General features: G+C 37.3%; 386 protein-coding genes and 1 tRNA gene (1 of these 387 only partly in view). 245 read left to right on the top strand and 142 right to left on the bottom strand.

Going from position 1 to position 461,373, the window contains the following annotated elements; all coding sequences use genetic code 11:
• The 3 genes from B154_RS27430 to pfkA form a co-directional block, all read right to left on the bottom strand.
• Window positions 1-511, bottom strand: the 5' portion of a protein-coding gene (locus B154_RS27430) for a glycoside hydrolase family 20 protein (protein WP_018611451.1). It extends 1,784 nt beyond the left edge of the window; the window shows 511 of its 2,295 coding nt (coding positions 1-511); its start codon is at window positions 509-511; its stop codon lies beyond the left edge, outside the window.
• Between the two features lie 196 nt (window positions 512-707).
• Entirely contained in the window at window positions 708-2,195 is a 1,488-nt protein-coding gene (gene pyk / locus B154_RS0102050; protein ID WP_018611449.1) for a pyruvate kinase, read from the bottom strand.
• Between the two features lie 72 nt (window positions 2,196-2,267).
• Entirely contained in the window at window positions 2,268-3,251 is a 984-nt protein-coding gene (gene pfkA / locus B154_RS0102045) for a 6-phosphofructokinase (protein ID WP_018611448.1), read from the bottom strand.
• A 540-nt stretch (window positions 3,252-3,791) separates the two neighbouring features.
• Here pfkA and prfB point away from each other — a divergent pair.
• Window positions 3,792-4,887, top strand: a protein-coding gene (prfB, locus tag B154_RS0102040; protein ID WP_211217441.1) for a peptide chain release factor 2 whose coding sequence is annotated in 2 segments (ribosomal slippage) — window positions 3,792-3,839 and window positions 3,841-4,887 — 1,095 coding nt in all. Because the reading frame shifts where the segments join, the coding sequence is not laid out codon by codon here.
• Window positions 4,888-4,907: 20 nt separating this feature from the next.
• Here the strand turns inward: prfB and B154_RS0102035 are convergent.
• Window positions 4,908-5,135, bottom strand: a complete 228-nt coding sequence (locus B154_RS0102035; RefSeq protein ID WP_018611444.1) for a CDGSH iron-sulfur domain-containing protein — start codon at window positions 5,133-5,135, stop codon at window positions 4,908-4,910.
• Window positions 5,136-5,866: 731 nt separating this feature from the next.
• On the opposite strand from B154_RS0102035, the gene B154_RS0102030 reads away from it, so the two are divergent.
• Window positions 5,867-7,258, top strand: a complete 1,392-nt coding sequence (locus B154_RS0102030) for an undecaprenyl-phosphate glucose phosphotransferase (RefSeq protein WP_018611443.1) — start codon at window positions 5,867-5,869, stop codon at window positions 7,256-7,258.
• Window positions 7,259-7,375: 117 nt separating this feature from the next.
• Here B154_RS0102030 and B154_RS0102025 read toward each other — a convergent pair whose 3' ends face one another.
• Complete coding sequence (locus B154_RS0102025) at window positions 7,376-7,894, bottom strand: DinB family protein (RefSeq protein ID WP_018611442.1); 519 nt, start codon at window positions 7,892-7,894, stop codon at window positions 7,376-7,378.
• Between the two features lie 79 nt (window positions 7,895-7,973).
• Entirely contained in the window at window positions 7,974-10,259 is a 2,286-nt protein-coding gene (locus tag B154_RS33555) for a TonB-dependent receptor (RefSeq protein ID WP_018611441.1), read from the bottom strand.
• A 237-nt stretch (window positions 10,260-10,496) separates the two neighbouring features.
• Between B154_RS33555 and B154_RS0102015 the strand changes: the two genes are divergently transcribed.
• Window positions 10,497-11,339 (top strand): DUF2911 domain-containing protein, encoded by an 843-nt coding sequence (locus tag B154_RS0102015; protein ID WP_018611440.1) that lies wholly within the window; start codon window positions 10,497-10,499, stop codon window positions 11,337-11,339.
• Window positions 11,340-11,435: 96 nt separating this feature from the next.
• Here the strand turns inward: B154_RS0102015 and B154_RS32095 are convergent, their stop codons facing one another.
• From B154_RS32095 to atpG, 5 genes are all read right to left on the bottom strand, one after another.
• Entirely contained in the window at window positions 11,436-12,338 is a 903-nt protein-coding gene (locus B154_RS32095) for a TraR/DksA family transcriptional regulator (protein WP_018611438.1), read from the bottom strand.
• A 4-nt stretch (window positions 12,339-12,342) separates the two neighbouring features.
• Entirely contained in the window at window positions 12,343-15,708 is a 3,366-nt protein-coding gene (ileS, locus tag B154_RS0102005) for an isoleucine--tRNA ligase (protein WP_018611436.1), read from the bottom strand.
• 498 nt (window positions 15,709-16,206) lie between these two features.
• Entirely contained in the window at window positions 16,207-17,421 is a 1,215-nt protein-coding gene (gene lysA / locus B154_RS0102000; protein ID WP_018611434.1) for a diaminopimelate decarboxylase, read from the bottom strand.
• 52 nt (window positions 17,422-17,473) lie between these two features.
• On the bottom strand, window positions 17,474-18,346 hold the full coding sequence (gene scpB / locus B154_RS27420) for an SMC-Scp complex subunit ScpB (protein ID WP_018611432.1): 873 nt from the start codon (window positions 18,344-18,346) through the stop codon (window positions 17,474-17,476).
• A 67-nt stretch (window positions 18,347-18,413) separates the two neighbouring features.
• Window positions 18,414-19,295 (bottom strand): ATP synthase F1 subunit gamma, encoded by an 882-nt coding sequence (gene atpG / locus B154_RS0101990; protein WP_018611430.1) that lies wholly within the window; start codon window positions 19,293-19,295, stop codon window positions 18,414-18,416.
• A 254-nt stretch (window positions 19,296-19,549) separates the two neighbouring features.
• On the opposite strand from atpG, the gene B154_RS0101985 reads away from it, so the two are divergent.
• A complete protein-coding gene (locus B154_RS0101985) occupies window positions 19,550-21,118 on the top strand; it encodes a glycosyltransferase family protein (protein ID WP_018611429.1) in 1,569 nt (522 codons plus the stop codon).
• Between the two features lie 82 nt (window positions 21,119-21,200).
• Window positions 21,201-22,046: a KPN_02809 family neutral zinc metallopeptidase gene (gene ypfJ, locus B154_RS0101980; protein ID WP_018611428.1), complete on the top strand. Its 846-nt coding sequence runs from the start codon at window positions 21,201-21,203 to the stop codon at window positions 22,044-22,046.
• Between the two features lie 51 nt (window positions 22,047-22,097).
• Here the strand turns inward: ypfJ and B154_RS0101975 are convergent, their stop codons facing one another.
• The 5 genes from B154_RS0101975 to gldF all read right to left on the bottom strand — a co-directional run bounded on the left by B154_RS0101975 (window position 22,098) and on the right by gldF (window position 29,279).
• On the bottom strand, window positions 22,098-22,778 hold the full coding sequence (locus tag B154_RS0101975; protein ID WP_033410929.1) for a lipoprotein signal peptidase: 681 nt from the start codon (window positions 22,776-22,778) through the stop codon (window positions 22,098-22,100).
• A 225-nt stretch (window positions 22,779-23,003) separates the two neighbouring features.
• Window positions 23,004-25,469 (bottom strand): bifunctional UDP-N-acetylmuramoyl-tripeptide:D-alanyl-D-alanine ligase/alanine racemase, encoded by a 2,466-nt coding sequence (locus B154_RS0101970; RefSeq protein ID WP_018611425.1) that lies wholly within the window; start codon window positions 25,467-25,469, stop codon window positions 23,004-23,006.
• A gap of 33 nt (window positions 25,470-25,502) precedes the next feature.
• Window positions 25,503-26,471 (bottom strand): TerC/Alx family metal homeostasis membrane protein, encoded by a 969-nt coding sequence (locus tag B154_RS0101965; RefSeq protein WP_018611423.1) that lies wholly within the window; start codon window positions 26,469-26,471, stop codon window positions 25,503-25,505.
• Window positions 26,472-26,694: 223 nt separating this feature from the next.
• On the bottom strand, window positions 26,695-28,407 hold the full coding sequence (gldG, locus tag B154_RS0101960) for a gliding motility-associated ABC transporter substrate-binding protein GldG (RefSeq protein ID WP_018611421.1): 1,713 nt from the start codon (window positions 28,405-28,407) through the stop codon (window positions 26,695-26,697).
• A gap of 89 nt (window positions 28,408-28,496) precedes the next feature.
• Window positions 28,497-29,279 carry a gliding motility-associated ABC transporter permease subunit GldF gene (gene gldF, locus B154_RS0101955; RefSeq protein ID WP_245542532.1) on the bottom strand — a complete coding sequence of 261 codons (783 nt, stop codon included), beginning with the start codon at window positions 29,277-29,279 and terminating at the stop codon, window positions 28,497-28,499.
• 216 nt (window positions 29,280-29,495) lie between these two features.
• Between gldF and B154_RS32900 the strand changes: the two genes are divergently transcribed.
• Window positions 29,496-29,777 (top strand): hypothetical protein, encoded by a 282-nt coding sequence (locus tag B154_RS32900; protein ID WP_018611418.1) that lies wholly within the window; start codon window positions 29,496-29,498, stop codon window positions 29,775-29,777.
• Between the two features lie 224 nt (window positions 29,778-30,001).
• On the opposite strand, the gene B154_RS0101945 is transcribed toward B154_RS32900, so the two are convergent.
• Both B154_RS0101945 and rpsU read right to left on the bottom strand, forming a co-directional pair.
• On the bottom strand, window positions 30,002-30,904 hold the full coding sequence (locus tag B154_RS0101945) for a tyrosine-type recombinase/integrase (RefSeq protein WP_018611417.1): 903 nt from the start codon (window positions 30,902-30,904) through the stop codon (window positions 30,002-30,004).
• A gap of 69 nt (window positions 30,905-30,973) precedes the next feature.
• On the bottom strand, window positions 30,974-31,234 hold the full coding sequence (gene rpsU, locus B154_RS0101940) for a 30S ribosomal protein S21 (RefSeq protein ID WP_245542531.1): 261 nt from the start codon (window positions 31,232-31,234) through the stop codon (window positions 30,974-30,976).
• 40 nt (window positions 31,235-31,274) lie between these two features.
• On the opposite strand from rpsU, the gene B154_RS0101935 reads away from it, so the two are divergent.
• The 3 genes from B154_RS0101935 to B154_RS0101925 all read left to right on the top strand — a co-directional run bounded on the left by B154_RS0101935 (window position 31,275) and on the right by B154_RS0101925 (window position 35,193).
• Window positions 31,275-31,865 (top strand): riboflavin synthase, encoded by a 591-nt coding sequence (locus B154_RS0101935; RefSeq protein WP_018611415.1) that lies wholly within the window; start codon window positions 31,275-31,277, stop codon window positions 31,863-31,865.
• 1 nt (window position 31,866) lies between these two features.
• Window positions 31,867-32,892: a glycosyltransferase family 2 protein gene (locus tag B154_RS0101930; RefSeq protein WP_018611414.1), complete on the top strand. Its 1,026-nt coding sequence runs from the start codon at window positions 31,867-31,869 to the stop codon at window positions 32,890-32,892.
• Window positions 32,893-33,123: 231 nt separating this feature from the next.
• Window positions 33,124-35,193, top strand: coding sequence for a glycosyltransferase family protein (locus tag B154_RS0101925; RefSeq protein WP_018611412.1), 2,070 nt, complete (start codon window positions 33,124-33,126; stop codon window positions 35,191-35,193).
• Between the two features lie 141 nt (window positions 35,194-35,334).
• On the opposite strand, the gene hscA is transcribed toward B154_RS0101925, so the two are convergent.
• Window positions 35,335-37,191 (bottom strand): Fe-S protein assembly chaperone HscA, encoded by a 1,857-nt coding sequence (hscA, locus tag B154_RS0101920; protein ID WP_026259897.1) that lies wholly within the window; start codon window positions 37,189-37,191, stop codon window positions 35,335-35,337.
• A gap of 200 nt (window positions 37,192-37,391) precedes the next feature.
• Between hscA and nudK the strand changes: the two genes are divergently transcribed.
• The 4 genes from nudK to B154_RS0101900 all read left to right on the top strand — a co-directional run bounded on the left by nudK (window position 37,392) and on the right by B154_RS0101900 (window position 40,995).
• On the top strand, window positions 37,392-37,970 hold the full coding sequence (nudK, locus tag B154_RS0101915; RefSeq protein ID WP_018611409.1) for a GDP-mannose pyrophosphatase NudK: 579 nt from the start codon (window positions 37,392-37,394) through the stop codon (window positions 37,968-37,970).
• A 207-nt stretch (window positions 37,971-38,177) separates the two neighbouring features.
• Window positions 38,178-38,768, top strand: a complete 591-nt coding sequence (locus B154_RS0101910) for a hypothetical protein (protein WP_018611408.1) — start codon at window positions 38,178-38,180, stop codon at window positions 38,766-38,768.
• Window positions 38,769-38,984: 216 nt separating this feature from the next.
• A complete protein-coding gene (gene cax / locus B154_RS0101905) occupies window positions 38,985-40,046 on the top strand; it encodes a calcium/proton exchanger (RefSeq protein ID WP_018611406.1) in 1,062 nt (353 codons plus the stop codon).
• 193 nt (window positions 40,047-40,239) lie between these two features.
• Complete coding sequence (locus B154_RS0101900) at window positions 40,240-40,995, top strand: phosphoglycerol geranylgeranyltransferase (RefSeq protein WP_018611405.1); 756 nt, start codon at window positions 40,240-40,242, stop codon at window positions 40,993-40,995.
• Between the two features lie 28 nt (window positions 40,996-41,023).
• Here the strand turns inward: B154_RS0101900 and B154_RS27410 are convergent, their stop codons facing one another.
• The 12 genes from B154_RS27410 to gpmI all read right to left on the bottom strand — a co-directional run bounded on the left by B154_RS27410 (window position 41,024) and on the right by gpmI (window position 53,954).
• Window positions 41,024-43,273, bottom strand: a complete 2,250-nt coding sequence (locus B154_RS27410; protein WP_018611404.1) for an FUSC family membrane protein — start codon at window positions 43,271-43,273, stop codon at window positions 41,024-41,026.
• A gap of 137 nt (window positions 43,274-43,410) precedes the next feature.
• Window positions 43,411-44,310, bottom strand: a complete 900-nt coding sequence (locus B154_RS0101890) for an outer membrane beta-barrel protein (RefSeq protein ID WP_018611403.1) — start codon at window positions 44,308-44,310, stop codon at window positions 43,411-43,413.
• Between the two features lie 37 nt (window positions 44,311-44,347).
• Window positions 44,348-45,013 (bottom strand): endonuclease III, encoded by a 666-nt coding sequence (gene nth, locus B154_RS0101885; RefSeq protein ID WP_018611401.1) that lies wholly within the window; start codon window positions 45,011-45,013, stop codon window positions 44,348-44,350.
• Window positions 45,014-45,063: 50 nt separating this feature from the next.
• Window positions 45,064-45,297 carry a hypothetical protein gene (locus B154_RS0101880; protein ID WP_018611399.1) on the bottom strand — a complete coding sequence of 78 codons (234 nt, stop codon included), beginning with the start codon at window positions 45,295-45,297 and terminating at the stop codon, window positions 45,064-45,066.
• An 87-nt stretch (window positions 45,298-45,384) separates the two neighbouring features.
• Entirely contained in the window at window positions 45,385-45,696 is a 312-nt protein-coding gene (locus B154_RS0101875) for an FtsB family cell division protein (protein ID WP_018611398.1), read from the bottom strand.
• Window positions 45,697-45,767: 71 nt separating this feature from the next.
• Window positions 45,768-47,051 (bottom strand): phosphopyruvate hydratase, encoded by a 1,284-nt coding sequence (eno, locus tag B154_RS0101870; protein WP_018611397.1) that lies wholly within the window; start codon window positions 47,049-47,051, stop codon window positions 45,768-45,770.
• A gap of 56 nt (window positions 47,052-47,107) precedes the next feature.
• Window positions 47,108-48,019: a gliding motility-associated ABC transporter ATP-binding subunit GldA gene (gene gldA / locus B154_RS0101865; RefSeq protein WP_018611396.1), complete on the bottom strand. Its 912-nt coding sequence runs from the start codon at window positions 48,017-48,019 to the stop codon at window positions 47,108-47,110.
• Window positions 48,020-48,428: 409 nt separating this feature from the next.
• Window positions 48,429-48,653: a DUF6814 family protein gene (locus B154_RS0101860; RefSeq protein ID WP_018611395.1), complete on the bottom strand. Its 225-nt coding sequence runs from the start codon at window positions 48,651-48,653 to the stop codon at window positions 48,429-48,431.
• A gap of 26 nt (window positions 48,654-48,679) precedes the next feature.
• Window positions 48,680-50,242, bottom strand: coding sequence for an MFS transporter (locus tag B154_RS0101855; protein ID WP_018611394.1), 1,563 nt, complete (start codon window positions 50,240-50,242; stop codon window positions 48,680-48,682).
• 162 nt (window positions 50,243-50,404) lie between these two features.
• Window positions 50,405-51,550, bottom strand: coding sequence for a lycopene cyclase family protein (locus B154_RS0101850; protein ID WP_018611392.1), 1,146 nt, complete (start codon window positions 51,548-51,550; stop codon window positions 50,405-50,407).
• Window positions 51,551-51,923: 373 nt separating this feature from the next.
• Window positions 51,924-52,415, bottom strand: coding sequence for a heme-binding domain-containing protein (locus B154_RS0101845; RefSeq protein WP_018611391.1), 492 nt, complete (start codon window positions 52,413-52,415; stop codon window positions 51,924-51,926).
• A gap of 9 nt (window positions 52,416-52,424) precedes the next feature.
• The gene (gene gpmI, locus B154_RS0101840) at window positions 52,425-53,954 is read right to left on the bottom strand and encodes a 2,3-bisphosphoglycerate-independent phosphoglycerate mutase (protein WP_018611389.1); all 1,530 of its coding nucleotides are present in this window, start codon (window positions 53,952-53,954) and stop codon (window positions 52,425-52,427) included.
• Between the two features lie 119 nt (window positions 53,955-54,073).
• Between gpmI and B154_RS0101835 the strand changes: the two genes are divergently transcribed.
• The 3 genes from B154_RS0101835 to B154_RS0101825 all read left to right on the top strand — a co-directional run bounded on the left by B154_RS0101835 (window position 54,074) and on the right by B154_RS0101825 (window position 55,912).
• Window positions 54,074-54,451 (top strand): DUF4783 domain-containing protein, encoded by a 378-nt coding sequence (locus B154_RS0101835; RefSeq protein ID WP_018611387.1) that lies wholly within the window; start codon window positions 54,074-54,076, stop codon window positions 54,449-54,451.
• A 224-nt stretch (window positions 54,452-54,675) separates the two neighbouring features.
• Window positions 54,676-55,533 (top strand): carboxylating nicotinate-nucleotide diphosphorylase, encoded by an 858-nt coding sequence (nadC, locus tag B154_RS0101830; protein ID WP_026259894.1) that lies wholly within the window; start codon window positions 54,676-54,678, stop codon window positions 55,531-55,533.
• Window positions 55,534-55,567: 34 nt separating this feature from the next.
• Complete coding sequence (locus B154_RS0101825) at window positions 55,568-55,912, top strand: translation initiation factor (protein WP_018611383.1); 345 nt, start codon at window positions 55,568-55,570, stop codon at window positions 55,910-55,912.
• Between the two features lie 25 nt (window positions 55,913-55,937).
• Here B154_RS0101825 and B154_RS0101820 read toward each other — a convergent pair whose 3' ends face one another.
• Together B154_RS0101820 and B154_RS0101815 are read right to left on the bottom strand one after the other, a co-directional pair.
• Window positions 55,938-56,474, bottom strand: a complete 537-nt coding sequence (locus B154_RS0101820; RefSeq protein ID WP_018611381.1) for a hypothetical protein — start codon at window positions 56,472-56,474, stop codon at window positions 55,938-55,940.
• Between the two features lie 315 nt (window positions 56,475-56,789).
• Window positions 56,790-58,163, bottom strand: coding sequence for a dipeptidase (locus B154_RS0101815; RefSeq protein WP_018611379.1), 1,374 nt, complete (start codon window positions 58,161-58,163; stop codon window positions 56,790-56,792).
• 376 nt (window positions 58,164-58,539) lie between these two features.
• Here B154_RS0101815 and B154_RS0101805 point away from each other — a divergent pair, with 376 nt between their 5' ends.
• Window positions 58,540-59,187, top strand: a complete 648-nt coding sequence (locus B154_RS0101805; protein WP_157580354.1) for a hypothetical protein — start codon at window positions 58,540-58,542, stop codon at window positions 59,185-59,187.
• 302 nt (window positions 59,188-59,489) lie between these two features.
• On the opposite strand, the gene B154_RS0101795 is transcribed toward B154_RS0101805, so the two are convergent.
• Both B154_RS0101795 and B154_RS0101790 read right to left on the bottom strand, forming a co-directional pair.
• Window positions 59,490-60,248 (bottom strand): superoxide dismutase, encoded by a 759-nt coding sequence (locus B154_RS0101795; RefSeq protein ID WP_018611375.1) that lies wholly within the window; start codon window positions 60,246-60,248, stop codon window positions 59,490-59,492.
• 10 nt (window positions 60,249-60,258) lie between these two features.
• Window positions 60,259-61,704 carry an LptF/LptG family permease gene (locus tag B154_RS0101790; protein ID WP_018611374.1) on the bottom strand — a complete coding sequence of 482 codons (1,446 nt, stop codon included), beginning with the start codon at window positions 61,702-61,704 and terminating at the stop codon, window positions 60,259-60,261.
• Between the two features lie 120 nt (window positions 61,705-61,824).
• On the opposite strand from B154_RS0101790, the gene B154_RS0101785 reads away from it, so the two are divergent.
• A complete protein-coding gene (locus tag B154_RS0101785; protein ID WP_018611371.1) occupies window positions 61,825-62,424 on the top strand; it encodes a hypothetical protein in 600 nt (199 codons plus the stop codon).
• On the opposite strand, the gene B154_RS0101780 is transcribed toward B154_RS0101785, so the two are convergent.
• A complete protein-coding gene (locus B154_RS0101780) occupies window positions 62,406-62,789 on the bottom strand; it encodes an START-like domain-containing protein (RefSeq protein ID WP_018611370.1) in 384 nt (127 codons plus the stop codon). The two genes, B154_RS0101785 and B154_RS0101780, sit on opposite strands and share 19 nt — an antisense overlap.
• Window positions 62,790-63,092: 303 nt before the next feature.
• Here B154_RS0101780 and B154_RS0101775 point away from each other — a divergent pair, with 303 nt between their 5' ends.
• Both B154_RS0101775 and ffh read left to right on the top strand, forming a co-directional pair.
• A complete protein-coding gene (locus B154_RS0101775) occupies window positions 63,093-63,959 on the top strand; it encodes a sigma-70 family RNA polymerase sigma factor (RefSeq protein ID WP_026259893.1) in 867 nt (288 codons plus the stop codon).
• A 640-nt stretch (window positions 63,960-64,599) separates the two neighbouring features.
• Window positions 64,600-65,931, top strand: coding sequence for a signal recognition particle protein (gene ffh / locus B154_RS0101770; RefSeq protein ID WP_018611366.1), 1,332 nt, complete (start codon window positions 64,600-64,602; stop codon window positions 65,929-65,931).
• Between the two features lie 139 nt (window positions 65,932-66,070).
• On the opposite strand, the gene B154_RS0101765 is transcribed toward ffh, so the two are convergent.
• From B154_RS0101765 to B154_RS0101755, 3 genes are all read right to left on the bottom strand, one after another.
• Window positions 66,071-66,838: a succinate dehydrogenase/fumarate reductase iron-sulfur subunit gene (locus B154_RS0101765; RefSeq protein ID WP_018611364.1), complete on the bottom strand. Its 768-nt coding sequence runs from the start codon at window positions 66,836-66,838 to the stop codon at window positions 66,071-66,073.
• 189 nt (window positions 66,839-67,027) lie between these two features.
• Window positions 67,028-69,001: a fumarate reductase/succinate dehydrogenase flavoprotein subunit gene (locus B154_RS0101760; protein ID WP_018611362.1), complete on the bottom strand. Its 1,974-nt coding sequence runs from the start codon at window positions 68,999-69,001 to the stop codon at window positions 67,028-67,030.
• Window positions 69,002-69,297: 296 nt separating this feature from the next.
• Window positions 69,298-70,008: a succinate dehydrogenase cytochrome b subunit gene (locus B154_RS0101755; protein ID WP_018611360.1), complete on the bottom strand. Its 711-nt coding sequence runs from the start codon at window positions 70,006-70,008 to the stop codon at window positions 69,298-69,300.
• A gap of 197 nt (window positions 70,009-70,205) precedes the next feature.
• Here B154_RS0101755 and B154_RS0101750 point away from each other — a divergent pair, with 197 nt between their 5' ends.
• Window positions 70,206-70,853: a class I SAM-dependent methyltransferase gene (locus B154_RS0101750; protein WP_018611359.1), complete on the top strand. Its 648-nt coding sequence runs from the start codon at window positions 70,206-70,208 to the stop codon at window positions 70,851-70,853.
• Window positions 70,854-70,867: 14 nt separating this feature from the next.
• Here B154_RS0101750 and B154_RS0101745 read toward each other — a convergent pair whose 3' ends face one another.
• Window positions 70,868-71,503: a rhomboid family intramembrane serine protease gene (locus B154_RS0101745; RefSeq protein WP_018611358.1), complete on the bottom strand. Its 636-nt coding sequence runs from the start codon at window positions 71,501-71,503 to the stop codon at window positions 70,868-70,870.
• A gap of 20 nt (window positions 71,504-71,523) precedes the next feature.
• Entirely contained in the window at window positions 71,524-71,997 is a 474-nt protein-coding gene (locus tag B154_RS0101740) for a 23S rRNA (pseudouridine(1915)-N(3))-methyltransferase RlmH (protein ID WP_018611356.1), read from the bottom strand.
• 295 nt (window positions 71,998-72,292) lie between these two features.
• On the opposite strand from B154_RS0101740, the gene B154_RS0101730 reads away from it, so the two are divergent.
• A complete protein-coding gene (locus B154_RS0101730; protein WP_018611352.1) occupies window positions 72,293-73,108 on the top strand; it encodes an enoyl-ACP reductase FabI in 816 nt (271 codons plus the stop codon).
• Window positions 73,109-73,193: 85 nt separating this feature from the next.
• On the opposite strand, the gene B154_RS0101725 is transcribed toward B154_RS0101730, so the two are convergent.
• A complete protein-coding gene (locus B154_RS0101725; protein ID WP_018611350.1) occupies window positions 73,194-73,415 on the bottom strand; it encodes a DUF2795 domain-containing protein in 222 nt (73 codons plus the stop codon).
• Window positions 73,416-73,579: 164 nt separating this feature from the next.
• Between B154_RS0101725 and B154_RS0101720 the strand changes: the two genes are divergently transcribed.
• Entirely contained in the window at window positions 73,580-74,260 is a 681-nt protein-coding gene (locus B154_RS0101720) for an ABC transporter ATP-binding protein (RefSeq protein ID WP_018611349.1), read from the top strand.
• A gap of 53 nt (window positions 74,261-74,313) precedes the next feature.
• Here B154_RS0101720 and B154_RS0101715 read toward each other — a convergent pair whose 3' ends face one another.
• Entirely contained in the window at window positions 74,314-74,877 is a 564-nt protein-coding gene (locus B154_RS0101715; RefSeq protein ID WP_018611347.1) for a cob(I)yrinic acid a,c-diamide adenosyltransferase, read from the bottom strand.
• Window positions 74,878-75,164: 287 nt separating this feature from the next.
• On the opposite strand from B154_RS0101715, the gene B154_RS0101710 reads away from it, so the two are divergent.
• The 3 genes from B154_RS0101710 (at window position 75,165) to B154_RS0101700 (ending at window position 82,083) form a co-directional block, all read left to right on the top strand.
• Entirely contained in the window at window positions 75,165-77,402 is a 2,238-nt protein-coding gene (locus tag B154_RS0101710) for a Tex family protein (RefSeq protein WP_018611345.1), read from the top strand.
• 198 nt (window positions 77,403-77,600) lie between these two features.
• Complete coding sequence (locus tag B154_RS0101705) at window positions 77,601-80,708, top strand: SusC/RagA family TonB-linked outer membrane protein (protein ID WP_018611343.1); 3,108 nt, start codon at window positions 77,601-77,603, stop codon at window positions 80,706-80,708.
• 28 nt (window positions 80,709-80,736) lie between these two features.
• Window positions 80,737-82,083 carry a RagB/SusD family nutrient uptake outer membrane protein gene (locus tag B154_RS0101700; protein WP_018611341.1) on the top strand — a complete coding sequence of 449 codons (1,347 nt, stop codon included), beginning with the start codon at window positions 80,737-80,739 and terminating at the stop codon, window positions 82,081-82,083.
• A gap of 97 nt (window positions 82,084-82,180) precedes the next feature.
• Here B154_RS0101700 and B154_RS0101695 read toward each other — a convergent pair whose 3' ends face one another.
• On the bottom strand, window positions 82,181-83,446 hold the full coding sequence (locus B154_RS0101695; protein WP_018611339.1) for a competence/damage-inducible protein A: 1,266 nt from the start codon (window positions 83,444-83,446) through the stop codon (window positions 82,181-82,183).
• A 55-nt stretch (window positions 83,447-83,501) separates the two neighbouring features.
• Here B154_RS0101695 and dacB point away from each other — a divergent pair, with 55 nt between their 5' ends.
• Window positions 83,502-84,884, top strand: a complete 1,383-nt coding sequence (gene dacB / locus B154_RS0101690; RefSeq protein ID WP_018611337.1) for a D-alanyl-D-alanine carboxypeptidase/D-alanyl-D-alanine endopeptidase — start codon at window positions 83,502-83,504, stop codon at window positions 84,882-84,884.
• A gap of 10 nt (window positions 84,885-84,894) precedes the next feature.
• On the opposite strand, the gene B154_RS0101685 is transcribed toward dacB, so the two are convergent.
• On the bottom strand, window positions 84,895-86,211 hold the full coding sequence (locus B154_RS0101685; protein ID WP_018611335.1) for a MutS-related protein: 1,317 nt from the start codon (window positions 86,209-86,211) through the stop codon (window positions 84,895-84,897).
• Window positions 86,212-86,273: 62 nt separating this feature from the next.
• The gene (locus B154_RS0101680) at window positions 86,274-87,611 is read right to left on the bottom strand and encodes a dihydroorotase (RefSeq protein ID WP_018611333.1); all 1,338 of its coding nucleotides are present in this window, start codon (window positions 87,609-87,611) and stop codon (window positions 86,274-86,276) included.
• 29 nt (window positions 87,612-87,640) lie between these two features.
• On the opposite strand from B154_RS0101680, the gene B154_RS0101675 reads away from it, so the two are divergent.
• Together B154_RS0101675 and B154_RS0101670 are read left to right on the top strand one after the other, a co-directional pair.
• Complete coding sequence (locus B154_RS0101675; protein WP_018611331.1) at window positions 87,641-89,326, top strand: hypothetical protein; 1,686 nt, start codon at window positions 87,641-87,643, stop codon at window positions 89,324-89,326.
• 174 nt (window positions 89,327-89,500) lie between these two features.
• Entirely contained in the window at window positions 89,501-89,812 is a 312-nt protein-coding gene (locus tag B154_RS0101670; protein WP_018611330.1) for a DUF3467 domain-containing protein, read from the top strand.
• Window positions 89,813-89,962: 150 nt separating this feature from the next.
• Here the strand turns inward: B154_RS0101670 and B154_RS31735 are convergent, their stop codons facing one another.
• Window positions 89,963-90,640, bottom strand: coding sequence for a jacalin-like lectin (locus tag B154_RS31735; RefSeq protein ID WP_018611328.1), 678 nt, complete (start codon window positions 90,638-90,640; stop codon window positions 89,963-89,965).
• Between the two features lie 534 nt (window positions 90,641-91,174).
• On the opposite strand from B154_RS31735, the gene B154_RS0101660 reads away from it, so the two are divergent.
• Genes B154_RS0101660 through B154_RS0101650 form a run of 4 tightly spaced genes read left to right on the top strand, consistent with a single transcriptional unit; the run spans window position 91,175 to window position 95,582 of the window.
• Window positions 91,175-91,750, top strand: a complete 576-nt coding sequence (locus B154_RS0101660) for an RNA polymerase sigma factor (RefSeq protein ID WP_018611326.1) — start codon at window positions 91,175-91,177, stop codon at window positions 91,748-91,750.
• A 4-nt stretch (window positions 91,751-91,754) separates the two neighbouring features.
• Entirely contained in the window at window positions 91,755-92,534 is a 780-nt protein-coding gene (locus B154_RS0101655; protein WP_018611325.1) for a tetratricopeptide repeat protein, read from the top strand.
• 49 nt (window positions 92,535-92,583) lie between these two features.
• Window positions 92,584-92,742, top strand: a complete 159-nt coding sequence (locus tag B154_RS32085) for a hypothetical protein (RefSeq protein WP_157580351.1) — start codon at window positions 92,584-92,586, stop codon at window positions 92,740-92,742.
• Window positions 92,743-92,792: 50 nt separating this feature from the next.
• Entirely contained in the window at window positions 92,793-95,582 is a 2,790-nt protein-coding gene (locus B154_RS0101650; RefSeq protein ID WP_018611324.1) for a CHAT domain-containing protein, read from the top strand.
• 11 nt (window positions 95,583-95,593) lie between these two features.
• On the opposite strand, the gene bioB is transcribed toward B154_RS0101650, so the two are convergent.
• Complete coding sequence (bioB, locus tag B154_RS27405; RefSeq protein WP_018611323.1) at window positions 95,594-96,604, bottom strand: biotin synthase BioB; 1,011 nt, start codon at window positions 96,602-96,604, stop codon at window positions 95,594-95,596.
• Window positions 96,605-96,696: 92 nt separating this feature from the next.
• Window positions 96,697-97,386, bottom strand: coding sequence for a RadC family protein (gene radC / locus B154_RS0101640; RefSeq protein ID WP_018611322.1), 690 nt, complete (start codon window positions 97,384-97,386; stop codon window positions 96,697-96,699).
• 76 nt (window positions 97,387-97,462) lie between these two features.
• Between radC and B154_RS0101635 the strand changes: the two genes are divergently transcribed.
• From B154_RS0101635 to B154_RS0101615, 5 genes are all read left to right on the top strand, one after another.
• Window positions 97,463-98,428 (top strand): ribose-phosphate pyrophosphokinase, encoded by a 966-nt coding sequence (locus B154_RS0101635; RefSeq protein WP_018611321.1) that lies wholly within the window; start codon window positions 97,463-97,465, stop codon window positions 98,426-98,428.
• Between the two features lie 26 nt (window positions 98,429-98,454).
• Window positions 98,455-99,036, top strand: a complete 582-nt coding sequence (locus tag B154_RS0101630; RefSeq protein ID WP_018611320.1) for a 50S ribosomal protein L25 — start codon at window positions 98,455-98,457, stop codon at window positions 99,034-99,036.
• Window positions 99,037-99,155: 119 nt separating this feature from the next.
• Window positions 99,156-99,731, top strand: a complete 576-nt coding sequence (gene pth, locus B154_RS0101625; RefSeq protein ID WP_018611319.1) for an aminoacyl-tRNA hydrolase — start codon at window positions 99,156-99,158, stop codon at window positions 99,729-99,731.
• Between the two features lie 113 nt (window positions 99,732-99,844).
• A complete protein-coding gene (locus B154_RS0101620; RefSeq protein ID WP_018611318.1) occupies window positions 99,845-100,456 on the top strand; it encodes a fumarylacetoacetate hydrolase family protein in 612 nt (203 codons plus the stop codon).
• Between the two features lie 306 nt (window positions 100,457-100,762).
• Window positions 100,763-101,167: a response regulator gene (locus B154_RS0101615; protein WP_018611317.1), complete on the top strand. Its 405-nt coding sequence runs from the start codon at window positions 100,763-100,765 to the stop codon at window positions 101,165-101,167.
• Between the two features lie 184 nt (window positions 101,168-101,351).
• Here the strand turns inward: B154_RS0101615 and B154_RS0101610 are convergent, their stop codons facing one another.
• The 3 genes from B154_RS0101610 to B154_RS0101600 form a co-directional block, all read right to left on the bottom strand.
• Window positions 101,352-102,050, bottom strand: a complete 699-nt coding sequence (locus B154_RS0101610; RefSeq protein ID WP_018611316.1) for a hypothetical protein — start codon at window positions 102,048-102,050, stop codon at window positions 101,352-101,354.
• A 179-nt stretch (window positions 102,051-102,229) separates the two neighbouring features.
• Complete coding sequence (locus B154_RS0101605) at window positions 102,230-103,006, bottom strand: slipin family protein (RefSeq protein WP_018611315.1); 777 nt, start codon at window positions 103,004-103,006, stop codon at window positions 102,230-102,232.
• A gap of 53 nt (window positions 103,007-103,059) precedes the next feature.
• Window positions 103,060-104,346 carry an NfeD family protein gene (locus tag B154_RS0101600; protein ID WP_018611314.1) on the bottom strand — a complete coding sequence of 429 codons (1,287 nt, stop codon included), beginning with the start codon at window positions 104,344-104,346 and terminating at the stop codon, window positions 103,060-103,062.
• A 562-nt stretch (window positions 104,347-104,908) separates the two neighbouring features.
• Here B154_RS0101600 and B154_RS0101595 point away from each other — a divergent pair.
• From B154_RS0101595 to B154_RS0101570, 6 genes are all read left to right on the top strand, one after another.
• The gene (locus B154_RS0101595) at window positions 104,909-106,909 is read left to right on the top strand and encodes a hypothetical protein (protein ID WP_018611313.1); all 2,001 of its coding nucleotides are present in this window, start codon (window positions 104,909-104,911) and stop codon (window positions 106,907-106,909) included.
• A gap of 231 nt (window positions 106,910-107,140) precedes the next feature.
• Complete coding sequence (locus B154_RS0101590) at window positions 107,141-108,271, top strand: cysteine desulfurase family protein (RefSeq protein ID WP_018611312.1); 1,131 nt, start codon at window positions 107,141-107,143, stop codon at window positions 108,269-108,271.
• Between the two features lie 92 nt (window positions 108,272-108,363).
• A complete protein-coding gene (gene uxaC / locus B154_RS0101585; RefSeq protein ID WP_018611311.1) occupies window positions 108,364-109,806 on the top strand; it encodes a glucuronate isomerase in 1,443 nt (480 codons plus the stop codon).
• An 80-nt stretch (window positions 109,807-109,886) separates the two neighbouring features.
• On the top strand, window positions 109,887-111,512 hold the full coding sequence (locus B154_RS0101580; protein WP_018611310.1) for an NADP-dependent glyceraldehyde-3-phosphate dehydrogenase: 1,626 nt from the start codon (window positions 109,887-109,889) through the stop codon (window positions 111,510-111,512).
• A complete protein-coding gene (locus B154_RS0101575; protein WP_018611309.1) occupies window positions 111,512-112,528 on the top strand; it encodes a sugar kinase in 1,017 nt (338 codons plus the stop codon). The genes B154_RS0101580 and B154_RS0101575 overlap by 1 nt, the downstream gene beginning before the upstream one ends.
• Window positions 112,529-112,625: 97 nt before the next feature.
• Window positions 112,626-113,021, top strand: a complete 396-nt coding sequence (locus B154_RS0101570; RefSeq protein WP_018611307.1) for a hypothetical protein — start codon at window positions 112,626-112,628, stop codon at window positions 113,019-113,021.
• A 49-nt stretch (window positions 113,022-113,070) separates the two neighbouring features.
• Here the strand turns inward: B154_RS0101570 and B154_RS30450 are convergent, their stop codons facing one another.
• On the bottom strand, window positions 113,071-113,991 hold the full coding sequence (locus B154_RS30450; protein WP_157580348.1) for a hypothetical protein: 921 nt from the start codon (window positions 113,989-113,991) through the stop codon (window positions 113,071-113,073).
• Between the two features lie 384 nt (window positions 113,992-114,375).
• On the opposite strand from B154_RS30450, the gene B154_RS0101560 reads away from it, so the two are divergent.
• Window positions 114,376-114,864, top strand: a complete 489-nt coding sequence (locus B154_RS0101560; protein WP_018611304.1) for a GNAT family N-acetyltransferase — start codon at window positions 114,376-114,378, stop codon at window positions 114,862-114,864.
• A gap of 123 nt (window positions 114,865-114,987) precedes the next feature.
• On the opposite strand, the gene B154_RS0101555 is transcribed toward B154_RS0101560, so the two are convergent.
• Window positions 114,988-115,971, bottom strand: coding sequence for an aldo/keto reductase (locus tag B154_RS0101555; protein ID WP_018611302.1), 984 nt, complete (start codon window positions 115,969-115,971; stop codon window positions 114,988-114,990).
• Between the two features lie 66 nt (window positions 115,972-116,037).
• On the opposite strand from B154_RS0101555, the gene B154_RS0101550 reads away from it, so the two are divergent.
• Window positions 116,038-117,843, top strand: coding sequence for a glycoside hydrolase family 9 protein (locus tag B154_RS0101550; protein ID WP_018611300.1), 1,806 nt, complete (start codon window positions 116,038-116,040; stop codon window positions 117,841-117,843).
• A 292-nt stretch (window positions 117,844-118,135) separates the two neighbouring features.
• Here the strand turns inward: B154_RS0101550 and B154_RS0101545 are convergent, their stop codons facing one another.
• Window positions 118,136-118,465 carry a hypothetical protein gene (locus tag B154_RS0101545; protein ID WP_018611299.1) on the bottom strand — a complete coding sequence of 110 codons (330 nt, stop codon included), beginning with the start codon at window positions 118,463-118,465 and terminating at the stop codon, window positions 118,136-118,138.
• A gap of 430 nt (window positions 118,466-118,895) precedes the next feature.
• Between B154_RS0101545 and B154_RS0101540 the strand changes: the two genes are divergently transcribed.
• Window positions 118,896-119,213 carry a hypothetical protein gene (locus B154_RS0101540; RefSeq protein WP_018611297.1) on the top strand — a complete coding sequence of 106 codons (318 nt, stop codon included), beginning with the start codon at window positions 118,896-118,898 and terminating at the stop codon, window positions 119,211-119,213.
• A gap of 143 nt (window positions 119,214-119,356) precedes the next feature.
• Here the strand turns inward: B154_RS0101540 and panB are convergent, their stop codons facing one another.
• Entirely contained in the window at window positions 119,357-120,172 is an 816-nt protein-coding gene (gene panB, locus B154_RS0101535; protein ID WP_018611295.1) for a 3-methyl-2-oxobutanoate hydroxymethyltransferase, read from the bottom strand.
• Window positions 120,173-120,562: 390 nt separating this feature from the next.
• Window positions 120,563-122,014 carry an alpha-L-fucosidase gene (locus B154_RS0101525; RefSeq protein WP_018611292.1) on the bottom strand — a complete coding sequence of 484 codons (1,452 nt, stop codon included), beginning with the start codon at window positions 122,012-122,014 and terminating at the stop codon, window positions 120,563-120,565.
• Between the two features lie 728 nt (window positions 122,015-122,742).
• Between B154_RS0101525 and rpoB the strand changes: the two genes are divergently transcribed.
• The 5 genes from rpoB to B154_RS0101490 all read left to right on the top strand — a co-directional run bounded on the left by rpoB (window position 122,743) and on the right by B154_RS0101490 (window position 134,350).
• Window positions 122,743-126,546, top strand: a complete 3,804-nt coding sequence (gene rpoB / locus B154_RS0101510) for a DNA-directed RNA polymerase subunit beta (RefSeq protein WP_018611286.1) — start codon at window positions 122,743-122,745, stop codon at window positions 126,544-126,546.
• Window positions 126,547-126,724: 178 nt separating this feature from the next.
• The gene (rpoC, locus tag B154_RS0101505; protein ID WP_018611284.1) at window positions 126,725-131,020 is read left to right on the top strand and encodes a DNA-directed RNA polymerase subunit beta'; all 4,296 of its coding nucleotides are present in this window, start codon (window positions 126,725-126,727) and stop codon (window positions 131,018-131,020) included.
• A 208-nt stretch (window positions 131,021-131,228) separates the two neighbouring features.
• Complete coding sequence (locus tag B154_RS0101500) at window positions 131,229-132,551, top strand: DEAD/DEAH box helicase (RefSeq protein WP_018611282.1); 1,323 nt, start codon at window positions 131,229-131,231, stop codon at window positions 132,549-132,551.
• Window positions 132,552-132,736: 185 nt separating this feature from the next.
• Window positions 132,737-133,591, top strand: a complete 855-nt coding sequence (locus B154_RS0101495; protein WP_018611280.1) for a phytanoyl-CoA dioxygenase family protein — start codon at window positions 132,737-132,739, stop codon at window positions 133,589-133,591.
• A 72-nt stretch (window positions 133,592-133,663) separates the two neighbouring features.
• On the top strand, window positions 133,664-134,350 hold the full coding sequence (locus B154_RS0101490) for a 3-keto-disaccharide hydrolase (RefSeq protein WP_018611278.1): 687 nt from the start codon (window positions 133,664-133,666) through the stop codon (window positions 134,348-134,350).
• Window positions 134,351-134,460: 110 nt separating this feature from the next.
• Here the strand turns inward: B154_RS0101490 and B154_RS0101485 are convergent, their stop codons facing one another.
• Window positions 134,461-136,191 carry a GMC oxidoreductase gene (locus B154_RS0101485; protein WP_018611277.1) on the bottom strand — a complete coding sequence of 577 codons (1,731 nt, stop codon included), beginning with the start codon at window positions 136,189-136,191 and terminating at the stop codon, window positions 134,461-134,463.
• Between the two features lie 252 nt (window positions 136,192-136,443).
• On the opposite strand from B154_RS0101485, the gene B154_RS0101480 reads away from it, so the two are divergent.
• Window positions 136,444-137,310, top strand: a complete 867-nt coding sequence (locus tag B154_RS0101480) for a creatininase family protein (protein ID WP_018611274.1) — start codon at window positions 136,444-136,446, stop codon at window positions 137,308-137,310.
• A gap of 186 nt (window positions 137,311-137,496) precedes the next feature.
• Here B154_RS0101480 and B154_RS30445 read toward each other — a convergent pair whose 3' ends face one another.
• The 3 genes from B154_RS30445 to B154_RS0101465 all read right to left on the bottom strand — a co-directional run bounded on the left by B154_RS30445 (window position 137,497) and on the right by B154_RS0101465 (window position 142,982).
• A complete protein-coding gene (locus B154_RS30445; RefSeq protein ID WP_018611272.1) occupies window positions 137,497-140,187 on the bottom strand; it encodes a PAS domain-containing protein in 2,691 nt (896 codons plus the stop codon).
• Window positions 140,165-140,755, bottom strand: a complete 591-nt coding sequence (locus B154_RS27390) for a biliverdin-producing heme oxygenase (RefSeq protein ID WP_018611270.1) — start codon at window positions 140,753-140,755, stop codon at window positions 140,165-140,167. The genes B154_RS30445 and B154_RS27390 overlap by 23 nt, the downstream gene beginning before the upstream one ends.
• 97 nt (window positions 140,756-140,852) lie before the next feature.
• Window positions 140,853-142,982 (bottom strand): prolyl oligopeptidase family serine peptidase, encoded by a 2,130-nt coding sequence (locus B154_RS0101465; RefSeq protein ID WP_018611268.1) that lies wholly within the window; start codon window positions 142,980-142,982, stop codon window positions 140,853-140,855.
• A 321-nt stretch (window positions 142,983-143,303) separates the two neighbouring features.
• Between B154_RS0101465 and B154_RS0101460 the strand changes: the two genes are divergently transcribed.
• Together B154_RS0101460 and B154_RS0101455 are read left to right on the top strand one after the other, a co-directional pair.
• Window positions 143,304-144,401 carry an NHL repeat-containing protein gene (locus B154_RS0101460; protein ID WP_018611266.1) on the top strand — a complete coding sequence of 366 codons (1,098 nt, stop codon included), beginning with the start codon at window positions 143,304-143,306 and terminating at the stop codon, window positions 144,399-144,401.
• A gap of 123 nt (window positions 144,402-144,524) precedes the next feature.
• The gene (locus B154_RS0101455) at window positions 144,525-144,923 is read left to right on the top strand and encodes an acyl-CoA thioesterase (RefSeq protein ID WP_018611264.1); all 399 of its coding nucleotides are present in this window, start codon (window positions 144,525-144,527) and stop codon (window positions 144,921-144,923) included.
• A gap of 26 nt (window positions 144,924-144,949) precedes the next feature.
• Here the strand turns inward: B154_RS0101455 and B154_RS0101450 are convergent, their stop codons facing one another.
• A complete protein-coding gene (locus B154_RS0101450; protein WP_018611263.1) occupies window positions 144,950-145,426 on the bottom strand; it encodes a YciI family protein in 477 nt (158 codons plus the stop codon).
• 159 nt (window positions 145,427-145,585) lie between these two features.
• On the opposite strand from B154_RS0101450, the gene B154_RS0101445 reads away from it, so the two are divergent.
• On the top strand, window positions 145,586-147,742 hold the full coding sequence (locus B154_RS0101445) for a glycoside hydrolase family 3 N-terminal domain-containing protein (RefSeq protein WP_018611261.1): 2,157 nt from the start codon (window positions 145,586-145,588) through the stop codon (window positions 147,740-147,742).
• Between the two features lie 27 nt (window positions 147,743-147,769).
• Here the strand turns inward: B154_RS0101445 and B154_RS0101440 are convergent, their stop codons facing one another.
• A complete protein-coding gene (locus B154_RS0101440) occupies window positions 147,770-148,684 on the bottom strand; it encodes a COG2958 family protein (RefSeq protein ID WP_018611259.1) in 915 nt (304 codons plus the stop codon).
• A 146-nt stretch (window positions 148,685-148,830) separates the two neighbouring features.
• Here B154_RS0101440 and B154_RS0101435 point away from each other — a divergent pair, with 146 nt between their 5' ends.
• A complete protein-coding gene (locus B154_RS0101435) occupies window positions 148,831-150,171 on the top strand; it encodes an alpha-L-fucosidase (RefSeq protein ID WP_018611258.1) in 1,341 nt (446 codons plus the stop codon).
• A gap of 272 nt (window positions 150,172-150,443) precedes the next feature.
• On the opposite strand, the gene B154_RS0101425 is transcribed toward B154_RS0101435, so the two are convergent.
• From B154_RS0101425 to B154_RS0101330, 20 genes are all read right to left on the bottom strand, one after another.
• Complete coding sequence (locus B154_RS0101425) at window positions 150,444-151,538, bottom strand: glycoside hydrolase family 18 protein (protein ID WP_018611254.1); 1,095 nt, start codon at window positions 151,536-151,538, stop codon at window positions 150,444-150,446.
• A gap of 103 nt (window positions 151,539-151,641) precedes the next feature.
• Window positions 151,642-154,032 (bottom strand): LTA synthase family protein, encoded by a 2,391-nt coding sequence (locus B154_RS0101420; protein ID WP_026259888.1) that lies wholly within the window; start codon window positions 154,030-154,032, stop codon window positions 151,642-151,644.
• A 526-nt stretch (window positions 154,033-154,558) separates the two neighbouring features.
• Window positions 154,559-155,800, bottom strand: coding sequence for a PQQ-dependent sugar dehydrogenase (locus B154_RS0101415; RefSeq protein WP_018611250.1), 1,242 nt, complete (start codon window positions 155,798-155,800; stop codon window positions 154,559-154,561).
• A gap of 83 nt (window positions 155,801-155,883) precedes the next feature.
• The gene (locus tag B154_RS30440) at window positions 155,884-156,933 is read right to left on the bottom strand and encodes a glycosyltransferase family 2 protein (protein ID WP_018611248.1); all 1,050 of its coding nucleotides are present in this window, start codon (window positions 156,931-156,933) and stop codon (window positions 155,884-155,886) included.
• A 5-nt stretch (window positions 156,934-156,938) separates the two neighbouring features.
• Complete coding sequence (locus B154_RS0101405) at window positions 156,939-157,844, bottom strand: glycosyltransferase family 2 protein (RefSeq protein WP_018611246.1); 906 nt, start codon at window positions 157,842-157,844, stop codon at window positions 156,939-156,941.
• Between the two features lie 10 nt (window positions 157,845-157,854).
• Window positions 157,855-158,859, bottom strand: coding sequence for a polysaccharide deacetylase family protein (locus tag B154_RS0101400; protein ID WP_169337633.1), 1,005 nt, complete (start codon window positions 158,857-158,859; stop codon window positions 157,855-157,857).
• A 4-nt stretch (window positions 158,860-158,863) separates the two neighbouring features.
• The gene (locus tag B154_RS0101395; RefSeq protein WP_018611243.1) at window positions 158,864-160,474 is read right to left on the bottom strand and encodes a glycosyltransferase; all 1,611 of its coding nucleotides are present in this window, start codon (window positions 160,472-160,474) and stop codon (window positions 158,864-158,866) included.
• 27 nt (window positions 160,475-160,501) lie between these two features.
• Complete coding sequence (locus B154_RS0101390) at window positions 160,502-161,755, bottom strand: glycosyltransferase family 2 protein (protein WP_018611241.1); 1,254 nt, start codon at window positions 161,753-161,755, stop codon at window positions 160,502-160,504.
• Between the two features lie 17 nt (window positions 161,756-161,772).
• Window positions 161,773-163,065 (bottom strand): ABC transporter ATP-binding protein, encoded by a 1,293-nt coding sequence (locus B154_RS0101385; RefSeq protein ID WP_018611239.1) that lies wholly within the window; start codon window positions 163,063-163,065, stop codon window positions 161,773-161,775.
• Window positions 163,066-163,077: 12 nt separating this feature from the next.
• Window positions 163,078-163,926, bottom strand: a complete 849-nt coding sequence (locus B154_RS0101380) for an ABC transporter permease (protein WP_018611237.1) — start codon at window positions 163,924-163,926, stop codon at window positions 163,078-163,080.
• 83 nt (window positions 163,927-164,009) lie between these two features.
• The gene (locus B154_RS0101375; protein WP_018611236.1) at window positions 164,010-165,023 is read right to left on the bottom strand and encodes a glycosyltransferase family 2 protein; all 1,014 of its coding nucleotides are present in this window, start codon (window positions 165,021-165,023) and stop codon (window positions 164,010-164,012) included.
• 572 nt (window positions 165,024-165,595) lie between these two features.
• Window positions 165,596-166,576: an aldo/keto reductase gene (locus tag B154_RS0101370; protein WP_018611235.1), complete on the bottom strand. Its 981-nt coding sequence runs from the start codon at window positions 166,574-166,576 to the stop codon at window positions 165,596-165,598.
• A gap of 315 nt (window positions 166,577-166,891) precedes the next feature.
• On the bottom strand, window positions 166,892-167,563 hold the full coding sequence (gene phoU / locus B154_RS0101365; protein WP_018611234.1) for a phosphate signaling complex protein PhoU: 672 nt from the start codon (window positions 167,561-167,563) through the stop codon (window positions 166,892-166,894).
• Between the two features lie 28 nt (window positions 167,564-167,591).
• Window positions 167,592-168,350, bottom strand: a complete 759-nt coding sequence (gene pstB, locus B154_RS0101360) for a phosphate ABC transporter ATP-binding protein PstB (protein WP_018611233.1) — start codon at window positions 168,348-168,350, stop codon at window positions 167,592-167,594.
• A complete protein-coding gene (gene pstA / locus B154_RS0101355; protein WP_018611232.1) occupies window positions 168,332-169,177 on the bottom strand; it encodes a phosphate ABC transporter permease PstA in 846 nt (281 codons plus the stop codon). Before pstA ends, pstB begins: the two co-directional genes overlap by 19 nt.
• Window positions 169,170-170,072 (bottom strand): phosphate ABC transporter permease subunit PstC, encoded by a 903-nt coding sequence (gene pstC, locus B154_RS0101350; RefSeq protein WP_018611230.1) that lies wholly within the window; start codon window positions 170,070-170,072, stop codon window positions 169,170-169,172. Before pstC ends, pstA begins: the two co-directional genes overlap by 8 nt.
• Before the next feature lie 82 nt (window positions 170,073-170,154).
• Window positions 170,155-171,258, bottom strand: a complete 1,104-nt coding sequence (pstS, locus tag B154_RS0101345; RefSeq protein WP_018611228.1) for a phosphate ABC transporter substrate-binding protein PstS — start codon at window positions 171,256-171,258, stop codon at window positions 170,155-170,157.
• A gap of 41 nt (window positions 171,259-171,299) precedes the next feature.
• Complete coding sequence (locus B154_RS0101340; RefSeq protein WP_157580345.1) at window positions 171,300-172,493, bottom strand: hypothetical protein; 1,194 nt, start codon at window positions 172,491-172,493, stop codon at window positions 171,300-171,302.
• A 268-nt stretch (window positions 172,494-172,761) separates the two neighbouring features.
• Window positions 172,762-173,526, bottom strand: a complete 765-nt coding sequence (locus B154_RS0101335) for a sulfite exporter TauE/SafE family protein (protein ID WP_018611226.1) — start codon at window positions 173,524-173,526, stop codon at window positions 172,762-172,764.
• A 4-nt stretch (window positions 173,527-173,530) separates the two neighbouring features.
• Window positions 173,531-174,208: a haloacid dehalogenase type II gene (locus tag B154_RS0101330; protein ID WP_018611225.1), complete on the bottom strand. Its 678-nt coding sequence runs from the start codon at window positions 174,206-174,208 to the stop codon at window positions 173,531-173,533.
• Between the two features lie 332 nt (window positions 174,209-174,540).
• On the opposite strand from B154_RS0101330, the gene B154_RS0101325 reads away from it, so the two are divergent.
• The gene (locus tag B154_RS0101325) at window positions 174,541-175,452 is read left to right on the top strand and encodes a molybdate ABC transporter substrate-binding protein (protein WP_026259886.1); all 912 of its coding nucleotides are present in this window, start codon (window positions 174,541-174,543) and stop codon (window positions 175,450-175,452) included.
• 239 nt (window positions 175,453-175,691) lie between these two features.
• On the opposite strand, the gene B154_RS0101320 is transcribed toward B154_RS0101325, so the two are convergent.
• The gene (locus tag B154_RS0101320; RefSeq protein WP_018611221.1) at window positions 175,692-176,636 is read right to left on the bottom strand and encodes an NADP-dependent oxidoreductase; all 945 of its coding nucleotides are present in this window, start codon (window positions 176,634-176,636) and stop codon (window positions 175,692-175,694) included.
• Between the two features lie 471 nt (window positions 176,637-177,107).
• Between B154_RS0101320 and B154_RS0101315 the strand changes: the two genes are divergently transcribed.
• Window positions 177,108-177,347 carry a hypothetical protein gene (locus B154_RS0101315; RefSeq protein ID WP_018611220.1) on the top strand — a complete coding sequence of 80 codons (240 nt, stop codon included), beginning with the start codon at window positions 177,108-177,110 and terminating at the stop codon, window positions 177,345-177,347.
• 323 nt (window positions 177,348-177,670) lie between these two features.
• Here B154_RS0101315 and B154_RS0101310 read toward each other — a convergent pair whose 3' ends face one another.
• The 10 genes from B154_RS0101310 to B154_RS0101255 all read right to left on the bottom strand — a co-directional run bounded on the left by B154_RS0101310 (window position 177,671) and on the right by B154_RS0101255 (window position 199,184).
• Complete coding sequence (locus tag B154_RS0101310; RefSeq protein ID WP_018611218.1) at window positions 177,671-180,940, bottom strand: CBM96 family carbohydrate-binding protein; 3,270 nt, start codon at window positions 180,938-180,940, stop codon at window positions 177,671-177,673.
• Between the two features lie 201 nt (window positions 180,941-181,141).
• On the bottom strand, window positions 181,142-183,451 hold the full coding sequence (locus tag B154_RS0101305; protein WP_018611216.1) for a malectin domain-containing carbohydrate-binding protein: 2,310 nt from the start codon (window positions 183,449-183,451) through the stop codon (window positions 181,142-181,144).
• Between the two features lie 612 nt (window positions 183,452-184,063).
• On the bottom strand, window positions 184,064-185,824 hold the full coding sequence (locus tag B154_RS0101295) for a metallophosphoesterase (protein ID WP_018611212.1): 1,761 nt from the start codon (window positions 185,822-185,824) through the stop codon (window positions 184,064-184,066).
• A gap of 217 nt (window positions 185,825-186,041) precedes the next feature.
• A complete protein-coding gene (locus B154_RS0101290) occupies window positions 186,042-187,664 on the bottom strand; it encodes a tail fiber domain-containing protein (protein WP_026259885.1) in 1,623 nt (540 codons plus the stop codon).
• 475 nt (window positions 187,665-188,139) lie between these two features.
• A complete protein-coding gene (locus B154_RS30435; RefSeq protein WP_425423099.1) occupies window positions 188,140-190,662 on the bottom strand; it encodes a CBM96 family carbohydrate-binding protein in 2,523 nt (840 codons plus the stop codon).
• Between the two features lie 1,442 nt (window positions 190,663-192,104).
• Window positions 192,105-196,100, bottom strand: coding sequence for a CBM96 family carbohydrate-binding protein (locus B154_RS30430; RefSeq protein ID WP_018611208.1), 3,996 nt, complete (start codon window positions 196,098-196,100; stop codon window positions 192,105-192,107).
• A gap of 540 nt (window positions 196,101-196,640) precedes the next feature.
• Window positions 196,641-197,240 carry a TMEM175 family protein gene (locus B154_RS0101270; RefSeq protein WP_018611207.1) on the bottom strand — a complete coding sequence of 200 codons (600 nt, stop codon included), beginning with the start codon at window positions 197,238-197,240 and terminating at the stop codon, window positions 196,641-196,643.
• A 162-nt stretch (window positions 197,241-197,402) separates the two neighbouring features.
• The gene (locus B154_RS0101265; RefSeq protein ID WP_018611206.1) at window positions 197,403-197,768 is read right to left on the bottom strand and encodes a response regulator; all 366 of its coding nucleotides are present in this window, start codon (window positions 197,766-197,768) and stop codon (window positions 197,403-197,405) included.
• A gap of 3 nt (window positions 197,769-197,771) precedes the next feature.
• Window positions 197,772-198,581, bottom strand: a complete 810-nt coding sequence (locus B154_RS0101260; protein WP_018611205.1) for a hypothetical protein — start codon at window positions 198,579-198,581, stop codon at window positions 197,772-197,774.
• Window positions 198,582-198,605: 24 nt separating this feature from the next.
• Complete coding sequence (locus B154_RS0101255; protein WP_018611204.1) at window positions 198,606-199,184, bottom strand: carboxymuconolactone decarboxylase family protein; 579 nt, start codon at window positions 199,182-199,184, stop codon at window positions 198,606-198,608.
• Between the two features lie 196 nt (window positions 199,185-199,380).
• Here B154_RS0101255 and B154_RS0101250 point away from each other — a divergent pair, with 196 nt between their 5' ends.
• Window positions 199,381-199,803 carry a response regulator gene (locus tag B154_RS0101250; protein WP_018611203.1) on the top strand — a complete coding sequence of 141 codons (423 nt, stop codon included), beginning with the start codon at window positions 199,381-199,383 and terminating at the stop codon, window positions 199,801-199,803.
• Between the two features lie 46 nt (window positions 199,804-199,849).
• Window positions 199,850-200,149 carry an HNH endonuclease gene (locus B154_RS0101245; RefSeq protein WP_018611202.1) on the top strand — a complete coding sequence of 100 codons (300 nt, stop codon included), beginning with the start codon at window positions 199,850-199,852 and terminating at the stop codon, window positions 200,147-200,149.
• Between the two features lie 19 nt (window positions 200,150-200,168).
• Here B154_RS0101245 and B154_RS27370 read toward each other — a convergent pair whose 3' ends face one another.
• The 6 genes from B154_RS27370 to B154_RS0101215 form a co-directional block, all read right to left on the bottom strand.
• Complete coding sequence (locus B154_RS27370) at window positions 200,169-202,106, bottom strand: glycosyltransferase family 2 protein (protein WP_018611201.1); 1,938 nt, start codon at window positions 202,104-202,106, stop codon at window positions 200,169-200,171.
• Between the two features lie 201 nt (window positions 202,107-202,307).
• Window positions 202,308-203,117: a glycosyltransferase family 2 protein gene (locus B154_RS0101235; protein ID WP_018611200.1), complete on the bottom strand. Its 810-nt coding sequence runs from the start codon at window positions 203,115-203,117 to the stop codon at window positions 202,308-202,310.
• A 104-nt stretch (window positions 203,118-203,221) separates the two neighbouring features.
• On the bottom strand, window positions 203,222-204,733 hold the full coding sequence (gene rfaE2 / locus B154_RS27365; RefSeq protein ID WP_018611199.1) for a D-glycero-beta-D-manno-heptose 1-phosphate adenylyltransferase: 1,512 nt from the start codon (window positions 204,731-204,733) through the stop codon (window positions 203,222-203,224).
• A 138-nt stretch (window positions 204,734-204,871) separates the two neighbouring features.
• On the bottom strand, window positions 204,872-205,597 hold the full coding sequence (locus tag B154_RS0101225) for an SDR family oxidoreductase (protein ID WP_018611198.1): 726 nt from the start codon (window positions 205,595-205,597) through the stop codon (window positions 204,872-204,874).
• Between the two features lie 57 nt (window positions 205,598-205,654).
• Window positions 205,655-206,644, bottom strand: coding sequence for a glycosyltransferase (locus B154_RS0101220; protein ID WP_018611197.1), 990 nt, complete (start codon window positions 206,642-206,644; stop codon window positions 205,655-205,657).
• A gap of 187 nt (window positions 206,645-206,831) precedes the next feature.
• Window positions 206,832-207,947 carry a glycosyltransferase family 9 protein gene (locus tag B154_RS0101215; protein WP_018611196.1) on the bottom strand — a complete coding sequence of 372 codons (1,116 nt, stop codon included), beginning with the start codon at window positions 207,945-207,947 and terminating at the stop codon, window positions 206,832-206,834.
• Window positions 207,948-208,274: 327 nt separating this feature from the next.
• On the opposite strand from B154_RS0101215, the gene B154_RS0101205 reads away from it, so the two are divergent.
• The 3 genes from B154_RS0101205 to B154_RS27360 all read left to right on the top strand — a co-directional run bounded on the left by B154_RS0101205 (window position 208,275) and on the right by B154_RS27360 (window position 210,730).
• Window positions 208,275-208,982 (top strand): HAD family hydrolase, encoded by a 708-nt coding sequence (locus B154_RS0101205; protein ID WP_018611194.1) that lies wholly within the window; start codon window positions 208,275-208,277, stop codon window positions 208,980-208,982.
• A 64-nt stretch (window positions 208,983-209,046) separates the two neighbouring features.
• Complete coding sequence (locus B154_RS0101200) at window positions 209,047-209,502, top strand: YbhB/YbcL family Raf kinase inhibitor-like protein (RefSeq protein ID WP_018611193.1); 456 nt, start codon at window positions 209,047-209,049, stop codon at window positions 209,500-209,502.
• A gap of 136 nt (window positions 209,503-209,638) precedes the next feature.
• The gene (locus tag B154_RS27360) at window positions 209,639-210,730 is read left to right on the top strand and encodes a glycosyltransferase family 9 protein (RefSeq protein WP_018611192.1); all 1,092 of its coding nucleotides are present in this window, start codon (window positions 209,639-209,641) and stop codon (window positions 210,728-210,730) included.
• A gap of 14 nt (window positions 210,731-210,744) precedes the next feature.
• On the opposite strand, the gene B154_RS0101190 is transcribed toward B154_RS27360, so the two are convergent.
• On the bottom strand, window positions 210,745-212,055 hold the full coding sequence (locus B154_RS0101190; RefSeq protein WP_018611191.1) for an NAD(P)/FAD-dependent oxidoreductase: 1,311 nt from the start codon (window positions 212,053-212,055) through the stop codon (window positions 210,745-210,747).
• A 633-nt stretch (window positions 212,056-212,688) separates the two neighbouring features.
• Between B154_RS0101190 and B154_RS0101180 the strand changes: the two genes are divergently transcribed.
• The 3 genes from B154_RS0101180 (at window position 212,689) to B154_RS0101170 (ending at window position 218,739) form a co-directional block, all read left to right on the top strand.
• The gene (locus B154_RS0101180; RefSeq protein ID WP_018611188.1) at window positions 212,689-213,867 is read left to right on the top strand and encodes an efflux RND transporter periplasmic adaptor subunit; all 1,179 of its coding nucleotides are present in this window, start codon (window positions 212,689-212,691) and stop codon (window positions 213,865-213,867) included.
• A 228-nt stretch (window positions 213,868-214,095) separates the two neighbouring features.
• The gene (locus B154_RS0101175) at window positions 214,096-217,275 is read left to right on the top strand and encodes an efflux RND transporter permease subunit (RefSeq protein WP_026259884.1); all 3,180 of its coding nucleotides are present in this window, start codon (window positions 214,096-214,098) and stop codon (window positions 217,273-217,275) included.
• A gap of 72 nt (window positions 217,276-217,347) precedes the next feature.
• A complete protein-coding gene (locus tag B154_RS0101170) occupies window positions 217,348-218,739 on the top strand; it encodes an efflux transporter outer membrane subunit (protein WP_018611185.1) in 1,392 nt (463 codons plus the stop codon).
• A gap of 50 nt (window positions 218,740-218,789) precedes the next feature.
• On the opposite strand, the gene B154_RS0101165 is transcribed toward B154_RS0101170, so the two are convergent.
• On the bottom strand, window positions 218,790-219,614 hold the full coding sequence (locus B154_RS0101165) for a hypothetical protein (protein ID WP_018611184.1): 825 nt from the start codon (window positions 219,612-219,614) through the stop codon (window positions 218,790-218,792).
• A 115-nt stretch (window positions 219,615-219,729) separates the two neighbouring features.
• Here B154_RS0101165 and B154_RS0101160 point away from each other — a divergent pair, with 115 nt between their 5' ends.
• From B154_RS0101160 to B154_RS27355, 3 genes are read left to right on the top strand one after another with little or no spacing between them, the layout of a single operon-like run.
• Window positions 219,730-220,836, top strand: a complete 1,107-nt coding sequence (locus B154_RS0101160; RefSeq protein WP_018611182.1) for a DUF3667 domain-containing protein — start codon at window positions 219,730-219,732, stop codon at window positions 220,834-220,836.
• Window positions 220,837-220,844: 8 nt separating this feature from the next.
• On the top strand, window positions 220,845-221,609 hold the full coding sequence (gene mazG, locus B154_RS0101155; protein WP_018611180.1) for a nucleoside triphosphate pyrophosphohydrolase: 765 nt from the start codon (window positions 220,845-220,847) through the stop codon (window positions 221,607-221,609).
• Window positions 221,610-221,611: 2 nt separating this feature from the next.
• Window positions 221,612-225,373 carry a sensor histidine kinase gene (locus tag B154_RS27355; protein WP_018611179.1) on the top strand — a complete coding sequence of 1,254 codons (3,762 nt, stop codon included), beginning with the start codon at window positions 221,612-221,614 and terminating at the stop codon, window positions 225,371-225,373.
• Between the two features lie 56 nt (window positions 225,374-225,429).
• Here B154_RS27355 and B154_RS0101145 read toward each other — a convergent pair whose 3' ends face one another.
• From B154_RS0101145 to B154_RS0101120, 5 genes are all read right to left on the bottom strand, one after another.
• Window positions 225,430-225,882 carry an Hsp20/alpha crystallin family protein gene (locus B154_RS0101145; RefSeq protein WP_018611176.1) on the bottom strand — a complete coding sequence of 151 codons (453 nt, stop codon included), beginning with the start codon at window positions 225,880-225,882 and terminating at the stop codon, window positions 225,430-225,432.
• 187 nt (window positions 225,883-226,069) lie between these two features.
• The gene (locus tag B154_RS0101140) at window positions 226,070-227,395 is read right to left on the bottom strand and encodes an MATE family efflux transporter (protein ID WP_033410903.1); all 1,326 of its coding nucleotides are present in this window, start codon (window positions 227,393-227,395) and stop codon (window positions 226,070-226,072) included.
• Window positions 227,396-227,500: 105 nt separating this feature from the next.
• Window positions 227,501-228,622 carry a glycosyltransferase gene (locus B154_RS0101135; RefSeq protein WP_018611172.1) on the bottom strand — a complete coding sequence of 374 codons (1,122 nt, stop codon included), beginning with the start codon at window positions 228,620-228,622 and terminating at the stop codon, window positions 227,501-227,503.
• A gap of 59 nt (window positions 228,623-228,681) precedes the next feature.
• A complete protein-coding gene (locus B154_RS0101130; protein ID WP_245542530.1) occupies window positions 228,682-229,806 on the bottom strand; it encodes a glycosyltransferase in 1,125 nt (374 codons plus the stop codon).
• Window positions 229,807-230,002: 196 nt separating this feature from the next.
• Window positions 230,003-230,458: a DoxX family protein gene (locus B154_RS0101120; RefSeq protein WP_018611168.1), complete on the bottom strand. Its 456-nt coding sequence runs from the start codon at window positions 230,456-230,458 to the stop codon at window positions 230,003-230,005.
• Window positions 230,459-230,761: 303 nt separating this feature from the next.
• Here B154_RS0101120 and rpsO point away from each other — a divergent pair, with 303 nt between their 5' ends.
• The 3 genes from rpsO (at window position 230,762) to B154_RS32080 (ending at window position 233,737) form a co-directional block, all read left to right on the top strand.
• Window positions 230,762-231,031 carry a 30S ribosomal protein S15 gene (gene rpsO / locus B154_RS0101115; RefSeq protein ID WP_018611166.1) on the top strand — a complete coding sequence of 90 codons (270 nt, stop codon included), beginning with the start codon at window positions 230,762-230,764 and terminating at the stop codon, window positions 231,029-231,031.
• 169 nt (window positions 231,032-231,200) lie between these two features.
• On the top strand, window positions 231,201-233,366 hold the full coding sequence (gene pnp / locus B154_RS0101110; RefSeq protein ID WP_018611164.1) for a polyribonucleotide nucleotidyltransferase: 2,166 nt from the start codon (window positions 231,201-231,203) through the stop codon (window positions 233,364-233,366).
• A 194-nt stretch (window positions 233,367-233,560) separates the two neighbouring features.
• Window positions 233,561-233,737, top strand: coding sequence for a hypothetical protein (locus tag B154_RS32080; RefSeq protein ID WP_018611162.1), 177 nt, complete (start codon window positions 233,561-233,563; stop codon window positions 233,735-233,737).
• A 91-nt stretch (window positions 233,738-233,828) separates the two neighbouring features.
• Here B154_RS32080 and B154_RS33755 read toward each other — a convergent pair whose 3' ends face one another.
• Genes B154_RS33755 through B154_RS32890 form a run of 3 tightly spaced genes read right to left on the bottom strand, consistent with a single transcriptional unit; the run spans window position 233,829 to window position 234,722 of the window.
• Window positions 233,829-233,984 (bottom strand): chromate transporter, encoded by a 156-nt coding sequence (locus B154_RS33755; protein ID WP_018611159.1) that lies wholly within the window; start codon window positions 233,982-233,984, stop codon window positions 233,829-233,831.
• Between the two features lie 6 nt (window positions 233,985-233,990).
• Window positions 233,991-234,281, bottom strand: coding sequence for a hypothetical protein (locus B154_RS32895; protein WP_051084263.1), 291 nt, complete (start codon window positions 234,279-234,281; stop codon window positions 233,991-233,993).
• Between the two features lie 18 nt (window positions 234,282-234,299).
• Complete coding sequence (locus B154_RS32890) at window positions 234,300-234,722, bottom strand: hemerythrin domain-containing protein (protein ID WP_051084262.1); 423 nt, start codon at window positions 234,720-234,722, stop codon at window positions 234,300-234,302.
• A 493-nt stretch (window positions 234,723-235,215) separates the two neighbouring features.
• Between B154_RS32890 and B154_RS0101090 the strand changes: the two genes are divergently transcribed.
• The 7 genes from B154_RS0101090 (at window position 235,216) to map (B154_RS0101055) (ending at window position 247,500) form a co-directional block, all read left to right on the top strand.
• The gene (locus tag B154_RS0101090; RefSeq protein ID WP_018611157.1) at window positions 235,216-237,675 is read left to right on the top strand and encodes an ABC transporter permease; all 2,460 of its coding nucleotides are present in this window, start codon (window positions 235,216-235,218) and stop codon (window positions 237,673-237,675) included.
• Between the two features lie 216 nt (window positions 237,676-237,891).
• Entirely contained in the window at window positions 237,892-240,231 is a 2,340-nt protein-coding gene (locus tag B154_RS0101085; RefSeq protein WP_018611155.1) for an ABC transporter permease, read from the top strand.
• 184 nt (window positions 240,232-240,415) lie between these two features.
• Window positions 240,416-242,842 (top strand): ABC transporter permease, encoded by a 2,427-nt coding sequence (locus B154_RS0101075; RefSeq protein ID WP_018611151.1) that lies wholly within the window; start codon window positions 240,416-240,418, stop codon window positions 242,840-242,842.
• Window positions 242,843-243,048: 206 nt separating this feature from the next.
• Complete coding sequence (locus tag B154_RS31730) at window positions 243,049-244,230, top strand: ABC transporter permease (RefSeq protein WP_051084261.1); 1,182 nt, start codon at window positions 243,049-243,051, stop codon at window positions 244,228-244,230.
• Entirely contained in the window at window positions 244,218-245,489 is a 1,272-nt protein-coding gene (locus tag B154_RS31725; protein ID WP_051084260.1) for an ABC transporter permease, read from the top strand. Before B154_RS31730 ends, B154_RS31725 begins: the two co-directional genes overlap by 13 nt.
• Window positions 245,490-245,776: 287 nt before the next feature.
• Window positions 245,777-246,370 carry a dihydrofolate reductase family protein gene (locus tag B154_RS0101065; RefSeq protein ID WP_026259882.1) on the top strand — a complete coding sequence of 198 codons (594 nt, stop codon included), beginning with the start codon at window positions 245,777-245,779 and terminating at the stop codon, window positions 246,368-246,370.
• Between the two features lie 365 nt (window positions 246,371-246,735).
• Window positions 246,736-247,500 (top strand): type I methionyl aminopeptidase, encoded by a 765-nt coding sequence (gene map / locus B154_RS0101055; RefSeq protein WP_018611147.1) that lies wholly within the window; start codon window positions 246,736-246,738, stop codon window positions 247,498-247,500.
• Window positions 247,501-247,952: 452 nt separating this feature from the next.
• Here map (B154_RS0101055) and B154_RS0101050 read toward each other — a convergent pair whose 3' ends face one another.
• On the bottom strand, window positions 247,953-248,444 hold the full coding sequence (locus tag B154_RS0101050) for a DinB family protein (protein WP_018611146.1): 492 nt from the start codon (window positions 248,442-248,444) through the stop codon (window positions 247,953-247,955).
• Between the two features lie 335 nt (window positions 248,445-248,779).
• Window positions 248,780-250,816, bottom strand: coding sequence for a heavy metal translocating P-type ATPase (locus B154_RS0101045; protein ID WP_018611145.1), 2,037 nt, complete (start codon window positions 250,814-250,816; stop codon window positions 248,780-248,782).
• Between the two features lie 978 nt (window positions 250,817-251,794).
• Between B154_RS0101045 and B154_RS0101030 the strand changes: the two genes are divergently transcribed.
• From B154_RS0101030 to B154_RS0100990, 9 genes are all read left to right on the top strand, one after another.
• Entirely contained in the window at window positions 251,795-253,249 is a 1,455-nt protein-coding gene (locus B154_RS0101030) for a phytoene desaturase family protein (protein ID WP_018611142.1), read from the top strand.
• A 232-nt stretch (window positions 253,250-253,481) separates the two neighbouring features.
• Entirely contained in the window at window positions 253,482-253,712 is a 231-nt protein-coding gene (locus B154_RS0101025) for a hypothetical protein (RefSeq protein ID WP_026259880.1), read from the top strand.
• The gene (locus B154_RS0101020; protein WP_026259879.1) at window positions 253,699-254,169 is read left to right on the top strand and encodes a glycosylhydrolase-like jelly roll fold domain-containing protein; all 471 of its coding nucleotides are present in this window, start codon (window positions 253,699-253,701) and stop codon (window positions 254,167-254,169) included. The genes B154_RS0101025 and B154_RS0101020 overlap by 14 nt, the downstream gene beginning before the upstream one ends.
• Before the next feature lie 820 nt (window positions 254,170-254,989).
• On the top strand, window positions 254,990-255,844 hold the full coding sequence (locus B154_RS0101015; RefSeq protein WP_033410819.1) for a sialate O-acetylesterase: 855 nt from the start codon (window positions 254,990-254,992) through the stop codon (window positions 255,842-255,844).
• Window positions 255,845-255,880: 36 nt separating this feature from the next.
• Window positions 255,881-257,836: an alpha/beta hydrolase-fold protein gene (locus tag B154_RS0101010; protein ID WP_018611140.1), complete on the top strand. Its 1,956-nt coding sequence runs from the start codon at window positions 255,881-255,883 to the stop codon at window positions 257,834-257,836.
• Window positions 257,837-257,941: 105 nt separating this feature from the next.
• Window positions 257,942-258,217: a hypothetical protein gene (locus B154_RS0101005; RefSeq protein WP_018611139.1), complete on the top strand. Its 276-nt coding sequence runs from the start codon at window positions 257,942-257,944 to the stop codon at window positions 258,215-258,217.
• A 200-nt stretch (window positions 258,218-258,417) separates the two neighbouring features.
• On the top strand, window positions 258,418-259,314 hold the full coding sequence (locus tag B154_RS0101000; RefSeq protein ID WP_018611138.1) for an alpha/beta hydrolase: 897 nt from the start codon (window positions 258,418-258,420) through the stop codon (window positions 259,312-259,314).
• A 45-nt stretch (window positions 259,315-259,359) separates the two neighbouring features.
• On the top strand, window positions 259,360-261,504 hold the full coding sequence (locus B154_RS0100995; protein ID WP_018611137.1) for an alpha-L-arabinofuranosidase C-terminal domain-containing protein: 2,145 nt from the start codon (window positions 259,360-259,362) through the stop codon (window positions 261,502-261,504).
• Between the two features lie 54 nt (window positions 261,505-261,558).
• A complete protein-coding gene (locus tag B154_RS0100990; protein ID WP_018611136.1) occupies window positions 261,559-263,124 on the top strand; it encodes a glycoside hydrolase family 43 protein in 1,566 nt (521 codons plus the stop codon).
• A 191-nt stretch (window positions 263,125-263,315) separates the two neighbouring features.
• Here B154_RS0100990 and B154_RS0100985 read toward each other — a convergent pair whose 3' ends face one another.
• The 4 genes from B154_RS0100985 to B154_RS0100970 all read right to left on the bottom strand — a co-directional run bounded on the left by B154_RS0100985 (window position 263,316) and on the right by B154_RS0100970 (window position 271,292).
• Window positions 263,316-265,046, bottom strand: a complete 1,731-nt coding sequence (locus B154_RS0100985) for a GMC oxidoreductase (protein WP_018611135.1) — start codon at window positions 265,044-265,046, stop codon at window positions 263,316-263,318.
• 66 nt (window positions 265,047-265,112) lie between these two features.
• Complete coding sequence (locus B154_RS0100980) at window positions 265,113-266,030, bottom strand: sugar phosphate isomerase/epimerase family protein (RefSeq protein WP_018611134.1); 918 nt, start codon at window positions 266,028-266,030, stop codon at window positions 265,113-265,115.
• 264 nt (window positions 266,031-266,294) lie between these two features.
• Window positions 266,295-268,061: a RagB/SusD family nutrient uptake outer membrane protein gene (locus B154_RS0100975; RefSeq protein WP_018611133.1), complete on the bottom strand. Its 1,767-nt coding sequence runs from the start codon at window positions 268,059-268,061 to the stop codon at window positions 266,295-266,297.
• Window positions 268,062-268,082: 21 nt separating this feature from the next.
• Window positions 268,083-271,292: a SusC/RagA family TonB-linked outer membrane protein gene (locus tag B154_RS0100970; RefSeq protein ID WP_018611132.1), complete on the bottom strand. Its 3,210-nt coding sequence runs from the start codon at window positions 271,290-271,292 to the stop codon at window positions 268,083-268,085.
• Between the two features lie 1,273 nt (window positions 271,293-272,565).
• Between B154_RS0100970 and B154_RS32075 the strand changes: the two genes are divergently transcribed.
• Window positions 272,566-272,991 (top strand): hypothetical protein, encoded by a 426-nt coding sequence (locus B154_RS32075; RefSeq protein WP_157580342.1) that lies wholly within the window; start codon window positions 272,566-272,568, stop codon window positions 272,989-272,991.
• Between the two features lie 75 nt (window positions 272,992-273,066).
• On the opposite strand, the gene B154_RS0100945 is transcribed toward B154_RS32075, so the two are convergent.
• Together B154_RS0100945 and B154_RS0100940 are read right to left on the bottom strand one after the other, a co-directional pair.
• Complete coding sequence (locus B154_RS0100945; protein WP_018611129.1) at window positions 273,067-273,564, bottom strand: site-specific integrase; 498 nt, start codon at window positions 273,562-273,564, stop codon at window positions 273,067-273,069.
• Window positions 273,565-273,652: 88 nt separating this feature from the next.
• Window positions 273,653-273,724, bottom strand: a tRNA-Glu gene (locus tag B154_RS0100940).
• A 240-nt stretch (window positions 273,725-273,964) separates the two neighbouring features.
• On the opposite strand from B154_RS0100940, the gene gap reads away from it, so the two are divergent.
• The 11 genes from gap (at window position 273,965) to B154_RS0100880 (ending at window position 285,654) form a co-directional block, all read left to right on the top strand.
• Complete coding sequence (gap, locus tag B154_RS0100930; protein WP_018611127.1) at window positions 273,965-274,978, top strand: type I glyceraldehyde-3-phosphate dehydrogenase; 1,014 nt, start codon at window positions 273,965-273,967, stop codon at window positions 274,976-274,978.
• Between the two features lie 193 nt (window positions 274,979-275,171).
• A complete protein-coding gene (locus B154_RS0100925; protein WP_018611126.1) occupies window positions 275,172-276,368 on the top strand; it encodes a phosphoglycerate kinase in 1,197 nt (398 codons plus the stop codon).
• Between the two features lie 100 nt (window positions 276,369-276,468).
• Window positions 276,469-277,059, top strand: a complete 591-nt coding sequence (locus B154_RS0100920) for a LemA family protein (RefSeq protein WP_018611125.1) — start codon at window positions 276,469-276,471, stop codon at window positions 277,057-277,059.
• An 18-nt stretch (window positions 277,060-277,077) separates the two neighbouring features.
• Window positions 277,078-277,536: a TPM domain-containing protein gene (locus B154_RS0100915; RefSeq protein ID WP_018611124.1), complete on the top strand. Its 459-nt coding sequence runs from the start codon at window positions 277,078-277,080 to the stop codon at window positions 277,534-277,536.
• A 43-nt stretch (window positions 277,537-277,579) separates the two neighbouring features.
• Window positions 277,580-278,368 carry a TPM domain-containing protein gene (locus B154_RS33550; RefSeq protein ID WP_018611123.1) on the top strand — a complete coding sequence of 263 codons (789 nt, stop codon included), beginning with the start codon at window positions 277,580-277,582 and terminating at the stop codon, window positions 278,366-278,368.
• Between the two features lie 251 nt (window positions 278,369-278,619).
• Window positions 278,620-279,645, top strand: coding sequence for a rod shape-determining protein (locus B154_RS0100905; protein ID WP_018611122.1), 1,026 nt, complete (start codon window positions 278,620-278,622; stop codon window positions 279,643-279,645).
• Between the two features lie 159 nt (window positions 279,646-279,804).
• Complete coding sequence (mreC, locus tag B154_RS0100900) at window positions 279,805-280,656, top strand: rod shape-determining protein MreC (RefSeq protein WP_018611121.1); 852 nt, start codon at window positions 279,805-279,807, stop codon at window positions 280,654-280,656.
• A complete protein-coding gene (locus tag B154_RS0100895; protein WP_018611120.1) occupies window positions 280,653-281,186 on the top strand; it encodes a hypothetical protein in 534 nt (177 codons plus the stop codon). Before mreC ends, B154_RS0100895 begins: the two co-directional genes overlap by 4 nt.
• Before the next feature lie 244 nt (window positions 281,187-281,430).
• Window positions 281,431-283,512, top strand: coding sequence for a penicillin-binding protein 2 (mrdA, locus tag B154_RS0100890; protein WP_018611119.1), 2,082 nt, complete (start codon window positions 281,431-281,433; stop codon window positions 283,510-283,512).
• The gene (gene rodA, locus B154_RS0100885) at window positions 283,502-284,851 is read left to right on the top strand and encodes a rod shape-determining protein RodA (protein WP_018611118.1); all 1,350 of its coding nucleotides are present in this window, start codon (window positions 283,502-283,504) and stop codon (window positions 284,849-284,851) included. The genes mrdA and rodA overlap by 11 nt, the downstream gene beginning before the upstream one ends.
• A gap of 62 nt (window positions 284,852-284,913) precedes the next feature.
• The gene (locus B154_RS0100880; RefSeq protein ID WP_018611117.1) at window positions 284,914-285,654 is read left to right on the top strand and encodes an MBL fold metallo-hydrolase; all 741 of its coding nucleotides are present in this window, start codon (window positions 284,914-284,916) and stop codon (window positions 285,652-285,654) included.
• 139 nt (window positions 285,655-285,793) lie between these two features.
• On the opposite strand, the gene B154_RS0100875 is transcribed toward B154_RS0100880, so the two are convergent.
• The 3 genes from B154_RS0100875 to B154_RS0100865 all read right to left on the bottom strand — a co-directional run bounded on the left by B154_RS0100875 (window position 285,794) and on the right by B154_RS0100865 (window position 287,518).
• Window positions 285,794-286,171 carry a hypothetical protein gene (locus tag B154_RS0100875; protein WP_157580336.1) on the bottom strand — a complete coding sequence of 126 codons (378 nt, stop codon included), beginning with the start codon at window positions 286,169-286,171 and terminating at the stop codon, window positions 285,794-285,796.
• 13 nt (window positions 286,172-286,184) lie between these two features.
• Window positions 286,185-286,901 (bottom strand): hypothetical protein, encoded by a 717-nt coding sequence (locus B154_RS0100870; RefSeq protein ID WP_157580333.1) that lies wholly within the window; start codon window positions 286,899-286,901, stop codon window positions 286,185-286,187.
• A 71-nt stretch (window positions 286,902-286,972) separates the two neighbouring features.
• Window positions 286,973-287,518, bottom strand: a complete 546-nt coding sequence (locus tag B154_RS0100865) for an RNA polymerase sigma factor (RefSeq protein ID WP_018611114.1) — start codon at window positions 287,516-287,518, stop codon at window positions 286,973-286,975.
• A gap of 400 nt (window positions 287,519-287,918) precedes the next feature.
• Here B154_RS0100865 and B154_RS0100860 point away from each other — a divergent pair, with 400 nt between their 5' ends.
• The 8 genes from B154_RS0100860 (at window position 287,919) to B154_RS0100825 (ending at window position 298,710) form a co-directional block, all read left to right on the top strand.
• Window positions 287,919-288,536, top strand: coding sequence for a TetR/AcrR family transcriptional regulator (locus B154_RS0100860; RefSeq protein WP_018611112.1), 618 nt, complete (start codon window positions 287,919-287,921; stop codon window positions 288,534-288,536).
• A gap of 4 nt (window positions 288,537-288,540) precedes the next feature.
• Window positions 288,541-289,932, top strand: coding sequence for a TolC family protein (locus tag B154_RS0100855; RefSeq protein WP_018611111.1), 1,392 nt, complete (start codon window positions 288,541-288,543; stop codon window positions 289,930-289,932).
• A gap of 35 nt (window positions 289,933-289,967) precedes the next feature.
• Window positions 289,968-291,167, top strand: coding sequence for an efflux RND transporter periplasmic adaptor subunit (locus B154_RS0100850; RefSeq protein WP_018611110.1), 1,200 nt, complete (start codon window positions 289,968-289,970; stop codon window positions 291,165-291,167).
• A 147-nt stretch (window positions 291,168-291,314) separates the two neighbouring features.
• Complete coding sequence (locus tag B154_RS0100845) at window positions 291,315-294,884, top strand: efflux RND transporter permease subunit (RefSeq protein WP_018611109.1); 3,570 nt, start codon at window positions 291,315-291,317, stop codon at window positions 294,882-294,884.
• 275 nt (window positions 294,885-295,159) lie between these two features.
• Window positions 295,160-295,606 (top strand): 30S ribosomal protein S16, encoded by a 447-nt coding sequence (gene rpsP, locus B154_RS33545; RefSeq protein ID WP_281166838.1) that lies wholly within the window; start codon window positions 295,160-295,162, stop codon window positions 295,604-295,606.
• 230 nt (window positions 295,607-295,836) lie between these two features.
• Window positions 295,837-296,361, top strand: coding sequence for a ribosome maturation factor RimM (gene rimM / locus B154_RS0100835; protein WP_018611106.1), 525 nt, complete (start codon window positions 295,837-295,839; stop codon window positions 296,359-296,361).
• 423 nt (window positions 296,362-296,784) lie between these two features.
• Window positions 296,785-297,933, top strand: a complete 1,149-nt coding sequence (gene dinB / locus B154_RS0100830; protein ID WP_018611104.1) for a DNA polymerase IV — start codon at window positions 296,785-296,787, stop codon at window positions 297,931-297,933.
• A 141-nt stretch (window positions 297,934-298,074) separates the two neighbouring features.
• Window positions 298,075-298,710, top strand: coding sequence for a peroxiredoxin (locus tag B154_RS0100825; RefSeq protein WP_018611103.1), 636 nt, complete (start codon window positions 298,075-298,077; stop codon window positions 298,708-298,710).
• Between the two features lie 181 nt (window positions 298,711-298,891).
• On the opposite strand, the gene B154_RS0100820 is transcribed toward B154_RS0100825, so the two are convergent.
• The 3 genes from B154_RS0100820 to B154_RS0100810 all read right to left on the bottom strand — a co-directional run bounded on the left by B154_RS0100820 (window position 298,892) and on the right by B154_RS0100810 (window position 301,539).
• Window positions 298,892-299,614, bottom strand: coding sequence for an RluA family pseudouridine synthase (locus B154_RS0100820; RefSeq protein WP_018611101.1), 723 nt, complete (start codon window positions 299,612-299,614; stop codon window positions 298,892-298,894).
• Between the two features lie 107 nt (window positions 299,615-299,721).
• A complete protein-coding gene (locus tag B154_RS0100815; protein ID WP_018611100.1) occupies window positions 299,722-300,777 on the bottom strand; it encodes a pseudouridine synthase in 1,056 nt (351 codons plus the stop codon).
• 126 nt (window positions 300,778-300,903) lie between these two features.
• Complete coding sequence (locus tag B154_RS0100810) at window positions 300,904-301,539, bottom strand: hypothetical protein (RefSeq protein ID WP_157580330.1); 636 nt, start codon at window positions 301,537-301,539, stop codon at window positions 300,904-300,906.
• A gap of 239 nt (window positions 301,540-301,778) precedes the next feature.
• Here B154_RS0100810 and B154_RS0100805 point away from each other — a divergent pair, with 239 nt between their 5' ends.
• The 3 genes from B154_RS0100805 (at window position 301,779) to B154_RS0100795 (ending at window position 303,951) form a co-directional block, all read left to right on the top strand.
• A complete protein-coding gene (locus B154_RS0100805) occupies window positions 301,779-302,870 on the top strand; it encodes a spore photoproduct lyase family protein (protein WP_018611095.1) in 1,092 nt (363 codons plus the stop codon).
• 205 nt (window positions 302,871-303,075) lie between these two features.
• A complete protein-coding gene (locus B154_RS34065) occupies window positions 303,076-303,426 on the top strand; it encodes an HYC_CC_PP family protein (protein WP_483826378.1) in 351 nt (116 codons plus the stop codon).
• A 126-nt stretch (window positions 303,427-303,552) separates the two neighbouring features.
• The gene (locus B154_RS0100795) at window positions 303,553-303,951 is read left to right on the top strand and encodes a hypothetical protein (RefSeq protein ID WP_018611091.1); all 399 of its coding nucleotides are present in this window, start codon (window positions 303,553-303,555) and stop codon (window positions 303,949-303,951) included.
• Between the two features lie 110 nt (window positions 303,952-304,061).
• Here the strand turns inward: B154_RS0100795 and B154_RS0100790 are convergent, their stop codons facing one another.
• Window positions 304,062-305,318, bottom strand: a complete 1,257-nt coding sequence (locus B154_RS0100790; RefSeq protein ID WP_018611090.1) for a DEAD/DEAH box helicase — start codon at window positions 305,316-305,318, stop codon at window positions 304,062-304,064.
• Window positions 305,319-305,645: 327 nt separating this feature from the next.
• Between B154_RS0100790 and B154_RS0100785 the strand changes: the two genes are divergently transcribed.
• A complete protein-coding gene (locus tag B154_RS0100785) occupies window positions 305,646-307,097 on the top strand; it encodes a S41 family peptidase (protein WP_018611089.1) in 1,452 nt (483 codons plus the stop codon).
• A gap of 174 nt (window positions 307,098-307,271) precedes the next feature.
• Here the strand turns inward: B154_RS0100785 and B154_RS0100780 are convergent, their stop codons facing one another.
• The gene (locus B154_RS0100780; RefSeq protein WP_018611087.1) at window positions 307,272-307,544 is read right to left on the bottom strand and encodes a hypothetical protein; all 273 of its coding nucleotides are present in this window, start codon (window positions 307,542-307,544) and stop codon (window positions 307,272-307,274) included.
• Window positions 307,545-307,900: 356 nt separating this feature from the next.
• On the opposite strand from B154_RS0100780, the gene B154_RS0100775 reads away from it, so the two are divergent.
• The 20 genes from B154_RS0100775 to B154_RS0100680 all read left to right on the top strand — a co-directional run bounded on the left by B154_RS0100775 (window position 307,901) and on the right by B154_RS0100680 (window position 330,355).
• A complete protein-coding gene (locus B154_RS0100775; RefSeq protein WP_018611086.1) occupies window positions 307,901-309,481 on the top strand; it encodes a hybrid sensor histidine kinase/response regulator in 1,581 nt (526 codons plus the stop codon).
• Between the two features lie 35 nt (window positions 309,482-309,516).
• Complete coding sequence (locus tag B154_RS27330) at window positions 309,517-313,548, top strand: response regulator (protein WP_018611083.1); 4,032 nt, start codon at window positions 309,517-309,519, stop codon at window positions 313,546-313,548.
• A 94-nt stretch (window positions 313,549-313,642) separates the two neighbouring features.
• A complete protein-coding gene (locus tag B154_RS0100765) occupies window positions 313,643-314,014 on the top strand; it encodes a response regulator (RefSeq protein WP_018611081.1) in 372 nt (123 codons plus the stop codon).
• Between the two features lie 11 nt (window positions 314,015-314,025).
• Window positions 314,026-314,847, top strand: coding sequence for a CheR family methyltransferase (locus tag B154_RS0100760; protein ID WP_018611079.1), 822 nt, complete (start codon window positions 314,026-314,028; stop codon window positions 314,845-314,847).
• Window positions 314,829-315,407: a chemotaxis protein CheB gene (locus B154_RS0100755; RefSeq protein ID WP_018611077.1), complete on the top strand. Its 579-nt coding sequence runs from the start codon at window positions 314,829-314,831 to the stop codon at window positions 315,405-315,407. Before B154_RS0100760 ends, B154_RS0100755 begins: the two co-directional genes overlap by 19 nt.
• Before the next feature lie 308 nt (window positions 315,408-315,715).
• Window positions 315,716-316,279: an NADH-quinone oxidoreductase subunit B gene (locus tag B154_RS0100750; protein WP_018611074.1), complete on the top strand. Its 564-nt coding sequence runs from the start codon at window positions 315,716-315,718 to the stop codon at window positions 316,277-316,279.
• Between the two features lie 168 nt (window positions 316,280-316,447).
• Window positions 316,448-317,035 (top strand): NADH-quinone oxidoreductase subunit C, encoded by a 588-nt coding sequence (locus B154_RS0100745; protein ID WP_018611073.1) that lies wholly within the window; start codon window positions 316,448-316,450, stop codon window positions 317,033-317,035.
• 76 nt (window positions 317,036-317,111) lie between these two features.
• The gene (locus B154_RS0100740) at window positions 317,112-318,341 is read left to right on the top strand and encodes an NADH-quinone oxidoreductase subunit D (RefSeq protein WP_018611072.1); all 1,230 of its coding nucleotides are present in this window, start codon (window positions 317,112-317,114) and stop codon (window positions 318,339-318,341) included.
• 68 nt (window positions 318,342-318,409) lie between these two features.
• Entirely contained in the window at window positions 318,410-318,910 is a 501-nt protein-coding gene (locus tag B154_RS0100735) for an NADH-quinone oxidoreductase subunit NuoE family protein (protein ID WP_018611071.1), read from the top strand.
• Between the two features lie 3 nt (window positions 318,911-318,913).
• Window positions 318,914-319,351: a nuclear transport factor 2 family protein gene (locus B154_RS0100730; protein WP_018611070.1), complete on the top strand. Its 438-nt coding sequence runs from the start codon at window positions 318,914-318,916 to the stop codon at window positions 319,349-319,351.
• A 17-nt stretch (window positions 319,352-319,368) separates the two neighbouring features.
• Complete coding sequence (locus tag B154_RS0100725) at window positions 319,369-319,776, top strand: VOC family protein (protein ID WP_018611068.1); 408 nt, start codon at window positions 319,369-319,371, stop codon at window positions 319,774-319,776.
• A gap of 69 nt (window positions 319,777-319,845) precedes the next feature.
• Window positions 319,846-321,189 carry an NADH-quinone oxidoreductase subunit NuoF gene (nuoF, locus tag B154_RS0100720; protein WP_018611066.1) on the top strand — a complete coding sequence of 448 codons (1,344 nt, stop codon included), beginning with the start codon at window positions 319,846-319,848 and terminating at the stop codon, window positions 321,187-321,189.
• Window positions 321,190-321,264: 75 nt separating this feature from the next.
• Window positions 321,265-322,413: an NADH-quinone oxidoreductase subunit G gene (locus B154_RS0100715; protein WP_018611064.1), complete on the top strand. Its 1,149-nt coding sequence runs from the start codon at window positions 321,265-321,267 to the stop codon at window positions 322,411-322,413.
• 236 nt (window positions 322,414-322,649) lie between these two features.
• The gene (nuoH, locus tag B154_RS0100710) at window positions 322,650-323,705 is read left to right on the top strand and encodes an NADH-quinone oxidoreductase subunit NuoH (protein WP_018611062.1); all 1,056 of its coding nucleotides are present in this window, start codon (window positions 322,650-322,652) and stop codon (window positions 323,703-323,705) included.
• A 246-nt stretch (window positions 323,706-323,951) separates the two neighbouring features.
• On the top strand, window positions 323,952-324,500 hold the full coding sequence (locus B154_RS0100705) for a NuoI/complex I 23 kDa subunit family protein (protein ID WP_018611060.1): 549 nt from the start codon (window positions 323,952-323,954) through the stop codon (window positions 324,498-324,500).
• A 22-nt stretch (window positions 324,501-324,522) separates the two neighbouring features.
• Window positions 324,523-325,026: an NADH-quinone oxidoreductase subunit J family protein gene (locus B154_RS0100700; protein WP_018611059.1), complete on the top strand. Its 504-nt coding sequence runs from the start codon at window positions 324,523-324,525 to the stop codon at window positions 325,024-325,026.
• Between the two features lie 120 nt (window positions 325,027-325,146).
• On the top strand, window positions 325,147-325,482 hold the full coding sequence (nuoK, locus tag B154_RS0100695; protein ID WP_018611057.1) for an NADH-quinone oxidoreductase subunit NuoK: 336 nt from the start codon (window positions 325,147-325,149) through the stop codon (window positions 325,480-325,482).
• 104 nt (window positions 325,483-325,586) lie between these two features.
• On the top strand, window positions 325,587-327,509 hold the full coding sequence (gene nuoL / locus B154_RS0100690; protein ID WP_051084269.1) for an NADH-quinone oxidoreductase subunit L: 1,923 nt from the start codon (window positions 325,587-325,589) through the stop codon (window positions 327,507-327,509).
• A gap of 19 nt (window positions 327,510-327,528) precedes the next feature.
• Window positions 327,529-328,962 (top strand): complex I subunit 4 family protein, encoded by a 1,434-nt coding sequence (locus tag B154_RS0100685; protein ID WP_018611053.1) that lies wholly within the window; start codon window positions 327,529-327,531, stop codon window positions 328,960-328,962.
• A 22-nt stretch (window positions 328,963-328,984) separates the two neighbouring features.
• A complete protein-coding gene (locus B154_RS0100680; RefSeq protein ID WP_018611052.1) occupies window positions 328,985-330,355 on the top strand; it encodes an NADH-quinone oxidoreductase subunit N in 1,371 nt (456 codons plus the stop codon).
• A gap of 264 nt (window positions 330,356-330,619) precedes the next feature.
• Here the strand turns inward: B154_RS0100680 and B154_RS0100675 are convergent, their stop codons facing one another.
• The 3 genes from B154_RS0100675 to B154_RS0100665 all read right to left on the bottom strand — a co-directional run bounded on the left by B154_RS0100675 (window position 330,620) and on the right by B154_RS0100665 (window position 338,092).
• Entirely contained in the window at window positions 330,620-335,311 is a 4,692-nt protein-coding gene (locus B154_RS0100675) for a translocation/assembly module TamB domain-containing protein (RefSeq protein ID WP_169337632.1), read from the bottom strand.
• Between the two features lie 322 nt (window positions 335,312-335,633).
• Window positions 335,634-337,286 (bottom strand): PQQ-dependent sugar dehydrogenase, encoded by a 1,653-nt coding sequence (locus B154_RS27325; protein ID WP_018611049.1) that lies wholly within the window; start codon window positions 337,284-337,286, stop codon window positions 335,634-335,636.
• Between the two features lie 293 nt (window positions 337,287-337,579).
• The gene (locus B154_RS0100665; RefSeq protein WP_083934905.1) at window positions 337,580-338,092 is read right to left on the bottom strand and encodes a peroxiredoxin family protein; all 513 of its coding nucleotides are present in this window, start codon (window positions 338,090-338,092) and stop codon (window positions 337,580-337,582) included.
• 155 nt (window positions 338,093-338,247) lie between these two features.
• On the opposite strand from B154_RS0100665, the gene B154_RS0100660 reads away from it, so the two are divergent.
• The gene (locus B154_RS0100660; RefSeq protein WP_018611045.1) at window positions 338,248-339,021 is read left to right on the top strand and encodes a phosphosulfolactate synthase; all 774 of its coding nucleotides are present in this window, start codon (window positions 338,248-338,250) and stop codon (window positions 339,019-339,021) included.
• Window positions 339,018-339,767, top strand: coding sequence for a shikimate dehydrogenase family protein (locus B154_RS0100655; protein ID WP_018611044.1), 750 nt, complete (start codon window positions 339,018-339,020; stop codon window positions 339,765-339,767). The genes B154_RS0100660 and B154_RS0100655 overlap by 4 nt, the downstream gene beginning before the upstream one ends.
• A gap of 127 nt (window positions 339,768-339,894) precedes the next feature.
• Here the strand turns inward: B154_RS0100655 and B154_RS0100650 are convergent, their stop codons facing one another.
• The 4 genes from B154_RS0100650 to B154_RS0100635 form a co-directional block, all read right to left on the bottom strand.
• The gene (locus tag B154_RS0100650; RefSeq protein WP_018611042.1) at window positions 339,895-340,344 is read right to left on the bottom strand and encodes an acyl-CoA thioesterase; all 450 of its coding nucleotides are present in this window, start codon (window positions 340,342-340,344) and stop codon (window positions 339,895-339,897) included.
• A 15-nt stretch (window positions 340,345-340,359) separates the two neighbouring features.
• Complete coding sequence (locus B154_RS0100645; protein ID WP_018611040.1) at window positions 340,360-340,584, bottom strand: hypothetical protein; 225 nt, start codon at window positions 340,582-340,584, stop codon at window positions 340,360-340,362.
• Between the two features lie 131 nt (window positions 340,585-340,715).
• A complete protein-coding gene (gene rdgB / locus B154_RS0100640) occupies window positions 340,716-341,312 on the bottom strand; it encodes an RdgB/HAM1 family non-canonical purine NTP pyrophosphatase (RefSeq protein ID WP_033410887.1) in 597 nt (198 codons plus the stop codon).
• A gap of 202 nt (window positions 341,313-341,514) precedes the next feature.
• Window positions 341,515-342,066 (bottom strand): hypothetical protein, encoded by a 552-nt coding sequence (locus B154_RS0100635; RefSeq protein WP_157580324.1) that lies wholly within the window; start codon window positions 342,064-342,066, stop codon window positions 341,515-341,517.
• A 63-nt stretch (window positions 342,067-342,129) separates the two neighbouring features.
• On the opposite strand from B154_RS0100635, the gene B154_RS0100630 reads away from it, so the two are divergent.
• The 4 genes from B154_RS0100630 (at window position 342,130) to fusA (ending at window position 346,947) form a co-directional block, all read left to right on the top strand.
• A complete protein-coding gene (locus B154_RS0100630; RefSeq protein ID WP_018611035.1) occupies window positions 342,130-343,194 on the top strand; it encodes a branched-chain amino acid aminotransferase in 1,065 nt (354 codons plus the stop codon).
• Window positions 343,195-343,368: 174 nt separating this feature from the next.
• Window positions 343,369-343,749, top strand: coding sequence for a 30S ribosomal protein S12 (rpsL, locus tag B154_RS0100625; RefSeq protein WP_018611033.1), 381 nt, complete (start codon window positions 343,369-343,371; stop codon window positions 343,747-343,749).
• Between the two features lie 118 nt (window positions 343,750-343,867).
• Window positions 343,868-344,335: a 30S ribosomal protein S7 gene (gene rpsG / locus B154_RS0100620; protein WP_018611032.1), complete on the top strand. Its 468-nt coding sequence runs from the start codon at window positions 343,868-343,870 to the stop codon at window positions 344,333-344,335.
• 464 nt (window positions 344,336-344,799) lie between these two features.
• Window positions 344,800-346,947: an elongation factor G gene (gene fusA, locus B154_RS0100615; protein ID WP_018611030.1), complete on the top strand. Its 2,148-nt coding sequence runs from the start codon at window positions 344,800-344,802 to the stop codon at window positions 346,945-346,947.
• A 272-nt stretch (window positions 346,948-347,219) separates the two neighbouring features.
• Here fusA and B154_RS30405 read toward each other — a convergent pair whose 3' ends face one another.
• Window positions 347,220-347,915: a DUF4184 family protein gene (locus B154_RS30405; protein ID WP_018611028.1), complete on the bottom strand. Its 696-nt coding sequence runs from the start codon at window positions 347,913-347,915 to the stop codon at window positions 347,220-347,222.
• A gap of 368 nt (window positions 347,916-348,283) precedes the next feature.
• Here B154_RS30405 and B154_RS0100605 point away from each other — a divergent pair, with 368 nt between their 5' ends.
• The 69 genes from B154_RS0100605 (at window position 348,284) to B154_RS0100240 (ending at window position 411,606) form a co-directional block, all read left to right on the top strand.
• Entirely contained in the window at window positions 348,284-349,396 is a 1,113-nt protein-coding gene (locus B154_RS0100605) for an MraY family glycosyltransferase (RefSeq protein ID WP_018611026.1), read from the top strand.
• 371 nt (window positions 349,397-349,767) lie between these two features.
• Window positions 349,768-350,616 carry a polysaccharide biosynthesis/export family protein gene (locus B154_RS27315; protein ID WP_157580321.1) on the top strand — a complete coding sequence of 283 codons (849 nt, stop codon included), beginning with the start codon at window positions 349,768-349,770 and terminating at the stop codon, window positions 350,614-350,616.
• A 5-nt stretch (window positions 350,617-350,621) separates the two neighbouring features.
• A complete protein-coding gene (locus B154_RS0100585; protein ID WP_026259868.1) occupies window positions 350,622-353,003 on the top strand; it encodes a GumC family protein in 2,382 nt (793 codons plus the stop codon).
• Window positions 353,004-353,108: 105 nt separating this feature from the next.
• Window positions 353,109-354,245: a glycosyltransferase family 4 protein gene (locus B154_RS27310; RefSeq protein ID WP_018611022.1), complete on the top strand. Its 1,137-nt coding sequence runs from the start codon at window positions 353,109-353,111 to the stop codon at window positions 354,243-354,245.
• Window positions 354,235-355,110 (top strand): ABC transporter permease, encoded by an 876-nt coding sequence (locus B154_RS0100570; protein WP_018611020.1) that lies wholly within the window; start codon window positions 354,235-354,237, stop codon window positions 355,108-355,110. Before B154_RS27310 ends, B154_RS0100570 begins: the two co-directional genes overlap by 11 nt.
• A gap of 212 nt (window positions 355,111-355,322) precedes the next feature.
• Window positions 355,323-356,621: an ABC transporter ATP-binding protein gene (locus tag B154_RS0100565; RefSeq protein ID WP_018611019.1), complete on the top strand. Its 1,299-nt coding sequence runs from the start codon at window positions 355,323-355,325 to the stop codon at window positions 356,619-356,621.
• 132 nt (window positions 356,622-356,753) lie between these two features.
• The gene (locus B154_RS0100560) at window positions 356,754-357,593 is read left to right on the top strand and encodes an alpha-1,2-fucosyltransferase (RefSeq protein WP_018611017.1); all 840 of its coding nucleotides are present in this window, start codon (window positions 356,754-356,756) and stop codon (window positions 357,591-357,593) included.
• A complete protein-coding gene (locus tag B154_RS30400) occupies window positions 357,578-358,522 on the top strand; it encodes a glycosyltransferase family 2 protein (RefSeq protein ID WP_018611015.1) in 945 nt (314 codons plus the stop codon). The genes B154_RS0100560 and B154_RS30400 overlap by 16 nt, the downstream gene beginning before the upstream one ends.
• 20 nt (window positions 358,523-358,542) lie before the next feature.
• Window positions 358,543-359,292: a hypothetical protein gene (locus tag B154_RS30395; protein WP_018611013.1), complete on the top strand. Its 750-nt coding sequence runs from the start codon at window positions 358,543-358,545 to the stop codon at window positions 359,290-359,292.
• Between the two features lie 46 nt (window positions 359,293-359,338).
• Window positions 359,339-360,022, top strand: a complete 684-nt coding sequence (locus B154_RS0100545) for an FkbM family methyltransferase (RefSeq protein ID WP_018611011.1) — start codon at window positions 359,339-359,341, stop codon at window positions 360,020-360,022.
• Window positions 360,023-360,039: 17 nt separating this feature from the next.
• Entirely contained in the window at window positions 360,040-360,783 is a 744-nt protein-coding gene (locus B154_RS0100540) for a DUF268 domain-containing protein (protein WP_018611010.1), read from the top strand.
• 111 nt (window positions 360,784-360,894) lie between these two features.
• The gene (locus B154_RS0100535) at window positions 360,895-361,704 is read left to right on the top strand and encodes an FkbM family methyltransferase (RefSeq protein ID WP_018611008.1); all 810 of its coding nucleotides are present in this window, start codon (window positions 360,895-360,897) and stop codon (window positions 361,702-361,704) included.
• 118 nt (window positions 361,705-361,822) lie between these two features.
• A complete protein-coding gene (locus B154_RS27295) occupies window positions 361,823-362,608 on the top strand; it encodes a glycosyltransferase family 2 protein (protein ID WP_018611007.1) in 786 nt (261 codons plus the stop codon).
• A 146-nt stretch (window positions 362,609-362,754) separates the two neighbouring features.
• Entirely contained in the window at window positions 362,755-364,020 is a 1,266-nt protein-coding gene (locus B154_RS0100525; protein ID WP_018611005.1) for an ABC transporter ATP-binding protein, read from the top strand.
• Between the two features lie 14 nt (window positions 364,021-364,034).
• On the top strand, window positions 364,035-364,952 hold the full coding sequence (locus B154_RS0100520) for a hypothetical protein (RefSeq protein ID WP_157580318.1): 918 nt from the start codon (window positions 364,035-364,037) through the stop codon (window positions 364,950-364,952).
• A 5-nt stretch (window positions 364,953-364,957) separates the two neighbouring features.
• A complete protein-coding gene (locus B154_RS27290; protein WP_018611001.1) occupies window positions 364,958-365,746 on the top strand; it encodes a glycosyltransferase in 789 nt (262 codons plus the stop codon).
• Window position 365,747: 1 nt separating this feature from the next.
• A complete protein-coding gene (locus B154_RS0100510) occupies window positions 365,748-366,464 on the top strand; it encodes an FkbM family methyltransferase (protein WP_018610998.1) in 717 nt (238 codons plus the stop codon).
• Window positions 366,465-366,535: 71 nt separating this feature from the next.
• On the top strand, window positions 366,536-367,534 hold the full coding sequence (locus tag B154_RS0100505) for a glycosyltransferase (protein ID WP_018610996.1): 999 nt from the start codon (window positions 366,536-366,538) through the stop codon (window positions 367,532-367,534).
• Between the two features lie 26 nt (window positions 367,535-367,560).
• The gene (locus B154_RS0100500; protein ID WP_026259865.1) at window positions 367,561-368,556 is read left to right on the top strand and encodes a hypothetical protein; all 996 of its coding nucleotides are present in this window, start codon (window positions 367,561-367,563) and stop codon (window positions 368,554-368,556) included.
• A gap of 29 nt (window positions 368,557-368,585) precedes the next feature.
• Window positions 368,586-369,521, top strand: coding sequence for a hypothetical protein (locus tag B154_RS0100495; RefSeq protein ID WP_018610992.1), 936 nt, complete (start codon window positions 368,586-368,588; stop codon window positions 369,519-369,521).
• Window positions 369,518-370,186: an acyltransferase gene (locus B154_RS0100490; RefSeq protein ID WP_018610990.1), complete on the top strand. Its 669-nt coding sequence runs from the start codon at window positions 369,518-369,520 to the stop codon at window positions 370,184-370,186. Before B154_RS0100495 ends, B154_RS0100490 begins: the two co-directional genes overlap by 4 nt.
• A complete protein-coding gene (locus tag B154_RS27285) occupies window positions 370,174-371,097 on the top strand; it encodes a glycosyltransferase family 2 protein (RefSeq protein WP_018610988.1) in 924 nt (307 codons plus the stop codon). Before B154_RS0100490 ends, B154_RS27285 begins: the two co-directional genes overlap by 13 nt.
• Window positions 371,094-372,221: a glycosyltransferase family 4 protein gene (locus tag B154_RS0100480; protein ID WP_018610987.1), complete on the top strand. Its 1,128-nt coding sequence runs from the start codon at window positions 371,094-371,096 to the stop codon at window positions 372,219-372,221. The genes B154_RS27285 and B154_RS0100480 overlap by 4 nt, the downstream gene beginning before the upstream one ends.
• A gap of 4 nt (window positions 372,222-372,225) precedes the next feature.
• Window positions 372,226-373,200, top strand: a complete 975-nt coding sequence (locus B154_RS30390; RefSeq protein WP_018610986.1) for a glycosyltransferase family 2 protein — start codon at window positions 372,226-372,228, stop codon at window positions 373,198-373,200.
• A 173-nt stretch (window positions 373,201-373,373) separates the two neighbouring features.
• Window positions 373,374-374,318 (top strand): glycosyltransferase family 2 protein, encoded by a 945-nt coding sequence (locus B154_RS0100470; RefSeq protein WP_018610985.1) that lies wholly within the window; start codon window positions 373,374-373,376, stop codon window positions 374,316-374,318.
• A 138-nt stretch (window positions 374,319-374,456) separates the two neighbouring features.
• Window positions 374,457-375,743 carry a glycosyltransferase gene (locus tag B154_RS0100465; protein ID WP_169337631.1) on the top strand — a complete coding sequence of 429 codons (1,287 nt, stop codon included), beginning with the start codon at window positions 374,457-374,459 and terminating at the stop codon, window positions 375,741-375,743.
• Between the two features lie 16 nt (window positions 375,744-375,759).
• Window positions 375,760-376,977: a glycosyltransferase family protein gene (locus B154_RS0100460; RefSeq protein WP_018610982.1), complete on the top strand. Its 1,218-nt coding sequence runs from the start codon at window positions 375,760-375,762 to the stop codon at window positions 376,975-376,977.
• Window positions 376,953-378,263, top strand: a complete 1,311-nt coding sequence (locus B154_RS0100455) for a glycosyltransferase family protein (protein WP_018610980.1) — start codon at window positions 376,953-376,955, stop codon at window positions 378,261-378,263. The genes B154_RS0100460 and B154_RS0100455 overlap by 25 nt, the downstream gene beginning before the upstream one ends.
• Window positions 378,263-379,351 (top strand): acyltransferase family protein, encoded by a 1,089-nt coding sequence (locus B154_RS30385; RefSeq protein WP_018610978.1) that lies wholly within the window; start codon window positions 378,263-378,265, stop codon window positions 379,349-379,351. Before B154_RS0100455 ends, B154_RS30385 begins: the two co-directional genes overlap by 1 nt.
• Before the next feature lie 26 nt (window positions 379,352-379,377).
• Window positions 379,378-380,568 (top strand): glycosyltransferase family 4 protein, encoded by a 1,191-nt coding sequence (locus tag B154_RS0100445; protein ID WP_026259863.1) that lies wholly within the window; start codon window positions 379,378-379,380, stop codon window positions 380,566-380,568.
• Complete coding sequence (locus tag B154_RS0100440) at window positions 380,555-381,946, top strand: hypothetical protein (protein WP_018610975.1); 1,392 nt, start codon at window positions 380,555-380,557, stop codon at window positions 381,944-381,946. The genes B154_RS0100445 and B154_RS0100440 overlap by 14 nt, the downstream gene beginning before the upstream one ends.
• 18 nt (window positions 381,947-381,964) lie before the next feature.
• Window positions 381,965-383,119, top strand: coding sequence for a glycosyltransferase (locus tag B154_RS0100435; protein ID WP_018610974.1), 1,155 nt, complete (start codon window positions 381,965-381,967; stop codon window positions 383,117-383,119).
• 265 nt (window positions 383,120-383,384) lie between these two features.
• Window positions 383,385-383,936 (top strand): exosortase/archaeosortase family protein, encoded by a 552-nt coding sequence (locus tag B154_RS0100430; protein WP_018610972.1) that lies wholly within the window; start codon window positions 383,385-383,387, stop codon window positions 383,934-383,936.
• Window positions 383,881-384,456 (top strand): WcaF family extracellular polysaccharide biosynthesis acetyltransferase, encoded by a 576-nt coding sequence (locus B154_RS0100425; RefSeq protein ID WP_018610970.1) that lies wholly within the window; start codon window positions 383,881-383,883, stop codon window positions 384,454-384,456. The genes B154_RS0100430 and B154_RS0100425 overlap by 56 nt, the downstream gene beginning before the upstream one ends.
• 159 nt (window positions 384,457-384,615) lie before the next feature.
• Window positions 384,616-385,434, top strand: coding sequence for a glycosyltransferase family 2 protein (locus tag B154_RS0100420; RefSeq protein ID WP_018610969.1), 819 nt, complete (start codon window positions 384,616-384,618; stop codon window positions 385,432-385,434).
• Window positions 385,435-385,719: 285 nt separating this feature from the next.
• The gene (locus B154_RS0100410; protein ID WP_018610966.1) at window positions 385,720-387,015 is read left to right on the top strand and encodes a nucleotide sugar dehydrogenase; all 1,296 of its coding nucleotides are present in this window, start codon (window positions 385,720-385,722) and stop codon (window positions 387,013-387,015) included.
• Between the two features lie 12 nt (window positions 387,016-387,027).
• Window positions 387,028-387,933: a glycosyltransferase family 2 protein gene (locus B154_RS0100405; RefSeq protein WP_018610964.1), complete on the top strand. Its 906-nt coding sequence runs from the start codon at window positions 387,028-387,030 to the stop codon at window positions 387,931-387,933.
• Window positions 387,934-388,064: 131 nt separating this feature from the next.
• Window positions 388,065-389,246, top strand: a complete 1,182-nt coding sequence (locus B154_RS0100400; protein WP_018610962.1) for a glycosyltransferase — start codon at window positions 388,065-388,067, stop codon at window positions 389,244-389,246.
• Window positions 389,247-389,475: 229 nt separating this feature from the next.
• Window positions 389,476-390,528, top strand: coding sequence for a dTDP-glucose 4,6-dehydratase (gene rfbB / locus B154_RS0100390; protein ID WP_018610958.1), 1,053 nt, complete (start codon window positions 389,476-389,478; stop codon window positions 390,526-390,528).
• Window positions 390,529-390,531: 3 nt separating this feature from the next.
• Entirely contained in the window at window positions 390,532-391,083 is a 552-nt protein-coding gene (gene rfbC, locus B154_RS0100385; RefSeq protein ID WP_018610957.1) for a dTDP-4-dehydrorhamnose 3,5-epimerase, read from the top strand.
• A 132-nt stretch (window positions 391,084-391,215) separates the two neighbouring features.
• Window positions 391,216-392,073, top strand: a complete 858-nt coding sequence (gene rfbA / locus B154_RS0100380; protein WP_018610955.1) for a glucose-1-phosphate thymidylyltransferase RfbA — start codon at window positions 391,216-391,218, stop codon at window positions 392,071-392,073.
• A 150-nt stretch (window positions 392,074-392,223) separates the two neighbouring features.
• Window positions 392,224-393,579 carry a UDP-glucose dehydrogenase family protein gene (locus B154_RS0100375; protein ID WP_018610953.1) on the top strand — a complete coding sequence of 452 codons (1,356 nt, stop codon included), beginning with the start codon at window positions 392,224-392,226 and terminating at the stop codon, window positions 393,577-393,579.
• A gap of 6 nt (window positions 393,580-393,585) precedes the next feature.
• Complete coding sequence (locus B154_RS0100370; protein WP_018610951.1) at window positions 393,586-394,563, top strand: UDP-glucuronic acid decarboxylase family protein; 978 nt, start codon at window positions 393,586-393,588, stop codon at window positions 394,561-394,563.
• A 268-nt stretch (window positions 394,564-394,831) separates the two neighbouring features.
• Window positions 394,832-395,941, top strand: a complete 1,110-nt coding sequence (gmd, locus tag B154_RS0100365; protein WP_018610949.1) for a GDP-mannose 4,6-dehydratase — start codon at window positions 394,832-394,834, stop codon at window positions 395,939-395,941.
• A 67-nt stretch (window positions 395,942-396,008) separates the two neighbouring features.
• Entirely contained in the window at window positions 396,009-396,941 is a 933-nt protein-coding gene (gene fcl, locus B154_RS0100360) for a GDP-L-fucose synthase (RefSeq protein WP_018610947.1), read from the top strand.
• Window positions 396,942-397,298: 357 nt separating this feature from the next.
• Window positions 397,299-397,604 carry a 30S ribosomal protein S10 gene (gene rpsJ / locus B154_RS0100355; protein WP_018610945.1) on the top strand — a complete coding sequence of 102 codons (306 nt, stop codon included), beginning with the start codon at window positions 397,299-397,301 and terminating at the stop codon, window positions 397,602-397,604.
• A 288-nt stretch (window positions 397,605-397,892) separates the two neighbouring features.
• Window positions 397,893-398,510 carry a 50S ribosomal protein L3 gene (rplC, locus tag B154_RS0100350; protein WP_026259860.1) on the top strand — a complete coding sequence of 206 codons (618 nt, stop codon included), beginning with the start codon at window positions 397,893-397,895 and terminating at the stop codon, window positions 398,508-398,510.
• 1 nt (window position 398,511) lies between these two features.
• On the top strand, window positions 398,512-399,150 hold the full coding sequence (gene rplD / locus B154_RS0100345) for a 50S ribosomal protein L4 (RefSeq protein ID WP_018610941.1): 639 nt from the start codon (window positions 398,512-398,514) through the stop codon (window positions 399,148-399,150).
• Between the two features lie 109 nt (window positions 399,151-399,259).
• Entirely contained in the window at window positions 399,260-399,559 is a 300-nt protein-coding gene (gene rplW / locus B154_RS0100340) for a 50S ribosomal protein L23 (RefSeq protein ID WP_018610939.1), read from the top strand.
• Window positions 399,560-399,614: 55 nt separating this feature from the next.
• Complete coding sequence (rplB, locus tag B154_RS0100335) at window positions 399,615-400,454, top strand: 50S ribosomal protein L2 (protein WP_018610937.1); 840 nt, start codon at window positions 399,615-399,617, stop codon at window positions 400,452-400,454.
• A gap of 114 nt (window positions 400,455-400,568) precedes the next feature.
• Window positions 400,569-400,838 carry a 30S ribosomal protein S19 gene (gene rpsS / locus B154_RS0100330; protein WP_018610936.1) on the top strand — a complete coding sequence of 90 codons (270 nt, stop codon included), beginning with the start codon at window positions 400,569-400,571 and terminating at the stop codon, window positions 400,836-400,838.
• A gap of 84 nt (window positions 400,839-400,922) precedes the next feature.
• Complete coding sequence (gene rplV, locus B154_RS0100325) at window positions 400,923-401,264, top strand: 50S ribosomal protein L22 (protein WP_018610935.1); 342 nt, start codon at window positions 400,923-400,925, stop codon at window positions 401,262-401,264.
• A 131-nt stretch (window positions 401,265-401,395) separates the two neighbouring features.
• Complete coding sequence (gene rpsC / locus B154_RS0100320) at window positions 401,396-402,220, top strand: 30S ribosomal protein S3 (protein WP_018610933.1); 825 nt, start codon at window positions 401,396-401,398, stop codon at window positions 402,218-402,220.
• Between the two features lie 103 nt (window positions 402,221-402,323).
• Entirely contained in the window at window positions 402,324-402,743 is a 420-nt protein-coding gene (gene rplP, locus B154_RS0100315; protein WP_018610932.1) for a 50S ribosomal protein L16, read from the top strand.
• Between the two features lie 106 nt (window positions 402,744-402,849).
• On the top strand, window positions 402,850-403,062 hold the full coding sequence (rpmC, locus tag B154_RS0100310) for a 50S ribosomal protein L29 (RefSeq protein WP_018610930.1): 213 nt from the start codon (window positions 402,850-402,852) through the stop codon (window positions 403,060-403,062).
• A gap of 18 nt (window positions 403,063-403,080) precedes the next feature.
• Window positions 403,081-403,338, top strand: coding sequence for a 30S ribosomal protein S17 (gene rpsQ / locus B154_RS0100305; protein ID WP_026259859.1), 258 nt, complete (start codon window positions 403,081-403,083; stop codon window positions 403,336-403,338).
• Between the two features lie 115 nt (window positions 403,339-403,453).
• Entirely contained in the window at window positions 403,454-403,822 is a 369-nt protein-coding gene (gene rplN, locus B154_RS0100300; RefSeq protein ID WP_018610928.1) for a 50S ribosomal protein L14, read from the top strand.
• Between the two features lie 147 nt (window positions 403,823-403,969).
• Window positions 403,970-404,317 (top strand): 50S ribosomal protein L24, encoded by a 348-nt coding sequence (rplX, locus tag B154_RS0100295; RefSeq protein ID WP_018610927.1) that lies wholly within the window; start codon window positions 403,970-403,972, stop codon window positions 404,315-404,317.
• Complete coding sequence (gene rplE, locus B154_RS0100290) at window positions 404,317-404,895, top strand: 50S ribosomal protein L5 (protein WP_018610925.1); 579 nt, start codon at window positions 404,317-404,319, stop codon at window positions 404,893-404,895. The genes rplX and rplE overlap by 1 nt, the downstream gene beginning before the upstream one ends.
• Before the next feature lie 35 nt (window positions 404,896-404,930).
• Window positions 404,931-405,200 (top strand): 30S ribosomal protein S14, encoded by a 270-nt coding sequence (gene rpsN / locus B154_RS0100285; RefSeq protein WP_018610917.1) that lies wholly within the window; start codon window positions 404,931-404,933, stop codon window positions 405,198-405,200.
• 106 nt (window positions 405,201-405,306) lie between these two features.
• Complete coding sequence (gene rpsH / locus B154_RS0100280) at window positions 405,307-405,705, top strand: 30S ribosomal protein S8 (protein WP_018610916.1); 399 nt, start codon at window positions 405,307-405,309, stop codon at window positions 405,703-405,705.
• Between the two features lie 157 nt (window positions 405,706-405,862).
• Entirely contained in the window at window positions 405,863-406,417 is a 555-nt protein-coding gene (gene rplF / locus B154_RS0100275; RefSeq protein ID WP_018610915.1) for a 50S ribosomal protein L6, read from the top strand.
• A gap of 119 nt (window positions 406,418-406,536) precedes the next feature.
• Complete coding sequence (gene rplR / locus B154_RS0100270) at window positions 406,537-406,887, top strand: 50S ribosomal protein L18 (protein WP_018610914.1); 351 nt, start codon at window positions 406,537-406,539, stop codon at window positions 406,885-406,887.
• A 30-nt stretch (window positions 406,888-406,917) separates the two neighbouring features.
• Window positions 406,918-407,436, top strand: a complete 519-nt coding sequence (gene rpsE / locus B154_RS0100265) for a 30S ribosomal protein S5 (RefSeq protein ID WP_018610913.1) — start codon at window positions 406,918-406,920, stop codon at window positions 407,434-407,436.
• A gap of 87 nt (window positions 407,437-407,523) precedes the next feature.
• Window positions 407,524-407,739: a 50S ribosomal protein L30 gene (gene rpmD, locus B154_RS0100260; RefSeq protein WP_018610912.1), complete on the top strand. Its 216-nt coding sequence runs from the start codon at window positions 407,524-407,526 to the stop codon at window positions 407,737-407,739.
• A gap of 100 nt (window positions 407,740-407,839) precedes the next feature.
• A complete protein-coding gene (gene rplO, locus B154_RS0100255; RefSeq protein WP_018610911.1) occupies window positions 407,840-408,289 on the top strand; it encodes a 50S ribosomal protein L15 in 450 nt (149 codons plus the stop codon).
• Window positions 408,290-408,367: 78 nt separating this feature from the next.
• On the top strand, window positions 408,368-409,711 hold the full coding sequence (gene secY / locus B154_RS0100250) for a preprotein translocase subunit SecY (RefSeq protein ID WP_018610910.1): 1,344 nt from the start codon (window positions 408,368-408,370) through the stop codon (window positions 409,709-409,711).
• 80 nt (window positions 409,712-409,791) lie between these two features.
• Entirely contained in the window at window positions 409,792-410,595 is an 804-nt protein-coding gene (gene map / locus B154_RS0100245; RefSeq protein ID WP_018610909.1) for a type I methionyl aminopeptidase, read from the top strand.
• Window positions 410,596-410,697: 102 nt separating this feature from the next.
• A complete protein-coding gene (locus tag B154_RS0100240; protein WP_033410855.1) occupies window positions 410,698-411,606 on the top strand; it encodes a serine hydrolase in 909 nt (302 codons plus the stop codon).
• Between the two features lie 120 nt (window positions 411,607-411,726).
• On the opposite strand, the gene B154_RS0100235 is transcribed toward B154_RS0100240, so the two are convergent.
• Complete coding sequence (locus B154_RS0100235; protein WP_018610907.1) at window positions 411,727-412,119, bottom strand: Hsp20/alpha crystallin family protein; 393 nt, start codon at window positions 412,117-412,119, stop codon at window positions 411,727-411,729.
• A 270-nt stretch (window positions 412,120-412,389) separates the two neighbouring features.
• Between B154_RS0100235 and B154_RS0100230 the strand changes: the two genes are divergently transcribed.
• The 10 genes from B154_RS0100230 (at window position 412,390) to pgl (ending at window position 423,036) form a co-directional block, all read left to right on the top strand.
• Window positions 412,390-412,938, top strand: a complete 549-nt coding sequence (locus B154_RS0100230; RefSeq protein ID WP_245542528.1) for an RNA polymerase sigma factor — start codon at window positions 412,390-412,392, stop codon at window positions 412,936-412,938.
• Between the two features lie 16 nt (window positions 412,939-412,954).
• Entirely contained in the window at window positions 412,955-413,329 is a 375-nt protein-coding gene (locus tag B154_RS27270; protein ID WP_018610905.1) for a hypothetical protein, read from the top strand.
• A 108-nt stretch (window positions 413,330-413,437) separates the two neighbouring features.
• Complete coding sequence (locus B154_RS0100220) at window positions 413,438-414,373, top strand: NAD-dependent epimerase/dehydratase family protein (protein WP_018610904.1); 936 nt, start codon at window positions 413,438-413,440, stop codon at window positions 414,371-414,373.
• A 113-nt stretch (window positions 414,374-414,486) separates the two neighbouring features.
• On the top strand, window positions 414,487-415,266 hold the full coding sequence (locus tag B154_RS0100215) for an ROK family protein (protein WP_018610903.1): 780 nt from the start codon (window positions 414,487-414,489) through the stop codon (window positions 415,264-415,266).
• Window positions 415,267-415,270: 4 nt separating this feature from the next.
• The gene (tkt, locus tag B154_RS0100210) at window positions 415,271-417,283 is read left to right on the top strand and encodes a transketolase (protein ID WP_018610902.1); all 2,013 of its coding nucleotides are present in this window, start codon (window positions 415,271-415,273) and stop codon (window positions 417,281-417,283) included.
• Window positions 417,284-417,581: 298 nt separating this feature from the next.
• The gene (gene tal / locus B154_RS0100205; RefSeq protein WP_018610901.1) at window positions 417,582-418,676 is read left to right on the top strand and encodes a transaldolase; all 1,095 of its coding nucleotides are present in this window, start codon (window positions 417,582-417,584) and stop codon (window positions 418,674-418,676) included.
• 12 nt (window positions 418,677-418,688) lie between these two features.
• Complete coding sequence (locus B154_RS0100200; protein WP_018610899.1) at window positions 418,689-419,312, top strand: HAD family hydrolase; 624 nt, start codon at window positions 418,689-418,691, stop codon at window positions 419,310-419,312.
• Between the two features lie 2 nt (window positions 419,313-419,314).
• Window positions 419,315-420,766 carry an NADP-dependent phosphogluconate dehydrogenase gene (gene gndA, locus B154_RS0100195; protein WP_018610897.1) on the top strand — a complete coding sequence of 484 codons (1,452 nt, stop codon included), beginning with the start codon at window positions 419,315-419,317 and terminating at the stop codon, window positions 420,764-420,766.
• An 18-nt stretch (window positions 420,767-420,784) separates the two neighbouring features.
• Window positions 420,785-422,308: a glucose-6-phosphate dehydrogenase gene (gene zwf, locus B154_RS0100190; RefSeq protein ID WP_018610896.1), complete on the top strand. Its 1,524-nt coding sequence runs from the start codon at window positions 420,785-420,787 to the stop codon at window positions 422,306-422,308.
• Complete coding sequence (gene pgl, locus B154_RS0100185; RefSeq protein WP_018610894.1) at window positions 422,305-423,036, top strand: 6-phosphogluconolactonase; 732 nt, start codon at window positions 422,305-422,307, stop codon at window positions 423,034-423,036. Before zwf ends, pgl begins: the two co-directional genes overlap by 4 nt.
• 96 nt (window positions 423,037-423,132) lie before the next feature.
• Here the strand turns inward: pgl and B154_RS0100180 are convergent, their stop codons facing one another.
• Window positions 423,133-424,842: a RagB/SusD family nutrient uptake outer membrane protein gene (locus tag B154_RS0100180; protein WP_018610892.1), complete on the bottom strand. Its 1,710-nt coding sequence runs from the start codon at window positions 424,840-424,842 to the stop codon at window positions 423,133-423,135.
• A 32-nt stretch (window positions 424,843-424,874) separates the two neighbouring features.
• A complete protein-coding gene (locus B154_RS0100175) occupies window positions 424,875-428,141 on the bottom strand; it encodes a SusC/RagA family TonB-linked outer membrane protein (RefSeq protein ID WP_018610890.1) in 3,267 nt (1,088 codons plus the stop codon).
• Between the two features lie 287 nt (window positions 428,142-428,428).
• Here B154_RS0100175 and B154_RS0100170 point away from each other — a divergent pair, with 287 nt between their 5' ends.
• Window positions 428,429-429,778 carry an alpha/beta hydrolase family protein gene (locus tag B154_RS0100170; RefSeq protein WP_033410810.1) on the top strand — a complete coding sequence of 450 codons (1,350 nt, stop codon included), beginning with the start codon at window positions 428,429-428,431 and terminating at the stop codon, window positions 429,776-429,778.
• 41 nt (window positions 429,779-429,819) lie between these two features.
• Here B154_RS0100170 and B154_RS27265 read toward each other — a convergent pair whose 3' ends face one another.
• Window positions 429,820-431,055, bottom strand: coding sequence for a PQQ-dependent sugar dehydrogenase (locus tag B154_RS27265; RefSeq protein ID WP_018610886.1), 1,236 nt, complete (start codon window positions 431,053-431,055; stop codon window positions 429,820-429,822).
• A gap of 90 nt (window positions 431,056-431,145) precedes the next feature.
• Between B154_RS27265 and B154_RS0100160 the strand changes: the two genes are divergently transcribed.
• From B154_RS0100160 to B154_RS0100075, 18 genes are all read left to right on the top strand, one after another.
• On the top strand, window positions 431,146-432,057 hold the full coding sequence (locus B154_RS0100160; protein WP_018610884.1) for a PIG-L family deacetylase: 912 nt from the start codon (window positions 431,146-431,148) through the stop codon (window positions 432,055-432,057).
• Between the two features lie 192 nt (window positions 432,058-432,249).
• Window positions 432,250-432,669 carry a cytochrome c maturation protein CcmE domain-containing protein gene (locus B154_RS0100155; protein ID WP_018610881.1) on the top strand — a complete coding sequence of 140 codons (420 nt, stop codon included), beginning with the start codon at window positions 432,250-432,252 and terminating at the stop codon, window positions 432,667-432,669.
• A gap of 23 nt (window positions 432,670-432,692) precedes the next feature.
• Window positions 432,693-435,320: a cytochrome c biogenesis protein CcsA gene (ccsA, locus tag B154_RS30380; RefSeq protein ID WP_018610878.1), complete on the top strand. Its 2,628-nt coding sequence runs from the start codon at window positions 432,693-432,695 to the stop codon at window positions 435,318-435,320.
• Between the two features lie 205 nt (window positions 435,321-435,525).
• On the top strand, window positions 435,526-436,143 hold the full coding sequence (locus B154_RS0100145; protein WP_018610876.1) for a DUF4294 domain-containing protein: 618 nt from the start codon (window positions 435,526-435,528) through the stop codon (window positions 436,141-436,143).
• A 113-nt stretch (window positions 436,144-436,256) separates the two neighbouring features.
• Window positions 436,257-437,006 (top strand): bacillithiol biosynthesis deacetylase BshB1, encoded by a 750-nt coding sequence (bshB1, locus tag B154_RS0100140; protein WP_018610874.1) that lies wholly within the window; start codon window positions 436,257-436,259, stop codon window positions 437,004-437,006.
• 66 nt (window positions 437,007-437,072) lie between these two features.
• The gene (locus tag B154_RS0100135) at window positions 437,073-438,143 is read left to right on the top strand and encodes a fatty acid desaturase family protein (RefSeq protein ID WP_018610872.1); all 1,071 of its coding nucleotides are present in this window, start codon (window positions 437,073-437,075) and stop codon (window positions 438,141-438,143) included.
• A gap of 336 nt (window positions 438,144-438,479) precedes the next feature.
• On the top strand, window positions 438,480-439,586 hold the full coding sequence (locus B154_RS0100130; RefSeq protein ID WP_018610870.1) for an acyltransferase family protein: 1,107 nt from the start codon (window positions 438,480-438,482) through the stop codon (window positions 439,584-439,586).
• Window positions 439,587-439,758: 172 nt separating this feature from the next.
• Window positions 439,759-440,739 (top strand): GTP 3',8-cyclase MoaA, encoded by a 981-nt coding sequence (moaA, locus tag B154_RS0100125; RefSeq protein WP_026259856.1) that lies wholly within the window; start codon window positions 439,759-439,761, stop codon window positions 440,737-440,739.
• A gap of 2 nt (window positions 440,740-440,741) precedes the next feature.
• On the top strand, window positions 440,742-441,020 hold the full coding sequence (locus tag B154_RS0100120) for an Rdx family protein (RefSeq protein ID WP_018610868.1): 279 nt from the start codon (window positions 440,742-440,744) through the stop codon (window positions 441,018-441,020).
• 143 nt (window positions 441,021-441,163) lie between these two features.
• Window positions 441,164-442,348 (top strand): molybdopterin molybdotransferase MoeA, encoded by a 1,185-nt coding sequence (locus tag B154_RS0100115; protein WP_018610867.1) that lies wholly within the window; start codon window positions 441,164-441,166, stop codon window positions 442,346-442,348.
• Window positions 442,349-442,360: 12 nt separating this feature from the next.
• The gene (locus B154_RS0100110) at window positions 442,361-443,101 is read left to right on the top strand and encodes a sulfite exporter TauE/SafE family protein (RefSeq protein ID WP_033410808.1); all 741 of its coding nucleotides are present in this window, start codon (window positions 442,361-442,363) and stop codon (window positions 443,099-443,101) included.
• Between the two features lie 45 nt (window positions 443,102-443,146).
• The gene (locus B154_RS0100105; RefSeq protein WP_018610864.1) at window positions 443,147-443,380 is read left to right on the top strand and encodes a MoaD/ThiS family protein; all 234 of its coding nucleotides are present in this window, start codon (window positions 443,147-443,149) and stop codon (window positions 443,378-443,380) included.
• Between the two features lie 3 nt (window positions 443,381-443,383).
• Window positions 443,384-444,490, top strand: a complete 1,107-nt coding sequence (moeB, locus tag B154_RS0100100; RefSeq protein ID WP_018610862.1) for a HesA/MoeB/ThiF family protein — start codon at window positions 443,384-443,386, stop codon at window positions 444,488-444,490.
• Window positions 444,491-444,619: 129 nt separating this feature from the next.
• The gene (locus tag B154_RS0100095; RefSeq protein WP_018610860.1) at window positions 444,620-445,063 is read left to right on the top strand and encodes a molybdenum cofactor biosynthesis protein MoaE; all 444 of its coding nucleotides are present in this window, start codon (window positions 444,620-444,622) and stop codon (window positions 445,061-445,063) included.
• Window position 445,064: 1 nt separating this feature from the next.
• On the top strand, window positions 445,065-445,982 hold the full coding sequence (gene moaCB, locus B154_RS0100090) for a bifunctional molybdenum cofactor biosynthesis protein MoaC/MoaB (RefSeq protein WP_018610858.1): 918 nt from the start codon (window positions 445,065-445,067) through the stop codon (window positions 445,980-445,982).
• A gap of 135 nt (window positions 445,983-446,117) precedes the next feature.
• Complete coding sequence (locus B154_RS0100085) at window positions 446,118-446,330, top strand: AtpZ/AtpI family protein (RefSeq protein WP_018610856.1); 213 nt, start codon at window positions 446,118-446,120, stop codon at window positions 446,328-446,330.
• Between the two features lie 2 nt (window positions 446,331-446,332).
• Complete coding sequence (locus tag B154_RS0100080; protein ID WP_018610854.1) at window positions 446,333-446,731, top strand: hypothetical protein; 399 nt, start codon at window positions 446,333-446,335, stop codon at window positions 446,729-446,731.
• Window positions 446,718-447,353: a SprT-like domain-containing protein gene (locus B154_RS0100075; RefSeq protein WP_018610852.1), complete on the top strand. Its 636-nt coding sequence runs from the start codon at window positions 446,718-446,720 to the stop codon at window positions 447,351-447,353. Before B154_RS0100080 ends, B154_RS0100075 begins: the two co-directional genes overlap by 14 nt.
• A gap of 86 nt (window positions 447,354-447,439) precedes the next feature.
• Here the strand turns inward: B154_RS0100075 and B154_RS0100070 are convergent, their stop codons facing one another.
• The 4 genes from B154_RS0100070 to B154_RS0100045 all read right to left on the bottom strand — a co-directional run bounded on the left by B154_RS0100070 (window position 447,440) and on the right by B154_RS0100045 (window position 450,876).
• Window positions 447,440-447,928 (bottom strand): GNAT family N-acetyltransferase, encoded by a 489-nt coding sequence (locus B154_RS0100070; protein ID WP_018610850.1) that lies wholly within the window; start codon window positions 447,926-447,928, stop codon window positions 447,440-447,442.
• A 274-nt stretch (window positions 447,929-448,202) separates the two neighbouring features.
• Window positions 448,203-448,523: a hypothetical protein gene (locus B154_RS27255; protein ID WP_018610846.1), complete on the bottom strand. Its 321-nt coding sequence runs from the start codon at window positions 448,521-448,523 to the stop codon at window positions 448,203-448,205.
• A gap of 246 nt (window positions 448,524-448,769) precedes the next feature.
• Entirely contained in the window at window positions 448,770-449,549 is a 780-nt protein-coding gene (locus B154_RS27250) for a phosphatidylinositol-specific phospholipase C/glycerophosphodiester phosphodiesterase family protein (protein WP_018610842.1), read from the bottom strand.
• 88 nt (window positions 449,550-449,637) lie between these two features.
• On the bottom strand, window positions 449,638-450,876 hold the full coding sequence (locus B154_RS0100045; protein ID WP_026259854.1) for an ABC transporter permease: 1,239 nt from the start codon (window positions 450,874-450,876) through the stop codon (window positions 449,638-449,640).
• 98 nt (window positions 450,877-450,974) lie between these two features.
• Here B154_RS0100045 and B154_RS0100040 point away from each other — a divergent pair, with 98 nt between their 5' ends.
• From B154_RS0100040 to B154_RS27235, 8 genes are all read left to right on the top strand, one after another.
• Window positions 450,975-452,258 (top strand): type IX secretion system plug protein, encoded by a 1,284-nt coding sequence (locus tag B154_RS0100040; protein WP_018610838.1) that lies wholly within the window; start codon window positions 450,975-450,977, stop codon window positions 452,256-452,258.
• Between the two features lie 4 nt (window positions 452,259-452,262).
• Complete coding sequence (locus B154_RS27245) at window positions 452,263-452,661, top strand: hypothetical protein (protein WP_018610836.1); 399 nt, start codon at window positions 452,263-452,265, stop codon at window positions 452,659-452,661.
• A 613-nt stretch (window positions 452,662-453,274) separates the two neighbouring features.
• Complete coding sequence (locus B154_RS30375; RefSeq protein WP_157580310.1) at window positions 453,275-453,889, top strand: hypothetical protein; 615 nt, start codon at window positions 453,275-453,277, stop codon at window positions 453,887-453,889.
• Between the two features lie 20 nt (window positions 453,890-453,909).
• Window positions 453,910-455,259 (top strand): TolC family protein, encoded by a 1,350-nt coding sequence (locus B154_RS0100025; RefSeq protein ID WP_033410804.1) that lies wholly within the window; start codon window positions 453,910-453,912, stop codon window positions 455,257-455,259.
• Between the two features lie 12 nt (window positions 455,260-455,271).
• Window positions 455,272-456,537 (top strand): efflux RND transporter periplasmic adaptor subunit, encoded by a 1,266-nt coding sequence (locus B154_RS0100020; RefSeq protein WP_018610830.1) that lies wholly within the window; start codon window positions 455,272-455,274, stop codon window positions 456,535-456,537.
• Window positions 456,538-456,933: 396 nt separating this feature from the next.
• Window positions 456,934-457,677: an ATP-binding cassette domain-containing protein gene (locus B154_RS0100015; RefSeq protein ID WP_018610827.1), complete on the top strand. Its 744-nt coding sequence runs from the start codon at window positions 456,934-456,936 to the stop codon at window positions 457,675-457,677.
• Window positions 457,678-457,691: 14 nt separating this feature from the next.
• The gene (locus tag B154_RS0100010) at window positions 457,692-458,912 is read left to right on the top strand and encodes an ABC transporter permease (RefSeq protein WP_018610826.1); all 1,221 of its coding nucleotides are present in this window, start codon (window positions 457,692-457,694) and stop codon (window positions 458,910-458,912) included.
• Between the two features lie 756 nt (window positions 458,913-459,668).
• Window positions 459,669-461,373: FG-GAP-like repeat-containing protein (locus tag B154_RS27235; protein ID WP_211217440.1), on the top strand; the 1,705-nt coding region annotated here is incomplete at its 3' end.

Below are 461,373 nucleotides of genomic sequence, written 5' to 3'. Positions count from 1 at the left end.
CTACAGGAAAAAAATGACGGCCTACGTCCAGGTGCATTCCCCTGTATTGGAAACGCGGGTAATCTTCGATAGATGCACATGGAAGCGCATATTCATTCTGTGACGTGGGTGGCAGCATATGCAATAGTGTTTGTATACCATAAAAAGTTCCCTGGTAAGTATCACCTACAATGCTTATGTTTCTCGGGTTAATGGTAAGCGTATATCTTCCATCGTGTTCGGGCTTTTGTACCGTTCTTCGAGTACTTAATAAAATACAATTTGATGGTGCCTTAGCTTTTCTAATTATTCCTAAAGTAAAACCATAATAGCTTTTAAGATAATCGTTTAAAAAATTAGCAGAGTTTAGTTCCGCAGAATCACTAAAAGCAATTTTTGTTTTATTGTTAAAAAGAAATTTTCCTTCACTTACTTTGTAACTAACAGGTGCAGGGATGATATTAATATTACTATCCTGTGCAAATAGTGAAGTAGTAAAAAACAGAAAAAGTACTATTGTTATTTTTGTCATTGTTTTTTTTTTCTTTTTATTCTTAAAATTAATTGTCGGTTTATTTCTTAGTTATCATTATTATTAAACTTCGTTATGTTTTAGAACTTTAAAATAATAAAACTAAATCCTAGGACGAAGAGTGTTGCCACGCATTTCTTTAAACAAAAAACCCCAATCTTTTTATTATTGGGGTTTTTTACTAAAACTTTTTACTTTATTCTACTCTTGAAATCTTTAAAACGTTTGTTGGCAAGTGCAATTGAACGGGTGTACTTCCTGTATTGATTACGGTGTCTCCTGGTTTTAAAAACCCTCTCTGTTTTAAAATTTCTATCTGGTCAGAAATGATTGAGTCAAGACTTTCTTCTTCTGAATAGAAAAATGCTCTCACGCCCCAACTAAGGGTTAGCTGGTTAATTAAAGATCTTTCTTTTGAGAAAATAAACAAAGGTGCCTTTGGTCGGTAGCTGCTTAAAACAAAACCAGTGTAACCACTTTTTGTCATACCAATTATTGCATCAGCATTCACATCGCGAGCTATTTTACATGCATTGTAGCAAACAGCATCACTTAAAAACGACGGTGAGTGTGGTTGAGGTTTTAAATCTTCTTCGCGGTTATACCTATATTCTTTTTCAACTTCCGCTATTATTTTTACCATTGTCTGTACAACAAGTGCAGGGTGCTGACCCGTAGCTGTTTCACCACTTAGCATTACTGCATCAGTTCCTTCAAGCACAGCGTTAGCCACGTCGGTTATTTCGCTTCTGTTAGGTTTTACACGATCTATCATACTTTCCATCATCTGGGTAGCTACAATAACTGGCTTCGCTCTATGTAAACATTTTCTGATAATATTTTTTTGTATCATCGGAACTTTTTCTACAGGCAGTTCAACACCTAAATCTCCGCGTGCGATCATAATAGCGTCACTCTCAACTATAATATCGCGAATGTTTGCAACAGCTTCTGGCTTTTCAATTTTTGCTATGATCTTTGCCTTGCTTTTTCTTTCATCCAGCTTGCTGCGAAGTATTACAATATCTTTTACATTTCTTACAAATGATAATGCAACCCAATCGAGCTGCTGATCTATAATAAAACTAAGATCTTCAAGGTCTTTATCAGTTAAGGCCGGTAAAGAAATTTTTGTATCAGGAAGATTAATACCTTTTTTAGATGATAAAACACCTCCGAGTGTCACTTCTACTTTTACATCTCCGTTGCGAAGAATGTCAACAACCCTTACTTCCAGTTTTCCATCATCTATCAATATAATGTTTCCTAATTTCACATCACCGGCAAGGTTGGGGTATGACACGTATATTCTCTCCATCGTTCCCACACATTTTTCGTTGGTAAATGTGAGAATATCTCCCGTTTCAACTTTCAATGCATTGTTTTCAATTTCACCAACACGTAGCTTAGGACCCTGCAAATCTCCAAGAATAGAAATGTTGCAGTGTTCTTGTTCATTCAATGTACGAATATGCTGAATGATCTGCGCTTTATCTTCATGAGAACCATGTGAAAAATTCAGACGAAAAACATTTACACCTGCCTGTACAAGTTCAACTAACTTTTCGTATGTATCACATGCAGGACCAACAGTGGCGACAATTTTTGTGCGGTGTGTTAAAGTATCTAAATTGATCTTTCGGTCCGTTTGCTTGTTCAGATATTGCGAAATTTCTTTTGACATTGGTTATAATTATAATATTGTATTAATCTTTGAAATCTTATTAGAATAATTTTTAAAAATACTCCTTTTAATTTAGCTGGCTAAAATCTTAACGATTTTAAGCCACTGGTTACTCATCTTTTGTTTTGCTTTTATGGCATGATCAAGAGGTGTATAATACATTTTGTTATTTACTATTCCTACCATCACATTAAACCTGCCTTGTATTAAGCTTTCTACAGCATGATATCCCATACGGCTTGCGATTAAGCGATCAAGACAGCTTGGTGATCCTCCGCGTTGTATATGACCAAGTATGCAAACCCTGGTATCAATATTTGGCAATCTTCTTTTAACGATTCGTGCTATTTCATTTCCACCTCCAAACTCGTCGCCCTCGGCCACTACTACCAGGTTTACCAGCTTTCTTCTTTTTTCTTTTTCAGAAAGAGAGTTTACGAGTTCCTCAATATCTGTCTTCGTTTCAGGAATTAAAATATTTTCTGCACCTGTTGCAATGCCGCTGTGTAGCGCAATATATCCTGCATCACGTCCCATTACCTCTACCACAAAGAGGCGGTCGTGCGCGTCTGCAGTATCTCTTATTTTATCTATTGCTTCAACAGCTGTGTTAACCGCAGTATCAAAACCAATGGTAAAATCTGTACCCGCTATATCTTTATCTATAGTGCCAGGCAGTCCTATACACGGAATGTCAAATTCGTTGCTAAATATTTGTGCACCTTTAAAACTGCCATCTCCACCAATTACTACTAATCCATTTATGCCTCTTTTTTTCAGGTTTTGATAAGCGATCTCCCTTCCGGCATATTCCCTGAATTCTTTACTTCTCGCACATTTTAAAATAGTTCCGCCACGTTGAATAATGTTTGCAACACTACGACTTTCCATTTTAAAAATATCATCTTCTATCATTCCGTTATACCCCCTCATTACGCCGTACACCTCAAGTCCGTGATAAATGCCAGTTCTCACTACTGCTCGTATTGCCGCATTCATACCGGGACTATCTCCCCCCGAGGTTAAAACAGCCAGTTTTGTAACTTTTGTCGCCATGATAATTGCTATAGGTTCTTTAAATTTTCTTTAAGCAGTATTTATAATTATTGCAGTGTAATTTAAATGAAGGCGCAAAACTAAGAAATTACATGTAAAACGGTAAGCACTCTTTTAATATTACAGCCTTTTAAAAAATATCTAGGTGTAAAACTGTAAATAATTTTGAAAATGTTTAGGATTCAAGTCACCCGGAATCGTTTTTCCTATCGACAATATAAAATTTATGATTAATCTGATACTACAATCATATATCTTTTAACCTTTATAACAAGGTTGGCGGCACCGACGCAAACAATTGCATATTAGTCACCTAATTTGTAGAAAATGGCACCACAAATTTCAGTTTTTTGTTGCAAACTTTATCTATTCCTTACAACTTTTAAAGAATGTATAAACGTAAACAAGTTTTTTAATCGTTCATCTAAAAATTTCCGTTGCAATTGAAAAAAACAGGTTGATTTTTGAGATTGGGACTACAAAATTTATCCATTTTCTGCAAAACGCCCTTCAAATAATTTTCCCTTACTTTTGCAACCTATGACACAGGAACAAATTAAGGAAATGAGGGACCGCGTAGTTGTCCTAAGGAGGTTTCTTTGACGTCGATAATCGTCAGGCTAAAATAGATAATGATAAGCAACTTTCGCTTTCGCCGGGATTTTGGGATGATAATGAAAGAGCCACCGGCATTCTTAAAGAAATTAAACTAAATGAGTTTTGGACAAAGCTGTACCATGCAGTAGAAACAGCGGTTGAAGACTTTGCTGTGCTGTTTGATTTTTGGAAAGGGGGGGAGGCTACTGAAGAGGAGGCAAAGGAAGCATACGATCACGCTATTGCAGCTATAGAAGAAGCAGAGTTTAAAAGCACACTTAACCAGCCCGAAGATGAGCTTACTGCCGTTATGCAGATTAACCCAGGGGCAGGCGGAACAGAAAGCCAGGACTGGGCAGAAATGCTTATGCGTATGTACAGGATGTATGGGCAGAAACAAGGCTGGAACGTAACCGAGCTCGACCTGCAGGAAGGTGATGGAGCGGGTATTAAGAGTGCCACACTTCAGTTTGAGGGTCCGTTTGCTTACGGGTTTTTAAGAGCAGAAAGTGGTGTGCATAGACTTGTTCGCATTTCTCCATTTGATAGTAACGCGCGTCGGCACACTTCCTTTGCCAGTGTTTATGTTTATCCCTTGATTGATGATACAATCGAAATTGAAGTAAATCCCGCAGATGTGGAATGGGCTTTCTTTAGAAGTGGAGGAGCAGGCGGACAAAATGTAAACAAAGTTGAAACAGCTGTTCGCTTAACACACAAGCCCTCTGGAATTATAGTGGAGTGTCAACAGGCAAGAACACAGGGTGAGAACCGTGAGAAGGCTATGAAAATGCTTAAAAGCCGGCTGCATGAAGAAGAAATGCGCAAACGTGAAGAGATTAAAAATGCCAACAATGCCAGTAAGAAAAAAATAGAGTGGGGCAGCCAGATACGCTCGTATGTTTTCCACCCGTACAAAATGATCAAAGACCATAGAACCGATTATGAAGTGGGTAACGTGCAACCAGTGATGGATGGAGAACTGGATGGCTTCATTAAGGCTTACCTGATGATGCAAAAGGAGGAAGAAGCAGCTTAATCCTCCTTGCGATTCGATCTTTAGCTAACTTTTTTTGGGGGCAGAGCAAAGGCAATGGCCTCATGTTCAAAATGGCCCTTATGAGAAGCATCGCAAAAAGGCTTATTTTTAGAAAGGCCACAACGACAGATGGAAACTTTTTCCCTTCCGCCCAGGTCATAAATATTTCCGTTTTTATCTACAATTTCAAAATCACCTTCTACTAATAAAGAACCGTTGTTGTTTACTGTAATTTTAGTTGACGCCATATGTGTTTTATAAATTAATTGGCGCAAATATAGAATTAGAAATAAGTTATTTCTTCTAATTTCTAGAATCAGTCAATATTAGAAAGATATAGGAACGCTAAATAAAGCGATTTACGAAAATTATAAGACGGAGGAATTTGTTGCCAGCACGTATCTTCCTTCTTTATAGCAGCATTGGATAATTGCTTTAAAAAAAATAATTTTCATGCAGCTTTTTTTCCACCTTTTCTGTCTGTTTAAGTGTTATAAAGTTTAGTTTTTTCTTTTTTACAGTTATTTATAGTTTAAATAACCAACACTAACTGCCTATTCAAGATATAGACCCTGCCAAAAGTGGGGTCTATTGATTCTTGTCATAATTGAAATCAAGTGCCTCTATAAATAAACACCTGCAGTCGATCGTCTTATTAGTTGTACGCCGCCCGAATAAACAACGACAGTTTCAAATAGATAAGGTGTTGGAAAGGTTGAAGGAGCAGCAGTATAAAATTTTATCTGGGCATATTACGATCTTATAGAAATATATATTAAGATTGATTTTTATTACCCGAAGTTTGAGATTTTTTGTAGTTGTTTTTTAATTATTAATATTTGTTTGTATTGTATAAGAACATTGGGAAATTTGCTGCCATATTACTATTTATCTAAACAGTCCACCTCTGCATTGCAACCTTTGATAGAACCAGTTCATCTAAAATCATTAATATCGCAGCAGAATTCTTTTAAAAACCATGAACAAGCAATTTTTACGTTTCCTGCAGACAACACTTTTCGGTTTGGATATAGCAATGCTAAATCTTGTTTTTATTATATCTCACTTATTTTTCAGAGACCGAATACCTAATGAATACTTAAATTATTATTTTCAATATTGGATATGGATAAACGTTATTTGGATAATATGCGTTTGGTTAGGTGGTATATATGGAGAAAAGACAATACTATCTTTTGAGCTTTTTTTTGGCAGAACAATCAAAGTTTATCTTTTTTGGTTTTCCTTTTTAATTTTATATGAATTCTTTACCGGGCAATTTTTACTCTCCAGGTTATTTATATTTTCATTGATTTTTGCCTTTGGCTTCGGTCTTGTTCTTAATCGTTTTGCCTATATAGGTTTAAAATTGTATGTTAAAAAAGGAAATAAATATGTAAAACGCATTCTTATTATTGGTTATAATAACACCGCTAAAAAATTAGCTTCTTATTTAGAACAGGAAGGGATTAATACAGAAATTGTAGGTTTTACAGAAAATGAAGATAATGTAACCGAGCTTTCTCATTATCCGATACTAAGCGATATTAAATCAACAGTAGAGATATCCAAGCACCATAAGGTAGATGAAATATTTTCTTCTATAACTCCTGAACAAAATTCTCAGCTGTACACAATAATACAACAGGCAGAACATGAATGTATCAGGTTTAGAATTGTACCTGACTTCTCTGTTTTTATCAAAGGACCCTTTTTTGTCTCGTATCTCAACGATATGCCTATATTAACGGTAAGGAGTGTAGCATTAGACGATTTTAATAATAGGGTAAAAAAGAGAATTTTTGATATTGTTATGAGTTCTTTTGTTATTCTGTTTATTCTTTCCTGGCTAATTCCGCTACTCAGTTTACTTATTTTTATTGAGTCTCCAGGGCCGGTTTTCTTTTCGCAGTTTCGTACCGGAAAAAATAAAAAAAGCTTTTTATGCTATAAGTTTAGAAGCATGAAAATTAATAAAAATGCCGATTTGCAGCAAGCTACTAAAAATGACGACAGGGTTACTAAGATTGGCAGGTTTCTTAGGCGTACAAGTCTTGATGAATTTCCTCAGTTTATTAATGTCTTAATTGGTAACATGAGTATTGTCGGTCCGAGACCTCACATGATTAAACATACAGATGATTATTCTAAAATAGTGGATCAATACATGGTACGCCATTTTTCAAAACCTGGTATCACTGGCTGGGCGCAGGTAAATGGCTATAGGGGAGAAATTACTGAGACTTCAGAAATAAAAAACAGGGTCTACTACGATATCTGGTACCTCGAGAACTGGAGCCTGCTTTTAGATATAAAAATTGTATTTCTAACAGTTTTCAATGTATTGAAAGGAGAGAAGAATGCTTATTAAAAAATAAGCATTCTTTGTCTAAATATTTTTTCATCAAAAAATGTAATTGAAACTGCCGGTTGTATCGTATTTACGCCATCATCAGCTTGGAAAAATTGAGTTTGCTTAAATCTAAATCTAAAGACTGCTTTTAATAACCCTCACAGTCACAGATAATTGTCCGACATGCCTCATGGTGTGCTCGGCAGCATGTACCAATAGCCCTAATACTGTCGATGGAAGCTTTGCTCTTCCAACACCTCGTGGCTCATTTAATATCTGTTCGTTTGTAAAATGTAGTTGTTCCAGGGCTTTATCAACCTGTTGGTTAAATAATTGTACAAGCTCTTGAAGCATTATGTTGTTTTCTCCAGGCTTTCCTTCTAATGAAAGTGCATTCAGTTGTTGTTCATTAAGCGCCTGGCCCTGCGCATAGGTGAATAACCTCTCCAATACCCCCTTCAAGTGTTGTAAATGAAAACCTACTGATGCAACACCCGCAGGTTTACTCCAAAGATGGTTTTCGGGGAAATTTACAAGAATTTTATTTACTTCTTCCCTTGCCTGCAACAATGCGTGTGCAACAGGTTGTAGCAGCACAGGAATATTTGCAACCGGGCCTCGTAGCCATACTTCAGGCTTATTCATTTCTGTCATCCACTTTTAGTTTATTGATAATCTTAAAGATGGAATTTAAAGCTCTAAATTAGTCAGTTAACAATACTTTTTTTAAATCCTATTTTATTGTCCATCGAAGGCCTAAAAATCCTTTTGCCCCCTGTACCGATGCATAATTATAACTGGGGTCAAAAGTATAGCCATTGGGATTGGTATCAGCTCTTGCATTTCCATTGTTATCAAAGTATTTTCCTCCTGCTTTGTTGAATGGATCATCGGAATGAATAAAGACATCAACCGGAACAAAGTTTAGAAGATTTTTGATTCCTGCATATATTTCCCAGCTTTTTTTTAATGTCTTTGTTAGCTGCAAATTCATAATGCAATACAGAGGCGATTTCTGCCGCCGGAAATCTTTTGGTTGTACCGGCAAATACATTGATCCATTTATTCTTCCTGTCCAATCAACCGATAAGCCTGTTTTAGGTATCGAATAGCTTACAGCATATGTGCCCGAAAATTTTGGAGCGAATAATTGAGGTACTTTTGTTTTGTTTCCCGAAATGTTTATATCTATTTCATAAACATCCATATAAGTAATGCCTGCATTCGCTTTAATTCCGTTGATAAAAGACAGATCTGCGTTTATTGTAATTCCCTTTGAGATAGCATGACCTTTTAAATTTTCATAAATAATTTTAGTTGGGTCCGTAATGAAATCACCCACAATTTTATTTGTGAAATAAGTATAAAAAGCACTTGCATCAAATACGGCAAACCCTTTTGGCAAACTAATTTGAGCAGAGTAATTGAGATTTATGTTCCAGCTTTTTTCGGGCTTCAATGTTTCAGTTATTATAACCTTTCTTGCACCTGTTAATGCTGCATGATCCTCGGTAAAAAGATTTACGACACGATAACCGTTGCCCGAACTTAATCTTATGGTGCTTAATTTACCACGAGAATATTTAAAGCTTATACGCGGCGTAATTATGCTGCCATGATTGTTATTATAATCATAACGTACTCCCATTAATGTCGTCAGCTTTTCATCAAATTTCCATTCGTCTTGAATAAAAATACCGGGTAAATAAGTTACATAAGGAAGATTTTTGCCGTCTGCTTTTGCAGTTGCAGGAGAATTATCGTCATACCGGGTGAATCGAAAAGGCATGCCAAAAAGAACTTCGTGCTTGTTGAAATTTCTGTTATAGCGTAATTGTCCAAAAGCCACATGTTGTGAAGCGTTGTAAGACGTGATGCCATAATAACTATCCTGGTGATGGTAATTGTATGAAAAATCGACAAATAAGTTTTTTGCCAATTCGTAATTCCCAATAAGTTCATAACGGTTTGTATAAATACTTTCACCGTAGATACTGTCGGAGCCACGATAGGTTTTATTCCATTCTAATTCTCCGCCCCAGCGGTTTTCAAACACATATCTCCACGCCAGGGTAAACAACTTATTATTCTTCCTTTTGAAGTTCCATTTATTAAATAATGAAAAGCGGTTTTGTAGTGTTACATCCGTAAAGTTGTCATGGTTAATATCCCTTTTCCTCCAATAGTTAAAATAGTTCATCCCCAAAATGGAGACATTATCACCGCTTTTAAGCTTTGTATTTACATCTACATTATACTCTCCAATGCTGGTTACCGATATATCTGTTTTATATTTGTCTGCAGTTAACGGGTCTTTAGTAATAATATTTATTAACCCTCCTATAGCTTCACTTCCATATAATGTTGAGGCGGGGCCTTTTACCACTTCAATTCTTTTTACCATACTATTTGGTATACCTGCTAAACCATACACTGTTGATAAGCTACTTACTATTGGCATGCCATCGATCAGAATCATAGTGTACGGTCCTTCCATTCCATTTATATGTATATCTCCAGTGTTGCATACACTGCAATTAAGCTGTGGTTGAATACCATTGACCATTTGAAGGCTTTCAAATATATTGGGCGAAGGATTTTTTTTAAATAATACCGGGGAATATACTTCAACTGGAATCGGGCTTTCCATTTTTGAGATGGCCTTCATTGTTCCGCTAACCACAACTTCTTCCATTACAGTTTCGGCTGGCTTTACATCAATGCTGTCAAGGTTTTCACCTTCTTTAATCACAACTTCTTTTACCTGGTGCACGTAGCCGATTCTTGAAAGATGAAGTTTTATTTTACCAGGTGGTATATTTTTTAAAATAAACAACCCTTCCGCATTTGTAATCGCCCCTTTTCTATTGCTTTCTTCAATAACAGTGACGTTAGATAAGGGGCGGCCGTTCGATGTAACCTTTCCTTGTAAAGTGTTTTCTTTTATTGGTACTGTCTGCTGAGCCGGAGTAACGAAAGCTGTCAACAATACTAAAAAGCTTAAGAAGAGATATTTCATTGATTTCTATTTAGCCTTGTCTAAATTTTTATTTTAACAAACTTAAATAAAATATATTCATTCGATGAATTTATTTTTAATTGATGGTGAAACTTGTATTGCCAGAAGTAAGAATAGTCTTATTTAAAACTACTTTTCATATACCGCTTTTTTCTTGTTGAAAACAACCTTATAATTACTCGCATTATAATATCACGTTTTTATACTTCTTGCTGTACGTTTGCAGAAATTAGATTTATGAAAAAAGTATTTTCAATTGTTTTTACTTCTGTTGCGTTATTTGCCGCTACCGCAAATGCCCAGGTAACAATGCCAGCTCCCAGCACTACCCAGACAATTATACAGGATTTTGGTATGGGTAAAATAGAATTAACTTACAGCCGTCCCGGCATAAAAGGTCGCCAGGTTTTTGGTGCCGGCAGTGAGCTTGCTCCTTATGGTAGGCCTTGGAGAACAGGCGCAAATGCAGCGACAAAAATCCATTTTTCAGACAATGTTACTATTGGCGGAAAAAACCTTGACTCTGGAAGTTATGTCATTTATACTGTTCCAAACCAGGGGCAATGGGATGTTGTTTTCAGTAAAGGCACAGCGTATCCCGGTTCAGAGGGTTTTAAAGAAAGTGACGATGTTGTTCGTTTGAAAGCACCTGTTACTACTATTAAAGAAAAAATTGAAACTTTTACAATGCAGTTTGCAAATGTAAAAAATGAAAGCTGCGAACTGCATTTAAGGTGGGGTAATAGTGATGTAGCTGTTCCCATTACAACCAATATAAAAGACCGTATCCGCACTCAATTAGAAGCAGCTCTACAAGGCGACAAAAAACCTTACAGCCAAGCCGCAACTTTTTATTATGAGTATGACAAAAACTATCAAAAGGCTTTAGAGTATATTGATAAGGCAATAGCTGAAAACCCGAAAGCGTATTTTATGTATTTACAAAAAGCAAGAATTCAGAAAGACATGGGAGACAAGGCTGGTGCAAAAGCAAGTGCGATGAAAACAATTGAGCTTGCTAAAGAAGCAAAAAATGCAGATTACGAAAATTTTGGAAATAAATTATTGAAGCAGCTTTAACTCGTTCTTTTAAGGTTGAAAATGAAAAACTCCCTTTATTGAGGGAGTTTTTCATTGATAATGTAAACGTCTTCGATGCTGAAACAATTTTTTTGATTATTTTGTAGTTCCCATTTTAGCTTCCATGCTCAAGGTGGCATGTGGTACGGCACGGAGGCGCGCTTTATCTATGAGCTTACCAGTAACACGACAAATACCATACGTCTTGTTTTCAATACGCATAAGGGCTTTTTCAAGATGATCGATAAAAGTGATCTGGCGGCTTGCCATTTGGCTCAGTTGTTCCCTTTCCATACTCATTCCACCATCTTCCATGGTCATGTACCGATTGTCTGTCTCATCTCCTCCCATTTCATCACGGCGTGTTATCAGACCCTGAAGGTATGCCAGCTCTTTTTTTGCAGCATCTAATTTTTTTCCAATCAGATCTCTAAACTCCTGTAATTCCGCATCGCTATACCGCATAGTGGGATTAGCTGGAGCAGAGGCTGGAGTGTCTAAAACACTTTTCATAAAATCAGGTTCATAATCTACTTTTTTATCTGTAGATGTTTTTGGAATAACCACATGGTTATTTTCTGCTGATTTTGCAGCCTTTGAAGATGCTTTGGGAGTTTTTATTTCTTTTTCTACCTCAACAGTTGCTTTAGACTTTTTTTCAGATACTTCTTTTTTTGTTGAAGCGACTTCTTTGCTATCCTTCGAATTTTCTATTGGTGTTTTTTTCACTGGGGCTTTCGATTTTTTAGTAACCGGTTTGTCTAAATCTGTTTCTCTAGATTCTCCGGTCGTTGATTTAGTAAATTTATCTGCAACAAACTCAGATTTTGTACGTGTTGCTAACTTATTTTCCTGCTTGTCAAATGTTTGTTTTGTTGGTTTTAATGGCACTACAGGTTCCCTTTTTCCAGAGGTAACTTTTGTTGTTCCAGCTTTTTTTAAAAATTCACTGGCATCAGAAGCAGGCTTTGCTCCTTTTAAAGGTTTTTTTGCAGCCATTATATTATGATTTTTTAATTACACTAACATGTAACGGAATATCATTTATTTCTATTTCAGTTCCTCCATCCAGTATTTGCGGTACAAAATCAATAGAATCTGCCAAAATTTCGGCGCAAATATAGTTTTTATATTCATTTATTGAATTTACCAGCCGTTCATTTTCCTCTATATTAATGTTAATTCGGTCAGTAACTTCAAAACCACTGTCTTTTCTTAAATTTTGGATACGATTTACAAACTCGCGCGCTTCCCCTTCTTTTCTCAACTGGTCAGAAACTGTAATGTCGAGGGCCACTGTCAAACTCCCTTTAGATGCCACACTCCACCCTGGAATATCTTCTGCGGAAATTTCTACTTCTGTTAAATTTAAAGTTAAAGGTTCACCATTAATCTGCAAAATAAAATTTCCTTCTTTTTCAAATTTAGAAATGTCGTTTTGTGTAAAAGCTGTTAACGCTGCGGTGACAGCTTTCATTTTTGACCCCAGTTTTTTCCCTAATGCAATAAAATTGGGCTTTATTTTTTTATTAATAAATCCCTCCGTTTCGGTTATATATTCAATTTCTTTTACATTTACTTCGCTTTTAATTAAATCCTCAACCTTTAAAAGTTGCTCTTTCATCTGTGGATTTAGCACGGGTATAAGTACTTTTTGCAGAGGCTGGCGAACTTTAATATTTACTTTTTTGCGGATGCTTAATATTAAGGAAGAAGCATCTTGTGCCAGTTGCATTCTTTCTTCGAGTAATGTATCAACCGCTGCTTTGTTTTCTTTTGGAAAATCAGTATGGTGAACACTCTCAACATTAAAACGACCGGTTACTGCATTGAGATTATGAAAAACTGCATCACTGAAAAAAGGTGAAATTGGTGCCATTAATCTTACAACCGTTTCCAGGCATTCGTATAACGTTTGATACGCACAAATTTTATCCTGCCCGTATTCACCTTTCCAGAAACGGCGACGACAGAGACGTACATACCAGTTACTTAAATGCTCATCTACAAATTCTTCAATAGCTCTGCCCGCCTGTGTCGGTTCATAATCATTCATACTTTCGGTAACTCGTATCACCAGGCTGTTTAGAGAAGACAAGATCCAACGGTCAATTTCAGGCCGTTGATCTAACGGTATATATGCTTCTTTAAATGCAAACCCGTCAAGGTTGCTATAAAGCGCAAAAAACTGGTACGTGTTGTATAAGGTGCCGAAAAATTTACGTTGTACTTCCTGTATACCGCCGATATCAAATTTCAAATTATCCCAGGGGCTGGCGTTGGTGATGAGGTACCAGCGGGTGGCATCTGCTCCAAATTTTTCAATTGTCTGAAACGGATCTACCACATTGCCCAGGCGCTTACTCATCTTGTTGCCATTCTTATCGAGAACCAGCCCATTTGACACTACGGTTTTGTAAGCAACACTGTCAAATAATAATACACAAAGGGCATGTAAAGTATAAAACCATCCGCGTGTCTGGTCTACGCCTTCAGCTATAAAATCAGCAGGGAAAGCTTTGCCCGCATCAATCAGATCTTTATTTTCAAAAGGATAATGCAATTGAGCATAAGGCATTGCGCCGCTGTCAAACCAAACGTCAACTAAATCGGGCACTCGTTTCATAGGCTTTCCGCTTTCACTTACAAGCACGATCTCATCAACAAAAGGCTTATGCAGATCTAAGTCTGCGGTTGACAAATGCTGATTAACAGCTTCACCCAGTAATTTTTTTGCTTCTTCTGCTGCCGATATCAGTTCTTCAATGCTACCGATGCATTTTTCTTCGCTTCCATCAGCTGTTTTCCAGACAGGTAAAGGCGTTCCCCAATAACGGCTACGACTTAGATTCCAGTCTACCATATTTTCAAGCCAGTTGCCAAAACGCCCTTCACCGGTTGATTTTGGTTTCCAGTTGATCGTCTTATTTAATTCAACCATCCTGTCTTTTAAAGCGGTGGTTTTTATAAACCATGCATCTAAAGGATAATAGAGAATTGGCTTATCGGTACGCCAGCAATGGGGATAGCTATGTTCGTATTTTTCAACTTTAAAAGCCTTATTTTCTTTTTTTAGCTTTACTGATATATCTACATTAACATCTTCATACCCTTTTTCGTCCTTGTAATTTTTTACAAAACGGTTGCTGAATTCTCCAAGTCCGTCTACAAACTTGCCCTGGCGGTCAACCATAGTGAGAATGCCAATATTATACTTTTTGCCAACTTTATAGTCATCAGCACCAAATGCAGGAGCAGTGTGTACGATACCTGTACCATCTTCAGTTGTTACAAAATCTGCTAAAAGTACCCTGAATGGTTCAGGCACTTCATCTGCCAAAGGCAAAATATTTTTAAGGCTGTTTGCAGGGTAGGAGAGGAGCTGCTCATACTGAATTCCCTCTAATTCAGAACCTTTGAATTCAGCTAATATTTTCCATGGTAAGATTTTATTATTTTCTGTATAATTTTCAAATTCTCCGTTTTCTCCTTCAGGTTTAAAATACTTGCTAATTAACGCTTTTGCAAGAATAACATTTACCGGAAGATGGGTATAAGGATTATACGTCTTTACCAAAACATAATCAATATTCGGTCCGGCCGTCAGGCCGAGGTTTGATGGCAGAGTCCATGGTGTGGTTGTCCAGGCGAGGAAGTAAATATCGGGTGAAGGCTGGTTGATAACAGAATTAAAAAGAAACTGGCTTTTTTCATTTTCTACTGCCTTAAACATGGCCACCGCCGAAGTGTCTTTTACATTTTTATAAGTGCCCGGCTGGTTAAGTTCATGAGAACTTAAGCCTGTCCCTGCAGCCGGGCTATAAGGCTGTATGCTAACGCTTTCGTATAACAATCCTTTATCGTACAATCGCTTTAGCAACCACCATAAAGTTTCTATATATTTATTATCAAAGGTGATATAAGGGTCATTTAAGTCAACCCAATACCCCATTTTTGTAGTAATCTCATCCCACTTGTCTTTGTATTTTAATACTTCTTTTCTGCAGGTCTCATTGTACTCGGCAACAGAGATTTTTTTGCCGATGTCTTCCTTAGTGATTCCTAACATTTTTTCTACTCCCAGCTCAACAGGCAGGCCATGGGTATCCCAGCCGCCTTTTCGTTTTACCTGGAAGCCTTGCATTGTTTTATACCGGCAAACCAAGTCTTTAAGTGTACGTGAAATAACGTGATGAATACCGGGCATGCCATTGGCACTGGGAGGACCTTCGTAAAAGACGAACGGGGTTGCTCCTTCTCTTAACATCACACTTTTTTCGAAAGCATCATTTTCTTCCCACTTAGTTAAAATCTCTTTTTCTATTGCGGGAAGGTTTAAACCTGAAAACTCTTTGTATTTTACTTTCATAATTGTCAAAGCTCGGTATATTGTAAAAAGTGTGCAAAGTTAGGGAAACCGCGGGTGCTTTTATGTGAAAGAAAAGCTACAAGGACTATTATAAATATGATTTAAAGAAAAAGCGTGAGTAACAAAGGCGGCAGAAATAAAATGTCGTAGCAGCTGCTGCAGCAACAAATTATACTGATGCAGATTTTCATATTTGTAATTTTATCGGTAGCTTCTTAATAAAAAAATCTGACAATAACATAGAAGGAATATAATTACTATTCGCGACTTTTTGTAAGACTTTCAAAACGAAAAGCTCAAGTGATTTGATGATGACGAAAATCAAATATTTTATTTTAAAAGCATATAAATGTTTGGTTGACCTGGAGTTATAAAAAAAGTTGCAGTAGAAACTGCAACTTTTTAGAATCCCCCTAAAACTCTTCTATAATTGATACAAGATTAAGCCACATTTTTAAATTAAAAAACCACATAAACATGTGGTTTTGATATTAAGCGTTATAATACTTCGATCTGGTTTCTTAGCAGGTCTTCAAAAACATCTCTGCTTCGAATAAGCTTTGCTTCACCGCCTTTTACCAGCACTTCCGCCGGCTTTAACCGCGAGTTGAAATTGCTAGACATTTCAAATCCATAAGCCCCTGCATTGTAGAAAACAAGAAAATCTCCTTCACGAACTTCATTTAGCTTTCTATCCCACGCAAAAGTGTCTGTCTCACAAATGTTGCCGACCACAGTATATATTCTTTCAGCACCTTTTGGGTTGCTGATGTTTTCGATGCGATGAAACGAATCGTAAAACATAGGCCGGATGAGATGGTTGAAGCCACTATTTACACCCGCAAAAACTGTCGCAGTTGTTTGCTTAACTACGTTTGCTTTTACCACAAAATAACCGGCTTCACTTACAAGATACTTTCCCGGCTCGAACCATATCTGCAGATTTTTGCCTGTTTCTTTTTCAAATTCTTCAAAAGCTTCAGCAACTTTTTCGCCTAACTGATTTACATCTGTTTCAGTGTCACCTTCCTGATAAGGAACTTTGAAACCGCTTCCGAGATCAATAAATTCAAGATTATCAAAATGACGGGCTATTTCAAACATCACTTCCAGGCCTTGCAAAAACACATTTACATCTTTTATTTCGCTGCCTGTGTGCATGTGCAAACCTGTAACGTTTAGGTTGGTGGATTTAACGAGGCGCTCAATATGACGAAGCTGATGAATGGAAATACCAAATTTGCTATCGACATGTCCGGTCGAAATCTTATAATTGCCACCCGCCATAATATGCGGGTTCAATCGGATGCAAACAGGATAAGAATTGCCATAGCGATTGCCAAACTGTTCCAGAATAGATATATTGTCTATGTTTACAATAACACCAAGGTTTTTTCCTGCTTCTATTTCTTCAAAATCTACACAATTGGGTGTAAACAAAATTTCTTGGGGCTCAAAACCTGCTTTCAAACCCAGCATTACTTCGTTGATACTAACACAATCAAGGGAAGTACCAATTTGTTTCATCCATTTAAGGATATTAATGTTTGTTAGTGACTTGCATGCATAAAAGAATCTTGAGTCGCATTTTTTAAAAGCATGTTTTAGCTTATGATATTGCTCTGCAATTTTTTCTGCATGGTAAATATATACAGGTGTGCCAAAATCGGTGGCAATATTAATTAGTTGTTTACGAGATAGTTGTTCAGGCATAAGGTTGCAAAAATAGCGGGAAAAAAATCAGGGGAAAAGTAAATAGAAGTTATTATTCATCTTTTGCGTCTCCAGGCAAGGGGTCAGAACTTTCATTGCCCTTATTTTCATCTTCTGGTTTTATTTCTTGGTCGGCTGAAGTTGATTTATCAGAAACTTCATCTGCTGCAATTTCATTCTCCAATGATTCTTCATTTGTAATATTTTCTTGCTGCTCAATAAGTTCTCCGTTATCACCCACAATTAAACTCGAAGTTGCATCTTCAGTAGCTTCTTCTTTTCGAGAATCTTCTGTTACGTTACCTTCAGATAATTCTTCGTCCTCGCCATGACTATTTACAGCATCGTGTATTAAAGTTCCCTGCGTAACAGATTGTTCTGCAAGCACTTCTTTTATTTTAGGAAGGTCATCAGTAGAATTTATGCCAAAATAATCCATAAAGGATTTAGAGGTAGAATATACAAGCGGCTTACCCGGAAGTTCTTCATTGCGTCCGGAAATGATTATCAAGTCCTTTTCTAATAATTTTTGAATAGAGTAATCACTGTTTACGCCGCGTATAGCCTCTACTTCACCTTTTGTTATAGGTTGTTTATATGCAATGATAGCAAGGGTCTCTAAAGCTGCATTAGAAAGGCGTTTTAAAAATTTGTCTCCGTTTAACTGTGCAATTGTTTTATGAAAGACTTTTTTAGTTAAAAACTGCCATCCGCCACCACTTTCTCTTACCTCGAATGGATAAAAATCAGTACTATATTTTTCGCGTATACCGTCAACTGACGCCTCAACCTGATCAAGAGATATTCTTTCTTCCAAAAAAGCAAAAGCATTATTGATAAGCTCAACAATATCTAATGTTGTCAGCGGTTTGTCGCTGGCGAAAATCAATGCTTCGATATGAGGAATAATTTGTGAAAGTTCCATACCTCAAACCCTCAAGGGCTTGAATATTAATTGATGTAAGTAATTTTTAACTTTTTTAGTTTCTGTCTTACCCGTTTAAGGCTGCTGCTCCACTTACAATCTCTGTAAGCTCAGTAGTGATAGCTGCCTGGCGAGCACGGTTATAAGATATTTTTAATGCTTTTAGAAGCTCATTCGCATTTTCACTTGCTTTATCCATTGCGGTCATACGAGCGCCATGCTCACTTGCGTGAGCGTCTAATACTGCTTTATACAATTGTGTGTTAAGTATTTTAGGCATTAGCTCTGCAATCAACTGTTCCTTTGCAGGTTCAAATATAAAATCGGCTTTTTTCAGTCCTTCCTTTCTTTCAACTTTGGGAATTGGTAAAAATCTTTCAAGAACAAATTTTTGTGTTGCGGCATTTTTAAATTCACTGTATACTAACTCCACGACGTCGAATTCTTTATTTTCAAATGCTTTTACAGCCGCTTGTGACGCTGCCTGAACGGTCTCAAAATGCAGGTTTAGAAATACGTCTTTATAATCTGCATTTGTTTTATAATTTGATTTGCTTAAACTTTCGTAGCCTTTTTTGCCAATATTCCAGATAGTGACGTTACCCTTTTTATTTTGATCGGCGTATTTTGTAGCAATTGTTTCTTTTGCAAGTTTTATGATGTTGGCATTATAACCACCTGCTAAGCCGCGGTCACTCGTGATAACAATTAAAAGAATACGCTCTTTAGCTCTTTCTGTAGCCAGGCTTCCACCAACCTCACCCTCAACACTGCTTACAATGTTGCTTAACATTTCCTGCAGTTTTTTAGCATAAGGGCGCATTTGGGTGATAGCATCCTGGGCACGGCGCAACTTTGCAGCACTTACCATTTTCATAGCTTTGGTAATCTGCTGGGTGCTTTGAACACTCTTAATCCTGTTACGAACCTCTTTTAATTGTCCACTCATGTTGTCAGTTTAGATATTTTATCTGGTAAAATTCCAAATTGGAATACTACTTATAATATAAAAAAGTAATAACGTTGTTTAGTCGGCTGCAAAGGTAAGGGATGGGAAGGGAAAAGGCAAAAGGTGATTAAAAGTGAGCAATAATTCTTTCTATATTAATATTAATTATACAAATTAATTTTTTATTAATATCTTGTTCTGTGCTTCCTTTAAATTCAATGGATGACATGAAGTCGCCAACACTTACCTGGTAGATGCGTACAAGCAAATCTATTTATATTCCTTTATTCGCTGGTTTTATCATCCAGGTATTTACTGGGTGGAATTCGTTTTTTTACCATTCTGATGAATACTTTCAGATTGTTGAATTTGCTGCATACAAATATAATATCGCTCCTGTTGCAAATTTACCATGGGAATATGCGGCCAAAATTCGCCCGACTCTCCAAATACATTTTTTTGCCTTGCTTTATAAATGTTTAACAGCTATCGGCATTCAAGACAGATTTTTAATTGTATCAATACTGAGTACACTAACAGGGGTAGCTTTTTTTACCGTAAGCAATTATCTCATTGTTGATAACTTTAAAACCAAACAATTCCTGGTAAAATTATTATGGGTAAATAATTTTTTTTGGCTTGTGCCTTATCTGAGATGCCGGTTTTCGGCTGAGGTTGTCAGTGCTTTTTTCTGGATTTCAGGTGTTATAATCCTTGAGAAGTTATTAGCTAAACACAGTAACTATTTAAACGCATTCTTTTTATTCTTAACAGGAATTATTTTTTCTATTTCTTTTTATTGCCGGTTTCAAATAATTTTTGCACTTATAGGTTTGGCGATCTGGTTTTTTATAAACTATAAAAAAGAATGGAAAAAAGCAGGTATTGTATTTTCGGGTTTTGTAGCGGGTATTGCGTTTAATATTGTTCTGGACAAGTTGTATTATGGTCAGTGGGTATTTACACCGTACCGCTACTTTTATGTTAATATAATAGAAGGAAAAGCCAATTCATTTGGAATTTCACCCTGGTGGACATATATCGTTTTGCTTATGCTGGCAGCAATTCCCTTTGCCAGCTTTCTTTTGTTTTTATTATTTGTAAAGGGCCTTACTATTTATAAAAATCCTTATGCTTTAGGCAGTCTCTTTTTTATTGTTGCACACAGTTTAGTCGGGCACAAAGAAGAGAGATTTATTTTCCCGGTCATACTCGTTATGGTATACTTAGCGGCAGAAGCCTATGATAAATCTCCCTCGTTGGCTGCTAAATTAAAAGCTGCGGTGACTCATTCCTATTTTGGCTGGTTAGTTCGTGGTGCTTGTTATTTTTCTTTTGTTTTAAATATTATGCTAATAATTCTTCTAAGTTTCGAGACATATAAACAGCCCGTTATGTTTATAAAAAAGTTCAACAGTCAACCATTGAGCAACCAGGAGGTAATCAGTTTTAAACAACATCCCTATGAAACAGAAAGTGGACTGCGCTATACTTTTTTGTCAGAAAACAAATATGCTTCCCGTATTCATGTAATCGATAATAAAGAAAGGTTTATACAAGTTTTGCAACAACATCCATATTTTAAATATTGTATTTTGTTGGCTGATGCAAGGCAAAACAATTTAGAGTATTTATTAGAAAACAGAAATGCAGTTGTTGCCTCTTCTTTTATTTGGAAGCTTGCAAAGTGGTTAGCAGTCAAATATGATATAATTGTCCCCGACTTGTGGATTTGTCAGACCTATAATGATGTAAGGAAAACGTTGTATACTAATAGTTCGCAATATCAAAAAGGCAAAACGTCAGGCGTCATACATTTTTAAAAGGAATTTTCTAAAAAATGACGTGGCATAACAATTGAACGAAACTTTGCAGTTATTATTCATTAAATTAAAACGATTAATTATGCTTTGGCGTGGCAGGGAAGGAAGTTCAAATGTTGAAGATCGTCGTGGTATTTCAGGTGGTGGTCTTGCCGTGGGGGGCGGTATTGGCGGGCTTATAATAGGCCTTCTTTATATGCTGTTGGGTGGTAACCCTTCTGATGCCCCTGTTCTTTTACCAGGTCAGCATGCGGAGCAAGGCAAACAATATGATCCACAACAAAATCCGGCAGATGACACTTTAGCCCAGTTTGTCTCGGTTGTGTTGCATGACACGGAAGATGTATGGGGAGACCTGATGAAAAATTATCAGCAACCTAAACTCGTTTTATTTTCTGATGCTGTACAGTCAGCGTGTGGCTCTGCAAGTGCTGCAACTGGTCCATTTTACTGTCCCGGAGATGAAAAAGTATATATAGACCTATCATTTTTCAGAGAGCTTAAGGAAAGGTTTGGTGCTCCCGGAGATTTTGCCATGGCTTATGTCGTGGCGCATGAGGTAGGGCATCATATACAAAATTTGTTAGGTACTTCAGATAAAGTGCGGGCATTGCAACAACAAGCAGGCGAGAGGGAGGGCAATAAGCTATCAGTAAAATTAGAACTGCAGGCTGATTTCCTTGCAGGGGTATGGGCAAATCATGCCCAAAAAATGAAAAATATATTACAACCCGGCGATATTGAAGAAGCGCTAAGAGCTGCAAACGCAATTGGAGACGATCGCCTGCAAGAGGAAACTCAAGGCCGTGTAGTACCCGATGCTTTTACACATGGAACTTCTGCGCAAAGAATGTATTGGTTTAAAAAAGGTTATGAAACGGGAGATATAAAACAAGGCGACACCTTTGATGACCCAAGCCTTCGATAAAATTAAATAGCCGAAGAAGTTTAGTAATAGCTGAAGTAGCAAGCTTCCAATTTAAATCACCGTAACATTATCATCAACCTGTATACTACTTTCAGTAGACAGGTTTTTTTGTTCGTTATGCTTTTTAAAAAAGCGATTTTGAAATAAGAGAATTGCAATTACGCCGATAGATATTGAGGCGTCAGCAATATTAAATACCGGTCTGAAAAATTCGAATTCCTGGCCGTTCCAAAAAGGAAACCAGGAAGGAAACCTGGTATTGGTAATTATTGGAAAATAAAACATGTCTACAACTTTTCCATGCAGAAAACCTGCATATCCTCCACCCTTTGGAAATAATTTTGCTATATTCTGAACGTAGGGATCACTATCGTTGAAAATAAGACCATAAAACATACTGTCAATTAAATTACCCAAAGCACCTGCAAAAATTAAGGCACTGCAATAAATAAAACCAGGATGATATTTTTTCCGGATAAAATCACGAATGATAAAAACACCTGCAATAACAGCAATAAGGCGAAAAAGCGTCAGCGCTACTTTCCCCCAGTCTCCTCCCATTTTCCATCCCCATGCCATACCTTCATTTTCAACAAAATGAAGACGAAACCAATTCATTCCTAAAACTTTTACTTCATGACCTATATAAAAATTTGTTTTTATATAAAATTTAATAGATTGGTCTATTATTAAGATTAAAAGAATTAGCAAAACAATGTTCCGTGACTTCACAGTAAAAAATTTTCGGCCAAAGATAGTAAAACCCAATTCACATTATGGGGAATTATATTGGTTATAACAATTTTTGATAATAAAGCACGGTTTAATAACAATTAAACCATTTATACACTTTTTTCAACAAAATTCTGATTAATGCCTTAATGTGGTTAAAAGTTCTTGTACGATAAGCAAGAGATTCGAGGATGCGTACTATAATTCCAAAGCCTTTAAAAAGAATTATTCTTCATAATATTCCCGCTTTACGCGTTGGCTTACGCTCGTCATTATTTCATAAGGAATGGTTTCACACCATTTTGCGACTTGTTCTACAGGAAGATTAGCGCCAAATATTTCCACGACGTCTCCTTCAGCCACATTTTCTATAGCTGTAATGTCTAACATAGTCATGTCCATGCAAACGTTTCCAACAACGGGCGCAAGTTTTCCTTTTAAATATACCTGTCCAACTCCGTTTCCAAGCCGGCGGTTAAATCCATCGGCGTATCCAATCCTAATGGTTGCAATAAGGCTATCTCTCTGCATAATACCTTTACGACTGTAACCAACTGTATCTCCCTTTTTTACTTTCCTGATTTGCGCTATCGTTGACCGCAAGGTCGCCACCGGATGCAGTGATAATTGGCTTTCCGCAATGCTATCAACTCCGTATAGACCAATACCCAATCTTACCATATCAAAGTGAAATTGCGGATGGCGGAAAATAGCTGCTGAATTAGAAATGTGCCTGATAAAAGAATATCCCGTTGCATTTTTTATAACCTCGCACGCAACCGTAAACTGCTGCACCTGCATTTTCGTAAACTCATCATGAGTGGAACTTTCACTTGCCACTAAATGACTAAAAACACTCTTAACGACAAGTCTTGGATTCGCTTTCAGGAAGCTGCCGAGATCATTAAAATCACCTTCTTCAAAGCCGAGACGATGCATACCGGTATCAATTTTTATATGGACAGGAAATTGCTGCAATCCCTCATTTTCAAGATATTCATTGAATTCCTTCAATATAGCAAAAGAATACATCTCGGGCTCAAGGTTATAATCGACAAGAGACTGAAAAGTAATTGTTTCAGGATTCATAACCATTACGGGCATATTTATTCCTGATTTGCGAAGCTCTACACCTTCGTCTGCATATGCTACAGCCAGGTAATCGACTTTATGGAACTGGAGCACACTCGCCACCTCCGCACTACCGCTGCCATAACTAAATGCTTTTACCATTGCCATTACTTTAGTGCCAGGTTGTAAGTAATGCTGGTATTCTTTGAGATTATGCGCCATGGCAGTCAGGTTAACTTCCAATACTGTTTGATGTATCTTTTGTTCAAACAACAAATTAATCTGCTCGAACTCAAATGAGCGCGCACCTTTCAATAGGATAACTTCATCCCTGAATCTAATATTTGTAAAAACCTTTAAAAAATCTTCAACAGAAGGATAAAAGAAAGATTGCGGAAGAGCTTGTTTGAAATCAGCTTGTAAGGCACCCAAGCGCGGCCCGATGCCTATAAATTTATTAATCTTGTGTTGTATCAAAGATTGCAACACTTTCTTATACTGCTCATCCGAACTAAAAACCTCTCCTAAATCTGAAAGGATAACTGTTGTTGGTTGTATGCCAGATTGTTGGTGCAAAAAGTCGAGGGCAATTCTGAGGCTGCTCAAATCATTGCTGTAACTATCATTTATTAGCGAACAATTATTGATGGCTTTTTTAAGTTGCAACCGCATTTCCACGGGTTGCAGTACCTTCATCTGTTGTACTATCCACGTGTTCTCTATTCCTAAAAATAGCAATACTGACCAGCAGGTTATAGCATTTTCTACAGAAGCATTATCGGTAAATGGGATGGAAACAGAAACAACCTGGTTCTTGTAAGTAGCAGTAATATTAGTGCTACTTACGAATTTTTCTACTTTTTTTATCTGCAGGTCTGCATCATTGTCTCCCCAGATAAAAAGGCGGTCTTTTTTTTCTGTTTCAATGGCAGATGTTATAACCGGGTCTTGGTTGTTACTAATAATAATATGAGCGTTTTTGAATAATTTCCATTTTTCACGAACCTTTTGCTCTTTATTTATAAAACCCGCACTGTGTGCTGCACCAACGTTGGTAAGTACGCCAACCGTAGGTTGAATAATATTTTCAAGAAAATCCATTTCACCTGGTTGTGAAATGCCAGCTTCGAAGATGGCTAATGTATGTGTTTCATTCATCTGCCACACGCTCAATGGGACACCGATTTGCGAATTATAACTTTTAGGACTTCTAACTATACTATATTTTGTATGTAATAATTGGTAAAGCCACTCTTTAACAATTGTTTTTCCGTTGCTGCCAGTAATGCCAATAACAGGGATTTGAAATTGTTTGCGATGGTAAGCAGATAATTTTTGCAATGCTCTTAACGTGTCTTCAACTTTAAGAAAATTTGCCTGAGGATATTTAGAATGGTCAAAATTTTTTGTAACAACAAAACTTTGCAAACCTGCTTTGTATAACTCTTCTATAAAATCTTCACCGTTTCTTCTTTCGCTTTGCAGAGCAAAAAAAAGTGTTGTAGATGGAAATATTAATCGCCTGCTATCGATAAGCAGGTTGTCAATTATAAGTGAAGGCTCAACTATTATAGCGTCTTCGCTTATAATGCCGGAAATATCTTTTATTGAGTAATGCAAGCGGAATTTGGAAAAAATAGTTAGATAATAAAGTTATGGCTCCGTTAGTACTTTTTCTTTTCGTTTTTTGTACACCGAAAAAAGTATAGCGGCGACGAGGCATATCACTATTACAAGAAGTGAAAGGTAAATGGAGATATGTATTTCAAAAAATTCGAGAAGCATTTTGACTCCAATAAATACCAATACTACAGCAATGCCTTGCTGCAAATATTTAAATGCATCTACTGCACCTCTCAACAGAAAGAATAAACTTCTTAAACCTAAAACAGCAAAAATGTTAGATGAATAAATTACCAGTATATCATCAGAAGAAAAGGGAATTTTCGGACTTTCTCTTACAAGGGATACTACTGTTGGGATGCTGTCAAGTGCAAAAACAATATCAGTAGCGGCAAGCATAAGTACTACCATGCTAAGCGATGTGAAGAAAATTTTTCCTTTAACACTTATGATAAACCTTCCATTTGGTTCAATATCAGTAACCCTGAACAATTTGCTGACGAGTTGGTAAATCTTGCTCTTCCCGGGATTGTATTCTTCTTCTTCCTTTTGAAAAAATAACTTAAACCCCGTGTATATTAAGAAAAAGCCAAAAACGTACATTATCCAATGAAACCTGTTAATAAGTTCAATACCTAAGGCGATAAATACGATTCTAAATACAATAGCAAGCAGGATGCCTATTAATAATGCCCTGCCCGCACTTGCCTCTCTTACCCTGAAAAAAGAAAAAATAAGAATAAAAACAAAAATATTATCAATACTAAGGCTCCACTCCATTAAGTAAGCCGTGAGGTATTTTGTAGCAACTACACTTCCTTTTTCTAACCATAAAAAACTAAAAAAAGCAAGCGATAATGTGATCCAGAAAGTAGTTTGAAACAAGGCCTTTCTTATAGTTATCGCCGTGTTCTTTTTACTTAACAGACCAAGGTCAACAACTAAAGCGGCAATTAATACCAATCCGAAAGTTAAATATGTTATTTGGTCAACTGACATTCGTATTAAGTATAGTGGCGGCAAAAGTACACACAAAATGAGCAATGGTTGTTGAAACAAGACCAATATAATGATATCAAATCATATAGTGCGTTTAAAATATAAAGAGAGAGCTTGAATTATATAAATTAAATTCGAAGAAGAGTCATACGCTGTTGAGGTAATACAATTTAACTTTCTTACTTTTTAAAAAGAATCGAACATCTTCTCTTTGCTGGCTACATTACACTGCAAATTCCCTTTTCCTTTTTATTTGAAATAACCATCCAAAAAGCAGTACAAGCAAAATTGGTAGTGCAATATTTACCAATTGCCACATGCTTTTTTGCGTAAGTATTTTTTGTTTGTCAAGCAAGCGCAACGTAAAGTCTTTATTTCTTGCCTCTAGTACACCATTAGGATTAACCATAAAATCAACTGCGTTCATTAAAAATTCCCTGTTGGCAAACTGGTAATTTTCGTATTGCTGCATCCCCATTGGCAAAGCACCCTGGCTTTCAGAAACTATATTTGTTACAATATCTCCATCACTTACCACAATTTGTCTGCTTTCTTTTAAACCTGCAGATGCAAAAGGCCGGTTAGAATATTTTGCAAGCGAATCTTTTAAATCCGTAGTAAGCCTATTGGCAAATAATGAAGTAAATCTGCCTTCGAGCAAAACGGCGACAGGGACATAACTCTTAGTAAAATTTCTAAAGTCTTCTTCTGTTTTTACAGATTGTAAACTAACAATTGCAGGTGTGCTGAGGGTGCGGCTGCTCGTGTCACTCGCCAGTACGACCGTTTTAGTAATTCCCGGAGCTTTTACTGTATCTATCGAACTCGGAAATATGCTTAATACGTCATCAAGATTTCTTGATATCGGATGATTTGATGGAGAACTTAATAAAGGATAATAAGGAAAAGGAAGCCGCTCAATCTGGGGCTGGTTTCCCATCTGGCCAACTACTAAAGGCTGTTTTGCACACTTCAAATCCTGGAGCAGGTCCCCGTTGATGCGCGCGCCATATTTAAATAAAATATCATCAAGGTTTAAATTTTTGTCAAAAGCTACAAAATCAGTTTGCGCTCTTAACAGGCTATCCATTTCCGCATATAGTTTATCTATAAACCAAATGACTTTTCCACCCTGCATCACGTATTGGTCTATTTTTAGCTTTTCAGTTTCTGTAAAGGGCTGAGACGGCTTAACAATCAGCAAAGCATTAATTGTATCCGGGTCAAGAATACCGGTTTTAATGTCAATAACACCAAAACGGTAATTATTTCGCATTGCATCAAACAGGTCACGAACAGTTGGATTAAGCGGTTCACCATTTCCGGCAGCATAAGCTACAATGGGGAGGTGTTTCCGTGTAAGTTTATCTATTGCATCTGCAAATTTAAATTCAAGCAAAGCCTCGCTATAGTTGAGAGAACTTTCTTCATCCATTCCGCTTTTGCCACTTATTAAATCAACAGGCATTTTTCGCCCTTGATAAGTAACCATTGCCGCAGGAAAAATGAGCCTCTCTGTTTTTTCTTCTCCTTCTTTGGCTGTTACCTGGTTATTAAACGTCTTTACACCCATTTTCTTAAGGCTGTCATATACCTGGTATCTTAAACTATCTGGCAATCCCTCGCCCGGCCGTACAAAATGGTATTGAAGATTTCCTTTTCCATATTCTTTAAATTCATTTAATAATTCATCGCTTGCTACGCTTAACTTTTTAAACCCTGCGCTTAAATCACCTGTCAGGTACACATCAATTTGCACCTGTCCTTCTAAACCTTCGAGCACTTTTTTTGTTGACGGGCTTAGTGAGAAACGTTTTTCTTTTGTAAGGTCAATTCTAAAATGAGTTGCCGAAGCGATATATATAATCACTACAAAAAGTAGGGAGAGCCAGAGCCACCAAAACTTATTTCTCAATATCCTCTCAAATAAATTCATATTCTTTATTCCTTTCTTATATAAATCAGCTTTTTACTTTTAATTGTTCTTTACAAAAAGTAGAATGTTTAAGGTACTTACCCGGCAAATTATTTCGTTGTTAGATTCCTTTGTGTTATTGTTAAGAACAGAACAATCATTGCTAAAAAATACAAAACATCTCTTGTATCAATTACTCCACGACTAATACTGCGATAATGAAAATCTATGCCCAGCATTTGAATGTAATAATCGACTCCTGCAGCAAATACAGGCAGTTTGCTTACAGCAGTAAAGCCGCTATACAGTAAAAAGCAAACAAAAGCTGCCAGTATAAATGCAACAACTGTGTTGTTTGTAAAGCTGCTGGTGCAAATACCGACAGCTGTATATACAGCGGCAAGCATCAAGAGCCCAAGATAACTTCCTGCAGTTGCTCCTACATCTATACCGCCTTTTGAACTTAATTGTTGTATGCTAATAGCATAAATAAGGGTAGGTATTAAAGCTATTGTTACTATAAGAAGGCAACCAAGGTATTTACCCCATACAATTTTGGCAGAGCTTAAAGGCAGTGTTTTTAAAATTTCAAAAGTTCCGCTTCTGTATTCATCAGCTATGCTGCGCATGGTAATAGTAGGCACTAAAAAAAGCAGGATATAAGGTGCAAGACTGAAAAAATTGTCAAGAGAAGCATAACCAAAATCGAGTATGCTGGAGTCGGGAAATACAAATAGAAACAAACCCATTAATAAGAGAAAAATAATGACGGCGATATAACCGGTAAGGCTGCTAAAAAACTGCCGCCACTCTTTCAGGCAAATAATCCACATAAAATCAAAACTAAGAATAATATTAGCAATAGATTGAAAGAGAAAAGATAAAATAGGCAATCACGCTTCAAATATTTAAATCTTTAAAACATCATTAAACTTTTCTTAGTTCTTCTGCCAATCTAAATAGGTGCTTTTAAAAAAATGTGTAAGAATACCGGGAATGCAGATAACATTAATTAGCTCGGCACCAGGATGGCTAAAAAATTTCTTGACTGATGTGGGTTACCTATTATTTTTTCTGGTATTAAAGTTTAAATCATAAAAACGTTTAAAATGAAAAAATTATTTGTTGTATTAGCTTTTGGTTCTTTTGTAGCTTGTAATAGTGGCTCTTCAACTGAAAGCACAGTAGATTCAAGTGCTGATGCTACTAAAGATATGGTTGATTCTTCTGCAAATGCTTCTAAAGACGCAATTGACTCTTCTGCTTCTGCTACAAAAGAAAATGTTGATTCAGCTGCTGATGTTAAAAAGGCTATGGTTGATTCTTCAGCTGATATGAAGAAAGAGGCTGCAAAAACTTCAAAAGAGGTACAGAAAGCTAAAAAAGACTAAGAAATATTTCCTCAGCTAAAGAAATTGAGGTGTAGAATGTCTAGGCTTGCAGACAATGTAATAGCTGATTAAGATTTTCATATGGCAAGCAATCGTTAGAGGTCGCTCCGTTTCTACGGAGTGACCATTTTTTTTACCTGCATCAACGGTAAAATTTTCCGCTCTTAACTTCAATAATTTTATCTGTTGACGTTCATTAAGAAAAGCGCGAAAAAGGAGCTACATTATGCCTTGGGATGGGCCTTCTTATAGATATCCTTTAATTTTTCAATTGTATTGTGCGTATAAATTTGGGTAGCCGCCAGGCTGCTGTGGCCAAGCAACTCTTTTACTGCATTAAGGTCAGCTCCATTATTAGTCAGATGGGTTGCAAATGTGTGCCTCAGTACGTGAGGACTTTTCTTCTTCACCGTAGTTACCTGCGAAAGGTTTGCTTTCACGACATTATACACGTATTTTGGATATAAAGGCTTCCCTTTTTCATTTATAAAAAAGGTAGAACACGCCGTTTCGAAAACCAATTTCTTTTTACTGTCAATATATTGGGTTAATTGAGTAATAAGATCTTTTGATATTGGTATTATTCTTTCTTTATTTCCTTTACCCAAAACTTTAACCTGGCAGTTCGCAAAATCTATTTGGCTGTCTTTCAGGTTTATCAGTTCACTTAAACGCATGCCGGTAGCATAAAATAAATCCAACAATAATTTATCAGTCAGGCCTTTCCAGGTATCAGGAAACTCAACATACTGTTGTAAAGTATCCATGTCATTCTGCGCTACAAAAGAAGGAAGTCGCTTACCAACTTTTGGGGCAGCAATAGTAGTCATGGGACTTTGCTTTACCTCACCCATTTTCATCTGGTACTTAAAAAAAGACTTAAGCGAAGATATTTTGCGGTTTAGACTTTTGGGAGTCATAGCATCATTTCGCATTTCTGCAAGCCACGAGCGTATAAAACCGGGAGCGATAGCAGCAACCAGTGGACTATCATATTGACTTTCCAGAAAGGCAAAAAACTGCTCAAGATCAGTCTGGTAAGATATAATAGTGTGCTGTGAATATCGCTTTTCAAACTGCAAATATTCCAGAAACGACTGTACTTGAGGATACTTGGTGGAATTCATAAAAAAACTGATAGCATAAAGCTAACTTACTTTACGCTATCAGTTAAATATGTTAATAAAACACTGAAATTAATCTTCAAAATCACCGTTTGCCATCTTTTGACGGTAAACTGCTTTCAGCACTTGCGTTCTGCGTTCAACAGAAGGTTTCATGAAAGACTGGCGCGCTCTTAATTGCAACAAGATTTTTGATTTTTCAAACTTCTTTTTATACTTTTTGAGTGCTTTGTCTATATTTTCGCAATCTTTTGAATCAATAATCAACATAATAAATATCTCCTTTGATAGATTTTTGGAGAGCAAAGGTAAGGGAAGCTTTGAAATTTCCAAAAAACTCAATAAAATTTAAAAAGAACGGTAATTTGCAGATATGTTTACAGGAATTATTGAAGCATTTGGAATTATACAATCTATTGATAAGCAAGGAACTAATGCTACTTTTTGGATATCGTCACCTATTTCTCACGAATTAAAAATTGATCAGAGCGTTTCGCATAATGGCGTTTGCCTGACTGTCGAGGAAGTAAAAGAAGGTTTGCACCGCGTGACTGCAATAGAAGAAACGTTAAAAAAAACAAACCTTTCCGTATGGCAGCAAGGAACTTTAGTAAATCTTGAAAGGTGCATGATGATGAACGGACGCATTGATGGGCATATCGTGCAAGGTCATGTTGATACAACTGCTGTTTGCATTGAAAAAAAAGATGCGGATGGAAGTTGGGAATTCCGGTTTGAATTTCCCTCGGAGTTTGCAGCGCTTATAATTGAAAAAGGATCTGTCAGCTTAAACGGAATAAGTCTTACGGTTTTTAATGTAGATGGTAATTCTTTTTCTGTAGCCATTATTCCTTACACTTACACTCACACCAATATACAACAGGTAAAAGAAGGCAGCACTGTAAATATAGAATTTGATATGATCGGAAAATATGTAAACAGAATGTTAGCGTTACCCAAATAATATGAATAAAGTGGCTCCTTCGGTTGGTATAGGTATATTAAACTGGAACGGTAAAAAATTTTTAGAAGCCTTACTGCCACAGCTTAATAATCTAACTTATCCCAATTACAACATTTATGTCATAGACAATACCAGCAGCGATGATTCTATTGCTTATATCAGCAAATATCATCCTAATGTAAAAGTTATTGCCCTCGATAAAAATTACGGTTTTGCAGCGGGCTATAACAGGGGATTTGCACATATGCCTGAAGAGTACTACCTCATGCTTAATTCTGATGTGGAAGTGCCTGCCGGCTTCATCAAGCCATTGGTTGAAATGATGGAGGAAGACATCAATATTGCAATTTGTCAGCCCAAGCTCCTTTCGCTCACAAACCCTCAAATGCTCGAGCATGGAGGTGCGGCAGGAGGCATGATTGATTTTTTAGGTTACCCTTTTTGTCGTGGAAGAATATTCGACACAAGTGAGCCAGACAATCAGCAGTACAGCACTTCTGCTGACATTTTTTGGGCAAGCGGAGCCTGCTGCTTGGTACGAAAAGACGCCTATTGGAAGATAAATGGTATGTACGAATTTTTTTTTATGCATTCCGAAGAGATAGACATGTGCTGGCGGTTGATAACAACAGGATATAAAATACAGTATTGCCCGACTTCTTATATCTATCATTTGGGTGGTGGCTCGTTAGCTTATCAATCTCCTCGAAAAACGTATCTTAATTTCAGGAACAATATCATTATGTGTTTTCGAAATTCTCCCTGGTATGTTCTCACCTGGTTGTTGCCAGTTAGAATTGTTTTAGATACAATAGCATCGTTTAAGTTTCTTGCAGAGGGCGACAAGAGCAATTGCAAAGCAGTTTTCAGAGCTTACCTCGATTTTATGAAATGGCTCGTAAATGAAAAGAATAAATTTCCTGCAAATAAAAAATCTCTTTTATCTATCCCTACGGTATTGAAAAAATCGATTGTGTGGGAATATTATATTAAAAAGAACAAATACTATAGCAAGATAAAAAGGTGATGAAACATTTTCTTAAAATAGAAAATAAACTTTCTTGCACTTCTTTTAACTTTTTTACTTGTTTTATTTTGTAAAAGAAAATTTGGGTACAGGCATTTGTTTTTATTGCTTCATTTGTTGCGACGCATTTCGTTCATCTTTATATCTTTAAGCAACCATTTCATTTTATTATAATAAGTTGACATCTTTTGAATTAATGATAAAATGTAAGTAAAACATATTTCGCAACCTATGACCTTACAACCGGCAAAACTAAAGCCTTACTTCCTTCTGCTGGTTATTCTGTTATTAGCATTTCTTCCTGTAAGCACTTTTTATTTCGGAATGAAGAATGATGCTTTCAGTGATAATTTCCCCAATAAATATTTTTTTACGGAGGCAATTCATTCAGGCTTCTTACCATTATGGAACCCATACCTCAACTTTGGATTTCCAATTTACGCTGACCCTGGTTTTGCATTTTGGAATCCAATCACCTGGTTTTTTGGTGTTGTTGTCGGTTATAATGCCTATACCCTTACTATTGAGGTTTTATTATATATTTATATAGCAGGAATAAGTATGTACCGCCTAGGTAAGTATTTTAATTTTACTTGCCCGATAGCAATTACCCTTGCATGTACGTATATGTGTAGTGGGTTCTTTTCGGGAGAATTGCAACATATCAATTTCTTAACTGCTGCTGCTTTTCTTCCGTTCCTTTTACAGCAGTTTCTTGTTCTGTTTAATAAGCCAAACCTTCAAAATGCAATTCTTTTTTCTCTTGCCATCTATATGACTTTTGCAGGCGGGCATCCTGCCATGCCTATTGGAACAGTTTATTTTTTAGTCACCTTAACTATTGCTGTAGTCATCATTTTTAGTAAAATGAAAAGGGAAAGCGTGAAGGTATTCTTGCAATATTATCTTCTTTCTATCTTCATTTTTATCCTGCTTTATTCACCTGCCATTTATAGTATTGGAAGTATTATCAACGAGTATAGGAGGGGCGCTGCTTTAGCTCAGTTTGGTGAAACGGCTTATGGGTTTTCTCCTGCTTCATACTTATCTTTTCTTTTTCCTTTTTCCACCGTAAAAGATGCTTCTTTTTTAACTGATGACCTGTCTATGAGAAATGTATTTTTTTCTCTTGCAGGATTTGCTTTTGTCTTATGCCAGTTAAAAAACAAAAACTACCTGGTTCGTTCGTTATTGCTATCTGCCATTGTTATGTTGATCTTAAGCAGTGGTGGGTATATAAAAGGTGTATTGTATTCATGCTTACCGTTGCTACAGTATATCAGAACCAATGGTGAATTTCGAATATTTTCTATCCTCTGCTTTTGTTGCATAGCAGGCTTTGGGCTAAATGAGTTAGAGATAAATCCGGGAAAAATTTACGTAAGGTATAGAAGTATTATAATGATATTTCTCGTAATTAGTTTATCGGTGATTTTATTTACCTCAGCTAAAAGCTTCGAAACCCTACCGCATTTATTTTCGATAAATGATAGATCGCCTATAACAGCAATAAAAGCTTTTATTACTAAACTGACTTTTTATAATACACTTCTAATAAGTGCTGTAGTCCAATTTATTGTCGTTTTACTTTTACTTTCTGCAAAAACAAATACCAAAAAGATTGCTTTTATTATTATTGCTGACCTGGTTATCAATAGTATTGCTTATCTGCCATTTACCGGTGTTGGAACCGTTACTCTATCAAAAATTCAGGAAGCCTATAATACCAGTAAAAAAGGGGTAATTATTCCTCCCCTGGTTTCTGTAAAGAACATTGATACCTTTTCAGGACAAAAAACAGGTCTTGTCGGAAGTTCCTCATTTTACAACAAAAAAATTGGCATAACACGCCTTACAGATTATCCATCTTATTTCTCAAACACGGAGAATTATTTTAAAAGCGGTTTTGCTGATACTATAAACAATCTGCCTTATGTTTTTTTAAAAAAGAATATTGCTGACCATATAAATACCGAAAACCATTTTGATACACCTATAGCCGTTGATTTTTTTTCACCGCAGAAAATACATATTACAGTTAATGTATCTCAACCAGATTCTCTTGTATTTCTTCAAAATCATTATAAATTTTGGAAAGCTAAGGTAGATGGACGACCGGCTCCTGTAAACAAATCTTTCATCACCTTTATGTCTGTACCAGTAGATAAAGGAAGACATCTTGTAGAATTTTATTATGAAGATAGATGGCTCATTGTATTTGTTATTTTAAGTATCAGCACCTTTATAACTCTTATAATATACCTGCTTCGTAAACCACTCGTGAGCCAATTATATCGTTAGTTCGTTGTTAAGACTTCATTTTTCTAATATTTATAGAAAAAGATATATAGCATTACAACAGTGGAATGGAGCGTCGCAACCGAAGCTTCATGTGACTACAAATGCCTGCGTCCAAAATTTAATATTATTTCAAATACTATCTCAAATAGCTCTTCCCTTCATAGCTGAGCTTACTGCCTGGTCCATAGCTCGCTCTGCATAGGGACGACTGATGTCATTCAACTCTTCCACTTTTTTATGAATAAGATCTTTATCTTCCATAGTAAGCGCAAGTTGCAGCGCCTGCATGGCCTCTGCTGTTTGTATGAGTTCGTGCTGGGTCAGTAAAGACGCATTTTTGCCAATAAATTTTTCTGTGGTTTGAAGCAATTGCTCACCTTCTGTTCTTGCCTCGACAAGTGCACGTTTTGCAATATCGTCTTTTGCGTGAGTCAGACTGTCAAGCAACATTTTTTCTACCTCCATGTCACTTAGTCCATACTGAGGTTTCACTTCGACGCTTTGCTCAACACCGCTGCGCAGTTCCTTTGCTTTTACTACTAAAATTCCATCAGCATTGATTAAAAAGGAGACTTCCACTTTTGGTAACCCGGCAGGCATGCCGGGTATGCCTGATAAATTTAATTCAGCCAGTTTGCGGTTGTCCTGCACCAGATCCCTTTCTCCCTGGAAGACAGTGATGCGCATGCTACTTTGGCCATCTTTATGGGTGGTGTATTGTCTTCCCGCTTTGGTTGGTATTTTTGAATTACGTGGAATTAATACATCCATTAAACCTCCCATTGTCTCAATGCCAAGACTAAGGGGAGTAATATCAAGCAACAAAAATTCTTTGTTATTTCCGGCAAGTATGTCTGCCTGTACTGCAGCGCCTAAAGCGACTACTTCATCAGGGTTTACAGTATCATTTACCGGGCTTCCAAAAAAATCGCTCACTGCTTTTTTTACCGCGGGCACCCTGGTGCTGCCACCTACCATTACCACGCTGTCGATTTGCTGTACATCAACCTTTGCGTCGGCTATTGCGTTGCGGCAACTTTGTATTGTTCGTTCTATCAATGGCGCTGCAAGGCTTTCAAATTCTTGCTTTGATAGTTTTAGAGATATATTTTCGACTTTAGCTTCAAAGTTCTCATTGCTGCTCAAGTATTTTTTTGCTTCTTCAGCTTTTAATCTAAGGGCCTGCGAAAGTTCTTTATTAGCAGAAATCTCAGTTTCTGAAATGCCTGATTGTTTCATCCAATAATGAACAATCAGGCGGTCAAAATCGTCTCCACCGAGGTAGGTATCCCCATTTGTACTTAACACTTCAAATATTCCATTTGTTATTTGTAATATAGAAATATCAAAAGTGCCACCTCCTAAATCATATACAGCAATTGTTTTTATTTCCTCTTTGCCCAGACCCAGACCGTAAGCAAGGCTTGCAGCTGTTGGTTCATTAATAATTCGCAGCACATCAAGGCCCGCTAACTTTCCGGCATCGCGTGTAGCCTGGCGCTGTGCATCATTAAAGTAAGCAGGCACTGTAATTACCGCTTTTGTTACGGGAGTTTTCAGAATATGCTCTGCCCGCTGCTTCAGCTCTTTTAAAATAAAAGAAGACAAATCTATAGGAGAATAAAACTTGTCGCCCACCTGTACTTTTACAAGACTTTCGGTGTTGTCGTCAATTACTTTAAAGGTAAAAAAAGAGGCGTTGTCTTTAATATCGTTATAGCTTTTACCCATCAACCGTTTGGCGCTAAAAATTGTGTTATGCGGTTCTGTTACAAGGTATTGCTTTGCTTCTTCACCCACAGTTATATTACCAGTTTTATCAAAGTGCACAATACTGGGCACAAGGCTACTGCTGTTATGTTCTTTAAGTGCAACAGGCTGCCTGTTTTCAGGATGAATAATTGCTACAAGACTGTTTGTAGTTCCCAGGTCAATTCCCACGATCATCTCTTCTTTTTGTAAACTTCCGGTAGCTATATTGATTCCTATTTTGGCCATTACAATAATAATTTGCTGCAAATGTAGCATAAAGCAGGGCTATGGTTTTTTGAAACGGGAATAAGAGTAGGATGGAAGAAGATAGGATGTAGGAATAATAGTTTTTCCAATTACCTTTTATATCTTTAGCCGGCCCTGATGCATCGGGTATCTGGCGCCTGCTATAATAAAGTTCTCTCATCCATAATTTATCTCTTCTAATGAACACAACTGTAAAAATTTTAAAGATAGAAGTTCTTTCCGACAATTGGTATACGTTAAGAAAAGTTACTTATGAATATTTAAAGAAAGATGGTGTCTGGCAGACGCAAAGCCGTGAAGCTTATGACCGTGGTAATGGAGCCACAATACTTCTTTATAATAAAGAATATAAAACAGTAATTCTAACCCGGCAATTTAGAATGCCGACATTTATAAACGGAAACCCGGGCGGTATGCTGATTGAAGCATGCGCAGGACTTTTAGACAAAGACAATCCCGAAGATTGTATAAGGCGTGAGACAGAAGAAGAAACAGGATACAAAGTTACTGATGTAAGAAAAATTTTTGAGGCATATATGTCTCCGGGATCAGTAACTGAAATTTTGTATTTTTTTGTAGCGGAATACTCCGGGCAAATGAAAGTAAACGATGGAGGTGGCATAGAACATGAACAAGAGGATATTGAAGTTTTGGAGATTACCCTTGATGAAGCTTTGAAAATGATTGAGTGTGGAGAAATTAAAGACGGCAAAACAATTATGTTACTTCAATACGCTAAACTTCAAAATCTTGTATAACACATGCAAAGTGGCCAGCCTTAATATCCTAACGTACATGATGATGGCAAGGCCTCTCAACAACAGCCAGATTCTGTGCTTTAATTTTCAATTAAGCTTCCTATCTTTAACTTAAGTCGCTGCTAGCCAGTAAGCATTTTTGCAGCATCTTTTTTACATTTTAATAATTTATTCATTTATTCTTTACCACGCTTTAAAAGAAGTCATATGAACAAACTTTTCTCATTACTTATTCTCTCACAAATTTCCTTTTGTGCTTTTGCTCAAAACAATGTGCTTCCTGCAGAGGTACAAATAAAACTTGCGTTGCTAAGCGCCCCGGCAGAAAAGAAAGATAGTGCTGCAGTGTATGGTTATTCAGCTAATAAAGAACTTGTCTTATTACGAAAAGGCACTAATGAGTTGATTTGCCTGGCTGATGATCCTAATCAACCGGGTCTGTCTGTCGCCTGTTATCATAAAGATCTAGAGCCGTTTATGCAACGGGGCCGCGAACTAAGAAAACTTGGTAAAACTTTTAAAGAAATCTTTGATACAAGGGAAAACGAAGTAAAAGCCGGCAAATTGCAAATGCCTAAACAGCCCTCAACATTATATGTGTACTCTGCATCGAAAGAAGAATATAACGATACAACGGGCGAGGTAAAAAAAGGCTACCTCAGGTCTGTTATTTATATTCCTTATGCAACTACAAAGAGTACCGGATTGCCACTGAAACCAGAAGCGCCTGGCATGCCATGGATGATGAATCCCGGAACTCATGCCGCTCATATTATGATTAATCCGCCTGAACAATAGCCCGCCTGAAATCTGATAATGAAGTTTTTACAGGATTTATATTAATAAAAAGGATATAATTTTTTAAAAACGAAAGATAACTTCAGTAGTTATTTTCTACATGTATCCTATCTTGATTCTCCCATTCTTTATCCAGCAGGGTAATTGGTAGCAGAAATACGAAATAAGATTATATGAGATTAAAAATAATGAGTGCTGTTAAAACTATTATGGCGAATGGATAAAAAAGAAAAAACAATAATTATTGCCTGTATTATTACTACTGCTATAGCAGGCTTTTTACATTATTCTCATGCAAATGCCGTAGTAGGTTTTACAGTAACTGCAGGTGCGCTTGCGCTGTTAGCTATGATTGTAGGTGATGCTACAGAACAACTTGGTAGCCGCATGGGCCCTGGTGCTACAGGTATTTTGCAATCTGCACTTGGCAATCTTCCTGAATTGTTTGTGTGCATTTTTGCTCTAAGGGCAGGGCTTGATAAAGTTGTTCAGGCAGCCCTGATAGGTTCTATTTTAGGAAATTCATTATTGGTTTTTGGTTTAGCCATATTTATTGGTGGTCTTAAAAATGGCACACAGCATTTTAAAACGGAACCCCCACGAATGATCGCTACTTTAATGATACTCGCTTTTGCTGCTTTGGCAATTCCTACACTAACCCATTATTTGCATACTTCTGCAGATGCTCATATCAATGCATTAGATATTTTCGTGGCCATTATTTTACTTCTCATTTTTGTTGCAAGTCTTTATTTTTCTTTGAAAGGAGACAAATCAGTGGTTTCACAAAAAGAGGGAAAAGAAAAGCCTCATGCTGCATGGTCTCTTGGTCTTACGATTGCGGTGCTAGCAATGGCTGGCCTGGGAGCAGCATTTGTTTCCGACTGGTTTGTGGAGGCGCTTAAGCCTGCAATGAAGACGCTTGGTATTAATGATACTTTTGCAGGTCTCGTAATTGTCGCTCTCGCCGGTAATGCTATTGAAAATCTCGTAGGTATCCAGTTGTCTTACCGCAACCAGGCAGATTATGCTGTCAGTGTTATTTTAAATAGCTCTTTACAAATTGCACTGGGCTTGTTTCCGTTGCTGGTACTACTGTCATTTATTTTGGGAGGAGCAATTTTGTCTTTTGTGTTAACACCTCTCTTGCTGGCTTGTTTTGCTTTAGCTGTAATTGTAAGCGCCTTTATTGTCTTTGACGGCGAATCAATCTGGCTCGAAGGTTTAGCTTTGGTAGGACTCTATTGTTTAATAGCAGCGGCTTTTTGGTGGGGATAAGTTATTAGGAATGCTATTTGCAATGCAAGTTTTATAGCATTTGCCTCCATTCATTAATAGAATTGGTGGAAAGTTTTGTCTTAAATCATACTCTTTCAATTATATTTAGGAGTGATGAGATGATTATAATGGAAAAAAATACGTTATTAAACAAAAAAATCAGCATTTTTGCAAGCACACGACAATCAGTTGCATGAAGAATAAGCTTTACCAGCATTTTGTGAAAAATAAACAGCAAGGTCAAAAATCTCTTGCTGTATTAATTGACCCGGATAAGGTTGATAAGTATAAGATCGAGAAGTTAGTTACGCTTGCAGTTGATTCAAAAGTTGATTATTTGTTTGTAGGAGGAAGCCTAATTATCTCAAACGATCTCGATGAATGTATTCAACAGATTAAATCTTCATGTCACATACCTGTGATCCTCTTTCCGGGGAGTCCCGCACAGGTTAGTAAGTATGCAGATGCCCTGTTATATCTTTCACTTGTTTCGGGTCGTAATCCGGAGTTACTTATAGGCCAGCATGTCGTAAGCGCACCTTTTGTTCGCAAGAGTGGCCTTGAAATAATGCCAACCGGTTATATGGTAATAGACGGTGGTGCACCAACTACTGTTTCATACATATCAAATGCCACCCCAATACCCTCAGATAAAAATGAGATTGCTCTTTGTACCGCTATGGCCAGTGAAATGCTGGGGATGAAACTGATTTATATGGATGCCGGCAGTGGAGCGAAAAGGCCTATCACGGAAAGTATGATTGAGATGGTATCGAGTCATATAGAGGCGCCTCTTATTATTGGTGGAGGAATAACCTATCCTGAGAAAGCTTATTTAAACTGTAAAGCAGGCGCTGACGTAATTGTTATTGGAAATGCAATAGAAAAAGATCCATCATTGATTAAAGAGATGGCAGCTGCTATTCATAGCCTTGCTGTGCCTGTTTAAGCAATAATAATGCGTAAGCTGTAAGAACTTACTCTTCACTTTTTAGGCTTGGAGCTAGTTTTTGTGTAGTTTTATTCAGATCAGCGGCGACGTTATAAATAAGGTTAAACTGGTCTACAAACGATTTCAGGTCAAACAACTGCTTGCGCGTAGAGGTTTCCAGAAACCCTTGTTCCAATTCATTTCTTCTTTTCTGTAGTAATGCGTTGGCTCGTTCATTTAGTATCCTGAGTGAGTCATGCTCATTTATGTTTTTGATAGTTACATCTTTATTATTGAGACAGTTTATAGCATTCGTAAAATTATCTTCTATATCTTCTATCACTTTTTCAAAGTCATCAGAGTTATAAGGTATGATTTGCATTTGTATGTAATAAGACAATGTAGCAATGTAGGATGTGAGTGTGTGGGTAAGCACTACAAACTGGTGTAGCATTTCAACTCCTTTCTGCTGGGTTTTAGGCTCAGATAACATTCGGTTAAATGCATCGGACAAATTAGCCAATGCAACCAATGCATTCTTTCTTGCAACTTTTTGCGCTGACGGCGTTATTGTTTTACCGCTAAACTCGGCTGCAATAACAGAAAAATATTCTTTAGCTTCTAAAAGCATATCCGTCATTACAGGTTTAATTTTTTTTCTTTCCCATGAAGGAAATAGAAAGATGCTGGCAATAAAAGCAATCGAAGATCCAATCAGTGTATCTAGCAGGCGGTCTTTAAGTAAAATTTTAAAATCTAAAGGGTTTAGTAAATGATAAAATAGCAAGAGGTATGGTGTCATTAATAAAACGCTTACAAAATAATTAGTTCTCATAAAAGTATAGCTAGCTGTCATAAACAGTATAAGCAATACAAGTAAGACGACACTGTTATTAGTAGTAAGTAAAATGGCGACGCCAATAATAATTCCTGCTAGAGTTCCAGCAATTCTGTCTCTGTTCCTTTTCTTTGTAAGACTAAAAGCTGGCTTTAAAATAACAATTATGGTGAGAAGAATCCAATAGCTATGTCCTATTTTAAAAAGTTGTGTTACCAGAAATCCTGCCATTACTGCTATGCTCACCCGCATGGAATGGCGAAAAGTATCTGATTTAAACGTAAGGTTATCAAAAAAGATACGTGAAGTAATTTCCTGTGAAGAAATCATTTTTTCGTACCCTGAGTCCGTTACAATTCTTTTTTTTAACCTATTTTCTGAGTAAGTATATTTTTCAAGGGTAGTCAGGCGGTCAGACAAATCCTGAATATTTTCAAGAATGCGCCTGAGACTAATAAAACCGTCAATATTATCAGGTTTAAGATAGGTTAGGCGCAAATTATCAAGCTTTTCCCTTGTTGTAACTATCTGCTCTCGCAGGTCATTATCAGAATTATAACGATCGCCACTTTTCACAGCAATACCAACTTCATTAAGATTTTTGGCCAGTTCCTTTGCCAGTAGGTAATAATCGTTTAGAATGTCGGTCTCATCAAAATATTGGTGTAGTCGTGCGTATTCCTGGTGAGACATCATTATTCTTTCAAAAATATCAGCAGCATCTAGGTATATCATGACAAGTCGGCGGCCTATATTAGTCGATTCTTTAACAATACTTCTTGTTTTGAACAGTAATTCGGTTATTTCGGTCTGTTTATGTTGCACGATTGCCTGTTGAAGCAGCAACTGGCGGTATGTGCTTTTGTAGTTTATGTGCTTGTTATAAAGTTCTGATCGGATTTCCAGGTATTCAGCAATAGACTGTATGCAATCTCCGAGTGCCTGCTGTGCAAGCCGGTAAGGGCGAAAACTATACAAGAGCATACTAAAACACATGTACCACAATCCGCCTGAAGCTATGAGGAAAGAATGCTGTATTATCTGTGTAGCTGTTGTAAGGTTAAGGCGGTTGTCGGTTGAAAGTGTAAGAACTATAAGCGTGGCTGTGCCTATTGAGGACGCTCTTGTACCATAAATACCAATCATCGAGAAAAAGAAGCAGCAGGCGAAAAGAAAAAGTGCCAATACTACAGGATAATTTGTAAAAAAACCGGCACATAGGGAGACTAAAAAAATGGAAACAATACAAACGATCATTCCATTTTTACGGTGATGAATAGGGCCGGCACTATCAGTGATACTGACAAATAAGGCACCTAAAGAGATAGAAATGCCTGTAGAAAGCATGTGGAAATAACTCATAATAAATGCAGGAAGCAATACTCCTGTAGTTATTCTCACCCCTTCGCTCAGATGTTGGCTGTTTATAAAACTTTTATATGTTTTTAAATAATCCAAATCTTTTAAAATCGGTTGTTTTCTAAAGTTAGCACGTCTAACGTTAAGACATATTTTTCAGAAAAATAAAATGAACCTCTAAAAAAACAAAATGGCGATCTTTTAGGATCACCGTGTTAAACCTGGAAGTAATAATATTAATCTATACTTTCCCTTCCTAATATTACTCCTAATTTTAAAGTTAATGACATATAAGTATCATTATTATTCGGATTTCCCCGTCTTGGAGGAATTGTTCCGTTTATACTTCTGAGGTATAAAGCTTTGGCATCTGCAGCTGCCTCGGGAGACAGGTTTTTATCAAATGCAGAGGGATCTATATATTTTTGACTGCTTGCGTCATCAAGGTAATCAGTAAAAAGTATGCGATGCATATATTCCAACCGTATATTAAGCCTGGAAGATAATTTATACCGAAGGCCTATCCCTATAGGAACATTGTACTGGTGAAGTTTATAATTAGATACAGAAGGATATTCCGGAAACCCTTCACCTTCTGTATGTAACGGTTTTAGATCTAGCCAGTGCCCGTTATATTGCGTTTGCGGGTTAAAGGAAAACCAGCCAAAACCAGCATCTATATAAGGTTCGGGAGCCCACTTTCGAGGCTGTAGATCAAATAATACTAAGGGACGAAATTCAAATATCAATGCAACTTCAGTTATGTTGGTTCTAAAACTCTGGTTTCTGTTTCTTTTATAATTGGCAATAATAGTGTTTCCTTTAATATCAGCATCAGAAGAGCGTATTTGTCCCCGGCTCCCCTGCAACCGCATTCCTAAATAATTGTGATATACAACTCCGGCAAAAATGTCAACAGAAGGCCTGAAATTTTTTGCTTTAATTTCATTAATGTAGTATTTTTTATCGCCATTAGCGCCCCCTAAGTCAGTTATACAATTCATTGCGCCTATTCCTCCACCCACTTCATAATAAAAAGGACTGGTACTGTAATATTCAGTTTGAAAAAACTGGCTATAAATTTTTGAAAAGCAGCAGGATAGTGTAAGAAATAGAATAACCTTTACTTTTTGCATAAAAATAATTTCAGCTAAATATTCTTTAAAATATAATTTAAGGCTTTTCCAGAATTTTTAAATTATTATTTCTAATAGAATAGAATTTGCATGCTGGTTTTAAACCACATTCAAAACACTTTGGATTTCTGGCTACACATATGTATCTTCCATGCAATATTAGCCAATGATGAGCAATATAGATTAAATTAGTAGGCAAATGTTTAACCAATTGTTTTTCTGCTGCTAAAGGCGTTTTTGCATTGGTAGTGAGACCTATGCGGGCTGCCACCCGGAAAACATGGGTGTCTACAGCCATATTAGGTTGATTATCGACAACAGATGTAATTACATTAGCAGTTTTTCGTCCAACGCCGGGTAATTGTATTAATTCTTCTACCCGCAGTGGTATCTGGCCATTAAACTTTTCCTCCACCATCTGTGCCATCCCAATCAAATGCCTGGTTTTATTTCCGGGAAAGGAAATACTTTTTATTATGTCAAAAAGCGTTTCATACTCCGCATTTGCTAAATCTTTAATAGAAGGATATTTGGCAAAAAGTGCAGGTGTAGTCATGTTTACACGCTTATCAGTGCATTGGGCAGAAAGTATTACTGCAACCAACAATTGATAGGTATCATCAAAAATAAGTTCAGTTTCAGCATCAGGGGCATGTTCCTGAAACCAGGAAATAACAAACCCGTATCTTTCTTTTTTAGTCATAAACTATAAATCGAAGATACGGGTTGAAGATGACTTTATCCAGCGTTCACTTACCGCTGTGCAACCTCACTTGAGGATTTTGCATAATTAAGTATAGCCATTATAGATTGACGCCTGGGACTAGATAGTATTCTACCCAATCCTTGTTTCGTAGCTTTTAGAGCTTCGAATTCTTCTTTAAGATTCCAATCTGCTTGTAAAGCCTTCTCAATAGCTTTTGTCTCTGCTTCAGAAGTTTCATGATACAAGTACTGTATCAAATCTTCGCTTGTATAATTTGCCATAGCTAAAAGAAGTGTTTTTTATTAGGTTTTATAAATTAGCTCGTGCAATAAGAACGCTGTGCGATGTAAAATATTGTAAATGTGCGCTTAATTTTTTTGATCAGCACTATCATTGATTAGAAACAGGTCCTCGTTTGCTCTCTTCAGATAAAATTTTTCCCTTGCAAATTTTTCAAGAATAGCAGGTTTATTATTTAAATCCATCAGATCTTTTTTAGTATTTGCTATTTCTTTTTCATAAAAAGAAGTGCTGGTTTCCAGTTTCTGCAATTCTTGCTTTCTATCCCACTGGGTAAAAAGATCATTCCTGTCAAAAAATAAGATCCATACAATAAATACTATCAGGGATACTGCGTATTTGTTTTTTAAAATCTTAAAAAGAAAGGAAAACCTGTTCATTCACAATAAATAAAATCGTTAACAGTAAAATTAAAAGAAAAATATAATATTAGAAAAATAAATATAATATCTTATTTAATAAACTTAAATCTTCCTTTAGGATAAATCGCATTTTCACCAAGCATTTCTTCAATACGCAATAGCTGGTTATATTTTGCCATCCGGTCTGTACGACTTGCACTTCCGGTTTTAATTTGCCCGCAATTTAATGCAACCGCAAGATCGGCAATGGTGGTGTCTTCAGTCTCACCGCTTCTATGGCTCATGATGGTTGTGTATCCATTTACCTGTGCCAATTGTACAGCATTAATGGTTTCTGTTAATGTGCCAATCTGGTTTACTTTAATCAAAATACTGTTTGCAATACCTTCATCGATACCTCTTTGCAAAATTTTAGTATTTGTAACAAAAAGGTCATCGCCTACCAGTTGTACTTTATTTGCCAAAGCATCTGTAAGTTTTTTCCAGCCTTCCCAGTCTTCTTCCGCCATTCCGTCTTCAATACTTATTATTGGGTATTTATTCGCCCACTCAACCCAGTAATTGACCATTTCATCAATTCCGTACTTTTTACCATCGCTTTTATGAAAATGATAAACACCATCTTTAAACATTTCAGATGTTGCAGCATCAAGGGCAATTCCTATCTGTTCTCCTGGCTTATATCCTGCGGCCTCAATTGCCATTAAAACTGTTTCTATCGCTTCCTCATTACTTTGAATGTTAGGTGCGAAACCGCCTTCATCACCCACATTAGTACTGTAACCTTTCTTTTTCAGAACCGTTTTCAACTGGTGAAAAATTTCAACTCCCCAACGAAGACCTTCACTAAAAGTTTCAGCTCCCACAGGCACAATCATAAACTCCTGGTAGTCTATTTTGTTGTCAGCATGCGCACCTCCATTCAAAATATTCATGAGGGGAATTGGTAGCATGCTGCTGTTAACTCCGCCTATATACTTAAATAATGGTAAACTGCTTTCCTGCGCGGCTGCTTTTGCTACGGCCATACTTACGGCCAGCATTGCATTTGCTCCCAGGTTACCTTTATTCTCAGTTCCATCTATTTCAATCAGCTTTTTATCTATCCCTGCCTGGTCGGTTACAGCCCATCCTAAAAGGGGTTCTGCAATTACGTCGTTTACATTTTTTACGGCCTGCAATACACCTTTGCCACCATATACAGATTTATCGTTATCTCTTAGTTCTACTGCCTCATGTATACCTGTTGATGCTCCGCTTGGTACGGCTGCACGGCCAATAATACCGTCTTCGGTTATCACATCTACTTCTACTGTTGGATTTCCACGGCTGTCTAAAATTTGCCGGGCATGAATGTCTGAAATGTAGCTCATGAGTTGGTTTGATTATGTTTTATTATATTTTTTGAAAGTGGTAATTTATGCGGCAACTATTTTGCTGCTGAGGTTAACCTCCTAAAAATTTCTTCCAGGCTTCCGCCTTCAGTTTGCAAAGAAACGATATTAAGATTATGTTGCAAACTCATTTCCAGCAATTGCTTTTTTACTTCATTTGCATCAGATGATTTTATCTGCCAGCTATAGGTGTCAAGTTTATTTACTCCTATCACACCGTTTAACCTGTTAAGCCATTCTGTTTCCAGAGGTTCTTTAAAAGTAACCTTTACAAAATTTGTAGTTCCTTTTTGTTGCAGGTTTGCAAGCTTATCATCGGCTACCAGCATTCCTTTATTTATAATTATCACCCTGTCGCAAATAGCTTCTACTTCTTGTAATATATGCGATGAAAAAAGAACTGTTTTATCTTTTCCCTGGTTTTTTATTACGTTTCTTATTTCAATTATCTGATTAGGGTCAAGACCGCTGGTCGGCTCATCTAATATTAAAACTTCGGGGTCGTGAATAAGGGCAGCAGCTAACCCTGTTCTTTGCCTGTAACCTTTTGACAACTGGTTTATTTTTTTCTTTTGCTCTACAACTAGTCCTGTAAGCTCAATTACATCTTTTATCCGTTGCTTCTTATTTTTTATCTCATGCACGTCCGATACAAAATCCAGATATTCTTTCACGTACATATCAGTGTATAAAGGATTGGCCTCAGGCAGATAACCGATCTTTTTTTTGGCTTCAATAGGAGCGGCAGCTACATTTATGTTACTGACAGTTGCAACACCACTATCTGGAGCAAGATAGCCCGTTATCATTTTCATTGTGGTTGATTTTCCTGCACCGTTTGGCCCCAGGAAACCAACAATCTCACCCCTTTGAGCTGAAAATGAAATTTTATTAACAGCTATTTGTTCACCATATACCTTCATTAATTCATTTACAACAATTGACATTATACTGGCTGTTATTACTGATTTTATAACTGGAATGAATGTACATAACAAACTATAACCAGTCGCAAAATTACTGTTTAATAACTTATGAGGTATTTAATAAAATATTCTTAGATTATTTAAAGGGTTTACAATAAGTTTTCTCTCTGCGAACCATGGTGTGTCGATGAGTCACGCCTTTCCTTTACAGATACCTGATATACCTGTAGCATTATTTGCAACATGTTTTAAAATTGCAAATGGTCTTTTTGTTGAGCGATAATACAAGCCAGGACACCGTTATGCCAGGAGTGGATTTGGTAAAATATTTACAAGAAATATATTTTACACATTTTAAATGTATTTGTATAAAAGGTTTGACAAGAATGGTAGGAGTAATTTTATTTACGATATGGAAAGCATTAAAAACTTACGCCTTGTTATCGTATTCGCCCTGGAGAGCATACTTGCCGAAAATCAGCAGGCCACCAACCATTATGGGTGTTAAAATAAAAGCATAAATTATAGCAGGAATGATATCTTCCGCGTTATTGCTTTCGAATTTCGGGATCGCCTGGTTTATAATTAAGTAATAACCGCCAGCTAGTCCCAGCAGTATCCATACAATTCCAGCCATTCTTCGAATCTTGTTCATTTTTGATTTTTTTAAAAGTATACATTCTAATCGAACGCATTTTTATCTTTTGCATTTATATACAAGGCACCTATAATAAAACAAACCGCGGCAATAATGATAGGATACCAAAGTCCTTCAAGAAAAGGTTTATCGTAAGGTAGAGCAGTGCCTGCTTTGGTAGCTGCCTCATTTGCCTGCGTAGCTTTTGCTGCAAGAAAAGTTGCTATGGCGGGAAGTAAACCTCCAAAAATACCGTTACCAATGTGATAAGGAAGCGACATAGAAGTGTAGCGTATCTTAACAGGAAACATTTCAACTAAAAATGCGGCAATTGGGCCGTACACCATAGTTACGAAAATTACCTGTACAAATACAAGCCCGACAAGTTTCCAGAACGAACTGTTATCAAGTATGACAGCTTTGGTCATTTTTACATCCATTGGTGGATTTATCTTTACTCCACCCGCTTGTATGGTTTCTTTTTGAGATTCTTTAAACACAGTTCCATCTTCGTATTCTTTGGTAGTAACAGTAGTTCTCTGTATGCTTTCACCTGTCAGAGCTTCGCTTGTCTCTATCTTCATCTTAGCAGGTATTTCCTGTTTATTTTTAAGGCTACCTGCATCGTACATAGATGAGTAAATAGGGCGATAACTAAAAACGGCTACCAGCATCCCCGCAAGCATTATCCATTTTCGACCAATTCTGTCTGATAAGGCACCAAAAACCAAAAAGAACGGAGTACCAAAGCCGAGGCCCAGCATAATAATTTTACTGCCTTGGGTTATATCTATATTTAAAGTGTTTTGTATAAAACTAAGGGCATAAAATTGTCCTGTGTACCAAACCACTCCCTGGCCCATTGTTGCCCCAAATAAAGCCAACAATACAAATTTGAAATTAAGTTTGTGGCCGAAACTTTCCTTTAAAGGATTTTTTGAAGTTTTTCCTTCAGACTTTGCTTTTGCAAAAACCGGCGATTCCCGCATTTTCATTCTTATCATCACCGATATAATTACCATTAAAATCGAGATCCAGAATGGTACTCTCCATCCCCATCGATTAAAGGAGTTCTCATTCATTGAACCTTTTGTTATTATAATTACAAAAAGTGAAATGAACAGTCCCAGCGTTGCCGTGGTTTGTATCCATGACGTGTAAAAACCTCTTTGATGTACTGGCGAATGCTCAGCAACGTAAGTGGCCGCTCCACCGTATTCTCCACCTAATGCAAGCCCTTGTAATAGTCGCAGCAAAAGCACTAAAACAGGAGCTAAAAAACCGATACTATTATAAGACGGAACACAGCCAATCAAAAATGTGGAAAGGCCCATTATAACAAGAGTAACCAAAAAAGTATGTTTTCTCCCGATTAGGTCCCCAAGCCTTCCAAAAAACAGTGCTCCAAATGGGCGTACTACAAAACCTGCGGCAAAAGTGGCAAGCGTACTTAATAAAGCAGCAGTCGGGTTACCAGAAGGAAAAAATTTGGTGGATATAATGGTTGCAAGACTTCCAAATATATAGAAGTCATACCATTCAATTAAAGTACCGAGCGATGACGCAGCAATAATGGCAGAAAGGCTTTTTTTCTCGTTAGTATGCATAGTTGGTATGGCAAAGTATAAATATAAAAGAGTTTGTTTAAATTGATTGAATATGATTTTGAAATAAATGTATTTTTTATAGAAATGCTATTAACTCTCTGTTTTTTTAGGAGCGTAAACCGGTATTCGGGCTGTATTAAAAAGGAAAAAGTATAAGGAGAATTATTTAAATAACGCTTGTAAGGCCGCTTTCATAAACGTTACCTGGGGTAAAGTACCCATCACATTAATTTCATCTTCGAGGGTAGTTTCATTATCGAGAAAACGAAGAACCCTGTCAACAGGATTTTTTTTAAAAAGGGCTGCAAATATTTTATCACCCGGCAGCTTATTGTTGCTTAAAATATGTAGTAATGTGCTGTCGTAAATTTTAAACCTCTTTTCCCTGATCGATTCTTCGTTTTTAGGATAACCATATTTTAAAAGATCTGCTACCAGTTTTTCCGAATGTTTCTGCACAAATTGAAAAGTGTAACCTGTGCTTCCTTTGGTTTGCCCGCCGGCTGTACCAATGTTTATTACCCGGCCTACCTGCTTTACGAACGTAACATCCGTCATGGGGATCACTCCAAACTCTTGCTCTGTAATAACATAATCATGTATGTTTAAATAAGATGAAATATAATTGTGCAATGCAGAGGTATATTCATCATCAGGCAGCAGTTCTTTGGTAAACAGGGTGTACTCAACAAGGGCACGGTTTCGCGAAACCGGCAATACGTACACGAAAGTTGTCCCATGCTGCTGACTTACTCGAAAATCCATTAAGGTGGCCTCAGAGGGGTTAAAAGCTACATCTTTTGTTTCTATAGTAAAACCTTTAAAATGTTGAAGCAGGTAGTGCTTATTTGCCGGAACGACCGGCTTTGCAAAAAGTATACTATTAAATACATAGTCAGCAAGATAACGTACGCCATCTACAACCACCAATCCCTTGCTGCCTTCGTTACCTGCCGCTTCGACTCTTCCGTATTTAAAAGTGATGTTAGGATGCTTTTCGGCTTCCTGCAAAACATAATTATAAAAATCAATACTCCTTATCATTTTGTAACTATAAGGAGATAGGTTTAGGAGAGAGGAATAATGTTTTGAGTAAAAAATAACCTGTTCCCATTGGTGATACACTACCGGTTCAAATAAGCCCGGTTGCTGTTCCCAGTAACACCACGTGTGGTCATTTTCATTTTTTTGTGCTTTATCAACTACTAATATTTTCTTATTATCAAAAACTTCGTTTTGCATCAGCCGCATCAGCAGGCTTAAGCCTGCTGCACCCGCACCAGAAATTATATAGTCGTAATCATTCACGATGTATTATTTACAATGCTTTCTGACAAAAGTTTGAGAAACTGTTTTTGTACAAACATTTGTTCTTACCAAATCATCGTTGCGTCGCATTTCGTTCATCCGCACCTCATTGTGTATCTGTTGTTTTTAATAAAAATTCTACACACGAATTCAATTACGTTCCGCGACGCAACTTGCGATTCTATAAAAACTTAGAAGGACTTCATAAAATAAATCATTAAAAGTTATTTGTTATTAAAAAATCTCAAATAGCTTCAACCTGTGCAATTTTTGACTCCAACTCAGAGTCTACTATTCCACCTTCTTGCATCCTGATAACCTTGTATCGCGGCAAGTAACTCTAATCGAAACTTTCTTCATTCAAACAAAAAACTTACTTTTTCCGCACAAGACTATCCGCCGGATATTTGGCTTTCATCTCACTTCGTATTGACTTTGCCCAGTTGATCAATGTTTCCTTTTCCTGGTCAGTAAGCCTCGCATCGGTATGAACAATAGTGTATGAACCAAGTGGCATGTCGCCCTCTTTAACCTCGTCAATAATATCCTGCATACGGTGGTACTGTTTGCTGATACGATAGGTAGTAAATTCATTAAAGTTTAATCCATGTTTTCCTTCCTGCACATGATTGTCTAACCACCATGCCACAGGCTGTATATTGTTGTACCATGGATACCGGGTATTATTGCTATGGCAATCGTTACATGCTTTTTTTAAAATGGTACGAACATTCTCCGGCTCATTATATGCAACCGATATATCATTGGGAGTCGGAGCGTTCGAAATATTTTTTGCAGGATGAAAGAATTGAATAACAATTAAAATTACTAACAGCGATATAAGAACGATCTTGAATGTTTTCATTAAATGATTTTATGCAGTAATTAAAACATTTCCTTTCATCTCAGGCGGAATAGGAATATGCATCATAGTAAGTATGGTTGGAGCAAGATCACCCAACTTGCCTGGTTGAATGTGGCCTCTCCATTCGTTGTCAACAATAAACAAGGGTACAAGGTTAAGTGAGTGCTGAGTATTAGGTGTGCCATCTTCATTAACCATATAATCTGCATTTCCATGGTCTGCTATTATAAACACTGTATAATCACTTTTTAAAGCTGCCGTAACCACGCGTTGTACACACGCATCAACAGTTTCAACTGCTTTTACTACTGCGGGAAAAAAACCGGTGTGCCCCACCATATCAGCGTTGGCATAATTGAGACAAATGAAATCGGCAGTTTTATTTTCAATTTCCGGAACAATAGCATCTGTAACTCCTACTGCGCTCATTTCGGGCTGCAGATCGTATGTTGCCACTTTGGGCGATGGTATCATTATTCGCTTTTCACCTTCAAACGGTACCTCTCTTCCGCCGCTAAAGAAGAAAGTAACATGTGGGTATTTTTCCGTTTCTGCTATCCGTATCTGCGTTTTATGATTGGCAGCCAAAACTTCACCCAACGTATTACTCAAATTGTCAGTTTCAAAAATGACATGAACATTTTTATAACTTTTGTCATACTCTGTCATAGTAGTGTACCAGATGTCCAGCTTTTTCATATCATAAGCAGGAAAGTCTTGTTGGGTAAGCGCCTCTGAAATTTCCCGGCACCTGTCAGTGCGATAGTTAAAGCACAGCACTACATCTCCATCTTTTATGGTTGCCACCGGTTTTTGTGCAACGTCAACAATAACCGTTGGTTTTATAAATTCATCCGTTTCATGCTTTTCGTATGATTGCTGTACCGCGGCAACTCCTGATGCAGCCTTTTGCCCTTCGCCCTTTACCATTGCATCATAAGCTTCTTTCACCCGTTCCCAACGCTTATCTCTGTCCATAGCATAGTACCGGCCGGATACAGAAGCAATTTTGCCAACAGTTGCATCCAGATGCTGCTGCAGGTCATCTATAAAATGAATGCCGCTTTTAGGGTCGGTGTCCCTTCCATCAGTAAAAGCATGAATGTATACCTCTTTTACATTCTCAGTTTTACATAAAGAAACAATAGCTTTTAAATGATTGATATGGCTATGCACACCTCCATCGCTAACCAGACCTATAAGATGCAATGGTTTTTCAAGATCTCTTGCCCGCCTGATAGTTTCAAGCAAAACTTCATTTTTATAAAAATCCCCGTCTCGGATAGCAACGTTTATTCGTTGCAGTTCCTGGTAAACGACACGACCGGCGCCAATATTCATATGCCCCACCTCACTGTTTCCCATTTGCCCTTCTGGCAAACCCACAGCTTCGCCACAGGTAACCAATGTAGTGTTGGGGTATTTGGTATACAAGGACGTAACGAAAGGGACGTTCGCATTTTGTATTGCATCGGCAGACTTAATTTTTCCAAGTCCCCAACCATCCATAATGACTAAAATAACTTTTTTATTTTCCATACTATAAAACTAATTTTTGATAATTGAAAGAAGATGCAAAAATGAAACTATCTTTTGACAATTCCTTAGTTTGGCATATTTTTCGCCAATAGGATTGCGATTTATTTAAAATAAAAGAAATGAAAAAGTTTATATTTATATTAATTGTGGTTTTTGCGGCGTTTAGTGTAAAAGCTCAGGACTCAAATGGTATCTTAAATGCTTTAAAATCAGGCAATGCAGACCAGGTTTCAAATTATTTCGACAAAATTCTAGATATAAAGTTTCCAGAGAAAGACGAAATTAAAGGCATTGGTAAAAATCAGGCAAGTATTGCTTTGAAATCTTTTTACGATAATAATAAGATAAAAGGATTCGAGCTTTCTTCTCAAAGAGAGATGGGAGGAACAATGTATATTGCGGGCAAGCTTACAAATGGTGGCGATGGCTATAAATTATCTATGATGATGAGGACCAAAGAAGGACGCACGCAAATAATAACAGTGAGAATAAGTTAATTATCTTAATCAGGGTATTAAGACTTGTTTCATTAAAAAAGCTTCAAAAATAATTTTGAGGCTTTTTTATTAGAGGATTGCTTAGTAAAAAATCAAAATTTAATCTGTGAGGTCTGCTATTTTATTTCTTCTTTTTGTAGTAACTCCGTAATTGTTTTCATTTTTTAATCTGTATCTACTCCGTTAACCTCATGTTCTTATCTGTGATTTTGTAGCTTTGTTTTATGACTACTTATCATAAAAAATTGCATCATCTTATAAGAGAAGCATTGAATGAAGATCTGGGTGACGGAGATCATTCAACGCTAAGCTGTATTCCTGCCGACAAAAGAGGCAAAGCTGTTTTAAAAATAAAACAGGAGGGGATCATCGCCGGTATTGAGGTGGCTGAGACCATATTTAAAACAGTAGAGCCGGAAGCGAATTTTTCTGCCTATAAAAAAGATGGTGAAAACATGTTTTTTGGAGAAAAAGCTTTTGATGTAGTAGCTACAGTCCACACCATTTTAAAATGTGAAAGGCTTGTTTTAAATGTCATGCAGCGAATGAGCGGAATAGCTACCCTTACAAAACAATACACAGAAATCTTACAAGGATACCGTACAAAAATTTTAGATACACGAAAGACAACGCCAAATTTCAGGTTACTTGAAAAAGACGCCGTAAGAATTGGCGGAGGCATAAATCATAGGTTTGGACTATATGATATGATTATGCTTAAAGACAATCATATTGATTTCGCAGGTGGTATAGAAAATGCAATAAACAGAGCCTGGGAGTATGTGCAAAATACAAAGCCGGAATTACTGATAGAAGTTGAAACAAGAACGCTTGAAGATGTAAAAAAAGTTATGCAGGTGGGAAACGGCAGAGTTTTTAGAATAATGTTGGATAATTTTCCTCCCGCAGAAATAACTGAAGCTGTGAAATTGATCGAAGGAAAATTTGAAACTGAAGCAAGCGGCGGAATTAATATTGATAATTTAGAAGAATATGCAAAAACAGGTGTTGATTACGTAAGTATCGGCGCATTGATACACCAGGCAAAAAGTCTTGATTTAAGTTTAAAGGCGGAAATTTAATTTCTGATATCTTAACAATCAGCAACGTTAGACAATGAGTAAAAAGAATAAACCCGATAACCACGGCTTCGTTTTTAGCACAGATCCTAATTTTAAATTCGAAGAAGAGCCGGATGAAATACAGGAGACTTTACCTCCCAATCAACAAAAGCTTAGAGTAAGATTAGATACAAAGCAGAGAGCCGGTAAAGCGGTTACTCTAGTGGCAAACTTCATTGGGAAAGAAGAAGACGTTGAAGACTTAGGCAAAAAATTAAAGAATTTTTGCGGTACGGGTGGAAGCGTAAAAGACATGGAAATAATTATACAGGGAGACCAGAGAGAAAAGGTATTACAGTGGTTAATTAAAAACGGGTATAAAAACACAAAAAAAATATAAGTTTTTCAAAACTTAGAAACTTACCTTATCTCCTTATCGGTGTATTTTGATTTACTCTATTATTTACTGGAAAGTAAGGCATAGCAAAATCACTTCTTTCTACGCCAATACTTCCTGAGATTGAAAACGTTCTATCATCGTTTATATATTGCAAACCCAGTTCTGCTCTTGAATATATTCCCAAACGCCCCTGGTTAAAAGAATTGTTCTGACCAAATTTATTGAAATCAGAATTTAAAAATGAAGATCGGAAGTTTACATAAGATGGGGCTGCTGATATACCTGCAAAGGCAAACAAATTATTATTAAGTCTTCGGTTTAATTGCAATGCCATTGGTGCAGAAACAACGGTTGCATTTCCTCCCTTGAAAAAAGAAAAACTGGTAGAAAGGCCTGTGTATTTGCTGACAAACCATTTCTTTTTATAAGCGCTGTCATTAACATGCATATTATTCATAAGGCTGCCTCTGTAGCTATTATCTATAAAGCTGCCGGGTAGAAAAGCCTGGGAATCGGCAGTTGCAGTTATGATTAGAAAAGAAATAAAAATAAAGATGCGCATTCTTTTAAATTTATAAGATAAAAATACAGATTGTTGACTTATCAGTAACAGACTGAGGTAAAAGTTAACAAGTTTTCGTAGCCTGATTCATAATTTATGAGATTATTGGGGATTAATGTTGATAATCCCCAATAATTATTTGCTGAATAGTTTTGCCCGTATTCAAAAATAAAATCACAATATAAAAGCTTAATAGCATTACCACAGATGAACGGAGCGTCGCAACTATGTTTCATTCTGCTGTAAAGTCGGGCAAAAAAAAGTCTCTGTTTACATTATTAGTATTAATGAGAATATGTTGTAATGGCTTAATCCCTATTTGCCTTTTAATTCGGCAAAATATTTATAAAAGTAAGGGATGGTTTCTATGCCTCTGTAAAAGTTGGCAAGTTCAAATTTTTCGTTAGGACTGTGAAGGTTATCACTGTCTAAGCCAAAGCCAAGGAAGACTGTTTTCAAACCCAATACACTTTCAAATAAGGCTGTGATAGGAATGCTTCCGCCGCCTCGAACGGGTATGGGAGGTTTGCCAAAAGTTGCTTCAATCGCTTTAGATGCGGCCTGGTACTCAATACTCTTTACCGGCGTTAAATAAGGATCTCCACCATGATGTTCACTAGCCCTAACAGTAACGTAAGGCGGCGCTATTCTCTCAATATGATCTATAAGAAGTTTGGTCATTTTTTCGCTTGTCTGGTTAGGAACAAGGCGACAACTGATTTTAGCGAAAGCTTTAGAAGGCAATACGGTTTTAGCGCCTTCGCCCGTGTAACCGCCCCAGATGCCATTTACTTCAAGTGTTGGACGTAAGCCTGTTCTTTCGTTAGTCGTATACCCTTTCTCTCCCCATAATTCTTTCACACCAAGATCCTGCTTGTACTCCTCTTCATCGTAGGGCGCCTTTCCCATTTCTGCTCTTTCCGCTTCATTTGATTCTAAAACATCATCATAAAAACCAGGAATAGTAATGTGATTGTTTTCATCATGAAGGCTCGCAATCATTTTTGCAAGTATTGTAATAGGATTGGCAACTGCGCCTCCATATACCCCGCTATGTAAATCACGGTTTGGACCTGTAACTTCTACCTCTATATAAGTAAGCCCGCGAACACCAACATCAATGCTTGGATTTTGAAGACTTAGCATGGCAGTATCACTTATTAAAATAACATCTGCTTTTAGCATGTCTTTCTTTTCTTTAATAAAAGCACCCAGGTTAGGGCTGCCAACTTCTTCTTCACCTTCTATAATAAACTTGACATTAGCTGGAAGGCTGTTTGTTTTAACCATAGTTTCAAATGCTTTAATATGCATATAAAACTGCCCTTTATCGTCACATGCACCTCTTGCAAAAATTTTTTCATCTTTTATAACCGGATCAAAAGGTGGGCTGTTCCAAAGGTTTAAAGGATCGGGTGGTTGAACGTCGTAATGTCCGTATACCAAAACAGTTGGTTTTAATGGATCTGTAATCTTTTCTGCATAGACCACAGGGTAACCGGCTGTTGGAAAAATTTCTACTTTATCTGCACCTGCCTGTAATAATCTTTCTTTTACAGCATTTGCACATCGTGACATGTCCTCTCTGTGCTCGCTGCGCGCGCTGATGCTTGGTATGCGTAGCAGCTCAAGTAATTCATTTAAAAAACGGTCTTTATTGTCTTTTTGAAATTCTTTCCATGCTTGCATAGCTACAAAAATTTTGATTATCGAAAGTAGTTAAAATAGCTGGTCGAATATATATAGAAATGCAAAGTGATATTTATTTGGAAAAAATAGTGCAAGACATAAAGCGAATAAATGAGCAATTGGTTTTATGAATATCTTTAACGAGATTATTTTTGATAGTAGTGAAGTTTGAGCGATAATTATACGATTAGAAAGCCGGACTGATAGATTTTTAAGATTTGCAAAAGCTATCAGCGTGTTTTTATAAACCAATTACCAGTGTGGCGTCTTGTACTATAAAAAGTTGGATACGTATTTAAACTAACCATAATTAAAATAAATCTTTAACGGGTTTAAACGTTTCGTTCTATTATTTATCAATATTAAAAAAACATTAATGAAAATTTCTTTCCTGTCTTTTTGTTTAGTCGCATCATCTTTATTTTTATTTACCCAGTGTACAAAAGATAATTCTTCTCCATCCACGTCAACTAGTAATTATAGCCCTTTGACAGTTGGAAGTAACTGGACGTATAATTACACGCAGGACTCTTCGGCTGCATCTACGTACACTGTCACTGTTACCAGTAAAGATACTACAGCCAATGGACGAACATATAAAGTCTTAAGCAGTTCAGACGGTACAGGAAATCTTTACATGGCAAGAGAGGACAGCAATTATTATCGCTATGCTTCATTTCCACAACTTGGAATAGATGGTTTTGAAGAATTGTATTTAAAAGATAATCGTCCCGTTAATAGTACATGGACTAACACTGCATCATTTAAATATCAAGGAACATCTATTCCTGCTACTCTTACTTATACAATTAAAGAAAAAGGAATAACCCATACTGTCAATGGAAAAACATACAATGATGTTATACATGTCAATCTTGATATAAATGTTTTAATATCCTCTATTGGTGGCGGCGATTTTTATTATGCACAGGGAATCGGTTTGATTGATAATCAAATTTCTGTAGGATTATCAGGGGCAAGTTTTAACTCTAAGCAAGAATTGATTTCTTACGAAATTAAGTAAATATCTATTTTCTTAAAGTTTTAAAAATTACATAAAAATGTCTTTTCTGTTTCAGGTATTTTATTAGTTTTGCCTCACGATTGCGGTAATAAGCCATCTATCAGCCTTTGTAGTTTTTTCTCGGTTAGTTTGAGAAGATTCTACAGAGGCTGAGCCAATTATAGAATGTTCTTTTCTAATATTTATATTTCTGTTAGCCTTCTCAACAATAACCTTCTTGCTTTAAATGAATATATTTTTGTAAAATGAAAAGCACCGCAGATAATGCAGTGCTTTTCGTCTCATGGACTCCTTTTGCAAAACTATTTCATTGCTGTGTCGTACCGGTCGCTTATAAATTTCCAGTTTACAACATTCCACCAGTTAGTTATGTAATCAGGTCTTTTATTTTGATATTTTAGATAGTATGCATGTTCCCAAACATCTAAGCCTAAAACGGGAAAACCTTTAAGCTCACTAATATCCATCAAAGGATTATCCTGGTTAGGAGTGGAGCCGATCTTTAATTGTTTGTCAGGTGTTAATATTAACCATGCCCATCCGCTGCCAAACCGGTTTTTACCTGCATCACTAAATTGTGTTATAAAAGCTTCATAAGAACCAAAAGACTTTTGTATCGCATCCATTAAAGAGCCTTCTGGTTTGGAATCTGATTTTGGAGACATTGTTTTCCAAAACAATTCATGGTTGTAATGCCCGCCTGCGTTATTCCGCATCTTTACACTGTATTTAGAAATGTTGGCTAACAGATTTTCAAGGCTTGTGCTGTTTGTATTTACTCCTTCTGCGGCTGTTGCTTCAGCAAGATTTTTTGTATAAGAGGCTGCATGTTTGGAATAATGAATTTCCATTGTCAAAGCATCTATAGACGGCTCAAGAGCATTGTAACTATACGGCAGGGGCTGTTGCGTATAATGAGTGGGAGAAACATTTGAGGCCAATACTTTCGGAGCGTTACATGAAATTATAGAAGGTAGAACTGTTGCAGAGAGCCCGACTGCAAGGCCGGCTTTCCCGGTTTGCCCAATAAAATTTCTTCTCGAAAGTTGATCATTTTTCATGTAGTAGCGTTTAAGTTGTTGATTCTATTCGTTTTATAAAAGTACCTAAAAAAAACCGAAGCCTCTTAATTGCCCTATAATAATACTCCTGGTTAAATAATTGAGAGTCCTTCATGGCTTTATACGTAAGAAAAATGCCTACGGGTATTAAGACGCCGCTCGACATCCACATGCCGACGAATGGGGAAAGCACTCCTCCTTTCACAAATTTTTCCCCGAAAGTATTTAGCAGGTGAAAAATGACAAAGAAGATAACGGCAAAAACCAAAGGCGTTCCAAGACCACCTTTTCTTATGATCGATCCCAAAGGTGCGCCAATCAGAAACAACACAATACACGCTACCGCTAACGTAAACTTTCTGTGAAATTCTATAAGATGAGAGGTAATGTTTTTTTGTTTTTCTGCATATTCATTTGCCAATATTTCAATACTTGATTTTGGCGAATTTAGTTGTATCTGCAGTCGTTGCAGAATGCTGTTGTTAAGAGAGTCTGGAATAATTTGGTTAATATCTTTTATATTGGCCACGCTTTTTGGGTCTACAGCTATTAAACCAGTATCAGCGTATTTTGTAAAGGTGAGGTAAGGCGAAACTTCTGCCTGCGAACGTTTCTGAAAATAGGTTTCAAAGTTTTCAAGGGAATCAATCGTTTTAGCGAGTTGGCGTACACTAAGCATTTTATAATTATCGCTGAAGGCACTGTCAGATGTTTTATTCATTTTAAAACTGCTGAGATCAAGGATTTTTTTATACTCTTTAAAGCCTAACCTAATAAACTCGGTATTGGTGGTCATGTGGCTTCCTTTTTCCTGGTAGCGCCAGCCGTTTTTCAAATCAAACTCAAGTTTGTTGCCGGGCGCAACTTTCATAACGCCGCTTTCGGCAATTATGCTGTTGTCTTGCAAGCCATAATTCTTTTCGTAGATCACGACATTTTTTATAATATTTCCATCTTTTGATTTTTGGCCAATCTTTATTACATACCCGTCTATTTTGTTATAAAAAACACCTTCTTTAATATCAAATGCCGGCTTTGATACTATTATATTATACTTAAGTGTATTTAGTTTTAAGACGGCCACAGGCATAATGTTATTGGCAAACAAAAAGGAAATACCTGCAATAAGAACAGCTACAATAAAAAGCGGCCTCATAAAACGAAGCAGGGGAATGCCGGCGGATTTAATGGCGACCAACTCAAAGCTCTCGCCAAGGTTACCAAAAGTCATGATGGAAGAAAGCAGTAAAGCAAGGGGCAAAGCAAGGGGTACCCAGTTAACGGCAACCAGTCCGGTTAAGTGTGCCAGCGTTGGCAGGTCGAGTCCTTTTCCTACAAGATCATCAATATACAACCAGAAAAACTGCATCACCAATACAAACAAGGCGATAAAGAATGTGGCGAAAAATGGTCCTATAAAAGATTTTATTATTAAGGCATCAAGTTTTTTAATCACTTTGCAAATAGTTTACATCCCTGCTCAATGGGACAAATTTAACGCTTTACAGGCATCAGGCTACGGCGCTAACTTTATATCTTATTAATTAACAAACATGTATCATTTATATAAATAGATATGATTACTCCTTCTCTTACGGCTTATGAAAGGCAATTGGTTGCAGACCCACATATACTGATAGCAAAAAATACAATTATTAAAAAAGTATATCAACTTTTCGGAACACTTTCAGAAGAATATAAAAACGAGGTAGCTTCTACAATATTAAGTAAGCAAGATTTTATTACTCCAAAAATTTCGCGAGGAGAAAACTACCAGGGATTGCCGTATGTTGTCCTCGACTTTCCCCGACAATTTGGTAAAGAAGATGTTTTTGCTATCAGGTCATTTTTTTGGTGGGGAAATTTTTTTAGTATTACTCTTCATCTTGCAGGTTGCTACCAACAACAATATTCTTCCGTTATCTACAATGCAATTTCTAATAACTTATTTTCTGGCTGGTATATCGCAACCGGTGAAAATCAGTGGGAGCATCATTTTGAAACAAATAATTATTTGTCTCTTACAGAAGCCCGTAACGATGACATCGATAAATTGCCTTTTTTAAAAATGGCAAAAAAAATCCCACTATCTAAGTGGGATGAAGCAAATACTTTTTTTACAGAAAACTTTAGCTTGTTAATTAAAATGCTTGAAAGCTATGCTCCAATTCTATGAAATAAATCTTTTACCTGGTATTCCCACAACTGGCTTTGATCTTTAATTTCTTTTTTTTCTGCAAAATCTTTAATTATCAATATTGTCTGATTTGTCACTTCAGACTTGTCAATTTCAAATTCAAAGTATTCATCTTTTGGTGCTTTCAGCCATTGAAAGCGCACAAATTTGTTTTCCTGCATTTCAACAAGCTGGGCCTTCTCAGATGAATCATTCCAGGTAAAAGTAAATACATGTTCTTTGTTCTCATCTACCTTATCAGCAAACCATTCGCCTAAACCTGCCGGTGTTGATAAAAATTCAAATAAAATACTTGGAGAACTTCTCACAGGATACTCCAGGGTGTACAATTGTTTTTTGCTCATAAATAATCAGTTATCGTAGAAACGAAAGTTTGCAATAATATAAAAATAATAATAGAGCTAAAATATTTTTTTTCTATAACAGAAAATAAAGCTGGCTGTTTAAAAAAAAATATAAAGATTTTATACAAATTATGGAAAATATGAATTAAATAAATAACGTTTTAACGTTGACTTATTATTTTTTTTTTTGTTACATAAAACATTCTTATTTTGGTGTTAGAATTCTCCCCCGCAATACACTTCTAAAATTCTTTTATGTAAAACATTTATCTGTTACCCTTAAAATTAAACAGCATTATGAGTATGCGTCAACTCAAAATCACGAAGTCTATTACCAATCGTGAATCGCAAAGTCTTGAAAAATATTTACAGGAGATTGGAAAAGTGGAGCTCCTTACTCCGGAAGAAGAAGTGGCTTTGGCAGTGAGAATTAAGAAAGGAGATCAACAAGCCCTGGAAAGATTAACGAAAGCAAATTTAAGATTTGTTGTTTCTGTATCTAAGCAGTATCAAAACCAGGGATTGACTTTGCCTGATCTTATAAATGAGGGCAACCTTGGCCTCATTAAAGCTGCTCAACGTTTTGATGAAACAAAGGGTTTTAAATTTATTTCTTACGCAGTTTGGTGGATACGCCAAAGTATTTTACAAGCGCTTGCAGAGCAAAGTCGCATTGTAAGGTTACCTCTAAATAAGGTTGGTCTTACAAACCGGATCAGCAAGGCTTACCAAATGCTGGAGCAGGAGTTTGAAAGAGAACCTACCGCTGAGGAGTTAGCCGATCTTCTTGAAATTACCACAGAGGAAGTAGCTACTTCACTAATGATGTCTACCCGTCATGTAAGTGTTGATGGGCCAATAATGGACGGTGAAGAAAATACACTTATAGATGTATTAGTTAATGAAAATGCAGATACCACAGATGAAAGACTTGTACATACTGAGTCGCTGTCAATAGAAATTGCACGTTCACTTAAATCGTTGACTGAGAGGCAAAAAAATGTTCTGTGCTATTTTTACGGAATAGGAGTGGATCATCCAATGAGTCTTGAAGACATTGGTGAACGCTATTCTCTTACCCGCGAAAGAGTTCGGCAAATAAAAGACAAGGCTATAACAAAGTTGCGAACAACTTCCCGGTGTAAAGAGTTGAAAGTATACCTGGGATAATTGTTTTTCACCAGAAAAATAAGGTGAGGTACAATAATTATTTGTATAAGGTTCTTAACCATAATTATATAAAAGTATAGAACGTTTATATTTAAATTCTACATAATTCTTCAATGTCGGTTGCTCATATTTTTTATGAAGCAATGTAATTGCTGGATGTAGCATCCTTGCTTGGTGCTTTGGTTCATTTTTTTCGCCTTTGGCGTATTAATGTATCTTTAGTAAAGACAAAAGGCAAAATCTGGCACATCAATACGGCTTAATTAAAATATATTTGCCGGAGAGTGAATGCAATTTTCTTGTGTTCACTTTTTTTGTGTCTTTAATAACTCTATTCGTTAACATTTGTAGTTCTGTTAGAATTTAAGAGATACGTAAATTTGTGTTTCTGTAACAATTTGCAGATGTTGGAAATAATCGATGAGGCGAAAGATTTTAAATTGAAGAAGTGGCTATTGCCGTAAAATAAAAGGGGTCGAAAAAATAATTTTTAAAAGGTTATTTAAAACTGTACCTAAAATAATTGATCTGTAGTAATGAAAATTAAAATAGTCAGTAATAATTCATTGAATTTTGGATGAAGCAAATTGAAATGGATTTTTGATAAGTCAATAATTGATATAAATAAATCTGCGATAATATGTTTGAAAGTTTAAGTGAACGGCTCGAAGGTGCCTTTAAAAACCTGAAAGGTGAAGCCAAGATAACAGAATTAAACATTGCCGCCACAGTAAAGGAAATACGCCGTGCATTGGTAGATGCTGATGTTAATTATAAAATAGCAAAAGACTTTACTGATAGAGTAAAGGATATTGCACTTGGCACCAAGGTGATAAACGCAGTAAGCCCCGGTCAGTTGATGACTAAAATTGTAAAAGACGAGCTGGCGGAGTTAATGGGTGGCACAGAAAGTACATTTAACATAACAGGCAATCCCGCAGTTATTTTAATTGCAGGCTTGCAGGGTAGTGGTAAAACAACTTTTAGTGGTAAGCTCGCCAACTACCTGAAAACACAAAAAGGGAAAAGCCCGTTACTGGTTGCTGGAGATATATATCGTCCTGCGGCAATCGATCAGTTAATGGTGTTGGGTGGACAAATAGGAGTAGATGTTTATAGTGAGAGAGAAAATAAAAACCCTGTTGAGATTGCTCAAAACGCTATAAAAGAAGCAAAGGCCAAAAATAAAAATGTTGTCATTATAGACACCGCGGGCCGTCTTGCGATAGATGAGGCAATGATGACTGAGGTTGCAAATATTAAAAATGCAGTTAATCCGCAGGAAATTTTGTTTGTTGTTGATAGCATGACCGGCCAGGATGCTGTAAATACAGCCAAAGCATTTAATGACAGGCTTGACTTTAGTGGAGTAGTATTAACCAAGCTGGATGGTGATACTCGCGGGGGTGCAGCTTTATCTATTAAATACACTGTTGAAAAACCTATTAAGTTTGTCAGCAGCGGCGAAAAGCTGGATACTCTAGATGTGTTTTATCCTGAACGTATGGCTCAGCGTATACTTGGTATGGGCGACATCACTACGTTGGTAGAAAAGGCTCAACTGCAATACGATGAAGAACAGGCTAAAAGACTCGAAAAGAAAATTCGCAAAAATCAGTTTGATTTCCAGGACTTTTTAGACCAGTTGCAGCAGATAAAAAAGATGGGTAATCTAAAAGATTTGATGGCAATGATACCCGGTGTAGGCAAAGCGATAAAAGATGTAGACATTAGTGACGATGCTTTTAAAGGAGTTGAGGCTATTATAAAAAGTATGACTCCTTATGAGAGAAGCAACCCCGATGAAATAAACCAAAGCCGTAAACAACGTATTGCAAAAGGCTCAGGTAAAGATATGAACGAGGTCAACGCGTTTATGAAGCAATTTGACCAAATGCGCCAAATGATGAAAATGATGAATAAAATGCCAATGGGGATGGGCATGGGTAAAATGCCGGGAATGAGGAGATAGTCTCAATATTAGTTGTCGCGCTTAGCATATTTCATTAAAAAGGCCCGGTTTTATCCGGGCTTTTTTAATGAGACTACTTTTGCCTGGCCAGCTTCGCATCTTAATAGTTTGGCCTTGCGTAAATGTTATTATTTTGGTACTAATCTTTATCCGAAGAAAGGCTTGCAGAAAGATATTCTGCATTTAATCTTGCTATGTTAGTGATTTGTATTTCTTTAGGACAAGTTGCTTCACAGGCGCCAATGTTAGTGCATGAGCCAAACCCTTCCTTATCCATTTGAGCAACCATGTTTATTGCGCGGGATTTTCTTTCAGGGTGTCCCTGTGGTAAAAGGGCAAGGTGGGAAATTTTTGCTGAAACAAACAACATTGCCGAAGAATTTTTACAGGCAGCAACGCACGCTCCGCAAGCAATACATGCAGCGGCAGCAAAAGATTTATCTGCCTTGTCTTTATCTACCGGAATTGAATTGCCATCTACCGCATTTCCTGTATTTACGCTAATGTAACCTCCGGCCTGTATGATGCGGTCAAAAGCAGAGCGGTCAACCACCAGATCTTTTACAACAGGAAAAGAATTTGCACGCCACGGTTCAACCACAATAGTTTCTCCGTCTTTAAAAGCTCTCATATGTAGTTGGCATACTGTCGTAGCTTTCCATGGTCCATGAGGTTTCCCATTAATGTACATCGAACAAGATCCACATATACCCTCGCGGCAATCGTGATCAAATGCTATCGGGTCTTTGCCTTCATTTATCAGATCTTCATTCAGTACGTCTATCATTTCCAGGAAAGACATTTCAGAAGAAATATCTGTAACCTTATAAGTTTCAAACCCACCTTTTGCGTTCACATTTTTCTGACGCCAGATTTTTAAGGTAAGATTCATATTGTAATGTTCCATAAGCCCAGATGGATTAATTTGAAATTTTGAAATTTTGAAAATGCAAACAAGAACTGATGCAGCAAACCGGTTATCCGGGTTTAACGAAGAAATAATTTAGCCAAAATGCTTTTATTTCTTTGTCGCATAATTTTAAGCCAAAATGAGATAGATTATCCTTTAAAGTACCACATTTTTCATACTTTGAAATTACTTGTAACTCCGCTGCGTTGGCTTCACCACCTCGTACACAAGGTCTTCTTTATGCAATTCCCAGTTATGGTCACCTTTGTATTCCCAGGCTGCGACATACATATAATGTGCGTCGTCACGTAGTGCCTCACCTTCTTCAGTCTGAAATTCTTCTCTGAAGTGTCCGCCGCAGCTTTCGTTTCTTTGAAGTGCATCTAAACACATCAGTTCACCCAATTCTATAAAATCAGCTACACGGCCGGCTTTATCAAGCTCGTTGTTCATTTCATTTATTTCGCCGGGAATTCTTACATCACTCCAGAATTCTTCTTTTAATTGCCGTATCTCAGTTATTGCTTCCTGTAGCCCTTGAGCATTTCGTGCCATGCCACATTTGTCCCACATTATTTTTCCAAGGCGTTTATGCAGACTTTCTACAGAAGTTTTACCCTTAATATTCATCAGCCTGTTTAACCTTTCTGCTACCTCTTTTTCTGCCGCAATAAATTCGGGGTGATCAACAGACATCGGGGCAACACGTATTTGGTCAGCAAGATAATTGCCTATTGTATAGGGTATAACAAAATAACCATCTGCTAAGCCTTGCATTAGTGCAGATGCACCCAAACGGTTTGCACCGTGATCACTAAAATTTGCTTCACCTAAAGAATATAAACCCAGTACAGTTGTTTGCAATTCATAATCAACCCATATACCACCCATAGTATAGTGAACGGCAGGGTAAATACGCATGGGAACCTCATATGGATTTTCTCCTGTTATCTTTTCATACATGTCAAACAGGTTACCATATTTTTCTTTTACCACTTCCTTGCCCATCGCAATTATAGCAGCAGGATTAGCATCATGTATATCTCTTTTACCTGCTTCAATCTGCCCATATCGGTTAATAGCATCAGCATAGTCAAGATATACTGCCTGTTTTGAAGTGCCTACTCCATAACCGGCATCACACCTTTCTTTAGCTGCTCTTGATGCTACATCTCGTGGCACAAGATTGCCAAATGCAGGGTATCTTCTCTCTAAATAATAATCTCTTTCATCTTCAGGAATATCTGCAGCCCTGCGGGTATCATTCTGTTTTTTAGGAACCCAGATGCGTCCATCGTTTCTCAAGCTTTCGCTCATTAACGTCAGTTTACTCTGGTGTTCACCGCTGACAGGAATACAGGTAGGGTGAATTTGTGTGAAGCAGGGGTTAGCGAAAAAAGCCCCCTTTTTGTGAGCTTTCCATGCTGCTGTTACGTTGCTGCCCATCGCGTTAGTAGATAGGTAAAACACGTTTCCATAGCCCCCTGAACACAACAGAACTGCATATCCTGAATGTCTTTCCAATTCCCCGCTAACCAGGTTGCGGGCAATAATGCCGCGAGCCTTTCCATCAACAACAACAACATCAAGCATCTCATGACGGTTATACATCTTTACATTGCCTAATGCTATTTGTCTTTCCAGCGCCTGGTATGCACCGATCAAAAGTTGTTGCCCTGTTTGCCCTGCCGCATAAAATGTTCTTTGCACCTGCGTGCCACCGAAGCTTCTGTTGCTTAACAATCCGCCATATTCACGCGCAAAAGGAACACCCTGCGCAACGCACTGATCGATGATATTTACACTCACCTCTGCAAGCCGGTGCACATTTCCCTCTCTTGATCTGTAGTCGCCACCTTTTATCGTATCATAAAATAAACGGAAAACGCTGTCGCCGTCATTTTGATAATTCTTTGCCGCATTTATACCACCTTGTGCAGCAATACTATGTGCACGACGCGGACTGTCCTGATAGCAAAATGCTTTTACTTTATAACCAAGTTCTCCCAAAGAAGCTGCTGCCGATGCGCCCGCCAGTCCGGTACCAATAATAATGATTTCCATCTTCCGCTTATTGGTAGGATTAACCAGTTTGCAATGGCCTTTATAATCCAGCCACTTTTGCTCTAAAGGTCCCTCAGGTATTTTTGCATCTAACATATGTGCAATTTGAAAAATTTGATAATTTGAAAATGTGCCAGTTTAAAAATGTGTTAGCTGTTAGCTATCATTTTATCTTTTGTCAACATCGTTGTGTCACTCACTTGTACAGTTGCATCTTCATATAACCTTTTACAAAAGTCTGCCGTTGTTTGTTGATACTTTGTAAGAAAAATTATAGTTATTTTTCGAAAGTAAAAATCCCTTTTGTATTAAGTATTCTGATTATCTCAAAATCCCTATAGTCCCGTTTCAACCAACTATATCAATAATCAATAAGCCTCGAAAGCCTATTTCTATTTTACCCAACCTAAATAAATACTTATAGGCATCATGGCAAAAGCTGCACTTACAATAATTGCAAAGCCACGACCCAGGTGACGTAACATTTTTAAATACCGGTTGTTGTGAAGCCCAATCGTTCTGAAAGCACTTTCGAAACCATGCATCAGGTGATATGCAAGTGATATGCATCCTAACACATATAAAATAACGATCAAAGGATTTTGAAACACCTGTATCATTTCTAAATAAAGATTATGATACTGTTTCCCTAACCCGTTTGAATAATCAATTTCCTGTAGAGGCTTTATATTAGCTATCCCGCCAAGGCGTGAAGGAACCCAAAAATGATAAATATGCATTATTAAAAACAGCAAAAGCAAGGTACCAAGTAAGCCCATACTGCGGCTGTACCATTTGCTGCCGCGATTTCCATATTCCACTGCGTAGCCTACTTTTCTTTTAGAATTATTTGCAGCAGTAAGCACAAGTCCCTGAATAGTATGAATAATAATTCCGGCAAAAAGAACAACCTCCATTATTCTTATCACAAGCATAGAAGCCATAAAATTTGCTCCTGTATTAAACATTTCGCCATTATCATTTGCCCAGATACAGGCATTTAAACCAACATGAACAACTAAAAAAGTAATAAGAAAAATACCGGTAATAGCCATTACAAATTTTTGCCCAATTGAAGAAGTGAACATTTGCTTCCAGGTCATATAGCCATTTTGATTTTAAGAATTGCGTTGCAAAAATAGCACACGAATTTGAAGTAAAACTTTTTTATTCTCAAATATTTTAGAGAGTTACACTTCACGTTTACCAGCGAAGAAATTGCACATGGTCTAGACTCACCTTACGTCCAATTTGGGGATACTAAAAAAAACTGCGTAAAACAGGCTTAATTTTGATTGTTATGAAAGGTAACTACGATAATGTTGCCCTGTTTTACGATTGGCTCTCGCAGCTGGTGTTTGGAGGTGCTATTATGCAGTCTCAGGTATTTCTTGTCGGTGCTATTCCCCCTGACTGCTCTATCCTTATAATTGGGGGTGGGGCAGGTCAGATTCTTGAAGAAATTTCAAAAAAACATGTAAGCGGATTAAAAATAACTTACGTGGAGATTTCTGAGAAAATGATCACCCGTGCTAAAAAGAAGGATGTTGGAAATAACAGTCTGGTATTTATCAATCAATCCATACTGGATGTTATATTGCCAAAACAGTTTGACGTAGTGCTGACTGCTTTTCTTTTTGATAATTATTCAGCAAAAACAGGTAAAATAATTTTTAATAAAATTGACTCTTTTTTAAAGCCCGGTGGCCTTTGGCTATTTACCGATTTCCAAATAAGTGAGAAAAATAATTTATGGCAAAAGTTATTATTAAAATCCATGTACTTTTTCTTCAAAATCTTATGTGAAATCGAAGCTACCCACCTGCATGATTTTAGTTGGTTTTTTAGTGAGTCAAAATATAAACTTGTTTCTATTCAAACGTTTTTTAGAAAATTTATTTATTCAGCTATTTATTCAAAGCCGGGGAGAACTGAAAGCGAAACTTAGCAATTCTCCTTTACTTACGAATTAAAGCCTTTTATCTGGTAAATGAAATTTTGTAAAACATCATAAGGAGAAAAGAGATAACCAAAAATAATGAGCAAAATAACACCAGCCAATGCTCCAAATAAGTGAGCAGAGTGATTAATATGTCCTGCTCCTTTCTTGTCGAGATATGCGGTTATAGCAAGGTATATGAAGCCAAAAATGAAACCGGGAATTCCAATAGGAATAAACATTATACCTATTTTTTGGAGAGGTGATAAAAATATACCGGCAAATATAACCGCTGATATTGCTCCACTGGCTCCCAGGCTTTTGTAATAATAGTTGTCCTTGTTTTTAAAATACGTCGGAAGCAGGCAGACAAACTGCGATATCACATATAAGGCTACATACAGCAATGGACCCATTGGGCCAAATAAATATTTGAAGTTTGCTTCTACATATTCGCCAAAGGAATAAAATGAGAGCATATTAAATATGAGATGACCCATATCCCCATGTATTAAGGCTGCAGAAAAAAACCTGTACCACTGGTTTCGGTTGGTGACAGCCGGAGGATCAAAAATAAAATCATCGATGATCTTTTGATTTGAAAAGGCTATAAAAGAAACTATGGCGGTAATAATAACTATAATTAAAGTAATACTCATGATGCCGGCAAGATAATGATTTATTGATGATGGTATTTTTCGTTTCTAATGATTGTGCACGCCCGGTAGATCTGTTCTGACAGTATAAGTCTTACCAACTGGTGAGGGAAAACCAGTTGCGAAAAAGCCCAAATGAAATTAGCTCTCGATTTTATGTTTTCATCAACACCAAAGGCACCCCCAATTAAGAAGACAAGCTGGCGAACGCTACTGTTTGCCCTGCCCTCTATAAATGCAGCAAGTTGCGGAGAAGTCATTTGTTTTCCCTTCTCATCAAGCAATACCAGGTAGTCTTCTTTTTGAAGTACTTGCAATATAGTTTGCGCTTCATTTTTTTTTATGTCGTTTTCGCTTGTATTAACAGTTTGCCTTGCAGGCGTAAAAATCTTCCATTCAACCGGGTAATATTTTGATATTCGCTTTGTAAACTCATCAACCCCTTCCTTTACATAACTTTCATGGGTTTTGCCAACTGACCATAACTGTATTTTCATAGCTCAAAGTTAATTTGAACAAAATAGTATCTGGCGGAGCAACTTTGTTTACACAAAAATTTATGTTCATTCCGGTATTTTATTTTCTTTTTCTTGCAGAAAATAAGAAAAGCATTGTCAAAAAAAATGGTTGTTAGTAGTGGATAAAATTCAGGAAAGTAGAATTGCAAAAACAGTTTTTACAATATTTAATCTATTTTGAGGAAATTATAAAAAAGAGAATTTATATTCTTTTTCGGTTTATCAATTGAATTTCTATTTTTACCACTTCTAAATAAAAATAAAACAATATATAATGGCCTACAATTTACTGAAGGGAAAGAAAGGCATCATCTTCGGTGCACTTAATGATCAATCGATAGCATGGAAAATAGCAGAAAAATGTTTTGAAGAAGGTGCGCAAATTGTGCTGACTAATGCCCCGATTGCTATGCGGATGGGCGAGATAAACAAACTTTCAGAAAAATGTGGAAATGCTCCTGTAATTCCTGCTGATGTTACCAGCAATGACGATTTAAAAAATTTAATCGAAAAAAGTCTTGAGCATTTTGGTGGCCCCGTCGATTTTATCCTACATAGTGTTGGCATGAGTATGAATATGCGTAAAAACAATCCTTATACTTCTCTTAATTATGATTTTACCCATAAGACTTTCGATATCTCCGCTATCAGTTTTCACCGTGTTTTACAGTTAGCCTACCAGATGGATGCAATAAGCGAATGGGGAAGTGTTGTCGCCCTTACTTACATTGCTGCACAGAGAGTGTTTCCAGATTATAATGAAATGGCAGACGCAAAGGCTTTATTAGAAAGTATTACAAGAAGTTTCGGCTATCAATATGCTAAAAAGAAAAAAGTTCGTATCAATACAGTAAGTCAATCGCCAACACGTACCACTGCGGGCAGCGGGGTAAAGGGTTTTGAAGGATTTATTTCTTTTGCTGAAAAAATGAGTCCTCTTGGTAACGCTTCGGCAGAAGATTGCGCCAATTATTGCGTTACTTTATTTAGTGACCTCACCAAAATGGTGACCATGCAAAATTTGTTTCACGATGGTGGGTTTAGTTACACAGGGGTAACTGCCGAAGTAATTGAACAGATGGAAAAATAGTCCGCAATAAATTTAAAAGAAAAACCATTCTGCTTTTAACAGAATGGTTTTTTTATAATGCATAATAAAATCCCTTAAGAAGGGTCTAATACTCGTCTTCGTTAAACATAAAGTCATCCTGGCTCGGGTAATCGGGCCAGATGTCTTCAATACTTTCGTACACTTCCCCTTCGTCATCTAATTCCTGCAGGTTTTCAACCACCTCAATTGGTGCACCTGAGCGAATGGAATAATCAATAAGCTCATCTTTTGTTGCTGGCCATGGTGCTTCTTCAAGATAGCTGGCTAATTCAAGTGTCCAAAACATCTTTGGTGTATTTAAATTTTTGCAAATGTAGGCGTATATATGATATAACCAAATCAAGCTTTCCCAAAGGGCTGTTATATTAAAATTTTGCTTAAATGAGCTACACTTTGATAGTAACTTGTAGGTTTGTGTAATATTGAATAATTATCTGAACAGAAAGTTGCATGCTAACAGCAAAAAATATTTTTAAAAGTTACGGATCGTTGCAGGTGCTTAAAGGTGTAGACCTTACCATAACCAAAGGTGAGATTGTGAGTATTGTCGGTTCTTCAGGAGCAGGAAAAAGTACATTATTACATATTTTGGGTACTTTAGATACTGCTGACAGCGGAGAAATTTATCTTGATAACAATCGGATTGACCTATTAAAAGGAAAGCAACTGGCAAGATTTAGAAATACGCATATTGGTTTTGTTTTTCAATTTCATCATTTGCTTCCTGAGTTCAATGCACTCGAAAATGTTTGCATTCCCGGCTGGATTGCAGGTGCAAAAAAGAAAGCTGTTGCTGACCGTGCCATGAAATTGCTGGATACGTTACATCTTAGGGACCGTATGGAAAATAAACCCCAGCAACTGAGCGGGGGAGAACAGCAACGGGTCGCTATCGCAAGAGCGTTAATAAACAACCCTCAAATTATTTTTGCTGACGAGCCTACGGGAAACCTTGACAGTAAAAATGCTAAAGAGCTACATGAGTTGTTTATCCAGCTTCGGGACCAGTTCAACCAGACCTTCTTAATAGTTACGCACAATGAAGAACTTGCTGCCTTAAGCGACCGGACAATTCACATGAAGGATGGAAAAATAATAGAACCAATTTTAGAAAATGGACCTGTAATTTAATGTGCGCAAGCCCCCAAATAAAAACACGCATTTTATCATTTATCGATAAAACTTTATATAATCCTGGCTTTCCATACAATTTCCTGTATGTTATTAACATGACCTATATACCGGGCTAATACAAAAAGATAATCGCTAAGGCGGTTGAGATATTTTATAACAAGAGGCTCAATAAAACTTCCGTTTTCCTTCATACCTACACACAATCTTTCCGCACGGCGGCAAACACAACGTGTAATATGAGCGGTAGACACAGCGATGTGGCCACCCGGAAGTATAAAATTCTTCATCACCGGCAGCACTTCATTCATTTTATCCATCTCATTTTCGAGAAGTGTTATATCTTCTTCTTTTAAATCCGGAATTTTCATTAAAGGTTCTTTATCGGGGTCGCAGGCCAATGATGAACCGATCGTAAATAACCGGTCCTGTATTTCTTTTAGAATAGCTTTTGTTGCACTGTCATCCACATAATCACCAACAAGACCAATAAACGAATTTAGTTCGTCCACCGTTCCATAGCTTTCAATCCTGGTATTGCTTTTCGGCACTTTGGTTCCACCAATAAGTGATGTCCTTCCCTCGTCGCCTGTTTTTGTATAAATTTTTGTAGACATTATTGTTTTTTCCTTTTTAATACATTTAAAGTGATATTTGAACGAAACGTCAGAAGATAAAATTTTCCTCTGCCGCACCTAATACTTCTAAGACAAAAGTGTAGAAATTTTGTTTGCAATAAAAAATATCTGAAAAAATCTTAAAGAGGGGTTATAATCTCATCTCATTAATGCTATCACATAACGAAAATCATTAAAAGAAAAATCGAAAACCTAAATTGTATTCTTTGCATCTTTGCTGCTTCGCTTGTAGGCGGAAAGATTTCAATAACAAAAGATATAATAAGATGGAATTTGCTCAAAGTATCTCAGCTAAATTAAATATAAGAACTGTGCAGGCAGAGACAGTGTTGGCTCTGCTGGAGGAAGGCTCTACGATACCATTTATTGCTCGGTACCGCAAAGACAAGACTGGAAACTTAGATGAGATTCAAATTTTGCAAATACAGGAGGAAGCGAAGTTTTTGAAAGAGTTTCATGAAAGGAAAACTTTTATTGAAAAAACAATTGCTGAACAAGGTAAGATGACTGAAGAGTTGCAGGGTAAACTGGATATAGCGACTACAGTTGCAGAGCTGGAAGATATTTACCTGCCGTACAAACCAAAACGCAAAACAAAAGCACAAACGGCCCGGGAGAACGGTCTTGAACCTCTTGCCTTACTGTTGATGGAGCAACGAGATTTTGATATAGAGGCCAGGGCGGTTGAATTTATAAATGAAAATGTAAAGTCTGCCGAAGAAGCTTTGCAGGGCGCACGCGACATTATCGCCGAAACCGTAAACGAAGATGCAGATGTGCGTTCAAAAATACGTAAGCTGTTTGAAGATGAGGCAACACTGCAAAGTAAAGTGGTTGCGGAAAAAGAGACCGAAGGAATAAAGTATAAAGATTATTTTAATTTTTCTGAACCTATTTCTAAAGTTCCGTCTCACCGTATCCTCGCTATACTTCGTGGTTTTTTAGAAGGATATTTGCGAATTGGAATTTCGCCGGCTGAAGAAACAGCCATTGAACTTATTGAAAATAAGTTTATTAGAGGAATGAGCAATTGTAATGAGCAAATTAAAAAAGCAATTAAAGATGCTTATCGCCGTTTACTGCAGCCAAGTCTTGAAACAGAGTTCAGAACACTTTTAAAACAAAAAGCAGACGAGGAAGCGATAAATGTATTTGCAGAAAATCTAAGGCAATTATTATTAAGTTCTCCTTTAGGCAGCAAAAGGATTTTAGCAATTGATCCGGGGTATAGAACAGGCTGTAAAGTTGTTTGTTTAGATGAAAAGGGTGAGTTAAAAAAGACTGGATTGATATTTATTCATGAAGGAAATAAACAGTATGAAGCAGAACACATTATTAAAGATTTTGTTTCAAAATACGACATCGAGGTATTTGCCATAGGCGATGGAACCGCGGGAAGAGAGACAGAGCAATTTATAAAAAAACTAAATTTAGGTTTGCCCGTATTCCTTGTAAATGAAGACGGTGCATCGGTTTATAGTGCATCAGAGACAGCTCGAGAGGAATTTCCTGACCAGGATGTAACAGTAAGAGGCTCAGTTAGTATAGGCAGAAGGCTGATGGACCCATTAGCTGAATTAGTAAAAATAGACCCAAAAAGTATTGGGGTAGGCCAGTACCAGCACGATGTAAACCAGTTTAGGCTGAAAGAAAGACTGGACCAGACTGTAGTAAGTTGTGTAAATACTGTTGGAGTAAATTTGAATACAGCAAGCAAGCATTTATTAAGTTATGTAAGTGGCATTGGTGATACTCTTGCATCCAATATAGTAAAGTATAGAAATGAGGCGGGTAGATTTACGAGTCGAAAAGAATTATTAAAAGTCCCAAGATTAGGCGGCAAAGCTTTTGAGCAATGTGCAGGTTTCCTTAGAATTAAAGAAGGTGAAAATCCGTTAGATGCAAGTGCCGTGCATCCTGAAGCCTACCCGTTGGTAGAACAAATGGCAAGAGACTTAAATGTTGAAGTAAAAGAGTTAATTGGCAATGAGGCATTAATAAAGCAGATAAATGCTAAAAAATACGTAACAGAACAATTTGGCGAACTGACTATTAAAGATATTTTAAAGGAACTTCAAAAACCTGGTCTTGATCCGAGAAGTGAAGTACAACAGTTTGAATTTGCAAACATTTATAAAATTGAAGATGTAACAGTGGGAATGGTAGTGCCGGGAGTTGTTACGAACATTACCCGTTTTGGTGCCTTTGTAGATATTGGCGTAAAACAGGATGGATTGGTACACGTGTCGGAGATATCAAATAAATATGTTACAGATCCTAATGAAGCATTAAAACTAAACCAGCATGTACAGGTAAAGGTGTTGGAAGTAGATGTTGCCAGGAAAAGAATTGCACTGTCAATAAAGCAAGCCCAGGAAGCTCCGGCAAAGAAAGAAAAACCTCAACTCAAATCTTCTGAACAAAGTTTTAAAAAACGTGAAAAACAAGCTGAACCCACAATGAATGATGCTCTTGCTCTACTAAAGAAAAAATTTGGAAAATAACAGTACGATCGGCCGGTTGTAAAGTATTAACCCTAAAACTATTTAAAGTCATTTGCCTCTACATCCTAAAAAATTATATGTATGGTTATTCTTGGTTCTATATAGATAGCAAATAATAACATGTGACCTTTTTGTTGAATTAAAGTGAAAAAGAAATAATTTTGAGCAAATCTTTAACAAAAAAGTAATTTTTAGCACATGAGAGAATTAAAGTTACTCCTTTTATTCTTTGGAATCTTTTTGTCGCAACTTATTCATGCCCAAACAAGAATTTCAGGGAAAGTAGTAGATATTAAAACTAATGCGCCCATAGGCGGCGCGACGGTTTCGGTAAAAAACAATACAAATATTTCAACGGCAACCGCCGAAGATGGAACGTTTAGCTTAAATGCTCCTGCAAATTCAAAATTAATTATAAGTTTTGTAGGGTTTAAATCGTTGGAAATTCCAGCATCAGCGGCGGCACTACCTATACAGTTATCGCCAGGTGAAACTACCCTCAACGAGGTGGTTGTAGTCGGCTACGGTACAAGCCTAAGACGCGATATTACCGGATCTGTTGCAAAAGTTGCTGCCCGTGATATTAATAACACTCCTGTTACCAGCTTTGAAAGCGCTATACAGGGAAGAGCATCAGGCGTTTTGGTTCAACAACAAAATGGTAAGCTTGGCCAGGGAATTAATATTCGAATCAGGGGTGCCTCTTCTGTGTCTGCTGGTAATGAGCCATTATATGTAGTAGATGGGGTTCCTCTTATAACTGATAATTTATCTAGTAATGACGCACCTACCAATGCGTTAGCCGATTTAAATATTAATGATATAGAGTCTGTCGAAATTTTAAAAGATGCATCTTCCGCAGCAATTTATGGTTCGAGAGCTTCAAATGGCGTTGTAATCATTACAACTAAAAAAGGTAAAGCCGGAGCATCAAAAGTTGAATTTAGTTATTTTACAGGTACACAAAACCCAACCCGTAAGAGGGAGTTTTTAAATGCTCAGCAATATGTTGATTTTTTTGAACAGGCAGCAGTAGGTCGGGGTAAAATAGATTTTCTAAATGACCCTACGGCTTTTGCTAATGTTCAGGAAGCGATTGATGCCAGGAAAGCGGTAGTAGAAAGTCGTTTTACGAGGTATTCGGCAGGTACAGATGATTGGAAGACAGGTAAGGTTAATACAAACTGGCAAGACCAGGCTTTTCAAAAAGCTCCAATATCTCAGTACGATATAAATATTACAGGTGGAAATGAAAAAACAAAAGTTTATGCTTCAGGACAATATTTAGATCAAAAAGGTATTCTTATTAAAAACGCTTACAAACGTTACTCAGCCCGGCTAAATATGGATCATCAGTTAAAAGATTGGTTAACTGTTGGTATGAACATGAACTTTGCGAGGTCGGAAAATAATCGTTTGTCTGACGACGACCAGTTTTCAACACCTTTACAAGTAATAGCACTGGCGCCTATTACACCTTTAATAGATCCCCGTACGGGCTTACTTAGCGGATCATTAGACTTAGCCACAGGGTCCCCTAATGCAAACTATCCAACTTATTACAATCCGTTGTTAAGTGCGGATAATTCTTCTTATAAAACACTGGTAAACAGAACTATTGGTAACGTATATGGAAACGTGAACATTACCAAAGGGCTGACTTTTAGAAGTGAATTTGGTATAGATCAGCTCATCCAGACGGAAAAAGTTTATTACGGTAGATTAACAGCACGTAATACAGGTGTTCCCAATGGACTTGGTTCATATAGAACCACGCAGGTTTTTGATTTAAATACCAATAATTACTTCCATTACAACTCAACGTTCAACGATTTGCATAATTTGGATTTGGTGGGCGGTATGAGCTTTCAAAAACAAACGAATCAATTTTCACGTGCTGATGCGCAAGACTTTCCTAGTGACGCTTACCAGGACCTGTCTAGCGGAGCAACTAAAATTGAAGCAACTACTTCAACTACAGAGAATACTCTTTTATCTTATTTCCTGAGAGCGAACTACAAATTCAACGACAAATACTTAGTAGCATTAAGCGGACGGGCAGATGGATCTTCCAGGTTTGGAGTTAATAACCGCTACGGTTTTTTCCCGGCTGCATCTGTCGGATGGATATTGACAAAAGAACATTTTCTTGAGAATACCAAATGGCTAAGCTTTTTAAAAGTAAAAGCAAGTTATGGATTAACAGGAAATCAAAATATTCCTGACTTTGCGTCTTTGAGTTTATTTACCGGCAAAGGAGGATACGGTGGGGTAGCCGGGCAGAAGCCTGCCCAACTCGGTAATCCTGACCTGAAATGGGAAACTACAGAAGGTGTTGATCTAGGTTTAGAAGCAAGTGTATTTCAAAATCGTGTAAGTGTTGAGTTTGATGTTTATAAAAGGAATACAAGAGATCTGTTGTTAAATGTTGAAATTCCCGGTACATCAGGTTTTTCTACACAGTTTAGAAATAAAGGAAACCTGAATAATAAAGGAATCGAGCTTGCTGTGAATACAACCAATGTTGCTTCAAAAAATTTCAGGTGGACAAGCATGCTAAATTTTTCCGCCAACAGAAATAAGATCACCAACTTAGGTGGACAGGTGATTGGAACAAGTGTAAATAAAGCCATGGAAGGACAGCCATTGGGAATTTTTGTAGCAAAAGAATTTGCCGGAGCAGATCCTGCAAATGGAGATGCGCTTTATTACAAAAACACACTTAAAGATGGAGTGAGAGATCGCACCACTACTAATGATGTTAACCAGGCTGAAGATGTAATTATTGGAAATCCAAACCCAAAATTTATTTATGGTTTTGGTAACACTGTAACTTATAATGGTTTTGACCTTGATGTGTTGCTTCAGGGCGTGTATGGAAGTCAAATCTATTTTGGTGGTGGCCAGTATATGTCTGCCAGTGGTAGCAATGGATATGACAACCAAACAGTGGATCAACTAAAAGCCTGGAAAAATCCCGGGGATGTAACGAATGTCCCTGAAGCAAGACTTGGTTTAGCGAATGGTACTGATCCTTCCAGCAGGTATATTTCTACGGGCTCCTACATGCGTGTAAAGTCAATTACATTAGGCTATAATCTTCCTGCACGTTTTGCCGGAAGAATTAAAATGGATAGACTAAGGGTATATGTAAAGGCAATGAATTTATTTACTATAACAAAGTACGGAGGATGGGATCCTGAGGTTAATGCAGATTACCAGGCATCTAACATTAATCAGAATGTCGACTTTTATTCTGCGCCACAGGTGAAGAGTATAGTCTTTGGCTTAAACGTTCGTCTCTAATCCCATAATTGTAACAAATAGAATTATAATGAGAAATAACATAGTAAAATTATTAATATTATCCTCGCTTATTATAACAAGCTGTAGTAAGGAGTTAAATACAAAACCTACTACTGCTATATCTGAGGCAGAAGCATTAAAAACGAGTAGTGATGTAAATGCGGCTCTGGTAGGTGCTTATACAGATTTTGGTGCTTCTTATTTTTTTGGTGGAAGAATCTTTCTTGAAGCAGATCTGTTAGGTGATAATAATGAGATTGATTGGGAAGGAACTTACCAGCAATTGACTCAAATGCACAACAAGGCTATACCTGTAGAAAATACTTTCGTCGCCAATTCATGGCTCGCCGGATATACGGCTATTAATGATGCAAACAATGTCTTAAGTGCTGTAAGCATTGTAGATACTACTGCAAGAGACCGTGTACAAGGTGAAGCGAAATTTTTAAGAAGTGCCTCTTTCTTCGAATTGGTTAAAATGTATGCAAAAGACTGGAACGATGGAAATCCTGCTAATAATCCCGGTGTGCCACTTGTTTTAACGCCAACTAGAGAAATAACTTCAGAAAGCCAGGTAAAAAGAAATACAGTAGCTGAAGTTTATCAACAGGTTATCACTGATTTAACTGATGCCGAAGCCAAGCTTCCCGCAGCAAATGGTTTTTTTGCCACTAAGGGAGCAGCAGCGGCTATGCTCGCAAGAGTTTACTTGCAACAAGGTGATTACAATAATGCTTTACTTGCTGCTGACCGGTCAATAAAAGAGTCTGTAACTGTAGATGGTAACCCGGTGGAATTAGCAGGCACGTTTGCAGCAGCTTTTGGAGAAAAAAATACTCCGGAAGATATTTTTGCTGTCCAGGTTACAAATAGTTCAGGAATACAGGGCTTCAACGAGTTTTATTCATCTGCGCAAAGAGGAGATGTTTTGATATTAGATACACATTTAAATATGTATCAACCAAATGATGACCGTAAGAATCTTTTTTATACCTTATCGGGTTCAACATATAGTGGAAAATTTGAACAGCTTTATGGGAATGTTCATACTATTCGTCTTGCAGAAATGTTACTTGTACGTGCAGAATGTAATTTCAGGTTAGGCAGTTCAGTTGGGGATAGCCCGTTAAATGATATAAATAAAATAAGAACAAGGGCAAAACTAACACCCCTGTCAGAAGGTCAATTAACTCTGAATGAAATTCTTAAAGAACGCAGACTCGAACTGGCTTTTGAAGGATTCAGGCTTGATGATGTTAAAAGATTAAAAGAAAATGTAGGCAACTTGCCATGGAATTCTCCTAAGTTAATTTTCCCAATTCCCGCTAGAGAAATAAGAGCTAATCCAAATCTTACGCAGAACGAAGGTTATTAATCCTTTTGCGTGATAAATAGAAATAGCAGAGATCGTTCTTTTTTAAACAACAATCTCTGCTATTTTAATAATATCCAGTTTTACAATTCTACGAGCGTTAATTGTTATCCTTTAAAATACTTTCCCTTAACATATTTAAAGCATAAATAGCGGTAATCTCAATATTTCTCATTCTGTTATACCTTGTGTGAAACTTTCTGGCAACGGTTTCTGTTATTCCGGCAACTGCTATCCATACTGTACCTACAGGCTTTTCTTCACTTCCACCGCCCGGTCCCATTATTCCGCTGATGCTCACAGCATAATCCGTTTTCATTAGTTTTTTTATGCCATTCGCCATCTCGCGTACTGTTTCTTCACTTACTGCTCCATCAGTATCGAGAGTTGCAGCTTTTACACCCAATACATTTTCTTTAATGGCATTGTCATAACTAACAACTCCTCCCATAAAATAAGCCGAAGAACCAGGGATACTTGTGATCAAATGACCTACATATCCTCCCGTACAGCTTTCAGCAGTAGCTACCGTTTTTTTATGTTTAGAAAGTAATATTCCGACTGCTTCCTCCAGTGTTTTGTCTTCATTTATAACCATTACATCTTGCACAAGGTCTTGCAGTGTCGCAAATAACCGGTCAACTTCCTGGGTTATTTCTGCTACATTTTTACTTGTAGCTGTTAGTCTTAGCCTTACCATTCCAAAGTTCGGTAAGTAAGCAAGCTTAACATAGTGGGGCAGAGCAGTTTCAAAATCTTTTATTCGGTCAGCAAGATAAGATTCTCCAATGCCTGCCGTCAGTAAGGTGCGGTGAATGACAGCAGGAAGAGAGAATCTTGCAGGAAGTCTTGGTAATATGTAATCTTTCATCATACCTTTCATTTCATTTGGTACGCCGGGCATACTTACAAAAATTTTCCCGTTTTTTTCAAACCACATTCCCGGGGCTGTTCCGCGCTTATTTTGGATTACTTCGCATACATCCGGCACTTCGGCTTGTTTAAGATTTACGGCAAGCATCGGTCGCTTTATATACCTTTCAAAAATGGTTATTACATTTTCACGGGCTTCTTTATTTACCACCATTTTTCCTCCAAAGTATTTACTTAACAATGGTTTTGTTATATCATCAGCAGTAGGGCCAAGACCTCCTGTTATCAGTATAATTTCAGATTGCCTGCTTTCTTCATCTAAAGCATTCCATATTTCCTCCCATACATCTCCTACAGCTACGCGCCTTTTTACCCAAACGCCTAATTTATTCAGTTCCTGTCCCATCCAGGCACTGTTTGTATCAATAGTTTGTCCAATCAATAGTTCATCACCTATAGTAATTATTGAGGCGTTTACCCGATCGTTATTCATACAGTTGGTTAGATTGTTATGATAAGCTAATTTTAGCGCAATGTAAGTTACAAGTATGAAAACAGCAGTTGCATTTATTTGTTCATTACTGGTTTCCACTTTTGCTCATTCGCAGAAAATTGCAAGAAAACTGGAGGATGCGGTAATAAACCTTGAGGCAGACACGCAAATGAAAAGTGCAATTATTGCTTTTTACGTAATTGATGCAAAAAGTGGGGAAGTGATTTTTTCTAAAAATGCTGATATAGGTTTAACTGTGGCAAGTAGCCAAAAAGTATTAACAAGCGTCGCGTCTCTTGAATTACTTGGAACAAGTTACAGGTATAAAACGGAGCTCGCGCATGATGGTACCATTAATAACAACGTTCTTAATGGAAATATTTACCTTATTGGTTATGGAGATCCTACGCTCGGAAGCTGGCGGTATGACAATACCCAGGAGCAGGTGATTTTAGATAAATGGATTAAATCTCTGAAGCAGGCCGGTATAAATCAGTTGAAAGGAAATATTGTTTGTTCCAATAAAAATCGTGAAAGTCAAACCATACCGGGCGGATGGATTTGGGATGATATCGGAAATTATTATGGTGCAGGGGTATCAGCATTGAACTGGCGTGAGAATCAATATGACCTATTATTAAAAGCAGGCAATAGAGAAGGTGATACTGTTACTATTATTTCTACTGTGCCCAAATTGTACGATGTTAGTTTTACTAATGAATTAACTACCGGAAAGCAGCGAAGCGGAGATAATGCTTACATTTATTTACCTCCTTACGCTACTAAAGGATTTATAAGAGGAACTATTCCTCCAAACGAAAATCCTTTTACTGTATCGGGTTCATTTCCCAATCCTGCATTTGAGTTGGGCTCTTTACTAAAGGACCAGTTGCAAAAGCAACAAATTGAAGCAAGTTCTGCAAAAATTGTAATTAACGATAAATTGCCCCTTCCGAATGTTATTAATATTTCCACTCATTGGTCACCTTCGCTGGACAGTATTAATTATTGGTTTTTAAATAAGAGTATTAACCTTTATGGAGAGGCTTTGGTTAAAACTTTGGGATACGAAAAAGAAAATAAGGGATCAACCGAAACAGGCTTAAAGATTATTAAAAACTTTTGGAAAAGTAAGGGCATTGAAGAAACTTTTATAAACATAATAGACGGAAGCGGCCTTTCTCCTCAAAACAAAGTGACTGCACAGGCTTTGGTTAAAGTAATGCAATATGCTAAATCCCAACCCTTTTTTGGTCCTTTTTACAAAGCCTTACCAGAAATAAACGGTATCAAAATGAAAAGTGGTTCTATTGGTGGTGTTAGAAGTTTTACCGGTTATATTGGTAATTATACATTTGCGGTTGTTATTAATAATTACAACGGATCTTCAGCAGAAATTGTAAGAAAATTATATAAGCTGCTTGATGTATTGAGATAACCGGAATTCGTTATAAATTTTCGAGCATATTAACCACCCCTTCTCGTTTTAAGATGAGATAACCGAGCCTGTCGTTACTAATGCCTTCTTTTAACTGGTAGCTAAATATCAATTGGCCCTCTTCTATGCGTGTTTCAAAATAATTGAACTTTATATTGTTATATTGTTTTAACCCTTCTCCAATTTCATACAAGTGGGTAGAAAGAATAAACAAAGCATTTTTCATTTTCAGAAGTCCTTCAATTACCGCAGTGCTGCACTTCATAGCGTCCTGCACATTGGTTCCTTTAAAAAGCTCGTCGATTAAAATAAGCCAGTTGCGGCCATCATTTATCTTAGTAATTGTTTTTTTTATCCTTTGCACTTCATTAAAAAAATAGCTTTCGCCTCTTGAAATATTGTCTTCTACCTGTATGTTGCTCAACAACCCATCGAATAAGCTCAACTGAAAACTTTCTGCCGGTACGCCCATACCCACATGCGCCAGGTAAACTGATACGCCCACAGCTTTTATAAATGTGCTTTTGCCTGCCATATTTGCGCCAGTAAGAAATAAGAAGTTTTTATGCTGATTTAGTTCAACATCGTAGGCTACCGGTGTGGCAACCAGTAAATGATAAAGATTTTTTGCATTTATAAAAGGAGAAGTTGCTTTTCTGATTTCAGGAAAACAAAATTTATATCTTTTGCTTGTCATTGCCATACTGTAATACGCGTCTAATCTACTGTAAATCTCTACCAGTTCAAAGGCAAGGTCTTTAAAATGATACCTCAGGTAATGACCAAATGACAAATAATTTTTGTTTGATAATTTCTGTTTTTTATTCCAGTTCATCATAGCTTTTATCACCGGCTTATCGGTCAGGAATTTGATACGATCTACCATTACCTGTAAAAGCTTGGGTTTGTTTTCGCTATCAAAACAATCAATAATATTTTTTAAGCCAATTGTAAAATCAATGAAATGGGTAACAGAAAATTTGATTAAAGAAAAGTCTTGGGACTTAACGATTTTATAATACAGGCTGCTAAAAAGGTTAGGGTCATGAGGAATTGCATCGATAGAGGAGTCGTAAAATTTTTGGACAACCATTACTGTACCATTAGTAATGACAGCAGGCCATTGTTCTTCCTTCTTAATAATAAGTTTAAGCGTCTGTTGCGTCTCCTTTATCATTTCCAGCTCGCTATACGGGTTGGCAAGCAGGTACCGTAGCCATTCTTTTCCACCTATAGTAGTAGTGAAATCAAGATGATGAAAAACAGATTGTTCCTCTTCGGTATGAAAAATAGATAAGTCACTTAAGGTGGTTTTGTCTGCTTGCATGTATAAATTTCTTATTTTCTGCCCGAAAAGACGTATGCCTTTTAATTATTAAGGTAAATAAATTATCTCACAAATTTCATTCTCATTCCTTTTGTAGACTCATTCCATTGGCCGTTTCCATAAACTAATTGACCGTTTACAAAAGTATGTGTCACTTTTGCGCCAAATTCAACGCCTTCCAGAGGGCTCCAGCCACATTTATATAAAATGTTTTCTTTGCTTACTGTCGTTGACTTGTTAGTGTCTGCAATTACAAGGTCGGCGTAATATCCTTCTCTTATATATCCCCGCCTGTCTATTTTAAAGCAATCGGCCACTGCATGGCTCATTTTTTCTGCAACTTTCTCAATAGTAATTTTTCCCTGTTTTACATACTCTAACATCAAAAGCAGCGAATGTTGTACCAGTGGCAAGCCGGCGTGCGCTTTCTCATAAGGTTCATTTTTCTCTTGCCATGTATGCGGAGCATGGTCGGTTGCAATAACATCTAACCTGTCATCGAGCAAACCCTTCCACAACGCTTGTTTATTATAAGAAGCTTTAATGGCAGGATTGCATTTGATTTGATTACCCAACCGCGTGTAATCGTCACTGGTAAAATGTAAATGGTGTACGCAAACTTCTGCTGTAATTCTTTTTTCTTTTAATGGCAGCATGTTGCTGAACAACTGTAGTTCTTTTTCTGTGGTGATGTGTAAAATATGTAATCTCGAATCATATTTTTTTGCAAGTTGCACTGCCCGAAAAGAAGACTCAAAACATGCTTCTTCATCCCTTATTAGCGGATGATCGGCTGGTTCTAATGTTCCTTTTTCTTTTTTAATCCTTTCAAAGTTTCTTTTAATGGTTGCTTCGTCCTCACAATGTGTGGCAATCAGTAACTCGACTCCGCCAAATACTTTTTCAAGAATAAGCGGGTTATCTACCAGTAAGTTTCCGGTAGATGAACCCATGAAGACTTTAACTCCGCAAACATCATTTTTCTTGTTATTTGTTCTTAAAACTTCTTCTATATTGTCATTTCCCGTACCCATATAAAATGAATAATTTGCAAGAGATGTAGCCGCTGCAATGCCATATTTGTCTTCGAGAAGTTGTTGTGTAAAAACAGGAGGTACAGTATTTGGCATTTCCATAAACGATGTTACACCGCCTGCCACAGCAGCTTTTGACTCAGAGTATATGGTTGCTTTATGAGTCAGTCCCGGTTCTCTAAAATGTACCTGATCATCAATGACCCCGGGCAATAAAAATGCATTTTCGCCGTTAATTTCTGTAACCCGTTCCTTAACCGTAATGTTATTAGCTATTTTATGTATGATTGCATCTTTTATTAATACATCACATGCTAAAGTTTTACCTTCGTTTACGACCCGGATATCTTTTATTAAATACGTCATATAGATATTATTTCAAATCAAGTATTTTCATGCAAATTATTAAATCCGTTCGCACTCTCGTTTTTTTATTATTACCCATTGTTTCTTTTTCTCAAAGCTCTTATTTACCTCTTGGCTCTAAGGATTATAAATTGTTAGACAGGCTTGAGATCAAGACCGGAAATTCAAATCTCAATTATTCAACCATAAAACCTTACAACCGCAGGTTGGTAACAGCAGAAGTCGAAGCGATAGATAGTATGGATGCTGCGGGGGACAGTGCTTCATTTAACCTGACAAAAATTGATAAATACAATATACAGAGCTTTTTGATGAATAATAGCGAATGGTCTAAACCACGCGAATCTTACAACAGCAAAAAGCCGATTTTCAATACTTTTTATAAAACAAAGGGAAATTTGTATGAAGTGAACACAAAGGACTTTTTTCTGGCTGTAAATCCTGCTATTCAATACCAGCAGATGTTTGAAAAAGGCAATTCGCAAAAATTATTTTATAACAGTAGGGGTTTAAGTTTTCGTGGCATGATTAGCCGAAAAGTCGCCTTCGATTTTTATTTAACTGATAACCAGGAGCGCGATCCGTTATATGTGCAGGAATGGATCAGGACACACGCCGCCGTTCCCGGTGCGCGTTTTTATAAAGATTTTAAAGCTATTGGTGGTGTTGATTATTTTGACGGAAGAGGCTCTGTCAGTTTTAATGCAAGTAAGTATATTGATATACAATTCGGTTATGACAAAAATTTTATCGGCGACGGATATCGCAGTTTGTTTTTAAGTGATTTTTCCGGAAATGCTTTGTTTCTTAAGATCAATACAAGAATATGGAAATTTAATTATGAGAATTTGTTCATGGAATTAATTCCCGATGGCCGAAGGGTGATGGGTGATGAATTACTTGCCAGAAAATATTTTCGCATGAACTACCTTAGCATTAATGCAACAAAATGGCTTAATGTTGGAATATTTGATGCCGTGATGTTTGGACGAAAAGATCATTTTGATTTTCAATATTTGAATCCTGTATTATTTCTACGCTCAGCAGAAAGTGATATTGGAAGCAAAGACAATGCAGTTGTTGGATTAAATGTAAAAGCAAACATTAAAAAGAAAGTACAGGTATATGGCCAGTTACTGCTTGACGAATTTAAGTTGAATGAAATGGTAAAAAATAGGGGATTCTGGGCAAACAAGTTTGGCTACCAGGTAGGAGTTAAATATCCTGATGCATTTGGCATACCAAATCTTGACCTTCAGCTTGAAAGTAACCGCGTGAGGCCATTTACATATTCTCATTTTGATTCTTTATCTGACTATACACATTTTCACCAACCATTTGCTCATCCACTTGGCGCAAACTTCCAGGAGCGGATAGCTATTGTTAAATACCAGCCGGTGCATAACTTGTATTTGCAGGCAAAATTTATTTATTATTACCAGGGGCTTGATCTTTTTGGTATAAATTATGGCAGCAATATTTTTACTTCTTATACTACCCGCGATAAAAATTATGGTTATTATGTGGGCGACGGTGATAAAGTAAAATCATTAAACACTTCTTTTCTCGCATCTTATGAAGTAAAAGAAAACCTTTTTATTGATGCAAATCTTCAGCACAGAACATATAAGGTAGCAAGTGGAGCAGACAGTCCGACTACCGTATTTTCACTCGGCTTTAGATGGAATATGTCCAGAAGGGAGTTTGACTTTTAAAGTTTTCGTGTGATATTTATTTGACCAGGGCCGTTTTTAGCTTCCTGCCGCGAGTATAATTATTACAGTTTTAGTGCAATTATTTCTTTGGCAACTAAACCAGCCTCAGTAAAGTAATTTTTTTTGTATCGTGCTTTGCATTTGTTTTCTGTTATTTTTGTAAAAATTATTTGTATGCCTGAACAACAGCAACCGAGCCAGCTAAATATAGAAATTTCGGAAGAAGTAGCCGAAGGGACGTATGCTAATCTTGCTATTATTACACATAGCCATGCAGAATTTGTAATAGACTTTGTAAATGTAATGCCCGGCACTCCAAAGAGTAAAGTAAAAAGCCGCATCATTTTTACACCAATGCATGCAAAACGTTTTTTGAAAGCACTTGAAGATAATGTAGTACGTTATGAGGCAGCAAATGGCCAGATACAGGATCTTGAGCAGGTAGAGATTCCATTAAATTTTGGTGGCCCTACTGCCCAGGCATAATAAGTTGTTTGGTGACTCTTTGACCCGATTGATTTTTTAATATAAAAAAAGAAGCTGTTTCGTGTTTTTGAAACAGCTTCTTTTTATTTGGTAATGCTACCCTCTAAAAATTGTCTTTCCGATTTTTATTCACCGCTTTACTACAGCTAATTACCTGGTATATACGTAAAAGCCAATTCGATCTATATAAATTCCTGATCCTCCAAAAATTCCAAGTATTTGGTAACCGTATGGTACACTGGCTGCAAACGGACTTCCTCCATTTCCTCCGTAAGAGAACCATTTTCTATTGGTATACATGGTTAGGTGATCAAGATACAGGCCGCTTCGTCCCGCAACATAATAGATATATTCATCGGCGGCAAAGAATTGAAGATAATATCCACCTCCATTACCTCCCCTGTCTCCACCTACATATATAGTTCCGTTACTTGTCATATACCATATAGTTATTCTGTCTATAAGTGCACCGCTGCGTATTGCCATTGCGTATATCCTGCTTCCGCTGGGTGGATAAATGTAATAAGGTGAGCCGCCACCGCCACCCCAGGGGCCAACATAATAGCGGTATGAAGAATACAAGCCTCTTGCTGACCCTTTTGTCTGTTCTACTTTAGTTTCTATAGGCGTCGCATTTTTCAATTCAGCCGGTAATTCGTCCCACATGACTTTTTTAGAATTGGCTTCATTAAATTGAGGAACACCCGCTGGTTGTTGAGCTGCCGCTGCCTGGTTCTCATTTTGCGGTGCTACAACCTCATCCTTTTTACTGCAGGAAATGATAAGAAATGAAATAAACGTAAGTGCAAGGACACTAAACTTTTTCATGTCGTTTAAAATTTTAGATTAAAAAATAAAAGTGTTGATGATACCTTTTGTTATATATAACTCGGAAGTATTAATGTATAATCCGCACTTGCGTAAATTGTTACCCCTTTTAAAGCAACAATTATGAAAAATATTTTTTTAGACTTAAAGTGATGGATAGAAAGTTTGAAAGAATATTTTTTAGAGACAATAGAATTAATTACCTATTTGCTCATACTCTTTTTTCATGCTGAGAAATCCTTTTTAGCAATTTTTGTAATTTGTAGAAGCTCAAGTATTGAGAATTGATAAATATTAAAAACACTATCCGATTCCTTAGTATCTATAGTTATAAAAATATTGTAACTTTTCATGAGCAAAAAAAGGTCGCCGTTTTGCCTTGAGAATGATTACGAAATGCAGTAAGTGGGGGAGAAGTGTTAAAGATTTTATTACAATGAATGCAATTAAAAATCGCAATTAAAGGCAGCCAAAAGTTAAGATCAATTCGTTAAAGTTTTATCACCGCTTTTCTGAAAAAGATAGCTTACAATAATGGAACATCATGACCAGAAATATATTGATGCTTTAATAAATAATAATACTGTCGTCCTGAAAGAATTGTATGAAAAATTTTCAGGGAAAATAAAACAGATGGTATTAAAAAATAATGGAACCGAAACAGAGGCGGGTGATATTTTTCAGGAAGCGTTATTATCCATTTATAATAAAGCGAAAACAGGAAATTTTGTTTTAACCTGTCCCTTCGATGCGTTTCTCTACCTCATTTGTAAAAAAAAGTGGCTGAGCCATTTAACCAAAGTCAAAACAAGTAAGGTAACATTTATAGATAGTGCGGGATATAATAATTTAGGAGAGGAGACTTTTAAGGTTGCTGAAGATTTTTTGCTACAGGATGAAAGAAGAAATTTACTAAATGAAAAATTCGAAGAACTGGGAGATGGTTGCAAGGAACTTCTTCAACTGAGTTGGAGTGGAAAAACAATGGAAGAGGTCGCGGAAATATTGAAAGTAACCTATGGCTATGCTCGCAAAAAAAAGTCAGAGTGCATAGGAAAATTAACGATGCTGGTTAAAGCGTCTTCAAAATTTAATTATTTGAAATGGTGAGTTTATGAACGAGAATTCTTTCGAAAAAATTGACGATTATTTGCATGGCAGGTTAAACCATGAAGAAAGAATGCTTTTTGAAACAGAAATGGCTTCAAATGAAGAACTTGCCGGTTTGTTGAAAATATACGCAGCTATAGAAAGTGAAATGCCACTCAAACAAAAATATAAGGATGATGAAATCGCGTTAAAACAATCGTTAAACAATTTAAATCAAATCTTTTTTAATACAAGTAACACCCGGGTAAATACTAAAGAATTTTCAATTGCCTCAAATAAGCTATACAAGATCATTGCATCTATCGCAGCAATTTTAATCATTGTTGCAGCAGGTTATTTTCTAATTGTAGAGAAAAAAAACGACCCGAAACAACTGACTAATAATTATATTAATGAAAATCTTACCAGTTTAAGTCAAACATTATCTGCATCTAAAGATAGTATGCAACAAGGCATAGCGGCGTACAACGACAAAGATTTTACAAAGGCGATTTCAATATTTGAAGGATTATATAAAAAGGATACAACCAATGCCGAAGCAGTCAAAAATGCAGGACTTAGCCATCTCTTAAACAAGGATTATGACAAAGCCCTTGATGCATTTGATATATTATCCAAAAAGAAAAATCTGTTTAGCAATCCCGGCTTATTTTATAAGGCAATAACATTGTTGCAACGGAATAAACAGGGTGATAAAGAAAATGCCAGGCAATTACTTCAGCTGCTAGTTAAAGAAAAAGCTGAGGGCAGCGAAGAGGCGGAAAAGTTATTACAACAATTTTGAAAGGGTTATGGGTTCTAATTTTTTTAATGTATATTTAAAAAACATTTTTATGAAAACCGTATCAAAAAAATTCCCGCTTATTTTATTGATGGTTTTATTATTATCGATGATGATGGTAACTACCGGTTGTCCTTCCAGTACAAAAAAAACAACAACTACAACTCAATCAACCTCTAATGATACAACCCCAGGTCGTATCCAACACTAAAGTCAGAGTGGTAATTTAAGAAGTTTGTTTTCTGTTTTCAATGTAGAACTATGTGCTTTTGTTCCACATCCTTTTTTCAATGTCTTCGGTTTCTAAAGATATTATTTGTACTCTTTTATTGTAGTTCATCTACAGTTACCATTGCACAAACTCATGATAATACTAAGTATTATGCTGACTTAATTGTTGTTGATAAAAATAAGACATTACAGCCTTCTTCGAAATTAGCAGCGTTTTATAATTTAAAAAAGATATTAGAGTTAAACAATGTAACAGAAGACTCTATCTATTGTTGGACGATTTATAAAATTGGTTATTATGAATCTTTAGTTAATAACGATAATAGTGCGGCACTACGTTATACTTTACACAGTCTTCAACTAAACACTTCCAATAAAAAAGTTTTTTCTAAAAATTTATTGATAAAGAGTTTTTACGACATTGGTTATTACTACTATTGCTTAAGAAATTATTCAAAATCGCTTACTTATTACGACAGTACTATTCAGGCAGTTAAGCAATATGGAGACACAACCAATATTCTTAGCAATTCAATTCATAACAGAGTAAGCTTATTATTTCAATCAGGTGATTATAATAAATGCATTGATGAAAGTATTATTGGAATAGAATACGCACTTAAGAAAAAGGACTTTTCATCATACCTCTTTTTTCTAAATCAGAAAGCTCAATCTCTTTTCTTTGAAAAACAATTTGAGAATTCACTAAAGGATCTAGACACCATTATAAATCTTTGTAAAAACGGTGATCAGTGGTTTCATCTTGCAAGCGCATTAAAGATTAAAGGATACATTTTTGCAGAAAAAGATAAGCCTGCAGAAGCAGAAAAGTTCTTTGAGCAAGCGATCTTAAACCGAAAGCAAACCAAAGATTACGGGCAGATTGCGGGAGATTATAATGATTTTGGTAATTTTTATCTCAATAGCCGGAAGGATTATACACGAGCAAAAAACTGTTATTATAAAACCATCAGCTTTGCAAAAAAGGTTAATGATTCTCTAAGGCTTGCAAGAGCATATGTAAATATAGGAGAGGTAAATTATTCTTTACATGATTTAAAAGCAGCTGGAGCATATTATATAAAAGCGCTTTCTGTCTTAAATTTTAAAACCAATAACATTTTAACCAATCCTCCCGCCACTCAGCTCGGTATGTTTGGTAATAAAGAACTTATTCTTGTAATTATGCACAATAAGTTGAAGTTGATGATCAACTTATTCTTAGATTGTAAAGATAAAAAATACCTGCAGGCTGCTTTAAAAACTGCATATGTTAATGATAGCCTGGTAACAAATCTTCGGTACGAGCAATTTTGGGAACAAAGCAAACTTTACTGGCGCGAGTACACCACCTCTTTTTTTAGTCATGCGATGGAAGCTGCTTTTTTAGCCAATAACACCGCTGATGCGTTTTACTTTATGGAAAAAAGCAGGGCAGTTCTGTTAAGCGACAAGCTCAATGAGCTTAAAGCCTCAGGATATATTCCTGCAACAGCGTTATCGCAGGAGCAGGAATTACTCGGTATGGTAATTAATACCAAACAAACACTTTTTACCCTGGCCGGCAGCAACAGCAAGGAATATAATGAGCAAAAATTGAAATTGCTACGCGAACAGGAACAATATGAACGGTATATAAGGCTTCTCGAAAAAAACTATCCTCTGTATTCTCATTATAAGTACTCAGACGAAATTTTTTCTATCGCAACTGTGCAACAATACATTTCAAAAAACAAGCAAACCTTTGTCGATTATTTTCTCGGAGACTCCGTTGTGTACGTGTTAATTATTACTGCTGATACAACAAAAATGATCCGCCTTCCAGGAAAAAGTTCGGTTAAAACGGATATCGCAGGCTTTATAAAGCTTTGTTCTGATCAGCAAACTTTAAATAGTAATTATAATTTATTTGCCGCTACATCTTATAAGTTGTACGAGACCTTATTTCAACCGCTACACATTAATAAAGGAAGAATAATTATTTGTTTTGATAATTTTCTCTTGCCTTTTGAGGCTTTGTGCAAAGATGTACAGGGAAAGCAATTTCTTATTAATGATTTTATATTTAGTTATGTTTATTCTGCCCGTTACTTATTAAAGAGTATTCAATCAAAGCCTGCTAAGGGAAGTTTTATTGGCTTTGCTCCTGTGTCTTTTCAGCCTTCTTTTAATCTTAATAGGTTAAGTCAATCTGAAGAAGTATTAAGACAATCTGGTCAATTATTTGCGGATAGTAAAACGTTTACAAACAGTAAGGCAACAAAAGAAAATTTCATTAATAATTTTTCAAACTATGCTATCGTAAATGTATTTTCTCATGCCCGTGCTGATAGTGGGGATACAGAGCCGATATTGTTTATGCAAGACTCAGCAATTCATCTTTCTGAATTGGAATTAGTAAAAAATGTGTCTACAAAATTAGTTGTCTTAAGCGCCTGTGAGACTAATGTCGGTAAAAATGCCACAGGCGAGGGTATCTACAGTTTTGCAAGAGGCTTTGCTTATGCTGGTATTCCTTCGGTTGCCGCTACTTTATGGAAAGCAGATGAAACTACCATTTATGCAATTTCCAAAACATTTCATGAATATATTGCAAAAGGTTTATGTCCCGATGAAGCTTTACAAAAGGCTAAATTAGATTTTATGCAAAAGGGACATGAAAAGCTTTTACCGTATTATTGGGCAAACATGGTTTTGATGGGAAAAACCGAAGGTTTAAAATTACCCGCGGCTTTCAATCAGGGTATAATCATTTTACAAACAGCAATTATTCTAATAACGGTTTTAGCGATTATTGTATTGATAAAAAGAACAAGGTAGACATACTATAACTATGACACACTTTCCTGCTCTACTACTCTTTTTTCAGTTATATCTGATTCTCGAGAAGTTCCCTTGAATGCTTTTCGTGGTTTCAGTCCTAGAATCTCAAACATCTTCATGTCCTCATTTAAAGAGGGATTGGGAGTAGTAAGCAATTTATCACCGGCAAAAATAGAATTAGCTCCCGCCATGAAACATAATGCTTGTTCGGGCAAACTCATTTCCAGTCTTCCAGCCGATAAACGAACTACTGTTTTAGGCATAATGATTCGGGTTGTAGCAATCATTCGCACCATTTCCCAAACGGAAACCCGTTGTTGATCTTCCAAAGGAGTTCCTTCAACAGCTACAAGAGCATTGATAGGAACCGATTCTGGTTGTTGAGGCAGATTGGCGAGAACGTAGAGCATGCCAATACGATGTTCTTCTGTTTCTCCCAGACCAATAATACCTCCCGAACATACCGTCAACTTCGCTTTGCGAACATTGTCCAATGTTTGTAAGCGGTCAGCGTAAGTTCGTGTAGTGATTATATTTTTATAATTTTCTTCAGAAGTGTCAAGGTTGTGATTATAGGCGAAAAGCCCTGCATCTTTTAGTTTCTGCGCTTGTTCATAAGTTAACATTCCAAGTGTGCAGCACACTTCCATGTCCATGGCATTTACGACTTTCACCATTTCAAGCACTCGATCAAAATCCCGGTTGTTACGTACTTCACGCCAGGCGGCACCCATACATAATCGTGAAGCTCCTGCGTCTTTGGCTTTTCGTGCAGTATCTGCAACTTCCTGCACCTGCATTAGAGCATGCACATTTACATTTGTATGGTAACGCGAGGCTTGTGGACAATAAGCGCAATCCTCGGGACACCCCCCGGTTTTTATTGAAATGAGCGAACTAATTTGAACTTCGCTGTAATCATTATTTTCGCGGTGAATGGTTGCCGCTTTGTAAATTAAATCGAGCAGTGGTTGATTGTAGATTTCAGATATCTCCTCTTTTGTCCAGTTTTTTGTCATAAGGGCAATTAAAAGCGGCAAAAGTATATTTTATATTGCTTCAAACTATGTTAGTGGAAATTTTGTAGATGCCACATCTTTTGTGCAGGTTATTACAGAATTCCTTCATCAGCAAAACTAAAATATCCTTCTTCACTTACTATTATGTGGTCAAGTACTTTTATATCAAAATATGCTGAGGCTTCTTTTATTTTATTAGTTAGCTCCTGGTCTTGCCGGCTTGGTTTCAGGTTTCCACTGGGATGGTTGTGGCATAGTACTATGCTTACGGCGTCATGCTCAAGGGCCTTTTTTAAAATAATTCTTGGGTCTGCTACTGTGCCGGTTATGCCACCTTCACTTATAATCTCATAATGATTGATCTTGTTTGCCCTGTTTAAAAATACAACAGCGAAAACTTCATGTTTTTTATACTGTAGTTGTGCTTTTAAATAATTTGCAATGTCTTTGCTCGATAAGATTACTTCCTTTTTGTTGTCTGCCATACTTCGTCTTACACCTAACTCAAGTGCTGCTGCAATAGTGATGGCCTTTGCGGGCCCTAATCCTTTTATTTTTAGTTTAACCATGTCTTTAACAGATAATTTTGAAAGTCGGAGAAGGTTGTTCTCAACCGCAGTCAGTAATTCTTTGGCGAGGTCGACTGCACTTTTTTCTACTGATCCGTTATTTATAAGTATTGCAAGCAGTTCAGAGTTGCTTAAGCTTTCTGCTCCTTTCAGCGCAAGTTTTTCTCTTGGTCTGTCATCAATAGCCCAATTTTTTATGCTCTGTTTGTTCATGATGAAAATTAATAGTGGCTGAAATTAAAACTTCTATTGCTAATCTCTATCTTCGCGGCACATTTCTTTAGCGGCTATGAATCCTTCTATAAAAATTTTCTCAGGCACAGGCACTCACAGCGTTTCAAAAAAGATTGCAGAAAGGTTTGGAGCTCCTTTAGGTAAGATTAATATTCAGAAATTCAGCGATGGGGAAATTCAGACTGTATACATGGAAAGCATACGTGGCGATTATGTCTTTCTCATCCAGAGTACAAATTCTCCTTCTGATAACCTGATGGAGTTGTTGCTGATGATTGATGCAGCTCGTCGCGCAAGTGCTTATAAAATAGTGGTTGTAATGCCTTATTACGGCTATGCAAGGCAAGACCGTAAAGATAAACCTCGTGTAGCTATTGGCTCGAAATTAATAGCCAATCTACTGGTTGCTGCCGGTGCTGACCGTATCATTACTATGGATCTTCATGCTCCACAAATACAGGGATATTTCGATATACCCGTGGATCACCTCGACAGCTCTGCTATTTTTATTCCATATATAGAAAAACTTAAACTTCAAAACCTTACCTTTGCGTCCCCTGACGTGGGAAGTACCAATCGTGTGCGTGAAATCGCCAGCTATTTTAACAGTGAAATGGTTATTTGTGATAAGCATCGTAAAAGGGCAAACGAGATTGCGAGCATGGTGGTAATAGGCGATGTAACAGGAAGAGATATTATTCTTATAGATGATATTTGTGATACGGGAGGTACACTTGCCAAAGCTGCTAACTTGCTTATTCAAAAGGGAGCAACGAGTGTGAGAGCCTTATGTACACATCCTGTACTAAGTGGAAAAGCCTACGAAAATATTGAAAACAGTGAGCTGGAAGAATTAGTGGTTTGTGATACAATTCCCCTAAAGCAAGAGAGTCGCAAAATAAAATGTCTCTCAGTTTCTGATCTCTTTGCTATTGCAATACGCAATGCTTACGAAAACAGAAGTATTACCAGTTTATTTATTCATTCGCAATTAAAAGCCAAACGAGAAGAAAGGCAATAGCATTTATTTAAAACAATCATATAAAAATGAAAACAATTACAATCGAAGGACAACTGAGGACCGAAATGGGCAAAAAAGCCACCCGCCAGCTTCGCTCTCAGGAATTAGTGCCAGGTGTAATTTACGGGGGTGCGCAGGAAATCAATTTTGTTGCTCCTGCAAAGGCTTTCAAGCCTATCGTTTACACCGCAGAATTTTTACAGACCCAAATAGCAATTGACGGTCAAAACTACGTTTGCATCTTAAAAGATCTTCAATTTGATAAAGTATCAGATGAGCTTTTACATGTAGATTTCTTAGAACTTGTTGGCGACAAAAAGGTAGTTGCAACACTTCCCTTACATCTTACAGGTACTCCTGTAGGCGTTAAAGCAGGTGGTAAGCTGGTAGTAAAAATGAAATCTTTGAAAGTAAAAGCTTTACCAAAAGACCTGAGAGAAGCTATTTACTTCGATATTTCAAACCTTGACCTTAACGGAAACATAAGGGTAGAGGATGTTAAAGTAGAAAATATGGAGATTTTAAACAGTCCCCGTATTCCTATTGCTTCTGTTGTTATGACCCGCCAGTTGAAGCAGGAGGAGTCAAAAGATGAAAAGAAAAAATAATTAACTTTTTTTATTTTATTAACCCGGCCACAAGTAGGCCGGGTTTTTTTTGTGCTGAAATACAGGTTGTTAGAGAGCAATTATGTATATTATACATACTTTCAATCCTATTTTTGCTTATGAGTAAATTTTTGATTGTTGGTTTGGGAAATATTGGAAGTGAATATGCACATACCCGTCATAATATTGGTTTTGACGTACTTGAAGCTTTTGTTTTTAAACACAATGCATTTTTCAAGACTGAAAGGCTTGCGGAAGTTGCGGAAGTAAAATGGAAGGGAAAAATATTGGTTTGTATAAAACCAACCACTTATATGAATCTTAGCGGCAGGGCTTTTAAATTATATCTTGATAAGGAAAAAATAGATATAAATAATACCCTTACTATTGTAGATGATTTGGCTTTGCCACTCACAAGAATCCGTTTGCGGGGTGGCGGTAGCGATGCTGGTCACAACGGTCTTAAAGATATACAGGCAATTTTAGGAACAGACAAATATCCTAAACTTCGCTTTGGTATTGGAAACAATTATCCAAAGGGCAGGCAGGTAGATTTCGTATTAGGCCATTGGAATAAAGAAGAGCTTCCCATAGTGAAGTTGAAAATTGAAAAATGCCTTGAAACTATAGAGAACTTTGCGTTTATAGGATTGGAGAGAACAATGAACCTTGTAAATAACTGGGAGGTTGCATAATATTTTAAAAATCAGACGTTATATAATGGTGTAAAAAATAATATTAGTTAAAAGGCTCTATTCTTGCAGTCTTTTTTTGCGATTATTTCGTCATAATTGAAGAAAGATAACTTATGAAAATTTTTTGTGTTGGCCGAAATTACCTAGAACATGCCAGGGAGCTTGGAAATGAGGTTCCAGATGAACCTGTAATTTTCATGAAGCCTAAAAGTGCTTTATTGCAATCTCATACTCCTTTTTATTACCCCGAGTTTTCTAACGAGCTGAATTATGAAGCTGAGCTTGTACTTCGTGTTAGCAAAAATGGCAAGTACATCGGTGAAAGGCAGGCGTCGAAATATTATAACGGCATTACGGTAGGCATTGACTTTACAGCCCGAGATATACAAGCAGAACTTAAGAAAAAAGGCCTGCCTTGGGAAAAGGCCAAAGCGTGGGACAATTCCGCTGTCATTGGTACGTGGAAAGACGTAACACCTGAGGTATTAAAAAGACCGGTTAACTTTTCCTTGCTTAAAAATGGCGAAAAGGTGCAAGCAGGTGTAACAACGGAGATGATTTTCACCTTCGATGAAATAGTATCACATATTTCCAATTACTTTTCTTTAAACATTGGAGACCTCATTTATACAGGCACCCCTGCAGGAGTAGGTGAATGCGTAGTTGGAGATGTTTTGGAAGGATTTTTTGAGCAGGAAAGAGTGTTTGAGCTGGAAATAAAATAGCTGGTCGAAGCATCTTTAATGATTATAAAATTTGATGTATGTTTAAAACTAAACGCCCATAACATCTGTCTCGAAAGACTTTTGTTTCGATAGGCAGTTGAAAGAATTTTGAGTTCCTGTTAAGTCACTTACATGTACCGCACCTCTTAAACTTTCTATCGAACTACAATACGTATTATGAATTTTTTTTAAACTTCTATTTGCATATCTGAAGTAAATAATTTAACTTTCTTTATTGAAAGATAAAGTGTTGTGAAAAATAACTTTTATCTTTTTAAAGCTGAATATTAAATTCAATTTTACTTTATGAAAAAGCCACTTGATATTCTTTTAATAGAGGATGATATGGATGATATTGACTTGCTAAAAGATGCGTTCGAAGATAATAAAGTGCCATATCACATGGAGGTCATTATGGATGGTGATAAAGTATCTGGTTACCTTGAAAGTGTTGAAACTTTACCTGAAATTATAGTCATGGATCTTAACCTTCCAAAAATTGATGGTAAAGAGATTCTCCTTGAATTAAAATCTTCTTTTTATCTCACCGACATTCCTATTATTGTTTTAACTACTTCATCATCCAGAGAAGATATAGATTATTGCAACAACATGGGTATCCGAAAATTTATAACCAAACCTGCCAGTATAGATGGTTGGAATTCTACCATTCATTCGATAATAAATGTTGCAAAAAATTTCCCCAGTTAATATTTCAAGAAAAACAATAAATAAATTCAATTCTTATTTTCTGCATTCTTCTTAGGGCGGCCTATTATAACACCTTTCGTGTTAGGCTAGTTTCTGCTTCTAGTTAAATTGCTCACCCTGAAAGCAGAATAAAGACTATGATCTTTCTCTATAAATAACAAGTTCTCGTCTTACATCAAAAAAATTATTTGCTTTTTAAAAGCCATCTAAAACCTACTCCTATATTTCCTAAAGTAGTATTACTTAATGATGAAGAAATATTAAAGCCATTATTGTGTGTCTTAGTTTCTTTAGGTAAGGGGTAATTTGTTACAGCGGTGGTATGTTGGTAACTTGCTGATAAAATATTAGTTAGAAGTGCATCAAATAACAACCTCCGGTTTATTTTATAACTAAGGCCAGGCGCCATAGCTGCAGTTATGGAATACACTTTTGCTTTTGTCATAGCCTTAGTCATAAAATCAGATTGTTTGCCGTAACTATACAGGCCTGTTGCACTTGCTTGTATAGTAAAAAAGAAGTTGTTACCTAACGAAATAAAACGCTGCGAAAAAATATTTATTCCTTCAGAGTGCGCAATATTCTTAAAGCTATTTCCATTATTGGGTTCTTCTTCTTTAATTATATAATTGTTGTAATTGTAGACTAACCCTATTCCACGTAATGTTGTTGAATTAATAAATTTGGCTATTGAAGGGTTTATTCCGATGCCAGTGCCTGAGTTATGGTAAACGCTTCGGTTATCAAAAGCCTGCGTAGAGTTACCGGAATTGGTCGAAAATGAAAAATTACCTCCAATTAATTTCTGGCCTTTTATAAATTGTGCATCGCCTAAGCAGGGAATAAGATAACAGAAGAATAAAAGGATAAAAATTCTTTTCATATATGTGCGTGTTTTTCTTTAAAAGACCTGTTATTAGATTAGCGCTGTGGGTAGTTTTTATTATATAACTTTTACTTTCTTAAAAGCATTGAAATAAAGATGAAGGAAGTTAGTAATGATAATAAAACATAATCATTTTTTATTTGCGATGTGAAGAGAAAAATAAATGAATATATTAACTATTCTATCGATTTCTTTTCAGGATTCTGTAAAAAGGGTTTGAGTAAATCAATTGGAACAGGAAAAATAGTTGTTGAGTTTTTTTCTGTAGCAATTTCGCGGAGGGTCTGAAGATATCTTAATGTTAATGCACTTGGTTGCCCACCTAAAATTTCTGCCGCATCTGCTAATCGCTGTGACGCCTGGAATTCACCTTCGGCCGCAATAACCTTACTGCGACGTTCGCGTTCTGCTTCTGCCTGCTTCGCCATGGCTCGCTGCATTTCCTGGGGCAGGTCTATTTGCTTTACTTCTACGTTAGATACTTTTACTCCCCAGGGTTCTGTATTTGAATCTATAATTTGCTGCAACCTGTGATTTATTTTGTCTCGCTGCGAAAGCAGGTCATCCAATTCTGACTGTCCTAAAACACTTCGTAGAGTGGTTTGTGACAGCTGCGACGTAGCCATAAGATAATTTTCTACTTCCACAATAGCTTTCTCAGGTTGAATTACACGGAAATACACTACTGCATTTACTTTTATAGACACATTGTCCTGTGTTATAACGTCTTGAGGGGGTACATCCATTACTACGGTGCGCAAGCTTACTTTTACCATTTTATCTATCATCGGAATCAGTAAAATAAGGCCAGGACCACTTACGCCGCCGTGCACTAATCGTCCGAGTCTAAAAATAACACCGCGTTCGTACTCACGTAAAATGCGAACTGCATTTGCAAGTATAATGACAACCACAAAAATGATCACTAAAAGAAAAACCGGAACTTGCTGCATATTATTATTTTAAAATGTAATCTCTTAATTGTTCGTTGCTTTTATAGTGGCAATCAACCAACTTTTGGCTCTGCTTCCACGTATAGCTTTAGGTCTTTTATTCCTGTCACGCGAACTTTCTCACCTTCACTTATCACCCCTGAGACAGACTCTGCATTCCACACCTCACCATGTACACGTACTGTTCCGGTAACATTAAGAGTACCAAGCGTTTCCCCGACTGCCCCCATCATGCCTTCAATACCGGTAACAGGTTTTGACCGCTGAGCTCTCAATCCGATTCCTATTACAAATAAGAAAAAAAGTATTGTTACGATGGTAGATGAAATGATAACGCTGTGCGAAATACGGGCAAACTCAAGTGTTGAATTGGTACGAATGAGCATCATAGAACCGATCAGCAGTGAAACAGATCCGCCAATGGCCAGCATTCCGTGACTCATTACTTTAATCTCTAACAAAAACAGAATAATTGCAAAAATTATCAAAGCGAGTGCTGCATAATTCACAGGTAAAGTATGCATGGAATAAAAGGCAAGTATCAAACTTATAACACCAATAATACCAGGTAAAATAGCCCCGGGATTATACAGCTCAAAGAGGATTCCAAAAAAGCCCAGCATCATTAAAAGGTAAGCAATATTCGGATCGCTAACAATATTTAATATTTTTTCGACTGCTCCCATTTCTATTGGTATGACTTGGGCATTATTTGTATGCAGTATTTTTGTCCCCGAAGCAAGTTCTATCTGTTTGCCATCAATAAGCTTTAGCAAGTCACGTTCATCATTAGCAATCAGATCAATTACTTTTTTATCCAGTGCCTCCTTTTCTGTTATCGAAACGCTTCTACGTACCGCTTCCTCTGCCCATTGTAAATTTCGTTTTCTTTTTTCTGCAATCGTTCTGATAAAAGCTGCAGCATCGTTTGTTGCTTTTTGGCTCATAATCGTGTCTGGAGAACCTTGTAAGTCTACTGGATGTGCAGCCCCTATATTCGTTCCGGGAGCCATAGCAGCAACGTTAGCAGCCAGGGTGACAAAAACACCTGCAGAGCCTGCCTGCGCACCGCCGGGTGAGACATAAACAACTACAGGCACTGTCGATTCAAGAATATCACCGACAATAACACGTGTAGATTTCAACAGACCGCCCGGTGTATTGAGATGAATGATAATGCATTCCGCTTTTTTATTTTCTGCGCTTTCAATAGAGGTATGAATAAAATCAGCCGAAGCAGGATTGATGGTTCCATTAATTTTTATAGAAACAACAGTTTGGGCTGCAAGCAAGGCCGGCATCAGAAGGAGAAAGATGAAATATCCACAAGTTTCCTTCATATATTTTTCTTAATAGCTATAAGCTTTGGCAACAGTAGAAGTATGCTGATGTAATATACGAAATTCATTTGTAATTATATATACCGATAGTTCTTTTGATCTATAAAGGAATCTGTGAGGTATCTTCGCCTTTTTTAGTTTTTCTCAAATGTTAGGATGAGCAAAAAACGCACATTTTATTATGCTTAATAATTAACTTAAGGAAATCTTGGCACAGTTCTTCCATTGTGCGGTAAAGGGTTAGGTTCCGGCAAATTGCAAGGTCAATTGAAAAATTATAAATGCTTGAGAAAACATTATGAACTGTTACTGTCTAATACATATAATGAATTTTTATGCATTCTGTGATGCTGCTGGCGTACCTTTATCCTTCTAACGTCTCAGCAAAGCCTTTTTTTCGGTTTAAAAGCTCATAGTTGTATGAAGTACAGCAGGAGGCTTACGGTGTTGGCATATGAAAAATGAATAAAAGATAAGATTTGGTAGGTTTTAAGTAAATATTAGAAAAAATATTACTTCTATTGTATATATTGTTTTGTAAAATGTATAGTTTATTTTTTGTATGAGTACTAATAAGAAAATTTTTCTCTCTATTATATTTTTAGTGTTAATACCCTGTAAAGTAATTTTTGCCCAGGATGTGCAGAGTAGTGATACCGCAGTACAAACTCAGTTAGATATAGAATATGATTCAGTTTTAGCAAAAGCGGCATCATCGCTTACATCTTCAGCATTTGAGGAGTCTATCAATTATTACAAAAAGGCAGGTGAATTAAAGCCGGGCGAGACCTACCCATATAAGATGATCAAATATGTGGAGGCCTTAGCGGAAAAGCAAAAACATGCAGATGATTTAAAACGAAAAGCACAAATAAAAAGTGACTTGATTAAGGCAAACCAGGCAATAGTTAGTAAAAACTGGGATAGTGCTAAAATTTACTTTAATGAAGTTCTTGCTCTGCATCCGGAAAAACCTGACGAGGATTTTGCTAGGTCAAAAGTTGCAGCAATTGACTTGGAGTTACAAAGAATAGCTTCGCGCACTCCCGTAAAAGAGGTGCCAAAACCGGTTATCGTACCGAAAAACAAACGTGAGGCAAGAGCACTCAGAAAGTTAGCAGAAAGAAATGCCATTCTTGCATCGGCAGCCAATAAAGCGATATCACAGAAACAAATAGTAACAAAACCTGATTCTGCAATATTACCTTCTGATCAAAAGAACAAAAACGCCGTTACTTCAGTCGGGGCAAGTACTTCTGCTGCTCCAGCTAAGAATAAAATAAACTACCAGCTTCTTAATCACTTTAATGAAGATTTCAAAGATGCTAAAGACATTAATTGGACAATGACATCAGAATTCGCCAAAGTCAATTTTTTACAATATGATGAAAAAGTTGAAGCATTTTATGATCTTGACGGAGGTTTAATTGGAACCACTCGTTTTATAACAATTGACCAAATTCCAAGGGAGGCAAGAAGAATTTTTGCAACGAAATACGCTAATTATAATATTAAAGAAGTAATTCGTTATGAAGGAGCAGAGGACGTAGCATACTACATTCACGCAGAAGATGACAAAGAAAAACTTATTTTTAAGTTATCAGGATCGAGAGATATATCTTTATTTTCAAGGGAGTCCGTAGCAAAAGGTGCACAGCCGCCTGTAGCCACCAAAACAATGCCTGAAAAAAAAATAGATACTCCGCTACCAGAGACCAAAGTGGCCGGTACTATGGATTCTCCTAAAACCAATATAACACAGGCTACACCAATACAAACACCTGCCCAGGCAAAAATTGAAGCAATGGCTGCTACCTCGACTAATAATCCAGATCCAAAATCAACACAAGTACAGCCTTCAAGTCAAGCAAATACTTTGCCCCCAGGTAGCAAAACTCAACCGAAGCCGACCGAGCCTCCATTGGCAACTAAAACTGGAACACTTTCCGCTGCCGCAAAAGAAATACCACAAGCAGCATCAATAGCTAAAGGCGCTGTAATTCCTGCATTACCTTCTGGTAAAGAAAACCAGTTTAAACCTACAGGAGCAACATTTTCAAATAAAGTTATTGCACCACCTCAAAACAAAGCAATAGAGCAAAACCAGGTACAAAATCAAGAATCAATATTACCCAATCACAATATTCCTGCGCCTTCAGTTCAGGAAACACCGCCTGAAACCATAGAAGGCCACTCTCTCAAGTTATACGATAGCAGTGATTATGTAAAAATGATTTGCCAGGATATTAGCTTTATAGGATCAAATGCTTACATTAAGGTATTGATTCAAAACTACAGCCCGACCATAGAGTTTTTGACGGACACGCTTCATGTTTCTATTAAAAAAAATAACGGCACTATAAAAAAACTTGATCAACGTTTTGTCTCAAATTTCCCGGTTATAAAACCATTGGATGAATCAGTCCTGGTATCTCTTGCCGATGCAGCGGTGAATGTAGAACCGGATGATATTTTTATTATAGAAATGAAAGATAAGATGAGAAGAACAAAGCTTACTGTTCAGGTGCCCTGGAGGTTATATACTCAATCAAAAGCGTTTTAAACGGGTATAATTATTCAAAATTTATATAGCTTTCTTTAAAACCTAAATAAATTTCCGAATCGTTTTTCTTCTATTTATATCAATATGATTTTTTAAGCTAAAGAAGCTGGCCTACGGGGTTTGCAAACATCCTATTTTTAAAGAAACCGATTTAGGACTGAAGGCCAAAGAGTCGGAGACAAAATGTATTACTTTGCCTTTTCTAAGTAAAAAATAACAATTTAAGAAATAATGCACGAGCGTATTTATATGGATAATGCAGCTACTACTGCCCTCGATCCGCAGGTGCTTGAGGCAATGATGCCTTATCTCACTTCTTATTATGGTAATCCGTCTTCTATTTATAGTTATGGCCGCGAGAGTCGCCTTGCTATCGAAAATGCACGTAAATCAGTAGCTAAAATACTAAATGCTCATCCTGCTGAAATCTTTTTTACCAGCGGTGGCACCGAAAGCAGCAATATGGCTATAACGGCCTCTGTTAGAGATCTTGGATGTAAAAATATTATTTCGTCTGAGATTGAGCATCATGCTACTCTGCATACGATTGAATCTTTGAGTCAATCAGGACAAGCAACCGTGAGCTATGTAAAACTTCATTCAAATGGAGACATAGATATGCAACATCTTAAGCAGTTATTAGAAGAAAGTAAAGAGAAATCTCTGGTTACTTTGATGCATGCCAATAACGAAACAGGAAATATGATTGACCTGCAAAGCACAGGAGAACTGATTAAAAAGTATGGAGCGATATTTCACAGTGACACGGTGCAGACAGTCGGTCACTTTCCGTTTGACCTGAGAAAGACTCCTGTTGATTTCATTACAGGTGCGGGACATAAATTTCACGGTCCGAAAGGAGTGGGTATATTGTATATAAATGAAAACATAAAAATTAAACCTTTTCTGTATGGAGGAAGCCAGGAGAGAAATATGCGCGCCGGAACAGAAAACCTATATGGTATAGTTGGATTTGCCAAAGCGCTTGAGATTGCGACAACTAATTATGATGCAGACAGTAATTACATAAAGGGCATTAAACTGTATGCGATGGAAAAGTTGCAACACAATATAAAGGGTGTAAGCTTCAATGGAAATCCTTTAGGTAATTCTTTATATACTGTATTAAGTGTTAATTTTCCTAAGACTGACAAAAGTGAAATGATTCTTTTAAATATGGATATACATAACATTTGCGTTAGCGGAGGAAGTGCATGCAGCAGTGGAGCCGATGTTGGCAGTCATGTTATGCGTGCCATTAACAACAACCCTGACCTTGTCACAGTTCGTTTTTCATTCAGTAAGTATAACACAAAAGAAGAAGTTGATATCGTTGTTGAAAAATTAAAAGAAATGATATGAAATAGTAGGCTTTGAATGGTAGTTTTACAAAAAGTATAAGGAAGCATTAAATACTTTTTTTAAAACAATTAATAACGTTTAAAGCTTTTCATATGAAAAAATTCATTGACGAAAACTTTTTGTTGAATAATAAAACTGCTGAGCGCCTTTACCATGATTTTGCCAAAGAGATGCCCATTATAGATTATCATTGTCACCTTCCTCCGGCACAAATTGCGGCAGATTTAAAATTTGCAAATCTTACTCAAATATGGCTGTATGGGGACCATTATAAATGGAGGGCAATGCGGACAAATGGTGTTGATGAAAGTTACTGCACTGGCGATAAACCGGATTATGAAAAGTTTGCTAAGTGGGCGGAAACGGTGCCTTACACTTTACGAAATCCTTTGTACCAGTGGACACATTTGGAGTTGCAGCGCTATTTTAACGTGAGCGAAATATTAAATGAAAAGTCTGCAAAAAGAATTTATGAAGAATGTACCGCAAAATTACAAACTCAGGAATTTTCGGTTAGAAATCTTCTTCGTAAAATGAATGTGACACTTGTTTGTACCACCGATGATCCTGCGGATAATTTAGAGTTTCATCAGCAATTAAAATCCGATGGGTTTGAAATTCCTGTTCTTCCTGCTTTCAGGCCAGATAATGCAATGAACGTTGATAATCACACCATTTTCAATAATTATCTTCAACGATTGGAAAGCGCGGCAAACATCTCCATCGATTCTTTCACCAGTTATCTTGATGCTTTAAAAGCAAGACACGATTTTTTTGCCTCTAACGGGTGCAGCGTCTCTGATCATGGCCTGGAAGAGATGTATGCAGAAGAATACGATGATATAGAAATTGAAGCAATATTTAATACAATCCGGTCAGGTAAAGAATTAACAGAACTGGAAAAACGAAAGTTTAAATCTGCAATGCTTATTCAGTTTGCCGAGTGGGATAATGAGAAGGGATGGGTGCAGCAATATCATCTCGGAGCTTTAAGAAATAATAACATTCGTAAATTTAGTGAATTAGGGCCTGATACCGGTTGGGATTCTATAGGAGACTTTTCTCATGGTAAATCGCTTTCAAAGTTTTTTAGCACGCTTGACAGCAACAATCATCTTACAAAGACAATTCTTTATAACCTTAACCCCGCAAATAATGAATTGATGGCCACTATGGTTGGCAACTTTAATGATGGATCCGTCGCAGGAAAGATTCAGTGGGGTTCGGCATGGTGGTTTCTCGATCAGAAAGACGGAATGGTGAAGCAGATAAATGCATTATCAAACATGGGCCTTTTAAGTCGTTTTGTTGGTATGCTTACCGACAGCAGGAGTTTTCTTTCATTTCCAAGACACGAATATTTCCGCAGAATTTTATGTAATCTTTTTGGAGAAGAAATTGAAAACGGCGAATTGCCCGATGATATTGAGTGGGTAGGTAAGGTTATTCAGGACATCTGTTTTAACAACGCAAAAAATTATTTTAATTGGCAACAAATTGATAAAACAGCAAAAGTGGGGGAAAAAGTTTTTTAAACTTATCTTCACTTTTTATCCAAATCAGATTCTTAAAACGAATTTGTTTATTTTAATTAATAAAATACTAACTGCTGCAAATGACCTTTTCTGAACAACTTGAAAATATCTTCGTTACGGAAGAAGAAATACCTGCAGAATTTAAGCTGCCTTCTGAGGTACACCAAAAAACCTACTTATCAAATGGTGAAATGAAACAATGGGATGGGGCTGTACATGAAGTATACTCACCCATATGCGTTCCTACAAGTGAAGGATTGAAAAGAAAGCTTATAGGAACATATCCTGTATGTACACAGGCTGAAGCTATGGAGGCACTGGATGCTGCTGTAGCTGCTTATGACAACGGGCGAGGAAAGTGGCCCACCATGAGCGTTGCCGATCGAATTGCATGTGTAGAAAATTTTACGGGCAAAATGATCGAGCAAAAGGATATAGTAGTAAAACTCATCATGTGGGAAATAGGAAAATCATACGCTGATTCAGTAAAAGAATTTGATCGTACCGTTGAGTATATTTATGCTACTATTGATGCTCTCAAAGATATTGACAGAGATTCTTCACGTTTTAATATTGAGCAGGGAATTGTTGCGCAAATCCGGCGTTCGCCTTTAGGGGTTGTGCTGTGTATGGGACCCTTTAACTACCCTTTAAATGAAACCTTTACAACACTTATTCCCGCCATTATTATGGGTAATACTTTGTTGTTCAAACCTCCGAAACATGGCACTTTACTGCATTTTCCATTATTGCCTGCATTTAGAGATTGTTTTCCCAAGGGAGTTGTAAACACTATTTACGGCAGAGGTAATACTATCGTTCCAGATCTTATGAAGTCAGGAAAGATTAATGTACTTACACTTATTGGCTCCAGTAAAGTTGCTAATGAATTGAAGAAACTACATCCTAAAGTAAACAGGCTTAGAGCCATTTTAGGTCTGGATGCCAAAAATGCGGCTATCGTTACAGCAAATGCAGATATAAAACTGGCAGTACAGGAGACAGTGCTTGGTGCTTTATCCTTTAACGGGCAACGTTGTACAGCGCTAAAAATAATCTTTGTTCATAAAACAATCGCCGAAGAGTTTTTAAAGCAATTGACGGAAGAAGTTTCCGAGCTGAAATTTGGAATGCCATGGGTAAAAGGTGTTTCATTAACTCCTTTGCCCGAACCTAATAAACCGGGATACCTGCAGGAATGCCTGGAAGATGCGAGGCAAAACGGGGCATCTGTTATAAATGAAAATGGTGGCGCTACTGTAGAGTCATTCTTTTATCCGGCTATCGTTTATCCTGTAAACAGCAAAATGAAGTTGTACCGCGAAGAGCAGTTTGGCCCAATCATTCCTGTTGTTCCTTATGAGAGCATGGAAGAGCCTATTGAGTACCTCATTGATTCTACTCATGGTCAGCAAGTGAGTATTTTTAGCAACGACAGCGCAGAGGTAGCATCTTCTATCGATATCCTTGTTAACCAGGTGAGCAGGGTAAATATAAACGCGCAATGTCAGCGGGGACCAGATGTATTTCCATTTACGGGTCGCAAAGACAGTGCTGAAGGAACCTTGTCAGTTGTAGATGCCTTAAGGTCCTTCTCAATACGTTCTTTAGTAGCAACAAAGCTAAACGAGCACAATAAGAATCTGTTAAACGAAATTGTAAGCGGAGAAGATTCAAACTTTTTAAGTACAAAGTTTATATTCTAATGAGCAATGTTTTTTGTTTTGGCGAGATATTACTTCGTTTATCACCAGAATTGCAGGGAGGATGGCTTCGGCACCACCGGATGTCGGCCTTTATAGGTGGTGCTGAACTGAACGTTGCAACTGCATTGTCTAAGTGGAATATACCTGTTATGTATTGCAGTGCTATGCCCGATAATTATCTTTCACAAGAAATTATTGCTGATATACAGCAAAAGGGCATCGACACTTCAGCCTTTCATTTTAGTGGAAACAGGCTCGGTATTTATTACTTGCCTCAAGGCGCTGATTTAAAACATGCCGGGGTTATATATGACAGAGCGCATTCATCTTTTGCCGATTTAAAACCTGGAATGATAAATTGGGATGAAGCTTTTAAGAATGTATTGTGGTTTCATTTCAGTGCTATTAGCCCCGCAGTAAGTGAAGATGCAGCAGCCGTTTGTGAAGAGGCTTTAAAAGCTGCCTCGGGAAAAGGAATAACTATTTCAGTCGATCTTAATTATCGGTCCAAGCTCTGGCAATATGGAAAAAGACCTGTTGAAGTAATGCCATCACTTGTTCAGTATTGTGATGTTATAATGGGCAACGTATGGGCAGCGAATACTTTGTTAGGTATTGATGTAGAAGAAAATATTCACGACAATTCTTCAAAAGAAAGTTATCTACATCATTCCCTTACTTCGTCCCAACAAATACAGCAAAAATTCTCTAAGTGTAAAACGGTTGCAAATACTTTCAGATTTGACCATAAGGATGGGATAAGGTATTTTACTGCCCTCTATCAAGATGGAACACAATCGTCATCAAAAGAGTTTTTTGCCGATACCATTGTAGATAAAGTCGGAAGTGGAGATTGTTTTATGGCCGGGTTAATTTATGGCTTATACAAAAATCAATCTCAGCAAGAGATAATAGATTTTGCTGCTTCCGCAGCCTACGGCAAACTCTTTGAAAAAGGAGACGTGACCAGCCAGGATGTGCTAACAATCAGAGGAAGATTGATCGGTCAGGAATAAAATAAATTATCCCGTAGCAATGGGCCAGCAACGTTTTCATCTTTTCTAATTTTACTGAAGGAACAATTATGGTAATTCAAGTTATAAAATGCTAAAGATGAAAGCAGTTATCCAATTCTTATTTATTATTTTCTTTACCACAACAGCTTTTGCCCAAACAACAAAAGACCTTGGTGCTGACTCTATAATGATCACTGTTTTTCTCAAACATCAACAGGATAAGAGCCTTGCCGAAATACAAAAAAAGCAGGAAGAAAATAAGTTATGGGATATGTTTCCTCCTAAGCAGGCCAGAGTAGTATCGTGGTATGTAATGATGGGAATTGGCCAGGTCGTAACGCTTAAAATTACACCTAAAGATTTACGTACATTAAATCTTTCAATAGAAAAAGGCGCATGGGGAGCTTTCTCTACCGAATTCTATCCGACATACGATTATGTTCCGGTTTATAAGGAAATGATGGAAAAGAGAGCAAAAACAAACAATCAATAGTTTTTGCATTTATTCTGGCTTCTTTCCACTTATAAAGGTTCACGCGTTATCAGTATGATTCCTCGTCTTGTTTTCGCTGTTTGTTAGACGGAGATTGCGGTCTGGAAGGCCGCTGACTTTCACGGTTTTTTTCCGATTGCTGCATCAGTTTCGACTCGTTAGATTTACCAGTTGCATCTTTTAGCGGAGCAGGAACAGGCGCTTGTCCATCATTCAATTTGTAGTTGAATATTTTATCGATCTGAATCCACTTGCCATTGTCCCATTTAAAACCCTGGTAGTCTCCGTCAGGAATAAGTGTATAGGCCTTTGATGGCTCATTGCTTTCACTTACAAGATGGTCATAAACTATCATATCCATATCCTTGTCGTAGTTCATTCTTGCATTGCCCTGTTTTTTATATTCCATGCAATACCTGGCAGGTGTAGTTGAAGCATTTAAGCTATCTTTTAATACGGTGAAATAAGGCCCGCCAAATACAGGCTTTCCATTTTCATTAAAGGTTAAAACCTCAATCCACTTCTTAGTACTTCGCATATTGTTGTCGTCGAAACCTAAAAGCGTATAATATTTTTTATTATTGAATGTCTTCATAACTATACCGTAATAGATAGCGCCTATCCAGTTTTGCCCTGTTCTTATTGAATCCTGCGGCGCCTTGGTAAAATCGCTCATGTCGAGCAGGGGAAATAACTTTAGAGAACCATCAGCTGTTTTCATTTGAATAGCACCTCGTTGACGATAGTAATCATCGTCTCTTGTAAACTGCCATGAGAAAATGCGAAATGTACTGTCAGGGGCATAAATATTTGAAACAGTTTGAAGCGAATCGAATGGATAATTAAAAGAGTAAGGAGTTTTTAAAGACCTCACAAGCATGCGTATAAAAACGCTGTCAGCAATGAAACGTTGCGACGCAGTCTTTTCCATAATCATTTTACGACCATAGATTTTCATACTGTCTTCCATTTTTTTTAATTGATTAAAATTGGATTTAGACAGACTTTGAGCTGAAACAGACAGAGAGAAAATAAATAATAAACCCAACAAAAAACCGCGCATTTTCATAATTTAAATACGAATGTAAACCATGCCTCTTATAATGAATCGTGAATTTGAAGCCGATAAAAGTTTTTAAGGTTTTATTATCAACACCTGGCTGGAAAGTAGGATAAGACGAACGTGATAAATGTGCACTGTAGCCACCACTTTCTGCTTTATGTAACAATAATTGTCCTGTAAAATTTATTTCTTATTTTTTTGTTAGATTGACATGCTTGCAAGACGCTAGCTTTGATAAATGTTACGTGCATTTGGGCTGAAGTAAGAATTCGTTTCACAAACCCTTAAAAGATGAAAATAAGAGAAGCTGTAAAGGAAGATTTACCGGTGATTTTAGAAATAATGAACGATGCTATTCTCAATTCCACTGCTATCTATGATTATAATGCAAGAACATGTGAATATGTAAATAACTGGTTTGCAAAAAAACAAAGTGACAACTTTCCCGTGATCGTCGGGGAATTAGAAGGAAAAATAATAGGTTTTGGCAGTTACGGTATTTTTAGAGCTTGGGATGCATATAAGTTTAGCGCTGAACATTCTATTTATATTGCTAATGGATTTAGAGGCTGTGGAAGGGGAGGGGAGTTACTTGAAAGATTAATTGCACTGGCAAAACATCAGGGTTTTCATACATTAATAGCGGGCATAGATGCTGAAAATGAAGGCAGCTGCAAATTTCACAGCAAGTTCGGCTTTGTAGAAGTGGGAAGATTACGTGAAGTGGGTTATAAGTTTGACCGTTGGCTTGATTTAATATTTATGCAGTTATTGTTGTAGCTTTTAATGTTAGCTTTTACAGTAAACATTGGTTTGAACTTTTATTGAATATAGATAACAAAGGAAAGCAGAAACACATTCTGACTTCCTTTGTTATTTAGACTACAGTTTTACTATGTAAAATTAATAATGTCCCCTTATTATTGGTTTTATCTTTTCATTATACAAATCTCGCAACTTAAGATGTGTTTCTTCCGGCAATGGTTTTAGACCAGATGCTGCTACATTGCTTTCAACCTGCGATACTTTACTCGCGCCTGGTATAACTGTTGTTACTTCAGGATGGTCAAGTATCCATCTAATGGCCCATTGAGCCATACGTTCATCTGGTAGCATTGCTGCTATTTTGCGAGATAATTTTATACCTTTCGAAAATTCAATTCCCGAAAAAGTTTCGCCTGCGTTAAAAGCCTGTCCATCAGCATTAAAGTTTCGATGGTCTTTTTCTGCAAATCGGGTACTTTCATCAAATTTGCCGGTTAACAATCCACTTGCAAGCGGCACACGAACAATTATTGCCACGTCTCTCTCTTTTGCTTTGGCAAATATTTCATCCGCTATGTGTTGCCTGAAAAGATTGAAGATAATTTGCAGCGAAGCAAGGCCTTCCTGCTCAAGACATATTAATGCTTCTTCGCTTGTTTCTACACTTACACCCCAATGCCCAATATATTTTTCGTTTTGTAGTTTACGCAAGTGTTTAAATACATCCCCCTTGCGCAGTTCGTCTGTTGGTATGCAATGCAGTTGCTCCAGAAATAACTGGGGCACATCAAGGTTCTCCAACGAACTTTCTACCTGGCGCTTCATGCCATCGTATGTAAAGTTTGCAGGCCACCCAAATCCTTTATCACTTCGGCGTCCAAGTTTGGTGGCGACATATAACTGCTCGTTTACTGTTTTTTTAAATCTTCCAATTACCTGTTCGCTTATGCCCATTCCATACACATCGGCGGTATCAATAAAATTGCCACCATTTGAGGTAAATGCTTTTAAAATGGAGAAAGCTTCCTTATCATCCACTACGCCCCAGTCTGCGCTTCCTAATTGCCATGTGCCAAGACCTACTTCCGATACTTTTGTTCCTTTAAATGAACGGTATTGCATAAAAAATAATTAATGATGTTTAAACTATCACTTCACCAACCCTATCTTCACAACTAAAAAAGTTTCATGCAAACTTACAAAAAAGTCTTTGTGCGTATTTCCTCTTTCCCGCCTTCATGGTGCAAGCTTCTTGCCATTATATTGTTTATTACAAATATTGCGAAAGCACAAAATGTAACTGACAGAATAAAAGTTAACCAGTTAGGCTACTATAGCAATGCTCCAAAGATTGCGGTAGTAACAGGTAGTACTGATGCACAAACTTTTTACATAACTTCTACAAATTTGAGGGACACTTTGTTTACAGGTAGATTAAGTGAAGAAAAGCAATCCGCTAATTCATCTACCAAGACAAAGATTGCTGATTTTTCATCGTTGCAAAAAAAAGGAATATTTGTTGTTCTTATTCCCGGTGTCGGTCATTCCTATGTTTTTGACATCGCAAACAATGTAAACCAAATAGCGGCTGTCGCAGGCCTTAAAGGTTATTACTACCAGAGGGTTTCCATGCCGCTTGAAGAGAAGTATGCTGGCAAATGGCACCGTTCTGCGGGGCATCCTGATACTGCGGTATATATTCATCCTTCCGCGGCAAGTACTCAAAGGCCGGCGGGAACAAAAATTTCAACTCCGGGCGGTTGGTACGATGCCGGAGATTACAATAAGTACGTTGTAAATTCCGGAATAACTATGGGAACTATGTTCTCAGCTTATGAAGACTTTTCAAAATATTTTGATACATTAAAGACCAACATTCCTGAAAGCAACGATGCGGTTCCTGATATATTAAATGAACTTATTTATAATCTTCGTTGGATGCTAACCATGCAAGACCCTAATGATGGAGGTGTTTATAACAAATGTACGAATGCCGCCTTTGATGGTATGGTGATGCCGGGTATTACAACCGCGCCGAGATATGTTGTACAAAAAGGAGTGGCAGCGACGTTGGACCTAGCTGCTGTAGCTGCACAGGCAAGCCGCATTTTAGGTAAATATCAAAAGCAGTTGCCAGGTTTAGCAGACAGTTGTTTAACAGCATCGATAAAGGCATGGCAATGGGCTGAAAAAAATGCTGCAATGGAATACGACCAGGATGCCATTACTAAAAAGTATGAGCCAAAAATAACTACTGGCGCTTATGGCGATAAAACCTTTTCAGATGAGTGGGCATGGGCAGCAGCAGAATTGTTTGTTACAACAAAGAACAAGACCTACTATGATTTTTTTACAAAACAAAAGAAAGATAATCTTTCACTGCCATCGTGGGGAAATGTAGAAATGTTGGCGGATTATACATTATTACGATTTAAAGACAAGTTGCCGGCTTTTGCACAAAAAGATGTTCAATCAATTAAGCAGCAACTGACACAAATGGCAGATAAGTATATTTCAAATGTTCCTGCCAATGCTTTTCAAACTGTTATGGGACAGACTCCAAAAGATTTTCATTGGGGAAGTAACTCTGATGCAGCTAACCAAGGCATTGTATTAATAAATGCTTATTTTCTTACAAAACATAAAAAGTATATTGATAATGCTTTAACCAATCTCGATTACCTGTTGGGTAGAAATGCGACAGGTTACTCTTTTCTCTCTGGTGTTGGCAGCAAGTCTATCATGCATCCACATCATCGTCAATCTGTTGCTGATGGCGTTACTGACCCCGTTCCCGGTTTGTTGTCCGGTGGTCCAAACCCTGCAAAGCAGGACAAGTGCCAGTACGAGTTTTCAGAACCTGAAACTACTTTTGCAGACCTAGACTGTTCGTATGCTTCTAACGAAATAGCCATCAACTGGAATGCCCCTTTTGTTTATTTGGCCAATGCTATAGAAGCTTTGCAACAGGAAGTTAAATACAGTAGTAAGTAGTTTTTTTAAAAGCGACACAGGGGAGTGGACGGAGATTTTAAATGGTATGACTCGCAAAAGCGTTTTATAATGCACCCATGGGAGAAATTTAACCGGAAAGATTCTAAACAATATCCTGATTTTAATTATGTCACTAGTTGGAATAAGCAAATTAAACTATGAACCGTTGAAGGATGTATTGAGATTTGATTTCCGCTAAACCTATTTTAAGTTGTTATATAAAAAAATCCCGAAGCATTCCGGGATTTTTTCAAAAATATTATTATTGCCTTGTTACAGCCCTCTACAGTTTTTACAAAAGCAATATAAGTAACAACACAATGATGATAAGAGCACCAAGAGAAATATAAATTCCTCCACTGCTAATTGCTCTGGCCTCTTTGTTCATGTTTCTCAGTTCCTGGCGTAACGCCTTGCGATCCGCTTTCGACAGTTGAGATTTGTCCATTGCTTTAATTTGTTCAACTCTTTGTTTCATTTCTGCAATACGGGCTTCTTTTTGTTCTGCTGTCATAGCCATCACCTTTTCTTCGATCGCCTTTTTAGCCAAAGGTGCGGCATTAAGAGTGGTTGTAACAGCTAATAGTAAAGTAAGGGCAAGTGCAAGAGTTTTGCTTTTCATGGTCAAAAGTTTAAGATTAAAGAGTTTTAACTTTTTAAATGCAAAAACTCTTCCTAAGATGCAAACTAAACTTTGGTCTTTTTTCTTTTGTTAAAAGAGCTAATAGTAGCCAAACGCTTTCACTTAACTTTAATTTGAGGTATTTCTTCCACAATGAACATTAGTATTTAAAAAAACGAGAGCTTCGTCAGGAACATTAATTGTCAGGCATGAACTTTAGTACATAGTTTTGAAACCGACATAAAGCTAATAGTAGCAAAATAATTTGAATGTAAGACGACTTGCGGTTTTTTTAAGGATTATAAACTTTTAAAATACTTTTTTTAATTAAAATAGTTATTTTCTTTCTTATAGCATTTATTTTTCGAATTGTAAAACACATTATTACTAATATTTCAAATCGAATACAAATACATTTAAAGCAAGTTGTATGCAAAACAAGTCGGAGCAAACTCAAAACAATAAGCAAAATAATAGTAAAAGCGAAACTATACGTGAATTAGCTCATCGCCATTTGCTTAATCAGAATCATACTACGACAGATGAAGAGCTGAGAAATGCACGAATTGAATTGAGTGACAGATTTGATACATCTGTCGAAGATTTGAATAAATTGTCTGATGCAGATAATGATACTGTTTTGCCAGCTATTCCCTTTGAGAAAAATATTGAAAATGATAATGCCGGAGTTTTAGGTTTAAAAAACGAAAAAGAACCTATTCCAAACCCTTATGATGTTTTAAAATAGGCCTTTAAATTAAGTCTTTATTTACGCCTAGCAATTTTTGAGTCTGGTCGAAAAAATTATAGCTACAAAGCGTATTTGAAATAATATTTGTAATGGTAATTTTTTAAACTGAAATTGTAACCAAAGGAAGGTTACAAGGCGAATTAATACTGTTCACTTTCGCTTGGGAAATCTTTGTTTTTTACATCGTTGATATACCGTTTCACTGCGCTTGTCACCTCTTCTGCCAGGTTTAAATACGTTCTCAGAAATCGCGGTTTAAATTCTGTATTTATCCCCAGCATGTCATGCATTACAAGCACTTGTCCATCGCAATACATACCAGCACCTATACCAATTGTCGGAATATTCAGTTTTTCACTTACCTCCTTTGCGAGTTCTGCAGGTATCTTTTCAAGCACAACGGCAAAACAACCGGCATCCTGCAACAGCATCGAATCGTTTCGCAGCTTGTTTGCTTCAGCTTCTTCTTTTGCCCTAACCACATAAGTTCCAAATTTGTGAATCGATTGTGGTGTAAGGCCTAAATGTCCCATAACCGGTATGCCTGCACTAACGATGCGTTTTACGCTTTCAACCACTTCTTCTCCTCCCTCCAGCTTTAGAGCATGAGCGCCTGTCTCTTTCATTATACGTATAGCAGATGCCAAAGCGACTTCACTATTTGACTGGTAAGAGCCAAACGGAAGGTCTACAACTACCAATGCCCTCTCAGTACCACGAATGACAGATCCGGCGTGATAAATCATTTGATCTAAAGTGATAGGCAGAGTAGATTCGTGGCCCGCCATCACATTGCTGGCACTATCTCCTACGAGTATTACATCTATACCTGCCTGATCAAAAAGCCGGGCAAACGAAAAATCGTAAGCCGTGATCATAGATATTTTCTCGCCGTTTGTTTTAAGCTTTTGAAGTGTATTGGTAGTTACTTTGCGAATTTGTTTATTAACAGACATCTCTTGCCTTTAGAAATTGAAAAAAAAATTTCAAAATGGAGATGGGAGAGGAGTATGGCTCTGCATTAGAATAAAACATGCTCTAATAGAACCCATCGAAACGGCGGTAAAAGTAGACAATTATTTTAAACCGATATTACGTTTAATGAAAACTGAAGCCGAAAGGGTAGAACAACTACATGAAAATTTTAGTGAAGGCTTCATGGATTCGTTTTTTAATAGATGTGTTTTGTGCAATTGAAGTGATTTTGTGCAAAAGGTACCGGCTTATTTCACCTAAACAAAAACCTAGCAACCGGCTTTACATTTCAAATAAGCCCGATAGTTCGTTACTAATAAAGACTATCAAGCTTATTTTTTTAAATCAGCTAACTTTTTTGTTGTAAAAAATCACAATGCGTTTTCAAGCTTAACTACAAATAGCTCACCTGGTATTTCTCCGGGCTGTATTTGCGAAGCGTCTATAATACAATCATTGCCTGCATTCTTTATTGATAATGATTTTTTTATGCCTAAAATGCTTGCTCTCGTTCCTGCAGAAGGTTTAAAATTGCGAATGCGCAGTTGGCGGCTATAAGACGGAAATGTGCAAAACAGGTCTTTGCCTTTTGTTGTAAAGAAGGCTTCTATATGTGCCATATCTTTACTAGGTTTTACCTGTTGAGCAATATTGTAGCCAGCCATAAAACTTTCACCTTTCTTTTGAGGTCTTTTGCCTTCGCTCCACTGGTACGATTGTTTGTACGCTTCCGTTCCGTAAATAGCTTCACCATTTGTTTGCAACCAATTGCCGATGTCAGTAAGGCGTTGCTGCATAATAACAGGAATACGTCCATCAGCAGTAGGGCCAATATCAAGCAACAGGTTACCGCCCCTCGATACAATATCGACAAGCATTAAAATAAGATCATGGCTTGTTTTGTAATCTTCAAGTTTCTCATTGCGATTGTAACCGTAAGAGTGGCCAATTCCCTGGCTTTCTTCCCATATCACATTCGGATCCATTCCGCTGCCATACTCAGATGTTGTATAAGTACAGCCTGTATTTTTTCCGCGTGTATTGCTTCCCCAACGGTCGTTTATCACTACATCTTTGGCAACGGGAGACTCATTAAATAACCACGCAAGTAATTCCGGGCTTCTCCATGCAGTATCTGAAAGATCCCATTCACCGTCAGAAAAAATGACCGAGGGTTTATATTTCGTCACCAGATCTTTAAATTGCGGAAACATGTGTTCTGATACAAACCGTTTCTTGTCTTGCTTCCACAAGGGGTTAAACCATTCATATAAAGAGTAATAATAGCCCATCTTTAAACCCGCGTCTCTTACTGCCGTTGTCAGATCACCTAAGAGATCTCGTTTGGGTGTGCCAGTAACTGCATTCCACGGCCGTTGCCAGTCACGGTCAGCGTCTTCATTGTTCCAGAGGCAATAACCTTCATGATGCTTCGACGTTAATACGACATATCGTGCACCTGATTTTTTAAAAACATCTGCCCATTGCTGCGGGTTAAACATTTCAGCCTTAAACTGAGATTCAAACTGAGGATATTTAAAATCAGCACCATAATTTTTATCATGAAAAGCTGTAAAGTCTTTTTGTTTTTCATTCAGACGATACCAATACCATTCGGCATAACTGTTACCGCTGTTGGGTATCACCGGCGCATATGATGGAACAGAATAAACGCCCCAATGAATGAAAATACCAAACTTGTCCTGGTGAAACCACGCAGGAATTTGTCGTTTATTCAATGAAGCCCAGTTGGCTTCATACTGTTGCGCATTGGCCATGGAAACCAGGAAAATAGTGAGGGTAAATAAACAGTACTTTTTCATTTGACAACGCTACATTTTTGGGTTAGTAATATATGGTTTAGTTTAAAAAATATTTGGTAACCGAAAGGAGTATAACTTTTGGAAAGATATATTATTATTTAATAGGCACGACGCTGATTTTTAAGCCGGGAAAGGTAAGCGCAATAAATTCTGCGTTATCATTAAAAGTACAAGAACAGATGAGCCTTATTTATTTGTAACTGTTCTTTACTGTGTGTGAAAACCGGGAAAGTCATAATAAAAGTTTGCTTATGTTTTTATTACCTGCAATTACTTATATTTCGGCAAATGTCTTGGAGGCAAAGAAGATTCTATTGAAATTGAAAAATAATATATTAAATGTAATTCAACCACCATTTTGCTCAACTTATTATTCATCATTTTCTATACTTTTCTCTATTTCTGAAAAATTTTAAGGCTACTTTACTCTATGAAACTTATTTGCCCATATTTTTGCATTGTGTATTTTTCTTCCGAAAAGCTAATACCAGTAGAAAATATTAATGTAAAATGGAAAATATCTGTTTTTCCACATTAACATTTTTGGTATAAAAATTGTTTTTTCTTTTATTTGCATTCCTTACCTTTGCATTCCTTTTAATTTTGGGCGAATTAGCAAAACACATTTCCGGCAATGGCCATTGAACTCCGAAAATGTCTGGATTCAGTATTCTGTATTTCAGTGCTTAGCCTGATTTTTTTTGAATAAAAACCGGTTAATAATATATATGTCTTCAACTAAAGTTCCTAACAGGGTCAGTTTCGGTAAAATTAAAAATTTATCAGAAACACCTGACCTTCTCGACATTCAGTTACAATCTTTCCAGGACTTTTTTCAGTTAGAGACTACGCCCGATAAGCGTAACGTAGAAGGTTTGTTCCGCGTGTTTAAGGAAAACTTTCCAATTACAGACACACGTAACATCTTCGTGCTGGAATTCCTGGATTATTTTATTGACCCACCCCGTTACTCTATTGATGAGTGTATGGAGCGTGGATTAACTTATGCTGTTCCTCTTAAAGCAAAGCTTCGCCTTAGCTGTAATGATGAAGAGCATATTGATTTCCAGACCATCGTTCAGGATGTGTTTCTTGGAAATATACCTTACATGACACCGCGTGGCACGTTTGTTGTTAACGGTGCCGAAAGAGTTGTTGTCAGCCAGCTTCATCGTTCCCCTGGTGTATTCTTCGGTCAGTCTGTTCACCCCAACGGAACCAAGATTTATTCTGCAAGGGTAATTCCTTTCAAAGGTGCGTGGATGGAATTCGCTACAGACATTAATAATGTTATGTATGCTTATATCGATCGTAAGAAAAAGTTTCCTGTAACAACTTTGTTACGTTCTATCGGCTTCGAAACAGATAAAGACATTCTCGAACTTTTTGGAATGGCTGATGAAGTTCCGGCTGAAAAAAAATCACTTGATAAGTTTTTAGGCAAAAAATTAGCTGCACGTGTACTTCGTACATGGGTAGAAGACTTCGTGGATGAGGATACTGGTGAAGTGGTATCTATCGAAAGAAACGAAGTGGTGATGGAAAGAGACACGGTATTGGATGAAAGCGCGATTGAAACCATCAGCGAGATGGATGTAAAAAGTGTGTTCATTCAAAAAGAAGAAGTAAGTGGTGATTATTCTATCATTTACAATACTTTAAATAAAGATACTTCAAACAGTGAGTTAGAAGCGGTTCAGCATATCTATCGCCAATTGCGTGGCGCTGATGCTCCTGATAACGAGACTGCAAGAGGTATTATTGATAAATTGTTCTTTAGCGATAAAAGATATGATCTTGGTGAAGTTGGTCGTTATAAGATTAACCGTAAGCTTGGTTTAACTTTCCCGATCGAGAAGAAAGTATTGACTAAGGAAGATATCATCGAGATCATCAAATATCTTGTTCGTTTAACAAACAGCAAGGCTGAGATTGATGATATTGATCACCTGAGTAATCGTCGTGTACGCACTGTAGGTGAGCAGTTGTATGCTCAGTTCGGAGTTGGTCTTGCGCGTATGGCTCGTACCATTCGTGAAAGAATGAACGTTCGTGACAACGAGGTATTTACACCGGTTGATCTGATCAATGCGAGAACTTTATCTTCAGTTATCAACTCATTCTTCGGTACATCACAGTTATCCCAGTTTTTAGACCAAACCAATCCTCTTTCTGAAATTACGCACAAACGTCGTATTTCAGCTTTAGGACCCGGAGGTTTAAGTCGTGAGAGAGCTGGTTTTGAGGTTCGTGACGTACATTATAGCCACTATGGTCGTTTGTGTACTATTGAAACTCCTGAGGGACCAAACATTGGCTTGATATCTACACTTTGCGTTCACGCAAAAATTAATGAAATGGGTTTCATTGAAACGCCATATCATAAAGTGAATGATGGTAAGGTTGATATGAAAACCCTTACTTTCCTAAGCGCAGAAGAAGAGGACCTTAAAAAAATTGCACAGGCAAGTTCACCATTAAATGACAAAAGCGAATTTGCTGAAGACAGAGTCGTAAGCCGTCAGACAGGTGACTTCCCTATTTTAGATAAAGGAGAAGTGGAATATATGGATGTTGCTCCTAACCAGATTGTTGGTTTAAGTGCTTCCTTAATTCCGTTCCTTGAGCATGATGATGCCAACCGTGCATTGATGGGATCAAACATGCAACGCCAGGCCGTTCCTCTCATCCGTCCTGAGGTTCCTATTGTAGGTACAGGTCTCGAAGGAAAAGCTGCACGTGACGCAAGAATTCAAATTCATGCTGAAGGTGATGGTGTGGTAGAGTTTGTTGATGCGAAAGAGATACATGTTCGTTATACAAGAAACGCTGAAGAAAAACTAGTAAGCTTCGAAGAAGATCTGGTCATTTATAAGTTAACGAAGTTTATCAAAACTAACCAGGCTACCTGTATCAATCTTCGTCCTTCTGTTAAAAAAGGACAAGTGGTTAAAGAGGGAGACTTCTTAACTGAAGGTTATGCAACACGCGATGGAGAGCTGGCGTTAGGTAGAAACCTGAAAGTAGCATTTATGCCATGGAAAGGTTACAACTTTGAAGATGCTATTGTAATCAATGAAAAGGTAGTGCGTGAAGACTGGTTTACTTCAGTTCACATTGAAGAATTTGAACTGGAAGTGCGTGATACTAAATTAGGTGAAGAAGAACTTACTCCTGATATTCCTAACGTATCTGAGGATGCTACTAAAGACCTTGATGAACATGGTATTATCCGCATTGGAGCCCAAATTAAAGAAGGTGATATAATTATAGGTAAGATTACTCCAAAGGGTGAAAGTGATCCTACACCTGAAGAGAAGTTATTACGCGCAATCTTTGGTGATAAGGCAGGTGATGCGAAAGATGCTTCATTAAAAGCTCCGAGCGGAACTGAAGGTGTAGTAATTGACAAGAAATTATTCCAGAGAGCTAAGAAAGATAAAAACACCAAAGTTCGCGAAAAGGCAATTCTTGAGAAGATAGAAAAAGTGCATGAGAAGAATGTAGCCGATATCATGGAAGTGTTGCTTGAAAAATTGCAGACTTTATTGAGAGATAAGCCTTCTGCAGGAGTAAGTAACAATTTTGGTGAAATATTGATTGGCAAAGGTTCTAAGTTCAATCATAAAAACTTGTCGCAGATCGATTATCAGAATGTAAATCCTTTAGGATGGACAAGCGATGCTAAAACTGATGACCAGATCAATACATTGTTGCACAACTTCAATATAAAGTACAACGAAGAATTAGGCCGCTATAAAAGAGAAAAATTCAATATTTCAATAGGTGATGAACTGCCCGCCGGGGTGTTGAAGCTTGCTAAAGTTTACATGGCTGTTAAGCGTAAACTGAAAGTAGGTGATAAAATGGCGGGACGTCACGGAAACAAAGGTATCGTTGCTAAGATTGTGCGTGCTGAAGACATGCCTTTCCTTGAAGATGGTACTCCTGTCGACATCGTTCTTAACCCGCTTGGTGTACCTAGTCGTATGAACCTTGGGCAGATATACGAAACTGTACTTGGATGGGCTGGAGAGAAATTAGGTGTTCGTTTTGCAACTCCGATTTTTGATGGGGCCACTACTGAAGAAATAGCTGATAAAATAGACGAAGCTGGTCTTCCAAGTTTTGGTCATACTTTTTTGTATGACGGAGAAACGGGTGATCGCTTCGACCAGAAAGCCACAGTTGGTATTATTTATATCATTAAACTTCACCACATGGTTGATGACAAGATGCACGCCCGTTCTATCGGACCGTACAGCTTGATTACGCAACAACCTCTTGGTGGTAAGGCTCAGTTTGGTGGTCAGCGTTTTGGTGAGATGGAGGTTTGGGCACTTGAAGCATACGGTGCATCTAACATTCTTCAGGAGTTGCTGACGCTGAAATCTGATGATATCATTGGACGTGCTAAGACTTACGAGGCAATTGTGAAAGGTGAAAACATTCCAAGAGCTGGTATACCAGAATCATTTAATGTACTTGTACATGAATTGAGAGGGTTGGGTCTTGACCTGAAATTTGAATAGCTTCTAACCCCCAAGGGGGAATAAAGGAAAAATATAATCGGGAGAGTGAGATGTAGGTGTGAAAGCTTACATCTCATTTCTGCTGATAAAGAGGTAAAGGCTGAAGTGAGTGACACAACGGATGTTGGGTTAAGTTCTACAGCCTGTAAACAAAAAAATAAAATCGGAATTACGATATATGGCAATTAAAAAAGATAACCGTCCAAGGCCTACGTTTTCTAAGATTACGATTGGCCTGGCATCTCCCGACAGTATCCTGGAAAAGAGCTTCGGTGAGGTTTTAAAGCCTGAAACCATAAACTATCGTACTTACAAACCTGAAAGAGATGGTTTGTTTTGCGAAAGGATTTTTGGTCCGGTGAAGGATTATGAATGTGCCTGCGGTAAATACAAGCGTATCCGGTATAAGGGTATCGTTTGTGACCGTTGTGGTGTTGAGGTGACAGAAAAGAAAGTACGTCGTGAAAGAATGGGGCACATTAAGCTTGTGGTTCCTGTTGTTCACATCTGGTACTTTAAATCTCTTCCTAACAAAATTGGTTATTTATTGGGAATGAGTTCTAAGAAATTAGAAACGATTGTTTATTATGAGCGTTTTGTAGTAATTCAGTCAGGTGTCCGTGCTGATAAAGGCCAGAACTTCGGTGATCTTTTGACCGAAGAAGAGTACCTTGATATATTGGATGCCTTACCAAAAGACAACCAATATCTGCCTGATGAGGATCCAAACAAGTTCATTGCAAAAATGGGTGCTGAAGCAGTTCATGACCTGTTGCAAAGAATCGATTTGGACCAATTATCATTTGATTTAAGAAATGCTGCGGCACATGAAACATCACAACAACGTAAAGCGGATGCCTTAAAACGTTTAAGTGTGGTTGAATCTTTCCGTGACGCTAATACACGTATTACTAATCGCCCTGAGTGGATGGTAATGCAGTATATTCCTGTTATTCCTCCTGAACTTCGTCCGTTAGTACCCCTTGATGGTGGTCGTTTTGCGTCTTCTGATTTGAATGACCTTTACCGTCGTGTAATTATCCGTAACAACCGTTTAAAGCGTTTGTTAGAGATTAAAGCACCAGAGGTTATACTGCGCAACGAAAAAAGGATGTTGCAGGAAGCGATTGACAGTTTGTTCGATAACTCGAGAAAATCAAACGCTGTTAAAGCTGAAGGTGGACGTGCTTTGAAATCTCTTTCTGATGTATTGAAAGGTAAACAAGGTCGTTTCCGTCAGAACCTGTTGGGTAAACGTGTTGACTACTCTGGTCGTTCGGTTATTGTAGTAGGTCCTGAAATGAAAATGCATGAGTGTGGTCTTCCAAAAGATATGGCTGCCGAGCTTTTCAAACCATTTATCATTCGTAAGCTAATTGAAAGAGGTATCGTAAAAACTGTAAAATCTGCTAAGAAATTAGTTGATAAGAAAGAAGCAGTTATTTGGGATATTCTTGAAAATATATTGAAGGGTCATCCAATTCTTCTGAATCGTGCACCTACTTTGCACCGTTTGTCCATCCAGGCTTTCCAGCCTCGTTTGATAGAAGGAAAGGCGATTCAGTTGCATCCTTTGGTTACAACATCTTTCAACGCTGACTTTGATGGTGACCAGATGGCGGTACACGTACCACTTAGCCATGCTGCAATCCTTGAGGCTCAGTTACTGATGCTTTCTTCTCACAATATCTTAAACCCTCAAAACGGTACACCTATTACCCTTCCTTCACAAGACATGGTATTAGGGCTGTATTATATAACGAAGGGTAGAAAGAGCACAGACGATAATAAGGTAAAAGGTGAAGGCAAGGCTTTCTACTCCATGGAGGAAGTTATTATTGCCTATAACGAAAAACAAGTTGACCTGCACGCTCACATAAAAGTGAAAACTTTAGTGAGAACCAGTAAAGGTGAATTGTATCAAAAATTAATTGATACTACAGTTGGTAGAGTATTATTTAACCAGTTTGTTCCAAAAGAAGTTGGTTATGTAAATGCTTTATTGACGAAGAAAAGTCTTCGTGAAATAATCGGTGATATCATTAAAATTACTGACGTTCCTAAAACGGCTAAGTTTCTTGATGATATTAAGACACTCGGTTTCCGTATGGCATTTAAAGGTGGTTTGTCATTCAACATTAATGACCTGATTATACCTGATATCAAAAATCAGTTGCTTGAAAATGCGAAAGCTGAAGTAGAGGAAGTGTGGGATAACTATAATATGGGTCTTATTACCAATAACGAGCGTTATAACGGTATTATTGACATCTGGAGCCGTGTTGACACTCGTATCACAGAAACTTTGATTCGCGAAATGGCGAGTGATAAACAAGGTTTCAATTCTGTGTATATGATGCTTGACTCAGGTGCCCGTGGTAGTAAGCAACAGGTTAAACAGTTGGCAGGTATCAGGGGTCTGATGGCTAAGCCGCGTAAAAGTGGTAGCTCAGGAAATGAGATTATTGAAAATCCAATCCTTTCCAACTTTAAAGGTGGACTAAACGTATTGGATTACTTCATCTCTACCCACGGTGCCCGTAAAGGCTTGGCGGATACAGCGTTGAAAACAGCCGATGCCGGTTACTTAACCCGTCGTTTGGTTGACGTTGCTCAAGACGTTGTTATTACTGAAGAAGATTGTGGTACATTACGTGGTATTGCTACCAGTGCTTTAAAGGATAATGAAGATGTAGTAGAGCCATTGTTCGACAGAATTTTGGGTCGTACATCGTTGCATACTGTTCTTAATCCTGTTACAGATGAGTTGATAGTTGAAGCTGGTCAACAAATAGATGAGGACATCGCCAAGACAATTGAAGATGCAGGAATTGAAACCGTTGAAATTCGTTCGGTATTAACCTGTGAGGCAAAACGTGGTGTGTGTGTAAGATGTTATGGTAAAAACCTTGCTACAGGTTACACAGCGCAGCGTGGAGATGCTGTTGGTATCATTGCTGCACAATCAATCGGTGAGCCAGGTACTCAGTTAACGCTTCGTACCTTCCACGTGGGTGGTGTCGCTGGTTCCGCTTCTGTAGAAAGTACATTGAATGCTAAGTTTGACGGTACTATTCAGTTTGATGGTTTAAGAACTGTTGATACTTTAAACAATGAAGGTGATAAAGTAAAAGTTGTTATAGGTCGTACGGGTGAAGTACGAATTATGGATGTTAAGAACGACCGGTTACTGATCACTAACAACGTTCCTTACGGTGCAACTTTACAGGTTAAAGATGGCCAAAAGGTAAATAAAGGCGATGTTATTTGTTCATGGGATCCATTTAATAATGTAGTTGTTGCTGAAATAGCTGGTGCTATTAAGTTTGAAAATATTATTGATAGCGTTACTTACCGTGAAGAGGCTGATGAGCAAACAGGTCACCGTGAAAAAGTAGTTATTGAAACTAAGGATAAAACCAAAATCCCGGGACTGATCGTAGAAGGCGCTAAGGAAACGAAAATGTATAACCTGCCTGTCGGAAGCCACATTGTGTTAGATGAAGGTGAAGAAGTGAAACAAGGACAAGTGCTGGTTAAAATTCCAAGGGTGTTAGGTAAGTTGAGAGATATTACCGGAGGTCTTCCAAGAGTAACGGAATTATTTGAGGCAAGAAACCCCAGCAATCCTGCGGTAGTTTCTGAAATCGATGGTGTTGTTAGCTTTGGTAACATTAAGCGCGGTAATCGTGAGATAATAGTTGAGGCAAGAGATGGTGTTGTTAAGAAATATCTTGTTCCGTTAACCCGCCAAATACTTGCACAAGACGGTGACTTCGTAAAAGCAGGTACCGCTCTTTCTGATGGTTCAACTGCCCCAGCTGATATTTTGGCTATTAAAGGTCCGTTTGCCGTACAGGAATATGTAGTGAATGAAATTCAGGAAGTGTATCGTTTGCAAGGTGTGCGTATCAATGACAAGCACATTGAAGTAATCGTACGCCAAATGATGAAGAAAGTTGAAATTCAGGATCCGGGAGATACAAGATTCCTTGAAGGAGATACAGTTGACCGTATTGAATTCAATGAAGAGAATGATTATATTTTTGATAAGAAAGTAGTGGTTGACTCAGGTGAAAGCACTAAGTTGAAAGCCGGTCAGATCGTAAGCTTAAGAGAAGTGAGAGAAGAAAATTCAATCCTTCGCAGAAGCGACAGAAAACTGATTGAATTCAGAGATGCGGAATCTGCTACATCATCACCATTATTGTTAGGTATCACTAAAGCATCGCTTGGTGTACAAAGCTGGATTTCTGCGGCTTCCTTCCAGGAAACAACCAAAGTATTGAGCTCTGCAGCAATTATGGGTAAAACAGATGATATGCTGGGATTGAAAGAAAACGTTATTACAGGTCATGCGATACCAGCAGGTACAGGATTAAGAGAATTTGAAAATATGATTGTCGGAAGTAAAGAGGAATACGAACTGCTGGCAACAGCACGGGAAGCCATGAGCTTTGACGATGAAGAATAGTTTCTCTAAGTCTCAGGATTATTTTAAGTATTTAAAAAAGCAGGAAGTGAAAACTTCCTGCTTTTTTATTGTTAGCAATATCAAATCTTATCTTTTAAAAGAACAATAGTGTTGCGTTTAGTTAACAAAGCAGTAATCTTCATTCAATATCAATTAGCGGAAAAGGTAATCAAAAGGCTTGCTACTGTAACTTTCGTACTTTTGCCAAATGGCTCAAGTAAAATATTCTACAGAACAAATTCTTTCAAATCTAAAGATTGAAAATCTAAATGAAATGCAAGTAGCCTCAATAGAGGCAAATGAAAAGCATAATGATATCATTCTTCTTTCATCTACAGGCTCTGGCAAAACACTTGCATTTCTGCTGCCCGCGCTGCAATTATTACGTTCAGACATTTCTTTAACGCAGGTTTTGATTATAGTTCCATCGCGAGAACTGGCTTTGCAGATAGAAAAGGTTTTTAAAACAATGGGTACCGATTTTAAAGTTACCAGTTGTTATGGAGGTCATTTGCGGGAAACAGAAGAGAACAACTTATCGCAGGCTCCTGCTGTGATAATAGGAACACCCGGCCGCCTCGCGGATCATATACGCAGGGGAAATATTGAAACAGAAAACATTGAAACTCTTGTTTTAGATGAGTTTGATAAATCGATTGAACTAGGCTTTCAGGATGAAATGTCTTTTATCATTGGTTCATTAAAAAATCTAAAAAAGCGAATTCTTACATCGGCTACAGAGGCAGCTGAAATACCTGATTTTATCGGATTGATCGATCCGGTGCGATTAGACTATCTATCTGAAGAAAATAATGCGGCACTCGCCATACAGGCAGTAAAAAGTGATGATAAAGACAAATCAGAAACACTGTTTAAATTGATTTGTTTTTTAGGAAACAGGTCAACTATTATATTTTGCAATCACAGGGAGGCAGTTGAGCGAACCAGCAAATTTTTATCAGATAAAGGCATTGTAAATGTATTCTATCATGGGGCATTGGAGCAGCCGGAACGCGAGGTTGCATTATCCAAATTTAGAAACGGTACTTCCAATATTTTAGTTACCACAGACCTTGCTTCCAGAGGTTTAGATATTCCAAACATACGTTACATTATTCACTACCATTTGCCGCAAACTCAAGATGTATTTACCCACCGCAACGGCAGAACGGCAAGAATGGAAGCAAGCGGCACAGCAATTCTAATTCTCTCGCCTGATGAAACATTGCCTGCCTACATTTCTTCAACTGTTGATGAAATACGATTGCCTGAGACACCGACTATACCGGAAAAGCCTAAATGGTCGACTCTTTTTATAGGTGCAGGCAAAAAAGATAAAGTCAACAAAATCGATATTGTAGGTTTTTTAATCAATAAAGGACAACTGAAAAAAGAAGATATAGGATTAATTGAGGTAAAAGATTTTTTCTCATTCGCAGGCGTGCGCAAAGTAAAAGTTGGAAATACATTGGAAAAGATTAAAAATGAAAAAATAAAGAATAAAAAGGTAAAGATTGATATAGCTAAATAAGTCTTCTTTTTAGTCTTTTTCGGTTGCAAACATTCGTTCTCTATTATTCATCGTTGCGTCGCATTATGTTCATCTGCAAACTTTCAGTCAACTTTTCTCACATAAAAAACAATAAAAGCCTTACTTTACAATTTCAAAATTATACGACTACAATATAAAATTCAGAACCTTTAAAACGATTGTTTATGTCATTTCAATTAACTCCCGAGCAGATTGCAGCATATCACCGCAACGGATATTTGGTAGTGAAGAATTTCTGTTCAAAGCAGGAGACTGACAAGCTTTATTCAACAGCGTTGCAGGACAAGGCCATGCAAAACAATGCTTTGGACCTTAACGATCAAACAGGTAAAAAAACAAAACTTTCTCTTTGGTTCACCCCCGGCAACGATGTTTTCGGTTATCTTACACGAAGCGAGAAAATGGTAAATTCGGTAGCTCAACTTTTAGATAGTGATTCTCCCGTTTGTCATTTTCATTCTAAACTGATGCAAAAGGAACCAAAGGTTGGTGGCGCATGGGAATGGCACCAGGACTATGGATATTGGTATAAAAACCAGTTTATGTTTCCAGATCAAATGATGAGTGTGATGGTGGCTCTGACAGCCGCAAATAAAGAAAATGGATGTTTGCAGGTAATTAAAGGCTCCCATAAGTTAGGAAGAGTAAACCATGGGTTTGCCGGCGAACAAGTCGGTGCTGATATGGTAATGGTGAATAATGCATTAAAAACAATGGAACTTGTGTATAGTGAATTGGAGGCAGGAGACGCGCTCTTTTTTCACAGTAATATTCTTCATCGTTCTGAGGCTAACTTGTCGGATCGGCCGAGGTGGTCAGTCATTTCCTGTTATTGCTCGCAATCAAACATAGCATATAATGAAACCTCTACTTCCTGGAAAGAGCCTGTACATATTGTACCTGATGAAGCAATTTTGCAATGGAAAGCAGAATCGTTATCACAGGCAGATTTTTTGAAAAAAGAAAATGATCCGGCTTTAAAAGAAACTGGTTGGGAAAAAGAAGTGACAGTACAATAAATACTGCCCCTTTGTTTTCAAGCTTGTAAACTATTCTATCAACAATACTATTTATTAACTTTTTTAAACTTTATGATAAAAAGATTAATTGTTCTGCTAACTCTCATAAGTATTATCAGTGTTGCAACAGCACAAACGGGGTCAAAAGAAACCGCCACTAAAAAAAATGTATGGAGACCTCTTTTTGCAAATGATTTGTCAAATGCTTCTTATCCTGCAGGAGTATGGTCTGTTGAAAATGGAGTGCTTACAGCTACCGAAGACAAATCTATTTGGTCCGATAAACAATATGAGAATTTTGTATTGGACCTTGAGTTTAAAAACGCACCAGGAACCAATAGCGGCGTTATTGTTTATTGTACCGATACTGCCAACTGGATACCTCATTCTGTTGAAATTCAGATAGCAGACGATTATTCAAAGCAATGGTCAGAGTCTCCTAAAAACTGGCAATGCGCTGCTATTTTCGGCCATCTGGCTGCTAACAAGCAAAAGGTAGTGAAAAAGCCGGGCGAATGGAATCACTATGTTATTACTTGCAAGGGGCAGCATATTTCCATCGAATTAAATGATCAGAAAGTGACGGATATAGATATGAGCAAATGGACATCTAATAAGAAAAATCCTGACGGTTCTGATGTTCCTTCCTGGTTATCTAATCCCCTCTCACAATTACTCACAAATGGTTATATTGGCTTGCAGGGAAAACATGCAGGGGCTCCAATCTGGTTTAGAAATGTTAAGATAAAAGAACTATAAAAAGTTTGGTATTACTTTAAATAGGCTGAAAGGGTCAAAATAGGCTGAAAGGGTCAGTTGCACAAGTGTTCAACAAATCCTTTCAGCCTAATTTTTATTACAACATTCTTTTACAGATTTCCCTTTTTCAATTCATCTACTGCGTGGTTTGCAGCTCTTGCTGTTAACGCCATAAAGGTTATTGATGGGTTTTGTGTAGCAGTAGATGTCATGCAGGCGCCATCAGTTACAAACACGTTGTCGCAGGCATGTAATTGATTCCACTTGTTTAGCAAAGATGTTTTTGGATCTTTTCCCATTCTTACTCCGCCCACTTCGTGAATGTCTAAACCTGGTGCTTGTTTACTGTCACTGGCTTTTATGTCTTTGCATCCTGCAGTATGCAGCATTTCTTCTCCCTGGGTTAAAAAATCTTTTAATAATTTTTCGTCGTTGTCATCATAATCTACAGAAGTAATTAGCAACGGAATTCCCCAAGCGTCTTTTTTATCGCTGCTTAAACGCACATGATTACTTTCTTTCGGAATAGTCTCACCCTGTAGCATCATAGAAACAAACCATCCACCTGGTTCTGAAAAAGAATCTTTAAAAGTTCCACCAATGGTTTCTGCCGGAGGTTCGCTGCCACCACCACGCCCAGCGCCGAAATGAACTGTATAACCTCTTAAAAAATCCATTTCCTGTTTGTGTACATTTCTAAAATTAGGCATCATAGCCTGGGTGGGCCTTCGCCCGTAATAATACTTATCCTCGTAGCCATCAAAACTCGCAGACAAGGTTCCACGATAATTATGAAATGCTACATATTTTCCCATTAAGCCGTTATCATTACCTAATCCGTTAGGAAAACGGCGCGATGTAGAATTCAGTAAAATAAGGTTGGAATTTAAACAGGCAGCATTTACAAAAATCACTTTTGCAAAGTATTCTGTAGCCTTTTTTGTTTCCGCATCTATTACCCTTACGCCCGTTGCTTTTCCTTTATTTTCATCATAAATGATAGAATGTACTACAGCGTGTGTCTTTAAAGTAAGATTACCTGTTTTTTGTGCCCAGGGAATAGTGGATGAGTTAGAACTGAAATATCCGCCGAAGGGGCAGCCACGCTCGCAAAGACTTCTTGCCTGGCATTGGTTACGACCTTGTTGTATGTGTATTTCCTGTGGCTTGGTTAGGTGTGCACACCGCCCGATAATAACATGCCGGTCTTTGTAACCTGCCATTATTTTTTGCTGAATTTCTTTTTCAACGCAGTTTAATTCCCAAGGGGGTAAAAACTCGCCATCGGGCAGCGTATCTAATCCATCTTTATTGCCGGATATGCCTGCAAATTTCTCTACGTAACTATACCATGGGGCTATATCATCATATCTTATTGGCCAGTCAACTGCAAAGCCATCTCTTGCCGGCCCCTCAAAATCATACTTACTCCACCGCTGCGTTTGCCTTGCCCACAACAAAGATTTTCCTCCCACCTGGTACCCACGTATCCAGTCAAAAGGTTTTTCCTGTATGTACGGATGCTCTTTATCTTTTACAAAAAAATGTTGAGATGTTTCATTAAAAGCATAACATCTATCTACAATAGGATTGTCTTTTGACACCTGTGCTGTTAAACGCCCCCTGTGCGTAAATTCCCATGGATTTTTTGTCGCTGTAGGATAATCTTTTAAATGCACTACATCTCTGCCTCTTTCCAACACCAGTGTTTTTAATCCCTTTTCACAAAATTCTTTAGCGGCCCATCCTCCGCTGATACCTGACCCAATAACTATGGCGTCAAATGTGTTTTGATTAACTCCTCTTGAGTTAAGATTTACTTTGGAAGAATCGCCGGGCATAAGTTAATTTTTTTTACAGTCTTAGACTTTAAATAATAGGGAATAAGATAAAAGATGCTTTGTTGCTGACAGAATATTTTCATCGTGCGGTAATTGACACTTACTCTTACATTCGACGATTTATTCAAGTTTTCCTAAACAAATGTATCAAATACCTCTTTTACATCTTCATCATTTTTTAGTATAATTTATTAGAACTATGAAAACTGAAATTACATATTTTTACGATTATTGTTAAAACAAATCGAACACATGAAAGTAAAACTATTCTTATTATTTCTTATTTTCTCTGGTTACACAATTGCCCAGCAACTTCCCGCGCGTTGGGATGAACTTACAGCTACTGACTGGCAGGCCGCACTTGACAAGTCATCTAAAACCTGCATTCTTCCAATTGGCATTCTTGAAAAACATGGCCCTCACTCTCCCCTGGGAACTGATCTTATTCATGTGCGCGAATGGTCTTCACGTGCTATAAAGCAGGAATATGCTGTGGTTTTTCCCGATTATTTTTATGGCCAGATAAATGAAGCCCGGCATCAGCCCGGTACTTTTGCTTTGCCCAGTCGAGTAATTTTCGATTTGCTTGAAGCTACCTGTGATGAAATCGCACGCAATGGATTTAAAAAAATAGTTATCCTAAACGGTCATGGTGGAAACCCTGAATTCATTCAGTTCTTTATGCAGTCTTTTTTAAATAAGCGTCATAACTATGCTATTTATTTTTATAATCCCGGCCCCGATTCTGCTTATGCAACGCAAATGAAAAAATTGTGGAAATCTGATCAGAAAGGTGACATGCACGCAGGCGAAAGAGAAACATCAACATTGTTGTATTACCGTCCTGATCTTATGAAAATGGACAGGGCAACAACACAGTCAGGAGCTGACCAAAAAAGATCAAGCCTGCCTAATGTGTATACTCCTATCTGGTGGTATTCTTCGTTCCCAAATCATTATGCAGGAGAAGGAGCCAAAGCCACAAAAGAGCTTGGTGAAATTATAGCGAAGCATGAAATAGATTCCTTTGTAAAAGCCTTAAAGGTTATCAAGGACGATGATAAAACTTTGCAATTGCAAAATGAGTTTTATGATAAAGTTGATAATCTGCAAAAATAAATGACATAACTCTCTGAGAGTTTATTTAAAAACAGATGCCGTTTGCAATAATTTATCTTCAAGTTTGCAGAGTGTAAGACGCTAGTTGCAATTTAAATAAACAAAGGAGCTTGTAGGATTACTTTAAAAATTAATAGAAACTAACCCATTCTTTATTAAAATATATTTTGTAAAAAAGAATGGGTTTTATGTTTGATTTACGGGTAAAATAAAATTAAAATATGCACCTTCATTTACAATTCCGTTAGCTTTAATAATTCCACGATGATTATCAATGATTTTTTTAACTATAGAAAGACCGATTCCTGTGCCTCCGGTTTCGTTTCTTGGTAACAGTCTCTGGAATATCTGAAATATTTTTTCTGAATATTTTTTATCGAATCCTAACCCGTTATCCATAATTATTATTTCTACAAAAGGCCCATTGTCTACTTCCTGAGCGTCAAAATCGGCCGAGGACAAATAGCGGCTTGAGATCTGAATTACAGGCGGCCGATCAGGAGAAGTGTAATACAAAGCATTAGAGATAAGATTTTGAAAAACCTGTTCCATTTGTCCCTTCCTCGCTTTTATTGCAGGGAGGTTAGAAATGATTATTTCCGCTTTTTTTTCGTCTATTAATAGTTCGAGGTTTTGCAAAACATTCTCAACTACTACAGTGAGATCTGTTTGTTGCCATAGATTCTGCTCAGCGATAGATGAATAAGAAAGCAGGTCGATGATGAGACTTCTGATACGGTGAGAAGAAGCGATGATTTTATTGATATATACTTCTGCTTTATCATGATCTTCGCTTAAGTATTTTTCTTTTAAAATTTTGCTGAAGACCTGGATTTTTCTCACCGGTTCCTGCAGGTCGTGACTGGCAATAAAAGCATATTGCTGTAGTTCATTGTTGCTTTTTTCCAGTTCATTATTCAACGCGGTCAATTCCTCAGTTCTCTTTTTTACGTTCTGTTCCAGGGTTTGCTCCATCTTTTTCTGCTCGTCGATGTTGGTACATGTTCCAAACCATTTTATAACGTTTTTATTGTTATCCAACAAAGGCAACGCTCTTCCTAAAAACCAGGTATATGTTCCATCATTTCTTCTTAGCCTGTATTCTATTTCATAATTTTTTTTCTGCATTACAGATTCCTGCCACCGGGCAAGGGTCTTTTGATAGTCTTCCGGATGCAGGTTCTCTATCCATCCCTCAAGGCTTTGCTGCTTAGACTGGCCCGTAAAGGAATACCATTGTTCATTAAAAAAATCTACAGAGCCGTCAGCTTTGGCTGTCCAAAGCAATTGAGGCATAAGGTTAGCCATAAAAGTAAATTCTTCTATTGCCACCTCCAATTCTTTATTTTTCCGCTTTAAAGAATATTCAACTAAAAAATTCCTGAATTTTTGGGCTGTTGCCAATTCATCTGTCGTCCATGGTACACTATTTTTCTTTACGGTTTCCTTCCAGGTCTCAAAAGAATTGCGCGGATGGTAACGGGTAGAATTTTTTTCGAAAGTGATGGTTTCGTTAGGATTGCCTCCCCATTTTACCTGTTGTATTGCCTCAGGTCTAAAGGCGAGAAGATAATTGCCTGCTTCGGGATCTATTGGTAAAGCCACCAGGCCACTGGCGATTTGCACATACGTGTCAGCCTTGCCAAAAGCAAATGATAGGGCTGGCAGGTGTAACATTTGTGTAATTTTTTTACTCAGCAGCCATTGTTGCAGATCCAATATATCCGATTCTTCAGGCGTAAGACCAAACATTTCTATTGTGCCGTTCCAGCAGATAGCAAGGCCTTCAGCGCTTAATAGTCTCAACAATGTTTCTTTGTTATATGCAAACATGTTTACGATATCATCGAACAATGCCACTTGTTCAATAATGTTTATTAAGTAACTGTTGAGTTCATCTGTTCTGTCATTTGAGATTTTATTTAAAACAGATCCAATTTTTGATGACAAAACATTAGATATCAATTCAAAAAAAGAAGTTTCTTCGAAAGACAAATACTTAGCTTGCAAATGGTGGCAGGAAATAAGTCCCCACAAGTTTTCCTGGTGAATGATACGGGTGCTCATAGAAGCAACGATGCCCATATTTTTTAAATATTCAATGTGCACGGGTGCAACACTTCGCAATTTACAATCAGATAGATTGGTGGCCGTATTGGTAACAGGATTTACAAAAGGCGAAAGTGGCACAGGCTCATAATCACGGTTAGGAATTAAACGAAAAGGATTTTTAAAATAAAGATCTCTTGCTTGCTTCGGTATATCAGAGGCTGGGAATTTTAAGCCAAGATAAGAATCCATGGCCTTTTCTCTTGCTTCTGCTATAACTGTTCCATTCCACGCTTCGTCAAAGGAGTAGATCATTACCTTATCGAAACCGGAAATCCTTTTAATTTCGTTTGCTGCAATATGACAGGTTTCATTTACCGTTGTTGCATTGTCAAAAGCAGATATGACTTGCTTTAATTGTTCAAATACATTTATAAAGGAGCCCTTTTTTTCAATCTCATCTGCAAATTCAACTTCTATAAGCAAAAGATCATCTTTTTCATGAATAAGTGCCATGTAAGCTTTTGCTACTCCATCAATTGTAAAGGTGAGATTCTGGGGGATCTTTGTTTTAAATTTGGTAGCTGAATTTACAGATTGAATTGCATCAAAACTTTCTTCCGTTATTATGTCCTTTATTGATCGCCCAACAATTTCTTCCCTTGTAAGGCCAGTTAACTCAGCAACATTTTCACTTGTCTGCACTACAATTAATAAAGCTTTGTCTAAAACTATTAAAACACCATGTGGCTGTATAAGATTGGTGTTATGCAGGGGTTGCTTGCCACAAAAAATTGCATCGTAATTAGTATTTTTTGTTCCCGTCATTATTCTTATTTAAAGTCCATTTATCTAACAATACAAAAGTTTCAATAGCAGATTGAACAACTTCTTCAACATCTTTTTCGTGGATATTGGTATCAAGATGATCTTTGAAGATTTGCCACATTAACATGTTTTGCTCTTCATATCCTTTAAAAAAAGACATTGCATCTTTTCGCTCCTGCAATGCAGGTTTTTGAATCAACATTTGAACAATGTGTTGTCCGCCCATTGTAGATCCTTCCAGTACGTACATTGCGCCTGCAGCCTGTAAGTAGCTATTAATCAGAGGTATTTCTCCTGCTACCGGCAGCGGCCTTGTATAATTTAAGTTACGTAAATCTGAAATAATAAATGATGATCTTTTTCTTAATTCTATATCAGGTAGAATGGTATTAGTAATATGTTTTTCTATTTCATTCTCAACCGGGGCAAAATAACCATAGAAAGTAGTAAGAATGTTGGTATAATCATCTAAATTATTAATTGATTTAAATTTTTCTACGAGGGTTTTCTCAGTTTTTATATGCGCTTTTTTACACGATAATTTTAATATCTCCGTCACAGTTTTCATAAGATCGATATTTAAAAAAAATAATGCCAGTAAAGGTTTCTTTCTCTGTTGTTTTCATATGAATAAGTTGCAATCTTCGTGAACCTCTTCTTCAGGGTTACAATGCTTTTTGCGGGTAGGTAAGTCCAATATTGTATAAAAGAAAAGCCCATTTATCAGCCTGTTCTTCAATAATTTTAGATGTAGGCTTTCCTGCTCCATGACCTGCTTTTGTCTCAATTCTTATCAATGCAGGATTATTGCAACCATGCGCTGCCTGTAAAGAAGCTGCAAATTTAAATGAGTGGGCAGGCACTACACGGTCATCGTGGTCTGCAGTGGTAACCAGGGTAGCCGGGTAGCATGTTCCTTTTTTTAAGTTGTGAACAGGAGAATATTTATATAAATAATTAAACATTTCTTTATTGTCATCCGCTGTTCCATAATCGTAAGCCCAACCTGCGCCTGCGGTAAATTTGTGATAACGCAGCATATCCATAACACCTACTGCAGGAAAACAAACCTTGTATAGGTCGGGGCGTTGCGTCATACAAGCGCCAACTAACAATCCTCCATTCGATCCACCGGAAATAGCAAGATAATCTTTGGAAGTATATTTTTCTCTCACCAGGTATTCGGCTGCAGCGATAAAATCATCAAAAACATTTTGTTTGTGCAACTTTGTACCGGCGTTGTGCCATACATCGCCATACTCCCCACCACCACGAAGATTTGCGACTGCATAAATACCTCCATTTTCTAAAAAGACAATATCGCTGACACTAAATGCCGGAGTCAGACTAACATTGAAGCCTCCATACCCGTACAGCATTAAAGGGTTTTTACCGTTAAGCTGCATTCCTTTCTTATAGGTAATTATCATTGGTATTTTAGTACCGTCTTTAGATGCGTAAAACACCTGTTTACTTTCAAAATCATCAGGATTAAACTTTACACCAGATTTTTTATAAACAGAAGATTTACCAGAAATTATATCGTATTTAAGAATAGTTGACGGGTACACATAAGAAGTATAGGAATAATAAACCTCTTTTTCTTCCTTTTTTCCACTAAAACCGCTTGCAGTTCCTAAACCGGGTAAAGCAATCGTCTTTACCTTTTTACCATCTCTTGTATATTCTTCAATCTCTGATACTGCGTCTTTTGTGTACTGCGCAAAAAATCTTCCTCCGCAGGTAGACACAAATAATGGAAACTTAGTTTCAGGTATAACGTCTTTCCAATGTTGAGCAGTAGGAGTTGAGGCATCTGTGACAACCAATTTTCGGTTTGGCGCTTTAAGATTTGTACTAATGTAAAGCTTGCCTTCGTCGGCATCTACAACATCTTGTTCATTTTCAAAACCTGTAACTACCGGCACTATTCCGGCATCTGGTTTCGTAAGGTCTTGTAGGTATAATTCATTGCCATAAGTTGCATTTGCCGCCGATATAACAAGGTAATGCTGGTTTTCGGTCACTTGTCCACCTATGTAGCGCCTTGGTGTTGCTTCTCCGCCAAAAATTAGTTTGTCTGCCTTTTGCGGCGTTCCCAGTTTATGAAAATATAGTTTGTGTATCTGAGTTTTTCCTGAAAGTTGACTGCCCTCTTTCGGCTTATCATAACTGCTGTAATAAAAACCTTCATTATTGCGCCACGAAAGCTCGCTAAACTTTACATCCTTCAGTGTATCATCAAGTGGTTTTTTTGTTTGTGTATTCAGGATAATTACTTTGCGCCAGTCTGACCCGCCTTCAGAAAGTTGGTAGGCAGCAAGAGAGCCATCTTTCGTAAAATCGATGCCGGCAAGCGAAGTGGTGCCATCAGGTGAAAACGTATTTGGGTCAAGGAAAACTTCGGGTTGCTCACCATTCTTCTGCCGGTATAATACCGCCTGGTTTTGCAAGCCGTCATTTTTATAAAAATAGGTGTATTCGCCTTCTTTAAAAGGCGCCGAATATTTTTCGTAGTTCCATAACTCGGTCAGTCTGTTTTTAATTGCATCTCTATAAGGGATTTTTGAGAGGTACTCATTGGTTACCTCGTTTTGCCTTTGTACCCAATCTTTGGTGTCTTCCGCCATGTCATTTTCCAGCCACCTGTAAGGGTCCAAAACCTTTGTTCCAAAAAAATCATCTGCCTGGTCTGTTGTTTTTGTTGCAGGATACGAGCCTGCAAAAGAGCCCGGCCTTTGTGCCATTACTGTCATGGTTACAAAAATGACTAAACAAAATGAAAACAATTTCATAATAAGGGTTTGGGTTGGAAAAATAATAAAAAATTGAGTTAGAAAATAATGTACCTAAGGTTACGAACAAAAAGTTCGCGATTTTAATTTCAAGCTAAATGTTCCTATTCTTTATTATATATTTTTTACTCATTCTACCATTCGTCATGTTTTTTAGTCTTTTATCTACAAAGTGATTTTTATGAACCTGATCTATAAGTAATCTCGCATTTCATTTATCAATCATCTGATCTTAATGTAATCATTATGAATATTAAAAGATTATTATTATTTGCTTTTGTAGTTACAACTGCTTGCTCATCATGTTCAAAAAAAGATATAATGAGACCGGCATCCGGGGGACCACCTGACGGTGATTCCTCAAGTGCGGCGTTTAACGTGACTGTTTCTACTATTGCAGGAAAGTTAGATGATCGTGGTAATGCAGAAGATGGAAATGGAGCAAACGCACGTTTCTGGAATCCTACCAAAATGGTGTATGATAATCGTAATAATATTTTGTACGTTGCTGATGGTACGGTTATAAGAAGTATCGATATGCAGAATAATGTAAAGACATACATACCTCTTGGTGCAATTGGAAGCTCTTACAATGAAATTCTCGATATGGATGTAGCACCGGGAACTGGAGGTACATTATATATTGTAACTAAAGAAAACGATTTATGGAAAATTGAGCCAAACGGAAATGTTGGGAAAGCAACCAACATTGTAAACAGAGTGTATGGGGGAAATGCTGTAGGAGCTTTAAATTCAGGTGATCATTTTGATTTACCAAATGGACTGGCCACAGGCGCAAATGGACAAGTTTACTTTTTCAATGAACCATGGAGCACAATTCATCGCATTACATTTACTTCTCCTTCAACAGGCAAGGTAGAGCTTTTTGCAGGGAAAGCTCTAACCGAGAGAGGAGGAAATGGAAATCCTTATCCATTCCGGGACGGCCGGGGTGAAGAAGCTACTTTTGGAAGCCGGGTATCAGACATGGCTGCAGACGGCAATGGCAATATTTATGTTGCAGATTTAGATAATGAACTTGTTCGCAAGGTAGCGTCGGACGGAACTGTATCATCATTATTTCAATATAAAAATAAAATTGGAGTCGATATAGACGGGCCGGTAGCAACTGCACAATCAAACAATGTTACCCAGGTAACTTCTAACCAGGATGGTAGTTATATATTCTTTACTACTTTCGGTAATGCCGCAAATAATTTATCTGCGTTAAGACTAGTAAGGCCTGGCAAAGATGTAACCACACTGGTTGGCTATGGTTATAGTGGCAACTATGGAGATGGAACAGGAAAAACGGCAGGATTGGGACAAATAGGTGGCATCGCTTCAACACCCGACGGAAAGACAATTTATATTTCAGAACCGGGAAGGAAAGTAATTCGAAAAGTTGTTTTACACTAAGTAAAAGTAAAATTATTAGAGAGTAAGGGTCACTTTATGAGTGGCTCTTTTTTTAGGGCTAAAGCGCGTTGAAAGATTATTTATAAATAACTATCTTTCATTAACTTTATTCAAACCCGGCTTATGAACTTCCACACACGGAAATGGATAAAACCTGAAGATTTAAATCCAAACGGGTCATTATTTGGAGGCAGCCTTTTGAGATGGATAGATGAAGAAGCGGCTATCTATTCAATAGTGCAACTTGGTAATAAAAGAGCTGTCACAAAATACATATCAGAGATAAATTTTGTCAGCTCAGCAAAGGAAGGTGATATTATTGAGCTTGGAATTACTGCTACATCTTTTGGGCGAACTTCTATTACTTTACGTTGCGAGGTTCGTAATAAAATTACCCGCAAAAGCATTCTTACTATAGAAAAAATTGTTTTTGTAAACCTTGATGAAGAAGGAAATCTCACCGCTCACAGAAAGACACATATTACTTATATTAAAGACCAGTTTGAGGAAGAAAACGGGTAATGACAACAATTCTTCCTGGTATTAAATTATTCTGCAACGCTTTTCTTCTCAACTTTTTTATGAAGTTTCGCCGCTTCAATCAGTGCGGCAGACCCATACCAGGGGCGAAGTTCCATTTCCAGCACACCTGCTTTAATGGCAGGGTCGGTTTCTGTTAATCGTTTCGCCTCGTCAATATTTTCTACATTAAAAATAAAAATACCTCTTACGTTTTGATTATCGAGGAATGGACCTGCTACTATTAACTTACCTTCATCTGCTAATCTCATAATGTTTTTTAAATGCGCCATTTGAATTTTTACGGCTTCTGTTGAATCTGAAATCTTCGTTTTCCCTGATTTTAAAAAGGCCATTACATACTTTTTCATTCCATATTCATCCGCCCCCAGTTTTGTGGCTAAGACAGAATCATAAGCAGGTTTAGAACTTTCTCTTGCATTTGTTTGTGCAAAAGATTTTATAAAGAAGATAAAAAATGGAATAAGCAATATTGCGTTTTTCATGTTCTTATTTTTGGCTTTTTTACATGTATTTCACTGTAATTGTTGATTGTAAAAAGTATTAACCACTAAAATAAATACCACAATACTTTGTTATTATCTACTTTTATTAAAGATAATAATAGAATATTCAGATTTAAAAAAGATATCAACTTTTGCAAAATGCATTTAAAATTGTTGATTGTATTAGCGGCATTTGCTTTTGTTGGCAATATAACTATTGCACAAAATACTCCTTCATTTCGTAGCGCAAAAGCGCCAATGGAAGCAAGAGTAAATGACTTATTGCATGCGCTGACGCTGCAAGAAAAAATATCAATGCTTGGCAATAACAGTCCTTCAGTTAACCGGTTAAACATACCTGCTTACAATTGGTGGAATGAATCGCTGCATGGTATTGCAAGGGCAGGTGAAGCAACGGTGTTCCCACAGGCAATAGGAATGGCGGCAACATTTAATGATACATTATTGCAAATGGTAGCATCAGCAATATCAACAGAGGCACGGGCGAAGTATAACCTTGCCGCCAAAATGAACAGGCACCTGTGGTATATGGGACTTACCTTCTGGTCGCCAAACATAAATATATTCAGAGATCCAAGATGGGGCAGGGGACAGGAAACTTACGGAGAAGACCCCTTTCTTACGTCAAAAATGGGTACAGCCTATGTAAAAGGATTGCAGGGAAATAATCCGGATTATTTAAAGGTATCGGCATGCGCAAAACACTTTGCTGTACATAGTGGACCGGAAGCAACCCGCCACACTGCTAATGTTGTTGTAGATGAAAAAGATGTAAGGGAAACATATCTCTATTCATTTAAGAAACTAGTGGACGCAGGCGTAGAGTCGGTGATGTGCGCTTACAATCGTGTGAATGGTGAGCCTTGCTGTACCGGTAAAACTCTATTGCAGGAAATACTGAAAAACGAATGGCATTTTAAAGGACATATTGTAACAGATTGCGGAGCGCTTGATGATATACTGGTAAGGCATAAAGTCATTAACACAAAGGAAGAGTTGGCTGCCGCGGCTTTAAAGGCAGGAATAAACCTGGAGTGTGGCGGTGTTTTGCAAGAAGATGTGTTAGCAGCTATCAACAAAGGATTGCTGAAAGAAGCAAATGTAGATAGTGCTGTAAGCGGCATACTTCGGACTCAGATGAAATTAGGAATGTACGATAATGATTCTTCTTTAAATCCTTATAACAGTTACGGCGCAGATAGTGTTCACAATGCTTACCATACAGAACTGTCAAGAAGGGCAGCGCAGCAAAGCCTGGTGCTGCTAAAAAATAATGGAGTCTTGCCGCTGCAAAAAGACAAATATTCATCGATACTGGTTACGGGAGCCAACTCAGCATCGTTAGAAGCAATGGTAGGAAATTATCACGGAATGTCAGGAAACATTGTGACGTTTGCCGAAGGTATTACTAAGGCCGCAGGTCCGGCTACTGTTGTGCAATACGACCAGGGAAGCGATTATACTGATACAGTTCATTTCGGCGGTATCTGGGCATCTCAGAACAGTGACCTTACCATTGCGGTAGTTGGTTTGACTCCTTTGCTTGAAGGAGAAGAAGGTGATGCATTTTTATCAGCTTCCGGTGGTGATAAAGCTACTTTAAGTTTGCCGCAGGCACATATTGCCTTTTTGAAAAAGCTGCGGGCAGCACACAAAAAACCAATTGTTGCTGTAGTAACTGCCGGAAGTGCAGTTGACATAGCGGCTATTGAGCCTTATGCTGATGCTGTTATTCTTGCCTGGTATCCCGGTGAACAAGGCGGCAATGCCCTCGCCGATATTTTGTTTGGAAATGTATCTCCTTCCGGTCGCCTGCCTGTTACTTTTTATCAATCGCTCAGTGACCTCCCTGATTATACAAGTTATAACATGAAAGGCAGAACTTACCGGTACTTCAATGGAAAAGTGGAATATCCTTTTGGGTATGGACTCAGTTACACCACTTTTGCTTATAAATGGCAACAGGAACCTCGAAATAATTATTCATTAAAAGATACTATCCGTTTTACAACGACTATACAAAATACAGGTCAATATAATGGTGACGAAGTAGTGCAGGTTTACGTCGAGTATCCTAATTTGGAAAGAATGCCATTAAAGGAATTGAAAGCATTTAAAAGAGTAAGTGTAGCAAAAGGTAATACAAAAAATGTAGTTTTAAACATTCCGGTAACCGAATTGCAAAAATGGGATTTAGCAGAAAATAAATGGAAATTATACAAAGGAACTTATAGCATTTGTGTAGGCAGAAATTCGAGTGATTATATTTTGAAGAAGAGTTTTAGTGTGAAGTGAGGTGAAATATTTATATTTTTCTTTTTCCTATTTTGCTTTGAATGTCTTTTTCAAATCTTCGGTGTCAAGAATTGTATCATATTCCTTTTTATGAATTTTTTTACTCGATATGTCAATCTTAACCCGAGTCAAGAACTCCTTGAAATCTGTGTTCATTGTTAGTTTATTAATTGTTTCCCAATCTAATGTTTCGCGATATTTTGCTGGTAATAATATTTCAGAAGAGTGAGGGTCATCTACATTTAGAATTATTATTCCTATTCCAAACGATGTTGACAGTCTTGTTAGTTCATCAACAAAGTCTGTCTCCTTAGAAATTTTGGAGGCGACTAAATAGCTTTCGTTTGCCCAGGAAGAATTTGATACCGTTTGAAAAAAACTTTCTCTTAAATTCCCAAAATGAAGTTCTCGTTTTAATTCAAATGATAATAATTTTATTGAAACATTTCCGATTGCTGAACTAAGTTCATATACTTCCGACTTCCATTCATCAAGTGGATAATAACAACCAACAATGTCTGGATGTACCCATTCTTTAAATTCTTTTTTTGACGATTGAGAGTGATTAATTGTTTTAGTATAACAACGTAAATGATAATAAGCATAATAACTTAAGTAAGCATGTAAATCTCTTTCTAAATATTCGAACTTCTTCTTTTTAAGAACAGGTTCAACTGGATTTGGGCTAATATTAAAATCCACGCTTTTTTGGCCCTTTAAATAAAACTTTTTTGGCCTCGTGTCGGTCTGAGCAAAAGGAGTCTTAGGGTTGTCTTTTGCATTGACATAAATCTGTGCACCAAGTGTAGCCCAAGGTGTTTTGCCTTCACTATTTAGCTTATTGTCATAGCCTTTTAAAACAGCACTTTGCCATATTTCGGTTGCCGTTAAAGGTTTTTTTTCATCTTTTAGTACTTGTTCTGCTAATTCTAAAAATGTCATTTATTTTATGAGTTTAATGTAGATGTCATAAAAAGGCCTTAATATACTATATATCCATTTTAAGTACTCATACTTTAATAAAAAAGAAGATTTTTAATAACTAATAAAAAAACATTTTCTTTACTACTTTCACAAAAACGCTCCTCATGAGAAAATTATTGTTGCTTGCTTTATTAATGACTTCATTACAAAAGCTTTCCTTTTCGCAGGATACCTCGTACACCGCGTCATCGGAAAACCTTAAAGCACGCGAATGGTTTACAAATTCAAAATTTGGATTGTTTATTCACTGGGGACCATTCAGTATTCCCGGTGATGGCGAATGGGTGATGAATAACAAGAACATTACGGTAAAGAATTATACACGTTTAATGGACTTTTTTAATCCCATAGATTTTAATGCTGCAGAGGTAGTAAGCATGGCTAAAAATGCAGGAATGAAATACATTACGCTTATTACTCGTCATCATGATGGCTTTAGCATGTGGGATACAAAGTATTCTGATTTTAATATCATGAATACCCCTTATAAAAAAGATGTGGTAAAGATGATGGCTGATGAATGTCATAAGCAAGGCATAAAGCTATTCGTCTATTACTCACTGCTCGACTGGAGAAGAACTGACTATAGCTACTGGACTGGTCGCACAGGAAAGGGAACCGGCAGAACTGAGCGCGTCAACTGGAGCGATTATATTCAATTTATGAAAAACCAGTTAACCGAGCTGTTAACCAATTATGGAGAGATAGCAGGCGTATGGTTCGATGGACACTGGGACCAGACAGCACCTGAAGGAGCAGCAGACAGAACTGCAAAAGTTGATTGGCATTACAATGAAATTTATGGTTTAATTCATAAATTACAACCGCATGCACTGATTGGTAACAATCATCATATGGTACCTTTTGCGGGAGAAGATTTCCAGATGTTTGAAAAAGATTTGCCCGGTGAAAATAAATCAGGCTTAAGTTATCAGCCACCTTCTCAAAGACTTCCTCTTGAGACGTGTGAAACCATTAATAACTCATGGGGTTTTAATATTACCGATACTACTTATAAATCAACAAAGCAACTGATAGACTATCTTGTAAGAGATAATGGTTATGGCGCTAATTTTCTTTTAAATATCGGTCCAATGCCCAATGGTGCAGTACAGCCTGAATTTAAAGAACGCCTGGATTCTGTAGGCAAGTGGCTTGCAGTCTACGGCGAAAGTATTTACAATACAAAAGGTGGTTACATGAAGCCACAGGCATGGGGAGCTATTACCCAAAAAGACAACAAAATGTATGTGCACCTGTTAAAGAAAGATGTACCTTCTGTAACCCTTGAAAACTTTCCTTATAAAAAAATAACAAACGCATATTTATTAAAAGACAAAACAAAGGTGCAAACAACTTTTAAAAATGGTACTGTAACTATTACCTCACCTACTCTCAACGACAATGAACCAGATGTAGTGATTGTGCTGGAAACAAAGTCTTAAATTAAAGGCAGAAGGAAAAAAGAAATAAAAAATAAAGAAAAAGACCATAAAAAACGTTCATAAAAAAGTCGACTGGTGTCAATAGTACTGACACCAGTTCTTGCATAAAGCGACTCATAAGGTTCAGTGCCGAGCGCATTGCGAAGGCATTCAAAAACATGCGCAGCAGTTTTTGAACGAAGCTTATGGAGCGCTGTTGCAAGAACGAAGCCCTGCGGCTTGAGCTGCAAAGTTCTGAAAACCTTCAGCTCAAGCCGGTAGCAGTCATCCTATTAATGCAAAGCTTTATCAATAGCATCTAATAAACCATTTGACGTTTTATCTTCCCCTAATTGCCAAAACATGATTCCTCCCAAATGATTATCTACAACATATTTTGTCTTTAGCATAATAGACTTTTCATCATCAAAGGTCAGCAATTGCTTTTTAGCAGAAGAATACATGTAAGGAGCTTTTGCTGTGTCATCCCAATAAGAAACAAATCCTTCATTTTTTAATGAATCCACATTCAAATTCTTATAAGAAACCCCTTTGTTGAATTTGCCTTTTTGGTATAAACCATTCAATGAGTCTTGCTCAACATCAAAAATTCTTCCATAAAATGCAGCGCCAATTATCATCTTGTTTCTGGGCACTCCCGCGGAATCAAGATAGTGAATAGCATTGTCTGTAGACTCTATTTGTTGCGGTGTAGAGTACAAAGGTGTGTGGTGACCGGTGAGGTTACTGTTGCCATTTACAAGGTCATAAGTCATTAGATTTATTTTGTCTACCATTGGGGCTACCTTAGCCCAATCAATTGACTCAGCCAGGAACTTTGTAAATCCACCTGCTGCAAAACTGATTTCATTCTTTCTGCCTAATTTTTTTCTTAATACTTTAACCAATTCAGTAAAATTCTGCTTATCATCTTTTGTGTACTGGTGGCCTTCAAAACCAGGTATAGAAGGATATTCCCAATCAAGGTCTATTCCGTCTGTTTTAAAATATTTATTTAATTTTTTTACTGATTTTGCAAATTCTTTTCTGCCTGCCTTTGCTGCAAAAACTGGTGAACATGTTTCACAGCCGCCCCAACCACCTAAGGATAAAATAACTTTCAGTGAGGGATTTCTTTCTCTTAAAGAAACAAGTCTTTGAATGGTTAAAGTATCTTTCAAATTATCTACTGAAAGTTCGTTACCTTTTAAATGACAAAAACTGAATATAATATGGGTTAGTTTTTCAACCGGGTAAGCGCTTACACTTTCTGCATTTCCTGCATAATAGCCAATAACCGCTATTTTGTTGCTTTCGGTTTTTTGAGTCGTTCCAGTCAGTGCAATGAGTAAAAGAAGAAACATAAAAGTAAATGCCTTCAAATTCATACTTTGTTTTGTTTAAATAATTTATGTTGATTTAATTTTCCCGACATGAAAATCTAAATTACATACATTATGATCAAAGAGCCTAATAATAAAAATGTTGGTTTTACTTGGTTTTTTCATTCTTCCACTGGCTGTATTTTTTATTTTGATATTGAACCCAACCTGCTAAAATTTCGTGTTCTTTTTGAACTATTTCAGGGTATTTATAAGAAAGGTTGTCTAATTCTTTAGAATCGCTTACCAAATTATATAATTCATCTTCCCGGGTATCAGCATTATAAATATACTTCCAGTCTTTGTCCCTCGTTCCTAAAATTAAATCTGTATATGGACTGAAAAAGAACGTACGATCACCCGGTGTATCTTCAAGTAAACTTTTTCCCTGCCATTCTTGTGGCTTTTCTAATCCTAATAAGTGAGTAATAGTAACATCTATATCAACAAGGCTATGAATTTGCTTATTCTCGGTCTTTTTAAAAATAACAGGGTTGAAAAGAATACAAGGTATATGTACGTTTTCTTCATATACCCTTGATGCATGAATTGTTTGATCATGTGTACTAAAAGCTTCCCCGTGGTCGGCAATAAAGATCACTAATGTGTTTTTTAGTTTATTTCTTTTTTCCAGTTCGGTCATCAATTTACCGAAAACCATATCAGTGTGATGAAGGGCATTTAAATATCGGTTTAGATCATCATTTTCCCGGGTATAAAATGTTTCACTTTTAGTATAATAAGGGTAATGTGTTTGATTGGTCCATAACACGCTGTATTTCTTTTTCGATGGCGATTTGTCCATCCAATTTAAATAGCTTTCCAGTAGACATTCATCGTTAAGCCCGTCAAGATTTGAGTGAGTTGTAGAAAACTTTTTGTCGCACGGAATTGTTGTAAAATCCTGAATGGTTGAAAAAGATTGTTTTTTCGCATATTCATCCATATTGGAATATCGTAAGTCAGAAGAAAAAAACAGCGAAGTTTCCCAACCGTTACCATTTAAAACGCGAGGCAAAGAAGCAACCGGTAGTTGCAATCTTTCTCTTAATTCAGACTTGTAATCGATCTTAGGAAAGATGCCTGAGCATAACGTAAACATAGAATAGGGAGTGCTGGGTATAGGCGCATACATGTTTGTATAAGCTTTTGATATACTGCTCCATTTCTTAATGTTCGGGGTACATTTAAATGTAGAATCATAAATGTCTATTAGTTGCTTAGGTGTCGACTCTGAAACAAATAAAATAATATTATCAATTAGATGTCCGCTATCTGGTTTTGAAGAATAGAAGTTATTGTGATAATTAGATACATATTGAACTGTTTCATCAGAAATTTTTGTTTTCAACAACTCCTCTATGCCGGTTGGATAGAAAACGGACGAGATAAAAGCTGTTGTCGGCGCTTGTACTTTGCCAATAGTATAATAATTAGTTTTGTATTCATAGAAGCTCATGAAAGTGAAAAGAATTAATGCTGAGAATATCATTACTTTCCACTTCCTCGATAGTAATAGATTTTGTAATAGGAAAGATATAGATAAACTAATGATAATATAACTTGCTAACAATAGCAAAAGATTAAGCTGTAAATGTTTTGTAAGTGCTTTAGCAACTCCTGCTCTTGCATCATTGCCTTTTAAAAAATCTGAATAGTAAAGCCACTTATAATTAAAAGGAGTTCCTAATTGCTTTACTACTTCAATATTTAATAATGAAGCTAAAACCGTAGATAGAATCACTGCACAAAAGGTGACAAATACAATGTTTCTTACAAATATTTTTTTTCTGAAAAGATAAATTAACGGAAAGAATAAAACGCTGATAAGTAATAACCAAAGCAAGTCACTAAAGACTGCCCCTAAAACAATTGATACTTTTTTATGGAATAATTCAGCAATTTCGGCACGGGCAAGAAAAATGTAAATAAAAGCTGTGGTAAGCAATCCTGATAAGATTAGGCTCTTGATAGGGTACCCTCTTTTTTTAAATAAAAAAAATACAAGGGGAAATAAGAACAACGATAAGATTATAAACTGCTTGCCCAACAAAAGAATAGAAAACTTCGGTTCTTCAATATCCAGTTTTACATCTCGTAACTCAACTACTTTATTATCGACAAAATCGCTTGAATAAAGAATTCCCCGGTTCGTGTCCCATCCATTTATATTTTCTCCATGATGACCCTTGGTCATTAAGAAATAATAATCTAACCTGGTTGCATAAGGAAGTGTAAAGGAAGTATAAAATGAGTCTCCTTGATGAGACATTTGTGTGTAGGCCAACGTATCTTTCAAATATGTATTCTTTGGCCAAAACTTTTTTTCAGGCGTTTTCCAAAAGTTTATGGCCCATACTATATATACTTCGCTAACCTCAGAAGTTTTATAGACAAACTTTTGACTTATTAACCTTTTTTCTGCGACCTGTTGGGAAGATGACTGAAAGGAAAGCGTTATTGCAAAAAAAAGAAGTAAATAAAATTTAATTAGCCGCATTAGCATATGGCGCATACTTAAGCAAAAGTGTTGAAATATAATAGCAATTAATAATAATTTAAAAAGCCTGAAAATCCAAATCAGGCATAACTTAAATCATTTTATTTATAGAAACCAATTGTAAGAGCAGATAGTTTTAACAATAGTTGCAACTTCATTTTGACAAGAATGGGGGATTGAAGCAGATTTTTTGAAGCGATTCTGAAGAATGATAACAATAAGTTGTTATACAATTAAAAGTTGCGGCAGTATTTTTGCATCCTGTAAAAGGAAAAGTCGGTATTTACAATTATATTGAAATACTTACTTACAGTACATTTCGAGTAAAAACTAATTTTACACCTTTTTTTCATATGGCAAGCAATCGTTAGAAGGCCGCTGTTTCTACAGCGGCCATTTTTTTTTATTGCACGTAAGAATTTTTTTAACAGGTAATAACCAGTTAATTTTTGATCACGTATCGCAGCAAGATTTCATGTAAACTTGATGTTGATTATTGTAAATCAAAAATTAAAAACATCAGCATTTATTTTTTGTATTGAAGACGATAAATTGTTCCTTTCGCATCATCTGACACATACAACGAACCGTCTGGCCCCTGTGCTAAACCACACGGTTTATGTTGTTCTTTTTCAGTTGTAAAATTATCTGCAAAAATTTGCCACTTACCCGACGGTTTCCCATTTTTAAAAGGAACAAATGCCACCACATAACCTTTATGAAGTTCTGCTGAGTTGCCATGAAAAGCAATGAAGGCGCCGTTTTTATACTTTTCAGGAAACTTATTACCCGTATAAAATATCAAATCGTTTGGCGCAAGGTGAGCAGGAAATGCAACAAGTGGATCAAGTGCATTTTTTCCGCCAGTCTTTTTTCCATCTCCACCATATTCGGGAGAAAGCATTTTTTTATGTTGAAAGTGGTCGTAATAAACATAAGGCCAGCCACCGTTAGAACCCTTATGTACCTCGTACATTGTTTCTGCTGGTAACATGCTGCTTTGTTCTGCTGTAAGATACTTGGGGTAAAGGTCTCTGCCATGTTGCATTATAAACAACGAATTCGTTTTGGTATTCCAGTCAATACCAACTACGTTTTTAAAACCGGTCGCGTAATGTATAGCATCTTTATATTGCTGGTTTAGCTTATTGGTTTTAAACCGCCAGATGCCACCAACAGAATCCAGCAAAGGGCAGGGATAAGGCGCTTTTTCTGCATTAGGATCAACAAGACAGGCATTTATATAGGAACCAACATTTACATAAATGTTGCCGCTGTTATCTACCGCTATGGCTTTTGAGTTGTCCCTGTCCCTGTTTACCAGGCCCTCAATGATCTTTTCCGGTTTATTAGGATTGATAACCTCTCCATTGTTATCTAATTTATAGCGATATACATCATCGTTAGACGAGGCATATAAATAATCGTTTTTAATACAAATTCCGGTACCAGGATAATCGCCGAAAGCCATTTGTTCATCAAACTTTCCGTCTCCGTTTGTATCTTTTAGATAGATAATTCCTTTCCCGTCTTTTAATCTCGACAGTTTTACATAAAGATTACCTTGTTTGTTTACTGCCATGTGTCTCGCAGCATCAATATTTTCAGCAACAACGGTTGAAGTAAATCCGGCAGGAAGATGAAGTCTTGGAGCTGTTGAAGCGCCTGTGTTTTTTACAGCAGATAAATTTCCTGACTGAGAAAATGCAAATTGCGTTATAGCAAAAGAGGCAATAATAAGGCTCGATTTTAAAATTAATTTTTTCATATAACTTTTTAGTGAGTGGCAAAGGTAGCAATTGGAGTAATGCATTATCCGAAGGACAACATTATTACCAAATCAAATTGATTTTACGCAGATTCAATTTCATCGTCAGATAGATTGATTTTAAAAAGCCTGCGGAGGATGGCGTCTCGAATACGAATAAAGAATGTAAGAAAATAGCCTGTTTGAATGTAAAAAAGAAAACGTCTTATTCCTTTGAGGTTTTCTGCATAAAAAGATATAATAAATTCTTTTTTGTATTCAAAGGCTTCTTCAACACCTTTCTTGTCAAGGTTTATATTTTCTTTATAAAGAATGCGTTTTGATATGTATTTTAATTTCTTGATGCATTGTAAGACTGCCGTAGTAGTATTTTTTTGCAAAAGTGGTTCAAAATTGTGCCTGTAGCATTCTATTTCACTATATGTCAATTGGTAATCTTTTCCCGTGTAGTAATGTATGTTTCGCAATACCTGTTTATGTTGTGCTATTTCATATTCTTCCTTTTTAGTTACATGCGATAGGCTTTCTGCAGTAATGCGATAATCCAACAAGACTTCCTGCATATGATGTATCTTGTATTTTCTGGAAATCTTCCACCACAGATCAAAATCTTCCGAATAAAACTGGCTGTATTTTCCGACATCGATCACAGCGCTTCGTTTGTACATTACTGATGAGTGATATATCCAGCATATAAAATTGAGATTGTAATAATAGTACCTGTTTTTAAAGTGATCAACTCTTACGGGCGTCTTATCTGGTAATATTACCTGTACGCGCGAAGAAAGCAAAGCATAGTCAGGATTAGCTATAAAAAAATCATACTGTTTTTGTAACCGCTCAATGTGACTGATATCATCAGCATCCATGCGGGCAATAAGTTCTGCCGATGCCATTTCTATACCCTTATTTAGCGAAGCAGAAATACCAAGATTAGTTTGATTTTGAATAAAACGAATTCGCCTATCGGTATAAGAATTAATTATTTGAACGCTCAAATCTGTAGATGCATCATCAATAATAATGAATTCAAATTCATTTAAGCTTTGATTTAAAATGCTATCAATAGATTCGCTGAGATATTTTTCGGCATTAAAAACAGGCATTAAAACAGTAATCAATGGATTATTCACTGTAGTTATAATCTTTTTGAGACCTGGTGGATTTGGGAAAATATTTTTTGCAACTTGTATTTATAAGGATGGCGGTACGGCTTAAGGGCCTTGTTTAATAATTGTAATAGTTCAGTCGACTGCAGGTTATTTTTATTTAAATAATCCTCCAGCCATTCAAGAAAGTATTTTCTTACAACTTCATAATTTCCCTCGTGTTTTATTTTCTGCACTAGCGAACCTTCTCTTTGCCTGTACCGGTTATTGCAAAGAGACGAGAGATAAACCGGCTCGTTCAAATACATTTTATGAAGAAATGCCTGATCTTCATACAACTGATACTTCCCGCGGAAATGCTCTTCAAATCCCCCGTATTGCCTAAACTTATCTGTTCGAATCATAATTCCTGAAGGACAAGGTGCCGGATTTTCCGATAAAGGGTATAAAATCTTTAATAATGATGGCGGATAAAAAACTTTATCCTGTTCTTTTCCAACTTCTATGATTATATCTTCATCCGACTTGTCGGCCCAACTATACCAATATTGGGATGCTTCACAAAGCATAGCAATCTCAGGATAAGCATTCATTAAATCAACCTGTAATTGTAACTTATCAGGCAGCCATACATCATCCGCATCTAAAATTCCTATAAGGCTTCCCTTTGCTTTTGAGACACCGTAATTCCTGCTGGCACTGAGGCCTTTATTGCCATGATTTTCATGATCGAGGTAAAATATCCTTCGTGGGTAACTGGCCGCATAATTTTTTGCAAGAGTTGTACTGTTGTCACTTGATCCATCATCTACCAATATCAATTCCCACTTGGTATAGCGTTGGTTAAGGACACTATTCATGGCCTCTTCAAGAAATCGCTCTTCATTTAAAAACGACGTTATTACTGATACTGTCGGGTTTAGTCCGTCATTCATTTTAAAACATTTAAATGCCCTTTAACCACATGTAAATTTTTTTCTCGAATTCTTCCCGATTCCAATTTTGAACTGCAAATCTGCCTAATTGAAAAATATCCGAATCTCCAGTAACGGCCTTGCTTTCAGTTGTAAAAGCCGCTTTTATTTTTTGTTTCTTTAAAACAGAAATGGTAGAATTATTATAATTTCCATATGGGTAAGCAAGAATGTCAAGCGCTTTTTTGCAGTTTTTTTGCAGGTATTCCTTGCTTTTTACTATTTCATCTTGCTGAACCTCAGAAGAGTGATAGGCAAGGGCTGGATGTGTTTCAGTATGAATACCTATTTCAAATAACGTTTGAGCGTTAATTTCTTGCAGTTGCTGAAGGTTCATTGGAAATTTCAGTTCGTCATTACTTTCAGCATATCTAGACCAATTTTTAATTTCATCCATTATCCTAATTATCCTATCGAAGGGCAGGGGTTTTAAAAGTTGCCACAGTTCAATATATAACTTGCACCTTTCCGTTGGCGGGCTATCCTGACCCGTCCACTTCTTTTGCATTTCCTGCTTTTGGCAGTTTAAAATATTGTCGTCTGCTTCAAATTTGAAAGTATATGTATTTTCATTAACAGGCAGTGAAAGTGTTTCAGGTAATTCTATTGAATTTAATACTATATCTTCTAACTCATCCCACCAAAACTGTTTTTTCTGGTTGATGTAATAAGTAGGAATGAAAAAGGTCGCCGGACATGCAGACTTTTTAAGTAAAGGTTTTGCATAAACAAAGTTATCTGAGTAGGCATCGTCGAAGGTTAAACATACTGCATCACTCTTTATATCTTTAGTTGCGAGCTGGTTCATCAATTCGTGCACAGAAATAACAGTAAAGTTTTCTTTTAATACAATAAGCTGTTGTTCAAAATTTTCAGGGGTTACTGCTAATTGCCACGGATCAGTATTTACTTGCGCAATACGGTGGTACATAAGCACAATAACTTTAGCACCTTTCCGTTTTCTTAGTTTTTGCATTATATTAAACAACATATTCAGCGGGCTTTACAGCGACTACACTAATAATTACCTGGTAATGCGGATCCCTTTCATCCATTTTTTGTTTACTGATCTCAGGCAATCCCATGCCATATAAAAAAGCCGAGGCGACCAATACATTTCCAAAGGTTTCAACTTCAATGTTATCCAAAGGAAAAACTTCTGATAAAATTTGTCTTATTGATGCATCAGTAAAGGACCACATCCAGTATTTGCCCCATTCATCCTGCGCTATGTGACTAATGCCAGGCACAGTAAGCAATAAAGCGCCACCTGGTTTTAAAATACGATAACAAGTTTTAACTGCATCAGCATAGTTATAAATAAGATGCAAAGTTTGAGTAAGAACTATACAATCAAAAGAGTCGGCGGGTACCTGGGGGGCATTGCTTAAATCTCCCACAAAAGTTGCTTTTGCATTATTTTCATCTATGTGCAGTATATCACTTTTAGTTATCCGTGAACCTCCATATCGAAGTGTATACTCATTATCACCAATTTCCAAAACTCTTCCTTTAATCAGCAGTTTCTTTTTCTCAAGAAAGTTTTCGATATAGTACCGATCTACCGGCCCACCCCTGTCATAACCAAATTGAGTGCTGAATGGGGTTGTTCGATCAAAGTCACCAAGATTTACTTTTCCTGCAACAGGGGCAGATGTATTATAAGCACGTGATAAAATGCCTTTCAATTTTTTAATAATCATAGGTGATTTGGCTATAACCAATTTAAAGAAAAAGGTTTGTCGGTACTTAAAAAGCATGTTAAGTTCGAGGAAGTTTGTTGATCTATCAGAAGAAAACCCGTTTTTCAGCTTATCATATACTTTTTCACAATAGTATTGTTTCCAAACATTCAGTCCTTTTTTTAAGCTTTTCTTTTCAATCTCATTTCTCAACAATTTTTTTTGCCTGTATAAAACTGCTAAAACTGTTGTTAGCATTAAGGGGATATCGCCAGACATATTTGAATTATGGATCAAATAAGCTGCAACATTTTCCTGGTGATGAATAACAGGAAACTTTCTCGAAATCTTTAAATACAAATCATAATCCTCACAGGCTTTTAAGGTTTCGTCAAAACTAAAATTTTCAAATATCCATCGCTGGTACATCACGGTTGCATGCATTCCTATATAATTGCCCTGCAATAGTCTTTCATAATGATTCGAATCAACTGCAATTTTCTCCTCTTCTAAAACGATGCCGTTGTCTGCTACTTTTTGATGCGATCCTGAAACGAAAGCTATTGCAGGATTTCGTTGAAGCTGTTCAACATTCACTTCCAATCCCTTAATAAATAACCAATCATCTGCATCTAAAAAAACGAGGTACTTGCCGTTACTATGATGGATACCTGTATTTCTTGCCGCAGAAAGTCCTTTGTTTGCCTGCTGAACATAAATAACTCGTTCATATTTTTCAGCAACCTCACGGGTATTGTCGACAGATCCATCATCAACTATAATTATTTCATGAGATTTATAAGTTTGATCAAGAACACTTTTAATAGCGGTGTCCAAATAATTACCATGATTATAACAAGGTATTATAACTGACACAAGAGGCATATTTATATTGACAGCAGTGTTCATTTAAAATAGATGCAGTTTTTTTTAGGATTATGAGAGCGGATTTTTTCTGTTTCTATAAAAAAATCTAACTCCCGACACCAAGCCTTTTACCTCGCTGATTAAAGTTCTATAACGAAAAGAATAAGATGGAAACCCAATCCTAAATAGCAGCAAATAATACTTAGGAATTTCATAAAACAAGTAGCGCCGGTAGCCCGCTTTTTTATTTTGAGAATGCTGGATTAAAACCGAAGCAGCGTGACCACGCATATAATTAAATATCTGCTTGTGTAAAGCGCTTATCTCGCGACGATGTTCGTGATATACTACTGCCCTTGGATTGTACTTAATTTTAAAGCCTGCAAGTAGAATTCTGTACCATATTTCTGAATCTCCGCTACAGCCTGCTGCACCCACATCAAGCCTCTCATCAAAATAATTTATTTTGTTAAGCACTTCCTTACGAAATGCCATATTTGCTCCGGCTCCAATATCCCATACTTTTGGGGACTTTGATTTTAAAAAATCTTGATCAAATACTTTATCTACATATCCCTTATTAAAGCTCCAATGCTTTTCAAAAATCTGCTGGCTTTCAGTATCAAGGGAAGATGCTATTACTAAACCAGTTATCGCATCTGTATCTTCAGAAATAAAAGACTCCCAGACACGATAAGTCCACATTGGGTGCAGGAATACATCATCATCGGTGTATGCAACTATGGGATAAGAAGCTTTTTTTGCACCGGCATTTCGTGCGATATCCAATCCCGGTCTCGCTTCAAGCAAGTAGGTGGCATTGGGAAAATTTTCCACCACCAACCTTGTATTATTATCTGTAGGGGCATTATCAACCACTATGATTTCTTTTGGCGTACATATTTGCTTCTGTAAGCTTTCTAAGCACAACTGTAAACGTTTACTTCGGTTACGGGTACAAATAACAACAGATATTTCGACTTCTCCAGGTAGTTGCTCTGCGATAAACGCAGCGAATATTTTGTCCAATATTTTAGAGAAAAGGGGAAAATTATCAGAGAGGTATGCCTCTTTATAACTACTTGTGAAAGCCGCCTTTTCAGCATAATAATTAATCGATGGAGTGACGGCTTTAATAACCATGTTTTTAAACTCCTCATTGTCTATTTCTTCTTCGCGGCAAATGTATAAGTCCCCTAGTGGTATAGAATGCCACCAAAACACCAGATAATACCCAGTTTCATTGATAGATAAAGCTGAAATATTTGTGATCTTTTCATTAAGAAATACATTATTCAGAGTATATGGTGAGTGAGCCGCCATTAATCAACTTATCAATTTTAAGTCAAAAATTTTCTGTTCAAATGAGAATCTACTTGAGAAAGTGTAATTGGAAATTGGGGACGTACATAACCCATCCACTTCCCATACCAATTGATGTTCTCCCGATAATCCTCTACCTCAAAATATAAACTTTCTTCATAATAATACAATACTTCAGAAGAGTCTTTTACGAAAATGAGCGAAAAATAATACGAACCATCGTTTAAAAAATTTCCCGGTATATGACATTCTCCTTCAATTATTCCTTGTTTAAAAGTGCCGGGAGTATGGGAAACATCAAAAATGCACTCATCAGCCAGCGTAAAAAGATGCAAGCCAACGGCAAGAATGATATCATCGGTATTATTATAAAAACGAAATTTCACTACTAACGGTGTACGAATGTCAACCGGCGAAAGAGGAGAGGAAAGTTGAGGAACAAGTTCAAAAAGAAGAACTTTTATAAGATGATTTCCAGGAGCTTCTTTAATTGAAAATTCTTGTTTCCAGGATTTCTTCTGTGCTGCACCTAAATAATGATTAACAACTGTTTTTGCTTCTCCCTTTGAAATAACCTGGCCTTTATCGAGCCATATAGCGTTAGAGCAAAGGTTGCTGATAGCTTGCAAATTATGACTGACAAATATAATAGTACGACCTTTTTTAGATGAAGCATCCTTCATTTTACCCAGGCATTTTTTCTGAAATTCAGCATCCCCAACTGCCAGGACTTCATCTACTATTAATATATCAGGTTCAAGGTGGGCAGCCACCGCAAACGCAAGTCTTACATACATTCCTGAAGAGTATCGTTTGACAGGCGTATCTAAAAAATTTTCCACTCCCGAAAATTGAACAATTTCGTCAAATCTTGCCCTGATTTCACTTCTTGTCATCCCCAACATGTGTCCACTGATAAATATATTTTCCCTTCCTGTTAATTCCTGGTGAAATCCTGTGCCTACCTCCAAAAGGCTGCTGACTTTTCCTTTGCCTTTAACTGTACCGGTCGTAGGTTTTACTATTCTTGACAGAATTTTCAAAAACGTTGATTTGCCAGCCCCGTTGCGTCCTATAATTCCACATGCCTCTCCTTCTTTAATCTCAAAATCTACATTTTTTAAGGCCCATAAATATTCTTTATTTACAACTTTATCGCTTTCATTTATTGTTTTAAAATAAGGGTCTTCTTTTTTCAAGATGCTTTTTTGAACCCATTTCTGTAAATCTTTTCTTAAAGACCCTGAACCAATAGTGCCTAGCCTGTACAACTTTGAAATATTTCTTGCCTCTATTACAATATCTGACATATCTGATTTTGATTACATTACATCTACTAACCTGTCACTCGTTTTATTAAATAATAATATTCCCGATAATAATATCATAAACATGAAAACTATACTATAACTAAAATAAATCCATGAAATATTGCCTTTCCCTAAAAAGGCATAACGAAATAATTCAAACAGAGATGAGAGGGGATTAACATTGATAAGCCATTGAATACTTTTTGGAACAATTGCAAGGGAGTAAAAAATCGGGCAGACAAACATTAACAATCGTAAGCTTAGCTGCAACAACCCTAACAGGTCTTTATATTTAGTTGACAAGATAGAAAAAATAAGGCCGCCACCTAATGCTATTCCGGAAATTGTAATAATAACCGGTATAATAATTAGTAACCGTACTGGATTTAGTTGAACTTGTCCGACTTGCCAGAAGTAGATTAAAACTGCAAATAATAGAAGCAATTGAATTCCAAAACGAATAAGATTTAATAACAGCGTAGAAAAAGGCGATATAAGACGGGGAAAATATACTTTGCTATAGATAGATGAATTATTAAGAAATGTGTATGCTGTATCAAGAAAGAGCTCAGAAAATAAATTCCATAAAGTAATGCCTGTAAGATAATATAGAAAGGTTGGTAACCCTTCGGTAGAAAATCCCATTACTTTTTTAAATACCAATACATAAGTTATCACCGACAGTAAAGGTTGTAACAACACCCAAAAAGGACCTAACAAAGTTTGCTGGTACGAGGACAGAAATTCTTTTCGCACCAGGCTAAACAATAGGTCTTTGTATGAATAAAACTCTTTAAAACCTACACCTGCCCAGGTTGTGTTTGCTTTGATCTCCCAATCCCACTGAGAATGTTGTTTCATAATAGTAATGCATTATTTAATCATATTCTATTAAGACAGTTAAAACAAAAAATGAGGTATTGAAGGTTAATGAACGTGATTTCTCATTTTATCACTGATTTATAAAACCTTTCCAATTCCTTGTATCGCAGCAGATACATTAAATAAAAGCGGGAAAACCAATAAAACGTTTTTAAGTTAGAATACATTTTAAAAGCGCCTTTTGCTTGATTAACAGCAGCTTTTCTATTCCATGATAGCAACTCATTCGCCACCTTAATTGAATAAATTGAATTATTTAATAAAGCCTTTTTTTTAAGTTCGGCACGAACCCCTGCAGGAAGATAGTTTTGAATAATATTAATAACCTTAATGATGTCTTTAATATTTTGGCCAGTAAGAAAAGATTGGTGGCTAATTCCAATCTTTTGAGCAATCCTATAGCATGCAACACATTTTGATGAGTAAGCCAACGGAAATCGTGAAGCTATCCGTGTCCACATTTCCCAATCTTCACCATAATGTACTGCAAAAAAACTACCCAGTTCTTCATAAACACTTCTTTTAACTACTATGGCTGGAGGTTGTATTAATTGACGTTCAGCTATTTTAAATAAGAAGTTTTCAATTATGCCCGTTTCTGAATCTATCCGGTTTTTTACGGTTATTTCATTACTATCTTTATCTAGGAAAGAATAGTCTGTAAAAGCAGCTCCGATTTTAGGATATGTTGTAAACAACTTGGCTACCTCTTCGTAAAAGCCTTCTTTTACTCTATCATCCGAATGTAATATGTGAACCAGGTGGCCTTTAGCTCTGTTAATACACGTCTCAAAATTTCTAAGGCTTCCAACATTTTTCTCCTGCCTGAAATACGAAATACGGCCTTTTCCTATTTCCTGTACTAATGCTTCTACATTCCCATCTGTGCTACAGTCATCGATTACTTCTATTTGCATCATTTCTGTTCCTGGGTCTTGCATAACGACACTATACAAAGCTTCTTTGAGGTAACAGAAACTATTAAAAGTTGGCACCATTACCGACAATAGGGGGCGATGAATACCTGGAGGAAGGGGTACGATGACAGGAGGTACTTTTGGAGTGCGTTCATTCATTCATTTAAAAAATAAAAGTCATTAAAATGCGTTTCACGTCTTTTTATTTAAAAAAGTATAAATGGAGGTTATTGGCATTTTATTCTAACAGCCCTGTGGTTTTTCGGATACTAGGCTAACTGTAAAATATGCAAAAAAATTTAAAATATCAAATATACTTAGGTGAATTATAAAAGATATAAAAATAGCTGATTGGCAAGCCATTACTAATGCGTTAAACTATTATATATCTTTTAAGTAAAAACAAGAGTGATTGGTATTGAACAAAAAAGAAGCAGTTTTTTTGCTGCCACCGCGACATTCAATACCGGCCAAACTCTCCACAAGGGGTCCGATCTACAATCAGTTGCGGGATCATTTCATGTAGTTATTGGAGCATCTTAGCGGCGGCTTTGCCGGCCAATCACGCAAAATCGAATAAAAATAAAAGAAGACGTTAACAGGAGAGGGGTGACTAGGGGCGTATGACTTTTTCCTAGCCGCGCCCCGGCATCTTTTGATGATTTCTAATAAAAATCATTCTTTTTCTTTCAAATTGTTTTTTTTGTCGCAAAATAAAATGATCAGCGCTTCTATGAATGGCCGAGAACCGGATGAGGCCGATATGGCTCTTCGAGTCTTTTAATATCATCTTCAGATAGCTTTACTGAAAGTGCACCTACTGCATCTTCAAGATGGCCGGGTTTGCTTGCCCCAATTATAGGTGCTGTTACAACTGACTTTGAGAAAAGCCATGCTAATGCTATTTGCGCATTTGGTACACCTTTTTCTTGTGCAATTTCGTTTACCAGGTTTGAGATATTGAAGTCATCATCACGTGTGTAAATCGATTTTCCAAAGGCATCTGTTCGTGCACGTTCTGTTTCCCCGCCACCTTTTGTACGTTTGCCTGTTAGTAATCCCCTGGCTAATGGAGACCATGGAATAACTGCAATATTTTGATCTTTACAAAGTGGCAGCATTTCACGCTCTTCCTCCCTGTAGACAAGATTGTACTGTGGCTGCATACTTACAAAACGTGTCCATCCGTTTAAGTCAGAAGTATAAAGTGCCTGTGCAAATTGCCATGCATACATACTTGATGCACCAATATATCTTGCTTTACCCATTTTAACTATGTCATGCAATGCCTCCAGTGTTTCTTCAATTGGTGTTTCATAATCCCAGCGGTGTATCTGGTAAAGATCCACATAATCCGTCCCTAGACGCTTTAGGCTCGCATCAATAGAATCCATAATATGTTTCCGCGATAAACCCTTGTCGTTTGGACCGGGTCCCATTGGACCATGTACTTTCGTTGCAATAATAACCTGTTCGCGACTTGTGAAATCTCTTAGGCCCCGTCCCGTAACCTCTTCGCTTAAACCAGTGGAGTATACATCGGCAGTATCAAAAAAATTAATTCCTAGCTCCAATGCTTTTTTTATAAAAGGTCTGCTTTGTTCTTCGTTTAATGCCCAGGGCCAGCGTTCGGTTGGTGTTCCATACGTCATACAGCCCAGGCATATTCTCGACACCTTTAGCCCGGTATTTCCAAATCGAATATATTCCATATAAAGATTAATTAATAGGTGTAGCTTTTGGCAATTTATTTAAATAAACCTTACCAGGTTTTTATAATCAATTTTATTGCCAGCCCCTTATTCATTCCGCCGGCTATTGGATTAGGTGATAGCAGTCTAGTTAACAAATGCTTCAAAGGAGGAATATGAGCTAATTGAATTACCTATCCTATTATTCAAATGCTTGAAAAAGGAAGTATCCCTAAAAGAAACTGAAAAGTGCGCAATGAAGTAAATTTAAAGTCGATTAGCATGTTACAAAATGAGCGTCAGGGCGACCTTCTGGTCCAGTTGCTTTTTGTTAATTTACTCTTTCTCTTTTCTCTTGGCATGTTTTATAACTTTTGCTTCCAGGTAAAATATTATTTCTTCTGAAATATTCTCTGCCTGGTCTCCAACTCTTTCCAGTCTTCTGATGATCGATAAGATATTTAGCGCCTGGTGCAAATCTTCCGGATGTTCTCTTAAATAACTACTTAAAAGATCGTTTGCTTTACGGTTAATTGCATCTAAAAATTCATCTCGTTTAAATATACCGCGAGCGGTTGCTGTGTTTTCCTGCTCAAATGCGGTTTGAATTTCTTCTACTACCAGTACAGCCTCACCATACATTTCAATTACTTTCGTTTGATCTAATAAAGCTTGTTTAAATGGTGTTTCTGTGTCAATAATTAATTTAGCTATACCTTCCGCTATGTCACCGATTCTTTCCAGGTTTGTATTTATTTTTAACACTGCCAATATAAATCTTAAATCAACCGCAACGGGTGAATAGATAGCGAGAATATTTTCACAATCCTTTTCTATTTGTAGTTCGGCGCCGTTAACACGCTTTTCAATCATTACCACTTCTCTTGCCAAATCTTTATCAAAATTTAGTAAAGAGGATAATCCTTTTAAAAGTTGAGAATGTACAAGCTCATACATTTTTACAACTTCTTCTCTTAATTGCTTTATTTCTGTTTGAAATTGTGTCATAAATTATCAATTTGATTCTGCTATAGAACTAACTAAATCTGCCTGTTATATAATTTTGTGTTCTGCTGTCTTTAGGGTTAATAAACATTTCTCTTGTATCATCATATTCCACTAATTCCCCTAAAAAGAAAAATGCCGTTTTATCACTTACTCTTGCAGCTTGCTGCATGTTATGGGTTACGATAACAAGCGTAAAATTCTTTTTAAGCTCATGCATTAACTCTTCAATACTGGATGTTGATATGGGATCGAGGGCAGAAGTAGGCTCATCCATTAGCAAAACTTCAGGTTCCATAGCAATAGCGCGGGCTATGCACAAACGTTGCTGTTGGCCTCCTGAAAGAAAAGTGCCTTTTTTATGTAATGTATCTTTTACCTCATTCCAAAGAGCTGCCTTTATCAAGGAGTTTTCAACAATACTATCCCTTTCAGATTTTTTAATTTTAAACCCATTCAACTTATACCCGGCAATAACATTGTCATATATGCTTAAATTAGGAAACGGATTAGGACGTTGAAACACCATTCCTATTTTTAAACGTACCAAAATAGGATTTATGCTATAAATGTCTTTATCGTGTAAAAGCATTTTTCCTTCTACCTTGGCACCAGGTATTAATTCATGCATCCGGTTAATACATCGCAGGTAGGTTGTTTTGCCACAACCCGAAGGGCCCATCACCGCCACTATGTTGTTTTTTGGAATATCCATGCTGACGTTCTTAACCACATGGTTATTTCCAAAGTAAGCATTGAAATTTTTGCTACTTAAAATTGCACTTTCCATTTTCTTGTTATCAGCTTTGTTGTAATATTCAATAGTAATACCCAGATTAATAAAATTAAAGATGCCCCCCACGCAAGGTCATGCCATTCATCATATGGACTTGTCGCATAATTAAATATAAGCAAAGGCAGGCTTTGCATAGGCTTAAGCACGTTTGTAGTTAAATAAGGATTACCAAATGCCGTAAAAAGTAAAGGAGCAGTTTCGCCGGCAATACGTGCCACAGCTAACATTACTCCCGATAAAATTCCACTTATTCCACAAGGTATAATTACGCGCAAAATTACTTTATGATATGGTAAGCCTAAAGCAAGTCCTGCTTCTTTTAAAGACGATGGTAAAAGTTTCAAGGTTTCTTCCGTTGACCGGATAACGATTGGTAACATCATAATGGCTAGGGCAATACTGCCAGATATCGCAGAAAAACTACCCGATGGCTTTACAATCCAAAAGTAAATTACGATTCCTATAACTATAGAAGGAGTTCCCTGCATAACATCTACAGCTAACCTGCTCCAATATGCGAGTTTACTGTTTCTGTTTTCGCTTAAATACACTCCGCACAATATGCCGATAGGAACTGCAATAACTGCTGCAACTAAAACTATTAATAAACTTCCGGCCAATGCGTTGGCTATACCTCCTCCTATTTCCCCTACAGGCTTTGGAATATTGGTAATAAAATGCCAGCTAAGTTTAGAAAGCCCGGTTTTTAAAACATAGTATATAATTGCAAAAAGGGGTATGGTTATGAGAAAAGCAAGCAACATAATAAAATATTCAAAAACTTTACTTGTTGCTAATCTTAACTGAAGTCTTTTATTCATTTGAGAAACGTTTTATAATCAGTTTTCCTATAATATTGATGACAACCGTAACAATAAAAAGTACTAATCCCAGCTCGATCAGCGCAGATAGATAAAGTGTACGGTCGGCCTCGGTAAACTCATTGGCTATTACGCTTGCCATTGTGTTAGCAGGCGAAAAGATACTGTCAGGCAAAATGCTTGTATTACCAATTACCATCGTCACGGCCATTGTTTCGCCCAGTGCCCGCCCCAGAGATAATAGTAAACCGGCAAATAATCCTGATTTTGTTTGAGGCAATATTACATGTCTTAACACTTCAAAGCGTGTTGCTCCTAATGAGTAAGCTCCTTCTTTCAAGTCTGATGGAACAAGCCTGATTAACTCTCTTCCCAGGGAAGCTGCATACGGTATAATCATAATCGCCAAAACGAGCGATGCTGTTAATATACCTACACCATACGGGGCAGCCCCCACTTTCACTTCAAGGCTTCTTACCATTGGCACTAAAACTACTAACGCCCAGAAACCATAGATAACAGAAGGTACAGCAGCAACCAATTCAACTATGTTTTTTAATAGTTCAGATAACCATCCTTTTGTTTGATACTCACCCAGGTAAATGGCAATAGCATAAGAAAATGGTATTGAAATTAACAGTGCTAAAAAAGAGGTAATAAGTGTTCCTAACAGAAATGGTAATGCACCGTAAACATTACTAACAGGGTCCCAGGTTGTACCAAAAAAATAACGTGTACCTAGTGATTGAAAGGAAGGTATAGAGTGGATGACAAGGGTAAGAAAAATGGCGATAGCTATAACCATCATGGCTATGGCTGTAAAAACTAGAAATCGTTTAAAAGCTGTTTCGGTTCTGATCTTTCTATAAGAAAATACCTTTTTAACTACGTCCATAAACTAAAGTGTATTGTAAAGAATTACCCACAGTAGTAAAACTGCGGGTAATTTATATTTGATTTCGCTTTTTTTATGCCTATTACATCGCTGGTTTTCCTTTATAGGTAGCTGACTTCAATATGCTTTCGGCAACCGCTACGGCCGAGGGTGAAAGAGGAGCATAATTAAGTCCCTCGCAATATTTTTGGCCCTCATGAATATTCCACCACAATAGCTTTACCAATTTGTTACTCCGGTCTTGCGAACGGTTGTTATAACCCTGCTCTTTATAAATTAGAGCCCAGGTAAACCCACTAATAGGATAACCATCCGCAGCATCGGTATTGGTGAGCGATACTTTTGCATCCGCAGGTAATTGTATATTTCCTGCAGCACTTGTAGTGGTAACGCTCGGTGTAATAAAGTTACCAGCTTTGTTTTGTATTTTAGCAAAAGCCATTTTGTTTTGAGCTGCATAAGCAAGTTCAATATAACCAATTGCACCTGGTGTTTGTTTTATAAGACCTGCAACACCTTCGTTACCTTTGCCACCCAAGCCTACAGGCCAATTGATAGAGGAACCTGCCCCAGGCTTTGTGTTCCACTCAGCATTTACTTTTGATAAATAAGTAGTGAAAATGTTAGTTGTTCCACTGCCATCTGAACGGTGGGCCACGACTATCTTTGTGTTTGGAAGCGTAACGCCTTTATTGGCTGCTGCAATTTGCGGATCGTTCCACGATTTTATTTTGCCAAGAAAGATGTTGGCAATAATATCCGGAGTAAGTTTGAGGGTGTCTGTAACGGAGGAAAGGTTATAACTTAAAACTACAGCACCCGAGCACATGGGGATGTGAAGTACCGGCGCTCCAATTTTCTGAGTTTGTTCTTCATTAAGGGGTGCATCGCTATCTCCGAAATCTACCGTTTTGTTGGTTAGTTGAAGTATCCCACCTCCAGAACCGATAGACTGGTAATTTACTCTTAAACCCGTTACTTTATTGTATTCTGAAAATAACTTTGAAAACAAAGGATACACGAATGTGCTTCCCGCACCAAGAAGTGTATTGTCATCTGAACTGGCGTTATTGGCCATTTGCCCCGGAGTATTATTGTCACCTCCATTACAGGCAACAAGCGAAATAGCCATAAAAGAAAGACCTGCTAAAAGGAAATTTTTAATTTTTAGACCGATAAGGTTCATATATGTTTTTTTTAAATTTTTATTTATTTTTTTAGGATCTTTTATCTTCCGTATACATAATAGAAGGTAATTCTATAAACAAGATCATGATCATGTGCAGCAGGACCTGTTAAACTACTTTGTGCACCTTTATAACGGTTATACCAGATATTTGGCATAAAATGTACATTTTTAATAGGTGTAAAATCTAATCCTGCTGTAATAAATTTTTCCCTGTTATTGGGTTCGTAAGTAGAGGTGAGCCCACTGTATGTAACGTAATTGAAATCGTTATATTTAGTGTCTGGGTTGTAGCTGTCAAAGCGTGCAAAATAACCGAGTTTTTCTTTGATAATCGACCCCCGGGCAAAAAGGGAGATACCTGTAGCATTGGCACTTATCGTATCTTTTGAGCTTTCTTTATTACCAACTACATCTTGCTGACCATGATTGACAAAAGCTTCTACACCAAAGGTAAATGAAGGGGTAGTATAACCTGCAAATCCTTTAACCATGTTTCTTGAATGGTGAAATGTTGACGTCCAGTTTAATCGCTGGTAATCTGCGTATAGATCAAAAACCAATTTTTTATCTAAAAACTTTGCATATACGTCTCCATAAAACCATTTAAATTTATCATTTTCCGGTCTTGCACTTGTACCATTGCCTACCATAAGGTTATAACCATAGTTGCCCTTTTCAGGGTCAAATTTTCCCTGTAAGGAGGCTCCTAAATCAAAAGAAGGGGTACGACGTATATCTGCTATTGTCCGCTCTATAGAACGATAACCCCAAATTGGTTCTGAAATAAATGAAAAAGCAGGGGTAGCAAGTTGGCCTACTACTAAGTCTGTTCCCTTCCAGATATTTTTATAACGGATATTGGCGTATTTAATATAAAAAGTAAGCTTGCCATTACTTGTCAAATCCCCGTTTATGTTACCATTTTGGTTAGCAATATTATCTTCCGCAGCTAATAACAATTCAGCAGAAAATCTTGGATGAATATCATAGTTATATCCTAAGTAAGCCCGTCTCAACTGAAAAGCATTTCTTCCTTTTTCAACTCCTGTATATTGATTTGCCCCACCCCGATTCAGGTTGTCCGTGTGGGCTTTATAATAAAAATCACCAAAAGTATAACCCCATAATTTTCCACTTGGTTTAAAAGCAGTATCGGTTGTCAATTTTTCTTGTCCGGTAACCAGGTTTATCAATAGGATCTGTACAACAACTACAGTTAGTAGTTTCTTCATAAACTTATTTCTTTTACATTTTTCAAATGCAAAAGTGATCATCTTATGTTACCAAATTGTTAAGCCAAGATGAACTAATTGTTTCCTGTTAAGTAAGAAAGTTTCAGAACATCTACATAGGAAAATGGGAAAGTAGGCACTGAGCCGGTTAATTCATAAAAATAAAACCCCGGAAAGAAGCCGGCTGGCTGGAAAATAAAAAGTGGGAAAGTTTTTTAATAGTTAACGTAACGATAGTTTCCTCGTGTTTTTTTATTCTTTGGTATTTTTATTTCCAATGGGTAATAGTGAAAAAAACGTCGAAACCTCCAAATAGTACCAGCATAACAGCAAATATTTTTTCCAACATTATATTATTCATTCGTAGCGCAACTTTGGCTCCAATATAAGAAAAAGGAATCGAGCCGAGGGAAAGAAGCAAAACAATCATCCAGTCAATATGGCCAAAATACCAATGAGCAAGGGTACCGGGAACAGCTAATCCTGCAGAAACAATTAAGCTACAGGCAAGTGCTTTTTTAGTAGGCATTTTCAAAAACCTGATAAACAACGGGCCAAATAAAACACCGCCACTATTAGCCAGCAGTCCGGAAAGTAAGCCCACTGTGACAGCGACTATAATTATTTTCCATAAAGGGACAATGTCTTTTGAGACTTGTAACTCTGCAGAGGTTGTAATGAAAAAGGAAATTCCAAGTGATAAAACAAAGAGGGCGGTTAATATCATTAGCACACTTCCTTTTATTAGATTGCTGAAGTAAGAACCTATAATGGTAGCAGGAATGCCGAGTAAAATACTAATTAGAGTGACTTTTCCATTTATTAGATTTTTACCCCTGTATGCAAAAGAGGCAGAAAGTGTAGTAGGAAGTGTTGCCGGAAGGGGAGAAGCAAGTGCAGCAAATGGAGTGACACCGGCAAATATTTGAAGAGAAGGTGTAGTAATTGCACTTCCACCCTTTCCTAAAAGACCCGAAAGAAAGCCGACAGCAGCGCCAATAACAAATATTTTACCTTCATTTAACTCGGTCATGACGTTATCTTATGGCTTCAATTTGACATGCAAGGTCAGTAATGGTAGTGCAGGTAAAGTTGGGTCGCGGAGCCAAGGGATAAAGCATTTGATTGCTTTGTTTAATATAAGCAGTCTGCATTCCGGCATTGGAAGCCCCGGCAATATCCCATCCATGCGCTGATACCAACAATACCTCGTTAAGACTTATTTTTAGTTTTTTGGCAGCCCATTCATATACTTCAATGCAGGGTTTGTATTTTTTTACATGCTCTGCACTTAACACCATTTCAAAGTAAGAAATTAAGCCCGTCCGTTCCATTCGTTCTCTTACGGTTTGTTCTGGCGAGTTAGTAAGGGCTGCAATTCGGAAGCCCTGCTGATGTAAATGCGATAGTCCTTCCTGAACACCTTCGTGTAAAGGAAGATGTTTTAAAAGTTCCAGTATATTATTCATATCGTCTTCATCAATAGTTCTGCGAAGGGCCTGACCCGCCATTTGCATAGTAGCTTTAGCGATGGAAGTAAAATCATTAAACTGTACAGTACAATTATCTACAAAACAGTATTCCATAAAAAGCTCGAACCACAACATATAACCTCTTTTACTATCAAGCAAATTGTTCACTCTTTTTTGTATCTCGGTTAAATCCAATAGGGTTCCATACACATCGAGCAGGATGAGCTTAGGCTGTTTTGTCATTTGAACAATTTTAGTACGAAAGTATGAAAGCAATGATGTTATTGCAAGTGATGCAAGAAGAATAGAACTTGGTAAAGTGTTGTATTATTCAATTTTTTAAATCTGCAGCCTCTTTAATAAATATTGTCTTAATTTGACACGTAGCAATCCTTTACCTTAATTGTAAATGCTAATGCCATTATGCTGCTTTTAATAAGAAGCAACATAACTGCGATCTCGTAAACCCATATTAACGACCGAAAAATATTACTAGTAACTGAGTGCAAACGCAAGAAAGGCAGGCTTTAAAAAATAATAACGGGTTAAAAAGATATTACTTTAAAAAAAATAAAATGAAAAATGTATTCTTCACATTGTTACTCTCGTTAGCTCTTCAGACATTTACAAATGCACAAGATCACCGCTTTGACCCGCCATGGAATGCACCCCCTGAAAGTGGTGTGCATTTTACTGTTCCCGGTGTAGACAATGTGCCTGATTTGTTTGGGGACATTAATGATCCTCAATTGGTAGTATTTTTTGGTGGAAACCAGTTTATGGTAATAGACGAATTAATAGCAGCGTTCAAAAGAGCTTATCCTGCCTACCAGAGAGTCTTTGTTGAGACCCTCCCTCCCGGCATACTTGCAAAACAAATTGAAGGCGTCACTATGACAATTGGAAACCTCAGGATTAACCTGAAACCTGATGTATATACGGCAGGAAAAAGCAGGATTGACCAAACGCCGGATTGGTTTAGCAGAACTGAGGTTTATGGTAAAAACAGGCTGGCAATTATGGTTCAAAAAGGCAATAATAAAAATATAAAGGGACTGTCAGATTTAAGGAGAAGTGATGTGAGGGTAAGTATGCCTAACCCCGCATGGGAAGGCATTGGAAAACGAATTGAAGAAGCATATGTAAAAGCTGGTGGTGAAGATCTGAAGAAGGCAGTTATGGAAACAAAGGTAAAAGAAAGCAGTACTTTTTTAACGCAAATACATCACCGACAGTCTCCAATGCGAATTTTGTATAATCAATCTGATGCTGCACCTGTGTGGTACACCGAGGCTTTTTATCAAAAAATGATTGGACACCCTGTTGAGATAATTGAAATACCTGCAAAAGAAAACGTAGAAGCTATTTCAGTTGCAGGTATGATGAAGTCATCACCTCATCCCAAAGCAGCTAAGGACTTTATGGATTTTTTGGTAAGTGAAGCCAGTAAAGCAGTTTATAAGAAATATGGATTTATAACAGAATAAATACAGGTAATAAAACCAGATATTGTAAAACTTCGATAAAACCTACCTCCATTATACTAATAAAGCTGCTAAATAAGTAAAACGTAATTGAACTCATCGTAGTGCTTTGCATGACTAAAAATATAAGATCGCTATCTAATTTCTTTAATCCCTATCTGCTTTACATCTTTTTTGTCAGTCGGCTTCCAATCATTTCTTGATGTAGGGGTAGGGTAGGGGCATAAGCCTTTGTCATTACATTATTGCACAATAACTATAACTTTACCTCTTGTCTTACCTGTCTCAATTTGCCTGTGTGCTTCCGCTATTTCTTCAAACGGGTATTCTTTAAATATATATGCTTTAATGGTACCTGCTTCCATCAGTTCCGCTATTTGCTCCATGTCGTCTCCGTTAGAATGAACAAGATGCCTCCATGCTTTAATTTTTTTACTTTTTGCTATTTCGGTCACTTCGTCTGTTATACCCCCTGCAATGGCAACCAGTCTTCCGCCTTCTTTTAAAACAGCTAAAGAACGAAGCGGATTGTCTCCACCTACTGTGTCAAATACAACATCAGCGTCTTTTACTATGTCTTCAAATTTTTCCTTAGTATAATCTACAAAATCGTCGGCCCCCAGTTCTTTTACAAAATCGTAGTTGGCTTCTGATGCTGTTCCAATCACATATGCACCCAGGTATTTTGCAATTTGTACTGCAAAATGTCCAACTCCGCCTGCTGCCGCATGTATTAAAATTTTTTCTCCTGCCTGCAATTTTGCTTCATCCAGCAGTACCTGCCATGCAGTTAGCGCTGCTAATGTTCCTGCAGCAGCTTCCTGTGTTGATATTAAATCCGGCTTTTCTGCTAAATGGTTTGCAGGTGCAGTAACATATTCTGCATATGCTTTGCCGTGGCCGGGAAAATTTATCATTCCAAATACTTCATCGCCTTCTTCCAACGAAGTCACATCTTCACCAGTCTGCACAACTTCTCCCGCAATGTCCCAACCTAAAATAATAGGTTCATCATTTTTTAATTCATTATAAAGAGAAAGGCCTTTTCGAGTTTTTATATCTACAGGATTCACACTTATCGCTTTTACCTTAACCAGCACTTCGTCTTTTTTAGGAACAGGAACTGGGATATCTTTTATAACCAGGTTTTCAGGTCCGCCTGCTTCTTTTAATATAATTGCTTTCATATTAGTTATTTAACTGTAGACACAACAACCCATGGTTATGTCAGTAAAATTCAAATTTAGTTCAACTATCTGCTATTTTAAAAAAGAAACCATAAATATTAGGCACATTGCTTATGCAATTCATAAATTAAATTTATTTCTGCAATAAATTCAATTAGTTATATAAACTTTCATTGCCCTTTAAAAAGGTTTTATATAATGTCATTATTAAAAGCTTTTAGGCTTTTTTAGTAATAAAGCTTATCTTACATTTATCTATCAATGGTCCGCGTATTACAAACTACATTAAGTACTTGTTACTTTTATAAAACAAGACATGGTTGTACTTTTTAATATGAAATTTATCATTCCACTTTCTCTATAATAAATGATTTTGATAGGATTTTTATATGGATGTTAATTAAAAGTTTGATTACTGAAGCGGGGTAATGGACGTTGGTACAAACATCACTAAAATAAACACTGTCGAATATGATAAAAGAGTATTTTATTAAAAAGGTAGGGTTATACGATGTCGAGTTTTTCAGGGATTATATAAACATTAAAGACACATGGTACGATGTAGCCGTTAAAGTTGAAGGGAAGGATATAAAATGCAGGATGCATAAAAATAAAGACCAGGCCTGGAGAATTGTCGGCAATCGTCTTCCGTATGTATTATTAAAGCTAGAGGAAGAATTTAGTGAAGCCATTGGTAAAAATGAACATTAAGCGTAGAAATAGATATGGTTTTTTGAATTTCAGCTAAGACATCTTTCTATGTAAGATTCTTTTTCTTCGGAAAAGCAGCTATATAATTATAACCATCCCCGTTAATAATTGAAGTAACTATTAATCCAAAATGAAATTAAAATTTGAAATAATAATAGTTGACAAGTTCTAACTATTTTATTTGCCATTTTTAGAAAAGTAGTAAAAACGAAAAGCATTAGAAAATCCGACGTTGGATGCGGATTTTCTAATGCTTTTTTTTTATACTAAGTTCTACTTTTTCTGATGGAGCATTGCTTAGTACTTTAAAATACTATTGACGACTAAGGAACTATTAATTTAATTGTTTCGACTGGTCTTGTTTCAGATACTATTTTTAAGTAATAAAATCCAGGTTTTAAAGATAATCTTGAGATATCTACCTGCATATTTGAACCTCCAGGCAGTATTTTAAATTTACCCATTTCATACGTTTTGCCTGTTGCATCTACAATTTGAAGATCAGAATTTCCAGAGTATGTGATCGGAAATTGAAGCATTAGCATTTTTTGAACCGGGTTTGGATAAGCTTTCACTTTTTTTACATTGCTATCAGAAATGGCAGATAAAGCTGGCCTTGCAGCTGTACCAGAGCGGAAGCTATACACCTCTACTGCCATAACCATTGGCCTGTTTACAGTTGCAGAAAAGTCAATATTTAATTTACCATCTGTAACTGTTACAGGTAGATTTTTAACAAGCGCTGCTGCTCCGCCTACTTCCTGTGTTACATCAAAATTTACTAATCGTAATTGATTTTCAACAGAAACATTCATGACTCTTGAGCCAGTACCACCTGTAAGTCCCGTACCAGGCGCTCCCCAGTATATTTCAGCAAAATGTAATCTAACCACGTAATCACCATTTGTAACAGGAAACTCATACCTGAATGGTTTCTTGTCTCCGTTTGATGATTGTTCCTTTAGATATAAAGCGTCTTCATCAGTACCGGAAATTTTTGATAATTTACTATTAGTAAATGGTTCAAGATTATCGAAAGAATACTGATTATCTGCACTCCATGTTTTGCCGTTAATAGTTATTGGAGTTGCAGAACCACTGTTAACCCGATAATTTGCTACTACTGTTGAGGTTGAAGCTTTTGCTATACCATAAAGTGGTACACGTAGCGGCGATTGTGAATTATTGTAATATACTAGTAGATCTGCTATTTTCAACCCTTCAGAAGTTGGGTTAAAATTTATGGTCATGGCAGTATTTTCCTGTGGGTCTAAAGAAGTTTTTACCGGCATTGAAGCAGTAAATTCTGATTTGTTTTCTCCTGCTATCGCAATTGATGCTATCGTAATTGCAGGATCTTTTGAGCCATCAGGATAAGTGTTTCCAAGGCTTGAAAGATTTAACTGAAGAGAATTTTGACTTTGCAAAATTTGTTCTCCAAAATCCACGGCCGAAGGGGCTGCATCTAAAGCAGAGAAAAAGGCAGAACCATTTAAAGGTTTAATGTTTTTGACAAGGTACATATTGTCATTATAGTCGTAATTGGTATACTGACTGCCTAAATAATCATTAGAAATAATATAAGTATTAGGCATAATGTTTCCTTTTGCATCAAAAGCCTTCCATACGCGAATACCAATTTTTCCACTCGGATTCTTTTTAGCATCTGTATAATCCCTTCCACCTACTTTAAATCCAAAAGGCGTTGTGGGATTGATAGACCCTTCAGCAGGAGTATTAGGCGTACCCTTGCGAGGCAAAACCGATTGGGCATCTTTGCCGATGTGAGAAAAAACAGAAATTAAAGAATCTGAACCTTTGGAATACCACATTATTCTTTCAGGCTGAGTACAACAACCATGATATGATGCCATTTGCCTGATTGTAATAGGCAACGATGGATCTGCAGTTACAAAATAAGAGGGAAGTATTTCGTCTCCTTTAAGTTTTGTACTATCACCTTTATCAGGATCTGTATGACTAAATCCAGTTTTGGTTTTAAATCCAAAAGCAGTAATTATTTCCTGTGCATAAGGCTCATTATTCGATTCTCCTTGCTTCTGCCATATTCCGCTAAAAAACACATTTTTTGAAGGAAACTTATCATCATTTGATGTAATGGTAAGAGTGTCTTGCAAAATTTTCACTCTTGTGCCTGCATCTGCTGCTACAAACTTCACCGTTAAATCTGCATAGTTTCCTGAAGTAATAGTAATCGGTAAAGAAGTTCCCGCTACATAATCAACTCCTTTTAGCTTAACAAATTGCCATGCATTATTTGATAAAGAGAGATCTTTTATAACAAGATTATTAATTCCTTTATTATGAATTCTAACAGTTAATGAATCATGATTTGCATTATAAGTTATGCCATCTCTGCTCCACGGAATTTGAACCCGGGAAAATACGAATAGGTCGTTTGAGGGAAATCTGTCAAGGTTCTCTACAAATAACATCACGTTACCCTGCGGTGCTTCAGGTTCATCTGCTCCAATAACTAACTGTGGAGCATTTATACCATTTTCTTTACTGTTGAAAACAAGATTTTTATTTTGATTAGAAGGATCTTTTACTAAAAAACTGACCACTTTATCCCCGGCAAATTGTGCTTTAACGTAATCTGTTACATCAAACTCGTAATATTGAGATTGATCAGTAACACTTGCAGAGCTTAATGCAGTCGTTGAAGCAGTAGGCGCGTTGCTAAATGTTATCGTACTTTCTGTCCAGGAGTCATTGTCTACACTGTACGCGGAAATATTAACACTTGCAGTGTTATCTGCATTTCTGCCAAATATTCTCAATTTTGCCGCGCCTACTTTACTTGCATTACCAAGTGAAAATTTTAAGTATGATGCACGGGTGTAGCCAGAGGAAGTAGAGCCCTTTATAATCAAAGAAGTATCGCTGCCATAGTTGGTTCCACCATAACTTCCGTTACGCACAAATGCGTCGGCCAGCGGAAGTAGAGCCAGATCAGGAGCCGGACCGGTAACTACCAGTTGAGGAGTATTGTTTAGATTTTCTTTACTGTTAAAGACTATATTTTTATTTTGTGTAGACGCGTCTTTTATTAAAAAGCTAACAATTTTATCTCCTGCAAATTGAGCCTTTACGTAGTTTGTTACATCAAATTCATAATATTTTCCCTGGTCAGTCACCCCCGCAGAACTTAAAGCCGCAGAGGTGGTGGCGGGAGCATTGTTATATGATATTGTGCTTTCGCTCCACGAATCGTTATCTATACTATAGGCTGAAATAGTAATACTGGATGTATTATCTGTATTGCGACCATAAATACGGATCTTAGCTGAACTTATGTTAGTAAGGGTATTAAGTGAAAATTTAAGGTAAGATGAACGACTATAGCCGCTAGATGTGGCACTTTTTACAATTAAGCTTGTATCACTTCCATAATTGGTTGACGCATAGCTGCCATTTCTTACAAAGGCATCGGCAACGGGGGAAAGCGTGTCAGAGGATTGTGCTGAAATTGTTGCCCGGGCACAAAACAGAAAAAATCCCAGAAAGCAAAATTTAAGAGGGATTAATTTCAGTCGAATGCTTGAAAAATAACTGTAGTTTTTATTCACTGTATTTGTTGTTTAATTACTAAGTGACGTTTTTAGCTAAAAAGGTTGCAGGTGAAACATTAAGTTTTAAAGCTTGTGAATAAAACTTGATGGTTTACCTAATAACCAGATTAAAAGTGCAATTATAGAAAAAAGCCGTTTAAAATTTATTTTTAATAATTTTAAACGGCTTTTATTAAATCCAAAGAATTGTTTTGAAAATTAAGGAATAACAAGCTTAATTACATCAGTATTTCCTGTTTCTGGAAGTATTCTTAAATAATAGATTCCCGGCTTCAACGATAAGTTGTTTACATCAACATTTATGGTTGTTCCTCCGGCCGGTATTTTTACTTTGCCTATTGGGTAGATATGCCCTAATTCATCTGCTATTTGCAGCGTAGGGTTTCTCCTTGCATATTTGGCAGGAAATTTAATTTTAAATGTTTTATGTATTGGATTTGGAAATACGGTTGGTATTGAACCGGTGTTTTGTAAACGGGAAGTGTCAACATTAGGTACTACCGGTGCCGATGACAGTATAGTTGAAGCACGGAAGCTATAGACTTCTACAGCCATAACCATAGGTCTGTTAACAGTGGCAGAAAAATCAATATTTAAGTGTCCATCAGTAACTGTGACAGGTAAATTTTTAATAAGAGCAGTTGCTCCTCCACCCACTTCCTGGGTTACGTCAAAATTTACCAGTCTTAGTTGATTTTCGAGAGCGATATTCATTATTCTTGAGCCTGCTCCTCCATTTATGCCCAACCCGGGCGCTCCCCAATAGATATCTGCAAAGTGTAATCGAACTACATAATCTCCATTTTCAATTGGAAATTCGTACCTGAAAGGTCTCTTATCTTTATTTGATGACTGTTCTATTAAATATAAAGAGTCCTCATCAGTTCCTGCAATTTCATGAACACGCGGGTTTGTATAAGGCTCTATATTATCAAACGCGTATTGATTATCTGCAGCCCATGTTTTACCGTTAATAGTCAGAGGAGATGATGAGCCGCTGTTGATACGATAATTAACCACAACCATAGTATCTAACGCCCTTCCAATACCATAGAGTGGCACACGAAGGGGTGATGTGGAATTATTATAATGTATCAATAAATCGGCGATCTTTAGCCCCTGAGTAACAGGTTTGAAATTTACAGTTAGGGTTGTGCTATCCTGAGGATTTAAAGTAGTTTTTGATGGCATAACTGCAGCAAACTCAGATTTGTTTTCTCCCGTTATTTCAATAGAAGAGATTTTTATTGCAGGATCTGCAGAACTATCAGGATAAATTTGTCCAAGGCTTGAAAGTTTTAATTTAAAAGAACTGTTTGTTTGTAAAATCTTCTCGCCAAAATCTATGTCTGAAGGGGTCGGCTTTAAAGCTGAGGAAAAAGCTGGGCCACTTTCAGGTCTTAAATTCGTTATAAAATAAGTATTGTCATTGTAGTCATAATTAGTAACCTCAGTGCCTAAATAGTCATTGGAAACAATGTATGAATTAGGAATGATGTTTCTATTGGCATCATACGCCTTCCAAATACGAAAGCCTATTTTTCCTTTAGGATTTTTACTGGCGTCAGTATTGTCTTTTGAACCGACCTTAAAACCAAAAGGAGTAGTGGGACTTATATTGCCGCTTGCAGGTGTGTTTGGTGTAGCTTTTCTTGGAAGCAGCGATTGGGCATCTCTGCCAATATGAGTAAAAATTGTTTTCAAGCTATCAGATCCCTTGACATACCACATGATTTTTTCAGTAAAGGTGCAACATGAGTGATAAGCCGCTATTTGCCTTACCATAACTGGCCTGGTGGTATCAGCCCGTACAAAAAAGGACGGTTTTATTTCATCGCCTTTTAGTTTGGTGCTGTCGCCAAAATCAGGATCTGTGTGTGTGAAGCCGGTTTTGGATGTAAAGCCAAAAGCATTAATAATTTCCTGCGCATGAGGCTCATTATTCGATTCCCCCCATCTTTGCCATAGACCATTTAAATAAACAAGTTTAGAAGGAAATTTGTCATCATTTGAAATTACGGTGAGGGTATCGCGTAAAATTTTTACCCTCGTACCTGCATCTACTGCTATAAACTTTACTGTCAGGTCTGCAAAACTTCCTGAAGTTATAGTAAGCGGCAATGAAGAGTCAGCAACATAGTTAGCGCCTTTCAATTTAACCAATTGCCAGGCAGTATCATTTGATAAAACGAGATTAGTAATAACAAGCTTATTAATACCATTATTATGAATTCTCACCGTTAATGAATCGTGATTTGCATTGTAGTTGGTACCGTTTACACTATCTCTGCTAAAAGGGTTTTGAACTCTTGAAAACACAAAACGCTCGTTTGATGGAAACTTATCAAGGTTTTCAATAAACAGTGAGGCGTTGCTTTTACCTGAAGTGTCAGGTGATTGCGCTGAAACTGCAGCATGTTGAGACAATAAAATAAATACTAAAAGGCCAAGTTTTACAATAAGTCGTGATAATTTTTGCCTGTAAGGCGAGAAGTAAATTTTATTCACTGTATCTGTTGTTTAATTATTAATAATTATATTTCTATCAGTTGAAATATTGAACCGGTCTTTTATAATTTTGGACTTACAGTAAACACTAAGGGATTTACATAAACGAACATTAGGATTAATAGACGTAAAACTATAAGCACAGGCTTTTACAGAATATCAGTTTTACTGGCAGGAATAAGCAAATATAACCAAAGTTTGCATTTTACGAAATCTGGATTTGCACTTTACAATACTTATAATTACTCATTTTTGCTATTTTCCACTTTTTTAAACTGCCAATGTCGGAGGCTTAAAACTGCTCAACATTTTATTAATACAATTTTAAACAATAAACAACCACTTTACCATGTAAATTAATTTAAAAATACTTTGCTGATTAAAAATTTTTATTGCTTTATAATCTTCCAACTTGTAACTTATTTCAATTTACATCTAATAATTTATTGTAAGAAAAAAATACAAGTAATTGGAATAAAAAATTATTATCAGGTAGTAAAAAAGATATTTATAAGTATTACCTCAGGTACTGCTACTGCTGGTCAACTCCGTGCTGGTAATAACTGGCATTTTATATTGACACTTCTCACTAGAAGCTTTAATGAAAAATTTTCATTCTAAATTGTTTTTAACGACTTTAAGCGTCTGCACATTTTTGCCTTGGCTCACATGTACTATATATACGCCTGATAAAAAATTTCTTCCAAAAGTATAATTCTGAGAAACAGTACCTATTCCGTGGTGCACTTTTCTTCCATGTATATCAGTTACAAGTATATTTACGTTAGAAGTTTCAGGGCTTTCGATTTTTAAAACAAACTCTGTTGAAGCCGGATTGGGAGTGGCTTTTAATTTGAAATTTTGATAAGGAACAGTAATATTAAATTTATCAGCTAAACAGTTAAGATTGTCTTTTACAGTATAAACAGTATTTGCCGAGGGGCTAATGGTGATGGAACGTGTTGTCTCGCCGGTTGACCATTTATAACTTCCAATCCATGATGCAGTTAAAGTTATACCAGATGCTGTCAAAGCGGTTGTATCGGTGACTTTATTTACCTGCTTCATCATAGTAAAGTTATCATGTACAACACCATCGCTGCCTATCCATTTTGCATCAAGCCGGTTGTTTTCTATTTCTATAACAAGAGCACCACCAACAGTAATGTTTGAATAGCTCATTGCTTTATGAGGATAGCCAGGTGAAGATTCGTCCAGTTTTCCTGATGATCCTACAACTGCGTATACAATTCCATTACGCGCTTCAGTGAGATTTTTTATATAAAGACATGAATTATTAGTTCCATCATACTTGCCGCTTGCACTATTTAATGCATCAGTCGACTCGTTAAATGTAGCTGACGAGCCGTAAAAGCCATTTAATAAATAGCTTCTTTCATAGCTATGGCTGTGCCCATTTAAAACGAGGTCTACTTTAAAACGTTCTAAAATTCTCACCAGGTTTTGCCTCATCTTTATAAGTTCAGGCTCCGCATCAGAATCGTGTGAACCTTTGGTAAATGGGGGATGATGAAAATATACAACAGTCCAAGGTTGTGTATTTGCTGCTAGATCCTGCTTCAACCATTTTACCTGTGCACCGAGAGTATCATACAACCTGGTGCTGCCGCTTTCCCATCCGTACGAGTCTAATGAGACAAAATGTATATTAGCATAATTGTAAGAATAATATGCTTCTGTATTTGATGCAACGCCACCTGCTTCTGCATTAGCAGGCAAAGAAAATACATTATAATAAGCAATATTATGATCAGCTTGCCGCGAAGCATTATCAGCATAATCGTGATTGCCGGGGGCAGGCCATAAAACGTGATTTTTACTAATTTTTTGCTGATACACACCAAAAAAGTTGGTATTGTAATTACTTTCGGTGCCCTTTTCATAAGCGTTATCCCCTAGCAGCATCCAAATATCTGTGAGGCTGTTTTTATTATAACTGATATAAGCATCTCTTACACTTTTTTGATTAGTTGAATTATTGCCCATATCACCCATTGCTAATATTCTCACCTTTTGATTACTGCCAACAGCAGGTGCAGTTTTAAAATAATTATCTGTATCACCCTGCAGGGTTTGACTGGTAGAGCCAATGGAATAATAATATTTAGTGTTAGTTGCAAGTCCTGAAAGTTGTACAATGTGTTCGCTGGTAAGTGAGTCGACAATTATAGATCGGTCCAGTTTGCCTGCTGTTGTGCCAAAACTGACCTTGCTGTCAGTTGCTGTATTAGTTTTCCAGCGTATAATAATGCTGTTTTCTGTAGCAACGTTAAGGTAAGGTCCGCGAGTAACGGATTGCGAATAGGAATGATAGGAAGATAAAATAAATAATAAGTAAAAAATATATTTCATAGCAAAAAAAGTAATTTTTGATTTTGCGCAAATAGTAAGCCACAAACATAATCTACTGTGCAATAATCAATTTTATGTTTGTACTGAATAGCTTTAAAAGATAAAACTAGTTGTGTTATAGACGAAGTGTTACAGCTGCGGAAAATTTGGTTAAAATTAAAACAGGATTTGAAAGTTCAAATCCTGTTTTAATTTTATAAGTAAGAATATTTATCTATTACCTGTTTATGACCATTTTTTTTGTATCGTAAGATTTGCCATTAATGTATAAAGTATAAAAATAAGTACCTGCGCTTAGAGACGAAGTATCTATATCAACCAGGCCGCTGTTGTTTAGTTGAATTTGTTTTATCTTTTGCCCTGCGGCATTAGAAAATACAAGCTCTGCTGTAGTTATTCCTGTGGGTATGTTGTAATTAATCCTGGTACTGCTACCGTTTAGAGGATTAGGCACGTTTTGACCCAAAGAAATTCCTGATAGTTTTACAGTTGCTTCAGGATTAGCGTTTTGCAACTTATTTACCAGTTGAGTTAAAGCCTCAATTTTAGCTTCCTGTTCCTGCATTGCTTTAATCATAATAGGAATAAGCTCTGTATAGTTCAGGGCTTTAAATTCTATAGTCTCTGAAGCCTGCGCCGGAGCAGAGGTTTTTGTTACCCCTGGTTCTTGTTTTACACTTGGTAAAGCCATCCGCGTATCAAACTTTGTTTGTTTTACGAGGCTGGGAAGTATCTGTTCCAAATCTTCTGTGATCAGTCCATAATGTTTTCCCAATGGAAGGTTCATAAGTTTGTAATTTCCATCTTGCCGGAAATTGTATGACTTTGGATGGAGTTGACTAATGATGTCCATTGCGCTTGTCAAATCAGTAATATCCTGCTTAAGTGCGCGGTCGGAAGGCAGATAAGAGCCAGTAGTAAATACATTACCGGAGAAATAACCAGCATAATATTTTGAAGAATACCCAAAAACTCCGGAACCATTAGTACCATAACCTCCCACGCCATAACCATAAGATCCATTATAACCATAGACGCCAGCAGGATAATATGGATCAGAACCATTTCCCCCCGAGCTGTAACCATAAACCCCGTAGCTTTGGCCGCTACCATATACTCCTAAAGAGCTACTGCTATAGCCGAAAAGCCCATACGAATCGCCTTCGCCATAAACTCCTAAATACTTCGATTTACCATAAACGCCATAAGTATTGCCTGTGCCATAAACACCATAAGTACCTCCCGTACCATACACACCGTAACTTCCGGAAGATGCAGTTCCTGAACCAAACACTCCATAAGTAGGCCCATAAGAATACGTACCCCCATAACTTCCATAACTCCAGGTACCCCATGAGCCTGAATAGTTGTAAGTTGCAGTTCCATAATTCTGAACATAAAGGCCGTTGGTAATTGTAGCGTTGCCAACAACATGCAATTTATAAGATGGCGTGCTTGTCCCTATTCCTACGTTTCCTGAAACATATAAGCCATTAGAAGGCGGAGTGGAGCTACTGCCGATTGAAAGACCTCCGTTTCCACCAACGTACAATTTAGTTGAACCGTTAATTGACGCTCTGAATGGACTTGCCCCACTCGCACTATTTACATGCAATTTTGAACCAGGGCTACTAGTGCCGAAGCCCCAATTACCCCCGTTGGTAATTCGGCCACGCTCTGTATTGTTTGTAATAAAAATAAGGGAATAGTTGCTTTTAGTACCTAATTTGCCATTTGCGCTAAGGGTATTACCTCCATTTACCCAATTCTGAGCTTTCAAATTGGTATGTGAAAGAAGCAGAAGATTTACAACTAAACAAAAAAGTATCATCTTTTTCATAATTATACTATTTAAAGATTTAATATATTGATTACTTATCTTCTGAAACCGCATGGAATAGCGGCTAGGGAGGAATGTCTGTAAGACGATTAAATGATGGTGACATAATTGTATTTTTAAGTGAAATAAAATTGCCGTCAACATCTAAAGCACATCTTATAAATCTCGAGAAGGCTTCATTTCCTTAAAAAACTTCTGTGCCGTAAAAATATGTAGAGCCTTTGTCTGTCAATTAGAAAAATTGTGCAGATAATAGCCTTGCTATATCGGGGATTATAAGCAGGTTAGTAAGAAATTTTGTAAAGAATGAGCCTTTAAAATTAAAATATATAAATCACAAATGCAAGTAGTTTTATTTAATTTTTGCACTAATAAAATGATTAGAGAAACAGCCGTGAAGCCTTGATATAAAATCCCCACAATTCTGTCGAAACAGTACTATGCTGGAATAGAAAAAGTTGGGGCAAATACGTCATTACTGTATGATTAATTTTATTAGTTCGGTTTTAGTATCAGAAGAAATTTTAAGGAAATAAACTCCCGCTGGTAGCGCTAAACGTGATATATCAACCGGTATTTGAGTTTCTCCTGGTCTTAGCTGCCGATTTCCTAATTCAAATGTCTTTCCAAGTGCGTCAACGATTTGTAGAGTAATGTTTCCATCATACCTTCTTCCAAATTGAATATTAAATTTCTTGCTTGTGGGGTTAGGATACACTTTCGTTTTTTCTAAGTAATTAGCAAGGGCAAGGGGAAGGTAAGGTGTTATTACCGAGGTGTCATCACATGAAGGATTTATTGTAGATAATCTAACAGGCATAGTGATCCTTACATTGTTGCCATTGATCGCCTGGCTTATAGTATCGGTCGTAACGACCAATTGTGGAGGAAAATGATTATTTTCTTTACTATTAAACGATAAATTTCTATTGTCATCAGCTATGTTTTTTATAGCCAGGCTTACCACTTTATCTTTAGTTAGTTTCGTCCTCACAAAATTTGTTACATCTAATTCATAATACTTCAATTCGTTATCTACTAGTACTGAACTCGCAGGACTTTCTTCAGAAGCCGGCGCATTATGCCACGCAATGCCTTTTTCTGTCCATTTATCGTCGTCAACAGGAAAAGCAGAAATATTTATCGGTGCAAAATTTTGAATATTTTTTCCGTAAAGTCGTAACACTGCCCTATCAACCTTGCTAATACTATCGACTGAAAATTTAAGATAAGTAAAAAATGAATTACCTGAACTTGCGGAGCCTTTAATGGTTAAAGTGGTATCACTACCAAAATTTATGCGGGAGTATACTCCATTTCTTACTGTAGCATCGGCAATAGGGGATAGGCTTGCTGTTACCGGAACCTTTATTATAGTTTTCGGCCGCAGTAGAGTAATTCTTCCGTCTCCTCCATATTCTGATACGTAAATATTTCCCGTTTTTGTATCCTCTGTAAGATCTAATGGGTCATTAAATCCTGAAAAACCCGGTATCTGATAACCTTCTGTAGCACTTACTATATCATTTTTTGTACCTCCCGGGGTGAGTGTAATAATATCATCGTGCTGGCTGTACCTTACGATAAGTAACTTTCCTTTAAGGGCCCCGTTGAAAATATTGCTCTTATATTCTATTGAACCGTCTGGTGACGCATTTTCGAGAAAGTCATAAGCATATCCGCGGTAATTTGGATCGGGTGCAGTACCTGAAGGGTAACCATTTACCTGGGCGGGGTCTATAAGATCGGTAGGATTTCCTCCATTCATCACATATTCTCCTCGTGTTGGGTTAGGATGGCCATAATAACCTCCTTTCACAACTCTAAAAAGAAAGTCTTTCTGCGTTTGCTGTACATTCGTCAGGGCTGGAATAACAGGCCCGTTGTAGGTAGTGCCGTCTGGCCTTAGAGTGCCACTTACCGATGCTGGTGTGTTACCTCCTGCAGCAGAACCATTTGCTGCAGCATAGAGACTTCCGTTACTATGCCAGACAAGGTCATAAGCATTTCGGATGCCGGAGGCATAAATGGTTAAAGGAGCATTGGCATTGTAAGGATTATAAGTTCCTCCACCATCTGTAGTTTTCACATCTAAAGGAAGAGGTCCTAGTTTTGATACGTCCAGCCTTAAAACTGCTGCATTGAGTAGATGTTCATTTCTGTTACCCCATGTCTGATCTGCTCTTCCCATTGCCGAGGTGCTGGCTTGTGTAAAATACAAAGCACGGTCCGGTCCAAAAGCAATGCTGTTGGTAAGGTGGTCTTTTTTAGACCTTGGCAGGTTGATCAATACATCCTGCACTGTTTCCAGGTTTGGTCCGCTAAGCCTGCTTAGTTTNCCATCCCAGTCAGGAGCGCCCAAAAAGAGAAAAGTACTATGTGTAACCCATGCAACCAGGTTGGTAGCAGTTGCCGAGGGGTCAAAAGCAAGGCCTATTGCCAGTCTCTGTGTNCGGGTACCATATTCATCCTGCAAAGAATATATTAATTGAGGAGTTCCTAGTGTGCCATCGGGGTTAATTGTAAATCTCTTTATAATTCCGTCGATAGTTAAGGCATACAACTTGCCGTCAGGGCCAACAGTAAGGCTTGAATGCTGACCAACGGCATTAGGAAGATCAATCTGGTCGAACTGAACATTTGCCGTGTTAATAGCGGAAGTTGAACCAGTGGTAAATGTACTGGAATAAGGGATGAATGAAGAATCTGAGAGATCTTTCACTTTTGGGCTAACAGTCAATCTATAAACAGTATTTAGTTTTAGAGGAGAAGCAGGTACCAATGTTATGGCGTCTCCTCCACCTGTTCCATTAACGTGTGACGGTACCTGCGCTCCGGTTGTTTCTTCCGTTAGGAAAACGCTGTGCCTGGTTATGGTAGCATTGTTTATTCCACTGTTGGGTAGTTTTAAAAGACTGGTTGATATAGAAGTATTTTCACTGACATTAACAGAACTGTTGGCTGGATTTACTGAGACCACCGATGGTCTTTTACCCATGTATGGCTTAATGATAATCCAGTTTATTTTGGTATTGGTGCCTCCTGCTGCATCCACAGTTAAATAACCATCAGATACAGACACAATAACTTTTGCTGACTTAAACCTTGCAGTGGTTGTTGGAACAAAGCACGAGATAGCCTTAATGCCCTCAACATTAATAGAATGTTTACTGTCCGTTCTCATACCATCACCTACAGAAACGGTTACTTCATAATTACCATTTGCTACCTGGGCTTGCCATATTCCTTCAACACGTGCTCCACTAAAGGTAGACAAGTCACTTGCCTGCATATGCATAAAAGTCGCCAGTAGAACATTGGATGGAGAACTTCTTTTCCGGCCGTTCTTTGTAAGATCAAGTAGTGTTTTATCAGACCTCTTTATCCATCCAAAAACGTAACCACTGCCCTGGCAAGCAGAAGTTCGTTGCCCGAAGGATTGCCCAAAATCACGAAGCCAGCCAACAGGAGTTTTTGTTGTGGGATCCTGGAAATTCACTTTAAAGTTTGCCAAAGTACCTGACGACCCTGCTACAACACTCATTTTAATATCGAGTACCGCATTATCATATCCCACTGCAGAAGCAGTTACTGTAGCATAATAGGTGCCTATCGAAAGGTTAGTGGCATCAAAATCAAAGGTAATTTCAGAGCCTGTTGTATAATTGATTCCGGTAAGAGTATTCCCATTTACAGAAAGCCACCCTGGAATACTGCCTGCGTTATCCTGAGCCTTTAGATGAGCGTTGACAGGAATATTATCTGAGGTTGAAATGTATTCAAGCAAACTTTGCGTTTTTCCCTGTTCTACTTCTGCACTTTGCGAAAATTGAGCGAAAGAGATAGATTTTGTAACTGACTGTGATAAAACCGGGGAATAAGTATTGCCCAAAATAAATAGTGCTGTACAGAATTTAATAACATTGTTGAGAGCAAAATTTCTTAAATTAAAATGTATAAATTTTTTCACCATTAATATTGTTGGTCACCATTCAATTAAAAATACATGAGCACTGGTATCATGAGAATATTGGAACCTAAAATAGTATTAGTTTTTTGCGGATATTGGAGTTATTTGATTGTCACTAAGACGTTCAAATATGATAATTGTAAAAAGCCTGAACCGTTGCTTATATTAACTACAGGTCAAAAATTACTTGCCGCGAACTTTCTTTTTTCTTTTAAATATACTGTTGATTCAGCAAAAAGTTGCTGTAAATAAATCATAAAATGCAGGCAGTTGAGGATATTACTAATCCTTGTTGGGTTACAATCCCACCTGCCTTTTTAGTTGAATAAAATTAAAAATAACGTTATCACTCAGAATAGATATTGCATATGTTTAAATGCTATTTTAATGTTTATAGCTAAAATGTAAAACAATAAAACATCCATTTACTTATAAAATCGTAAATGGATGTTTTATTGTTTTCTAAAGCCCTATTGAACAATCAGCTTAATAAGTTCTGTTTTAGCATCTGAAATTACCTTTAGGAAATAAACTCCAGGCTTCAATGATAGGTTTGATATATTGACCTCTATGGTTGATCCTCCATGTTTCAATTGGTATTTACCTATTTCGAATGTTTTACCGACAGCATCTACAATCTGAAGAGCGTAATTTCCGGTATACTTAACAGGGAACTGAATATTGAATTTTTTATGTAGAGGATTTGGGTAAACTTTTGGTTTTTCTACATTATTTGCCAGGGCTAGTGGAAGCACTGTACTTTCTGCCGGAATTACCTCATCAGCCGGGTCATCACATGAAGGCCTTTTTGGTGTCGTCTGTGCAGCCGATGTTTTCCTGATACTTCGTGCCATATAAGATGTAGCTGATGAGTCAGGAGTAATAATTAACTGAGGAGGATACATAGAATTTTCCTTACTATTAAAAGTCAGTGTTTTATTTTGATTAGATGGATCCTTTATCAGAAAACTAACTGTTTTATCACCTGCAAATTCGCTTTTAACAAAACCGGACACATCAAAATCATAATATTTGGCTTGATCATTAACACCGGCAGAGCTTAAAGCAGCTGTTGATGCAGCAGGAGCGTTACTGTTTGTTATTCCACTTTCTGTCCATGAATCGTTGGCCACGCCGAAGGCAGAAATATTTATTATAGAACTATTTTCAGTATTTCTTCCATATAGACGAAGTTTAGCAAGACTAACCTTACTTATATTGGCAAGAGAAAATTTAAGATAAGTTGACCGGCTATAGCCGCTTACAGTCGAACTTTTTACGAGTAATGTTGTGTCGCTGCCATAATTGTTGCCGGCATAGCTTCCATTGCGAACAGAGGCGTCGGCAGTTGGAGACACTGTATTAGATGTTGCAAAAGATTGGGTTACCGTGTCAGTGGTAATTAACAATTGAGGAGGGAAACTCGAGTTTTCTTTACTATTAAAACTAAGATTCTTATTTTGGTTAGCTGTATCCTTTATTACTAAGCTGACAATTGAATCCCCTGAAAATTGACTTTTAACGAAATCAGTAACATCAAATTCGTAATACTTCAACTGATCAGTAACGCCTGTAGTACTTAATGAAGGGGCCTCTGGTGCAGGAGCATTACTCCATGTTATTCCTTTCTCAGTCCAGGAGTCATTATTTAAGCCAAAGGCGGAAATTTTAATAGCTGAAAAGTTCTCAGTATTTTTTCCATATACACGTAAAACTGCTTTGTTTACTTTGCTGATACTATCTAATCTGAATTTGAGGTATGTAGCTCTTGAATATCCGGAAGAGGCAGATGATTTTACAATCAAGCTGGTATCACTTCCATAATTTTTTCCTGCATAACTTCCGTTTCTTACAAATGCATCTGCTATAGGACTCAGTGTTTTTATATTTACTTGCTGAATTGTGGTGCGTGGTCTGAGCAAAACAATTTTACCATCACCTCCATAGTTTGATAAATATATATTGCCTTTGGTTGTATCTTCTGTAAGCTCTAATGGGTCATTAAATCCTGAAAAACCCGGTATTTGATAACCTTCTGTGGCACTTATTATATCATTATTTGGACCACCGGGAGTGAGGGCAATAATGTCATCGTGCTGGCTGTACCTTACAATAAGAAGCTTGCCTTTCAACGCTCCGTTAAAAGTGTTGCTTTTATACTCTATCGAACCGTTTGGAGACGCATTGGTTTTAAAGTCATAAGCATATCCGCGGTAATTAGGATCTGGTGCAGTTCCTGAAGGGTAACCATTTACCTGGGCCGGGTCTATAAGATCGGTAGGATTTCCTCCATTCATCACATATTCTCCTCGTGTTGGGTTAGGGTGGCCATAATAACCTCCTTTCACAACTCTGAAAAGAAAGTCTTTTTGTGTTTGCTGCACGTTTGTCAAAGCTGGGATAACAGGCCCGTTGTAGGTAGTGCCGTCTGGCCTTAGAGTGCCACTTACCGATGCTGGTGTGTTACCTCCTGCAGCAGAACCATTTGCTGCAGCATAGAGACTTCCGTTACTATGCCAGACAAGGTCATAAGCATTTCGGATGCCGGAGGCATAAATGGTTAAAGGAGCATTGGCATTGTAAGGATTATAAGTTCCTCCACCATCTGTAGTTTTCACATCTAAAGGAAGAGGTCCTAGTTTAGATACGTCCAGCCTTAAAACTGCAGCATTGAGTAAATGTTCGTTTCTGTTACCCCATGTCTGATCTGCTCTTCCCATTGCCGAGGTGCTGGCTTGTGTAAAATACAAAGCACGGTCCGGTCCAAAAGCAATGCTATTGGTAAGGTGGTCTTTTTTTGATCTTGGCAGGTTGATCAATACATCCTGCACTGTTTCCAGGTTTGGTCCGCTAAGCCTGCTTAGTTTACCATCCCAGTCAGGAGCGCCCAAAAAGAGAAAAGTACTATGTGTAACCCATGCAACCAGGTTGGTAGCAGAGGACCGACTGCGGGTACCATATTCATCCTGTAAAGAATATATTAATTGAGGAGTTCCTAATGTGCCATCAGGGTTAATTGTAAATCTCTTTATAATTCCGTCGATAGTTAAAGCATACAACTTGCCGTCAGGGCCAACAGTAAGGCTTGAATGTTGACCAACGGCATTAGGAAGATCAATCTGGTCGAACTCTGCCTTTGTTGACTCATTTACCGCAGTTGACCCGGTAGTGAATGTACTAGAATAAGGGATGAATGAAGAATCTGATAGATCTTTTACTCCTGAAGTAATAGTAAATCTATAGGTAGTGCCTAGTTGTAATGGAGAAGCCGGTACCAATGTTATGGCATCTCCTCCACCTGTTCCATTAACATTGGACGGAATTAGGTTGCCTGTTCCTTCGTCAGTGAGGTATACATTATTAGTGGTTATGGTAGCATTGTTTATTCCACTATTAGGTAGTTTTAAAACACTGGTTGATATAGAGGTATTTTCACTGACATTAACAGAACTGTTATCCGGGTTTACTGATACCACAGATGGTCTTTTGCCCATGTATGGCTTAATGATAATCCAGTTTATTTTGGTGTTAGTGCCTCCTGCCGCATCAACAGTTAAATATCCATCAGATACAGAAACAATAACTTTTGCTGATTTAAACCTGACAGTTGTTGTTGGAACGAAGCCTAAGATAGCATTAATGCCCTCAACATTTATAGAATGTCTGCTGTCAGTCTGTGTTCCGTCCCCCACAGACACCGTTACTTCATAATTACCGTTTGCTACCTGGGCCTGCCATATTCCTTCAATTCGTGTTCCACTAAAGGTAGACAGGTCACTTGCCTGCATATGCATTAAAGTTGCCAGTAAAGTATCAGATGGAGATGTTCTTTTCCGGCCATTCTTTGTAAGATCAAGAAGCGTTTTGTCAGACCTCTTTATCCATCCGTATAGGTTACCGCTTCCCTGGGAAGCAGAAGTGCGTTGGCCAAACGGTTGTCCAAAATCACGAAGCCAGCCAACAGGAGTTTTCGTTGCCGAATCCTGGAAGTTCACTTTAAAGTTTGCCAAAGTGCCTGAAGACCCTGCTACAACACTCATTTTAATATCGAGTACTGCATTATTATATCCTGAAGCAGAAGCAGTTACTGTAGCATAATAGGTGCCTACAGAAAGGTTGGTGGCATCGAAGTCAAAAGAGATTTCAGAACCTGTGGTATAACTAATTCCATTTAAAAATTTGCCGTTAACAGTAAGCCAGGTAGGTATACTTCCAACATTATCAACTGCACTTAATTTGGCGCTTACGGGAGTATTGTCTGAAGTAGAAATGTACTCAAGCAAGCTTTGTGAGCTCCCCTGTTCTATATCTGCTGACTCAGAGGTTTGCTCAAATAAGATAGATTTAGTAGAAGTCTGGGCTAAGGCAGGGAAACCGATAATTCCCAAAATAATTACAGAAAAACAAAACTTTAAGATATTTCCTCCCGATATTTTTTTTAAACAATCCAGCGTAGATTTTTTCACAAGTATTAAATATTTATTTTATGTATTTGTTTACATTTTTGCAATTATTTTAGAGAATATTGGGATTTAACAAAACATGTACCACGATTATCAAAGGACATGTCTCCGAAAGCCGGAATTACAGAAGGATATTAAATAAAACAGAAAACAAAAACTTTACATATAAGACTGATAAAACTATTTAAAGTTGCATCTTAAAAATTTAAAAGTTTTATTTTCTTTAATTTTTTTTATATAAATATGAGCAATAAAAGTCAAGTGACATTGCCATTACATTGATGAAGATATAGGATGATTGTTAAAAATGAAGTTAAAACATCAAAGGTTTATAGATAAAAAAAGCTATAAAAATTAGTTCTCATATCTTGGAAAACGTATAAAAGTTCTTTTAAACGTGGATTAAGAAAGCTTAGCGGTAAATGATTTTAAAATTTGTAAGCCAAAAATAATTATTCATTTACTGAAGTGAAACGTCCGATGTTTGAACAAGATCATGTGAAGGAAGTCTTCTGCCAAACAGGAAATAGCTTTATTTAGACATTACAATTTTTCCTCAGCATACGGCTCATGATCCAGCTTCTTTTCTATTCTTTTGTCAGGAATAAACCAGATAGTTGCAACTACAACATACAATAGAAAGCCCATCCACCAACTAACCAGAGATAATAAAATAGCAGTGATATAAATAGCGACAGAGATTTTACCTTTCGTTCCGCTGCCAACAGCAAGAGCTAAGGCTGAATTTTTTCCGTGACGTTTTATCAACAAATTAGATAAAATGGAGTAAGCGATTGCATTCATCAGCAAAACAAATCCATACAATGCAACAGGAACCTGAGCGAAATGGTTTTCACCCATCCATGCTGTAACAAAAGGAACTAAAGAAAGCCAGAAAAGCAAGTGAAGGTTTGCCCACAAAATAGTTCCGTTGATAGACTCAACACCTTGCATCATGTGATGGTGATTGTTCCAATAAATGCCAATATAGATGAAGCTGAGAACGTAGCTTATTATTATAGGCACCAGCGGTTTTAGCGACGCGATATCTTCTCCGTGTGGCACCTTTAATTCTAATACCATTATTGTAATAATAATGGCAATAACGCCATCGCTAAAAGCTTCCAGACGCCCTTTTCTCATTACAAAAGCAGTTGGTTAGAAAACACAAAATAATAATAATTAGGTCAAAAAGTTTTATATCGGATATTAATTTACCCAACAAAAAAATACCTGCAGATTTTTTTACTGCAGGTAGTTGTTGAGGAAGTTTATTGGGAAATTTGAATCGCCCCCATCTTCAACCTATTCCATTACTTTCAAAAGATCAGGCAGATTACTGATATTGACAGGTTTAACAAGAAAACCTACGACATTTTTGTATTGTTTAGATTGTTGCAAGTCTAATTCGCTCGTAGAGGAAGTGAGAATGTAGACTTTGTTTTCTAAATTATTCTCATTCATTAAGTATAAAAATTTCCATCCGTCGATAACAGGCATGTTCAGATCAAGAAAAATCAAATCAGGGTTGTTTTCCTCTATGCTTTTAATTGCTTGCTCGGGCAAAGTAAAATCAAGTATCTGGCAATCGGGAGCCACTTTATGAATCATTTTTTTCATAATGAAATTTGATATCGGCACATCATCCACAAGCATTACTTTTTTAGTCATTCCTTACGCTTTTAATTTTGACAGGTCTTTTGTAGCATGATTAATTACATCCTGCAATGCAAGATCCAAATCATTTGCAGAAGTTTTTAATAACGGAATAACTTCTTTTATTAGTTCATCAGTTTCTTCATCATCAAGCATGTTTACCAATCCTAATATGCGGGAAAGAGGCTCGCGTACATTATGAGCATTTAAAACCGAAATTTCAAGAAGTGTTTTGTTTTTAATTGCAATTTCCCTGGTTCTCTCTTCTATCACTTTCTGTTGATCTCTATTGATTGCAGTTATTATATTATTTTTTTCATCCAATTCTTTAATAAGACAAAGTTCCAGCAGTTTTGTTTCCAGGTTATCGGAAACAAGCTTTAAAAAAGTAATGTCTTTTTGATTAAACCTTTTTCTTGCCCCAGACAAAACGGAAATGAGTATTTTTCTGTCCTCATTAGCAAAGTTCCATCCCCAAAGTTCAGGCTGTTCATCTGTTATCGAATAAAAATAACCAGGCAGTTGAAATGAACTCAGATCTGACCATCGCTTTGGAACCATCTCGTTGAGCAGTTCTTTTTCATACTCCAGGTATCCCGGCTGTTTATCAATAGTAACAGTTGTTTTACCTGTAATTGAAACTAAATGCACATTTATGTCGTTGCGGCAATAAGTTGCTCTGAAGATATGATAGTTTAAAAGATATTTAAGATTAACAGTAAAACATTCTGCTATTTCTTCAAATGTGCGGCACCTGTTTAAATTGTTCGAGAATTTAGAGAATGCTTCGTAGGTTATCCTGAATATTTGGTCGCTTCCGTTAATCAAGACATTTTGTATTTATTAAAATTCTTAAAATTCTGTTTCAAGCAGTTCATTATCTACTTTTATCCCAGATATGGTAGCAATCGTATTTAACATATTTACCAAATCAGCCTGAGCCATCAGCTCCTGTATTTCTTCGTCAGTAAATCCATCTTTTGCAAGCTCTTCAAAATCTTCTTCTGTTAATTGATTTGTATTGATTGCAGCTTTAGTAACAATTTTAATGGCAGTTTTATAACTATCAGGTAAAACTGGAGAGTCTAAGTCATCAGTTACTTTAAAATTTTCATCTGGAGAAAGTAGGCCACTCATACTGTCAGCAAAAATACCGTGAGCTTTCGCACAATAATCGCATCCCCTTTCCTGCGATACATTATATATAATCAATTGCTTTAAAATATTTGGCACGTTCCCTTCCAATAAGGTTGATCTTAGTTTTGTCCAGTTTCCCTCGAGTAAAGTTGCGTTGTTTCCCTGGCACTTAAACCAATTTAATACAAATGGTAATTGTAGTGTTTGCATAGTCTGATCATATATTGATCTCACTTTTGGTGAGGCTTCCTCGTACGAAACTAATTTAAATCTTTCCGCAGTTCCTGTTAACATCGTTGAAGTTTAGTTGATAAAAAATTACACATTTAAACGTATTTCTTCTTCTGTTATTTTAATAAATAAATAATTTTTATAAAAAAAGGTCTATGACTAATTCATTTAGTATTTTAATCGAATTTTAATGTTAAAACTATTACCGGTTATAATTGTTCAACTAACAGCACATTACTTTTGAATTAAATTATATTAGATGCCCACATCTGGTCCTATTGTTTTTATTGATGATGATTTAGATGACCAGGAATTATATTCTGAAGCGATTGAGCAATTACAATTGACGAACCAGGTAAAATTTCTTTCTGACGGAAACGAGGCTTTATCTTATTTGAGAACAACTTCTGATAAGCCATTTATTATATTTTGTGATATAAACATGCCCGTACTAAACGGAATTGAGTTGAGGGATAAGATAAATAATGATGAAAATTTAAAGCGTAAGAGTATTCCTTTTATTTTTTTGACTACTACAGCGACTAAAGAAGTAGTTAAACAAGCATACTTTATGAGCGTGCAGGGCTTCTTTGAAAAGCCTAAAAGTTTCGAAGAAATTAAGTCTACTTTTAGAGGGATTATTGATTATTGGTTTAAATGTAAACATCCCAATGTATTTTGATTGAGATTTCAACCTATACAATTCTGCTGTTCCTCAATAAAATTGCATGGTGTCTGTTCCTGAGAATACTTGTCCCTTATGCGGCCGCGAAATAGCCCAGCCTTGCAACCGGCACCATCTACTTCCTTTAAGCAAAGGTGGAAAAAATACTCCCGTTATTCTGATGCATAAAATCTGTCATGATAAAATTCATGCTGTATTTACAGAGATGGATTTAAAAAGGCATTATAATACTATCAAGAAATTGCAACAACACGAAGAGATTGCAAAATTTATAAAATGGGTACGCAATAAAGAGCCGCAGTTTTATGACAAGTCCGTAAAATTAAAAAGCAGGAAAGTTTAATAATAATGATATCTATTAATTATTGTAAGGGTTTAGGATGAGAATAATAGGTTTTATCTGCCACTGCTCTTTGTGAAATTGGAGGAAATAGGGGTTTTGAATTGTCTGTTATTTCTGTTGCTTTGTCGCGGTGTTTTTGAATTACTTCCCCGAAAAATTCTACCAAAGTATGTACATGGTTGTCAAACATAAATAATCCTCTTTGGCTCCAGACATTTTCGCGTAGTGTAAGCATTAATTCCCTGTTACGCATTAATTGCCCCAGCTCTTTCATATCTTCAAACAAAAGGCCTAACCTGTGTTTTTTTACAAATGACTGCGTGGCAACAATATGTCCTTCATTATCTGCCTGCAGCATTGGAATGCCGGCTAAAGCAAGTGTTGCCATGCGGGCAGGAATATTCAGGTCATCCCAGTTTGACCTTCTTATTTCACCATTATTTTCACTTTTGAAAAAATGCAGCCACCCCGCGTCATATTGTGAAAATTCTTTTACCCAGTTTTCCTGGTCTACATTAGGATGAATATGCAAAAAACCAGGAGCCATCAAGTGCGTTTTTTCTATCCATTGCTTCCATTGGCCATGGGTAAAATCTCCATAAAAATGAAGATGGATTTTCTGCTCCGCCAGTTCCACTACGTTGTGAGGATGCAACCCTATAGGACGGCCGGGAACAACCGTATGAAATTCACCCGGAGTATTGTCAGATAATAACTTTGATTGATGCTGATTGAACCAATCTTTTTTCGGCAGGTCGCCATCCAGCACGAGGTCAAGCGAGTGCTTTTGTTTGCTGATAAATTCTTCGAGCCACCATTGCATTTCATCGCTTGTATATATTCGGCCATCAGCTTCGTTATACAAGTCAATCATTTCATTCCAGGTGCCTTTTTCCATGCATATAAATGGGCCTTCCTTAAAATGCCATACGAAAGGAATTCCGGTATTTGCTTTCAGAACTTTGTGCGCTAAAGGAACGGCTTGCCAGTTTAGCAAGGCATAGATTACATCGGGTTGTATTCTTTTTATTTCTTCCTGCCAGTTTTCTCCGGATAGGTCTTCAACATGTCCAAAAGGGAGAGGGCCCACATAGTTATACCAATAAGGCTGTTCCATCCACAATCCGTATAACTTGTGCCCCTGTTCTTCAAAAGCAAGTACCCTTTCAGCATTGTATGCAAGCTCACCGACAAGAAGAATTTTTAAGCCGTCTTTTTTAAGAGGCGTAGAAGGTCTTTCACGATAGGAGGCATATCTCTTTACCTCGTTCATGAAATTGCCTTTTGTAGTATGATAAATTAAAGGCTGCGAAATATTGTAATACGACCTGAAAGTGTTTATACCGCCAACTGGCTCCTGCATTATCTTATATCGCTGATTTGGATGGTCGACCCACTCACAAGTCAGTTGTGCTGTACAGATTTGCTCACCTTTTAGTTTATTCCAGAATAACCTGTTTAAATCATCACTTTCAAGTTCATTTCTTTCTGTCCAGCGGTCTGAAGTTTTTTTGTGCATTACCTGCACCAGTTGCAGCCATGTAGTGTTTATAATGCCTTCAGATTTTCTATTATAAAAATGTCGAATAGAGGAATACGCCAAAACAGCATTTTCATTTTGCTGAAAAGCATTGTATAGAGATTGTAAATGGTCTTTATAAATTACGTCGTCAGAAGGGAGATATGTTATCAATGAACCTTTCGCTTTTTCAATTCCAAAATTGATGCATGCACCTAAACCTTTATTTTCATCGTTTACATAATACTGTACTCTTTCATCGTCAAAGTAATCCTGAATTTTTTCTTCAGTGGCATCGGGAGAGCCATCGTTAATGATGATTAATTCCCAACTGCTGAAAGATTGTGCAAGTAAAGATGCAATTGCTCTGCGTATAAAATGCTCATGCTTGTAAGTAGGCATAATTACAGAAACAACAGGATTCGAATAGTTATTCATAACTTCTTTAATTCTGATTCAGCTTAATTTTTGTATTTTTCTGGTAACCAACTTCGTCTTTCAATTGAGCTTCTGTTGTGTCACTCACTTGTACTTATCGATTTCAATGCATCAGCAAAAAGAGTTTTATTTTCATTTAAATTAAATTGAAAATCTTCTTTGCGCTAACTTTCTATTGCCGTTTAACACAAAACCTGCACTTTAAATTTCTAAGAACTCAGGTGCATTTACTTTTCTGTCAGGTACGGTCGTTTCTAATTCCTGGTGGTAAACGCCACTTGGAATAATTCCGCAGCCGCCATATTTTTTCATGACCCTTAACTGTGCCAGCACGTCTTCTCCGCAATGTTTTTCAGGCAAATCTCTCCAGAACGAAAATCCGCCAATTTCTCTCAGCTTTTCTGTATCGTACATAACACAACCTCCCACCCACGCGACTTTATAAGGGATAGGCTTATCAGGTGTGGCTTTTGAATTTTCACTGACGTGATAAATGTTAGCAGCATTATGCACCCGGTATCTTTCCCATTCATTGCTATTGGGTACAATTGTTTCTGGTGTAATTTCTCCTTTCCAGAATTCTATATTTTGCTGGTGTGGACGAACATCATTTTTATAACTTAGCCCGATAACTGCACATCCCACAAAACCAATTTTTTCCTTCTCAAGTGTCTGCTTCATATTCTGAACCACATAATCATCCAGTATCAAATCATCATCGATAAAAAGGCTGTATTTAGAAGTAGATTGCTCCAGCAAAAACTGGCGTTGTTGTGCCATTCCTTTTGCAGGAAGATTTTTAAGAATCGAGACTTGATGACCTTTTATTTCCAGCAGCCTTTTTATGGTTTGTATGGTTTGGTCTTCTTCAAGTATGTTATCATCTGACTGGTCTGAAATAACTATATCGAAACTTTTTTCTGCCTGGTAATAAAGGCTTGTCAAAGTAACTGCTAAAGCCTTTACTCTTTTATAGGTTGGTATGAGAATATGTATATCTTTTGATTTCATTTCTTCTTTTAAATGAAGATTTAGTTGATGACAGAAGCTGTTTAAGTACAAGAGTGCGACGCAACGAAAGCCCTATTAAAGATTATAGGCCTGGTACAAAAAAACTAATTCAACCCTGCTTTTGAAAATTCGTTTGCTGATACTTCAATCTCTACTTCGTGATTAATGTCACGGATTTTATTAATAATGTGGGTGGTAGAATGTTCTTCTAAGTATGGAACTATTTTTACCTCACACCCCAGTTTTTTCAATAACGCAGCTTCCGGTATGGTTGTTTCTGTATAATTTCCTCCTTTTACAAATACATGGGGATGAACTTGCTTAATGAGATGAACAGGGCTTTCTTCTTCAAAAGCTATCAGGTAATCTACACTTTGCAAACCAGCTAAAACAGTTAACCGGTCATCTAAGTTATTTATCGGCCTTTCGGGTCCTTTTAGTTTTCTTATGCTGTTATCATTATTTATTCCCACAATTAAAACATCTCCCGCTTCGCGTGCTTTATTAAGTAAAGTAATGTGGCCTTTATGAATGATGTCAAAGCACCCATTAGTAAATACAATTTTTTTACCCTGTTTTTTCAAATCATTTACTATTTCACTTAATCTGTCAACTTGTGAAATGTATTTTGGAACAGCCGTAAAATAAGCTTTTAATTCGCTGTTTGTACAACAAATAGTCCCATCTTTTTGCACCACAACCGCAGCAGCAGCAGCAGCAATTTCTGCAGCTACTTCCCCCTTAACTTTAGACGCGAGAGACAAAGCAAGTGCACTTGTAAATGTATCGCCCGCACCTATCGCTTTTTTGTTATCCTGTGGTACTGCTATTATTTTATATGGTTCTTTACCTTTTTCCAAAAACAAAACCCCATCTGCATCAAGTGTTACCGCTACTTTATTTGCTCCTGTTATTTCATGTAGTTTTTTTGCATATCCAGCTATTTGTTCATCACGCTTTTGATGCGCTTTATCTATATGCAAAAGTTTAATGGTTTCTTCGTAATTAGGTTTTACTGCATCCGGGTGTAAAATTTTAAACCTGCTTACATCTCTTCCATCTGCTACCAATGCTTTACGTTCACGGCAAGTAATTTCTTTTATTCCCTCTATAAGTTGATTTGTAATAACGCCAAAACCATAATCTGATAAAATTATCGCATCCACTTTTTCATATACTTCGCCAATTTTTTGCAGCAATTCTTTCTCACACGAGTCGGTGATGGCAGTGGTAGTTCCCTCATCTATTCTCATCAACATATGGGAAGAAGCCATAATTCTCTTTTTGGCGATGGTAGTCCTTCCTTTATCCCTGATTATAAAATCTGTATTGACTTTGTTTTTTTTGAGAACGTCGATTAATTCTCGTGAACTTGAGTCTTTTCCCAGTACAGTAAGAAAGTAAGTTTCAGCACCAAGTGCAGCAACGTTGATTGCTGTATTTGCAGCACCACCACAGTAATGTTCCTGTTCATGTACATTAAACACCATTACCGGCGCCTCCCTGCTAACCCTGTCAGGTGAACCGTTTACATAAGTATCAAGAATAGCATCGCCAACAACGAGAACCTTTAGATTCTTGAAATTATCAATAACATCACTTAGCGTTTCTTTCATACAAGTTGAAGGTTTAAGGTATAGGGTAGAAGGTTTAAGGCCACGACATAAAAATAAATATTAAATTTAATATGATTTATTCAATTTAATTGAAACCTGAATAAACCTTAGCCCTAAACCTTACACCCTATGTCTAAATTAAGGCCATGAAGTTTCTGTCATTGGCACCACCATCACCTCAGGAATAACAGAAGATTCAGGCATGCATAAAACAAACTTTACTGTGTCTGCTACATTTTTTGGATCCTGCAGTACATTTAAAGGGGTGTCAGGAAAACGCTCAAGTATAAAAGGTGTTTGCATACCTCCGGCAACAACAGCTGTTACTTTTATTTTGTCTTTTCTTAGTTCTGAATGTAAGGCATGGCTCAAGCCTAAAAGACCCCATTTGCTGGCGTGATAAGCTGAGGCATTTGGCCATGTTCTTTTAGAAGCAGTTGATGCAATGTTTACAATATGTCCGCTGCCATTGGCTTTAAAATGTGAAAAAACAGCTTTAGATACATTAAATGGTCCAACAAGATTTACATCTATCACCTGTTTAAATTGGTCATTGCTTATTTCATCAATTGCCAGCGTATAATCAATTCCTGCATTGTTTATTACTGCATCTATTCTTCCAAATGTATCTATTATCTTGTCTATTACTTCTGTTACATTATCTACATCTGCGACGTTCATCTGGTAGCTCTCAATATGTCCACCAGTACCCTTAATTTCTTCTTCTATTTTTGTGAGATTTTCTGGTTTTATATCTGTTGCAATTACCGTTGCACCATCTGCTGCCAAAGAGCGACATATAGCTGCTCCCAATCCTTGTCCGCCACCTGTTACTACTATTACTTTTCCGTTTACCGTGTTCATAATGCTCAAAAGTGTTTGGTTTGTTTATTAAAATTTATTGTTTCAAAAAATGATGTTTTATATAGTTACTGACATTTTACTTTTCATTGCAGAACCCTCAATCATTGCTTCAAAAGTATTCAACCAATCAGTTTTAAACCTTTCTATATTAAATCTTTCATTTGCAGTTTCCTGTGCACCTTTTCCTAACTCAAAAGCTTTGTCTTTGTCGTCTAAAAGCATTTGCATTTTTTCTATCAAAAAATCTACATCAGTATGTACGTATCCTGAATAACCATTTTTAATTGTCACTGCCATTTCTGTGGTTGCAAGACCTACAATAGGCACTCCTGTCATCATCGCTTCACATACAGAAAGTCCAAGACTTGTGTACCTTATGGAATTGAAGAAGAAACGGTATTTAGCAATAAAAGAAGAAAGTTGCCTGTTATTAATCTCTCCAAGTCCTCCGGCATCTTCAGAAAACATTCCAACAATATCTAACGGAATGTGCTTTCGTACTTTTTCAAATACGTCATATCCCAATCTTCTGCCTCTTTTTACAATGCCGTTAATCACTACAATTCCCTTATTCAGTTCCCCGGTATACTGTACATTCTTATCAACCATCACACCATGATCAATCACTTTAGAAGGCGTACTATTATTGTTCCACATCAGGTTATTGAAATGTGTTACATGCACAAGCAACATATCGGCGTCGTCTACCACATGCTTTGTATCTGTGGGCACCTCTCTTGGTGGGTCATGCTCAAGGTATATCTTAGGCAATGCTCTTTGTTCTTCAGACAAAATTGCATACTGGTCTTCAAGATAGTTCTTTTTCGATTGAAAAAGTATACAATCAAACTCTATGTTTTTTACATCTTCTGCGGGTACATCTACTACATTATCTCCCCAAGGAAAGCTGGGTGTCCTGCCACCATACCCTTCTTCAGTGCTGTTCTTCTTTGGCAAATAAAATATACAGGGCGTTTGTGTAAGATAATAGAGGTAACTGCCGTGAATGTGCCAGGTTAATATTCGTAATGGTTTATTTATTTTCATTCCTTCCTGTTTATTTAATGCCTTAATTAAGTTTTTAAAATAAGTTCAAAAGCAATTTTTAGATGCTACTCAGAAACCAGAATGGCCTATCAGTTGCGTCGGTCGTACCAATTCTGATACTAGGCAATGCTACTATTAAGCTATCTATCTGCAAATAATATTTATCCTTTTATTGTGAATATATTTTTCATTCCACCTTGTTAGTGCTCTTATGATACTCATTAATTGTTAAGCTGTCTAATGCCTCTAGCACCTGCTCTACGGTAATATCACGAACAAAAGAAATTTTGTGATCACAAGTCTCGCTATGAGGTTCAAATGGATAAGGATCATTTGGAACAATGCCACAAAGAGGGCAAGCCATATTCCATGAAATTAGCGGACGATGAATAGCTCGTGTTAACGGTCCCCAGTTTATAAGATTAGGAGCCCAGTAAAAGCCAATTGTAGGAACATTAACTGCGCGGCCAAGGTGTAAAGGACCTGTGTCTGCAGAAATCATCACAGACGCTTTTGAAAGCAAAGCTGCAAGCCCACCTAAGCTAAAATTTCCACAAGCGTTAATTGCTGAGAAGTTCATGTTATTTATAACTCGTTCAACTGCATCCCGGTCTTCTACAGCCCCTGTAAAAACAATTTCAAAGTTTCTTTTCTTTAATTCATCTGCCAGCTCTGCATAATTTTCTATTGGCCACATTCGCCTTACATCAACCGCTACCGGGTGTAATACGATAAAAGGTTTATTTAATGCAAGCACAAATTCTTCGATTTCTTCTTTATCCTCTCTAAACACTTTTATCTCCGGTTCCAAATCAATTGTCTTGGCGCCAATAAGTTTTGCAACTTCAAGAAACCGGATAACTTCACTCTGAGAATAATAATAATCTAAAGAAAAATCCAGTTTTTCTGATTTTTCACAAGTAAGACCTACAGTTGTTTTTGCTTTAAATTTTTTAATAAAAGGATTTGCCGAAATGCCATTTCCCTGCAAATTGATAACGATATCAAATTGCTCCTTCTGCATTTGTATCAGAAAATCATTTACCTCATTTTCATCTTCACCTTTATGTGACTCGGTTCTGATGCCTTTTTTTATGGGTACAATAATAACACGATCAACAGGAGTGCGGCCAGGAACTAAAAACTGTTTATGCCAAGGTTTTCCCAAAAGAACAATTTCAGCATCGGGATACGCTGACCGGATAGCTTTTAGTGCCGGAAGAGTAACTATAAAATCACCGAGGGCATTTGCTCTAAGCACACCAATCTTACGTACATTTTCCAAATGCCGGGTTAATGACATATCTATTTCCTGTTATTTTTTAAAGGGTTAGTTTAAAACATTCCATTTAAGAAAATAATTGTGCCTTGTTTTTCATGCTCTTTGTTTTTCTCTTAAAAGTAAAGTGCCATTAAAAAAAGAGGAATGGGTAAATTGTTTCACACTTTTGTTTAGCAATTTGTTTATATTTTTTCTGTAACTCTGTTTTTTGCCGACCAATTCTAACCCGTTTTTTTGTTTGACTTCTTTATTCTGAAATTTTAATAAAAAAAGCATTATTTCGCGCCTTAAAAACATGGCTGAATTTTTTAACCATGCTCAATTTTTTTAAGGTACAATTTCAATAAAATGAAGGAACATAAACAATCCGCTACTGTAACTGATGCTGCCGAACTTCCTTATAAGGGAGTAATCTTTGATATGGATGGAACTTTAATTATAAGTACAGAAGCAGATTATTTAGCGTGGGAAAAAGTCTTTAATAATTATGGTAAAAAACTCACTTATGAAGATTACCAGCCAATACTAGGGGTCAGAAGCGCTGATGTAATTAAAAATCATTTAGGCATAAGTGGTGAAGAAGATGTAAAAAGAATATTAAAAGAGAAGTTTGATTATTTTGTTGACATTATCACTGCCAACCCCATAAAACCGGTGCACGCGGCCGAAACTTTTCTAAAAAGCCTGGCGAATTACCCGGTAAAAGTTGCCCTTGCCACCAGTTCCAGAAAAGAAAAAATGGAAATGGTTTTAAAGCAATTAAATTTTTTGCAATATTTTGATGTTTTAGTTACAGGGGACGAAGTGAAAAACAGCAAACCTGCCCCAGACATATTTTTAAAAGCAGCCGATAGACTTGGACTTGCTCCGAATGATTGTTTCGTTGTTGAAGACGGACCAATTGGAGTGGCAGCAGCAAAAAATGCGAAAATGAAATGTGTAGCTATTACAGAAACACATGAAGCTGATAAATTGCAACAGGCAGACATTGTTATCGATTCATATGCAGATGCAGACTTTATAGAAATTTCTCGCAGACTTGCCTCATTGCCTTAATTTATGATAACCTAATATTCCCGTTTTTAGTAAATAAATTTTAAAAAAATTCAAAAGAGTAAAAATGATAATCAGAAGCATATTTAGCAATGGAGAAGAAATTCCTAAACAATATACTTGTCTTGGACCAAATGTCAGTCCGCCGCTATTTTTTGACGAAATACCTGCAGAAGCAAAAAGTCTCGTATTGATTTTTGAAGATGTAGATGCAATTCCCATTTGGACACATTGGATGTTGTTTAATATACCACCTACAACAACTGAAATAAAAGAAGGATCTATACCTGAAGGTGCAATGGAGGGATTGGCAAATAACCACAGCTTTGGTTATGAGGGTCCTTGCCCTAAATATTTCGAAGGCATTCATCACTACTGGTATCGTGTGTATGCGCTTGACACTGTTTTAGACTTGCCTGCTGAGACGGAAAGAGAACAGGTTGAAGAAATGATGGAGGAACATGTAATTGCAAAAGCTTATCTTTTGGGCCTGTGTAATTCAAATTCTGAGGTTGTAAAATAGTAGTTGGATTCAATAAATTACCTATAATTTTAAAAATATCTTAAACGGTTTTTTTTATATATCTTACCAACTGGTTTTTAAGCACAGACCAGCATTAGATCAATTTTGACAAACAGTATTTTGATTTAGTTGTAGTATGATAAAAAAAATCGTGGTATTAAGAGCTAATGCTCTTGGAGACTTTATTTTCTGTTTACCTGCATTGCAAGCCCTTCGTGAGACTTTTGCGGAAGCTGAGATTGTTCTTTTGGGAAGGGCGTGGCACCAGGAGTATCTTCAAGACAGACCCGGTCCTGTTGACCGGGTCGTGGTCGTTCCTTCATATCCGGGAATAAGTGAGAGAGAAGGTTATGTGCGGGATGAAAGAGAGTTATCTGAATTTTTTACAAAAATGGAGGCAGAGCAATTTGATATTGCTTTTCAAATGCATGGTGGAGGAAGAAATTCAAATCCATTTTTACTAAGACTTGCAGCAAAGTTAACCGTTGGACTTAAGACGCCTGACGCGACCGCACTCGATATCAGTATCCCCTATATTTATTACTTCAACGAGACTTTGCGTTATTTAGAAGTTGTTGGCAGGGTAGGCGCAAAAACAAAAGATATAGAACCACAAATTGTTGTCACCGCTAAAGATATAGCGGAGGCAAAAAGCATTGTAAATAATTTTGATTGTAAACCCGTTGCCATCATTCATCCTGGTGCAAGTGATATAAAAAGACGCTGGCCTGGAAAAAAATTTGCAGCAATAGCTGATTTTCTTGTAGAACTTGGTTACCATGTTTGTATTACCGGCCTGACATGGGAGAGAGAGATTGTAGATGCTGTCATTACTAACGTAATCTCCAAAGATTCTGTTCAAGATTTATCTGGTAAATTATCTTTAGGTGGAACTTCAGGTCTTTTATCTTTTTCGGATATAATTATATCAAATGATACAGGACCTCTGCATTTAGCAAGGGCATTACGAATACCAACAGTCGGTATATTTTGGTTTGCCAATGTAATCACTGCTTCAGCTATGACAACTACCCTACACCGCAATCTGCTTTCATTTGCTATGAGTTGCCCTTTGTGTGGAACATCTTCATTAAAATTTCATGAACACCCAAGTTTATGCACTCATAATACTTCCTTAGTTTCAGAAATTACGGTAGATGATGTGAAAAACTCGATAAGCGAACTGATCGATGTAAAAAGAACACATTTGTTATCGGCCTTTATGTAAGCGGCAAATTTATTTTATTTGGCATCTGGAACTAATACAGTGGGAGTCTTTGCATCTTCAGTGTGTTTGCTTGCCGGCCTTATTATCATTCTTAGGGACTGATCTTTGGTCAAGAATGCAGCTACCCAGTTATACAATGTTCTAAGTTGGTTTCGGTAATTAATTAACGAAACCAGGTGAATGAAAAGCCACATAAACCATGCAATAAAGCCGGTAAAATGCAATTCAGGCTTTGGCAGATCAGCTACAGCTTTAGTGGTTCCGATAATTGCCATAGAACCTTTATCGGTATAAACAAAGGGAACAAGTGATTCATTTCTTTCTGTTCGTAGAAAGTTTTTAGCTAGGTTTTTACCTTGTTGAATTGCAACCTGCGCAACCTGTGGATGACCATTTGGAAAGTTTTTATCAGTTGTCTGAAAACAAGTATCACCAATCGCAAAAATATTTGTTGTTCCGGCTACTTTATTAAATTCATCAACCAGTAATCTTTTCCCTCTTCCATAACTTGTTGCGGGAATACCTTCAAATACAGTTGCTGTCACTCCCGCTGCCCATATAAGTATCTTAGTTTGTATAGTTTCACCGTCTGCGAAAATAACTGTGTCATTTACATAATCCTTTACCTGTTTATTCAATTTTACATTTACTCCCAATTTAACCAATGTATCGAAAGTGTATTTTTGTGCTTTTTCGCTCATTGGTGCAAGTACTTTTGGTCCGCCATCCACCAGGTAAATCGCTCCTTTATAACCTGCCAACTCAGGATAATCTTTCCTGAAAATGTTTTTTCTCATTTCTGACAGCATGCCTGCAATTTCAACCCCTGTAGGTCCACCGCCCGCAATTACAATTGTTGTTAGTTTTTTCTTTTCTATTTCATCTGTTTCTATAGTGGCTTCTTCCATTTTTAGTAAAAGAAAGTTTCGCATGTTTGTTGCATCATTCAGAGTTTTCATGGGAGTGCCATACTTCTTAATATTCTCTATTCCAAAATAATTCGACTCCGTTCCTGTTGCAATAACAAGGTAATCGTAGCTTAACTCTCCCGTAGTTAATATAACTTTATTTGCTTCAGGAACTATCTTTTGCAACTCACCAAGTCTGAAGTTAACATTGTCATATTTTTGAAACAGCTTCCTAAAAGGATAACTAATATTAGAAACTTCAAGAAAACCAGTGGCAACCTGGTAAAGAAGAGGAGGAAAAAAATTGTAATTATTTCTATCGACCAATATCACATGAAATCCATCTTTTTTAGCTAATTGCAGAGCCACATTAATTCCGGCAAACCCTCCGCCTATAATTACAATAGTTTTTTTCATAGTCTTAAAAATTAGAGGAAAAAATTAAACATTTTTTCCTGAATGAGATTTTGTCACCCATTGGAAAGCAAAAAGTAATAGCTTTTAAAATGAATTGTTTACTTTCTTTAATTCATATGCAAATAAATTGCCTTCCTCTTTTTGGGATATTAAATATTTAAAGTAAAATTTTAATGCCTGATATATCGCGACACCTAATTTTATTTTTTCTATAGATATTTAGTTTTTTAGCAACTGAATTAGAATAATCAGAACAGTTTTTATAAATCTTATACTGCGAGATGCTGAATGTTAACTGAAATTGTTTATAAAAGTTATTATTATTCAATAAGTATTATTATTCCTTTAACCTCTGTTTCGCCCCATAATTTAAATTTTCGTTTACCTTTGCCTGCTAATTTTTTCTAAATGCTGCAAGTATTATAGATTGAAAAAGTACAATAGCTTCTTTAAAGATTTTACCATTTGGTATTTGTTTTAAAAACTTATGAGAGATGTAAGACAAATGGCACCCACGTGCGCTGAAATTGATATTTACTTTTCTTACTCGTTTTTAAAAAATCTTTTTTACTGCCTGCCTCAAAAACGTGAATCAAAAATTTATAAAAACTTCGAATCAACTGTAGAGACATTATGAGTAAAAGATTACAACTTTTATCTGAATTATTATTATCGGTATTGTTGATTGTCTCGTGCAATAGCAATAAAGATCCAAAAGCAGGCGCAACCGGAGCTGTTCCTAATGAAATTAAGGATTACCCCGTTGTCACTATCACTCCACGCACCACCATATTAAATTCTGATTATCCAGCAACAATACAGGGACAGCAAAATATTGAAATACGTCCGAAAATAGATGGTTATGTAGAAAAGATGTACGTAGATGAAGGCGCAACAGTGCGAAAAGGCCAGCTTCTTTTTCGAATCAGCGCTCCTCAATATGAGCAGAATGTCCGGACAGCGGAGGCAAATATTAAAATAGCGCGGGCTGAGGTAGACGCTGCTCAAATGCAGGTAAACAAAGTACGTCCGTTAGTTGAAAAAGACATTATCAGTCATTTTGAACTTGAATCTGCCGAATATACACTGGAAGCTAAGCAGGCAGCACTGGCACAGGCACGAGCTACATTAGCTAATGCAAGAACAAACTTAGGCTATACCTCTATCACCAGCCCGGTAAACGGTGTTGTTGGAACCATTCCTTATAAAATAGGTAGTCTTGTAAGCAGTAATACTGCACAACCGCTTACTACAGTATCAAATATTGGAAATATTTATGCTTATTTTTCTATCAACGAAAAACAGGCCCTTAATTTTTCAAAAAATACAAAAGGTGCAACGGTACAGGAAAGGCTTAAAACCATTCCCCCGGTTTCGCTTATTCTTTCTAATGGAACAGAATTTCCTCAAAAAGGAAAAATTGAAACTGCCAGTGGTTTGATTAATACCGAAACAGGTTCTGTAAGTGTAAGGGCTACTTTTCCTAATCCCGGTAATATTGTTCGAAGCGGTAGTAGCGGAATAGTGAGAATTCCTCGTACGGTTGATTCTGCGCTTCTTGTACCTCAAAAAGCAACATACGAAGTACAAGGTAAAAAGTTTGTATACGTAGTGGAAAGCACCGGCACAGTAAGAAGTACAGAGATAAAAGTAATGGAAAGCAGTAATGGTCAATATTTTGTTGTGGAGGAAGGCTTACATCCAAATGAAAAAGTGATATTGGAAGGTGTAGCGGGTTTGAAAGATGGAGCGCCCGTAAAACCAAGAGATGTAAATGCTGACAGTGTATATCAGCAAATGGCCCGATTGTAGAGAGAAGAAGGAGTGAAAGTTGTAACTTACAAGATGTTGACACAGAAGCAAATACTGCATGAAAATAAGCTGATTTTTGGTACAAGCATTCTTGCAAAGTTTAGACATCGTTGTGTCACTCACTTCAACTTTATTATCCCTATTCATCCAACACAACCCTATTCTTTCGAAGTTTAATTTTTGCCTTTCGGTTCATTTCATTATTATCAGTTCAATAGTAAATATATTATGCTTAAGCGATTTATAGAACGGCCGGTACTATCAACAGTGATATCGGTCATCATCGTTATATTGGGTGTACTGGGACTAACTTCCCTTCCAATATCACAATATCCTGACATTGCTCCGCCAACGGTACAAGTTTCAGCTTCATACCAGGGAGCCAATGCCGACGTAGTTCTTAATAGCGTTATTGTTCCTTTGGAGGAACAGATTAATGGAGTGGAAAATATGACTTATATGACTTCCACTGCCGGAAATGATGGCACCGCTAACATCACTGTCAATTTCAAATTAGGTACTAACCCAGACCTTGCAGCCGTTAACGTACAAAACAGGGTAACCCGCGCAACAAGTCTTTTACCCGCTGAAGTTACCCGTGCAGGTGTGACTACCGTTAAACGTCAAAGCAGTAATCTTGTTATATTTTCTCTTTACAGCGATGTTCCGGCTTATGACCAGACTTTTCTTCAAAACTATGCGACTATTAACCTTATACCTCAGATAAAACGTATATCAGGTGTAGGAGATGCAACTGTTTTCGGACAAATGGAATATTCGATGCGCATCTGGCTAAAGCCTGATGTAATGGCAAGTTATGGCCTGGTACCTTCTGATATAAGTGCGGCCCTGGCAGAACAAAACGTCGAGGCGGCGCCGGGACAATTTGGTGAGCAGGGAGAGCAATCCTTCCAATATGTCATTAAATATCGCGGCCGGCTAAAAAATGCATCGGAGTTTGGTGATATTGTTATCCGTTCCGCAGGCAACGGACAGTTATTGAGGCTAAAAGATATTGCCAGAATAGAATTAGGCGCTTTAAGTTACTCAAGTACTACAAAAACAAATGGAAAACAATCGATAGGCGTGGCAATAGCCCAGACTGCCGGTTCAAATGCCCGGGAGGTTATTGAAGGAACTTTGAAAGTTCTGGATGATGCTTCAAAGTCTTTTCCTGCCGGAGTTCATTATGTTAACCTAATCAATATAAATGACTTCTTGAATGCATCTATTGAAAAGGTTATTCATACTTTGATTGAAGCTTTCATATTAGTGTTTATTGTTGTGTTCGTATTTCTTCAGGATTTCCGTTCTACCCTTATTCCTGCTATCGCAGTACCCGTTGCAATTATAGGTACATTCTTCTTTCTTGACGTATTTGGTTTTACCATCAATTTGCTTACTCTGTTTGCATTGGTGCTAGCCATAGGTATAGTGGTAGATGATGCAATTGTGGTAGTGGAAGCTGTTCATGCTAAGCTCGACCACGGGTATAAATCTGCCCGAAAGGCCACCATAGATGCGATGAGTGAAATTTCCGGTGCAATCGTTTCCATCACCCTCGTAATGGCAGCAGTGTTTATTCCGGTAAGTTTTATCACAGGTTCTGCAGGCGTTTTTTACAAGCAGTTTGGTCTCACCCTTGCTATAGCTATCATTCTGTCTGCCGTTAACGCACTTACGCTTAGTCCTGCGCTTTGTGCCATATTTTTAAAACCGCATGTAGAAGAGCATAAAAAGAAAAATTTCATAAAACGTTTTTATACTGCCTTCAATACTGCATTTGACGCTACTACTAATAAGTACAGAAAGTCTGTATCCTTTCTTGCAAACAGAAAGTGGATTGCTTTACTGGGAATAGCAATATTTGGAGGCGTTTTCTATTTTTTAATGAAAACGACGCCGACAGGTTTTGTACCTAACGAAGATATGGGAACGGTTATGTCTGATATCAGCTTACCACCGGGTGCCTCTATGGAACGTACTGATGAAGTAACAAAAGAAATAGGAGCAATAGCTGCAACAATTCCCGAGGTTGAAAATATCCTGCGAATTTCAGGAAGAGGTATGCTTAGTGGAACGGGAAGTAATTACGGTATGGTAATAATGCGTTTGAAAAACTGGAAGGAACGTGAGGGTAAAGGGGAAGATGTACAGTCGATAATAGGAAAAATGTTTGCCAAAACAGCCGGAATACGCGATGCGCGTGTAGTATTTTTTGCTCCACCTACCATCCAGGGTTTTGGAGCAACCGGAGGGTTTGAGTTTCAGTTACAGGACAAAAGTGGTGGTGATATAACAACCTTTTCTAAAGTCAGCACCGATTTTTTAGGAGCTTTAAATAAACGCCCTGAGGTACAATTTGCTTCTACTTCATTTAATCCAAATTTTCCGCAATACCAGATTAATGTAAATGTAGCAAGGGTAAAAGAAGCGGGCTTAACAGTAAATGATGTTTTAAGTACAATGCAAGGTTATTATGGAGGTGTTTATGCATCAAATTTCAACCAGTTTGGTAAGCAGTACAGAGTCATGTACCAGGCCGAGCCTGCTTTTAGGGCTAATCCTCAAGGCATAAATAACATTTATGTAAGAAATGCAAACGGAACAATGGCTCCCATTAGCGAATTTATATCCCTTGACAGGGTCTACGGTCCGCAGTCAATTTCACGATTTAATCTTTTTACCTCCATAAGCGTCAATGGTTCGCCAAAACCTGGCTATAGTTCGGGGGATGCAATCAAGGCGGTCAGGGAAGTTGCAGCACAGACTTTGCCAGCAGGTTATGGATACGAGTTTTCAGGTATTACAAGAGAAGAGCTTTCAGCCGGTGGACAAACCGTCTTTATCTTCACACTGGTTCTAATATTTGTTTACTTCCTGTTATGTGCTCAATATGAAAGCTATATACTGCCTTTTGCGGTATTGCTGTCGTTACCAATAGGACTTTGCGGTGCATTTATTTTTGCATCATTGTTTGGTATTAATAATAATATTTATCTCCAGATTACGCTGATAATGCTCGTAGGACTTCTTGCCAAAAATGCGATATTGATAGTGGAGTTTGCTGTTGAAAGAAGGCGACAAGGAATGCCTATTGTACAAGCAGCAACAGAAGGAGCCCAGGCAAGATTGCGTCCTATTTTAATGACTTCATTTGCCTTCATTCTTGGATTGGTGCCGTTAATGACAGCGTCAGGTGCGGGAGCAACAGGAAACCGGTCTATAGGTACCGGGGCTGTGGGTGGAATGCTGATAGGGACAATTTTTGGCGTGTTCGTTATACCGGTACTGTTTATTATTTTTCAAACCTTGCAGGAAAAGATCAGTGGTCCCCCTAAAGAGCCCCTGACTGAAGAAGATGAAAACGAACAGGTGACAAATCGCAGGTTGGTACCGTCTACGTAAAATTTATATAATCCTTCCGTTTCAGCTTGCTACAAAAAAAGACATAAAAATAAGACCTACAGCAAATAAAATATGAACAAACAAGTTATCACCTACCTGATGATATTTTTATTGTCAGCCTTGATTATATCATCTTGTAAAGTGACACAAACCTATCAACCACCTGCATTGTCGACTGCGGGGCTTTTTCGCGACTCTTCCTCATCAGATACGAGTAATATAGCGAACCTACATTGGAATGACGTGTTTACCGATACTGCATTACAAACCCTGATAGCAGAAGGAATTAGTAGAAATTTCAATCTGCAAATCGCCTATAACCGTATACAGCAGGCAGAAGCCTATTATGCACAAAGCCGGGCAGCATTTTATCCGACGCTTAATGCTAATGCACAGGTAACAGAATCAAAGCTTTCGGCAGTTCAGGGTTTTGGAATAAGAAACTCATCTACACAATATCAATTAGGATTAAGTTCAAGCTGGGAGGCAAATATTTGGGGCAGGCTCAGTAGTGCAAAGAGAGCGGGCTTAGCTTCTTTGCTGCAAAGCCAGTCTGCATCAAGGGCAGTGCAAACAGGATTGATTGCATCTATTGCCAATTACTATTATTCATTGCTTGCGCTGGATAAGCAACTTGGTATAACACAACAAACAGTACAAAACTGGGATACGACTGTAACTACAATGAGAGCGCTAAAAGAAGCTGCAGTTGTAACAGGTGCCGCTGTGGTACAAAGTGAGGCGAGCCGGTACGCGGCAGAAGTGACGATACCTGATCTAAAGCAAAATATAAGAGAAATAGAAAATGCCTTAAGTATTTTATTGGGAAGGCCGCCTGGAATTATAAACCGCAGCAACATTGATGACCAGACGCCTGTAGTATTGCTGCAAACTGGCGTGCCTGCACAATTGCTAAGTAACAGACCTGATGTGCAGGAGGCAGAATATAACTTCAGGTATTCCTTTGAACAAACAAATATTGCCCGAACTTATTTCTATCCGTCATTAATGATTACTGGTGCCGGGGGATTGTCGAGTTTATCGCTGGGCAAGTTTTTTAATTCTGGTTCTGTCTTTGGTAGTATTGCTGCAGGCCTTACGCAACCTATTTTTAATGCGCGAGCTAACAGGACAAGATTGGAAGTTGCGCGCGTACAACAGCAGGAAGCTTTATTTAGTTTTCAAAATACATTACTTACTGCCGGCCAGGAAGTTTCGGATGCAATGTCATTGTACCAGACCGCAATGGATAAAATGATGGTAAGGACCAAACAGTTAAATGCATTGCAAAAATCAGTAGAATATAGCCGGGAACTGTTACGATATGGTTCTGCAAATTACATTGAAGTAATCCAGGCAAGACAAAGCTTGCTGGGGGCTGAACTAAGTCGGGTGAACGACCATTTGCAGCAATTGCAGGCAATCGTTAACTTATACAGGGCTTTAGGCGGCGGATGGAAGTAGGAATTTCTTTAGAAATTTAGAATACGTGAAATTAGACTCTCGCGTCATACTTACTGGTATTTGTATTCAATTCTGCCGAGCATTTCCTTCTGCTTATTAAAAACAATTTCCTTTTCCTTCATACCATTTTCGTTGTAAGTATATTTCCATACAAGATAATTTGCACTACCGCTTTGTGTTTGTGTCATTTGTGTTATCCGCCCTTTAGCGTCATACTCAAACATGTAATCGGGCAACATCGCTTTTGCTTTCCGGTTGAAGCGTACAATATCCGTTAATTGTTTTTTTGGATTATAGTAATAATAATATGTTTCAATTATCCTGTTATTTTTCGTCCATCTTTCTTCAGCCACATTATCATCATCGTAAACAAAAGTGATCAGAGTTGTATCTGAATGGTTTTTTATCTTTAACATCTTCTCCGGTAAGCCTTTTTCGTTGTAGCTCCATAAGTGGCGCTCTTCGCTTGTAAAGGTTCCATCAAAATCTTTACTTGTTGAACTTGTCGAAATCACTTTGCCGGTATTGTCATATTCGTATATAACCGAATTAATAGCGTTATTACTGCTATCTACCGTTTTATTTACTTTATTGTTTTGATAGTTGCTTATAAAATAAGATTCCATATTGCCGACAGACGCAGAATGGGTAATAATTTTACGGCCGTCATCGGTAATGATTTGCTCTAAAAGAAAATCTTTCGAAGGTTGCCCACCTTCAAAACTTGTTGCATTTACACGTTTATATTGAAATGCCCGAAGCATTTTATATTGCTGATTCGTTTGTTTCGTTCCAACAATATCTGAATAATAATACTGCGCTTCTGCTTTTATACATCCTACAATTATTAAGGCAGATAGAAATAAGTTTTTCATGAGTAACATTTGCAACTGTCAAAAGTAGTGGCAGATTTGTTAAGGAAAAAACATTGGTTGCAATGAAAACTTTGAAGTATACATTTGTGAGAATTTTTTATTCAAATTTTAACACGTGTCCCATTTTGTTGAAAGAAAAGAAAACAACTGTTTAAACTGCGGTGCTGTAGTGTATGGTAGATATTGCCATGTTTGCGGCCAGGAAAATGTAGAGCCAAAAGAAACATTCTGGCACCTCGTTACTCACTTTGTATATGATATAACCCATTTTGACGGAAAATTTTTCAGTACAGTAAAATATTTGCTTTTTAAGCCTGGATTTTTATCGCATGAATACATAATCGGAAGAAGGATGCGATATCTCAACCCTATAAAGATGTACGTGTTTGTCTCCGCTTTCTTCTTTCTCTTTTTCTTCTCAATTGTTAAACCTTCAGTTGAAAATAAAAAAGAAACAGAGCAATTAAATTATCAGGACGTAAGAGCTGAAATTGAGGAAAGGATTAAACAGTTAAAATCGGACATAAATGATAAAGATAATCCAGAGTCTGCAAGAAAAATAATGGAAAATCAGTTGCAATTATTTCAGGAGGATTTGAGATCCCTTGCAAAAGATACCACAAACCTTTCTGACCTCAATTACAATAAAGAAAAAGAGATAAATTCTGCTTTTAAAAAGTATAAAGATCTGGCAACCTACGACTCAGCACAAAAATCATTGCCTCTACAGGAACGGGACAACTGGCTAAAGAGAATGGTGGTAAGGAAAGCCTTACAGTTACAGTTAAAATATAAGGAAGACAATACCGAGCTTTTTAAAGCCCTGTTTGAGCGATTTCGTCACTCATTTCCTCAATTGTTTTTTGTATCTCTGCCAGTTTTTGCATTACTGCTTAAGCTGCTTTATATCAGGAAAAGGAATTTTTATTATGTAGATCATGTTATTTATTCGGTGCATTTGTATTGCGCCATGTTCATTTTGCTTTTTATTGTTCTTAGCATTTCTCAAATAGAGCACTTTCGTTACCTGCAATGGCTGCATTACTTTACAGTACCGCTTATCGTGTATATTATCTGGTATCAGTATAAATCTTTGAGAAATTTTTATGACCAGCGGCGTTCGAAAACCATTCTAAAATATCTACTCTTGCTAATAATGTCGTTGGTAGTAATGTCAGTGCTGTTTATTGCATTTTTAGTACTATCTGTCCTTAACTTATAAAAATTTTTATGTCTTTAGAAAAAAGTTTTACCAGGCTTGTATCTATAATGGATGATTTAAGGGAAAAGTGCCCGTGGGATAAAAAGCAGACAATTGAGACACTTAGGCCATTAACGATTGAAGAAACTTATGAGCTTACAGATGCGATTACTGACCATGACTGGCAAGGTATAAAGGAAGAACTTGGCGATATATTGCTTCATATTATTTTTTATGCAAAAATTGGAACCGAGCAAGAAAAATTTACGTTAGAAGAAGTGATGAATGGAATAAGCGAGAAATTGATAAGAAGGCATCCGCATATATATGGAGACGTAAAAGTGAACAATGATGAAGATGTTAAGAAAAACTGGGAGCAGATTAAAATGGAGGAAGGAAAAAAATCTGTATTGAGCGGTGTCCCAAAATCTTTGCCGGCTGTAGTAAAAGCGACCCGCATACAGGAAAAGGCGAAACAGGTAGGTTTTGAATGGGAAAATAAAGAAGATGTATGGAAGAAGGTAGAAGAGGAAATACAGGAATTACATGAAGCTGTAGCAGAAAATGATACAAAAAATATAGAAGAGGAATTTGGAGACGTGCTTTTCAGCCTTATAAATTATGCACGGTTTTTGCGAATCGATGCTGAAGGTGTTTTAGAAAAAACAAACAAAAAATTTATTTCCCGTTTTACATTAATGGAAGAAGAGGCATCGCGGCGTGAAACATCCCTGGCTGAAATGTCCCTTGCAGACATGGATGAAATGTGGAACGAAATAAAACGTAAAAGATAATAGTGATAAAGACCCTAAAAGTTGTTTTTTATAAAAATGGTTACCTGTTAATAGTAGCTGTTGTTCTGTACCTTATTTCTTTTATTTTTTCAAATTACTGGTTTTATGCATCTTCTCCCGTAAGGGTGCAAAAAGAGTTAGAAACGTTTCTACAAAATGGAGAACAGAAATTTGAGAGCTTTTCTGCAGATTCTGCTGTTCTTAACGCAATTATAATTAATAAAAGAGAGCCTCTACAAGCGCTGCAATATACAAGTGAAGATGTAGGTTTGTTTGCTTATACTGCCAATGATCAGGGCGACTTATCACTTTCCTTCTGGAATAATAATAAAGTTCTCCCCGAAAGCCGGGATCTTAAAAAATCGGATGGAAAGTATTTTTCCACCTATCCCAACGGAGAGTTTGAATTTATTAAAAAGACTTTTTACTTAAAAGATAAAAGTGTAGTAACAGTCGCTCTTATTCCTATTTACTGGAATTATTTTTTCAAAAACAATTACCTTCAATCTGGTTTTCCGGCAAATGAGAATATTGCAAAACGATATGAAATTGTTTCTTCTAATGCCCGTTTTTATATAAAAACCGATGATGGCAAACCTTTATTTGGTTTAAAAGAGAAAAAACGATTAGAGGATAAAAGCCCAGGCGACTGGTCGCTTGCCCTTCGCATTTTGGCTGTCATTTTTGTATTGATTTTTATAAATGTTGCTGCCCTTGATACCGTGCAGTCAAAAGGTTGGGTAAAAGGTTTGCTTGTCCTCATAGTTCCCGTTTTTCTAATTCGTGTGTTAAGTTATTACTTTCCGTTTCCCTTCGAATTTCGAAATCTTCCCTTATTTGATCCGGCGATTTATGCTTCAAATAAATTACATCCTTCATTAGGTGACCTTCTAATTAATGTTATCCTACTGTTCTGGATAATCAGTTTTGTAAAATATGTTGCAATAAATTCTTTTAAAAATATCCGCGATATTAAAGGTAAAAAGGGATGGTGGGTAACATCCATTTTATGTGTTTTTTTAATTGTTCTTTCTTTCACTTTTGCAGGTATAATAAGAAGTTTAATTATTGACTCTAAAATATCATTTGATGTAACAAATTTTTTTAGCCTGACCATTTACTCTCTACTAAGCTTTATTATATTATGTTTTATCATTCTCACATTTTTCCATATAAGTCATATTGTTGTATTGTTTATTTATAAATGCATTGATGTTCCAGATTATGGCAGGTATGTAATTATTGCAACGGCTGGCTTATTCTATTTAACGATAACCCTAAACAGTCCCTCGTCGTTAAGTAATGTAATAGTGCTTTTGTGGCTGCTGGTTTATATTTTTATAATCGAATTTAGAAAGGAAGATATTTTTGTTCCCATCCTGAGGTCTTCCTTTTTTTTGATATGGATTATATTCTTTGCAGTCAGCATTTCTGCTCTTATCATTTATCAGAATCGTTATGTAGAATTTACGCAGCGAAAACAGGCGGCAGAAAAGCTGGCTGTACAGTCCGACCCCTCTGCAGAAACGTTGATGAGCATAGGGATAACGAACATTAATAATGATTTTCTCTCGAAAAATTTTAACCGGTTTAAAAATGAAACAGCAAATAAGGCAATAAAGGACAGCCTTATTAATGAAAACTTTTCCGGATACCTCAATAAGTATGACACACGCTTATACACTTATGACAGGTTTTATCATCCATTGTTCAATGACGATTCTGTTTCGTTTGGTGCCGTAAGCAGCATTATTACAAATCGGAGTAAACCAACGACAAGCCCCGATTTGTATTATTATGAAAATGAGTATAATGAGTTTAGTTATTTGTATAAAAAGGAGATAAGGGGTGAGCGGGGAAATATACAAGGGTATTTTTTTGTAGTCGCTGAATTAAAAAAATATAAAAGCGAAGCATTATACCCGGAATTGTTTAAACAGGTTGAAAACGTGGAGACCGACCTGAATGTTAACTATGCTTACGCGGTGTATAATAAAGGTAAAATCATCAATAATTATGGGGATTACGACTTCAAATCACGAATTCCAAAGCAGGATTACCCGAAACAGGAGTTTCTTGAAAAAGTAATTAATGGCAAAAGCGTGCTTTGGTACAATGCGGGCAACAATAAACTTGTTATTATTGTAAGAAGCGGTTCGATTTTTTTTGAAGCTATTACTCTATTTGCCTATTTATTTGGATCTTTTCTTTTTATCGTTGTATTGTTTCAGGTAGGTCATTTATTGGTGCAGAACAAATTCAGGCTCAACCAGATTAAGAATAATCTGCGGTTCGATCTACGCGCGCAGATACAAAGCGCCATTATTTTTCTTAGTTTATTTTCCTTCCTTGTTATCGGCATATCAACAATTTCTTTTTATATCAGCCGGTTTAGACAGACCAATCGCGACAGGTTGGTAAAGGCAATAGAAATTATGGCCAATGAAGTACAAAATCAAATAGCAAATCATTCTATTTTCGACGATGTATTAAAAAATTCAGAAGCGAGTGAAAACAGCTGGTTAGAAACAACAATAAAAGAAATCTCAGAAATACATAGTTTAGATGCTAATTTTTATGATATAAATGGCAACTTAAAAGTTTCTACACAACCCTATTTATATAAAAAGCAGATACTAAGCCAGATGATGGAGCCGAAAGCTTTTTACAGGCTTCATTATAACAATAACATAGAGGTGATTCAAAATGAAAATGTTAGCCTTTTTTCTTTTTTAAGTATTTACATTCCTATAAAAGATGCATCTGGTGAATCTTATGCTTATCTTAATATTCCATACCTGAACACGCAGAAAGAGCTGAACCAGGAGATATCAAACTTTTTGGTTACTCTTATCAATCTAAATGCTTTCATATTTGTTATTGCCGGAGCCATTTCGGTATTGCTTACGAATCGCATAACCGGCTCATTTACCCTTATCGCCAGCAAAATGCGTGATATAAACCTCGGTAGGGCTAACGAGGAAATTGTATGGAATACCAATGATGAAATTGGCGCGTTGATAAAAGAGTACAATAAAATGGTAAAGAAGTTAGATGAAAGCGCGCAGGCCCTGGCAAAAAGCGAAAGGGAAGGAGCGTGGCGTGAAATGGCCAGACAGGTAGCGCACGAGATCAAAAACCCGCTTACGCCAATGAAGCTAAGCATACAATATCTGCAAAGGGCTATACAGGATAAAAATCCAAACGTAGAGGCAATGTCGCGCAAGGTGTCAGCCACCCTTGTTGAGCAAATAGACCAACTTGCTAAAATAGCTTCAGACTTTTCGCAATTTGCAAACATTGGCAATGTAAAAGTTGAAGTGTTTGACGTAAACGAGGTATTAGGATCGCTTATTAACTTATATAGTGCTAATACACGTTTACAAATTACCTACAATCGTTCTAACCAACCAGCCGTAATAAGTGCAGACAGAACGCAGATAAACCGCCTTTTTACTAATCTCTTTCAAAATGCAATCGAAGCATCAGATGGCCAACAAACAATTCCAATTATTGTAAGCCAGGAGATCAATGCGAATAAGTTGCTTATAAACATAACTGATAATGGGTGTGGAATACCGGTAGAAATGCAGGAAAAAATATTTACGCCCAACTTTACTACTAAAACATCGGGAACCGGCCTGGGTTTAGCAATGTGTAAAGGAATTGTAGAAAAGGCCAACGGCCGAATATGGTTTGAAACTATAGAAGGAAAAGGCACATCTTTTCATGTTTTACTTCCCCTTGTTGGATTACCGGAATGAGATAAATTCATTTAAAAAGGCCGCCAGGAATGACGGCCTTTTTAAATATGGAGCAATTATGAAATATTGATAAGGCGGGAAGGTTTTTGTTTAACTTCTTCCCGTTTTGGAATAGTCAGGTGAAGAACTCCATTTTCATATTTTGCTTGTATATTATCAGCATCTACAGCTTCTCTTGATAGTTGAAAACTGCGTTGGAAAGACTGATAACTGAATTCTCTTCTTGTATACCTGTCATCTTCTTTGTTCTCATTTTCCTGTTGAACCTCAGAACTAATAGTTAGCACGTTATTGTTAAGTTCAACCTTAAAATCTTCCTTTTTCATTCCGGGAGCAGCCATTTCAACTACAAAGCTATCCGGAGTTTCCTTCACATTTACAGCAGGAAGTGTAGTGCCTGTCATTGAATAATTTGAATTGCTCCAATCAAACAGATCTTTTGTAAGAAAATCATCAAAAATGCTTGGAAGACTATTAATTAAGCTTCCATTTCTTTTAGTGAGTGTCATAATTCCTCCTTTTTAAAATAGATGTTTAATTAAATTTTCAAAAGAAAGAAATCAACTAAAATACCATCTTTTATCTAACTGAATTTTTTTCATTATTTCTGATTAAATTTCAGTTTAGGTGAAAAAATGACAATTGATATTATGGCACATTACTTTTTGAAGGAGCTTGTAAATCTTCTGTTTAACCTTATATTACTATTTTACTTTTTTTCAGAAAACGGGTATTTAGCAAAATGGAAGAAGCAGTAAGTCCGGTCACAAAACCAAGCCATATACCTGATGCTCCCATTTTTAATTTAAACGATAGAAAATATCCAATTGGAATACCAATTAGCCAGTAAGCTATAGCAACAAAGGCAGTAGGAAGCTTTACATCTCTTATACCCCGTAACAAGCCAACACCTATAGATTGTGTAGCATCAGAAATTTGAAATAATGCGGCGAAAATGAGTAAAGAAGAAGAAACTGCCGCTACCTCTGCATTATTTGTAAATAACACAGGAAGCGTATTTCTAAACGTTACAAATAATATTCCGCACAGTAAGCCATAAATCAATCCTCCTGCTATAGTGCTTAGTCCAATATGTCTCATTAAATTTTTTTCGCCTCTGCCAAAAGCATTTGAAACCCTGATTGAGCCTGCCAATGCCAAACCTGAAGCAGCCATAAAAGTAGCGGTGGCAAGATTTAAAGCGATCTGGTGCGCAGCCTGTGAAGCTGCACCTAACCAGCCTATCATAACTCCTGACACAGAAAAAGCCGCTACTTCTAACCCGTATTGAACACTTGTTGGAACACCGATATGCAACAGTTCTTTACACGTTTTTCCGTTAATCTTCCATGCCCTTGTTCTTATTGAGATATACTTATAAAATAACTTATGCCGAAATACAATTACTATTAATGTTATGGCAATTATTGTTCGCGTAATTAGTGTTCCTAAACCTGCACCTGCCAGCTCAAGACGTGGAAAACCAAATCTTCCATAAATTAAAATCCAGTTTAAAAATGCATTAAGGGGTAATGAGATCAGGGACAATGTCATTGCTGTTTTTGTATATTCAAGACCATCGCAAAATTGTTTTACCGAGGCAAACATCAACATTGGTATCAGCGACCAGGCAATTAATTTAAAAAAGGGTACTGCGTACGTGGCTACTTTCTCATCCTGTCCTAAATGAAATAAAAGCGGATTGCACAAAACAAGTGTTGCAGAAATCATTATTGCTACGAGTGTAGTGAGTACGAAACCGTTGTACAAAACCACGGAAGCCTTAAAGATATCTTTTTGTCCGTTGGCAATTGCTGTCATCGGAGAAACTGCAATTGCCATTCCCATACCTAATATTTGTGGAATGGCAATAACATTTAACACAAGAGAAGAAGCTGCCAGCTGGTGATAATCAACTGCACCGATCATTGCGCTGTCTATCAGTCCCAAACCGACCTGTGAAACGTTACTGATAATAAGCGGTAAAGCTATTTTAAATGTTTTTGAAAATTCTTTAAACATGTGGAGCGCAAAAGTACTATTTCCCGCCAACCTACTCCCCCGGATGTAGAACTAAGATCGTTTTTCTAGAGTAAAAACTGCTATACTTATATAGCTTTCTGGCATCTATTCCCAAATCCATTCTACTATTTGCTTTGCGTTCTTTTCGTTATTAAACATGTTATCGAGAAGCTGGTGTCTTATGTTCAAATCATCTCGCGTGAAAGGTTGCCCGTACAATTGTTGAATTAATAATTTAAATGTATTTGCATCAGTAGCAATCTGGCAGGCTTTTTCAAGATTTGTTCCTTCAATAGTTTGCTCATTTACTATACAATGGCGGCCGTTGAATAAAGCATTAATAAGTTTTAATTTTATGCCGGTAGAATTGAACGATGGAATAATATTAATATGTGCCTTTGATATCAAATCCTGCATCTCCTTCTCGTTGGGATTTGCAATAAGACAAGTTGTATTCGTCTTATGAAACAATTTCGCGACGCGTTGCGTAGGATCTTTTCCAGCTATAACAAATGGTATCTGCAGGTAATTAAAAACATATTTCATTAGCCATATTGCCGCTTTCTCGTTTTCGGCTACACCTAGGTCACCATGATACAAACAAAAACTGCCTTTACCTTCACTGGTCCTGATCGTCCATGGTGGTAAGAACAGCGGCAAGAATTTAATTTTACCGCAACCTAGTTTTCTATATGTTTCAGCATCTTTTTCAGTCACACTCCAAAAAGTTCCCTTTGCAGCTATTTTTTTTTCGTACCTGTTTAAAATTTTACTCTCGAGGAAAAAGTATACCTTTTTAAAGACCGATGTTGTATTGCAATATAAGTGACGGTAATAAATGTGTTCAACATTATGGAGTCTTATAAAACACCTTCGCTGATTAAATCTTTTATCATTTAGCAAATAGGTGCAGTGTATACCTTCCATCAAAATGGGATAATCATCTTCTGTTAATTTCTGTAATAAAGTTTTATTACTTCTGCTACTCACTATGTATGGGTACCTGATCGATATCCCTTTAATCCCTGTCTTGCGTTTATAATAATGGACACTCTCACAATATTTGTTAAGCTCAGGCTGCTCGCCCCGGCCGTATTCAAAACAATGTAAATGAATTTTTACACCCTGTTGCTGCAGTGCAGGAAGTTTATAAAAAAGATCGAAAACACCACCATAATCAACAGGATAAGGAACGTTTAAACAAATTATGTGAAGATGCTTATCCAAAGGGTTTTTGTCTGTTTTCAGATTTTACTTAGTGAAATGTTTCGTTACCAATAATATTTTCATTTTAATTTATCACCTGGTGGAAGTCTGCCATTATTGAAAATCTTTTTATAAAAAGCTATTATAATTTTTTCTTCTGACTGCCAGTTTAATTCTTCCCTTGCCTTGAGGCAATTTTGTTGTAGTGTGTTATAATAAACATCATTAACAAGCAGATTGTTTAAAGCAGATGATATAGTTTCAGCGTTTGTATTGTCGATAAGGCATGCAACACGATATTTATCATTAATAGCTTTATATTCAGGATAACTTACGCAGACCTGGGGAACGCCAGCCATTATGTAATCAAAAAAACGATTTGCAAGCGAATGATACTGATTGAGACCTTTATCTTCAAAAAGCATAACGGCGGCAAAAGCAGTGGGTGTTATTTTTCTCAATTCTTCGGGAACAACTAGTCCTTTCAATTCCACTTTATCTTCAACTTTATATTTGATAATAAGATTTGCAACCTCGTCAAAAAAATTACCATGTCCGTAGATTTTCAGTGATGCATTTACCTTTTTCATTGCCGGGATAAGGGTTTCGAAACTTCGCCCTTCGTTTACTGCTCCCTGGTAAATAATAAAAGGACTTTTTTTATCGGGATGAGGTTGATAATGGCTACGGTTAGGTAAGTTTCTTACTACCGCATAATTGACTCCATATCTTCGTTTAAATTCAGTTGCTATAAAATCATTAACCGTATAACCATTTATAAATCTCGGGACAGCAAACTTCTCCACCTGCAGCCAGAACTTATGAATACTACGGCGCGTTACAATTTCCTTTTGCTCAGTAAAAAGTTCATGAGCATCATATACCCTTTTTTTTCTTTTAATAACAGACGCAAAATAGTTGGGTAAAATAGTATCGAGGTCAATAGCACAGTAACAATCAGAAGAAATATATAGCAAGTAAAAAAGCAAACGGAGATTGTATTCAACATACATCAATTTCCCTTTTTTGAAAAAACATGGTAATCGTTTTTGTTTATAAGACTGTATTACTAAAGGGTGCGAGGAGGATAATTTTCTTCCGATCAGCAAAACATGATAACCGGCATTGGCCAAAGTGTTGCAGATGCGGTGCATTCTTTGGTCGTACGTAATGTCGTTAATAACCGTAAAGGTTAGATTTTTCAAATGAAAGGGTTGTCGACAAATATAGCAGGGTGTAAGGCTATAAACAAACTATTAAAAGATTCCTTATCATGTAAGAAATGCTTTTATAATTGTGAATTGTTTTGAATGGAAATTAATTAATATTAGCATTATAGGGCCTTAATTGATGAATATTAAGGGCTCAGTTTATACGAAAAGTTGTTATGTTTGATATCTATTATACTACATGTTTATTTGCTTTTTCTTCCGGTTCATCAAAACTAACTGCCAGTTTACCATTTCCTGCAATTAAAAAATATATCAGCAAAAGCAATACTACAATGGTAATTAGCAATTGAGAGTAAGGTCTTAGCATATCCTGAGACCAATTCACCATAATCAGTGCTCCAAGTAATATTGGTATTTGTATAATGCATGCAAAGCGGGTAAGAACTCCCATGGCCAGAAAAATTCCGCCGAGTATGTGCGCAAATACAATATAATGACCTAACATGACAATTGTAAAAGAACCGAATGAAAGATGGTTTGCTAAAAGGCCATTTATGACCCCCATATTACGAAGAAAATCAATGCCTTTGTAACATAAGAAAGCACCCAAACCTATCCGTACTATATCTACCCACTTAGGATGATGGGTATCACCCCAGTGCTCAAAACTTTGCAGGTAATTCATAAGGTGAGTTTTTATTGTTGTAAAAAAAGAACTTATGCTAATTTACTACTATTTATTTGCTTTTTCCATTTTTTGATTTTTAAAATTTTTCATAACAAAAAACAGGAAAAAACAGCAATAATTATTAATATAAATGGATAAAACATAGATTTTTATTTAAAAAATAATGTAAATGCTGTGCATACCTTAAATAATTCAAAATTTGTTTTTTATAATTTCGGCTTTTTATAATATTATCCTACTTTTGCAGCCGATAAAAAGAAAATAAAAAAAATTGGTGTCTATTTAATTAAACAACTTGAGATGTCGTTAACAACTGAAAAAAAAGCGAGTATTTTTACTGAATTCGCTGGGAGAGCAGAAAATACAGGTTCTATTGAAGGTCAGATAGCATTATTAACAGAACGAATTGGCCAGATTTCTAAGCACTTACAGGAAAACAAAAAAGATTTTTCTACCCATCGCGGTCTAATGCAATTGGTTGGTAAGCGCAAAAGCTTACTTATCTATTTACAAAGGCATAATCTGCAGGGCTACCGCGCCTTAATCGAAAAGTTAGGCTTAAGAAAATAATTTTTTTCTATATGATATTCGCTATTCCCAACTGTTAAATTATTCAGTTGGGAATAGTTTTTTGTGTTTGTTCCTTCTTGCTGCAAACATTTTAATTTATAAAATCGGGAAGTGAGATGCTTTTTTCTCCTCTTGCATCTTTTTCCCGTCTTAAAACATTGTAATCTATATGTTATCTCAACCTATTAATGTGAATTTCGATATTGGCGCCGGCCGTGCAGTCAGTATTGAGACCGGAAAACTAGCCCGCCAGGCTGATGGGGCAGTTACTGTACGACAGGGAAATTGCATTTTATTAGCTACTGTTGTAGCAAACCACGAACCTCGTGAAGGACAAGATTTTTTTCCGCTTTCTGTAGACTACCAGGAAAAATTTGCCTCTGCCGGTCGCATTCCCGGGTCTTTTTTTAAACGGGAAGCCAGGTTAAACGATTATGAAATATTGACAAGTCGTCTGATAGACAGAGCCCTACGTCCATTGTTTCCTGAAGACTATTTTTGTGAAGTGCAGGTATTAATAAGCCTGATTTCGAGTGATGTTGAAGTAATGCCTGATTCTCTCGCATGCCTTGCTGCTTCTGCCGCACTTGCAGTTTCTGACATTCCTATTAAAGAAATTATAAGCGAGGTAAGAATTGCTCGCATTAATGGCGAAATAGTTATAAACCCTACACGATCTCAATTAGAAAAAGCTGATTACGAATTTATTATAGCTGCTACAGAGAAGAACCTGATGATGGTAGAAGGTGAAGCAAAAGAATGTTCTGAAGCGGAATTGGTAAATGTGTTACAAATTGCTCATGATGCTATTAAAGTACAAATTAAGGCACAACAGGAATTAAGGGAAAAGGTAGGTGTGCAAGGCAAAAGAGAGTACCCTAAGCCCGAGCAAAATGAAGAAATCAGGCAAAAAGTATATGCTTTTGCTAAGGAAAGAGTAGGAATTATAGCGAGAAGCGGATCGGGAAAGCATGCAAGAAGTGAAGCTTTTGGTATTATAAAAGACGAATTAATTGCAAGTTTGGGTGAAGAAGCGACTGATGTAGATAAGAAACTTGCAAAGAAATATTACGCCGACCTTCAGTGGGAAGAGGTAAGAAACATGATGCTTGATGATAGGATCCGGTTAGATGGCCGAGGATTAGAAGATGTTCGTCCGTTAGCTATGGAGGTAGATCCGTTACCGACACCGCATGGTTCTGCATTATTTACAAGAGGTGAAACGCAATCTCTGACAACCGTTACGTTCGGAACTAAATTAGACGAACTACTAATTGAAAGTGCAGCAAAATCTGAGTATAGCAATTTCATTCTCCATTATAATTTTCCTCCTTTTTCTACCGGTGAGGTAAAAATGATGAGAGGTCCGGGACGAAGAGAAGTTGGTCACGGAAATCTTGCAATGCGTAGTTTAAAACAAATGATGCCGGGCAATGATTATCCTTATACCGTACGTGTGGTAAGTGATATCCTCGAGAGTAATGGTTCCTCATCTATGGCTACTGTCTGTGCCGGTTCGCTTGCTCTTATGGACGCTGGTGTACCTATTGGCAAACATGTAGGCGGTGTTGCTATGGGATTAATCACCCGCGAAGATGGCAAATATGCAATTCTTACAGATATCCTTGGCGATGAAGATCATTTAGGAGACATGGACTTTAAAGTTACCGGTACGCGGGATGGAATTTGTGGAGTGCAGATGGACATTAAAGTAGATGGCCTTAGCATGGAAGTTATGACTGAGGCTTTGGAGCAGGCACGTAGGGGACGTCTGCATATTCTTGATGCAATGTATGAATGTATGCCAGAAGCTCGTGGGGAGGTGAAACCACATGCTCCGAGAATGGAAAAACTGTTTATTGATAAAGAATTTATTGGTGCAGTTATCGGGCCACAAGGTAAAGTTATACAGGAAATTCAACGCGAAACAGGCACAACTATCAATCTGGAAGAGGTTGGAAATGTTGGTGAGGTAAGCATATTCTCACCTGTAAAAGAAGGTTTAGATAAAGCCGTTTCGTGGATTAAGGGAATTGTAGCCGTTCCACAAGTGGGTGATGTATACGAAGCGACTGTAAAAGGTATAAAAGAATTTGGTGCGTTTGTAGAATTCATGCCTGGAAAGCAAGGTTTATTACACATTAGTGAAATAAGCTGGAAGCGTTTGGAAAGCATGGAAGGTGTACTGAATGAAGGTGACGTAATTAAAGTTAAACTGATAGGTTTAGATCCTAAAACCGGGAAATTTAAACTGAGCCGTAAAGCCCTTATGCCAAAGCCTGAATTTACTCCACGACCTGAACAGACAAGAAACAGTTCTGATAACAGAAGTTAAACTTTTTCGATTATATAATGACAAAAGCCTGTTTCTAAAACAGGCTTTTGTCATTATCGGCCTGCTGCTCCAACAATCATTATTGACACTTATTAACACGTGTTATTAAGTAATCATTTGTATTGATAAATGCGGTTCTAATTTTGTTTTAATGTAATAACAACCATAATTGTCGAATACATTAAAAATGAGATATGCCGCAACCAGAAAGAATTGAAATAGAAGAGGTAGTTATTGAGCAAATCAGGTTAAAACTTACTGAAAGAGATTGCCCAAGATGCGATGCTGTATTGGTTCATAACGATTATGAACTTTGCTATGAGTGTCTCAATTGCGGATACATCGACTGTGGTGACGGGGAAGAAGATTAATAGGTAGAGAAATACTTATAAGAATTTATTAGCTATCAATCTAAATGTGTCGCCTGGTCAATTCCAATAATTGCGGACAGGATAAGGTTTATTACCCCACTAAAGCCACGAAATGTTCTTCGCTCATCCATGCTATTTTTCTTACCACTTCTTCTTCCAAAAGAGCCATTTGAACGGTCGGACCACCAAATCCAGTAACACCTAACTTAGATAGTAGCTTCGCAACTTGGGAAGTGTTTCTATTCAACCCGTTCTAAATTTTAGGTGTGAATTGTGCCAAATCGTAAATGCCCAAAGACTTCTCAATATCGGCTACCTTATTCACCATTGTTTCAAAGCCATCCTCACCAAACAATTTGTGTTCATTGTTTTCAAATTCCTCTCCCAGGCTGTCGTACTCATTCTTTGATACAATTTTTCTGAACGCTGGAAAAAGTACCGTATCTTCTCTTGCTTCATGTGGAGGGATACATGGTGTTGAATGAAGTAAGTAGCTGTAGAAGCTTTTGATTTTCAGCTTCTGTAGCTGTTTGTGATTTGGCAAGCTGCATAATCTGGTCTGTCAACCTTCTGCCTGCCCGGTGTTGTTGTAAAAGCACATCGACCAAATCTGTAGTCGATTTGCTTTTTGAAAACGTGGAAACAAATATTGCTCTTCCTGTTTTTCATGGTAGTCTTCAACAAACGTTCTGATAATGTTAGCCGCATTACTTATGGTTTCCTTTGGAAACGCCGTTTTGCTTTCAAGCCGTGTTCTGCACGTATCATAAATCAACAATATTCGGTTGAGTAGGCCATGCTCCTGCATTAAATCTTCTAGCGGCGATACTTTCTGTCCTTCCCCTTCTTTTTCTTCTTTGTCTTTACACCCTGACAATAGGCTCATGCCTGCAACACCTGAAAGCGTTACAACCAAACCTTTCTTTACAAAATCTCTTCGGTTAGAGTGTAAAGCTTCATCGAATTGATTTGTTTCCTGTTTCATTGTAAATAGTTTAAGTGTATGAAAGCGTTTGTCAATTGACTAATGCCGGTGGCCGATACAAATTGCACCAGGGTGTTATTTAATTATACAGCCTTCAAACAAAAAAATCAAACCGACTGCAAGGCGACATTGATGTGTAGGAATGTTACTCGTTTTCAATATTCTGCTCATCAATTTTGTAATTTGTTTGAAACATAGGTGAAAAACAAATTTACAAATTCAAACTTACTAAACACTTTGTCGCACACCGAAGCACGCCCATCGAATTGAGGTTGGATGTTCAAATGGCAACTACAGTCACGTTTTAATGGATCCTAAATTATACCGTTGGTGAAAATTTATTGCACAGAGACTTAGCCCTGTAATAAATACGAACATTACTGTATCAAAAACGTACACGTCAATTGCATGTAGGATTTATTAATAAGTTGATAACCAGAAATTTATGAAGTCGGTATTCCTTTGGTGGCTTTAAGTTAAATACAAGTTATTTATGTTCCGAAATTATTTCAAAACTGCATTTAGAAGTTTGCTCCGTAACAGGAATTATGCTATTATCAATATTGCGGGATTAGCTGTTGGTATTGCCGTTTGTATGATGATCTTCATCATTATACAATTTCAAACAAGCTTCGATGACTTTCACCCAAAGAAAGGTCAAATCTTTCGTGTGTTAACTGAGTCTCATCATGCAGATGCCGGAAATATCACTTACGCCAAAAACGTTCCTTTCGCTATGCCTGAGGGATTGAAAACTGCTTTTCCTCAGCTTGAACAAGTGGCCCCCGTTTATGCAAGCCACAATGATGAGTTACAGGTATTGGATGATAACGGTACTCCTGTAAAGAATTTCAAAGAGCCTGCCGGTGTGTTCTATACATCACCATCATTCTTTAAAATGTTCAATTTTCCGTTGCTTGCAGGTTCATACGAGTCTTTAAAAGATCCGGGCAACGTGTTGCTTACAAAAGAGATCGCAGAAACCTATTTCGGCGATTGGAAAACAGCAATGGGTAAAACCATTAAACTAACAGGATATTACAGCATGGGCGCAGGATTGTTCCAGTTCCCCCCAACAGCGCTGAAAGTTTCAGGAATTCTTGCAACAATACCCGCAAATACAGATTTTCAGCTAAAATTGGTGATCGCATATGGAACAGATTTTACCGGCGATGCTCAATTTGGTTTTCAACAACCGGGGTGGGATGGATCAGCACCTGATTTTGGTTGTTATGTTTTGTTGCCATCAAATATTTCTGTTGACAATATCAATCAACAATTCAGCGCATTCGCCCGAAAGGTGCTACCTCCGGATAATAAGGATAGCTATGCTATACAACCATTAAGTGCTATACATTATGACGCACAAACCGGAAATTACAGCAACAAAACAGTCACTCACGAACTGGTTAACGTATTGTGGCTGATTGCAGCATTCATATTGTTGATTGCCTGTGTAAACTTTATCAACCTGTCTACTGCGCAGGCTGTTAATCGCGCAAAGGAAGTTGGTGTAAGAAAAGTTTTAGGAAGTAATAAGGTTCAATTACAACTCCAGTTTATCGTCGAAACATTATTGATAGTAACCATTGCTGTAATACTTGCTGCAGGTATTACACTTCTTACATTGCCTTATGTCAACAAACTTTTAGAACTTTCGCTATCATTCAAAATACTAACCACTCCTGCAGTTATTTTATTTCTTTTAAGTGTAATAATTGTTGTAACCGCACTTGCCGGTTTTTATCCTTCGATTGTTTTATCGCGTTTCAATCCTATTGATGCGTTAAAAAGTAAACTCGCAGTAAATGCAGCAAAGGGAATTTCATTAAGAAGAGGATTGGTGGTGTTTCAATTCATCATAGCACAGGCACTTATTATCGGAACACTCGTCATTATACAGCAGATGAATTATTTTATGAATCAGCCATTAGGCTTCGATAAAGATGCCATTGTAAATCTTCCTTATCGCCCGGATAGTACCGGCGGAAAGCTGACAGATTATTTAAAGCAGCAGCTATTGTCGAATGGTGTGCTGGCGGTGAGCTTCAATTCTAACTCGCCGATGGAAGATAATAATAATATGTTCACTACATTCAGGTTTGATCATGCAATAAAGGATGCCGATTTCCAGGCTATCAGCAAATTCGCGGACAATGACTATGTGCCGACTTACAAATTACAATTGGTAGCCGGAAGAAACCTCGAACCTTCCGGTCCTACAAAGGAATTTTTGGTAAATGAATCGATGGTAAAAAGTTTAGGACTTAAAAAACCGGAAGATATATTGAACAAAGAAATAAGCATAATGGGTGGCGTAATAAAATGTCCTGTCGTCGGCGTATTGAAAGATTTTAATGACAGGTCTTTACGCCAGGAGCTTGCACCATTGCTTATAGCCACAAACGCTACCATGTACCGGCAGGCTTCCATAAAACTTCCAACCGCAAACATGGCTTCCACCATGCAATCGATCAAGAAAATATGGGAGCAAACATTTCCAAATAATGCGTATGAATACAGGTTTTTGGACGATAAGATTGAAAGTTTTTACAAACAGGAAAACCAGTTGTCGCAGTTGTATAAAATTTTTGCAGCGATTGCGATATTCCTCAGCTGCCTCGGCTTGTATGGTTTAGCCTCCTTCATGGCTGCACAAAGAATTAAAGAAGTAGGTATCCGTAAAGTGCTGGGTGCAACTGCAGGCAACATTGTTTATTTGTTTTCAAAAGAATTTATCATACTCATTGCAATTGCTTTTACCATTGCAACACCCATTGCATGGTATTACATGAACCAATGGCTGCAGGATTATGCCTATCGCATCGACATCAGTTGGTGGATATTTCTTGTCAGCGGAATTGCTGCGATAGTTATCGCACTTGCAACCATAAGCTTCCAGGCATTAAAAGCAGCAGTGGCAAATCCGGTAAAAAGTTTGAGAGCGGAATAATAACGTGAATGGTGAATCGTCAATGATGCACAGATAAATCAAACAGCGGAAATCGGGGGATTTTTGTTGCAGCCGGATTAACGGCAATATGCATTGCAAGTCATGTAAACCATTTCGGACGAAGTAAAAATGGGAATGTTTAATAAAACTTAAAACCTATCACTTAAATCGTACATCGTGTTTCAAAATTATATTAAAACAGCATGGCGCAATTTGATGAAGAATAAAGTTTTTTCTTTCATCAATATTCTTGGATTGACCATTGGCATAACAGTGTGCATGATGATATTTCTATTTATCGTCAATGAATTTAGTGTTGACAGATTTCATAAGAATGGCGACCACATTTATCGTGTATTGCGTGGCTTTGAGAATGAAGGAAAGCAAGGCTCTGTATCTTACCTTTCGGGGCTCTATGCGCCTGCCCTGCTTAATGATTTCAAAGGTGAAATAATAAAAGCAGTTCGTGTAATTCCAAACGATAATTTAGTAACGATTGGTAACACATCTTTTCATGAAAAAAAAGTATATGATGTCGACTCAGATTTTTTCAGCATGTTTTCTTTTCCATTAATTAAAGGCAATGCTGCAAAAGTTTTAAAAGACCCTAACAGCGTTGTACTAACAGAAACAACCGCAAAAAAATATTTTGGAACTGTTGATAAAGCTCTGGGTAAAGTGATTGAGCTTGATAATAACCTGCCACTAAAAGTAACGGGCATTGCTAAAGATATTCCTTCTAATTCCCATCTCTATTTCGATCTGGTTGTTCCGATTGAAAACTATAAGAGCAATGGCACTATGACCGCGTGGATTAACAACGGTATGTACACGTATGTATTGCTAAATCCACAAGTAACACGACAACAAGTTGAAAGGAGATTGCCTCAATTTCTTGAAAAATATTTAGGCGGTGATATGAAGAAGTATGGCTTTCACTTTACACTTTCACTTACGCCGTTAAAAGATGTTTATTTCGATAACGTCACCTTTGATGATGCAAGGCATGGTGATAAAGTGGTCGTGTATATTTTTCTTTCTATCGCTGTACTAATACTCTTAATCGCCTGCATCAACTTTATGAACCTATCGACTATTCGTGCAGTTGACCGGTCAAAAGAAGTTGGCTTACGCAAGGTGCTGGGCGCATTGCGTAATAGTCTTGTGTGGCAGTTTATTGGCGAATCTATTTTATTAACAGCTATTTCATGTTTGCTTTCTATTGGCCTTTTGTTTTTGACTATCCCCCTGTATGACCGGTTGCTTGGCTATTCTTTAACTGTTTCGTGGAATGCTGCACCGATTTATCTATTTCTTACGGGTGTAGTAATTGTTGTTGGTTTTTTGGCAGGCAGTTATCCTGCTTTTTTTCTCTCAGCGTTTTCACCTATACAGGCGCTTAAAGGCAAGTTAAAACTTGGCAAAGGAGGCACTGCTTTCAGGCAGGCATTAGTTATCGTGCAGTTCAGCATCTCAGTATTTCTTATCGTCGGCACAATCATCATTACCAAACAGATGAGTTATGTAAAAAACAAGCAGCTTGGTTATAATAAAGAACAAACGGTAGTGGTGCGCATTGACAACAATGATATTTATAACAATATGAATGTTTTTAAAACTGATTTGCAAAATCAGGATAATGTTAAATCAGTTTCAATGATGTCAGGAGAACCAGGTGGTTTTTTTGATTCTCATATGTTTGATGTAGAGGGTCATAATGAGAAATGGAATGCACGAACGGAATTTGCAGATTTTGAATTTGTGAAAACACTAGGTTTGAAAATTATCGCAGGCAGAGATTTTTCAGCGCAATTTCCTACAGATACAACAGATGCAGTTTTATTAAATAAAACTGCCGCATCAAAATTAGGATGGGAACCAGAACAAGCCATTGGCAAATGGATACACAATACTGTGCGTGACAGTGCAAAACGTAGAATAATTGGAGTGGTGGATGATTTCAATTTTTTATCGTTGAAAGAAAATATGGATGCATTGGTTATCTCTCCTGCAAAAGACAGAAGAGTGGCTTTGGTGAAATTTAAACCCGGCAATATACAGGCAGATGTAGCATTGGTAGAAAAAGCATATAAAGCTGTTGCACCTGCTTACCCTTTTGAATACAGCTTTTTAGACAATCAGTTCAATGATCTCTATAAAAAAGACTTGCGCCAGCAAACTATTTTAACAGTCTTTGCAACGTTAGCAATATTTGTGGCTTGCCTTGGCTTATTCGGACTTGCATCATTTACGGCAACCAAACGCGTTAAAGAAATCGGAGTAAGAAAAGTATTAGGTTCATCTGTACAAAACATTGTTGTCTTGCTTTCAAAAGATCTATTAAAGCCTGTTATAATCGCTACATGCATTGCCTTGCCTATTGCCTATTGGACGATGACCAAATGGTTGCAAAACTTTGCTTATAAAATAACAATTAGCTGGTGGATTTTTGCTTTAGCTGCATTAATAACATTCAGCATTGCCCTTATAACGGTAAGTATCAAAGCGGTTAAAGCAGCCGTCGCAAACCCTGTGAAAAGTTTGAGAACCGAGTAGTGTGGTGAGTTGTGAATTATAAATTATTAATGATGAAGACAGGTAGCTGAATAAAGTTCAGAACGGCTGAACTAAGTGACACAACAGGCGATGCTACAAAGAACAAAAGCTGGAAACATGGAAAAAGAAAAATTAAAAACCGAAAAACTAAAACCGGAATCTTTTACTTGTAACACTTTGCCCTATGATTAGAAACTTTTTCAAAGTTGCATTGAGAAACATTACAAGACATAAAGGCTTTTCATTTATTAATATTGTAGGTTTAACCTTTGGGCTGAGTGCCTGCATTTTAATTGGCCTGTTTGTGTGGGATGAACACCAGTATGATAAATCTTTTCCGGATGGTGCGTGGATTTATCGTGTTTATAGCGATTATAAAAACAATGAGGTAACGGGCCAAAAAGCTGTTGTTTCACCAATGTATGCAACAACATTGAAGCAAGATTTCCCCGAGGTGGAGCAAACGGCCCGTGTGATGATGTTACCCGAATACAAAACACTTTTTGAAGCAGGGGAGAGGAAGTTGTACGAGGAAAGTGGGTATTATGTCGATTCTACTTTCTTCGATGTATTTCCTCTTAATTTTAAATATGGCATTTTAAAAAAGGCATTAGATGATCCGGGCTCAATTGTGGTATCAGCAGAAATGGCGCAACGATTTTTTGGGAATGAAAATCCTGTTGGAAAGCAAATATTAATGGACAAAGAACCTTATCTTGTAAAAGGTGTTTTTGTTAAAGACCCGAAGTTTCATTTACAGTTCAATTACCTTGTTTCTTTATCAGCAGAACATTTGCCACCCGAAAGAATGCAAAGCTGGACGTGGAATCAATTTTATACTTACTTTAAAGTAAAAAAGAGAACCAATGTAAAGGTATTGGAAACAAAATTCCGGGCGGAGGTAAAACAAAAATCAGCACCTTTTAACCGGCTTGCCAACACTGCTGATGTTCCTCATTTCCAGGCTTTGAAAGATATTCATCTTTACTCTGCCAATTTCGTTTACGACGCAGCCCAAAGAGGTAACATTACTTATGTAAGGGCACTTACCATTATCGCGATTTTTATTTTGTTGATCGCTTGTTTCAACTTCATCAATCTTGCTACTGCTAAATCATTACAACGCGCAAAAGAGGTGGGCGTGCGCAAAACAATTGGTGCTGATAAAAAGCAGCTGATATTTCAATTTATTGGAGAAACAGTTTTACTTGCTTTTATCAGTATCATTATTTCAGTTGTTCTTGGTATAATATTCCTTCCGTGGATGAATAATTTCACCAGCAAGAGTATTTCGCTTGCGCTATTTTTGAATCCTGTTGTTATTCTCTTGCTCATTGCGTTAGCGATCATAGTTGGCTTGCTTGCGGGATTTTATCCCGCGCTTGTTTTATCGAGCTTTAAACCTGTAAAAGTGTTGAAATCTTCAGTATCAGGCGATGAAGACGCCGGTAAAATTCCATGGTTAAGACATGGACTTGTTGTTATTCAATTTGCATTGTCTGTACTGCTTATTATTAGTGCCATCATCGTGTACCGGCAGGTGGATTACCTGCACAACAAAGACCTTGGCTTCAATAAAGAACAAATCATGTTCTTCCCCATGCGCGGAGATAACATGTTCAAAAATGTGGATGCCTTTAAGAATGAGTTGTTGAAAGCTCCTGGTGTTTCTTCTGTTTCTATTGGTTATGGTTTTCCTGGTGATGCTGTTGCCGGAGATGATATTATTGTACCAAGAAATGGCCAGCGGGTGAGTGAATCTGTAACAGAATTATTGGTTGATTATGATTATATTAAAACATTAGGATTACAATTGGTAGCAGGAAGAGATTTTTCAAAATCAATGGGAACAGATAAAGATCATGCATTCATTCTTAATGAAACTGCAGTAAAACAATTGGGATTTAACGTACCTCAAAAAGCACTTGGCCAAAAACTGTATTGGCACGTTTGGGGAGCGTCAAATCCGGATTCGTTGAAGGAAGGGCAGGTGATTGGCGTAGTAAAAGATTTTAATTATAAAAGTTTATATGATAAAGTAGAAGCTGCTGTACTGCAAATATTCCCCGATGCTGCGTGGAAAGTTGCTGTGAAAATGAGTACAGGAAATCTTAGCAATACAATTGCAGGTGTAGAAAGTGCATGGGTTAAATTTTCACCCGAATACCCAATTGAGTATAAATTTCTCGATGAGAATTTTGAGCAGATGTACAAGGCAGAAGATAAATTGAAAGCCTTGCTTTGGATATTTACAGCTATCGCCATTTTTGTTGGTTGTTTAGGTTTGTTTGGTCTTGCTGCATACACCGCAGAACGGAGAAGAAAAGAAGTAGGCATAAGAAAAGTTCTGGGCGCAACTACGCAAGGAGTGGTATTGTTATTATCAAAAGATTTTATCAGGCTTGTTATTATCTCTCTGGTTATTGCTTCGCCTGTCGCTTATTATTTCATGCATCAATGGCTTGAAGATTTTGCTTATCGCATTAACATCAGTTGGTGGATTTTTGTAGTGGCAGGTTTAGCAGCAATCGTTATTGCACTTGCCACAGTCAGTTTCCAGGCAGTAAAAGCCGCCATTGCCAACCCGGTGAAAAGTTTAAGAACAGAGTAAGGCAATGATAAGTATACATGAATTTTTTTGAGCCGAACTCAGAGTAGAAATTAAGCTTCCGTTGCGTCGCATACTTATACCGTTTATTCTGTGCTCAACAAACTTCATAAGTACAAGTGAGTGATACAACAGGCGATGAGGAGGGTTTCAAAAGCCAATAACAAAAATTCCCATAATGTGTTACCAACAATTTAAAACTTCTTGTCATGTTACGCAATTATCTCAAAACGGCATGGCGGAATTTGATGAAGAATAAAACGTTTTCTCTCATCAACATTGCAGGACTTTCTATTGGCATGGCAGCCTGTTTGCTGATATTGCAGTATGTAAGTTTCCAATTAAGTTTTGACCAGTTCAATAAAAATGCAAGTGATATTTATCGCATTGTAAATGATCGTTATCAAAACGGAAAACTTATTCAGCACGGCACCATAACTTATTCTGCTATTGGTAAAGCTATGCAGAACGATTTTCCAGAAGTGGCGGATCACACCCGTGCTATCTTATTTGATAAAGAGATTATTCAGTTTAATACTAAAAAGATTGGTGACCTTACTATACTTGCCGTTGATAATTCTTTCCTTCGGATGTTCAGTTATCCACTCCTTGCAGGCGATGCAAGAACGGCCTTACAGGAACCTCGTTCACTTATTCTTTCGCAAACGATTGCCAATAGATTATTTGGTGTAAGCTATGGTTATGGTTCACTTATAGGAAAAGAAGTTAATGAAGGCATAGATTCTTTGCCTTATAAAATAACAGGCATTTTAAAAGATGTACCCGAAAATTCGCATCTGCAATTTGATATACTTCTTTCTTTCGTAACTCTATACAGTGGACCCACCGCATGGAAAGATGCAGATTATAGTTTTACCGCTTCTGATTTCTATCATTACATACAACTAAAACATGGCACAAATGATAAGGTTCTGGAAGCGAAGTTTCGGTCATTCAGCCAACGGCATTTTCAGGGAACTAAAGTTTCCGGCTCCATTGAGAAATTTTATTTGCAACCTTTAAACAAGGCTCATTTATATTCTGATTTCGAGTATGAAATCGGAAGCACAACAAGTGCAACTGTTGTCTGGGGATTATTAATTATTGCCGTCCTCATCATTATTATCGCATGGATAAATTACATAAATCTTTCTACCGCCAAATCAATGGAACGGGCAAAGGAAGTAGGTGTAAGAAAAGTTGTAGGTGCTACACGGCAACAGTTAATAAAACAGTTTTTAACAGAATCTCTAATCATCAACATTATTGCTTTTTTCCTGGCGTTATTGCTTGTAAGTGTTCTTCAAAGCTCCTTTAACCAATTAATTCGCCATCAGTTATCCTTATCGTATTCAATGGTTTTAGTATTTCTACTGCATTGGTTGCATTAATTATCGCCGGAATTCTTATCTCCGGATTTTATCCTGCTTTTGTATTGTCGTCATTTAAACCTATCGCTGTTTTAAAAGGCAGGTTTATTACATCACGCAAAGGCATTGTTCTACGTAAGGTACTTGTTGTAGGACAATTTGCTGTAACAGTTGCACTAATTATCGGATCGTTTCTAGTGTATAAACAAATGCAATACGTAAGCAATCAGGATCTTGGCTTCAATATGTCTCAAATGCTTATTGTCAAACCACCACTATTAACAAATTGGGACTCTACTTTCATTATTAAACAAAATGCATTTATTGAAGAAGTAAAACAACTGCCACATGTATCAGGCGCAGCATACTCCTGGCGTTTACCCGGTGATGAATGGGGAAGAAATTTTGATGTGCGCAGAAAAGATGTGCAAAACGAAACACATTTTTCAGTTCGTACCATGGGAATAAGTCCTGATTATATAAGTGTATATCAAATCAGACTCTTAGCGGGAAGCAACTTTGCGACAACTGATTATAATCCTGATTGGGATAAATTGCATGATGTTATTCTCAATGAAACAGCAGCAAAGCTTTTTGGATTTAAATCTCCGCAAGATGCAATTGGCAAACAAATTATACAACGTAATCAAACCTGGGATATTAAAGGTGTTATTGCAGACTTTCATGAAAAGTCTTTAAAATATGCTATAGAACCTGCCATGTTTTACCCTGCTACAAATATTGCCAGTCCTTTTTCTATAAAAGTTGATGCGATGAATCTTTCTTCAACCATTGCTGCGTTAAAGAAAAAATACGATGTTTTTTTCCCTGGCAACATCTTCGATTATTTTTTTCTTGATGAAAAGTTTAATCAGCAATATGCTAGTGATCGGTTATTCGGGATTGTGTTTGCCATATTTGCCGGATTTGCCATTTTCATTGCATGTCTTGGATTACTTGGTTTGTCGTTGTTTGCAACGATACAAAGAACAAAAGAAATTGGCATTCGCAAAGTGGTAGGTGCTTCTGTTTCAAATATCGTAATGCTGCTTTCAAAAGATTTTATAACGCTTGTTTTCATTGCTTTTGTAATTGCTTCGCCTATAGCATGGTATGTAATGAATAACTGGTTACATAATTACGCTTATCGCATTAACATAAGTTGGTCGATATTTTTTGTAGCAGGATTACTTGTTGTAGTGATTGCTTTAGTAACGATAAGTTTCGAGGCGATAAAAGCAGCTACTGAAAATCCTATCAAGAGTTTAAGAACTGAGTAGTATAAAGGGGCAGGGCATGTAGGAATCTACCTCGGCAGCTGTAATGCTTTTGAGCATTCGCAGTTAAATTCCTATACAAAACAAAAATTATTTTCGGTGAGGGGTGACAAGCATCGAATGCCCGGCGTCGCAAATACTGCTGGTTGGCGTAGTGCTCTAGCGCCAACTCCCGCCTGTCTTAAGACTAAAAATACTTTTCGCATTTACCCACCGGAATTGTCGCATCTACGCTTCAATAGCACAAACTTTATCAGCGAGATTTGTATCGCCAAACCAATTTTTAAAGTATGAGAAAAATAAGAGTCTTATCAATGATTACATTAGATGGAGTAATGCAAGCCCCTGGTGGGCCCGAGGAAGATACATCAGGCGGTTTTGAATATGGCGGTTGGGTAGCACCGTATGGCGACGAAGTGTATGGTAGGGTTATGGAAAAACTGATGAGACCTGCAGATGTTCTTTTGGGCAGAAAAACATTTGAGATCTGGGAGGGCTACTGGCCACAGCATGAAAGTGGATGGCCGGGTATTAATGATGTCACGAAATACGTACTATCAACGACACGGAAAAAGTCAGATTGGAAAAACTCAGTTTTCTTTAATAGCCTGGCAGATATTGAAAAACTTAAAAATTCAAATGGTTCTGACATCCAAGTTTGGGGTAGTGGCGAACTAGTTCAACTGCTACTTAAGAATGATCTGGTAGACGAACTTTGGCTCAACATTCACCCGCTGACTCTTGGTCATGGAAAAAAGTTGTTTGATGACGGCCCAATTCCGGCAGCATTTACATTAGTAGAAAGTACAGTTACACCAAGTGGAGTTATTATTGCCAATTACAAGCGAGCAGGAAAAGTCAAGACAGGTACTATTGGAGAATAAAACGAAAAAATATCTGTTTCATCACGAGGATGGATGTTACGCCAGGAAGGCATCACCGATTATTTAAGTGTTAGATCCAAAAAGGCGAATATCATTGCAATAACTTCACAACGAAAAGCTCGAATGGCTAACATTGCATTGGCAATATGGCGCACTAATAAGGTCTGGGCCCGGCGAGACCTTGAATAAAAATAGATGTCGGTCTCCGCCTTACTGTCTTTAAAAAAAGGCATCAATAGGCGCTGTAAAAGTTGCATTGTTAGATCAAATACAAACAACAGTTGTTCTAGGAACAACATTTACTTTTGTTCGCGGTGCTCTTTCGAACAATATGAAGCTTAAACGAACAAATTGAAAAAACGGCTATGTCAATAACAAAAGAAGCTGAACTAATCGGGATGAAAAAAGCAAGTGAAGCTGTTGCCTATACTTTAAAGGAAATGAAAAACTATGCTCAACCTGGTATGACAACAAAACAACTTGACGACTTCGGTGCAAGTATTCTTAAAGATTTTGGTGCTAATTCTGCTCCGCTCCTTGCATATAAGTTTCCCGGTTGTACCTGCATAAGCGTCGGAAACGAATTCTGTCACGGTATTCCCTCTTCAACCAAAGTTCTAAGAGACGGCAACTTGATAAACATAGACGTTTCTGCCGAAGTTGAGGGTTTTTGGTCGGACAATGGTGCATCATTTGTGCTTGGTGAAGACGTTAGCCGACACCAAAAACTTGTAGATGCTTCAAAACAGATTTTGCATAAAGCAATCCATAATATAAAGGGCGGCGTTCGTATATCAGACATAGGACATTTGATTGAAACGGAAGCCAGGAAACGCGGTTACAAAGTAATTAAGAACTTAACAGGACACGGAATAGGCAGAAGCCTTCACGAAGAACCAGGCGAAATAGCTAATTACAGGGACCGTTTTAATCATACAAGATTTAAAAAGAACTCTGTAGTCGCCATTGAAACGTTTATAACAACAGCCTCAACGTTTGCCAAAACACTTGACGATGGTTGGACAATGGTTGGAAATAAAGGAGGATTTATGGCACAGCATGAACATACCATTGTAGTCACAGACGGAAAACCAATCATTCTGACAGAAATAAATGGAATTTGGAACTGAAATACAAGACAACTATCGCGAACCGCTAATCCGCATTTGATGTAATAATTGGGTAATAGAGTTTTACTTGGCCGACCTTCAATGTTGAATGCAGAAATTTTAATCAGCTTAGGACTAAAATGTCGCCCACGCCGGCCCCTAGAAGTTAACAGCAGTTGTAACTGACAGCTTAGATACGTGTAAAACAATCAAACCTAAAGAACGATGATGGAAAAAGCCAGCAGCGAAACCAGACAAAAGACTCAGCCCGGCTGTTATGTTAGTCAGAATGCTGAACAATGACCATAAACAGTAAATGCTGCCCTTGACAGACAGCATTTAGTAATAATTTTAGAGGTACAAGAAACTACGAGAAACTATAATCCTTTCACCTGTTACCCGCCCCAGAATCAACAGAAGCCAGAAAAATATTACTGTTTGGTTACCTGCTTCCCTGCGAACAACGCCAGAATTTACATTTCATCCGCACTTGGACCATACATGCCCGGAACCGGAATATCGAGTAAGCGAAGGTACACCGCTATTTGTCCACGGTGATGAATGATATGATTCAACGCCATTGAACGAATGGCCACCATTCGGGGAACTGTAGCAATGACGTGACCGCCGCTTTGCAATGTAAAGTTCGCCTGCATTTTTTCATCGCTTGTATTTTGCAGCGTCTGTACAACTTCATCTAATTTTTGTTGAAAAACGTTCATCAGTTCTTCCGGTGTATTTGCATGTGAAGCCTTGTAATCTCCCTTAGCAAAATCAAATTCATCCATCGTTAATATAGAATTTAGAAAACCTGGCAGTTCAGCAACATGCGAAGCCAGCCGGCCCAGCGTCATTGATTTTTCATGCGGCTTCCAGTCAAATTTTCCTTCAGGGACTCTTTCTAAAATTCTCTTTGTGGATGCAGCTTCGTGTTTTAGTTCTGCAATGAAAGCTTGATTCAGCATATTATTTGATTTGGTTATTTATATTTCCAACAGTGCCGTTCAAATGTAGCGGTTATTTCCTCTGGATAATGCATAGCCCATTCAACATTTTTTTCTTCATCATTTTCCAAATTTAAGTGGAGAACCTAGTACAAATTGTGACTAGGTAAGAAATAAATGAAATTAGGCATGAAAAGAAGAGCTTCACCTGGCCCATGCCGTCTTATTGTGGCTGATGCTCTTAACTGATACTTATCTTTTTTTAACTGTTCGTGACGCTTTTAAAACTGCTTTAAATGTGGGCATTAACTGGCTACTTTCATGATTGTCGTCACTAATATCTTGACCTTAATGACTTATTGTAGTTTCAAAGTTCTTGCGTTAATAGCAACGATTACTGTGCTTAAACTCATAAGTACAGCTCCCATTGCAGGACTTAGCATAAAGTAAGGATATAAGACACCTGCTGCCAAAGGAATGGCGACAACATTATATCCGACAGCCCAAGCAAGATTTTGTATCATTTTACGATAGGTCTTTCTTCCAAAGTCGATCATTTGCACAACGTCTTTTGGGTCGCTGTTTACTAAAATGATATCTGCTGTTTCTGCAGCTACATCTGTGCCACTACCTACTGCAATTCCTATATCAGCCTGCGCTAAGGCTGGTGCGTCATTAACACCGTCGCCTGTCATGGCTACCACTTCACCTTTTGATTGGAACTCTTTTATTTTATCAAGTTTTTCGTGAGGTAACACATTTGCAAAATATCCATCCATATTTAACTTAGTGGCTACAGAAGATGCAATTTTATTGTTATCGCCGGTAAGCAGATAAGATTTAATATTCATGCTTTTAAGCTGGGCAATAGCTTCTGATGCAGTTTCACGAATAGTGTCAGATAATGTTATAAAACCTGCAAGTTCATTATCAACTAATACATAAGTTGCAGTCTCTGTATTCTGGTCAATTTCTTTTGGTATTTCGGGAACTGGCTTATTCTCTCGGGCGAAATAATTAGGACCGCCTGCAACTACCTGTTTGCCATTTACGGTTCCCGAAACTCCAACACCTTGTATGTATTTAAAATCTAATGATGGCCATAGCTCAAGATTTTTCTCTTTTAGTTTTCTTAGTATACCTCTCGCAATGTAATGTTCTGATTGTTGTTGCACTGCTGCTACATACTCCAATACTTCATCATTACTGTATTTATCTGATCGGCTAATTACCGTTTGTACTTCATGTGAACCTTTAGTAAGTGTACCGGTTTTATCGAATATAATTGTAGTGAGTTTTCTTGCATTTTCAAAAGCAGTTCGATTTCTTATAAGCAAACCATGCATTGCCGAAGCTGTAGTCGAAATGGCAACTACCAGAGGTATTGCTACCCCAAGAGCATGAGGACAAGATGTTACCATAACTGTTACCATGCGCTCTAAGGCAAAGGCCAGATCATGATTGGGAAACCATGCAATAAAGGTGAAAACACCTACAGCTATTGAAATAATGGTTAACCATTTCGCTACTCTATCTGCAAGATTTTGTGTATTCGATTTTGCGCTTTGCGCTGATTGTACAAGTGTTATCACTTTATTCAGGTAGCTATCTTCACCAGTACCTGTTACTTTGATTTTCAAAGACCCATCGCCGTTTATTGCACCTGCAATTACTTTTGCTTCGTTCTCTTTTTTTACAGGTAAACTTTCGCCCGTTAAAACACTTTCATTTACATAAGAGCTGCCCTCCGTAACTACACCATCCGCTGGTATTTTTTCACCCGGTTTTATTACAGCAATGTCGTCTCTCTTTAATTCCTTTACATTCACATCTGTTACAATACCATTTCTTTCTACATGTACTATTGAAGGCAATAAGGCTACCAGTGATTGTAATGCGTTTGACGCCGCCATTGTAGAACGCATTTCTAACCAGTGGCCCAAAAGCATTATATCGATAAGTGTGGCAAGCTCCCAAAAGAAGTCCATCCCTTTTAAGCCAAACACAACCGCCACACTATAGAAGAATGCGACCGAAATTGCCAAGGCTACTAATGTCATCATCCCTATTGCACGGTCTTTCACTTCACTTATCATGCCTTTAAAAAAAGGCATGCCTCCATAGAAATAAATTATACAGGCTAATAGTAGTAATATGTAACTATCTCCATTAAATCTTAAATTAAACCCAAGCCATTGTTGTATCATATGGCTTAACAAAAGAACAGGCAGAGTGAGGGTAAGACAAATCCAAAACCGTTTTAGAAAGTCTGCAGTATGATGACCAGAATGTTTATCGTGCCCTTCATGCTCGTCTGCCTCTTTGTGATGCAACTTTGCGGCAGGAACTGTATTGCTATCCTCATGGTGCGAATGGTGATGTGAGAGATTCATTGTCGTTTAATTTACTTGCTTTTAATATAAAGTTCAGTTACTAATTCTTCACTTGCACCAACGGAATAAAACACATACATAGTATTAAATTATTCTCGTTGCTATTTCTTTTAATTGCTTCTTTCAGTTCCTTAACGATAGATAATTCTAATCTATCTAATCTAAAAATTTTTTGTAGAACTTTCTTCAAGATCTTTTTGCAGAACGTAAAGGAAAAATTTCTGATTAACAATTGCTCTTTCAACTAATTAGGCAGACCGTTGTTTTGACCTTGTAGCGAGGAAGAATAGCGGTTGTATTAGGAATTGCAGATTAAAATAAATGTATTTCCTATACCAACCAGCGAAATCGTATCAAACAGCAACATAGAACAAAATCAAGGGTATTAATCAGTTAACGACAATTATTACTTATCAATATTTAATTATAAAAAAATATTTTAATAGCAATTTACTTTGTTACTTTTATTTTAAACGGAGGTGAAGCCTCAACAAACTGAAAAAACTGTCGAACCGGAAAAGGATCGCTGGTGATTGTCGGGGGCGGAAAGGTAGGACAAGAAATTGTGACAGCTTGATACAACTTGCCGGAGGAAACAGAAAGCTGACATTGTTGTAATACCTACGGCAGGCGAAGATGCCTCCATAAAAAAAAGTCGTGATAAAACAGTGAAGACGTTAAAGGCATTAGGCATAAAGCATGCGACCCTTTTACATCCGAGAGACCCAAAAGAAGCCAACAAAGAGAGGTTTGTGGCACCTTTAAAAAAAAGCAACAGCAGTGTAATTTGATGGCGGTGTCAATGGCGGATTGCAGATGCATATTTAAATACGTTGGCTCGCAAAGAATTTAATGCAGTTGATAAATACTAGGGGTAGCGACATTGACGGTTATCATGTAAACCCCATCACCAGGTGGCAAATTAAACGGGATGGTGAAGTGTTATTTAAGGCCGAAAAATTTAAATAAAAAACAGGCATGGCAAGAAAGGATTATGATGCAATTGTAGTAGGTTCCGGACCAAATGGCTTGTCAGCGGCGATTACTATGCAAAGAGCAGGTTTGTCTGTTTTGCTGCTTGAAATGAAAGAAACCATCGGTGGTGGGTTGCGGACAAAAGAGTTAACGCTTCCAGGATTTAAACATGATGTTTGTTCTGCTATTCATCCACTCGCCGCAGGTTCTCCTTTTTTTCGGCAATTACCTTTACATCAATTTGGCCTCGAATATATTTATCCTGAAGTATCCGCAGCTCATCCTTTCGATGATGGAGGTGCAGCAGCTTTGTTCAGGTCAGTAGAGGAAACAGCACAGTCTCTGGGAAGAGATGAGAAACAGTACCTTAAGTTGATGAGGCCATTAGTCAAGGACTGGCCAAAGCTTGCTCCCGATGTGCTAGGGCCTCTTCACTTTCCCGATCATCCGGTAGCTCTTGCACAATTTGGTTTAAACGCCATAACCTCTGCTAAGTTTTTAGCTAACCGTTTTGTCACAAAGGAAGCTAAAGGTTTGTGGGGGGGTATGTGTGCTCATTCCATTCAGCCATTAAGCAATATTGCTTCTTCGGCTATAGGACTGGTATTGATGGCAACCGGGCACTTAAGAGGATGGCCGATTCCAAAGGGAGGATCATATTCCATTGCCAATGCTTTAGCCTCTTATTTTGTATCAATCGGCGGAAAAATCCAAACAAATTTTCATGTTCAGCACTTGGATGATCTTCCGGTATCTGATGCAGTATTATTTGATGTGACGCCAAAGCAATTACTAAAAATAGCAGGGCAAAGATTTTCTTTTTTGTATAAATGGCAGATGAACAGGTACCGATACGGAATGGGTGTATTCAAAATCGACTGGGCGCTCGATGATACGATCCCTTTCACTGCTGATGCATGCAGCAAAGCGGGAACAATACACTTGGGAAATACGTTTGCGGAAATTGCGAGTGCAGAACTACTGACGTCTAAAGGCAAAATTGCTGAAAAGCCATTTGTCTTGCTTGCACAGCAAAGTGTGTATGATGCATCACGAGCACCTGCAGGAAGGCATACGGCATGGGCCTATTGTCATGTACCAAACGGATCGCAGGTTGACATGACTGAAGCCATCGAACAACAGGTAGAGCGTTTTGCTCCTGGTTTTAGGGAACGGATACTTGCAAGACATACCATAAATACTTTTCAAATGCAGGAGTATAATCCGAATTATATAGGTGGTGATATAAACGGCGGCGTAATTGATATAACACAATTGTATACAAGACCTGTGATAAGTCTTTCTCCATATCGCACTTCTGCCAAAGGTTTATATATCTGTTCATTATCGACCCCGCCAGGTGGGGGAGTGCATGGCATGTGCGGATATTACGCCGCCAAGAGAGCTCTGAAAGATGTTTTTGATCTTGAAGAAAAAATAGGATTGGCGTCGGGGTGATATTATAAATTCAAAATCAATAGAACTTATAAACCAACATTTTTTAAAATTAATAAAAGCCATAAAATGTCTTCTCAAACGTAATCACCTGTAATAAATTGCAGTTAAAGACTGGCAGAATGATTAAGAAGGAACACGGACTCTTTTGTATAATAAATTGCTTCAAAATATTCTATTCTCTCGATGCATGATCGCTGGCTTCAAAAGCTGTTGTTATAGGTTACTTAGATAGATGGGTAAACGCCAAAACAAATTGGGTAGTAAAGCTCCGCAGATATGGCATCCTGAAACAGGTAAAACAGAAAATGCTTCTTATGTAATTGCAAACGGAGTGACAAAGGTCGATCTTGCATTAACCCCTAATGATGCTGTGTTTGTGGTGTTTCAAGTACCTGCAACAAAAACAACTGCTACCCTCCCTGCAACAACAGAAAAAGCAATAACAACCATTGAAGGCCCTTGATGTAGCATTTCAGCCTAATCTCGGTGCACCTGCAAATACAACTTTTGACAAGTTGACTTCTTATACAGAAAACAACGATGCGGGTATTAAATATTTCTCCGGTACAGCTACTTATACAAAGACTGTCCATATGCAAGGAAACTCACTTGCCAAAGGCTCGCAAATCTGGTTAGACCTGGGTGATGTAAAAAATCTGGCAGAAGTAGTAGTGAATAAAAAATCATTAGGAGTGGTCTGGAAACACCCATACCGTGTAGATGTTACGGGTGTGCTAAAAGCTGGTGAAAACAAGGTGGAGATAAAAGTAGTCAACCTATGGGTAAACCGCCTCATTGGGGATGCGCAACCAGGTATATCTAACAAAATTACATATACTGCCATGCCTTTCTATCAAGCTAATTCACCGCTGCAACCGTCAGGATTATTAGGACCTGTTAAAATAGTAGCGATTAAATAACACATTCTTTTTATCCGTATTTGCAGTGCAAGCCGAAAAACGAAAATTTAATTGTGACAAAAAAGTTCTTTTAAGATTGGGAATGGTTCTAAAATGATGATAGACCACAAAGTCACAAACAAGAGATAATGCTTTTATAAGGTGATTAGGTAAAGAGTAAAACAATATGCAAACTATTTAACTAAAATAAATCCGTATTATTACACCTTCAGGTTATTGTCGCATCTGCAATGGAAGTAGCTGGAACTCTTTTCGTTGATAAATGTTGTGCGCCTTAATAGAGGTGTTAGAAGTATTCCTCGAAAAAGTAGTAGTCAAGACCTGAAAGTAAATAGTTAGTGTCGACTTAGCTTGAGAGTATTCGCTAATGGTGGAAATGAAATTGAGTCAACCGAATATAGACTAAGGGCGCAAAGTATTAAGCACTTAAAGTCAAGCCAGCACATTGTGAATGCATTGTTGCCGGTAGACAGGTAAAATCCTTTACAATTAAAAACACTAGCGGTACCCTTGTACCCCCGCAAGGTTCACGCTGTATACTTAGTGGGTTCCCGTACCAATCATTGCGTGTGACGACGAACATGACAATGGTTTACAACTGTTTGGAAAAGATAAGGAATGGTAAAAAGAGTATCCAGGACGATGCGACTTTATTCATGAAGTATGGAACATCCGCCGGAGTCATACTCCGGTACCTATTTTCATCAGTGTCCCGACAGGCAGTTGAATTTGTTTAGGCTAATGCATTTAAGTGGCAACCGCGTGGGATAACACGACAAAATGATTAATCAACATCATTTATTAACATACAAGTTACCATATGAATTACACAACCATAAGAAAAGGCCTTGTGCTCTGCTCCGCACTTTTCCTGATAGTATTTTCTTCTTTTTCTCAGGATAAAAAGTTTTTCGTTTTCCTTTGTCTTGGACAATCCAACATGGAAGGCAATGCTAAATTTGAACCACAGGATACCACGGCAAATGGCCGGTTTCTCATGATGCAAGCGGTTGATTGTCCCGATCTAAACAGAGCAAAAGGCAATTGGTATCAGGCTGTACCCCCATTATGCCGTTGTCATACCGGCTTGACGCCAGCTGACTATTTTGGAAGAACGTTGCTTGCTAATCTTCCTACAGGCGTAAGGGTAGGTATCATTAACGTTGCGGTGGGTGGATGTAAAATTGAGCTGTTTGATAAAGAAAATTATCAATCCTACGCCGATACCGCGCCGGTTTGGATGAAAGGGATAATAAAAGAATACGAAGGCAATCCGTATGCCCGTTTGGTAGAGATGGCTAAACTCGCACAGAAGGATGGAGTGGTTAAAGGAATTCTTTTACACCAGGGGGAATCCAATACCGGTGACACCACGTGGCCGCAAAAGGTAAACGTTGTGTATAATAACCTGCTAAAAGATTTGAGTTTAGATGCAGCCTCGGTTCCATTGCTTTCAGGCGAAGTGGTCAATGCAGACCAGGGTGGTATTTGCGCAAGGATGAATACCATTATTGATAACCTGCCGCAAACGATACCTACTGCTCATGTTATTTCATCTGCCGGGTGTACGGTTGCTGCAGACCACCTTCATTTCAACGCGGCAGGTTACCGAGAATTGGGCAGGAGATACGCTGCTGCAATGTTGCCATTGTTAGGTTACAAAATGAAAAAATAATAACCCCTACCACTCATCAATGTAACACGCTCCAAAATGATTTTGACGAAAACAGCATTCTTTGTAAAACTGTGCTTCCTGTTTCCGATTGTTGCTATCTTCGTAACTGGCAGGTTAGATGCACAAGACGGTGTAAAACATTCCCTACCCGGCTTTGATTCACTTCAAAATGGCATCCCTCACGGAAAAATTGATACCATTACCTATCCATCAAAGACTGTAGGCACATCAAGAAAAGCCCTGATATATACACCGCCGGGTTATCGGAAAAAGAAAAAATATCCCGTTTTATATCTGTTGCACGGCATTGGCGGCGATGAAAAAGAATGGTATTCACAGGGTCATCCCGAAACCATATTGGATAATCTGTACGCGCAAGGCAAAGTAGAACCAATGATTGTGGTACTTCCTAATGGCAGGGCGATGAAAGATGACCGAGCTACGGGCAATATTTTTGACAGTGCCAAGGTGCATGCGTTTGCAACCTTTGAACAGGATTTACTCAACGACCTCATTCCTTACATCGAAAAGCATTACGGAGTTTATACCGACCGTGAGCACCGCGCTATTGCTGGCTTATCAATGGGTGGCGGCCAATCATTGAACTTTGGTTTGGGTAACCTTGATGAATTTGCGTGGGTTGGATCGTTTTCATCCGCACCCAATACCAAAATGCCTAACGAGTTAGTGCCTGATCCGGCAAAAGCAAGAGAACAAATAAAGCTCCTTTGGATTTCCTGTGGTGATAACGATGGACTGATGCCATTCAGCAAGCGCACACATGATTACCTGTATCAAAACAATGTTCCGCATATCTTTTATGTAGAGCCCGGCGTGCACGATTTTAAAGTGTGGAAGAACGATTTATTTATATTCGCTCAGCTGATTTTTAAACCCGTAGACGCGTCAAAGTTTTCTCAATACACCGTACTGGGTTTGCCTGCGTCCACCAATGTCCGGAACGCAAAATATCCGCAGATCTTACCGGATAACCGGGTAGTCTTTCGCATTAAAGCAGCAGATGCACAAACAGTGCAAATTGATTTGGGTAAAAAATACGACCTGGTAAAAGATACCGGCGGCTATTGGATAGTCACCACCGATTCCATCGGCGAAGGTTTTCATTATTATTCATTGTTGATAGACGGCGTTGCCGTTGCGGACCCTGCAAGTCGAACTTTTTATGGCATGGGACGCATGGCCAGTGGCATTGAAATACCTTTTGTCGGGGGCGATTATTATGCCGAAAAAGAGGTGCCGCATGGCGACCTCCGAATCAAAAAATATTATTCACCTGTCACCCGTTCCTGGCGCGAAATGTACATTTATACGCCACCGGGTTACGATGCAAATTCCACCACAAAATATCCTGTTTTATACATCCTGCACGGTGGCGGAGAAGACCAAACCGGTTGGGCAATGCAGGGCAAAACCAATTTGATAATGGATAACCTTATTGCAGAGGGAAAAGCAAAACCTATGATTGTGGTAATGCCGGATGCAAATGTCGGTGCCGGCGGTTTTAGTGCCAACGGGGTTGAAGGATCTTTAAAGATGTTTGAGGCTGAAATGAAGCAGGTGATAATTCCATTCGTTGAAAAAAATTATGGTGCTTCTAATAACGCAAATCATCGTGCATTGGCTGGGCTATCGTTAGGTGGTTTACATACACTTTATACAGGCATTAATAACACAGATATGTTCTCATATCTCGGCGTATTTAGTTCGGGATGGATATTGCCAATGCTCAGTAAAAATTCGGATGCACAGTACGCTTTTATGAAAGACAATAGGGATAAAATCAATAACAATTTAAAAGCTTTTTGGATTTCGGAAGGTGGCAAAGAAGACATTGCTTATAAAAATGGACAGATTATGTTAGGCGAATTGGATAAACTCAACATCAAACATACTTACTACGAATATCCGGGTGGGCATACCTGGCCGGTGTGGAGAAATGACTTATACCATTTTGCACAGTTGCTTTTTTAGAAGTAAATCAAAAAGTTAAGCTTTACGGGGTGATAGCAAAAAGCTTTCGGTTGGCAATAATGACTATTTTTAAAAAATAAAACTCAACGGTTTAGAATCTTGTATATGAAATTAAAACATCTGATTATTCTCTCGCTAGCTACATTAGGTGCACAAACCTGTTTAGCCCAAGCTAATGTACCAGAAGACTTCAAGCCTTCCACTTTAAACCAGCCCGGACAAATGTACCCACAGGTAAATTCGCAAGGTTATGTGCGCTTCCGCATTGTGGCACCCTCTGCTGATAATGTAAAGGTGAGCCTTGGATTAGGTGGAAGAGGCGGTACAAGGCTTACGAAAACAACCGATAGCATCTGGACTGGCGTTGAAATACGCTCATGAACTGTCACCCATGCTGTTTAAGGATTAACACCTATATTAGTCCTAATCACAAAAAAAAATTTGATAACAAAATGCAAGATCTTCATTTTTTTTCGGCAATTATCTTAGCAGGAACAATTTGTTTTGCACAACGAATACAAATAACCGTTGTCAATGATTTTACAACCTGGTAAACCAAGCAGGAACTCTTTAACGAAAATATGAATACATCAAGATTTTTACTGGTTGCGCTATGCTTATTTCCTTTTGCCCTACAGGCACAGCAAATTATTAACCTTTACCCCAACGGCATTCCTAATGCAAAGTCTACAACATTAACGGATGTGCCACAAAATCCATCCGGATTAGTGCGAAGAAGCATTAATCCAACGCTTGAAGTGTATTTGCCCGAAAAAGAGAAAGCGAACGGTACAGCGATAGTAATATGCCCCGGCGGTGGTTACAGCGTCATTGTCTATGATGGTGAAGGCATAGCAATCGCTAAGGAATTTGTAAAAAATGGTGTTGCCGCCTTTGTCCTGAAATACCGGTTGCCAAACGATTCATTTGAGGTGAATAAAACAATAGCGCCGCTTCAGGATGCACAGCAAGCGATTAAGACCGTGCGGGATAGCGCTGCTAAATGGAATGTTGGTATAAATAAAGTTGGTATTATTGGCTTTTCAGCCGGTGGGCATTTGGCATCGACAGAAGCTACGCATTACCGGAAAGCTTTAATTGAAAATAAAAGCAACACTAATCTGCGACCCGATTTCCAGATACTCGTTTACCCGGTAATCAGTATGCAGGATAGTTTAACGCATGCAGGTTCGCGCAAGCAATTGCTAAATACGCATCCATCAAAAGAAATAATCGATGAATATTCAAATGAGTTGCAGATTGATAAAGACTCGCCGCCGGCTTATCTCACTCATGCGGCCGATGACAACGTGGTAGATGTAGATAACAGCATTGCTTATTTTGAAGCACTCCGGCATAATAACGTGCCTGTTGAAATACATATTTATCCTATAGGCAATCACGGCTTCATCTTTAAACATCCGGGTTGGATGCAGCCCCTTTTTGAATGGATGAAAAGCAACAACTTGATAAAATAAATAAATTTTTTACGTCAACAAATAACTTTTAAAAGCGTGTCTATTATGAAGTGGAAAAGGAGTAACAAACTTACTTTAAAAAAGCATCTTGTAACGTTGCTGCTAGCAGCTTGTATGACTCAAGTTGCAGTTGGGCAAACGCCTGTTATTACATTAGATTTTACAAAGCCCGGCGCCAATGTTAGTCCTATGTTGTATGGCTTGATGACAGAAGAAATCAACCATTCTTATGATGGTGGTTTGTATGCGGACCTGATACGTAACCGGATATTCAAGGATAATAAAAATATACCGGAAGGATGGAGTTTAGTGCGGGATGATTCTGCTGCAAAAGCGAGCATCAAACTAATAGGTACTTCAGAAGAAAACGTGCCTTACGATGAGCGTCGCCTTGCAATAAACGGCGCACTTTCTACCTGTTTGCGGCTTACCGTAGAAAAAGCTGCGGGAAGAGTGGGCATAGCTAATGAAGGATATTGGGGGATTCCGATAAAGCCTTCCACCGCATACAAAGCTTCATTCTACATAAAGGGAACCGACCGGAGAGAACCTTTTCGTTATCCGTGGGAGCCGAAACCTACCACACCACCGCTTCCGGTCATTGAAAACAATACCCCCGGACCAATTACTGTAACATTAGAAAGCCCGGATGGCAAAACGGTGTATGCCTCAGGCACCGTCAATCTCGAGAAAAGCAATTATTGGAAAAAATATGAATTGACCTTAACCACAGCTTCTGGCATACAACCAACGAAGGATGCTCGCTTTGTTATTTCTACAGACCGCATGGGTCAGTATTATTTCAACCTTGTTTCTTTATTTCCGCCGACCTATAACAATCGTCCTAACGGTAACAGAATTGACCTGATGCAAATGCAGGTGAATATGAAGCCTAAATTTCTTCGTTTCCCTGGTGGTAATTTTTTAGAAGGTCCGATGATTACCGATGCTTTTCCCTGGAAAACGACATTGGGTACACTGGAAAACAGACCAGGGCATAGAGGCTCCTGGGGATATCGCCCTTCGGATGGCATGGGATTACTTGAGTTTTTAGAGTGGACGGAAGATATGGATGCAGAGCCGGTGTTGGCGGTTTTTGCTGGTTATTCCCTACAGGGCGACCATGTAGATGCCGGCCCGCTCTTAAAACCTTATGTAGACGATGCTTTGGATGAAATAGAATATGTAACGGGTGATACCAGTACTTATTGGGGAGCCAAACGTGCTGCCAACGGACATCCGGCTCCTTTTAAACTGAAGTATGTTGAAGTAGGAAATGAAGATTGGTTTGACATATCGAATAGCTATGATGGACGGTTCACGCAGTTTAGAACGGCTATTGAAGCGAAGTACCCGCAATTAACATGTATATCCACCATAGCCGATGCACAATACCCCGATATGAAAGTAAAGTCGGGCAAAAAGCCTGAAGTGTTGGATGAACATTACTACCGCAACTCATGGGATATGTGGGAAAATGCATCACAATATGATAAGTATGACCGCAGCGGCCCTAAGATTTTTGTTGGTGAATGGGCCACCCGTGAAGGGGTGCCTACCACTAATTTAAATGCAGCCTTAGGAGATGCTGCCTGGATGACCGGGATGGAACGTAATTCGGACCTTGTTATCATGTCTTGTTATGCGCCCCTGTTTGTGAATGTAAATACGGCTACCGCCACTGCACCTAAAGCATGGCAATGGGATTCTGATCTGATAGGCTACGATGCATTGTCAAGCTACGGTTCGCCTTCTTATTATGTACAAAAGCTGTTCAGCCAGTATTTAGGGAATAAGATTGTGCCCGCCACAGCCACTGATGTGCCTGTTCAAATCAGGCCGCTTAGCAAGAAAGACAGTACAGATGGTATTACATCAAAAACGGTTCCTACGCTGTTTTATTCTGTTACCATGAACGATACTACCGGTGCCGTCTATCTCAAAATGGTGAATACAACGGCAAAAAAGCAAGCCGTAAAAATCAACTTAGATGGCATAGCTAATATTTCCCCTCAAGCAACATTAGCGGTTGTAAAAGGCAGCAAACCTGAGGATACAAATTCAATTACTAATCCTGTTAAAATAATACCGGTTACATCAACTATAAAAGGAATAAACAAAAGCTTTACAAGAAAATTGGATCCGTATTCTGTAAGCGTATTACAACTTCAAACAGGCAAAATAAGATAAACGGGATTTTATAGAAAGAATGAAAAGACCTATAAGTCATACACACAGAAACGAATGATAATAAAAAGAATTCTCCTAAGCTTTGTTGCTGCCGCGTGCTTGTTTTTTTCTCTTTCCGCTCAGGAAAGGCAGGCGCATAACCCAATTATTTATGCGGATGTTCCAGATATGTCGATGGTGCGGGTTGGTAATACATATTACATGAGTAGCACCACGATGCATATGAGTCCGGGCGTACCAATTATGAAATCCACTGACCTTATAAATTGGAGGTTGGTCAACTATGCGTATGATACGTTGGCAAATATGGATGAATTGAATCTCACAAATGGCAAAAGCACTTACGGGCGAGGTTCGTGGGCCAGCAGCATGCGTTATCACGGCGGTACTTTCTATGTCTCCACCTTTGCGCAAACGACTGGGAAGACATACATCTATTCGACAAAAGATATTGAAAAAGGACCTTGGAAAGCAGTATCGTTCAGACCATCTTATCACGACCATTCCTTGTTTTTTGATGATGATGGTAAAGTGTATCTTATTTATGGCAGCGGTAAACTGTGGATACTTGAATTAAACGATGATCTGTCTGGCGTCAAGCCGGGCACAGAACATGTGCTGATTGAAAATGCTAGTGCGCCTTCCGGAACCATTGGTTTGCCGGCAGAAGGTTCTCAACTATTTAAAGTGAATAGCAAATATTACCTGTTCAACATTACCTGGCCAAAAGGAGGAATGCGTACCGTGGTTATTCACCGTGCCGATAAAATTACCGGTCCTTACGAAGGCCGGGTTGCACTCCAAGATCGCGGAATTGCTCAAGGGGGGTTAATCAATACGCCTGAAGGCAAATGGTATGCTTACATGTTTCGCGACAATGGTGCAGTCGGGCGAGTCCCTTATTTAACGCCGGTTTCATGGGCCGATGGCTGGCCGGTATTAGGTGTCGACGGTAAAGTGCCCGAAACACTTGATCTGCCTAAAAGCAAAGGCTTCATCCCCGGCATTGTTGCATCGGATGAATTTTCGCGCAAAAAAGGTGATCGTGACCTACCATTGGTTTGGCAATGGAACCACAATCCTGATAATCATTTGTGGTCTCTTGCTACAAGAAAAGGCTATTTGCGCCTTACCACTGGCAGGACAGATACGAGCTTTTTAATGGCAAGAAATACTTTAACCCAACGCACTATTGGTCCGGTTTGTATGGGCTCTACATCGCTTGATGTTTCGAACATGAAAGACGGTGATTTTGCAGGGTTGGGTCTATTACAAAAAAATTACGGTTTGGCAGGTGTTAAAGTAAATGGCGATCACAAAACGATTGTTATGATCAACGCAGGCACAGGAATGGCTGTGGAGGTACAAAGTGTACCGCTTACGCAAAAAACGGTTTTCTTGAAAGCTGAATGCAACTTCATTGATAAAAAAGATGTAGCCGATTTTTTCTACAGTCTTGATGGAAAGACATGGACGCCGATTGGCTCGCAACTAAAAATGACGTACACCTTACCTCACTTTATGGGCTACCGTTTTGCGCTGTTCAATTATGGAACAAAAAACATAGGTGGTTTTGCTGATTTTGATTATTTCCGTGTTACAGATCACGTCACAAAATAATACTAACTACAAACAATTTATGTACATTAAAGTAAAAAGGAAAATTGAGTCTTCAGCTGCTCGGATCTATCACTCACGCAGCATTCCTGAAGTTCTATCATCAATCTTTAATATTCTGCATGAACAACTTCTCAGTTCCAAAAATCTCAAATCCAAATTTTTTACATTTTTAATCAATCTTCCATGTTTTTTTAAATATTTCCTTTCTTTAGTTCATCAACAGCATGATTTGCTGCGCGTGCAGTAAGTGCCATGAAAGTTAAAGACGGGTTTTGATTTCCTACTGAAGTCATACAAGCTCCGTCTGTTACAAAAACATTTTTGCAGCTATGCACCTGGTTCCATTTATTAAGGATTGATGTTGCCGGGTCCTTTCCCATTCTCGCGCCCCCCATTTCATGAATGTCCAGTCCTGGCGCTTGTTTGCTGTCTTTCGGTACAATGTTTTTGCAACCCGCTTTTTTGAGTATTTCAGCGCCCTGCTCTAAAAAATCTTTCACCATTTTTTCATCGTTATCATCATACGAAACTGAGGTTATTAATTGAGGAATACCCCATTCGTCTTTCAGGTCTTTGCTCAATCGCACATGATTATCATGCTTGGGAATTACTTCCCCTTGCATACTCATATATACCTCCCATCCGCCCGCTTCAGTTAATGCTTCCTTGTATGCAGCACCAATAGTTTCATTGGTTGTTTCATTGCCAGCTTTGCGGTAAGCGCCCCAAAAAACAAGATAGCCTCGCAGAAAATCAGTTTCCTGTTTGTAAACATTTCTAAAGCTAGGCATTAATGGAGATACAGGCCTGCGGCCGTAATAATAATCGTCTTCAAAACCATCAATGGTTGCACTCAACGAGCCCCGATAATTTTGAAAGGCAATATACCTTCCTAAAATATCATGATCATTTCCCAACCCGTTTGGAAAACGATCAGAAGTTGAATTCAATAAAATAAGATTGCTGTTTAAACAGGCTGCATTTACAAAAATGATCTTTGCAAAATATTCTGTTGCCTGCTTTGTATGGGCATCAATAACGCGAACACCTACAGCCTTATCTTTTTGTTGATCATAAATAATGGAGTGAACAACAGAGTTCGGCCGTAAAGTTAGATTGCCTGTTTTTTCTGCCCACGGCAATGTAGAAGCATTTGAACTGAAGTACGCGCCAAAAGGGCAACCGCGGTGACACATATTACGAGCCTGGCATTGGCCGCGTCCTTGCTGTAACTGTATATTGGTCGGATGAGTAAGATTTGCACAGCGCCCCATTAGCATTTTCCTGTCTTTATAATATGCATTCACTCTTTCCTGCATTTTTTTCTCTACGCAATTCAATTCCCACGGAGGTAAAAATTCACCGTCAGGTAAATGTTCAATCCCATCTTTATTTCCGCTAATGCCCGCAAATTTTTCTACATGCGAATACCAGGGTGCAAGATCATCATAACGTATTGGCCAGTCAACAGCAAAGCCGTCACGAGCAGGTGCTTCAAACTCATATTTGCTCCACCGTTGGGTTTCCCTTGCCCACATTAATGACTTGCCACCGACCTGGTATCCCCGGATCCAGTCAAAAGGTTTTTCCTGAACGTAAGGATGTTCTTTATCTTTTACAAAAAAATGCTGTGCAGTTTCATCAAACGCGTAGCACTTACTTATGATAGGATTTTCCTTTTCTATCGCTAATGGCAATCTTCCCCGGTGTGTAAGTTCCCAGGGACTTTTCAGTGCAGTTGGATAATCTTTTTTATGAACTACGTTACGTCCACGCTCCAGTACCAATGTTTTTAAACCTTGCTCACATAGTTCTTTCGCAGCCCACCCGCCGCTGATACCTGATCCAATAACAATAGCATCAAATGTGTTCTCTGCAACCCCTTTTGTGTTAATATTTACGTGTGAAGAATCTATCGCCATATGGATTTTATTAGGTTAGTTAAAAACTAGATGTAAATGCCTTTCAGGCATTACAGAATGATTTTATCAGTAGCCCCACTTTTTCATCATCTTAAAATCTTCCGCTGCACAATCTATTGAACTTTTATCCTGAAAAGATTCCTGTTCTATTATAAAATACTTTGTCCCTGATTTAAGTGCAAAATCAACTATATTTTTTACCCCCACTACACCTTTGCCCAACACCGTACTTTCATAGACATCTCCATTTTGAGTAGTTGTATTTTTTTTAATTTCATCTTTTACATGCATCGAAAAAAACCGGCCCGGATACCTTTTTAAATAATCCATAGCCCTTCCACCAGGTTCATACATATTGCCGATATCAATTTGTTGGGCGACCAACGATCTATCTGTCAGCTGCAGTAGAAGATCATAAAGCCTTGTACCATTAAGGGTATGGTTAAATTCATAATTTTCATTATGGTAGGCAAAAGTTAATCCTGCCTTTTTACAAAGACTTCCCGTTTTATTAAATAAATCCATATACCATTTAAAGTCATCTGCGTTTTTACAAAGACTTTCATCGACACCAGGGCTAATAACATATTTCATTCCCACAGCCGCAGCATCTTCTATTGTGTTTTTCCACTCATCTGTAAAATCATTATTCGCTTTATCCCAAACCTTTGCACCTAGAAAGTTATGTCCGCTTTCCATTTTTAACTCGTTATCATTCAAAAGCTTTTTAAAATCTGCTGCCTGGTAGCCGTAGAATTTCCGGTCATTATAGCCTGCACCTTCTACATATCTATAACCTATTTGTGAAAGACGTTTAAGTGTACCAGGAACATCCTTTTCCATATAATCCTTTATTGTCCATAATTGGATACCCAAAACATGGCTTGTACTTTTTTGTTCTTTTAGAATATGAACCGGAAGCAAAGCAGAACCAGCGAGAGTTATACTGCCATTTTTGATAAAAATACGGCGGGAAGTATCCATAAAAAATGTATTGTATTTGAATAAAAAGAACTAAAATACTTAGTGTTTATAAAGAAAATAAATTTTCATTTTGTTTAAAAAATATCAATATGGTTATTGGAAGGCAGCAGTAATATGGGAAATAATAATTGTTTTTTAAATAACAGGATGGGCAAAGAATTCTTGACTCAAAACCTACTGCATTAGTTATCTCGATAAAAAGAGGCCACTCTTTTACAATTGATAAGCCTCCTTTCATGAGATTTATACCCAATACTTTAATATTTAGTATCCCGGATTCTGTTTTAAAGATCCATGTTCTAAATCAATTTGTGCCTGAGGAATAGGAAAATATTCATTTCTACCTTGTGTAAAGGTTTTTCCCTGCAGGTAAGTACGCCTTCCCTTTTCTTTGTTTATATAAGCGTTTAACACATTTGTCATATAACCATTATTAGCGTAATTAGCACTTGGGTCAATAGAGTAACGTTGCAGATCAAAAAACCTATGACCTTCCATTGCTAATTCAATTTTTCTTTCAAACCGAACCGCTTTTCTGGCATAATCCTGACTAGGAAACGATGTATACAAACCTATTTTATAATTGGCAGCATCAGTACCATCCGATTTTTTTACAAACCCCTTAGGATTAGCGGCCCTTGCTCTGACCTGGTTTACGTAATTCATTGCTTTAGCCAAAGATCCTATCTCTACTTCGCATTCTGCAGCCCATAATAGAACATCGGAAAAACGTATAAGCATAATGTCATTAGCAGTTACTCCGGGTGTCCAGAAGTTGTTATCTGTAAAAGTTCCTGCCTGGCTCTTATAATAAAGATTTTTTATAGGAGAATAAGGTCCGCCGTTATTTTGGTCACGAATCCAATCGTTTCCAGGCATTATACCCCAATCCAGATACGGAATGCCTCTTCTGCCAACAGTCCAGTCAAGACGAGGATCCAGGGGGATGGTATCAGGAGTAAATGGATCTGTTGACCTTAGCCCCTGGTCGTTCTTTACATCTACTGTATTCCATGTATCAAGAAAAGGTAAACCGTTGGCATCAACACGGTATGAATTAACGAGACTCTGAGAAGGCTGGTTAAATCCGCAGCATCCACCTGGGGCACCGTATGGAAAATTCAATACATCACCCCAATTTCCATTGCCTCCATTCGAATTATCATTTACCGAATTCTGAACTTCAAAAACTCCCTCAGAATTATTTTGAGTAGCCGGATTAAAATTATCTTCAAATAGAGGATTTAAGCTATATTTCTTACCATTACTTGTAACGCCATTTGCAATAACATCCTCTAACAGAACTTTGGCTTCATCGAACTTATGTTCAAACATATAAACCTTCGCCAGATATGCTTTTGCTGCCCAAACATTAATCCTGCCTACCGCACCCTCCCAGGTTGGGGGAAGATTAGCTATTGCAAATTTAAGATCAGCCTCTATGGCAGGATAAATATCAGTAGTATTAGATACATTAAAGTTTTTATCCTTATAGGTAATGGTCTCATCTACAAAAGGAAAGTTATTCCACATCTTTTTGCCATCAAAATGATAATGAGCCCTTAAAAAATGTGCCTGGGCGCTTATTAAGGCGGTGTCCTGTGGAGTTATATCCTTTGCTAATCTCATTATGCGAAGAACATCATTACTCCGCTGGATACCATCGAATAATGTACTCCATTTACTATTGAAATAATAATCTGAAGAAGTCTCAGTATAGGTTTCTATAGGTACAATATCCGGTTGATCTCCGGGGTCTGATCCTTTATAAGAGTCATCACTCGCCACACTTCCATACACCCAGTTAGACCCAGCTGTTTCCCAACCAGAATTTGCCGATCCATAACCATCCAGTACCGAATATGCCCCAATTAACAATCCCTCTACACCATTTCTATTTGCGAGACCTTCAGGATCAAGCGTACCTAATGCAGCTTTGTTTAGAAAATCCTTCTTGCAGGAATAAATTGAGATCACTATGATCGATGACATTAAAACAGCCCTGATTGCCTTTATTTTAATTATTTTCATATGTTAGTTTTCTTACTAAGTTTAAAAAGTAAAATTAACACCTGCGGTATATGTCTTTTGATTATTTGGATAAGTACCATAGTCTATTCCAAAGGAGGCGGCAGTTCCTGTGACTTCGGGATCTTCACCCGTATATTTTGTTATAGTAAACAGGTTTGCAGCTTGTACGTAAATTCTAAAGCGATCTACACCAATCTTTTGTAATTTCTTTGAAGGAATGTTGTAACCCAACATCAAAGATTTACATTTTAGGAAAGAGCCATTTTCAAGATAATAAGAGTTAAAAACTGCATTATTACTGAAATTAGACTCATTTTCAGCAATAGGCGTTTTGGCATTAGGACGATCAGGCATCCAGGAGTTATACAAAAGGTTTTTACTTTTTACACCCTGAAAAGATGGATAAAAATCGGTCCAGTAACGGATATAGTTTATATTTTGATTTCCTTGTGAACCATATAGGAACATGGAGAAGTCAAAGCCTTTATAGCTGGCGTTGATATTAAAGCCGTAAGTAAAATCCGGATTTGGATCACCAAAGAAAGTTCTGTCATCTGCTGTTATTTTGCCATCACCATTTACATCTTTATATTTAAACCGGCCGGGAGCAGCAGCCGTTTGTTCAGGAGACTTTGCAACGTCATCGGTGCTTTGGAATAATCCTATTACTTCGTACCCAAAAAACGATCCTATCGGATGACCAACCTGGTTACGTGTAAAATCACCAATACGGCTGCCACCGGAAGTGACATCGAAATAATCCCCCGGTATTGATAAAATTTTACTCTTATAAGTTGTAATGTTTGCGCTAATGTCAAACTTGAAATTTTTTCCTGCAGCCCCATGATACCCGGCTGATGCATCAATTCCTTTATTTTCTATATTACCAATATTAACAGTTGGACGGGTAGCTCCGCCTAAAGTAGCAGCGCCTGCAGTCTGGTCTGAAAACAATAACCCATTTACCGATTTCTTGTACCATTCTATAGAAAAATCAAGTTTGTTCTTTACAAGTACCGCGTCTATTCCGATATTAATTAATTTATCCTCTTCCCATCTTGTTGCTAAATTGCCAATTCTGTTAGCGGTAAAACCTTGTACAGAACTGGTGTTAGTACCGTTAATATCATAAAAAGAACCAAAATTAGAACTGCTTGCACTACTGCTGTATAAATTAAAAGCATTATTAGGATCAACATTTTGTTGGCTGCCCAGTTTACCCCAGCTTCCTCTTATCTTTAAATTATTTAACCATGTCACTGATTGCATAAATGGCTCCTGGGTAACTATCCATCCGGCAGAAAAGGCAGGAAAAACTCCAAATCTTTGCTCAGGACCAAAGCGGGAGGATCCATCCCTGCGAACAGTAGCGGCAAAAAGGTATTTTCCAGCATATGAATAGTCTAATCTTCCAAATTGAGAATACAATGAATTTTGAAAAGCATAGCTATAATTCGTAAAGCCCGAAGAACCGTTGCTTAAAAGCCTGTAATCGGGTGCATCAGTAAACAAGCCTAAAGCATTGCCACCCACTCCTCTGCTATAATTGTTAATTGCTTCAAGACCTGCTAAAACCTTCACATCATGTTGTCCAAAAATTTGGTTATAACTGATAGTATTCGACCAGGTCCAACTCCTATCAAAGCCTGAATTTTCATTAAAAGAGTTAGAAGTGTTATTCTCTTTATTTTCATATTCATGAAAACCAAAAGCATAATAATAGAAATTATTGAATGTGCCACCGAAAGTCGTTCTTGCAGTAAAATGCCGGAGGAATTCGACTTCCGCAAAAACATTGCCCATAATAGTTAAGCTATTGCCTTTATTATCTTTAGTTCTTGCAGCTCTCGCATAGGGATTCCATGAATCCCCTAAACTTGAAGCTCTCGTTCCTGCCCAGCCACCATTTATATCATAAACAGGAATAATTGGTTGTTCGCGGTAAAGAGCAGCAATATTTGTTTCTCCTAATATATCAGTTTTGGGATTATCCTTATAATAAATATAAATATTTTCTCCTACCCTTACTTTATTTTTTATATTGAAAGTTGTATTAGCCTTTATTGAATACCTCTTAAGATAGGTGTTCAAAAATGTCCCTTTTTGGTCGAAATAACCTAAAGAGAAATAATAGGTGGATCTGTCGCCGCCTCCTGCAGCTGAAATTGTATGACTTTGCATCGGTGCAGGTTTAAAAAGTTCATGATACCAGTCTGTACCTGTTTTATTTGCACGCACAATCTGATAAATGTCCCCTTTACTGTAATCTATATTGTATTGAGCCAACTCCTCGGCCGTCGGTTGTCCGACCACGCCATATCTATTTCCTAATACTATATAATCTGGAATAACGGGGTCAGGACCACTTCCATATTGGGTATGGGTTGGATTGCCGGTAACCGAATCAACCTGGCCAGAATTTCGTAATGCCATCCATGCCACTTTTGCCATTTCGGAAGTATTCAATAAATTAAACACGTTTCCCTTGAGAGGCTGCTGTATTCCGAAGTAACCATCATAGGTTAACGAAGCCCTGCCCGATCTACCTCTTTTAGTGGTAACTACAATTACTCCATTGGAACCACGTACTCCATAAATGGATGCAGCACCCGCATCTTTTAATACCTGAAAAGACTCAATATCATTGGCATTAATATCAGTTAAGTTTCCTTGCACTCCGTCTATGATTACCAATGGAGAAACGTCGCCGAAAGAGGTAATACCGCGAATACGTATATTACTTTCACTACCAGGCTGACCTGTAGTAGTAATATTTACTCCCGACGCTCTTCCTTGTAACATCTGTTCCGGACTGCCCACAGGTACCGCTTTAAGATCTTTTATGTTAACAATTGCAACTGAACCAGTAATGTCTTTTTTCTTCTGTGCTGAGTAACCTGTAACCACGACTTCGTTTAAATTAGTTGTTGAAGGCTGAAGAGTTACCGATACATTAGTTTGACCTTCTATAGGTATCTCCTGAGACTCAAATCCTAAATAACTAATAGTAAGTCGTTTTGCATTTGAGGGAACTTTAATAGAAAAACTACCGTTTGAAGATGTTGTTCCGCCAACTTTTTGCCCCACCACTGTGATGGATGCATTAGATAACGGAGTTCCGTCCCTTGACATAACCAATCCGGTTATTGTTTTTTGCTGTGCAAAAAGAATGTTACAGGTGAATAGTAGAACCATTATTGTCCATACACGAAGCGCTGGTTTCAATATCATATCATTTATTTTAACATAAAAAATACTTAAAATAGCAATTTAAAACTTTTTTAACAAGTAATGAAACTTGTTAATTATTTTTATTAACGGTGCTTTTGCGGGTTCTGTCACAGTTGTAATTTGTATTATCAGGTGTGTTAAATAGATTTGTTAGATGTTAAGGTCATAATTTCCCTAAACATGTTATTCTACAAGCACTATATTTTAAAAATAGATTTCAGTTTAAGTTATCGGGATGTGGAAGAGTATTATCTATCAAAGGAGTAAGGGTAGAGTGTGCCCTGAACTTTCTGCTGCATGAATAACAGTAGAGAGGTACTTCGTAAAAGATGAGGGGAGGTCGCTCGGAGCCGGCTTGCAGGAGTAGGTTTCAAACTAGTGCGTGCGGCTTTAGTTAAGAGCTTTGGTCGTGAGCGACGCATGAAAAGTCAGTTCAAAACTGGAAGTTGACTATGCAAAAGGTGACCGTAAGGGAACCATCGATGAGGTATCGAAATACTCAAGACGATGTTAAAACCGAACTACTCTACCGGGTTCGGGATCAGTCAGAGAGGAACCTGTTTACTGCTCTGTCGGCATCCGGTATAGAGATGGCACCAGGTGCATAGAGGCTTTTACGAGGAACTTGGGAACCTGTGGTTTAGATGTTAAGGGAAAACTTTAAGCAGCGAACCTGTAAGAAGGAAAGCACCAAAGCTAGGCACAGGGGCAGACTGACCGGTAGTAGTGATTGAAGCCTTTGTAATGAAGGGGAGCGAAGGGGTCAGCTTATTCGGCGAATTGTATCAGACAACTAAGCAATTAGGAGGATTTAATGCAAGGAGCAAAGACATTTGAGATTTCCAAGGAACTTGTTATGGATGCGTACCAAAGAGTCAAAGCAAACAGAGGCGCAAGCGGCATTGATGAGGTATTGATTGCAGCATTTGAAAAGAATGTCAAAGGCAATCTGTACAAAATCTGGAACCGTATGTCTTCAGGTTGCTGCCGCCGCCGATTAAATTAGCCCTCATGTAATAACTCTCTATATGAAATAAGATAAATTGTATAGATTCAAACTTTTACCTCTTATAAAAAATAAACAAAACAGAGAAGTCACTGCTAGTGAGCAAAATGATATTTTACAACAACCTTTCACTGAGCAAGATCCTCCGAATGGAAGTACGTCTCCTGCCCAGATAAAACAGCTAACTGAAAACATAGTAAATCAAAACATAACTGACTCCTCACTAATGGAAGTACATCATCCGCATCATCCATCACACAAAAAGAAATGGAGCGAATACTTGTTAGAATTCTTCATGTTGTTCTTAGCCGTCTTTCTTGGCTTTGTCGAGAAAACATCAGCGAGATTAATGTTGAACGACACAAAGAAAAAGAAGATATCCTCGAGATGGTTCAAAACCTCAAAGATGATACATCGCAACTCAATCGAGTTATTTCATTTCTAACCCTCCGCACCGGAAAAATGGACAGCCTCATTCATTTTTCAAAAGCGAATTTTACTGTTCCGGAAAACTTCAAAGCATTAACGAGAATAGCGATACAGTATGGAGTCTCCTATCTTACATTAAAACCCAACAACGCTACAATTACCCAATTAAAACAGAGCGGCAACCTCCGGTTGATTCGAACCGGCTATGTTGCTGACAGCATCCTATGGTATGTGCCTTTTGTATATCAAGTAATTAATCCTTAAGCTATTAAAATAGATCGTTGAAACATTGGTCGTGGCGTTAATTAACCTTAATTTCATTATGAAAGCAACAGATTTTTACTTCCAAATAAACTGTCTAAAATTCAAATTTCCAACCTCAATAAAATAAGCTCCAAGTTTACGATTGTATCTTTCAGTGATTGTAGCGGACGAATGTCTGTTTTGCATTTGCTGCCACTTTAAATTTATATTTTCCTTGTTATTTAGCAAATACTCGATGTTTCCAGTATGCTTAAGAGAATACATATCTTTATTTATTCCCTGTTTGTCCTTCACCCATTTTTTCCAAAACTTTAAAGCGTAATGCTTACTTACTTGCCTAACGCCAGGTTGAAAATTATCACTAAAAACTTTATAATGTCCGGGATATTGCTGCAAATTCAGCTTTTTAATAAGCTCTTTAAGTGGTGGTACTATCTGTACGTAGGACGCTTCGCCATTTTTAGTTTTTCCTTTTTTAAAACGGATTAGCTCTAGCGATAATTCAAACTCGCCTATAGTAAGCCTTGTGATTTCGATCGGTCGTGCCCATGCATAAAAAATAACAGATAGCATAGGTTTGCTGAGTTACGAAACTCACGCACCAATGCCCGACTTATTTTGTCAGAAGAATGAAACCCAGTACCAGACTGGGTTTCAGAAGTAGAGCGTACGGGAATCGAACCCGTGATTCCTCCGTGAAAGGGAGGTGTCTTAACCCCTTGACCAACGCTCCGTTTTGTAATTGGGAGTGCAAAAATAGTAGCATCACGTATTCCTGCCAAAACTTTTTTTAAATAGTTTGAAAAAAATATTATCAGGCACCTTTTTTAGATGCATAAAGATTTGATGTACAAGAGTGCGACGCAAGAGAAGCTGAGGGATGGAATGAAAGTTGATTACAAAAAAATAAAGCTAAAGTTCTCTTCTTTCCTTGTAATTTTGCAAAGTTTTTTAAAACAGAAAAAATAAAAATATGAGTACAGTTAAAGTCGCCATTAATGGCTTTGGACGTATCGGCCGTTTGGTATTTCGCCAGATTTATAATATGGAAGGTATAGATGTTGTAGCTATCAACGACCTTACCAGCCCTAAAGTACTGGCTCACTTATTAAAATATGATAGTGCACAAGGCCGCTTCGAGGGTGACGTGAAAAGCACCGAAAACTCTATAGTTGTTAATGGTGATGAAGTAAAAATATATGCTCAAAAAGACCCTTCTCAAATTCCATGGGGCGAGCACCAGGTAGATGTCGTTATTGAAAGTACCGGTTTCTTTACTGATAAAGCAAAAGCTGAAGCTCACCTGAAAGCAGGTGCAAAGCGTGTTGTAATTTCAGCCCCTGCGACTGGCGATCTTAAAACCGTAGTATTTAATGTAAACCATGAAATACTTGATGGTAGTGAAACAATCATCAGTTGTGCATCATGTACAACCAACTGTTTGGCGCCAATGGCAAAGGTTATGAATGACCAGTTTAAAATTGTAATGGGTCTCATGACTACAATTCACGCTTACACCAACGACCAGAATACTTTAGATGCTCCACATCCAAAAGGAGATTTGCGTCGGGCAAGGGCTGCGGCTCAAAACATTGTGCCAAACAGCACTGGTGCTGCAAAGGCAATAGGCCTTGTTCTTCCTGAGTTGAAAGGCAAACTAGACGGTAGTGCACAGCGTGTTCCTGTTATTACCGGTTCGCTAACAGAATTGACAACTATTCTCGAAAAGCAGGTGACAGTGGAAGAAGTAAATACTGCAATGAGAAATGCAAAAAACGAAAGTTTTGGCTATACAGAAGACGAAATTGTAAGCAGTGATGTCATTGGTATTACTTATGGTTCACTGTTTGATGCTTCTCAAACCAAAGTAGTTACTGCAGGTGACAGACAACTTGTTAAAACCGTAAGTTGGTACGACAATGAAATGAGCTATGTAAGCCAATTGGTACGTACCGTAAGGTATTTTGCAGGTCTTATTAGTAAATAATGTTTTTGTGAGTGGACGGATGCAATTCTATTCAGCATCGTTGTGTCACTTACTTCGACTGTAAGTTCTTAATTATACTGACCGCAAAGAGCGCGAGGACATCGCAGAGTTGCGCAAAGGTTTTACTTTGCGATTTCTTTGCGTATATTTCGTTCTTTGCGGCTTTTTTATTTATACAATTAATTCTAACAAAATGAGCAACTTTCAAAACCATAACTTCGCCGGACAAAAAGCCCTTATTCGGGTCGACTTCAACGTGCCGTTAAACGATAAGTTTGAAATAACGGATGATAACAGGATGCGCGCTGCCATCCCAACTATCCAAAAGATTTTAAACGACGGTGGCAGTGTTATTCTTATGAGCCATCTTGGTCGCCCTAAAGACGGCCCAACTGATAAATATTCATTACGTCACCTAGTTCCTCATTTGGAAAAATTGTTAGGCGGTACCAAAGTTTTATTTGCAAATGATTGTATAGGTGAAGAAGCCGTACAAAAGGCTGCATCGTTACAACCGGGGGAAGTATTGCTGCTCGAAAATCTTCGTTTTTATAAGCAGGAAGAAAAAGGTGATGAAGCGTTTGCAGAAAAGTTAAGCAAACTGGGAGATGTATATGTGAATGATGCATTTGGAACCGCACATCGTGCTCATGCTTCTACGGCTATCATTGCAAAATTTTTTCCAGGTGATAAAAAGATGTTCGGGCTATTAATGGAAAATGAAGTGAGTAGTGCTGAGAAAGTTTTACACAGTAATGAAAAGCCTTTTACTGCCATTTTAGGCGGTGCTAAAGTGAGCGACAAAATTTTAATTATTGAAAATCTGCTTGAAAGAGCTGATAATATCATTATAGGTGGAGGAATGGCATATACGTTTTTGAAAGCACAGGGCAAAGAAATAGGAAGCAGCTTGTGCGAGGAAGATAAGTTGGACCTTGCTAACGATCTGCTGGCAAAAGCGAAAGCAAAAGGTGTATCTTTTCATTTACCTGAAGACAGCATAGTTGCGGATAAATTTGATGCTAACGCAAATACCAAATTAGAAAGCAACGATAATATTGAAAAAGGATGGATGGGACTTGATATCGGAGACCAGGCGATAAAGGACTTCGGACAAGTTATTTTGCAAAGCAGGACCATTTTGTGGAATGGACCAATGGGTGTTTTTGAGATGGAAAAATTTAAAAAAGGAACAAAAGCTATAGCGGATTATATTGTTGAAGCTACTTCAAAAGGTGCATTTTCACTGGTAGGTGGTGGTGACAGTGTCGCTGCAGTAAACCAATTCGGACTTGCTGACAAAGTTAGTTATGTTAGTACCGGCGGTGGAGCAATGCTTGAATATTTTGAAGGAAAAGAATTACCTGGTATTGCCGCGATAAAGCAATAAGACATAAAGGCAGTTTTTATAGGTGGCCGCTTTTTTGCAATGCTTAGAAAAGTCATTTAAAATGATTTTTAATTAAAATTTAAAAAAATCAATTACGACAATGAATTCAAAAAATCTAACACTTATAGTTATTTTGGCTGCTGTATTAATATTAGGAGGCTGTGGTTGTGGCAGTTATAACAGCTTGGTTCAACAGGATGAAGCAGTGAAAAATTCCTGGAACAAGGTTCAAAGTGATTACCAGCGTCGCGCAGACCTTATTCCTAACCTTGTTAATACAGTTAAGGGTGAAGCTAACTTTGAACAAACAACTTTGACTAATGTAATCAATGCAAGGGCGTCCGCTACACAGGTAAAAGTAGATCCAAATAATCTTACACCTGAAAAAATTCAGCAGTTTCAGGCAGCCCAAGGGCAATTATCACAAAGCTTAGGGCGTTTGCTGGCAGTTGCAGAGGCCTATCCTAATCTTCGTGCTAACGATGCTTTCCGTGGCTTGCAGGCTCAATTGGAGGGAACTGAAAACAGGATAAAGACAGCAAGAAACGATTTTAATGATGCTGTTCAAACTTATAATACAAAAGTGCGTACTTTTCCTACAAACATTTTTGCAGGTATGATGGGCTTTAAACAAAGACAGGGATTTGCGGCAGAAGCAGGATCTGAAAAGGCTCCGGAAGTAAAATTTTAAAACTAATAATTCTTAGCATTGTCACTTTTTCCTTCAAAGAATAAAAGAGAGTTTTTTACCAAAGAACAACAGTTTCTTATGGTAGAAGCAATACAGGAAGCCGAGAAAAATACAAGCGGAGAGATAAGGTTTTTTGTAGAAAGCAAATGCGCATATGTTGATGCTGTAGATAGGGCAAAAGAAATATTTTTCAGTCTTAAAATGGAACAAACAAAAGACCGGAATGCTGTTTTGTTGTATATGGCAATGGATGATCATCAGTTGGCTTTATTTGCAGACGAAGGTATTTATCAGCGATTAGGTCGCCAGTATTGGACCGAGGAAGTCAAAAAAATAATTGCACATTTTACAAAAGACAATTACACTGGCGGTATTTGTCATGCTATCAGAGATATCGGTTTGGCATTGCAGAAAGAATTTCCTTATGAAAAAGAGGATAAAAATGAGCTCCCGGATGAAATAATTTTTGGAAATTAAAGTAAATCCCGCATAAGCGGGATTGCTTTTTCTTATAAACCACATGAAGCGTTTTTTATTTACCATATTATTTTTTATTCCTGTTATAGCAGGAATAACGCAAGACATACCAGAAAGGCCTTCGCCGCCAAGGTTGGTTAATGATTACACCAATACGCTTACTGAAGATCAAAAAGCAGCGCTTGAGCAAAAACTGGTTGCCTATGATGACAGTACGAGTAACCAGGTGGCAGTTGTTATTGTGCCTACTACCAATGATTACGCCCCGGTAGATTATGCTACTAAACTTGGGCGAGCCTGGGGAATTGGTAACAAGAAGACAAACAATGGCGTCGTTCTTTTAGTTGCAAAAAATGATCACCAGATATTTATTGCGCCTGGTTATGGGTTAGAAGGCGCATTACCTGACATTACTTGTAAATCTATTATTGACAATGAAATAACGCCCAATTTTAAAAAAGATGACTTTTATCGTGGATTAGATTTAGGAACTACGGCAATTTTTAAAGCTGCAGCGGGAGAATACAAAGCCCCCGAGGGATATAGGCGTAATAAAGATGGTGGGGGAGGTGGAAGTATTTTAGGGATAATAATTATCATATTCATTATTTTAATACTTGTAGGTCGCAGAGGCGGCGGACGTGGTGGAGGCGGAGGAATGTTTAGCCGGAGAGGATACGGAGACTTTGCCACTGGCGCTATATTAGGTAGCCTGTTAGGTGGCGGAAGAGGAGGCCGGGACAACTGGGGTGGTGGAGGTAGCTCAGGCGGCGGCTTTGGTGGATTTGGTGGCGGCAGTTTTGGTGGTGGCGGCTCAGGTGGAAACTGGTAAAAGATAGTAAAGAATAGTTAGAAAAAGCGTTGGCAACACAGTTATTGTCAGCGCTTTTCTTTTTACCTAATACGTTTTGAAATCCTTCTGTTGAAATTTCCTCTCTTATATCGGGTTAATTATACTTTCATTTTTATTATTTATACACACATTATTTACCTTATACCATCTTAAAAACTTGCACTTTGTTATTTCGGATTATTTCACACAACTTTGCAGCCATTAATAACTTACAAGGAACTTAAATATAAATGGGACTTTTCAACTGGTTTACACAAGAGATAGCAATGGATCTGGGTACAGCTAACACCCTGATTATTCATAACGAAGAAGTAGTAGTGAATGAACCATCAATTGTAGCACTTGACCGCAACAACCTGAAAACTGTTTTAGCGGTAGGTAAACGTGCTTTAATGATGCATGAAAAAACTCATGAAAGTATTCGAACAATACGTCCTCTGAAAGATGGAGTTATAGCAGATTTTAATGCTGCAGAATTAATGATACGGGAAATGATCAAAATGATCTATCCAAAAAAACCATTGTTCGCACCAAGTTGGAGAATGATGATTTGTATACCTAGTAGTATTACGGAAGTAGAAAAACGCGCCGTTCGCGACAGTGCTGAGCAGGCGGGAGCTAAAGAAGTTTACCTGTTGCACGAGCCAATGGCTGCTGCACTGGGTATAGGTATAGATGTCGAAGAGCCTGTAGGAAATATGATCATCGATATAGGTGGTGGAACTACCGGGATTACCGTAATTGCTTTAGCCGGTATAGTATGTGATCAAAGCATCCGTATAGCTGGAGATGAATTTACAGCAGATATCATGGAAGCTCTCCGTAGGTATCATAGCTTACTGATTGGTGAACGTACTGCAGAACAAATTAAAATTCAGATTGGGGCCGCAATGAAGGATTTGGAAACACCACCAGATGACATTCCTGTAAATGGCCGCGACCTTGTAACCGGTATACCTAAACAAATTATGGTAAGCTACCAGGAGGTTGCCGAAGCCTTGGACAAGAGTATTTTTAAAATTGAAGAAGCTATTCTTAAAGCTCTTGAAACAACCCCGCCGGAGCTGGCAGCCGACATTTATAGAAGGGGTTTGTACTTAACAGGTGGCGGAGCATTACTACGTGGGTTAGATAAACGCTTAAGCCAAAAAATTAAATTGCCTGTGCATGTCGCTGACGATCCTCTTAAGAGTGTTGTTCGTGGAACGGGTATTGCACTTAAAAACTATCAGCGGTTTCCATTTATTATGAGGTAAAATTAAATAAATCAAGATCGTCCTTCTAATTATTCCTCATGCGGAAAATACCTAAAGTCTACTGAAACTGAAATCTTTATTTTTCTATAAAATCCTATTTTCTAGCCTCATCCTGCCTCTGCCGGTGGTACAAATGAGTTATTTTGGGGGAGGGAGTTTATGAAGAATATTTTCATTTTTATCAGGAGATATTTTAATTTTCTGTTTTTTCTGGTGTTGCAGATAGTATCGCTTATTCTATTAATAAGGTATAACCAAACGCATGAAGCCGTTTACGCCGGTGTCGCTAATGAAATTACAGGCCGGATAAATTTGCAATACAATAAAATCCAAAACTATTTTCATTTAAAGGAGAACAACAAGTTGCTACTTGAGGAAAATACCCGGTTAAAGAATATGTTGCGTACTGATTTCGAAAGTCCTGATAGTTCACGACTTGCAGTACTAGATACCCTTGTGAGAGATACACTTGGCCGTCAACGTAAATTTATCTGGCTTCCTGCAAAAGTTGTAAATAATACTGTTTCTCAGCAGTTAAATTATCTCACTCTTCATCGTGGGGCAAACCAGGGCGTTAAAAAAGATATGGCGGTGATTGGTCCGCAAGGTGTTGTGGGTACGGTAATAGATGTAAGTGAAAATTTTAGCCGTGTTATGAGCTTATTACACCGCAATAGCAAGGTAAGCTCAATGCTTAAAAAAGGCAATATACAAGGCACAGTAGAATGGGATGGAAAAGATCCTCGTTTTATAACTTTGAGAAATATACCCAAAAGTACTCCTGTTGCTAAGGGCGATACTGTGGTTACAAGCAGTTATTCAGCTAACTTTCCTTCTGATATTTTGGTAGGTTTTGTAGATGAAATATCAAAAGATCCGGGAAGTAACTTTTTAGTTATACGGCTTAAAACCGCTACAAATTTTTATAACTTAGAATATGTAAACCTGGTAGAAAATGTTCAATGGGATGAGCAGCGCAGACTGGAGGCTGCACCTGTAAAGAATCAATGAGCCTGTTAGTAAAAAATATCATCCGGTTTATCCTTTTTATTCTAGTGCAGGTATATGTGCTCAGCCAGATACCGCCATTGCACCAGTTTATAACACCCTATCTGTACTTTTTATTTATTCTCTGGTTGCCGTTTAATATCTCGCGCTTTAGCTTATTGCTTGTCTCATTTCTGTTTGGTTTAACACTTGATTACTTTTTAAGTACCCCCGGCCTGCATGCGGCACCCTGTGTTCTAATTGCATATTTAAGACCTTTCCTGATTAATATTCTTATTTCGCAGGAAGGTGCAGAACTAAATTACGCGGAACCTTCTATAAAAAGTATGGGTATAGCGCCGTATGGACTGTACGTGCTTGTGTTTACTTTCATTCACCATTTTTACCTTGTATTGATAGAATGGCTGCACTTTGGAAACTTTCTTTATTTTATCGGAAAAGTTACTGCGACCACCGGAATTAGTCTACTGCTTATCTTTATCACTGAAATGCTGTTTTTTAGAAAACAGAAGTTTAGAACAAATACGGCGTAGAACAGGTTTTGCAATCTTCAGTTTAATAAATATTAAAACCGGGAGAAGCAAATACAAATTTCATTGCAGTATTAGTTGCTTAGACCTCAAACGTTTGTTGCCACTTTTATAAAAAACTTTGCAAATTCTTAAAATTAAAGGCCGTAACCTTAAAACTCTTATAACTATTAGTTAAATAGCTAAACATACTGCAAATTTGTATGAGCAAAAGTATTTCGATATTCTTTAAAAACAGATAGGCAATATGCCGGAGTTTAATCAGTCTCGCAAGAGAGTTATTCAGTTAATATTCTTTGTAGTTTTTTTGATCATTATAGGTCAGTTATTTAACCTTCAAATAATATCACGTAAGTATGCAAAGCTTGCAGAAGACAATGCTATTGCGAAAAAAATCGATTATCCCAGCCGTGGAATTATCTATGATCGCAAAGCAAGGGCTATACTTGATAACGTTGCTCGCTTTGACCTTGTAGTAACTCCGTTCCAGATAAAAGGCGTCGATACTGCAGTTTTGTGTCATCTTTTAAATATAGATACTGCTGAGTTTAACAAACGCATGGTTACTGCCATTATTAAAAATGGAAGATACAGACCAAGTATTTTTGAACCATTTCTTTCTGCGAGACTACAAGCCCAGTTAGATGAGAATATGTATAAATTGCCTGGCTTTGATCTTTCTGAAAGGCCTGTTCGTTCTTACCCTTATAAAGCGGCAGCACATATTTTAGGGTATGTTGCAGAAGTTGATACTTCCATTATACGAAAGTCTGGTTATTATTATCAAATGGGTGATCTTGTTGGGCGGAGTGGCTTAGAAAAATCTTATGAAAAGGTTTTAATGGGTCAGCGCGGTATTAAATATCTTATTAAAGATAATAAAAATCGCATACAGGGAAGTTTTGAAAAAGGCGTTTTTGACACAGCGTCAGAAGCGGGCCGCAACTTGTATTCCAGTGTTGATATAGAGTTGCAGCAGCTTGCTGAAAAGCTTCTGACCAATAAAATCGGCGGAATTGTCGCTATAAATCCCAAAACTGGTGGAATACTTGCTATGGCCTCGGGTCCCACTTATGATCCAAATGACCTGGCAGGGGCTGCATTTAGAAAAAATTGGGGAAGAATGGCTTTGGATACTGCCCGGCCATTATACAACCGCGCTATTAAAGGCCAGTATCCGCCTGGTTCTACTTTCAAGCCTTTGGGTGCATTAATAGCTTTGGATGAGGGTCTTATCACTCCTTCATATGGTTATCCTTGTAACGGAGCTTATTACGCATGTGGCCGTCCCGTTAAATGTGAACATGCAGGACATGGCCATGCTGCAAGTCTTCGCACCGCTCTCGCTAACTCTTGTAACTCATATTTTTCCAGCATATTTCGCATGGCTATAGATAACCCCGCTTATCACAATACAATAAAGGGATATCTGAAATGGAAGGAGTACATGAACGCCTTTGGTATGGGAGTAAGGTTAGGTGTTGACCTGCCAAGTGAGGATCATGCAAGCGTTCCTGATACAAGTACTTACAACAGGGATTTTAGATTTGGCCGGTGGAACAGTTGTAATATTCTTACACTTGGTATTGGCCAGGATCGCATGACGGCTACTCCTTTGCAAATGGCAAACGTAATGAGTATCATTGCTAATAAAGGGTATTATTATGTACCTCACTTTGTCGACAGCATCGAAAATGAAACACCTGCCGACACTGTTTTTTTAGCTAAATATCGCCAAAAGCATACAGTAACAAACATTTCAGATGAAGCATACCAGGCTGTGTTAGAGGGAATGCACGATGTAACAGTATATGGTACTGCAAGTTTTCTGAAGATTCCCGGAGTGGAATATTGTGCAAAAACTGGTACCGCACAAAACCCTCACGGCAAAAACCACTCTATTTTCACATGCTTTGCACCACGAGACAATCCTAAAATTGCAGTGTCAGTAGTAGTAGAAAATGCAGGGTACGGCGCTACCTGGGCTGGTCCCATAGGAACACTTTTAATGGAAAAATTTATAAATGACACTATTTCTGCTCAAAGTATGGCAAATTTTGAAAGAGTGACAAAGGCGGATTTAATACCTGCAGCTATAAAGCATTGGTACTATGTAAAAGACTCTATCCGACAGGCTAAGCTGGTAGTTAAAGAGGTAAATGTAGATACGGTTATAGAACAGCCTGTAGTAGTTCCCAAAAAAACCACTTTTGATCCTGAGGCGGAGCCGAACCGAAAGGATACCGGCGAGATTAATTTAGAAAAAAACTCGATGCTTTTGCCGGACGATAAAAAAAATAAGTCAGACAGTAGTAAACATGAGAAATAGTAATACAATATCCAAAGGAATTGACTGGAGCATGGTACTCTTATATGCTGCTCTTGTAACTATTGGTGTGCTTATGATTTTTGCTAATGAGTATAAAGAAGGGGAAAATATTTTTGATCCTGTTCTTAATCAAAGCAGGGATTACGGAAAGCAGGCGTTGTGGGTTGGAATTTGCTCCGTTCTGGCCATTTTTATTTTATTAACCGACAGTAAATTTTTTACTGCCACCGCCAACCTGCTTTATGGTTTTGGTATTATGCTCTGCCTTGCTGCCCTTTTTGTAGGTTCTGAAGTCAAAGGTTCTAAGTCATGGCTGGTTTTGGGCGGTTTCCGGCTACAACCTTCTGAGCTATCAAAGGTTTTTACCTGCCTGGCGCTGGCTAAATATATAAGCAGGCAGGAAACTAATTTTAGTAAAATACATTCTCAAATAATAGGTGCCGCTATTTCTTTGCTTCCGGCCGTCATTACTATCGCTCAAAATGAAACCGGTCTTGCATTAGTGTATTTTTCTTTTTTCCTTGTAATGTACCGGGAAGGTCTTCCTCCGTTTATACTAATCGCAGGGGCATCAATTGCAGTTATTCTTATTTTATCGCTTATATTTTCGCCGCAAACCCTTTTCATTGCTTATGCTGCTATTGCCATTTTGGTGATTTTTTTTACACGAAAAATGTTTAAGCGGAATCGGTTTTTACTATGGATTATTGTAGCAGGCTGGGCAGTTGCGAGTATAATTTCGTCTTTAGCGATTCCTTATCTGATAAATAATGTAATGAAACCTTACCAGCGCGATAGAATTTATAGCCTGGTAGGCAAACCATATGTACCGCAGGATCCGGTTGAGCGGGCGGAGCTTGAAAAATTGAAATCGAAAAGTCGCGGTAAAAGTCAGAACCAGAGCGAATACAATGTTATTCAATCAAAAATAGCTATTGGCTCAGGAGGACTTTTGGGGAAGGGATATTTAAAAGGTACTCAAACCCGTTATGATTTTGTTCCCGAGCAAAGAACTGACTTTATTTTTTGTACAATAGGCGAAGGTTTTGGGTTTGTCGGAAGCATCGTGTTTTTAAGCTTATACGCAGTTTTGTTATTTAGAACAATAGTTATTGCAGAAAGACAACGTAGTACATTCAGCAGGGTATATGCGTATGGAGTAGCAAGTATCTTTTTGTTTCATATTACAATAAACATTTGCATGACAATTGGACTCGCTCCTGTTATTGGTATACCGCTTCCATTAGTCAGTTATGGCGGCTCTTCTTTACTTACCTTTACCATCCTATTATTTATTTTAATAAGGCTTGATGCTGACAGGCAAATGATCTTACGTTGATAAATAAAATATAATTATTTAAAACTTTAAATAAACTTTCCTTTAGGAAGTTGGAGGAATGCATGAAAATTATTCCATTAAGCGAGGGATCTTTTACAATAGATAAGTCAAAAGTTTTTGTTCCATTTGCACACAATCTGGATGAACTGCAAGATCGCCCCATAGGAAGTTTATTAGTGGAAATACAGCCTTTTGTAGTAATAACCTCAAAAGATATTATATTATTAGACACTGGGCTGGGTTTTTCTATAGACGGAAAGTTGCAGATATACAATAACCTGGAGAAGAATGGAATAAACAACCTGCAGGTTACAAAAGTACTTCTCTCACATTTGCATAAAGATCATGCGGGGGGAATTAGTATAAAAGACAAATTAGGACATTATACTTTGGCCTTTCCCAATGCAACATATTATCTTCCTTCTGACGAGCTGGATTATGCTTTTGAAACTGGTTTCCCCAGCTATATATCAGACGAATTTTCTATTTTGCTTAATAACAACAAAGCCGTATTATTAGACCATTCAGGAACTATTGATAGCTATATTCACTATGAACTTGTCGGAGGCCATAGCCCATTTCATTATGCATTTTGGATTAAAGAAAATGAAGAAATCGTTTTTTTTGGCGGTGATGTTGCTCCCCAACTTCAGCAAATGAAAAGCAAGTTTGTGGCTAAGTATGATTTTGATGGTAAAAAAAGCATGGAATTAAGGCAAAAATGGTGGCAGCAGGGGCGGCAGGAAAACTGGACCTTTTTATTTTATCATGATATAAAGACCCCGTTTTTCAAGGCATCGTAAAAGATGTACATAAAAAAGGCCTGCCCTGAACAGAGCTGGCCGTTGCTAACCTATGAAAAACACCAAGTTTATAATCTGGGTTTAGATTACTATCAATATAAATTAATCGCTTTTAGGATTCTTTGAGTTTTTCTCCTTTTCACTGTCGTTCTAATAACTCGTTTCTCAACATATCCCTAAAGTTCTTCTCTAAAACATATACTTTATTTACTCTGTCATCGGTATTTAAAATTCTTTTAAAATCGTTCTTGTACTTCTTCCTTATGTTTAAGACCTTTTCTTCAAGAGCAATAGGATCACTTTCGTTCTCCTTCCTGACACTCTTAATTTCATTTTTATAACTATTGTAAACAGGCCAAAACTTGTCCGATTCTTCCGGTGTAAGTACTAACTCTTTATTGAAATATTCTACCTGTAGGGAATCTATCCGTTTAGAATTTCCTTCCTGTGCTTGCGCATAACAAAAGTAATTAATATTTAGGAGAATCACTAATAATACAGTAACTTTTTTTGTCATATTTAAGCTCTTTTTAAATCTCATCTGATTCCCCGGTTTCCTTCAGGAATTGTTTAATCTCTTTATCAGATATTCGTTTCAGCGAGCTCTTGATTTCAGTATTGTTAATAGAAGTATTTTGCGATGTTGAAGATGCGTTTTCAATTAAACTATTATTCTTTAAATAATTTATAATTTCTTCTTTACTCAAACTCTTTACCTTGTTTTTAGCATTACTATTATTACCCCTTACCAACAAAAAATCTCTTCCTGTCAGCGTATACAAGCCAATAGCTAAAAAAGGAATAATAACAGCCGCGGCGGCAATTCTGAAAAATCTCGACCGCTTTTTAAGTACAACAACTTTGACTTCTTGCTTTTGAGAGTCTAAAACAGGCGATTGTATTTTATCGAAGAAATTAGCTGGAATAGTGTGTACAGGTTTTTTACTAATAGTGTTAAGCAATGGAGATATATTCTCCAGTTCTGCAAAAACATCGTCCACTTTTTTCGCCTCTGATAAGGCATTTTTCAGTATTATTTGAGGGAGATCGTTGAAATAATTTGCAGGAATACTATAAGGGGTGACAGAACCAAAATAGGCACGTTCTTTGTGTATCCTCTTTAAAATGTTTATAGATAGATTATTAAAATAAGATGGCGGAACCGAATAGGGTCCATTTCGATTAATATTCATTATTAAAGGGCTAATTGTCTTCAATTCCTCTACTATGTTATTCTCATTTTTCATATAGCTATCTCACTAAGACATGCATTAGGTAATGAAAGTTTAATATTTGCGCCGAAATAATTTTAAAAAGTTTAATGATTTACTATATAATTCTCTATTTTTTTAGCCGCATGATGATAGCTTGCTTTTAATGCTCCTTCACTTGTCTCTAAAACCCGGCTCATTTCCTCGTAAGGCATCTCGTCATAGTAACGCAAGGTAAATACAATTCTTTGTTTTTCGGGCAAGTGTTGGATGGCCAGTTGAAGTTTCCATTCCAGTTTATTTGCGTTAAAGTTTTGGTCAGCCTTAAGTTTATTGACTAATCCGCTTTCTACGTCAGTTAAACTTACTGCACTTCTACGTTTTAGTTGTTCTAAAAATGTAAAACACTCATTGGTTGCTATTCTATAAAGCCAGGTGTACAACTGGCTATCTTCCCTGAAGTTATTTAATGAATTCCAGACTTTTATAAACATGTTCTGCAAAATGTCATTTGCGTCATCATGGTCTACCACTATTCTTCTTATGTGCCAATAAAGCTTTTCCTGGTATTTTTTTATTATTTCGGTAAAAGCCCTTTCTTTTTCTGCGGGTTGTTTGAACTGTTGCAATAAGTCCTTGTCATCTAAAAACATGAAGGGCAATTTGAATAAAATAAACTTTGTCAGCAAAGAACATGCTAATCATTTTTTTATGGTGATAAAAGTACGACAGATATTTTAAAAGTTACAGAAGCAAAAGAAGATAAAAGGTTTTAAATGTTTTTTATTAAAAAAATATATATGTATAACATACCTTGAGAGTAATGTTAACTAAACAATTACGGTGTGTAAATAGTTAAGTACATAGATTTTCAAGAAGCGGGCAGGTATTCTATTGATAAAAAAGAGAAAAGGATTGTTATATAAATAAAATTTTTTTCATTCAATACCGTTATAAATAGAAGAATTGTTGTAGCAGATAAAATAATAGTTGCTTTTAAACTATGGAAACTTGTTTTGTAATAATAGTTTCCATAGTTTTGTTCTCACTAATATGGAACAGAAAGAAAGAATACTTTGCAAAGCACACGAGTTGTTTTGCCGGTTTGGTTTCAGAAGGGTAACAATGGATGAGATCGCGATGAAAACAGGGATGAGCAAGAAAACGATTTATCAATCCTTTGCTAATAAAGATGAGATCGTTGACGCAGTAGTCGAAGATATTTTAAATAAAAGTGTACTGATGTGTGAAGCAAATTTGGCCAAAGCGGAAAATGCTATTCACGAAATTTTTTTAAACATAGACATGTCACAGGAGTTAATGTTTGAAATGAATCCTGCAGTTTATGAAGATATGGAAAAATTTTTTCCTGCTGTTTTTGCGAAATTCTTTCGCTATAAAAACAATTATATCTCAGAAAAGGTGCAGAAAAACATTAAAAGAGGTATAGAAGAAGGCCTTTTCAGAGCAGAGCTAAACGTTGACATAATTACAAAGTTCCGGATTGCGACTCTGTTTATTCCTTTTAACCAGGATATTTTTCCTTATGGTAAGTACAACCTGGCCGAAATCGAGTTAGAAACCATTGAATTGTATTTATATGGGATTTCAACCCTCGAAGGCCAAAAATTAATCAAGAAATATAAACAACAAAGATTCAAAAATAATTAGTAAGATGAGTAAACAGATACAGTTACGATGGATGTTTACCCTTTTGTTTCTCGCTATTGTACATTTTTCTTTTGCACAGAAAAAGTACGAGCTAACGGTGAAGGAGGCGGTAGAGTTAGCGTTTGATAATGTGACAGCGGTAAAAAACGCAGCGCTCGACATCCAGATTCAGCAAGCGCAAAATAACGAAATTACTGGGCAGGCCTTACCCCAGGTTTCTGGTACAGCTTCCCTTAACCGTTATTTACAATTGCCTAAAATATTATTTCCTGATGCGTCAGAAGCAGGTATATATTCCGTTTTAAAAAACGAAAAATTAATACCGCAAAACACTAAGATACCTGACCCAAAATTGCAGGCTATTAGCTTTTTTCAGCCCTGGAACACGAGCATTGGAGGTACGCTTTCCCAATTACTATTTCAGCCCGACGTTTTTGTAGGGTTGCAAGCCCGGCAAACTGCTTTAAATCTATCTAAGGCTAATCTCGAACTTATAAAAGAAGGAGTCAAAGACTCTGCGTACAGGAGATATTATGCTATTCTCATCGCACAAAAGCAATCAGAATTTTTAGACTCTGGTATCAAAAGGTTACAAAAGTTGTATCATGATGATTCCATCATGTTGGTAAATGGGTTTGCCGAAAAACTTGACCTTGATAAAGTGCAGGTGCAATTGACCAATTTGCAGACATCGCAAAGTGTTTTAAACAATTCTGTAAAACTTGCTTATGCTGGTCTTAAATATGCTTTGGGTATTTCTCAAAACGATTCGGTCATTTTAAAAGAAAGTCTTACTAATGAAGATGTTAAGCGAAATGTTTTGGATGATAATTTTAGATACGAGGACCGCAAAGAGATACAGGCGATAGGTTATTCGCGCCGTTTACAGGAGTTGAACGTTAAAAGATATAAGCTGGAATATATTCCCACTTTGTCAGCTATGTTAAGTTATACGGCACAGGGCCAGGGACAGAACTTTATAACAGATAAAAGTACATTTTGGTTAAAAAACTCGTTAATAGGATTGAATCTGAGTGTACCAATTTTTGACGGTTTCCAGCGAAAGTACAAAATACAACAAGAGAAATTTAATCTTCGAAAAGTTGATAATAATATCGAGAATTTAAAACAGGTGATAGATCTGCAGCAAACGGCATCAAAAGAAAGCCTTAAAAACGCCTTGCTTAACCTGGATGCACAACAACGAAACGTACAGCTTGCAGAAAATGTTTATAATACAACCAAGAAGAAGTTTGAAGCGGGTATTGGTTCCAGCTTTGAAGTTTTGCAGGCTGATACTGATTGGCAGACGGCTCAGTCAAATTATTTCAACGGGTTGTACAATGCGATTGTGGCAAAAATTTCATACCAGTCTTCTTTGGGAAAATTAAATTAAGGATTATTACGTTTAATATCAAAATTACCCTTTATATGAATTCATTTATAAAAGTTTCTTTTCTAGCTGCCATAGCATTTTTTATAGTGTCGTGTGGCGGAAATAACAGTACTAATAACGGCTTACAGGAAAAGAAGGACAAGCTTGAAAAGCTTAAAAAAGAGGAAGCACAAGCCACCGCAGAAATTAGAAAGCTGGAACTCGAAATAAGCGAGCTGGATACAGCAGGTGCTAATGTAAAGAAGGCGAAACTTGTAGTACTAGATACAATAAAAGATGAAAAGTTCACACATTACATAGACTTGCAGGGTAGGGTAGATGCTGAAAATATTTCTTATGTAAGCCCACGTGGCACGGGTGGACAGGTAAAAGCAGTTTATGTGAAAGAAGGCCAATATGTAAAAAAAGGTCAATTGCTTTTAAAGCTTGATGATGCAATTATTCGGCAGAATGTTGTTGCTGCAAGACAAGGTTTGGCCGCAACAAAAAACCAGCTTGAACTCGCGAAAAGCGTTTATGAGCGTACAAAAAATTTATGGGATCAGCACATAGGCACTGAAGTACAGTTGCTTCAAGCTAAAACAAACGTAGAAGTTCTTGAAAATCAACTGAAAACCCAACAGGAAAATATAAAATCAGCAGAAGAGCAGTTAAGTACTACTTCCGTTATAAGCAATGTTTCAGGAGTTGCGGATGAAGTAAATATTCATGTCGGGGAAATGTTTACAGGCGGCCCGGCTGCAGGAATTAAAATTGTAAATACGAGTAATCTTAAAGTAGTTACAGATATCCCTGAAAACTATTTAGCACGTGTTTCAAAGGGAACTCCTGTGATTATTTCAGTTCCTGATATTAATAAATCGTACAATTCTACTATTTCTTTAATTAGTCAGTCTATCAGTGCTACATCGAGAGGTTTTATAGCAGAGGCTAAAATTCCTAATGATAAAAGTTTAAAGCCTAATCTTACCGCAATGGTTAGAATACAGGATTATAGTGTACCAAATGCTATGACTGTTCCTGTAAATGTTTTACAAACAGATGAACAAGGCAAATTTGTTTTGGTTGCGGTAAAACAAGGAAATAATATGGTTGCACAAAAAAGGCAAATACAGGTAGGTGAGCTTTATGGAGAAAGACTTGAAGTTAAAAGCGGACTGAAAACAGGTGACATTATTATAACCGAAGGTTTTCAGAACCTGTTCGACGGACAGGCTATAACAACAAGCGCATAAAAAATAATAGTAGTAGTATGGGTGAATAACGAGCAGAAGTATAAGTGTGCGACGCAACGATGATGATAAAAGGAACTTCAGCTGACTACCAAAAAATAAAACAACCACCACTAAGTACTTTGGTGCTTAGGGTAAAAACTGACTTCAATGAGTGCATTTGAAAATTTTAAAGAAAAGTTTAAAGAATTTGGCCCAACTACGTGGTCCATTAAAAATAAAACTTCCATTTACCTGCTGGTCATTTTTGTATCGGTGATTGGTGTTACTCAATTTGTTACGCTTCCCAAAGAGCAGTATCCTGATATTGTAATACCAACAATATATGTTCAAACCATTTATGTTGGTAATTCACCACGAGATATTGAAAATCTTGTAACGCAGCCGATTGAAAAACAATTAAAAGGAATTACCGGCGCAAAAATAAATAAGCTTACCAGTACCTCTCTGCAGGATTACTCCGCGGTAGTAGTAGAGTTTGATACAGAAGTTGAAAAGGATGTGGCGTTACAAAAGGTAAAAGACGCTGTAGATAAGGCAAAAACAGATCTGCCTACTGATCTCACGGAACAACCTAGTGTATTGGAAGTGAACCTGAGTGATATACCCATTATGTACGTAAACATAAGTGGCGATTATGATATGGTAAAACTGAAGAAGTTTGCCGATGATATCCAGGACAGGATCGAAGAATTGTCTCAAATTACCCGTGTTGATATTGTTGGTGCTCCGGAAAGGGAGTTCCAGATAAATGTAGACAACTACAAAATGCAGTCATCTAATATAACTTTTGATGATATTGCCAATGCTGTCTCTCGAGAAAATGCAGACATATCGGGTGGGTTGCTCGAAGTAGGAAATACCAAACGGACACTACAGGTAAAAGGACAGTTTAAAAATGTCTTTGACATTCAGAAAATAATTGTTCGCAACACGTCAGGAATGCCTATTTATCTCAAAGACATAGCAGAGATAAAAGATACAGTAAAAGAAAGAGAAAGCTATGCTCGGTTAGATGGTAAAAATGTCGTTACGCTAAATATCATTAAACGAGCCGGAGAAAACCTCATTGAAACCTCTGATAATGTTAAAAAGACGGTAGAAGAAATGAAGGGGACTACTTTGCCTGAAAACCTGAAAGTAGTTATTACAAGCGACCTCAGTAAGGCAACAAGAACTTCTTTTAATGACCTCGTTAACTCAATTGTTATTGGTTTTGTACTGGTGCTGCTTATCCTTATGTTTTTTATGGGCGTCACAAATGCTTTTTTTGTAGCCTTGTCAGTTCCGTTGAGTATGTTCGTTGCATTTTTGTTTTTGCCAATGGCAGAAATAATAACAGGCTCTAATGTTACTTTAAACTTTATTGTACTGTTTGCATTGTTGTTTGGCCTAGGAATTATAGTGGATGATGCTATTGTTGTTATTGAAAATACGCATCGCATATTTGTGCAGGGTGCGGGGCGTTTGTCATCAAAAATTTCGGCAAGAATGGCAGCGGGTGAAGTGTTTGTCCCCGTTCTTGCAGGTACGTTGACCACACTTGCACCTTTCTTTCCTTTATTGTTCTGGCCGGGTATTATAGGCAAGTTTATGATTTACCTGCCTACTATGCTCATATTTACATTGGCTGCATCGTTGGTAGTTGCATTTATCATGAATCCTGTTTTTGCAGTTGATTTTATGAATCATCCGGAAGGAGAAACCAAACCTGCAAAATCAGCCGTGTTTAAAAGCCCGGCTTTTCTTGGTCTTTTAGGTGTTGGCATTCTGCTAGACCTTTTCGGATTCTTCTTTGGAGGTAACCTGCTTATTTTATTTGCGCTTCTGATGGTTTTAAACAGGTATGTGATAGACGATTTGATTCACAAATTTCAAAATAATGCGCTGCCATGGATCATGGGTCATTACGAAAATCTGTTGAGGTGGGCATTGCATGGATGGAGACCGGTTTGGTTATTATTAGGCACAGTAGGTTTGTTCTTCTTATCAATTTTCATTTTTGCGATACGAAAAGTTCCAATAGTGTTTTTTCCAAAAGGTGATCCCAACCAGGTGTATGTGTATCTGAAGTTGCCTGTGGGAACAAGCGTAGACTACACAGACTCTGTTACAAGAAGGTTAGAAGCAAGAGTAAACCATGTATTGGGAATTGAAAACGGAAAAACAAATCCTATTGTAGAAAGTGTAATATCAAACGTAGCTATTGGTGCGTCTGATCCCAGTAGCGGAGATAGAAGTACGCGGCCTGAATTAGGCCGTATACAAGTTTCTTTTGTAGAGTTTGAAAAACGGCATGGTGTTTCATCGGCTCCTTACCTTGATTCTATTCGAGCTGTTATGAAAGGTATTCCCGGTGCAGCCATTTCGGTAGACCAGGAGGCAAGTGGTCCGCCTACTGATCCTCAGATAAATATTGAAGTAACCAGCGAAGACTTTGAGCACCTGACAAAAACAGCACTTGACCTTAAAAATTATCTCGATACATTAAAAATAGCAGGGGTTGAAGATTTAAAACTTGACGTGGATTTAACCAATCCCGAAATTACCCTCACAATAGATCGGGAAAGGGCAATGATTGAAGGTGTCTCTACTGCACAAATTGGTATGGCGCTTCGTACTGCTTTGTTTGGAAGGGAAGTATCTAAAATAAAGGAAGGGGAAGATGAGTATAAAATACAGTTGCGTAATCTTGAGCTGCAGCGCAAAAGCCTGGGAGACCTGCTAAATATGCGGATCGTATTTCGTGAAATGACAGGCGGAATAAAACAGATACCAATAAGTTCTCTCGTTCACGTAGACTATACAAGCACTTATGGTAGCATAAAGCACAAAAGTAACAAACGTACCATTACTTTATATTCAAATGTATTGAGTGGTTACACCCCAACTGATGTGAATGCCAAACTAAAAGATGCTATAGATGATTTTAAAAAAGTAGGTGATGATGTTTCCATAACCCAGACAGGTGAGGGAGCGCAACAGGCAGAAACAGGTGCATTTCTTACAAAAGCGTTACTTTTTGCTTTAATGATTATTTTGTTTGTACTGGTTTTACAATTTAATTCTGTAAGCAAGCCCGTGATTATCCTTACAGAAATAGTATTTAGTATCATAGGTGTACTTATTGGTTTTGCACTTACTGGCATGACTGTATCGGTGGTAATGACAGGTGTCGGTGTGATAGGGTTGGCAGGCATCGTCGTTAAAAATGGTATTCTTGTGATTGAATTTGCTGACGAACTGAGAGGCCGTGGACTTAAGACAAGAGAAGCTGTAGTACAGGCAGGTAAAACGCGTATCATTCCGGTACTATTAACCGCTTTGGCAGCTATACTAGCACTAATACCCCTGGGCATCGGTTTTAACATCGACTTTGTAGCTATGTTCGCAGAGTTGAACCCACATATTTTCTTTGGCGGAGCAAGTGCCAGTTTTTGGAAACCGTTAGCGTGGACCATTATTTTCGGTTTGACATTTGCCTTTTTCATGACACTTGTTATTGTGCCTTCAATGTACCTGATAGCAGAGCGCTTGAGACGTCCGATGCGCAGACAATATGGAGGAACCTGGGTTAGCATGTTAGGTATTCCGCCATTTACATTATTATTTATCCCGCTAATGGTTATTACTATGATGCGCCATAGGGCAGAGGTAAGCAGGCGCTATAAAAGATTGCGGGGAAAAGCCAGCGAAACCTGGATAAGAAGCTGGTTTTAGAATATATTGAATAAAAAACTGAACTGACAGCGGCAGCAATTATTGCATTTTTAATTGCCGCCGCTTTTTTGTAGACTTTTGGTCGTTGCTTTGCCAGTAATTATAATTATGAGCCAATTCCAGTAACAACTAAAAAAGTTAAAGAAAAAATTGTAATGAATAATATGAAACTTGCGGTATATTTTCCTTTGGAACTTTAGTCGTGATGTTTTATCTTCGCGCTGTATAATTAATTGTTTAACGCATTTAAATTTCTATTTAAGATGCCAGTAAAAATGAGACTGCAAAGACACGGCAGTAAAAAACGTCCCTTCTACTTTATTGTAGTGGCCGATGCCCGTGCACCAAGAGATGGTAAGTTTATCCAAAAAATTGGAACTTACAACCCACTAACTGTACCTGCTACGGTGCAATTAGACCGTCAAAAAGCTTTGGATTGGTTGCACAAAGGTGCACAGCCAACAGATACGGTTCGTAGAATTCTTTCCTTTAAAGGCGTATTGTACCTGAAACACCTGTTGCGTGGTGTTAAATTAGGTTTGTTTGATGATGCTACAGCTATGGAGAAATTTCAGGTATGGCACACCGAGCACGAAGCCCAGGTAAAAAAGCGTACGGAAGAAAATCGTAGAAATCAAAGGGCAAGAAGAAACCCTCCAGTTGTAAGACGCGTTGAAAGAAGCAATGACGCTCCCGCTGCCGGTGGAAATCCTCCTGCATAAATAGCAACTATACTGATACAAATTTTAAAGTCTCTAACATTTGTTAGAGACTTTTTTGTTATGCAGCCAGAAGTTCTGTATGGAATCATCAGTTGGGTTACATCTCATTTGCCAACAAGTCATTTTTAAGCCTTTATTAAATTATATAAGCCGGATATTAATTTTGAGTTTTCAAAAACAGGTTAAGGAATTAAACCTTGTACCTCAAACCCTCCAACTGTATCTTAATAATGAAAGATTATTTTAGCATAGGAAAAATTGTAGCGACCCATGGCCTTACAGGCGAAGTTGTATTGCAACATGCACTTGGTAAAAAGACGGACCTAAAGGGATTGGAAACCTTATTTATTGAGGAAAAAGATAAATCGTTTTTACCTTATTTTGTTGAAAGTACAGCCATAAAAAATGCGGCGGAAGTGTATATTAAACTGGAAGGATTTAATACCAAAGAAAGTGCGCGAAGACTTTCTCAAAAAGAAGTATGGTTGCTAAAGGCTGATTTTGACAAGTACGCCGGGCAGTCTTCACCTATCTCCCTTCTTGGTTATATGATGATAAGTGAGGGTAAGGAAATTGGCGAAGTAATTGAAGTAATTGAACAGCCGATGCAGGTATTATGCAAAATTATGTATGGTGGCAACGAGGCGCTCATTCCCATTCATGAGGAAAGCCTGGAAAAAATTGATAAAAAGAAAAAGCAGGTATACGTAAATCTTCCGGAAGGTTTATTGGATATTTACGCAGGCAATTTATAAAAAGCTTAAAAGTTCAATAAGGAATGTAAAAAGATCAGTCATGCTTTTACCTCATTAGTTTGTCCCTTAGCCCCTGGGTTTCGTCCTGCGATACCTAAACGGTAATTATGTGTTACGAGGAAATTAGTAGTATCTCCCACCTGTGGCGTATAAGTTATGCAATTGACGCAGCCACTTTCGCTTCTTTTAACATGAAATCCTCTTTGCACTCCTTCTACAAAAAATGGATATTTTTCTGTATTCAGCTGTTAAAATAGCTTTTCTTTTAGCCTGAAAGGTTGCCGTGTAATTGCAGCCAACTCCATCCATTCGATAGTAGTTAAAACATTTAGTTAATAAACCTGTGTTACTAAAATGCCCAACCTTTCACCTCAGAATAATTATTACTCAAAAATGTAGGTTTTAAATTAATTTAGTAATTCAATGCAAAGTCCTCAACGATATATTGCTCACTTTGACCTCGACAGCTTTTTTGTCTCTGTTGAAGTGTTGAAAGAACCCTCTCTTAAGGGCAAAGCTGTTTTAGTTGGCGGGCATAGCGAAAGGGGAGTTGTTGCAGCATGCAGTTATGAAGCCCGAAAATTTGGGGTTCATAGTGCAATGCCTACGAAAAAAGCGATAAAACTCTGTCCACATGCAATTGTATTGAAGGGAAGTCATAGCGATTACAGCAAGTATTCCCGTATGGTAACTGAAATAATTGCAGCCAGGGCGCCTCTGTTTGAAAAAGCATCGATAGATGAGTTTTATCTGGACCTCACAGGTATGGATAAATATTTCGACCCTTACAAATGGACTATAGACCTGAGGCAGGAAATAACCGATAAAACAGGATTGCCAATCTCATTTGCTTTGGCCACTAATAAAATGGTGGCAAAAATTGCAACAGACGAAGCTAAACCAAATGGATACATACAAATAGCCCCAGGCTTTGAAAAGGAATTTTTGGCCCCTTTGCAGGTGAATAAAATACCGGGAGTTGGGGAACAGACCTACCATACTTTGTTGTCGATGGGCATAAAAACAATTAAAGATGTTAGTGAATATGATATAAAAAAACTGGAATCGAAATTGGGTAAGTACGGAATAGAACTTTGGAATAAATCACAAGGTATTCATACGGGAGAAGTAACTTCTTACCATGAAGCAAAATCAATATCGACAGAAAATACATTCGAAGAAAATAAGTCTGACATGGAATTTCTGCTTGCTGAACTTGTGCGAATGACAGAAAAAGTTGCATATGAGCTAAGACAGGATGAAAAACTTGCAGGATGCGTTGCTGTTAAGATCCGTTATGGAGATTTTAATACTTATAATAAACAAGTAGCGATTGATTATACATTTCGCGATGATGAACTGATTGTAATAGCCAAAGATTTATTTAAAAAATTATATAAACCGGGAACACCGGTAAGATTATTAGGAGTTCGTCTTAGCGAGCTTACCAATAACCCTGTTCAGGGAAGTTTATTTGATGACGGTCTGAAAAAAAATGAATTGTACAAAGCCATAGACGATGTAAAAAACAAGTTTGGTAAATATGCATTGAAAAAAGCAAGAACAGTCTGAGGTAAGCAATCTGAATCTGCAATCTGTGGAATTACCTGGAAAAATGATGTAGAGATAATGTTAGAAGATTACTCTACGAATTTGGTGGGATATTTATTACTTTTGTGCACCTTTTATTAAAACAATATAAATCTTTCTTTTATGAGTTTACACTTAGGAGATGAAGTTCCAAATTTTCAAGCAAATACAACCATCGGTCCTATTGATTTTTACGAGTACCTTGGAGACAGCTGGGGTGTTCTATTTTCTCACCCTGCCGATTACACGCCTGTGTGCACTACTGAGTTAGGAAGAACTGCTGCATTAAAGGATGAGTTTGCAAAGAGAAATGTAAAAGTACTGGCACTTAGTGTTGATCCACTTGATAAACATCATGGTTGGATAAATGACATTAACGAAACACAGAACGTGACTGTTGAGTTTCCGATTATTGCTGATGAAGACAAAAAAGTAGCCACCTTGTATGACATGATTCATCCGAACGCATCTGCAACCGCAACCGTTCGTTCTTTATATATAATCGGGCCCGATAAAAAATTAAAATTATATATTACTTATCCGGCAAGTACAGGTCGTAATTTCTTCGAGGTTTTACGTGTGATCGATAGTCTTCAACTTACTGCAGATTACAGTGTAGCTACTCCTGCAAACTGGGAAGAAGGACAAGATGTTATTGTTGTACCTTCAATCAGTACCCCTGATGCTATTAAAAAGTTTCCAAAAGGTGTAAAAGAGGTGAAGCCTTATTTGAGATATACACCTCAGCCAAATAAATAATTGTCGTTGCCTGTTTTTTGGGTATTTAAAGGAATACGAGGAATTAGACGAGCATAAACGTAAATAAAAAAGGATTTTGAGAAGTTTTTTCGTTTCTCAAAATCCTTTTCTATTTAATACAAATGGTCCCGGTAAAATTAATTCTGTTAAGATTATTTTATTCCCGAGTTTTATTACGTCGTTAAATAGTCGTTCTAACGTTTTTTCTTAATTGTGTCAACAAAGCCCTTAAATCTTTTGATAATGGAGCTTCCAATTCATGTTTATTTCCCCCGGCATCAGTAAATTTCAATTGATAGGAATGAAGGGCAAGACGGCTAAGAATTGGACGTTCTTCCAGTTCATTTTTGCTTAATTTAAATTTTCTTTTTATTGATGATAGTAATATCGGTTGTCCGTCTCCATATAACTCATCACAAACAATAGAGTTGCCGAGGTATTTTGCATGTACACGTATCTGGTGAGTTCTGCCCGTATGAATTTGAAACTCTACCCACGAATATAATCCAAACTCTTCAAGTACTTTATAATCTGTAACTGATGGCTTCCCTTTTTTGTTAGTAATCATTAAAGTGGATTTGCCAGGCGCTTCCATAATGGGAACATCAATTGTCCCTTCGCGGTTCATCATGGTACCGTTTACGATGCCGAGGTAGTACTTTTCTACATCACGCCCTTCAAATTTCTGAGATAAATCTTTGTGTGTTATCTCATCTTTAGCAAAAATGATAAGGCCGCTTGTGTCTTTATCGAGGCGGTGAACAGTGTAAATTTTACCAAGTTGCTCCTGCAAGAGGCTTTTAAGCGAAGGGTCTTTTCCAAACCGGTCTGGTATTGATAATAAACCTGCCGGTTTGTTTATAGCAATAAAATATTCGTTTTCGAAAATAATATCAAATTTCATATGAGGAAATGAAAAATAAAATGAATTAGAATTGTTGCTGCACAAGTGTGCGACGCAACGATGACTGAACAGAAAGCCTTAGCTGGTTACCAAAAAGAATGTTTGTGTTAGTCCTTGGCTTTTACGAAAGATTGATTCATAAATTTAAGCAATCGTATTTCCTTATCTTTTAAGAACCGCCACCTGCCTCGCTGAACATCTTTTTTTGTAAGCCCGGCAAACATAACGCGGTCAAGGCCCTTTACATCGTACTTCAAGTGTTCAAACATACGGCGGACGATACGGTTACGTCCACTGTGAATTTCGACACCAATTACGCTTTTGTCTTTTGCGTCTGCGTAGGCAATAACGTCTGGTGCTACAAAACCATCTTCCAACGTAATGCCGGAAGCAATTGTATCCATATCAGATTTGGTAAGAGCCCTATCAAGTTTTACTTCGTATACCTTTTTCACCTCGTGGCTTGGATGCGACAATTTCTGTGCGAGTTCGCCATCGTTGGTTAGCAATAAAACTCCGGAAGTATTTCTGTCTAAACGGCCGACGGGATACACTCTTTCATCAGTTGCGGTGCGAACAAGATCAAGAACAGTTTTGCGACCCTGGGGGTCTTCTGATGTAGTAATAAAGTCTTTTGGCTTATTAAGCAATATGTAAACTAAATTGTTGCTGGGAGTAACTTTTTTGGCGCCAACTTTTACTACGTCATTTTCGCTGATCTTTGTACCCGGCTCCGTTACGACTGTGCCATTTACCGTTACTTTTCCGTCTTTCACTAACTGGGCTGCATCGCGACGCGAACACAAGCCGCCATGAGCAATGTACTTGTTTAACGGCATTTGTTCTGTTGAAACTCTGCCCGTGGAACTTTTTACATCTGTTTCCGCCGTTATTTTTTTAGGATACTTATTGGGTTTTCCGGTTCTGGCTACAGGCTGTTCTGCTTCGCTTTTCGGATATTTATTTGGCCTTGCGGTTTTGCCGATGCCTGAACTTGTCAGGGGCTGCCTTTGGGCTCTTTCTGCTCTTTTTCTTTCGAAGTGAGCTTCAATTGCTGCAGCTTTTTCTTTTTTTTCTTTCTTTTTTTGTTGACGGACTTCTTCTTTAACCGTACCTGCTTTCTTTTGTTTTACAAACTTTTGAAAGTTATCTGTGCGTGGCATCTGTAATTTTTTAACGCTTGCTGTTTTACAACAGTAAATAATTTTTAGTTGGCAAAGGTAGAATTAAAAAAGCAGACCATCTGGTCTGCTTACCTCATAGGAATAGCACTTTAAATCTTTTACTGATTATTTAACAGCCTTATGCCGCCTGTTTTGGCGGTTATTTTTCAATTGTTCTTTTTGCTCGTCGGTAAGTGATGTTTCCATATCGGCCCTGTGCTTCTTCATAAGACTTTTCAACTGTTCTTTCTTTTCTTGCTGACTTAAAGAGTTGTTTTGACGAATGCTTTGTATGTCTGTTCTAAACGCAGCATTTAAATCTTTCATTTTTGCTGCCTGCTCTGGTGTGAGATGTAAGTCTTTTGTCATTTCTTCAAATCTTTGACCATGCATTTGCCCTTTATTTTCTTTTGCAAATTCCTGCCTCATATCTTCTGCCTGTTTTCTTTGTGCAGGAGTAAGAATTGCATTGATTTTTTCTTTATGCTCCTTCATCAGGTCCCGTCTTTTCGCTTTTAGATCGTCTGCATTATTATTTGCATTTTTCCTTACATCCTGCATTTGCTGCCTGAAGTTTTCATTAACGATTTTTATCTGTGCTTTTTGATCGTCCGTTAAATTCAGCTTTTCAAGATTTTGACCACCTAAATGATTTTCACGGTTATGAAATGTCTTGTGTTTGTTAGAGGTAGAATCTGCAATTTGCGCCATTGAAGAAAAACCTATTGCGAGTGCCATTACGCCTAATGTTATTTTTTTCATTGCAATCATTGTTTGAGATAAGTAGACCTAGGGTTATAATAGAAGTTTAAGTATAAGCGTATAAATGAGTGTTAATTAAAATCGAAGGATTGTGCTGCCGTATTTTACATTACAGAACTCTTTTTTGTAAATAATCCCGGAATTAGGGAGGCTATAAATAGCTTTTCTTTTAACGAATTCTTATACCGGCCATAATGTCAAAGACCAACAAAGGGGCTGCGAATCGTGTTATAAATTGAATGAAAACATTAAACACTTTTTCTACTGGTGACACGGCAATTGAGCCAGGAAAACCTGCTAAACTTTGGATGCCTAAGAAAGTACTTTTTACGCCAGATGCAATAAAGGAACCTTTTGGGGAAAAAATTTATGAGCGGGTTAATCAATATAATTTACCAATTGAGGTTTTAAAAAATAACCGCCTCACGGGTTTGCGGGGTGAAACGGAGAGGGAAACGTATCAATTGGCCAAAAGTACCTTGGCTATAGTAAATGCGCCACCGTCTGCTTTTAAGCTTCGTCCTATTCCCCCCTCGGCTGATTTTCAGTTTCACCTGGCTGAAGGTTGTCCTGCACATTGCCAGTATTGTTATCTTGCAGGAAGCCTGCAGGGTCCACCTGCAATTCGTGTATTTGCTAATCTGCCTTCAATTTTGCAAAATACATTAAATTATAAGTTACCGGGAAAAGTTACTTCGTTTGAAGCCAGTTGTTATACTGATCCGCTTAGTATAGAACATTTGACCGGCAGTCTCGCTGAAACAATACAATTTTTTGGCAACCGCCATGACGGTCATTTAAGGTTCGTAACAAAATTTACCGCTGTTGATCCTTTGCTGAATATTGATCATAATGGTCGCAGTCGCTGGCGAGTAAGTTTAAATGCTAACGCTGTCAGTCGGCATTTAGAAGGTGGTACTGCAACTATAAATGCACGAATACAAGCTTTACGAAAGTTAGCTTTCCCACGAGAAAATGGGGGAGGTGCGTACCCGATTGGTATTGTGCTTGCACCTATTATGCCCGTTGCTAACTGGCAGGAAGAATATAGTTTATTATTAGATCAAATTCAGGAAAACCTTGACTTTCCTGCAAATCTTACCTTTGAGCTCATTACTCATCGTTTCACGCCGGGTTCTAAAGAAGTGCTTTTAGAGTGGTACCCAAATACCAGCCTCGAAATGGATGAAAGCAGCAGGGCTGTAAAGCGAAATAAGTTTGGAGGAAGTAAATATGTTTACCCCCAAGAGACAATGAATGTAATGAAGAAATTTTTTTACCAGGAGATTAAAGACCGGTTTCCTAAAGCTGACATTTTGTATTGGACCTAGTCTTTCTAACTATAGTATCGCATATACTGGTTTTGCAAAATGATTAAAATTTTTTTTGAATTTTTTGGTAAAAAAGATAGAAATGCCCTATCGTAAATATTAATAATCCCGACAAATTAGAAATCGAATTTGTAGAAGCGTAAGCTTCATTTTTAACAAATTGGAGAATTTTTATTGAGTGGTCAAAAGGTAGTTTTGCTTCACGATGCGACGAATTATTGCTTGCATATTAGTCATAATATATTTCAGCTTTACTGCTGGTGCAGTCATCTCCAAACCTTATTGTTTGGATTCGCATTTTAGCAGAAGCTTATTCAAAGATGATAAGGGTGATTTAAGTAAAGATCTGCCTTGTTTAAAAGGCTGTAAGCTATGTAAGCTTCACAGACAGTTTCCAGCATCACGAGTATTTAAAATACCTGGAATAATTTTTTTCGCTCCATCTGCTACAGTTTATATCTCGCCGTACTACCTTCATACCAATTCAGCTAATAAAATATTATCTCAATCTTCCACTGTCAACATCTTCATAAAAAACTGTGTGTTAAGAATTTGAGATTGTCCTGCAGCAAATACTTCTGTTACAACTACAATCATTAGACAATTCTATTAAAAATCAAGAAATTCCTTTTCATAATTCTAATAGCGCACACAAAGGTTTTTCAGATAATTTTTTTTAATTATGGAAAAAAATAAACCCAAAGCACTCGCTTTTATTTTATCAGCATGCTTTCTATATATCACTACATGTTCATTAGCACAAAAATCTTTATCGACTGCTGCAGCTAAAGGTTATTATTCAATATATAATAATGGAGAAAAGCTTAATCGTGTTGCAGCCAGAACGAATTCAATAAGGAAAAACGAAGACAGCAGCACTCTCAAAAGCAACATTTTAGCTACAAAACCAAAAGGGTATTATTCTATTGAAAGTAACATTGAAAAAATTAAGTATCCATTTACATCCGACAGGTTTTATTTCTATATCGAAACAAATTCGAAGGTTATTCAAAATATGATTCCTGGGATTAATAAAGGATATTATTCAATAGGAAATAATGGACAAAAATTGCAGAAATAAATTGAATTAGCTACAACATTACAAGGAAGAAAGACAAGCGCAGCTGCTAACTGTATTCATAAATCCCCCTAAATAAAAAACTCTCCAATTTTTTTGGAGAGTTTTTTTATTTATAAAGCCGCTTTCAATTTAGGAATCGGATTTCTTGTCCAGGTTCTTTCTCTTCTTTGTGCGTTATTACGGGCTGCAGACCTGTTAAAATTACTGCTGCTGGTATTTTTAACCCTACTGTTGTTACTATGGTAAGGATGATCTTCAACAACAGGAACGGATTGAGCAGTAAGCTTATTAATGTCTTTAAGGTAAGCACGCTCTTCAGCATCGCAAAAAGATAAGGCGATACCACTAGCGCCCGCCCGGCCTGTACGACCGATGCGGTGTACATAAGTTTCAGGAACGTTTGGCAGTTCAAAATTGATAACGTGCGAAAGATCATTGACATCAATCCCTCTCGATGCAATATCAGTTGCTACAAGTACTCTTAACTCGCCATTTTTAAAGAGCGATAAAGCACGTTGCCTTGCCGTCTGCGATTTTTCGCCATGTATTGCTTCGGCCTCTACATTTGACCGGTTTAAAAATTTTACAACTTTATCTGCGCCATGTTTGGTACGCGTAAACACCAACGCACTTTTAATGTCGTTGTCTTGTAAAAGATGCAGCAACAATGAAGGCTTATTTTCTTTTTCTACAAAATATATTGCCTGCTCAACTTTCTCTGCTGTGGAAGAAACGGGGGTTACTTCTACTTTTACAGGATTATTTAAAATAGTATCTGCCAGCTTCGATATTTCCGCAGGCATAGTAGCTGAGAAAAACAGTGTTTGTTTTTTAGCTGGTAATTTGGCTATTACTTTTTTAACATCATGTATAAAGCCCATGTCAAGCATGCGATCCGCTTCATCCAAAACAAACATGTTTATGTTTTGCAAATGAATGTGTCGTTGATCAACAAGATCAAGTAATCTGCCGGGAGTAGCAATCAGTATATCTATCCCATGACGCAATGCATTAACCTGTGGCACCTGCGATACTCCACCAAAAACAACCAGGTGGTTAAGACCTGTATATTCTCCATAAGCCATAAAACTTTCGCCAATTTGTATGGCCAATTCACGGGTAGGGGTAAGTATCAGACACTGTATTTGCTTACGTTCTTTTTGAACCGGTTTTTGCTGATGCAATATTTGTAGTATGGGAATAGCAAAAGCAGCAGTTTTACCGGTGCCTGTTTGTGCACATCCTAAAAGGTCTTTTCTTTCTAATACAACAGGAATAGATTGTTCCTGTATTGGTGTAGGATTTGTATATCCTTCTTTTTTGAGCGCTTTTAAAATAGGCTCGATTAGATTTAAATTTTCGAACAACAATTGAAATGAATGTTTTTATAAATAAATTACAATCTTCCAAAAAGTATGTGAAGATTGATTGAATATAATGCTCATCATATGACCAGATGAAGCTTTAAAAGGAGAAGGAAGATTATCGGGTCGGCTAAGAGAAAATATACGAATGATGCAAATGTACATCATTAATAGTAAAAGAGTTGTAAAAGTTTTGGTTGTTAATAACGAAAGAATTAGTGTATGTTTTCTTAAGACTAATATAAAGTCTGCCTACGTTTGTATAATTGACAATTCATTAAAATCTATATTCCTTTTTTTAGTGTTATTTACAATAATTTTTTAAAAACCATGCCCAAAATACCAATAACGATTTCCACTATTCTTATCCTTTTTATTACTTCCTGCAAAAAGGATATAAATAATACTCCTTCGCCCTCCAAATCAGATACTTCTTCTTTATCTCAAACCGATCTTTTAAAAGATTCTGTTTACTTATATTCTAAAGAGATTTATTTGTGGCGCGATGTTCTTCCTTCATATGAAGCTTTTAATCCCCGTCAGTACCAAGGTTCAGATGATGAGAAATCTGCCTCATTAGTAATGAACGCAATTCGTAATCTTGAACCGCTTGATCGTTTTAGTTTTGTTACTACAAAAGAGACTTCTGAAGGGCTTCAGACCGGCGCAGACGTTGACTATGGCTTTTTTATCAAAGCTGCTTCAATTGATAAGGCTGATCCGATAGATTCTGTTCGTTGGTTTGTTACCTATGTTTTTGATAAATCACCTGCAGGTTTAGCGGGCGTAAATCGAGGCTGGTCTATTAATTCAATAAATAATACTCCTGTTACTTATTCGCAATCGAGTATAGATCTTTTAAATAAAGTTTTTTTTGGCAACACTACCAGCGCTTCTTTCGGTTTTGTAAAACCAGATGGCACCACGGCTACTGCCAGTTTAAGCAAAACAAGCTTTATCTCCAATTCTGTCTTGTATAGTAATGTTATCAATTATGGAGGCAAAAAAATTGGTTATTTTGTTTATAAACAATTTTTTGGCGCCCCTTCGCGTACTGAATTGAATACAGTTTTCAGTAATTTCAAATCACAGGGAATTAATGAACTGGTAGTAGACTTACGTTACAATCCCGGTGGCTCTACGGCAACGCAAGATGCACTTGCCGACCTTATTGCCCCTGCCTCTGTAAACAATAAGACAATGTATAAATATGTTTATAACGAATCTTTGCAAAAGGGCGATTTTCCTTTGTTAAAACATAAAGCAGGTTTTGAAAACGAATCATTCTCAGAGGCAAACAATACGCAGAATTTTGCAAATACCGGCTCACTTAATTTAAATCGCGTATTTTTTATCGTTACCGGCGGTACGGCTTCAGCCAGCGAATTGCTGATCAACAATTTAAAACCTTATATGGATGTGAAGTTGATTGGTGATACAACTTATGGAAAACCAGTCGGCTTCTTTCCTGTAGATATTTTTAATTATTCCATTTATCCTATATCTTTTAAAACTGTAAACAGTGCTGGCAATGCCGATTATTATAATGGTTTTGCTCCCGATAAGATAGCTCCGGATGGTGTTAGTAAAAACTGGGGAGATATTACCGAACCATCTTTGGCCAGTGCGCTAAAGTATATCAGCACCGGTTCGTTCAGAGCCACCGAGCAAGGTGAGCAGGTATATAAAAAGCAGATGAAAATGCAAAAACAGTTTGACTCCGCCAACCGCACCCTTGAGAGTAAACACTTCAATGGTATGTTTATAGAAAAGAATAAATAAAATAAAAATTCTTTTACACCAAAAAAGTCCGGACAACAACTTGTCGCGGACTTTTTTATACATCAAACCTGGCGTCAACCTATGAAAATAATTGTTTTTCAATCCAACTTTAGCTTTAGATGCGTCCGCAATAGCATTGCGTAGACGTGTACTAATTATTGCAGCCCAACTCTTTTACTCACTTTGTTTATTACGTTTTTTTAAACCTGCAGGTTTACACTTTTTATTCTTTTTTTTAACCGTATGTTGCCAGTCATCCTTTGTAACGGCTATTCTTTCGGGAGGGGCAGATAATTGCTTTTGCTCGAGTTCTTTTTTTAAACGATTTGTTGCCTTAATTTCTTTTTGCTCAGAAGGTTTTGCATGTACTGAGTCCTGAGGATTCTGGGCATGCATAGTAGAAGAAATAAGAATAAATATCGTGAAAAAATGATAAAACATTTTCATGGCGTAATTTTTATTTATAAGACTATAGTGGTACCGATTTTATAAAAAGAATATTTGTTAAATCATTATGGAAAGTTGATTTATTTAAACTTTGATCCGCCTCGCTTTTATAATTCAAAGTAGATTGTCGAAAGAAGATATAACAATTTTTATAAAATTTTGTAGTACGGGCAAAGATGAAATCATAAACTCTAATATTTGCGCAATGAAACACTATATAAGTTGAGTGTGGTATTCGCGATAGAAACAGAACAAATGGTTATAGCAAAAAATATGCTTACAACAGCTATTATAGATTTTTCTTAAATGCTTTTGGCAAACTTCCATATCAATATTTAAAAATATCTTTGACGCGTATGATTTTGATAGTTGACGACAAAAGTGAAAATCTTTTTTCCTTAAGAAAAGTCTTAGAGCTCAACAATTTTGAGGTTGATACTGCCCTTTCAGGTGAGGAGGCGTTGAAAAAAGTTTTGAGAAAAACATATGCTTTAATAATACTTGATGTTCAAATGCCTTCTATGGACGGTTTTGAAGTAGCTGAGGCTATTTCCGGATATAAAAAGGCCCAGGCAACTCCTATCATTTTTCTTTCAGCCGTCAGTACACATAAAAAATTCATTACTAAAGGATATACTTCAGGGGCAATCGATTATATAACCAAGCCCGTTGATCCGGATATTTTGATGCTCAAAGTAAAAACTTTTTATCGGCTGTATGAGCAGACAAACGATCTTAAGGAGGCGCAGGTTGCATTGCAGAAAGAGGTTGAAGTAAGGAAAGAGGCAGAAAAAGCTTTAAATAAAAAGGCAAAAGAGTTAACTTCTATTCTTGAATCAATACCGCAAATAGCTTTCACTGCAAATGCAGATGGTACTATTGAGTATGTTAATGAACATTGGTATGAATATGCGCCTGATAAAAACCGGTTTCCCGAGACTTATAAAAATAATATAGATCTTTCTAAACAGTGGATAGAAACGGTACAGTTTGGGCAAACGCTTGAGATGGAGGTGCAAATAAAAAAAATGCAGTCTCAGGAATACAGGTATCATTTATTAAGAGCGATACCTGTAATAACTGATGAAAATATTGCAAAATGGGTTGGAACTTTTACCGATATCAATCATCAAAAAATGATGAACGAAATATTGGAGAAAAAAGTAGAAGAAAGAACGCAGGAACTTCAGAAATTAAATACCGAGCTTGAAGTTAGTAACAATGATCTGCAGCAGTTTGCATCTGTTGCTTCACACGATCTAAAAGAGCCTTTGCGCAAAATACAGGTATATAGCAATATTATTAAAGAAAAGAGTTTGCTTGAGAATAATAATCTTGATAATTATCTTGATAAAGTCATTACATCTTCAGCTCGAATGAGCAGGTTAATAAATGACTTGCTCAATTACTCACGCTTGTCTCACGCACATTTTTTTGAAGTGGCCGACCTTAATAAAATATTGCAGGAAATACTTTTTGATCTTGAATTATTGATAGCTGAAAAAAAAGCAACCATAAACGTTCACCAACTGCCTCAGGCTGAAGTAATACCGGGTTTAATAAGGCAGTTGTTTCAAAATTTAATTAGTAATGCGCTTAAATTTTCAAAAAAAGATGTAGCGCCAGTCATAAAAGTAACATCAGAAATTGTAGAATCAGAAGAAGTAGCAGATTTAGTAAAAGGTGCCGAAAAGTACTGTGTAATGGAAATACAAGATAATGGAATTGGATTTGATGAAAAATATTCTAATAAGATTTTTACGTTGTTTCAAAGATTAAATTCAAGAGACAAATATGAAGGCACAGGTATCGGTCTTGCCGTAGCCAAAAAAATTATGGATAAACATCACGGATGTATTACTGCAAGCAGTAAAGAGAATGTAGGATCAACTTTCAAAATTATCTTACCCCTGAAACAATCGAAAGTTACAGAGTGAAAAATATTGAAATCTAAAATAAGGCTCTAAACAATATGAATAGTTTTTTTAGCAAGTTGGCTCTCCCTGCGAAACTAATGCTTATAGCGTTTCTTCCGCTTGTCTTTTTTATTTTCCTTGCTTCAGAAGTATATAAAGAAAAAACAGAAAGAATAAATATACTTGAGGAATATCAAAAGCGTATCGACAGGTCATCGGCCATAAGTGGACTTATTGATGAACTACAAACTGAAAGGCGCTACAGTTTCGGGTACGTGATAAAAAAAGACAATCAAAACCAGTTGGTATTGCAACGGGTAAAAACAGATGAAGCGTATAATAAGCTAAAGGACTCTACAGATGAAATGTTAACAGGCTTTGATGGTTATACAATGCTCAATCGGCTTGAAGACACACGCCGTATGATTGATGGCAATCGTATCTCGCCTGAGGATTTAATGAACTTTTATACCAATACTATTTTCAGATTAAACAATTTAAATAACGTTTCTGCCGGTAACATTATTTACCTTAGGCCTGTAAGCCGTGAACTCGCAGGTCAGAAATTGCTTTCTGAACTTATAACCTATCTTGGAATACTAAGGGCAAACATATATTATGATTTGTATAAAAAAGTTCCGCCCGCTCAAATTATTACCCAACTACATAATATTTATGATATATACAATTCTTTTCAAACGGAATTTTTAATTAAATCTTCTACCAAATCGATTTTTAATTACAACAAAATAAGGAATAGAGGTGATTTGAAAACAACGATTCAATACCTTGATAACCTCTTTTATAAAGGGAATATTGATAATACTTTAAATGCAGAAACCTGGTGGACGATTTCTGCAAACGGAGTAGACGAATTAAAAAAACTGCAGAGAAATTTGTTAAGACAAGTTGATGACTCTGTAAACATTATTTATACCAACGAAAAGAATGACAAAAGAGATACTCTTATTTTTATTGTTATTGGTTTGATCACTGTAGTCATTATAGTTACTTATACTATCACAGTTATAAATAAAATGTTGACTGAAGTAAACGTTGCTGCAGAAAAAATCTCTGAAGGAAAGACTGGTGTATCGTTTACTATCAAATCTCGTGATGTAATAGGTAAAGTTGCGGAATCTATTTTAAAAATAGATGCAAATAACAAAGTGCTGGCAGACGCTGCAGATGCTATAGGACAAGGAAACTTTAATGTGGTAATAACACCCAGGAGTGAAGAAGATATTCTTTCAAATTCTATAAAAAGAATGACGCTGGCGCTGCGCGGCTTTAATAAGGAAAACCAGGATAAGATATGGATACATACAGGAGTTGAAGCAGTAAACGACAGCATAGCAGGTGAAAAAGACGTGTGTTTAGTGGCAAAAGACGCACTAAATGCTTTAGTTGGTTATTTGGGTTGCGAGGTGGGTTTGTTCTATTCATTAGAAAATAACGTTTTAGAATATAAAGCAGGTTATGCTGTTCCCGATGTAAACACTGTTCCGGCGAAAATTAAATTAGGAGAAACCCTGGTGGGACAGGCTGCTTTGAAAAACGAAACTCTTTATCTGCAAGACCTGCCAGATGAATATATGGTAATAAAGTCAGCTACCGGAAGTGCGAAGCCAAAACATGTTTTAATAATTCCTTTGGTGCGCGAAAAAGTGCTGGAAGGTGTTATAGAAATCGGATCTCTATCTGCGTTTAGCGATACGGCACTCGCAATGGTTGAACAGGTAAAATCAAATATTACTGTTGCGCTGATAACTGCAAAGAACCGTGCCCGCTTGCAGGAGCTTTTGGATAGAACAAAGTCGCAGGCGGAAGAATTAAGGGTGCAGCACAGTGAGCTTGAAAACATGAACACCGAACTGGAGGCACAGGCCCAAAAGCTGCAGGCATCAGAAGAGGAGCTCCGCGTACAACAGGAAGAGTTGATGCAGACCAACCAGGAACTGGAAGAACGTACAAAAATAGTTGAAGAAAGAAACCAGTTAATTGTAGAGCGAAATATAGAAATACAGCAAAAGGCCCGGGAGTTAGAGTTGAGCACTCGGTATAAGTCAGAATTTCTTGCTAACATGTCTCATGAACTAAGAACACCTCTTAACTCTATTTTATTGTTATCAAGATTACTTGCAGAAAATACACAAAAAAATCTTTCGGGCGAGCAGGTAGAATATGCACAGGTTATACAAAGCTCGGGCAATGGTTTATTAGCGTTAATAGATGAGATACTTGATTTGTCTAAAATAGAGGCTGGTAAAATGGAGCTTGAATTTGATAAAGTTGATATTACAACAATTACCAATGACCTTCAATCACTATTTTCACCAATAGCAAAAGAAAAAAAGCTGGATTTTAGTATAAGTATAGATGAAGATGTTTCCCCTTCTATCGAAACCGACAAGATGAGACTTGGGCAGGTTTTAAAAAATCTTATTTCAAATGCACTCAAGTTCACGTCTAACGGGTGTGTAAAAGTTCATGTGTCTAATGCGTCTGAGAACAGTTCATTTATAGCTTTTTCCGTTAAAGACACCGGCATAGGTATTGTCAAAGAAAAGCAGCAAATGATATTCGAAGCGTTTCAACAGGAGGATGGCTCTACCCGTAGAAAATTCGGTGGTACAGGATTAGGATTATCAATCAGCAGGCAACTAAGTAAGCTGTTGGGAGGAGAAATAAGTGTAACAAGCGAGCCTGGCAAAGGAAGCGAATTTATTGTTCATATACCTAAGACAAGATCTGTTGAAAAAAACAAAGAAAAGCCTTCCGTTTTTGATGATATTGCGTTAGAAATCCCGGTAAAAGAAACAGGAGAAAATAGATCACCGGAGAATTCAGAACCTAAAACTCCCTTAATTTCTCCTGTAGTGCAGGACGACAGAAACAGTGTTTCAGCTAATGACAAAACGATATTGATTGTTGAAGATGACATAGCTTTTGCAAAAGCTTTACTCGACTATACGCGCTCAAAAGGATACAAAGCGGTCGTGGCCGTAAGAGGTGATGAAGGTATCGATTTGGCGCGGGAATATAATCCTACAGGCATTTTGCTCGATATTCAGCTTCCTGTAAAAGATGGGTGGGAGGTAATGGAAGAATTAAAGAGTAATCCTTTTACCCGCCATATTCCCGTACATATGATGTCGGCGAATTCTGCAAGGAAAGAAAGCCTGCAAAAAGGTGCTATCGATTTTATAAATAAGCCGGTAGCCGTAGAACAATTGCAGCAAGTGTTTAAAAAAATAGAACAGGTAGTTTCACGACGAGGTAAAAAAGTCCTGATCGTAGAAGAGAACCCAAAACATGCCCAGGCCCTCGCTTATTTTCTTCAGACTTTTAATATAAAACCGGAAATTTCAAATAATATTAATACTGGAATTACAGCATTAAAACGTGAAGATGTAGAATGTGTTATTCTTGACATGGGTATTCCTGATACGAATGCCTACGAAACGCTGGAAACAATACGGAAAGATAACGAACTTGAAAATTTGCCCATTATTATTTTCACGGGTAAAAACCTTTCTAAAGGCGAAGAACAAAAAATAAAACAATATGCTGATTCTATTGTTATTAAAACCGCTTTTTCTTATCAGCGCATATTAGATGAGGTTTCACTGTTCCTGCATCTTGTGGAAGAGAATAAGCAAAATGAAAAACAGCCCGCCAAGTATAAAAATTCAGGAATCCTTATAGAAGTTTTAAGTGATAAAACAATATTAATTGTTGATGATGATGTTAGAAACATTTTTTCCCTGACAAAAGTCTTAGAGCAAAATAATATGAAAGTATTATCTGCAATGGACGGGGAAGAAGCATTAACACGCTTAGAGGAAAATACTGATGTAGACATTGTGCTCATGGATGTAATGATGCCGGTTATGGATGGCTATGAGGCCACAAAAAAAATAAGAGAAAATTTTAAATATAAAGATCTGCCAATAATAGCTGTCACGGCAAAGGCAATGACAGGAGACAGGGAAAAGTGTGTTGAGGCAGGAGCTTCCGATTATATCTCCAAGCCTGTCGACATAGATCAGTTGCTTTCGCTGCTTCGTGTGTGGCTGTATGAATAGACCTGCTACGGTTCCATATGGTCACAAATACCCGTTGGGGTTTTCGGAAACGGAAGCCAGTAATGAAACAGTTTAATTAATCCAATTGCTGGAAATGAATGAATTGCAAAAACAAGTTCTTATAATAGATGACGATAGTCGAAACATTTTTGCTTTAAAAGCCACCCTTGTTTCACAGGGGTATACTTGTTATACATCTTTAACTGCCCGGGAAGGAATAGACCTGCTGTTACAGAATTCAGGTATAAAGATTGTATTAATGGACATGATGATGCCAGAAATGGATGGTTATGAAGCAATAAACAGAATTAGAAATAATAATAAATTGTCGTTCTTAACAGTAATTGCAGTGACTGCACAAGCTATGACTGGTGACAAGGAGAAATGCCTGAAGGCCGGGGCCGATGATTATATTTCTAAACCTGTTAATGTAGATGAATTGCTTAAGAAATTGGACAAATTTTAAAAATAGTATCTGTGGAATTAGGAACAATTGACGACGATGAATTAGATATTTTACTAAATGATTTGCTGGAGGTATATGGATATGATTTCACAGATTACTCCCGCGCTTCTTTAAAAAGGCGGGTAAACCGGTTGCTCCAGATAGATAAGTTTCCAAGCTTTGCTGAGTTTCGCTATAAAGTAAGAGCCAGCCCCGAATATTTAAAAAGGTTTGTTGAAGAAATTACGGTGAATGTAACAGAAATGTTTCGTGATCCTTTTTTTTACAAAGTTCTTCGCCTTGAGATTTTGCCGGTGCTGTCTACTTATCCTCTCATTCGTATATGGCACGCAGGCTGCTCAACTGGTGAAGAAGTATATTCTATGGCCATAATGCTGCAGGAGGCAAACTTGTTACAAAAATCCTTGCTATATGCTACCGATTTAAATCCTGATGTCATAAAAAAAGCAATGGCAGGCATCTTTCCTTTAAGCCAAATGAAACAATATTCGGAAAACTACATTCTTTCAGGCGGTATCCGCGATTTTTCCTCCTACTACTCTGCCAAATACAATCATGTAAAGTTTAATGAGGATTTGCGGGCTAAAGTAATATTTGCCACCCATAACCTGGTATCAGATCGCTCTTTTAATGAATTTCAATTAATTTTATGTAGGAATGTTTTAATTTATTTTGATCATAATTTGCAGCAGAAAGTATTCACCCTTTTCGACCAAAGTCTGGAACCATTAGGTTTTTTAGCGCTAGGCAATAAAGAAACGCTGCGCTTTTCTTCTCTTTCATCAAAGTATAACCAGGTTGGAAAGGAAAAAATATGGAGAAAAGTAGCATAAGGCATCATTGCAGTCTTCTTATTATCGGCGGTTCTGCCGGTAGTCTTGATGTCATACTCATGCTACTTCCATCTTTGCGGCCAGGTTTATCATTTCCCATTATTATTGTACTTCATAGAAAAAATAGTTTTGACTCAACTTTGACTGATCTTTTGGCTTCTAAAACCACGCTCCCGGTGAAAGAGGCAGAAGAAAAAGATATTCTTACACCCGGTATTATTTATGTTGCTCCCGCAGATTATCATTTGCTTGTAGAAAAAGATGGAACCTTGTCACTTGATTATTCAGAAAAGGTAAATTATAGCAGGCCCAGTATAGATGTTACTTTTGAAACCGCAGCAGAAGCGTTCGGTCCTGAATTAGTTTGCCTGTTGCTTTCGGGCGCAAGTGCTGACGGTACAGAAGGTTTGAAAGTAGTAAAAAAACATGACGGAATAGTGATTGTGCAAAATCCTGTTACGGCTAAAGTTGCATATATGCCCCAACATGCTATCGCAGACGTAGTGGTAGATCGTATAATTGATGCCAGTGAAATAGATGAACTCGTAAATACATTATAATCCGCCGTAAACGAAATTTTGCTGGTATAATAATTTATGAGAAAGTTATAATATTATTTTTTTTACTATTAAAAGTTTTCTGCCGTTTTTTCGTTTATTATAATTATTAACCGTTTTTAAATAACTATATAAGTAACTAATTGTTGTTTTATTATAGAAACTGATAGATTCTGTTTAAATCATTTGACTGTAATTGACACACTTGTATTACTTTTGACATTAAATTACAGCCATCATAAGGCTTCTGCTTTTTATGAGATTATTATTCGTATTGTAGTTATTTGAGGATGAATAAAATCAGATAAATTATGGGTCGTCCAGTAAGATTTCACACACAGGTTAAGGAGTTAGAAGCTCCTGAAAGTTATATGGGAGAAGGGTTTATGGCTACTTCTTTTGAGAAGATTGTAGGTATCGCCCGAAAAAATTCAATATGGCCTTTACCATTTGCTACAAGTTGTTGCGGCATCGAGTTTATGGCAACGATGGGTTCACACTATGATATGTCACGTTTTGGAAGTGAGAGATTAGGTTTTTCGCCGCGCCAGTGTGATTTATTAATGGTTATGGGCACCATAGCAAAAAAAATGGCTCCGATTGTAAAACAAGTTTACCTGCAAATGGCAGAGCCAAGGTGGGTAATGGCAGTGGGTGCATGTGCCTGCTCCGGTGGTATATTTGACTCCTACAGCGTACTACAGGGTATTGACCAGGTAGTTCCGGTAGATGTGTATGTACCAGGTTGTCCTCCACGACCTGAAGCTATTATAGATGGCGTTTTACGTATTCAGGATTTAGTGCATAATGAAAGCCTGCGGCGCAGAAATGGTGAAACCTACAAGGGGTTGATGGAGAGCTACGGAATACAATAGAAAGACATGTCAGGTTGGACACTTGAATAGTTTGAAAGGTTTTAAAACCGGGATTGAGATTTTTTAATTTAACTGTCAGAAATGAATAAATGCAAGAATTTGAAAGTTTACAAAAATCAATAGGTTTTCAAATTTTCAGATTACTTCATTTTCAAATTAATATAATAAATGCCGTTAAATAACGAACTGATTAAACAACGCTTACAGGAAAAATTTGGAGATGTACTGGATGGCTTTGAAGAGCCCTACGGAATGCTTACCTTTTCTGCCCCCCGCGATTTGAACCTGAAAGTAATGCAGTTTTTATATGATGATGCAGAATTGCAGTTTACCTTTCTTACTGATTTATGTGCAGTTCATTTTCCTGATAGGACAGGGGAGGAACTGGCTGTGGTATATCACCTGCACAATCTTGTTGAGAATGTCCGCATAAGATTTAAAGTGTATCTCCCTATTCAACAGCCGGATGTTTTTACTGCTACAAAACTTTTTGAAGCTGCAAACTGGATGGAAAGAGAGACCTATGATTTTTACGGCGTTAATTTCATCGGTCATCCTAATTTAAAGCGTATTTTAAACGTTGATGAGATGGATTATTTCCCAATGCGCAAGGAATACCCGCTTGAAGACCAAAGCAGAATTGACAAGGATGATGAAATGTTTGGCAGGGGCGGCAGTGACGATTTTGGTGATGAAAGAGCACAAGATGCTCCAAAAACAATTAGTGAAGCTGACAAGGATAACACCTGGTTATAAAAGCGTTGCGGTACAAGTGAGTGACACAACGATGCTGAATAGAATTACAAAGGGCTGACTACATAAAAAATAAAGAATGTCTGTTGCAGAACATCATAGAAGACTTCCGGACGGAAGTATAGAGAAGACGACAACCACCCTTAACCTGGGACCGACGCATCCGGCTACGCATGGGGTGTTTCAAAATATATTGGAAGTTGATGGAGAAAGAATTGTAGATGCAGAACAAACCGTTGGCTATATACATCGTGCATTTGAAAAAATAGCAGAGCGTCGGCCTTTGTACCAGATAACGCCTTTGACTGACAGGTTAAATTATTGCAGCAGCCCTATAAATAACATGGGCTGGCATATGACATGTGAAAAACTTTTAGGGATAAGCCTTCCCAAACGTGTTGAGTACCTTCGTATTATTATAATGGAGCTTGCACGAATTGCTGATCATCTTATTTGCAACTCTGTAATTGGCGTGGATACGGGTGCTTTTACAGGCTTTTTATACGTGATGCAATACCGTGAATTGATTTATGAAATATGGGAAGAAGTGTGTGGTAGCCGTTTAACGACCAACATTGGTCGTATCGGAGGTTTTGAAAGAAACTTTAATGATATTGCTTTTAGAAAGCTTGAAAAGTTTTTAGATGAATACCCGAAGGTTTTGAAAGAGTTTGAAAACCTTTTTACCCGCAACCGTATTTTTATGGAGCGTACCCAGGGAGTAGGAGGAATTGGTGCTGAAAGAGCGCTTAATTATGGATTTACCGGTCCAAATCTTCGTGCAGCGGGCGTTGATTATGATGTTCGTGTTCATTCGCCTTATAGCAGTTATGAAGATTTTGATTTCAATGTTCCTGTTGGTAAAACAGGGGATGTGTATGATCGTTTCCTGGTTCGTAATGAAGAAATGAGGCAATCGCTTAGTATAATAAGACAGGCTTACCAGAAAGTACAGGATTTTAAGGGAAAGGATGCTGAAGTTTTTCATGCTGACGCTCCCGAATATTATTTACCTGAGAAGAAAGACGTTTATACCAAAATGGAAGCCTTGATCTATCATTTTAAGATAATTATGGGCGAAGTTGAAATGCCGGTGGGAGAAGTATATCATAGTGTTGAGGGAGGAAATGGCGAATTGGGATTTTATTTAATAAGTGACGGTGGACGCACGCCTTTCAGGTTACACTTCCGCAGGCCATGTTTTATATATTACCAGGCATTTACGGAATTGGTAAAAGGCAGTATGTTAAGCGATGCAATCATTTGTATGAGTTCACTTAACCTCATTGCAGGTGAAATGGATGGCTAGAAAATTAAAAATTAAAAATTAAAAATGAAAGTGCTTTTACCTTTTCATTTTTGCATTTTGTTTTATAAATGATACAATTTTCGGAAAAGAGTTTATCTAAAGTACAGGAAATCATAGCACGATATCCTGAAGGGAAACAGAAAAGCGCATTGCTACCTGTACTTCACTTGGCACAGGAAGAATTTGGCGGCTGGTTAGACGTACCTGTAATGGATTACGTAGCCGGGCTACTTGATATTACTCCAATTGAAGTATATGAAGTAGCGACCTTCTACAGCATGTACAATATGAAACCGGTAGGTAAATTTCTTTTTGAGGTTTGTCAAACGGGTCCATGTATGTTGAGAGGAAGCGACGATATAATTAATTATATAAAAAGCAAATTAGGAATAAATGTAGGTGAAACTACGCCTGATGGTCTATTTACTTTAAAAACTGTTGAATGCCTGGGCGCATGCGGCTATGCTCCGATGATGCAGTTAGGTAAACTCTTCCGGGAGCATTTAACACCTGAAAAAGTAGATGCCATCATTGAAGAATGCCGTAGTTTTTCAGCTATAAACAATTAATGCATGGAAAAATTATTATTGATCTTATTGCTGTCTTTTTTTGCTTCAACTGTTTTTAGCCAGTCAGGTAAAGATGCTGAAGTCTGGACAAAAGTTGAGGCCTTAAATAAGGCAGTGTTCGAAACTAAAGACAGTGCGGCGATACAGGATTTGGTAGCTGAGAATGTTACTTACGGTCATTCCACTGGCGTTTTAGAAAATAAGCCCGTAATGCTTCATAACGCAGTGCACTCGCTGGAATCTTATAAAGATTTGTCATTAGAACGGCTAAGCACTACTTATGCAGGACAATCAGCTATAATTCGTTATATTCTTCGTGCTCAGGTTTCTAAAGAAGGCAGTACATATCCTTTAAATATCGGAATCATGCAGGTGTGGGCAAAGGATAAAGGAAAGTGGAGGTTATTTGCAAGACAGGCAGTTAAGGTTAATCCTAAGTAACTATAATCTGAACTTATATGAAACTTGTACCTTATATACATTTTCAGGGAAACGCCGAAGAAGCAATGAATTTTTATGCAACCGCTTTAGGAGGTAGTATTGCTTACCTTCAACGATATGGCGACAGTCCTATGCCTTCCGATGAGGATTACAAACAGAAGATAATGCATGGCAGATTAACATTTGGTGACAACCTTATAATGATCTCTGATGTTTTTAAAGGCCAGGAAGTTTCTACTGATGGAAATATCCAGCTATCAGTTGACGTTTTAGAAAATGAGGAACTTGAGTCAGTTTTTAATAAAATGGCCGAAGGCGGAACGGTTGCGATGCCTTTGCAGGATACTTTCTGGGGAGCCCGGTTTGGAATGCTGAAAGACAAATTTGGCGTAAGCTGGATGTTTAACCAGGAATTGAAAAAGTAGGTTTTTTAATGTAAGTATTGCACAATTAAGATAACAAGATATTAAAAGTCCTTTTTGGATTTAAGGCATATGAAATTATTATTAGATAAGGCAAACGTTGAAGGTATTCGTTTTTACGAAGCATACCGCAAAAACGGCGGTTATTCTTCTGTGGAAAAGGCTTTCAAAATGGCGCCGGCCGATATTGTGGAAGAGGTTAAAAAAAGTGGACTGCGAGGACGGGGCGGTGCTGGTTTTCCGACAGGATTGAAATGGAGTTTTCTTGCTAAGCCTGAAGGTATACCTCGTTACCTTGTTTGCAATGCAGATGAGAGTGAACCCGGTACATTTAAAGACCGGTATTTGATGGAGTTTTTGCCCCATTTGTTAATTGAGGGCTTAATTATATCGTCTTTTGCTTTAGGAAGCAACAGGACCTATATTTATATACGTGGAGAGTATGCATGGATACCGGATATTTTAGAGCAGGCTATTTATGAGGCAAACCAAAACGGCTGGCTGGGTAAGAACATCTTAGGAAGCGGCTTTGACTGCCAGATCTATGTACAGCGTGGTGCAGGAGCTTACATTTGCGGTGAGGAAACAGCCTTAATTGAAAGCCTTGAAGGTAAAAGAGGAAATCCAAGAATAAAACCACCTTTTCCCGCAATCAAAGGTTTATGGGATTGTCCTACAGTGGTAAATAATGTAGAAACTTTAGCTGCGATCGTTCCTATAATAAATATGGGAGGAATTGAGTATGCGAAGATTGGGATAGGTAAATCTACCGGCACAAAATTAATAAGCGCCTGTGGAAATATCAACAAGCCTGGCGTTTATGAAATAGACATGACCATTAGTGTTGAAGAATTCATTTATAGTGACGAGTATTGTGGTGGCATACCTAACGGTAAAAGATTAAAGGCATGTATTCCCGGTGGATCATCGGTTCCTATCTTACCTGCTAACCTGTTACTAAAGACCGCAAAAGGCGAAACACGTTATATGAATTATGAAAGTTTATCTGACGGCGGATTTGCTACCGGGAGCATGATGGGTTCCGGAGGTTTTATAGTATTGGATGAAGACCAATGTGTGGTGCGTAATACGTTAACTTTAGCTCGTTTTTACCATCATGAAAGTTGTGGACAATGCAGCCCTTGTAGGGAAGGCACCGGATGGATGAAACGGGTTTTGTATAACATTGAATATGGAAAAGGTAAGTTGAGTGATATAGATCTGTTATGGGATATTCAAAGGAAGATTGAAGGAAATACCATTTGTCCGCTGGGGGACGCAGCCGCTTGGCCCGTAGCAGCAGCAATCAGGCATTTTAGAGACGAGTTTGAGTGGCATGTATTAAATCCTGAAGAATCCCAGGTAAGAAATTTTGGATTGGCACATTATGCTGATGCGAGGGAAGTGGTTGCATAAGCACTTTTAAATTGGATACAAACTATACAAAAATTTACGTCTCTGCCAGTATGGCGATACGTAAAACAATATAATATGGCTGAAGAAGTAAAAAAAGAGGTTCCGCAAATGTTTAAAGTAACCATTGACAATATAACAGTCGAGGTTGCTCCGGGAACATCCATCTTGCTTGCGGCAAGAAAGATTGGCGGTGATGTAACACCACCGGCTATGTGCTTTTACAGTAAGCTGAAAGGAAGCGGTGGCAAGTGCAGGACATGCCTTGTAGAGGTAGCCGCGGGCTCAACGGCTGATCCTCGCCCCATGCCAAAATTGGTGGCAAGTTGCCGTACCAACGTGATGGATGGAATGATTGTAAAAAGCATCACCAGCGAAAAAGTTTTGGATGCACGTAAGGGAATTGTCGAATTTTTATTGTTAAATCATCCTTTAGACTGTCCTATTTGCGACCAGGCAGGCGAATGTCATTTGCAGGACTTAAGCTACGAACATGGAAGCGAAGGCACCCGTTACGAGTTTCAACGAAGGTTGTTCGAACGGGAGGACATAGGGCCATATATTCAACTGCACATGACACGTTGCATACTTTGCTATCGTTGTACATATGTTGCTGACCAGATTACTAATACTCGTGTTCACGGTATTCTCGATCGCGGTGAGCATGCGCAAATAAGCACTTATATCTCTAAAGCTATCGACAACGATTTTAGCGGAAATATGATTGATGTTTGCCCGGTAGGTGCACTAACGGACAGAACATTCCGTTTTAAAAATCGTGTGTGGTTTTTAAAACCAATGGATGCACACAGAGACTGTGATAAGTGCTGTGGACGAGTAACTTTATGGAACCGTGGAGATGAAGTGTTTAGGGTAACTGCCCGAAAAGATGAGTGGGGTGAAGTGGAAGATGCACCGGATGGAAAACCAGGATGGATTTGCAACACATGCCGCTTCGATAAAAAGAAGACAAGCGACTGGATTATTGAGGGGCCGAGGAAGATAAAAAGGCACTCAGTCATTTCAGCCGGACATTATGTTGGAACTAAAAAACCGCATGAAACTATTGCAGAAGTAATGGGTGGAAGACATCCTAAATTACTGATGGATATACATACTGTAAGCGAAGTAAATAAAAATTCTGTACACTTAAGCGCCATAGAAGGACCTGCAACGGCTGAAGTTTTCAATAACGGGAAGGGTACAGTATTACCTTCGCCTAAATAACTTTAAGCATGGTTTTGAAAAATGATGATAGTAAGAAGATAATCAGCAATTATCAAAGATAAATCTGTAAGAAAATTTGGCAATTTCGTTTCCTGCATAAGGAGTGAGGCAGATGAGAAAAAGGATTACATGTAATGTTATACATATTTTAGATAGACTTGAACGGTTGTGAGCCGTCACACAAATGGTTATAACAAAACTTAAAAGGATTATTGAAAAACTTATAAAAGAATTTGATGACTCTACTAGCTATTGATTGGACTTTATTAATTGAAAAACTTGTATTAATTGCAGTAATTATTACAGCTTCACTGGTCATTGCCATGTATGCTACGTATGGAGAGCGAAAAGTTGCAGCGATCCTACAGGATCGGGTTGGTCCAAACAGAGCCGGCCCTTTCGGTCTTTTACAACCACTTGCAGATGGTATGAAATTATTCTTTAAAGAAGAAATTATACCAAATACATCAAATAAGTTATTGTTTGTCTTAGGCCCATGCCTTGCAATGCTTACTGCTATGATGACCAGTGCGGTAATTCCGTGGGGCAATGAAATTCATTTTACTTTATTTGGTGCTGACCGTCATATACCATTGCAGATAGCTGATATTAACATTGGTGTTCTTTTCATTTTTGGTGTTGTAAGTACCGGTGTTTATGGAATTATGATAGGTGGATGGGCAAGTAATAATAAATTTTCTCTAATGGCTGCTATGCGGGGTGCGTCGCAGGTGATTAGTTACGAGCTTGCTATGGGGCTTTCTTTTATTGCCTTGCTAATGCTTACCGGTTCATTAAGTATGAAGACGATTGTTGAGCAGCAGGTACACGGCCACTGGAATATTATTTACCAACCCCTTGGTTTTCTCATTTTTTTAATTTGTGCTTTTGCAGAATGTAACAGAGCGCCTTTTGATTTGCCGGAGGCGGAGAATGAACTGAACTTTGGTTATCACCAGGAGTATTCAAGTATGAAGTTAGGCTTTTACCTTTTCGCTGAATATATCAATATGTTTATAAGTAGTGTTATTATGGCTACATTGTATTTCGGAGGTTACGACGTTCCGTTTCTAAATGAAGCTAACCTGCCTGTTAATATCGCGGCACTTATAGGCGTCGTAGCATTGTTAGTCAAAGCGTTTATTTTTATTTTCATATTCATGTGGGTACGCTGGACATTGCCACGTTTTCGTTATGACCAATTAATGAACTTGGGGTGGAAATCTTTAATTCCACTGGCCCTGGTAAATATGTTTATTACTGGCGCGGTTATTTTGTGGAGACAGGGCTAGTTTGAATGCTCACACAACAAGCAATGTTTAGAAAAAAACGAATAAGGTCTAAGTTATAATCAGTAGTATTAGGTCATGGGCACGGCTTCAAACGTTTAAGAAATAGAATGCCTGCTAACAAAAGATTTACAAAAAGTAGCGTTACAGATTTAGGGTAAATAAAAGTTGGTAGGATAGCAGTAGAAAAATATTTTTGCAATCATTTTTAAAGAAGCTTTAGTCTTAAATTGACAAGCTTTGAACAATATGCAACCGTTAACAAAGAAAGTAAAACAACTTGAGCGTAAGCCAATGACCTTGCTGGAAAGGATATACCTTCCATCAATATTTAAAGGCATGGCTATTACGTTTAGCCATATATTTAAAAAAGTTCCTACTATTCGTTATCCTGAAGAGAAACGACCATTCGCGAAGGTGTTTCGGGGACTACAGGTATTGAACAGGGATGAAGAAGGACGCGAACGCTGTACTGCCTGCGGATTGTGCGCATTAGCATGCCCTGCAGAAGCAATAACAATGGAGGCGGCAGAAAGACAAAGAGGAGAAGAAAACTTGTATCGGGAAGAAAAGTATGCGGCAAAGTATGAAATAAACATGCTTAGGTGCATCTTTTGTGGATTGTGTGAAGAGGCTTGTCCTAAAGATGCGATTTATTTAAGTGAAACTTTTGCGCCTGCTAACTACAAGCGAAAAGGATTTATATATGGTAAAGAGGATTTGCTGATACCTGACCCGCTGACACAGCCTGAAGAATATGAAAAGGCAAAAGGGGAAAGAGCACCTGCAACACATTAAAGCCCTTTACTAACTGTAACTAATGAGTACAACTGCAATATTATTCTGGTTCCTGTCTGCCCTGGCCCTCCTGAGTGCCACAATGGTTTTGATAAGCAAAAATCCTGTACACAGTATATTATGGCTTATCATTGTTTTCTTTGCAATTTCAGGTCACTATATTTTACTAAATGCACAGTTTATAGCAATAGTTAATCTTATTGTATATGCAGGGGCTATCATGGTACTTTTTCTCTTTGTAGTGATGCTTATGAATCTTAACAGCGACTCCGAACCGCAGAAAAACAACCGATTGAGACTTGCAGGCACAATTGCTGGTGGTTGTCTTATGCTTATAATGATTGATGTAGTGAGAAGCGCCTCCGAAGTGCAAAATGCTACCGCAATGGTGAGAGAAGGAAATATAGGATTGATAAAAACACTAGGTAAAGTATTATTTGTCGATTATGTAGTACCATTTGAAATTACGAGTGTTTTGTTTTTAAGTGCAATGATCGGAGCTGTAGTGATAGGGAAGAAAGATTAGCGTTATCGTTACAGGGGAAATAACGAAGCGAATATTACATTGAAAAGAATTTTATTTATAAATACCTTAAGTCCGGTTGGATTTAAGTGTTAAAGAAGCCCTTATGCGGGTTTGGTAACTATGCCAATAACATATTATATAACACTTGCTATTGTTTTGTTCTGCATTGGAGTTGTAGGGGTATTAACACGCAGAAATGCAATTATTATTTTTATGTGCATTGAGCTCATGCTGAATGCTGTCAACCTTTTGCTGGTAGCATTCTCTAAAATGCATAATGGAAAAGCATTGGCAACAAATCCTACCTCACTGGCAGGAATTGATGGACAGTTGTTTGTGTTTTTTATAATGGTTGTGGCAGCTGCAGAAGTTTGTGTGGGTCTTTCTATTATAGTAATGATGTACAGAAATACTCACTCTGTTGATGTAAATTTTTTGAATAGATTGAAGAATTAATCCCTTTACTACTCTCCTGAGAGGAGTGAAAAGAACGAAGGGCATTATAATAAAATTAAAAAATATACACCTCCCCCTACAGGGAAGTGGGTAGAGGGTTAATTATGGCAAAACTTGTTTACTTAGTACCGCTGTTTCCTTTGATAGGGTTTCTTATTAATGGGCTGGGACGTAAATTATTAACTAAATCTTTGATTGGTATTATTGGCAGCGGAGTCATTCTTGCTTCTTTTGCTGTAAGCCTTGGCATTTTTTTCGAAGTTAAACAAGATGGATTTCAACCGGTTATTGTAAGCCTTTTTCCTTTTATAAAAGTTCCTGCATTTAATATTCCTTTTGCTTTCCAGGTGGATCAATTGTCTACACTGTTCTTATTAATTATTACTGGCGTGGGATTTCTTATTCATGTTTATTCCACGTCTTATATGCATGAAGAGGAGCCACAGCACTACGGGCGATACTTCTCTTATTTGAATCTTTTTGTTTTCTCTATGTTATTGCTAGTATTGGGAGCAAACTATGTTATTATGTTTATTGGTTGGGAAGGTGTCGGCCTCTGCTCTTATTTGTTGATTGGTTACTGGTTTAAAAACAACAATTATAACTATGCAGCGAGAAAGGCATTTGTAATGAATCGTATTGGGGACCTGGGGTTTCTATTGGCTGTTTTTTGGATATTAGGTAAGCTGGGAACTGTTACTTATAGTGAAGTTTTTTCAAAAGCATCCACTTTCAGCAATTACGAGGTGACAGCAATTACACTGTTATTGTTTGTTGGCGCAATGGGTAAAAGTGCACAAATTCCTTTATATACCTGGTTACCAGACGCAATGGCTGGTCCTACACCGGTGTCTGCATTGATACATGCAGCTACTATGGTTACGGCTGGTATTTATATGATTGTCCGCAGCAATGTGTTGTACACTATGGCTCCGGCAACACAGACTTTTGTAGCTATCATTGGTCTTTCCACAGCTTTCCTGGCGGCAACTATTGCTTTAAAACAAAATGATATTAAAAAAGTACTGGCTTATTCTACCGTTAGTCAGTTAGGTTATATGTTTTTGGGATTAGGCGTGGGTGCTTATACCGGTGCTGTTTTTCATGTAATGACCCATGCTTTTTTCAAAGCTTTGCTATTTCTTGGTGCAGGTAGCGTTATTCACGCTATGCAGAACCAACAGGATGTTCGTTTTATGGGTGGCTTAAAGAAATATATGCCGATAACACATATTACTTTTTTGCTTGCTTGTTTAGCTATATCAGGTATTCCTCCGTTCAGTGGCTTTTTTAGTAAAGATGAAATATTGGCAGCAGCGTACGAGCATAATAAAGTGTTTTGGATAATAGGCGTTATTACAGCAGGAATGACAGCTTTCTATATGTTCCGGTTATATGCAATGACTTTTTTGGGACATTTCCGTGGCACGCACGAGCAGGAACATCATTTGCACGAAAGTCCTTCGGCAATGACCATTCCTTTAATCATTTTGGCTATATTAAGTGTAGTTGGAGGATTTGTCGGCATTCCTGAAGTATTTGCTTCAAATGCTCATGCTTTAGAACATTTTCTTTCACCCGTTATTGTAAAATCTACTGAGGCGACAGAACATTTAACTCCCGGTACGGAAATGATGTTAATGGCTGTTTCGGTTGTTGTTGCAGTTATAGCAATCATTTATGCCTGGACGCGATTTAGCAAAAAACCTGAAATAGCTGAACCTGAAGGAACCGGTAAGTTCTTAGCAAACAAGTGGTATGTAGATGAATTGTATGATGCTATAATTGCCAGGCCTTTGTTGGGAATAGCAGGCGTATTTAAAAATGTTGTAGAAAAGAGTGGGATAGATGGTGTAGTAAACGGGGTGGGACGTGGTGTGCAATATGCCGGCAGGCAGATAAGGCTGATGCAAAGCGGGCAGGTCGGAAATTACATCCTGCTTATGGTATTAAGTATAGTGCTAATGATCATATTGGTATTTTATGGAAATAATCTGAACCCGGTTTTAAATTACTTTTCAAAATAATTGCAGGTAAAAATAAAGTATGATTACTGTTTTATTAATTATTGTTCCTGTGCTGGCCGGCTTCGTATCTTTTTTTATTAAAGACGAAAAAAGTGCAAAAGGGTGGGCTTTGTTAAGCGCTGTGGCAACGCTTGTTATTTCGCTGATAAGCATTTTTCAAAATACCAATTCACTTACTTTCGATGCATCCTGGTTACCTATGATGGGTAGCCGTTTTACAGTTTCTTTGGATGGAATGGGCAAAATGCTTACACTTTTAACCGCCGTATCCTTTCCGATTATTTTTGCCTCTACATATAATAACCATTACAAAAGCCCTAACGCCTTTTACGGCTTCATGTTATTGACGCAAGCAGGGTTAACAGGTGTCTTTTGTTCAATGGATTTATTGCTTTTTTATTTTTTCTGGGAACTTGCTCTTATTCCTGCTTATTTCCTTTGTTCTAAATGGGGCGGCGAAAGAAGAATACCAGTAACTTTTAAATTCTTCATTTATACATTTATTGGTTCTTTGCTCATGCTTGTAGGCATTTTGTTTGTTTATTACAAAACTCCTGACCATTCATTTGCTATAACATCTCTTCATAATTTATCATTAACGGCAGGGGAAGAAAATTTTGCTTTTTGGCTGTTTTTTATTGCTTTTGCCATTAAGATGCCTGTATTTCCTTTTCATACATGGCAGCCCGATACTTATGAGCAATCACCTACTGCAGTTACTATGGTATTGAGTGGGGTTATGGTGAAGATGGGAGTCTTCGCTGTAATAAGATGGCTTCTACCTATGTTTCCTAATGCTTCTGTAAGAATGTCTGATGCAGTAATTATACTTGCAGTTATAGGGATGTTATATGCAAGCCTTATTGCAATTCGCCAGGATGATATTAAAAGGCTGATAGCATATTCTTCTATTGCCCATATTGGTTTAATGGCCGCAAGCATGTTCACAGGTGATGCAACAGGCATGCAGGGAGTTATATTCCAGATGTTTGCACACGGTGTAAACATAATAGGATTGTGGATAGTGGTAGATGTAATAGAGCAACAAATGGGAACACGAAAATTCAGTGAATTGGGGGGACTCGCACAAAAAGCGCCGGCCCTGGCTATTCTGTTTGTTATAATGGCCCTTGCTAACATAGCATTGCCTCTGACTAATTCATTTATTGGTGAATTTCTTATGTTTAACAGTGTATTCCATTACAATAAAATATTAGGTGCAGTAGCAGCTATCAGTATCATTCTTGCGGCAGTATATACATTGTGGATGGTGCAAAAAATATTTTTCGGTGAAGTAAGAGACGCAGAGGACACGAGGCTAAAAGTTCCTGCAAACACAAGATTAATGCTGGTAATTTTAGTAGCAGTCGTATTGATATTTGGGGTGTATCCACAACCCATGATTAGTCTTACCAGTGATACTGTTACAAAAATTATAGCTCAATTAAAATAGCGGCCTTCAGTAAGTTTACTTTATGAATACGATTATACTTTCAGCAATCTTTGGGGTAGTGATGATGTTTACGGGTATATTTATAAGCAATCGCGCTGCTTATAAACATGTTGCTGCTATAGCATTATTGGTATTGCTTGTATTTAATATTTATGAAACGCATGGTTTTGTATTGTTTAATGTTAATGCTGACTATTTTCTTCATTTTGAAAAATTTGGTTTATTATTCACCAGTATCTGTATTTTTTCAACCTTAGTATACGTATTGTTAAGCGGAAAGGATATTGAAAAAGCAGGCGCGAACACTGCTGAGGCATTTGCACTTATCTTTTTTGTTTTATGTGGTATAGGTATCGTCACTTCATACACCAACTTACTCATGTTATTTGTAGGTATTGAAATTCTCTCAATACCCTTATATATATTAACGGGTAGCGATAAAAGAAACCTGAAGGGAAATGAAGCGGCTTTGAAGTATTTTTTAATGGGATCTTTTTCAACGGGAATTATGCTAATGGGCATTGCATTGTTATATGGTGCAGCGGGCACCTTTGCAGTTGAACATGTCGCCTCCGCTGGTATGCTTTCCTATCTTGAAGCACTTGGTATGGTGCTTATTTTTGTCGCCTTATCATTTAAAGTGTCTGCTGCTCCCTTTCATTTTTGGACACCTGACGTGTATGATGGTGCACCTACAGTAATTACCTCTTTTATGGCAACTGTTGTGAAGGTAGCAGGCTTTGCCGCTTTTATCCGTTTGTTTGAAGGCCGTCTAGGCACTATGGGCAGCCAGACAGACCGATTAATTGCTATAGTGATCATTTTAACCCTTGCTTTTGGTAACCTTACTGCAGTATTTCAACAAAGTGTAAAAAGAATGCTGGCGTATTCCAGTATAGCGCAAGCCGGTTTTATGTTGTTTGCTTTGTTTGCTGTAAATGATGTTGCTAAAGAAGGACTGCTCCTTTACGCTGCAGCATATTCACTTGCCACAATTGGAATATTCGCCGTGTTGGCAAAAATGGATGATATGACATTTGAAGGATTTAATGGCCTGGCTAAATCTCAACCATTAATTGCAGCACTTTTAGCTATCTTTTTCTTGTCGCTTGCCGGTATTCCTTTAACTGCAGGTTTTTTTGCTAAATATTATATGCTGGCTGCGATCATTAAGACAAATCATTACATTGGTCTTGCAATAATAGGTGTACTGTTTGCTGCTGTTAGTGTCTATTACTATTTTAAAGTGATACAGGCAATGTATTTTAAAGATGGAAACATCGTTTTGGCACCTGTTACAAATAGCTTTAAATATCTTTTATTGGCCGTAGCTGTCATAATTGTGTTTCTTGGTGTTTATCCCAATGCACTATTAAGCTTACTTTATTTTTAGAATAAACTTTTCAAGTTATAATTTCTACAAGTCGTGAGAGCAGGTCAAGTCTACCTCTTAATCTAATTTTCAATAGAACGTTTTCAATTAGTTTCAAAGGTTGTAGAAAATATCTGTTCAATACTGACTTTATTTAAATTTGTAAAGGAAGAAAGTATTTTATAAAAGCATATTGCTCAGCTTATAAAACTTATTGGTTTTCTATTCCCCAGACTTCTGTTAATGGCGCAGCCAATAACTCAATTATTAACGATATTTATAAAATCACTTTTCTTCTTCCTGCGCTTTAGTTAGCGTTGCGGGTTGGGCGGGAGGCGCTGAAGTGGGAAGGGGATTTTTTGGAAGCTTTTCTGGCGATTTTGAAAAAAAGTTTTGGAAATCTTTTCTGTACGAAATACTTGCTCCCTGGCGGTTACGACGGCCAACTGCACTGGTGGTAATGTCAAGATTATTCCGGCTAAAAACAATTGCTCTCAGCTTACGGTCTTTAGATAAAATAATTTCTACCGTAAGATCAGGAAGCCACTGCAGATTTCCCAATTGTTGTGAGGTGGCTGTGTTGCTGCCCATTCTAAAATCAAGATCGCCACCAAATGTTACGACTACTTTATTATTAAACAGGCTTTTACCTAACTTGAAATTCACTTTTTGGCGATCTATTGCATTAGTGGCAGTCACGTTTCCACTAAACAAATTACTGCTGTTATAAACTGTAGTACTAACGTCGAATTGCAAACTACGATCTCCTGTAATTCTAAATAAAATATTTGAAACGAGGTTATTTACCTGTTTGGCAATTAATTCAGAAATGGTGTTAACTCCTAACGTGGTAAAATTTACGCCAATATTTCTTCCTTCACCGTAGGGGGCAAATGAGCCAAAAACGATGAGATACGTCACCTGCTTGAGCATTTCATTATCATCTTTCTCAAGTTTAGACAAAAACTGGTTAAAGGTTTCATCGTTTTTTACCTGCTCGCCGGTCGGGAAATCAATGAGAAAATGGATAGTTGGCTGTTTAAGATTGCCGGTAAGGTCAGCGATTACATACACATTGCCCTGATAGCCTTGTACCGTACCGCTTAAATTCTGACCGCCTACAAGATCTCCCAACCGTACGTTTTCTGCAACATACAAAGCTTCTACGTGCATTTTTGCATCATAAGGATCTCCATTCCATTCTATAAAACTATTGGCTCCTTCTCTTAAAATGAAGGGCTTTTTGATGAATGACTGAAAATTAAAATCATAACTTCCACGCTGTATTTCGTACCTGCCTTTGATCGTAAGCGCATCTACTGTTCCTGCGTGAATCTTTAATCTTCCGTTTCCAACAGCTTTTATAATGTCGCCCGTTACAGGGTCTAATATAACATCGATTTTAGCTAAAGGATTTGCTGTAAGATCGAGGTCAACAACTACGTTGGTTTCATTTGCAGTTGGCGCTTCCTTCATTTCTGTGCCATATTGTTTGAAAACTATGAAATCAGCAGTGCCGCTTTCTCTGGCAGTGGTTATAGGAATAAAAATATGCGAGCTATCAACCGGTTCTGCTGCTATTGAAATATGCATATTTTCCTGCGGACCGGTTATACTCATGGATGCCTTGCCGATAGCTGTTCCATAAAACTGGCTGTTATCGCTAGCCTTTGTATCTATTAATAACAGTCGGTTTGAGGTTATATCAAAATCGAATTTTACATCTTTAAATTGATGTTGGTCTAACCTGCCAGACACCTGCCCGATATTACCAAACTTATCTTTAATATTAAACTTGCCAAAATCAATTCCATCTCTTGAAAAAACAAATACGGCTGAGTCAACTGTATACTTTACTTGGGTAAAATTAACGATAAGACTACCTTTGGTCAATCTTACCCTTCCTAATAAATCAGGGCTTTTAATGTTCCCATTTATTTGTAGTTCTCCGGTAGCCAGTCCTTCCACATCAGTGAAAATGGTGCTGAGAAATTTATTTACAATATTTACTTTGGTATTATCAAATTTCAAAGATGTCAAAAGGGGAGTGCCGGTTGAGTCATAAAGATCGTAACTGCCATCTGCAGTGAAGTTATATAGTTCATTTTTTGATATCGCCTTAAAAGCAATCTTTCGGTTGACACTGTTATAATTTCCATTTACGCTTACAACGCCAACAGAGTCGTTATCAAGCCTGAACTGTTCCGCTTTTATGTTAGCATCTATTTTAAACTTTCCAAAAAAATCGCTCATTATTATGTTCCCGGATGCAAGACCTTCCAGTCTCGGATTACTGGTAAGGAAAGGAGCAAAGTCGCCAATATTCAGGCTTTGTAATTCAACAAGAAGATTACTTTTGTTCGCTTGTGCGTCATGAGTTGTCTGAACACTGATATGCTGATCATTTTGTGTAAACCGAACGTTTTCTGCAGATACAAAGTCCTTTCTTATTATTATTTCTCCTTCCTTTTCCAGTATCCATCTTTTTTCGTTGAGAACAAAATCAGAAGGATTAAATTTAATTTTTACACCATCAGGAAAGGTGGTAAGATCAGCATTAAGATTAAGCTCGTTTAAAGTATTATTTGCCTTTGTTTTAATGCTGATCTGCGATTGATCTTTTTGGGAAATAATATTGATTGTAGTATTCGGGAAATAAGAACTGTCGCCAACGCCAATGTTGCCTATTTTCCCATTCAATTGCAGTACATCCAGGTTGCCTCGTCCATTGATACTAATGTCTTTAAACCTGTTTTTCTTAAATGCAAAATCGGGAATATCAGCATTAACTTCAAAAACAGTATCAACGGTATTTATAGTTCCGGTAATGCTGCTATTGCTAAAGCCCGAAAGGTCTTTATTAAACAACAAAGTGTATCCTTCGATATTTTTTGTATTTAATATAAAATTAAATTCCTGGTCTTTAGCCATACTCCGTGGCTTATTGATGTAAGCAGGGTAGTACTTGTTTAAGAATGTTTGAAAAGTATTGGGCAGATCAAGAATATTATATTCTCCCTCCACCGCCGCATCAAATTCGTTGCTGGATAAAGATAAAGACCTGCGGCCTCCTTCAAATCTTGACTGTAACGTAAGTGAATCAAAGTTTAGCCGAACACTGTCCTGGATCAGATTAGCATTATAAATTTTAACGGTACCAAGAAAACGATCAATGTTTTTTCCGCTGAAGTTAAGGTCAAACAGCCCGGTAATTTCAAGGTTTTTATTATACAATTTCAAATTCTGAAAGTTGCTGTGTGCAAGATCTCCCAGAACATTAAACTGGGGTTGTTCGTTCCTGAAATCCATTTTAACCGTTGTGACGAAATCAATGTTTTCGTCATCTATTTTTACAGTACCGTCAAATTGTCTGCGTTGAAAAGTTCCTTCAACATTTATCTTTTTATAAATATAGTCTTTAAAATTAAACTGCCCGATTTTGCCGGTAACACTTGTTTTTAAAGTATTTAAGCTTAATCCGACTCCCTTAACTCCACCATCAAAAGACAGTGTTCCCATATCCTTTATTGATAGAAATCTCCCTAAATCAAACTTTTGCGTTACCAGGTGCCCACTGTATATTGTCGGATTTTTATCAGGTAATTCCATCACAATATTTGCACTAAAGCCACCCAGGTTAGTACTAAAAGTTCCATTTGTTTCAAACTTGGAGATAGTACCTTTAAAATTTCCTTTAAACTTAACATCGCCCAGGCTTGACAAGGATGGCACCTCCACCTTTGCAATCGCAGGAATAAAAGTGGCTGCATCTCTGTAGGAAGTCTGCAAATTCCCAGATTGTAAATCAATGATGGTTTTGTTTATATCAGGCAAGCCCGTCAAAGTAAGATCACCGCTTACAGTTGTGTTATTTCCTGCTCTTGCAAACAGGTTTTTTACTGCAAGGTTTCCTACCGTTCCTTTACCAAAACCAGAAATGCTTATTTTTTTATTCCACGTTTTTGTAGCAGGCGCAAAGTAAGAAAGGTCGTAACTGTCAACCTCACTGTTTTTTAACCTTACATCCATCGTCACTTTCGCAATAAAGTCTGAAAAGTCTTTATTGAAATCTGTGTAATGAAATGCAAGATAGTTTTGAAGGTGGCTTCTTGGCGTAACAAGCTCAAGTTTTGACAATTCCATTATTTGAGGTGTAAGCTTAAAACTCGTCTTTAGCTTTCGTATGTCAAATCCGCTTCTTTCTTTCGCGGCGAGATCAATGTTGGCTTTTATAGTGTCTTTTATAAAACTGAGATTAGAGACGTTTCCGCTTATCTTTTCCAAAAGAAGGTGAAGCACGTCAAAATAGGGATAAGGAGCACGATCGGTGCGCTTTGCATTTTGAAATGTGCCATTTTTTATAGAAAGTTTGCCCACTGTTAACCGGAGATCGCCTTCATTAAAATACATACCTGTATCGGCCACAGGTGTTTTCTTTTTAACTACCGGTAGTCTTAACCCCTCAAAATTTGATAATGAAAAATACGGTTTGTCAAGATCCAGTTGTTTTATATCAATGCGGTTTTCATCCAGGTTAAAGCTATCTGCCTCCAGTTGCATGTTTCCCAGCCTGGCCTCCATCAGGCTGCCAACCCATAGATCTTTTTTTACAAAGGAAATATTTTTAAAATCAAGTTTTTTGAGGTCAAACTTCAGCGTGCTTTTCTTCTTCTTTTGTTTTGGCGTTGTCGGCGAGAAATAATCAACTAAAAACTGGTAATTCCATACGGAGTCTTTTCTATACATATTCACGTGTGCATCTTCCAGGCCCACATATTTAAGAATCAATTCGTTTCTTAGAAAAAACCAATCGGTAATTCTGACCTTTACCTGCTTTGCATACAACAAAGTATCTTTATTAAGATCTTTGATCAGCATTCCCTCCAGGTTCATGCTGTTGAAAAGAGTTAGACTGACATGATCAATTTTTACTTCCGTATGCAAGTCACGCCTCAAACGTTTTGTAATCTTGCCCACTATCCAGTTTTGAACAAGACTCGTTTGAATAAGAATCCATACAAAAAGCAATAATCCTATAATGCTTAATACTATTCTGCCAGTTATGGAAATAAATCTCTTCAGAAAGTTAAAGTTTGAATAGTAAAAATAAAGAAACATAACGGCTGCGCAAGCCGTATATGCGATTCTGCAAAATAATAACAAATTGATTTTTTATTTACCAGAAAAGAATATGGAAACAGATCGTACACGAGTTTCTAAATTTCCTGCCACGTGCCTTCATTTTACCGTACAACCATCACCAAAGGTTGCTTTATTAACGATACATACAACATAGCTTTTAATAGAGTACTCTTGTAACCTGCCACTCGTTATCTGCCAGCGCTCTTATTGTTATTATCCCTTTTGCTATAGTTGTAAGAGGGATATTTGTTTGGGAAGAGGTAGGGTCTGTTTCCTGCTTTAGCACAGATTTTCCGGCAGCATCATATAATTCAATGGTAGTAGTTTTCGACGGAAGTTTGAGCATAAGAATTGTTCCTGTGATAAAGGCTCTTAGCATTTGCCGGTTAATACCATTTGCACTAATGATGTTAGAATAACTAACCTGGCCTGTGACAGAAATAATTTTGAGGCGGTAAAAGGTTTGTCCTGAGGTCAGGGGTACTTTTAAAGAGTAGTTATTTGAAGCCTTTTCACTTTCTGCAGTTATTCTGCTAACCTCGGTGAAGAGATCAGATGGTCCAATTCTCTTTTCTATTATGTAAATGTCTCCTTTTTCTTCATTCTGTACCTGCCAGTTTATTTCATATTTCGTTCCTGTTTCCCTTCCTGTAAGAGATGCGAGGCGTACCGGTAATGCGTTACTTGCAACAACTTTATACAAAGTGCCGCTTAAAGTGGTAGCATATAGAGTACCATCGGCTCTTTCACCAAAAGAGCTGATACCCGCCGGCCAGTTGGTTTGCATAGTACTGTTCCACCCGCCATTGTCACCAGGCTTTATTAACCAACCATTACTGCTTAAGTAATCGGTACAAATATAAAAGCCTTGCAGGGAAGGAAATTCGCTTCCCCTGTACACGTAACCGCCGGTTATAGATAGTCCTCCTGTAGCATTATTATGTGAGTATTCAAAAATTGGAAAAACATTGTTTGATTGTGCAGAGCAATTTGAATTGTATGGATGTGTTCCTTCATAACAGTGCCAACCATAATTTTTATTAAGAATACTGTCTGCCTTTACACAGTCAACTTCCTCCCAGGCGTTTTGTCCTACATCTCCAATCCACATATCTCCACTTTGTTTGTCAAAGCTCCAACGCCACGGATTTCTGAGACCTGATGCAATTATTTCTGGCCGTTTTGTTGTACTTCCAGCAAAAGGATTGGTAGCAGGTATGCGGTAGTATGGTGGGTTAGCGTTATTTACATCAATTCGAAGCATTTTGCCCAATAAAGAAGAGACATTTTGTGCATTATTGTTGGGGTCTCCGGCCGAACCTCCATCCCCGGTTCCGAAATACAAATACCCGTCAGCCCCAAAAACAAGATTTCCACCATTATGATTTGCAAAGGGCTTTGGAATGGTCATGAGAATTACCCCAGAAGAAGAGTCTGCTACATCGGCAGAAGAGCGGGTATAACGTGCAATAGTAATGTCACCCGATATATTTGTATAGTAAATATAAAAGTAACCGTTGCTGCTATAGTTAGGATGAAAAGCAAGGCTAAGCAGTCCTTGTTCGCCTCCCGAGGTAGTTATCTTTGATGCAACATCGAGGTAGGGAGAGGGTAAAAGAGATGTGCCATTCCATATTCGTATTTTACCTGTTTGCTCCACTATAAAAAGACGGTGCGAGCTATCATTTACTTCTTTTATATCTACCGGTTTCGACAATCCGCTTACTACAGTATCAAATGAAATGAGTGGCTGCGATTTGACCTGGTTGAAACAAAAAAGTAAAATCAGTGCTGGCAAATATTTTATCATAGAAGCAAAATATTACAGAAATAAAATTATTTGTATCATAAATATTATCGCCTGTATAATTTATTGAATGAACTGCAGCAATTATTGGCGAACTGTTACAATAAAGATTTTAGGTAACGGTTCAATATAGAAAATTGGATATAAAATTATTTATACTAAAAAGAAAAAAATACTCCTGTTGATTGTGACGATCAATAGGAGTATTATTACTGCCGGTTGTGCCAACAGAGTGAAGAACCTCGGGAAATTAGATTGCTATATAAAGAACTTTTTAATTTAGAATAGAAAGCGTATTATTTGACTATACTCGCCATCTCTTCCATGTCAATTCCTTTCTCGTACACTTTCACAAGCTTTCCCTTTTTATCATACAAAGCAGAGAAAGGAGTAAACTTAACATCATAAAACGTGGTGACCAATCTTGCGGGGTCAGCTCCTATTTTGATGGAAGGAAAGCGCTTAATCATATAACGCTCCGCAAAACTCTTCATATCTTCAAACGGCCTGCTGGTTATCATTACAATTTGCAGGTTGTTAAATTCCTTCATTTTACTTAATAATTCTTCTGTCTCCAGTTGGCAATGACCACAATCAGGACTGAAATACAAAATTAAAGTCGGTCTGTTAGGCTGAAGGTTTGTTTTACTAAACCACTTACCATCTGGCATTTGAATTTTAAACGAAGGAATAGAATGATCTCTCTGGTATGGCGCTAAAGTATCGGCAGGAGCTGTGTTTTTATTAGTTTGGGCGTTTGCACAGATTGATATTAATATTGTTGACAGAAGAAACAATATCATTCTCATAAATTTTTATTATTAATTGTTTTGAATATTTCGCCAAAAATAAAGAATAGAATATTCAGCAGTACAAACAATATGAATACGTGGCGTTAAATTATAGTTTCAGCTGCAATCCCTATTTTTGCGTTCCTACCAAAACTAAAATTAGTAACGCAGAAATGAATTTTAATTTAAGCCAGATACCTGTAAGAACACCTAAACCCAGAAAATACGGTATTACAATGATTATGGATAAGGGTCTAAGTGTAGTGGAAGCCGAGAACCTGGTAAGTGTAGGATCGCCTCATATCGATATTATTAAGCTTGGTTTTGGTACCGCATTCGTTACACCTAATTTACAACAGAAGATTGAAGTGTATCAAAAGGCGGGTATTGCTGTTTATTTTGGAGGTACTTTGTTTGAAGCTTTTTTAATCAGAAATCAATTTGAAGCGTATATTAAAATGATGCGTGATTTTGGTATCACATACGTAGAAGTCAGTGATGGTTCTATAACAATTCCTCATGCAGAAAAATGCGGTTATATAGAAAAACTGACAAAATTCGGAACCGTATTAAGTGAGGTTGGCAGTAAAGATGCCGCCCATATTATACCTCCTTATAAATGGATAGAACTGATGAAGGCTGAACTGGAAGCGGGATCTTCGTATGTAATTGCCGAGGCAAGGGAAGCCGGAACGGTAGGTATTTACCGCGGTACCGGGGAGGTCAGGGAAGGACTTGTACAGGAAATACTGACGCAAATACCTGCCGAAAGAATTTTATGGGAAGCCCCACAAAAAGATCAGCAATTATATTTTCTTGAGTTGGTAGGTTGTAATGTAAATCTTGGAAATATTGCACCTTCAGAAATTATTCCTTTAGAAGCGATGAGAATCGGTTTAAGGGGAGATACTTTTAATCTTTACCTTGACAAGCCGGAAATTGTATGAGAAAATTCGGATTAATTGGTTATCCTTTGTCTCACTCGTTTTCTCCTGCCTTTTTCGCTGAAAAATTTAAAAGAGAGGGACATTCTGATTGTGTTTATGAGGCTTTTCCTATAAAATCTATTGACGAATTTCAATCACTTCTAACAAACAATCCTGAGCTGGAAGGACTTAATGTAACAATACCATACAAAAAAGACGTTTTTCCGTTTTTGCAAAATTTTACAGAAGCAGTTGAGAAGACAGGCGCATGTAATTGTATTAAAATAAAAGAAGGAAAACTTACCGGCTATAATACTGATGTTATTGGTTTTGAAAAATCGCTGCTGCCAAATCTCACTACTGCCCATACTCACGCGCTTATATTAGGAACGGGAGGTGCCGCTGCTGCCGTGGAATTTGTTCTTAAGAAATTAGGGATACAATTTTTATTTGTTTCGAGAATTAGCAAACCGGGTAGTAGTTGTCTTACTTATGATGAAGTAACCAGGGAAATAGTTAATAAGTATAAACTGATAATAAATACAACTCCTTTAGGAATGTATCCTGTTGTAAATAGTTGTCCTGGTATTCCTTATGAACATCTTGGTAAAGAACATTACTTGTACGATCTTGTATATAATCCCGAACAAACTTTGTTTCTAAAAAAGGGAGCCGAAAAAGGAGCTATTACAAAAAACGGATCAGATATGTTGATTATCCAGGCCGAAGAAAGCTGGAAGATCTGGAATGAAGATACTACGCCCTGAACTGGAAGTGGTATTCTGTTTGAAAATTGTACTTTGCAAAGTATTTGAATCTGTAAAAGATAACGATGAAATAGGATTAAGGATTTTTACGGTATTTTCTGATTATTGAAGTTTGTCCTCTATATATTTATATTTTCGTCTCCATGTTAGCAGTTAATTTCTCGATAGCTTCTTTTGGCACAGGTACTCTCTTTTTGGCCGCATAATCATAGCAGGCCATTCCTGTTTTTACTTTTCCTGCCGTTATCCATTTATCACCTTCTTTTACTTCCATTAGATATAAAATATCAAAACCTAACTTATCAAAACCTGTTGCGGTTACTGATATTTTTACTTCATCCTTGTATACAAGCTCACGTTTAAATTCTATTCCGGCATCAGCCATTATTAAACCTGTACCGCCAAAGTTCAATTCCGTGTATCCGTAATGTTGTAAAAATTGTAGTCGTGCCTCGTGTACTAACGATAAAAACACATCGTTGCCCACATGTCCCCCGTAATTAACGTCGGTAATACGTATTGCAATGATTGTGGAAAAAGCGTAATTACCGGAAAGGGACACCTTTATTCTTTCCATTGAAAATAGTATCAGTTAACTCTCTTTTATATGACCTGAATATTTTAAAATTACTAACGCAACTAAACCTGCACTAAAAAACACGGTAAAGAAAAAGTTTAGACGACGTGCATTTCGTGATTTTAGAAAAGTATCTGAAATTAATTTTTCAGTATGTTTTCTTGCTGCATCCTGCTTATCCAAAATTTCTTCAATTTTGCCCCATACGTGGGGAGGAGGTATAATACACTGTCTGGTCATAGTAGTTTTGTTTATCAGAAATTGATACTTAACTCCAATAGAAGTTGAGTATTGAAAATAGGCACTGCTGCACTTGTTGCTAAAGACGATAAGATTGTTTACATAGTTGCAAATTTGTTAAAAAAAATCTCTTATTGGTACATTTTCTTCCCGTACTGGGACAAAAATGACAGTAACTGGGCGGTCGCTTTCTTTCTATGGCTATAAATATTTTTATCTTCAAGGCTCATTTCTGCAAAGGTGCGGGTGTCACCAACAGGTATAAATACAGGATCATATCCAAATCCTTTTTCGCCTTTAGGCTCTAACCCTATATGACCCTCACAACTCCCTGAAAACAGATGTTCCTGACCATCAATAATCAGTGAAATAACAGTGCGAAAACGTGCTTTGCGGTTTTCAACTCCGTTTAACAGTGTCAGCAGTTTTTGTATATTGTCTGTAAAGCTTCTTCCTTCACCTGCATACCTTGCACTTTTAACACCCGGCTCTCCATTAAGCGCTTCTGTTTCAAGGCCTGTGTCTTCGCTAAAACAATTTTCACCGGTCAGATTATAAATAGTCCACGATTTTTCACTTGCATTTTCCTCTAAAGTCTCATGCGGCTCCGGAATATCTTTTTCTATACCGGAGTCTTTCAAAGAAACCACATTGAACAAATCGCCAATAATGCTTTTTATTTCTGCAACCTTATTTTCGTTATTTGTGGCAAAAATTAATTTATTCATATTAGTTGGTAAAGGTATCATTATTAAAAATTGAATTACAATTACTTATGCAATTTTTATGCTTTCTACATGTACTTTTAATTGCAATAGCAATTGCTGTTTTACATTCTTGCTAATCCTTTTTTTCTTAATTGTGTTGAAAACAAGCAATGCCCTAAGAAGAGATAAAAATTCCTTTACAATATTGCTTTACAACCTTTCGTCAAATACCAAATAGCTGTTTTAAACTATTCCAAAGTTTGGTTTTTAATAATTTTCCTTCCTGGGTTTGTTTGTTAAGAGCTGAAAGCGCCGGAGCGAATAAGATGGTGCAGTCTGCATATTTCTGTAGTTGAAAAGGCGGTATTCTAAAGGGCAATTGAATGACGTCAGGCTCTACATCAAATAAAATAATTTGCCGGGCACTTAGTTGTTCTTCTATTGCTGCATAGTTTACATTTTTATCAGAAGCATTTACAATAGCAATATCTGCAATACTTAATTGACAAGCTTTTAAAATGTTTGATAAAAAAGATAGGTCTTCTTTATTTAGATGACCTGCACGGGGAAGATTAATAACAACAGTAATATTTTTTAGGTTTTCTCCGTCGTACTTTATTTTTTCAGCAGAAGCATCTGCTATATCATTTTCTGTTGATAACGGTTCTCCTTGCGACGTTTGTAATTCAGTTGAAAAATGATTTATATCAACAAGAGAACTTTTATATAGATCTGCTATTATAAAACCTGGTAATATAATTTTGTCCTCACTCATAAGCATTAATAATTTGGCGATTGGCACGCCTTTTTTTTGTTTCTTTGCGGTAAAATTAATACTATGGTTGCAGCACCAAATATAAATATTCAAAAAGTTGAGACCAGTAAGCTTCACTCTCTTTCTTTAGCAAATCTTCCTTTTGGTAAATATTTTACTGACCATATGTTAGAGGCTGATTATGAAGATGGGGAATGGAAAAATATTGAAATCAAGCCTTATCAGCCATTGCTGCTTGAGCCCTCAGTTGCCGCTATTCATTATGGCCAGGCAATTTTTGAGGGAATAAAAGCTTATAAAGACAAAAAAGGGAATTGCTATATTTTCCGGCCTTTGGATAATCTTAAGCGGTTTAATATTTCTGCTGAAAGAATGCAAATGCCAGCGATACCTGAAGATATTTTTATGGAAGGGCTGCGCCAGTTAATTAATATAGATAAGAACTGGATACCCGACCAGGCAGACCATTCATTATATATTCGTCCGTTTATGTTTTCCACCGATCCCTTTCTTGGTGTAAAACCGTCAGACACGTATAAGTTTATGATCATTTTAAGTCCTACTGGTCCTTACTACAGTAAGCCAATGCGGATCTACGTAGAAGAGAAATATACGCGCGCTGCTCCTGGTGGAATAGGATTTACCAAGGCTGCTGCTAACTATGGGGCAAGCCTGTTGCCGACAGAAGAGGCGAAAAAAAAGGGATACGACCAGGTGTTATGGACCGATGCTGCTGAGCATAAATATGTGCAGGAGATAGGTACGATGAACGTTTTCTTTGTAATAGGAGACAAGGCGTATACCCCCGAATTAGAGAGTGGAACGATACTGGCGGGTGTAACACGCGACAGCGTTATAACTATTTTACAGGATATGGGAATTGAAGTGATAGAGAAATCAATAAGCATAGACGAAATAATCGATGCTCATCGTGCAGGTAATTTACGAGAGGTATTTGGCACCGGTACTGCGGCAACCATTTCTCCTATTTGTGAGTTGAGGTATGAGGATTATGTAATAAAATTTGATACTGATAAATGGAAAGTATCACCGGAGATTAAAGAACGGCTCGATGCGATTCGCAGCTGTGAGGCGGCCGATACGCATGGTTGGATGTATAAAATCTGATTTTATAAGAAAAAGTTAAGGAGTAATTGAAACATTAATTTATAAATAATAGGAGGCTATAAGGAGCACAAACAAACGAATTTGTGTTAAATGAATATTTACCTGATATAAATTTTGGAATTTAATAATCATGTAATTACCTTTGCCGTCCGAAAAAAAATCAAAAGGTAACAAATGCCTACAATACAGCAGTTAGTTAGAAAAGGTCGAGAAATCATAAAAGCTAAGAGCAAATCAAGAGCGCTTGATGCTTGTCCTCAGCGTCGTGGTGTGTGCACAAGGGTTTATACTACCACTCCTAAAAAACCAAACTCAGCTTTACGTAAAGTTGCAAAGGTGCGTTTAACAAATAAAATTGAGGTGATTGCATATATACCTGGTGAAGGACATAATTTGCAGGAACACTCTATCGTACTGATTCGTGGCGGTCGTGTGAAGGATTTACCGGGTGTACGTTATCATATTGTTCGTGGCAGTCTTGATACCGCTGGTGTTAAAGATCGTAAACAAAGCCGTTCTAAATACGGTACAAAGAAAGTAAAAGCTAAGAAATAGTAGTAAGATTTTAGTAACAGCGAGTAAGTCTTTAATAGAAAGATTATACCGAAGAATATTGAAATTTGAAATAATTAAATAAACTGAAGCAGCTTGAGCTGCGCAAATAATAAGAACTATGCGTAAGACGCAACCCAAAAAAATACCTTTAGCACCGGATCCTAAGTTTAATGATAAACTGGTTACCCGTTTTGTTAACAACCTGATGTGGCAAGGTAAAAAAAGCATTGCCCTGACCATTTTCTATGATGCGTTAGACAGAGTTGCAAAGCAAACCAATGAAGATGGTTATGAGATTTGGAAAAGAGCTTTGTCAAATGTAACTCCGGGTGTAGAGGTAAGAAGCCGTCGTATTGGTGGTGCAACTTTCCAGATACCTTCTGAGGTTCGCCAGGACAGAAAAATTTCTTTAAGTATAAAGTGGTTGGTTCGTTTTAGCCGCGAAAGAAATGGACGTAGTATGGCTGAAAAGCTTGCAAATGAAATAATTGCAGCAAGCAAAGGTGAAGGCGGAGCCTTTAAAAAGAAAGAAGATACGCATCGTATGGCAGAAGCAAATAAAGCTTTCTCTCATTTTAAAGTTTAAGTAGAATTATTATAAATGATATAAAAGCCGCCTTTTTTTAAAAAGGTGGTTTTTTATTTTGACGTAATAACCGAGTTTTTGCGGCTAGCCAATTTTATAGCTGATACAGGATAACCTATCGATGCTTTTGCATCCTCCTTAAAGTAACTTCGGTATAACAATTTGCCGCTGGCAGCCGGATAATGATATAAAGTTTAAAAGTTTTTGGACTGTAAATGATTGGATCGCAGCTAACTTTCGACAATTATTAACGATCTCTTCCGTTTTTTACGTGGTAATTCCTTAACTTTGCGCCTCCAAACCCTACCCCCTTTAAAGGAAGAAAAAGGCTGTTGATTATACCGCTTTTAGAAGCTTATCGGTGGTTTATGGTACAAGTGAGTGACACAACGATGTTTAATCGTCGATTAAATGCTGGTTAGTCACAAATAAACAAAGTCAAATAACAATTACAAATAAAAGTCATGTCGGACTTAAGATATCAAAGGAACTTCGGTATTGCGGCGCACATTGATGCGGGCAAGACAACTACTACAGAGCGTATTCTGTATTATACTGGTGTGAACCATAAAATTGGTGAGGTGCATGATGGCGCTGCAACAATGGACTGGATGGCGCAGGAACAGGAGAGAGGTATTACCATCACTTCGGCTGCCACTACCTGTTTCTGGAATTTTCCTACCACCCAGGGACAGAAAAACGCTAACACCAAGCAATATAAATTTAACATTATTGATACTCCGGGCCACGTGGACTTTACCGTAGAGGTTGAACGTTCCCTTCGTGTGCTTGATGGATTACTTGCATTATTTTGTGCGGTGAGCGGTGTTGAACCTCAGTCTGAAACCGTTTGGCGCCAGGCTAACCGTTATAAAGTACCAAGAATTGGTTTCGTAAATAAAATGGACCGCAGCGGTGCTGACTTTTTAAATGTTGTTAAACAAGTAAGGGAAATGCTAGGCGCTAAAGCGGTGCCTTTGCAATTGCCTATTGGTGCAGAAGACAACTTTAAAGGTGTTGTTGACCTTATTACCATGAAAGGTATTATATGGGATGAGGAAACAAGGGGCATGACATTTAAAGAAATACCTATTCCTACTGACATGCAGGAAGAAGTAGAGCAGTACAGGCAGGAATTGATAGAAGCTGTAGCTGAATACGATGATAAACTATTGGAAAAATTCTTTGAAGATCCTAATACGATTACAGAGGATGAAGTTCATGAAGCTATCCGTAAAGCAACCATCGACCTTTCTATCATCCCTATGATGTGTGGATCATCTTTTAAAAACAAAGGTGTTCAGACCGCATTGGATGCGATTGTACGCTACTTACCTGGTCCTTTGGATATTGAAGCTATAAAAGGTACAAATCCAGAGACAGGTGAAGAAGTTATTCGTCACGCTGATCCTAAAGAACCATTTAGTGCGCTTGCATTTAAGATAATGACTGACCCTTTTGTAGGTCGTCTCGCGTTCTTCCGGGCTTATTCTGGTCGTTTAAACTCAGGTTCATATGTATTGAACGTGCGCACAGGTAAGAACGAGCGTATCAGCCGTATCATGCAAATGCATGCAAACAAGCAAAACCCGGTAGATTTTATCGAAGCGGGTGATATTGGAGCTGCAGTTGGATTTAAAGATATTAAAACAGGAGATACACTTTGTGATGAGAAACATCCTATCACGTTAGAAAGTATGACCTTTCCTGAACCCGTTATTTCTGTTGCCATTGAGCCTAAAACACAAGCGGACGTTGATAAAATGGGTATGGCGATAGCTAAACTGGTTGAAGAAGATCCTACGCTAAGAGTTAAAACCGATGAAGAAACCGGCCAGACGATCCTAAGCGGAATGGGTGAATTGCATCTTGAGATCATTATTGACCGCATGCGTCGTGAGTTTAAAGTTGAAATTAACCAGGGTGCACCCCAGGTTGCCTATAAAGAAGCGTTCACTACCAAGGTTGAACACAGAGAGACTTTGAAAAAGCAAACAGGTGGTCGTGGTAAGTTTGCTGATATCGTTTTCGAAATTGGGCCTGCTGATGAAGATTTTATCAAAGAAGGAAAAGGAAACTTCCAGTTTGTAAATGATATTTTTGGTGGATCAATTCCTCGTGAGTTTGTTCCTGCCATTCAAAAAGGTTTTGAACAATCAATGAATACTGGTGTACTGGCTGCTTACCCCGTAGAAAGCATGAAAGTGCGTGTATTTGATGGTAGCTTCCACGCTGTTGACTCCGATGCTATGAGTTTTGAGCTTTGTGCAAGAGGTGGTTTCCGTGCCGCTGGAAGAAAAGCTAAGCCTGTTCTTTTAGAACCTATCATGAAAGTTGAGGTTACTACACCTGACCAATACATGGGTGATGTAACAGGTGACCTTAACCGTCGTCGTGGTATGTTAGAAGGGATGGATAGCCGTGGCGGTCTCCAGGTGATAAAGGCTAAAGTGCCATTGAGTGAAATGTTCGGGTATGTAACACAACTTCGTTCATTGTCTTCAGGCCGTGCAACCTCTACCATGGAGTTCAGCCATTACAATCCTGCGCCAAATAACGTTTCTGAAGAAGTTATGGCTAAGCAGAAAGGTAAATTGAAAGTAGAAGATTAACATCTGGAAATCCTTCCGGATCTTTAAATAAGATAGCCCCGCTTGTTAAAAGCGGGGTTTTTGTTTTTATGTATCTCCATGTTTTGGGAACAACCTGCAATTTTCCTCTATAACTTTTTTATAAGCGAGTAGAATAAATTATGGTAAAAGTCCATTTACCAACAATCAAATTATATTTCGTTTAATAGAAAGTAGTGAAAGTAATATAGCCGGATACTAAATCCTTCCCAATGCAGTGCTTAAAACCCAAAGAGCAAAGGAGGCGAAATTTATTAAGCTATTCTTATAAACCTTTTATTCTTCACTTTTTGAAAAATACAGGTAACAATTGATCCTATAAAGAAACCTACAATAGCAGCTATTCCAAGTTCCTGCAAGTCCGAGGTTGATAAATAGGTAAAATACATTGCAGCGAGGGTGATTACGAAAACTGGCAACCAAAAGAATAAATAGTAACTCTTTTGTGTATTCTTTCCCTTTGGCATGTTTAGAACTAACAACGCTATTACCGCCGCTCCTACCAGGCTATTAGCCTCCCAAAAAACAGAATAATGTTCCTGCTGGTCAATTATGTGAACGGTTTTATGTGTCAGCTTATCCCAGATAAGATGCGATAAGATACCGATAACAAGGGAGCTTGTCAGAAACAGAAATTCCTTGCCGCTGTTTAGATTTCTTGTAAATGACGTGAATTTTGAAAATCTCCGGTTTAAGAAAACGGGCAGGTTTTCAATGAATTCCTTTCGAATAAGGTAATTAAACAGATAAACAAGTAGCAACCCAAGTGGCAGATCAAACCAAAAAATGCCAGCCCAAGTATGACTGTAAACGCTGTCGTGCTGCATCCTGAAAAAATATTCAAAATCAGGCGTAATGCTGCCGATGACAAGGCCCGTAACAGAAATCCATTTTTTAGGAATAAGAGAAAGGGGTAAAACCGCAGCGGGATGTGAAAATGTAAAGGGCACCTGTATTTTTTAAAAAATTAATTAATTAAAGTGGCAGGCAATGGAATAGAAATTGCAAAGTAAGCTTTGCATGCCGTTATAATTTAAACGGGATCGTTAATTTTTTATTGAATTTTTTAATGCTTTTTTATGGAGTTGCTACAATCCGATTGAAAAAAGAAATAAATATGTGACGGAACGTTATTGTGAATGTTTTTTCCTGAGTTTATGTTATCTGATTGATTTAGTTGATATTGTCCGGTTAAAAGTTAAAATAAACCTTTATTCAAATGCGTTATAAGAATAAGTTTTAAAGCGCTCTAATTTCGCGTCTTCTTATAAAATTATCTTAGAAAAGCCACAACGTACTTCATTAATAAACCGTCCCAATGGAACAAATTTTATTTGTAAGTATTCTCGCTTTTCTTACTACTTTATTTGCCATTCCAAGAATTATATATGTTTCAGAGAAGAAAAACTTGTTTGATAATCCTGACTCTGTAAGAAAACTTCATAAGCAACCTATATCGTCTTTAGGAGGTTTAGGTATTTTTCTTGGGTTTATTATTTCTATTTTATTGATGGGCAATTTCTTTCAGCTTTATGAATTTCAATATTACGTCGCCTGTTTTATATTGATCTTTTTTGTGGGTATCAAAGACGACCTTGTAGAAATATCTGCAATTAAAAAATTTATCGGCCAGGCTTTAGTAGCATGTGTCCTTATGTTTAAAGCTCACCTTCTTATAACCAATATGGCCGGCTTTTTAGGAATAACACACATTTATTTTTCTTTTAGTGTTTTTCTTACCTTTTTTACAATTATTGTTATAATTAATGCCTTTAATCTTATTGATGGTGTAGATGGTCTTGCCGGAAGTCTTGGTTTAATAAGCTCCCTTGTATTCGGAACATTTTTTCTCGTAAACGGTAATATACCTTACGCCTTGTTAGGTTTCGGTTTTGCCGGAAGTCTTGTTGCTTTTTTAATATACAATTTTCAGCCGGCCAAAATTTTTATGGGTGATACAGGATCGCTGTTAATGGGGGTGGTAAACAGTATATTGGTGATCAAATTTATTCAAAGCGGTACTAATTACCATTTATTTTCCGTGACTGCGGTACCTGCTATAGGTTTTTCAGTGCTGCTACTGCCGCTAATGGATACTTTACGCGTTTTTGGAATTCGGATCTTCCACGGATTGTCACCCTTTACTGCAGACAGAAATCACATTCATCATTTGCTCCTTGACAGGGGATTTACTCATAGGAACATAACATTTACTTGTTCGGCGATAAGTATATTGTTTATTGTAGCGGCATTTTTATTACAAAGTGCTGGCACCACATGGCTGATTGCAGGTCTTATTTCCTGTTTTTTTGTTATTATTTTTAGCATAAAAAGACTACCAGTAAAAGTTCCGATGAGAGTTGTAAAAAATGAGAATAAAATCAATTTAAAGTCGGAAGAGGAACAGTTGCCATCCCGACGAACGAATTGATAATGTTCGGACTTCATGCTTTTTGCAGTACAAACGCTCATGAAAAAGGATGCAGTAATAAAGTCAAAAGGTTGTAAAAATGAACCGCCGCCTACTAAATTTTTTGTTCAATTACTCTTTATTCCTATAAATTTACCGCTAAAATATTTGCAATGTAAGGTCTGTTTTGCTTTACTTTGACTGAAACCCACTCTTTAATATGTACAATGACTTTCCTGCAAATATGAAAGTTATTCCTTTATTAAAATGGTTTGTAAAAGACACGGGATATAAAGACCGTGTTTAAATTTATTGCAATAACTTAAAGACTCAGACGTTTTAATGTGACTGAGGGAGGCGAAGCCGTAAGCAGTCGTACGATAAATCCAATTATGAGAAGCAGAAATCTGGTATGTATTTGTTTAATATTCTTTTTTTATAGTACCATTTTTCTTCTGGCTTGCAACCCTCAAAAAAAATTAAGTTCACTGGTGTATTTTAATGAGCAGGGCGATACCACACTGGCCAAATCGATTCAGAATTATGAGCCTCTCATCCAGCCTGGGGACCGGCTAAGCATAATCGTAAATGCATTGGATCCGGCCTCTGCTGCACCTTATAATTTAGGTTCGTCAGCCACTATTTCATCTGCAGGTACAATGTCAGGGTCATCTTCCTCTCTGGGTTCGACCTCTTCCGGCACAGGCAATAACGGTTACATTGTAGAATCTGATGGCACAATCCATTTTCCTCAGCTTGGCAAAATTCGCGTTGCGGGAATGCTAAGAAAGCAACTCGTCGATACACTGTCCCAAAAACTTATAAGATATTTGACTGACCCTATTGTAACGGTTCAATTTTTAAACTTTAAAATTACCGTATTAGGAGAAGTTGCAAAGCCCGGAACCTTAAGTATTCCTGATGGGAAAGTGACGCTGGTAGAAGCAATAGGTTTAGCAGGAGATCTTCCCATTACTGCGCGACGCGATAATATACTTGTGATCCGCGAAAAAAACGGGGAAAGAGAATTTGGTCGTGTAAATATGCTTTCTAAAAATGTATTTAGTTCACCTTATTTTGTTTTAAAGCAAAATGATGTGGTGTATGTTGAACTTACAAAAGAGAAAGTCGCGGCAACTGACCAGTCTTCTTCCATACTAAGAAGTAATATTTCTCTTATAACCGCAGGAATTTCCGTTGTTAGTACGATACTGATTTTAATAGTTAATTTTAGAAAATAAGCAGATTGCACATCGCCGAAAACTCCCTCTCTGGTTTGCAAATACACAAAGACAAACATAAAATTACTCCAAAAGAGTTCCTTTTTAAGTACCTCGTCTATCTGCCGTTATTCATAATATCGCTGGCTATATCAGTTACTATAGCTTATTTATACTTACGGTACCAGGTGCCTTACTACAATTCCTCTGTGTCTGTTCTTATAAAAGATGACAGAAATTCGCAGCCCTCTGATGCGTTAAATGAAATTGTGTTGTTTAAGCCCAAAACAAACCTTGCCAATGAAATAGAAATTTTAAGATCGGCGAGCCTGATGACGAAAGTTGTAAAAGCTATCCATTTAAATACGCAATATTGGGTTGAGGGTAATGTAAAGAGAAGTGAAGTCTATGGAAGCCTGCCTTTTAGTTATGAATCGATCTCTCAAAAAGACACTAATTCGGGGTACACGCTTGTACTTAATTTTAATAAAAAAGGACATTTCCAGGTGCAGGGGTTGGCCGGTCAATGGTACCGGCAGGGAGATATTGTGCATGGCCACCAGGGGGATTTCAGAATAACAAATATCAGTAAGCAGGGAGTTAATCCTGAATATAAATACATTATTCAGTGGCTTCCTCCTTTCCAGGCGGCAGGGGCAATCGCTTCTGGTTTAAGCATTCGCCAATTAAACAGGGATGCTACTATTTTAAGCATTAATGTAGTTACAGAAATTCAACAAAAAGGAGTTGATATTTTAAATGAACTAGTTAAAGCTTACAATAATACTATTATTGAAAACAAGAACAAGGTAATTGAAAATACGGTAAAATTCATTGATGGCAGATTGATATTGCTGACATCAGAATTAGGTAAAGTGGAACAGGGCCTCCAGGAATTTCGCCAGAAAAATGAGATCATCGATATACAGAAACAGGGTGAACTGCAGTCTGACGAATTAAAAAGTACCAATGAAAAACTGGGAGAGCAGGAAATAAGATTGCAAGTGATTGAGATGCTGCAGCAATATATCAGCAGTCCCGGTAAAAAATACAGCCTTGTTCCTTCTTCGCTTGGTATAGAAGATCCTACATTACTCGCCTTGGTTACTAATTACAACCAGTTACAGCTTGAGAGGGAAGAAAAGTTAAAAACAATGCCCGAAGCTAACCCGGTAATACAGGTAATGGATAACCAGATAGAAAAGGTAAGGGTAAGTTTACTTGAGAACCTTTCTAATATAAATAGGGCCGCGCAGTCTTTACGAAATAATCTCCTGGCAGAATATAATAATCTGAGAAGCCGGATAAGGCAAGTTCCGTCAAAAGAAAGAGAATTGCTTGAAATCGAACGCCAGCAAGGTATAAAGGAAAAGCTATACCTGTTTTTATTGCAAAAGCGCGAAGAGTCAGCTATTACAGTCGCCTCAAGTATTTCTAATGCATCTTCTATTGATCCAGCTACGTACTCCGGCAGTCCCGTAAGCCCTGATCGCAGCGGAACATACCGGTTAGCTCTTATTGCAGGTCTTCTGATACCGGCTGGTTTTATTTACCTGCTTGAGTTATTAAATGATAAAGTAACCGACAAAGCAGACATTACAAGGGCGACAGAAATACCTGTAGCGGGAGAAATCGGCCATCTTAAGATCAGGGACAGGAAACTGGTTGTAGGTGAAAAAGACAGAAGTGTTATTGCCGAGCAATTCAGAGTGGCACGGACAAACCTGCAATTCTTTATTACAGATAAGAAAAGCCCTGTCATTCTTATTACTTCTTCGATAGCCGGGGAAGGGAAAACGTTTACTTCTATGAACCTGGGAGCGGTATGGGCTTTAACCAATAAAAAAACTGTTATACTTGAGCTGGACCTTCGTAAACCGAAGATCTCCAAAGCTTTGGATCTGCTTGATAGAAAAGGGATCAGCAATTATATCATTGGCGATGCCCGAAAAGAAGACTTACCGGTTGCTGTTAAAAATACCAGCAACTTGTATGTAGTTCCGGCAGGACCTATTCCTCCCAACCCGTCTGAACTGATGCTGGATGAGAAAATAGGCGAGTTATTTTCTTATCTTAAAGCGAATTTCGATATCATAATTATTGATTCCGCCCCTCTCGGCCTCGTAAGTGATGCTAAGATTTTAAGTCGCTACGCTGATGTAGTGCTTTTTATAGTACGACAACGCTATACGCCTAAAAAGCAGCTCAATTTTATTGATGATTTATATGCGAAAAAAGCATTTCCCAATATGTCTTTGTTGGTCAACGATGTTAAGTTAACCGGTATAAATTCTTATTACGGTTATGGTAATAGCTACGGATATGGTAACAGCATGTCGTATAATTATTCATATGGTGAAAATGAAAAAGAACCATTGTTAAAGAGGCTGTTTCAATTTTTTACATAAGCAGTTTCAGCAGAACCGGACTTCCCTTTCGCCACGTCTTCCGGAACCGGTTTGACACAAGTCATCCTGAACTAGTTTCAGGATGACTGTAAAATGCCCTTATACATGCCTGTAAAAAAAATCTTATTCTTAAACCTAACGGCGTTTTCTTTAACAGGGGGAATTGAAAAATTTAGCCGGGCTTTTTTAAAAGCGCTGTCAGACCTTGCAGGGGAAGGCTTGTTAACAGCAGATGCATGTTCCGCTTTTGACAGTAAAGCAGACACGAAATTTTTTCAGCCGGATAATTATAAAGGATTTAATGGGCAGCGATTTCGCTTTGCGCTGTACGTATTATTAAATGTATATAAGTATGATACTGTTGTACTATCCCACATTCATTTAAGCTCAATTGCATGGATAGCAAAAAAGCTTTTTCCTACAAAAAGGATTATATTGGTTGCACATGGAATTGAGGTCTGGGGAAAGTTGAGCACGGTGCAGAAGAGTTTACTGCAAAAGGCGGATACAATACTGGCGGTAAGCACTTTTACAAAGCAAAAAATAGTAGACGTTCATGGAATACACCCTGATAAAATTTGTATTTTTTCCAATACCATCGATCCGTACTTTGCTTATCCCGCAGTGTTCGAAAAGCCTCTGTACCTGGTGGAGCGGTACGGGATACAACCAAATGAACCTGTTATATTTACTTTAACCAGGCTGTCTCATTCTGAAAAACATAAAGGGTATGATTTGATAATGAAAGTAATACCCCGGCTAAAACAGCATTTTCCGGAAGTGAAATATATCTTATCCGGCAAGTACGATACAGTTGAAAAACAACGGTTAGAAGCTTTGAAAGAGGAGAATCAATTGCATCAAAATCTACTGTTGACGGGATTTATAGAAGAAAAAGAAATTGTCGATCATTTTCTGTTGGCCGATGTTTTTATAATGCCGAGTCGAAAAGAAGGTTTTGGTATTGTATTTATAGAGGCGATGGCTTGCGGATTGCCGGTTATAGCAGGCAACAAAGATGGCAGCGTAGACGCATTGCAACAGGGGGAATTAGGCCAGTTGGTTGATCCGGGGGACGAAACAGCCATATTACAGGCCCTTGAAAAGTGTTTGGCTGGAAGAAACGACGTTATTAACGGGCGAGCCAAAAAAGAACTTCAGCAAAGAGTCCTTCAGGCTTTTGGATTTGAGACGTATAAACAAAATTTAAAAAAAGTACTAGCATTCAATAATGGTAATTAAACAGCAAGTAAAAAAGTACCCCGAAGACGAGCAATGGGATATGGTAATTGAACCATATAACAACATTTTTGATCTTAAGCTAAAAGACGTCTGGCAGTATCGTGACCTGTTGTGGTTATTGGTAAGACGCGATTTTGTTTCGTTTTATAAACAGACCATTCTCGGTCCTTTATGGTTCTTTATTCAGCCGCTTCTTACCACCATCATGTTTACATTTGTTTTTGGCAGGCTCGCCGGTATTTCTACCGACGGTCTTCCACCGGCACTTTTTTATATGGCTGGTATTACAGCATGGAATTATTTTGCGGATTGCCTTACAAAAACATCCACTGTTTTTAAAGACAACGCCAATATATTCGGCAAGGTTTACTTTCCCCGGCTTATAATGCCTTTAAGTATTGTAGTAAGTAACCTCGTACGTTTCGGAGTTCAATTTCTTTTATTTCTTGTGGTGATGTTATATTATGGGGTTAAGGGTACTCCATTTCACCCCACTTGGGCAATAGCTTTGTTTCCAATAGTGGTAATATTAATGGCGACACTAGGTTTAGGTGCGGGAATGATTATCTCTGCCATGACCACCAAATACCGGGATCTTGCTTTTCTGATCACATTTGGTATCCAGTTGCTAATGTATGCTACTACTGTTATTTATCCGCTGTCTGCTGCCCCTGCCAAATACAAATGGCTGCTGGTATTAAATCCCATGACGGCGTTAATTGAAACGTTCCGGTATGGATTTTTGGGAAGAGGAAGTTTCTCATGGGTGTCTTTAGGATACTCCTGCGGGGTAACATTTGTATTAATGATTGTAGGAATTATTATATTTAATAAGGTTGAAAAGAATTTTGTAGATACGGTATAAAACAGTTGAACCGGAAACGACCACTGAATTTGTTTCCGCATCTCACGTTTGACCACCTTATCCGTCATCCGGAATTTATTTCAACATTTATAACAACGGATGGTTGATACTGAAACTAGTTCAGGATAACGAATAAGAAAGTCAGGATGACGAATAAAGAAGGACAGAATGAGAATTAGAAAATCACAAAAAAGCGAACGTAGTAAATAAGAATGTCTGTAGCAATAAAGGTTGAAAATTTATCGAAAGCATACCAGTTAGGAGAAATTGGAACAGGAACCATTTCGCGCGACCTGGAGAGATGGATTGCAAAAGTGAGGGGAAAGGAAGACCCTTTTTTAAAAATCGGTGAAGCAAATGATCGTGTAGTAAAAGGAACCTCTGACGTTGTATGGAGCCTGAAAGATATCAACTTTGCAATACAGCAGGGAGATGCAGTCGGCATTGTTGGCCGCAATGGGGCAGGTAAAAGCACTTTATTAAAAATATTAAGCCGGGTAACAGCCCCTACTACAGGAAAAATTAAAGTAAAAGGTCGCATTGCCAGTTTACTCGAAGTCGGAACCGGTTTTCACCCTGAGTTAACAGGACGTGAAAACATTTTTTTAAACGGTGCTATCATGGGTATGCGCAAATATGAGATAAAAAACAGGTTTGATGAGATAGTAGACTTTTCGGGTGTTGAAAGATACATTGATACGCCCGTAAAAAGGTATTCCTCAGGTATGTATGTTCGTCTTGCTTTTGCAGTTGCCGCTTATTTAGAATCTGAAATATTGATTGTAGATGAAGTATTAGCGGTAGGTGATGTAGAGTTCCAAAAAAAGTGTTTGGCTAAAATGGGCGAAGTGAGGCAAGGGCAGGGTAGAACGGTGTTATTTGTAAGCCACAATATGGCCGCCATTCAAAAATTATGCAATACAGGCATTTTTTTACATAACGGGCAGATTGCCCTTGATGGAGATATTGATAAAATTATTGGTAAATATCTTGAAGCCGGTTCATCGGTGACTCATTCAGTATATGAAATACCAAAACCTGATACGCCCGATATTGCTGGTTTTGCTTACCGTTTAAAAATAGAAGATACTAATGGCAACTTAATTAATGAAATCCCTGTTGGCAAGACATGGCAAGTGAGGGTAGAATTTACGCTAAATAAACCTGTAAAGCATTTTATTATAGCATTAGGCATAGTTAATTCAGCAGGTGTTAACCTTAGAACTACCTGGAGTAATAAAGCTGATCTGGAAGCCGGTAATTATGAAGCAGTATTTAAAGAAGACCAATTGTTATTTGCTGCCGACACTTATCATCTTACCTTAGGATTGTCATCTTATGAACGCGCCATTCATTATGTAGAGAATGTAGCAGCTATAAACATTTCTGATGCGGCTGATTCAACATTAGACCCAAGTATTGTAAGAACTTCAGGTGTAGGAGTACTTTTAAATCCAATGAATATTGATATCTCGCTGTTGCAGCAAAAGCGACAAAATCTTATAGATTAAAAAATTACAAAGAAATATTTGTCGGCGAAAAAGCGGTAACTGAAGAAAATATTTGAAAATCATTCATTCTAAAAGCAGATAAAAGTCAGGTTCCTTTTTAATGCAAAAAACAGGGCCTGGAAAAATAAATAAATGGTTGTAGTTAAGCTGATAGGCGGCATGGGTAATCAAATGTTTCAATATGCTATAGGACGTCATTTAGCAATCAAAAATAAATGTCCGCTATACTTTGATCATATAGAACTGGAAAATAAAAACACTGCTAACACGCCAAGAAATTATGAGCTGGATATTTTTAACGTTCAGTATCAAAAAAACCCTTTTCTACAATCAAACAGGTTTGTTGCGAAAGTGTATCATAAGCTTTTTTCGGTGCAGCGAATAAAAGAACCTGATTTTACTTTTCATCCTCACATCCTTAACGTCCAGGGCAATATCCATCTGAATGGTTATTGGCAAAATGAGAATTATTTTAAGGAAATTGAAGAAATCATTCGCCAGGATTTTACTTTTAAAACACCTGCCAACGAAAAAATTGAATCTATTTTACAGCAAATAGCAGCAACAAATTCTGTTTCCCTGCATGTAAGAAGGGGCGATTACATTACGCTTACCGAGGCTAATCAATTCCACGGGGTTTGTTCCGACACATATTATCAAAAGGCAATTGCAAAAATAAAAGAAGCCATACCCGCACCACATTTGTTTGTTTTTTCTGATGATATACACTGGGTAAAACAAAACATGCCCTTTACCGAAGAACATACATTTGTAGATGGCAATACAGGCAAAAATAGTTTTGAAGATTTGCGCCTCATGGCAGCCTGTCGACACAATATACTGGCAAATAGTAGTTTTAGCTGGTGGGCCGGCTGGCTTAATAAAAATCCCGAAAAGATGGTGATTGCACCTGAGAAGTGGTTCAGGGCAGTACATACTGATATTGTGCCTCCCTCATGGATAAAGATGTAAAACCACTGGTTAGTGTAATAATGCCTGCCTACAATGCAGCGAAATACATCAACGATTCCATAGAGTCGGTACAAAAGCAAACGTTTACCAATTGGGAATTGATTGTAGTAGACGATGGTTCCAAAGATAGTACCGCTGTCGTAGTAAAAAAACTGCAGGAAACTGATAACCGAATCAAATACTATTACCAGTCCAATAAAAAGCAGGCCGCGGCACGCAATACGGGCATCAGCAATGCAAGTGGACAATGGCTTGCTTTTTTAGATGCAGACGATGTATGGGTGGCCGCAAAGCTGCAACAACAACTGGATGCCGCAGCAGAAAGCAATGCTGATGTTATTTTCAGCAGTGGTTATTACTTAACCGGGAGCAAAGAACTACTGCCCTATGATAGTCCGAAAGGAAAGTTTTCAGGAATAGAGTTATACCCTCGATTATTCCAGCATAACTATATCGCTATTTTATCAGTAATGCTCAAAAAATCATTGGTTGAGCAGGTCGGTCTGCAGGACGAATCATTGCAGGCCTACGGTTGTGAAGATTGGGATTACTGGCTGCGCTGCTGTCGGCACGATGCAGTCTTTTTTGGAATGGAGCAAAGGTTGTTTCAATATAGGTTCAACAGCACTGGTACCTCTGGCAACAAGTTATTGATGCACATGGCCGAGTGTTATGTATTATTCAAAAATTATGACGAAAAATTCCTAGCGGGAGCTGAACGCAAAAAAGCGAAAGTAAAATTTACTGATAAGGTAATATTTATAATAAACGAACTAACTAGTAAAGGTGAAAAAGATAAGGTTTCATACTATTTCCACCTTTTGCGTGAGCTAAGTTCAAACAGGGTTAAGTACACTGTAGCATATATACTGATAAAAATATTAAAGCATAAAAGTAAACGCTTCATCAATTATATCCTGTACCATTAGTTTGATAATACCTGGCAACATTGAAAAAATATAATTATATAGCATATAGTCTATGGGGCGATAAACCCATTTATAACTTTGGTATCATAAAAAATATTCAACAGGCAAAAGAAATATACCCGGGGTGGAAAGTGATCGTTTACTACGATGATACAGTACCGGCAGCAACTATAGAAAACATAAAAAAAGAGGGTGGTGATGTTGTGAATATGACTGGCATCAGTTATGGAATGTTTTGGCGTTTTTTTGCAGCGGATCTACCCGATTGCGATCATGTAATATTTCGTGATAGTGATTCGAGATTGTCCGTAAGAGAAAAGATGGCTGTAGATGAATGGATTGAAAGCGGCAGATCAATACACATCATGCGTGATCACCCTTCTCATAAAATACCTTTTGGGTCGGATAGCATATCGATGTTGGGAGGAATGTGGGGAATAAAAGGTAACCTGGTACAAATGAAAGAATTGATAGAGAAGTTTTCAGAAGGCAGGGTTTTAGATTATGGAATTGACCAGGCTTTTTTAAAGGAGATACAAACAAGGTTTGTAAATGACTGTAAAGTGCACGATGAGTTCTTTTCTAACGCTCCGTTTCCTATAAAAAGACATGGTTACAGGTTTATTGGTGAACGGATAGATGAGAATGACCAGCCGGTCGGAAACGATGCGGAGAAAATTAAGAAATTTTATGCGGATAAAAATTTTATAAACAGGGGTTATAGTTTGTTTAAAAGAATGGTTGGCAAACTGAAAGCAGGCACAAAATAGGAGTGTAATACACCCGTGAAAATGAGTACTATAAAGCGTTAAAAATATGTTTAGAACTAAAAAAGAAGATCAATTAAAATATGCAAAATCTTCATTTTCCCAATCTGGCGAAGATTTAATTGTAGATTTTATATTTGGTCAGTTAAAAATAGATAAACCGGGCTATATCGATATTGGCGCCCATCATCCTTTCTATTTAAATAATACATCAATATTTTATAAAAGAGGTAGTAGGGGAATAAATATAGAACCAGACCCTTCATTGTTTGAAAAGTTTAAAAAATTCAGAAAAGGTGATATAAACTTAAATATTGGTATAGGCGAAGAACCAGGTGTTTCAGAGTTTTATGTAATGAATGCGCCTACATTAAATACTTTCTCTAAAGAACAGGTGGAAACATACAAGAGTGAAGGGAATTATCATATTAAAGAGGTAAAGCAAATAAAGGTTGATACTGTTCAAAATATTCTTACCAAATACAATGGTGGCGTTTTCCCCGATTTCATGTCTTTAGATGCAGAAGGTATAGACGAGTTGGTGCTGAAATCGATCGATTACAATAATAAACCTGCAGTTATTTGTGTAGAGACTTTATCTTTTTCCAGCACGGGCAAAGGTGTTAAGAATAACGAGATCATTGCTTTCTTACAGACCCACGGCTATTTTTTATATGCCGACACTTTTATAAACAGCATCTTTGTCTCCAGCGATAAATGGAGTAACCAATAATAAATGATTGACCTGTTATGAACTCGTATTTAAAAATAAAAAGACTGCTCGGGGGGCAATTGCTTAAGCGAAAAATTCTTGCAAATTTTGAAAAAGAATTTAAACTGTTTAATTCGTTAGATACAAAAAAAAAGTTGGTTAATGACTGGGCAGACATTTATCCCTGCATACATGATAAAACAAAAGAAACCTCTTTTGATGCTCATTACATTTATCATCCGGCATGGGCTACAAGAATCATTAAGCAAATAAACCCGGCGAAACATATAGACATATCTTCCACCTTGCATTTTTGCAGTATGTTGTCGGCTTATGTGCCTACGGAGTTTTACGATTATCGCCCGGCCAATCTTACTCTGTCTGGTTTGATTTCAGGAAAGGCTGATCTGACCAGTTTATTTTTCCCCAGTAATTCTATAGATTCTCTATCGTGCATGCATACTGTTGAGCATGTTGGCCTCGGCAGGTATGGAGACCAGATCGATCCGGAAGGAGACGTGAAGGCAATAAGAGAATTGCAAAGAGTAACCAGGGTTGGTGGAAACCTTTTATTTGTAACACCGGTTGGTAAGCCACGTATACAATTCAATGCGCACAGAATTTATAGCTTTGAATTGATCAATGATCTTTTTACTGATTTTGAATTAAAAAACTTTTCCCTCGTCGATGACTCCGGCAATTTTTTTGAAAATGCTGATCCTGCCATGGTTCAGCAGTTTTCATATGGATGCGGATGTTTTTGGTACGTAAAAAAGCAATAAATTTTTGCGGAGTGATAGCAACAATATCTTTTAAACAACTTTCTCAGGCGTAATGAAAGGTCCAGCCTCGTTTTACGGGGAATAGATCACATAGAGTTATTTACCATTATTATGATTGAAAAAATTATTTGGAAATTGATTCGGAAGGTGCTGCTACAAATGGCAGGAAAAATTAAAAATCAACAATTTTTCGAGAATTTGAACCAATTGACATTAACAGGTTTAAATATTGGTGGCGGTTCAAACCCTTTAGATAGCGGTGAGAAAAAGGCACTTGAATATGTGTACAGTAAAGTGCATTCTCAAAAAAATCTTGTGTTGTTAGATGTTGGTGCAAATGTGGGTGAATATTCAATTTTATTAAAGGAGGTTTTTGGTGAAAACGCTCATATCCGTTCCTTTGAACCATCGCTAAAGACTTTTGAAAAATTGACGGCAAATATTAGAAATCAACCTACGATTCAACTGCACAATTTTGGCTTTGGAATTGAAAATACAAGGATTCCACTTTACAGTGATTCCGAGGCATCGGGGCTTGCGAGTGTCTATAAGAGGAATTTAGCGCATTTTAATATTGACATGAAGCTGAACGAGGAAATAGAAATTAAGACCTTAGACAGTTTTTGTAAAGACAATAATATCGATCATATTCATTTTTTAAAATTAGATGTAGAGGGTCACGAAATAAAGGTGCTGGAAGGTGCTTCCGAATTGTTAGGTGAAAACAAAATTGATTTTATTCAGTTTGAATTTGGTGGATGCAACATAGACTCAAGAACTTATTTTCAAGACTTTTACTACCTCTTAAAAGATAAATACACAATATATCGTATTGTAAAGGATGGGTTATATGAAATTAAAAAGTATAAAGAATCATACGAAGCGTTTATAACTACAAACTATTTGGCAGAAAGAAAGTAAAAGACCGGTTATGGCTTATTTTCTAATGCTATCTCTTAACTGCTATTAAAAAACGGGAACATTGTAAACAGCTACGGCTGCAATATGTCCCCAGGATTTTATTACTTTTTATTGTACGATGCACACCCCGCTTTTTTCTATAATTATTCCCTCCTATAACTCAGGAAAAACGATTCGCTTTTGTTTGGAAAGTATCCTTAAACAAACTTATCCGCATTTTGAAATTTTGGTAATGGATGGCGGCTCGACAGATGAAACTGTTAACATTGCCCGTTCATACAAAGATGACCGGATCAGGATTTACAGCGAAAAAGATAAAGGCATTTATGATGCCATGAACAAAGGGATAAAACTGTCAACAGGCGAGTGGCTTATTTTCCTGGGAAGTGATGATACATTGTATGCAGATACTACACTCAGCAGTGTTGCTCCCCTGGTAGAAGGTTACGATGTGGTGTATGGTAATGTATACAGCACGCGCTTTGGTGGATTGTATGACGGAGAATTTACAGGAAAAAAATTATTGAAAACGAATATCTCGCACCAGGCTATTTTTTTTAACCGCGACGTTTTTGATAAAGTAGGCTTTTTTAATACCCGTTATAAATCGCAGGGCGACTGGGATCATAACTTGCGCTGGTTTTACACAAAGGGGGTAAAGCACCGGTTTATTGATGTAACGATTACCAACTTTGCAGATGGTGGACTAAGCTCAAGATTCCAGGACGCCGGCTTTGCAACCATAAGAAATTGGAAATACAATATGATCATCAAAAACCAATTGCGTTTTGCTGACAAACTAAAAGTCATTACATCTGAACTTACAGCAGCAATAAAGGATAAAAGAAGAAGAAACATTCTCACCATAATCTCTGAAATACCACGTTTTCTCACGTCATGGTAAATTCATCAGGGATGTCATGCTGAATTCGTCATGCTGAATTCATTTCAGCATCCGAATCGTATCCTCATCGCAACAGCATCTCACAATAAACACGCAGTAAACACCGTTTTAACCGCAAAAGCGGTAAGTAAGCCGAAAAATAAAAAATGCCGGTCGCAATAAAAGTCGAAAATTTATCCAAAGCATACCAGTTAGGAGAAATAGGAACGGGAAGCTTATCACGTGACCTGGAAAGATGGTTTGCCAAAGTGAGAGGAAAGGAAGACCCTTTTCTAAAAATTGGTGAAACGAACGATCGTGCAACCAAAGGAACAAGTAATGTCGTCTGGAGCTTAAAAGATATCAATTTCGAAATACAACAGGGAGATGCTGTAGGTATCATTGGCCGCAATGGTGCAGGCAAAAGCACATTATTAAAAATACTAAGCAGGATAACAGCACCTACCACCGGAACAATTAAATCAAAGGGGCGGATAGCAAGTTTATTAGAAGTTGGCACAGGCTTTCATCCTGAGCTTAGCGGCAGGGACAATATATTTCTAAACGGCGCAATTCTTGGTATGCGAAAAAAAGAAATAGCGCGGAAGTTTGATGAAATCCTTGATTTCGCAGGCGTAGAAAGATATATTGATACACCGGTAAAAAGGTATTCTTCAGGTATGTATGTACGGCTGGCTTTTGCAGTAGCTGCACATCTTGAAAGTGAAATTTTGATTGTTGATGAGGTACTGGCTGTAGGTGATGCCGAGTTTCAAAAGAAGTGTTTGGGCAAAATGAATGAGGTAAGTAAAGGGGAGGGAAGAACCGTTTTGTTTGTTAGTCATCAAATGGGAGCTGTATCTCAATTATGTAGACAAGGTCTATTAATATCTAATGGAATATTGAAAATGTATGATGAAACAAAGAAAGTTTTAGATAATTATTTAACTCAAAATAATAGTAACGGGGATGGGTATTTTCGGACTGATGGTTGCCCAGATAAAGATTGCTTCTTTTTAAAAATAAAAACGGTAAAGACTGATGGTGCTTTTGTTAAGGAATATGCGTTTCATGAAAGTATTAATTTAAGCATTGAAATTAAGGTGAATAGACTTTCTTCAAATTATTATATTGGCATTGGTTTACAAGATAAAATGAAAGGGAGAATTAGTACAATTATTAAAGGAATTGATAGTTTATCATCGCAGCATAAGGGAGTATTAAATTTGTTGTTAACACTTCCCTCATCGTTAATCGCACCTAACAGCTATAGTTTTGATTGTGCCATATTTGATTATGTTACCAATAAAAATATTGATTTTGTAGAAACTGCCTGTTCCATAATAATTCACGACACTGGTACTGAATTAGCAAAATATGAGGGAATAAGCTATGGAAGTATTATTATTTCACCTGATTGGAAGGTAATTTAATTAAGATGCAATTTTTGAAGAAACAGCTTAGAAAAATAGCGCCTGTTGTGAAGTTTTACAGAAAGTATAAAAAGAAAAATAAAATTTCTTCTTTAATAGGAATGACATCTATTGAAGAAAGGTTTTATTACGAAAACTATGCGGAAAGAATTTATGAAGGGGAAGGAGCTATAGTTGATTTAGGCTGTTGGTTTGGTTCCACCACTATTTCACTTGCAATTGGATTAGCTAAAAATAATAAAGTTCGCAAAGCAAAACCTAAAATATATGCGTTAGATCAATTTTTATGGGAAGACTGGATGGTTCCTTTTGTTAAAGAAACAAAATGGGAAAATTATTTTAAAGTAAATGACACCTTTATACAAGCTTTTGAAGAAAATATCAACAAATACAAAAAGCATATTGTTACACAAAAAGTTGATTTGACAAAATTTAAATGGCAAGCCGGTAAAATAGAATTTTTACTTATAGATGCAATGAAATCTTGGGATCTTCTCAATGCTATCCAACAAAACTTTTATCCTTACCTTATACCAGAAAAATCAATTATCCTTCATCAAGACTTTTGCCATTATTATACTTACTGGATACACTTACTTACTTATCGATTAAAAGATTTTTTTAGTCCCGTTGATGCCACCAATTCTGGCTCAAGTGTTGCTTTTCTTTTAACTAAAAAAATGCCTGATTTCGTTTTAGATCATAAATATGTACTTTCTGATTTTTCAGAAGATGAAGTAGAAAAGGCTTTTGAATATTCTTTAAGTCTAGTTGATGATAATGCAAAAGGAGCTATAATTGCTGCAAAAATTATGTATTATAAAGCGTCAAATGGATTAGAAAAAGCTAGAAAATATCTTGATGAAGTAAAAGAAAAGGGAATTGTTCATTATGACATTTCAATTGTTGATGACATTTTGAAACATTCGTAATTATTATGATTCCTAAAATTATTCATTATTGCTGGTTTGGTGAAAAAGAGTTGCCACAGTTGACAATTAAATGTATTGAAAGTTGGAAAAAGTATTTTCCGGGTTGGGAAATTTGTTTGTGGAATGAAAAAAACGCCCCTTTACATTTACCTTATTTACAGAAGGCGTACGAACAAAAAAAGTGGGCAAACCTTTCCAATTACACCCGACTTCACGCCCTTTATTATAATGGTGGAATATATTTCGATACAGATGTAGAGGTGATTAAATCTTTTGATTTTATTAATAATTACGATTGTTTCGTGGGATTTGAAAGTGCGGACAATAGTAATGTTTTAAGCGTCAATAATGCTATAATAGGGGCGAAAAAAGAACATCCATTTGTGTATGAATGTTTAGGTGTTATAAAACAAGATTATAATGGTACAGAAGAGGCGTACTTATCTTCTCCAGTATTAACAACGAATCTTTTACAAAAAAATGGACTTAATAAGTATGCGGAGCAAGATATTTATGGAGTTCACATTTTCACGAGGGAAGTCTTTTATCCCTATAGCTGGACAGATGTTTTTACTTTTTCTTCTGTAAAAGAAAACACATACGCTATACATTATTGGGATATAAGTTGGAAAAATAGCAATGTAGAATTAAAAAAGTTAATTACTCAGTTACAAAATATCGAAGATGCCTCGAAGAAAAAGAATGACATTATCAGAAGTATCTTTTCAGGAAAATTAAAATTCGTGCAACTTGCTAAAATTAATGTTAAGTATTTAATGAATAAGATTAAATGAAATGCTTTTAAAAAAAATTTTTGAGTTTGTTTTTGGTAAAAGGAATAATGGTAACAGCAGAACTTTATCCATAGATCCATTAAAGATTCTTAGGAGATATGTATGTTTAAAAAAAGACATTTTTTTTCTTCAGATTGGTTCAAATGATGGTGTCTCAAATGATCCTATTCACGTTTATGTAAAAAAAAATAAATGGAAAGGAATTGCAGTCGAGCCTGTAAAATCAAATTTTGAAAAATTAAAGAAAACTTATAAGGACTATCCCGAAGTTGTGGTGGTAAACGCAGCGGTTACATCACAAAATGGTAAGGCGCTTATATATAAAATTGATGAACGGTTTTTAGATCAATTACCTTCTTGGTGTACTCAACTTGCTTCCTTCAATAAAATTGTTATAGAGTCGCACAAAAATATACTTCCCGGAATAGATAAAAAAATTACTGAAGAGGTTGTTGCGACTATAAATATTAATGACTATCTAAGAGAAATAAATGTTAGTAAAGTAGACCTAATCCACATTGATACTGAAGGATATGATTTTGAAATTTTGAAACTAATAGATATTGATAAACTCGATCCTGATTTGATCCTGTACGAACATAAGCATCTTGCTCCCTCCACTGCTTCAGACGCAAACAAACTGTTGGAGCAATACGGTCTTTCTGTTTTCATTGGTCAATATGATACCATTGCAATAAAAGATGATTTTCTAACTTAATAAAATAAATAGAAGTTTTGTCTAACGGTATATAATGTTATTTTATAAATAAAAGTAAGTTAAATACTAAAATGTTAGGTTTCTCCATTATAATATGTACTTATAATCCTGAATTTAAAATCTTTAAGCGGTTATTAAATGCAGTTCAGTCATTTGGATCGGAAGCGTTATCAAAATGTGAAATCATAATTGTTGATAATAATAGTAGTATTCCTTTAACTCAGAATATTGCAGTTGTAGAATTTTTAGCCTCGGTACCAAACGCTAAATTGATAAGAGAAGCAACTCCAGGACTAACTAATGCAAGAATAGCAGGTATTAAAGTAGCCAAATACGATTGGATCATTTTTTTTGATGATGATAATGAACCCAAATTAGATTATTTAATTGCCGCAGAAGACATTACTGAAAAACACCCGGAAGTTGGGATTTGGGGACCAGGTAACATAACAGTAGAATATTTTGAAAGGAGAGCCACATCATTTTTGAATGAGATGAAAGTATTGTTTCAAGAAAGAAAAATGGATAACACCGTATTTGATAATGATATAATAAAGGGAAATGCATGCTATCCATACGGCACTGGAATGTTGGTTCGAAGAGTTATATTAGATAGCTACATTGGTTCGGTAAATAGGAATGAGTACACTATGAGTGATAGAACAGGACAGAGCTTAATCAGTGCAGGAGATACACAAATTTTGTACACGGGTTTAAAGATGAATTATTACGCAGGATCTTCTCCTAAGCTGCAATTGACCCATGTGATTACAGCTAATAAATTAAAATTGAAATACATTTTAAAGCTCATTTATAGCCTCCATTCGGGGCAAATTAAAGCATACAACGAAGTCTTTTACAATAAACCTCATTTTGTAAAACCAGTATCTGCAAAAGAAGCTGCGAATCCTATATTCACCTTTTTTATTTCATTACGAAATTCAGTTGATTTAAAACAAAATTTAGTGACACTATCAGAAAGAATGGGATATCTAAATGCTAGAATTATGGCCGGAAATTTTTCTAAGCCTTTTTTCATTAAATCTTGGGAAAAAATAATTGGAGTATAGTTAATAATTAATTCAACTGAAAGGCTTTGAGTTTAATTAAAAGGAATAATTTGATTATTAGAGCAGGTCGATACATTTATCGAAAGTTAAGGTTGAATAGTAAGAATTACGCACTAGAAGATTTGGCAAGAACTGAAAAGTTAATGTCGGCAGAAGAGATGAATGATGTTATTAGTACTCTTCTGGGTAAAGAAAAGCCGTATATGATTAGTCGATTAGGGGCTGTTGAGTCTAACGTAATACTCAATTTTTTACAATTAAAAGCAGTCGCAGAAAGCAAGGGAATTAAAAAAATACACACTCTTCTTCAGGGAAATTTGGATTTCTGGAAGCCGCAAATAAAAGCAGATTTGCAAAATAACGCAGGCTTTTTTCCTTCCTCGGATGATATGGTTTGGAAGTTTTCTCAAAATTTTGTGGATCAAATAAAAAAGATTGATGCTATAGGAGTGTGGGGATTTGTTCCAGGAGAAAATTACCTAATAAATAAATGTTGTCCTCATGCCATTCAATTTGTGCCTGAAGCATTAGAGCCTTATTTTTTTTCAACTCCCTGGTCGGCTAAGTTAGAAAATAAAAAAGTTTTGGTAATCCATCCATTCGAAGCGTCTATTATATCTCAATACGAAAAAAGAGCAAAGCTATTCCCCAATAGTAATATATTGCCAGCTTTCGAGCTGAAAACAATAAAGGCGGTTCAGTCTATTGCAGGCAATAAAACTAAGTATTCTAATTGGTTTGAAGCGTTGCGATCGATGTTTGACCAAATCGATATAATTGATTTTGATGTCGCCATTATTGGCGCAGGTTCTTATGGCTTACCATTATCTGCGTACGTAAAAGATAAGGGGAAAATTGCTTTACATATCGGCGGGGCAACCCAGCTTCTTTTTGGTATTAAGGGTAAAAGATGGGACAGTCATCCGATTATCTCCAAATTTTATAATGACTCTTGGGTAAGACCTTCAGAGGCTGAAGTTGTCCCACAAGCCAGTAGAGTAGAAGATGGATGTTATTGGTGAGATGAGCATCATAATTTTGAAAGAAAGAAATGTTTAATACTCCTATTCTCTTTATAATATTTAATCGTCCTGAGGCAACAAAAAAAGTATTTGAATCAATAAGAATTATCAAACCATTCAAACTTTATATTGCGGCTGATGGTCCAAGATTAGGAAATTTAAACGATAAAGAAAAATGCGTTCAGGCCAGAGAGATAGTAGGACAAGTTGATTGGAAATGCGAAGTAAAAAAATTATATAGAAATGAGAATCTTGGGTGCTTCAAGGCAGTAAGCGGAGCGTTAAACTGGTTTTTTCAAGAAGAGGAAATGGGGATCATTTTAGAAGACGATTGCCTGCCAAATACTGACTTTTATTTTTTTTGCCAACAAATGTTAGACAGGTTCAAAGACGAGGATAAAATTATTTCAATTAGTGGCAGTAATTTAGGGCATAACCTTAACAATGGGAATAGCTATACTTTCTCCAAATTTATGAATATGTGGGGGTGGGCTACCTGGCGAAGGGCGGCTATATCTATTGATTATAATTTAGAAAACTGGCAGAGAAAAAAGTTCAAAATCTTTTTTTTATATAGTAAACTAAAAAACTTTTTTTTTGATTTTGATATAAAATGGTATCAGTATTGGAAGCATAAGTTTGATTATATTGTATACAATGAAAAAATAACGTGGGATTGGCAATGGACTTTTCATCAGTTGGAAAATAGACAATTATCAATAGTTCCTGCAGTCAATCTTGTTACTAATATAGGTTTCAATGCTGATGCTACGCATACTTATGAACAAAGTAATCCGGCGTCTAATATTCCGTCAAAAGATTTAAAATTTCCTTTAGTGCATCCGACAACAATACGATTCAACCTTGATTATGAAGAAAAATTTGTAAAATGGGTCTGGTGTTATCATAAAAGGATGAGTATATTAAAATATCTAATAACTCGAATAAAAAGCTTAGTAAAGTGAGTATCAAAAAGATTACTTTTTTATTTAAGTATTTAAATTTAAAAACTATTTATTTCAACTTTAAATGTTTTCCATTTTTACTTGCAATTAAATTTCCTATGTTTTTACATAAAAAGGTTTTATTAAAAAATGTGGAAGGAAAGGTTAATTTACCAAAAGAAGTATTTTTCGGAATGGTAAGAATTGGATTTGGAGATGTCGGCATTTTTGATAAAGCAAAATCAAGGACAATTTGGGAAGTGAAAGGATCAATTACATTTGAAGGGAGTGCGGTTATTGGTCATGGTTCAAAAATATGCGTTGGGAAAAATGGAAAATTGCTTATAGGAAGTCGATTTAATATTACTGCTGAAAGTACAATAATTTGTTTCCATAATATCTCAATAGGGGATGAGTGCTTGTTATCTTGGGATATCTTAATTATGGATACTGACTTTCATACAATTAGCAAGGATGATATAAGATTAAACCCAGATAAACCAATATTAATCGGAAATAAGGTTTGGGTAGGGGCTCGAAGCTGTATATTAAAAGGCTCTGTTATTCCTAATGGATGTGTTATCGCAATAGACTCTTTAATAAACAAATTTTACAATGAAGAAAATTGTGTAATGGCAGGATCGCCAGCAAAAAAAGTTATAGATAATATTGAATGGGCCATTTAAATCAATTTCCAACTATATCTATTGTTACTCCTACATATAACCAGGGACAGTATATTGAGCAAACTATTCAATCAGTAATTAATCAAAATTATCCTAATCTTGAATATGTTATTATAGATGCTGGCAGTACTGACAACACAGTGGAAATAATTAGGAAATATGAAAAGCATTTGAAGTTTTGGGTAAGTGAAAAAGACTGTGGTCAGGCAAATGCTATAAATAAGGGTCTTCAATATTGCACTGGAGAGATCTTTAACTGGCTTAATTCAGATGATTATTTAGAACCCGGAGCATTAGAAACGATAGCTAAGTCTTTTTCATCAGGGTCTGATATGGTGGCAGGTAGAGTGCGATTGTTTGAGGGTGAAGGTGAAAAGGAGAAGGCTATCGAATTTGTACAACATTCAAAACTTTCAGCAAAAGGCTTACTGTATTGGTTAAAAGGAGTACAGTTTGTTCAACCGGGAGTATGGATGCGTAGAGATTTATTTTTCAAAAGTGGCGGAATTGATGAAAGCCTTCACTATAGTTTTGATTGGGATTTATATATACGTTACCTGAGTTTATTCCCTAATGTCGCTTATACTGACAAGTTGCTGATACATTTTAGGTATCATGCTCAATCAAAGACTGTAAGTATGCAGGAAAGATTTCGAAACGAAGAATTAAAAATCATTGAAAAGTTATCAATTCAGACTAGCAATAAAAATCTTAGAAAAATTGCAATTAACAGGGATTTAGAAAGAAAATGGTTTCAAGTTTTAAAAGAAAATATTAACCAAACAAATAACAGTAAGCTTAGCCGCATTTTGAATATTTTAAAACAGATTCGTTTGGCCAACATAAAAATATGGAGAGCAACAGCGGGAGCAATTAAACAAATCACTTTTGCTAACAAAGCCAACTTATGAAAATATTATGGTTAGCTCATGAGGGTAATATGAGCGGAGCTAATATTTGCTTGCTTGAATATCTCGAAATTCTTAAAGAGCAAGGAATGGAAAGCCATCTGATTGTGCCTTTTTCAAATAAAATGGAGCTGGCCAGGGCAGCATCAAAAAAAAACATTGTAACATCACACATAAAGTTTTATCCGTGGACTTCTCCTTCTGTAAATTTCAAACATCCTTTTAAACTTCGGGCAAAACAGTGGGTAAGAAACCGCTTAGCTATTAAAGAAATAATGAAACTTGTTGAACAAACAAATCCTGATTTCATTGTAACCAATACTATTGCTTCTCCTGTTGCTGCTATAGCTGCTCAGAAATCAAATAAAAAACATGTTTGGTTTGTTCATGAATTTGGTGAAGAAGATCATGGATTTACAATAGGCGGTGGATTTTTGAAAGGTGCAATAAGAATGAATAAGCTATCGTATAAGATAGTCTTCAACTCATTAGCTGTGGAAAATAAGTATAAAGAGTTAGTGCCTGACAAGAAAAAAAGTATAGTGACAAATGCTGTAGTACTACCTCAGATCGCGGTAATGAAAAACTCAGTAGAAAGTGAAATTAAGTTGATTATGTTAGGCCAGATAGCTGCGTCGAAAAATCATATTGAAGCTATAAAGGCATTGCGGATTTGTAAGGCGAATGGCTTATGTTTTGAATTAAGTATAGTGGGTAAAGAACAGAGTTTACAGTTCCTTGAGTCATTACATGCTGCAGTAGAATCATTTGATTTACAGGAACAAGTTAAATTTTTAGGACCCATAAAAGAACCTGCCGAAGTATTGCAACAACACGATGCGTTACTTATGTGTAGCAGGATGGAAGCGTTTGGGCGAGTAACAGTCGAAGCCTTAAAACTTGGTCTGCCGGTTGTTGGCGCTAACACAGGTGGAACTATAGAGATCGTCGAGAATGGATGCAACGGGTATTTATATGAAAGCGGAAATGAAAAAGATTTAGCTGATAAAATAATGTTGCTAAAACATAATTACGATGCATTTGATAAAGAAGAAATTTCAATGAGAACCAGGGAAAAATATAATGAAGAAAACACCAGAAAACAGTTATTAGAGGTGTTTAGATAGTGTTATGCAAAATAATCCTCTTTTTACAGTCGTTACTATTACCTACAACTCTGCATTGTGGGTACGACATACAATTCAAAGTGTACTGGCACAATCTTTTGTAAATTTTGAATTGATAATTGGTGACGATTGTTCTACTGATAATACGTGGCAAATCATCAATGAATTCTCAGATCCCCGAATAGTCACATTTCGAAATGAAGTAAACATAGGCGAGTATCCTAACCGCAACAAGGCCTTATCATTAGCAAAGGGAGAGTACTTAATCTTTGTTGATGGAGATGATATATTGTATAAGGATAGCCTGGAACGTTTTCAAAAATACTTGCAGGGATTTCCTAACGCTGCTGCAATTTGGGGTGTGGGTGGTTTAGATTTTGCGGTTCTTCCTTATTTATTTGAACCAATTGAACTTACCAAACTAATATACTTTTCAGATTATCCTATTAGTACTGTTGGTTTTGCTGAATCACTTTTTAAAATCAGCATGCTAAAAGAAATAGGAGGTCTAAGCAATGATTTTGCTATAGGGGACACATTTTTAAAAAAAAGAATTGCTTGTCAGTATCCCGTCTTACTTACAACAACCGGTTATACTTTTTGGCGCCAATCTGATGATCAGGCTAGTAGACGAGTTACTAAAAATTACACAAACTTAAAAGAAAATTATATTATTAACAGCATTATTGTAAACGCTGAATATTTCCCACTACAAGGGGAGGAACTTGAGCTGGCGAAAAAAAATATTAATATTTCAGTAATTAAACTATTAATAAAGAATACGTTGCTGAAAGGGAAATTAATGGATCTCATAAAGTTGATGAAACAGCTACAAATTCCATTTAGTAATTTAAATTTAGTTTCTGAAAAAATCTATTTGTCTTATAAATGCAATTCAAATGGTACAAATCCGTTAATGAATAATTATAATTTTACTTTTAAAAATAGAAATAAAACGAGTTTTTTAAATCAATCATAATAGAAAATTAATAAAGGTCTTATTGGTTTTATTTTTCCTTTTTTATGTTTTAAATTTTTGAACACACCTCTTTATCCATTATGTGTAAGCTGAAATCTTCTAACTCCTAATAAGAGAAACACATTTAAATTTTAAAATGTGAAAAATACCAGACTTTTAGTTTTTTATAAAAAATGCTTCCTTTAGTTTCCATATGTATTCCTAACTACAATAAAGCCGAATTTATTACTGAAACTATTGATAGTGTTTTTAATCAAACATACAGGAATATTGAAGTAATAATTATTGATGATTGTTCTTCTGATAATTCTGTTGAAGTAATTGAGAAGAAAATAATAAATGCTCCTTTTAAAGTGATTTTTTTAAAAAATACAGAAAATAGGGGTATTTGTTATTCTTTAAATAATGCAGTTAAAATTGCCGAAGGAAAGTATTATCAGATGATTGGTTCTGATGATTTAATTCTACCAAACAAAATAAGCAGACAAGTAGAAACATTGGAACAACTAACAGAGGATTATGCTTTAGTTTTTGGTAAACCTTACAGAATGGACGTTCATGGCAACTACCTACAAAAGGATTATTACCAATCTATAAAAGTTGATGTTTCTTCGGTGGAAACCTTAGGCTTTGAAGAATTATTATTAAAAAATTTTATTTCGTCGACTTCACATTTAGTAAGAATGAACGCTATAAAGGAAGTTGGAATGTACGATGAAACCCTAAGGGTTGAAGATTGGGATTTATGGTTAAGGCTAACGAAAAAATTTAAATTTATATTTTTAAATGAATATGACTCAGTTTATAGAATTGTACCTACATCCCTTACTAATAATTTAAAAAATTTTTCTTCGGTTTATTCCACTTATTGTAAAACTTTATTAAAACACATAAACTATTCGGCAACGGGAAACAAAAACATTGCTAAGAATATTGCCTTATTAGCTCTAATAGTATATAAATATAATGGAGAGAATAGTAAGGATCTTTTAAGAACAAATTTTTTATTAAATAAAAATATTAAATCACTGCTATTATATCTTTCAGCGGCTGTAGGGATAAAATATGAATATTATTCAGCAGTAAAGTCATGGAGAAAAAATAATTTTAAGCTGTAAAGTCTGTTTTTACGATTCATGATATTTTTTGTGAAAGCACTTTCTTAAACAGAATAATTTTATTGTTTTTTGTTATTCTTCCTTATGATTTTAAATTCTCTTTTTTAAATGAAAATTGTTTTTTGCCTAAACCATTTTATGCCAGATCAGGTGGCAGGTACTGAAGTTTATACCTGGGCTCTGGCTAAATCATTAAAGGCAAAAGGACATGAGGTGACAATTGTAACCCCTAATTATAAAAGTTTTGAATTGTACGAATATAAGTATGACGGTCTTTTAGTTAAGCGTTATGCTGAACAGGGTAACAGAGATCGCTCGGTGATAATGGGAAAAAGGCCACCAGACGGTATTGAAGCTTTTCAAAAATTGATTCAAGAATTAAATCCGGATATTGTTCACATACAGGAATTGGCAGGGAGTAGTGGAATTGGTCTTTATCATGCAAGGGTTTTAAAACAGATGGCAATAAGAATAATCTTTACCCTGCATCTTGCCAGGTATAGTTGTTTTAGCGGTACACTTATGTACAAAGGCAAAGAACCTTGTTCCGGTTTAATTGATATTGAACGGTGTACGAGGTGTGCTTTGAGTAAGCAACGAATCAGCAATATGTGCCGGCAGGCATTATACTATACATCAATGCCTCTATATAATTTAAATATCAATACCGGAAGGATAAATCATTCAATAGGTACAGCTTTTTCGTATCCCTTTATTATAGAGCAACTCCAGAGTAACTTGCTTGAAATATTTAGTCTTTCCGAAAAGATCATAGTATTAACTGATTGGTACAAGGAAGTTCTATTAAAGAACGGGATTCCTGAAAATAAGATGTGCATAATAAAGCAGGCAATACCTTATAATATTCAGACTTCTAAAGTCAGGGACCTCAAAACGCCTGAACCTGTAAAACTGGTTTTTGTTGGAAGGATAGACCCCATCAAAGGACTTCATTTATTAATAGATGCAATAGTAGGTTTACCACAAGATAAAATTGTATTAGACATCTTCGGAGCGACGAATGACGAGGATTATTTATTAAATCTTCACAGCAAAACGAAGGCAAGTAATAATATTGTTTGGAAGGGTTTATTGACGCCAACGGATGTGGTACCGACAATACGACAATTTGATGCTTTAGTTCTTCCGTCCACTGTTGCTGAAATGTCTCCCCTGGTTATACAAGAAGCGTTTGCAGCGGAAGTGCCCGTCATAGGCGCTAATTTGGCTGGTATTGCAGAACAAGTACAACATGGTTATAACGGATTGCTTTTTGATTTTAATAGTACTTCATCTCTCAGAAAGGTTCTTAGTGGTATCATAGAAGATAAAACCGTACTTGATAAATTAAAAGGGAACATAGCCTCTCCTCCTGATTTTGAATCTGTCGTTGAGCAAACTTTGTCAGTTTATAACAATAAATAGAATAATTTTTTAGAGATTGAAAGATCATATTCTATTTATAACAAGTACTAACCTGGCCTCAAATCCACGGTGTCGAAAAGAAATTAATTTAGCGCTTGCATCAAATTACAAGGTTACTTATATCGCTTTTGATTTGCCCAATTGGACAAAAGAAAAGGAAAAGCATATACAAAATGATTTAGCCGGAGTTGAAAAAATTTACGTTTCGGCCGGTCGGGAAAAATTAATAAATTGGGTCATAAGTACATCTTTAGAAGTTTTTCTTCGTAAAGTGTACAAATGTATTTCTGCAACAAGCCTTGTCTCTTATGCTATTAGCAGGAGATCGTTACAATTAATTTGGGCCCTAAAAAAGTTGAAAGTAAAACCTGATCTTGTAATAGTCCACAATCCCCCAGCTTTTTATCCGGCATATTATTATTCAAAAAAGTACAACATTCCTTTTGCTATCGATATAGAAGATTATCATCCGGGTGAGGGAAATAATAACGTTATTTCAAATCTTACTATTCAATTGATAAAGAAAATACTACCATTTGCAAATTATGTTTCTTTTGCTGCACCCTTGATAAAAGAAAAAATTACTTCTGATGTTTTACCTCACAAAATAGCAAATACTTTTATCATCAATAACGTTTTCCCAGACAGTGAGTTTCTCAAACCTTCAAAAATAACGGCGTCAGGCAAAATTCAATTAGTTTGGTTTTCACAGAACATTGACAAAGACCGTGGATTAGAAGAGATACTACCTGTAATTGAAAGTTTAAAAGATAAGTTTGAAATTACACTAATAGGTAATATTAGACAGGAATTTTATAACAATCATTTGCAGGGGAAACCCTTTATTCATATAGTTTCTTCTTTATCACAAACAGACTTGAATAGTAAACTTTGCGAATTTGATATAGGGTTAGCAATCGATACAGCAAGTGCAGATGAAAATAGAAATATTTGTTTAACCAATAAAATCTGGTCTTATTTTCAGGCAGGACTTTTTATAATTGCTTCTGATACAAGTGCACAGGTAAGTTTTATATATAAATTTAACCAGCATGGAACTATTATAGAATTGTTTGATAAGGAAAAACTACAGAAGGAAATGATAAATGTTTACGAGCAATGGGATAAATTATCGTTACAAAAGTTAGAAAGGTTTGAGAACGGAAAAGCTTACAGCTGGGAAATCGAATCTGTAAAATTGAAAATGAAGTGGAAAGAAATAGTCCAAAATTGAACAATAAAATTCTAATAATCTCTCCGCATTTTCCACCATCCAACTTAGCGGCAGTTCATCGTTCAAGACTTTTTGCACAACATCTGCCATCGTATGATTGGCGACCTACAATCTTAACCGTACTTGAAGATTTTTATGAAGAAAAGCTGGATTATCATCTTGAAAGATTATTACCTCAAAGCTTAAGGATAGAAAAAGTAAAGGCATTTAAAACCACTAAACCAAGGCTTGTGGGAGATATTGGTTTACGTGGTTTTTTTCAATTATATACAAAAGCAAAACAATTAATCAAAGAAGAACATTTTGATTTTTTATATATTCCTATTCCTTCCTTTTACGTTGCTTTATTAGGTCGCCTGTTACATGACTCTACTGGCATTAAGTATGGTATTGATTACATTGATCCGTGGGTACATGAATTTCCCGGCTCAGATAAAATTTTTTCACGCCACTGGTTAAGTACACAAATAGCAAAATTGTTGGAACCTATAGCCGTTAAAAAAGCATCTTTGATAACAGGCGTTGCAGAGGGTTATTATAAAGGAGTGCAGGAAAGAAATCCCCGATTAGTAAAGGATGCGATATTTGCGGCAATGCCCTACGGCGGTGAAAAAATGGATCATGATGCTGTAAAATCATTAGACATTAAACCATATTTATTTAGTAAAAATAGTGAAAAATTACAGGTAGTATATGCCGGGGCAATGCTCCCTAAAGCATTTGCACCATTAGAAAAAGTATTATCTGCTATTCATACTCAACAGGAGAAATATCAAGACCTTGAATTACACTTCATAGGAACAGGCACTTCTCCAAATAACCCCGATGGATACAATATAAAACCAATAGCAGAAAAATATGGGTTATGGCAAAGAAATGTCTTTGAACATCCTGCAAGAATTCCTTATCTCGATGTATTGGTTCATCTAAATGCTGCCACTGGGGTGTTTATTTTGGGCAGTACCGAACCACATTATACACCATCTAAAGTATACCAGGCTGTTTTATCTCAAAAGCCAATATGGGCAATTTTGCACCGAGAAAGTTCTGCTTGCAAAGTAATTCGAGGTTCAGGTGCAGGTGTGGTGCTTGCTTTTGATGGAGAAAACGATGTAGAAAACATTTTTAAAAGTTTCCCAAAAAGCTTTGATGAATTTTTATTGTACGCGGAAAACTACAATTGCCACACAATAAATCAAATTGAGTTTGAAAAATATTCAGCCAGTAGTGTTACAGCTACTTTAGTAGATTTAGTAAACAAAATTATTTCGGGTTTCACGAATTGATGACTTTAAGATATCATAAAGAGTTGGATGGTGTACGAGGGATCGCTGCGCTAATGGTAATGTATTTTCATTTTTGTGAAGGAGTTCGTGCTACGAAAGATGGTTTAATAAATTTTTTGGTAAAAACGTCTGTTTTTGGTCAAACAGGCGTTATTTTATTTTTCGTTTTATCGGGTTTTCTTATTACTCGTATTCTTTTAGCTAGTAAAGAAAATCGTAATTTTTTTAAGTCGTTTTATATAAGACGTTCTTTACGAATATTTCCATTATATTACGTCGGCCTTTGTATTTATATTTTTGTTGCTCCATTAATTGCAAATACGACAACTGTTTCTTTAAAACTAAGTTGGCCTTATTGGATATATCTTCAAAATTATTGCATGACCTTCAGGCTCCCTATAACCGGTCCGCCACATTATTGGTCACTCGCAGTTGAGGAACATTTTTATCTCTTCTGGCCTTTACTTGTTTATTACTTGTCTACTGCTAAACTTCTAAAAACAATCTATGCTTTAATTATAACTGCGATAATTGTTCGGATCATTTTAACGTACAAGGGATTTAATGTTTTTTATTTCACATTTTCAACAATGGACGCTCTTGCAATCGGGGCGATATTAGCTATAAAAGAAAAAACGGTAGGAAAAGCAAGTAAAGGGAACAACGCCTATACAATAACGTTATTTTTGATATTTGTTGCTTTGACGATACTATGGCTTTTTGCAGGAGGCAAAGGGATATTTGTTATACAAGCCATTAAAGGTACTTTGATTGCAACAGTATATTACTTTTTGCTTTTAATTGTTACTAATTTTAATAGAAATAATATCCTAAACCATTTTTTAATTACAAAGCCACTACTTTTCACAGGTAAAATAAGCTACGGACTCTATGTTTACCATATTATTTGCTACTCTTTTTATTTAAAGTATTTTAATAGCTCATACTTTCTATTTAATTTGCTCGGTTGTTTTATCTCTTCGTATATCGTCGCATCAGTAAGCTATTTTACATTCGAAGTAAGATTTATTGCGCTAAAGGAGAGATTTAGTAAAACAAGTGCAGAGAGAAGAATGATTGCAGTTTAATGACTTATAAGGATAGTTATTTTAATATGAACCGAACACGAAGGTTGGCTGTGATAACAACTCATCCCATTCAATATAATGCTCCGCTTTTTCGGCTGACAAACCAGGAAAATGGTAGTTTTACTATAAAGGTTTTTTATACACAAAGTCAGTTAGAGGAAAAAGTGCATGATCCTGATTTCGGATTTTCTTTTGCATGGGATATCCCTCTCACTGAAGGATATGAATTTGCGTTTGTTAAGAATGTTTCTTCCAACCCTGGTACCCGTCATTTTAACGGAATTATTAATCCAACTTTAATTGATGAAATAGAAAAATGGAAAGCTGATGCAGTACTTGTAATTGGATGGAGCTTTAAAAGCCACCTAAAGGTTCTGCGGTATTTTCATGGAAAAATTCCTGTGCTGTTTAGAGGAGATTCAAATTTAATAGACGAACCTCAAGGCTTTTCAATACAAAAATTATTAAGGCGGCTGTTTTTGCGCTGGGTCTATCATTATGTTGACTATGCACTGTATGTGGGAGAAGCAAACAAACAATATTACCAGGTACATGGCCTGAAAAAAGAACAGTTGTTGTTTGCGCCACATGCAATAGATAATAATCGTTTTTCTGGTAATGATAAAGAGTACGACTGTAAGGCAGCAGCCTGGCGGTCAGAACTGGGAATAAAAGAAACCGACTGTGTTTTTTTGTTTGCAGGCAAACTTACCAGCAAGAAAGATCCTGAAATTTTAATAAAGGCTTTTGTAGCTCTTAATCAAAAAGACACGGCTTTAATAATGGTTGGCAATGGAGCCCTTGAAGCGGAACTGAAGGAAAGATATAAGTTACATGCCAATATTTTTTTTATTCCTTTTCAAAATCAAAGTGGGATGCCGGTAGTTTATCGCCTTGGAGATATTTTTGTATTACCTTCCAAAGGACCGGGTGAAACCTGGGGGTTAGCTGTAAATGAGGCAATGGCATGCAGCCGCGGCGTGATTGTAAGTGACAAGTGCGGCTGTGTACAAGACCTGGTGCAAACAGGTGTAAATGGTTATGTTTTTGGTAGCGGTGATATAAATAGCTTACAAAGCTGTCTTCATTTATCTTTAAAGGATTATAAATTGTTGGGCGATAATTCTTTCCAAATTCTCCAAAACCACACTTATTCTGCCATTATACAACAATTGAATAGGTTATTTAGAAAAAATGAAGTGCATGCAGCGGGTTGATATAAGTGGTTTGGTTCTACTAATGGCAATTGTATCAGCACTGTCTTTAGCATTTATACAACACAGTGGTTTACTGTTAGCAGGCTACGGCGTTTTAATTGGCATAATAGCGCTTACCTGGAAACAGTACCTGCCAAACGTCTTTACCTTCGTCATGGTGTTTCACTGGGTGCAGGTAATTACTTATGTTTTGTTTGTGAACAGCGCTTGGCAAGGAGATCTGGATTTTCTTACGCATTCCTCAGTAAGAGCATACCTAAGTGCTTTAGCCGGTATTGTCGTCATGTGTTTTGTTTTTAATAAGGTTGCTTATAAAAATATACACATATCAGCTTTGGAATTTGAAGAGGCTTTGAATAAAATCAATCCCAGGAAAGTGTTGTACCTGTACCTGGTTCTTTATATTATATCCACCTTTTTAAGCAGGCTTGCATTTGGCTTTACAAGCCTGACTCAAATATTTTTAAACATTGCCTTACTTAAATGGGGCGGCTTTGTATTGCTGGGTTATTTGAGCTTTAGAAAGAAAGAGTATCGCATTTTTTTTGCGATAGCTTTTGTACTCGATTTTATCAGCGGTTTCTTTAGTTATTTCTCATCTTTTAAAGAAGTCTTTTTTTATACTGCCATTGTTGTCATGACCTATATTACCGCAATCAACTTTAGTGTAAGTGTAAAGGGAATTGCTATAGCGTTGCTGTTGTTTTCTTTAGCGGTTGTATGGACTGTAGTGAAAGGCGATTACCGTAACTTTCTAAACGAAGGCAGTAAACAACAGATAGTGACTGTATCAGAAAAGCAGGCTTTTGGTAAATTGTCTGATTTACTTTCTATTGTAAATAAAGAAACCTTCACCGAAGGAATAGGACAGTTTTTTTACCGGCTTCAGTATGTCTATCATTTGTCTAGAGCTATGGACAATGTTCCCGCTAATGAGCCATTTCAACACGGAGCAGTATGGCGCGAGACGATAGCATTTACAACTGTTCCCCGGGCACTCGATCCTGATAAGGGCATTTATGATGCGTCAATAAAGGCAAGCCGGTTTACAGGTATACGATATTTAAGCGGAGCGCAAGGCGTTTCTTTTAGCCTTGGTTATTTTGCTGATTGTTATGTTGATTTTGGTATTCCGGGTATGTTCGTTGCCCTTGCGATACTTGCTTTTATTTGGTCCAAAATTTTCAGGTTTTTTCTTTTAAAATCTACTGGCAATATTGTAATTAATTACGCAATTGTAGCTGCTTTTTTTGTGCAGTTTTCTTTTTTTGAAATGGATGGTACTTTTATGTTTGGGCGAATGTTTACCACTTTTGTTGTTTTTACTTTTTTAAAATATACGCTGTTTCCAAGAATGGAAAGGTTTGTGTGCTTTTAAAGATTGCCTGTTATTGTAATGAAAGAGAATAAAAAGCTATTAATTTTTTACGATTACTTTTATCCTGGCTACAAAGCCGGCGGTCCCATTCAATCCTTAACCAACCTCGCATTGGCATTAGCAAATGATTATCATGTTAATGTTATCACCACAGCCTATGATCTTAATATAGCTACTCCCTATGCAGGTATAGAAATGAATAAATGGAATACAGTAAAATTACCTGGAACAGGAAAGGTAATTAATGTGTTCTATAGTGATTATAAAAGTCTCAACAAACAACAGCTGCATTGTCTTATAAAAGAAAGCTCCCCGCATGTTATTTATTTAAATGGAATTTTTTCTTACAAGCTTTTTCTGCTACCGTTGTTAACTTTAAAAAAGACACGTGACAATTATAAGCTAATTATCTGTCCGCGTGGTATGTTACAGAAAGGGGCACTTTCAGGAAAGCGTTTTAAAAAGAAAATATACCTGCTATACCTGCAGCTTACAGGATTGCTTAAAAAAGCACATTGGCATGCAACTACTAATATAGAAGCCGTAGATATCAGAAAGCATTTTCCAGGCAACAGGGGAGTTGTGGTAGCTCCTAATATTCCCAAGGTTCCATTTGAAAATATTTCTTACCAGCAGAAACAGCCAGGAACCATAACGCTGGTGTATTTATCACTTATCAACGAACATAAAAATGTATTGCTGCTGTTGCAGTTAATACAACTAACAAAAAAAGATATTGTATTAGATATGTACGGTCCGGTTATAGATGAACAATATTGGCAGCAATGCACAGCTATAATACAAAAAATGCCTGGAAAGGTACAATACAAAGGAGACGTACAACCTGCTGATGTGCAACAAGTATTGTCTCAATACCATGCGCTAATTCTGCTCACTAAGGGAGAAAATTTCGGCCATGCATTATATGAGAGCTTGAGTGTTGGCAGACCGGTTATAACAAGCTATTTTACTCCATGGAATGACCTGCAACAAAAGAGGGCAGGAGTGAATGTGGATATAAGTGATATGCAGGATTGCCTCACAAAACTACTCGATCTGGCAGATATGAACCAGGCCGAATACGACACCTATTGCAGCGGCGCACACCAGTTAGCGGTGCAGTATTACAAAAACCTGGATGCAGAAAAAAGTTACAGGGAACTGTTCGGATAAACTAATTGAGCATTGTTGTAAGTGTTGTTATAAGTTTTGGCTGACAATTCTTCATTGTTAATTGTTCATTCTTCATTCTTCACTATTCATTTTTAATTTCACCTTCTTCCTTAATGATTTTTTAATTTTGCTTTTTCGTTTTTTGTTGTAAGTTGGGAGAGTTAAGGTTTTTCATTATTCATAAATAGTTTTTATTTATAATTTTTAGGGGTTGAAAAAAATATACGATAAAAAGTCACCTTACTTATTTTTTATAAAATTTCTATTGTGTTTTTTTGCTTTGTATTTCTTCTTCCCGTTTTACAGGGGAATTACAGGGGTAGGTGGTAAAATGTATTCTCCGTTTCTTGATCACCATATTAATATAGTAAAGGGGCTTACCCTTTTTCTTACTGGCAGCGCTAAGCTTATTCTCCAGGTCTTGCACTACGAAGTTTCTCAACCCAATTATCATACTTTACGAATTGGTTATTCCAGCGGTATCAGTGTAAATCCTTCGTGCCTTGGCTGGGGCGTTATGAGTTTCTGGATTGCCTTTGTTTTTGCCAATAATGGAAGCTGGAAACACAAATTGAAATGGATGATCACAGGTATTACTTCTATCTGTATTTTAAATATAACCCGCATTGTACTTATCTGCGTTGCCAATCATCTCCATTGGAAGACTATCACTACTTTAGATCATCACCAGACATTTAATATTTTTTCTTACGGGTGTATTTTTATTTTAATGTATGTATATGTAGGCGTTCAAAAAAAATATGAAGGAATTGAGCTTAGAAGAGAAAAACAAACGAACAAATTTAGCACAGTATAATAATAGTTGGTATAATCCCGGCCCCCGGTGGAAAAGATCGTTATGGCTAATAATAAATGTTATTTTTTTTAACAACGGATTGGCGGTTTTTACTATCTTTAAGTGTTGGTTGTTAAGAAAGTTTGGAGCGAAAATTGGTAGTAGAGTTGTCATAAAACCATCTGTCAATATAAAGTATCCATGGTTTCTCCATATAGGTGATGACGTTTGGATAGGAGAGAAAGTATGGATAGATAGCCTTGCACAAATAACAATCGGTAATAATGTTTGTATCTCCCAGGGAGCAGTATTATTGACAGGCAATCACAATTATAAAAAAATATTCTTTGATTTAAAACTCAGTCCGGTAGTCTTGGAAGACGGCGTATGGATAGGTGCGAACTCAATTGTTTGTCCGGGTGTGATTTGTAAAACACATGCGGTACTTACGGTAGGTTCTGTAGCTACAAGAAATCTCGAATCCTATAGCATTTACCAGGGAAATCCAGCAGAAAGAGTAAAACAACGTATTATAGAATAAATATCATATTCTGTAATACTTACAACCTTATTAGCTTTTTAAATGTCTATAAGGTGTAATAATTGTTGTTTTATTTTTAACGCAAATAACCTAGTATTATTAATTGAACAGGTATCGATTACCTTCAAAAAAAATGTTCGTTAATAGCGCCATTTGAAAATGAGAGTTTCTATAATAACAGCTACCTATAACAGCGCGGCTACCATCAAAGACACCATTTTGTCGGTTAAAAACCAGACTTACCATAATGTGGAACACATTGTAGTAGATGGTCAGTCTACCGATAATACGCTTCACCTTGTTAATCATTTTGGACACCAGGGACCTATTCTTTCAGAACCCGATAAAGGCATTTATGATGCTATGAATAAAGGGGTAAAGATTGCCGGGGGCGAAATAGTAGGTATTTTAAATTCAGATGATTTTTATCCTCATAACGGGGTTATAGAAAATGTGGTGAAAGCTTTTGAAAGCGGTGATTGCGATGCAGTGTACGGAGACCTGATAGTGGTAGATCCGTATCATATAAAAAGAGTGCTTAGAAAATGGATAGCAGGTGTGTACAGCCGGAAGTTATTCTACAAGGGCTGGATGCCTCCTCATCCTACTTTTTTTGTAAAAAAAGAGATCTATGAAAAGTTCGGCAGTTTCAATATCGATTTTAAGTGTTCTTCCGATTATGAATTGTTGCTCAGGTTCATGCTATTAAATAACATCAAGGTTCAATATTTGCCAGGCGTCCTGGTACACATGAGAGCCGGGGGATGCAGCAACAAAACATTTAAACACAGGTTGGTAGCCCATATGGAAGATTACCGCGCCTGGAAGACAAATGGTTTATCGCCCAAATGGTACACCATAGCAATGAAACCGCTAAGTAAAGTAAAACAATACCTGGCAGTAAGCAGGCTTTCTCAGACCAATAAAGTTTTGGTAAATGCGTTTTTAACTCCTACAGAGCCTTCTAACCAACTTTGAGCTACTTGCAGCCTTTTCTGCTGCTGAAGTCCTTTCTTCAATTTTTATCCATTTTTCTATTTCATGCTGTGTATTATCTGTAAGTCCTTCCATTCCGGGTTGAGGCTGTTTATTAGATTCTCCTTCCATTGTCGTTTCCAATTTTTTAGTTGCTTTTCCTGGCGATGAGAAACAAGTTCACAACGACGGTTAGAAACAAGTTCACAACGATGTTCTGAATCTTCAATTGTAGCTCCAATTGAAATTACAAGTATTTTTGAACGTTTATAAAGGAAACTATTATTAATGAAACGGGAGCAAAAGATAGCGGTAATTGGTTTGGGTTATGTAGGCTTGCCTCTTGCCATTGAGTTTGGAAAAAAATATCAGGTACTGGGTTTTGATATTAACAAAAAGAGAATAAAGAATCTTTTGAACGGTAAAGATGATACTAATGAGGCAGACCTGGACGGACTGAAAGCTGCAACATTGCTTGAATCCGACAAAGGCCTTTGTTTCTCTTCTGATCCCGCAGATCTTAATAAATACAATGTATTTATTGTTACGGTTCCTACCCCGATTAACCAATTTAAATCGCCCGACCTCAGTTATTTATTGGAAGCTTCTGAAATGATTGGAAAATCTTTAAAGAAGGACGACATAGTGATATATGAATCTACGGTTTACCCGGGTTGTACTGAAGAAGATTGTGTACCCGTACTGGAACAGTTTTCAGGCTTAACCTTTAATAAAGATTTTTTTTGCGGCTATTCCCCGGAAAGAATAAATCCTGGAGATAAGGTAAATACTTTAACGAAAATAAAAAAAGTAACATCGGGTTCAACGCCTGAAATTGCAGAAATTGTAGATCAGTTATATGCATCTATAATTGTTGCGGGAACGCACAAAGCGCCAAGCATAAAAGTTGCGGAAGCCTCTAAAGCTATAGAAAACGCGCAGCGTGATGTAAATATTTCTTTTGTAAATGAGCTGGCGCTTATTTTTGACCGTATTGGCATAGACACCAATGATGTAATTGACGCGGCAGCAACAAAATGGAATTTTCTAAAATACAAACCAGGGTTGGTAGGAGGGCATTGTATAGGAGTTGACCCCTATTATCTTGCTTATAAAGCTGCATCCCTTGGTTATCATGCAGAAGTTATTTTGTCGGGAAGAAGAGTGAATGATAATATGGGAATGTTTGTTGCCAATAAAGTAGTTAAGCTTTTGATTAAAAAGAATCATACTATTAACGGATCAAAAGTGCTGATACTCGGCATTACATTTAAAGAGAATTGTCCGGATATAAGAAATTCGAGGGTAATTGATATTTATAAAGAATTGAGGCAATTTGGATTGACAGTTGACGTGTACGATCCTTATGCAGGCAAAGAACAGGTAAAAGCTGAATATAATATTGAATTGATTGAAACATTACCTGTGCAGGCGAAAATGGAAGATCGGTACCAGGCGATTATTTTAGCGGTGTCTCATAAGCAGTTTCTTACTATTGACTTTGATTCATTAAAAAATGCAGATACCATCATTTTTGATACAAAAGCTGCTTTAGACAGATCAATAGTAGATGGAAGATTATAACGAGAAGAAACAATGAAAGTTTTTGTAATTATAGTTACATACAATGCGAGCAAGTGGATTGATAAATGTTTTGGATGTTTAAGAAATTCTTCATTACCTCTTGAAATTATTGCAGTTGATAATAATTCTACTGATAATACTTTGGAAATATTAAGTTCTGAATATCCTGAAGTAGAACTATACAAGAGTAAAACAAATCTTGGTTTTGGAAAAGCAAATAATATTGGTATTAAGAAGGCTTTTGAGAGAGGTGCCGATTATTTTTTCTTGTTAAACCAGGATGCATGGTTAGATCCCGCATATATAGAAGGATTAATTAATCTTCATAAGAATAATACCAATTTTGGAATTGTAAGTCCAATTCATCTAAACGGTTCAGGCACTGCTTTGGATTTCCGGTTTTCTCTCACCTGTAATGAAATTGATTGCCCGGGTTTTGTTTCAGACCTGGTATTACAAAAAACAAAAGACATCTATTCTATTAGTTTTTGCAATGCAGCCTTATGGTTAATCTCGCGAGAGTGTATTGTAAAAGCGGGAATTTTTGATCCTCTTTTTCCTCACTATGGTGAAGATACCGATTATGTTAACAGGATCAGGTATCATGGTTTTAAAATAGGAATTTCTCCTCTGTATCATGGCTTTCACGGCAGGGAGAAAAGACATGCTTCAGAAAAAATAGACAGAGCTATCATTGATTTAGGTTATATATGTAGTTTAAAAGATATTAACCGTCCTTTCTTCTTTTCTTTGCTAAGTTTTCTTTCTGTCTTTATTATACGGCTTTTCAAAAAAATTCTCACAGGAAATATAGTCTCTGTTTTTAAAGATTTTAAATTCTTTATTCAATTGCTCGTTTCGATGCCAAAGATTATAGAGACAAGAAAAGTATGTAAAAAGCCTTCCGCTTATTTATAATTGGCTAATAACCTCTTTTGACATCAAATTACCTGCACCCGATCTCTTTAAAATAAATTCGTCGCTACTTTTGCCGTAAAAAGAATTACTCTTATAAATGATTTTGTAAGAATTATTAGAATAAGTCCGAAATGTTAGATACGCCCCGAATTCTATTTATTACCGCCGATGCTTCACTGTATGGTTCAAACAGATCCTTGTTGAATTTATTATGTTCGCTGCAGTTGAAAACGGGGGATTACATTGTGATGACGCCTGCCTACGGTGAGTTTAATAAAGAGTTGGATAAATTAAGTATAAAGAATATTGTAGTAAGATATGGTTGGGAATGTGCCTTTAAAAGTGATAAATTTTATTCGGAAACAAAGTTTTTCTTAAGCAATACAAAGAATTATCTAATAAATTTTATAGCAAAAAGGAAAATAGCGGACATAGTAAAAAGAAACAATATCAATATTATACATTCTAACAGCAGCGTTATATCTATCGGATTTGAAGTAGCAAAAAAAACGGGTATAAAACACGTATGGCATATCAGGGAATTTATTAAACTGGATCATGGTTTAACCTTATTTAAAGATGAAGAGCAGTATTTGAAGAAAATACATGAATCTGATGCTATCATATGTGTTTCAAATTCACTAGCAAATTACTTTAAGGTAACGGGGAAAGGAAGCATAATATACAATGCAGTGGCTCCGAAATCGGAGATAGCAGACCCTGTGGATAAAGAAAACTATTTTTTATTTTGCGGTGCATTTACCAGAAATAAGGGGTTGCATAAAGCCCTCATGGCATTTGCCGACATTTGCGCGACAGATAAAAAAGTCAGGCTAAAAATAGCAGGCAGTTTTACCAGGCATAATGAATATTATTTTTACATATTGTCATTGGTAGAAGAATTAAAATTATCTGATCGCATAGATTTTTTAGGATATAGAAAAGACGCGCGAAACTTAATGAATAAGGCTTTAGGTCTTCTTGTCTGTTCAGAGCATGAAGGCATGGGGCGTGTTACGGCAGAAGCTATGTTGTTTAATTGCCTTGTCATTGGTTATGACGATAAAGCAGGTACAAGTGAACTTATTACACCAAACAAAACAGGACTGCTATTTGAGACAAAGGAAGAATTAGTATTGGCCATGAGATATGCAATGGATGAAAAAAGTGAAGTTGACCACATAATAAAACAAGCCAAAGCGTTTGCCTTGAATAACTTTACGGAGGAAGTTTTTAGAAGCAAAATGTTAAGCGTGTATGAAAGCTTATTCGATCTGCCTGTTAAACCTGCTGCAGCATCTGTACCAATATAAACAGAGATAAAAGGGAAGCGCTTTACCTAACACTGTTGCATAAATTACAAACGAAGCGTTCTCAATGATTTAGTTCTGCTGTAATCACCCTTTCATTTTCCCGTGTTTCTTCTTATAAAAGAAACACATTGTTTTTTTAATTGTTATACCACTCGTAAACTTTTTTATGAAATCGGGTGGGATCATTCTATTTTCGCGCCATTAAGTTAAATATTTCTTTTAAGTATACATGAAAAATATAGTAATAACCGGAGGAGCGGGTTTTATAGGATCGCATGTTGTAAGACTGTTTGTAACAAAGTATCCCCAATATAAAATTATCAACCTGGATGCATTAACCTACGCAGGCAACCTTGAAAACCTGGCGGATATTGACAGTATGCCTAATTACACTTTTGAAAAAGTAAATATACTTGATGTGCCGGAAGTTGAAAGGGTCTTCAAGCAATACCAGGTTACAGACGTAATTCACCTGGCAGCAGAATCTCATGTTGACCGGTCTATTCACTCTCCACTTGATTTTGTATTTACCAATGTACTCGGCACGGTCAATCTTTTAAACGCAGCTAAGAAAAACTGGGCGGATGATTTTAGTGATAAATTGTTTTATCATATTTCTACCGACGAAGTATATGGAGCGTTGGGCAGTACAGGTTTTTTTACCGAAACCACGCCTTACCATCCCAATTCACCTTATTCTGCCAGTAAAGCTTCTTCTGACCACTTTGTAAGAGCGTATGGCGAAACATACGAGTTACCATTTGTCATTTCAAATTGTTCTAACAATTACGGTCCTAATCATTTTCCCGAAAAGCTGATACCTCTTTTAATAAATAACATCATTTCCAAAAAAGCATTACCTGTTTATGGTGATGGCCTTTACACACGCGACTGGTTGTATGTGAAGGATCATGCTACAGCCATTGATACTATTTTTCATGCAAAAAAAGTTGGTGAAACATTTAATATCGGAGGTTTTAATGAGTGGAAGAATATTGACCTGGTAAAATTGCTTTGTAAACTGATGGATGAGAAACTTGGTAACCAGCCTGGTACAAGCGAAGCATTAATAACTTTTGTAAAGGACCGTCCCGGTCACGACAGGAGATATGCAATAGATGCAACCAAAATAAACAGGGAACTTGGATGGAAGCCATCTGTCACGTTTGAACAGGGATTGAGCGAAACTATTGACTGGTATTTAAACAACCAGGAATGGCTGAACCACGTTACCTCCGGTTCTTATAAAGATTACTATAACAAAATGTACGATAACAGCTAAAATATGCGAGCAGAGAAAACACCATTAAAAGATTGTTTTTTAATACATGACAGCATTCACTACGATGAGAGAGGTCATTTCTTTGAAAGTTTCAACGCACAGAAATTTTATAGAGAAACAGGTGCCAATACCCCTTTTGTGCAGGACAACCAATCCCACTCGGTAAGAGGGGTTTTACGCGGTATTCATTTTCAAAAAGGAGAATTTGCCCAAGCTAAACTCGTGAGGGTTTTGAAAGGAGAGGTGTTAGATGTCGCAGTTGACTTAAGAAGGTCATCGCCTACATTTGGCCAACATTATGCTGTGGTTTTATCAGAAACTTCACATACACAGCTTTATATTCCCAGGGGATTTGGACATGGTTTTCTTGTGCTAAGTGATGTAGTAGATTTTTTTTATAAATGTGATAACTTCTACAACAAAGAAGCTGAAGGCGGTATCATTTATAATGATCCTGAAATTAATATTAATTGGCTCATGCAACCAAATGATCTTATTATTTCATCTAAGGATATAAGTTTACCGCTGTTAAGCTCTTATGCAACACTTTTTTGAGATAAAAGTATTGAAAATATTTCTGGTATAGTTTGTGTTAAACGGGCATAAAAATATTTTGAATCAAAAAAGACCTATTTAGCTATAACTGCAACAATATTCTTTATTAAAACAGAGATCTTTTTATAAAAAATGAAAGGAATAATATTAGCAGGAGGTTCGGGAACAAGACTGTACCCGATTACAAAAGCCATAAGCAAGCAGTTAATGCCCATTTATGATAAGCCGATGATCTATTATCCAATATCTGTTTTAATGCTTGCAGGTATTAAGGAAATATTAATTATTACGACACCTGAAGACAGTACCCAGTTTCAAAGGCTGCTCGGCGACGGAAAAGACATAGGAGTTCATTTTACATACGCTGTGCAGGAGGTGCCCAATGGCCTCGCCCAGGCTTTCGTAATAGGAGAGGAATTTATAGGGGACGATAGAGTAGCATTGATATTGGGAGACAATATTTTCTATGGAAGTGGATTGAGTAAGCTGCTGCAATCTTTTTATAACGTAGACGGTGCTGCTGTTTTCGCATACGAAGTAGCAGACCCTGAGAGATATGGGGTAGTAGAGTTTGACTCTCAGTTTAATGCAGTAAGCATAGAAGAAAAACCCGCAAACCCTAAGTCGAAGTTCGCGGTTCCGGGTTTATATTTTTATGATAATTCTGTAGTGGAATTAGCAAAGAAAATAAAACCATCAGCAAGGGGAGAATATGAAATAACTGATATAAACAGGATATACCTTGAGCAGGGAAAGTTAAAAGTAGGGGTAATGGACAGGGGAACAGCCTGGTTAGACACGGGTACATTTGACTCACTTAGTGATGCTTCTGAGTTTGTAAGGGTTATAGAGAAAAGACAGGGCCAAAAAATTGGTTGTATTGAAGAAGTGTCTTACCGGATGGGCTTTTTAAGCAGCGAAGGGTTACATAAGCAGGCCGAAAGATATAAAAAGAGCGGTTACGGAGAATATCTCAGTCGCATTAAATAATGATAAAATACTAATACCTTAAATTTATCGTTATAAATACTTACATTAAGTACAGCATCTCTACTAATTGTTTAGCCATATTGAAATAATTTTTTTCTTAAACATATTAGTAAAAAAGCGCTAATCTAAAATCAATTAATATTTATTTTTATGAAAATTGTCATCGTTGGTACAGGTTACGTCGGACTCGTAACAGGTGCATGTCTTGCAGAAGTTGGTGTAGAAGTCGTATGTGTAGACGTACACAAGCAAAAGATTGAAAATCTAAAAAAAGGAATTCTTCCAATTTTTGAACCAGGACTTGAAGCGATTGTTACAAGCAATTACAGCAAGGGTCGCTTACAATTCAGTACAAGTTTATCAGAATCAATAAAGGATGCGCAGGTTGCTTTTATAGCTGTAGGTACTCCTCCCGGAGAAGATGGAAGCGCAGATTTAAAATATGTATTGCAGGTAGCAGATACCATTGGCAGTTGTATTGAAGAATATATCATAGTAGTAACAAAAAGTACAGTGCCTGTAGGTACTGCAAAAAAAGTGAAGGCAGGCATTGCATCAGCATTGGCCAAGAGATCAGTTAATATTGATTTTGATGTTGCTTCCAATCCGGAGTTTTTAAAAGAAGGTGCCGCAGTAGAAGATTTTCTTAAGCCGGACAGAATAGTTATAGGCGTTGAGTCTGAGCGTGCAAAAGAAGTATTAGGAAGGTTGTACCATCCGTTTCTTTTAAACTCGCATCCTGTATTATTTATGGATATTCCGTCTGCGGAAATGACAAAATATGCAGCTAATGCAATGCTGGCAACCAAAATATCTTTTATGAATGATATCGCCAACTTATGCGAACTGGTTGGTGCGAATGTAAATGAAGTAAGGAAAGGTATAGGTTCTGACCCACGCATTGGCAACCGTTTCATTTATCCGGGTATTGGATATGGTGGTTCATGCTTTCCAAAAGATGTAAAGGCACTTTTTCATACTTCTGATGAATATGGTTACGATTTACGAATTCTGAAAGCCGTAGATGCTGTAAACGATGATCAGAAACACGTAATATTCAAAAAAATACAAAATCATTTTGATGGAGATTTGACCGGGAAAGTATTTGCATTATGGGGTTTGTCTTTCAAACCAAACACAGATGATATGCGCGAAGCACCGGCTTTAGTACTTATACAGTCTCTGTTAGATGCAGGAGCAAAGGTTCACGCATACGATCCTGTTGCAATGGAAGAAGCAGCCCATATGGTAGACGACCAGGTTATTTTTACCCGCGGCGCAATAGATGCGGTAAAAGGAGCCGATGCGCTTGTATTGGTAACTGAATGGTCAGAATTCCGTTTGCCGGATTGGAAAAAGGTTAAAAACATAATGAAAGGTGATGTGGTATTTGATGGTAGAAACATCTACAGCCCTTCTGAAGTTGTTGAAGCAGGTTTTTCATATTATGGAATAGGCTTACAACCCAATGTAAAAACCAGTCAATTACAACCGAGTGAAGCTTAAAAATATATGAAAAAAAGGATATTAATAACAGGTGCAGCAGGCTTCCTGGGCTCTCACCTGTGCGACAGGTTTATAAAAGAAGGTTTTTCTGTAATGGCAATGGACAACCTTATTACGGGTGACCTTAAAAATATTGAACATCTTTTTCATCTTAAGGATTTTGAATTTTATCATCACGATGTATCAAAATTCATTCATGTTCCAGGGAATTTGGATTATATATTGCATTTTGCTTCCCCGGCAAGTCCGATAGATTATCTGAAAATACCTATTCAAACATTAAAGGTAGGTTCATTAGGAACTCATAATTGCCTCGGTCTTGCAAAAGATAAGAAAGCAAGAATACTGGTTGCTTCTACGAGCGAGGTATATGGTGATCCTAATGTACACCCGCAAAATGAAGACTACTGGGGAAATGTAAACCCGGTAGGTCCAAGAGGTGTATACGATGAAGCGAAACGTTTCCAGGAAGCTATTACCATGGCTTACCACACATTTCATAATGTAGAAACAAGAATCATTCGCATATTTAATTCGTATGGACCGAGAATGCGGTTAAATGACGGACGAGCATTGCCTGCTTTTATCGGCCAGGCATTAAGAGGCGAAGACCTTACAGTATTTGGTGATGGTTCACAAACAAGGTCTTTCTGTTATGTAGACGACCTGATCGAAGGAATTTACCGGCTATTATTTAGTGATTATGCAAGTCCGGTTAACATCGGAAACCCTGATGAGATATCACTTAAAGAGTTTGCTGAAGAGGTATTAAAGCTGACAAATTCTGACGTCAAAATCAAGTACAGACCTTTACCGGTAGATGACCCTAAGCAAAGACGTCCTGATATTACAAGGGCAAAAGAGCTGCTTGGGTGGGAGCCAAAAGTGTCAAGATCTGAAGGATTGAAAATCACGTACGATTACTTTAAATCTCTGCCCCAGGAAGAACTGTATAAACAGCCTAAAGAATTTATGAGTAAATAACACAGAAAATCTTTTGGAATAAGATTACAATTCTTTCAGTTTTTTACAAACGTTGATAGTTGAACATGGTATAAAGGGGGTTAACAGCCCCCTTTTATTATTATATCCATTTACTTAACTTATAATAATGCCGAGCAATAAAAAGATAGGCTAATTTTCAAAAAACCTGTCTTTCAAAATAGAATATCAAGTAATATTGTTTATTAAAAAAGGCGTGTAAACATTTATTTTGTAAATGGTGATCTAAATATAAATATCCGATTATAGTATGAAAGTGGCTTTAATTACCGGAATAACCGGTCAGGACGGGGCGTATCTTACGGAACTTCTTTTAAATAAGGGTTATATAGTGCATGGTATAAAGCGCAGAACTTCGTTATTTAATACCGATCGAATTGATCATTTATACCAGGATCCTCATGTTTCTCAACGAAACCTGATTCTGCATTATGGAGATCTTACAGACTCAACCAACCTGATTAGAATAATACAGGAAGTGCAGCCTGATGAAATTTATAACCTCGCGGCAATGAGTCATGTTCAGGTTAGTTTTGAGGAACCTGAATATACAGCAAATGCGGATGGTTTAGGTACGTTGCGTATACTGGAAGCTATAAGGTTGTTAGGTCTTATAGAAAAAACAAGAGTTTACCAGGCTTCTACATCAGAATTATATGGATTGGTACAGGCAGTTCCCCAAAATGAAACTACTCCGTTTTATCCCCGCTCGCCATATGCAGTTGCCAAGTTATATGCCTACTGGATAACAGTCAATTATCGTGAAGCATACGACATGTTTGCCTGCAACGGTATTTTATTCAATCACGAATCTCCCTTAAGAGGAGAAACTTTTGTAACACGTAAAATAACAAGAGCAGTTGCAAAAATAGCACTGGGCCTGCAGGATGTTTTATACCTTGGAAACTTAAACTCAATGAGAGATTGGGGACATGCAAAAGACTATGTGGAAGGTATGTGGCGGATTTTACAGCAGGAGAAACCAGACGATTACGTGTTGGCTACAGGAACTACTACTTCCATTCGTGATTTTGTGAGAATAGCATTTGAGAATATAGGAATAGAACTTAAGTTTAAAGATTCCAATGAAGGAGAGACTGCAATTGTGACGGCTTGTAAGGGTGAATATGTTATTCCAATAGGAACGACAGTCGTAAAAGTAGATCCAAGGTATTACAGGCCAACAGAGGTTGATTTACTGATAGGTGATGCAACAAAAGCAAAAGAAAAATTAGGTTGGGTACCATCCTGTAATCTTGAACAACTTATAGATGAGATGGTAGCAGCCGATATTGAATTATTTAAAAGTGAAGTTTTACTAAAGCAAAGCGGTTTTAAGATTAAAAACCAGTTTGAATAGGAGAGGGCATTAGGTAAACCGGCTTTAATAGTAAAAAGCGATGGGTAATTTTTAAAAGAACAAGTAAATGGAGAAACAGTCGCGGGTATATGTGGCAGGTCACAGGGGAATGGTAGGAAGTGCTATTATGAGAAAACTGCAAGCGGAAGGCTTTGAAAACCTCATAACCATGACGTCAGCGGAGTTAGACCTTCGCAACCAACATGCAGTTAATGAATTTTTTGACCAGGAAAAACCTGAATATGTTTTTTTAGCAGCGGCAAAAGTAGGCGGTATTCATGCAAATAATGTTTACAGGGCAGACTTCATTTATGATAACCTCATGATTGAAACAAATGTGATACATGCTGCTTATAAATACCGTGTAAATAAACTTATGTTTCTGGGGTCCTCCTGTATTTATCCCAAATTAGCTCCTCAGCCTTTGAAAGAAGAATATCTTCTTACAGGGGCTTTGGAGGAAACAAACGAACCATACGCTATCGCAAAAATCACCGGCATAAAATTGTGTGAGGCATACCGCGCACAGTATGGATGTAATTTTATTTCGGTAATGCCTACCAATTTATATGGTCCTAATGATAACTACGACCTTAATAACAGTCATGTATTGCCGGCGTTGATACGAAAAATGGTAGTTGCAAAACAATCAAATGCGCCCTTTGTGGAAATTTGGGGTTCAGGTTCTCCACGAAGGGAGTTTTTACATGCAGATGATCTTGCAGAAGCATGTTATTACGTGATGGAAAATTATAATCAACCAGGCTTTATCAATATAGGAACCGGGGAAGATATAACAATAAGAGAGCTTGCATTGATGATAAAAGACATTGTAGGTTACAAGGGTGAAGTAAAGCAGGATATAACGAAACCTGACGGAACACCACGAAAATTGATGGATGTCTCAAAACTTAATTCTTTAGGATGGAAAGCTTCCATCTCCCTGGCGGATGGTATAAAAATGGTGTATGAAGAGGTGAAAGAGTACAATTGGAGTTAGAGTACTGCTAACTGCCTCATTGTAAAAAGACGTTAGGTAATAAACCAAAAGGGTAGAGGCGTTTTTTAAAGCGGTAATTGCAGTAGTGAACTTATTTAAAGTAGGCAAGCTTTTTTATTTCCTGCCCAATCTGTAAAAGATCGCTCCTTTTTTGAATTTGTCGTTATTTAGTACAGAAAAAAATAATGGAACCTATAAAAACTGCGTTTTAAAAATATTTTTTGATTTTAATTGAAATTCTTTTTTAAAAATGTTGGATGATATAATGTTTGCTCTTACCTTTGCGCTCCCAAATAACAATCACGAAGCTGTTTAAATTGAATTTCTGCATCGTAATTAGAAAAATTGGGTTAGATTATGTCTCAAAGAATCAGAATAAAACTACAATCCTACGATCACAGCCTGGTAGATAAGTCTGCCGAGAAAATCGTAAAAACTGTTCGTAGTACCGGTGCTGTGGTAACTGGTCCTATTCCTTTACCTACGCATAAAAAGATATTTACGGTATTGCGTTCACCGCACGTAAATAAAAAAGCAAGGGAGCAATTTCAATTGTGTACACACAAAAGATTGCTTGATATTTATACTTCATCATCCAGAACAGTAGATGCGTTAAGTAAGCTTGATCTGCCTTCCGGCGTAGAAGTAGAGATAAAGGCATAAATAGACTCAACTTTATAATATAAAGATTGAGGCAAATAAAAAGTTCTTAAAATTATCATCTCTCAATCGTACACAGGTACGAAAAAAGAGCGCTGATTAGATAAAAAATCACTCAACTTTCAACAAGTTGAGGACATATGAACAAGCCCTTCGAGGTTTGTTTACTATCGGTACTTCCTCTCTTCCTAATGCAGGCAAGAAATTTCGGAAAAGGTCGGTGGCAAACGGGGATTGAATTCGTCCATGGTGGCGAATGTCCTTAAAACTTCGGGGCACAAACAAACTGAAATGAAAGGTATTATTGGTAAAAAGATTGGAATGACCAGTATCTTCGGCTCCGATGGAAAGCAAACAGCTTGTACCATTATAGAAGCTGGCCCCTGTGTAGTAACTCAGATCAAAACTCAAGAGTCTGATGGTTACGCGGCAGTTCAAATCGCTTACGGCGAAAAGAAAGAAAAAAACTCCTCTAAGGCCGAAATTAATCACTTCGCTAAGGCTAATACTACTTCTAAGCGCGTAGTAAAAGAATTCAGAAACTATTCATTAAATCAAAGTTTAGGTGACACTGTTACCTGTGACATTTTTACCGAAGGTGAGAATGTTGAAGTAGTAGGAACTACTAAAGGTAAAGGCTTTCAGGGTGTTGTTAAACGTCATGGTTTTCATGGTGTTGGTGAGGCTTCTCATGGACAGCATGATCGACAGAGAGCTCCCGGATCTGTAGGTGGATCATCTTATCCTTCACGTGTATTTAAAGGTATGCGTATGGCAGGACGTATGGGTACTGACAGGGTAAAAGTGAAGGGTCTGAAAGTAGTTAAGATTTTTCCTGAAAAGAATTATTTATTAATTAGTGGTTCAGTTCCCGGCCACAATGGTTCCATCGTTTTAATACAGAAATAATATGCAAGCAGTCGTTTTAAATATACAAGGTCAGCCAACAGGCAGGTCAGTTGAACTTCCTGAAGAAATATTTGGTGCAGAGCCAAACAATCACGTTGTATACCTGGCAGTTAAGCAGTATCTGGCTGCCCAACGGCAGGGTACACACAAAGTAAAGACCCGCGCAGAGGTGCAAGGGGCCAGCCGTAAACTTCATAAACAAAAAGGTACCGGTGGTAGCCGTAAAGGTAATATTCGTAATCCTTTATATAAGGGTGGCGGTACAATCTTCGGGCCTAAACCTCATCGTTATGACATCAAGTTAAATCGTAAGGTTAAAGATCTTGCGAAAATCAGTGCTCTTTCTTTTAAAGCTAAGGAAAACGCTATAGTGGTAGTAGAGGATCTGGCTTTTGATGCTCCTAAAACGAAGCAGTTTATTGGAATAATGAACACTTTAAATGTTTCTGATAAGAAAACCTTATTTATCATTCCTGAGTATAACGAAACATTGTATTTAAGCAGCCGCAATATTCCTAACGCCGATGCGGTGTTACTTAGCGATGTAAATACTTATGATATTGTGAATGCTGAAGTATTGGTACTTACAGAAGGTGCAGCTAAGATTTTTAGTGAAGAAGAAACTGCTGTAGAAGCATAAATGCCTGACCCAGTAAAATAGGGGAAAGGAAAATAGAATTTGAAAATGTAATGCCGGTAGCTGTAAGTTTTCAAATTTAGAAATTTTCAAATTGTCAAATTGATTTAAAATGAAACTCACAGAAGTTTTAGTAAAACCGATACTTACGGAAAAAGCAAATGCTCAGCAGGATAAACTGAGGAGATATACTTTTAAGGTTGGCCGTAAAGCGAATAAGCTTGAGATAAAAAAAGCGATTCAGGAATTTTACGGGGTAACAGTTATTAACGTAAATACCACTGTTGTTCCTGGGAAAAATAAAACTCGTTACACGAAAGCGGGATTTGTAAAAGGTCAGAAACCTGCTTACAAAAAGGCACTTGTAACAGTAGCTGAAGGTGAAACCATAGATCTATACGGAAACATCTAATCAAATTAATAATTAATAGTAGGCGACGCTGATAAGTTCGCAAAAGTAAGATAAGATGGCACTAAGAAAATATAAACCGACGACTGCAGGTACCAGGTGGAGAATTGGTAACGCTTTTGCAGAAATCACTTCTGACACTCCGGAAAAAAGTTTGTTGGATACGAAGAACAGAACTGGTGGCAGAAACTTCCAGGGTAGAAGAGCAATGCGATACATTGGCGGCGGCCATAAGAAAATGTACCGTATCATCGACTTTAAAAGGGATAAAAAAGATATTCCTGCAAAGGTGGCGAGCATTGAGTACGATCCAAACCGTACTGCATTTATTGCTTTGCTGAATTATGTAGATGGAGAAAAAAGGTACATAATTGCTCCCCAGGGTTTACAGGTGGGTGCAACCGTTATCAGTGGTGACAGCGTAGCTCCTGATTTAGGGAATGCTCTTCAAATGAGAAACATGCCTCTTGGTACTGTGGTTCATAATGTTGAAATGCAACCTCGCCAGGGCGGAAAGCTCGTAAGAAGTGCCGGAGCATCGGCGCAGTTGAGCAATAAGGAGGAAAAATATGCAGTCCTCAAAATGCCAAGCGGTGAGTTGAGAAAAGTGTTGATCAATTGTTATGCAACTGTAGGAGTTGTAAGCAATAGTGACCATAGTTTGCAAAGCATGGGTAAAGCTGGCCGAAATGTTTGGAAAGGTATAAGGCCTCGTACCAGAGGTGTTGCCATGAACCCTGTTGATCATCCTATGGGTGGTGGCGAAGGTAGAGCATCAGGTGGTCAACCTCGTAGCAGAACCGGGCAATATTCAAGAGGTCTGAAGACCAGAACCAAAGGTAAATCAAGCGATAAGCTGATTATACAAAGAAGTAACGGTAAGAAATTAGCAAAATAAAATTTGAAAATGTGCTCGTTTTCTCCCTTTTATCGGAGAAATAGTTTTCAAAGTCGAAATAAAATAGAAAGCATTTTCAAATTTTCAAATTCATAAATTAACTCATTAACTAATATGGGTCGTTCAATTAAAAAAGGTCCTTACGTAGCAGCTAAACTGGAAGGGAAAGTGCTGGCTATTAACGACGGTTCAGCTAAGAAGTCTGTTATTAAAACATGGTCTCGCCGCTCAACCATTACGCCTGATTTTGTGGGACATACTTTTGCTGTTCACAATGGCAACAAATTCATCCCCGTTTATGTAACTGAATTTATGGTTGGACATAAATTAGGTGAATTTGCACCAACCCGCAACTTCAAAGGACATTCTAACAAAAAACAATAAACTACGTTACGGGGTTAACTGTTCCAGCTATAAAGGGTTATCCTTGCTGGAACCCGGAAACCGGTAACTGGAAACTGATATAAAATGGAAGCAGTAGCAAAATTGATGAATTATCCGACTTCGCCACGCAAAATGCGTTTGCTGGCTGATCTCATTCGTGGTATGGCTGTTGAGAATGCCATTGCTGTTTTGGAACATCATCCAAAACATCCGGCTACACCAATGGGGAAGTTGTTGAAAAGTGCTATAAATAACTGGGAGCAGAAAAATGAAGGCACGGGAGCTGCAGATGCTAACTTAGTAGTGAAAACTATTTTTGTTGACGGAGCACGTACTTTACGCCGTATGCGTCCTGCGCCGCAGGGCCGTGGTTACAGAATACGCAAGCGTAGTAATCACGTTACAATTATTGTTGATAGTAAATAATTAGCAAATAAGCTAATGTGCAGATTTGAAAATGGAAAGCACATTGCAGTCATAAAAACTAAATAAAGAACCCGAAGATTTGGTTAGTTCATTTTCAAGTTATCAAATTTTCAAATTGTCAAATTAACAATATGGGTCAGAAAACAAATCCTATTGGTGCAAGATTAGGTATCATCCGCGGATGGGAAAGCAACTGGTATGGTAATCATAAAGATTACGCCGGAAAGCTGATTGAGGATCATAAGATCAGAACTTACCTCAATGCCCGTATCAATAAGGGTGGTATTGCAAAAATTGTGATAGAACGTACTTTAGGTAAATTGATCATTACTATTCACACATCTAAGCCCGGTATTATTATCGGTAAAGGTGGTGGAGAAGTAGATCGTATTAAAGAAGAATTGAAGAAACTTACCGGTAAAGATGATGTTCAGATCAACATTCTGGAGATACGTCGTCCTGAACTGGATGCAAATATTGTTGCAGATACAATAGCTCGTCAGATTGAAAATCGTATCAATTTTAAAAGAGCTATTAAAATGTCAATTGCTTCTGCACTTCGTATGGGCGCTGAAGGTATTAAAGTCAAAGTGGGAGGCCGTTTGGGTGGCGCTGAAATCGCCCGTAGCGAAGAAATTAAACAAGGCCGAGTTCCATTGCATACTTTCCGTATGGATATTGACTATGCAAATGTCTTTGCCCAGACGGTATATGGTAAAATCGGTATTAAGGTTTGGATTTGTAAAGGTGAAGTGTTAGGAAAGAGAGAGTTGAATCCAAATTTTGTTGGTGGAAAAGACCAGGGAGGACAACCAGGTGAAAGAAGAAGAGATGACAGAGGGGATGACAGAGGTGGTTTTAGAGGTGGAGATAGAAGAGATAACCGTGGTGGTGGACATGGCGGTGGAGACAGGAGAGACAACCGTGGCGGTGGCGGTGGTGGCGGCAGAAGATAAATGAGCGCCATTATTGAAAAGGATTTTGAAATAATAATAAATAATTGAAAAGTTCCAGGATGGTAAATCCCGTCTGAGAACTAGAAACCAGAAATTATAAAAGATGTTACAGCCAAAAAGAACGAAGCACAGGAAAATGCAGAAAGGCCGGATGAAGGGTGATACAAAGCGTGGAGCTACCCTTGCCTTTGGCTCGTTTGGTTTGAAAGCATTAGACTCTGTTTGGTTAACTAACCGCCAGATTGAATCTGCCAGGCAAGCTATGACCCGTTCTATGAAACGTGAAGGTAATGTTTGGATCCGTATTTTTCCTGATAAGGTTATTACGCACAAGCCAGCTGAGGTAAGGATGGGTAAAGGTAAAGGTAACCCAGAATATTGGGCGGCTGTGGTTCAACCCGGACGTATAATATTCGAAGCGGACGGCGTATCTGAAGAAGTTGCAAAAGCAGCATTTTCACTGGCTGCACAAAAGCTTCCTATTCAAACTAAATTTGTAGTCCGTAGAGAGCTGCAGGCATAAAATAAATGTGCTAAGGAGTTGATTTGAAAGTTTTGATAATGGAAGAAACAATAACTGACATTACATTTTCAAATTTTCAGATTACCAAATTTTCAAATTAATAAAGATGGCCAATAAGAAATTTGATTTTAATAAAAGCCTTACAGATTTGAATGAAACAGATCTTAAGGCAAGGATCCAGGAAGATGAGCTTCGTTTAAAGAAACTTGAATTTGCTCATGCAATTTCTCCACTGGAAAATCCTATGAGTATTCGGGCTTTAAGGAAGGATCTTGCCCGTTTAAAAACAGCATTAAAGAAAAAAGCGTTAGGCGTCTAACCATAAATAATGATTACAATGTTGGAAAGAAATTTGCGTAAAATAAGGATCGGGGTGGTTAGCAGCAATAAAATGGATAAAACTGTTACGGTTGCTGTTGAAAGAAAAGTAAAGCACCCCATGTACGGCAAGTTCGTAAAGAAAACTACTAAGTTTCATGCGCATGATGAAAAAAATGAGTGCAGCATAGGAGATTTGGTTAAGATTATGGAAACCAGACCTCTAAGCAAAACAAAGCGTTGGAGATTGGTTGAAGTGGTTGAAAAAGTTAAGTAAGGTGTAAAAAGCCGCAAGCTTCTAGCTATAAGCTACAAGCCTCTGCAAATATTAGAAATCAAATTTGTTATTTGCTATTAGCTATTGCTAGTAGCTAAAAGCTAAAGCTAATAAAATGATTCAGCAGGAAAGCAGGTTAAATGTAGCTGACAACAGTGGTGCAAAAGAAGTTTTATGTATTCGCGTTTTGGGTAATTCCGGACAGGATTATGCCAGGATCGGTGATAAAATTGTAGTTACCGTAAAAGATGCAATGCCGGCTGCCGGCGTTAAAAAAGGAACTGTATCAAAAGCTGTTATAGTTCGTACCAAAAACAAACTGCGTCGTAAGGATGGTTCTTATATCAGGTTCGATGACAATGCTGTAGTGTTGTTAAATGCATCTGACGAGCCAAGAGGTACGCGTATTTTTGGGCCTGTAGCGAGAGAGTTGAGAGATAAGGGTTATATGAAAATTATTTCTCTGGCGCCAGAGGTACTTTAAACCCTAACCCCTTCAAGGTAATAAGGAAAAGTTGCGTAGTGAACAAGCAGTAGAAGTGAGTGACACAACGGAGCTGAAAAGAAAATAGAAAGTTCGTCACATAAAAATAAAAATACTCTCCCTTTAGAGAGTCGGAGGTTCAAAAAAATGAGCAACAGATTTAAACCTAAATACAACATCAAAAAAGGCGACCAGGTAATAGTGATTGCCGGTGATGATAAAGACCTGAAGAAACCACGGACGGTACTTGAGGTTATTCATAATGAAGAAGGAGATGGTCGTGTTGTAGTAGAGGGTGTGAACATAGTTACAAAACATACTAAGCCAAGTGCTCAGAACACTAAAGGTGGTATTGTAAAAAGAGAGGCATCTGTAAACATTAGTAATGTAATGTTATGGGATGCTAAAGCAGGCGCTGCTACCAAAATTAAGCGTGAGCGTAGAGAAGGAAAGTTAGTTCGTATCGCAAAAAAATCAGGGGAGGTAATTAAATAATGACTACAACTAATTATACACCAAGATTAGCAGATAAGTACAGAAGTGAAGTTGTACCTGCTTTGATGAAAAAATTTGGATATACATCCTTAATGCAGGCTCCTAAATTGCAAAAGATCTGCCTTAACCGTGGAGTTAACGGAGCTGTGACTGATAAAAAGCTGGTTGATATTGCTGTTGACGAACTGACAACCATTTCTGGTCAAAAGGCAGTTTCAACAGTTTCAAAAAAGGATATCTCCAATTTTAAGTTAAGAAAAAATATGCCCATAGGTGCTAAAGTTACCTTACGTGGAGTAAAGATGTATGAGTTTCTCGACAGGTTAATTTCTGTTTCTTTACCACGTGTACGTGACTTTAAAGGTATTAATGATAAAGCTTTTGACGGCAGGGGAAATTATACTCTTGGCGTAACGGAGCAAATTATTTTTCCTGAAATTGATATAGACAAGGTAAATAAAATTACCGGAATGGATATCACTTTTGTTACTACTGCTAAGACAAATGAAGAGGCTTATGAGCTGTTGAAAGAGTTGGGTATGCCTTTTAAAAATATTAAAAAAGAGAATCAACAATAAATTCTGTAATAGAATTTTTAAATTTTAAATCGATTATGGCAAAAGAATCTGTAAAAGCCAGGCAAAGAAAAAGGGAAAAGATGGTGGCGAAGTTTGCTGAAAAAAGAGCTGCTTTAAAAGAAGCTGGTGACTATTCTGCATTAGACCTGCTTCCAAAAAATGCCTCTCCTGTACGATTAAAAAATCGTTGCCAGTTAACAGGTCGTCCAAGGGGCTATGTAGGCTACTTTGGATTATCAAGAAATATCTTTCGTGATATGGCGTTAGCCGGAAAGATTCCAGGTGTAACAAAAGCAAGCTGGTAATAAAATAATTTAAGATGTTTGTCCGTTTGGATGAATGTCTGTGAGAGAAAAGATATCGGGGATATCGCATTGTATAACATTTTTAATTTTCAATTACTTAGAAACAATGGTAACTGATCCTATAGCAGATTTTTTAACAAGGGTTCGTAATGCTCAGATGGCTAATCATAGAATAGTAGAGATCCCGGCAAGCAATCTGAAAAAACGCATTACTGAAATCCTTTACGATAAAGGGTATATTCTTAAATATAAATTTGAGGATGATAATAAGCAAGGTGTAATTAAAATTGCCTTGAAGTATGATGCCCAGACAAAAATACCCGCCATTCGCAGCCTCGAAAGAGTAAGTCGGCCCGGTTTGAGACAATATTCAAAACCAGCAGATTTTGAAAGAGTGAAAAACGGTTTAGGTATTGCAATCATTTCTACATCAAAGGGGGTAATGACCGATAAAGAAGCAAAAGTACAGAACGTAGGTGGAGAAGTCCTTTGCTACGTGTATTAATGCTGCAGAGTGTTGATATGAAAATTGGAAATGGTTTTCAAATTGCACTTAAAATAAAGTAACGTTTAATTGATAATTTAAGTTCTCTATACGGAAACTGAACACTTTTAAACATACATTTTCAAAATATTTTTTTACAAATTTACAAACTAGAACTATGTCTCGTATAGGTAAACAGCCGGTTGCATTGCCACAAGGTGTAACAGTAGCGGTAGGAGCTAATAATGTTATAACTGTTAAAGGCACAAGAGGAACACTAACACAGGCTATTGACAGGGATATTAAAGTGGAAGTAAAAGAAAATGAAATTCTTATTACCCGCCCAACTGACCAGATCCGTCATCGTGCTATGCACGGTCTTTATCGCTCTCTGATTTCAAATATGGTTAAAGGTGTAACCGAAGGATTTACCAAGCAACTTGAGTTGGTAGGGGTGGGTTATAAAGCAACTAATTCAGGAAATACTTTAGACCTTTCTTTAGGTTATTCTCATAATATCATTTTCGACGTTCCGACGGAGTTGAAGGTAACTACACTTACAGAAAAAGGTCAAAATCCTAAAATAACTTTAGAGAGTGTTGATAACCAACTGTTGGGTGCAGTCGCAGCCAAGATTCGTAGCCTTCGTAAGCCAGAGCCATACAAAGGAAAAGGTGTTCGTTACTCTAACGAATTTATACGTAGAAAAGCTGGTAAGGCTGCCGGTAAATAATCTGAAGGGTGAAGATGAAGAGATTTTTAAATGCCTCTCTTCACAGAAAAAATTTTAGTTGTCAAATTCGCTAAATTGAAATTCAAATTCCCGGCAGTATCGGGAAGAAATATAATAAAATGGATAAATTAATAAAAAGGCAGAAAATCAGGTACCGTATACGCGCAAAAGTATCAGGTACAGCTGCTAAACCCCGGCTTTCTGTTTTCAGAAGCAATGCTGAAATTTACGCTCAGCTGATTGACGATACAACAGGTACCACGTTGGCTGCTGCTTCTTCAAGGGAAAAAGATATAGCCGCTCAAACTGCTCCTAAAGTCGAAAAGAGTAAACTGGTAGGATCTGCTATTGCACGTAAAGCAATTGAGAGAGGTATTACTACCTGCGTTTTTGACAGGGGTGGTAATCTTTACCATGGAAGAATTAAAGCAGTTGCTGATGGTGCAAGAGAAGGTGGACTGCAATTTTAAATAATGAATTTTAAATTTTGATCTTATAAAATGTCAAAAGCAATTTTAAATAAAGTAAAGGGCGGAGACCTGGAACTAAAAGAGAAGGTAGTATCTATAAACCGCGTGGTGAAAACAACCAAGGGTGGACGTACTTTTAGTTTCTCAGCTTTAGTGGTTGTTGGAAATGGTGGAGGTGTAGTTGGTCACGGCCTGGGTAAAGCTAAAGAAGTACAGGAAGCTATTACTAAAGGTATTGAAGATGCTAAGAAAAATCTAATCAAGGTGCCAATTATGCACGGAACTATTCCCCATGATCAGTTGGCTAAAGAAGGTGCGGCAAAAGTTTTGATAAAGCCTGCAGCTCATGGTACTGGTGTCTTGGCTGGGGGAAGTATGCGTGCTGTACTTGAGAGTGCTGGTTTGACAGACGTTTTAGCAAAAAGCCTGGGTTCTGCTAATCCTCACAACGTGGTAAAAGCTACCTTTAAAGCCTTGGCTTTATTAAGGGAACCAGTTACTGTTGCAAGAACAAGAAATATCAATCTAAAGAAAGTTTTTAATGCATAAATGGCCATTAGTGAATTTTTGATAGTTCAATAAGTAGAAACGCTCATCGAACTAAATCAAGATGACTAATGAATAAATGACCTCATTATGAAAAAGATAAGAATTACACTTATAAAGAGTGTTATTGACAGACCTGAAACAGCTAAGAGAACAGTTATTGCTTTAGGTTTAAAAAAGCTAAATGCAAGTGTTGAAGTTGAAGCTACTCCTCAAATTTTAGGTATGGTTAGAAGAGCAGGCCATCTGTTAAAAGTAGAAGAACTTCCATCGGTAGAAACAGCCGTTAACGAGGTTGCTGCATAATTTTGAAGATTAAGAATAATAATTTTTCGAAAATCTTCGTTCATTATAATTTAATAAAAAAGCGAGGGGAATTAACCCCGTTAAGTAAAAATTAATAAAGATGCAATTACATACGCTTAAGCCAGCAAAAGGTAGCACCCATAAAGAAAAGAGAATAGGACGTGGTGAAGCTTCTGGTAAAGGAGGAACATCAACAAAGGGTAATAAAGGTGGTCAGAGTCGTGCAGGATACAAAAGCAAAATGGCTCACGAAGGTGGTCAGATGCCTATTCAGCGTAGAATTCCTAAACGTGGATTTAAAAATCCTCACCGTATTGAGTATAAAGTTCTTAATCTTGGTCAAATAGACCATATTATTGAAAAATATGGTTTTACAGAGATCAGTGCTGAAAATCTTTATATTAACGGTTTGTTAAATCAAACTGATCTTATAAAGATATTAGGTAATGGTGAATTAAAGAAGGCAGTTACCTTTAAAGTTAATGCAATCAGTGAAAAAGCAAAGGCTGCAATAGAAGCTGTTGGTGGAAACGTTGAAATAGTTAAATAATTTTAGCGATATTTGCAAGACGCATCAACGATGCGTCTTCTTGACTTTTAGAGAGATTAACACCTACAACTCAATCAAGTGAAAAAATTAATTCAAACTTTTAAGAATATCTGGTCTATCGATGAGCTGCGCAGTAAAATTATTGTTACAGTTGCATTGTTATTTACCTACCGTTTAGGTACCCATATTGTTTTACCAGGAATAAATCCAAATTTACTAGCTAATGCGCAGGCAAACGCATCTAAAAATGGTTTACTTGGCTTATTCGATACTTTCGCCGGAGGCGCCTTTTCGCAGGCCTCCATTTTGGCTTTGGGAATTATGCCATATATTTCTGCCTCTATCTTTATGCAGCTGATGACGATACTTGTTCCCCAGCTACAGAAAGTACAGAAGGAAGGGGATAGTGGCCGTAAGAAAATTAATCAGTGGACCCGTTACCTTACCGTAATAGTTACTGCTTTTCAGGCTAGTGCTTATGTAGCTTATCTTAATGGTCCTGGATATGCAGAAGCTATTATTCCGGCTTACAAATCTTTTTTTGCTCTATCTACCATTGTTACCCTGACCGCAGGTACTTTGTTCGTTATGTGGTTGGGTGAGAAAATTCAGGACAAAGGATTAGGTAACGGAACTTCAATCATCATCATGATCGGAATTCTTTCTCGTCTTCCGCAAGCGCTTATCCAGGAGTTTGGTGCGAAGCAGGCCCGTGGAGGTGGAGGGTTATTGATTTTCCTTATTGAAATGGCAATTTTTGTTGCTATTATCATGGGTATAATAATTCTTGTACAAGGTGTACGTAAGATACCTGTAAACTATGCAAAACAAATTGTAGGTAATCGACAGTTTGGTGGCGCGAGACAATTCTTACCTATGAAAGTAAATATGGCAGGTGTAATGCCTATCATCTTTGCCCAGGCTATTATGTTTTTACCTACTTTATTTACCTTCACTGAAAGTGGTAAAGGTATCGCGAAGGTATTTGGTGATCATAGCAATTTCTGGTATATGGTGGTCTATGGTGTCATGACTGTTGCCTTCACTTTCTTATATACTGCTTTAATTTTTAATCCAAAGCAAATGGGCGATGATTTAAAACGCAACAACGGTTTTATTCCCGGAGTAAAACCAGGTCAGCCTACATCGGATTATATCGGAGCCATTATGGATAAAATAACCTTGCCTGGAGCTATTTTCCTGGCGTTCGTAGGAATTTTACCAGGCTTCGCTCAACGCCTCGGTGTTACATCAACTTTTTCGTCATTTTTTGGCGGAACGTCATTGTTAATTATGGTGGCTGTTATTTTAGATACACTTCAGTTAATTGAAACTCATTTAATGATGAGGCAATATGATGGTTTAATGAATAGCGGAAGAATTCAGGGAAGACAACAGCCTATTAGTACTGCCTCTGTATAAAAGCTTTTTAATCTAATTTGCAAACCTGTCAGGATTATTTCCCTGGCAGGTTTATTTATGAGATGTCGAGAATAAGAAATATGATTTTTTATAAAACTGAGTCTGAGATTGCCTTAATGCGCGAGAGTTGCCTGCTTGTAGGAAAGGTAATTGCGGAAGTAGCAAAATTTTTGAGGCCTGGCGTTACGACTATGCAGGCTAATAACATTGCTGAACAATTTATTCGCGATAATAAGGCTGTTCCTAATTTCTTAAATTACAGGGGTTTCCCCTACACCGCGTGTATTTCTGTCAATGATGCAGTAGTGCATGGTTTTCCTACCAACGATATTCTGAAAGAAGGTGATGTTGTTTCTGTTGACCTTGGTGTTTTTAAAAATGGTTTTCATGGTGACAGCGCATATACTTTTGCCATAGGCGATCCTGGAGAAGCTGTTTTAAAGTTAATGAGAATAACCAAAGAATCTTTGTATAAAGGAATTGAAAAAGCTCATCATGGAAACCGTGTAGGAGATATAGCATTTGCAATACAGGATTATACTGAACGCGTTCATGGATATGGCGTGGTACGAGAGTTGGTAGGTCACGGTTTAGGAAGGAGTCTTCATGAAGATCCACAGGTTCCGAATTTTGGTAAACGCGGTAACGGACCTAAATTAAAAGAAGGAATGGTATTGGCCATCGAACCAATGATCAACCTTGGTGTGAAGGAAGTGTATTACGATGATGATGGTTGGACGGTGAGGACAAAAGATCATAAACCATCTGCCCATTACGAACACAATGTATGTATTAGAAAAGGGAAAGCAGATATACTATCCTCCTTTAGGGAGATTGAAGAAGCGGAAAAAGCGAATATTAATTTAAGTTCCGATTATTATTAATAAATAGATATAATGGAAACCTTCTTTTTAGAAGGTTTTTTTATTTCATCCAATTAAGTGAATGTTTCCATTGAATTTGCTTATCCTATAGATTTTCTTATAATGAAATACACACTAGTCCTTATCATATTATTATCTTCATTCGCTGCTTTTTCTCAAACAGATAAAAAACTTACCAGGCAACTTGAAAAGCTTGTAGAGGGTTTTAACGGACAGGTGGGTATTTATGTTGAAAATTTAAAAAATGGAAAAAGTGCTGCAATAAATCCGGATACCTTATTTCCCACCGCCAGCATGATCAAGGTAAGCATACAATGTGGTTTAATGGATAAAATAGAAAAAGGTTTGCTGAAGTACAACCAAAAGCTTGTTTATAATGATTCTATTGTATACCCGGGAGAAGATATTTTAGGATCTTTTAAAAACAATGACACGATTCAGTTAAGCAAGGTTGCGCTTCTCATGATTACAATGAGCGATAATACTGCAAGCAGGTGGTTGCAAAACCTTGTAGGAGGCGACTATGTTAATAACTGGCTAGGCGAAAATGGTTTTATTAATATGCGTATAAATTCAAAGGTCGCAGGTCGAGAGAATATGTACAATACGTACGGATGGGGGGTAACAACTCCACGTGAAATGTGCCGATTGTTTACAATGATTGCAAAAGGGCAAGCTGTAAGTGAGGCGGCAAGTGAGCGTATGGTTAGAAATATGGGAAGAATATATTGGGATGATAAAGCTTTGTCTCAAATACCACCTTATGTGCATACCATTTCCAAGCATGGCTCGCTTAATGAATCGCGATCCGAAACTGTGTTGGTAAATGCACCTCATGGTGACTACGTATTTAGCGTTATTACTAAAAATCTGAAAGACCAAACATGGACGCCGGATAATGAAGCAATTGTTTTAATTAAAAATTTATCTTCCCTTCTATGGCAACATTTCGAACATAAAAGTAAATGGAAGCCTCCTGCCGGAATTGAAAAATATATGAGGAACGAGTAGAGGTCTTTTTTTAAATAATACCTTTTTCACTATAGAATCTCTTTTTAATACATAGCACACATCTAAAAAAACAGGTGACAACAGTAGGTGTCACCCGTTTTTTACTTCTCATTGTACATCCTAATTAATAGCTATCTCTTGTTGTGCAGCTTGCCCCTGTTTTAGAGGAATGCTCACATGTAAAACACCATCCACATATTTTGCGTTGATGTTAGTGCCGTCAACAGTTTCATCCAGAATAAATGTTCTTTCAAATCCGCCACGGCTATATTCTCTTACAACCCAATCCGGGCGAGGAAAACCTTCGGGAGGTGTGTATGAGACGGTAAGTTTACTGCCTTTAATGGCGACGTGAAAATGCTCTTTAATTCTTCCCGGAGCAAATACAAGCATTTCGTAACTGTTGTCTGTTTTGTAGATATTAACTGATGCTCTCTGCATTGATCGGATAAGCTGGTGTCTATTCCTGCTTCCATAATCGCCTTTTGCGGCGCACGACTGATTGTAGTACATGTTTTTATTTTTTGGTGAATGAATGTGTTTATAACAGGTAGACGAATAAGCATGAAAAATATTTTAAAAAGCAATGAAGAATTCTTTTTTTATAACAATTAAAGAAGGGGCGTAGTACACCAAATTTTCAAAATACTATTAATAGTAAAACCTTTATTGTTTTAATGGTATAGACAAATTAGATTTTAAAAAATTTTATTTTTTAAAATATTATCTTTTCTCATCCGTCTTTCTAAGTACATGGATGATACCGTCACTATATCTTCTAAAATGAGTACTGCTCAACGGCAAAATATTACCCAGGTCATCAATACGTATAGCAAACGACTTATGGGTTTTATAAGAAAAAGGGTAGTGAGAGAGTCTGATGCTGAGGACATACTGCAGGATGTTTTTTACCAACTAATTCAAACAATGAAACCGATAGAGGAGATAGGAGCATGGTTGTTTGCAGTGGCGCGAAATAAAATAACAGATCAGCAACGTAAACATAAGCCTGACCTGTTTTCAGATATTTATAATGAAGCGGGAGATGAAGATGAAATTGATTGGAAAGAAATTCTTTTTGATAATAGTAATAATCCCGAGACAGAATATTTGCGTTCACTTTTTTGGGAGGAATTAAATAACTCACTTCAAGAACTGCCAGCCGAACAGCGATACGTCTTTATATTAAACGAGCTGGAAGGATTGTCCTTTAAAGAGATAGCACAGCAAACCGGTGAAACGGTAAATACATTATTATCGCGCAAAAGGTATGCAGTACTGCACCTCAGAAACAAGTTGCGCGTATTGCACGATGAGATATTGAATTATTAAATTAAAAAATTAAAAAATGAAACAATCTTTTTGGATTAAAAAATTAGCAGGTTTTATATTGATGGCTGCTGTTGCAATATTGTTATTTACATTTATAGTAATGACTTTATGGAATAATATTTTAACTCCTGTAATAGGAGTTCGTGTTATAACTTTCGGCCAGGCAGTCGGTATTCTTGTTTTATCAAGAATTTTATTTGGAGGTTTTCGTGGAGGTGGATGGAGAGGACGTGGAAAATATTGGAATAGTGAGATGAGAAATAAATGGCAAAGCATGACGCCTGAAGAAAAAGAAAAGTTCACGCACGAATGGAAAAGCCGTTGCAGCCGCAATTATTCATTTTCCAATAAAGATGCATCTTCTAATGCCGATAATACTGCATCAGCATAGCCTTATTATAAATCATCTAAAAGAATATCTGTTTTCTTAAATACTTTTGGTATATACTTGAGATACTAGCAAGACTGAGTGCTCATTTATCCAAAACCACATTCAGCTATGCAGACAGTTTTAGGAGCAGGAGGCGCTATCGGTATTTCCCTTGCCAAATCACTACGATCATATACCAACGAAATTCGATTGGTAAGCAGGAACCCAAAAAAAGTAAATGATACCGATACTTTGTTTGCTGCAGATTTAACAAGCCGTAATGCAATTTTTGAAGCTGTAAAAAATTCGCAAATAGTATATGTTACAGTGGGGCTACCTTATAAATTAAAAGTATGGCGAGAAATCTGGCCGCCACTCATGCATAACGTAATTGATGCGTGTGTAGAAAATAACAGTAAGCTTGTGTTTTTTGATAATGTGTATATGATAGGTGGCGACAATGTAAAACACATCACCGAGAGATCTCCAATTAGTCCGGTAAGCAAAAAAGGCGAGATCAGGGCAAGGCTTGATAATATGATTTTACAAAATGTAGAAAAGGGAAAATTAAATGCACTTATTGCAAGATCAGCAGATTTTTATGGCGCCATCGGCAACAATAGTGTATTGATAGAGTTGGTTTATAAGAATCTTTTGAAAAACAAAAAAGCCCAATGGTTTTTTAGTGCAAAAACGAAACATTCATTTACATATACCCCTGATGCCGGCAAAGCAACAGCTCTGCTTGGAAATACTCCCGAAGCCTTTAATCAAATATGGAATTTACCTACAGACCCCAATTCATTAACCGGAGAAGAATGGATAAAGCTATTTGCAACAGAAATGGGAAAAGAAGAAAGATTTTATAAATACCAATTATTACCTGCATGGGCACTCCATGCTCTTGGGGTGTTTGTACCATTCCTGGGTGAGTTGTATGAGATGCGATATCAATATGATAGAGATTATTTTTTTGACAGCAGTAAGTTCGAAAAATATTTTAAATCTAAAGCAACAAGTTACCAGGAAGGGGTGAGGCAAATAGTGAATAAGCACCACGAATAGTTTTCTTAAACAAGTTTTTTTCATCATCCACCTTCAAAGTCTGGTTCAATTTTTTCAATAGTAACCTTTTAAAATTTATCATAAGAACATATATTCACCAATAAATTCTATTTATGCAGGAGACTGTTTCAGATTTAAAAATTCTTTCGATTGATGTAGGAGGATCTCACATAAAAGCCACTATTTTAAACAGCAGTGGCGAATTGCAAATGGATTACAAAAGAGTTCCCACTCCTGAGCCTGCCGATCCTGAAAATGTAATAGATACAATTAAAAGCTTAGTAGACGGATTTCCTGAATACGATAAAATATCAGTTGGATTTCCTGGTTATGTAAAAGAAGGTACAATTATTACAGCTCCCAATCTTGGTACGGATGTTTGGAAAAACGTAAATCTGGCAAAGAAACTCCAGGATGAATTGGGAAAGCCGGTGCGGGTGGTAAACGATGCAGACATGCAAGGCCTTGGTGTAGTAAGCGGAACTGGTTTCGAGATTGTTATTACCCTTGGAACTGGCTTTGGCACTGCTTTATTGCAGGATGGTTATCTGCTGCCGCATTTAGAACTTGCACATCATCCTATTGCTAAAAAAGATTCGTACGATGATTATATTGGTGAAAAGGCTTTTGAGAAAGTAGGTAAAGAAAAATGGAATAAACGGATGCAAAAAGTTTTAAAAATTTTGAAAACGGTTTTTAATTATGACTATCTGTACATAGGAGGAGGCAATTCAAAAAATTTAAATTTTCATTTAGATAGTAATATAAAGCTTGTTTCCAATAAAGACGGGATTAAAGGAGGTGCGCGGTTATGGTTAAAAAAGGAGACAAATCCTATGATGACTGCTGTAAATTCTTTTGAAAATAAAATACCAGCGATACAAAAAGATTAATACTATGAACGCAACAACACAAGATATTGAGCAACTAGGCATTAATACAGTGCGTGTATTATCTGCCGATGCTGTACAAAAGGCAAATTCAGGGCATCCCGGTACGCCGATGGGCATAGCCCCTATAGGTCATGTTCTTTGGGCACATACTATGAATTACAACCCCAAAAATCCTGAATGGCCTAACCGCGACAGGTTTATCTTATCAGCGGGTCATGCTTGCATGTTACAGTACAGTTATCTTTATCTTACCGGCTATGATATTTCGCTTGATGATATTAAAAACTTCAGGCAGTTACATAGTAAAGCAGCAGGTCATCCTGAATATGGGCTTGTTGATGGTGTCGATGTAACTACCGGCCCTCTGGGACAAGGTTTTGCCAATGGAGTTGGATTTGCCATAGCGCAGAAACATCTTGCCGCCCGGTATAATAAGGCTGGTTTTAATCTTTTTGATTATAAAATTTATGCAATTTGCAGCGATGGCGACATCATGGAAGGTGTGACAGCAGAAGCGGCTTCCCTTGCCGGGCATTTAAGACTAGGAAACATGATTTATTTCTACGACGATAATCACATATCAATAGAAGGTGATACTTCGCTTGCATTTGATGAAGATGTCGCCAAGCGTTTTGAAGCATACGGTTGGCACGTGCAGACAGTAGCAGATGGAAATGATTTGAAAGCTTTAACTGAAGCTGTAAAAAATGCGAAAGAAGAAACGGAAAGACCATCGCTGATAAAAGTGCGTACACATATTGGATTTGGAAGTCCCAATAAAGTGGATAAAGCCAGTGCGCATGGTTCGCCTCTTGGCGCGGATGAAGTGAAGTTGGTTAAGAAGAATTTCGGTTTTGATCCTGAACAATCCTTTGTTGTTCCTGATGAGGTACTGAACTACTATCGCGGTAAAGGTGATGAGGGCGTAAGGCTTGAACAAAAATGGAACGAATTATACCAGTCGTACAAGGAAAAGTATCCTGAGCTGTGGACAGAGTACGACCTTGAGCGAACGGGTAAATTGCCTGACGGCTGGAAAGACAAGCTGCCCGTTTTTGACCCCGCTGAAGGTAAAGTCGCTACGCGTAAAGCTTCAGGTAAAGTGTTAAATGCCATTGCTGATAGTTTGCCTGGTCTGATCGGTGGATCAGCTGACCTGGCTCCGTCTACAGATACTAATCTTGATAAGTATACTTCCTTTACAAAAGACGACAGAAGCGGTAGAAATTTCCACTTTGGAATTCGTGAGCACGCAATGGGTGCTGCTTTAAATGGCATTGCCCTCACTAAAGGATTGATTCCTTATGGTGCAACTTTTCTTATCTTTTCTGAATATATGCGTCCTCCTATCCGGCTGGCCGCTATTATGAAGGTTAGGCCGATTTTTATTTATACACACGATAGCATTGGCTTGGGTGAAGACGGAACGACCCATCAGCCGGTTGAGCAACTTATTTCTTTACGGTCTATTCCAAATTTAATGGTAATACGCCCGGCAGATGCGAACGAAACAGCACAGGCCTGGCGAGTAGCTATTGAACATAAAGATGGCCCTGTTGCTATAGTTTTGACCAGGCAATCCATTCCTGTTATTGACCAATCGAAGTTTGCAAAAGCAATTGAACTGGAAAAGGGTGCGTATATATTATCTGATTCTGAAAAAGAACCTGATATTATCTTAATAGGAACCGGTTCTGAAGTGGCTTTGCTGATAGATGCACAGGCTAGACTAAAAGAAGAGTCTATTGCAGCAAGAGTTATCAGCATGCCTTCGTGGGAATTGTTTGAAAAACAGGATGCAGCTTACAAAGAAAAAGTTTTTCCTAAAGCAATGAAAAAAAGGCTTGCAGTTGAGGCAGGTTCTGTGCTTGGCTGGCATAAATATGTAACGGATGAAGGTGATACAATAGGAATGACTACTTTTGGTGAATCGGCGCCGGCAGAAGATCTATATAAAGAATTTGGATTTACAACAGATAATGTAGTATCGAGAGCCAAAGCATTAATTAATAGGTAATTCGTTATTTGCTATTTCCCTGATTATTAATAATAAATAATAAAAAAAACGGCGTGGCGTGTAGTAAATGGTGGATAGCATTTTAAATGATTTTTCGCCAATTATTTTAATTTTTAAACTTGCTGTTTTTTAAACTTGTTTAAATCACTGGCTGGAAAAGGTTGAATAGACAATAATGAAGTACAAGTGAGTGACACAACGATGTTGAATTTGTTGTAACGCTCGTCTCTAAAATATTTTAAAAGTTATTTTTAAATAACTGGTATTTGTATAAAATTTTTTTAAAAGCAACTATATTATGTCAACTAATAATGTAAAAAGAATACATGATTTTGGTCAGAGCATCTGGCTTGATTTTACTGAGCGTAAACTGATACAATCAGGTGGGCTGAAAAAACTGATTGACGAAGACGGCGTTCGAGGAGTGACGTCGAACCCTGCCATATTTGAAAAAGCCATAAGCAGCAGCAGTGATTATGATGAGCAAATTGCTCGGCTTGCAAAAGAGGGTAAAAGCCCTGAAGAAATTTTTTACGCATTGGCAATAGATGATATACAAGCGGCAGCAGATTTATTTAAATCGGTTTACGAAGAAGAAGTGGAAGGAGCCGACGGATATGTTAGCCTTGAAGTATCGCCGTTCTTAGCACGTGATACTGAAGGAACAATCAGACAAGCAAGGGACTTGTGGAAAAGGTTAGCCCGTAAAAATGTAATGATAAAAATACCCGGAACGGCCGAGGGCCTTCCTGCCATTCGTACATGTATAAGTGAGGGTATTAATATAAATGTAACATTGCTTTTTGGTCTTGGACGATATGAGGAAGTTACTGAGGCTTATATTGCAGGACTTGAAGACAGGTTGAGTGCAGGTAAGCCAATCGACCACATAGCATCGGTTGCCAGCTTTTTTCTAAGCCGTATTGATGTAATGGTAGATCCTTTATTAAATGAAAAGGGCTTTAATGAACTGAAGGGTGAAGTGGCGATTGCATCCGCAAAGAAAGCTTACCAGATTTACAAGCGTGTTTTTAGCAGCGAAAGATTTAAAAAACTCGAAGAAAAAGGAGCAAGGCCACAAAGAGTTTTGTGGGCCAGCACCAGCAGTAAAGATCCTTCTATCTCCGACGTAAAATATGTTGAAGCATTAATCGGCCCTGATACAGTTGACACCATTCCAATGGAAACACTGGAAGCATTTCGCGATCACGGCAACCCTGAAAACCGTTTAGAGGAAAATTTGAATGAGGCTCACTTGGCAATGGAGAAGCTAAAGGAAATAGGTATTAATATCGATGAGATTACTCAAAAATTAGAAGATGAGGGGATTGAAAAGTTCAATAAACCTTACGAAAAATTATTAAAGGCAATCGAAGAGCAACGAAAAAAATAAATAATTCCACTAATGGAAAGTACACATGCAAAAATTCTTTTTCTCGACATAGGTGGGGTATTATTAACTAATGGGTGGGGATCTGAGTCAAGAAAAAAAGCATGCGAAAAGTTTAATCTTGATTTTGCAGAAGTTGATGCGTTACACAATTTTATATTTAATATTTATGAGATTGGAAAAATCACTCTGGATGAGTATTTAGATACTGTTATTTTCAATCATCCCCGTGACTTCCCTAGAGAAGATTTTAAAGAATTTATGTTTTCTCAATCCCAGGAGTTGCCCGAAATGTTGCAATGGCTGAAAGAATGGAAAGCAGACAGCGGTTTTCGTATTATTTCTATTAATAATGAAGGCAGGGAGTTTAACGAATACCGGGTAAAAAAGTTTAAGCTGCATGATTGCTTCGATGCGTTCATTTCTTCATGTGAAGTAAAGATGCGTAAGCCAGATCCCGGTATATTTCAACTGGCTATGGGAATTGCCCAGGCGCCTCCTGAGCAATGTATATATTTTGATGATCGCATTATGTTTGTTCATGCTGCAAGCAGATTAGGTATTCGCGCTATGCATCATACCAGCCCTGCATCTACCATACAAATATTGGAACAATTTAAACTTGAAAACTTTACATAACAATGAGCGAAACAAGTAATAAATATACTTTTGGAATGATAGGTCTTGGTACGATGGGCCGCAATCTTTTGTTGAATATGGCTGATCACGGCTTTGCTGTTGCGGGCTTTGATAAAAACCCTGCACAGGTAGCACTGCTTGAAAAAGAAGGACACGGGAAACCAGTCAAGGCCTTTACATCAGCACATGATTTTGTTCAAAGTCTTCAAACGCCACGCTCAATTATCATGTTGGTTCCTGCGGGAAAAATTGTGGATAGTGTGATTAAAGAAATGACACCATTACTGGATAAAGGTGATATTTTAATTGATGGCGGTAATTCCCATTTTACTGACACAACAAGACGCGTAACTGAACTGGAAGCAAAGGGATTGCACTTTTTCGGCATGGGAATATCAGGGGGAGAAGAAGGTGCAAGAAAAGGCCCCAGTATGATGCCAGGGGGAGATAAGCAGGCCTATTCACAAATGAAACCGGTGTTTGACGCCATCGCTGCAAAAGTAGACGGCGAGCCTTGTGTCACTTATATTGGACCCGGCGCTGCAGGTCATTTTGTAAAAATGGTTCACAATGGCATAGAATATGGTTTAATGCAATTAATTGCTGAAACATATGAATTGCTGAAAAACGGGTTAAAATTTGACAATGATGCAATTCATAAGGTATTTGAGAAATGGGATGAAGGCCGGTTACAATCTTTTTTAATTGATATTACTAAAGATATTTTTGCTTTTAAAGCTCCCGGTACTGATCATTTGCTGGTAGATGATATAAAAGATGAAGCAAGGGCGAAGGGAACCGGTAAATGGACTTCGCAGGTTGCAATGGATCTGGAAACACCAATAACGACCATCGACACCGCAGTTGCAATGCGAGATCTATCGAAGTATAAGCAGCTGAGAGAAAAAGCTGCCACTTTATATAGTACTGAAGAAACGCAACTTGATAACGATAATACAGATACTATTGTGGCAGAATTAGAAAAAGCCTTTTTCTTCAGCATGATCATTACTTATTCTCAAGGAATGCATTTGTTGCAAAAAGCTTCTAAAGATTTTCAATATAATTTAAACCTGGATGAGATAGCAAAAATCTGGCGGGGAGGTTGTATTATCCGATCGCTGTTTCTTAATGATATTTTTAATGCTTATCAAAAAGATCCGTCTCTTCAGCATTTACTGCTGGACGGCAAAGTAAAGGAATTGATTGCAGAAGCTCTGCCCGGAGCAAGGTCAATAGTATCAAAAGCAACTGCTGCAGGTATTGCCATGCCTGCTTACGCATCTTCACTAAGTTATTTTGACGCCTTTAGAAGCAAGCGAATGCCCTCGAACCTAATACAGGCTCAGCGCGACTATTTTGGCGCTCACACCTATGAACTGATTGGCAAAGAGGGTGTTTTTCATACGCAATGGCTTGCTGAGAATGAAGAAGATTTAATACATAATACATAATTATCTTATAAAAATAGCATGATCCGAACTTCAAAATCTGAACCTACCATCTTTATTATTTTTGGAGGTACAGGTGATCTTAATTACCGCAAACTTGCTCCTGCTCTATACAATTTGTTTCTGGACGGGTGGCTTCCGGAACAATTTTCTATAATTGGCACAGGTCGTACTAAGTTAACTGATGATGAGTATAAGGTAAAATTGCATGAGGGGATAAACCAGTTTTCAAGGAGTGGAAAAGCTGAAGACGGAAAGTGGGAAGAATTCTCACAACATATTTACTACCAGATAGCGGATGCCACTAATCCAGATAGCTATAAGGAGTTTGGGACGAGAATCGAAAACCACAATAATGAATGGAACGCAAAAGCAACCGTAATATATTACCTGGCTGTATCACCTAACTTTTTCCCAATCATTGCTAAAAATATTTCTAAGAGTAACCTGGGGACTGATCCTGATAAAACAAGAATTGTTATAGAAAAACCTTTTGGTCACGACCTAGAATCTGCCAAAGAGTTGAACAAGCTGCTGGGAAGCATTTTTACAGAACGACAGATTTATCGCATTGACCATTATCTTGGCAAAGAAACAGTACAAAATATTCTTGCCTTTCGATTTGCCAATTCTATTTTAGAGCCGGTATGGAATCGAAGTTATATTGAACATGTACAGATTTCAGTAACAGAACAGCTTGGAGTTGAGGACCGAGGAGACTACTATGACAAAGCAGGTGCGCTGCGCGATATGATACAAAATCATTTGTTACAGCTTCTCTGTATTATCGCTATGGAACCTCCTATTAATTTCAATGCCGACGAAGTGCGAAACCGCAAAGTTGATGTACTAAGGGCCATGCGCAAATTTACACCCGATGATGTTCGCATGTCTGCGGTAAGAGGACAATATGGTAAAGGATGGATGGAAGGGAAGCAGGTGCCGGGCTACCGGGAAGAGGCAAAGGTTGATCCTGACTCTAATACAGAGACTTTTGCAGCAATAAAATTTTTCATTGACAATTGGCGGTGGCAGGGAGTTCCTTTCTATGTACGTACCGGAAAACGTATGCACCAGGCTTCGTCGGTAATAAGTATACAATTCAAAGATGTACCACATTTTGTATTTCCAAAAGAAGCAGTGGAAAGCTGGCAGCAAAACCGCCTGATAATAAGTATACAACCCGAAATGAGCATACGACTCGAGGTTCAGGCAAAGCGTCCCGGCCTCGATATGATTTTAAATACAGTTGACATGGTTTTTGATTATAAAGGAACTTATGCGAGCCAGGCTCCTGAAGCTTATGAAACATTGTTGCTTGATACAATGATGGGTGATCAAACGCTGTTTATGCGGGGCGACCAGGTCGAAGAAGCCTGGGATTTGATTATGCCTGTTTTATCAACATGGAACAACAAAAAGAGTTTAAATTTTCCGAATTATTCTGCTGACTCATGGGGGCCTGAACTTGCTGAAGCACTCATAGCCCGTGATGGATTTCATTGGTTTACATTACCTGTCAATAAAAAAAGCGGAAGTAAATGAAGTTGAATACTTATAAAACCGAGAAGGAAGTTCTTGAAAAATTAGCGGAATATTTTGCAACGGTTGCTCAACAGGCAATAACTACAAAAGGAATGTTTTCAGTTGCACTATCAGGTGGCAGCTCTCCAAAAAAGCTATACGAGTTGTTGGCATCTGAATATGCAAAAAAGATAGATTGGAGAAAGGTCTATTTTTTCTTCGGAGACGAGCGATATGTGCCACATTCTGACCCCAACAGTAACTATTTAATGGCAAAAACAGCTTTGTTTGATCCTCTAAGAATTTCCGAGTCTCAAATATTTCCTGTTGACACAAGTGTAGAACCGCGGGTTGCTGCACAAAAATATGCAGAGACTATACAACAATTTTTCAAAGGCGAAGAAGCGCGTTTTGACCTTGTATTGCTAGGTCTTGGTGATAATTCACATACAGCTTCATTATTTCCATATACAGCAGTTTTAAATGACAAGGAACCATCTGTAAAGGAAGTTTTTCTTGAGGATCAAAAAATGTATAGAATTACAATTAATGCTCCGTTAATTAGTAACGCTCACCATATAGCATTTTTGGTTTACGGAGAAGGAAAAGCAGAAGCAGTTCATCATGTAATTGAAGATAAGACTGATATAAATAATTATCCGGCGCAGCTTATAAAACCAGTAGGTGGGGAAGTACAATGGTTTCTTGATAATGCAGCCGCTTCTAATCTTACACAGCAATCCATTTAATTTGAATTGCTTGTAACTTTTATTGTTTTTCGCATAAACAAAAAGAGGTTGTCTTCGATTAGGAAGACAACCTCTTTTTGTTTAAAATATTAATTTTTAGTAGCCTGGGTTTTGTTTTAATGTATTACCATATTTTGCAGCTACATCTATAATCGCTGCCGGAATTGGGAAATACTCATTCTTACCTTTAGTAAACACAGCAGTTTGCTTATAAATACGTTTAGTCTTTTCTTTAGCAAGATAAGTATTCAATGTTTCAGCAGCAATGCCCCAACGCACGAGGTCAAAGAAACGATGACCTTCATGAGCCAGTTCCAGTCTTCTTTCGAAACGTACTGCTGTTCTTGCTGCAGTCTGATCTGCAAACGGAGTGGTATAAATATTAATTACATAGTTCGCAGGTGCATTTGGCACCCAGCTGGCAGGGTTTTTAGCTCGTGCACGAACTATATTTATATATTCCCGCGCTTTTTCTAACGAACCTACTTCTATTTCTGCTTCTGCAGCCATTAGTAATACATCTGCATAACGGATTAAATAAACATCTTTTGCAGTTATATTATGCCATCCGGAAGAGGTAAGGGTACCAACATCTTTTTTAGAATAGATGTGCTTTTTAGGGCTGAAAGGACCAGCATAGTTCTGATCCCTGATCCAGGAGTAACCCGGGTGAGGACCCCAATCCCAAAAAGGAACACCGCGTCTGCCAACTGACCAGTCTAACCTTGGATCTAATGGAGTAACGACATCATTTTGAAAAGGATCTTCACTTTTTAAACCTGCGTCGTTTTTAAGATCAGCATCATTAAAAGTATTAAAGAGAGGCAAGCCATCAGCGCTTGTTTTATAAGCATTAACCAGGTTTTGAGAAGGTTGAAAGAAACCACAGCAACCGAAATCTCCTCCATAAGGAAAAGCGAGGCCTAAAGATGCTTCACCACTTGCATCCACATTACCTGAAGCTGCTGTTGCTATACCAAACGCTTCTTCTGAATTATTGTCGAAAGATGCATCAAAGTTCTTCCAGAAGGCATCCTGCAAAGCATACTTTTTACCTTGCGATGTTTGACCGCTAACGGTAATAATATCATATAAGGCTTTTGCTTCCATATACTTATGTTGGTACATGTATGCCTTAGCAAGATAGCAGGCAGCGGCCCATTTATTTACCTTTCCAGCCAAATCCTGCGTTTCAGGAAGATTGTCGTATGCAAATTTTAGGTCTTCCTCTATATTTGGCCATATATCTGCAGTATTGCTATATTTTGTGGTTGAATCTGAAATGTAAGGTACATTGTTCCACAATTTCTTTGCTTCAAAATGAAAATGACCTCTTAAGAATCTTGCCTGTCCCATGATGTTTTTCTTTTCATCATCGGTTAAAGTAATCGCAGGATCATTCGCCAGCCGAATTACATCATTTGACCTCGAAACCCCTTCGTACACGGCCAGCCATTTGTTATAAAAGTATCGGTTGGTAGGTTGAGATTTATATTGCTCCACTTCAGTCATCTGGGGTTGGTCATTTGCATCGGTCCCTTTATAGTCATCATCCGCTGCTACGCCTGCAGTTGCCCAATTTAAAGCAGAAGTTTCCCATGAATCTCCTGATACACCTTGGCCGTCTAAAACCCCATAAGCTCCAACCAATAAACCTTCTAAACCTTTTTTATTTTTAATAAGTTCAGTACTATATTGACCATACGGCTGAGCATCTAAGAAGGTTTTTTTGCAAGCCTGCAGTATGAGCGTACCCGCTATAAGCGTAAGGCCTAAAACGAGTAATTGAAATTTATTTCTTTTCATATATTTTTATTGATCTTTAAGCTGTTTTTAATTTAGAAAGTCAGGTTTATACCTCCTGTTATAATTCTTGGTGTTGGGAAATTTCCGTAGTCTACACCTAAACTATTAGCATCAGACCTGGCTTGTCTATAATCTCCTCTGCCTACTTGCTGAGTAGTAATCTCAGGATCTAAACCAGTGTATTTCGTAATAGTAAATAAATTTTGAGTTTGTACGTATATTCTTAAGCGGTCTATATTAAAACGTTTAAGAACACTTGCGGGAAGTGTGTATCCAACTGAAAGGTTTTTAAGTCTTAAATAACCTCCTGGTTCAACATAATAGCTGACAGGAACCTGTCCACTTGCACCATCAGAAGCATCTAATACAGGCAGTTTAGCATTTCTGTGATCTGGTGTCCAGCTATCATACAAAACTCTTTTGTCCCTGTTGCCCTGGAAGGTATTGAAGTCTGTCCAATAGCGCACATAGTTAACAATTTCTCCTCCGTCTTTCCAATATAAAAAAGTGGAAAAGTCAAAGTTTTTATAAGAAGCGTTCAGGTTTATACCTGCAGTGAAATTAGGATGTGGACTGCCCATAAAAGTTCTATCCTCAGGCGTTATTTTACCATCAGGCTTGCCTCCCGGTCCGGAAATGTCTTTATATCTCCATTTGCCAATGCCTTTATTGTCTTGTTCCAAAGCATCTACTTCTGCCTGGTTTTGGAAGAAACCATCAATTATATATCCGTAAAAGCTTGAAATTGGCCGTCCGGTTACAGAACGGTTGAATGGGTCAATTCTTGATCTGTTACCTTCAAAAAATGGATCGGCTATATCTCCAACAGTGTTTCTATAGAGAGAAAAAGTTACACCTCCGTCAAACTTAAAGTCTTTACCTACATTAGCTCTGTAATTAAGGCCTATATCTACGCCTTTGTTCTTCATTTCACCAATGTTTACGGGCTGCCTGCTTACGTTACCAAAAGCAATAGGGTCTAATTGTCTTTCATACAACAAGTCCGTTGTCTTGCGGTTATAAACATCTACAACCAGGTTAACGCTGTTGTGAAATAATGTCGCATCTAAACCTACATTGACAGTAGCTGATTGTTCCCATTTAATGTTTGGATTGCCAATTGTATTATGCCTTAAACCTGGAGAAAAGCTTGTATTGCTTCCATCAATGGGGTAACCTGCGTTACCAAGATCAGCAGAATAAGAAGTAAGAAAGCCAAAATCCCTGATATTATCATTACCAAGGGTTCCCCAGCCGGCACGTAACTTAAGGTCATTTAACCAGCTTATCTTATTATGCATAAATGCTTCTTCAGAAATACGCCATCCTGCACTAACTGAGGAGAAGTTACCATATTTGTTAGTCGGACCAAAAGCATTGGATGAACCATCTCTTCTGAATGAGGCACTTAATAAATATTTATCCAGGTAATTATAATCCACTTTTGCAATAACAGGAGATTGCTTTCTGTAACGATACTCATAGCTGTCTCCATGAGGAGTCGTATTCAATCCGGAGTTTACCTGCCAGAAATTCCTGTCGAATGAAAAATAATTATTGGTGCTTGCGTTTACTCCGCGTCCTGCACCTTCAACCATTTCTGTTCCCAGTAAAACGCGAACATCATGATTATTAAGGAAGAGCTTATGAAAGCTAAGTGTGTTATACCATGTCATCTGGTAATTATAACTTTCACCCTCACCAAAATTACCTATGCCACCTCTGCCTTCTGCGTTCTCATAAGCCGGCACGTTGAAATAGTAATAATTGCTATTTCCGTAATCCATACCTAATACTGTCTTTGCAGTAAAATATTTTAAGAAATCAACTTCGGCATAGGCAGAACCTATAATACCCACCTTACGGTCCTTGTTATCTTTGCCGCGGTAACGGTCAGCATAAGGATTAGAAGCATTACCCAGGTTTGAACCGCGGGTTCCTGCAAAGTTCCCCTTGAGGTCAAATACAGGTACTATCGGCTGCATACGATAAGCCATAGAGATAGCATTTCCTTCACTTTGGTTATCAAAACCTCTGTTATCAATGTAACTTAATTGGAGGTTTTCCCCTACACGAATTTTGTTTTTGACAATAAAGTTGGTGTTAGCACGTACGGAATACCTTTTGTAACCAGTAAAATCAATGATACCATCCTGGTTATAATAACCAAGTCCTAACAAGTAATTTCCTGTTTCACTGCCGCCTGATACAGAGATATTATGACTTTGCATTGGCGCAGCCCGTGTTACGGCTTTCATCCAGTCTGTACCTGTTTTATTTGCGGGAACTATTAAATAAGTGCCCTCTCCATTTACATCATTTAAATCGAGCTTATATTTACTCGGATCAGCAGCAGGATCGCCAGCCTGAACACCGCTTGCAGTACCAGCTAAAATATACTCAGGAATAACAGGTGTTGCAGTAGAAGCCTGACCGCCATTATATTGTCCAAGATTGAAAGTGGTATTAGTTTGTCCGGGAATTCCTTTTTGAAGTAGTAAAAGATATCTGCCATACTCTTCAGTATTCAAAAGATCATACTGCTTAGTTAAAGATTGCACACCATAATAAGCGTCATAAGTTATTTTTGACTTTCCCTTACCTTTTTTGGTTGTTATAATAATAACACCGTTAGCTGCGGCAGCACCATAAGCAGCAGCAGATGATGCATCTTTCAATACCTGGAGAGATTCAATATCATTAGGATTTAGGTCTGAAATTGATCCGACTCGGGCACCATCTACTACATATAAAGGTTCATTTTGGTTAAAAGTTGTAAAACCCCTAATTCTGATAGATGCGCCAGCACCAGGTACACCTGACGTACCTACTGTAACACCAGATGCTTTACCCTGCAGCAAACTTTCTACGTTTGACCCCGGGTTGGCTACCAGTTCTTTGGCGCTTACGACCGATACCGAACCGGTAATGTCTTTTTTACGTTGGGTTGTGTATCCGGTTACTACTATTTCATTTAGGGTAGAGGTGGTGGGATTTAATGATACGGTGCCTAAAGAGGTACGGTTGTTAACAGGAACTTCAATGTTTTCGAAGCCTACTACAGAAATTTGTAATACGCTGTTGTTTTTAGGAACATTAATTGAAAAAGTTCCCTCATCGTTTGTTTGTGTACCGGTATTTGATCCTTTTATCCTGATAGAAGCGCCAGAGATAGGTTGATTTCCGGCTTTGTTAATTATTTTGCCCGTTACAGTTTTTTGGGCAAAAACAGAGTTAAATAGAAATAGCAAGAGCGCAGTTAGTACCGGCTTTACTATCCAACTAGATTTGGATGGCATGTGCAAAAGTTTTGATTTAAAAAAATAAAAATAGGACTTTTTAATTTAACTTTTCGTTTAATTGATTTTTAATAAAATTTTAAGGATAATTAATGTGTTTTTATGTATGAGTATAAAAATGAATATTTTCAAAAGATAATAAAACGGAATTGATTAAAACCGTAAAATGTAATGTCTTATTAAGATATTAGTTTTACCGTTTCCATCTCTAACATTACTTTTAAATTTTTTTATACTTTATTTTAAATACCGTTTTTTACCATTATAGATTATTAATTGTACACTCTATGCGATTACATTTCTTGTCTCTTTTGTCTTGTCTGGCTTTTTTATTTTTGTTTGTTTCTTCTGCAAACGCACAATATGATTTAGGTACATCTGCTGTTACAGGTGCTGAAAAGAAAGACAATTCTGAATTTATTTACGGTGATCTTTTACCTGATGCTCCGGAATTGTCAAAAAGAGGCAATTTTCATGTAGGCGTACAGACAATTAATCTTTTACATAAAAATCAGCTTGATATTCTTCATTATAAAGATAGCGTGGTACCTATATACAATCGGACCTTAAAAGTGGAAGTTTGGTACCCTGCTATAATTCCTGCTCATAAAAAAGAGATGGAAGTATATCATGAGCTAATGGGTAATAAAGGTGATATAAAAAGACCTTTGATCCCTTTTTCGTTTAAGGGTAGATGTTTGCGAAATGCCAATCCTGATCGCTCTGCCGGAGCTTTTCCTTTAATTATTTTATCGCATGGTTTTACAGGATCAAGATTGTTGTTTACTTACCTCGCTGAGAACCTCGCTTCCAAAGGTTATGTAGTAGCATCTATAGGTCATACTGAATCTACGTTTGAAGATGCTGCAAATTTCAGCAGCACTTTGCTAAACCGCTCTTTAGACCAGTTATTTGTTTTAGATGAGATGGACCGGTTAAGCCAGGCCCAAAGCAAAAGCTTTTTATCGGGATTAGTAGATGCATCCAAAACTGGGCTTATTGGTTATTCAATGGGTGGATATGGAGCATTAAATACGACAGGTGCAGGATATAGTAAAAAAGCAATAGCTTTCTTTCAGTCAATAACCGGCGGAAGTGATGCACTGAAAATTAGAGCCGCAGGCAATGAAGCTTTTGCCAATTCGCAGGATAAAAGAATAAAGGCAGTAGTAGCTTTTGCTCCGTGGGGAATGGCTTCGGGAGTATGGGATTCAGTAGGTCTTAGCGGGTTACACCTGCCTACATTTTTTGTTGCTGGAAGCCAGGATGATATTTCTATGTATGAAAATGGCATTAAGGCAATTTATACACAAGCTATACATGCAGACAGGTATCTCTTTACATACGTTAACGCCCGCCATAACGTTGCTCCAAATCCCGCGCCGTATGAAAGTTTTAAACAGGGTTTGAGTTTGGATGAATATTACCGATATTCCGAACCAGTTTGGGACGAAAGACGAATTAATAACGTAAACCAACATTTTGTAACCGCATTTCTCGGTATCTATTTGCAAGGTAAAGACTACGGCAAATACCTGGACCTTAAGCAGAATTCCAATGATGGTAATTGGACAGGGTTTAAACCAAGAACATCGGTTGGAATGGAACTAAGTCATGATTTACCAATAAATAGATGACAATAAATAACATAGAATCAAACGGTACTGAAAATTTCAGTTCATTCTTTCTCAGAATTTGCTAGTTTAATTTTGTAAACAACGCCCGAACGATTAATTGCCCCAATTTCATTTTGAGTTACCATATAAATTTCACCTGATTCATCCGTACCAAAACTATTAATTCTAAAATCGAACTTATTATCATCTTTTCCCTCAAACTTGCAATCGTGTTTTATCCATTGTTGTTTAGAATTCTGTTCGAGGTAAAAAACCTTAAATGCCCAATCGCCAAAAATATATTTCCCTTGCAATAGGGGAAATTTTTCGCCTCTGTATACATAACCGCCAATTATGGAAACTCCTTCTTTGTGAGGATACTCAGTTATAGGTAAAGCAAAATTGCCTCCTTTTTCATATAAAATGCTGTCATAAGGATGAAAGCCTTCCATTGCGCGCCACCCATAATTTTTTCCTTTTTCAATAATATCAACTTCTTCATAAGTGTCCTGACCAACGTCTCCACAAAATAGTTTTCCTGTTTTTTCGTCAAATGAAATGCGCCAGGGCATTCGCATGCCATAACTCCATATCTCATCACGCCCTTCCTTGCCGACAAAAGGGTTGTCAGCAGGAATACTGTAAGGGCTTTTATGATCAACATCAATACGGATGATCTTTCCAAGTAATTGATTCAAATTTTGTCCATTGCCAGGATTGCCATGAGCATCTCCTTGTCCGCCACCGTCTCCAAAACCAATATACAGATAACCTTTTTTATCAAAAACAATGTTTCCACCATTGTGATTTGATTGCGGTTGGTCTACTTCCAATATTACTTTTCCCTGCGGGTCCGCTCTGTCCGGATTATTTGCTGATACTTTAAATTCGGCTAATACCGATGTATTGTCAAAACCTTTTTTTGACGGTGCACTGTAGTGAACAAAAAATCGGCCGTTATTTTTATAATCAGGATGAAAGGCGAAACCTAGGATGCCCACGTCCATATATTCATTCTTCATTGGAACAAGCAACGATCTGATGTTTAAGAAAGGTTCTTTTAATAATCTTCCATTTTTTAAAATCATTATTCTTCCTGCTTGTTCTGCTATAAAAATCCGTTGTGATCCATCATGCGCATTTTCTAAAGCAAGTGGCGCATATAAGCTATCTGTTACCTTTTCTAAAGTAAAGATTAATTGATCTTTTACGGTTTTTTTATCTTTATATCCTGTGCTTTTACACGATGACAAAAGAAAGATGCAGTAACAAAAAAAGAGTACTGATTTATTTTTCATGATTTTTATAATGAATCTTTATTTTTAGAAGGCTTTATTTTGCTGTCCTTTTTCTTTATGAATAAGATTATTTAACACAAGCTCATATAAATGTATAAAAAATTACTCGCCTGCCTGTTCTTAAGTTTTTCTTTTGCTGCCATTTTTGCTCAATCTAATCCTGGTCCCAAGGTGCTTATCGTTACCTCTCATCCCGATGACGAAACCACTTTCCCGGTAACTGTTTATAAAATAGTACATGATCTGAAAGGAGTTGCCGATCTGGCTCTTATGACAGACGGTCAAGGTGGGTATAGAAATACCGAGCTTGCGTCAGAGTATTATGGATTGAATTTGAGGGATTCTTCCATTGGTCGTACATACTTGCCAGCAATAAGAAAGAGGGAGCTGATGGCTTCAGGAAAAATAATGGGTATCAGGAATTTTTTCTTTTTTGACCAGGTCGATGATTTCTATTCTCAAGATCCAAAGCCTTATGTAGGAGGTGTAAAGTGGGACGTAGCAATGATTGAAAAAAAACTTGACCAGATTTTGTCCCGCACCTCTTACGATTATGTGCTCGTGTTGCTTCCAACTCCTGATCAGCATGGTCATCATAAAACCGCCAGTCTGATGGCTTTGCGTGCAGTAAAGCGTTTTGTCGGCAAAAATAAGCCTATAGTATTAGGTGGTTTAGAAATGAACCCGCCAGAACTCGATACATTTAACTTTAGCGGATTAAAGGATTATCCTGAAAGCAGAATAAACAAACAAGCTCCTGTTTTTACGTTTCATCGTACAGCACGGTTTGGGTTTATGAATTTGGTGAGCTACATGATTGTACATGATTGGACAATTGCTGAATACAAATCTCAAGGCGATACGCAGAATAATTATATGAACAAATTTGGAATGGAGGCTTTTTGGTTTTTTGATCAGAACGATGAAAGTGCCATACCAAAAGTACAAAGGCTGTTTGAGCAATTGAAATCAAGCGGTTTTGCTACAAATAAGAGTAAGTAGATTATGCTCGAAACAGCCTTCTGATAAATTCCCAAAAGGCTGTATAAAATCATTTTTAAATTATTCTTTTTTGCTGCTTTTTATTGTTTCTGCTCTTGAAAAACAGAAAACAAAAGAATTTAACAATAGGACGTAGCCGTCCATATTTGAACCACACGTTTTTGGCTTACATTTGCGAAAAGCGAGAAAACGATGAAAAAAATCCACATAATTTTATTGGTGCTAATAGCCATATCTATTGCAGTTTTGATAAGTTTTATGGGTGATATTACTACCTATGATACGGTTACTTCGGCCAAAGAAAAACCGGGAAAGTTTGTGCACCTAATCGCAAAAATGGAAAAAAACTCTATGAATTATGATCCTATAAAAAACCCTAATTATCTTTCCTTCACCGCCGTTGATTCATTAGGTAACAGCATAAAAGTGATTTACAACAATACAAAGCCTGCTGACATAGAAAAAAGCGAAAGGATTGTATTGAAAGGAAGGGTGGAAGGAGATCATTTCGAATGCCAGGATATTCTGCTTAAGTGCCCTTCAAAATATAAAGATGATATGAACGCGGCTAAAAAAGAGTTGGGAACTGCTGCAAATTATAAATCTAAATAACGCTACGAAATTAAATAGTACTCATGGAATTTATTGGAGAACATTTATTGCCGGGGCAGACAGGCCATTTTTTTGTTATGCTTTCTCTGGTGGCTTCTTTGGTAGCCACCGTTGCTTTTTATAAAGCTGCAAATAATAACGACCCGGCCGAAAAGAATAGTTGGATACGTATCGCGCGAGTTGCATTTTTTCTGGAAACCATTTCGGTTATTTCTATATTTATTTCTTTATATTATATTATTTCCTCTCATTTATTTGAATATAAGTATGCGTGGCAGCATAGCAGCCGTGCCTTACAGGTGGAGTACCTTTTGAGTTGCTTTTGGGAAGGGCAGGAGGGAAGCTTTATGTTGTGGACCTTCTGGCATTGTGTGTTGGGATGGATTCTGATCTGGAAAGCGAGAACCTGGGAAGCGCCTGTAATGACAGTGGTCAGTTTTGCACAGTTTTGTCTTGCTACCATGCTTGCCGGGTTGTACTTCTGGGGAGCAAAGGTTGGAAGCAGCCCTTTCGTTTTATTGAGACATGAAAACTTTTTTGACAGCGCACCGATATTTAAAGATGCGACAACAGGCTTATTAAGAAAAGATTACCTGACTTTATGGAAAGACGGTAACGGTCTCAATGCTTTACTGCAAAATTACTGGATGGTCATTCACCCCCCGGTGTTGTTTTTAGGTTTCGCATCTACCATTGTGCCTTTTTCTTATGCTATCGCTGGGTTATGGAAAAAAGACCATATCGGCTGGACAAAACGAGCCATTCCCTGGGCTGCTTTTTCTACAGGTATTTTAGGTGTGGGCATTATGATGGGTGCTGCCTGGGCGTATGAAAGCCTTACATTTGGCGGCTACTGGGCGTGGGACCCGGTAGAAAATGCTTCACTTGTGCCGTGGCTTGTTATGGTTGCCGGCCTTCATACAAATCTTATTTATCGCAGCAGCGGTTATTCTTTAAAAAGCACCTATGCTTTTTACGTCCTTAGCTTTTTGCTGATTTTATATTCTACTTTCCTTACTAGGAGTGGCGTATTGGGAGATACTTCTGTTCATGCATTTACTGACTTGGGGATGAATGTGCAGTTATACCTGTTTTTAAATGTATTTTTCTGGATACCACCTTTTATTGCAGCAAAAACAAAGAATCATCGTTTAATGGTTGCTGCTCTTTTTATAGGGCTGAATGTTTTAAATTACTTTTTTGTTGTTTTTTCTCTTATTTCAGCATTTTCCGCAATAGGATTATTCTTTTGGTTACTAAGCCGTGATAACAAAATACCTACGATTGTTAAGGAAGAAAATACTTACAGCCGTGAATTCTGGATGTTTATCGGTTCGCTTATTCTCTTTTTATCAGCCTTTGTGATAATGATTATCACGTCGCTTCCGGTAATTAATAAATTAATCAACACCAAATGGGCGGTTGGAGAAGATCCTGAAGGTTTTCACAACCAGGTGCAAATATTTGTCGCTATCATTCTCGGCACTCTAACTGCTACTACTCAATACTTTAAATACAAAAACACTCCTAAAGACCTTTTCCTTAAAAAAGTAGCTTTACCTACCGCAATCGCTGTCGCTATAACAATTGCTATTAGTATCTGGGGAGGTATTAATTATGAAAAGAAGGGGCAAGGGTTTTTAATAGCCATTCACCTTGGAGTATTTGCTGCCGTATATGCGGTAATAGCAAATGCTTCGTACATTTTTATAGGATTAAAAGGTAAATTGAAATCTGCAGGGGCATCAGTTGCACATATCGGTTTTGGAATGATATTGTTGGGAATACTAATTTCCTCATCAAAAAAGTCTGTACTTAGTTACAATACCACTGGTATGTCTCCCCTCAAAATGGGTGACAAAGAAAGTCCGCTGGAAAATATCACTTTGGTAAAAGGGCTTTCTACCGATATGGGTAAGTATATGGTGACTTATGTAAAAGACACGCTAAATGAAAGGGACCGTAAGCGCTACTATGAAATAAATTTTAAAAGTAAGACTGGCGATGATCACTTCAATTTGTACCCCGACATTATAGAAAATAACAAAGGCAATGAAGGAGTTACGCCCAATCCATCTGCAAAGCACTATTGGAACCGGGACATTTTTGCCTACCTGACTTTTTTAGGTGATCCTGAAAAAGTAAAAGCTTCTGATACATCTTCTTTTCAGCCTAAAACAGTGCATGTTGGCGATACAATTTATTATTCAAAAGGATTGATGATTGTAAATAATGTTGCTGTTAATCCTACCACCGCTAAACATCAGTTTGCGGCAACCGACACAGCTATTGGTCTTAACATAACGGTAATTTCTAAAGACGGAAGCCGTTTTAGTGCAATGCCTTTGCTACACGTAAAGAATGGCAGCATTTATTCTATTCCTGATACGGTTATGGCACAAAGCCTGGTGTTGATGTTTAACCAGGTAAAGGACCAGTCAAAAGGGCTTCTTGAAATTGGGGTAAAAGAAAGTACGGCGGTATTGGATTTTGTTACCTTGAAAGCGTATGAGTTCCCCTTTATCAACGTTCTGTGGCTTGGCGTGCTTGTTATGGTAGTCGGAATTGTAATGAGTATACTGCAAAGGGTAAAGCAGTTGAGAAAAAGCCCGCAGGGTTTACAGAAGAAACGCCTGGTGGAAGAAGTCTAAATTCTTGTTGATAAAGACTTATTTCAGCTACGTGACAATGCTTATTTAACGAGCAGGCAAAAAAAATCATTATTGAAATATGTTTTTTTATATTATTTACTCGCCGTATTTTTAAAAATAAATAACAAAATTTCCGGTTACTTTCATAATAAAGCAGCATAAATATTCGTACTATTATCTTACATTTAATATTACCAGATAATATATGCCCAGGAATTCTAAGATACTGTTTATCCTAACAACAGTTGTTTTTGTGCTCTTTTTCGGGCAAAGTCTAAAAGCACAGGAGACGCGGAATGATACTATGAAGGTGTATGCCTTTATTGTAGATGGAGATACTATACCCGGTGGCCGAATGCCTGATGTAAATGTAAGAACAGTAATGCTGGAAAAGTGGCGTAGCTACTGGGCAGAATGGTCACGCCTGCGCAATGCAGTATATGTTACCTACCCTTATGCCAAGGCCGCCGGAAAGGTAATGAATGAAGTAAATGCTGCTCTTGTAAATGTAACTGACAAAGATGAGCGCAGAAAAATAATAAAATCCAGGGAAAAGGATCTTAAAAGAGAGTTTGCAAACAAACTTACCAACCTCTCTGTTTACCAGGGCAAGGTTTTAATGAAACTGATTTACCGGGAAACAGGAAACAACTGTTATAATCTCATTCACGAATACAAGGGAGGTTTCACGGCCGGCTTTTGGCAAACAATAGCTATTGTATTTGGAAGCAATTTGAAACAGAATTATGACCCCAATGACAAGGACCGTGCTATTGAAATAATAGTACAGGATGTAGAAAGAATGTATGGGCAAAGAAGCTGACTCATATTTTCGATAAATTCCACTAAAATTATTATCTTCTACTTCGGCTGTGAATATCTATTTAATTAATTAACAATAAGTCTGCCTCAAAAAACTTACCTTGCAGCCACTTTATGATGGGCGAAAAAATGTTTGAAAAACTCGATATTCTGGCTTTTGGTGTTCATCCGGATGATGTTGAGTTGGGCTGTTCAGGAACTATTCTGGCTTCTATAGCACAAGGGAAAAAGGTGGGAGTTGTAGATTTAACAAGAGGTGAGCTGGGAACAAGGGGAAGTGCAGAGATAAGGAAAGAAGAAGCTGCAGCAGCTGCAAAAGTTTTAGGTGTCACTATCAGAGAAAATCTTGAAATGGCCGATGGTTTTTTTCAAAACGACGAAAACCATCAAAGAAAGGTTATAGAGATCATAAGGAAATACCGGCCGGAAATTATTTTATGTAATTCTACAGAAGATCGTCATCCTGATCATGGTCGCAGTGCACAACTGGTGCAAGATGCAGCTTTTTTATCCGGTTTACGTAAAATAGAAACTTACATGGGCCGGCAAAAACAGCAGGAGTGGAGGCCAAAATATGTTTTTCACTACATTCAAGACCGTTTTTTGCATCCTGATTTCGTTTTTGACATTTCAGAATTTATGGAATATAAAATAAAATCGGTGTTGTGTTATAAAACCCAGTTTCACAATCCTGACCTAGACGAACCACAAACTTATATATCAAGTCCCGAGTTTCTTGAAGCAGTCAAGGCAAGGGCAATGATGCTGGGAAAAAGAATTGGCGTAAAATATGCAGAAGGATATATAACCAAAAAAGTGATCGGTGTAAAAACCTTTGATTCTTTTATTCAGCATGCTACATAGCTTATACCTTTAATCACTTAACACCTAGCATTAAACACAAAAAAACGGATTTTTAAATATTATATCATGGCCACCCCCAAATTTGCTACACAGAAACAATCTTTTCACGCCGAATTAAAAAAAAGGATCAATGATTATTTCACTACCTCAGAAATAAGCACAACCGGTAACTACAACCTATATCTAAAAGCTGCAATTCTTCTGCTTGGTACAGCCATTACGTACATTCACCTGGTCTTTTTTACGCCGCCTGTGGTTTTTGCTTTGCTTGAATCCGCATTGTTAGGGGGGTTTATCTCTGCTATTGGTTTTAACATTATGCACGATGGGTCACATGGTAGCTTTAGCAAGTCTCCTTTTATTAATAAATGTGCCGCCATTACTTTAGGAATTTTAGGCGGAAGCCCGTTTATGTGGAATATGAAGCATAACGTAGTGCATCATGCTTATACAAATATTGATGGAGTTGATGATGATATTGATGCAAAGCCGTTTTTAAGAATGGCATCAACACAAAAAAAGTACATTATACATAACTACCAGCATTGGTACTTCTGGTGTCTGTACTGCCTTCTTCACTTTTACTGGAGTTTCGTTTCTGATTATACCAAATATTTTTCAAAGAAGATACAAGGCATACCTCTTAAAAAAATGGAATTAAACGATCATATCAGTTTTTGGTTATTCAAAATTGTGTATTATTCTTTGTTTATTGTAATTCCTATTATAAAAATTGGTTTTACCGACTGGCTTATAGGTTTCCTATGTTTTACTGCGGTTACGGGTTTTATATTAAGTATTGTTTTTCAGCTCGCACACACTGTTGAACACACTCATTTTCCAATGCCTGATGCTAACACCGGTAAACTTGAGGATGAATGGGCTATTCACCAATTGAAGACTACAGCAAACTTTGCAACTAATAATAAACTTATCTCTTGGTTAGTTGGTGGACTAAATTTTCAGATCGAACATCATTTATTTCCTAAAATTTCGCACGTACATTATCCCCAGATTAGCAAAATAATTAAGAAAGCTTGCCAGGAATATGGTGTCCAATATGTTGAGTACCGTAAAATGAGCCAGGCTATTGTTTCTCATGTTGCCTATTTAAGGCAGATGGCGAAGGCGTCTTAAACATCCAAAGAAATGCATTAAGAAAGTGTGTGGCTATAATTTTAGTCGCACATTTTTTTTAAAAAAATGTAGAGACACTTTATACTTTTTCTAAACTTACTTCTTCCTGGTGTAAGCCATCTGGCCTTATTCTTCATACTAACACTACCTGATTATAGTTGAATGGCTTCTTATCAAACAAATGCAGAAGTTTTTCTAAATTTTTATTTCTGTATCATAAACTCTCAATATCTATATTGTTGAGAGGATGCATCGTTTTAGAATTTTAATCGATTCTGAAAAATGTTGGATGTGTCTAAATAACAGGATTTTAAAAAACTAAATGGGCTTTAATTAATGAAAATAGAAAAATTAGAAGCAATTAGAGGATTTGTTGCTATTTATATTGTGTTACATCACATAGTTGCATTTAACCATTTACAAAACGAGCACCTTGTATTAAAATTAATATTTATGCACCCCCAGGAAGCGGTGCTTTTGTTTTTTTTATTATCCGGTTTTGTTATTTATTTATCTGCTGCTAATAGTAAGAATTTAAGTTTCTATAAATATATCAAAAAACGTTTTGTTAGAATTTATCCTATCACCCTGGCAGCACTGGCTATTAGTACCATTATCTTTTTGATCAACGGAGGTAGACTTACATTTTTTGATCTCAAAGTTCTTGCGGGAAATATTTTTATGCTTCAAGACGACCAGCTACAGCCCGGGTACATCGTCCCCGCGTATTTAAAAAACTTTCCTTTGTGGTCATTATCCTATGAATGGTGGTTTTATGTTATGTTTTTTCCCTTATTTACTTATTTACAAAGAAAACGATCTCAAATACCGTTTCCACATGTATACATAATTTTATGTATTTGTTTAATTGGCTGGTTTCTGTTTTTAATAACGCCCAATTATTTTTTTTTAGTGATAACTTATTTTTTACTCTGGTGGACAGGCGTAGCGTGTGCCGAGGTTTACTTAATTCATAAAGATTTTACATTTAAAAATTTACTTCCCGTATTTGTATCGTTATTAATAATGTTTGTGTTTTTAAGTATGCCGATAATTTACGGTTATTTTTTTAAGCATCAAACCTTGAGTGAAGTTAATGCGGTATATCGTTTTACTACTTACTGGCACTATTATTTAGACGCGCTATTGTTTTTACTAATTGGTTTAATATGGTGGAAGTGTCATTTAAAAGGTTTTGATATTATTTTGAAAAGATTTAAAATTTTTGCTTCTATTTCTTTTGCTGTTTACATAATTCATTTCCCTTTTATTTGGTTAAATATCCCTTTTATACATAATTTCTACCTATTGTATCTGACCAAAATAGTTCTAATTCTTTTGACTTCTTACTTGCTTGAGATTAAAATGCAGCCTTTGGCAAACCGGCTATTTAATAATAGAGGTATTGCAAACAGCTTACGATTGGAAAAACAGGCATTTTAATTACGATGATTTTTTAGGCAGGTGTCGCGGTTGACCCCATGAGGCTGGCACAAATTATTGACTCAGACGTGAAGGAATTTTATATCCATAACAGAGAAAAAAAGTGAAAAAAATTATATCTATTATGGAAAAACATTTTGATAATATTTTTTCGGTCTAACTTTATTTAATAATGTTAACAGACAAATACAATAGAACCCACAATTATCTTCGGATTTCGCTCACCGATAATTGCAACTTGCGTTGCTTTTATTGTATGCCCGAAGAGGATTATAAATTTGCGCCTTCTTCAAAGCTGATGCAGGCAGATGAAATAGAGGCAATTGCGGGAACCTTTGTAAAACTTGGTGTAAATAAAATAAGGCTGACGGGAGGCGAGCCGCTTGTACGTAAAGATGCCGATAAAATTATTCGTTCTGTTGCTAAATTCCCGGTTACACTTACATTAACCACAAACGGAACACGTTTACATGAATTTACTGGTGTTTTACGCGATGCCAATATAAAATCCATTAATGTAAGTCTCGATACATTAGACCCTGAAAAGTTTAACCTGATTACCCGCCGAAACAATTTTGAAAGGGTTTGGCAAAACATACATTTATTGATTGAGGAAGGAATACACGTAAAGGTTAACGTGGTTGCAATGAAGGGGTTAAATGATAATGAAATTCTGGACTTTATCAAGTGGACAAAAGATACGCCAGTTCACGTCCGTTTTATAGAGTTTATGCCATTTAGTGGTAATAAATGGACCAGCAATAAAGTGTTGACCTGGCAGCAAATACTTCAAATAATTGAGACTGAGTATTCATTTCTTCCGCTAAGGGGCGAAGCAAATGATACAGCAAAAAAATACATCGTTCCCGGTCATGCAGGCACTTTTGCGATCATCAGTACTATGACGTCACCTTTCTGCAGTACCTGCAACCGAATGCGCTTGACGGCAGATGGTAAAATGAAAAACTGTCTTTTTTCAAAAGACGAAATGGATTTATTAACGGCCTTTCGTGCCGGTGAAGATATAGAAATGCTGATACGACAATCTGTGAGTAACAAAGCCAAAGAACTGGGAGGGCAATTTTCAGGTAACTTTGAAGATCTGCATTCAGAAGAAATTGAAAACCGTAGCATGATAGCAATTGGAGGATAAAAATGAAACCTGTCATTACTATTGAATATTGTCCAAAATGTGGCTGGCTTTTAAGAGCGGCATATATGGCGCAGGAGATATTAACTACTTTTGCTGATGATGTAAAATCGGTTTCATTACAACCTGCTGAAGTCAGCGGCAGCTACGTAATTTATTGTAACGATGAAAAAATTTTTGACCGCAAAGAGCAGGGTCGTTTTCCTGATATAAAAGAGTTGAAACAAATGATTAGAGATAAAGTTGCTCCTGAAAAAAGCCTGGGCCACTCTGATAAAAAATAAATTTTACGGGTAGCCGGCATAGGTACTTTCATTATGCTTTTGTTGCGTCGCACACTTTTACCGTAACTCACCAGGTTGCAGAAAAAAACCTTTCATAAAAAACTGGAATGAATGCAGCATGATCTTAATATATACCTATATAAATGATATCAGTAAGCGAAGCAAAAAATATTGTCCGAACCAATACAGAACCCTTGATTGCGGTAACGGTTCCATTACAACAAGCTTCAGGATTAGTGCTTGCTGAAAATATATATGCTTCTGTTGATATACCTGCATTTAACCAATCTGCCATGGATGGTTATGCCTTTGCATTTGGTGATTACTCTGCTGCCAACAAACTGCAAATAGCGGGCGAAGTGCCAGCAGGTGTAGATGTAAACTTTGAAAACTTAGTCGGTAAAGCCGTCAGGATTTTTACGGGAGCACCAGTACCAAAAGGTGCAGATACAGTTGTAATGCAGGAAAAGACCGCTGTAGAAAATAACCGACTCTTAGTACTTGATGAGCAATTAGTACAAGGAAGCAACGTAAGGCAGAAAGGTTCAGAAATAGCGGCAGGAGCCTTAGGACTAAAAAAAGGCACTTTTTTATCTCCTGCAGCTATTGGTTTTCTTGCCGGTATTGGTGTGGCTCAATTAAATGTATATCCAAAGCCAGCAGTAACACTTATAGTCACAGGGAAAGAATTACAACAACCTGGCAAACCGTTACAGGCGGCTCAGGTCTATGAGTCAAATTCACTTACTCTAAGGGCGGCTTTGCAACAACTGCATATTTTTAAAATAGAAGTTATTGTAGTTGATGATGATATAGATGTTTTACAAAAAACATTGAGAAAATCCTTACAAACATCAGATATTGTGTTGTTGACAGGTGGCATAAGTGTAGGCGACTATGACTTTGTTTTACAAGCGGCAGAGTTGTGTGGAATTGAAAAAAAGTTTCACAAGATTAAACAAAGGCCGGGAAAGCCGCTGTATTTTGGTAAAAAGCAGGCGACCTCGGTTTTTGGACTTCCAGGCAATCCATCATCTGTACTAACTTGTTTTTATGAATATGTAATTCCTGCTATCGAAGAGATGACAATGCGGAAAGGTATCATTGTGACAGAACAATTAATTTTAGGCAAAGCTTATAGTAAAAAAACCGGTTTAACTCATTTTTTAAAGGGAAAAAAAGAAGGTAAATTTGTGTATGCCTTAGACGCACAAGAGTCGTATAGATTAAGTTCTTTTGCTAACGCAGATTGCCTAATTTGTTTGCCGGAAAATAAGGAAGAATTTAAAGATAATGATTTAGTTGAAGTTCATATATTACCTGTATAAATGCATTTTGGAATGGCGGAAAATTTTATGCTTTTTTACTTTTTGTTGTTTCTTGTTGCATTTTTATATGCATCAGTAGGGCATGGCGGAGCAAGTGGATATCTTGCATTGATGGCAATTTTTAGTGTTACACCTGAAGTAATGAAGCCGACCGCCTTAATGCTAAATCTTTTTGTATCCCTTACTTCATTTATTCAATACTACAGGGGCAAACATTTTAAATGGAAAATATTTGTTCCTTTAGCAATAGCTTCTATACCAATGTCATTTATAGGAGGATTGCTGGTACTCGATGGAACAATCTATAAAAAAATACTTGGCCTGTTGTTATTGATACCGGTAGTAAGGTTTTTAATTTTTAAAAATCCCAAAATAGATGAGACAAAAAAGCCTGATATAATTCTTTCATTAGTGATAGGTGGTTCTATAGGACTGCTTTCCGGAATGATTGGAATAGGGGGAGGAATTATTTTGTCTCCAATTATTTTGTTATTAAAATGGACAGATCAGAAACAGACTGCAGCAATAAGTGCGATGTTTATTTTCGTAAATTCATTAGCAGGATTAACTGGTCAATTAACAAAAGGCATACATTTTAGTGCAGATATGTATTGGTATGTGATTATCGCCTTTGCCGGTGGCCTTTGCGGCGCGTATTTCGGGGCCTTGCGGTTTAAACAAACTATATTAAAAAATATTCTTGCGTCTGTTTTACTTCTGGCGGCTTATAAATTATTATTTACTCATGCCTAAATAAGGTTTTGAGGTTGAAAAAGCAACAAGTTTAATAAAATATCCATGCAGATAAATGTTATTATATTCGGGCAAATCGTAGACATAACAGGAACGAGCGCTATTGCTGTTGAAGATGTAACAGATACGAATCAGCTTGTTGAACGGCTGGCTACTGCATATCCTGCTTTAAAGAGTGCTAAATATGCAATTGCTGTTGATAAAAAGATAGTGAAAGAAAACACTGTTTTAAGCAACAATAATACGATTGCCCTTTTGCCCCCATTTTCAGGTGGATAAAATATGAATGAAAACAAATCATACGAGCGATACCAGCGGCAAATGCTGCTGAAGGAAATTGGTGAAGCGGGTCAGCAGAAACTGTTGCGATCAAAAGTATTGGTAATTGGGGCCGGCGGATTAGGATGTCCTGCTTTGCAATATCTTGCAGCAGCAGGGGTGGGCACAATTGGTATCGTTGACAACGACGTTGTATCCCTCACCAATTTGCACCGGCAGGTTTTATATACTACTAATGATATCGGTCTGCCTAAGGCAGAACGGGCTACTGCCGTGCTGCAAAGTCTAAACCCCGATATTAGAATAATTCCTTACAATTTTCGGCTTACTAATCAAAATGCATTGGATGTAATTGATGAATACGACATAGTTGTAGATGGTACAGACAACTTCTCATCCCGCTATATGATAAATGATGCTTGTGTGTTACTAAACAAACCATTGGTGTACGCAGCCATCTCAAGGTTTGAAGGCCAGGTGGCTGTTTTTAATTGCGCTAATAGCAAAAATGAAAAAAAGGTTAACTACCGTGATTTATTTCCCGTTGCTCCTGAAGACAATGAAGTAATGAACTGTGCCACTGCCGGTGTTTTAGGTGTTCTTCCTGGTATAATCGGCAGTATGCAGGCTAATGAAACTATTAAACTTATTACAGGCATTGGTCAGCCTTTGGTTAATCGTTTACTAACCTACAATGCACTAACAAACGAACTGTACGAATTGTCAATGTCTGCATCTGAGCATACTGCTTCTTTTATTCCAAAAGATAAAATTTCTTTTAAAAATATTGATTATGATTGGTCTTGCTCTGCACCCAATTCTTTTGAAATAGATTCCGCACGATTCAATGCCTTGCTAAATAAAAATAATATTACTGTAATCGATGTGAGAGAATTTGGTGAACAACCGGTGATAAAAGAATTTTCTCATGTTCATATTCCTCTGCGTGAAGTTGCTGAACAAACTTCGAAGCTGAACACAGAAATTTTAATTACATTTTGTCAATCAGGAGGAAGAAGTATGCAGGCTGCTAAAGTATTATCCGATACTTTTGGCAATTCAAAAAAAATATATAGTTTAAAAGGTGGCATTGTAAATTGGAAACCTTGAAAAGTTTAGGGCTTCAGCGGTAAATACAATTGCTTATTTGTTGTTGCAGCTGAAGTGTGCGACGCAACGGTGTCTAATAGAAATTGTATCGCCTGTTACCAAAAATATGAACGTTGATAACAAACGACTATGGCAGACAAAAAAATAAAAAATATATTTATGCAGGGCCCAATTCCTGCAGGTTTTATCGCGGACAGTATCCAAAAACACAGCACCAAAACAGATATTGGTGCACACAGCATTTTTCTTGGACAAGTGAGAGATGATATAATCGGAGATAAAAAAGTTGCCGCAATAGATTACACAACATATGAAGAAATGGCCCTTGAAAAAATGCAGGAAATACGTGAGGATATGTTTTCAAAGTATGCTTTAACGTGTATGCATGTATATCATAGTCTTGGTAAAGTGGCGGCGGGAGAATTAAGTTTATTTGTATTCACTTCATCAAAGCATCGTAAAATGGCCATAGAGGCGTGCGAAGAAACCGTGGAAAGAATAAAAGCAGAGTTACCTGTTTGGGGCAAGGAATTGCTTGAAGATGAGAGCTATCAATGGAAAGAAAATAAATAACATGGTTGATATAACACATAAAGTAAGCAGTTTACGCAAAGCAATTGCAACCGCAATAGTAAAAGTATCAAAACAGGAAACCATAGATGCAATTCAAAAAAGGCAGGTGCCAAAAGGCGATGTTTTTGAGTTTTCGCGAGCTGCCGGGCTGTTGGCGGTAAAGAAAACAAGCGATGTTATTCCCGATTGTCATCCCTTGCCGGTCGAGTATACCGCAATAAAACATGACATAGATGGTCTTAATATCATCATCTCTGTAGAAGTGCACACCATTTACCGCACAGGGGTAGAGGTTGAAGCTATGCATGGTGCTTCAATAACAGCATTAACAATGTATGACATGCTAAAACCGATTGATAAAGCCGTAGAAATATCAACCATAAAATTAGAAAGCAAAAAAGGTGGAAAATCAGATTTTAAAGATTTTCCACCTCATGCAATAAAATGTGCAGTAATTGTATGCTCGGACAGTGTTGCGGCTGGTTCTAAGCAGGATTTTGCGGGAAAAGCTGTTATTAAAAAAATGGAGCAAAGTGGGTTAAATGCTTCAGTTTATAAGATTATTCCAGACGAATTTGATGTTATACAAACGACAGTAAAGCAATTGAGCGAAGAAGGTTTTGGCCTGGTTATTTTTACAGGAGGTACAGGTTTATCAAAGCGGGATGTAACGCCTGAGGCCATTGAGGTGCTGATAGAAAGAAACATCCCGGGAATTATGGAAGCAGCCCGTAGCTATGGACAGGAGCGCACGCCATACGCGATGTTATCTCGCGGGGTTTCAGGATTTATAAAAAATACATTGGTTCTTACATTGCCAGGATCAACGCGTGGCGCTGAAGAAACAATGGACGCTTTGTTTCCCTATATCATTCATATATTTAAAGTAGCTGAAGGACTGAGGCATAGTCAAGATTAGAGGTAGCTGTAACATATTAATCAAACCCTTTCTATCTCTATATTTGCAACGAAGTGTGCAAAAAGGTAAAGTTTTTGTATTATTCATATATTAATTAATAGAGAAATCATTCACACCTATGACTAAATCATAAGCATGGAAAAAGCGCCAAAAGGAAATGACCAACTCTTGCTAAAGTACCTTGGCCTGGCCACCCAGATAATGCTAAGCCTTGCTCTTGCTGTATTTGCAGGCATGAAGTTAGATAAGTGGCTTTCCTTTTCAACACCTTTACTGGTTTGGATATTACCTTTATTGGTATTGGTTGTGATAATTTGGCAAGTTATTAAGGATACCTCTAAAAAGTAAAAATGTTCAATAAAAGTATTATTCCCCTTGTTGTTGTTTTTTTAATTATTGCAGCTTTAATATTCATACTCAGGCAGTTTCTTCAGTCTCACGGATTTGACTGGCAGGTACTGAGTGGAGGAAATTTATTTGTTTACATTATCACTACTGTTTCCATCCATTTTTTAAGTAAAGGAATAAATGCTGCAGATACAAATGCTTTTTTAAGAAATGCTTATGGAGCTATCTTAATTAAATTGTTTGCCTGCGCCGGCGCAGCTTTTATCTACATTCTGGCTTCAGGTAAAAACTTAAATAAACCTGCTTTATTTGCTTCTATGGGTTTGTATCTTCTATATACTTTTGTTGAACTTTCAGTTATAATGAAACAAAGCAACGCTAGAAAGAATGTCAAAAACTGAGCATCCTTTGCAGGCTTTAGCTGAATATTTGCCAGCTGGTACTTTTCTTCCGGTAGCTGCTTATTTGCAGCAGTATAAAGTGCACCTTACTATAGCACGTGAGCGTAAATCAATTTTAGGTGATTATAGAAATGCACATAATAGCCGTAACCATCGCATAAGTGTAAATGGAAATTTAAATGCGTATTCATTCCTAATAACCCTGCTGCACGAGCTTGCTCACCTGCTTACTTTCGAAAAGTATGCAAACCGGGTGCAATCGCACGGTCGTGAGTGGAAAACGCTTTTTGGACAGTTGCTTGCGCAGTTTATTCAAACAAAAATCTTTCCGGCTGATATTGAAAGGGAGCTTTTAGCAACTTTGCATAATCCCGGCGCAAGCAGTTGTGCAGAAGAAAGCCTGATGAGGGTTTTAAGAAGGTATGACCCGAGAAATGAAGGTCAGATGCTGGTAGAAGAAATACCGGCTTATGCAGTATTTAGAATGAAAGATGGCAGAACTTTTAAAAAAGGAGAAAGACTGCGGAAAAGATACCGATGTGAAGAAGTGGGAACAAAAAAAGTGTATTTATTCAGCCCCGTATTTGAAGTAGAATTAGTGGAGATAACTGATACCGGATAGTAATAAGCAAAACAATAATTTTTGCGGCACCTAGCATTTCAATGATTTTATGTAAAGTCTTTACTTTATGCTTTTTAGCCACTCCTTTACAGCTTCTTTAGCATCCATACATCGCATCCAAAATGGCCCGTATTTCCTATAGGACCTTTTAAATATTTAAATCCGAATTTTTCGTAAATACTAACCGCTTTGCTTAGTTCCGGCATTGTTTCTATATACACTTGTTCATAACCATACATCCTTGCAAATTCAAGACATTTTTCTATTAATAATTTACCTAAGCCCTGTCCTCGTGCTTCCGCGCGCAAATACATTTTCACCAGTTCACATGTTTTTACAGGTAAGCCATCAGAAGGAAATATGCCGGCTCCTCCAAGTAGTTTCTCACCGCGTTGAGCTACATAATATAAGCTTCCCGGTTGTTGAAAAAGCTCATACAGATGATCAGTTGTATTATCGTAATATACAGTCCCGGGCTTATCGGCACCAAACTCAGCAAGAGCCGTTCTCACAATTGATGCAAGCTCCTGGTTGTCGTTCAAATCAATCTTTCTAATAATAATATTATTTTTCATGCCCGTGCAAATGTACTAGCTGACAACATTTTGTATTCATTAATGTCTATAAAAATTAAAACACTTTCCTGTTTTAAAAATTGCATTCTCGAATATAAGTATTTTTAAAAATCAAGTTACCTAAGAAAATGACAGTGTAAAGGACTAAAAAGATACCATAAAAAGAATTGTAATAAGTAATTTCTTAAATAAGACAAGGAAGTCATATAAAGATTAAAAGCTATTTTCTAAGAAAATAGCTTTTAATCTTTATCGCAATGTATCTAGATCGCCATTAAGGACGGCTTGAACTTCCACCGCTTCCACTAGTGCCTGTACCACTACCGCTGGTACCTGAAGCTCCAGAACTACTCGCTCCTGCACCACTACCACTACCATTTACTCCAGCAGCTCCTGAGCTGCTGCCAGTTGTTCCCAAAGAATCTGACATCATAGAACCTGTATCGGCAGCTGTTCCGCTTACTGATGCGCTACCGCTACTCATACTTTCAGAACTATTTGTTGTACTGTCAGTAGTGCTCGTGCTATTATCGCCCGAGCCACCACACGATGCCAAAGCTAAAACTAAAGCGCTTCCAAAAATTACTTTCTTCATGTGTCTTTTTTTAGTAATTAAAATTGTTACTGGTTTTGATAAACATCTTCACCAATCCAATATTCCTGCCAGCGCTTTTTGTGGAAATAAGAGTAAAAAGTGAGGAGATATTGTAGATTTATACAATGTCTCCACTTGTAAACATATGATTTGTTTTCCCTAATTAACTATGTAACAAATAATAAAAAGTAGTGAATGTACAACCACTGTAAAAACACAGGAAGACTTATTTTTAGACAACGAGGCTTATCTCGTTTTGCTGTACTTGTTTAAAAAAGCTGCAAGTTGGTTAATATGATCTGTATTAATAAAATCTATTTGTAAACGCATCAGCTGATACCATGCATTTGTTGTATCAGGTGCTTCCCAAAACCTGACCGGCTTATGCAAAGCATGAGCGTTATCGATTTCAGCTTTTAACAATGCTTTTTCCTTTTTTGTGATACTGCCTGTTCCATTCCATTGTGAGTAATTTTTGAAGCTGGAACTCAACATAGCTATTTTATCAAGTGATGCCTGGCTATACCGAGTGCCAACGTTTCCGTCAAAAAGTATGTAAGGAGGATATGTGGGAAATTTATCGGGAACCGGCCGGCCACCCGTAATAACTATTTTTAATGAAGGGTTGTTAATTAATGTGGGATATTGTTGCAGAACCGTAATGAGTTTATTTAATGTGGCGATAGAATCGGTCTTGATATCTATCAATAACTGCAGTTGTTTTGTTGTATCATTATAAACAAAACCTTTTTGCTTTTCTATACATGACTGCAGCGGTTTTAAATATAGATCTTCCAATGATCTTTTATATACAAGTTCTTTTTCTTCATGCGCTACAAGAAGCTGGCCTTCCCGTAAAAAAATATCAGCCTCAATAGATCCGAACCCGGCATTATAGGCAGCCCAAAAGGGATCAGCCTGTTCATAATCATTGTGTGAATGCGCGTTGGCAACTGTATATTGTGCCGGCTGTGCTGATACAGACTGGAAAATGCATAAAAAGAGGCAGTAGTAAATATATTTCATTGAATGGGTTTTCTTTAGCATGTGTTTATAATTGTAAAAGCAATAAATGCTGGTTTATGTTGATTTGCTCTCACTAGCCGTTGAGACATTATCTAAACTGTATAGCTTTTACGGGCTGCACGCTTTTAACTATTAGTGTAGGAAGTATTAATGAAAGAAAACAAACCACAACAGTTCCTCCACATACGGCTGCCACTTGCCACCAAATTAATTTTACCGGGGCGACAGATACGTAATAAGCCGACTCATTTAGAGTGATGAAGCCTGTTTTTTGTTGCAGAAGACATAGCCCCACACCAAATATAAAACCCGCCCCAGCGCCTATAAGTGTTATGTAAGTAGCATTAAACAAAAATATTTTTTGAATAATGGCATCGCTGCTGCCAATGGCTTTTAAAATACCAACCATTCTTGTTCTTTCCAGCACCAGGATGAGCAGGCACGTAACCAGGTTTATAATGGCAACAACAGCCATCACAATAAATATGACGTTCCGGTTTACGTCCTGTATCCCCAACCAATCAAAAATATTGGGATAGACTTCTCTTACTGTTTTGCTGGTCCAGTTTGGCGGTATAAGATCGCTGTTTAGAATCGTTCCGTTAACGCTGTCCATCATTTTGTAATTATGGAGAAATACTTCATATCCACCAATTTCTTCCGGTTGCCAATTGTTTAATCTTTGTATAAGCCGCAGGTCGCCAATGGCAAAAAGGTTGTCATATTCTTCAATACCTGTCTTAAAGATCCCACTAACCTTCAATCTTCTGAAACTGCTTTTTCCCCCCGCAGCATCTATAAAATGTATCTTAATACTATCATTTAATTTTATTTGTAGCTGGTCAGCTATTGCCGCAGATACTGCAATATCATGACTATATAATGTATCAGAAAAAGACGGCCACCGTCCCTGGCGTAAAAAGTTTTTTAAGTTGGCAAAATTGTACGTTTTCTCTACCCCTTTAAACAAAATTCCCTCAATGTTCGTTTGCTGCTGCAGTACTGCACTTTTTGTTGCAAAAGGCTGTATGGTTTCTATGTCGCGTAGCTTTTTAAGTCCATTTATTATCGAATCATTTTTTGTCAACGGACTTTCTTCTGCCACCAACGCTTTACTCGGCTCATACTGCTGCAAGCGCAAATGCCCCCAGAAACTAAACACTTTTTGGCTCACTGTTTCCTGGAAGCCATTTACAAAAGCAAGTGTGAGAATCATGGCAGCTACACTTACTGCAGTTGCAGTTATGGCAAGCCTGATAATAAAACGGGAAAAGGATTGTTGTGAGTTAAAGGCAATGCGTGTGGCTATAAAAACTGGAACGTTCAATCGGCATGATTTTAGATTATTGCCAAAACTACATTGATGAAATGAATGCAACAAAATCATTTATATGTTGTAGGTTAGAGTATTCATAATCTTTTTGCATGATCCGATTATTATCTTTTTGGCTTGCTCTTACTGTTTCTGTAATCTGTTACGGACAAAGTCCGGATGTTACGTATATGCATAATATACACGGTGTGAAGCTCTTTATGCAGGGAAACCAACTCGGTTATCCTATCATCGCTCTCAACAGCGGCGACCTGCTTGAACTTCATTTTGATGACCTTGATGGACGGGTAAAAAATTATTTTTATACTTTTCAACTTTGCAACGCTGACTGGTCGCCTGTTAACCTAAGCACTTTCGATTATTTAAAAGGCTTTAGCGAGGTACGCCTCAACCAGTACAGGCTCTCCTCCATATCACAGACAAAATATGTTCATTACCAGGCCATACTTCCCGACCGAAATTGTGCTCCCTCTAAAAGTGGCAATTATTTGTTAAAAATTTTTTTAGATGGCGATACCAGCAAACTTGCTTTTACCCGTCGTCTGTTAGTGTATGATAAGCAGGCAGAAGTAGGGTTATCAATAACGCAGCCATTTAATGCAGAACTGTTCAAGACGCATCAGAAAGTGCAGTTCCAGGTAAATAAAGGACAGTTAAATGTTGTAAATCCTATACAACAGATTAAAGCTGTGGTGTTGCAAAATTACCGGTGGGATAATGCAAAAATGAATATTCCCCCAACATTCATCAGAAACAATATGATGGAGTTTAATAATGAAAACGTTTTGGTTTTTCCTGCTGGAAGAGAATTTCGCTGGGCCGACCTTCGCAGTTTTCGTTTACAAACAGAGCGGGTTGACAGGGCTGAATACGCACCCAGCAACATTCATATTTATCTAAAGCCTGATGGAGAAAGAACCCAGGCTCGGTACCTGAAATTTGTGGACTACAATGGTTTTTATTACGTGGAGTCTACTGAAGTTTCTAATCCATGGTGGCAATCTGACTATGCTAATGTTCATTTTACTTTTGTCCCTAAAGGCAACCAGCCTTTTGCTGACAAAAAAGTTTTTGTGGTAGGGGAGATGAATAAATACAATCTTGATGATACCAGTGCCATGACCTATAACGCAGATAAAGGAGTGTACGAAAAAACACTATATCTAAAACAAGGCTACTACTCCTATATCTATGTTACAAAAGATCTGCACAATCCAAATAGTGAACCTTTGACAGAACAAACAGAAGGCGATTATTGGGAAAGCGAAAATGAATATACTGTATTGGTATATTACCGTTCATTATCGGGAAGGCATGACGAATTGATAGGGGTATCCAACATCAATTCGCTTAACAGCCGCCGGGTAGGATTTTAAAAAAATGAAAAAACTATTTTTTATATTCTTTGTGTTATTTGCTTTTACGGCCGTTGCCCAAAAGGTGGAAAGCATATCATTTAACCTTTATACCGATAGCCTCAAAAAAGGCGTTTACAATTACATAAACGTTGATGGTAAACGCACCGACGGCAGTTATATTCCACTGATGAGCGATGAAGTTACGTTTACGAGCTCTGCAGGCAAGTGGGACGGTAACAGCCTAATTATTGACAGTTCGTATAAACTTGACTCTGTAGTTATAACAGCTACATTAAAACAACAGGCTGAGATAAAAAAGAACATTACCATTTTCATAAAAAAAACAGACACAAACCCGCCTCTCAAAACTGAAAAAGAGCTTCTCGATGAGTGGAAAATGAAAGCCCGGCAAAAAAGTTAGAAATAAATCCTTTGTTCTTCAAATTATTTGCAGGCTATTTGTTCTCTAACCTTTCATTCTATTATTTTCGAATTACCTTTCGTTCAACTGATGAAATCCAATTAGGACATTCTTCTGGGTTAGTTTCGAATGTTTGCCTTCATTTCTTTCCAGCCCTAATTTGTTTATCTTTTGTGCCTCTTCCTCAGCTGTGAGCTTCTACTATTACTAGACCTTATCTCTAAAACTTCAAAAGGGTTTTACGCAAATTTTAACATCATAAAGGCATTCTTCTATAGCTCATGGATTTCTGGCAACTATGATATCCGTGCTTGACTTTTCGCATTTTATTATTACTTCGGCATAGTGGGCCTACATTAGTTAAAGAAAATGGTGTACTTCGAAAGCTCATCGCTATTTTCTATTTCTGGAGCCATAAGATAGTAGAAATTTTTTCTGGAATAATGATAAACTGCAATTGAGGACGGTATCCAAAATCAGCAATGTTATTGATTTAAATCAGTATAAATGATGTAGAAAATTGCAACATTTGATCTAATAATACAGCGACAAGGTAGATATAAAAGCCGGGTATAACATGTTGTTTAGCGGCCTGTTATCGCAAGTGCGGAATATGAAAAGCTTTAAAAAAACATGGTTCTCGATTGCACTGGTAACTGCACTGGCAGCAGCAACAAGCTGCGACACGCCTTCGTATGTAGAAGGTGGTGTGCATTATGTAAATCCTCCCTGGGCGCCTGCTTACTATCCGGGAGTGAGGTACTACTACCTGCCGGATATTGAAGTCTATTATGATCTATCGAGGCAGCAATTCGTTTACTTCGGCAACGGACAATGGATTTTCTCGCCAGCGTTGCCATCCATTTACGCCGGCTACGACCTATTCAATGGATTTGTGGTTGCACTCAATTTCCGGGTCTTTCAACCATGGATGCGCCACCATTATTATGTATACCACTATCCGCATTATTACTACCGGAATTATTACAGAAGAATGGATCTCGAAGCTCTGAGAGGCTTTAATGAAAACAACCGAAAAAATCTTTTTTGGAAACCGGGTTACCAGGAAAGGAGAAATGATCGTTGGGAAAATAAAACAGGCACAAAACCTCCAATTACCAGGCCTCCTCGAAATATTAATTTAAACCAAAAACAAGTTGATCAGCCGGCAAAGGTGACATCTCCAATAAGAGAATATAAGCCGATAAAAAGGCCGGAACGGCAGTAACTGCTGTATACATTTTTGAAATGAAACTGTTGATGCGATACCTCCTTTTACTTTCTGCGTTTGTAGTGTGCAAGTGCATGCATGCACAGGTGTCGGACTCTGCAAGAAAATGGAGCATCGAGGATTGTTTTAGATACGCTGCAGACCACAACATCCAGGTCAATTCACTTCGGTTAGATGAACAATTTACCGAGCAGGACCTCGAGGCAGCAAAAGGTGTTAAAATACCTGGCCTATCAGCATCTGTTAATAATATTTTCGAAAATAGTAATACGAATACGGCACGAGATGGCAACGCTTTAAAACAGTTAACAAGCAACGGAAATTATACGCTTAACTCATCTATTGTCTTATGGAATAACAATTACATCAACAACAATATCAGGCAAAGAGACCTCCTTACACAATCGGCAGGACTTTCTGTACAGCAATCGCTCAACAACATTACTTTGTCGATCACGCAGGCTTACCTGGATATACTCTTTTCGAAGGAAAACCTAAAATATATCACTGACCTTGTCAATAGCTCAGAAGCAAGGGTAAAGCAAGGACAACAGTTTTATGACGCCGGAAGCATTGCAAAGAAAGAGTTGTTGCAACTGCAGGCACAGTTGGCAAGCGACAAATATTTGTTGGTACAAACACAAAATGCCATCAGGCAAAACGTGCTGGCGTTAAAACAAATTCTGCAATTACCTACCGATATAATATTTGATATTGTTACTCCGCCTTCTGTTGAAGTTGCTGAAGAAATGCCTTCTCTTTATGACGTTCAACAAGCGGCGCTGCTAAACTTTCCTGAAATTAAAATTGGCAAATTGGGAGTAAATATTGCGGAACTGGATATTGTAAAAGCTAGAGCCAGCTTTAAACCCGCACTTACTGCAACTGGGTCTTTGGGCACGGGGTATAACGACGTTATTACCAATTCAATTTCTCCAAAAACAGGCTACTTTACCCAAGTAGGCCATAATTTTTACCAGCGCTTAGGAGTAACGTTATCCATCCCGATTTTTTCCAATCGTATCAACAAGACCAACCTTGCAAAAGCCAATATCCAGTACAAACAGGCTTATCTCAATTTGAAAAATAACCAGCTGGTTTTATCGCAGACAGTAGAACGGGCATACTTAAATGCAGTAAACGCAAAACAAGCTTACGAAGCAGCTAACCAGCAATTGCTAGCAGCCACTGAAAGTTACCGTATAGCAAATGAACAATCGAAGCTGGGAGCCATTAACGCTTACGATCTTTTGCAGCAACGGAACCAGTACGTGCAGGCAGTGCAGCAATTTACGCAGGCAAAGTACAGCGCTGTTTTGCAGCAAAAAGTATACGAATTCTACATAGGCAAACCGGTGTCTTTATAAATATTAATTGAAATGAAAAAGAAGACGATTCTGTTATTCTCGACCATTGTTGTTGCAGCCGCAGCCGCGATCTTTTATTTCAATTCAAAAGAAAAAAAACAGGCTGTAATGTTCGTTACCGTTAAACCAGGATATGGATATATAGCTAAGAGCGTAACCGCTACCGGAACCATTCAACCGGTAGATACGGTTTCTGTAGGTGCACAGGTATCTGGTGTGATTAAAACAGTGTACGTTGATTTTAATAGTACTGTAAGGCAAAGCCAGTTGCTGGCCAAAGTCGATCCTGCTATAATTACGGCCCAAACAGAGCAATCGAAAGCAAATCTTGCCAATGCAAAAAGCAACCTCGAGTTTCAGCAGAATAACTTTGAAAGACAACATCAATTATTCAACCTTGGTGCCATCAGCAAAGCCGATTACCAGGTTGCTGTTAACCAATATAACAGCGCCAAAGCTGCTGTCGCTAATGCAGCCGCACAATTGAGGCTAACGCTAAAAAATCTTTCTTATACAAACATTTATTCGCCAATCAATGGGGTGATACTTAACCGAAATGTAAGCGCAGGGCAAACCATCGCCTCTAGTTTTAATGCGCCTACTTTGTTTGTTATTGCTAAAGATCTTACAAAGATGCAGGTACGTGCTGCCGTAGACGAGGCAGATATAGGCGGAGTACGTGCAGGCCAAAACGCCACATTTACAGTAGATGCATTTCCTGATGATACCTTCCACGGTAAAGTAGAACAAGTTTTACTGCATCCTGCTGTTACAGCCAATGTGGTCACCTACACAACCCTGATAAATGTTGATAATAAAGCCATGAAACTAAAACCGGGCATGACAGCCAGCATCAATATTTATTTGCAGGAAGATAGCAATGCCTTGCTAATTCCTTCGAAGGCGCTGAATTTTAAACCTGATTCTACGCTGCTAAAACACTACATCATCAGGAAGGCTGAAAGTAGAACAGGTAGAGGAAAAAACGATCAGCAGAAGGAGTTTTACCAGCACGTTTCTACGAATAATTTTAATCGTGAAAATGCAAATTTCCGTAAATCGTTTGTATGGGTAAAAAGGGACGATACATTAACAGAAAAGAAAATTATAACGAGCCTCAACGACGATACTTATGTGAAGGTAATAAAGGGCCTGCGACCCGATGAAGACGTAATAACAAACATTGTAGCGGGCGAAAATAAAAACGACAATAATTCGCAGCGAAGTCCTTTTATGCCTCAAATGAGAAGAAGGCCGACAAGCAGCCCGAGAAATTGACGGATCATAATAAAACAGGGATAAAACAGTGATACAATTTTTGGAGCCCAGGCAAGAATGCCACTATGAAACATTGTTGCGTCGCACTCTTGTACTGAAGATTCGTAACTCGTCATTGCGAGGAGGAACGACGACGAAGCAATCTGCTTTACATATAGCAGTAACTCATACTAACATCAGATTGCTTTGTCGTCGCTCCTCGCAATGACGGGACATGTAGGAGTTGATCCGTCAGTATGAACCAACAAACGACTGAATATGCGAAGCTTTATTTGCTGCCATAAAAAGATACAGCACAAGTGAGTGACACAACCGGGGCTGAACATAGAACAGGTGCTGGTAACATAAAAGCAACAATACGTGAGTTACGGTGCATCGATTAAAAACAGATAAATAATGAGTTCTATTGTAGAAATAAAAAACCTGGTACGTGCATTTAAAATGGGCGACGAAACAGTGAAAGCATTAAATGATATCAGCTTTACTATCGACCCTGGTGAGTTCATCAGCATTATGGGCAGCAGTGGTTCTGGTAAAACAACATTACTAAATATTTTGGGCTGTCTCGACAAGCCAACAAGCGGAGAATACTTTCTCGATGGCACCAACGTAGGTAAGCTTTCAAAAAACGAACTGGCCGCATTGCGCAACAGGAAGTTGGGTTTTGTATTTCAATCGTATAACTTATTAGCAAGAACATCCGCCATAGAAAATGTAGAATTGCCTTTATTGTACAACAATGAAATTTCCGCAAAAGAACGAAAGGAAAAAGCTCTGAGTGCACTGGAAGCCGTTAAACTTACCAATAGGATGCATCACCTTCCTAGTCAACTATCGGGCGGACAACAACAAAGAGTAGCCATCGCAAGGGCGCTGGTAAATGACCCTGTAATGATACTGGCAGATGAAGCAACAGGCAATCTTGACTCGAGGACATCGTACGAGATCATGATGCTGATACAGGAATTGAATAATGTGCATGGTAAAACAATTGTCTTTGTAACGCATGAACCTGATATCGCTTCATTTACCAAACGTACCATCACGCTGAGAGATGGCAGGATCATAAAAGACGACGTAAATAACAATGTACGAAAAGCACGGGATGTGTTACAAAATCTTCCCGTACTTACTGAATAATAAACTGTACCAAAATGAAAATTACGAATCTTTTACGGATAGCATGGCGAGCAATACAACGCAATAAAATGCGTGCTTTTCTTACCATGCTCGGTATTATCATTGGTGTGGCAGCAGTTATTTCGATGATCGCCATCGGGCAGGGTTCGAAACAAAGTATTCAAAGCCAGATCTCGGGTATGGGAAGCAATATGATCACCATAAGACCCATCAGCAACGTAACAGGAGGAGCAAGGATGGACAATACAAGTGTGCAGGCACTTTCAGAACCCGACGTGGTTGCCCTGCAAAAACATCCGCAATACCTTAATGCCGTTTCACCTTCGCTGTCAGCAAGAGGCCAGGCGATTAACGGACCTTATAACTGGAGTACAAGTTTGCAGGGAGTATCTCCTGACTATCTATCTATCCGAGGCTGGCCCTTGCAGGATGGAAATCCTTTTACAAACCAGGACGTTAAAACTGCTGCCAAGGTTTGCCTTGTTGGGCAAACCGTTATAAACAATCTTTTTCCTAACGGGGAAGCAGTTGTGGGCAAAAGCATTCGTTTCAAAAATATACCATTTAAAATAGTTGGTGTGCTAAGTAAAAAAGGTGAGAATACATTTGGTCAAGACCAGGACGATGTCATACTTACGCCGATTACTACTGTGCAGAAAAGGGTTCTCGCTACTATCTATTATCAAACCATTTTTGCCTCTGCAGCTGATGAGAATTCTACGGAAAAAGCAGCAGAAGAAATACAACAAACACTCAGAATAAGTCACAGACTGCAGAAGGGAACAGATGATGATTTTACAGTACGAACCCAGGCTGAACTCATCAGCACTTTCAGTTCAACCAGCCGCATACTTACGATATTACTTGCTGTTATTGCAGGCATTTCTCTTGTTGTCGGCGGCATCGGAATCATGAACATTATGTATGTATCTGTAACGGAACGAACCAAAGAGATAGGACTGCGCATGTCTATCGGAGCCAGGGGAACAGACATCCTGATGCAGTTCCTGATCGAGGCTGTTCTAATCGGTGTTACCGGCGGATTGATTGGAGTAGCGCTGGGAATTACTGCTGCAAAACTTGTGACTACGTTGCTCCATTGGCCGACACTGGTAACCCAAGCCTCGGTTTTACTTTCATTTATGGTTTGCTTTGCAACGGGCGTTTTCTTCGGTTATTACCCTGCGCTAAAAGCCTCACGTCTCGATCCTATTGAAGCGTTGCATTATGAATGAAAGCAGGTTGATGGTTAATATTTAGAACCATAACGGCGTTTAAATTTGGACGTATTTATGACCTAAGCAATAACATTTAATCTATACAGGCTTACGGAGTTTTTGGTTAAATTTATGATATCGAAATTTGGTCAAAAGCATAGAATGTTGTTAGCGAATTTTATCTATATAAATAGCTATTAGCCTTCAGGTTTCTTTTGAGATAGTTTGGCTGCTTAACTTAAAAACTTTGGAAAAGAAAGGGCATTTTGCCACTCTGAATCAAGCTAAAGAACACAAACCCAAAGAAAGTGTGAAATTGATAAGTGTCATCTAAAACTGATCCGATTGTGATTGATATCACAAAATTTACAATATGATTTAAATAATTTAGCAATACATTTTACTTTTTTTCGAGTTGCAACTTTCATTTAAAATTGCTTCATCTTCTTCCCAATTTCTAAAACTTCTCTTTATGAAAAATATTCAGTTTCTAGAAAACTCAGGCTTTCTACGTTTTTTCTCCTTCCTTCATTCTTATGTTTTCCGCCACTTATGGAACAGTGGGTAAAGACGTAGTATGGGGACGATCTGTTGGAGGCGATACTTAAGGAAATGCTAATGTTATGGATTTGAATGTTCCTATAAAATATAACAGGAATGGAAGTTAACTGTAGATATTAAAAAACAGCCCAAATGGATAAAGAACAAAATGGATAAAGAAAATGAAAGGGTGATAAAATAAATACATTATCTAACCACCAAAAACTCTGCATTATGAGTAACCAAACATCTACTAGTCAACAGATGAAGTCATTCTTGTCAGGGAAAACGTATCTCCTCCTGATCATAATAATATTCAACGGCTTACTGGTACAACAAACATTTGCACAACCCACAATTACCTCTTTTACGCCCGCTGATGGTCCTGTTGGCACTGAAGTAACAATAACAGGTACTCATTTCAGCAGCATTGCGGCAAACAATATTGTTTATTTCGGAGCCGTAAAATCTACTGTTATTGCCGCAACCGCTACAACGCTTAAAGTGAATGTCCCTACCGGGACAACTTATCAGCCGATCACGGTAACAACCAAAGGACTTACAGCCTATTCGTCTAAACCTTTTCTTGTTACATTTGCAAGTGTGGCCGGCCCCTTTACAGATAGTTCATTTTCGGCGAATATCGATTTTGAAACAGGTATATCTCCATTGGATAATCATTTAAGTGATTTTAATGGGGATGGAAAGCCTGATGTAATTGTTAGCGATTACAATGCACCAACAGTTACTATTTTGAAGAACCTGAGCACCAATGGGAATGTAACCTTTGATTCAGTGGTAAACCTGAAAACTTCCGGGAATGCCACAACTTGCTTTATTGGTGATTTTGACGGGGACGGAAAGCAAGATGTAGGAGCAACTGGCTATTTCACTAATTCAATTTCGGTTTTCCGAAACCAAAGCAGCGTAGGTAATATTTCTTTCGGAAGTAAAACTGATTTTGCGACCTCTGTTGGGCCAAGTTATTCTGCGATTGGTGATTTAGACAAAGATGGAAAACCTGATATTGTTATTACTGCTCGTGGCTCAGAGCGTATCTCAATATTAAGAAACACCAGCACAACAGCAAATATTTCGTTTGCTTCTAAGCTTGACTTTACAATAGGTGCCAATTCAGAACCTTTTGCGTGTGCAATGGGTGATTTGGATGGCGATGGCAAAGTCGATATTATAGTAGGAAATAGAGGAGTGGGATATATTTCACTGTTCAGGAATACCAGCACGCCAGGGCACATTTCTTTGGCAAGCAGGGTGGATATAAATATAAGTGAAGATAAGACGCCGAATGGCATTTCCATTGGTGATTTGAACGGGGATGGCGAGCCTGATATTGTAGTGGCTGGCTTTGGAAACAATTTTGCGCCCGCCTGGATTTCCATCTTGCAGAACAAAAGTATTATTGGGAGTCTTTTATTTGAAAAACATATAGACTTCTTCACGGGTGGGGCTGGTTGCCACTCTGCTTCCATCACCGATTTAGATGGTGATGGAAAGCCAGACCTGGTTACCGATAATTACTGGGACGGCATACTTTCTGTTTTAAAAAACACAAGCACCAGTGGCCACCTTTCTTTTGACAAGCCTGTATTTTTAAAGGCCAATAGCGGTCCAAATCATCCGCAAATAAGTGATTTGGACGGTGACCAAAAGCCTGATATTGAGGTAGCAAACATTTTCTCGCACAGTGTCTCCGCTTTCAGAAACTTAATAAAATTTAAGCGGTCCTCTTTAGTGAGCAGCTTTACGCTCGTAAATGCAAATACAGACAAGGATATACAAGCTATCCCTGACGGAAGTGTTTTAGATAAAACAGCTTTGCCTCCTTTGAACATCCGTGCTAACACCACTGCAACAAAAGTAGGCAGTGTTGTATTTATTTTGGATGGCCAAAAAGTAAGAACAGAAAACGGTTTTCCTT

Origin of the sequence: Segetibacter koreensis DSM 18137, assembly GCF_000374045.1 — a bacterium.
GTDB lineage: Bacteria > Bacteroidota > Bacteroidia > Chitinophagales > Chitinophagaceae > Segetibacter > Segetibacter koreensis.
The sequence above is the reverse complement of the archived record's forward strand: the minus strand, read 5'-3'. Positions and strand labels throughout refer to the sequence as shown.

What these genes read in the sequence shown, in the direction of transcription:
- B154_RS0102025 (WP_018611442.1), bottom strand. Translation starts at nt 7,894, where the DNA reads ATGACAGAAATGAATAAGCCTGAAGTATGGCTACGAGGCCCGGTTGCA.
- B154_RS0100715 (WP_018611064.1), top strand. Translation starts at nt 321,265, where the DNA reads ATGGCTGAAGAAGTAAAAAAAGAGGTTCCGCAAATGTTTAAAGTAACC.
- rpsC (WP_018610933.1), top strand. Translation starts at nt 401,396, where the DNA reads ATGGGTCAGAAAACAAATCCTATTGGTGCAAGATTAGGTATCATCCGC.
- B154_RS0101405 (WP_018611246.1), bottom strand. Translation starts at nt 157,844, where the DNA reads ATGAATGACGGACTAAACCCGACAGTATCAGTAATAACGTCGTTTTTA.
- B154_RS0101680 (WP_018611333.1), bottom strand. Translation starts at nt 87,611, where the DNA reads ATGACGTATTTAATAAAAGATATCCGGGTCGTAAACGAAGGTAAAACT.
- B154_RS0100565 (WP_018611019.1), top strand. Translation starts at nt 355,323, where the DNA reads ATGTCTGTAGCAATAAAGGTTGAAAATTTATCGAAAGCATACCAGTTA.
- rpsQ (WP_026259859.1), top strand. Translation starts at nt 403,081, where the DNA reads ATGTTGGAAAGAAATTTGCGTAAAATAAGGATCGGGGTGGTTAGCAGC.
- ffh (WP_018611366.1), top strand. Translation starts at nt 64,600, where the DNA reads ATGTTTGAAAGTTTAAGTGAACGGCTCGAAGGTGCCTTTAAAAACCTG.
- B154_RS0100645 (WP_018611040.1), bottom strand. Translation starts at nt 340,584, where the DNA reads ATGACCAGACAGTGTATTATACCTCCTCCCCACGTATGGGGCAAAATT.
- rplP (WP_018610932.1), top strand. Translation starts at nt 402,324, where the DNA reads ATGTTACAGCCAAAAAGAACGAAGCACAGGAAAATGCAGAAAGGCCGG.
- B154_RS0101695 (WP_018611339.1), bottom strand. Translation starts at nt 83,446, where the DNA reads ATGAATAACGATCGGGTAAACGCCTCAATAATTACTATAGGTGATGAA.
- B154_RS0101825 (WP_018611383.1), top strand. Translation starts at nt 55,568, where the DNA reads ATGAGTAAAAAGAATAAACCCGATAACCACGGCTTCGTTTTTAGCACA.
- rplF (WP_018610915.1), top strand. Translation starts at nt 405,863, where the DNA reads ATGTCTCGTATAGGTAAACAGCCGGTTGCATTGCCACAAGGTGTAACA.
- mazG (WP_018611180.1), top strand. Translation starts at nt 220,845, where the DNA reads ATGTCTTTAGAAAAAAGTTTTACCAGGCTTGTATCTATAATGGATGAT.
- B154_RS0101780 (WP_018611370.1), bottom strand. Translation starts at nt 62,789, where the DNA reads ATGAGCAAAAAACAATTGTACACCCTGGAGTATCCTGTGAGAAGTTCT.
- B154_RS0101480 (WP_018611274.1), top strand. Translation starts at nt 136,444, where the DNA reads ATGAAAGTAAAACTATTCTTATTATTTCTTATTTTCTCTGGTTACACA.
- nth (WP_018611401.1), bottom strand. Translation starts at nt 45,013, where the DNA reads ATGACTAAAAAAGAAAGATACGGGTTTGTTATTTCCTGGTTTCAGGAA.
- rodA (WP_018611118.1), top strand. Translation starts at nt 283,502, where the DNA reads ATGAGAAATAGTAATACAATATCCAAAGGAATTGACTGGAGCATGGTA.
- cax (WP_018611406.1), top strand. Translation starts at nt 38,985, where the DNA reads ATGGATAAAAAAGAAAAAACAATAATTATTGCCTGTATTATTACTACT.
- panB (WP_018611295.1), bottom strand. Translation starts at nt 120,172, where the DNA reads ATGTCTGTTAATAAACAAATTCGCAAAGTAACTACCAATACACTTCAA.
- B154_RS0101415 (WP_018611250.1), bottom strand. Translation starts at nt 155,800, where the DNA reads ATGAAAAAATTAATTTTAAAATCGAGCCTTATTATTGCCTCTTTTGCT.
- B154_RS0101890 (WP_018611403.1), bottom strand. Translation starts at nt 44,310, where the DNA reads ATGCAAAAAGTAAAGGTTATTCTATTTCTTACACTATCCTGCTGCTTT.
- B154_RS0101000 (WP_018611138.1), top strand. Translation starts at nt 258,418, where the DNA reads ATGAATACATCAAGATTTTTACTGGTTGCGCTATGCTTATTTCCTTTT.
- B154_RS0100505 (WP_018610996.1), top strand. Translation starts at nt 366,536, where the DNA reads ATGTTAGGTTTCTCCATTATAATATGTACTTATAATCCTGAATTTAAA.
- B154_RS0100480 (WP_018610987.1), top strand. Translation starts at nt 371,094, where the DNA reads ATGAAAATATTATGGTTAGCTCATGAGGGTAATATGAGCGGAGCTAAT.
- B154_RS0101820 (WP_018611381.1), bottom strand. Translation starts at nt 56,474, where the DNA reads ATGCGCATCTTTATTTTTATTTCTTTTCTAATCATAACTGCAACTGCC.
- rimM (WP_018611106.1), top strand. Translation starts at nt 295,837, where the DNA reads ATGAAAGATTATTTTAGCATAGGAAAAATTGTAGCGACCCATGGCCTT.
- tal (WP_018610901.1), top strand. Translation starts at nt 417,582, where the DNA reads ATGTCAACTAATAATGTAAAAAGAATACATGATTTTGGTCAGAGCATC.
- B154_RS0101755 (WP_018611360.1), bottom strand. Translation starts at nt 70,008, where the DNA reads ATGACCTGGAAGCAAATGTTCACTTCTTCAATTGGGCAAAAATTTGTA.
- B154_RS0100680 (WP_018611052.1), top strand. Translation starts at nt 328,985, where the DNA reads ATGAATACGATTATACTTTCAGCAATCTTTGGGGTAGTGATGATGTTT.
- B154_RS0100015 (WP_018610827.1), top strand. Translation starts at nt 456,934, where the DNA reads ATGAGTTCTATTGTAGAAATAAAAAACCTGGTACGTGCATTTAAAATG.
- B154_RS0100825 (WP_018611103.1), top strand. Translation starts at nt 298,075, where the DNA reads ATGAGTTTACACTTAGGAGATGAAGTTCCAAATTTTCAAGCAAATACA.
- B154_RS0100230 (WP_245542528.1), top strand. Translation starts at nt 412,390, where the DNA reads ATGAGTACTGCTCAACGGCAAAATATTACCCAGGTCATCAATACGTAT.
- B154_RS0101065 (WP_026259882.1), top strand. Translation starts at nt 245,777, where the DNA reads ATGAGAAAAATAAGAGTCTTATCAATGATTACATTAGATGGAGTAATG.
- B154_RS0101670 (WP_018611330.1), top strand. Translation starts at nt 89,501, where the DNA reads ATGCCTGAACAACAGCAACCGAGCCAGCTAAATATAGAAATTTCGGAA.
- scpB (WP_018611432.1), bottom strand. Translation starts at nt 18,346, where the DNA reads ATGGAACTTTCACAAATTATTCCTCATATCGAAGCATTGATTTTCGCC.
- B154_RS0100075 (WP_018610852.1), top strand. Translation starts at nt 446,718, where the DNA reads ATGTCAAAAACTGAGCATCCTTTGCAGGCTTTAGCTGAATATTTGCCA.
- B154_RS0101120 (WP_018611168.1), bottom strand. Translation starts at nt 230,458, where the DNA reads ATGAATTACCTGCAAAGTTTTGAGCACTGGGGTGATACCCATCATCCT.
- rpsO (WP_018611166.1), top strand. Translation starts at nt 230,762, where the DNA reads ATGTCGTTAACAACTGAAAAAAAAGCGAGTATTTTTACTGAATTCGCT.
- moeB (WP_018610862.1), top strand. Translation starts at nt 443,384, where the DNA reads ATGAATGAAAACAAATCATACGAGCGATACCAGCGGCAAATGCTGCTG.
- rdgB (WP_033410887.1), bottom strand. Translation starts at nt 341,312, where the DNA reads ATGAATAAATTAATTTTTGCCACAAATAACGAAAATAAGGTTGCAGAA.
- B154_RS0101740 (WP_018611356.1), bottom strand. Translation starts at nt 71,997, where the DNA reads ATGAAAATACAGTTATGGTCAGTTGGCAAAACCCATGAAAGTTATGTA.
- B154_RS0100400 (WP_018610962.1), top strand. Translation starts at nt 388,065, where the DNA reads ATGTTAGATACGCCCCGAATTCTATTTATTACCGCCGATGCTTCACTG.
- B154_RS0100410 (WP_018610966.1), top strand. Translation starts at nt 385,720, where the DNA reads ATGAAACGGGAGCAAAAGATAGCGGTAATTGGTTTGGGTTATGTAGGC.
- B154_RS0102030 (WP_018611443.1), top strand. Translation starts at nt 5,867, where the DNA reads ATGAACAAGCAATTTTTACGTTTCCTGCAGACAACACTTTTCGGTTTG.
- B154_RS0101600 (WP_018611314.1), bottom strand. Translation starts at nt 104,346, where the DNA reads ATGAAGGAAACTTGTGGATATTTCATCTTTCTCCTTCTGATGCCGGCC.
- B154_RS0100855 (WP_018611111.1), top strand. Translation starts at nt 288,541, where the DNA reads ATGAGTAAACAGATACAGTTACGATGGATGTTTACCCTTTTGTTTCTC.
- B154_RS0101395 (WP_018611243.1), bottom strand. Translation starts at nt 160,474, where the DNA reads ATGAACACTGCTGTCAATATAAATATGCCTCTTGTGTCAGTTATAATA.
- B154_RS0100440 (WP_018610975.1), top strand. Translation starts at nt 380,555, where the DNA reads ATGCAGCGGGTTGATATAAGTGGTTTGGTTCTACTAATGGCAATTGTA.
- radC (WP_018611322.1), bottom strand. Translation starts at nt 97,386, where the DNA reads ATGAACAAACAGAGCATAAAAAATTGGGCTATTGATGACAGACCAAGA.
- B154_RS0101675 (WP_018611331.1), top strand. Translation starts at nt 87,641, where the DNA reads ATGCAAATTATTAAATCCGTTCGCACTCTCGTTTTTTTATTATTACCC.
- B154_RS0101805 (WP_157580354.1), top strand. Translation starts at nt 58,540, where the DNA reads ATGAAAATTTCTTTCCTGTCTTTTTGTTTAGTCGCATCATCTTTATTT.
- B154_RS27315 (WP_157580321.1), top strand. Translation starts at nt 349,768, where the DNA reads ATGAGAAGCAGAAATCTGGTATGTATTTGTTTAATATTCTTTTTTTAT.
- B154_RS0101460 (WP_018611266.1), top strand. Translation starts at nt 143,304, where the DNA reads ATGAGACCGGCATCCGGGGGACCACCTGACGGTGATTCCTCAAGTGCG.
- B154_RS0101425 (WP_018611254.1), bottom strand. Translation starts at nt 151,538, where the DNA reads ATGAATTTGAAGGCATTTACTTTTATGTTTCTTCTTTTACTCATTGCA.
- nuoF (WP_018611066.1), top strand. Translation starts at nt 319,846, where the DNA reads ATGAAATTATTATTAGATAAGGCAAACGTTGAAGGTATTCGTTTTTAC.
- B154_RS0101025 (WP_026259880.1), top strand. Translation starts at nt 253,482, where the DNA reads ATGGGTAAACGCCAAAACAAATTGGGTAGTAAAGCTCCGCAGATATGG.
- B154_RS0101370 (WP_018611235.1), bottom strand. Translation starts at nt 166,576, where the DNA reads ATGGAATATATTCGATTTGGAAATACCGGGCTAAAGGTGTCGAGAATA.
- B154_RS0101380 (WP_018611237.1), bottom strand. Translation starts at nt 163,926, where the DNA reads ATGAAACAACATTCTCAGTGGGATTGGGAGATCAAAGCAAACACAACC.
- B154_RS0100435 (WP_018610974.1), top strand. Translation starts at nt 381,965, where the DNA reads ATGAAAGAGAATAAAAAGCTATTAATTTTTTACGATTACTTTTATCCT.
- B154_RS0100220 (WP_018610904.1), top strand. Translation starts at nt 413,438, where the DNA reads ATGCAGACAGTTTTAGGAGCAGGAGGCGCTATCGGTATTTCCCTTGCC.
- B154_RS0101635 (WP_018611321.1), top strand. Translation starts at nt 97,463, where the DNA reads ATGAATCCTTCTATAAAAATTTTCTCAGGCACAGGCACTCACAGCGTT.
- B154_RS0101265 (WP_018611206.1), bottom strand. Translation starts at nt 197,768, where the DNA reads ATGACTAAAAAAGTAATGCTTGTGGATGATGTGCCGATATCAAATTTC.
- B154_RS0100925 (WP_018611126.1), top strand. Translation starts at nt 275,172, where the DNA reads ATGAGCAACTTTCAAAACCATAACTTCGCCGGACAAAAAGCCCTTATT.
- rpsS (WP_018610936.1), top strand. Translation starts at nt 400,569, where the DNA reads ATGGGTCGTTCAATTAAAAAAGGTCCTTACGTAGCAGCTAAACTGGAA.
- B154_RS27265 (WP_018610886.1), bottom strand. Translation starts at nt 431,055, where the DNA reads ATGAAAAATAAATCAGTACTCTTTTTTTGTTACTGCATCTTTCTTTTG.
- B154_RS0100545 (WP_018611011.1), top strand. Translation starts at nt 359,339, where the DNA reads ATGTTTAGAACTAAAAAAGAAGATCAATTAAAATATGCAAAATCTTCA.
- B154_RS0101220 (WP_018611197.1), bottom strand. Translation starts at nt 206,644, where the DNA reads ATGAAAATAAATAAACCATTACGAATATTAACCTGGCACATTCACGGC.
- B154_RS0100735 (WP_018611071.1), top strand. Translation starts at nt 318,410, where the DNA reads ATGATACAATTTTCGGAAAAGAGTTTATCTAAAGTACAGGAAATCATA.
- B154_RS0100465 (WP_169337631.1), top strand. Translation starts at nt 374,457, where the DNA reads ATGCCAGATCAGGTGGCAGGTACTGAAGTTTATACCTGGGCTCTGGCT.
- B154_RS34065 (WP_483826378.1), top strand. Translation starts at nt 303,076, where the DNA reads ATGCGACGAATTATTGCTTGCATATTAGTCATAATATATTTCAGCTTT.
- rpsE (WP_018610913.1), top strand. Translation starts at nt 406,918, where the DNA reads ATGTCAAAAGCAATTTTAAATAAAGTAAAGGGCGGAGACCTGGAACTA.
- zwf (WP_018610896.1), top strand. Translation starts at nt 420,785, where the DNA reads ATGATCCGAACTTCAAAATCTGAACCTACCATCTTTATTATTTTTGGA.
- B154_RS0101325 (WP_026259886.1), top strand. Translation starts at nt 174,541, where the DNA reads ATGAAAAATGTATTCTTCACATTGTTACTCTCGTTAGCTCTTCAGACA.
- rplV (WP_018610935.1), top strand. Translation starts at nt 400,923, where the DNA reads ATGGAAGCAGTAGCAAAATTGATGAATTATCCGACTTCGCCACGCAAA.
- B154_RS0100725 (WP_018611068.1), top strand. Translation starts at nt 319,369, where the DNA reads ATGAAACTTGTACCTTATATACATTTTCAGGGAAACGCCGAAGAAGCA.
- B154_RS0101015 (WP_033410819.1), top strand. Translation starts at nt 254,990, where the DNA reads ATGAATTACACAACCATAAGAAAAGGCCTTGTGCTCTGCTCCGCACTT.
- B154_RS0100765 (WP_018611081.1), top strand. Translation starts at nt 313,643, where the DNA reads ATGAATGAATTGCAAAAACAAGTTCTTATAATAGATGACGATAGTCGA.
- B154_RS0101335 (WP_018611226.1), bottom strand. Translation starts at nt 173,526, where the DNA reads ATGACCGAGTTAAATGAAGGTAAAATATTTGTTATTGGCGCTGCTGTC.
- B154_RS0100730 (WP_018611070.1), top strand. Translation starts at nt 318,914, where the DNA reads ATGGAAAAATTATTATTGATCTTATTGCTGTCTTTTTTTGCTTCAACT.
- nudK (WP_018611409.1), top strand. Translation starts at nt 37,392, where the DNA reads ATGAACACAACTGTAAAAATTTTAAAGATAGAAGTTCTTTCCGACAAT.
- gpmI (WP_018611389.1), bottom strand. Translation starts at nt 53,954, where the DNA reads ATGGAAAATAAAAAAGTTATTTTAGTCATTATGGATGGTTGGGGACTT.
- B154_RS33555 (WP_018611441.1), bottom strand. Translation starts at nt 10,259, where the DNA reads ATGAAATATCTCTTCTTAAGCTTTTTAGTATTGTTGACAGCTTTCGTT.
- B154_RS0100860 (WP_018611112.1), top strand. Translation starts at nt 287,919, where the DNA reads ATGGAACAGAAAGAAAGAATACTTTGCAAAGCACACGAGTTGTTTTGC.
- B154_RS0100705 (WP_018611060.1), top strand. Translation starts at nt 323,952, where the DNA reads ATGCAACCGTTAACAAAGAAAGTAAAACAACTTGAGCGTAAGCCAATG.
- pth (WP_018611319.1), top strand. Translation starts at nt 99,156, where the DNA reads ATGAGTAAATTTTTGATTGTTGGTTTGGGAAATATTGGAAGTGAATAT.
- rfaE2 (WP_018611199.1), bottom strand. Translation starts at nt 204,733, where the DNA reads ATGAAAGAAACGCTAAGTGATGTTATTGATAATTTCAAGAATCTAAAG.
- B154_RS0101775 (WP_026259893.1), top strand. Translation starts at nt 63,093, where the DNA reads ATGCGTCAACTCAAAATCACGAAGTCTATTACCAATCGTGAATCGCAA.
- rpsL (WP_018611033.1), top strand. Translation starts at nt 343,369, where the DNA reads ATGCCTACAATACAGCAGTTAGTTAGAAAAGGTCGAGAAATCATAAAA.
- B154_RS0101985 (WP_018611429.1), top strand. Translation starts at nt 19,550, where the DNA reads ATGCGTACAAGCAAATCTATTTATATTCCTTTATTCGCTGGTTTTATC.
- B154_RS0100945 (WP_018611129.1), bottom strand. Translation starts at nt 273,564, where the DNA reads ATGCTATCTGTTATTTTTTATGCATGGGCACGACCGATCGAAATCACA.
- B154_RS30445 (WP_018611272.1), bottom strand. Translation starts at nt 140,187, where the DNA reads ATGACGGGAACAAAAAATACTAATTACGATGCAATTTTTTGTGGCAAG.
- B154_RS27325 (WP_018611049.1), bottom strand. Translation starts at nt 337,286, where the DNA reads ATGATAAAATATTTGCCAGCACTGATTTTACTTTTTTGTTTCAACCAG.
- B154_RS0100095 (WP_018610860.1), top strand. Translation starts at nt 444,620, where the DNA reads ATGGCAGACAAAAAAATAAAAAATATATTTATGCAGGGCCCAATTCCT.
- B154_RS0100745 (WP_018611073.1), top strand. Translation starts at nt 316,448, where the DNA reads ATGCCGTTAAATAACGAACTGATTAAACAACGCTTACAGGAAAAATTT.
- rpsH (WP_018610916.1), top strand. Translation starts at nt 405,307, where the DNA reads ATGGTAACTGATCCTATAGCAGATTTTTTAACAAGGGTTCGTAATGCT.
- B154_RS30385 (WP_018610978.1), top strand. Translation starts at nt 378,263, where the DNA reads ATGACTTTAAGATATCATAAAGAGTTGGATGGTGTACGAGGGATCGCT.
- B154_RS0100775 (WP_018611086.1), top strand. Translation starts at nt 307,901, where the DNA reads ATGATTTTGATAGTTGACGACAAAAGTGAAAATCTTTTTTCCTTAAGA.
- tkt (WP_018610902.1), top strand. Translation starts at nt 415,271, where the DNA reads ATGAACGCAACAACACAAGATATTGAGCAACTAGGCATTAATACAGTG.
- B154_RS0100970 (WP_018611132.1), bottom strand. Translation starts at nt 271,292, where the DNA reads ATGATATTGAAACCAGCGCTTCGTGTATGGACAATAATGGTTCTACTA.
- B154_RS27360 (WP_018611192.1), top strand. Translation starts at nt 209,639, where the DNA reads ATGATAAAAAAAATCGTGGTATTAAGAGCTAATGCTCTTGGAGACTTT.
- rpsN (WP_018610917.1), top strand. Translation starts at nt 404,931, where the DNA reads ATGGCAAAAGAATCTGTAAAAGCCAGGCAAAGAAAAAGGGAAAAGATG.
- B154_RS0101760 (WP_018611362.1), bottom strand. Translation starts at nt 69,001, where the DNA reads ATGTTAGATGCAAAAATACCTGAGGGACCTTTAGAGCAAAAGTGGCTG.
- B154_RS0101785 (WP_018611371.1), top strand. Translation starts at nt 61,825, where the DNA reads ATGATTACTCCTTCTCTTACGGCTTATGAAAGGCAATTGGTTGCAGAC.
- B154_RS0101560 (WP_018611304.1), top strand. Translation starts at nt 114,376, where the DNA reads ATGAAAATAAGAGAAGCTGTAAAGGAAGATTTACCGGTGATTTTAGAA.
- B154_RS0100920 (WP_018611125.1), top strand. Translation starts at nt 276,469, where the DNA reads ATGAATTCAAAAAATCTAACACTTATAGTTATTTTGGCTGCTGTATTA.
- B154_RS0101270 (WP_018611207.1), bottom strand. Translation starts at nt 197,240, where the DNA reads ATGAGAAAAGGGCGTCTGGAAGCTTTTAGCGATGGCGTTATTGCCATT.
- B154_RS0100740 (WP_018611072.1), top strand. Translation starts at nt 317,112, where the DNA reads ATGTCTGTTGCAGAACATCATAGAAGACTTCCGGACGGAAGTATAGAG.
- mrdA (WP_018611119.1), top strand. Translation starts at nt 281,431, where the DNA reads ATGCCGGAGTTTAATCAGTCTCGCAAGAGAGTTATTCAGTTAATATTC.
- B154_RS0101860 (WP_018611395.1), bottom strand. Translation starts at nt 48,653, where the DNA reads ATGAACAAGATTCGAAGAATGGCTGGAATTGTATGGATACTGCTGGGA.
- B154_RS0101330 (WP_018611225.1), bottom strand. Translation starts at nt 174,208, where the DNA reads ATGACAAAACAGCCTAAGCTCATCCTGCTCGATGTGTATGGAACCCTA.
- nuoL (WP_051084269.1), top strand. Translation starts at nt 325,587, where the DNA reads ATGGCAAAACTTGTTTACTTAGTACCGCTGTTTCCTTTGATAGGGTTT.
- fusA (WP_018611030.1), top strand. Translation starts at nt 344,800, where the DNA reads ATGTCGGACTTAAGATATCAAAGGAACTTCGGTATTGCGGCGCACATT.
- B154_RS0100560 (WP_018611017.1), top strand. Translation starts at nt 356,754, where the DNA reads ATGGTTGTAGTTAAGCTGATAGGCGGCATGGGTAATCAAATGTTTCAA.
- B154_RS0101965 (WP_018611423.1), bottom strand. Translation starts at nt 26,471, where the DNA reads ATGTCAGTTGACCAAATAACATATTTAACTTTCGGATTGGTATTAATT.
- B154_RS0101315 (WP_018611220.1), top strand. Translation starts at nt 177,108, where the DNA reads ATGATAAAAGAGTATTTTATTAAAAAGGTAGGGTTATACGATGTCGAG.
- rplB (WP_018610937.1), top strand. Translation starts at nt 399,615, where the DNA reads ATGGCACTAAGAAAATATAAACCGACGACTGCAGGTACCAGGTGGAGA.
- B154_RS30390 (WP_018610986.1), top strand. Translation starts at nt 372,226, where the DNA reads ATGCAAAATAATCCTCTTTTTACAGTCGTTACTATTACCTACAACTCT.
- B154_RS0101200 (WP_018611193.1), top strand. Translation starts at nt 209,047, where the DNA reads ATGATAATCAGAAGCATATTTAGCAATGGAGAAGAAATTCCTAAACAA.
- B154_RS31730 (WP_051084261.1), top strand. Translation starts at nt 243,049, where the DNA reads ATGTTACGCAATTATCTCAAAACGGCATGGCGGAATTTGATGAAGAAT.
- B154_RS0100525 (WP_018611005.1), top strand. Translation starts at nt 362,755, where the DNA reads ATGCCGGTCGCAATAAAAGTCGAAAATTTATCCAAAGCATACCAGTTA.
- B154_RS0100805 (WP_018611095.1), top strand. Translation starts at nt 301,779, where the DNA reads ATGAAAACATTAAACACTTTTTCTACTGGTGACACGGCAATTGAGCCA.
- gldA (WP_018611396.1), bottom strand. Translation starts at nt 48,019, where the DNA reads ATGTCAATTGTTGTAAATGAATTAATGAAGGTATATGGTGAACAAATA.
- B154_RS27310 (WP_018611022.1), top strand. Translation starts at nt 353,109, where the DNA reads ATGCCTGTAAAAAAAATCTTATTCTTAAACCTAACGGCGTTTTCTTTA.
- B154_RS0101250 (WP_018611203.1), top strand. Translation starts at nt 199,381, where the DNA reads ATGCCCACATCTGGTCCTATTGTTTTTATTGATGATGATTTAGATGAC.
- B154_RS0101320 (WP_018611221.1), bottom strand. Translation starts at nt 176,636, where the DNA reads ATGAAAGCAATTATATTAAAAGAAGCAGGCGGACCTGAAAACCTGGTT.
- B154_RS0100085 (WP_018610856.1), top strand. Translation starts at nt 446,118, where the DNA reads ATGGAAAAAGCGCCAAAAGGAAATGACCAACTCTTGCTAAAGTACCTT.
- nuoH (WP_018611062.1), top strand. Translation starts at nt 322,650, where the DNA reads ATGACTCTACTAGCTATTGATTGGACTTTATTAATTGAAAAACTTGTA.
- B154_RS0101930 (WP_018611414.1), top strand. Translation starts at nt 31,867, where the DNA reads ATGAATAAAGTGGCTCCTTCGGTTGGTATAGGTATATTAAACTGGAAC.
- B154_RS0101815 (WP_018611379.1), bottom strand. Translation starts at nt 58,163, where the DNA reads ATGCAAGCATGGAAAGAATTTCAAAAAGACAATAAAGACCGTTTTTTA.
- B154_RS0100785 (WP_018611089.1), top strand. Translation starts at nt 305,646, where the DNA reads ATGCCCAAAATACCAATAACGATTTCCACTATTCTTATCCTTTTTATT.
- dinB (WP_018611104.1), top strand. Translation starts at nt 296,785, where the DNA reads ATGCAAAGTCCTCAACGATATATTGCTCACTTTGACCTCGACAGCTTT.
- B154_RS30400 (WP_018611015.1), top strand. Translation starts at nt 357,578, where the DNA reads ATGGATAAAGATGTAAAACCACTGGTTAGTGTAATAATGCCTGCCTAC.
- B154_RS27290 (WP_018611001.1), top strand. Translation starts at nt 364,958, where the DNA reads ATGATTCCTAAAATTATTCATTATTGCTGGTTTGGTGAAAAAGAGTTG.
- B154_RS0101880 (WP_018611399.1), bottom strand. Translation starts at nt 45,297, where the DNA reads ATGGCAAATTATACAAGCGAAGATTTGATACAGTACTTGTATCATGAA.
- B154_RS0101580 (WP_018611310.1), top strand. Translation starts at nt 109,887, where the DNA reads ATGACCTTTTCTGAACAACTTGAAAATATCTTCGTTACGGAAGAAGAA.
- B154_RS0101575 (WP_018611309.1), top strand. Translation starts at nt 111,512, where the DNA reads ATGAGCAATGTTTTTTGTTTTGGCGAGATATTACTTCGTTTATCACCA.
- nuoK (WP_018611057.1), top strand. Translation starts at nt 325,147, where the DNA reads ATGCCAATAACATATTATATAACACTTGCTATTGTTTTGTTCTGCATT.
- B154_RS0100135 (WP_018610872.1), top strand. Translation starts at nt 437,073, where the DNA reads ATGGCCACCCCCAAATTTGCTACACAGAAACAATCTTTTCACGCCGAA.
- nadC (WP_026259894.1), top strand. Translation starts at nt 54,676, where the DNA reads ATGACTACTTATCATAAAAAATTGCATCATCTTATAAGAGAAGCATTG.
- rplD (WP_018610941.1), top strand. Translation starts at nt 398,512, where the DNA reads ATGCAAGCAGTCGTTTTAAATATACAAGGTCAGCCAACAGGCAGGTCA.
- B154_RS0100535 (WP_018611008.1), top strand. Translation starts at nt 360,895, where the DNA reads ATGATTGAAAAAATTATTTGGAAATTGATTCGGAAGGTGCTGCTACAA.
- pyk (WP_018611449.1), bottom strand. Translation starts at nt 2,195, where the DNA reads ATGTCAAAAGAAATTTCGCAATATCTGAACAAGCAAACGGACCGAAAG.
- rplE (WP_018610925.1), top strand. Translation starts at nt 404,317, where the DNA reads ATGACTACAACTAATTATACACCAAGATTAGCAGATAAGTACAGAAGT.
- B154_RS30450 (WP_157580348.1), bottom strand. Translation starts at nt 113,991, where the DNA reads ATGGAAGACAGTATGAAAATCTATGGTCGTAAAATGATTATGGAAAAG.
- bshB1 (WP_018610874.1), top strand. Translation starts at nt 436,257, where the DNA reads ATGATGGGCGAAAAAATGTTTGAAAAACTCGATATTCTGGCTTTTGGT.
- B154_RS0100010 (WP_018610826.1), top strand. Translation starts at nt 457,692, where the DNA reads ATGAAAATTACGAATCTTTTACGGATAGCATGGCGAGCAATACAACGC.
- ccsA (WP_018610878.1), top strand. Translation starts at nt 432,693, where the DNA reads ATGGAATTTATTGGAGAACATTTATTGCCGGGGCAGACAGGCCATTTT.
- gap (WP_018611127.1), top strand. Translation starts at nt 273,965, where the DNA reads ATGAGTACAGTTAAAGTCGCCATTAATGGCTTTGGACGTATCGGCCGT.
- B154_RS32095 (WP_018611438.1), bottom strand. Translation starts at nt 12,338, where the DNA reads ATGGCTGCAAAAAAACCTTTAAAAGGAGCAAAGCCTGCTTCTGATGCC.
- B154_RS0100025 (WP_033410804.1), top strand. Translation starts at nt 453,910, where the DNA reads ATGAAACTGTTGATGCGATACCTCCTTTTACTTTCTGCGTTTGTAGTG.
- B154_RS0100820 (WP_018611101.1), bottom strand. Translation starts at nt 299,614, where the DNA reads ATGAAATTTGATATTATTTTCGAAAACGAATATTTTATTGCTATAAAC.
- B154_RS0100540 (WP_018611010.1), top strand. Translation starts at nt 360,040, where the DNA reads ATGAACTCGTATTTAAAAATAAAAAGACTGCTCGGGGGGCAATTGCTT.
- B154_RS0100180 (WP_018610892.1), bottom strand. Translation starts at nt 424,842, where the DNA reads ATGAAAAGAAATAAATTTCAATTACTCGTTTTAGGCCTTACGCTTATA.
- B154_RS0101655 (WP_018611325.1), top strand. Translation starts at nt 91,755, where the DNA reads ATGAACGAGAATTCTTTCGAAAAAATTGACGATTATTTGCATGGCAGG.
- gmd (WP_018610949.1), top strand. Translation starts at nt 394,832, where the DNA reads ATGAAAGTGGCTTTAATTACCGGAATAACCGGTCAGGACGGGGCGTAT.
- rpsJ (WP_018610945.1), top strand. Translation starts at nt 397,299, where the DNA reads ATGTCTCAAAGAATCAGAATAAAACTACAATCCTACGATCACAGCCTG.
- B154_RS0101525 (WP_018611292.1), bottom strand. Translation starts at nt 122,014, where the DNA reads ATGAAAAAGTACTGTTTATTTACCCTCACTATTTTCCTGGTTTCCATG.
- B154_RS0100605 (WP_018611026.1), top strand. Translation starts at nt 348,284, where the DNA reads ATGGAACAAATTTTATTTGTAAGTATTCTCGCTTTTCTTACTACTTTA.
- B154_RS27370 (WP_018611201.1), bottom strand. Translation starts at nt 202,106, where the DNA reads ATGAATAACTATTCGAATCCTGTTGTTTCTGTAATTATGCCTACTTAC.
- B154_RS0101090 (WP_018611157.1), top strand. Translation starts at nt 235,216, where the DNA reads ATGTTCCGAAATTATTTCAAAACTGCATTTAGAAGTTTGCTCCGTAAC.
- B154_RS0100700 (WP_018611059.1), top strand. Translation starts at nt 324,523, where the DNA reads ATGAGTACAACTGCAATATTATTCTGGTTCCTGTCTGCCCTGGCCCTC.
- B154_RS0100175 (WP_018610890.1), bottom strand. Translation starts at nt 428,141, where the DNA reads ATGCCATCCAAATCTAGTTGGATAGTAAAGCCGGTACTAACTGCGCTC.
- map (WP_018611147.1), top strand. Translation starts at nt 246,736, where the DNA reads ATGTCAATAACAAAAGAAGCTGAACTAATCGGGATGAAAAAAGCAAGT.
- B154_RS0101500 (WP_018611282.1), top strand. Translation starts at nt 131,229, where the DNA reads ATGGCTCAAGTAAAATATTCTACAGAACAAATTCTTTCAAATCTAAAG.
- ileS (WP_018611436.1), bottom strand. Translation starts at nt 15,708, where the DNA reads ATGAAAGTAAAATACAAAGAGTTTTCAGGTTTAAACCTTCCCGCAATA.
- rplN (WP_018610928.1), top strand. Translation starts at nt 403,454, where the DNA reads ATGATTCAGCAGGAAAGCAGGTTAAATGTAGCTGACAACAGTGGTGCA.
- B154_RS32080 (WP_018611162.1), top strand. Translation starts at nt 233,561, where the DNA reads ATGCCGCAACCAGAAAGAATTGAAATAGAAGAGGTAGTTATTGAGCAA.
- B154_RS0101485 (WP_018611277.1), bottom strand. Translation starts at nt 136,191, where the DNA reads ATGCCCGGCGATTCTTCCAAAGTAAATCTTAACTCAAGAGGAGTTAAT.
- B154_RS0101550 (WP_018611300.1), top strand. Translation starts at nt 116,038, where the DNA reads ATGCAAACTTACAAAAAAGTCTTTGTGCGTATTTCCTCTTTCCCGCCT.
- B154_RS0100105 (WP_018610864.1), top strand. Translation starts at nt 443,147, where the DNA reads ATGCAGATAAATGTTATTATATTCGGGCAAATCGTAGACATAACAGGA.
- B154_RS0101660 (WP_018611326.1), top strand. Translation starts at nt 91,175, where the DNA reads ATGGAACATCATGACCAGAAATATATTGATGCTTTAATAAATAATAAT.
- B154_RS0101615 (WP_018611317.1), top strand. Translation starts at nt 100,763, where the DNA reads ATGAAAAAGCCACTTGATATTCTTTTAATAGAGGATGATATGGATGAT.
- B154_RS0101005 (WP_018611139.1), top strand. Translation starts at nt 257,942, where the DNA reads ATGAAATTAAAACATCTGATTATTCTCTCGCTAGCTACATTAGGTGCA.
- B154_RS0100870 (WP_157580333.1), bottom strand. Translation starts at nt 286,901, where the DNA reads ATGAAAAATGAGAATAACATAGTAGAGGAATTGAAGACAATTAGCCCT.
- B154_RS0101540 (WP_018611297.1), top strand. Translation starts at nt 118,896, where the DNA reads ATGCAAAACAAGTCGGAGCAAACTCAAAACAATAAGCAAAATAATAGT.
- B154_RS30375 (WP_157580310.1), top strand. Translation starts at nt 453,275, where the DNA reads ATGAAAAGCTTTAAAAAAACATGGTTCTCGATTGCACTGGTAACTGCA.
- B154_RS0101610 (WP_018611316.1), bottom strand. Translation starts at nt 102,050, where the DNA reads ATGAAAAGAATTTTTATCCTTTTATTCTTCTGTTATCTTATTCCCTGC.
- B154_RS0101290 (WP_026259885.1), bottom strand. Translation starts at nt 187,664, where the DNA reads ATGAAAAAGATGATACTTTTTTGTTTAGTTGTAAATCTTCTGCTTCTT.
- B154_RS32085 (WP_157580351.1), top strand. Translation starts at nt 92,584, where the DNA reads ATGAAAACCGTATCAAAAAAATTCCCGCTTATTTTATTGATGGTTTTA.
- pnp (WP_018611164.1), top strand. Translation starts at nt 231,201, where the DNA reads ATGTTATCTCAACCTATTAATGTGAATTTCGATATTGGCGCCGGCCGT.
- B154_RS0101455 (WP_018611264.1), top strand. Translation starts at nt 144,525, where the DNA reads ATGAACTTCCACACACGGAAATGGATAAAACCTGAAGATTTAAATCCA.
- B154_RS0100895 (WP_018611120.1), top strand. Translation starts at nt 280,653, where the DNA reads ATGAGCCTGTTAGTAAAAAATATCATCCGGTTTATCCTTTTTATTCTA.
- lysA (WP_018611434.1), bottom strand. Translation starts at nt 17,421, where the DNA reads ATGCCTGAACAACTATCTCGTAAACAACTAATTAATATTGCCACCGAT.
- B154_RS32900 (WP_018611418.1), top strand. Translation starts at nt 29,496, where the DNA reads ATGAAAAAATTATTTGTTGTATTAGCTTTTGGTTCTTTTGTAGCTTGT.
- B154_RS31735 (WP_018611328.1), bottom strand. Translation starts at nt 90,640, where the DNA reads ATGAAAAAGTTTAGTGTCCTTGCACTTACGTTTATTTCATTTCTTATC.
- B154_RS0101700 (WP_018611341.1), top strand. Translation starts at nt 80,737, where the DNA reads ATGAGAAATAACATAGTAAAATTATTAATATTATCCTCGCTTATTATA.
- B154_RS0101255 (WP_018611204.1), bottom strand. Translation starts at nt 199,184, where the DNA reads ATGTTAACAGGAACTGCGGAAAGATTTAAATTAGTTTCGTACGAGGAA.
- B154_RS0102015 (WP_018611440.1), top strand. Translation starts at nt 10,497, where the DNA reads ATGAAAAAAGTATTTTCAATTGTTTTTACTTCTGTTGCGTTATTTGCC.
- B154_RS0101045 (WP_018611145.1), bottom strand. Translation starts at nt 250,816, where the DNA reads ATGAATCTCTCACATCACCATTCGCACCATGAGGATAGCAATACAGTT.
- eno (WP_018611397.1), bottom strand. Translation starts at nt 47,051, where the DNA reads ATGAGCTACATTTCAGACATTCATGCCCGGCAAATTTTAGACAGCCGT.
- rpoC (WP_018611284.1), top strand. Translation starts at nt 126,725, where the DNA reads ATGGCAATTAAAAAAGATAACCGTCCAAGGCCTACGTTTTCTAAGATT.
- rpsP (WP_281166838.1), top strand. Translation starts at nt 295,160, where the DNA reads ATGAGACTGCAAAGACACGGCAGTAAAAAACGTCCCTTCTACTTTATT.
- B154_RS0101030 (WP_018611142.1), top strand. Translation starts at nt 251,795, where the DNA reads ATGGCAAGAAAGGATTATGATGCAATTGTAGTAGGTTCCGGACCAAAT.
- B154_RS0101170 (WP_018611185.1), top strand. Translation starts at nt 217,348, where the DNA reads ATGAACAAACAAGTTATCACCTACCTGATGATATTTTTATTGTCAGCC.
- B154_RS0101175 (WP_026259884.1), top strand. Translation starts at nt 214,096, where the DNA reads ATGCTTAAGCGATTTATAGAACGGCCGGTACTATCAACAGTGATATCG.
- B154_RS0101245 (WP_018611202.1), top strand. Translation starts at nt 199,850, where the DNA reads ATGGTGTCTGTTCCTGAGAATACTTGTCCCTTATGCGGCCGCGAAATA.
- B154_RS0100170 (WP_033410810.1), top strand. Translation starts at nt 428,429, where the DNA reads ATGCGATTACATTTCTTGTCTCTTTTGTCTTGTCTGGCTTTTTTATTT.
- B154_RS0100865 (WP_018611114.1), bottom strand. Translation starts at nt 287,518, where the DNA reads ATGTTTTTAGATGACAAGGACTTATTGCAACAGTTCAAACAACCCGCA.
- B154_RS0100080 (WP_018610854.1), top strand. Translation starts at nt 446,333, where the DNA reads ATGTTCAATAAAAGTATTATTCCCCTTGTTGTTGTTTTTTTAATTATT.
- B154_RS0101605 (WP_018611315.1), bottom strand. Translation starts at nt 103,006, where the DNA reads ATGCAGCAAGTTCCGGTTTTTCTTTTAGTGATCATTTTTGTGGTTGTC.
- pfkA (WP_018611448.1), bottom strand. Translation starts at nt 3,251, where the DNA reads ATGGCGACAAAAGTTACAAAACTGGCTGTTTTAACCTCGGGGGGAGAT.
- B154_RS0101435 (WP_018611258.1), top strand. Translation starts at nt 148,831, where the DNA reads ATGAGAAAATTATTGTTGCTTGCTTTATTAATGACTTCATTACAAAAG.
- B154_RS0101190 (WP_018611191.1), bottom strand. Translation starts at nt 212,055, where the DNA reads ATGAAAAAAACTATTGTAATTATAGGCGGAGGGTTTGCCGGAATTAAT.
- B154_RS0101705 (WP_018611343.1), top strand. Translation starts at nt 77,601, where the DNA reads ATGAGAGAATTAAAGTTACTCCTTTTATTCTTTGGAATCTTTTTGTCG.
- B154_RS0100120 (WP_018610868.1), top strand. Translation starts at nt 440,742, where the DNA reads ATGAAACCTGTCATTACTATTGAATATTGTCCAAAATGTGGCTGGCTT.
- gndA (WP_018610897.1), top strand. Translation starts at nt 419,315, where the DNA reads ATGAGCGAAACAAGTAATAAATATACTTTTGGAATGATAGGTCTTGGT.
- B154_RS0101570 (WP_018611307.1), top strand. Translation starts at nt 112,626, where the DNA reads ATGAAAGCAGTTATCCAATTCTTATTTATTATTTTCTTTACCACAACA.
- B154_RS32075 (WP_157580342.1), top strand. Translation starts at nt 272,566, where the DNA reads ATGGAGCGAATACTTGTTAGAATTCTTCATGTTGTTCTTAGCCGTCTT.
- B154_RS0100990 (WP_018611136.1), top strand. Translation starts at nt 261,559, where the DNA reads ATGATAATAAAAAGAATTCTCCTAAGCTTTGTTGCTGCCGCGTGCTTG.
- B154_RS0100750 (WP_018611074.1), top strand. Translation starts at nt 315,716, where the DNA reads ATGGGTCGTCCAGTAAGATTTCACACACAGGTTAAGGAGTTAGAAGCT.
- B154_RS0100155 (WP_018610881.1), top strand. Translation starts at nt 432,250, where the DNA reads ATGAAAAAAATCCACATAATTTTATTGGTGCTAATAGCCATATCTATT.
- B154_RS0101205 (WP_018611194.1), top strand. Translation starts at nt 208,275, where the DNA reads ATGAAGGAACATAAACAATCCGCTACTGTAACTGATGCTGCCGAACTT.
- B154_RS0100470 (WP_018610985.1), top strand. Translation starts at nt 373,374, where the DNA reads ATGCTTCCTTTAGTTTCCATATGTATTCCTAACTACAATAAAGCCGAA.
- B154_RS27250 (WP_018610842.1), bottom strand. Translation starts at nt 449,549, where the DNA reads ATGAAATATATTTACTACTGCCTCTTTTTATGCATTTTCCAGTCTGTA.
- B154_RS0101935 (WP_018611415.1), top strand. Translation starts at nt 31,275, where the DNA reads ATGTTTACAGGAATTATTGAAGCATTTGGAATTATACAATCTATTGAT.
- fcl (WP_018610947.1), top strand. Translation starts at nt 396,009, where the DNA reads ATGGAGAAACAGTCGCGGGTATATGTGGCAGGTCACAGGGGAATGGTA.
- B154_RS27330 (WP_018611083.1), top strand. Translation starts at nt 309,517, where the DNA reads ATGAATAGTTTTTTTAGCAAGTTGGCTCTCCCTGCGAAACTAATGCTT.
- B154_RS0100160 (WP_018610884.1), top strand. Translation starts at nt 431,146, where the DNA reads ATGTATAAAAAATTACTCGCCTGCCTGTTCTTAAGTTTTTCTTTTGCT.
- B154_RS0101845 (WP_018611391.1), bottom strand. Translation starts at nt 52,415, where the DNA reads ATGAAAACATTCAAGATCGTTCTTATATCGCTGTTAGTAATTTTAATT.
- B154_RS0101400 (WP_169337633.1), bottom strand. Translation starts at nt 158,859, where the DNA reads ATGCAAAAACTAAGAAAACGGAAAGGTGCTAAAGTTATTGTGCTTATG.
- B154_RS0101555 (WP_018611302.1), bottom strand. Translation starts at nt 115,971, where the DNA reads ATGCAATACCGTTCATTTAAAGGAACAAAAGTATCGGAAGTAGGTCTT.
- B154_RS0101390 (WP_018611241.1), bottom strand. Translation starts at nt 161,755, where the DNA reads ATGGCGGCTCACTCACCATATACTCTGAATAATGTATTTCTTAATGAA.
- rfbC (WP_018610957.1), top strand. Translation starts at nt 390,532, where the DNA reads ATGCGAGCAGAGAAAACACCATTAAAAGATTGTTTTTTAATACATGAC.
- B154_RS27245 (WP_018610836.1), top strand. Translation starts at nt 452,263, where the DNA reads ATGAAAAAACTATTTTTTATATTCTTTGTGTTATTTGCTTTTACGGCC.
- B154_RS33550 (WP_018611123.1), top strand. Translation starts at nt 277,580, where the DNA reads ATGAAGCGTTTTTTATTTACCATATTATTTTTTATTCCTGTTATAGCA.
- B154_RS0100510 (WP_018610998.1), top strand. Translation starts at nt 365,748, where the DNA reads ATGCTTTTAAAAAAAATTTTTGAGTTTGTTTTTGGTAAAAGGAATAAT.
- B154_RS0100665 (WP_083934905.1), bottom strand. Translation starts at nt 338,092, where the DNA reads ATGAGAATGATATTGTTTCTTCTGTCAACAATATTAATATCAATCTGT.
- B154_RS0101420 (WP_026259888.1), bottom strand. Translation starts at nt 154,032, where the DNA reads ATGCGGCTAATTAAATTTTATTTACTTCTTTTTTTTGCAATAACGCTT.
- rplR (WP_018610914.1), top strand. Translation starts at nt 406,537, where the DNA reads ATGGATAAATTAATAAAAAGGCAGAAAATCAGGTACCGTATACGCGCA.
- B154_RS0100115 (WP_018610867.1), top strand. Translation starts at nt 441,164, where the DNA reads ATGATATCAGTAAGCGAAGCAAAAAATATTGTCCGAACCAATACAGAA.
- B154_RS0100420 (WP_018610969.1), top strand. Translation starts at nt 384,616, where the DNA reads ATGAGAGTTTCTATAATAACAGCTACCTATAACAGCGCGGCTACCATC.
- B154_RS0101050 (WP_018611146.1), bottom strand. Translation starts at nt 248,444, where the DNA reads ATGCTGAATCAAGCTTTCATTGCAGAACTAAAACACGAAGCTGCATCC.
- B154_RS27285 (WP_018610988.1), top strand. Translation starts at nt 370,174, where the DNA reads ATGGGCCATTTAAATCAATTTCCAACTATATCTATTGTTACTCCTACA.
- B154_RS0101925 (WP_018611412.1), top strand. Translation starts at nt 33,124, where the DNA reads ATGACCTTACAACCGGCAAAACTAAAGCCTTACTTCCTTCTGCTGGTT.
- B154_RS0100635 (WP_157580324.1), bottom strand. Translation starts at nt 342,066, where the DNA reads ATGAGTGAGGACAAAATTATATTACCAGGTTTTATAATAGCAGATCTA.
- map (WP_018610909.1), top strand. Translation starts at nt 409,792, where the DNA reads ATGATTTTTTATAAAACTGAGTCTGAGATTGCCTTAATGCGCGAGAGT.
- B154_RS0100370 (WP_018610951.1), top strand. Translation starts at nt 393,586, where the DNA reads ATGAAAAAAAGGATATTAATAACAGGTGCAGCAGGCTTCCTGGGCTCT.
- B154_RS0101545 (WP_018611299.1), bottom strand. Translation starts at nt 118,465, where the DNA reads ATGAAAAGCAAAACTCTTGCACTTGCCCTTACTTTACTATTAGCTGTT.
- B154_RS0101295 (WP_018611212.1), bottom strand. Translation starts at nt 185,824, where the DNA reads ATGAAATATATTTTTTACTTATTATTTATTTTATCTTCCTATCATTCC.
- B154_RS0101875 (WP_018611398.1), bottom strand. Translation starts at nt 45,696, where the DNA reads ATGAACAGGTTTTCCTTTCTTTTTAAGATTTTAAAAAACAAATACGCA.
- rplX (WP_018610927.1), top strand. Translation starts at nt 403,970, where the DNA reads ATGAGCAACAGATTTAAACCTAAATACAACATCAAAAAAGGCGACCAG.
- moaA (WP_026259856.1), top strand. Translation starts at nt 439,759, where the DNA reads ATGTTAACAGACAAATACAATAGAACCCACAATTATCTTCGGATTTCG.
- B154_RS0100975 (WP_018611133.1), bottom strand. Translation starts at nt 268,061, where the DNA reads ATGAAAATAATTAAAATAAAGGCAATCAGGGCTGTTTTAATGTCATCG.
- B154_RS0101180 (WP_018611188.1), top strand. Translation starts at nt 212,689, where the DNA reads ATGAGTAAAAGATTACAACTTTTATCTGAATTATTATTATCGGTATTG.
- B154_RS0100070 (WP_018610850.1), bottom strand. Translation starts at nt 447,928, where the DNA reads ATGAAAAATAATATTATTATTAGAAAGATTGATTTGAACGACAACCAG.
- B154_RS0101595 (WP_018611313.1), top strand. Translation starts at nt 104,909, where the DNA reads ATGAGTACTAATAAGAAAATTTTTCTCTCTATTATATTTTTAGTGTTA.
- B154_RS0100810 (WP_157580330.1), bottom strand. Translation starts at nt 301,539, where the DNA reads ATGAAAAAAATAACATTAGGCGTAATGGCACTCGCAATAGGTTTTTCT.
- B154_RS0102035 (WP_018611444.1), bottom strand. Translation starts at nt 5,135, where the DNA reads ATGGCGTCAACTAAAATTACAGTAAACAACAACGGTTCTTTATTAGTA.
- B154_RS0100215 (WP_018610903.1), top strand. Translation starts at nt 414,487, where the DNA reads ATGCAGGAGACTGTTTCAGATTTAAAAATTCTTTCGATTGATGTAGGA.
- B154_RS0101745 (WP_018611358.1), bottom strand. Translation starts at nt 71,503, where the DNA reads ATGAGTATTACTTTAATTATAGTTATTATTACCGCCATAGTTTCTTTT.
- B154_RS0100130 (WP_018610870.1), top strand. Translation starts at nt 438,480, where the DNA reads ATGAAAATAGAAAAATTAGAAGCAATTAGAGGATTTGTTGCTATTTAT.
- B154_RS0100020 (WP_018610830.1), top strand. Translation starts at nt 455,272, where the DNA reads ATGAAAAAGAAGACGATTCTGTTATTCTCGACCATTGTTGTTGCAGCC.
- B154_RS0101225 (WP_018611198.1), bottom strand. Translation starts at nt 205,597, where the DNA reads ATGAACACGGTAAACGGAAAAGTAATAGTAGTAACAGGTGGCGGACAA.
- gldG (WP_018611421.1), bottom strand. Translation starts at nt 28,407, where the DNA reads ATGAATTTATTTGAGAGGATATTGAGAAATAAGTTTTGGTGGCTCTGG.
- B154_RS0100445 (WP_026259863.1), top strand. Translation starts at nt 379,378, where the DNA reads ATGAACCGAACACGAAGGTTGGCTGTGATAACAACTCATCCCATTCAA.
- mreC (WP_018611121.1), top strand. Translation starts at nt 279,805, where the DNA reads ATGAAGAATATTTTCATTTTTATCAGGAGATATTTTAATTTTCTGTTT.
- B154_RS0100660 (WP_018611045.1), top strand. Translation starts at nt 338,248, where the DNA reads ATGAATTTTAATTTAAGCCAGATACCTGTAAGAACACCTAAACCCAGA.
- B154_RS0101465 (WP_018611268.1), bottom strand. Translation starts at nt 142,982, where the DNA reads ATGAAATTGTTTTCATTTTGTTTAGTCATTTTTGTAACCATGACAGTA.
- pstC (WP_018611230.1), bottom strand. Translation starts at nt 170,072, where the DNA reads ATGGACGTAGTTAAAAAGGTATTTTCTTATAGAAAGATCAGAACCGAA.
- B154_RS0101710 (WP_018611345.1), top strand. Translation starts at nt 75,165, where the DNA reads ATGGAATTTGCTCAAAGTATCTCAGCTAAATTAAATATAAGAACTGTG.
- rfbB (WP_018610958.1), top strand. Translation starts at nt 389,476, where the DNA reads ATGAAAAATATAGTAATAACCGGAGGAGCGGGTTTTATAGGATCGCAT.
- B154_RS0101340 (WP_157580345.1), bottom strand. Translation starts at nt 172,493, where the DNA reads ATGAAGAAACTACTAACTGTAGTTGTTGTACAGATCCTATTGATAAAC.
- B154_RS0101630 (WP_018611320.1), top strand. Translation starts at nt 98,455, where the DNA reads ATGAAAACAATTACAATCGAAGGACAACTGAGGACCGAAATGGGCAAA.
- B154_RS0100235 (WP_018610907.1), bottom strand. Translation starts at nt 412,119, where the DNA reads ATGTACTACAATCAGTCGTGCGCCGCAAAAGGCGATTATGGAAGCAGG.
- B154_RS0100405 (WP_018610964.1), top strand. Translation starts at nt 387,028, where the DNA reads ATGAAAGTTTTTGTAATTATAGTTACATACAATGCGAGCAAGTGGATT.
- B154_RS0101725 (WP_018611350.1), bottom strand. Translation starts at nt 73,415, where the DNA reads ATGTTTTGGACACTTGAATTAGCCAGCTATCTTGAAGAAGCACCATGG.
- uxaC (WP_018611311.1), top strand. Translation starts at nt 108,364, where the DNA reads ATGAAAAAATTCATTGACGAAAACTTTTTGTTGAATAATAAAACTGCT.
- B154_RS0100110 (WP_033410808.1), top strand. Translation starts at nt 442,361, where the DNA reads ATGGCGGAAAATTTTATGCTTTTTTACTTTTTGTTGTTTCTTGTTGCA.
- B154_RS0100240 (WP_033410855.1), top strand. Translation starts at nt 410,698, where the DNA reads ATGAAATACACACTAGTCCTTATCATATTATTATCTTCATTCGCTGCT.
- atpG (WP_018611430.1), bottom strand. Translation starts at nt 19,295, where the DNA reads ATGAGTGGACAATTAAAAGAGGTTCGTAACAGGATTAAGAGTGTTCAA.
- B154_RS0101910 (WP_018611408.1), top strand. Translation starts at nt 38,178, where the DNA reads ATGAACAAACTTTTCTCATTACTTATTCTCTCACAAATTTCCTTTTGT.
- B154_RS0101495 (WP_018611280.1), top strand. Translation starts at nt 132,737, where the DNA reads ATGTCATTTCAATTAACTCCCGAGCAGATTGCAGCATATCACCGCAAC.
- B154_RS0101795 (WP_018611375.1), bottom strand. Translation starts at nt 60,248, where the DNA reads ATGAAAAATGATCAACTTTCGAGAAGAAATTTTATTGGGCAAACCGGG.
- B154_RS0100815 (WP_018611100.1), bottom strand. Translation starts at nt 300,777, where the DNA reads ATGCCACGCACAGATAACTTTCAAAAGTTTGTAAAACAAAAGAAAGCA.
- B154_RS27295 (WP_018611007.1), top strand. Translation starts at nt 361,823, where the DNA reads ATGCACACCCCGCTTTTTTCTATAATTATTCCCTCCTATAACTCAGGA.
- rfbA (WP_018610955.1), top strand. Translation starts at nt 391,216, where the DNA reads ATGAAAGGAATAATATTAGCAGGAGGTTCGGGAACAAGACTGTACCCG.
- B154_RS0101720 (WP_018611349.1), top strand. Translation starts at nt 73,580, where the DNA reads ATGCTAACAGCAAAAAATATTTTTAAAAGTTACGGATCGTTGCAGGTG.
- pstB (WP_018611233.1), bottom strand. Translation starts at nt 168,350, where the DNA reads ATGGAAAGTGCAATTTTAAGTAGCAAAAATTTCAATGCTTACTTTGGA.
- pstA (WP_018611232.1), bottom strand. Translation starts at nt 169,177, where the DNA reads ATGAATAAAAGACTTCAGTTAAGATTAGCAACAAGTAAAGTTTTTGAA.
- B154_RS0101235 (WP_018611200.1), bottom strand. Translation starts at nt 203,117, where the DNA reads ATGAAATCAAAAGATATACATATTCTCATACCAACCTATAAAAGAGTA.
- B154_RS0101445 (WP_018611261.1), top strand. Translation starts at nt 145,586, where the DNA reads ATGCATTTAAAATTGTTGATTGTATTAGCGGCATTTGCTTTTGTTGGC.
- rplW (WP_018610939.1), top strand. Translation starts at nt 399,260, where the DNA reads ATGAAACTCACAGAAGTTTTAGTAAAACCGATACTTACGGAAAAAGCA.
- B154_RS0101945 (WP_018611417.1), bottom strand. Translation starts at nt 30,904, where the DNA reads ATGAATTCCACCAAGTATCCTCAAGTACAGTCGTTTCTGGAATATTTG.
- B154_RS0100780 (WP_018611087.1), bottom strand. Translation starts at nt 307,544, where the DNA reads ATGAAAATGTTTTATCATTTTTTCACGATATTTATTCTTATTTCTTCT.
- rpmD (WP_018610912.1), top strand. Translation starts at nt 407,524, where the DNA reads ATGAAAAAGATAAGAATTACACTTATAAAGAGTGTTATTGACAGACCT.
- B154_RS0101215 (WP_018611196.1), bottom strand. Translation starts at nt 207,947, where the DNA reads ATGTCATTAACCCGGCATTTGGAAAATGTACGTAAGATTGGTGTGCTT.
- B154_RS0100685 (WP_018611053.1), top strand. Translation starts at nt 327,529, where the DNA reads ATGATTACTGTTTTATTAATTATTGTTCCTGTGCTGGCCGGCTTCGTA.
- B154_RS27270 (WP_018610905.1), top strand. Translation starts at nt 412,955, where the DNA reads ATGAAACAATCTTTTTGGATTAAAAAATTAGCAGGTTTTATATTGATG.
- B154_RS0100630 (WP_018611035.1), top strand. Translation starts at nt 342,130, where the DNA reads ATGGTTGCAGCACCAAATATAAATATTCAAAAAGTTGAGACCAGTAAG.
- B154_RS0101650 (WP_018611324.1), top strand. Translation starts at nt 92,793, where the DNA reads ATGTGCTTTTGTTCCACATCCTTTTTTCAATGTCTTCGGTTTCTAAAG.
- rpoB (WP_018611286.1), top strand. Translation starts at nt 122,743, where the DNA reads ATGTCTTCAACTAAAGTTCCTAACAGGGTCAGTTTCGGTAAAATTAAA.
- B154_RS0101590 (WP_018611312.1), top strand. Translation starts at nt 107,141, where the DNA reads ATGCACGAGCGTATTTATATGGATAATGCAGCTACTACTGCCCTCGAT.
- B154_RS0101375 (WP_018611236.1), bottom strand. Translation starts at nt 165,023, where the DNA reads ATGAATGAACGCACTCCAAAAGTACCTCCTGTCATCGTACCCCTTCCT.
- B154_RS0101010 (WP_018611140.1), top strand. Translation starts at nt 255,881, where the DNA reads ATGATTTTGACGAAAACAGCATTCTTTGTAAAACTGTGCTTCCTGTTT.
- B154_RS0100980 (WP_018611134.1), bottom strand. Translation starts at nt 266,030, where the DNA reads ATGGATACTTCCCGCCGTATTTTTATCAAAAATGGCAGTATAACTCTC.
- B154_RS0101900 (WP_018611405.1), top strand. Translation starts at nt 40,240, where the DNA reads ATGAAGAATAAGCTTTACCAGCATTTTGTGAAAAATAAACAGCAAGGT.
- B154_RS0100845 (WP_018611109.1), top strand. Translation starts at nt 291,315, where the DNA reads ATGAGTGCATTTGAAAATTTTAAAGAAAAGTTTAAAGAATTTGGCCCA.
- B154_RS0101685 (WP_018611335.1), bottom strand. Translation starts at nt 86,211, where the DNA reads ATGCAAGCAGACAAAACCACCTTAAGTGACTTATCTATTTTTCATACC.
- B154_RS0100040 (WP_018610838.1), top strand. Translation starts at nt 450,975, where the DNA reads ATGATCCGATTATTATCTTTTTGGCTTGCTCTTACTGTTTCTGTAATC.
- rpmC (WP_018610930.1), top strand. Translation starts at nt 402,850, where the DNA reads ATGGCCAATAAGAAATTTGATTTTAATAAAAGCCTTACAGATTTGAAT.
- B154_RS0101440 (WP_018611259.1), bottom strand. Translation starts at nt 148,684, where the DNA reads ATGACATTTTTAGAATTAGCAGAACAAGTACTAAAAGATGAAAAAAAA.
- B154_RS0101765 (WP_018611364.1), bottom strand. Translation starts at nt 66,838, where the DNA reads ATGGAACATTACAATATGAATCTTACCTTAAAAATCTGGCGTCAGAAA.
- rplC (WP_026259860.1), top strand. Translation starts at nt 397,893, where the DNA reads ATGAAAGGTATTATTGGTAAAAAGATTGGAATGACCAGTATCTTCGGC.
- rpsG (WP_018611032.1), top strand. Translation starts at nt 343,868, where the DNA reads ATGCGTAAGACGCAACCCAAAAAAATACCTTTAGCACCGGATCCTAAG.
- B154_RS0101730 (WP_018611352.1), top strand. Translation starts at nt 72,293, where the DNA reads ATGGCCTACAATTTACTGAAGGGAAAGAAAGGCATCATCTTCGGTGCA.
- B154_RS27390 (WP_018611270.1), bottom strand. Translation starts at nt 140,755, where the DNA reads ATGAAAACTGTGACGGAGATATTAAAATTATCGTGTAAAAAAGCGCAT.
- B154_RS0101450 (WP_018611263.1), bottom strand. Translation starts at nt 145,426, where the DNA reads ATGAAAAACGCAATATTGCTTATTCCATTTTTTATCTTCTTTATAAAA.
- bioB (WP_018611323.1), bottom strand. Translation starts at nt 96,604, where the DNA reads ATGACAAAAAACTGGACAAAAGAGGAGATATCTGAAATCTACAATCAA.
- B154_RS0100425 (WP_018610970.1), top strand. Translation starts at nt 383,881, where the DNA reads ATGAAGGAATTGAGCTTAGAAGAGAAAAACAAACGAACAAATTTAGCA.
- B154_RS27255 (WP_018610846.1), bottom strand. Translation starts at nt 448,523, where the DNA reads ATGAAGAAAGTAATTTTTGGAAGCGCTTTAGTTTTAGCTTTGGCATCG.
- B154_RS0101855 (WP_018611394.1), bottom strand. Translation starts at nt 50,242, where the DNA reads ATGCATACTAACGAGAAAAAAAGCCTTTCTGCCATTATTGCTGCGTCA.
- rplO (WP_018610911.1), top strand. Translation starts at nt 407,840, where the DNA reads ATGCAATTACATACGCTTAAGCCAGCAAAAGGTAGCACCCATAAAGAA.
- B154_RS0100850 (WP_018611110.1), top strand. Translation starts at nt 289,968, where the DNA reads ATGAATTCATTTATAAAAGTTTCTTTTCTAGCTGCCATAGCATTTTTT.
- pgl (WP_018610894.1), top strand. Translation starts at nt 422,305, where the DNA reads ATGAAGTTGAATACTTATAAAACCGAGAAGGAAGTTCTTGAAAAATTA.
- dacB (WP_018611337.1), top strand. Translation starts at nt 83,502, where the DNA reads ATGAAAACAGCAGTTGCATTTATTTGTTCATTACTGGTTTCCACTTTT.
- B154_RS0101715 (WP_018611347.1), bottom strand. Translation starts at nt 74,877, where the DNA reads ATGTCTACAAAAATTTATACAAAAACAGGCGACGAGGGAAGGACATCA.
- B154_RS0100650 (WP_018611042.1), bottom strand. Translation starts at nt 340,344, where the DNA reads ATGGAAAGAATAAAGGTGTCCCTTTCCGGTAATTACGCTTTTTCCACA.
- B154_RS0101165 (WP_018611184.1), bottom strand. Translation starts at nt 219,614, where the DNA reads ATGAAAAACTTATTTCTATCTGCCTTAATAATTGTAGGATGTATAAAA.
- B154_RS0100795 (WP_018611091.1), top strand. Translation starts at nt 303,553, where the DNA reads ATGGAAAAAAATAAACCCAAAGCACTCGCTTTTATTTTATCAGCATGC.
- B154_RS0100570 (WP_018611020.1), top strand. Translation starts at nt 354,235, where the DNA reads ATGGTAATTAAACAGCAAGTAAAAAAGTACCCCGAAGACGAGCAATGG.
- B154_RS0101085 (WP_018611155.1), top strand. Translation starts at nt 237,892, where the DNA reads ATGAAGAATAAAGTTTTTTCTTTCATCAATATTCTTGGATTGACCATT.
- B154_RS0101145 (WP_018611176.1), bottom strand. Translation starts at nt 225,882, where the DNA reads ATGACACTCACTAAAAGAAATGGAAGCTTAATTAATAGTCTTCCAAGC.
- B154_RS0100905 (WP_018611122.1), top strand. Translation starts at nt 278,620, where the DNA reads ATGGGACTTTTCAACTGGTTTACACAAGAGATAGCAATGGATCTGGGT.
- B154_RS0100985 (WP_018611135.1), bottom strand. Translation starts at nt 265,046, where the DNA reads ATGGCGATAGATTCTTCACACGTAAATATTAACACAAAAGGGGTTGCA.
- B154_RS0100375 (WP_018610953.1), top strand. Translation starts at nt 392,224, where the DNA reads ATGAAAATTGTCATCGTTGGTACAGGTTACGTCGGACTCGTAACAGGT.
- moaCB (WP_018610858.1), top strand. Translation starts at nt 445,065, where the DNA reads ATGGTTGATATAACACATAAAGTAAGCAGTTTACGCAAAGCAATTGCA.
- B154_RS0100875 (WP_157580336.1), bottom strand. Translation starts at nt 286,171, where the DNA reads ATGACAAAAAAAGTTACTGTATTATTAGTGATTCTCCTAAATATTAAT.
- B154_RS32890 (WP_051084262.1), bottom strand. Translation starts at nt 234,722, where the DNA reads ATGAAACAGGAAACAAATCAATTCGATGAAGCTTTACACTCTAACCGA.
- pstS (WP_018611228.1), bottom strand. Translation starts at nt 171,258, where the DNA reads ATGAACCTTATCGGTCTAAAAATTAAAAATTTCCTTTTAGCAGGTCTT.
- B154_RS0100995 (WP_018611137.1), top strand. Translation starts at nt 259,360, where the DNA reads ATGAAGTGGAAAAGGAGTAACAAACTTACTTTAAAAAAGCATCTTGTA.
- B154_RS0101620 (WP_018611318.1), top strand. Translation starts at nt 99,845, where the DNA reads ATGAAAATTTTTTGTGTTGGCCGAAATTACCTAGAACATGCCAGGGAG.
- B154_RS0101075 (WP_018611151.1), top strand. Translation starts at nt 240,416, where the DNA reads ATGATTAGAAACTTTTTCAAAGTTGCATTGAGAAACATTACAAGACAT.
- B154_RS0100755 (WP_018611077.1), top strand. Translation starts at nt 314,829, where the DNA reads ATGGAGAAAAGTAGCATAAGGCATCATTGCAGTCTTCTTATTATCGGC.
- B154_RS0101750 (WP_018611359.1), top strand. Translation starts at nt 70,206, where the DNA reads ATGAAAGGTAACTACGATAATGTTGCCCTGTTTTACGATTGGCTCTCG.
- hscA (WP_026259897.1), bottom strand. Translation starts at nt 37,191, where the DNA reads ATGGCCAAAATAGGAATCAATATAGCTACCGGAAGTTTACAAAAAGAA.
- B154_RS0101385 (WP_018611239.1), bottom strand. Translation starts at nt 163,065, where the DNA reads ATGTCAGATATTGTAATAGAGGCAAGAAATATTTCAAAGTTGTACAGG.
- B154_RS0101140 (WP_033410903.1), bottom strand. Translation starts at nt 227,395, where the DNA reads ATGTTTAAAGAATTTTCAAAAACATTTAAAATAGCTTTACCGCTTATT.
- ypfJ (WP_018611428.1), top strand. Translation starts at nt 21,201, where the DNA reads ATGCTTTGGCGTGGCAGGGAAGGAAGTTCAAATGTTGAAGATCGTCGT.
- B154_RS0100145 (WP_018610876.1), top strand. Translation starts at nt 435,526, where the DNA reads ATGCCCAGGAATTCTAAGATACTGTTTATCCTAACAACAGTTGTTTTT.
- B154_RS0100200 (WP_018610899.1), top strand. Translation starts at nt 418,689, where the DNA reads ATGGAAAGTACACATGCAAAAATTCTTTTTCTCGACATAGGTGGGGTA.
- B154_RS0101835 (WP_018611387.1), top strand. Translation starts at nt 54,074, where the DNA reads ATGAAAAAGTTTATATTTATATTAATTGTGGTTTTTGCGGCGTTTAGT.
- B154_RS0100495 (WP_018610992.1), top strand. Translation starts at nt 368,586, where the DNA reads ATGTTTAATACTCCTATTCTCTTTATAATATTTAATCGTCCTGAGGCA.
- B154_RS0100655 (WP_018611044.1), top strand. Translation starts at nt 339,018, where the DNA reads ATGAGAAAATTCGGATTAATTGGTTATCCTTTGTCTCACTCGTTTTCT.
- phoU (WP_018611234.1), bottom strand. Translation starts at nt 167,563, where the DNA reads ATGACACAATTTCAAACAGAAATAAAGCAATTAAGAGAAGAAGTTGTA.
- B154_RS0100880 (WP_018611117.1), top strand. Translation starts at nt 284,914, where the DNA reads ATGAAAATTATTCCATTAAGCGAGGGATCTTTTACAATAGATAAGTCA.
- B154_RS0101490 (WP_018611278.1), top strand. Translation starts at nt 133,664, where the DNA reads ATGATAAAAAGATTAATTGTTCTGCTAACTCTCATAAGTATTATCAGT.